Origin of the sequence: Flavobacterium urocaniciphilum, assembly GCF_900110615.1 — a bacterium.
Lineage (GTDB): Bacteria > Bacteroidota > Bacteroidia > Flavobacteriales > Flavobacteriaceae > Flavobacterium > Flavobacterium urocaniciphilum.
This window is the reverse complement of the sequence record NZ_FOEI01000001.1, coordinates 57,672-519,044: the sequence shown is the minus strand read 5'-3', so window position 1 is coordinate 519,044 and position 461,373 is coordinate 57,672. Positions and strand designations below refer to the sequence as shown.

Sequence of the window (461,373 nt, the reverse complement as noted above, 5' to 3'; positions counted from 1 at the left end):
ATCATTAAGAATTCGTAAACTTTCCGATTGTTGTTCAATTACAATTTCTGTAATATCTTTAAGAAGTTGTTCGGCACTAATGTTGCCTAAAATATTTTTAGTATCAATGCCTTCTAAGCTCATTCGTCTTATGGCTGCATATCTTACTCTAAAAAACTCGTCTAAATTATTTGAAAAAATTCCTAAAAATCTTAATCTGTCTAATAATGGTACATTTTGGTCTGCGGCTTCTTGTAAAACTCTGGCATTAAAAGTTAACCAACTTTTTTCTCTATCAATGTATGGATTCATTTTTTAACTTACTTCTTATTACTTTTGGAAACAGAACATTTTTAATTGTCCCTTTTTTAATGTTTAACCAACTTTCTTCGTTAAATTCTAATTGAACAACTCCAGATGTTGGAACATTATCTATATACTTATCTCCAAATTTATTTACAAATTTTGTAATAGCATCATTATGACCAAAAAGAATAATGTTTTCATAACGATTATCACACAATTTAATTTTGTCGTATAAATCTTTATAATCAAAAGTATATAAATCTTTTCTAAAGATAACATTTTCGATAGGAATTAACAAATTCTGTGCAAAAATATAGCAAGTTTCTTGAGTTCGTTTCGCTATGCTACTCCAAACCACAAACTTATTAGGTAATAATTTATTGATTTTAGAAGAAATTAATAAAGCATCATTTATTCCTCTTTGAGATAATGGTCTGTCAATATCACTTAACGGCAAATCCCAACTTGATTTTGCGTGTCTGATTAAAATTAAATTTTTCATTAGAATTAGTTTTTTAGTTAAAAATAAAATTATAAAAAAAAATTAAGTATCTACTTATCAATAAGTTGCAATTTAAAGATTTTATAAAACCATTTAACGATTTTTTAGATAAGTACGATTAAATTAATAAAATTATGCTGTAATTTTGAAAAGTGATTCGATTTTAACAATTGAAAAACAACAAGTTACTTCATGAGTATTTTCTTAAATTATTAAAGAAATAATTGCATTAAGAAATATAAAAGTATTCTCTCAAATCTTTTTCAAAAAAAACCTCACTTGTAATTTAGCTCAATTAAAGATTTAACTTACAAATTTTAATCAGTTCATTTTTAATAAGTTGCAATTAAAAGATTATATAGAACCGCTTAACGATTTTTATGTTATTTTTTTGCAAATTAGAATTCAAATCAATTAACTTCGATACATAAACTTTAAATAAAATATTAATTGCCTACCCCAAATTAGCAACATCACTTAATCCAATTCTCAGCTAATCTTAAAAAACAGAATCTACAAATATGTTTTTTAACGAGTTACAGAGATAAAAACATCAACTAAGTATTAATCCATTAAAATGCAGTTTAATCATACTAAACTGTAAAGAGTTTGTCACCTTATGTCATAAGGTAATTGTTGACTTTGCATAAAATATTTTTCTAATGGTAAAATCATCACAACCTAAAGAAAGAATATTTTAAAGACCATTAAGAAGATTGTAAATTAAACAAATCGTGTTTTATGAAAATAAAATCTACCATTCTGATATTATTCATATGCTTATGGGTAAATCAATTTTACGGACAGTTTACACCTCAAAAACCAGATTTGAGAGATTGTGGTAGTGCACCAAATTATTATTTGGATTTTTTCAATTGTACATCAAATAATTACACATTAGATGATGTGTTTTTGAGCATTTCTAATTCATCAGGAGTACCAATTACGACTCCTTGTACCCCTCCAAATATTCAAAATGTATTTTTGTGGTTGAATTATACTTCAAATTCAAATAGTCCGATTAATCAAGTTAGAATTTTTGCTGACATTTTAGTTAAAGATTCAAATGGAAACTTGATGCAAACATTACAAATAAATAGTTATTTAGGTTATGTTACTCCTGGTAGTGGACAAAACCTTTTAAACATTCCGGGTTATCCTTCAGGATTTCCATGGGTATGTGGATACCAACTTGAATTATCTAAATTATTAGTTGTATGGAAAACAAATGGGAACATTAATGATCCAGAATTTTCATCATATGATTGTGGTACATATAGTAAATCGCAATGTGAATTACCTACAAGTTTGATTGTTTCTGCTCCAATGGCAGTACAATTTGATTATACTCAATGTACAACTGGAAATTCAACAACAGTAAATTTTGATGATGATACAAATGGTGGTAATGCACCTTATACGTATTTATGGAATTTTGGGGATTCAACTACATCTACACTCCAAAATCCAACACATACTTATCCCTATCCTAGTGGACCATATACAGTTACACTTCAAGTAACAGATTCCGGTACTCCTCCACAAGTTAGTACTAGTACACAAATAGTCAATCTAATTGCTCCAATTAACATTACGGGAAGCGTTACGTCTTCTCCTTGTTCATCAGGAAGCGTTGGTGCTATTGATATTAGTGTTGCTGGAGGGACTCCTGGTTATACTTATTTATGGAGCAATGGTGCAACTTCTCAAGATGTAACCGGATTAGCTAATGGCACTTATACAGTTACTTTTACTGATTCTGTTGGTTGTACAGCCCAAAAAACCTTTGTTATTTCTGGTGGAGATGTAATCCCTCCAATTGTTACTGCACCTGCTAATCTTACTATTGAAGGATGTAATACTTCAATTTTAGGCTTAAACGGTTATTTTCCTTATTCTTCAACTATTTCAATTATAACTCAAGCTCAATTTGTTTTAGCTGGTGGAACTATAAATGATGCTTCAGCAATATCTAGTGTAACATATGTAGATACAGTTTCAGGAACTTGTCCTAAAGTTGTATCTAGATTATTTACAATTACTGATGCATGTAATAATTCTACACAGGTAACACAAACAATTACTATCCAAGATACAACTCCACCAAGTATTACCTTACAAGCAGATTCTCAAACTGTTGAATGTAACGGTAGTGGAAATGCTGTTGCACTTGCGGCTTGGATTGCTTCTAACGGTGGAGCAACTGCTTCAGATACTTGTTCTGGTGTGACTTGGTCTAATAACTATTCAGGATCTCTTTCTGATTTATGTGGTGCAACTGGTAGTGCAACGGTGACTTTCACTGCAACTGATGCTTGTGGAAATCCTTCTAGCACAACAGCTACTTTCACTATTCAAGATACAACTCCGCCAAGTATTACTTTACAAGCAGCTTCTCAAACTGTTGAATGCGATGGTAGTGGAAACGCTGCTGCACTTGCGGCTTGGATCGCTTCTAACGGAGGTGCAACTGCTTCAGATACTTGTTCTGGTGTAACTTGGTCTAATAACTATTCAGGTTCATTATCTGATTTATGTGGTGCAACTGGTAGTGCAACGGTAACTTTCACTGCAACTGATGCTTGTGGAAATCCTTCTAGCACAACAGCTACTTTCACTATTCAAGATACAACTCCACCAAGTATTACTTTACAAGCAGCTTCTCAAACTGTTGAATGTGATGGTAGTGGAAACGCTGCTGCACTTGCGGCTTGGATTGCTTCTAACGGAGGAGCAACTGGTAGTGCAACGGTGACTTTCACTGCAACTGATGCTTGTGGAAATCCTTCTAGCACAACAGCTACTTTCACTATTCAAGACACAACTCCACCAAGTATTACTTTACAAGCAGCTTCTCAAACTGTAGAATGTGATGGTAGTGGAAACGCTGCTGCACTTGCGGCTTGGATTGCTTCTAACGGTGGTGCAACTGCTTCAGATACTTGTTCTGGTGTGACTTGGTCGAATAACTATTCAGGTTCATTATCTGATTTATGTGGAGCAACGGGTAGCGCAACGGTGACTTTCACTGCAACTGATGCTTGTGGAAATCCTTCTAGCACAACAGCTACGTTCACTATTCAAGATACAACTCCGCCAAGTATTACTTTACAAGCAGCTTCTCAAACTGTTGAATGTGACGGTAGTGGAAACGCTGCTGCACTTGCGGCTTGGATTGCTTCTAACGGAGGAGCAACTGCTTCAGATACTTGTTCTGGTGTGACTTGGTCTAATAACTATTCGGGTTCACTTTCTGATTTATGTGGTGCGACTGGTAGTGCAACGGTGACTTTCACTGCAACTGATGCTTGTGGAAATCCTTCTAGCACAACAGCTACTTTCACTATTCAAGATACAACTCCGCCAAGCATAACTTTACAAGCAGCTTCTCAAACTGTTGAATGTAACGGTAGTGGAAACGCTGCTGAGCTTGCGGCTTGGATCGCTTCTAACGGAGGAGCAACTGCTTCAGATACTTGTTCTGGTGTGACTTGGTCTAATAATTATTCAGGCTCGCTTTCTGATTTATGTGGTGCAACTGGTAGTGCAACGGTGACTTTCACTGCAACTGATGCTTGTGGAAATCCTTCTAGCACAACAGCTACTTTCACTATTCAAGACACAACTCCGCCAAGTATTACTTTACAAGCAGCTTCTCAAACTGTAGAATGTGATGGTAGTGGAAATGCTGCTGCACTTGCGGCTTGGATTGCTTCTAACGGAGGAGCAACTGCTTCAGATACTTGTTCTGGTGTGACTTGGTCGAATAACTATTCGGGTTCATTATCTGATTTATGTGGAGCAACTGGTAGCGCAACAGTGACTTTCACTGCAACTGATGCTTGTGGAAATCCAACTAGCACAACAGCTACTTTTACTATTCATGATACAACAGATCCTGTGATAGATATTCAAGCTAGTAACTTAACAGTTGAATGTGACGGTCAAGGAAATACTCAACAATTAGCAGCTTGGTTAGCTTCAAACGGTGGTGCTTCTGCTTCAGATAATTGTTCTGTGGTAACTTGGTCTAATAATTTCAATCAAAACTTATCTGACGATTGTGGATTAACTGGTTCAGTAACGGTAACTTTTACAGCTATTGATGCATGTGGAAACGATTCTATAACTTCTGGAACATTCATTATCCAAGATATAACTGATCCAGTAATTGATATTCAGGCTAGTAATTTAACAGTTGAATGTGACGGTCAAGGAAATACTCAACAATTAAATGCTTGGTTAGCTTCAAACGGAGGGGCTTCTGCTTCGGATACTTGTTCTGGCGTAACTTGGTCTAATAACTTTGATAATAATTTATCTGATAATTGTGGATTAACAGGTTCTGTAACTGTTATTTTCACTGCAACTGATGCTTGTGGAAATGATTCTACTTCTTCTGCAACGTTCACAATTCAAGATACAACTGATCCAGTAATTGATATTCAAGCAAGTAACTTAACTGTTGAATGTGATGGACAAGGAAATACACAACAATTAGCTGCTTGGTTAGCTTCTAACGGTGGGGCTTCTGCTTCGGATACTTGTTCTGGAGTAACTTGGTCGAATAATTTTAATCAAAACTTATCTGACGATTGTGGATTAACAGGTTCTGTAACAGTAACATTTACTGCAACTGATGCTTGTGGAAATGATTCTACTTCTTCTGCAACGTTCACAATTCAAGATACTACTGATCCAATTATAGATATTCAAGCAAGTAACTTAACTGTTGAATGTGACGGACAAGGAAATACTCAACAATTAGCTGCTTGGTTAGCTTCAAATGGTGGTGCTTCTGCTTCGGATACTTGTTCTGGAGTAACTTGGTCGAATAATTTTGATCAAAACTTATCTGACGATTGTGGATTAACAGGTTCTGTAACGGTAACTTTTACAGCTACTGATGCTTGTGGAAATGATTCTACTTCTTCTGCAACTTTCACAATTCAAGATACTACTGATCCAATTATAGATATTCAAGCAAGTAACTTAACTGTTGAATGTGACGGACAAGGAAATACTCAACAATTAGCTGCTTGGTTAGCTTCAAATGGTGGTGCTTCTGCTTCGGATACTTGTTCTGGAGTAACTTGGTCGAATAATTTTGATCAAAACTTATCTGACGATTGTGGATTAACAGGTTCTGTAACGGTAACTTTTACAGCTACTGATGCTTGTGGAAATGATTCTACTTCTTCTGCAACTTTCACAATTCAAGATACAACTGATCCAGTAATTGATATTCAAGCTAGTAACTTAACTGTTGAATGTGACGGTCAAGGAAATACTCAACAATTAGCTGCTTGGTTAGCTTCAAATGGTGGGGCTTCAGCTTCGGATACTTGTTCTGGAGTAACTTGGTCGAATAATTTTGATCAAAACTTATCTGACGATTGTGGATTAACAGGTTCTGTAACAGTTATTTTCACTGCAACTGATGCTTGTGGAAATGATTCTACTTCTTCTGCAACTTTCACAATTCAAGATACAACTGATCCAGTAATTGATATTCAAGCTAGTAACTTAACTGTTGAATGTGACGGTCAAGGAAATACTCAACAATTAAATGCTTGGTTAGCTTCAAACGGAGGGGCTTCTGCTTCGGATACTTGTTCTGGTGTAACTTGGTCAAATAATTACGGTCATAATATGTCTGATGATTGTGGAACAACAGGTTCTGTTTCAGTAACATTTACTGCAACTGATGCTTGTGGAAATTCTTCTACTACAAGTGGTTCTTTTGTTATACAAGATACAACTGATCCTGTATTTACTTCAGAATTACCACAAAACATAAGTGTTTCGTGTGACGCAATTCCACAACCACAAACATTAACTGGTTCAGATAATTGTAGTAGTGAAATAACAATTGTTTCAAATGATGAAATTTTAGTAGATGAAGATGGATGTGCAGGACAATACACTTTATTAAGAACATGGACAATTACTGATAGTTGTGGAAACGATCAATCATATACTCAAACAATTTCAGTATATGATAATACAGCTCCAACTTTAGTAACTGAATTAATAACAAATCAAAATGTTCTTTGTTCTGAAATTCCAGCTGTTCCTCAATTAGAATTTATTGATAATTGTTCTGGAGTGAATCCGAATATTATTTACAACGAAACTTCAACAACAATTTCTATTTATCAATATGTAATTGTAAGAGAATGGACAGTAAGTGATAATTGTGGAAATGAGGCTACATTTACGCAAACATTAAACGTTAGTGTAGAAGATCCATTTGACGCTATTCCTTATACTATATGTAATACAGAAACAGTCGATTTATTCACTATTCCTGGATTACCTCAAAATTTAGCACAATTAAATGGTACTTGGGTTGAAGTAAACTCTACTGGAGCACTTACAGGAAGTATTTTTAATCCCGCAAATCTAATTTTAGGCAACTATTACACAATAAGATATATTGTTGATTTAGAAGACAATGACTGTCCTTTAATTTACGAAGTATATATACATGTAGATTGTGAAGTATTAGCAGCCTGTGATATTGTAGTTTATAATGCAATGTCGCCAAATGGTGATGGATTAAATGAAATATTTATGATAGATGGTATTACTTGTTATCCAAACAATAATGTACAAATCTACAACAGATGGGGAGTGAAAATTTATGATGAAAACGGCTATAACAATGGATCAGTTTCATTTAAAGGAGATTCTGAAAATAAATTGACACTTGGTAGCGACAAATCGCCTGGAGATACTTATTTTTATGTTTTAAAATATAAAGATTCAGAAAACAACTCTCATGAGAAAACAGGATATTTATACATTAAATACTAGTCTATGAAAAATTATATATACAAACTGCTGTTCTTTTTCTGTGTTTGGAGTTACGCTCAGCAAGACTCACAATATACACAGTATATGTATAATACCATTAATGTTAACCCAGCTTATGCTGGAACAAGAGAAACATTTAATGCGTTTGTTCTACATAGAAATCAATGGGTTGGATTAGACGGAGCTCCTGTTACCAATACCGCATCTGTAAATACAAATTTAGGCGATAGTAAATTCGGACTTGGAGTTTCATTTGTGAATGATAACATTGGTCCAACTCAAGAAAATGCTATTTCTGCAGACATATCTTATATCATTCCTTTAAACGGAGAATATAAATTAGCTTTTGGTATAAAAGGTACTGCAAATTTTTACAGTCTTGATGTTAACAAATTAACTATTTTTCAACAAGGTGACCCAGAATTTCAAAATTTAAATGGTAAAATTTCACCAAATTTTGGTACAGGTGTTTATTATTATTCTGATAAATTTTATGTCGGAGCATCTGTACCAAACTTTAACAGAACGAAATATTACGATGCAAATGAAGTTTCAATAAATTCTAAAGAAGTTCACTATTACTTAATTTCAGGTTATGTTTTTGATTTAAGTCCTTCAATTAAGTTTAAACCTTCTTTTATAACTAAATTTAGCGAAGGTTCACCTTTTCAAGCAGATATTAATGCAAACTTTATGTTTAACGAAAAATTCGTGGTTGGTGCATCCTACAGATTAGAATCTGCTGTGAGTGCATTAGTTGGATTCCAATTCTCAAATTCATGGTTCTTGGGATATGGATATGATTTAGAAACTACCAAATTATCTAATTATAATTCTGGTTCACATGAGATATTTTTAAGATATGAAATCTTTAAAAATACTAGAATTTCAACACCAAGATTCTTCTAAACTTTTGAATTATGAAAAAAATTATCGTACTCCTATTATTTGTTTCATGCTTCAGTCAAGCTCAACAAGCTAAATTAAATAAAGCAGATAAAGAATTTAATTCATTTGCTTATGTTGACGCCATAGAAGTTTATGAAAAAGTCTTACAAAATGGTTATAAATCACCAGAATTGTATGAAAAACTTGGTAATTCGTATTATTTAAATGGAGAAAGTGAAAAAGCTGCAAATTGCTACAAATCACTTATTGAATATAATACTGAAATTGATCCAGAAATATATTTTAAATATTCACATTGTTTAAAGGCTTTAGGCAAATATGATGAAGCAAATAAAATGATGAGTATTTATTATGACAAAACCTCTAACACGGGAAGTAAAAAAGAATTAGATTCTTATTTAACTGAAATTAGAAATAATTCTAGAGATTATATCATTAAACCAACAGATATCAATTCTGAATTTTCAGATTATGGTCCGTCGTATTATGCAAATAAGGTTTATTTTACTTCTGCAATTGATACTGCTGCAGTAAAAAAGAAAATACATGAATGGACTGGACAGAATTTCACAGATATTTATGTTGCTAATGTAAATAAAGATACAACTCTAAGTTATTCCGGAAATTTTTCTAAAAAAGTAAATACTAAATTTAATGAATCCTCTCCTATTTTTACTAAAGATGGAAAAACAATGTATTTCACAAGAAATAATTTCTTAAATGGTAAAAAAGGAAAAAGTGAAGACAAAAGTACTTTCGTAAAAATTTACAAAGCCACTTTAGTTGAAGGTGAATGGGGAAATATTACTGAATTACCTTTTAATAATAATCAATCAAGTTTTGCGCATCCAGCACTTTCTTTAGATGAAAAAACCATGTATTTTGCTTCAGATATGGCTGGAACTAATGGTTATTCCGACATTTATAAAGTAAAAATAAATGCAGATGGAAGTTTCGGAAGTCCAGAAAATTTAGGGAAGCACATCAATACTACTGGGAGAGAATCATTTCCCTCAGTTGATAAAGAAGGTAATTTATATTTTGCATCTGATGGGCATTTAGGATTAGGTGGTTTAGATTTATTTATTGCAAAAATTAATAGCGATGGAAGTTTTCAAAACCCAGTGAATTTAGGTGAGAAAATCAATAGTCCGAAAGACGATTTTGCAGCAACCTTTTATGATAAGATTTCGGGTTTTTTTACTTCAAACAGAGATAATGGAAAAGGTTTTGACGACATCTATTATTTCAGAGAAAATATTTGTAAACAAAAAGCGGAAGGAATTGTATATGATGCTCAAACAAATTTACCAATAGCAGGAGCTACAGTTATTTTGTTTGATGATGATATGAAAGAAGTTGAAAAAATAAGTTCTGACGACAAAGGTTTTTACACTTTTAATGTTGATTGTAGTAAAAAATATTACATCCGAGGTTTAAAAGAAGAATACGAGCCAGCTGAAGTTAAATTAATCACAAATGCAGTTCATGAAAAAGTAAATAAAAACGATTTATTTCTTTCTAAAAAACAAATTCCAATTGATGAAGGAACTGATTTAGCAAAACTATTTAACATCAGTAAAATTTACTTCGATTTAGACAAATCTAATATTCGTCCGGATGCAGAAGTACATTTACAAAAAATTATCGAAGTGCTGAAACAATATCCAAACATGACGATTGATATTCGTTCGCATACAGATAGTCGTCAAACACATAAATATAATGAAGCTTTATCTGACAGAAGAGCAAAATCTACTTTAGAATATATTGTTAAAAACAAAATTGCTAGAAATAGATTAACGGCTAAAGGATATGGTGAAACTCAGTTAGTAAATAAATGTGCAGATAATGTACCTTGTACTGAGGAAGAACACCAAATGAATAGACGAAGCGAATTTATAATCGTAAAAATGAAATAATTCACGACTCTTTTTAATGGAAAGTCCCTGTAATTTTAATGCAGGGATTTTTTTTTATTTCTTCCTAGAATATTTCGGAAAAAGAATAAGTTTATTTCTTAAAACTTCAAATTTTTTATTGACTGGATAAATTCTGTTTGAAGTCATATTGTTAAAAATAATCGCCACAAAAAGTAAAATTAAAACACCGCTTAAAACAGGAGAAATCACATAAAAATATCCCAACTTTTTAATCGTTTCCGAACCTGTAACGGCAATCAAAGCAGTTGCTCCGCCAGGCGGATGTAAGGTTTTTGTAATTTGCATTAAAACAATAGATAACGAAACCGCTAACGGTGCAGAAATCCATAAAATATCAGGAACAAGCTTTTGAATAGTTACTCCGATTATCGCAGAAACTAAATGACCTCCAACTAAATTTCGCGGTTGTGCTAACGGACTTTGAATAACCCCATAAACCAACACACTCGAGGCACCAAAAGAACCAATTAAGAAAACTAAATCCGAAGTTGGTAAAGTTTGTGACTGTAAATAAGCAATAATTCCGATGCCAAAAAACGAACCAATAAATGACCAAAAATGTTCTTTAAAATCGATTAGTGTTTCTTTATAAAAGATATATCTCGTTTTTCTGTAACCTCTTTTTATCTTTTGAATGGGCATATTTACGCTTTAATTGGATTCAAACTATAACTATAAACCGTATGAGGAAAAATATATTTAGCTGTATATTTTGAAATCAAACAAACCAATAATATCGGAATAAACAATGTGTAATCGTTGACAATACTACAAACTAAAAACAAAGAGGTAAAAGGCGCATGGATACTAGCGCTCAATAAGGCAGCCATTCCAATAATTATAAAATTAATCGGCAACACATTCGCATTAAAAAATGTGTTTAAAAATGTCGCAACGAAAAACCCTAAAAATGCACCGATGACTAAACTTGGAGCAAAAACGCCACCATCACCACCAGAAGCTAATGTAATAGCAGTAATTATAGGTTTCAATAATAAAATTCCGAAAATAGATAGGAAAAATTTCAGTGAAAAAACAGTATTTGGTTCTGCTAATATTTCTTTAATTCCGTGATAACTATCTCCATATAAAATTGGTAATAACAAAATCGCACAACCAATAATTATCGTTCCGACTAAAACTTTATTCTGATTTTTTTCAATTTTAACGAATTGCGATTTAAAGTACAATACGCTTTTCGTTAGGAAAACAGAATTCAATCCAGCCAAAACTCCTAAAATCATAAAATATGGAATCGCATGAAAATTCCATGTATTCACTTTAATTAAAAACAATGTTGGTTCGTCTAAAATATAAACCAATAATGAAGCTACAAAAACAGCTATTAAATTTGTAAACAATAAAGTTCTATTGACTTTTCTTGAAATCACTTCTACTGCAAACAAAATTCCAGCAATCGGACTGCTAAATAAAGCGGTAATTCCAGCAGCAATTCCGGCACAAATTAATTCCGTTTTATACTCTTGTAAAAAATTAGCTTTTTGTTGTGCTACTGATCCAATCGTTGCAGAAGACACTACGGTAGATACTTCAATTCCTGTAGAACCTCCAAAAATAACTGTAAAAAATCCATTGATAAAATGCGATGGAATTTTATAAACTGGTAAGTTTTTATTCGAGCTTTCGGTACATTCAAAGATTTCCTTGATTCCTTTATTCTCTTTATTCTTGAACATATACTTACGTAGAAAATAAATAATTGTTAGTCCGAATAACGGAAATAAAAAGTATAAAAAATTAAGTTGATTCGCTTTTAAGAAAAATATATCTTCATAATGTTCCGTAATTCTTTTTAAAGAAACTGCTAAAAAAGCTGCTAAAAAACCAATTAAAACGGAAACTAGCGTTAATTTCTGAAATACTTTATACCGTGATTTATGTCTCATTTATACAATTTAGTTTTTACAAAAATAATCAAATTAATAAGGGTAATTTTTAATTATCAAAAATTTAACTACTATCCTAACCAACCTTCTCTATCTAAACTTCTATATTGAATGGCTTCAGCAATATGATGTGAATACACATTTTCAGAATTATCTAAATCGGCAATCGTTCTTGATACTTTTAAAATTCGATCATAAGCTCTTGCGGATAAATTCAAACGTTCCATAGCCGTTTTTAATAATTGCAAAGAAACTTCATCTAAAGCACAATATTCGCGAATTAATTTGCTACTCATTTGTGCATTATAATGAACGGATGTATACTTTTCAAATCGATAAGTTTGAATGTTTCTTGCAGTTGTAACGCGTTTTCTAATTTCATCACTACTTTCTGCTTTTCGAGTTTCCGATAGTTTTTCAAAAGGTACTGGTGTAACTTCAATATGTATATCGATTCTATCTAAAAGTGGTCCAGAAATTTTACTCATATAACGTTGCATTTCCATTTGTGAAGCGGTAGTTGAAGTATTCGAATCGATGAAAAAACCACCAGGACTCGGATTCATACTTGCTACTAACATAAATGAAGAAGGATAAGTAATGGTAAATTTTGCTCGAGCAATAGTAACTTCTCTATCTTCTAAAGGTTGACGCATAACTTCCAATACTTCTCTTTTGAATTCTGGCAATTCATCTAAAAACAAAACACCATTATGTGCTAAAGAAATCTCACCCGGTTGCGGATAGCTTCCACCTCCTACTAAACTCACCGAACTTGAAGTATGATGTGGCGCTCGAAACGGACGTTGTGTTAACAATCCAGCTTCTTTAATTCTACCAGTTACCGAATGAATTTTAGTTGTTTCCAAAGCTTCTTGCATACTCATTGGTGGCAAAATACTAGGTAATCGTTTCGCAAGCATTGTTTTTCCAGCGCCAGGAGGCCCTATCAAAATAATATTATGCCCACCTGCAGCAGCGATTTCCATGCATCTTTTAATTGATTCCTGTCCTTTTACATCTGCAAAATCAAACTCGGGAAATTCTAAATTTTTGGCAAATTCTTCTTTTGTATCAATTTTTGTAGGAAGTAACGTTTCTTTTCCTTCAAAAAAATTGATGACTTGCAAAACATTATCAACTCCGTAAACATCTAACTCATCTACAATAGCAGCTTCTTTTACATTTTGTATGGGCAAAATTACCCCTTTAAACCCTTCTTCCTTAGCTTTAATAGCAATAGACAAAGCACCTTTTATAGGTTGTAAACTACCATCTAAAGACATTTCACCCATAATTATATAATTGCCAACTTCTTCTGATTGTATTTGATTGGAAGCGGCTAAAATTCCAATAGCTAGTGTTAAATCATAAGCAGAACCTTCTTTCCTTAAATCGGCAGGAGCCATATTTATGGTGATTTTTTTTCCTGGAAGATTATAATTATTGTTTTTTAGAGCAGCAGCTATTCTGTAACTACTTTCTTTTATCGCTGAATCTGGCAATCCAACTAAATGGTATCCAATACCTTTATCGATATTTACTTCTACAGTTATGGTTGTAGCATCTACACCGAATACGGCGCTACCGAAGACTTTTACTAACATGGCATATACTTTTTAAATGGCTTATAATGGAACAAATGTAGGAAATTATTTAAAATAAAAAAACCTGTAAGAAATTAACTTACAGGTTTTCAGAAATTAAATTTAAGTATTTATTTTTTTGTAGCAGCGGCAATACCGTCTTCTAACCATTTTTTATATTCTTGAATATCCGTAGTATATGCAATTGGTTTAGAAGCATCTTCACCATCATTATTTAAGATTACATATAACGGTTGTGAATTACTATTGTATCTTGTAATTTGAAAATCCGTCCATTTATTTCCAATTGTAACTATTTCTTTACCTGTTTTAGACACATATTGTTGCTCTTTAGGTAATTCAATTTTTCTATCACAATATAAAGAAATTAAAACAACTTTTTCTTTAATGATTGGCAGAATTTTAGAATCAGACCAAACTTTATCTTCCATCAATCTACAATTTGCACAATTATCTCCTGTAAAATCTAACAATACTGGTTTGTTTACTTTTTTAGCATAAGCTAGTCCAATTTCATAATCATCAAAAGCAATGATTCCATGTGGACCTTGGTGTGCATGTTCTGGTAAATCAATTTTTGCATTTGAATGATTTCCTCCAATTCCGTTAGGAATTTCACTATAAGTTGAAGGTGGTGTTAATCCACTTAATATTTTTAATGGCGCACCCCATAAACCTGGAATCATATATAAAGTAAAAGTGGTAACTAAAATTGCCATAATTAAACGACCCACTCCTATTTTATCTGCTTTTTCATAATCGTGAGGTAACATATACTTACCAAATAAATATAAAGCCCAAGCTGCAAAAATGGCAATCCAAATAGCAATAAATAATTCTCTTTCTAATAAATGTTTTTGGTAAGCTAAATCAGCATTTGATAAAAATTTAAAAGCAAATGCCAATTCTAAAAATCCTAATGAAACTTTTACTGTATTTAACCAACCACCCGATTTAGGCATAGAATTTAACCATCCAGGGAACATGGCAAATAACATAAAAGGTAATGCAATGGCTAATGAAAATCCGAACATTCCAACAACTGGAGCAATTCCTCCATTTCTTGAAGATTCAACTAGCAGCGTTCCCACAATTGGTCCAGTACATGAAAATGAAACAACTGCTAAAGCTAATGCCATAAAAATGATTCCAATCATTCCGCCTTTATCGGCCTGTGAATCTAATTTTGTAGCCCATGAACTTGGTAACATAATTTCAAATGCACCTAAAAACGACATTGCAAAAACAACTAATAATCCGAAGAAAATTAAATTGAAAGTAGCACTAGTAGATAATTCATTTAAAGCTTCAGCCCCAAAAATAGCTGTAATTAAAGAACCTAATAAAACGTATATTACAATAATAGATAAACCATAAATAATGGCATTTTTAATTCCTTCTGCTCTCGATTTACTTTGCTTTGTAAAGAAAGAAACTGTCATCGGAATCATTGGAAAAATACAAGGCATTAAAATAGCTGCAAATCCTCCTAAAAATGATAAAATGAATAAAGTCCATAAACTTTTATCTTTTTTATCTTCTGGTTTATCTACATTAGTATCTTTGATTGGAGCAGCAGCTTTTTTTACAGTATCTGTATTTGTTGGAGCTACAGAATCCGTTGATGTGGAAGAAGTATCTACTGCAGCTGCATCTACTGTTTCAGCAATTTTAAGTTCAGGCAACTTAAATTTCAAATTGGAAGTAGTTTGCGTACATTTTCCATCAATACAAGCTTGCCCGTCAGCTAAAACATCAATCGTTTTTAATTTCGGATTTAAAATTTTAACGCGTTGTGTAAATTTTGCAACACCAAGAAAATAGTATTCATCTAATTCAAAAATATCATTATATGATTTTTTGTATTTTCCTTCCTTTGTTTTACCAATTAATTGATAATTTCCTTTTTGATTTTTATACGTAAAAACTAAAGGGATTGGTCCACCTTCTGGAGTAAATTGAGAATATAAATGCCATTCATCATCAATATCGGCAGTGATTATTAAATCTAATTCAGTATCAGAAACTTTCACTACATTTGAACTCCATTTTACAGGTTCAACTATTTGTGCAGTTCCAAAAAGAGTAATTAGTAAGGCTAATAAACTAAATATTTTTTTCATTAGTAAAAGTAATTTTTATGGTGTGTTGGGTTGTGTTATCTATTTTAAATCGATCATCAGCTCTATAACCAATAATCCAAACAATTTCATTTTTGCTTTCTAAAATCCAAGTATCTTGTTTTTGAAAAAGTGTAAATTTTTCATCTTTAAAAAACTTACTAACTTTCTTTTTTCCTTGCATTCCAGAAGGATAAAAATAATCTCCTTCTTTCCATTTTCTTATTTTTATTGGAAATTGGATTTTACTTTCATCCACAAATATAATGTTCTTCAATGAATTTGAAATGTCACTTAGGTTACACAATTCAAAATTTAACGGAAAATTAGGTTTTTCTGTTATAGAATTGATAATATATTCTTCATTTTCTTTTTTTTCTATTTTAGAAAGAATTAAAAATGCTCTATCTTTTAGCAAAACATATTCATCCGAAAAAATTTGTTTTCCCGATTGTGAATGTACCAAATCAAACAAATCATCCCAAGCCGAAAAACCATATTTGTGTAACCATTGATATAAATATGCTTTGTAATTTGTATATGAAAGTAATGTAGAAATTGTAATTTTTAATTGATTATTTTCTTCAATAACTACATTCTGATAAGCATTTTGAACAGCATCATTAATTAAAGATTGCTCTTGTTTTAAATTTTCTAACGTGTTTTGAAATGACGATAAAAAAGATGGATTTAATTCCTTAAAAACCGGAACCACTTGATGTCTGATTTTATTTCTAACATATTTATCTGAAGCATTACTACTATCTTCTCTCCACTGAATCTGATTTTCTTTTGCATATTCTTCAATTTCTTCTCTTGAAAAAATTAATAATGGTCGGATGATGTTACCATTTACAGAAGGAATTCCTGTAAATCCATCTAAACCTGTACCTCTTGAAAAGTTAATTAAAAATGTTTCTACTTGATCATCTAAGTGATGTGCAGTTGCAACATAATCAAATTTTTCTTTTTCAATTAATTCATGAAACCAATCGTAACGTAATTTTCTGGCAGCTATTTGAGTAGATAATTTATATTCTTTTGAATAATTTTCCGTATTAAATTGAATGGTAAAACATTCTATTTTATTTTCTTTAGCAAATTGCTTTACAAAAGTTTCATCATCGTTACTTTCAGTTCCGCGCAATTGAAAATTACAATGTGCAAGAGCAAAATTTAAGTTTAATTTATGAAATAAATAAGTCATAACCATACTATCTATTCCACCACTTGTTGCTAAAAGAAGTTTCTTGTCTTTTAGGAAGCTAAAGTTTGAAATAATATGATTTTGAAATTTTTTTTCCATTTTTAAGTTAATTAATTAGCTTGAAGAACCTCAAACATTGCTTTGGCTTTCAGTAAACATTCCTCATATTCTTTTTCTGGAATGGCTTCAGATGTAATAGCACTTCCTACTGAAAAACTCAAATATTGATTGTCAGAATTATATAAAATACTTCGAATAACAACATTAAAATCGAAATCACCATTAGGTGTAAAATACCCTACTGCACCGCTATATAATCCACGTTTTGTTTCTTCTAATTCTTCAATAATTTGCATGGCTGAAATTTTTGGCGCACCAGTCATACTGCCCATTGGAAATGTAGTTCTTAAAATTTCAATTGGTGAAGTGGTATGATTTACAGTTGAAGTAATAGTTGAAATCATTTGATGTACTTGTTTGAATGAATATATTTTACATAATTCTTCAACTTGTACACTTCCTTTAGTTGCGGTATGAGATAAATCATTTCGAACTAAATCAACAATCATAATATTTTCAGAACGTTCTTTCGGATTATTCTCTAATTCAATTTTATTTTGATCGTCAATTTCAATATCGAAACTACGTTTTGCAGTACCTTTAATCGGCTGAGAAATTACTTTTTCACCTTCTTTTTTTAAATAGCGTTCTGGTGAAGCAGAAAGTAAATAATGTTGATTCTTTTTGAAAAATACAGCAAAAGGCGGATTAGAAATCTGATTCAATTTTTGATAAATTTCAAATGGTTCAACACTTCTATCTTCAGCAAAAAATTCCATACAAAAATTCGCTTCATAAATATCACCACGATGAATATGAGACAACATTTTTTCAACCTTTTTTAAGTAATTTTCTTTTGAAATTCGTTGATTAATTTCAATATTTTGACTTGAAATATTTGATTGTATTATTACATTTTGAATTTCATCAAAATCATATTCAACTTCATCATCGCACATATTTAGATATTGAATTTCAACTTCATTCCCTTTGATAAAAAAGATCTTTTTAGGTTGAAAAAAATACAAATCTGGAAAATGTAATCCGTCAAAATTTTGAGAATTCAAATGTTCAACATCATTTTTTAAGTCGTAAGATAAATATCCAAAAAGCCAATCGTTTGCTTTAGATTGGTATTGATACAAATCTTCGAAAGCTTTTTCAAAATCTGTTTGAATAGAAGTAAATGCTTCAACAGCCACAACAAAATCATATGATTTATACAATTGATTTTCATTGTTTTCGATATTACTATCTAATACGATAACTTCTCGAAACTGTTTGCTCCAATACAAAAGTTGCTCTTTAAAAAGAGCAACATTAGTTATGTATTTTGAAATATTTGTACGCAAAGATTTTATTTTTTTTCACCCATGTAAACGATATCGTATTCGATAATCATTTCTTCATTAGTAATATAAATTTGTTTGTTCGGACCAGCATCTTTCGGTGAAATGATAGTGATAACTGTTTCTACACCCTGATTGTCGACACATAAATATTTGTTAGAAGTACCTTCAGCATTTTCAACTTTATCTTCATATTTGTAGATATTAAAAAGTTGAATAATTTCAGAATAAATTACAAAACGATGTTTGTTTCTATCCAATGTAATTAAAATTTCTGTCGGTTGTGTTTTCGACCATTTTGTCCATTGTTCGTTATTTGGATTTTTCAATGAAACTGAATAACCAGTAGTTTTAAATTCATACGTTTGTGAAAATCCTAATTGACAGAAAAACACAAAAAATAAGATCGCAACTAATTTTTTCATTTTAATAAAATTTATAATTTATTTACTTCGTTTTTAGCTTCATTAAACTCTGCAATAATATTGCCAATTATTGTTTCAACAGGTAAAATATCATGAATTAAACCTGCAATTTGTCCAATTTCTAATTCGCCTTCTACTAAATCACCTTCAAACATACCGCGTTTTGCTCTAGCTCTACCCAATAAAGTTTTCAAATCATCAACCGATGCACAATTAGCATAAGCTTCTTGAACATCATAAAAGAATTTATTTTTAATCAATCGAACCGGAGCTAATTCTTTCAAAGTAACTAACGTTTCTCCTTCTTGAGTTTCTAAAATAGTTTTCTTAAAATCATCGTGAGCACTTGATTCGGTTGAGGCTGCAAAACGACTTCCCATTTGAACACCATCAGCTCCTAAAACCATTGCTGCTAACATTCCTTTTCCTGTTGCAATTCCTCCAGCGGCAATTAATGGTATTGTAACATTTTCCTTAACCATCGGAATTAATGTTAACGTTGTGGTTTCTTCACGACCATTATGACCACCTGCTTCAAAGCCTTCTGCTACAACTGCATCAACACCAGCTTCTTGTGCTTTTAAAGCAAATTTTGAACTACTAACTACATGTACAACTGTAATTCCTTTTTCTTTAAGAAAAGTGGTCCAAGTTTTTGGATTTCCTGCAGAAGTAAAAACGATTTTAACGCCTTCATCTACAATAATCTGTATGATTTCCTCAATATTTGGATACAACATTGGAACATTTACTCCAAAAGGTTTGTCAGTTGCTTTTTTACATTTTTGGATGTGTTCTCTCAACACTTCAGGATACATAGAACCTGCTCCAATTAAACCTAAACCTCCAGCATTACTAACTGCACTTGCTAATTTATATCCACTGTTCCAAATCATTCCACCTTGAACAATTGGATATTGTATTCCAAATAATTGTGTTATTCTATTCATTATCATTAATCTGATTTTATATCAGAAATTTTATTTTTTAATTATTTTTCCTTGAAAGGATTTATCTGCATCAAAATTATAATAATAAATTCCGTTTGACAAATTTTGAATATCAATAGAATTGTTTTCTGATGAAATTTCTTTACTTAAAATATTTTGACCTAAAGTATTGTATAAATAAACGGTTCCTTTTTGATTATATTGTAAATGAAAAGAAATTTGATTTTCTGCAGGGTTTGGATAAACTGAAAAAGCATTATCGTTATTTATTTCTTCTAAACTTAATGCTGAATTTAAAGCCAATTGAAAATCTGGAATTCCATATCCTTTATAAATGGTTGGAGTTGCGTATAAGTCTGCAGATTGTCTGATATAATTTACAACTTGTTGAGCAGTCAAATTAGGTATAGCCGACCAAAATGTAGCAGCCATACCAGCTAAAATTGGCCCAGAAAAAGATGTTCCACTTGCAGTAATAATGGTTCCAGAAGTATTACTAACTGTTGCATTTAATCCTTTTGCACAAACATCTGGTTTAACTCTATTATCATATGAAGGACCAATTGAACTAAAAGTTGCATAGGCTTCTGCACTATCTACAGCTCCTATAGTTAAAGCACCTATAGCATCTGCCGGTGTTGAAATATGTGGCTCTCCAGTTGTTCCAGAATTACCAGCACTTACTACAACTACAATACCTTTGCTGAAAGCCATATTTGCACCTTTTGAAGCAAACGTTTTATTTCCAATCATGTCATCATATTGATGCGAATAATTTGGATTATCATAAACCGAATAACCTAAAGACGAATTGATTACATCCGCACCATAATAATCGGCTAATTCTGCTGCTTCCACCCAATATGATTCTTCAACAGGGTTTTCAGAATTTACATCTTCCGTAATAAATAAATAATATCTAGAACTAGGAGCAGTTCCTACTAACTGTCCATCTACAAATCCACCCATAGTAGACAAAACCATTGTTCCATGATTGTGTCTAGTATAGTAGTTAAAATTTCTATCTGGAAAATTATATCCATTAATTATTTGGTTATTTGTAATTAAGTTTTGAAATGGTGCAGCTGTATTAACTCCAATAAAACCTGAATCTAAAACCGCTATAATTTTACCTTGTCCCGTATAATTTTGTTGGTGCAACAAATGCCCATTAAGCATTTCAATTTGATTTTGAGAACCACCATAATTATAAGTGGTTTGCGTGTCTAATTGCTTATTTACAGGTCTTATTTCAGATGATTTTTGAGCAATTCTTCCACCTGGATTTAAAGAATGATTTGCATATTTGATTGTACTTACAAATGGTAAACTTGATAATGCTTGAATATCTGTTAAAGTCCCTCGAATATGCAAAGCATTCATCCATTTTGAAGAAGCCATAATTATAATTCCATTAGCATTAGTAACTTGGTCAATATACGTTTGTTCAATAGGAACATCTGTAATATCTAATGGAATATTTTGAGCTGCTCTTCGATCTAAAGAACGCTGAGTTAACATTGTTAATGGATTCGCTAAAAAAGTAGCAGAGTTAGGCTTATTGCTAAAATAAACCCAAGCATCTTCTATTTGAGAATATCCAAAATTGGCAACAACTAACAAAAGTATAAAGTAAAATTTCTTCATAACGATAAAGTTTTACCAAATATAACAAATTTCTACTTAAGAAATTACGCCACTTCCTTGTAATTCATCATCATGATACCATGCCACAAATTGACCTTCAGTAATTGCAGACTGTGGATTTTCAAAATGAACATACATACCACTTTCGAATTGATGTAATGTTGCTTTTTGCAAAGGTTGACGGTATCTAATTCTGGCCATTACCTCCATTTTTTCACCTGGAGCTAATTGTAAATCCTCACGAATCCAATGTACTTCTTCAGCTTTAATAAATAAAGTATTTTTAAATAAACCTGGATGATTTGGACCTTCACCCACATAAATAATATTATTTTCTACATCTGTTTGAATTACAAACAAACCTTCTTTTGTTCCACCAACATTTAATCCACGACGTTGACCATTCGTAAAATAATGCGCTCCTTGATGTTTGCCTTTTACAATTCCGTTTGAATTAGTGTAATCTTTATTTTGAGCCTCATAAGCTAATTCTGATTCTAAATTTTCAAAACGTGGTTTTGGATTATGATAGATTTCATTCGTTTCTTTAATCTCTACAATAATTCCTTCTTTAGGTTGTAATTTTTGTTGTAAAAATTCAGGCAAACGAACTTTTCCAATGAAACAAAGTCCCTGAGAATCTTTTTTCTCAGCAGTAACTAATTCCATTTTAGTCGCAATTTCTCTTACTTCTGGTTTTGTTAATTCACCAATTGGAAATAAAGCTTTTGCTAATTGTTCTTGCGATAATTGACATAAGAAATACGATTGATCTTTATTATCATCTTTACCCGCTAATAATTGATGAACTTCTTTGCCATCAACCATAATTGTATCTTTACGACAATAATGACCTGTTGCCACATAATCTGCGCCTAATGAAAGGGCGATTTTCATGAAAACATCAAATTTAATTTCTCTATTACATAACACATCAGGATTTGGAGTTCTACCGTTTTCATATTCTTTGAACATGTAATCGACAATTTTCTCCTGATATTGTTCTGATAAATCTATAGTTTGAAAAGGAATTCCTAATTTTTCTGCAACTAATAAAGCATCATTACTGTCTTCTAACCACGGACATTCATTAGAAATGGTAACCGAATCATCGTGCCAATTTTTCATAAAAAGGCCAATTACATCGTAACCTTGCTCTTTTAAAAGATAGGCTGCAACGCTTGAATCTACTCCACCTGAAAGTCCAACTACTACTCGCTTCATTTTTTTAAAATATTTGTGCAAAGTTAATGTAATTTCAACAATATCAATAATCAAAAGAATCAATAATAGTATAGAATAAATTAATAATATTTTCTACTTTTAACTGGATGAAAAAATTTCAAAAATGAAGAAAAATTTAGTTTTACTAGTATTCTTTTTTACTGTTTTAGGAACGGCTCAAAATTATGTTTCAACTTTAAAAGACAAAAAAACTTTTGATATTTTAAAAGGTAAACCATTAACCGATAAGTTTTCTAATATTGAATCTTTAAAAATTGTTTATGATTTGAAAACTAGAAAACTATATTATTTCAACAGTATTCAATCGAAATTACATTTTGATTTTGTAGTGAATTATTTATCCTATTCTGGAGATATTGAACAATTTAATAGAGAGAATTATAGTGATAATGAAAAGGCTAGAGATTTTTTATTGGGAAACATCAATCATATTAAAGGAAAAGACAAATGGGTTTTAGAATTAGCGGCTTCCGATCATATGCCTATAAAACTCATCGAATTTTTATATAAAGAAGTTGAAAAAAGTAGTTTTATTGGAAATAAACTCAAATTCTACTTAAACAATCAAGTAAAAATTGAAGCTTTTGAAAAAAAGGAATTCAATATTCCTTGTGTTAAATCGGATTATATTTTTAATGAATTAGAATACCAAGAAGTTTCGGCTGGAAGTTGTGTTGGTATTTTGAAATATTATACTTTAAAACAATTAGATTCTATTCAACCTAAAAAAGATGAAATAATTGTTTTAGATGGAACTCCAGATTTATTACCAAATGTGAAAGGAATCATTGTCAATGAATTACAAACACCTTTAAGTCACCTAGTCATTCTTGGAAAAAACAGAAAAATTCCAATTATGGCTTATAAAAAAGCACAAACTGATTACCGTTTAAAAAACCTAAACAATGAAAAAGTAGAATTAAAAATATTGGTTGATACTTTTTACATTGCAAAATCTGATAAAAAAATCACTTATAAAAACCAATCTAATTTAATCAAATTAAAATCCGATTTAACTGTAAAAGAGTTGGTGGATTTATCAAATTCTTCCAAAAACAATAGCAATAGTATAGGAGCAAAAGCACAGAATTTAGCTTACTTAATTGACATTTCTAAAGAGTTAAAGATTAAAACACCAGAAAATGCGTTTGCAATTCCGTTTCATTATTACAAAGAACATGTGAAACATAAAAAAATAGACGGTTTAATTTCGAAACTGAAGGATATTCATAAAGATTCGACTCAATTAATCAATAATCAATTGAAAAAAATCCGATCGGAAATAAAAAAACAACCTATAAATCAGAAATTAATTAAACTTGTTACTTCTCGAATTTCGAGTCAAACTGATTTTAAAAACTTCCGCTTTCGTTCTTCAACCAATGCAGAAGATATTGACGATTTTAATGGCGCTGGATTATATGAATCGAAAACAGGAATTTTAGGTGATACTGTTAAAACATTTGAAAAAGCAATAAAACAAGTTTGGGCAAGTGTTTGGAATGAAAGTTCGTATTGGGAACGTGAGTTATTTGGAATTGACCAGAATTCGATTGCCATGGGTGTTTTAGTCCATCGTGCTTTTCCTGATGAAATTGCAAATGGTGTAATAATTACGAAAAACTTACACAGAACAGATTTACCAGGAATTACTGTAAATATTCAACATGGAGAAAATTCGGTTGTAAAACCAGCAAAAGGAGAAGTTTGTGAGCAATTTACCATTTATGATTTTAATGAATTCAACACTCGCAAACATGAATACGAAGTAGATTATATATCTCATTCGAATTTAAACAACAATCAAAATCTAATGAATAAAGAGGAAATCAATTCTTTATATGAAGTTTGTAAAAAAATAGAAAGAAAAATGAATCGTTGTTGGAACAATTTAACCAACAAACCGGTAGATATTGAATTTAAAATTATTGGTAAAGAAAGAACAATTTATATTAAACAAGTTCGACCGTTTAATAATTAACTTTAATATGCACTTCTTTTGAAATGGTATTGATGGAAACAATATTGTATTCAAAATGTTCTAATGCAATTTTAGAAGCAATAATTTCTTTTATTTTATCGTCTTTTAGAACTATTTCTTCATAAAAAGGAATAATGATTGTGGTAGATTGAAAGTGTTTTCTTGGACTTTTATCTACTAAAATTGAAGCTACAATATAGAATCCGATAATTATACTCTGAAAAAACAATAAATACCCAACTTTATCCATTGGATACAACATATCTAAAATGGAAAGTGTAATTATTGCAAATAAAAACACAATTGCTTTCAAGGAAAACGTTTGTGCACGAAATCGTAAAATTGAAAAAATTGCAAATAAACCAAAACCAACACCAAGTCCTAAATCAATTCTAGTAAATAAATAAGATAAAGAAAAAGTACAAAATCCTACGATAATGATAAATGGATTTATAGTAACATTATCGTTTCTATTTGAAAAAAAATATAAAATTATCGCTGAAATCAGAAATAATAAAAAACGACTTGCTAGTTCTATAAAATCCATAAAAAATTATTTTTTCTCTTCAGTTTTTTTCTCTTCAGTTTTTTTCTCTTCAGTTTTTTTCTCCTCTGTTTTATTTTGTTCTGCTTTATTCTCTTTTATTTGTTGTTCAATTGTTTTAGTTTTAGCAGATTTCTTAGCGATTTTCTCTTCGTATTTAATTAATTCTTTAGAGAATTTGTCTGCTTTTACTTGTTTTACTACTTTTCCATTTTCATAAAATTTCCAAGAGCCAACTTTTGCATTATTTTTATAGGTTCCTTCATACATTTTCTTTCCATTTCCATCATAATACACTGCTAAACCTTCAAAGTTATCATTTACATAATTATGTTCATCAATTAGATTACCATTTTCTGCAAATGTTTTTGCTTTACCATTTTTCAATCCATCAACATAATTAACTTCTTCTGCTAATTTATTATTTTTATAGAAAACTTTTCTTAAACCATTTAATTTTCCATTTTTATAATATTCAATAGTCATAATATCTTTTGATTCTTTATGATAATATTTCCATTCTCCTTCAAAAAGTTTATTTTTGACTAAACCTTCACTTACTTTATTATTTTTTTGATCATAGAAAATCGTATAACAAGAACCATCACCTTTTGAAAAATCACGAGTTGCAATTACAGTTCCAGCTTTTGTGTCGTCAAAATATTTAAATGTTCCCGTTTCTTTTCCATGCTCAAAAGTTCCTTCATAACGAGGACGCTTACTTTCTTCATGATACCCTTTCCAAAGACCATGACGTAAACCTTTTTCATCAAATTGGTTTAATTTATCTTGAGCTGAAATAAAATTAGAAATGGCTAAAAAAGCTATAATTACTATGTTTTTCATTGTTTTGAATTTTATCTTTTAACGTCGAAATTTTAAAAAAATTGTTTGGTAAAAATATGTAATAATATTTTACTTATCAATTACTTTGCCAAGTTCTTTTGCACGATTATTAGCATGTTGAATTCCTTGATTTATTGTATCATTTAAATCAAATGATTGGAATACATGTAAAGCTGCTTCTGTAGTTCCTCCTTTTGAAGCAACTTTTTCAATCCATTCTAAATTCGAAAGGTTACTTCTATTTTGTAATTGCGTAGAACCTAAAAATGTTTGTTGTACTAAAAACTCGGCTTCCGATTTAGAAAAACCTAAATCAATCGCAGCATTTACCATGGCATTCATGAAATAATACACATAAGCCGGACCACTACCAGAAATTGCCGTTGCTGCATTAATCATTTCTTCATTTTCAATAAATAATGATTTTCCAGTGGTATTAATTAAATTTTGAATGATGAATAAATCTTTTCTATCTACATCTTGTGAAGCAGTAAAAACAGTCATTCCCTGCCCTATTTGTGTTGGAATATTTGGCATAGAACGAATGATTTTTTTGACTTGTAATTTTTGTTGTATATTTTGAATTGAAATACCAGCCATTACCGATAATATCAAATGATTTTCAGTAATACAATCTTTTATTTGAAAACATAAATCTCCAAAATCTTGTGGTTTTACTGCTATTATAACAATGTCTACAGATAAAAATGAATCTGAAATTTCAGTATAAAAATTTTCATCTGGAATAGAATATTTATTTGAAACCGAAGATATATTTCTAGTTAATACAAAAATATCTTCTGGCTTAATAAAACCTGAACTTACAAAACTACTTGCGTAAGTTTGTCCCATATTCCCATATCCGATAATTGCTATTTTCATAATTGTATTGAATTAAAAAAGCCTGTTCATATACTGAACAGGCTTAAATTATTAATATAAAGAAATTATTTTCTCTTTTGATTTAATGCTTTTTGCGCTTCTTGCTGTTCCATTATTTCACGCATTTTCTTTTGAAATTTCGATTCTGTTTTGGGTTTCGATTTATTCTCTTGAATTTGAGCATGAATTTTTTCTTCGTTTACTACGTAGTTTTTGATTACTAACATGATTCCGATAGTAATTAAGTTAGAGATAAAGTTGTATAAACTCAATCCAGAACCATAGTTATTGAAGAAAATTAACATCATAATTGGAGAAATGTAAATCATAATTTTCATGATTTTACCCATATCAGGCATTCCTTCTTGTTGAGGCGCTTGCATCGCTTGATCTCCAGTTGTCATTTTCATGTAGAAGAAAATCGCAATAGCCGCTAAAATTGGGAATAAACTTACGTGATCTCCATATAACGGAATGTTAAATGGTAATTTTAAAATTGAATCGTATGAAGATAAATCATCTGCCCATAAGAAACTTTTTTGTCTTAAATCAAAAGCTGATGGGAAGAATTGAAAAGAAGCATACATAAATGGTAATTGAATTAATGCTGGAATACAACCCGCCATTGGGTTAACACCTGCTTTAGAATACAACGCCATTGTTTCTTGTTGCTTTTTCATTGGATTGTTTTTGAATTTCTCACCAATTTCTGCAATTTCAGGTTTCAATACTTTCATTTTTGCTTGCGACAAGAATGATTTGTATGTAATTGGCGACATCGCCACTTTGATTAAAATAGTAAAGATGATGATCGCAATACCGTATGGTAAAAATCCTGATAATAATCCAAATAAAGGAATGAAAACAAATTTGTTAATCCATCCAAATATTCCCCAACCTAATGAAATTAATTCATCTAAGTTTCTGTCATATTTAGTTAATGTATCATAATCTGTTGGACCATAATACATATTCATGTTATAGTTTAACGCACCATTTTTAAACTCTAAAGGCATTTTTGCAGTAAAGTTTTTAGTAAAAATAGTGTCTTTTTTATCGTCGTCAACTAAGTTATCCGATTTAAAACTTGCTGTTTTAAAAGGTGTATCTGTTAATAAAACTGAAGTAAAAAAGTGTTGTTTAAAAGCTACATAAGTAACTTCTTCAGCCGTATCTTCTTTATCAGAAGCAGCATTTAAATAATCGTCTTTTCCACCGTCAAATTCATAAATTAATTCAGTATAACGGTTTTCATATGTTACACTTTTTTCATTACGATATGCTTTTAATCCCCATTCTAAATCAGATGGTTTTGAAGTATTTAAAACATTTTCTAATCCTTGAGTACGGATAGAAAAATCTAACATATGATTATTTTCTTTAATCACATAACGATACTCTAAAAACTGATTTTCACCCGTTTTTAATTGCATTGTTAAAACCTGATTTCTTCCTTCTTTTGTAAGTTTAGGTTCAAAATACAAATCTTTAGTATTGATAACTTTACCATCTTTTGTAGTTAAAGTTAAATTGAAATTTGCATTGTTATCTTTAATAATTTGGATAGCTTTTCCTGAACCTTTTTTAAATTGTTCTTCATTTAAAATAGTTGCTTCAGAAATGTAACCACCTTTATTAGAAACTTTTAAGCTTAATAAGTTATTAGCTAATACAGTTGTAGTTTCTTTAGCAGAAGGCAATGTTTCTGAATAGGCAAATGCACCTAATTTCGCAACAGCTTCTGGAGAAATTTTACCAGTACTATCGATAGTAGTTTTGGCAACAGTTGGAGTAACTTTCGTTACAGATTTTGCTTCTTTTTCAGCTTGTTCTTTTTGTTGTTGGGCTTTTTTCTCTGCTTCTGTTTGTTGATTAGAATACATCATCCACATTAAAATTCCGAAAATTAATGTGAAACCAATAAACGACTTAATGTCGAACTTTTTTTCTTCCATTTTTAATTGTGCAACTCTTTTGATGAGTTGAATTTGATATTAATTACTAAGAATTAGTCCGGTTTTAGAAAAAATGTTACAAAAACCCAACTAAAACTATTTATTTTTAACGGCAGCTCCAATCAATCCTAAAAATAATGGATGTGGATTTTGCACGGTACTTTTATATTCTGGATGGTATTGAACTCCAATAAAGAATGGATGATTTGGTAATTCTACCACTTCAACTAATCCTGTATCTGGATTCACACCTGAAGCTACTAAACCAGCAGCAACCATTTCATTTAAATAATCACCATTAAATTCATAACGATGACGGTGACGCTCTAAAATATCTGATTTACCATAAATTTTATGAGCTAAAGTATTTTCTGTTAAAGCACATTTCCAAGCACCTAAACGCATTGTTCCTCCTTTTTCAGTAACGGTTTTTTGTTCTTCCATTAAACTGATAATTGGATAACTTGTATTTGCGTTCATTTCAGTTGAATTTGCATCTTTTTTACCTAAAACATTACGTGCAAATTCAATTGAAGCCATTTGCATTCCTAAACAAATTCCTAAAAATGGAATATTATTTTCACGAACGTATTTAATTGCTTCAATTTTACCTTCAATTCCTCTTTCGCCAAATCCAGGAGCAACTAAAATGGCATCTAAACCTTTTAATTTTTCAGCAACATTTGAAGGATCTAAAAATTCTGAATGAATACTTACAACATTTACTTTTGTTTCTTGAGCTGCACCCGCATGAATAAAAGCTTCTAAAATAGATTTGTAAGAATCTTGTAATTCAACATATTTACCTACTAAACCGATATTTACTTCGTGCTTAGGATTTTTATGTTTTTGTAAAAATTCATTCCATTGTTTTAAATCTGGAGATGATTTTTCTGGTAAGTTTAATTTCTTTAAAGCAACTTTATCAAGTCCTTCTTCTAACATTAAGTTTGGAACATCATAAATCGTTGAAGCATCAATTGATTGAATTACAGCCTCACGTTTTACATTACAGAATTGCGCTAATTTTTGACGTAAATCTTGAGATAATTCGTGCTCTGTTCTACAAACTAAAATATCAGCTTTGATTCCACTTTCCATTAATGTTTTAACAGAATGTTGCGTTGGTTTTGTTTTTAATTCACCAGCAGCTGATAAATAAGGAACTAAAGTTAAATGAATAACGATTCCATTATCTTCCCCTAAATCCCATAATAATTGACGAACAGATTCAATGTATGGTAAAGATTCAATATCACCAACTGTTCCACCAATTTCAGTTATAACAATATCGTAATCGCCAGAATTACCTAGCAATTGCATGCGTTCTTTAATCTCATTTGTAATATGAGGAACAACTTGAACCGTTTTTCCTAAGAATTCGCCACGACGTTCTTTTTCAATTACAGATAAATAAATTCTACCGGTTGTAACGTTGTTGGCTTGTGATGTTGGAACATTTAAGAAACGCTCATAATGTCCTAAATCTAAATCTGTTTCTGCTCCATCATCAGTTACATAACATTCTCCATGTTCGTAAGGATTTAAAGTTCCTGGATCCACATTAATATACGGATCGAATTTTTGAATAGTTGTTCTGTAACCTCTTGCTTGTAATAATTTTGCTAAAGATGCTGCTATAATTCCTTTTCCTAATGAAGAAGTAACACCACCTGTAACGAAAATGTATTTTGTCTGATTCATGTTGTTTTTTTTTTCCTGAAGATACTTCAGGATAAATGTTAGTTGTTGTTGTTCGTTGTTTTTAAAAAACGTGCAAAGATAATATTAATTAGTCAATGTGCCAATTCTAATTAGCCAATTTTCAATTAATTCAATGTGTCGATTCAAATGATAACGATAAGTTAATACTTTCCTTAAAGAAGTTATGGTTTTGGGTATTTTTTTTGAATATTTCGGATTAATTCTTCTAATCCGTTTAATTTAAGTTCGTAAACTAATTTTAATTGTTCGCCTAAAGTTCCCGTTGGAAATCCTTTATTTCTATACCAAACAATGTAATATTCAGGTAAGTCTATAAGAAAACGCCCTTGGTATTTACCAAAGGGCATTTTTGTATGAGCTAGTTTAATGAGTTGTTCTTGTTGAGATATCATTATTCTTGTGGAACACCAATTTCTTGGATTTCGTCATTATTTCCAATTCCTTTTGGATTTGGTCCATATTCATTCTTTCCAGGAAAACCATCAGCAAATAACATCCATAAACTGTAAAATGGTATAATTTGATACCAACCAGAATTATCTCTGTCATGACATCTTTTAGCACCTTGAGCTAACAAAAACCAAATTGCTGGAATATACAACAATAATACAATTGTAGATGTAGATGCTCCAAGAGTTTCACTTACTGCAACAGATCCATAAATTAATGTAAGATATGCCAAATAAGAAATTCCATATTCTAATCTACGAATTCTACCATCAAAGGAAAAAGGGTTTTTAAACATAATTTTTAAGTTTTAGTTATTTAGTATACTTTCAAAAATAAAAAAAACACTACAAAAATTTATAGTGTTTTTTTTAAGTTATTAACATTTTTTGATTACTTCCAATTAAAAACCACTTCTTTTTTAATATCTGGATGTAAACTATTGAATACCGGACAAGTCATTGCAGTTCTTTCTAAAATGGTTTTATCTTTTTCAGAAACTGCAATATTCATATCGAAAGTTACATGAATCTCTGTAATTCTCCTAGGATCTGTTCCCATAATTTTAGTAACTTCTGCTGTTGCATTTGAAAAATCAATATCCATATCACGAGCTTTAATTCCCATAACCGTAAACATACAACTTGCTAATGCATTTGCTACTGTATCGGTTGGCGAAAAGGCTTCTCCTCTACCATGATTGTCAACTGGAGCATCAGAAATAATTTCTGAACCCGATGCTAAATGTATTGATGAAGTTCTTAAATCTCCTAAATAAGTTACTTTAGATGTTGCCATTATTGTGCTTGTTTTATAGTTAAATCGGAATTATAATACATCATATACACTCCGTAATTGTTTCCATTTGAATAGTTAAATTGACTTTCAATTTGTTCTGAACCTTGCATTTCTGCAGATTTTATAAATCCTTCTTCTTGACACATTCTTAAAATTGCATCAAATGTTACATCAAAACCACGAGTTGCATATTGATTAGGTTGCACTTTGTTATCTTTTCGGAATGCTTTAGCGAAATTAGAAGCTTCTTTCGATTCATTTTCACGAATAGCTGAAGGATATAACATTTGTAAAGCCGCTAAGTTTTTCGATGGAATTTCTTCAAAATCTAGAGCATCATTTCGTTCTATTACTACTAATTGAATATCAAATTCTTTTTTCAATTTCAATAAATTATTCACAACAGAAATTACTTGCATAATTTTATCTGAATCTAAAATCACAAAGTTCTTTTTTCCTTTTTGTAAAGTAGTTTTGAAAATAGTATAATCGAAAAGTCCTTTGTCATTAAAACTAGACTGAACCACTTCTGGATAATTTGAAGTAAAATAACTACTTAAACTTGTTTTAGCAGAAGAATGAATTGAGAAAATCGCATCTGATTTCGATTTCAAATACAACATCAATTGTTGCTTTTGAATGTTTTCGTTTGGCATGGCATAAAACACATTGTTACCGCCTTTACCAACTTCATTGGTTAATGGTGAAATTACTGCCGTATTTTTATCTAATAACTGACCAACGGTTTCTACAAAATTATTGGTAAATGGTCCGATTACTACATCAACATTGGAGAAATTATTGTTTTTAATAATTGTCGCAACGTTTGATGAATATTTCGAAGTTTCTGCATCAAAAACCTTAGCATTAATTGGCAAACCTAATACTTTTGCCGAATCAATTGCTTTTAATGCACCTGCATAAAAATCAAGGGTAATGTTTAAGAATTTATCTGTTTTTAAATATTCAATTTTTGTTTTAGCAGAATCTTTTTCAATTCTGTTAATATTGAAAGGCATTAATAAAACTAGATTTCTTTGTTTAGACTTATTCGCTGTCTCTAGTAAGTTCAATTTTTTTTTTAGCCCATTTGCAGAATCACTCTGAATGGTTGCATCAATTTCCTTTTTCTCAGGGAGCAAAAGTTCCATACCGACAGTTAAACCACTAGCAACGGCTGGATTTTTTTTGGTAATTTCATCAACTGAAATTCCGAACTTTCTAGAAATCGAATATAATGTTTCTCCTTGTTGAACCGTATAAAACATAGTTTTTGTTGCTGTTGGCAACACATCAACAGTAGAAACTTTTGGTAAAAAAGTATTTTTATTCAAACGAATTTGCATTCCAATTTCAAATACATTTTTAATGTGTGGATTTAATTCTTCTAATTCTGCAATTGAAATTCCGTATTTTTTAGAAACACTATATTTTGTTTCTTCTGCTTGAATAGTATGAATATTTACCGTTTCTTTAGATACTGTATTTGTTTCTGTTTTTACAACTTGAGACGGAACATACTTTTTAGCAGCATAATACGTTAATGATTGTCCAACCGCTACACCTTCTTTAGATGTTGGGTTATTTTTAATCATTTCATCAACAGAAATTCCTAACTTTTTAGAAATAGCATATAACGTTTCACCTTGTTGAACTTGATATTCATATTTATTTAAACTTGCTGTTGAAGTTACAGTAGTTTTCACATTTGAAGGTAAAGTTAAAACCGTATTTTCCTTAACACCATCTTTTACATCTGGATTAAGTTTTATAATATCATCTGGTTTTACATTATATTTTTTTGAAATACTATATAAAGTTTCTCCTTTAACAACGGTGTGTTTACTTTGAGAAAAACCTACGAAACCTACAAAAAATAAGATAATATATAAATATGCTTTTTTCATAATGAGAATTTATTGTTTTTAAAATTGCTTCCAAAAATGAAACAATTATAATGCCAAGATATACAATTACAATTGCAATTACAAAAATCAATGCCAAAAAAAATGGCAAATACAAAATTATAATAAAAATTGACATTGCCATTGAAATTTGTCCCGAAGTTTCGGGATTGTTATTTCTATTTTATTCCCACTCAATTGTTGCTGGTGGTTTTGAACTAATATCGTAAACTACTCTATTTACACCACGAACATTATTAATAATTTCATTCGAGATTTTCATTAAGAATTCATATGGTAAGTGTACCCAATCAGCAGTCATACCATCAGTAGATTCAACGGCTCTAAGCGCAACTACTTTTTCATAAGTACGCTCATCTCCCATTACACCCACACTATTAACAGGTAATAAAATAGCACCTGCTTGCCATACTTTATCATATAATCCGTGTTCTTTTAATCCGTTGATGAAAACAGCGTCTACTTCTTGCAAAATAGCTACTTTTTCTGGAGTAATATCTCCTAAAATACGAATTGCTAAACCTGGACCTGGGAATGGATGACGACCTAATAATTCTTCATCAATTCCTAAAGATCTTCCTACTCTACGCACTTCATCTTTGAATAACATACGTAAAGGTTCAACAATTTGTAATTTCATAAAATCAGGTAAACCACCAACATTGTGATGCGATTTAATGGTAGCAGAAGGTCCACCCGTTGCAGAAACTGATTCAATTACATCTGGGTAAATAGTACCTTGACCTAAGAATTTTACATCTGTTAATTGATGTGCTTCATCATCGAAAACTTCAATAAATGCGTTTCCGATTGCTTTACGTTTAGCTTCCGGATCATCTAAACCTGCTAACGCATCATAAAAACGTTGAGAAGCATCTACACCTTTTACGTTTAATCCCATTCCTTTGTATTGATTCAATACATTTTCGAATTCATTTTTACGTAAAAGTCCGTTATTAACGAAAATACAATATAAATTATCTCCAATTGCTTTATTTAAAATAACTGCCGCAACAGTAGAATCTACTCCACCAGATAAACCTAAAACTACTTTATCGTTTCCAATTTTAGCTTTCATATCAGCAATTACTTCTTCTACGAATGCATTTGGTGTAAAGGTTTGTTCTACTTTAGCAATTTTTACTAAAAAGTTTTCTAACATTTGTTTTCCATCTACAGAATGGTAAACTTCTGGGTGAAATTGAATCGCGTAAGTAGTTTCACCTTCAATTTTATAAGCTGCATTTTCTACATCTTTTGTGCTGGCAATTTTAACTCCATTTGTAGGTAAAACTTTTATAGAATCTGAATGTGACATCCAAACTTGACTATTAGGACTAACACCTTCTAAAAACACTTCATTTTCTTGAATAAATGAAAGATTTGCTCTACCGTATTCTCTAGTATTCGAAGCCGCAACTTCTCCACCTGAAAAATGGGCTAAATATTGTGCTCCATAACAAACCGCTAATAATGGTTTTTTTCCTCTAATTTCTGATAAATCTGGATGTAAAGCTTCTTCTGAACGAACAGAACAAGGACTTCCTCCTAAAATTACAGCTTTATATGATGATAAATCTGCTGGAATTTTATCGAAAGGAAAAATTTCGCAGAAAATATTTAATTCTCTTACTCTACGGGCAATTAATTGTGTGTATTGCGAACCGAAATCTAAAATTAATACGTTGTTCATTATGTTGAGTTGTGTTTTTTTTATTTGTTTTTTTGTCATTCTAACGAAGGAAGAATCTTTAAAAGACACTTCGACAAGCTCAGTTTGACAATTTAATTAATATTCAAAAGTTCCGTATTCGGAATTGATTGTTAATTTATTATTCTCTGAAGCTTCTACTCTTCCTACAATTTGCGCATCGATATTGAAAGATTTAGAAATTTCGATAATATCATTTGCAATTGCAGCAGGAACATATAATTCCATTCTATGACCACAATTGAATACTTGATACATTTCTTTCCAATCTGTTTTAGAATTCTCTTGAATCAATTTGAATAATGGTGGAACTGGAAATAAATTATCTTTAATTACATGTACATTATTTACAAAGTGTAACACTTTAGTTTGCGCACCACCACTACAATGTACCATTCCGTGAATTTCGTTTGGTGTATATGTATCTAATATTTTTTTGATAACTGGTGCATAAGTTCTTGTTGGAGACAATACTAATTTACCAGCGTCAATTGGACTATTTTCAACAGCATCTGTTAGTTTTGTTTGTCCAGAATACACTAATTCATTAGGAACCGCAGCATCAAAACTTTCAGGATATTTCTCCGCTAAATATTTCGCAAAAACATCATGACGCGCAGAAGTTAAACCATTACTTCCCATTCCGCCATTGTATTCTGTTTCGTAAGTTGCTTGACCAAATGAAGCCAAACCAACAATTACGTCGCCAGCTTGAATGTTAGCATTATCAATAACATTACTTCTTTCCATACGAGCGGTTACTGTAGAATCTACAATAATCGTACGTACTAAATCGCCCACATCAGCTGTTTCTCCACCAGTAGAATGGATCGTTACACCGTGTTTTTTCAACTCAGCGATTAACTCTTCTGTTCCGTTGATGATAGCAGAAATAACTTCCGCTGGAATTAAATTTTTATTACGACCAATTGTTGAAGAAAGCAAAATATTATCTGTAGCACCTACACATAATAAATCGTCGATATTCATAATTAAAGCATCCTGAGCAATACCTTTCCAAACCGAAATATCGCCTGTTTCTTTCCAATACATATAAGCTAAAGCAGATTTTGTTCCTGCTCCATCAGCATGCATGATGATACAATACTTTTCGTCGTTAGTTAAATAATCAGGGATGATTTTACAGAAGGCTTTTGGAAATAAACCTTTATCAATGTTTTTGATGGCATTATGCACATCTTCTTTAGAAGCAGAAACACCTCTAAGGTTGTAGCGTTGACTCGTTTCAGAACTCATTATGCTGTGTTGTTGTTTTGTTTCGCAAAAGTAATGAAAATTTGTCAATTAGACAATTTTTTAAATATGCCAATTAACAATTAGACAATGTGGCAATTTTCATTGCATAAATTATTTAAAAATTGACTTATTGACGAATCGGTAAATTATTAAATTAACTACTTCTGTAAAATCATAATTTCAACACGTCTATTGGCTAAAGCTTGTTCTTCGTTGGCTTCTGGAATAGCAAATTTTGGTTTCGAAACACCAAATCCTTTTACAACTAACCTATCTTGTCTGATACTATTCGAAACTAAAACTCTACGAATTTGTTTCGCTCTTTCTAAAGATAAATTATTATGATCTTGTGTAACACAACAAATATGACCTTGGATTTCAATTCGAAGATTTGGATTTTTATCCAAGATATATATCAACTCATCAATAGATGGTTTTGATGAAGGCATGATTCCGAATGAATTTTTATAAAACTGAATTTCAGGTAAAACAATTAGCGTTCCTGGTCGAGACAACTCTACTTTTTCTTCTAAAGTAGCACCTTCAGGGAAATTCATATCTTTTTCTTCAATAGGAATAATTTCTGTAGTTTTTGGCACTTCAACTACTTTAGGTTTAATTAACTCGGCTTCTTTCGCCAAATCCTTTTCTTGCAAAAAAACGATAATTGCTCTTCTATTTTCAGCTTTATTTTTCGATTTTGCACCTTTTTCACCTAAAGAAATCGATTTAAAATCTTCTCTAATTTTAACCGCAACTTTAACCTTATTAAAAATATAATCGACACGTTTTTGAGATAAGGTATCATTATAACCTGAAGAACCTACTTCATCTGTAGAACCCGTTATAGAAAGAATTTTAGATTTTTTATTCGCTAAAATCCATGTGTTTAATTTAGCCAATTCGACTTTATTTAATTCTGACTTATTATTATCAAAATAAAAGGAAACACTCTCTTGACCGAAAAAAGCAAAAGGTAATAGAAAAAAGGCAACAGCTAAAATAGATTTCATGTAAATGGTTTTTACAAATATAAGATTAAAAACCATGCCATTATTTATCCTTAATTAAAATTTCTACTCTACGATTAGCAATTCTTTGTTCTTCGTTTTTTTCTGGAATGGAATAAATTGGTTGCGTAGCATCAAAACTTTTATAACTCAAACGCGTTTTATCAATTCCATTAGTAATCAAATAATTGTAAATCGCTTTACATCTTTTTAATGCAATTTCCTCTTTATCAACACCTGGCGTACAACAAATATGACCTTGAATTTCAATTTTCAATTTCGGATTGTCTTCTAAAACTTGTAAAAGTTCATCTCGAATTGGACTAGAATTTGGCAATAATATATCCGATCTATTATAAAAATTCATTTTTTTCAAAACTAACTTATCGCCAATTTTTGAATTTTGAATTTTTTCGGTTAATTCATTTTTTATATAACTAGTATCAGAATCTTTAATAGTACTTAATTCATTATATACTATTTCAACCTTTCTATTTTTTGATAAGTTTGAATTTTGCTTGAAATTTTCACCTTTCCCAGAAATTTGAAAATCTGTAGCATTTACCAATTTATTTAATAATCCACCAACAAAATTGGCTCTATTTAACGACAAACTATCGTTATATGAATTGGTTGCGCGAAAATCGCAAAAACCGGTTACAGAAATAATTTCAATCGTTTTGTTTTTAAAATTTGCATCCAATCGATTCAATTCCGTTAAATTCAGTTGATGAGAATCGGTATCAAAATAAACCGTGAATTTTTTCTGAGCATAAACACTTGAAAAAATAAATAAAAAAAGTAGGGAATAAATTTGTTTCATTTGTATTTAACGAAACATTTAAGGAATTATTATTTATCTAAAATTAAAATTTCTACTCTACGATTCGCTTTTTTTTGCTCTTCATTTTTTTCAGGAATAGGATAAATCGGTTGTGTTGCATCAAAACTTTTGTATTTAAGTCGCGATTTATCAATTCCATTTATCACCAAATATTCAATGGTTCCTAAACATCTTTTTAAAGCGATTTCTTCTTCATCTTTTCCAGGTGTGCAACAAATATGTCCTTGAATTTCAATTTTTATTTTCGGATTATCTTTTAAAACTTGTAGAAGCTCTTCTCTAATTTTGTACGATTCTGGATATAAAATATCTGTTCTGTCGTAAAAGCTTAAATTTTTCAACACTAATTTATCGCCAATTTTAGATTTTTTAACCACTTCAGCAAGTTCATTATCTTTGGTAATATTGATGGGTAATGTTTTCTCAATTTTAAAATAAATTTCCACTTTTCGAGTTAATTCGGAAACTTTATCTTGATTGAAATTCTGACCTTTATATTCAATTTCAAAATTTGAATTTACATCTATTAACTTAATTAAACTGGATACAAAATTCGCTCTTTTTAAAGCCAATGTATCATTATAAACATCAAAGGAACGCAAATCACAATAACCAATTACTTTCTGAATTTTTAAGTCTTTGGTTTTCATGAAAACACTAAATTTTTTAAATTCTGTTTTGTTTAATTCATATGAATTAACATCAAAATATAAAGTGATTCTTTTTTGAGAATAAGAATTTAAATAGAAAAAAGATAAAATACTTATTAAAATGTATTTCATAAAAATTAGAATTTTTATATCACTTTAATAAGTATGAAAATTATTGAAATTGTAACAAATTATTTTTCTAAAATCAAAATTTCAACTCTTCTGTTTGCTTTTCTTTCTTCTTCATTTTTTTCAGGAATCGGATACAATGGTTGTGTAGCATCAAAACCAACATAAGTCATTCTATCTTCTGAAATTCCATAATCTACTAAGAAATCATAAACTGCAATACATCTTCTTAATGAAAATTCTTCAACATCACGTCCTGGTGTACAACAAATATGACCTTGAATTTCGATTTTAATATTTGGATTTTTTTCTAAAACCTCATACAAATCTTCTAGATACGGAATCGATTCTGGATAAAATTCAGCTGTACGCACAAAGAAATTTAAATTATTTAATAAAATTTTATCTCCAACTTTACTATCAATAATGCGCTTTTGTAATTCTGTTGGATATTCATCTACAACAAGTTCTGTTTTTGCTGGCTCTGTTATAATATCAATTTCTTTTGTTGGAATAGTTTCAACAACCACTTTGTTAAGTTCGTATTCAATTTCAACTTTTCTATTTAAAGAAAGATCCGATTTTTGTTTAAATTCTTCACCTTTTGAAATTACTTCTACATCTGATTTGTTTGAAATATCCAATAAACTTAAAATAGAATTCGCACGATTTAAACCTAATTGATAGTTATAGGCATTACTTGCTCTGAAGTCGCAAAAACCAGTAACTTTTTTTACTTTAATATCTTTCTTTTCAAGAAATGAATTAAAGATTTTATTTTGATTTTCATTTAAAACATATTTATCGGTATCAAAATATACCGTAAACTTTTCTTGTGAGTACGCAGAATATGAAAGGGTTAGCATTAAAATTAGATAACGCATAAATGTATCGATTTAGAATAGTTGAAAAGTATGGTTTTTTATTTTATCTACAAAAAAAAGCTTATCATTTCTGATAAGCTTTTTTATAACTGTTTCTAAATCAATAGATTATTTTATAAAAAATAATTCTCTGTATTTAGTTAATGTCCACATTTCGTCGTCAACTAATAATTCTAATTTATCTGAATGCTCTCTGATGATTTCAAAATAAGGTTTTACCTTATTACAATAAGCAGCAGCCATTTTCTCAGTATTATCTAAATTATTTGCCTTTTTACGCTCAGAAATCATTTCGTCAATATTACGGTGGATTTCTTCAATGTGCGTTGAAATATCTTTAATTAAAGCAATTTGTTCTTTTGCGATTTTTTCAAAATCTTTCCCGAAAATTTCTTTTAAACCTCTAACGTTTTCAATTAACGTATTTTGATATTTAATTGCTGTTGGAATTACGTGGTTTCTAGCGATATCACCTAAAACTCTTCCTTCAATTTGAATTTTCTTAACGTATTCTTCTAATTCAATTTCGTAACGAGATTCTACTTCCACATGATTCATAACTCCTAATTCAGCAAATAAATCGAATGCTTTTTTAGAAACTTTAGCTTTTAAAGCTTCTGGAGTTGTTTTATGATTACTTAAACCACGTTTTTTAGCTTCTTTAGCCCAAGCTTCACTATAACCATCTCCTTCAAATAAGATGTTTTTAGTTTGTTTGATGTATTCTCTTAAAATATTGAAAATTGCTTCGTCTTTCTTTAAATCTTTTTTCTCAATTAAAGCATCTACTTCTTTTTTGAAATCGATTAATTGTTTTGCAACAATTGAATTTAAAGTTGTCATAGAAACGGCACAGTTAGCTGTTGAACCTACTGCTCTAAACTCGAATTTATTTCCAGTAAAAGCAAATGGAGAAGTTCTGTTTCTATCTGTGTTATCTAATAATACGTCTGGTAATTTCCCAACAACGTTTAATTTTAAATCTGTTTTTTCTTCTGGAGATAATTTCCCTTGCGTAACACCTTCTAATTCCGCTAACACTTTTGTTAATTGTTGTCCGATGAAAACTGAAATAATTGCAGGTGGCGCTTCGTTTGCTCCTAAACGGTGATCGTTACTTGCAGATGCAATTGATGCTCTTAATAATTCTTCGTTATCGTGAACCGCTTTAATCGTATTGATGAAGAACGTTAAGAATTGTAAGTTACTCATTGGTGTTTTACCTGGTGATAATAAATTCACACCCGTATCTGTAGCTAACGACCAGTTATTGTGTTTTCCAGAACCGTTAACTCCTTTAAATGGTTTTTCATGGAATAATACTTTGAAATCATGGCGCTCAGCCACTTTTTCCATTACGTCCATTAATAAAGAGTTGTGGTCAACTGCTAAGTTAGTTTCTTCAAAAATTGGAGCTAATTCAAATTGTCCTGGTGCAACCTCATTGTGACGCGTTTTTACAGGAATTCCTAATAACATACACTCATATTCTAATTCTCTCATATATTGTAATACACGAGTTGGAATTGATCCAAAATAATGGTCGTCTAATTGTTGACCTTTTGAAGAAGTGTGTCCTAATAATGTTCTACCTGTAGCGATGATGTCTGGTCTTGAAGCTGCTAAAGCCGCATCAATTAAGAAATATTCTTGTTCCCAACCTAAAGTTGGTGTAATTTTTTTAACGTTTTTATCGAAATATTTAGCTACTTCTGTTGCAGCAGTATCGATAGCACTTAAAGCTCTTAATAAAGGTGTTTTATTATCTAAAGCCTCACCCGTATAAGAAACGAATACTGTTGGAATACATAATGTACTACCAAAAATAAATGCCGGAGAAGTTGGATCCCAAGCTGTATATCCACGAGCTTCAAATGTGTTTCTAATTCCACCATTTGGGAAAGAAGAAGCATCTGGCTCTTGTTGTACTAATTGACTACCACCGAATTTCTCAACTGGATCAGAACCATCCATTGATGTTTCAAAGAAAGCATCATGCTTTTCAGCAGTTGTTCCAGTTAATGGTTGAAACCAGTGTGTATAGTGCGTTACATTTTTAGATAACGCCCACTCTTTCATTCCCATTGCTACATAATCAGCAATTTTACGATCAATTTTTGTTCCTAATTCAATAGCACTTTTAACCGCTTTATATGCATCTGGCGTTAAAAACTGACGCATTGCTTTATCGTTAAAAACATTTGAACCAAAAATTTCTGATTTTCTACCTGTTTCTTCAAATGAAACTGGTTTTCTACTTGTAGCTTTATCTAAAGCTTGAAAACGAAGTGTAGCCATAAAAGTTGTGTTTTAAAAATTATATCCTTAATTTTATGATGCAAAAATACGAATAATTCACAAATAAAAAAATTTACCCCTATTTTTTTAGGGGTGTTTCTAAAATAATTTAAATTTTATGAATTTTTACTTTACAATAATAGGGTGTACACCAAAAAATAGATTAATTGAACAACATGATGTGTTTTTCGGAATGGCAAATCAGTTTAAAGATTTAGTACCATTTATCAATAACTTTTGGCCAGAATGTAATGGCGTTTTCCATATCGATTCATGGCGAAAAGTGGAATATATTGAAAATTATAAAATTGAAGTCGTAAATAAAAACACATTTAAAGGAGAAGAAAAAATCTTCTTTATCAATTTAGGTGGCTATTTACCCAACGATATGGAAGAATATCATTTCAAAACATTATTAATTGCAAAGTCGAAATCGGAAGCAATTAAAAAAGTAAAACAAACAGAATTCTATAAAAAATTTAGCTTTAAAGGAGCCGCATCTCATATAGACGATCAATACGGTGTTGATATTGATGAGATTTTTGAAATTGAAGACATTTTACTTCCAGAATTTAAAGAAAAGTATTCTTTACAAATTACTGAAACAGAAACATATAAAGAAGACCAATTACATGTTGGTTATTTAAGTCTTACTAAACTTCTTAATTCTGATTTTTAAATTATATTTGCTTAAAATAAATTATTATGACAGTTTGGATTATTTTTCTTGCAGCAATTACCATTTTTTTAGCCTTAGATTTAGGAGTTTTTAATAAAAATCCACATGTAATTAGCTCCAAAGAAGCCTCTCAATGGACGGTTTTATGGGTTACATTATCTTTTCTTTTTTCAGGAGTTTTATATTTATTATACAAACACCAATATATTGCTAACCCTACAAATTTAACTCCCTATCAAGCTTCAATAAAATACATTACAGGTTATCTAATTGAACTATCTTTAAGTGCAGATAATATATTTGTTATTGCTATAATATTTTCATCATTTAAAATTCCGCAAAAATTCCAACACAGAGTATTATTTTGGGGAATATTAGGCGCTATTTTCTTTAGAGGCTTAATGATTTTCTTAGGAGTGGCATTAATAAATAAATTTGATTGGATTACTTATGTTTTTGGAGGATTCTTAATTTTTACAGCTATTAAAATGCTATTTACAAATGAAGAATCTGATTTTGATCCAAAAGATTCTAAAGTATATAAGTTTATTGGAAAAATCTTTCCAGTTAAACATGAAATTCACGGACAAAAATTCTTTATTCGTGAAAACGGAATTAATTATGTCACACCTTTATTTATTGCACTTATAGTTATTGAATTAATGGATGTACTTTTTGCTGTAGATAGTGTTCCTGCGATTTTAGCAATTACTGCAGATCCATTTTTAGTATTCAGTTCTAATATTTTTGCTATTTTAGGATTGCGTTCGATGTATTTCTTCTTAGCCAATATGCTTGAAAAATTCAGTTATATCGAATACAGTTTAATTGCAATTTTAACTTTTGTCGGAATTAAAATGTTATTAGTACATCATTTTAAATTTCCAGAATGGGTTTCATTAGGATTTATTGCTATTGCATTAACTGCTGGAGTTGTTATTTCTCTTCAAAAAAATAAAAACAAATAATGAAAGTATATACTAAAACTGGCGACAAAGGAACAACTGCATTATTTGGCGGCACAAGAGTTCCGAAACATCATATCCGAATTGAAACATACGGCACAGTAGATGAACTGAATTCATATATCGGATTAATTCGCGATCAAGATATCAATCCTATATATAAAAATATATTAATTGAAGTTCAAGACCGACTTTTTACAGTTGGTGCCATTATGGCGACTCCTCCCGAAAAAGAAGTCTTGAAAAATGGAAAACAACGTTTAAATATCAATCGAATTTCTAATGAAGATATTGAATTATTAGAAAATCAAATTGATAGTATGGACACAGAATTACCACAAATGACACATTTTGTTTTACCAGGCGGTCATACAACAGTGTCATATTGTCATATTGCACGTTGTGTTTGTCGCAGAGCAGAGCGTTTAGCGACACATTTAAACGAATTAGAAGCATTAGATTCGCAAGTTTTGACATACTTAAACCGACTTTCTGACTACTTATTTGTATTGGCACGAAAGTTGTCTCATGACTTGAACGCTGATGAAGTAAAATGGATACCTAGAAAATAGTATTCTTTTAACAAAAAAGGTGTTTAGTTATCAAATTATCAGGCATTTATAAACTGAAATTTAAAAACTATAAATAAGTTCTTAAAATTTATTAAAAAATAATTCAAAAAAAACTTGACAATTTGAGTTTAAAATTTATTTTTGCATTAAACTAAAAAATCTAAAAAGATGTATTGGACATTAGAATTGGCGTCGTATTTAAGTGATGCACCTTGGCCAGCTACAAAAGACGAATTAATTGATTATGCAATTAGAACTGGAGCTCCACTAGAAGTTGTAGAAAATTTACAGTCTATTGAAGATGAAGGGGAAATATATGAGTCTATGGAAGAAATATGGCCAGATTATCCAACAGACGAAGATTATCTTTGGAACGAGGATGAATATTAAAAATAAATAGCACAAATAAAAAGTCTCTTCGATGAGGCTTTTTTTTTGGTTATCTTTGTAAACGAAAAAAAATGAACCTAGGTTCAACACATATAAAAAACAAATTATGAGTATTATAAATTCGATATTAAAAGTATTTGTAGGTGATAAATCTGCAAACGATATCAAAGCCATTCAGCCTATTGTAGCTAAAATTAATTCTTTTCAAGAAGGATTAAAATCGATTTCGCACAATGAATTAAGAGCAAAAACAACATTCTTTAAAGATAAAATTAAACAAGCTCGTGCTGAAAAAGACAGCAAAATTGAAGCGTTAAAAATTGAAGCTGAAAATACAGTAGATGTTGATGCTAGAGAAAACATTTATATTGAAATTGATAAACTTGAAAAAGAAGCTTACGAAATTTCAGAAAAAGTTTTAAATGAAATTTTACCTGAAGCGTTTGCAGTATTAAGAGAAACTGCTCGTCGTTTTAAAGAAAACACAACAATTACTGTTACTGCAACTGCAAAAGACAGAGAACTTTCTGCTACAAAACCATACATTACTATTGTAGGTGATGAATCAAATTGGGCAAATTCTTGGGATGCTGCTGGAAAAGAGATTACTTGGGACATGATTCATTATGATGTTCAAATGATGGGTGGTATTGTATTACACCAAGGTAAAATTGCCGAAATGCAAACGGGAGAAGGTAAAACGTTGGTTGCAACTTTAGCTTTATACTTAAATGCCTTAACTGGAAACGGTGTTCACTTAGTAACGGTAAACGACTACTTAGCAAAACGTGATAGTACATGGAAAGCTCCATTATTCGAATTCCATGGTTTAACGGTTGATTGTATAGACAATCACCAACCAAATACAGAAGCTAGAAGAAAAGCATATAACGCTGATATTACTTACGGTACCAATAACGAATTTGGTTTCGATTATTTACGTGATAATATGGCTAATTCTCCAGAAGATTTAGTTCAAAGAAAACACAATTTCGCTATTGTCGATGAAGTCGATTCTGTATTAGTTGATGATGCTAGAACTCCATTAATCATTTCTGGTCCGGTTGAAGATGGTGACAGACATGAATTTTTAGAATTAAAACCAAAAGTTGAAAACTTATTCAACTTACAAAAGAAAATAGCTACTGACTGTTTAACAGAAGCAAAACGTTTATTAAAAGAAGGAAATACTAAAGAAGGTGGTTTCCAATTATTAAGAACTTACAGAGCTTATCCAAAAAATAAAGCATTAATTAAGTTTTTATCTGAAGAAGGTGTAAAACAAATTCTTCAAAAAACTGAAAATGCTCACATGCAAGATAACAATAGAGAAATGCCAAAAGTAGATGAGGCTTTATACTTTGTTATCGAAGAAAAAAACAATCAAGTTGAATTAACAGATAACGGAATCAAATTCTTATCTCAAGATACAGATGAAAACTTCTTCGTTTTACCTGATTTATCAACTGGAATTGCAGCAATTGAAAAACAAAATTTAGATAAAGATGCTGAAGCAGAATTAAAAGAAGATTTATACAGAGAATTCTCAGTTAAATCAGAAAGAATTCACACTTTAACACAATTATTAAAAGCATATGCTGTATTTGAAAAAGATACAGAATATGTTATCATGGATAATAAAGTTTTAATCGTAGACGAATCTACTGGTCGTATTATGGATGGTCGTCGTTATTCTGACGGATTACACCAAGCGATTGAAGCAAAAGAAAATGTAAAAATCGAAGCAGCTACTCAAACTTTTGCTACGATTACATTACAAAACTATTTCCGTATGTACAACAAATTAGCGGGTATGACGGGAACTGCAATTACGGAAGCTGGAGAATTCTTCGAAATCTATAAATTAGATGTTGTTGAAATTCCAACAAATAGACCAATTGCTCGTATTGATAGAGAAGATTTAATTTATCGTTCAGTACGTGAGAAATTTAATGCGGTTATTGAAGATGTAGTGGAACTTTCAAATGCTGGAAGACCTGTATTAATTGGAACTACTTCTGTAGAAATTTCAGAATTATTAAGTAGAATGCTTAAAATGCGTGGTATCAATCATAATGTATTGAATGCTAAAATGCATAAAAGTGAAGCTGAAATTGTTGCAGAAGCAGGTAAACCTGGAGTTGTAACCATTGCAACTAATATGGCTGGTCGTGGTACGGATATTAAATTATCTCCAGAAGTTAAAGCAGCTGGTGGTTTAGCAATTATCGGTACAGAGCGTCATGACTCTCGTCGTGTTGACCGTCAGTTACGTGGTCGTGCAGGTCGTCAAGGAGATGTCGGAAGTTCACAATTTTATGTGTCGTTAGAAGATAACTTAATGCGTTTATTCGGTTCTGAAAGAGTAGCGAAAGTTATGGATAGAATGGGATTAAAAGAAGGTGAAGTTATTCAACATTCAATGATGACTAAATCTATCGAACGTGCTCAGAAAAAAGTAGAGGAAAACAACTTTGGAACTCGTAAGCGTTTATTAGAATATGATGATGTTATGAACTCACAACGTGAAGTTGTTTACAAACGTCGTCGTCACGCATTAGAAGGAGAAAGATTGAAATTAGATATCGTAAACATGATTTATGATACGTGTGAAGTAATTGTAGAAAACAACAAAGTTGTAAATGATTTCAAAAACTTCGAATTCCAATTAATTAGAACTTTCTCAATTAGTTCTCCAGTTACAGAAGCTGAATTTGCCAAATTAAGTCAACAACAAATTGTTGCACAAGTATATAAAGCTGCTTATACCTATTACGAAGAAAAAGTAGTACGTGATGCAAAACAAGCTTTCCCAGTTATTAAGGATGTTTACGAAAATAATAACGGTCAGTTTGAAAGAATCGTAGTGCCTTTTTCAGATGGAATTAAAACGTTAAATGTAGTAACGAATTTAACGAAAGCATATGAAACTGAAGGAAAATCGTTAATTACAGATTTTGAAAAGAATATCACTTTAGCCATTGTAGATGAGTCTTGGAAGAAACATTTACGTAAAATGGACGAAATGAAACAATCGGTTCAATTAGCTGTACATGAGCAAAAAGATCCATTATTAATTTACAAATTCGAAGCTTTCAAATTATTTAAAGCAATGATCGAACAAGTAAATAGAGATGTTATTTCATTCTTATTTAAAGGTGAATTACCAGTCCAAAATAATAATACCAATATTCAAGAAGCTCGTGAAGAAGCTAAAAAAACGAATTATACAGAATCTAAAGATGAAGTATTAAATTCTGAAGAATTAGCAGAAAGAAACAGAGAGGCTGGTAACAATATGCAACAACGTCCTGCTGTAACTGAAACAATCACTCGTGATCAACCAAAAATTAATAGAAACGATAACGTTACTATTAAACATGTAATGAGTGGGAAAAGTGAAACAATGAAATACAAAAAAGCAGAACCTATGTTGGCTTCTGGCGAGTATGTAATCGTTAATGAATAATTGTCACACTGAGAAGCCTGTACTGATATAGTAGAAGTATCGAAGAGTTTCAAAAATCAAAAATCCTTAATTTTTTAATTAAGGATTTTTTGTTTAATCTTTACTACATTTACAAAAACTAAAAAATAAACATGAAATTAAAATTTACATTATTATTATTTATCCTGACTTCTTTAATCGGATTTTCTCAAAATTTAGAAACGATGAAAAAAGATGTTCAAAAAATTTACGATTTAACTATAGAAAAAAAATATGATATTGTTTTAGAATCTACCTATCCTAAAGTATTCGAAATTGTTTCTAAAGATGATATGAAAAAGATGATGTATGAACTTTTAGATAATGATCAAATGAAAATTTCATATGTAAGAGTGGAACCAAATTTTACATTTTCAGAAATCATCACGATTAACAATGGAAAATACTGCATTGTTGAACACAATAATAGTTTTACTATTAAATTCAAAGAAGAATTAGGTGAAAACAAAGAATTAATTTTGGAAAACTTAAAACAAACAATGGTTGATTACAAAGTCACAATAGATGAAAAAACAGAAACATTCATTTTAGATGGCAAAGCTCAAATGATTGCTATATCTGACGAATTAACAAAAGGAACTTGGAAATTCATTAATTATAATGGTGAAAGCCCAATGATGAAACAAGTTTTAAGTGAAGAAGTTTTAACAAAATTAGGTTTATAAACATGGTCTACTTAGAACCCATCTCAGTAATATTTGAACAATTAAAAGTCAGTTTAGAAGAAGGAACATTTGCTAAACTAACGTTAGGAAAAACAATTGGAAAAACAGAATTAACCAATATCTTTTTTCGAACAGTTGTGGATAATGATGAATTGATGTTCAATGTAACTTTTAGATATATTCATGAAGAAATTGTTGAAATAAAACCGATTGATGAAGCTAAAGAAATCATGATGCAATACATCAACAATCCGTTTTTAACGATTATTTTATTCACTACAGAAAAAGATACTTTAATAAAGCTTAACAAAAAACGTGCTGCTACCCTATCAGAAATGAACAATACGTTTAAACATGCTGATCCCGTTTTATTGGAATATTTGAAGAAATAAAAAAAATCCCGTCTCGTTTTATTTAACAAGACGGGATTTTTTTTATAACTCATCAGGAAAAATTTTCCCTGGATTTAAAATATTATTTGGGTCGAAAACTGCTTTTATACGTTCCATTAATTCTAAATGTACTTTTCCGAAAGCAATATCCATATAGTTCTTTTGCACTAAACCTATTCCGTGTTCACCAGATAGTGTTCCTTTTAAAGAAACTGTTAAATTGAAAATTTCACGAATACCTTTTGGGACTTCAATTTGCCAATTCTCATCAGTCATGTCACCTTTGATAATATTTACATGTAAATTCCCATCTCCAGCATGACCGTAACAAACCGATTGAAATCCGTATTTTTTACCAATTTCTTTAATTCCTTTTAGCAAAGTTGGTAATTCATAACGAGGAACAACGGTATCTTCTTCTTTATATATTGAGTTCGATTTTACCGCTTCTGCTACTCCTCTACGCATTTTCCATAATGCATTTTTTTGATCTTCGGTATCCGCAAAAAGAACTTCATCAATTTCAAATTGTTCCACAACACCTAAAATTTGTTCTGCTTCTTGCATTAAAATTTCCGGATAATTTCCATCCACCTCAATTAACAAATGCGCTTGATGATCTGGTTTAATATCTACAGAAATCCCATCTAAAAATTTTACTGACCAATCAATTGCATCTCTTTCCATAAATTCCAAAGCACTTGGGATAATCCCAGCTCTAAAAATGGCTGATACAGCTTCACAAGCTTGTTCTGCTTTGTAAAACGGAACTAACAACAACATGTTGTGTTTGTTTTGAGGAATTAACTTCAATACAATTTTAGTAACAACTCCTAATGTTCCTTCACTACCAACTAATAATTGTGTTAAGTTATAGCCTGTTGAATTTTTTAAGGTATTGGCACCTGTCCAAATGATATCACCCGTTGGCAAAACCACTTCTAAGTTTAGAACATAATCTTTGGTCACGCCATATTTAACCGCACGAGCGCCACCAGAATTCTCGGCAATGTTACCACCAATCCAGCAACTACCCATACTACTCGGGTCGACAGGATAAAACAATCCTTTTTCGGCTACTGTTTCTCTTAAAACCTGAGTAATTACGGCTGGTTCAACTGTAACTTGTAAATTATTTTCGTCAATTTCTAAGATTTTATTTAATCGTTCTAACGACAAACCTATTCCTCCAAAAATAGACAATGCTCCTCCACTCAATCCTGTTCTTGCACCAATTGGGGTTGTTGGAATTTTATATTGATTAGCAACTTTTAAAATTTCTGAGATTTCTTGAGCATTTGCAGGTTTAATAACTACTTGTGGTGGAAAAGATAAATCTTCCGTTTCGTCGTGTCCGAAATGCTTCAAAGTTTCAGCATCTGTAAAAATGTAATTGTCGCCAACAATAGCGGTAAGTTTTAGAAAGGCTTCTTTATTGAAAATCATTGTTTAATTTTTTTTATTTTTTGGGCCACGATTTCTCGAATTTTTTTTTAACTTTTAAATACAAATTTTTAATTCGTGAATTCGTGGCAAAACATTCTTATTATTATTTGAATTGCAAATTTCGAATTCTTCAAATCTCACAAAACTATCCTTTTATATTCTAAGGAATTATTATTGAAATTTACAATTATACCTAATTTATTATTTGAAACTTTTAAATAATTCATAGTTTGAGCAATATGAGAATCAGAAATATAATCACAACATTTTACTTCTAAAATGATTTTATCAAGTAATACAAAATCAGCATAAAATTTATGTTTCAAAAAAACATCTTTATACTTAACACTATATTCTTTTTCTCTTTCAAAAAAAATCAAAGATTTTTTTAATTCGTATTCAATTGCATCTTTATAAACAATTTCAGAAAAACCTTTTCCTAAATTTGAATGAATATCAAACATGATACCCATCAATTTATAACTTTCAGACTTATAAATTATACTTGACATTTACTTTAAATTAATTAATTGTGGCTTATATATATTTGAATATCAAATTTTTCTTTTGAAAACGATTGCCCTAGCCCTGGTAGTAGCGGCATCCTCCGATATACAAAAACAAAAATTTATTTGTAGTTTTTGATAATCGGAGATACAGCGTATAACAGGAATTGGCTTCTTAAAAAAAATTCTTACTTTTACACAAAGCATTATTCATTGAGTAAAAATACTAAAATATCTGCACTTTCCGAAAAAGACGGAGTAAATAAACCTGAAATTTTGAGTTCACAGGTAGCGAAGCATATTAAAGAATTTCGAAAGAAAGAAATTGCTGCTTCTGAGTTAATTGAAAAAATAATTGCTGGTGATAAAGTCGCTTTGAGTCGCGCCATAACTTTAGTAGAAAGTAATAACATCAACCATTTAGAAAAGGCAAATGAAGTTATAAATGGTTGTTTACCTTATGCCAACAAATCGGTTCGAATAGGAATTACTGGTGTTCCTGGTGTGGGAAAAAGTACATTTATTGAAGCGTTTGGAAAACACTTGACTGGTTTGGGTAAAAAAGTAGCTGTTTTAGCTATCGATCCGAGTAGTACGTTGAGTCACGGTAGTATATTAGGTGATAAAACCAGAATGGAAGAATTGGTAAAAGACGAAAATGCGTTTATTAGACCAAGTGCTTCAGGCGAAAGTTTGGGCGGAGTAGCGAGAAAAACGCGTGAAGCCATTATTTTATGTGAAGCGTGTGGATTTGACACTATCATCATTGAAACCGTTGGTGTCGGACAAAGTGAAACAGCAGTTCATAGTATGGTAGATTTCTTTTTACTTTTGAAAATTGCTGGTGCTGGCGATGAATTACAAGGCATCAAACGTGGTATTATGGAAATGGCAGATGCAGTGGTGATTAACAAAGCGGATGGTGATAACATACAAAAAGCCAAAATGGCGAAAGTAGAATTTAACCGCGCATTGCATTTCTTTCCACCGAAAAGCTCTGGTTGGCAACCCAAAGTGATGACTTGTAGTGCTGTTACAAAAGACGGAATTGCCGATGTCTATGATTTAATTTCAGAATACATTACGCAAACTACAACTTCTGGTTATTTCGACCTTAAACGCGAAGAGCAAAACCAATATTGGATGTTGGAAACTATTAACGAACAACTTACCGCTAGTTTTTACAACCATCCTGAAATTATAAAGCAATTAGAATTGGTGAAACAAAAAGTTTTTAACCACGAACTTTCTCCGTTTAGTGGCGCGCAGTTTTTGTTGGATGTGTTTAGGAAGAAGTAAAAACATTTTTTATCTATAAAACATGATTTGGAAAAAAGGAAGAGGAAAACTTGGAGTTTTAGAACCATTACTTGGAAATTGGGTAGCAAATGCTGAATCTCCAATGGGAAAAGTAAAATGTACTAGAACCTTCGAAAAAGTTCTTAATGGAAATTATATTCAACTAATTGCTAAATGGGAGTTTGGAGAAAAAGTATATGAAGAAATTGCTCTTTTTGGTATAGACGAAAAAGAATTATTTTTTAAGTCTTTTACATCTGACGGAAAAAATTCTTCTGGAAAAATAGCTGATGCTACAGATATACATCCCAATGCAATTTGTTTTATTGCTGAAATGCCTGCAGGAATTGCTAGAATGATTTATTGGCCAAATGAAAATGAAGGATTTCACTGGGCAGTAGAATCCAAAACCAAAAAAGGTTGGAACAGATTTACTGAACATCATTATAAAAAAGTTGAATATTAAATTTATATCACATAAATATGTCAATCCCACAACAAATACAAAATTATGTTTTAAGCATTGACGAGCCAAAACGCAATGAAATTGAAGTTTTGCATCAGATGATTTTGAAAATAAATCCAAAAATTCAGTTATGGTTTGAAAATGGTTTAAATGAAGAAGGAAAAGTAATTTCCAATCCAAATATTGGATACGGTACATACACTATAAATTATGCAAATGGAAAAACTAAAGATTTTTTCAGAATTGGTTTAAGTGCCAATACAAAAGGTATTTCTGTTTATATTATGGGAATTGAAGATAAAAAGTATTTATTGGATAACTTTGGTTCAACCATTGGCAAAGCGAAAGTGACAGGTTATTGTATTAATTTTAAAACGATTCATGATATTCAATTGGAGGTTTTGGCAGAAGTTTTAAAATTTGGATTGGAACAAGAATAAAATATATTTAAAAATGAATCAATTAAGCATCCTTCTATTAACTTTAATATCAATTTCTTGTACGAATCAAACAAAAAAAGATTCTACTAATACAGCAGTTTTAAAAGATCCAATTAAAAAGGAAACTGTTGATAAATCAGAAAAAACAAATCCTAAAAACAAGGTGTATGTAGAATTCGAAAAAAATAAAGACTTGCTTGACATCATTCTACTTTTACCTAAGGAATCATTTTCTAGCTGGGAGTGGAATGTAGAAGACCGAAAAAAATGGTATAACGAAATCAAAATAAATAATTATTATATAGATAACGACCCACTTTTTTTTAATCAAAAATATTTAGAACCATATCAAGCAGCTTTCACAATAGTAGATGGCTCTTGGAGTATTAACCTGTATAAAACTTTCGATAACTCTTACATTGTAATAACTTGTGATGTGACTGGAGATGGCAAGGAATTGAATTTTTATGAATTCAAATCGAATAAATTAAAAAAGTATTCTGATGAAATTTCAATGTTTTCAAACTTTAGAGAACTTGTTAAGAATAAAGACAATCAAAATAATTGCACTGAACAATTTGAAGAAATAGAATATCCGTTTTTTGAATATAATTTCACCAATAAAAACAAAATTGAAATTGAGAGTTCTTGGTACATAACTAAGGAAGAATTTGGTGATTGTTTTAATGCAAATGCTATCATTTATAATTTCAATCCACAAACCAAAAAATTTGAAATTGAAAAAACATATTGGAAAGCCAAAAATGAGAATAATTAAGCAAAATAAAACTTTTCTTAACATAGAATGGTTACTCTTAAAAAAGTAGCATCTATTTTAACACCATTAGAACCATTTTGATTTTGACTATTGACTAAATCTAATAATTCCTGTTGTAAATTGGAAGCTTTACCAATACTTTCAGCTGCATCAAATGCATTCATAGTTGGGCCGTAATAATTCTTAAACAATTCTACATATTCTTCAGGTGATTTTGAAGTAACAAAGGTAAAAGTATCTCTTTCACATGAAATATTTTCTTTTGAAATTCCAGCATTACCAAATCGTTCCAACACATTATCTTCAATTCCCCATAACATCGGACTCACAAATCCTTCTGGTGGCGGTGGCGCATAAGCCGAAGAAACTTTTAATAGTTGAGCAACAAAAGTAGGATCTCCAGGTATCCAATTTCCCATAACTATTTTTCCTCCTGGTTTAGTTACACGAACTAATTCTTTTGCCACATCAAATGGTTTTGGAGCAAACATGGCTCCGAAAATACTCATAGAAACATCAAAAGTATCGTCTTTTAATTCATGTAAATCGGTGGCATCACCTTCTTGAAAAGAACAATTGGATAAATTTTCATTTCTTGCTCTAGCATTTCCTGCTGCTACTAAATTTTCTGCAATATCTACACCTAAAACTTTTGCGCCTATTTTTGCGGCAGGAATAGCTGTTGTTCCATCACCACAACCTAAATCTAAAAGGTAAATATCTTTTGTGATTCCTATTTTGTTAATTAATGCCGAACCACTTTCACGCATGGTTTCAGCTATTTTAGTAAAATCACCTTTTTCCCATAATGCTTTATTCGGATTCATAATTTTAAGATTTAAAACCTTAAAGGTAAGGCTTTTACAAAAAATTATTGTTTGAATACTGGAAAAGACTATTAAGTGTATTTTATATCAGTTGAGTGGAAATAATTTTTGAAAATGAATCAATTACTTCTAATATTATCAAACAAAAAAACCTTCCAGAAATGGAAGGTTTTTTTATTTAAAAATTTAATTTCGTAAATCGGTCATCCTGAGCTTGTCGAAGGACCAAATCGAAAGTAGATCCCGATTATCATCGGGATAAACGATAAGCAATCTTCAACTCGGCAAGCCTTGTTTCAGATGCTTCCTGCTTACATATTTCTTCTATACTGACCTCCTACTTCAAATAACGCACTTGTAATTTGTCCTAATGAACAAACTTTAGTCGCATCCATTAATTTTTCGAAGATATTTTGATTGTTAATTGCCGCTTCTTGAATAATATTTAATTGCTCAGAAACCTTATCGGCATTAGCTTCATGTAAATGATTCAACATCTCAATTTGATATTGTTTCTCTTCTTCTGTAGCACGAATAACCTCTGCTGGAATTACCGTAGGAGATCCTTTCGAACTTAAGAACGTATTTACACCAATAATTGGGAATTCACCCGTATGTTTTAATGTTTCGTAGTATAAACTTTCTTCTTGAATTTTAGAACGTTGGTACATCGTTTCCATTGCTCCTAACACACCACCACGTTCTGTAATTCTGTCGAATTCTTGTAATACTGCTTCTTCTACTAAATCTGTTAATTCTTCAATAATGAATGAACCTTGAATTGGATTTTCGTTTTTCGCTAAACCTAATTCTTTATTAATAATTAACTGAATTGCCATAGCTCTACGTACTGATTCTTCTGTAGGCGTTGTAATTGCCTCATCATAAGCATTTGTATGTAACGAGTTACAGTTATCATAAATTGCATATAAAGCTTGTAATGTGGTACGAATATCGTTAAAATCGATTTCTTGTGCATGTAACGAACGTCCAGAAGTTTGAATGTGGTATTTCAACATTTGTGCTCTTTCGTTCGCACCGTATTTGTTCTTTAAAGCTTTCGCCCAAATTTTACGAGCAACACGACCAATAACTGCATATTCAGGATCGATACCATTCGAGAAGAAGAATGATAAGTTTGGTCCGAAATCGTTGATATTCATTCCACGACTTAAATAGTATTCTACATAAGTAAATCCATTTGCTAAGGTAAATGCCAACTGCGTAATTGGGTTTGCTCCTGCTTCTGCAATATGATAACCAGAAATAGAAACCGAATAGAAATTACGAACGTTTTCTTTAATGAAATATTCTTGAACGTCACCCATTAAACGTAAAGCAAATTCTGTAGAGAAAATACAAGTATTTTGTGCTTGATCTTCTTTTAAAATATCCGCTTGAACCGTTCCACGAACTTGCGCTAACGTTTTAATTTTAATATCTGTGTAAACATCTAAAGGTAAAACTTCATCCCCAGTTACACCTAAAAGCATCAATCCTAAACCATTATTTCCTTCTGGTAATTCACCTTGATAATGCGGACGCTCTACTCCTTTTTTCTTATAGATTTCAGCAATTTTTGCTTCAACTTCTTTTTGTAATCCGTTTTCAACGATGTATTTCTCACAATTTTGGTCAATCGCCGCATTCATGAAAAACCCTAACAACATTGGCGCAGGTCCGTTAATTGTCATCGAAACTGAAGTGGCTGGGTGACTTAAATCGAAACCTGAATATAATTTCTTAGCGTCATCTAAACAACAAATAGAAACTCCGGCATTACCAATTTTTCCATAAATATCAGGACGAACGTGTGGGTCATTTCCGTAAAGCGTTACCGAGTCGAAAGCTGTAGATAAACGCTTAGCTGGTAATCCGGCACTTACATAATGGAAACGTTTGTTCGTTCTTTCTGGTCCACCTTCACCAGCAAACATTCTACTTGGATCTTCACCTTCACGTTTAAATGGATATAATCCAGATGCGAATGGGAATTCTCCAGGAACATTTTCTTGTAAATTCCATTTTAAAATATCGCCCCAAGCTTGGTATTTTGGTAACGCTACTTTCGGAATTTGAGTATGTGAAAGAGATTCTGTATGCGTTGCGATTTTAATTTCTTTATCGCGAACTTTAAAACTGTAAATTGGATTTTTGTATTTGTTTACTTTTTCGTCCCAAGTTAAAATGATTTCCCAGTTGTATGGATCTAAATTCATTTTTACACGGTCGAATTCTTTCGTTAATAATGATAAGAAATCTTTGTTTCCATCATTGATTTTTAAAGAAGATTCAACAATTCCAGCTTTATCTAATTCTGGTAAACTTCCATTAACAGATTCAACCGTTTTGAAAATTCCGTATAATTTTTGTGCTACTTCAACTTGTGTTAAAGCCGTTTCATCATATTTTCTATTATTTTCTGCAATTTCAGATAAATAACGTGTTCTATGTGGTGGAATTACGAAAATTTTCTCGCTCATTTCACGAGTAATTTCGAATGTAGATTTCAAATCAGAATTTGTTTTCTCTACTATTTTATCCATGATAGATTTGTACAACGTATTCATTCCAGGATCGTTAAACTGCGAAGCAATTGTTCCGAAAACTGGCATTTCATCTGGATTTACATCCCATAAATTATGATTACGTTGGTATTGTTTTTTAACATCACGTATAGCATCTAAAGCTCCACGTTTATCAAATTTATTTAAGGCTACTAAATCAGCGAAATCTAACATATCGATTTTTTCTAACTGAGTAGCTGCACCGAATTCTGGAGTCATAACGTATAATGAAACATCAGAATGATCCATAATTTCAGTATCTGATTGTCCGATTCCAGAAGTTTCTAAAACGATTAAATCGTAATTAGCTGCTTTTACTACTTCAATCGCATCAGCAACATATTTTGATAAGGCTAAATTTGATTGACGAGTCGCTAACGAACGCATAAAAACTCTTGAGTTGTTAATCGCGTTCATACGGATTCTATCTCCTAATAAAGCTCCACCAGTTTTTCTTTTAGATGGGTCAACTGAAATTAAACCAATTGTTTTTTCTGGGAAATCAATTAAGAAACGACGAACGATTTCATCCACTAAAGATGATTTTCCAGCTCCACCAGTTCCTGTAATACCTAAAACTGGAGTGGTACTCGTTGCATTTTTCTCACGGATTTTATCTAAAATTGGTTTTGCAATTTCAGGGAAATTCTCAGCAGAAGAAATAATTCTTGCAATGGCACGAGGATTTTTATTTTCTAATTCAGAAACTTCATCAGTAATAACATCACCAACTGCAAAATCTGAACGTTTTACTAAATCGTTAATCATACCTTGTAAACCCATGGCACGACCATCATCTGGAGAATAGATTTTTTCAATTCCATACTCATGTAATTCTTCAATTTCAGAAGGAAGAATTACTCCACCACCACCACCAAATATTTTGATATGTCCTGCTCCTTTTTCCTTCAGTAAATCATACATATATTTGAAATACTCATTATGACCACCTTGATAAGAGGTCATAGCAATAGCATTAGCATCTTCTTGAATAGCTGTATTTACAACTTCTTCTACACTTCTATCGTGTCCAAGATGTATTACTTCTACACCAGTAGCTTGAATAATTCTACGCATAATGTTAATTGCAGCATCGTGTCCATCAAAAAGAGATGCAGCAGTAACAATTCTTACTTTATTATTAGGAATATAAGGCTGTTGTTGTTCCATTTTTAAAATTTGTTGTATTTTGAGGGTGCAATTTACGAATTTAATAATTTTTATTTTGAATAAAATGTTACAAAAAATCAACAATTTATAAAAAGACATTATCTTTGATAATCAATATTAAAAAACGGTATGAATTTTGTTTCATTTGTACCAAACTCAAATTTTATATACATGAAGAAAATTATTTTACTACTAGTTTGTTTACCATTTTTAGGAAATGCACAATTAAAAGATGTTATTAAAAAAACTGCAGCCAAAGCCACTACAAAAAACATTGCAGTATCTAATTTAGAAATTGCAAATGGTTTAAAAGAAGCATTAGATAATGGTGTAAAAAAACAAGTTACTAAATTAACAGCAGTTGATGGGTTTTATAAAAATGAATTAGTCAAAATTTTATTACCTGAAGAATTAAAAAAGGTAGATTCAAAATTACGCATGATTGGTTTAGGAAGTTTAGCTGATGAAGGAATTTTGATGTTAAACAGAGCGGCTGAAGATGCTGTAAAACAATCGACTCCTATTTTTATCGACGCCATTAAAAACATGAACTTTACTGATGCTAAAAATATTTTATTAGGTTCTGAAAATGCAGCAACAACGTATTTGCAAACGACAACAAATTCGGCACTATATGAAAAATTTAGTCCTGTTATTAAAGCTTCTTTAGCAAATGTTGGTGCAGATGCAGTTTGGAAAAAAATCATCGATAAATATAATTCTATTCCATTGGTAACTAAAGTTAATCCAGATTTAACAGATTATACAACTAATAAAGCATTAGAAGGTGTTTTTAAAATGATTACGATTGAAGAGAAAAACATTAGAAGTGGATTAGACTCTAGAACTTCAGCATTATTGAAGAAAGTTTTCGCTTTACAAGACAAGAAAAAATAATTCAAGATTATGAAGAAAATAATATCAAGTTTACTAATAGTAACGTTAACTGTTAGCTGTGCTGAAATGCAACAAGTTTTAGAACAATTACCACAACAAACTGGGGTTTTGAGTCAAGCCGAAATAGGTAATGGTTTAAAAGAAGCGTTGAACAATGGAATTACGAAACAAGTTTCAAAATTAACAGCTACTGATGGTTTCTTTAAAAACGAAGCAGTAAAAATTTTATTACCAGAAGAATTACAAAAAGTGGATACTAAATTACGTCAACTTGGAATGAGCAAATTGGCTGATGACGGGTTACGTATTTTAAATAGAGCTGCTGAAGATGCCGTTAAAGAAGCAACTCCAATTTTTGTAGATGCTGTAAAACAAATGACTTTTAATGATGCTAAAAACATTTTATTAGGTAATGAAAGTTCGGCAACTACTTATTTACAAACTACAACATCAACAGCTTTGTATGGAAAATTTAATCCTGTAATTAAAAGTTCTTTTGCGAAAGTAGGTGCTGATAAAATTTGGACACAAATCATTACAAAATATAACAGTATTCCGTTAGTGAAGAAAGTCAATCCAGATTTAACAGACTACACTACAAACAAAGCAATGGAAGGCGTTTTTAAAATGATTGCTGTAGAAGAAAAAGACATTAGAACGAATTTTTCAGCTAGAACTTCCGATTTATTAAAAAGAGTTTTTGCTTTACAAGACAAAAAATAATTTTGTAATTATAATAACACAAGAATAACAAAACCTTAACACAAAAAATAGTCAAAATGCATGATCTTTGCAGAAGAAAAATAGTTTAGTTAGGGTTAGTTTTAGTTTAAGAACAACTGAGGTAGAAATATCTCAGTTGTTTTTTTTATTTATATACGTAAAGTTTCTCTTGCAACTTGGTAAAATATTCAAAGGCTTTCACTAAACGACTTCCATACCATGAAAACATTTCTCCATCTACAAAAATTGTTTTAGCATGATGCGTATGTCTGCCTAATTCAAAAGCATGTTCGTCTTTAAAAGGAAATGGTTCGGAAGATAAAAACACAAAATCTGGATCTCCTTGAATACGCATTTTATTGATAACCACTTCAGGATATCGTCCTTCGTATTTAGGATTATTATCGTAGATATTTTCTAATCCGTTTATCTTTAGCATTTCATTTATGAATGTATTTCCTGCGGCAACCATATAAGGATTGGCCCAAATGAAATAAGCTACTTTTTGTTTGGCATTTTCTTCAAATTTTGAAGCTACTAAATGTTGAAATTCTTGATAACCGAAATTAATTTTATCTATCCATTTTTGAGCATTGGTTCGCTTATTAAACAGATTTCCAAAATCTTCAATCATTTTATTGTTTTCTTCAATTGTAACAATATCTGTGACCCAAACAGGGCAAATATCAGATAGTTGCTGCACAATTTCTTCCGTATTTTCTTCTTTATTGGCAATTATAATATCAGGTTGTAAAGCTTTAATTTTATCATACTTTACATTTTTAGTACCACCAATTATTTCTTTTGTAGATTTAAAATGAAACGGATGTACACAAAACTTAGTGATTCCTACTATTGAATCTTCTAAACCTAAATCGAACAACAATTCGGTTTGAGAAGGTACTAAAGAAATGATTCTTTTAGGCGTATTTTCAAAGGTATGAACGGTACCAAGTTGGTCTGTGAATTGTTTCATTTCTATTTTTACTTTTTTCTTGGCTCTTTTTACTTTTTACTTAAAATACCTTCCATTTCAACTTGCAACTTCAACGCTTCTTCTCTAGCCTTTTCTGCAAAATCAGTTCCATTTGAAGCATAAATAATTCCACGAGAAGAATTGATTAACAAACCAACATTCTCACTCATTCCGTATTTACACACTTCTGACAAACTTCCGCCTTGAGCGCCAACACCTGGAACCAACAAGAAACTATTAGGAACAATTTTTCGAATTTCTGTGAAGTATTCAGCTTTAGTAGCACCTACAACATACATTAAGTTTTCGCTGTTTTTCCAATTTTTAGAAGTTTCCAAAACTGTTTTATACAATTCTTGTCCATTTGTTTCTAATGTTTGAAAATCGAAAGCTCCTTCATTTGAAGTTAAAGCTAACATGATGGTATGTTTGTTTTCAAAAGCTAAAAATGGCTCTACAGAGTCTTTTCCCATATAAGGAGCAACAGTTACAGAATCGAAACTTAAATCTTCAAAAAATGCTTTTGCATACATTGAAGAAGTATTTCCAATATCACCTCGTTTTGCATCTGCGATGGTAAATATTTCTGGATAATTTTCGTTGATGTAATTGATTGTTTTCTCTAAAGATTGCCAACCTTTTATCCCGTATGCTTCATAAAAAGCTGTATTTGGTTTATACGAAACACATAAATCATGTGTAGCATCAATAATTGCTTTATTGAATTCGAAAATTGGATCTTCAGTTGCTAATAAATGTTGAGGGATTTTGTTTAAATCTACATCTAAACCAATACAAAGAAACGATTTTTTTAGACGAATTTGAGCTTCAAGTTGTTGTGTTGTCATGATTGTTGTTTAGTTTGCAAATTTAAAAAAACAAATTCAGAATGAGCCTACTTTCTTAAAAAAGCATTAACAAAATTTTATTACAAATTAAATTTCCGTAGCAATCAAAATTAATTAACTTTGCCAAAACACAATAGAAGTCAGTTGAAGAAATTTTTAATCAATATCATTATTTTCGTTTTCGTAACTTCATTGTTTACGCCACCTGTTTTTGGCATAATCATGATAGACGAAGAAATTGAAAATTACACTGATGTAAATATTAATAATTTTTTTGAGGAAGAAATTAAATCACACGACTTACATTTATTTTCTAGACATTATAATTTTGATACAATAATTGTATTAGAAATTAAAAAAGTGAAATTTGATTCACACATTCCGGTAAATTACATACCAAATTATTTAGCTAATTTTTCACCACCACCTGAACAAGCATAATATATTTTCAATTATTTTTTATTAATTATTTTAAAATATTTTTATGTTATCAACAAAGAATATTAAATCAGATGCATTATCGGGTTTAGTTGTATTTTTAGTTGCATTACCTTTATGTTTAGGTATTGCATTGGGTTCTAAAGTAGACCCCATTTCAGGAATTATTGCAGGAGTTATAGGAGGTTTAGTAATTGGTTTTATCAGTAATTCTCAAGTGTCAGTTAGTGGTCCGGCTGCAGGATTAATTGCTATTGTAGTAAGTTCTGTTGAAACATTAGGCACGTTTCAAATTTTCTTATTAGCTGTAGTTTTAGCTGGAGTTATTCAATTATTATTAGGTGTTTTAAAACTTGGTAGTTTAGCCAATTTTATTCCAAATAGTGTAATTGAAGGAATGCTCGCTGGTATAGGAATTACCATATTTTTAAAACAACTTCCGCATGCTGTAGGTTACGATAAAGATTTCGAAGGAGATGAATCATTTATGCAAACTGATGGTGAAAATACATTTTCCGAAATCTTAAAAGCATTAGATTATGTAAGTATTGGAGCAATAACTGTTTGTTTAATTTCACTACTTATTTTAATACTTTGGGATAAATATAAATTACAAAACAAAGTAAAATTTTTACCTGGTGCGTTAGTAGCAGTAATTATAAGTATTGTGTTAAGCTTACTATTCGCTGGTACATCTTTCGAAATTTCAAAAGAACATTTAGTAAAATTACCAACTAGTTTTACAGAAATTAAAAGCGGGTTAAGTTCTCCAGATTTTTCTCAATTTTTGAATGTCGACATGTGGATTGTTGCCTTTACCATTGCAATAGTTGCTTCAATTGAAACCTTACTTTGTGTGGAAGCAGCAGATAAATTAGATCATGAAAAAAGATATACCAATCCGAATTTAGAATTAAAAGCACAAGGAATCGGTAATATTATCAGTGGATTAGTAGGTGGTTTACCAATGACATCTGTTGTTGTAAGAACTTCTGCTAATGTAAACGCAGGAGCAAAAACAAAACTTTCTACTATAATTCATGGATTATTATTATTAGTATGTGTTTTAGCAATTCCAACTGTTTTAAATTTAATTCCGTACGCTACTTTAGCAGCTGTATTATTATTAATTGGATATAAATTAGCATCACCAAAATTGTTTACTAAATTTTTTAGTCATGGTTGGAATCAGTTTTTACCATTTATTATTACTGTAATTGGAGTAGTTACTATTGATTTATTAAAAGGTGTATTATTAGGTTTATTTGCAGCTATATTCTTCATTTTAAGAGAAAACTTAAGGAAAGCTTATGTTTTCAATAAAGGAGAATATGAAGATGGCGACCAAGTTGTTATACATTTAGCTCAAGAAGTTTCGTTTTTAAATAAAGCTTCTATAAAAGAATCATTATTAGCAATACCAGAAAACACAAAAGTTGTAATTAACGCTAAAGAAACAGAATACATAGATTATGATGTTCTTGAAATAATTGAAGATTTTGTGGAACATCAATCTATTGATAAGAATATTGAAGTAAAACTTAAAGGAATTGATGAAAACTTTAAATTAGCGAAGTCTGAAAAAGAATTCAACAATTTCAAATTGAAACATAAAAAATAAAAATTAACAACACGAAAATTAAATTAAAAAGATTAAAAATGAAAACGTTAAATAAAGAATTACAAGCATCTATAACTCCAAGAAAAGCATTAGAAATTTTAAAAGAAGGAAACAATCGTTTCATCAATAACTTAAAAGCACATAGAGATTTACTAGAACAAGTAAATGAAACTCGCGACGGACAATGGCCTTTTGCTACTATTTTAAGTTGTATTGACAGTAGAACTTCTGCTGAATTAATTTTCGATCAAGGTTTAGGTGATGTATTTTCGGTTAGAATTGCTGGAAATATTGTAAATACAGATATTTTAGGAAGTATGGAATTCGCTTGTAAAGTTGCAGGTTCTAAACTTATTGTAGTTTTAGGTCACACGAAATGTGGAGCTGTAAAAGGAGCTTGTGATCATGTAGAAATGGGTAATTTAACTGAGTTATTATCTAAAATTCAACCAGCGGTTTACCAAGAAAAAACAACAACTGAAAACAGAAGTTCTAGCAATTCTGAATTTGTAGAAAATGTAGCTGAAATCAATGTAAAACGCAATGTGAAAAACATTATTGAGCGTAGTTTTGTTTTAGAACAAATGATTGAAAACGGACAAATTGGTATTGTTGGAGCGATGCATAATATTGAAACGGGTGAAGTAAATTTCTATGATGAAGTAACATACATCAATGATAACGAAAGTCCAAATTTCAGTTTACAAGATTTAAAACATTAAAAAATTAACTTAAGTTAAATTCTTATATTTGACTAATTAAAAAAGAGTAGATCTCAAGCTAATGAACGATTTTTATAAAAAAATATTAGATAATAATAAAGACTGGGTTGAACAACAGTTAGCTGTTGATGAAAATTATTTTAAAGACTTGTCGAAAGGTCAAAACCCACCATTATTATGGATCGGTTGTTCTGATAGTCGAGTTCCAGCAAATGAAATTATTGGCGCTAAACCAGGTGAAGTTTTTGTTCACAGAAACATTGCTAATTTAGTTGTACATACCGACATAAATATGCTTAGTGTATTAGATTATGCTGTAAATGCTCTTAAAGTAAAGCATGTTTTAGTATGCGGACATTATGGTTGTGGTGGTGTAAAAGCAGCAATGGGTAATCAATCTATTGGCATTATCGACAATTGGATTAGAAACATAAAAGACGTTTATAGAGTAAATAAAGAAGAACTAAATGCCATTGAAGATGAAGATAAAAAATTCAATCGTATGGTTGAATTAAACGTTATTGAGCAAGTTTTCAATTTAGCTAAAACTTCTATTGTTCAAAACGCATGGAATAACGGACAAGAATTACATTTACACGGTTGGGTTTATGGATTAAATTCGGGCTATGTTACCGATTTAAACGTTAACTTTAGTAATAATGATGATTTAGACACCATGTTTAAATTAAATTTTTAAAAATGATTTTGCCACAAAAATTAAAGATTCAGCGTGGCTAAATTAAACATCTAATCGTTTAAATTTTCATTAAACGCAGAAGGCAATAATTGAGGTATAAATTTTATCAAAACTGGTAATAATAAACCTCCACCTGGAAGTAAAAAAATAGTGAGCGACGGAATGGTTTTACAGATGTCGAGTAACTGTTTTTTTACTTTCTTTTTTTCTTCAAAACTCAAATCAGTTTGAGTAGATTTTCGCAATAATTTTACCAATTCTTTACTTTCAGAAAGTTCCTTAATTAATCGGGTTTTATTTCGACTAACCAACTTTCCAATGTTATCTTGAGTGTTATTATAAAACTGTTTTACAGGATGATTTAAGTTGAAAAAAGGTAACTCATCTTTATATTTACCTATAAACTTAACCAATTCATAACCAGTATTTTGATTGTTTTTAATTAAATTTAAATTTGAACCGAAATCTTTAAGAAATTTCTCTTCCTTTTTATGGATAATTCCATCACTTAAAAGAGTCATATGAGCCACTTCATACAAGTATAAATTTTCTAAAACTGAACGCTTTCCTTCAAATACAATTGTAATAATTTCGTCTTTATTTATCTTCGAAATTTTAGAATATCGCAAAGAATTTTCAAACATTTTTAGTAGCAAATTATCGTATTCCGATTTATGATTTTTTATATTCAATGAATACAGAATTATCGCCATACATTTTCGTTCTACTTCTTTAAAAAAATCAATACTAATAGTGTTGTTTTTTAGATAAAATTCAAATGCCAAAACATCAATATACAACATTGCATTAGTAACCATATGCGTAAAGTTTTTGGTTACAATATTGTCATTCGTTTGCAAACGATCATTGATAATACTTTCTAATTTTTGAAAAGAATTTTCAGAAGGTAATATTTTATGAATAAAACTAAATTTACCTTTAGATATAAGATTATAAAACTGATTTATAGTTTCGATAAATTCATTTACATCTGTTCTATTTTTGGATTTATACAAAGCAAAAAGTGTAGATAGAAAACCAACTTTTATCTTTTCTTCTGTGTCCCATTTTTCATCATCAATTTCCGACTTCAAATGATAATTTACCACATATCCATAAATCAATCCACTTTTCTGACAAGCCATAAAAAAGTCTTCATCAGTATTATAACTGGAAATTTCACCAGCATACTGATTGAGATACTTCTCGATCCACCCGTTTATTGAAGGATTAATTTGCATGAATAATATTATATTTTAAATCGTAATTAACTAATAAGCCTACAAATTTACTATAACTTTCCATTCCATCCTTTTGTTGATTGATTTTTAAAAACTTATCGTAAAAGTATTCAAAAAAATCATTTAACCAGGTTTGATACTGTTTCCAAAAGGTTTTGTTTTCGTTAAAGTTTTCCAAGACACCTTTGTTAATCATCTTTTTATACTTCATACCACTTCCCTCTTCCATCATTTCTAAATTGTACAAACAATAATTTAAAGCAAAAGCATATGCCGAATACTGAAAATAAACATCTTTATTACTAGAAGCAGCCATAAAACCAATAAAATTACAATCGCTTTCCGAACCAATTCCGGTTTGATGCGCCATTTCATGACAAATGGTTAACGGAGAAGTATATTTGGGTTTCAAATAATTCACTTGCGCTTCGTTTGTAAACGGATTCAAATAACCGCCAAATCCCATATAACTCAAAGGCAAACTGTATAATGACGATTTTATACTTTCGTTGTTATATTCGATTTTTGACAATTGATTTTGCATTAATCCATAACCACTTGGAGCCATTTCATACATTTTATGTTCCGAATAGTGATAAACAACTCTTTTAAAATGATCTTTTTCAATTTGAAGTTGTAAATGATTGGTTTGAGCAATTAACTTCAACGTTAAATTCTCCAATTGTAACTTCGTATATTCTTTTTCTATTCCTATTTTTTCATGCAATGGAATTCGATAATAATTAATTCCCCATAAAATATGAAACAAGAAATACAAAACTGAAACAAAACTCAAAATTGTTAAACCATTGTCTTTCCAATTTTTAAAAAAACCAATTCTTTTTTTATAAACCCATCTTAGAATAAAAAATATCAAAATCGTGTAGCATAAATCGCCCACAGAAAAAGGAATCCAACCTAAAACTAATCTGCTAAATTTAGAAATGTACACATACAAACCGTTACTATAATAACGTTCCACAAACTCTGGAAAAAGCGCTAAAACTTTAATCAGAACAATTTGAACCATAAGAAAAATGGGTAAAATGTATTTTTTCCTCACAAAATGAATTTTAAAATGTAAATATAATTAGAAATTCATTTACTAAAGAAATTAAACTTTGTAACTTTGGCAATCTTGAAAAAGAGTCGAGTAAAAAGTAAAAGAAACATTAAACTGAAAACATAAAATGAGTCAAGAAGTAAGAAATTTAGAACCAAAAGAACTTTGGAACAAATTTGCTGATTTAAACGCTGTGCCTCGCCCATCAAAAAAAGAAGAAAGAGTTATTGCTTTCATGATGGATTTTGGTCAGAAATTAGGATTAGAAACATTCAAAGATGAAGTAGGAAACGTAATTATTAAAAAACCTGCTACTGCTGGAATGGAAAACCGCAAAACGGTTGTAATGCAATCGCATTTAGATATGGTTCACCAAAAAAATAATGATACAGTTTTCGATTTTGACACGCAAGGAATTGAGATGTATGTGGATGGTGATTGGGTTCGTGCAAAAGGAACAACTTTAGGTGCTGATAACGGTTTAGGAGTAGCAACAATTATGGCGCTTTTAGAAAGCACAACAATTCCACATCCTGCAATTGAAGCATTATTTACTATTGACGAAGAAACGGGTATGACTGGTGCAATGGGCTTAAAAGGTGGTTTATTACAAGGTGATATTTTATTAAACTTAGATACTGAAGAAGACGACGAAATTGATATCGGATGTGCTGGTGGTGTAGATGTAACAGCTGTTGCAGAATATGATGAAGAAGATACTCCAGAAGGAGCTGTAGGTTATACTATTACTGTAAAAGGTTTAAATGGTGGACATTCAGGAATGGACATTGATAAAGGTTTAGGAAACGCAAACAAAATCATGAACCGTTTATTATTCAGTGGATTTGAAGATTTTGGTTTACAAATCTCTACAATTAATGGTGGAAGTTTACGTAATGCCATTCCAAGAGAAAGTGTAGCTCAAGTTGCCATCGCTCCTGTTTATGATGAAGCATTTGTATTCGATATGCAAGAAATCATTAATGAAATTAAAACAGAATTTAAAACTACGGAACCAAATTTAGAAATCGTAATTGAGAAATCAGCTACCACTCCAGCTAAAGTTATGCCTCCAATGGCGCAATTTTACTTAGTACGTTCTATTTATGCAGCTCATAATGGTGTGTATAGAATGAGTGCTGATTTTGACAATTTAGTAGAAACTTCTAATAATATTGCTAAAGTAACAGTTGGAAACGGAAAATTACAAATTGATAATTTAACACGTTCTTCTGTAGAAACATCAAAATTCGATTTAGCCAATGCGTTACGTTCTGCTTTTGAATTAATGGGTTGCGAAGTTACTTTTGGAGGTTCTTACCCAGGATGGACACCAAATGCAAAATCGGAAATCTTGGATGTTTTAGTAGATATTTACAAAAAGCAAAATAACGCTGAACCAAAAGTTGTAGCGTGTCACGCTGGATTAGAATGTGGAATTTTAGGAACAAATTACCCGAATTGGGATATGATTTCTTTCGGACCAACTATTCACGGAGCGCATAGTCCAGATGAAAGAGCAAGTATTTCTTCTGCTCAAAAATATTGGAAATTTGTATTAGAAATTTTGAAAAATATTCCAACAAAATAATTTACGATTTACGATTTCGGATATACGAAATACTTAATATTAAAAACCTCGAAATTTATTTTTCGAGGTTTTTTTTGTGAGAAATTTTTCATATTTAATCAATTTCTTATATTTGAATAAATTAGAATTTTTAATTTATTAAGACAATCTGAATACTAAAACATGCTAAACATGAAAAAAAATAACTTTTCCGAATTATCAAATGAAGATTTACTAAAAAAACATAAAATTGTAAAAAGTGCAACCATTGGATTAGGAATTTGCTTTGTCATTGCACTATCATTATTACTTTATATTCTTATTGAAAAAGAATTTAAAAACATCAATATCGCTACAATTTTACCCGTTTTTATGATGCCTATAACTTTTACACCTTTACTATTAAATTTAGGTTTAATTAAAAAGGAAATTAAATCTAGAAATTTATAAACTCATAAAACCTCGTAATTATTTTTCGGGGTTTATTATTTATTATAATAAAATATAAAATGCTTTCAATATTCAAAAAACAAAGTGTTATGTAATCTCAAATTAAAATTAAATATGTATAAAAAAATAATATTTCTTTTTATCCTTTTATTAAATTTTACTTCATGCAAACAAAAAAAAGAATTTGAAAAATATGATAAAAATGGAAATCCTATTGTATATAATGAAGAAGAATATTTCAAGATATGGACAAAAGATAAAAACATAAAAGTTACAATAATTGATACTTTTTGTATAAACCAAAAAAAAAGAGCATTAAAAGATATTCAAAAAGACGATTTAATTTATTTTCGACCAGATTTTCTTGAATACAATATTTTATCAAATAAATTAAAAAAATATGGGATAAAAACAAAAGGATTTCATAGAAGTTGTTTAAGATTTGGTGAGTTTGAACCATATTGCTATCAAGATGAAATGTATAACGAAATTTGCAAAAGATTCGGTGAGAATTTTTTGGATTCATTAACTCAAGAAGCTAAAAAAGAATTTGTAATAAAAAATCCAAAACAAAGATATATTGAAGATGGAATAGATTTAAGAGAAAAATATCTAAAAGAAATTAAATCTAAAAACATTCCTAATAAATAAAAATAAATTTTCAGCCATTAAAAAAAACAGAAGAAATAATTGTTTTTGAAAAATAAAATAAATGAATCTTATCGAAACCAAAATATTAAACGAGAACGAGAAACTACAGATTTCTAATTTATGGAATAATGAATACCCAACTACTTTAACCTTTTCTGATTCTTTAGGATTTGAAGTATATTTAAATACGTTATCGGAAACTGTTCATTATATCATGAAAGATGATAACCAAACTATTTTAGCGTGGGGTTGTAAATTTACAAGAGATCATGAAAAATGGTTTGCCATAATTCTAGATCAAAAAATACAAGGCTTAGGTAAAGGAACGAAAATTTTAAATGCTATAAAAACTAATGAATCTCAATTAAATGCTTGGGTAATTGATAAAGAAATGTATGTAAAACAAAACGGTGAAATTTATAAATCGCCTTTACATTTTTATCTTAAAAATTCATTTGAAATTTGTTCAGAAATTCGAATAGAAAATGAAAAATTATCCGCAGTAAAAATCATTTGGAAAAAGTAATTTTCTTTATGAATTCCAATAAAAAAACTCCGTCCCGATTACATCGGTACGGAGTTTTAGCTTAAACTAACTTTAAAATTTAACCTATAAATATCAAGACTAGTAAAGGAATAACAATTCCGGCTACTGCCAATTTCCAACCTCTACGAGCAAATGTGTTTTTACCATGTGTAATCATAATTGCTCCTGTAATAGCAATTGTAATTAAGGATAAACCGAAAATATCAGAATAATATATCCACCAGTTTGAAGTACTTTTATGTAACTTCATAGCCTGACTGATAATTGGTGTTTTGTTAAATGCAACAATTTCACCTTTACCTGTTTCCATATCAATTTCTACATCATGTTTTTCGAAAGAAATTTTAAAAGTTCCTTTCTTTACATTATGACGACGCATTTTATCCTCAATACCTAAATCTTTACCTAATTTTTCAGCGTATTCTTCCGTAATTTCTTTTTCTTCAGGAAGTGATACTTGAATTTCTTTTGTTTCAATTGTATATTTTTCAGGATGCCAATGTTCTCTATGGTTCATTAAAATTCCAGAAAAAGCAAAGGAAATAATTAATCCGATATAAAAATATCCTAAGTCGCGGTGAAGGTTTCTTCTATTTAAGTTCATAATTATATTAATTTGAGGCAAAATTAGAATTTATATTTGATGCTACCTAATACTTGTCTTGGAGCAATTGGATTCACACTATAATTTTCGTGAACTGTATAGTTTAATTCATTTGTAATGTTTGATAATTTACACAATACAGAAAACTTTTTCCAAGTATATCCTAATGATAAATCTACAGTTGTATAACCTTGAATTGGAATATCACGATCTCTAATTGTTACTGTATAAGTTGCTGGATTAGTAGCTGGAGTAACCGGTGTCCAAACATAATCATCATTCCATCCACCTAATCTATCTCCGATATAATTTGCTAATGCTCCAAAAGAAAGCCCTTTTAATTTTCCATTTTGTAACGTGTAGAAGAAACTTAAGTTTGCTGTACTAGCTGGCGTTCTAGCTACTCTATCTCCTACAATAAAACTACCGTTTGTACCTGAAGTTTTAGTATAACGCATATTATTATAACTATAACCTGCTAAAATATTTAAACCTTCAATTGGTTTAGCAGTAATGTCAATTTCAAAACCTTTACTTTTTGTACTACCACTTAACATTTTAATTGTTGTATCATTATTTACTGAACCATCAGCTTTGTATGGAGCTGTTTGAGCTAAATTACTATTCTCAATTTGGTATAAAGTAACATTTGTAGTTAATTTTCCGTTTAAGAATTCTTTTTTCACTCCTAATTCGTATTGATCAATAATAGAAGCTTCTATAGATTGTAAATTTACATCTGTTCCAGTATTTGGCGTAAATGAATTTGCATAACTAGCAAATAATGATACACTTGAAACCGGTTGGTACACTAAACCTGCTTTTGGAGAAAAGGCTACATCTTTTTTCTTAGGAGAAGTTGTAATTCCTGTTGATACTGAAGAAGTAAAGTTTTCTGTATCTACTTCTTGTTCTTGCCACGACCAACGTAAACCAGCTAATACTTTAAATTTCTCTGTGATTGAAATTAAATCTTGTGCATACATTCCAAATCTCTTTGTATCAGTTTTAACAATTCTTGTAACTTCTGAAGGTAAAACCGGACCTTCATTAGCATAAGAAGAAGGATCAAAAATATTTACAGTATCAAAATTAGCAACTGTTGTACCGTTTGTAGGATTAAAATATCTAAAAGTATAAGCTTCTAAAAATGAATTTTCAAAATCTAAACCAGTAAATAATTGATGTTTGATTTTTCCTGTATTGAAAATACCTTGTAAACTTGCTTGATTTGACACAATTTTTTCTACACTTTTTTGTCTTCCATAAGGTCTGTTTAAATCGCCATTTGCAGCAGGCTGAATACGTTCTGTTCCTCTAGAAATTCTATTATAATGTTGGAAAGAAGAATTAAAATTAAACTTCCAATTGTTGTTGAAAGAATGCGTTAATAAATTAGAAACAGAAGATTGTTTTGTATTTCCATCTGACCATTTTCCACCTAAATAAGTATTACGAGGTAAATCGACAATGGTTTTTCCAATAATTGCTGTTCCGAAATCGGGAGTCCAATTATCATTCATAAAATCTCCTTGTAAAACCATTTCTGTTCTATTGCTTAACTTGAAAAGGAAAGACGGATTAATATAGTAACGTTCTCTTTTTACTACATCTCTAAAACTTTCTGAATTCTCATAAGAACCTACAAAACGATACGCTATAGTATTACTTAAAGGACCATAAAAATCGATAGTTGGCTTGTAAAATGAATAACTTCCCAATTGCATTGAAACTTCTCCACCTGTTTTAAATTTAGGCATTTTAGTCACCATATTTAAGATACCACCTGGAGAAACATTACCAAATAATAAAGCTGAACTTCCTTTTAAAATTTCAACTTTTTCTAATGATGAAACTTCTGGAATAGAACCACTATTAAAACGGAAACCATTTTTAAACATATTGTTTGCCGATAAATCGTATCCTCTTCCGTAAAATGATTCTTGAGCGCCTCCACGAGCTGAAGATACATATACACCATTCGCGTTTTTAACTACATCACTTAAACGAACAGATTGTTGTTGCTCTATAATTTCATGATCAATTTCTTGAACACTTTGTGGTAAATCTTTAACACTGATACCCGATTTAACAATAGTGTTAGTTTTTTTAATTCTATTAGAAGTGACAACTACTTCCTCAATTGTTTTAGTTCTTTTCTTAACTGTATCATTCTCAATTTCTAAAGCAACATCATTTTTTGATTGTTCTGTTTGAGAAAATGCCACATTAGCTGTAACAAATAATCCGAAGGCAAGTATATATTTTTTCATTTTTATTTAGAATAATTTAAAATAACGATGCAAAAGTAAAATCTATAAGATTAAAAAACAAACTTATTTAGATTAAATTTAAATAAAATTAATAAATAACTGATTTTCAGTAAATAAAAAGTTTAAACTTGAAATTTTGAATTGGAATGTAAATATTGTACCTTTGCATTCGCAAAAAATAACAACTATGTTAGACAGATTACAATACGTAAAACAACGCTTCGACGAGATTTCAGATTTAATTATTCAACCTGATGTAATCGCCGACCAAAAGCGTTATGTTCAATTAAATCAAGAATACAAAACGTTAAAAGCTTTAGTTGACAAACGTGAAGAATATATAAATGTTACTGGAAACATTAACGAAGCAAACGAAATTATTGCGGATGGCTCTGATGCTGAAATGGTAGAAATGGCTAAAATGCAATTAGAAGAAGCGAAAGAACGTTTACCAGAATTAGAAGAGGAAATCAAATTCATGTTGATCCCTAAAGATCCTGAAGACGCGAAAAACGTAAAAGTGGAAATTCGTGCAGGTACTGGAGGTGATGAGGCTTCTATTTTCGCTGGAGATTTATTTAAAATGTATACTAAGTTCTGCGAAAGCAAAGGTTGGAGAACTTCTGTTGTAGATTTAAGTGAAGGAACTTCTGGTGGTTTTAAAGAAATCATTTTTGAAGTTACTGGTGAAGATGTTTATGGTACTTTAAAATACGAAGCAGGTGTTCACCGTGTACAACGTGTTCCTCAAACAGAAACACAAGGACGTGTTCATACTTCGGCTGCAACTGTTATGGTTTTACCTGAAGCAGATGAGTTTGATGTACAAATCGACATGAATGATGTTCGTGTAGATTTCTTCTGTTCTTCTGGACCTGGTGGACAATCGGTAAATACAACAAAATCGGCTGTACGTTTAACGCACATTCCTTCTGGATTAGTTGCTCAATGTCAGGATCAGAAATCACAACATAAAAATAAAGACAAAGCTTTAGAAGTTTTACGTTCTCGTTTATACGAACAAGAATTAGCGAAAAAACAAGCTGAAGATGCTATTACTAGAAATTCGCAAGTAAGTTCTGGTGACCGTTCTGCAAAAATTAGAACGTACAATTATCCTCAAGGTCGTGTAACAGATCATAGAATTGGTGTGGATGTTTTCGATATGGACGGCGTTATGTCTGGAAAAATTCATAAATTCATTGACGAATTACAATTAGTATCTAATACAGAGAAATTAAAAGCTTCTGAAGTGTATTAAATTACGATTTTAGATTTGGGATTTACGAAATTCCAATGGAAATAAATAAAAGACTCTGAAATAACTTCAGAGTTTTTTTATAAACTTTTCTTAAACTATAGTTTTTTACAATTGAAATATTTACTTTTATCACAAATATTGATACAATGACCATTACCCAATTATACTACGTATTAGCCGTAGCAGAACACAAAAATTTTACTCTTGCTGCTGAAAAATGTTTCGTAACACAACCAACATTAAGTATGCAAATTCAAAAATTAGAAGAAGAATTAGACATTCAAATTTTTGATAGAACCAAAAAACCTATTGGTTTAACTGATGTTGGTGCTCAAATTGTAACGCAAGCCAAAAATATCGTAAATGAAGCTAATAGAATTAAAGATATTGTAGATCAGCAAAAAGGATATATTGGAGGTGATTTCCGAGTGGGAATTATCCCTACAATTATGCCTACGTTGTTACCCATGTTTTTGAATACTTTTATTAAAAAGTATCCGAAAATAAATATCATTATTGAAGAGTTAACGACTAATGAAATTATTAGTAAATTAAAAAACGGACATTTAGATTGTGCTATTGCTGCTACTCCACTTGATGAAGAAAAGCTAAAAGAAATTGTATTATACTACGAACCATTTGTAGCTTATGTTCCTGAAAGCAGTCAGAATATCAACAAAAAAGAAATTGAAGTAGCCGATTTAGATGTGGAAAAGATTTTGTTGTTACAAGACGGTCATTGCTTTAGAAACAGCATATTAAACTTATGTAAAAACAATAATTTTATTGGAGAAAACCATTTCCAATTAGAAAGCGGAAGTTTTGAAACATTAATTAAATTATCAGATGAAGGTTTAGGAACTACACTGCTACCCTATTTACATACATTAGATTTAAACGAGAAAAACAAAACGAAATTAAAACAATTCGCTAATCCGAAACCATCTAGAGAAGTAAGTTTGATTTTCTCTAAAAACGAATTAAAAATTCATATTATTGATGCGTTGAAAAACACCATTCAAGGAGTAGTTCGTGGTGCAATTGCTTTTAATGATGTGGAAATCGTGAGTCCGAAGTAGTTTTAGTTCTCAGTCGCAGTTTTTAGTATTCAGTTTAATAAATTACAATAGAACTCAGTTATGGTTAAGAACTTTAACTGGGTTATTTTTTTAGCCCTAAATCATTTAAAATATCATCATTACTGATATCGTAATTATTTTTAATTAGTTCTTCAAATAGATCTTTTGCTAATTTTTTTTCTTCCAAAAAATAATAATTATAAGCTAATGTAAATTTTATATCTAAAACCAAATTTGGATTCGTAGTTTTAGCTTTTTCTAGTGCTATTAATGCATATTTATTAGACTCAATATAATTATCTAATTTGGAATATGTAATAGCAGCACAAACATAACCTTGTTCACTTTCAGAATTAAAATCTATATATTTTAGATAACATTCAATTGCTTTATCAAACTTTCTAGAAAACTTATAATTTAAACCTAAATTAAGTAATAAATCACCATTCTCTTTATTTAATACAATTGCCTTTTCATAATTCTCAATAGTTTTTTCAATTTCAAATTTCTTTTCATAACAGAAACCTAAATATCTATAAGTCTTATCATTTAAACTATCCTGTTTTTTAGCTTTTTCAAAGGCCACAATTGCTTTATCTAGATCTTTTTTATTATAATGAGACATTCCATTATTAAACAATTCCTCAAATTTTTTATTTTGAGAAAAAGAACTACCAACTATTAACAATACAACAATTAAAAAATACTTTTTCATATTAATTTATCAAATAATATCAATATCTCCTTTACCTTCTCTCACTACAACTGGTTCATAGCCTGTTAAGTCAATTATTGTTGAGGCTACATTTTCTCCGTAACCACCATCAATAACTAAATCAACTTTATTTTGCCATTTTTCAAAAATTAATTCTGGATCTGTTGAATATTCAATTACCTCATCTTCATCATGTATCGAAGAAGACACGATTGGATTACCTAACATTTCTACAATTTGTAAAGCAATTCTATTATCGGGCACACGAATTCCGACTGTTTTCTTTTTACGAAATTCTTTTGGTAAGTCGTTATTCCCTGGTAAAATAAATGTATAAGGTCCCGGCAAAGCGCGTTTTAATATTTTAAAAGTAGAAGTATCAATTTGTTTTACATAATCTGATAAATTACTCAAACTACTACAAACAAATGAGAAATTTGCTTTTTCTAATTTAATATCTTTCAATTTAGCTAATCGTTCTAAAGCACGAGAATTTGTAATATCGCAACCTATACCATAAACCGTATCCGTAGGATAAATAACTAATCCGCCGTCACGTAAAACCTCAACTACTTTTTTAATTGCAGCTTCGCTTGGTTTGTCTTCGTATATTTTAATGAATTCTGCCATAGTGTTTAGTTTTATTTATTGTAAAGATATAGAATTTAAAAGTTTATCTAATATCCCAAGATTCTAAAATATAATGATTCCAAAGTCCTTTTTTAACATCAATTTCAACTTTGTAGTTTTTTGGGTTTTTGTCTAAATATGGTTTTATGGATTGAGAATCTACATGAATACTTTCAAGATTATTTTTAAAATAAAAAAGAATCATATCTGGACCTTTAGATGTTTTACAAAATTCCTTTACTGTAAATTGAAAAACTTCTATTTTATTATTACTTGCTTCAATTTTATTTGCAATATCCCAAATTATATTCGAAGGCATCCAAAACATAATTACACCAAAAATAAAATACATTAAAACTAAAGTTGGAATTGTAATAATCTTATAAAAATAATTCTTTTCCTTTTTAAGATCACTAATGATATCATTCCAATCCACTTGAAAAAAATTAAATTTAATTGAGACAAAAATACCCGTCAATACCGGAATCCAAAACACAAACACTTCATATCTAATATCAGTTCCAATATAATGCGATTCAATAAAAATATAATATAAAAGAAATAAACCAACAGCAGTCATAAAATATTTATTTAAAAATGCTTGTCTTTTCTTTTGTCTGGTTTTATTGATACCTGAAGTCTTTGGTTTGTGTTTTTTCATTGCTAAATTAAACAAGTAGTAATTTTAGATTTTAATATTGTTTTTTCTAAGAAATTTTGAAACTACCTCATCTTCTTTGATTGTTTTAATAAAGGACGTTTTTAAAGAATCTCTTTGCTCAGAAACCTCTTCATCTGAAGTATCGTAAAATCTAGTATTTTTATGTTTTGTCCAAATTGTTTTAAATTCTTTATTAGTAATTTCAGAGTAAATAGGTTTTTGAACTGCCAACGAATCAGTATCATTTTCAAAATCGAATTCCATCAACAATCTATTTTTATTATATTTTAATTGCAGACCTTTTTCATTAACTGAATACTCACCAATCAATAAATCATTTGCTTCCAAACAATAAGCTACTTCAATAAAATGAATTGAATCGCAAAAATAAAATTGACTCGAACAGCAATCGCAACCCAATTCTAAATTTCCATTTAAATCTAGATGAGGACCAACAATGTATAAATGGTTTTTAAAAACATTCTCAAATTTTGGTTGCACTGCGATTGGCTTTACATTTTCGTTTAAACTATCTGCAGTTTTATTTTCAATTTTTAAATTTTCTTTCTTTGTACAAAAAGCTAAAAACAGAAAACTAAAAACTAATATTATTTTCTTCATCCCATTTTATTTATTTAACCCTTCAAGGGATTCAGATAATTTATTCAATTGTTACTTTTTTCAAATCAATACTAACCTTTGAAATATAATAAATCATAAATAAGGCAAATACATTAAATCTGACTTCAAAAATTGAACTGTCTTTTACCAAACCTAAAATAAACTGTGAAAAGTTAAAGTTTAATCCGAAAAAAGTATCATTCGTTAATTCAAGACTAAATCCAAGTCCGAATCCTAAATAATTCTCATACCAAAATCCGAAAGCAGTAAAAGCAACTAATTGCAAATAAAAACTATACGAGGCCAATTTTAAACCTAATTCATATTTTTTATAAGTTAATAATAACCCATTGTAAATGGAAAACATAAATAATATAAACGGTGAATATAAAGTTACGTAACTAGACAAATTTTGAAACTTATCTAAATTCATTGATAATAAATTAGCAACTTGAAGTACTATTCCAAACAATCCACCAATTATTAGAAAATATTCTAGAAAATTAATTCTACGTAACAATTTGTTTTTACTCATGCTATACTCGGCTCTTTTTACTCTTTACTTTTTACTTGGCTCTTATTAACTACCCAATTACATTTAATTTTGCAAAGCGTAACAATAACTTCTTCAGTCCACCAACATCAAAACGGATTTCAGCTTTTTTATCGGCTCCTACTCCTTCTAAACCTACAATTTCTCCTTTACCAAAACGTTCGTGCATTACAATATTTCCAACCGTTAAATTATTATCAATTAAATTCACTTTTGGTGAACTTGCAGTGCTATTTACCGGTTTTAATCTTCTAATGTTTACTGAAGAAATTGGTTCGTTCTTCGTAATATATTCCGGTGGTGTTCCTGCGGTTGGTTTGGCTAAACGTAATTTCGATTTATCAACATCTCCAAAAATATCTAAATCCATTGTTGGTTTGTATCGATAACCTGTATCCATAGGATTCATATATTCTAAATATTCAGCGTTGATTTCTTCAATAAAACGAGAAGGTTCACTATCTACCAATTTTCCCCAACGGTAACGTGATTGCGCATACGTTAGATACGCCTGATGTTCGGCACGAGTTAAGGCTACATAGAATAATCTTCGCTCTTCTTCCAACTCACTTCGCGTATTCATACTCATCGCACTTGGGAACAAATCTTCTTCCATCCCCACGATAAATACATGAGGGAATTCTAATCCTTTTGCTAAGTGAATCGTCATTAACGCTACTCTATCATCATCACCTGTATCTTTATCCAAATCGGTTGCCAACGCTACATCTTCCAAAAATTCAGCTAATGAACCACGAGCGCCATCAACTTCTTTTTGACCTTCAGTAAAGTCTTTAATACCGTTTAGTAATTCTTCAATATTTTCAATTCTAGCAATTCCTTCTGGCGTTCCGTCTTTTTTCAATTCTTGAACCAAACCTGTTTTCTTAGTTACATGGTCTGTTAATACAAAGGCATCTTGATTTTCATTAATTACTTGAAAACTTTTAATCATCGTTACAAAATCTTGCAACTTCGTTTTCGTTCCCGAATTTAATTTTAAATCGATTTTATCAATATGTTCCATTACTTCAAAAATGGAACGTTTATAATGATTAGCTGCTACGGTTAATTTCTCAACCGTTGTATCTCCAATTCCTCTTGCTGGATAATTGATTACACGAACTAAAGCTTCTTCGTCTTTTGGGTTGATTACCAATCGTAAATACGCTAATACATCTTTTATTTCTTTACGTTGATAGAATGATAATCCACCATAAATTCTATACGGAATATCTCTTTTACGTAAAGCATCTTCCATAGCACGAGATTGCGCATTAGTACGATACAAAATTGCGAAATGCGAATTCATCAATTGATGTTGCATTTTTGTTTCGAAAATAGTACTCGCTACAAAACGTCCTTCTTCACCATCGGTAATACTTCTATGAACTTTAATTTTCGGTCCATCATCATTAGAAGTCCAAACAATTTTATCAAGCTTGGTTTTATTTTTATCGATTACGTTATTAGCGGCTTCAACAATATTTTTAGAAGAACGATAATTTTGTTCTAATCGGTACATTTTAACGCCTTCGTAATCTTTTTGGAAGTTTAAAATGTTATTGATGTTCGCGCCACGGAACGCATAAATACTTTGCGCATCATCTCCAACTACACATATATTTTGAAAACGATCGGAAAGTGCTTTTACAATTAGATATTGCGAATGATTCGTATCTTGATACTCATCTACTAATATATATCTAAATCGATCTTGGTATTTCGCTAATACATCAGGAAAACGGTTTAATAATTCGTTTGTTTTTAATAACAAATCATCAAAATCCATCGCACCTGCTTTAAAACAACGCTCTACATAATTGTTGTAAATATCTCCTAATCGAGGTTTCTTACTCATCGCATCCGCTTCTTGTAATTCCGGATTATTGAAATACGCACGAACCGTAATTAACGAGTTTTTATATTGGGAAATTCGACCTAATATTTGTTTGGGTTTATAGACATCTTTGTCTAATTGCATTTCTTTGATAATTTGCCCAATTAATCTTGCCGAATCTTGCGAATCATAAATTGTAAAATTAGAAGGATACCCTAATTTTTCCGATTCAATACGAAGAATTTTTGCAAATACAGAATGGAACGTTCCCATCCATAAGTTTTTTGCTTCATTATTTCCAACAATATCTGCAATACGTTTTTTCATTTCACGTGCTGCTTTGTTGGTAAATGTTAAGGCTAAAATGTTAAATGCATCAACACCTTGATACATCAAATTAGCAATTCTAACGGTTAATACACGAGTTTTTCCAGAACCTGCACCTGCAATTACAATCATGGCACCATCTTTTTGAATAACTGGTGCACGTTGCGCTTCATTTAATTGGTCTATGTATTGTTGCATTTTTATTGGGAAATTTGTAAAAAACAAAAATACAGATTATGAAGTGATTTCACCTAATTTTACTCATCATTTAGTTGCAAATTATCAACAATTTTTTTCTCATCTTGTGTCAATAAATATCCCGAATTGGTTTCCCAGTATTCCGTAAAAATGGCATTCTTTTTATTGATTAAAGACTTTTCTTTAAAAACATCTTCTTTCTGATAAGGTACAAATTTTCTGCTTTGCTTTGTGGTTATTAAGTAATTGGTGACTTCAATTTTAACTTCTTCATCTTTTTTGTTTCTAGAAACCAATCCAATTTCTTCTTTAGAACTTACCAAGAAATAATCTTCTCCATCTTCAATAAACAAAACATTAAAAGACGATTTGAATATTTTACCTTTAACGACTTTCAAATTAGAAACATCGGAATACTCAATTCGTTGCGGATCAACATCATAATTTATCTCTAAAATCATGCTTTTCACAAAATTATACAATACCGTTATTTCCGGTAAAAACTCTTCTACTTCCGCTTTTGGTTTAATTACCATTCTATACAATTCATCATTCCCACGAACGGTTTTAATTTCAAAATCGAATTTCTTATGTGCTTTATTCTCTGTTAAAAATTTTATGTATTTGAAATCATAATAATTACCAATGATATCATACATGTTATAACTCAGCGTTTTCTTTTCTATTTCTTCGTTATTGATTAAAGCATAGGTTCTGTTTTGTTCAACTAGAATATCGGCCGCAAATTTGTCTGGTTTTTCCTTTAAACAAAAATTAACCAAACCATCAGAATATGAAGTATATTCACTATTGTATTTAAAGAACTCTCTAGTATATATTTTCAGATTAATCGGAGCCGTTAATTGCTTCATTGATTTCGTAATCAAATTTTTAAGAATTAAATTCGGCTTTTTGGAAGTAATTACAACATCTTCAATTTCTTGAGCAATAGGCTGTAATTCGATTATATTTTCTTTGGGTTGGATTTTTTTGGAAGTAAGACTAATTGATTTATACTCATCATGAGAAATATCAATTTTTGTGGCACTCGTTAATTTAAATTTTACTCTACCTTCCGGATTACTAATAAAATTCTCATTTGTTCTGGCTAATTTAACCATAACATTTTGGATGAGTTGCCCAGTAGATTTATCTTTAAAAACTAAAACGTATTCGTTCGTTTGTGCAAAAGAGAAAATCGTACCTAAAATTATATAGAAAAAAAATACTTTTTTCATAAATAAATTCCTGGATTACAAACAAATATAAGAAAATAAAGATAAATTCCCTATTTAATAAAAATATTTTAGATTTGTAAAAAAACTTAATTATGAATATTGAAGAGAAATTATTAGAAATTGCTTCATACACGATACCTGCAATTATTACTGGTGGTGTAGCTTTTGGCTTACTACACAAATTTTTTAGAAACGAAGAAAGTAAGCGTAAATTTGAATTATTAAGAGAAAACCAACAACAAGGTTTACCTATTCGTTTACAAGCTTATGAGCGTATTGTATTGTTCTTAGAAAGAATTAATCCGGTTAACTTAATGATGCGTGTAGAACCAAGTGGTTTAGATGCTCCGAGTTATGCAACGTTATTAATTCATAATATTCAAACAGAATACGAACACAATATTGCGCAACAAATTTATTTAACGCAAGAATCTTGGGAAATTGTAATGAAAGCAAAAAACAATATAATTTCTCAATTAAGAAATACTTCAATTAGTGGTGAAATTAAATCGGGTGATGAATTACGCACTAAAGTTTTACAAGAACTTACTCAATCAGAAAGTGCTAGTGCGGTAGCTATTAGTTTCATTAAAGAAGAATTGAAACGCGTATTCTAGTATATATACCTGACAGGTTATTTAGCCTGTCAGGTTAAATTACTCTTTCAAGTATTTTTCATACAAAGATTTCATTTCTTCATCAGCTGTTTGGGCTAACGCTTCTACTCTACTTCTAAATTCGCTATTTTTTAATCTACTACGTATAGCCTCTCTAGAAAACTTAGTAAACTGCCATTTATGATGTGTCGTAGCTTTAAATAATGAAGCAATCACTTTATCATCGTTAGGAAACATTCTTAGCATAACATCCAATGCATTTTGTCTGATGGAACTTTCATAAACAGCAGATGTATATTTTAGCATTTCATCATACATAGCATTTTTAACCTCAACCTCTTTTTCCAATTTCATAGCTAAACTCAACCAGGTTATGCGTAAGCTTTTATCATTATTTCCAATGATGTCTTTGGTTTTGTTTAAGTAAAGCTGACTATTCTCTGGAAAATTTTTACATAAATTAATCAATGCTATTTCTTTGGTTTTGTAACTCGCATCATCTAAAAACGATTCATATTGTGCTTTAAATTCGACTGGAATTTCTTCCACTGTTTCCGCAATCGCTTGGCGAACATATAAGTTCTGTTTCATTCCTAATTCAATCAAATCTTTTTTCTTTTCAAAAGGAACATTTGCCATTCTATAAAATAGATATTGCTTCACTGTAAAATAAGTATCCGATTCTAATACTTCTTTATATGAATTCACATCAGCTTTCTTTTTTACCAAATCTAAATAGGTTGAAACGGCTTTGTTCTTTCTTAAATACGATTCGGCTAAAACCATATCAAATCCGGCAGTTTCTAACCATGTTTTCTTAAAGTTTTCAGTATCAAAAGTTGCAGCAACTTTTTTGACTTCGGCTAAAAACTCATCCGTAATTACATTTTTGTATTGGTATTTTTTTAAATAGGTTTTTACTGCTTTTTGAAAGTTCTTTGCTCCAATATCTTCACGTAATGTGTGCAATGCCCAAGCTCCTTTTTTATAAAACGATAACGAACTTGCTTTTTCATTCATTACTGGAATGGTATCGGTTTTAGCAGCTTGTTTCAATTGTAATGCGTAATCGTATAACTCGTTATAAAAATAATCGTCACCAAAAATTTCCCTTTCAGCTAACAAAGCATAATACGTGGCGAAACCTTCTTGTAACCAATGATGTTTTCCAGATTGCGCTGTAATTAAATCACCAAACCATTGATGTGCCAATTCGTGTGCATTCACGTTAATGTAATTTCTATCATTAAACCCAATCGAATCCACTACAAAATCTTGCGAAAAAATTGTTGAAGTTGTATTCTCCATTCCGGCATATAAAAAATCGCGAACCGGAACTTGACGGTAAATTTTCCAAGGATATTTGACTCCGATTTCTTGTTCTAAAAAATCGAAAATTTGCTTTGAGGATTTGAAAGTTGATTCAAATTTATCTTCATCATTATCATTAATATCTAAATAAAATACCAATGGTGTGCCCGATTTGCTTTTTGTATCTTTCCAAGTAAATCTACCAATCGCTAACATGACTAAGTACGACGACATTGGTTTTTGCATCGTAAATTTATAAACACTGTTTGTTGGTTCATATATAAAAGCATAGATTGGCTTCCTCCATTTTCTTTTAATTTTTTCAGGAATAAAAATTCCATTCGAAATTCCAGTATAGAAAGCTTTTCTATAATTAATTTCAAACGAAATATTAAAAATCACTTTCTCATTCACATCATCAAAACTAGGCAACCAATGACTGGTGTATCGACCTTGCCCTTGCGTCCAGATTTGGAAATCACTACTTGTACCCACAAAATATAGCGTTTGTTTTGGTCTACAATCATACGTGAATTCAACTTTATTTTTCCCTTTTTTATACCCTTGAAACAACACAATTTCTTTTTCATTGTATTTATAATCTACTCGCTTACCATTTATTTTAACATCACTATTGATAAACATATTCTTCGCATCAATACGAATAGAATCAATATCTTTTAAAACTTTAAATTCATAAGTAATAGTTCCAGAAATTGATTTCGAATCAAAATCAGGCATCACTTTCGCATCACACTTCAAAAAATCAACCGATTTGGTTTGCTGTGAAAAAGTCAAGATGGTAAAAAGTAGGAAAATGTATCGCATAAAATGAAAATTGATGAAAACAAAAATACAAACTTGAACTAGCATTTTGTACTTTTACGTCAAATATTTAAAATGAAGAAAGCCTATTTTAATTGGAGTAGCGGAAAAGATTCTGCTTTAGCATTATATTATGCACAAGAATCAAATGAATTTGACATTCACTATTTATTTACAAGTATCAATAGTGCTTTCAATCGAGTTTCAATGCACGGCGTTCGAACAGAATTAGTGGAGCAACAAGCTGAAAATATTGGTATTCCACTCGTAAAAATGGAACTTCCTGAAATGCCAAGCATGGAAGATTATGAAAACATCATGTTAAAACAACTTCAATTCTTTATTGATAAAGACATTAAACATACTTTATTTGGTGATATTTTTCTGGAAGACCTTAGAAAATACCGCGAAGATAAATTACATACGTTAGGCATTGAAGCGCATTTTCCTCTTTGGAAAAAAGATACTAAAACGATGATTTTAGAATTTTTAAAATTGGGTTTCAAAACGATTGTAGTGTGTGTGAACGAACAATTTTTAGACAAAAGTTTTGTAGGCCGTATTATCGATGAAGAATTCATCAACGATTTACCAGATAATGTGGATCCGTGTGGCGAAAATGGCGAATTTCATACGTTTATTTTCGACGGACCAATTTTTTCTAAAACCGTTGAATTTGAAATCGGAGAAATTGTTCATAAAACATATCCGAAACCAAAAACTGAAAATAGTTGCACTGACAATCCTAGTGATTACGGTTTTTACTTTTGCGATTTGATTCCGAAATAGGTACGCGGATTTTACAGATATTACAGATTAAATTTATTTGCTTTTTGAATTTATATTATGGAAATTTGAAAATATATTGGCACATTGTCTGATTGACTTATTGACACATTAACAACTTGAACCTACTCGAAACTCCCATAGAATATTTAAAAGGCGTTGGTCCGCAACGTGGCGATTTGCTACGCAAGGAACTCAACATTCATAAATATGGCGATTTGATAAATTTATATCCGAATCGTTATATTGATAGAACGCGCTATTTTAAAATCAATCAGTTGGTGAATAGCAATTCGGAAGTTCAAATAATTGGGAAAATCGTTCATATTAAAACCGTTGAACAAGGCAAAGGCAAATCGAGGTTAGTCGCAACCTTTATGGACGATACCGGTCAGATGGAATTGGTTTGGTTTCAGGGTATCAAATGGATTAAAGAAAGTTTAAAACTCAATACCGTTTTAGTCGTTTTCGGAAAAGTCACCCAATTTGGTTCGGTTTTCAATATGGCACATCCAGAAATGGAATTATTGGAAGAACACAAAACAGCCTTACGTAGTGCTATGCAACCGGTGTATCCAAGTACCGAAAAACTAAACAACAAAGGCGTTAACAATAAAGTCATCAATAAAATGATGATGCAATTATTTTCGGAAACACATGCTTTGTTTTCGGAAACGTTGCCAACTTCAATTATAGAAGAATTAAAACTCATTTCGAAAAAAGACGCTTTAATTAATGTTCATTTTCCTAAAAATCAAGAACTTTTAGCTAAAGCGCAATTCCGATTAAAGTTTGAAGAATTGTTTTTCATTCAATTACAATTAATCACTAAAAACTTAATTCGAAAACATAAAATTAAAGGATTCCCATTTGAAATTATTGGCGAAAATTTTACTAATTTTTACAACAATCATTTACCTTTCGAACTTACCAATGCTCAGAAAAGAGTATTGAAAGAGATACGAAACGATTTAGGTAGTAATGCGCAAATGAATCGTTTGCTGCAAGGTGATGTTGGTTCTGGAAAAACCATTGTTGCATTAATGTGTATGTTGATAGCAAAAGACAACGACTTTCAAAGTTGTTTAATGGCTCCTACAGAAATTTTAGCCAATCAGCATTTTAATGGTATTTCCGAATTAGCAAAAGAATTAAACATCAACATACGTTTACTAACAGGTTCTACTAAAACAGCGGAACGAAGAATTATTCACGAAGAATTAGAAAACGGAACGTTGGATATTATTATTGGAACGCATGCTTTAATTGAAGATAAAGTCCAATTTAAAAATTTAGGTTTAGCCGTAATAGATGAGCAACATCGTTTTGGTGTAGAACAAAGAAGTAAATTGTGGGCTAAAGCCTCCCCTAGCCCCTCCAATGATGGGGCTTCTGTGCCCCCACACGTATTAGTTATGACTGCCACACCAATACCTAGAACTCTCGCAATGAGTTTATACGGCGATTTAGATGTTTCTGTAATTGATGAATTACCACCTGGAAGAAAACCGATTCAAACGGTTCATCGATTTGACAGCAAACGCTTAATGGTTTGGAAATTCTTAAAAGATGAAATCGCTAAAGGCCGACAAGTGTATATTGTGTATCCATTGATTCAAGAATCGGAAAAAATGGATTATAAAGATTTGATGGATGGTTACGAAAGTATTTCGCGCGATTTTCCTTTACCACAATATTCCATTTCTATTTTACATGGAAAAATGAAACCTGCCGACAAAGATGAAGAAATGAAACGCTTTGCCGAAGGAAAAACCAATATTATGGTGGCCACTACCGTTATTGAGGTAGGTGTAAATGTACCCAATGCTTCTGTAATGGTTATTGAAAGTGCCGAACGTTTTGGCTTGTCGCAATTGCATCAGTTGCGTGGACGCGTGGGTCGTGGTGCCGAACAAAGTTATTGCATCTTAATGACCGATTACAAACTTTCGGAAGACAGTAAAACCCGAATGGAAACGATGGTACGCACCAATGACGGATTCGAAATTGCAGAAGTAGATTTAAAATTACGTGGCCCAGGAGACATTATGGGCAAACAACAAAGCGGTGTGTTAAACTTGCAAATTGCCGATTTGGTAAAAGACCGCGACATCTTACAACACGCTCGACACCTAGCAATAAAACTTTTAAAAGAAGATCCAAGCATGGACAAACCCGAACATGCCAAACTAAAAGAAGCGTTCTTAGAAATTAGCAAGAAAAAGAGTATTTGGAATTATATTTCTTAGTTTTCTGTCACACTGAGCTTGTCGAAGTGTTGTTTCAAAATCTAAAAAAACTTCGCAATAAGTTACGTTTTTCAATTAAACTATTGATGTTGATAAGTTATTTTTCGCAATTTGTAAGTTTTTGTAAGAATTTTATATATTTACGGAAGACAATAAAGACTTATAAATATATCTGTAAACAGAAAAGCATAATATTTATATGTTATCTACAATTAAATTTCAATTATGAAGCACATCCGTTTAATTAATAAAACTCAATTAATAAGTTTCATTTTAATTGGTATAGCAATCAGTGGATTTGCAATTATATTATTTCAATTGATTTTATTAGATAGTAAACCTGAAAATTTTGGTGTTGTTGGTGACGCATTAGGAGGTATCTTAAATCCAATAATAGCAATAGCAAGTGCTCTTTTAACTTTCTTAGCTTTCTATATTCAAAAATTAGCAAATGATGATTTAAAAAAACAATTTTATCAACAGAAAGCAGATGAAAAATCAGATTTTATATTTAGTAACTATAAAGAAAGAATACATTTAATAATAAATGAAATTAATAATTTCAATATTTCATTTCATAATGGTACCTTAATTTCTTCGGCAGAATTATTAAATAGTCCTAATGCAAAAAAATATAATTTCATAGGTATACAAGCAATAAACTTATTCCTTGTTGAATTTTATAAATTATTAGAATCGAAAAAAAAGGAAGGTAATTTAGAATTTAAATTTAATGATTCTTATCATGCAATAAATTTACATATACAAAATTTAATTTCTGCCTTTTATAATGTACATGTAAGTATTCAAAAATGTGATTTAAAAAAGGAATATATAGATGAATTGAAAGAACTTTTAGAATATACATATTACTCCAAACTTAATTATTTTTCAGCTATCATAAGTAATAAAAACAAATCTTCAAAAACCAAAACTCAAATTGACTATTTATATGATTTTTACAATAAAAAAAACTAAAATAAAAAATAAAGAAACTTCAATTAACAACAGTTTATTTCATTATAAGATTGGGTTTTAAACTTGAAAAATTTTAGCTTAATATAGGAAATAATTAAAAGTAAGCTAAAAGTTAAATAAATTAATCAAAATGATTAAAATATATATTGATTGGAATATTATGTCTGGAATGAAAAATAATCATTTCCAAGAATTACATTCTATTATTTCTAACAAAGAGAAATTCCTTTGTTTATATTCAACATCGCATATTGGAGATATTTTTCGCAGTTATTCTGATGACGAAATACAACAATTGAAAATTAATCAAGACTTAGACTTCATTACAAAATTGACAAATGACTTTTGTTTATTCAATGATGGAAAAAATGTAAATCTACAACAATATGAACCTCAAGAATTATTTGAAAATAGAATTAGAGAGTCTAATATCTTTTCAGATTTAAGTATTGACAACTTGTTCAAAAATGATTTAGATGATCCATTACTAAACAAATTACTTGAAAATTTAAAAGATATGTTAAATTCTTTAAATCTCGATTCAGCATTTGCAGAAGCTTACAAAAATCCTGAATCTGCAAAAATGTTAGATGAGATTTTCCCAGGATTAAAAGATGACCTCACTATGAATGGTTTTTTTAATAGTTTCAGCAAAATGAACTTTAATCTAAACGAAGGTGAAGCATATAAAAATTTAAGACAAATTGTTCAAAAAATCGGAATTAATAGTGGACATTTTAATGAAAATAAAAATCCATTTGATTTAATTGATAATTCATACAAGCAAAAAGGAATTGAAAGTTTTGATGTAGGTAAGTATTTTCCAAAAGGTCAAAATGCTCCAATATGGTTTGATGAAATTGTCAATGATTACCTTCATCTTGATATGCATGGTTACAAATCAGATAAAGTAAAAGTTACTGACAAAGAAAAAAACACTTTTACAAATACAACTGAAGATGCTTCACATACTGCTTTTGCATCTATTTGCAATTTTTATTTGACTAATGATGATAAAAATTATAATAAAACTAAAGCTGTATATGAGAAGCTTTCAATTTCTACAAAAGTTTTTAAACCAGATGAATTCATTGAATATTATAAAACGTATTTAAATCATCACACACTAAATGATCATTTTAAATCACTTTTTGAAATCTTTACAAAACCTATTTTCTATGATATAGATGATAATGAAGGAGAGTATTTTGGAAAGGTTGCATTTTCAAAAGAATATTTTTTTAATTTTTTTAATAAAATTTGGTTTCAACCAAATGAAGAAAACTATTTTTCTTTTACATTAAGTATACTACCACCAAATCCAAACAGAACATATACTGCCTTTCAAGAAATTGACACATTAGTACGAATATTTTATGAAGCTCTAGGTTCTGACGAAAATGGATTAGAACTATTTGATTATCAAGAAATACAAGATGATATTTGGAATGGAAGACATTGGTTCTCAAATATCGGTGAATTAAAACTTGTGCGAATTAATGGATGGATTCAATTATATTATAATAATCAACAGATTAAAAATGATGGAAATGGAAAATAAAATAGATAAATCAGATTTATAACCCCCGCTGCGCAAAGTCTCCCGACTTTGAGCTATAATAACAAAAATAATTCAAAGTCACTAGACTTTGCATAGCATAAATAAGTACTATCACAAAAACCGAAACTCCTAACCACTTAGGAGTTTTTTTATTCCCTACTCTCAAAAACTTGTAGCAAAAATTTATCAAAATAAAAATGCTACAAAAGGTGTAGCAAAAATTTTAAAATAAAAAAACGCTACAAAAGTTGTTAATAGAAGTAAAGGCCACGAATTTTTTTTGAATTTTGTGAGTGTTATTTTAATTCGATTTATTTATCGACAAAGTCGATATAATTTTATAGTTACAAATTTTTAATTCGTGAATTCGTGGCAAAAAAATCTATTTAATAAAATTTGCCACAAATCTGTGGCAAAAAAAATCAATTGCTAAAATTTTGCCACAAAATTGTGGCAAAATAATTTCAACCAAAAAAATTGCCACAACTCGTATCTCTTCAAATATATTTAAACACTTGTATCTACAAATGTTAAATAAATTGTAAGGTTTTGGCTGATTACGTTCTATAGTCTAGTTTTGTATCATAATTTAGCGATACTACTATGAAAATCAAAACAATAAGCATCACCCTAATCTCCCTAACCCTTTTAGGATTAATAGGTTACCGTATTACTAAAAATTCTGCAGAAGCGGGTAAAAACGATAAAAAAGGAGATAAAAAACCACCTTTGTCGGTATCGGCAATTGTAGTTTCCTCAGAAGATTTTTCGAATGCCATTTCCTTATCAGGTTCTATTGAAGCAAATGAAAATGTAGAAATTAGATCTGAAGTTTCTGGTATGGTGGAAAAAATTATGTTCGCAGAAGGAACGCAAGTGAGCAAAGGTCAGGTTTTAGTTAAAGTTAACGATATTGAACTTAGAGCACAATTATCGCAAGCGTTAACCAAACAAAAACTAGCTTCTGAAAATGAAAGAAGAGCTAAATTATTACTACAAAAAGAAGCTATTAGTCAGGAAGAATACGACATTGCCAGTGCAGAATACAGAAGTTTAAAAGCACAAACGCAATTAATTCAAGCACAAATTGCTAAAACAACCATAAGAGCACCATTCTCTGGAAAAATTGGTTTACGTAACATTTCTCCTGGAACGTATGTAACACCAACAACTATCATTACCAAATTGGTGAGTTCTAGTCAGGTTAAAATTAGTTTCTCTATTCCAGAAAAATACGCTGCGGAAATTGATAACAATACGACTATTCAATTTACCATTCCAAACAATACTCAGAAATTCTCAGCAAAAATTTATGCTATTGAACCAGAAATTGAAACTGCTACAAGAACGTTAAAAATTCGTGCTATAGCAGACAATTCGAATGGAAAATTAATTCCTGGTACGTTTGCCACTATCGAATTACCTTTAAAAAACATTAAAGACGCTATTGTAATTCCAACGGAAGCGGTTGTGCCGATACAAGATGGTAAAGTAGTGTACATCGCCAATAAAGGAAAAGCAAAAGAAGTAAAAATTCAAACCTTAGCACGAACTTCAAAAGATGTAGTAGTTACTGACGGTATTAAATCGGGTGATACTATTTTAACCTCTGGTGTAATGTCGTTAAAAGACGAATCGGAAATTAAGGTTATGGTTAAAGAGATAAGTGAAAAGTAGAAAAGAAGTTAATTTACGAATTGGGATGTACGATTTACGGGTTTTACTTTGTAAAACAAAAATTTTAAAATCGTAATTCCAAAATCCAAAATCGTAAATAAGAAATCGTAAACCGTAAATAAGAAATCGTAAATCCAAATGACTTTATCAACGTTAAGCATAAAAAGACCTGTTTTTACCATAGTAATTAATCTGTTAATTATTCTATTTGGTATTTTAGGTTACTCCTATTTGGGTGTTCGTGAGTTTCCCTCGATAGATCCAGCACAAATTTCAGTTCGTACCAATTATACCGGTGCGAATTCAGATATTATAGAATCGCAAATTACAGAACCACTAGAAAAAGCAATCAATTCCATAGACGGAATTAGAAATATTACCTCTTCAAGTAATCAGGGTTCGAGTAATATTACCATCGAATTCAAATTAGAAAAAAACTTAGAAGAAGCCGCTAATGATGTTCGTGATAAAGTATCGCAAGCCGTTAGAAGTTTACCACAAGATATAGATGCACCTCCGGTAGTTTCAAAAGCAGATGCCGATTCGGATGCAATTATTTCCATGACCGTACAAAGTAATTCTAGAAATGCATTAGAATTAAGTGATTATGCTGAGAATGTAATTGCCGAAAGAATTCAAACCATTCCTGGAGTAAGTGGTGTTCAAATTTGGGGACAAAAACGTTATTCAATGCGTATTTGGATTGATCCAATTAAATTGAATGCTTACGGAGTTACCGTTTCGGATGTTAGAGCAGCTTTAGACAAACAAAACGTAGAATTACCATCTGGAAAATTAACCGGAGCCAATACCGAATTAATGGTGAAAACCATGGGTAATTTATCTACTGAAAAAGAATTTAACGACATCATTATTCTATCTAACGATACTAAAACGGTTCGTTTAAGTGATATTGGAAAAGCCTCTTTAGAAGCAGAAAATTTAGAAACAAAATTTACAGAATCGGGTAACCCAATGGTTGCTGTAGCAATAGTACCACAACCAGGAAGTAATTATTTAGAAATTGCCGATCAGTTTTACGCGCAATTTGATAAACTGAAAAAAGATTTACCAAAAGATATCAAGATGGATATCGCTTTAGACAATACGCTTTTCATTAAGAAATCGGTTGTGGAAGTTGCAGAAACTTTATTAATTTCAGTTTTATTAGTAGTTTTAATCATCTTCTTGTTTTTTAGAGATTGGTCGATTGCCTTCCGACCTTTAATTGATATTCCGGTTTCGTTAATTGCTACATTTTTCATCATGTATTTATGTGGATTTTCAATTAACGTATTAACTCTATTAGCCATTGTATTAGCAACTGGTTTAGTAGTAGATGACGGAATTGTAGTTACCGAAAACATTTTTAAAAAGGTAGAAGAAGGCATGACACCTATTGAAGCGGCAATTAAAGGTTCTAATGAAATTTTCTTTGCAGTAATTTCTATTTCGATAACCTTAGCGGCAGTGTTTTTACCAATTGTATTTTTAGAAGGTTTCGTAGGTCGATTATTCCGAGAATTTGGAGTGGTAATTGGAGCAGCTGTATTGATATCTGCTTTTGTATCGTTAACTCTTACACCTATGTTGAATGCTTATTTAATGAAAGGTGGCGAACAAAAGAAAACGAAATTTTACAATTTTACTGAACCATACTTCGTGAGTATGAATCAAGGTTATGCTAATGCGTTAACCAATTTCATGAAAAGAAAATGGTTGAGTTTCCCAATTGTAATTGGATGTATTGGTTTAATTGTTTTATTCTTTAAAATCTTACCAAAAGAAACGGCACCATATGATGATAGAAGTTTAGGAATTATGAGTGTTTCTACTCCAGAAGGAGCGACATTTGAATACACTGATAAATTCATGAAAGAATTAACGGATTTAATTAATGATTCAATTCCAGAGAAAAAAGTAGCGTTGGTGATTACTTCTCCAGGATTCATGTCGTCTTCAGTAAATACGGGTCGTGTTCGTTTAGCTTTAGTTGAACCATCAGAAAGAACAAAATCTCAAAAAGAGGTGGTAGACAATTTAAATAAGTGGACTAAAAAATATACTCAAGCTAAAGTAACGGTTTCAGAGCAACCAACTATTGCGGTAAATCGTAGAGGTGGAATGCCGATACAATACATAATTCAAGCACCAAATTTTGAGAAATTACGTCAAAAGATTCCTCAATTTATGGAAGAAGCTAGTAAAAACGAAACGTTTTCTAATGTAGATGTAAACTTGAAATTCAACAAGCCTGAAATTAATGTAACCATTAATCGTGAAAAAGCAGAGAGTTTAGGTATTTCTGTTTTAGATGTGGCGCAAACGTTACAACTTTCTTTAAGCGGACAACGTTTTGGATATTTTATGCAAAATGGAAAACAATATCAGGTTATCGGACAATTTGATCAAAAAGATAGAGATGCACCATTGGATTTAACTTCGATGTTTGTTAAAAATAAAGAAGGACAATTAATTCAGTTAGACAATGTTGTGGAAGTGGATGAGCAAAGTAATCCACCGCAATTATTCCATAACAATCGATACATGTCGGCGACTGTTTCGGCTAGTTTAGCACCAGGTAAAAGTATGGGCGACGGAATTGAAGCAATGGATGAAATTAAAGCAAAAGTATTAGACGAAACGTTTACTACAGATTTAGGTGGAGAATCGAGAGATTTCGTAGAAAGTAGTTCAAATACTTCTTTCGCATTCGGATTGGCTTTATTATTAATCTATTTAATATTAGCAGCACAATTTGAAAGTTTCGTAGATCCATTTATCATTATTTTAACCGTTCCAATGGCGGTTGCAGGAGCATTATTCTCACTTTGGTTATTCGGTCAAACTTGGAATATTTTCAGTCAGATTGGAACTGTAATGTTAATCGGATTGGTAACCAAAAACGGTATTTTAATTGTAGAATTTGCGAATCAATTACGCGAACAAGGAAAACCAAAATACGAAGCGATTATTGAAGCTTCAGAAGCGCGTTTACGACCAATTTTAATGACCAGTTTAGCCATTGCATTGGGAGCATTACCAATTGCATTATCATTGGGTGCGGCTTCTACGAGTAGAATCGGAATGGGAGTTGTAATTGTTGGAGGAACTATGTTCTCTTTAATACTAACCTTATTTGTAATTCCAGCCTTTTATTTAATGTGGTCGAAAGCAAAAAAACATAGACCAGAATTTGATAATATTGAGGCTCTTGAAAAATAATATATGCCACGAATTCACGAATTAAAAAATTTGAATACATACAAATTCGATTCGACTACGTCGAAAATTTATTCGAATTAAAAATACACAAGAAAACAGGAAAAAAAATTCGTGAATTCGTGGCAAAAAATACACACAAACTGTGGCAAAAAGTAAAAACTATGCAAAATTTATATAAAATAGCTTTTCTATTATTCCTAGGATTTTCAGCACAAGCGCAAGAAATATTAACTCTTGAAGATGCGGTTAAAATTTCTTTGGAAAATAATTACGACATTAAAATTGCGCAAAACAATTTAAAAATAGACGAAACCAATAATAATTTAGGTAACGCTGGTTTGTTGCCTTCTATCTCTGCCAATTTATCCAACAGTAATAGTATCATTGATACGAAACAAACACAATCTGGTGGAACAGTTAGAGAATTAGATGGAGCAAAAAACATGAACCTAAGTTATGGTGTAGGTTTAGATTGGACCATTTTTGATGGTATGAGAATGTTTTCGAGAAGAGAACAATTGAAAACAATTGCAGAACAAGGTAAATCGGAATTACAAGCTGCTATTCTTACGAAAATTAGTGATGTGTATTTAACGTATTACGATTTAGCGCAACAACAACAAATGATGGCGTCTTTAGATACAGCTATTGTAATTTCTAATCAAAGAGTAGAAACAGCTAAAAACAGATTTAGTATTGGAAAAGCTTCAAAATTGGAAGTACTAAATGCTCAAGTTGATTTGAATACCGACATTAGTTTATTGTTGAAACAAAAAGAATTATACCGAATTACTAAAATTAGAATGAACGAATTATTGGTTCGTGATGCGCAAACCGATTTTAAAGTAAAACAAGAAATTTCAGTTGAAGAAAACTTAGATTTCAATGATTTAAAAACTACAGCTGAGAAACAAAATCCGCAATTACAAGCTACAATTTTAAACAAAAAAGTAGCCGATTTAAACTTAAAGCAAGTCAAAGGAAATCGATATCCAACGGTTCGATTAAATTCTGGTTATAACTTTACTCGTTCAGAAGCTTCATTAGGATTCGTTACACAATCATCCGGACAAGGATTTGTATATGGCGTTACAGCTTCTATTCCCATTTTCAATGGTTTTACTCAAAACAAAAATGAAAAAGTTGCGAAATATCAAGTTGAAAATGCCAACTTTTTAGTAGAACAACAAAAGCAATCGTTAACGACACAATTAGCTTCTTTATATGCAAGTTATCAAACCAACTTAGAATTAGTGAAAGTGGAAGAAAAAAATCTAGAAATTGCTAAACAAAACTTAGATATTACCTTAGCGAAATTCAAAATTGGAACTATCGCAACTATTGAATTTAGAACAGCTCAACAAAATTTTGTGGAAGCGGCTGTACGTTATTCTAATGCACAATACGAAGCTAAACTTTCAGAAATCAACTTAAAAGAACTAGCTGGAACCTTAAAATTAAATTAAACCATAACGTCAGTTCGAGTGTTTCGATGAAGTATGAATCGGAATGTATCGAGAACCCTAAAAAAGAATTTTTCTAGTTCTCAAAACGATTCCAATAAATCAGAATCTGTCGAAAAGTTTCGCCAAATCGCTTTCAGCGTGTGCATCTAAAAAATATCATTAAAAACGTATTGTTCATAAAAGGTGAAATTAGTATTTTAGTGACTTTTTAACAAAGAACAATAAACAATAAACATATAACCCAAACATGGTACAATACAACCCAAAAGACTGGCTTACTTTTATTTTCAAATTTCATAAATCGGATACCTTTCGACAATTACTTCCGATGATGATTTTAATTGGTGTTTATTCTGGATTAGTCTGCTATTTGGAAATACATCATTTTAAATTAAAAGACGATAGTCATGTTAAAAACATTTCCATCATGCATACCACAGTTGGATTTGTATTATCGTTACTATTAGCCTACAGAACGAATACAGCTTATGATCGTTGGTGGGAAGGAAGAAAATTATGGGGAAGTTTAGTAAACAATTCTAGAAACTTAGCCATTAAATTATCGGCTATTTTAGAAAATGAAGCAGATAAAAGTTATTTCAGAAAAATTATTCCTAGTTATGCTTCCATCTTATCTAAACATTTAGGAAATGAAGAAGTAAGTAAAATGCTTTTTGAAGGTTTAGATTTGGAAATTGATCATTCAAAACATAAACCGAATCAGGTAGCTAAAATGCTTTATAGCAAAGTGAATGATTTATACAAATCGAATAAAATTTCTGGAGATCAATTAATTATTATCAATGCCGAAATTCAATCCTTTACAGATGTTTGTGGCGCTTGTGAACGAATTAAAAACACACCTATCCCCTACTCATATAGTGCATTTATCAAGAAATTTATTTTCTTTTATGTAATGACGTTACCATTCGGATTTGTTTTTAGTTTAGGATATTATATTGTTCCAGTAGTTATTTTCATCTTTTACGTATTAGCCAGTTTAGAGCTAATTGCTGAAGAAATTGAAGATCCATTTGGTGGCGATGAAAACGACTTGCCAACGGCTAAAATTGCTAGTAACATTAAAAAACATGTGGAAGAAATTCTATAAAATTAAAAACGTCAATTAGCTTCGCTCTGTTCGTCTGAGCCTTGAGTCGAGTGTTCCGATGAAGTATGAATAGGAATGTATCGAGAATCGTTTTTAATGATATTTTTCTTGTTCTCGATACAATTCCGATAAATCGGAATCAGTCGAACTGACGAAAAATATCATCAAAAAACATATAGAAGAAATTCTTTAAAATATAAATAAAAAAACCACGCCTTTAGCGTGGTTTTTATTTTTAATCAACTCTTGTTAATTTGATTGCTTTCGTATTTGAAATTTTCAGAGGGAATTTCTCAATCGTTACTGAACCTGGATCTAAACCAAAAGCTTTCTCTTCAGATAATCCCATTTTTTTAAGAATTGAATACCCGTCTAAAATTAATTTCTCATAGAAAGGTAATGCATTATCGTAAGACATGAATTTCTCAATTAATACATAACGGAAATCACCCATTACTTTATGTTTGTTTAAAGAAGTATAACGACTCATTAAATCTACTTCTCCTCTTTTTTGCATGTCTTTTACAACTTGCGCAAACATTTTATTGAATTTCGGTGCAATTCTAAATCCTAATCTGAAATCTACACGGATAACATCATCATGAATAAACTCACAAACTCTATATTCCATAGTATATGGTTCATCTACTACATGTACGTGAGCAAACCAATAAATATCAGCACGTTTCGGATTATTATTCATAATCGAATAAATAATTTTCGATTCAATTTCGTATCGGTTATCTGCACTTGTTAAGTAAACTAAGTTTGTAGCATATTTAGGCACCGATTCGTCTTTACTTAAATCTTCTAATACTGGTAAATATTTATCTAATTTTACAAACTCAACGAAACGGTTTCTAATTTTTCTAGCAAAATACCAACACGTCATTACTGCAAATAAAACAAATGCAATAATTAAAGTTATGTAACCACCTTCACCAAATTTATGCATACAAGCATATAAAAAGGCCATTTCGATAATTACATAAATTGGAATGATAGTCCAAATAAACGCTTTATGGTATCGTTTTAAAATCATATAGAAGTTTAACAATGTAGTGGTCATTAACATCGTTAATACAATTGCTAAACCATAAGCCGCTTCCATGGCAGCTGCTTTTTCAAAATACAATACAATAAAAATACATCCAGCCCATAACAACCAGTTTAAAGATGGAATATATAATTGTCCTTTTAACTCGGTTGGATATTTGATTTTAACTCTTGGCCAAAAGTTTAATCGAATCGCCTCATTGATTAAGGTAAACGATCCACTAATTAACGCTTGAGAAGCTACGATTGCTGCTAAAGTTGCAATTGCAATTCCCACTGGTAAAAACCATTCTGGCATTACACCATAAAATGGATTTGTAATTCCAGCTTGTTCTAACGTTTGTCCATCGTGTTGAATTAACCAAGCACCTTGTCCTAAATAATTTAAGATTAAAGTAGTTTTTACGAAAATCCAGCTAATTCTAATGTTTTGTTTTCCACAATGACCTAAGTCAGAATATAATGCCTCTGCTCCTGTTGTACATAAGAAAACAGCACCTAAGTATAAATATCCACCATGTTCAGCTAATAATTTATAAGCGTAATACGGATTTAAAGCCGATAAAATCTCTAGATTTAAAAACGTTTGAATGATACCTAAAGTTCCTAACATTCCAAACCATAATAACATTACTGGTCCGAAAAACTTCCCGATAAACTTAGTACCGAACTGCTGAATTCCGAAAAGAACAGTTAAAATGATGATAACAATGTACATAATTTTATCCTCAGGAAAACTTGGATACATTGTTTTAATTCCTTCAATAGCAGATGATACCGAAATTGGCGGTGTAATAATTCCATCCGCTAAAAGTGTACAACCACCAATAATTGCTGGAAATAATAACCATTTAATTTTTGTTTTTCTAATTAAGGCGTATAAAGAAAAAATTCCACCCTCACCGTTATTGTCGGCTCTTAGAGTTAAAATTACGTACTTAATTGTAGTTTGTAGGGTTAAGGTCCAAAAGATACAAGAGATGGCACCTTTAATAGTATCTGTATTAATTGCATTCTTACCAATAATTGCGTTTAATACATATAATGGAGAAGTTCCGATATCTCCATAAATAATTCCTAGTGTAACTAGTAAACCGGCTGCTGAAAGTTTATGCAAGCCGTGTGAATTTTTTTCCATTTTAAAATTTATAAAAACGAAACACAAAGTTATAAAATATTGAAACTATAAAATCAATTTTAGTGAAAAATATTTTACAACTAAACTTTTCATCTACATCAAAAATTACTTTAAAATTATATTCAAATAGTTATCTTTGCATTCTTATAAAAAAATTTTAAAATGCGTATTTCTTACAATTGGTTAAAACAATTTATTAAAATCGACTGGAAATCAGATGAAATTTCATCATTACTAACAGATTTAGGTTTAGAAGTTGAAGCTGTAGATAATTTTGAAAGTGTTAAAGGTGGACTACAAGGTATTGTTGTTGGACATGTTTTAACATGTGAAAAGCATCCAGATGCCGACAAATTAAAAATTACTACTGTTGATTTAGGTGATGGAACTCCTGTTCAAATTGTTTGTGGAGCAAGTAATGTTGCTGCCGGACAAAAAGTTCCTGTAGCTACAATTGGTACGAAACTTTTTGATAAAGAAGGAAATAGTTTTGAAATTAAAAAAGGAAAAATCCGCGGACAAGAAAGTTTCGGAATGATTTGCGCTGAAGACGAAATTGGTTTAGGCGATAGTCATGATGGAATTATGGTTTTAGCAGATGATTTAAAACCAGGAACTCCAGCCAGTAAAGTATTCAACATTGAAGTGGATGAAGTATTTGAAATTGGTTTAACGCCAAACCGTGCAGATGCTATGAGTCATTTAGGTGTAGCTCGTGATTTAAAAGCAGGATTGAGTCAGACTAATGTTCATACAGAATTCATCACACCTTCTGTAAGTAAATTTAAAGTTGACAAAAGAACATTAAAAATTGACGTTAATGTTGTTGATAATAAATTAGCACCACGCTATGCAGGAGTTACAATTTCTGGAGTTACTGTAAAACCTTCACCGGCTTGGTTACAAAACCGATTAAAATCAATTGGATTAGCTCCAAAAAACAATATTGTTGATGTTACTAATTATGTGTTACACGAATTAGGTCAGCCGTTACATGCTTTTGATGCAAATAAAATTAAAGGAAATAAAGTAATTGTAAAAACAGTTGCTGCTGGAACTAAATTTACCACTTTAGATAATATAGAAAGAGAACTTCACGAAGAAGATTTAATGATTTGTGACGAAAGCGGACCAATGTGTATTGCTGGAGTATTTGGTGGAGCCAATTCTGGAGTTACAGAAACAACTACAAATATTTTCTTAGAAAGTGCATATTTCAATCCGGTTTCAATTAGAAAAACAGCCAAACGTCATACTCTTTCTACAGATGCTTCTTTTAGATTTGAAAGAGGAATTGATCCGGAAATTACTGTTTACGCTTTAAAACGTGCAGCATTATTAATTCAAGAAGTGGCTGGTGGTGAAATCACTTCTGACATTGTTGATATTTATCCAAAGAAAATTGAAGATTTTCAAGTATTCTTAACTTTCGATAAAATCAATAAACTTATTGGTGAAGAATTGAAAAAAGAAACTATCAAAAATATTTTAGCTTCTTTAGACATTAAAGTAAATAGTATTACCGATAACGGATTAGGATTAGTTATTCCTTCTTACCGAGTGGACGTTCAAAGAGAAGTGGATGTTATTGAAGAAATTTTACGTGTTTATGGATATAACAACATTAAAATTCCAAGTAAAATTAATGCTTCCGTTTCTAATTCATCAAGAACAGAAGAATTTAAAGTACAAAACATCATTGCAAATCAATTATGTTCAGTAGGTTTCCATGAAATGATGGCAAACTCTTTAACAACTTCAAGTTATATTGAATTATCTGAACAAGTTAAAGCTGAAGAAACGGTTTCAATGTTAAATCCGTTAAGTAGTGATTTATCTGTAATGAGACAATCGATGTTGTTCTCTGCATTAGAAGCAATATCATATAACATCAATAGAAAAAATGCCGATTTAAAATTATTTGAATTCGGAAAAACATATCATAAAATTGAAAGTGCTTACACAGAGAAAAAGCATTTAACCATCAGTATGACAGGTAATGCAACTTCTGAAAATTGGAATGTTGCTCAAAAACCAAGCGATTTCTTTTTATTCAAAGGTTATGTAATGACTATTTTGTCTAAATTGAATATCGATTCAAAAGTGAAAACAGTTCCTGTTACGCATGATGTGTTTAATGAAGGAATTGCATTTACAATTGGAAATGAAATCGTAGCAGAATTTGGAACAGTTAAAAAATCAATTTTAAAACATTTTGATATAAAACAAGATGTTTTCTTTGCAGATTTAAATTGGAATGCGATTCAGAAATATGTTTCAAATAAAATCAAGTTAACTGAAATTCCTAAATTCCCAGAAGTAAGAAGAGATTTAGCTTTATTAGTAAACAGCTCAGTAACTTTTGAAGAATTATTTGCAGTTGCAAAACAAACTGAAAAATCATTATTGAAAAATATCAATTTATTTGATGTATACGAAGGGAAAAATCTTCCTGAAGGAAAGAAATCGTATGCGTTGAGTTTTATTCTTCAAGATACATCTAAAACATTAACCGATGTACAAATTGATAAAATCATGAAAAACTTACAAACTAATTTCGAAAATAAATTAGAAGCTGTTTTAAGATAATTAATAAACCTAACAGATTTTTGAAACCTGTCAGGCATTTAAAAACCAAATCCCATTTTTAAAATTTAAAAATGGGATTTTTTGTAACTAAAAACTAAAAATTATGATTTTGGTGTAACAACTGAATCAATTACATGAATCACTCCATTTGATTGATTTACATCTGCTATTGTTACTTTTGCAGAATTTCCATTTTCATCAGTTAAATATATATCGTTTCCTTTCATCCAAGCGGTTAGTTTTCCTCCACTTACCGTATTCAAAACTGCTTTTCCATTTCCTTTTTTAATTGCTGCCATTAAATCTTTTGCGTTCATTTTACCAGCAACTACATGGTAGGTTAAAATAGTTTGCAATAATTTTTTGTTTTCTGGTTTTAGTAAAGTTTCCACTGTTCCTGAAGGTAGTTTTTCAAAAGCAGCGTTTGTTGGAGCAAAAACGGTGAATGGGCCTTTAGACATTAATACATCTACTAATTCTGCTGCTTTTACAGCTGCCACTAAAGTAGTGTGGTCTTTTGAATTTACTGCATTTTCAACAATGTTTTTTGAAGGATACATAGGTGCTCCACCTACTTCTACTGTTTTCTCGTTTTGTGCTAAAGCAGTGATACTTGTAAATAATGCAAAAGCAACTACTGATAAGATTTTTTTCGTTTTCATGTTTAATAATTTAAGTTTATACATACATGTACGAAAAAAGAAAAAGCTTGGTTTTAAAAAGGTAAAAAAAAATCCCAATCATTGCTGATTGGGATTTTATTATAAAGTATTAATTAAAGTCTATTCCTTAATAAATTGACTTGTTGAATAACCTTCATTGGTATTTATTTTAATAAAATAATTGCCCGTTTTTAAATTCGAAACATCAACTTTCAAAGCATTTCCTGTTTGAACAGTCACCAATTGTCCGATTGTATTATAAATTTGAATCGAGTGAATTTCTATTGCTGATTTCAAGTTAATATTCAATTCATTTGTAGTTGGATTTGGATACAAACTAATATAGTTTGAAAATTCAAAACTCGGATTACTTAATGCAGCAATTGTTGTCGTTGCAGTGTTTGTGATTATTGGAAAATTATAATCGAAATAAATATTTGCCAAATTACTAAATGTATCTCCAAGCACTAAACTTGGTAGCGTTTTAATTTTAAAAGCAATATAACCATCGTTATTGGCATCATCAAAAGGCAAATTGATATTTTCAAAAATGAACTCTACTTTATTACCAGAAATTTTCGTAACATAATTATGACTCGCATGTAATGGCACTAAACTCGAAACATTAAACTTAGCGGTATCAATCATATCTTTAACCACAATGTTTTCGGCAGGGAAAGTTCCCGTATTTTCGAATCGAATCATGTAATGTACATATCCACCTACTCTATCTGGACTTATAGTTGTCCCTTGCAAACAGGTTTTATCATTTGGGTCATATGAATTCACAACCGTTTGGTTTAAAGTAAATACATTATCACATCGAGATTGAAGCCAATCATTACATGGAACTTCATCAGGTGAAGTTATTGTAGTTATTAAATTTAAAACATCATTTCCATTAACTGCTGGAGTTTCTATTGGAGAATTTAAATTCAATACAACATTTATAGTTCTTGTTTCTAAAGGCAGAAGATTAACATAATTCCAATTCAAATTATTTAAAGTTTGATTAGAATTTATAACACTTGACGAAACAAAATCTAAAATAGCATCATTGAATTGTAGGTTAACAGTTCCGTTTTCTGTTTGATTTCCTTTGTTTCTATAAATAATTTGATAATAACAATCAAAACCTGGTCTGGCAACACTTGTTGGAATTATTGAAACTTCTACATCATGGACAACTCCATTTGGCGTAATACAAAAGTTTTGTGTAAACGGACTAGCTTGTGTAGGAAAATTAACCAAAACATTTGCTGGAGACACATTAAAATAATTTGGATTTTCTAAAATTGGTGTTACTGTATGTGATCCTGATTGCACATGAATGGAATGAACTCCTGTATTATTTGAAATCAACTGTCCAGTCGATGTTCCATTATTAATTGAATATTTAAGATTAGGTATAAAACCATCATTATTATCACAACCATCATTTTCATTGTCAAATTTATTATTTCCCTGAACAACATATAATATACCTCCAGGTTCAAATGTGCAGTAAGAATTTATATTGCAATTAGTGTAACCATATTCCGATACTCTTTGAGCAATATATGGAGTCTCATTTAAATCACAACATACATATTTTAAATTAGGATTGTAATTAAAATAAACAACCTCATCTCTTCCATTTTTAACATTTAAAATTTTCAAAAGGTTATTACTCATGCAATCAAAATCCAAAAGACTGATTAATGGTGAAACATCTAATGTAGTAAATTGATTGTTGAAAAGATATAAGTACTTTAGATTAATTAATCCTTGACAATCAAAAGTGTTTAAAAAATTATTTCCAGCATATAAATATTTTAAATTAATAAAATTATTAATTCCTACAATTGAGTATATGTTTGAAGATGTTAAATCTAAATAATAAACTAAGAGCGCTTCATTAGCTTGAATTTCATTATCATTATTTAAATCAACAATAATATTATTAAGATTAATATCCTTTGCTATTCCATTGGACAAATTGGAAGTCAACAATTTCGACTTAAAATTAGCATCAGGAATAGAAATAATTTGAGCTTTTCCAATAAAGCCCAAAAGCAAGAATACAAGTAAGTAGTAGTTTTTCATTGTTGTGTTTTTATCAAGATGCTAAAATAACAAAAAGGTTGCTTCAATATTGTATTATTTTTATTACTTTTTCAAACTACAAATTATAAAATTGTTATAAAAAAAAATCCCAATCATTGCTGATTGGGATTTGTTATTTAGATACTGAAACAAGTTCAGTATGACAGAAAAAGAGATTACTCTCCTTTTTCCATTCTAGCTTTTAATTCAGCTAATGCATCGATATCACCTAAAGTTGATTTTTCAGCATTGTTTGAAGATGAAGCAACATTTGAAGATTCAGCTGCAGCAGCTTTGAAGTTTTTCTCTTCTTCTTCTCTAAATGTTGCAGTGTGAGAAGCTACAATTCTTTTGAATTCTTTATTGAACTCAATTACTTTGAAGTCAACTGCATCACCTTTTTTCAATTTTTTACCATCTTCTTTTTCTAAGTGACGTGTAGGAACAAATCCTTGTACGTTATCTCCGAAATCAACAGTTGCACCTTTGTCAACCATTTCTAAGATAGTTCCATTGTGAACTGAACCAACTGCATAAGCTGCTTCATGTTTGTCCCATGGGTTATCAGTAGTTTGTTTGTGACCTAAAGATAATTTTCTACCTTCAACGTCTAATTCTAAAACAACTACGTCTAATTTATCACCTACATTTACAAATTCAGATGGGTGTTTGATTTTCTTAGTCCAAGATAAATCAGAAATGTATACTAATCCGTCGATTCCTTCTTCTAACTCAACGAAAATTCCGAAGTTAGTAAAGTTTCTAACGATTCCAGTATGTTTAGATCCAACAGGGAATTTTTCAGTAATTCCAGTCCATGGATCTTGAGTCATTTGCTTAATACCTAAAGACATTTTTCTATCGTCTCTATCTAAAGTTAAGATAACTGCTTCAACAGTATCACCAACTTTAACGAAATCTTGAGCACTTCTTAAGTGAGTTGACCAAGACATTTCAGAAACGTGAATTAATCCTTCTACTCCTTCCGCTACTTCAATGAAAGCACCGTAATCAGCTAAAACAACTACTTTACCTTTTACTTTATCACCAACTTTTAAATCAGCTGCTAAAGCATCCCATGGGTGAGCGTTTAATTGTTTTAAACCTAATTGAATTCTTGTTTTCTCATCATCGAAATCTAAGATAACAACATTTAATTTTTGGTCTAATTCTAAAACTTCACTTGGGTGGTTGATACGAGACCAAGATAAATCAGTAATGTGGATTAATCCATCTACACCACCTAAGTCAATGAATACACCGTAAGAAGTAATGTTTTTAACAACACCTTCTAATACTTGTCCTTTTTCTAATTGACCAATGATTTCTTTTTTCTGAACCTCGATATCAGCTTCGATTAATGCTTTATGAGAAACTACTACGTTTTTGAACTCATGGTTGATTTTCACAACTTTGAACTCCATAGTTTTGTTTACATATTGATCGTAATCACGGATAGGTTTAACATCAATTTGAGAACCTGGTAAGAATGCTTCAATACCAAATACATCAACGATCATACCACCTTTAGTTCTGCATTTTACGAAACCATTAACGATTTCTCCAGACTCATTAGCAGCAATAACTCTATCCCATGCTTTGATTGTTCTTGCTTTTTTGTGAGATAATACTAATTGACCTGTTTTGTCCTCACGAACGTCGATTAATACTTCTACTTTGTCACCCACTTTTAAAGCTGGGTTGTAACGGAATTCATTTAAAGAAATAGCTCCTTCAGATTTAGCGTTAATATCAACGATAACATCTCTGTCAGTGATTCTAACTACTACACCTTCTACAACTTCCTCATCTCCTGTAGAAATGAAAGTTTTAGTTACTAAATCTTCAAATTCTTGAAGATTTTTTGCATCAATTGCATCAATTCCTTCTGCATAATTATGCCAGTTAAAATCTGCTAAAAATGCTTGTTGATCTTTGTTTAATTCAGACATGCTGATAAAAATTTGTATGCTGTGTTTGTTTTAGTTTTATATATGCAGATTAAAACACAACAGTGATTTATGTAAATATTTGATTACCAATTGAAAACTATACTCTGCCAAAAGGTGCGCAAAGATACGAATTTTTTATAAATTACAAATGTTTTGTGGTAAAAAATGCTTGAAGATTGAAGATGGAAGTGGGAAGAATTATTATTTAAAAATATTGTTTAGTTAATTCACCAATATAAACACATACAACTAATGGAAAAAAAACTATAAAAAACTGAATTAAAAATTCTTTCCAGGTAGAATTTTTTGATTCAATATCGTTACTGTATTTTTGATAAAAGTATAAATCTCTTTTAAATATAAATTCCAAATATTATTTAAAATCTTAAACAATATTAAAAAAAGCAATGGCGCAAAACCAACAAATCTCAAATGTTTGTTTTTTTGAATTTCAAAATCTTCCCACATTAAAATGGAGATAATTATTAAAATTAATGCAGAAATAACAGCTCTATTATAATATTTTGATGTTCTCAAATATTTAATAAGTTTCACATGAATCAATCCAGGAATAAATACAAAAAACACACAAATAAATGTAAAAACTAAAACAGACATATAAATTGAAATAAAAAAAGAAGATGAAATCAAAGATTCAACGAAGTTAAACAAGTTCAGTTAGACAAATTCGAAAAAAAATCCCAACTCCCAACTCCCAACTCCTAACTCCTAACTTCTAACTTCTCACTTACCATTTCCATTACCAATTCAAATTGTTCTTTTTTAGTCATGTGTGAATTGTCAATTTCAATAGCGTCGTCAGCTTTTACAAGCGGCGAATCGTCTCTGTGGGTGTCAATATAATCGCGTTCTTGAACGTTTTGCAATACTTCTTCAAAAGTTACATGTTGTCCTTTTTCTACTAATTCATCAAAACGACGTTGTGCTTTAGTTTCTGTACTAGCTGTCATGAATAATTTCAATTCTGCATCTGGAAAAACAACGGTTCCAATATCTCGACCATCCATTACAATACCTTTATTTTTACCCATCGCTTGTTGTTGTTCTACTAATTTGGCACGAACTTCCGATATTTCAGCAACTTTACTAACCAATCGAGAAACTTCAATGGTTCGAATAGCAATTTCAATATTTTCTTCATTCAAATACATTTCTGCAAATTCAGCTTCTTCATTAAAATGAAATTGTAAAGTAATATTAGGCAACTCCTTAATTAAACCTTCTGAATCTAAATGATTTTCCGAAACAAAATTATGTCTCATAGCAAAATAAGTCACCGCGCGATACATAGCACCAGTATCTACATAAATATAACCTAATTCTTTAGCAATTTGTTTTGCTAGAGTACTTTTACCTGTTGACGAAAAACCGTCTATTGCGATAGTAATTTTTTTCATGAAATGTAATTTTGACAGATTAGAATCAAAGTCGCAAAGTTATTAAATTTATTTTGTGATTTTTCGTCTAATTTTTGTGCAGCTCTGCGGAATCAAATTTTAATCCAAATTAATCATTAAGCCGAAAATACTTGAATTAGCTGCAACTGTGTAACGCGAATGAGAGAAATCGAATCGTACTTTATTAAAACGAATACTAAATCCGGCTGCAATTCCTGAAAAATTTCTTTGATCAATAATATTCAATTCTTGTCCTCTTCTGAAATTATAACCCAATCGAATATTAAAGGCTTTTTCTGGAAACAACTCTGCTCCCATTATAACGTGACGTAAGGCATTATTAAAAAAAGATACTTTTTCTTCTTCAGACGTTCCATCTAAACTTCCTTGTGCTCTATTTGGGTTGGAAAAAGCAATATTCCATTGTTGTAAATTTTCGAAGGTAACATGCCAACGAATCGGCACATTTTCCATTAATTGAGATACTCCAGCAGTAATTTCTAATGGTAATTTTTCTCTAGTAGTTTCGTAAGGTTTTAATTGATATCCCAAATTTCTAATCGACAAACCCCAATTGATATCATTAGCTTCATCAACATATAATAAACCTAAATCGGTTGCAATTCCGAAAGAATTATATGACTCTAAAGCCGAAGTAATAAATTTCACATTGGCTCCAGCATAAATGTTAGTCCAAGGAATATTATACGAATATCCGAAAGATAAAGCACCTTCACTTCCTGTAAAACTATTGGTTTGGTTCCCCATTTCATCGTATCCATCGAAATTTCCATAGTTTACATAATTGGCTCCTACATGAAAAGTTTGCACATGTCGGTCCCAAGTATAGGCATAAGCAGCCGTTCCGTAGGTTACTTCACCAAAATAGCTACTATAATTAGAAGACAATTGATTGTGCATTTTCGGATTAATAGTAGCTGGATTATAAAAGGCCTGATTTACATCATAATCTACAATAGTAACTGTTTTACCACCCATTGCAGCTTGACGAGGAGATTGCGTTAAATTTAAAAATTGATATACCGATTGACCTCCAAGCTGAGCATAGGAAGCACAAGTAAAAAGAATAAAAATCGGTAAAAATTTTCTTAGCATTTTTTAAAATATTCCATAATAACGGAATTGCGAAGATAAAATTATAAATTCGATTAAGAAAATTTACTTTTGAGGAATAAACTTAATCGAAATTGAATTCGTACAATAACGCATTCCTGTTGTTGCTTTCGGACCGTCATCAAAAACGTGACCTAAATGTCCGCCACATTTCGCACACATTACTTCGGTACGAATCATGCCATAAGAAGTATCTTTATGATAAATAGTTGAACCTTTTATTGCTTCATCAAAAGAAGGCCAACCACAATGTGAATCAAATTTTGTATCAGAAGTAAATAATGGATTTTCACAAGCTGCACAAACATACATTCCTTTTTCAAAATGCTTATCGTATTCACCTGTAAAAGGTCTTTCAGTTCCTTTTTCTCTTAACACTGCATATTCTTCTGGCGAAAGTTGTGCTTTCCACTCAGCTTCTGTTTTTACAACTTCAAATTTCATAGTATCTTTTTTTACTTCTTTATTAGTAATTTCTTTAACGGGTTCTTTTGCTTTTTCTGTAGTTGAATTTTGACCTTGACAAGATACAAAACTTAATATTAAAAGCACATATACAATACGTTTCATAATAATAGAATTAATCATTTTATAAAATTACGTAAAACAACTTATTTTGGATTTATTGTTGGTAAAACTTTAACGAATGTTTTTCATAAAAAAACCACCAATAACAAATGTTATTCGTGGTTTTGATTATTAAATATATTTAAAACTATTCTCGATACATTCCGATTCATATTTCATCGAAACACTCGACTCGAGGCTCAGCCGAACAGAGCGAAGCTAATTGACGTTTTATTATTTTCTTGCGATAACTTTCTTCGCTTTTTCAACAATAGATTTAGCATTTAAACCATACTTCTCCATTAATTGTTCTGGCGTTCCACTTTCTCCAAACGTATCATTTGTAGCAACAAATTCTTGTGGAGCTGGAGCATTTAAACTTAACGTTCTTGCAACGCTTTCTCCTAAACCTCCTAAGAAATTATGCTCTTCAGCAGTTACTACACAACCTGTTTTTGCAACCGATTTTAAAATCGCTTCTTCATCTAAAGGCTTAATAGTATGAATATTGATAACTTCAGCAGAAATACCTTGGTTTTCTAATTCTTCAGCAGCTTGTAACGCTTCCCAAACTAAATGACCTGTTGCAATAATAGTTACATCAGTTCCTTCGTTTAACATAATCGCTTTTCCGATTACAAATGGCTCATCAGCTGGCGTAAAGTTAGGCACAACCGGGCGACCAAAACGTAAATAAGCCGGACCATGATGATCTGCTAATGCTAAAGTTGCTGCTTTTGTTTGATTGTAATCACAAGTGTTGATTACTGTCATACCCGGCAACATTTTCATTAAACCGATATCCTCTAAAATTTGGTGCGTTGCTCCATCTTCTCCTAATGTTAATCCTGCGTGAGAAGCACAAATTTTTACATTCTTATCAGAATAAGCAACTGACTGACGGATTTGATCGTAAACTCTTCCAGTAGAAAAGTTAGCGAAAGTTCCTGTGAAAGGAATTTTTCCACCAATAGTTAATCCTGCAGCAATTCCAATCATGTTTGCTTCAGCAATTCCGATTTGGAAAAAACGTTCTGGGTGATTTTTTTTGAAATCGTCAAACTTTAACGAACCAATTAAATCCGCACAAAGTGCAACAACATTTTCATTTTTTTGTCCTAATTCGGTCATTCCTGCTCCGAATCCTGAACGTGTATCTTTACTTCCTTGATTTTCGTATTTTTTCATAATAATGTCTTAACTCTAAAAATTAATAATCTCCTAAAGTTGCAGGATTTTGGTTTAACGCATTTTCTAATTGCTCATTACTTGGTGCTTTACCATGCCAAGCGTGTGTGTGCATCATGAAATCTACTCCGTTACCCATTTCTGTGTGTAATAATACACAAACAGGTTTTCCTTTTCCAGTACGAGATTTTGCATCTGCCATTCCATTAATAATAGCTTCAACATTATTTCCTTCTGTAATTTCTAAAACATCCCAATCAAAAGCTTCAAATTTAGCTTTAACATTACCCATGTTTAAAACGTCTTTTGTAGAACCATCAATTTGTTGACCGTTTAAATCGACAACAGCAATTAAATTATCTACATTTTTAGCAGAACCATACATAATTGCTTCCCAATTTTGCCCTTCTTGTAATTCTCCATCACCAGTTAAAACAAAAACTAAATTTGGATCATTGTTTATTTTTTTTGCTTGTGCTGCACCTAAAGCAACCGACAAACCTTGACCTAATGAACCAGACGCCATACGTACACCTTCTAAACCTTCATGAGTTGTAGGGTGACCTTGTAAACGAGAATTTAATTTACGGAAAGTTGCTAATTCAGAAACTGAAAAATAACCGCTTCTAGCTAAAACGCTATAAAAAACTGGAGAAATATGTCCGTTTGATAAAAAGAAAACATCTTCATTAATTCCATTCATGTCAAATCCTGGATTTCTTTTCATCACATGTTGATAAAGAACCACTAAGAATTCCGCACAGCCTAAAGAACCACCTGGGTGACCTGAATTTACTGCATGAACCATTCTTAAAATGTCTCTTCGAACTTGTTGTGTAAATTGTTCTAAATTAGAAATTTGTTGTGTCATTATTTAAAAATTTTTTGCAAAAATAAATTTTAAAATTTGTTTATACTAATCTGAATTTACTTTTTTATCAATAAGAATTCAATAATTTTATTTATTACCCCAGAATCACCTAAAATTTTACGATGTCCCAATTTATTTGTAATCATAATTTCTTTATTAATCAGATTATCAGCAAGATGATAGGCTTCCGAAACAGGAATGTCATCATCATCATTATCATGAACCACTAAAACAGGAATTTTAACATCCTTTGCAGCTACATAAGCAGAAAAACTTTCCATATCAAATTGGTATTTTTTTTCAAAGTTATTTTTCATGATAACCGCTACTTTATTGGGTAAACCGATTTTCTCAACAAAAGTATTTACGATATTTACCACACTATTTCCACTACCAATTACAACAGCTTTTTGTACTTGTAATCCCTTTTTAACCGCATTTAATATTGACATCCCTCCTAATGAATGTCCGATTGCAAATTCGAATGGACCATACAATTTTTCTACTTCTAAAATCGATTCGATAAACTCTAACATTAAAGTTGTTTTGGTTCCCGATTTTCCATGAGCAGGTGCATCGAAACTAATTGTTGAAAAGCCTTTTTCTTTAAAGGCATCAGCTATTTTAACTAATTGTGTTCCTCTACCCGACCAACCGTGTACTAAAAGTATTTTCTTATCGGAATTTCCATAACTATAAACAACAATCTCTTTATTTATTGATGGAACAAATAATTTTGTTTGCACAGATTCTTCTTCCATATGAAATTCACGTTTCGGAATTTTATGCTTTATTGGAGTTATAAATAACTTACGAGCAAATCGTTCGGCTAAAAAAGGAGAAATAAAATACAAAAACCGACCGGTTAACACAATAAATTTTGGGACTCTATCATCTATATTAGTAGATTTTTTTGCCATATAAAAATTTTTTACAAAAGTAATCAATTATATTTTTGGAATGATTTTTGGGCTATACAAAAAAATTACAATAACTTTGTTATCCATAAAAATAGTACAAATATGAAGACAGTAGTAAAATCAGTTTTAGCAGTTGCAATTTTAGTTGCTTCATGTGCTAAAAATCCATTTACAGGTAAAAGCACTATGGCATTTGTGCCAAACAATCAAATATTTCCATCTGCTTTTCAGCAATACAACCAATTTTTATCTGAAAATAAAGTAATTAAAGGAACAGCAGAAGCAAAAAAAATTGAAACAATTGGAATGAAAATAAAAGTAGCTTCTGAAAGATGGTTAACGGCAAACGGAAATGCAGATTATCTTAAAGATTATGCTTGGGAATACAATTTAGTTGACAGTAAAGAAGTAAATGCTTGGTGTATGCCAGGAGGTAAAATTGTTTTTTATACTGGAATTTTACCAATTTGTAAAGATGATGCTGGAATTGCAGCTGTTATGGGTCACGAAGTAGCTCACGCCTTAGCAAATCACGGGCAACAACGTATGAGTGCTGGGCTATTACAACAATTAGGTGCTGTTGGAACTCAAATTGCCGTTGGTAATCAAGATGCACAAACACAACAATTAGCGATGCAAGCTTACGGAGCAGGATCTCAAATTGGAGGTATGTTACCTTTTAGTAGAAAACACGAAAGTGAGGCAGATATGATTGGATTAACATTAATGGCTATTGCTGGATACGATCCAATTAATGCGGTTAAAGTTTGGGAAAGAATGTCGGCTCAAGGCGGACAAGCACCACCAGAAATTTTAAGTACACACCCTAGCAACCAAACAAGAATTAATGAATTAACTGCATTAATTCCACAAGCCAAAGCAGAAGCTGCTAAATTTGGAGTAACTTTTAAATAGTAAGAATTTTATCTATATATTTGATCCCATCTCGTTAAAATTAATGAGATGGGATTTTTTATATCTAAAAATTATGCAAGAATTAAAAAAAGGAAGTAGTAAATTATTAAATGCTTGGGCATTTTACGATTGGGCAAATTCAGTTTATTCGTTAGTAATCACTTCTTCTATATTTCCGTTGTATTTTGGCTTTTTATTTACCAAAGAAAATCCAAATATTACTATATGTGGAGAAACAATAAAAGCTACAGCATTAATTAGTTTTGTGACAGCCTTTGCTTTTTTATCAGTTGCTATATTATCACCTATTTTATCAGGAATTGCCGATTATTTGGGAAACAAAAAAAGGTTTATGCAATTCTTTTGCTATTTAGGAGCTTTTTCATGTATTGGCTTATATTGGTTTACAAAGGAAAATGTAGCGTTTGGAATTACTTGTTTCTATTTTGGTTTGCTAGGTTTTTGGGGAAGTTTAGTATATTATAATTCCTATTTAGCAGACATTGCTTATACTGAACAACATGATGGTTTAAGTGCTAAGGGATTTTCCTTAGGATATGTAGGAAGTGTTGTTTTATTAGTAATCTGTTTGGTATTTATATTAAGTAAAGATGGTCAGGAAGCATTAAATGCAATGCGTTTATCATTTGTTTTTACTGGAATTTGGTGGTTACTTTTTAGTCAATATACTTTTTATTATTTACCAAAAGGAAACAAGAACAACAATCCTATAAATTTATCAGTATTCTTTAATGGCTTTAAAGAATTAAAAAAGGTTAAAGATTTATTCTTCGAAGATAAAGTATTAAAAAGATTCCTATTCTCCTTTTTTGTATACAGTATGGCGGTTCAAACCGTTATGTTGGTTGCTACTTATTTTGGAGAACAAGAAATAAATTGGGCTAATTCTAAACAAAAAACTTCGGGCTTAATTATTAGCATTTTAGTCATTCAACTTGTTGCAATTGTAGGCGCAATCTTTACTTCAAAATTAGCTTCAAAATTTGGAAACATAAAAACGTTAATTGGTATCAATACGATTTGGATTTTTATTTGTATTGGCGCATTTTTCGTAACAGAACCTATTCAATTTTATGCAACGGCAGGATTAGTTGGTTTAGTAATGGGTGGAATTCAATCGTTGTCTCGTTCAACCTTTTCAAAATTAATTCCAGAAACTAAAGACACTACTTCATTCTTTAGTTTTTATGACGTGGCAGAAAAGATCGGAATCGTAATTGGTATGTTAATTTATGGTTTCATTGACCAAATAACGGGAAGCATGCGAAACTCTATTTTATTTTTAGTCATCTTTTTTGCTATAGGAGTATTATTACTTTTTAGAACCTTAAAAGTTCAAAAATAATTCTATATTTGAAAAAAATTAAAACTCACACAATGAAAACAATCAAAAACTTACTTTCAATTTTTGTAATAATTACATCACTTTCGTTCGTATCATGTGAAGATGAACCTTTAGATCAAAGTTTAATAAATAATATCAATTCTGGAAACAATTCTGGTGGTGGAATTATTGACGGTGGAATTCCAAATAATGGAAACTTTAAGGTTAAAATTAACGGAGAATGGTTTATACCTTCAAATGTAGCTGCTATAAAAGTGATGCCAACTCCACAAAATATGCAACTTCTACCTTCATATACAATTGTAGGTGCTTTAACTGTTAATGGACAACAAAGATTTATGTCTATTCAATTCTTTTACAACAATACTTTTAATTTTTTAACTGGTATGCCAACTACCACAACTAATATTGCAACAATATCTTATTCGCCAAATGGAAATGCCCCTGATGATCAACTTCAGCTATATACTTCTGTAAATGAAGCAAATCCGTTTACAGCTACAGGAACTGTTAATTTAACAAATAATGATGCACAACATAAATTGTCAGGTACTTTTAATGCTACTATCTATTTAGGTGATGAAAATGGAAATGTTATTGATACTAAATCTTTAACTGAAGGAACAATTACAGATTTGCCTTATACAATTGAATAATAAAACAAATAATAATAAAAATCCCGAACTAACCTTCGGGATTTTTTTATGGCATAAATCTTGACTACTATTCATGTAAAATTACTCTTCAATACTTGTATTTATTGACATTAACACAATTTCACAATTATTATTCGTAAATTTACAACCCTTTTTTAATGACAAAATGACTTATTAAGAGATATGCCGAATCATAAAATATTAGCGATTGACAATTTGTCGCTTCAAGAATTAGATACCGAAGCAGAATTAATTCCATTAATGACTCCCGAAGATGAGGAGGAAATGAATAATGAAAAATTACCTGCCGATTTACCAATATTACCTTTAAGAAATACTGTTTTATTTCCTGGAGTAGTTATTCCTATTACTGCTGGAAGAGATAAATCGATAAAGTTAATTAACGATGCTAATGCTGCTGGAAAAATTATTGGTGTTGTAGCACAAAAAAATGAAGAAGACGAAGATCCTACGCCAGACCAAATTCATCATATAGGTACGGTTGCGAGAATCATGCGTGTTTTAAAAATGCCTGATGGAAATACAACAATTATTTTACAAGGTAAAAAACGTTTTGAAATTGATGAGTTTACTCAAACTGAGCCTTATTTCAAAGCTACAATTAAAGAAGTAAACGAAGTTCGTCCGAAGAAAAACGATGAAGAATTTACTACGATAATTGAATCAATAAAAGAATTAGCAATTGAAATCATAAAGGAAAGTCCGAATATTCCAACGGAAGCTACTTTTGCGATTAAAAATATTGAAAGCAATCCGTTTTTAGTAAACTTTGTTTCGTCTAACATGAATTTAAATGTTAACGACAAACAAAACTTATTAGCAGTTGTCGATTTAAAACAACGCGCTTTAGAAACGTTACGTTTCATGAATTTAGAACTTCAGAAATTGGAGTTGAAAAACGATATTCAATCTAAAGTTCGATTTGATTTAGACCAACAACAACGCGAATATTTCTTACAGCAACAAATGAAAACCATTCAAGAAGAATTGGGTGGTGTTTCTCACGATGCTGAAATTGAAGAAATGCGTAACAAAGGAAAAGCTAAAAAATGGGATGCTAAAACCAAAGAACATTTTGAAAAAGAAATTTCTAAATTACAACGTACGAATCCAAATTCACCAGATTTCGGAATTCAACGTAATTATTTAGAGTTATTTTTAGAATTACCTTGGAATGAATTTTCTAAAGATAATTTCGATTTAAAACATGCGCAACAAATTTTAGATCGTGATCATTTCGGTTTAGAAGATGTTAAAAAACGAATTATAGAACATTTAGCGGTTTTAAAATTACGTAACGACATGAAATCGCCAATTTTATGTTTATACGGACCTCCAGGAGTAGGAAAAACTTCAATTGGAAAATCTATTGCTGAAGCTTTAGGTAGAGAATACGTTCGTATTTCTTTAGGTGGTTTACGTGATGAAGCTGAAATTCGTGGACATAGAAAAACGTATATCGGTGCAATGCCTGGTAGAATTATTCAATCGATTAAAAAAGCAAAAACATCGAATCCTGTTTTCGTATTAGATGAAATTGATAAATTATCTACGAGTCATAATGGAGATCCATCTTCTGCACTTTTAGAAGTTTTAGATCCTGAACAAAATAGTGATTTCCATGATAATTTCTTAGAATTAGGTTTCGATCTTTCTAAAGTAATGTTCATTGCAACATCAAACAGTTTATCAACCATTCAACCTGCATTAAGAGACAGAATGGAAATCATAAACATGTCTGGTTATACCATTGAAGAAAAAATTGAAATTGCGAAAAACTTCTTGTTACCAAAGCAATTAAAAGAACACGGATTATCAACAAAAGATTTACAAATTGGTAAAAAACAATTAGAGAAAATCGTAACGGGTTATACGCGTGAATCGGGTGTTCGTGGTTTAGATAAAAAAATTGCTCAAATGGTACGCCATGCTGCAAAATCTGTGGCAATGGAAGAAGAATACAACAAAAAAGTAACTGATGCAGATATTATTGAAGTATTAAAATCACCAAGAATGGAGCGTGACAAATACGAAAATAATGACACAGCTGGTGTTGTTACTGGACTGGCTTGGACTTCAGTTGGCGGTGATATTTTATTCATTGAATCGTTAGTTTCAAAAGGAAAAGGTTCCATGACGATGACAGGTAATTTAGGAACGGTTATGAAAGAATCGGTAACTATTGCCTTAGAATATATCAAAGCAAATGCAAAACAATTAAATATCGATTCTGAGATTTTAAACCAATACAATATACACATTCACGTTCCTGAAGGTGCCACACCTAAAGACGGACCAAGTGCTGGTATTGCTATGTTAACCTCAATGGTTTCTAGTTTTACTCAACAAAAAGTAAAGAAAAATATAGCCATGACAGGTGAAATTACTTTACGTGGAAAAGTGTTACCTGTTGGAGGAATTAAAGAAAAAATATTAGCTGCAAAACGCGCCAATATTAAAGAAATCATTTTATGTAAAGAAAATAAAAGTGATATCGAAGAAATCAATCCAGATTATTTAACTGGTTTAACATTCCATTATGTTGATACCATGAAAGAGGTAATTGACATTGCTATTTTAAAAGATAAAGTTAAAAATGCAGTTACTTTTGACATAAAAAAATAATAGAAAACTAAATACAATTATGAAACCTATAAGTTCCGTTACTTATAGGTTTTTTTTATATATATTTGAAATATCAAAAAAGAGATGGCTCCTTTGCCTCGCAATGACAATATGAAAATACTTTTAGTTGGCGAATTTAGTCGGTTACATAATTCATTAAAAGAAGGACTTTTGGCTTTGGGTCATGAAGTGGTTTTAGTGAATAATGGTGATGGATTTAAAAACTTTCCTGCTGATATAAGTATTCGATCGAAATTCTTTAAATCAAAATTAGGTAATATTCCACGACAAATTTGGTATCGTTTTTTTAAATATGATTTGGCTTTATTAGAACATGGCGTTCGTTTTTGGTGGGTTTCCAAACGATTGAAAAACTTTGATGTAGTTCAATTGATTAATGAAAGTCCGATTCAAACGGTTTCAAAATTGGAATTGTTTTTATTGAAACGCATCTTTAAACAAAATGAAAAGGTCTTTTTATTATGTTGCGGAATAGATTATGTAACTGTCAATCATATGATTTTACAAAAAGATCGCTATTCGGTAATGAATGCCTATTTTGAAGGAATTCCGGAAGCTAAAAAGCAATATGATTACTTCTTCGATTTTGTTGATAAACCACATCAAAAAATTCATAAATTTCTATACCAAAACATTCGAGGCGTAATTGCTTCCGATTTGGATTATGTTCGACCTTTATTGGGAAATGAAAAATATTTGGGTGTTATTGCCAATCCAATTAATACTGATGAAATTTCAGTAATTGAGAATAAAATTGCTGATAAAATAAATATTTTCTTAGGCATCAATACTGGAAATTCTTTCAAAAAAGGAGTACATTTTTTCGAAACCGCCATTGCTATTATTCAAGAAAAATATCCTAATAAAGTAAGTATAAAAATCACTAAAAACATTCCTTATTCAGAATATCAAAAGCATTTCGAAAAAGCACATATTGTATTAGATCAAGTATATTGTTTTGATCAAGGATATAATGCCTTAGAAGCTATGGCAAAAGGAAAAGTAGTTTTCACTGGTGCTGAAATTGAATTTTTAAATCAGTATCATTTACAAGAAAATGAAGTAGCAATTAATGCATTACCGGATGTAAATGATCTAGTAGAAAAACTATCTTTTTTAATTGAAAATCCGAATGAAATTGAACGTATTAGTGCTAATGCTATTCAATTTATTCAAAAGGAACATCATTATATTACTCAGGCTGAGAAATATGTTGCCATTTGGAAAACCAATTAAATTTTTCTTTTAAGAATACTAATACTACTGCAAACATAAAAAACTCATAAGGAAAAGCATATTTTGCATTGGTTCCATAAGTTGCTAATGCTTGTAAAATTGCTGAAGCGTGAATGAAAGCCAAAAGAACCATTACTGCATTAATTTTTCTGTTTTTAAATAAATCATATAAATAGTAAAAACTCAAAATAAGAAAAACAAATTTGATGATTAAAACTAAAATCTTCTGAATTGAATTTATGATGGAAACTGCCGAATTAAAAGCATTATCTTTAAATTCCATATACGGTTTCATGTCAAAAATTTTCCAAAAATTAAACCATGATTTAGTAATTGCATAGTATAAATAATCACCAAAATTAGCATAAATTGTTGCTCGAGCATATATCCCAAACTGGTTGGTTACATCAGCAAATTTAGTATATTTTGGAGCTAAATGTTGTCCTCCCCAAACTCTCCAAATAGCAGTAGATTCATCTTCGCCATTACGAATCATTTCATCTCTATACTTAATATATGGCTTACTAATATGTGAAAATTCTTCAGGTGATTTTTCTGCAAAATATATACACGTTTGTGCTAAATTTAAACCAGCATAAATAGTTGGTTTAAAATATCCCACTTTTTCTTCTACAAAACTACTCCATTGATAATATGCAATAGCTGGTAAAATAAATATTATTAACTTAATAGAATACAGCTTCTTAAATGAAAAGTTTTTAAGAAGATATAATGCAAAAATTAAAAAAGGGTAAAACATAAAAAATGGTTTTACCAAAAATAAAATTGCAAGTAAAACACTTAATGCAATTTCAACTAAAACTTGCTTTTTTTCAAAATAATTATTTATTAAAATATATAAAATGATAGAATTTAATAACAAAGCAAACGTTTCAATTAATACAAACGTTTCATAAAAAAAATTTTGTAGATAAAATGAAAAAAATAAGGTAGCGTAAAACGAAAACTTCTCCTTAAAATTTAATTTCACTAATGTTTTATACCAAAAAACCGAAGATATAATTCCCATTAAAAACTGAACAAAAACTAAATAGATCTTATTATGGTTTAATAAATACATAATAAAAGGATAACCTGGAGAACGATCGCCCAAGAATTCATCAAAATTATTAGTTAACATTTCTGTTGTTAAGAAATTGAATGAAAAACTATCTGGTACTTCAGAAAAGGTTCCATAAAATGCAAAAAATATACATTTAGCTACAAATAGAATTAATACTAATAAATAAATGTATTTGTTATTTAATATATGTTGATTCATTTTTAAAGTTTAAAAAATTATTTCTTATAAATTGTATTACGATTGTTATCATTATAAACTCGAATGAAAAACTATACCTTCCATTAGAACCATAAGTAACAAAAGCTTGTAAAATTGCTGTTGTAAAAACAATTAAAACCAATAATAATTCAAAATTAAATATTCTATTTTTTAAAAACCTGTAAAAATAAATTGGAATTAAAAATAAAAATAAGGTTTTAATTATTCGTAAAAAAATACGCTCAAAATTCCATAAGTATTTTAAAACACTAGAACTTTCAAATAAACTAGAACTTGCAATTTCAACATTCCAAAATTCTTTAAAGGAAAGGAATAATACTTGTTTAATATATAAACCAAAATTGTTTTTAATAGTTGCATCTGCACATTTTCCAAATTCATTGGATAATTGAGGAAAAGTCATTTTTTTATAATCAAAATCACCATTATCAACGGCGTACCAAATACACATAGGACTGGCTAAACCATTTTCTGAATGTAATTCTCTTTGTTTTAAATAAGGTATTTTAATCCAATTATATTCCTCTGGAGCTTTTTCTATAAAGTTTACACAATTTTGTATTTTATTCAGACCAAAATAGGTTGAAGAAACAAAATAACCGGTGTTTAAATAATTTACATAAGACCATGAAATAAATGCAAATAAAGGTAATATTAAAATTATTATTTTCTTTTTTAAAACAAGTATCCAATTAGGGTCATTATAAACAAAATAAGTGAAAATTATAAACGGCAAAAAAATATAAAATGGCTTAAGAAGAACTAAAATTGTCAAACAGAAAACTATTTCTAAAATATGCTTTTTTAAAATATAGTAAATCAACAATGTAATTAAAAACAAATTAATCGATTCAATTAAAATAGCATTTTCATATGATAAAACGTGTATAAATGCACTAAAAAATAAAGAAATTGCAAATGATAAAACGGAATTAAATTTAAAAAATTGCAAAATTTTAAACCAAAATATACTTGAAACTAAACCGATAATTATTTGAAAACAAACTACTAATTGGTTAGAATTTCCAAAGAAAGAAAGCAACAAAGAATACCCTGGTGAACGACCTCCAAAATAACCTTCAATTGATCCTGAAGAAATTAAATTAGCTAAATCAATATAAGATTGACTATCATTGGTTAATATTACATTCTGATTTAAGAAATAAAATAAAACTCTAAAAATCAAACCTATAAAAATTAAAAATAGCATGGGATATTTTTGCAAAAGCTTATTCATACTTTCTATAAATTTGAAATAATTGAAATGGAATTTGTAAAAAATCTGACTTTTTTATCTTAGAATTACCAATTTCTTCCCATTCTTCTAATGGAATTTCTTTTACAACCTCATTTATATCATGAAACTTTTGTAATCGTTTTAATAATTCTACATCAAACAACCATTTTGATATAAAAGGTCTATCAAAAATTTGTTGAGCTGTTTTAAAATCGATGACTTTAGCACCACATTGCGTATCATAAACAGGAACTTTAAGCACAAACTGACTAACAATTGTAGCAAAAACACGACCAAAATAATGACGAGTTAATGATCTTTTTACACCATTTCCTATCAGTTTAATTCGCGCACCCATGATCAATTTATACTTTAAATTGTGAAATGAAAACTGAATTAATTTATCTAATTCAGACATAGGTGTAGCCAAATCGGCATCATAATAAGCAACAAAATCTGCTGCTTTTATTGATAAAACTCCAGATCGTATGGCTTCTGCCTTCCCAATATTTTTAGGTAAATCGAGAATTGCTACATTCGAAAAATCATTTTGAAATTGTTTTAAAATTGAAATCGTATCATCCGAACTTCCATCATTAACTAACAAAAAATCATAGTCAGAAAATCCAGTAAAAATTTGTTGGAAATTTTCCAAATTTATTCTTTTAACTTCGTTATAAAACGGAATGATTATTACTATTTTCATCTAAATGTCTTTCTAAAATAAATTACTAAAACTAACAAATACATGAAATAAGTAAATGCATGAGCGATAACAATTCCGTTAATTCCTTTAGCATGTAACATCCAATTTGTGGAAAAATACATAATGAATAATGAAACTATTTCAGTGATTATAAATGCTTTCGTTTGTTTTTTAGCGATAAGAATTGTTCCGAAAATTAAAGATATTGCTTTGAATACATCACCAACTAATTGCCCTAAAAATAAGCTTTCCATGGCTTCAAATTCAGTAGAAAATAAAACTTGAATGATGAATTTTCTCAAAATAAATAGCAGAATTAATCCAATAATAAAAATTGAAATAATGTTTTTTAAATAATCAACTATAATTTCTTTTGTATTAGAAGTTGAAGCGGACAATTTCGGATAAAAATAAATTGTAATTATAGAAGAAATAAACAACAAATAATAAGAAGAAATCCTTTGTAAACCTTCATAAATACCTGCGTTTTTTAATCCAGTAATGGCAATTACATCAGTACGAATTTCCAATAAAACAAACGAACCAATTACACCTGAAACCAAAGCCATTAACACATATTCTGATAGGTTTTTTAAAACCGATAAATCAAAGGATTGAATTGAAAAAACATCCGTAATTGATATATGTTTTGAAAGATAAAATATACTTACAAAAAACACAAATACTGGAGCTAAAACTAAAGCTATTAAGGCGCCAAATGTGGTGTAATAATATATTAAAAATACTGAAAAGAGTAAAGCAATACAACTTGAAATGATTTGAATATAAATTACTTTTTTATATTCTTGAAAACCATTCACAACTGAAATACAAAAGGTTGAAAAAACAAACAAGGGAAATAAAATAGCCAAAACATAAAAAATTTGACAATACATTTCCGAATGATTAAAGATTTCCTTAGAAAGATAATCGGTTCCTAAAATTAATCCGAAACTTATTAAAATGGAAGAAGAGATTAATAGCAATCCGAATGTAGACAAAACAGATTTTAATTTTACTTTATCATTTTGATATTCAGTAACATATTTAACAACAGCATTCTGAATTCCTAGCAAAGAAAAATTTTCTATAACATTTAAAAAAGCTCTAAAATTTCCAACAAATGCCATTCCGTTTGCACCTACAAAAATTGCAAGCGCTTTAGATGTAATGAAACCAAAAATCAATTTCAACAAAATATGAATACTATTCAAAGACGTAATTTTGAATAAAGGTTGTTGAATTATTTTCTTGATTTCAGACAATTAATAGCTATTTAAAGTGGAAATAATATGCGAAATTTCTTCTTCTGTTAACACCGAACTTATTGGCAAACTCAACACTTCACGATGAATTTTCTCTGTAATTGGCAATTCTAAATGATTGAATTCTTGCAATGCTTTTTGCTTATGAGGTGGAATTGGATAATGTATTACAGTTTCAATTCCGTTATCCAATAAATATTCTTGTAACTGATTTCTATTTTCAGTTCGAATGACAAATAAATGAAACACATGATTATCAATGTTTTCACAAGTAGGTAAAATAATTTTACTATTCTTAATTTCAGAAAAATATCGTTTCGCTACATTTTTTCTTGCCTCATTTTCTGCCTGTAAATGTGGTAATTTAATATTTAAAAAAGCGGCTTGTAATTCGTCTAAACGAGAATTCACTCCAATAAAATCACAATAATATTTTTTTGAAGAACCATAATTTCTTAATGATAATAACACCTCGGCTAGTTTATCATCGTTTGTCGTAATCCCACCTCCATCTCCTAAAGCACCCAAATTTTTACCTGGATAAAAACTAAAAGCTCGGGTGTGACTTCCTTTAAAATTTAGTCCATGTGCTTGAGCAGCATCTTCAATAATTAGTAAATTATGATGGTAACCAATTTCCATAATTTGATCCATTTCAGCTAACTGACCATACAAATGAACTAATAAAATGGCTTTTGTTTTTGAATTTATATTTTCAGAAATTAAATCCGGATCAATATTGTAAGTATCTATTTTTGGCTCAACAAAAACTGGAACTAAATCGGCTTGCAAAATGGCTAAAACAGTCGCGATATAAGTATTTGCAGGAACGATAACTTCATCTCCTTTTTGTAAATTTCCAAGTTGAATGTATCCTTTCAAAATTAGTACTAAAGCGTCTAACCCATTTCCTACTCCAATACAATGTTTAGCATTAGAAAAGGCTGCAAAATTCTGTTCAAATTGATTGACTTCTTCTCCTAAAATGTACCAACCTTTATCTAAAACTTCCTTTGTTTTAGATAAAAATTGCGCTTCAAAAGGCTGATTCAATTTATGTAAATCGAGAAATTTTATCATATAAAAACCTGATTTAATTTGGAATAATTTTGGGTTTCCACTTCATAAAAATCCTGACAAATAGTTCTTGCTCCAAAGGTTTCTTTCCAATATTGTAATCCTTTATTGATGTTTTTTCCTTGATTTTCGTTTGAAATCCCGAAATCAAAATAAGCGAAATCAGCATAAACTATAGTTATCAAATGATGAAACAAATAATCTAAAGCGCCATGTTGATTTTTATCTCCAATAGCAGAAATATATTGTACGTGGACTGTTTTTTTATCAATAAATAATGTGGTACCAGCAACTAGTTTTTCGTTTTCATATACATTAAATTGCTGAATATTATTTGGAAATTTATCTTTTAATTTTTGAATTTCTTCTAAAGTATGTACTGGTTTTGCTTCGTGTTTTACTTCTAAATTCGGAATCAAAACTTCATTCCAAAAAGAAGTAAAATTAAAATCATTGCTTATTTTTAAACCTAATTTTTCTGCTCTTTTTACACCTTCAATTCTATTTGCGTCAATTTTAAATGGATTTTTCAAATCAATTGTAACTAACGAATCTCTCCTCATTAATTTCGCATCAGAAATAAACAAAGCATAATTTAATTCGTCTGAAGGTTGAGTTGAATAAATACTTGGCAATAATTTAAAAAGTACTTTTTCAATACCATTTTCACACAAAAATTTTAATATTTCAGCATATATAATAATGAATTTATCCAATTTCAAATTAGAATCGATAACAATTCCACCATACGTTAATCCTTGGTGTGAATACAGTTTATTTTCAGAAATATTAGCTGGTACGATTGCTTTTAAATTCTCTTTTTCATCAAAAACTAATAAAGAAAAATCTTGAAATCGATCGGAATGATATTCCATAAAATCTCTATGAAATAAAAAAGTAGCATTTTTGGCTTTGGCTACAAAATTATTCCACAATTGATAGTGTGCAGATGTATATTTTAGTATTTTATATGATTTCATATAGTAAATCTTTGGGGAAATTAGTAAAATTTATTACTTTGGTAAAATTATTCCACATAAATATTAAAAATTATAGCCATTTGATGAAAAAACTACTTGTATTTATTTTGTTTATTTTTCAATTGAGTTTTTCGCAAAACATTGGTTTATACAGCCAATTTAATGGAAGATATGATTTTACTTTTGTGGGAAACACACTTAATCCTGCAGAAAATTCTTTTCAAGCTGCGCCATCCATTTTTACTACTTCTAGTGCTTCTTTAAGTTTAAATACTGGAGATAATATTGAAGCAGCATATTTATATTGGGCTGGTTGCGGAACGGGTGATTTTGATGTTAAACTTAACGGAACTGACATAACAGCTACTAGAACTTTTTCAAATATTTTAGACCAAGGAATTATTTTCAATTTTTTCAGTGCTTTTGCCGATGTTACTGCTCAAGTACAAGCCACTGGAAATGGCGTTTATACTTTATCTGATTTAGATGTAAATTCATTTATAAATCATCATTTTCAAAACAGAACTAATTTTGCAGGTTGGGCTTTAATTGTAGTCTATAAAAATACTGCTTTACCTTTAAATCAATTAAATGTTTATGACGGAATGCAAGTCGTTTCTGTTTTACAAAATTATTTAGATGTTCCACTTAATGCATTAAATGTTATTGATAATGTTGATGCTAAAATCGGTTTTTTAGCTTGGGAAGGCGATTCAGGAATTGCAAATAATGAAAGTTTACGTATTAATGGTAATATTTTAAGTAATCCGCCTTTAAATCCTGCTAACAACGCTTTTAACAGCACGAATTCGGTAACAGGTTCCAATCAATTATACAATATGGACTTGGATATTTATAATATTCAAAACAATATAAATGTGGGTGATACTTCGGCATTAATTCAATTGACTTCTTTTCAAGATTATGTAATGGTAAATGCCATTGTAACCAAATTAAACAGTCAATTACCCGATGCAAGAATTACCTTTACAAATTCAGCTCCTACTTGTAATTCGAGGGAATTAACATTAAATTACACCATTACAAATTTCAATTCTACCGCCGATTTATTAGCTAACACACCTATAACATTCTACGCAGACGGAGTAGTAATTGGTTCGGCATTTACACAAAATATTATTCCAATTGATGGTTCTGAAAGTGGAACAATAACTTTAACTATTCCAGCTTCTATCCCATTACAATTCAATTTAATTGCAGCAGTTGATGATACTGGAAATGGAACTGGAATTTACAATGAGATTTCAGAAAGCAATAATACTTTTACTCTTCCAATACGTTTATTAGTTTCACCTGAATTTAATATTCCAAACAATATTCAAAGTTGTAATTTAGGATTGACACGTGCTATTTTTGATTTTTCAGCATATGAAGAAAGTATTAAAGTAAATACAACAGATGAAGTTACATTTTACGAAACTGAATCAGATGCTAATGCAGAAATAAATCCAATTCTTATTCTTAGTAATTATGAAGCAGTAACCACACCAAAAACTATTTGGGTACGAATTGAAAACACTGATGGCTGTTATTCCATAACAAGCTTTCAATTGAATTCCTACAACTGTCCGCCAATCGTTTACAATGCTGTTTCACCTAATGGAGATGGATTAAATGATGTTTTCTATATTGCAGGATTACGTGATATTTTCTTGAATTTTAAATTAGAAGTTTACAACCGTTGGGGAAGATTAATTTGGACAGGCGATAATAATAAACCAGATTGGGATGGTTCGGTAAATCATGCAATTGGTGAAGATAAATCACCAGGCGCTACTTACTACTATATTTTGTATTTAAATGATGAAAATTATCCTAATCCGTTGAATGGGTATTTATACTTAAAAAGATAAAATTTCGTTATTCTAAAAAATAGTAATTATTGGAATATGAAATTAGCAAAAGTTATTTTTTCGATCTGTTTTAGCATAATAATTTCTTCTTGTGAAAAAAAAGAACAAAAAGATATTGAATTAATTATATTAAATAAAAAACTAAGTTTTGATTGCAATAATTCAACCAATGAAATAATCAAATTTAAATTAATAAACAATTCCAATAAAACATATTACTTCAATGCTTCTGAAATAAGTCCTAAATTTGAAAACAAATATTTAATTAAAGACGGATTAATTATTGATAATGTCAATTTTGTAATTTCAGATGGGAATAAAAATTTAAAATTCTCACATTTCGATAATTCAAATTTTGAAAATTATCTTTTAACTGAAAAATTAATTGCTAGAGATTTAGTGAAATTAAAACGTTATAATTATAATTTAAAAAATTATAATTCCTTTTTTGAAAATAAGAATTTTGCTCTTCATCCTAAAGAAGTAAAAAACTTTGAAATTGCAATTAATTTACCAAAAGACAATTATTATTTATCTGAAACAAATTTGAAAGAAAATAAAAAGTATAATTTTAAAATTCAGTTTTTTTCAGACACAATTAACAATAAAAATAAATTAACTAGAGTTGAATTATTAAATATTTCAAATAATAATTATTCCTTATTTCATGGATCAATTGAGTCATCAAATGAAATTACATTAGAATATTGTAAACAATCAAATTGATTTTTAATTAATCATTACATATTTCTAGTGTAGTAATTATAATCTTTAAGTACGGTTCTAATAAATTCAACATCGGTATTCGAATCATATTTTAAACCTGTTACATCAATTATTTTCTTTCTCATTTTAGAAATTGTAACATAATCTTTTCCTTTTAAACACGTTTCAAAAGTATCTTTAATGATTCGCATATCGTTATCTGAAAGCTTGATAACTTCAGGATAAACAGGCACATAATCGTCTTGTAATTCTTGCAGAATTGTATGATTAATGTTTATCTTATTTTTTAAAGAAATAACAGCCGTTCCTGCAGCCATATCTCCTAATCTTTGGTTTTTCTTGTTCGTTGCAATAAAAATCAAACCTATAACGCCACCACCAATTAAAACATCAATATTTCTAAATAACCAACGAATTAAATAATCACCAAAACTGGCTTGGTAACCATCAATTTTTATGACTTTCATTTTCATGATTTTTTTACCAACAGTTTGTCCTTCCCATAAACTTTCTTGAATCAAACTATAGATAATTACCGGCGATAACAATAAAATTAATATCGCAGCAGACGACCATGGATCTTTAAAATCTAAATATTTTTCCAATCCTAAATAATCTATAGAATATGAGAAAACTATTACATATGCTATTTTAACCAGATTATCAAGGATTTGTCCAATCATTCTATCTCCAACACTTGCTGCTGTAAAATTTATATTAACATTTTGTGTTGTTGTTATGGATAATTGATTCATAATTTATATTTTAGCACTTCATGAGAGAAGTAGCATTTATTAAACAAAATAAACCAAAATGGCTCGACTTTGAGCAAGCAATTTTTGGTAAAACTAAAAAAAATCCTGATGATTTAGCTAATTTGTATATACATTTAGTTAACGACTTGTCTTATGCTCAAACCTATTACCCTAAAAGTAAAACGGTAGTTTACCTAAATCATTTGGCTTCACAAACGTATCAAAAAATTTACAAAACCAAAAGACAAGACACTAATAGATTGGCTTTTTTCTTTAAAGAAGAAGTTCCAATGTTGGTTTATGAATACAGAAGATATGTATTGTATTCGTTTATTTTGTTTTTCTTATTAGTTGGAATTGGAGTTGTTTCTGCTCATTCTGACGATTCTTTTGTGCGTTTAATTCTTTCTGATGGATATGTAAACCAAACGTTAGAAAACATCAAAAAAGGAAATCCTGTTGCCATTTATAAATCGGGCAGCAATTGGGGAAGCTTTATTGGAATTACGTTTAATAATTTATTTGTAGGAATTAAATCTTACTTCTACGGTATCTTTTTCGGAATTGGTACGTTTTACATTTATCTTCAAAACTGTATCATGTTAGGTTCTTTTCAATATTTCTTTTACCAACAAAATGTATTTTGGGAAAGTGTAAGAGGAATTTGGATTCATGGTTCTATGGAAATTTTTGCTATTGTTATTGAAGCAGCTTGTGGTTTTGCTTTAGGAGCAAGCATCTTATTTCCTAAAACGTATTCTCGTTTAAATTCTTTTAAAATTGGTTTTAAAAATACATTTAAAATATTTTTAAGTACGTTTCCATTTACCATTGCTGCAGGTTTCTTAGAAGGTTACATTACGCGTTATTCTATTGACATGCCAAATTGGCTAAGTGTTGGAATCATCTTAACTACATTATTTATTATAAGCTTCTATTATTTAATGTATCCATTCATTGTAAATCGTAAAATTAAAGCGAATGTTCCAACTATATAAAAACAGAAATTTTAATGAAATAATTGGTGATACTTTTAACTTTTTTAAAATTCACGGAAAAAATTATTTTGCCAATTATTTAGCTATAAACGGAGGAATTCTATTGGTTTTAATCGTTTTATTATACTTTTTTATGAAAGTGTTTTATGATGGCTTATTTGCAAATGGTACAATTAATAATAATCTAATAATAGAAAATTATTTCGAAGAAAACCTAACACTTTTCATCGGATATGGTATTGGAGCTTTTGTTTTAATATTAATTCTAACATTAATTAGTCATTTATATCCAATTGCTTATTTAAAATTAATTGAGAAAAACGAAGAAACGAACACCAAAAACTTGTGGAATTTTATTCAATCTAAACTAGGAAAATCTATCGTTTTCTTTTTATTGACTGGAATTACCATGCTTCCAATTTGTATTGCATTATTGTTTTTATGCATGTTACTGTTCTTTATTATTGTTGGAATTCCATTACTAATGTTGGTTTTTCCTGCAATGTTAATTTGTCTTTCTTTTGCATATTACAACTATATTTCCACAAACGATGGCTATTTTACTTCTATAAGTAAAGGTTATAAATTATTCATTAAAAAACCTTGGCCTTTAATTGGTTCTACTATGATCATTTACATGATTGTAAATACGGTTGTAACTGTAATTTCTTTCATACCCTATTTTGCAGGAATTTTTAGTTTACTTTTCAATATTGAAACTCAAAAAACAGAAAACTTACCTGAAAGCTTTACATTCATCATGGTTATGGTTGCTTTAACTTTCATTTTAAGTATCAGCTTAAATTATTTATTGCAAAATATAATTTTCGTTAATCAAGGAATTATGTATTATACAAGAATTGATGAAACGGAAAACACAAGTAAATTATCTGAAATTGATTTAATTGGAAGCAATGAAGAATAAATTCATCTACATTTTATTTTTTCTATTTTCTATAACCATTTCTTTTGCTCAAAAAGAAGTTGATTCTTTAGTTATTCAAACTAAAGAAAATACTCAATATTATAAAGAAGAAAAACCAAAAGAAAAGAATTTTGAAAAAGATTTCCAATCTAAATATTCTGGAAAAGATTATGATTACGAAACGAAATTAGAAAACAAACATCAAACAGCTTGGGACAGATTTAAGAAAAAAATATCTGATTTTTTTGATCGTTTATTTAGCTTTTCAAATAATGGTAAAACTTTTTCAACTTTAGAAATAATTTTTAAAATTCTTGGTTTCGCAATTATTGGATTTGTAATTTTCTTAATTGTTAAATTACTGATTAATAAAGAAGGCGGTTGGGTTTTCAGTAGAAATACTAAAAAAATTAATGTAGGTGAAATGAACGAAGAAAACATTCATTTTATCAACTTTAAAGACGTAATTGCTAAAGCAAAAGCTACTAACGATTACCGAATTGCTACGAGATATTATTATTTATGGTTGTTAAAATCTTTATCGGATAGAACTATAATTGAATGGGATATCGAAAAAACAAATTCCGATTATTTATACGAAATAAAAAATGCAGAACTTAAAAAAGAATTTGAATTTCTTTCTTATATCTATGATTATTGTTGGTATGGAGAATTCGAATTAACTCAAGAAGATTTTTCTAAAGCAGAAAACCATTTTGTAAACGCCATTCAGATTAGATAATTATGAGTAAAAATATTAAAATATTAATTTTCTTTTTGGTCTTTGTTTTAGCATTAATCATTTTTGCTGATTCCAATAAAACGAAACCAATCAATTGGAATGCAACTTTTGGATTAAACGATAAAATTCCATTTGGATTAAAAGTATTCAATGAAGAATCGAAATCACTTTTTAAAAACCAAAATTTAGAAAAGTTTTCGGAAACACCTTATGAGTTTTTTAATAAAGATATGGTGTTTACACAAGTTATTACAGAAGGTGATACTATTACTTCATATAATACAAATACTAGTAAAAAAGGAACGGTTTTCGCAATTTCTGAATTAAATAAATTTGATAAATCTTCAATGGAAGAATTATTAAAATTTGCTCGTGAAGGAAATACAATTTTTATCAGTGCTACCAATTTTTCTGAAGTATTAAGCGATAGTTTAAAATTCGAAGTTCATTTAAAAAATTCTGACAATTTACCTTTTAAAAATGCACTTGTAAATCAAGATATTTATTATCCTTTTGAAAAAGGCGCTAAAGATTTTTATTTTCACAAATTTGATAAAACAACTACTAAAATTTTAGGAAATTTGGTTGATAGAAAATACATTTTACCTAATTATATTGAAGTTAAACATGGAAAAGGAAAATTTTTATTACATCTACAACCCATAGCATTTACGAATTATTATTTACTTAAAAATAATTTTAAATATATCGAATCGGTTTGTTCTCATATTGATTCTAAAAACATTTATTGGAATGTAGATGGTATTGAAGAAAGTTCAATTTCTAGTAACCCTTTACGATTTATTTTTAGTCAACCTGGATTAAAATGGGCTTGGTATTTCGGATTAATCGGAATATTAATTTTTATGTTGTTTAATGCTAAAAGAAGACAACGTATTATTCCAATTTCAGAACCAGTAAAAAATACTACTGTTGAATTCGCAAAAACCATCGGAAATTTATACTTTTTAGAAAAAAATCATAAAGATATAGCCGACAAGAAAATTGTTTATTTCTTAGAAAAAATTAGAAAGGATTATTATTTAGATACTACCGTTTTAGATGAAACTTTTATCAATCGTTTACATCAAAAAACATCCAAGGAAAAAGCTGATATTATCAAGATAATCAACAAAATAAATTACATTAAAAATAGTTCAATTATTGTCGAAAAGGATTTGGTTGAATTAAATACACTAATCGAAAAACTTAATTTATAGTTATAAAATATGGAATCATTTGAATCAAACGAAATGAACGAAATGAACGAAAACAATGAAAATGTAAATTTTCAATCACGTATCAATCTTGAACCTTTAAAAACAAGTGTAGATAAAATTCGTTACGAATTAGGAAAAGTAATTGTTGGACAACATAAAATGGTTGATCAATTAATTGTTTCTATTTTAGCAAACGGACATATTTTATTAGAAGGTGTTCCTGGAGTTGCTAAAACATTAACTGCCAAATTACTTTCAAAATCGATGGCGTTGGATTTTAGTAGAATTCAGTTTACACCAGATTTAATGCCTTCAGATATTATTGGAACTTCAGTATTTGATTTATCTAAGTCGAGCTTCGAATTTAAAAAAGGTCCCGTTTTTTCTAATTTCATTTTAATTGATGAGATTAACCGTGCTCCTGCCAAAACACAAGCAGCTTTGTTTGAAGTTATGGAAGAAAGACAAATAACAGTGGATGGAAATTGTTATAAAATGGACGAACCCTTTTTAGTAATTGCTACTCAAAATCCAATTGAACAAGAAGGAACTTATCGTTTACCAGAAGCGCAATTAGACCGTTTCTTATTCAAAATAAACATCGATTATCCTAATTTATCTGAAGAAATTATCATTCTTCAAAAGGAAAATGAATTACAAGACAGAAACAAAATGGCTGATGTAGCAACTGTTCTTTCAAAAAGTCAAATTAAAGAGTTTCAAGGTATTTTAAAACAAATTATTATTGAACCAAACTTAATTGAATACATCGCAAAAGTGGTATTAAATACTCGTGAAAATCCGTTTTTATATTTAGGAGCTTCACCAAGGGCATCAATTGCTATTTTAAATGCTTCAAAAGGATTTGCAGCTATAAAAGGTCGTGATTTTGTAACTCCTGAAGATATTAAAGAAGCTGCAATTCCAGTATTACAACATCGTGTTGTAGTAACACCAGAAAGAGAAATGGAAGGAATTAGTGCTGCAGAAATTATTAAACAAATCGTTGATTCTGTAGAAATTCCAAGATAAAAATTAATTTAAAAGTATGAAACTGTTCAAACAAACATATATCAATAACTTTTTCTTCTATTGTTTAATGGGAGTCATTACTTGTTTTATACTTTCATTCTTTTTTCCTGCATTATATTCGGCAAGTTGGTATTTGTTTTTCATTTTAATGACTTTCACAAGTATTGATTTTCTTATTTTATTTGCTTCTGGTGAAAAAATAAAAGCAAACAGAACCACACCTGAAAAACTATCTAATGGTGATGAAAATGAAATAATTTTAAAAATTTCCAACCAATACACCTTCCCTATTTTAGTGAATATTGTGGATGAAATTCCATTTCAATTTCAGGTTAGAGATTTTTCCATAAAAAAGAAAATTAAATCACAAGACAAAACCGATATTCAATATTTTCTAAGACCAACTGAAAGAGGTGAATATTCTTTCGGAAACCTTAATATTTATACCAATTCACCTTTAAGATTAATTGCCAGAAGATATACTTTTGATAATGGTCAAATGGTTCCAACCTATCCTTCCTATATTCAATTGAGAAAATATGATCTGATAGCTTTTTCAAATAAATTATTCCAACACGGATTGAAAAAAATTAGAAGAATTGGTCATACTATGGAGTTTGAACAAATTAAAGAATATGTTCAAGGTGATGATATTAGAACTATTAACTGGAAAGCTACAGCAAAGAAAAATGCTTTGATGATTAATCAGTTTCAAGACGAAAAATCACAAAACGTTTACATGGTAATTGACAAAGGTCGTGTGATGAAAATGCCTTTTAACGGCTTAAGTTTATTAGATTATGCGATTAATGCAACATTAGTTTTATCAAATGTAATTTTAAAGAAAAATGATAAAGCAGGTATGTTTGCCTTTTCTAAAAAAGTTGAAAATAGAATTGTTGCCGAAAGAAGAAGCAATCAGATGAATTTGATATTAGAAAATTTATACAATATCAAAACCAACTTTTTCGAAAGCGATTTTAGTCGTTTGTATGTAGATGTTAAAAAACATATCAATCAACGAAGTTTAATAGTTTTATATACCAATTTTGAAACATTAGATGGTTTAAATCGACAATTACCTTATTTAAAAGGAATTGCGAAAAATCATCTATTAATGGTTGTTTTCTTTAAAAATACTGAATTGAATGATTTAATTCACAAAAAAGCAGAAAACATCCAAGAAGTTTACGATAAAGTTATTGCTGAAAAATTCGATTTTGAAAAACGTTTAATCGTAAACGAATTAAGAAAATACGGTATTTATGCATTATTAACGCAACCAGAAAGTTTAACTATTGACACGATTAACCAATATTTAGAAATTAAAGCAAGAGGAATTTTATAATGCCAAAACTGAATATTGACATACTCAATATTTTTCTAATTCTGCTTTCTGGAATTTTTGCTTATAAATTACCTTTTCAAACATTTCTTGCGGTATATGCTTTTTTAGGTCCGCTTCATTATCTTACAGAAATCAATTGGTTACAACAACGCAATTATTTTCTAAATCATAAAAACAATGTATTCTATTTATTCGTTCCTATACTTTTAATTGGAAGTATTGTTTACATTTCGAGTTTAACTTTTTTAAAAACTTATATTCCGTTTCTCATATTTTTTACCTTTTTAGTTGCAATTTTTAATTCAACACAAAACGAAAAACTACATAAAAATTGGAAGTTTATTCTATTTATTTGTATTGGATTTACAATAGCGTATTATTTCAGAAAAGGTTTTCACATCGCTTTTTCAATATTCCTTCCATCGTTAATTCATGTGTTTATTTTTACCGGAATTTTTATTCTTTCTGGATTTCTAAAAACGAGGAATAAGCTGTCGTTACTAACATTTATTGTATTTATTGTAACGAGTTTCTTATTATTAACAGACAACATGAATTCAGCTTTTTTTATGGAAGATATTCAAAATAAATATATTCCATTTGAAGAACTCAATAATGCTGTATTCAAAATTTTCAATAAAGAAATATTAGCGAGTCAGGATATCTATTTTTCCAGTTTCGGTATAAGAATAATGCAATTCATTACTTTTGCTTATACGTATCATTATTTGAATTGGTTTTCTAAAACATCCATAATTCAATGGCATAAAACATCAAAAACTAAAATTTCAATTATTCTTATAATTTGGGTACTATCTATTTTATTGTACATCTATAATTATAATACCGGTTTATATTGGCTGTATTTATTGAGTTTAAGTCACGTTATTTTAGAATTTCCACTAAACATAACAACTGTTAAAAATCTTATTAAAAAGTAGTTTTTTGAATTTAATTGTTATTTTTAACAAACTAAAAACTATACTATGCGAATATTTAAACTCTTAATAGTTTTACTGACTATTAATTTAAGTTTTGCCCAAGATTATTTTCCAAAAAATGATGGTGTGAAACAAACCTTCAAAAATGTTGTAGCTGTAACAAATGCAACTGTTTACACATCTTCAACAACAAGAATTGATAAAGCAACCATTTTAATTAAAGATGATAAAATCCTAGAAATTGGTGCTCAAATTGCAATTCCTAAAGAAGCAACAATTATTGATGCAACAGGAAAAACAATCTATCCATCATTTATAGATTTGTACACAGAATTTGGTATTCAAAAACCACAAGCAAAACCAAGAAATTCAAGATCACCACAATATGATTCAGAAAGAAATGGTTACTATTGGAACGATCATATTAGAGCCGATTTTAACGCATCTGATAATTTAAATTATGACGATAAAACAGCTAAAGATTTAAGAGAAATTGGTTTCGGAACCGTTTTAAGTTTTAATAACGACGGAATTGTAGCTGGTACGGGGTTACTTTGGACATTAAACGATGCTGAAAATAATGGAACGCGTATTTTAAATAAAAAAATATCACAACATTTCACTTTTAGAAAAAGTTCATTATCTGCTCAAGCTTACCCATCATCATTAATGGGAAGTATGGCTTTAATTCGCCAGTTATATCATGATGCAAAATGGTATGCAGCTGGTGGTTCTAAAACAAAAGATGGTTCATTAGAAGCATTCAATCAGAATAAAAACTTACTACAAATTTTTACCGCTGGAGATAAATTAAACATTCTTAGAGCGGATAAAATTGGAGATGAATTTGGTGTAAATTATATCATCAAAGGTAGCGGAAACGAATTAGAGCGTATTGAAGAACTGAAGAAAACTAATGCTACTTTACTTATTCCAATCAATTTTCCGGATGCTTACGATGTTTCTGATTCTTTCTTAGCAGAACAAGTAGTTTTATCAGATATGAAATTCTGGAATCAAGCACCATACAACTTAAAAGTTTTAGCTGAAAACAATATCAATTTTGCTTTAACAACAGCCGATTTAAAAAATCCAAAAGACTTTTTAGCGAATTTAAGAAAAGCAGTAGAATTAGGTTTTCCAAAAGAAAAAGCAATTGCATCATTAACTGAAATTCCTGCAAAAATTGCTAATCAAAACAATGTTGGTTCGTTAAAAAAAGGAAATTTAGCCAACTTCATTATTGTAAGTGGTGATATTTTCGAAACAAAAAGTACTATTCAAGAAAACTGGGTTCAAGGAAACCGTTTTGTAATTGAAAAAATTCAACCATCAGATATTAGAGGAAAATACGATTTAACGTTAGATAATGTTAAATACGATTTATCAATCGATGGTGAAGTATCAAAATTAGAAGCAAAAATTTCTCAAGACAAATTAGAATTTGGAACAAAACTTACCTACAACGAACCATGGATAACAATGGTTGTTAAAAGTAAAGATACATTAGCCTCTAAGTTCATTAGAATTTCAGGATTAAAATCGGAAACAAGTTTATCTGGAAAAGCAATTTTAGAAAACGGAAAAGAAGTTTCTTGGTCGGCTATTAAAAAAACAACAACTTCTGAAGTTAAAAAAGAAGAGAAAAAAGACGAGAAAAAAACACCTGTTTTTTATCCTGTGACTTTCCCAAATATGGCTTTTGGAAATTCTTCAAAACCAAAACAAGAAACCATTTTATTTAAAAATGCTACGGTTTGGACTGGTGAAAAAGACGGAATATTAAAAGAAACCGATGTCTTAATTGAAAACGGAAAAATCGTCAAAATTGGGAAAAACTTACCTCAAAAAGGAAAAGTTATAGATGCTACAGGAAAACACTTAACTGCCGGAATTATTGATGAACATTCTCATATTGCTATTTCTAATGGGGTTAATGAAAGCGGACAAAATTCTTCTGCTGAAGTAACAATAGAAGACGTTGTAAACTCTGAAGACATCAACATTTATAGAAATTTAGCCGGTGGAGTTACATCAGCAAATTTATTACATGGATCTGCCAATCCTATTGGTGGTCGTGCAGCATTTATTAAATTAAAATGGGGTTATAATCCTGATGAAATGTTAGTTCCAAGTGCTCCAAAATACATCAAATTTGCTTTAGGTGAAAATGTTAAGCAATCGAATTGGGGTGATAACGAAAGACTACGTTTCCCTCAATCAAGAATGGGTGTAGAACAAGTTTATGAAGATTACTTCTCTAGAGCTCTTGCATATCAAAAAGAATGGGATGCATACAAAGCTTCAAGTAAAGGAAAAACTCCTCCACGATTTGATATCGAATTAGAAACGTTGAGTCAGATTTTAAACAAAAAACGTTTTATTACCTGTCACTCTTATGTTCAATCAGAAATAAACATGTTAATGAAAGTGGCAGAAAAATATAACTTCAAAATTCAAACGTTTACACACATTTTAGAAGGATATAAATTAGCCGATAAAATGGCTAAACACGGAGTTGGTGGTTCTACATTTGCAGACTGGTGGGCTTATAAATACGAGGTAAATGATGCGATTCCATATAATGCCGCTTTAATGAATAATGTGGGTGTAACAGTTTCTATTAACTCAGATGATGCTGAAATGTCGAGAAGATTAAATCAAGAAGCTGGAAAAACTTTAAAATATGGAGGCGTTACAGAAGAACAAGCTTGGAATTTTGTAACCTTAAATCCTGCAAAATTATTACAAGTAGATGATAAAGTAGGAAGTATTAAAATTGGAAAAGATGCCGATGTTGTACTTTGGTCAGACAATCCATTAACGATTTATGCTAAAGCTGAAAAAACGGTTGTAGATGGAATTATTTTCTTCGACATCGATCAAGAAAATTCTAAAAATGAATTAGTTCAAAAAGAAAGAAATGAATTAATCAATTTAATGTTAGATGCCAAAAATAAAGGCTTAAAAACACAAGAACCTAAAAAGAAATCAACTGGTCATTACCACTGTGATACTTTGGGAGAAAAATGTAGAGTATTCCACGCTAAATACAACAACTAATGAAAAAACTAACTTATATATTAGCATTAACTTCACTTGTAAGTTTTGCACAACAAACACCAGCACCTAAGCAAACAAAATCCATTTTAATTATGGGTGGAACAGCACATTTAGGTAATGGTAAAATTCAAGAAAACAGTTTAATTTCTATCATAGATGGAAAAATTGCTACTGTAATAGATGGAACTTTAGTGCGTCCAGCCAAACACGATATTGTTATTGATGCATATGGAAAACATATCTATCCTGGCTTTATTGCACCCAATTCAACTTTAGGATTAGTAGAAATTGATGCGGTTCGTGCTTCAGATGATGAAAGTGAAATCGGTGAATTTAATCCACATATAAGAAGTATTATCGCTTATAATTCTGAATCAAAAATCACTGAATCGGCACGACCAAACGGTGTATTGTTAGCTCAAGTAACGCCTCGTGGCGGAAGAATTTCTGGAACTTCATCAGTAGTTCAATTAGATGCTTGGAATTGGGAAGATGCGGTTGTTAGAGAAAATGACGGAATTCACATGCGTTGGCCAAGCAGTTATGCACGATTAGGTTGGTGGGCTGAACCAGGCGGAATTGAACCAAATAAAAAATACGACGAACAAACAAAAGCGATTCAATTATTTTTTGATAAAGCGTTAGCTTATGCGAATTCGGATAAGAAAGTTAAAGACATTCCTTACGAAGCAATGAATGGATTACAAAATGGAAGTAAAACATTATATGTAAACGCCAATGGTGAAAAAGAAATAACCGATATCATCTTATTTAAAAAGAAAAACAATATTCAAAAATTAGTCATTATTGGAGGTTATAACGCTCATAAAATTACCGATTTATTGAAAGAAAATAATGTTTCGGTTTTATTAAGAAGAATTCATGATGTGCCCAATTCTGAAGATGAAGATGTGAATTTACCCTACAAAATTGCTAAAATATTAACGGATAAAGGAATTGTAGTTGGTTTAGAAAACTCAGGAGACATGGAGCGTATGCAAACGCGTAATATTCCTTTTTATGCTGGAACATGTGCTGCTTGGGGAATGAACAAAGAAGACGCTTTGAAATTAATCACTTCTAATACGGCAAAAATATTAGGAATTGATGCGAAATACGGAACGTTAGAAGCTGGTAAAAGTGCTACCCTATTCATTTCAGAAGGTGATGCTTTGGATATGAAATCAAATAAATTAACGCATGCTTTTATTGACGGAAGACAAATTAGTTTAGAAAGTCACCAAACGGTATTATACGAAAGATATAAGGATAAGTATGAAGGACAAAGTACAAAGTCGGAAGTGAAACAATAATTAAAATATACATACCTTTACAAAGTCGCAAAGCCAATCGTTTTGCGACTTTGTTTTTATTACTAAAAAAGATAACTTTGTCACATAGATTCTCAGCAACTTAGTTCAACAAAATGAAGCAAATCACATCCATTCAAAATCCGTTTATTAAAAACTTAGTTTTATTGCAAGATAAAGCGAAAGCTCGAAAACAATCGGGTACATTTATTATTGAAGGACAACGTGAAATTGAATTGGCTGTAAAAGGTGGCTACGAATTAGAAACGATTTTGTTTTTACCGGAAATCATCTCAGAAAATCAAATCAAAAATCTGACTTCTCAACAAGTTGAATTAATAGAAATTTCTAAAGAAGTTTATCAAAAATTAGCTTATCGTGATTCTACAGAAGGAATTATTGCTGTAGCGAAAACCAAATCTTTACAATTATCCGATTTAAAATTATCTGAAAATCCATTAATTTTAGTCGCAGAAGGATTAGAAAAACCTGGAAATTTAGGTGCCATTTTGCGCACTGCTGATGCTGCGAATATTGATGCGGTTATTATTGCGAATCCGAAATCGGATATGTACAATCCGAATATTGTACGTTCAAGTGTGGGTTGTTTATTCACCAGACAAATTGCAGTAGCCACTTCAGAAGAAGCAATTTCATTTTTAAAAGAAAAAAATATTAAAATTTATTGTGCTACGTTACAAGATTCGGCAACGTATCATACAGAAAATTATAATGCACCAACAGCTTTAGTTGTTGGAACAGAAGCTACAGGAATTACAGAAATTTGGCGTCAAAATTCAACCAAAAACATCAACATTCCAATGCAGGGTATTATCGATTCGATGAATGTTTCGGTTGCAGCAGCCATTTTATTATTCGAAGCAAAAAGACAAAGAGGGTTTTAAAATGTGCCAATTTTCAATATGTCAATTTGCCAAAAAACATCAACTATTAACATATAAACAAATGAAAAAAATATTCTTAATTACACTTCTAACTACATTCTGTGGTTTTTCTCAAATTACTGAAAAACAAATAGACGAAGTTGCAGAAAACACTTTAAAAGCTTTTAACGTTCCAGGAATTGCGGTAGCTGTAGTAAAAGACGGAAAAGTGATTCATAGTAAAGGTTATGGAGTAAAATCGATTCTTAAAAAAGATAAAGTGGATGGCAACACCCTATTCGGTGTAGCTTCTAATAGTAAAGCATTCACAACTGCTGCCATAGCCATGTTAGTGGATGAAGGCAAAATGAAATGGGATGATAAAGTGGTAAAATATCTTCCAAATTTTAAAATGTATAACGATTATGTTACGAAGGAATTTACGGTTCGTGATTTAGTTACTCATAGAAGTGGATTAGGCTTAGGTGCTGGAGATTTAATGATTTGGCCTGACGGAAGTAATTTCAAACCTAAAGATATTATTGAAAATTTACAATATTTAAAACCTGTATCCGATTTCAGAACGAAATACGATTACGACAATTTATTATACATTGTAGCCGGTGAAGTTATTGAAAAAGTAAGTGGATTATCTTGGTGTGATTTCATTGAAAACAGAATCATGAAACCGTTGGAAATGAATAATAGTGCTGGTTCATTTTTACGTTTAAAAGACACCACAAATATCATTGATCCTCACGTACCAACAGATGGTAAGTTAAAAGTTATTTCACGATACAAAAACCAAACTTTTGATGCGGCTGCTGGAATTTATTCTTCTGTAAACGACATGAGTAAATGGATGATTATGCAATTACAAGGAGGAAAATATGGTGCAAATAAAGAAAATAAAATGTTTTCTGAAGCACAACATAACGAAATGTGGCAATTGCAAACCATTATTCCGGCTAGAACGAGGGAGCCATATTTTACACATTTTTCTGGTTATGGTTTAGGTTGGTTTTTAAGTGATGTAAAAGGTTACAAACAAGTAACTCATACGGGTGGTTTAGAAGGAATTGTAACACAAGTAACGCTTATTCCTGAATTAAATTTAGGGATTGTAGTGTTAACCAATCAACAATCTGGTGCTGCTTTTAATGCTATTACGAGTACAATTAAAGATGCATATTTAAATATCGAATACAGAGATTACGTTAAGATGTATAGCGATAGAGAAAAAAACAATATTGCTGAAGCAGATAAAGTTACAAAAGAAGTTTGGGCTAAAATTGCAGAAAACAAAAAGAATAAAGTCAAAATTGATGCTAAAAACTATATTGGTACATATAAAGACAACTGGTTCGGAAACATTACAATTACAGAGAAAAAAGGCAAAATGTATTTCAATTCGGAGCGTTCTCCACAATTGGCTGGAGAGATTTTCTATTACAAAGACAATACTTTTGCTGTAAAGTGGTTCAATAGAAGTTTTAACGCCGATGCATTGATTACTTTTTCAGAAAATTACACCAATATTAAAATGGTTCCTATCTCGGAATTGACAGATTTTAGTTACGATTTTCAAGATTTGGACTTCAATAAAAAATAATTTAACAAAAGCGTTCTAAAAATGAACGCTTTTTTTTGTTATATAAATTTTTCGCAGTATTTTTATATACATCAAAAATTGAATATGACAGAGATAGATTTAGAAGCTGAAAACAAAGCAATAGCTAAAGAATATAAAGAGTTACTTCGTATTAGTTATCAAAACCTAACAGATGAAGATAAAAAACTAATACGTAAAGCTTTTGATGTAGCTGTAGAAGCACATAGCGATCAACGAAGAAAATCTGGAGAAGCTTATATTTTCCATCCAATTGCTGTGGCTAAAATTGTAGCTTCACAAATTGGGTTAGGCTCAACTGCCATTGCTGCTGCCCTACTTCATGATGTGGTAGAAGATACAGATATTACTATTTCGGATATAGAAAAAATGTTCAATCCTAAAATTGCAAAAATTGTAGAAGGATTAACAAAAATTCCTAAAGTTAAAAACGACCAAGAAATATCTTTACAAGCGGAAAACTTCCGCAAAATGTTACTGACATTAAATGATGATGTACGTGTAATTCTTATCAAAATTGCAGATAGATTACACAACATGCAAACTATGGACGGAATGGCCGATTACAAGCAAGCTAAAATTGCTTCGGAAACCTTGTACATTTATGCACCACTCGCCCATCGTTTAGGATTATATAATATCAAATCGCAATTAGAAGATTTAGGTTTAAAATATACAGAACCAGATGTGTATGCAGATATTGTTAGTAAAATAAAAGAAACCAAAGAAGAACAAGACGCTTATATCAAATCGATTTCGGATGTATTAAGTAAATCGATGACAGAAGAAGGAATTGATTTTATCATTAAAGGTCGACCAAAATCAATTTATTCCATCAGAAGAAAAATGAAAGCTCAAGGCGTTTCTTTTGATGAAGTTTACGATAAATTTGCGCTTAGAATTATCTATAAATCCAATCTACATGATGAAAAATTCTTAGCTTGGAAAATATATTCTGTTGTTACGGATCATTATCGTCCGAGTCCGAGTCGTTTACGCGATTGGATTTCTTCACCAAAATCGACTGGTTACGAAGCGTTGCATATTACAGCAATGGGACCAATGGGTCGTTGGGTAGAGATTCAGGTTCGAAGTGAACGTATGGATGAAATTGCTGAAAAAGGTTATGCTGCGCATTACAAATATAAAAATGGTGCTACTGAAGAAAATAGCTTAGAGATTTGGTTAAATCAACTAAAAGAAGCTTTAGAAAACGCCAATAATAATGCGGTTGACTTTGTAGAAGATTTCAAACTGAATTTATATGCTAAAGAAATTTATGTTTTCACTCCGAAAGGTGAAATCAAATCGTTACCAAAAGGTGCTACTTCTTTAGATTTCGCTTTTAGCATTCACTCAGAAATTGGTGTAAAAACACGCGGAACAAAAGTAAATGGAAAACTTGTTCCACTTAATCATGTGTTAAACAGTGGTGATCAAGTTGAAATTATCACTTCCGTAAACCAAAAACCAACATTACAATGGTTAGATTATGTAACCACTTCAAGGGCTAAAAATAAAATCAAAAATGTTCTTAACGAAAATGTCAAAAAAATTGGCGAAGACGGAAAAGAAATTTTGGCACGTAAATTACGTCACTTAAAAATTAACTTAAACGAAAGTACGGTTAACGAATTGGTGAATTATTTCAAACTTCAAACAAGTTTAGATTTATTTTACCGTGTTGGAATTGGAGCTATTGAAAACCAACAATTAAGAGATTATGCTAATCAAAAGAACAATACTCTTGTAAATTTCTTTAAGAAAACAATTAAGCGTAATCCGAATGTTAATGAAGAAAGAATCAATGCTAATGAAATAACCAAAAAATTCGATTTATTAGTATTTGGAGTCGAACAAAATAAATTGGATTATAAATTATCTCCTTGTTGTAACCCTATTCCTGGTGATAATGTATTCGGTTTCATCACAATAAATGAAGGTATCAAAGTTCATAAAACAGATTGTCCGAACGCCATAAGCATGCAATCGAATTTTGCGTATAGAATTATTCCTGCAAGATGGATCGATTCTAGCCAAGAAGATTTTAAAGCCATCATTAAAATTACTGGAATGGATGTTTTAGGATTAACTAATGAATTAACAAAAGTTATTTCTAACCAAATGCATGTTAACATTCAAAGTATTAGTTTAAGTTCGGAAGCTGGAATTTTTAATGGTCAAGTAACCGTAGTTGTTCAAAACAATACTATTTTGAAAAAATTAATGGAAAACATTAAAAAAGTAGACGGTATAGATAAAGTTACAAGAGTTTATAATAATTAATAATTTATATGAAAAAAGTACTCTATTTAATTTTATTATTAACAAATATTTCAATTGCACAAAACAAACAATACAATTTAGACCCAAATGGAAAAAATTCAAATTTTCATTATCTTATAAAAACTTACCCTAATAATGCAATGGAGTTTAGAGTAAAAAAAGATAGCGGTACTGTTTATCAAATAACTGCACCATTGTATGAAACTATAAAATCAAATTACGATACTATAAGCAAGATTTTACCACAGAATAAGAAATTAAAAGTAAAAGATTCAACTATTTTTTTTATTCAATATTTTTATAAAAATGACAGAACCTTTTTTAATGAAAAAAATCAGATTGAAGTAAATAATTCATATTTTTCTAATTTCATAAAAGAACAGAAATCAATTGTTGAACGAAAATATAAAAATTCTAAAGTAATTTATATGTTTGAAAATGGGATAGATATTTCAAACTATAAAAAAATTGATAATTTTTTTGTTGATGAAAATAATTATTTCAGAACAAATTACTTTAAAAAATCTATTCTATGTGGCTCCTTTTTAATAATAAAACCAAATGGTCAATCTTTAATTAGAAATGGTGAATATAGACTTGATCAAATGGCTGAACATTTAAATTCAAAAATTTGGGAATTATTTTTTGAATCTAATTCAATTAACAACTCAGAAGAAGAACATAAAACAGAATAATTAGAATTAAAAGTAAAAAAACTTCTAACTTCTAATTGCAAACTTCTAACTTTCATTATCTTTGCAAATCTTTCATTTAAAAACCAAATGGATAACAACCAAAATCAAGAAACGGTAAAAAACGTTTTTACAAAATACCTTGAAGAAAAAGGGCATCGTAAAACGCCTGAACGTTATGCGATACTTCAAGAAATATACGAAAATCAAGAACATTTTGATATCGAATCTTTGTACATCAAAATGAAAAACAAAAATTATCGTGTTTCTCGTGCAACTTTATACAACACAATTGAATTATTGTTAGAATGTAAATTAGTACGTCGTCATCAGTTTGGTCAAAACCAAGCACATTACGAAAAATCATATTTTGACAAGCAACACGATCACATTATTTTAACCGATACTGGTGAAGTAATTGAATTTTGTGATCCACGTATCCAACAAATCAAACAAACAATGGAAGAAATGTTCGGGATTAGTATTGAAAATCATTCCTTATATTTTTACGGAACAAAGAATAAATAATAAAACAACTAAATTAACCCTAAGCTAAATTAGTTTAGGACAAAACAACAACACAATGAATGTAGACTTACTACTTGGATTACAATGGGGTGACGAAGGAAAAGGAAAAATCGTCGATGTATTAACTTCAAAATACGACATTATTGCTCGTTTTCAAGGCGGACCAAACGCTGGGCATACACTTGAATTTGATGGAATTAAGCATGTTTTAAGAACAATTCCTTCTGGAATTTTCCACAAAAACAATGTAAACATTATCGGAAATGGTGTAGTAATGGATCCTGTAGTTTTTCAAAAAGAAATTGAAGGATTAGCTAAATTTAATTTAGATATCAAATCTAAATTATTACTTTCTAGAAAAGCACATTTAATTTTACCAACTCACCGTTTATTAGACGCAGCTTCTGAAGCAGCAAAAGGTAAAGCAAAAATTGGTTCTACTTTAAAAGGAATCGGACCAACATATATGGACAAAACAGGTAGAAATGGATTACGAATTGGCGATATTGAAATGGCCGATTTCCAAGAAAAATACCGTGCTTTAGCTGATAAACATGAAGAAATGATTAAGTTCTACGATGTAGAATTACAATATAACCTTCCAGAAATGGAACAAGAATTTTTCGCAGCTGTTGAAGAATTAAAAACATTAACATTCATCGATTCTGAAGAATATTTAAACAAAGCGTTAAAAGCTGGAAAAACAATTTTAGCAGAAGGTGCGCAAGGATCTTTATTAGATGTAGATTTTGGAACGTATCCATTTGTAACATCTTCAAATACAACTGCAGCTGGAGCTTGTACAGGTTTAGGAATTGCTCCTAATAAGGTAAAAGAAGTTTTCGGAATTTTCAAAGCCTACACTACTCGTGTTGGAAGTGGACCATTCCCAACTGAATTATTTGATGAAGTGGGTGCGAATATGGCAAAAATTGGTAACGAATTTGGTTCAGTTACTGGTCGTGCTCGTCGTTGTGGATGGTTAGACTTAGTAGCTTTAAAATATGCTGTTGAAGTAAATGGTGTAACGGAATTATATATGATGAAAGGTGATGTTTTATCAGGATTTCCAACATTAAAAGTTTGTACAGCTTACAAATACAAAGGTGAAACGTTAAAGCATTTCCCATACAACATCGAACCAGAAAATGTAGAACCAATTTACACAGAAATGAAAGGTTGGCAAGCAGATTTAACTGGTATGACAACTTATGATGAATTACCATCAGAACTAAAAGCATATATCGAATTCATTGAAAAAGAATTAGAAGTGCCAATTAAAGTAGTTTCTGTTGGACCAGATAGAAAACAAACTATTACAAGATAAACTTAAAAATCCCGATTGCTCGGGATTTTTTTTATTTCAAAAACAATTCTTATTGTATTAATTTTCGTACTCAAAAAGAGTATATTTGCAAAAATTCAAGTATATTTTATTATGAAACAAACCTACCTTTTCTGCTTACTTTTTGTAAGTTTATTTTCAAATGCACAGATTATTAATTTTCCTGATATTGTTTTCAAAACTAAATTGAAAGCTTGGGGTAATGTAAAAGATATAAATGGCAATAATTTCGTATTAGATGCAAATAACAATGGTGAAATTGAAGTTTCAGAAGCTCTAAATGTTTATGAAATTATTGCAAGTGGTTCTAGTGGAGGAAATATCTTTTCTGATGCTACTGGTATCCAATATTTCACTAATGTAAAAAAAATTAACTTCAGTAATAATTTTCTTGCCAGTTTAAACGTTTCAAATATGGTTAACCTAGAAGAATTGAAGTGTATTCAAAACCAAATCACATCAATAAACTTAACAGGATTATTGAACCTAAAAAAACTTGAATGTACATATAATCGATTAACAAGTTTAGATTTAAGTAATTTAAACAACTTACAAATTGTTTATTGCTCACAAAATTCAATTTTAGATTTAAATATTTCAAATCTACAAAATTTACAACAATTGTATGCTGGAAGTATTGGTTCTTACATACCTAATAGGTATGAAAAAATAACTTTAACAAATTTGCCAAGTTTAGTTACTCTTAATTGTGGTGGTGGCGCATTAACTGACGGTATTAATGAATTAAATATGTCTAATTTAAACAACCTACAAACTATTGAATGTCCATTATCAGCTATCACAACAATTGATGTTTCTATGCTACCAAATATTCAAATGGTCAATGTTAATGATTGTCGTAATTTAATATCTATTTTTGCTAAAAACGGAAGAGATGAAACTCTAGGTTTTGGTTATCCTACACAACAATATGGTTCAAGTATAAGATATATATGTGCAGATGAATCACAATTAGCAGCTGTACAATCAAGTATAAATTGGCCTGGAAATAATGTTCTTAATTGTCATGTTAATACCTATTGTTCTTTTATACCTGGAGGAAGTTATAACACTGTACAAGGTCAAAATAAACTTGATAATGAAAATGATGGTTGTGGTATAGATGACAATCCTTTTCCAAATTTAAAATATTCTGTAAACAACGGAACAACAACTGAATATTTTATATCCAATGGTTCTGGAAATTATGTTATCCCAAATATCAACGGTACATACACTATAACTCCAATACTAGAAAACCCAAGTTATTATACTGTTACACCAACAAATTTAGTTGTGAATTTCCCTGCACAAACAAGTCCCGTAAATCAGAATTTCTGTGTAGCAATAATACCTCATAATGATGTTGAAGTTTCTATAATTCCAATTAATATTGCTAGACCAGGTTTTGATGCTAAATATAAAATCATCTACAAAAACAAAGGAAATCAAATAGAAAATGGAATTATTAATTTACAATTCAATGATGCAATTTTAGATTTAGTTTCAACAAATCCAGCTTTTACAACACAAACTTTAAACAATTTAAGTTTCAATTACAGTAATTTAAACCCTTTTGAGACTAGAGAAATAAGTGTTATTCTGAATGTAAATTCACCAATGGAAACTCCAGCTGTTAATAGTGGTGATATTCTAAGTTACACCGCAACAAATACAATCACAAATACAGATGAAATGCTTTCTGACAACACATTTGTATTCAATCAGACTGTTGTAAATTCTTTTGATCCAAATGACAAAACATGTTTACAAGGAAATTATGTTGGTGCAGATAAAATTGGAAATTATGTTCATTATATAATTCGTTTTGAAAATACTGGAACTTTCCCAGCTCAAAACATTGTAGTCAAAGATATGATTGATACTGCTAAATTTGATGTTTCAAGTTTAGTTCCATTACATGCGAGTCATAATTATTTTACAAGAATTGCGGGAAACAAAGTAGAATTTATTTTTGAAAACATCAATTTACCTTTTGATGATGCTAATAATGATGGTTATATCGCATTCAAAATTAAGACATTACCAAATTTAGTTCTTGGAGATACTTTTAGTAATTCAGCAAATATTTATTTCGATTATAATTTCCCAATTGTAACTAATACTGCAACCACAACAATTTCAGCATTAAACAATCCAAGTTTTGAGTTTGGGAATTATTTTAGTTTATATCCAAATCCAACTTCAAATGAGTTAAATATCAATTTAAAAAAATCAGTTGAAATTAATTCCATTCAAATTTATAATACACTTGGACAATTAGTAACCGTTCAAACAGGTAATGCTTTAAAAATTGATGTTTCACATTTAAAAACGGGGAACTATTTTATTAAAATAAATACCAATGAAGGGTATTCGACTAGTCAATTTATAAAAGAATAAATCAAACACATCATACATTTAACTCTGTTAAGATTTTATATTTTGACAGAGTTTTTTATTTATAACCTTAAAAAAATCTTAATCCCTATTCATTTTTGCACATTTTACTTAAATTTGACAAAAAAATAGAAGCCTTGAGAAAATATATATATGCTGTAGTTTTACTATTTTCAATCTTTATTGGAAATGCACAAACACCTACTCAACCTATTGCACCAGCTAATCCAAATGCAATAAGAATTTTACATTCCGATTTTATTGATAAAAACCAAATTGAAATACCTGGCGCGATTGTCTTTACCGGAAATGTTCAAGTTGAACATAATGGTGTAAGAATCAATTGTAATAAAGCCTATCATTATACAGATGAAGATTATGTAAAAGCTTTCGGAAACGTGCAATTAAATCAAGGTGATACGATTGTAATGAATAGTCGTTATGCTGAATATAATGGAAAAACATTACTAGCATATGCAACTGGTGATGTTAATTTACGTTCACCAGATTCAAACTTAACAACAGATACAATCTATTTTGACAGAAACAAACAAGAAGCATTTTATAGAAGTTGGGGAACAATCACAAATAAAGAAAACACTTTGAAAAGTAAATCGGGTAGATACTTTTTAAACAGTAAAAAATATGTTTTCAAAACAGCGGTAACAGTTGTAAATCCACAAGTAACGATAAAAACGAATAACTTAGATTTCTACGATAATTCTGGTCATGCTTACGTTTATGGACCAAGTACCATTACAAGTAAAGAAAACGTAATCCATACATCAAATGGATTTTACGACACTAAAAACGATGTTGGAAAACTACTCGATAAATCAAAAATTGTATATAATAATAGAGAAATTGAAGGCGATGATATCAATTATGATAAAAAGAAAAATTTCGCCAAAGCCACCAATAATGTTAGAATTACGGACACTATAAATAACATGGTCGCAACCGGACATTATGCTGAATTATACCGTAATATTGGTGGAACCAAAAAAGATTCGATGTTTATTACTAAAAAAGCATTGATTAAAACGCTAGTTGAAAAAGACACCATGTATCTTCATGGTAAAAAAATATTAGTTACCGGTCCACAAGAAGATAGAACCATTAGAGCTTTTAATAATGTTCGATTCTTTAAAACCGATATGAGTGGTAAATGTGATTCTATTCATTCAAACAACAAAACACAATTAACAAAATTGATTGGAAAACCCGTACTTTGGAATAATGAAAACCAAATGACAGGTGATGAAATTCATTTAGTTGGAAATAATAAAACCGAAAAACTCGATTCCTTAAAAATTTTAAACAATGCCTTTTTAATTCAAAAAGACACTATTGGTGAAGACAATTACAATCAAGTTAAAGGTCAGGTTTTATATGGAAAATTCCGAGATAATAAATTATATCAAGTCGATTTAATCAAAAATACTGAAAAACTCTATTTCATGTATAATGACAAAAACGAATTGGTTGGAATCGACAAAGGTGTTTCTAGTAGTATCAATATGCAATTAGAAGACAATAAAATTGTAGAATTAACTTCTTTCAAACAAATTTTAAGCAATACCTATCCCGATAAAGATTTTCCTAAAAATGCAAGGCGACTTCGAGGTTTTGTTTGGCGAATTGATGAAAAAATAACTTCGTTAGATAATATTTTTCCAGATGATGAAAAAGAAATCGACGCCAAAGTAAAAATAGAAACCAAAAAGAAAGAATCTGAAGAGCAAAAACCTATGGACGTTTTGAAAGAAACTACAGATTATGGAAAGTCTGATAAGAAAGGGATAAATAAAAAGGCAAAAGGAACAAGTAAAAAGGCAAAAAAATAGTTTTCAGTTACAGTTTTTAGTGTTCAGTAATTTTTAAAACCACAAACAATAAACCACAAACATATTCATGTTACAAGATTTCTTCAAATATCAAGCGCAAACCTCTCCTCATCCATTAGCAATAGAAATTTCTCATGCTAAAGGTTCTTATATTTATGATACTGATAATAATAAATATTTAGATTTTGTGGCTGGAGTTTCGGCTTGTAGTTTAGGACATCAAAATGAACGTGTTAATAATGCCATAAAAGACCAATTAGACAAATATTCTCATGTAATGGTGTATGGCGAATATGCCCAACATCCGGCAACTGAATATTGTAAATTATTAGCTTCACATCTTCCCAATACGTTAAACAAAGTGTATTTGGTAAATTCAGGAACGGAAGCAACGGAAGGCGCTTTAAAATTAGCTAGAAGAATTACAGGAAGAAGTCAACTTATCTCATGTCACAATGCATATCATGGCAATACTATGGGAAGTTTAAGTGTGATGGGTTTTGAAGAACGCAAACAAGTATTCCGACCATTAATTCCAGATGTTGATTTTATTACTTTCAATAAAGAAGCCGATTTAGAAAAAATCACTACAAAAACAGCTGGAATTATATTAGAATCTATTCAAGGTGGTGCTGGTTTCATTCAACCAGAAAACGGTTTTTTAAGAAAAGTTAGAGAACGTTGTACCGAAGTTGGTGCGATGTTAATTATAGATGAAATTCAACCTGGTTTCGGTAGAACAGGAAAGTTATTCGGATTTGAAAACTACGATTGCGTTCCTGATATTATTGTTATTGGAAAAGGTATGGGCGGCGGAATGCCTGTCGGGGCTTTTGTTGCATCAGAAACACATATGGATTTATTAATGGACAATCCTAAATTAGGACATATTACTACTTTTGGTGGACATCCAGTAATTGCTGCAGCGTGTTTAGCAACGTTACAAGAAGTTACCGAAACGAATCTAATGGCAGAAACCTTAGAAAAAGAAAAACTTTTTAGAAAATTGTTAGTACATCCTTTAATTTCTGAAGTTCGAGGAAAAGGATTAATGTTAGCGGCTATGACAGAAAGTCCTGACATCACAACTGAAATCATCTTAAAATGTCACAAAAGAGGACTTATTTTATTTTGGTTACTTTTTGAAGGAAAAGCAATTAGAATTACACCGCCATTAACTATTTCAAACGAAGAAATTGAAGAAGGCTGCAAAATCCTTTTAGAAGTAATGGATGAAGTACATTCCAAAAAATAATTGTAAATAATTCATTCATTTTCAATTAATCATTTACCCTTTTTTATTATAAATCCTAAGCAGAATCTTGAATCACATTGATTTTTTGTTAATTAAATTGTTCAAAACATATAGTTGGCAAGGATATTGTACACTTATTAATTGAGTAATTTTATTATAGAAATTTTAATACTCATTGCTATGAATATGAGTCACGAAGAAGAAGCCGACGATTACAATTTATCTTTATCTAAATTCGAATCAATGTTAAAAACCAATAAAGTGTTTTTCTTTGATTCTGAAGAGTTTGAAGATATTATCTTGCATTATATGGATACGGGCAGACTGAGCTTGGCCAAAAAAGCTTTGAGATTAGGCTTAGAACAACATCCAAAATCTTCAGGTTTAAAATTAGTTCATGTTGAAATATTAATTTATGAAGACAAAATTGAACAAGCCGAAAAAATTCTCAACGAAATAGCTTTATTGGAACCAACAAACGAAGAAGTATATATTCAGCGTGCCAATATTTGTTCAAAAAGAGACCAACACGAAAAAGCCATAGATAATCTTTTTATCGCTTTAAAATATACAGATGATGAAGCCGAAATTTATTCAATGATAGGTATGGAATACTTATTTATGGATCGATTAGAATTAGCTAAAGAAAACTTTATCAAATGTTTAGAACAAGACGAAGAAGATTATTCTGCTTTATATAACGTAGTGTATTGTTTTGATTTCTTAGATCAAAATCAAGAAGCTATTTATTATCTTGAAAAATTTATCGACAAAAACCCATATAGCGAAGTGGCTTGGCATCAATTAGGTCGTCAATTTTACGCTATAAAAAACTATGAAAAAGCAGTTTGGGCTTTCGATTACGCTTGTTTAATTGACGAAGGATTTCTAGGAGCCTTTTTAGAAAAAGCAAAATCTTTAGAAAAATTAAAACGTTATCAAGATGCTATTGATTGTTATAATATCACAATTGAATTAGACGATCCAACATCATTTGCGTATTTAAGAATTGGTAAATGCTATGAAAAATTAGGAAATAACGAAGAAGCTTTAAATTATTATTTGAAAACAGTTCATGAAGATCCGTTGTTAGATAAAGCTTGGATGACTATTACTGATTTTTACATCAAACAAAAAAATTACCAAAAATCATTGTATTACATCAATAAAGCAATTGGAATTGATGGTGAAAATCCATTATACTGGAGAAGATATGCAAATATCAATCAATTCTTAAATTACTTTGAAGAAGCTGAAGCAGGATATCGAAAAGCATTTGAATTTGGCGACATTGAATTAGACAATTTCTTATGCTGGTCGGATGTACTTTATGTTTTAGGTGAAAGTAGCGCAGCCATTGAAATCTTACAACAAGCAGCTGACTTATATCATAATGAACCGGAAATTTTATACCGTTTAGTAGGTTTGTATTTTAATACTGAAGAAGAATTTAATGCTATTGAAGGATTGAACTCTGCTTTATTAATCGATTATCATAAAAACTATATTTTAAAAGACTTGTTTCCAAATGTTTGGGAAAATGAAACCGTACAACGAATAATTAAAAATCACAATATTTAAGCCCCAATAATGGAATTTATCGACTTCTTATTACACTTTTTAAAAGACCCTTTAACCGTAATTAACCAATTAATAGAACAATACAATACGCTGATATATGTAATTTTATTTTTAGTTGTTTTTGTAGAAACAGGTTTCGTAATCATGCCTCTTTTACCTGGCGACTCAATGCTTTTTGCCATTGGAGTTATCGCAGCAACTACTGGAAAATTAAGTCTTGCCGTAATCATTCCGCTTTTAATTCTTGCGGCTCTTTTAGGGGATAATTTAAATTATTTTGTAGGTCATAAATTCGGTGAACTCATAAAAGAAAAGAAAAAAATCTTATTCTTAAAACGAGAATATATTGAAAAAACAGAAGATTTCTTTGAACAAAATGGTGGAAAAGCTGTAATTATGGCTCGTTTCGTACCTATTGTTAGAACCATTGCTCCTTTTGTGGCTGGAGCCGGAAGCATGAAATACAGAGTGTATATCTTAAATTGTATTCTTGGTGCTATTCTATGGGTTGCCGGGATTACATTATTAGGCTACTTTTTAGGTCAAATTGAAATTGTAAAAAATAATTTCGAAAAAGTGGTTTTAGGAATTGTAGTATTATCTGTTTTGCCTATTTTTATTAAAATTTTTAAATCGAAGTTTAAAAAAGCTTAATCTAAAAAAATCACTTATTACTAAAATTTGAATAAACAATTTAAAAAAAGTGAGAATCAATTTAGCCGCTAAAAAATAATTTTAAATTTATGAAAAAGAAATCACATAAGAAACAACGAAAGTTTGGACTTATCGGTAAGAATATTGACTATTCTTTTTCAAAAAAATACTTTACAGATAAATTTGCTATTAATCATTTTGATAATTGTGAATATGAAAACTATGATATTCCGAATATTAATCAATTTAAAGAAATAATAAAATCTTCAAAAGGCTTGGTGGGATTAAATGTTACCATTCCATACAAAGAAGAAATAATTCCGTATTTAGATAAATTATCAAAAAGTGCTAAAAAAATTGGGGCAGTTAATTGTATCACTATTTCTAAAAAGAAAAAATTAAAAGGTTATAATACAGACTTCTCTGGTTTTAAAAAATCCATTAAACCTCTTATAAAAGAACATCATAAAAAAGCTTTAATATTAGGTACAGGCGGCGCAAGTAAAGCCATTGCTTTTGCTTTCAAAAAATTAGATATTGAATTTGATTTTGTTTCTAGAGACCCTTCTGAATACGAATATAGTTATGAAGAATTAAATGAAGATATTTTTTCAGAATATCATATTGTAGTAAATACAACTCCAATTGGAACTTTTCCTAACATGACGGAAGCTCCAGAACTTAATTATTCACTATTTACTCCAAAACATATCGCATTCGATTTGGTTTATAATCCTGAAGAAACAACTTTCCTTAAAAAAGCCAGAAAAGCGGGTGCTGTAACTAAAAACGGATACCAAATGCTTGTTAATCAAGCAGAAAAAGCATGGTTAATCTGGAATAAGTAGCATTTTGTCATAAATAAGTTCAATTTCTTTGAATTTTCAACTGCCTTTAGTATCTTCGAACCTTAAACTTAAGCATATTAGACATGTTAGAAGAATTGAATGATAACCTGCATCAAGCAGATGGACAAGAAAATGTAGACCAAATTGAGAACGTAACTATTGATTCTCAAAATGATAGCGAAGAAACAGTATCAAACTCGAATGAAATAGAAGCTATTACAATAGAAAATCAAACACCAACATCTGCACAAGATGAAATTGACAATCATTTAGCGGAATCAAGCGAAGATGGTTCCATTCTTGCAGATTTAGATATTCCAACAAAAGATTACGAAAACTTATCTTTAGAAGAATTAGTTGATGAATTATCAACTTTCGTTGGACACGAAAATGCTTTACATTTCAAAATTCAAATTGAAGATATTAAAAGAGCTTTTTTAAATCATTATCACCATTTAATTGAAGAAAAGCGTACTGCTTTTTATGCTGAAAATGATGCTTCAGCTGAATTTGAATACCACTCACCTCTTAAAGTAAAATTTGATCATTTATTAGACACGTATCGTCAAAAAAGAAATGCAAATTTCAACAATATTCAAAACCAATTAAAAGCCAACTTATCAAAAAGAACGGAACTTATTGAAGAATTAAAATCGTTAATTGCCAATAATGATTCGAATATTTCTGATATGTTTAAAAAATTCAACGACATTAGAGAACGTTGGAAAAACACAGGCGCTATACCAAAAGACAAATACAATTTAGTTTGGAATAATTTCCATTTTCACGTAGATCGTTTTTACGAAATTGTACATTTGGATAGAGAAATTAGAGATGCCGATTTTAAAAATAACTTAGAACAAAAGTTAGAAATTATTGAAAAGGCAAAAGCATTAGTTAACTTACCAGATGTTACTAAAGCTTTCCGTGAATTACAATTATTACACCGTATTTGGAAAGAAGAAATCGGTCCAGTTGACAAAGAACACAGAGAAAAAATTTGGCATGATTTCAGTGAAATTACAAAACAATTACACGATAAACGTGAAGCGTTAGCTTCTCAATTCAAAGAAAAAGAACAAGAAAACTTGAATCAAAAAAATGCAGTTATTTCTAAAATAAATGACTTGTGTCAAGAAAAGTGTTCTTCTCATGCGGATTGGCAAAACCAAATTGTAAAATTAGAAGCACTACGTGAAGATTTTTTCAAATTAGGTAGAGTTCCATCTGAAGTTTCTGAAACTACTTGGACAAACTTTAAAAACGCGGTTCGTAATTTCAATGCTAATAAAAATGCTTTTTACAAAGACATTAAAAACGAACAACACCATAATTTAGAGTTAAAATTAGCTTTAATTGAAAAAGCAAAATCATTTGTAAATACAGAAGATTTTGATGCTACTACTCCAATTATGAAACAAATTCAGGAAGATTGGAAAAAAATTGGTCATGTACCAAGAAAACAATCGGATGAAATTTGGGACACGTTTAAGAAAACTTGTAACGCTTATTTCGACAGATTACACGAATCTAGAAAAGAAGAAATTGCTGTAGAAGTTGAAGCTTTTGAAAAGAAAAAAGAATACTTAGAAACGTTACGTACTTTCGAATTAGTGGGCGATCACAAAACCGATTTAGATGCCATAAAAGCTCATATTGCTACTTGGAAAGAAATGGGTAAAGTGCCACAAAATCGTCGTCATATTGAAGGTAAATTCAATAAAATTTTAGATGCTTTATTTGAAAAACTAAGCTTATCTAAAAAAGATTCAGAAATGATGAAATTCAACAATCGTTTAGAGCAACTTTCGGAAGGAAACGACCAAAGAGCTATTGCAAACGAACAAATTTTCATCCGTAGAAAAATTGACGAATTGAAACATGAAATCAATCAATTAGAAAACAATATTGGCTTTTTTAGCAATGCAAAAGGAAACAATCCATTAATTAAAGAAGTTCAAAAAAATATTGAAAAACATAAAGAGGAATTACAACTTTGGAAAGACAAATTGAAAAAGTTAAACAATTCAATCTAAAAATAAGAAGACCGTGAAAACGGTCTTTTTTTTATACTTATAGTAAGAAAATAGTATATTTGAGTATATAAATTAAGATGAAACTAGAATTATATCAAATTGATGCTTTTACAAATAGGATTTTTGGCGGAAATCCAGCATGTGTTGTACCTTTAAAAGAATGGTTACCTGATCATCTTCTATTGCAAATTGCTAAAGAAAATGCTGTAGCTGAAACTGCTTTTTTTATTGATAAAGGCGAAAAAATTCATTTACGTTGGTTTACTCCAGATATCGAAATGGATTTGTGTGGTCATGCAACATTAGCAACGGCGCACTGTTTAAAATCGATTCTTAATTATCCAAATGAGACCATAATTTTTGAAACGTTAAGTGGTGATTTAACTGTTGAAGTAAGAGACGATTTTTATTTTTTAGATTTTCCTTCAAGAATGCCTATCAAAAGTGAGTTGCCTGAACTTATTTCAAAATCATTAAGTAGTCAACCTCTTGAAACATATAAAGCAAGAGATTATGTTTTAGTTTTTGAATCGGAATACGACATAAAACACTTGAAAATAAACCGACAATATTTTGATCAAATCAATTTAGATCCGGGCGGTGTAATTGTAACTGCAAAAGGAAATAATTGCGATTTTGTTTCGAGATTTTTTACTCCACAAGCTACTATTTTAGAAGATCCAGTTACTGGATCAGCACATTGTTCTTTAATTCCTTTTTGGGCAAATCGTTTAGATAAAAACGAATTAAAAGCCATACAATTATCAGATAGAATTGGAAACTTAAATTGTTCAAATAAAGTAGATAGAGTTATTATTAGTGGACAAGCTAGAACCTATTCTGTAGGATGTTTTTGGATTGATTAATCAGTTCCTTTTAAATTCTATTTACTAAAAAGTTATCATCAATAAAATATTTATTTTTTTAAAATAACATGAAAACAATTAACATACTATTTCTAATTAGCTGTATTACTATAAGTTGTCATTCAAATCAAACTGAAAAAGAAAAGAAAACGGATTTAGTAAATACTCAATTAATTACAAAAAAAGATAGTTTAAAAGGAATAAACAAGAAAAATAAAAATTCATCACAATGTTTGTGTTTTGACGGAATTGGATCGAAAAAAGGCAATGAACCGATACATACTTTTGAATTTACTAATGGGAAAAAAATTATTGTTTGTGGTTACTTAGAAACAGAATCTGAAGATATAACTATTTCCGAGTTTAATATATTTGATTGTGAAACCGAAAAACCTTTAGTGGAATATGGTGCTACTCGAATTTGTAAAATTGTTAAAAAGAAAGATACTTTGCAGATAAACGAATACACTAATTTACCAATTTTGAAAAACTTCGAATGGAAACTAGTTAAAATAGGCAAACAAACTATTACAACTAAAAATAATCAATTTATTATATCTAAAATTGTTCCCGATCTAGAAAAATTTCAAATTGATGAAGTTGTTGCAGAAAAGTTTTTAAAAAACCTAAAAAAAGGACAAGGATTTGGAGAAAATTGGGAAACTGAAATATGTTTTTTAGAAGTGCTTTCATTAAAAGGAAATGAAAAAGCCTGGAATATTTTGAAAAATTATGAAACTTTTATTGGACAAGAAACTGATGGTGCTATAGCAGAAACCTGGAAAGATGCCGTTTCATTGGTTGAATGGGTAAAAAAATATAAATAATAACTTCTACCTCCCAAAACTATACTCCTTCTCTACTTTAGCAATTCGAACCGTATAGTTTTCATACCATTTTTGTCTGCCTAAAAATTGCGCATCCAAATGATCTAGGTTTTGTTTCCAATTGGAAATCGCCTCTAAGCTTTCCCAATACGAAACGGTAATTCCAATTTCATTTCTTGCCGATTCAACACCTAAAAATCCAGGTTGTTGTTTTGCTAACGCTACCATTTTAGCTCCCATTTCAGCATAATTATCATCAATTTCGGTTCGTGTAGAAGTAAATATTACAGCGTAGTAAGGTATTTGCATAAATTAGTTTTTTAAGAAACATTAGTTTCATATTAGCTAAAAAAGCTTCGCTTGATATAGAAACACAAAGTATAAAAATAGTAATTCTAAATTAAATTCATCATAAACTTTTCACATTTGCCTTATCACTTTTCACTATTAAAACTCAAATCTTCAAGCTTCAAACTACCAACTTCTCACTCAAACTACAATTCATCCTTAAAAAATTACAATTCGGTAGTTTTAAATTTCAAACCTGTAATTTCTAACGCAACTTTGCTTCATCAAATTAGAAGAATAAAAAACAAATTTGATAGACACTTCGATAAGATCAGTGTGTCAATCAAATCAACAAAAAACAAATAAACGTTAAACTAAAAAAAAAAAGAAATCATGGTAAAATTAATCACAACAGTAGCATTTGTATTAGTAAGTTTTTTAACATCTGCACAAACCCAATATGAAAAAGGAATGAGTAGTGCTTTACAATTATGGGGCGAAGGTAAAAACACAGAAGCTATCGCACAATTTGAAAGAATTGCCTCAGTAGAAAAAACGAACTGGTTACCAAAGTATTATATTGCTGCTATTAACACCTTTCAAGCTTTTGGAGAACAAGACAAAGAAAAAATGAAAACATTATTGGATGCCGCTCAAAAAGCACAAGATGAAATCAATGCTCTTGCGCCAGACAATGCTGAAGTTTTAGTAATGCAAGCGATGATTCATACCGCTTGGATTGTTTACGACCCAATGACAAACGGACAAAAATTATATGGCGATGTAATGTTTATTTATGGAAAAGCAGAAAAAATAGCACCAAATAATCCAAGAGTAGTCTTCAATAAAGCAAGTTTTGAAAAAGGTGGCGCACAATATTTTGGTGGAGATACCAAACCAATGTGTGAAAAGATTAAAGCTTCTTTAGAATTATTTGCTAATTTTAAACCTGAAACACCCTTTCACCCAACTTGGGGATTAGAAAGAGCTAAAAAAGAAGCAGAAAGCTGTAAGTAAAAAACTTATATTTACGAAACGTATACATTCAATTTGAAAATTAAAAATGATGATCAATACATTAATAAAAGAAATACCAAGAGCTTTAATAATATCAATATCCATTTTTATTGTGTTAGTATTAATACGATTACTTACTGGAATTTCAATAGCCCTTGATAATAATTTATTAGTAAATTTTGGCTACTCAATGTTGTACGGATTATCGTTATACTTTGCCAATGCAATTGTTTTCATTTATTTAGAAAGAACTTATCAATCAAAATACCCGCTAAAAAGAATAATAACCGGATTTATCTCTTCGTTTTTAGTATCGATTTCTGTAATATTCTTATTAAGAGTATTTGAAGATGTAATTATTGAACAACGTTCTTTTTCAGAATATTTAAAACAAGAATCCTTTTCAAATTATTTCGTTTCAATTATCATAACATTTGTTGTTACACTGGCATTTCACACGTTTTATTTTTACAAAGCGTACAACGAAAATAAAGTTAAGGAACAAAAAATAATTGCTAGTTCAGCTTCGGCACAATTAGAAAGTTTAAAAAATCAAATCGACCCGCATTTTCTTTTCAATAGTTTGAATGTTTTGAGTTCATTAATTGAAGAAAATCCAGAAGCAGCACAAAAGTTCACTACATCTTTATCCAAAGTATATCGCTATGTTTTAGAACAAAAAGATAAAGAGTTGGTTTCGGTTGAAGAAGAATTAAAATTCGCAAAAACATATATGAATTTATTAAAAATGCGTTTTGAAAACAGTATCACTTTCGAATTGCCAGAAATTGAGATTGCTTCGGATCTCGCAATGACAGAAGAAGCAAAAGTGGTGCCACTATCGTTACAATTATTATTAGAAAACTGTATTAAACACAATATTGTTAGCGAACAAAAACCATTACATATCAAAATTTATATCGAAAACAACGAATTAATTATTGAAAATAACAAACAAATTAAAGAAGTTTTACAAGATAGAAAAGGTGTTGGATTACAAAATATAGTTAATCGTTACGCCATTTTAACCAAAAGAAATGTCATCATTCAAGAATCGGAAACTGTTTTTAAAGTGAAGTTGCCAATTCTAACTAAACAAATAATATCAATGGATACAAAAATAATAGAATCAGAAAACATGTCTTATGTAAGAGCTAAAGAACGTGTTGAAAAATTAAAAGGTTTTTATGGAAATTTAATTTCCTACTGTTGTGTCATTCCAGTATTAATCTTTATCAACTTAAGGACATCCGATTTCAATTGGTTTTGGTTTCCTATGTTAGGTTGGGGATTCGGATTAACCATGCACGCATTTGAAACATTCGGATATGGAAAATCTTGGGAAGAAAAGAAAATTCAAGAAATTTTGAACAAAGACAAAGAACAAAACAAAAAATGGAATTAATCATGGAAACAAATAATCAAGAATACGAAAGATATCAAGCTGCAAAAAAGAGAGTAAAAGAAATTAAAGGTTTTTATGGAAATTTAGTTTCTTACATTTTAGTGATTTCTTTTTTAACTTTTATCAACTTAAAATACACACCAGAACATTTATGGTTTTATTGGCCAATGTTAGGTTGGGGAATCGGATTGTTATTTCATGCCTTTGGTGTTTTCAACATAGTACCATTCTTTGGTAAAGATTGGGAAGAAAAGAAAATCAAAGAATTAATGGAAGAAGAAAATAAACAAAAAGATAAATTTCAATAACAACTTTAAAAAAGAAAGTATGGAAACTCAAGACAAAATAAAATATGAAGAAGCTTTACAAAAAGTCAGAAAAATTAAAGCTTTCTATGTACATTTAATAGTATTTATATTAGTTAATATTTATGTAATAATTAAAAAAACAAATCAAATCGACGAAGGAGAAACGATTTGGGATGCCTTTAAATTAGCTTTTTTCTGGGGAATTGGATTAGTATTTCATGGATTAAGAACTTTTGATTTAATTCCTTTCTTTGGAAAAGATTGGGAAGACAGAAAAGTGAAAGAATTGATGGATAAAGAAAAAAATCAAGATCGTAAATTTTAATTAAAGAATCATGAACACTCAAGACGATATTAAATATAAAGAAGCCTTAAAGAGAGTTAAAAAAATTAAAGGTTTTTATTCTCATGCTGCAGTGTATCTTTTAGTCAATATTATGATTGTATTCATTAATATTCGCGATTTAGAACCTGGTGAAAGTTATTTCCAATTTAAAAACTTTCTAACAGCATTTTTCTGGGGAATTGGTTTGTTAGCTCATGGCTTATCTGTTTTTATGCCTAATTGGATTATGGGAGAAAATTGGGAAGAACGTAAAATCAAAGAATACATGGAAAAAGAAAAACAAAACAAAGAAATGTGGCAATAAGTTCAATTTTGTTGAATTTGAAAATTAAAACTTAATGAATATAATTATTATAGAAGACGAAAAACCAGCAGCTCGATTACTACAACGAAAAGTTGAAAAATTAGGGTTAGAAGTAAAAACGATGTTGCATTCTGTTGAAGAAGCCATTAATTGGTTCAACAACAATTCGCATCCAGATTTAATCTTTTTAGATATACAATTATCTGACGGTTTGTCTTTTGAAATATTTGAAGCAATTGATATTAAAAGTGCTATCATCTTCACAACAGCATATGATGAATATGCGTTACGAGCTTTTAAATTAAACAGTATCGATTATTTATTAAAACCAATTGATGAAGACGATTTAGAAATTGCTGTCAATAAATTTAAAGCGAGAACCACTTCTCCATCTATGTCTTTAGATTTTGAAGCAATAAAAAGAATGTTGGTGAATCCTGCCGAAAAAGAATATAAAAAACGCTTTTCAGTAAAAATTGGAACGCAATTGAAGGTCATTACTATTGATGAAATTGAATGCATTTATAGCGAAAATAAAGGCACTTACATTCATACTTTAGATAATAGAAATTATTTAATTGACCATTCGTTAGAAGTCATAGAAAAAGAATTAGATCCGAATCAGTTCTTTAGAATCAGTCGAAAATTCATTATTCCAATGAATTCTGTAAAAGAAATCCAAATGCATTCTAATTCGCGTTTAAAAATAATTTTACCCTCGTACAAAGAAGACGAGGTTATTGTAGCCAGAGAAAAAGTATCTGATTTTAAAGATTGGTTAGGATAATAAAGATTTGTTAAATAGTTATAACACATAGAAATATCTCACTATTTTTGATAAAAAAGTAGATGAGATATTTTCGTTTTATACTAGCAATCGTTTTGTTTTCAAGTTTTACTTCCAATGCACAAGACTTGATTTCATTCAAAACTTACGATGAATTAAATGCCTATTTAAAGGAAAATAATTCTAAACCTTTAGTTGTAAATTTTTGGGCTACTTGGTGTGCTCCTTGTGTCAAAGAATTACCTTATTTTGAAAAACTAAATCAAGAAAATCAGAATGTAAAAGTAATTCTGGTTAGTTTAGATTTCGAAAAACAAGTAGAAAGTAAATTAAAACCATTCTTAAAAAAGAAAAAATACACCTCTACATCAATTTATTTAGCCGATAAAGATTATAACACTTGGTTGCCTAAAGTCGATAAAAACTGGTCGGGTTCAATTCCTGCAACATTGATCATAAAAGATGGGAAAATGACTTTTATAGAACAAGACTTTTCCAATTATGAAGAATTAAATACGTATGTAAATCAAACAATAACTAAATAAATATATCATGAAGAAATTTGGAATTTTTGCCTTATTTATGGTGATTTTAATGAGTTTTACAAACTCTACAGGTTATCAACCTGGCGACAAGGCTACCGATTTTAAATTGAAATCGGTTGATGGTAAAATGTACAGCATGGCAGATTATAAAGATGCCAAAGGATTTATTGTGGTTTTCACTTGTAATCATTGTCCGTTTGCCGTAAAATATGAAGATCGCGTAATTGAATTAGCAAAAAAATACAAACCAAAAGGTTATGTTTTATTAGCGATCAATCCGAATGATCCTGCAGCTGCACCAGATGATAGTTACGAATTAATGAAAGTGAGAGCCAAAGAAAAAGGTTTTACTTTTCCGTATTTATTTGATGAAGGTCAAAAGATATATCCACAATATGGCGCTACAAAAACTCCACATGTATTTTTATTAGACAAAAACTTAATTGTAAAATATATTGGTGCGATTGATGATAATGTAGAAGATGCAAAAGCGGTAAAAGAACACTATTTAGAAAATGCAATTGCTGCTTTAGAAAAAGGACAAGAACCTTCACCAGCAACTACAAAAGCTATTGGCTGTACCATTAAAGTAAAAAAATAAGGTTAATAAATTTTAAAAAAGCGTGAAGACAAATTGTTTTCACGCTTTTTTTATTATTTAAAATTTGGGAATGGAATTTCAATAAACCACATTAAAGTCATACCTACAATTCCCCCAATAAGTGTAATTGCAATAAAAAATTTAATAGTTTTTTCAGATGGATTTTCATTAACATTTCCAATACTTTTTATTGTTATTACTCCTGGATGATTTTCTAAAAATTTAGCTCCATTTTTAAAAAAAATAAAACGAAATAACATAATCCAAATCATAATTATTGAAAAATGAAAAATCAATACAATTGGATTCATTTTGGCTGGCTGCAAATATTCAAAAACAGAATTGGTCAATCCCAAACTATTACCTATACCAATAATAACCCAAGGAATAATACTAAAGATTAAAAAATTTTTAATTATTAATTTATATCCATTTTCTTTTTCTGGATTATCTACTATATATTTTTCAACTTTTTTCTTAATTATAAAAACATTAATGATAGTAAACAATATAAATAAAATCCAAAAATTCTTAAATACTATTTCCATCATTAATAAGTTTTACTATTTCTACTCTCCAACAACAAATAAAACTGCACACTAAATAAGAAAGTTGCTAAAACTAAGTGTAACGTCTGACTTCCAAAAGGGAAATTCATATAAGACATTACTACTCCAGTTAAGATTTCGAAAAGTAAAATTCGCACTATCCAATTTACTTTTTCAAAACCTAATTGTAAGTTTTTGTTTCGAAGTAATAAGTATAAATTCGCCAAGAAAACAACTATAGAAAAACTTCTGTGGAAATAGAAGCTCAATTCTGGTTTCAATAACCAAAATTCTTTTGGAGCGCCTGTTTTTTCAATAGTATCAACAAATTCACGAACATATGTTCCTAAAATAACTTGAACTATAGTAAAAAGCAACACAACAATTAAAGTAATATTGAATTTCTTATCAAACTTTCTAACAATGTTTTTAGCCGAAACTATATAAATAACATACAATTGTAAAGCAACAATTAAGAAGGCTGCTAACATGTGTGTCGTTATTTTAACTGGATTTAAAACCGAATCTACAACCGTTTTTCCTAACCAAGCTTGAAAGCCCATTAAAACGCAAACTAAGAAAGAATAAAGAACTATCTTTTTATTTTCTTTCCAATAACCAAAAGCAAATATAAACGTTACAAAACAAGCAATTCCTGCTAAAGCTCCACATAATCTATTGATATATTCCACCCAAGTATGCATCGGGTTAAAAATTGCATAATCATGCTTCGTATAAGGTTCCCAATTGTTTTGAGAAAAAGTTGAAGTGGCAACAAAATCTTCTTTCGCCACCAATAATGTTTCGTCTTTTATGATAACTTGTCCTTTATCATACGTTTTATTAGCCGTAAATTCTAATCCTTTTTGTTCTGTAGGAGGAATGTAATAACCGAAACATTTTGGCCAATCCGGACAACCCATTCCAGAACCTGTCATACGAACCAAAGCACCAGCTAAAATTACTAAATACACTAAAACTAATGCTGTTTTGGCAGCGGGTAGGAAATATTTTTTCATTTTTTTGAGTTTCAAAGTCGCAAAGATTCTAAGATTCAAAGACTTAATATTTCAAAGTAACAATGTTTAAAATCAAAACAACATTAATATTTTATTTATAAATTTTCTTTAATTTTTCTCATAAACGAACTCATCATACGTTCACATTCTCTACTATCTTTAAAAATCAATTTAAATTCATTTTCTGAAATATAATTTAAATTAAAAGCTATTTCAATTTGAGTTTGAAATTCAAATAAAGAACCAATTGAAATTTTTAAAAATCTATAAAAATCTTTATTTGAATCTCTACCAAATCCTTCAGCAATATTACTTGGTACAGAAACTGAACATCTTCTTATTTGAGACATTAGTCCAAATTGTTCATCTTTTGGAAATTTTGATGACAAAATATATGTTTTAGTAACTAAACTCATAGACTTTTGCCAAATTAATAAATCTCTAAATGTTTTCATTTTTATTTTGATTAAAAGGCATTTAATTTAAAAAAAGGCGTAAATAATTTTAAAAAAGAAAACTCAGTTTCTTTAAATTTTGAAACTCTGTTATTCTGCTACTTTGTCACTTTGTAACTTTGTAGCTTTGTAACTTTGTAACTTTGTAACTTTGCTACTTTGCTACTTTGCTACTCAACTACTCTGCTACTTTCAACCCCATTTTCTCAGCTTTCTTCATTACGAAATCTAAAGCTGGTTGGTATTCGTTCGGAATTTCACCTTCTAGAATTGCTTCTTTTACAGCTTCTTTCAACATACCAATTTCTCTACAAGGTTTCAAATTGAAAATCTCCATAATTTCTTCACCCGAAATAGGTGGTTGAAAAACTCTAACTCTATCCTTCTCTTCTACTTCAACAATTTTCTGACGAACAATTTTAAAGTTATTATGGTATTTTTGAAACTTTTTAGGATTTTTAGTTGTGATGTCGGCTTCACATAAAGTCATTAAATTTTCTACATCTTCACCAGCATCAAAAACCAAACGTCGCACAGCAGAATCCGTTACAATATCTTCTGCCAAAACAATTGGTCGAGAACTCATCATCACCATTTTTTGTACAAATTTCATTTTTTGGTTTAATGGCATGTGTAATCTTTCAAAGATTTTCTTTACCATTTTTCCACCTAAAAACTCGTGTCCGTGAAAGGTCCAACCTTGTTTTTTATTGAACTTCTTTGTAGGCGCTTTCCCAATATCATGTAATAAAGCAGACCAACGTAACCAAACATCATCGGTATTCGGACAAATATTATCTACTACTTCTAAGGTATGATAAAAATTATTTTTATGTGTCTGACCTTCAACTTCTTCTACATTATTTAAAGCGGTTAATTCTGGTAAAATAATATCTAATAATCCGGTTTTATATAAATGTAAAAATCCAATAGAAGGTTGTTCTGAAGATAAAATTTTGTTCAATTCATCCACAATTCGTTCTCCGGAAATAATTGAAATTCTATCTTTATTATTTGTGATGGATGCTAATGATTCACTTTCTATTTCAAAATTCAATTGAGTTGCAAATCGTATCGCACGCATCATACGTAATGGATCATCTGAATACGTAACATCTGGATTTAAAGGCGTTTTCAAAATTTTATTTTCCAAATCAGAAACACCATTAAACGGATCGACTAAATCGCCAAAATTATCTGCATTTAAAGAAAAAGCCATTGCATTAATGGTAAAATCTCTACGCTCTTGATCGTCTTGCAAAGTACCGTTTTCTACAATCGGATTTCTGCTATCATGTGTGTACGATTCTTTTCTCGCACCCACAAACTCGATATCCATGTCTTTATAACGTAACATTGCTGTTCCATAGTTTTTAAAAACTTGAACTTTTGGATTATTCGGTAAGATTTCAGAAACTTTTAAAGCTAATTCGATACCACTTCCAACAGCAACAATATCAATATCTTTTTTATGATTTCTTTCTAATAAAATATCACGAACAAAACCACCAATAACATAACATTCAAGATTTAATTCTTGAGCCGCTTGAGAAATGATTTTGAATATTTTATTATCTAAGTGTTTTTTGTAATTCATTGTGTTAATTTTCAATTTGACAATATGTCAATTTGCCAATTTCTATTAATTAAGAATAATTTCCAATTGACTAATTATACATAGGCACATTGGCTAATTGAATTATCGTCTAATTATTTTAACCTGACTATCCAATGTTAGTTTAATAATTGCCGATGGTTTTTTGCAAACTTTATCGTGGTGCAAATTTACAACATAGTCTACTCCTTTTATAATCTCAGGAGAAATTTCTTTGAAACTCATAGGTGTTGGTTGTCCAGATATATTTGCTGAAGTTGAAACTAAAGGTCGTTTCAATCTTTCCATTAATTTATAGCAAAAAGGCTCTTTTACTAATCTAATTCCAAGAGTATTGTCTTCTGCAATAATATTTTTAGCTACATTTTTAGGCTGATCTAAAATAAGTGTAGTTGGTCTTTCAGAATTGTCTAATATTTCCCAAGCAACATCTGGAATTTTAGCAAAAACATTGTATAACATTTTTTCACCATTCATAAGGCAAATCATGCTTTTACTTTCTTCACGTTGTTTCAAAGCATAAATTTTCTTTACTGCTTCTTCATTAGAAGCATCGCAACCAATTCCCCAAACTGTATCAGTTGGATACAATATAATTCCGCCATTTTTTATGACTTCATATGCGTTGTGAATTTCCGTATTCATGTTTTTTTATTGCAAAAATACCTTAAGTTTTATATAAGTACAATATCTAACGAATAAATTATGAATAGTTTTTTATATTTGCAGTTATAAACTATACTTTATGTTAAATAATAAATCGATTTTAATCACTGGTGGAACTGGTTCCCTAGGTAAAGAACTAACAAAAACTATTTTAGAAAATTGGCCTGATGTTAAACGATTAGTAATCTATTCTCGTGACGAACAAAAACAATTTCAAATGGCTCAAGAATTTCCAGAAAGTAAATATCCTGCAATTAGATATTTTATTGGAGATGTTAGAGATTTAGAAAGATTAAAAAGAGCATTTAACGACATCGATTATGTTATTCACGCTGCTGCAATGAAGCACGTTCACATTGCGGAATACAATCCAGATGAATGTGTAAAAACAAATATTGGTGGTGCTGAAAACGTAATTAAAGCCTGTTTATCATCAAATGTAACTAGAGTTGTTGCCTTATCTACAGACAAAGCTTGTGCGCCAATTAATTTATACGGAGCTACAAAATTAACTTCAGATAAATTATTTATTGCTGCAAATAACATTAAAGGAAAACAAAACATTAAATTTTCTGTTGTACGATACGGAAACGTAATGGGATCAAATGGTTCGGTTATTCCTTTCTTTATGAATAAAAAACAAGAAGGTGTTTTACCAATTACAGACCCAAACATGACGCGTTTTAATATTTCATTAAAAGGTGGTGTTGATATGGTTTTACACGCTTTAGATGAAGCTTGGGGTGGCGAATTATTTGTACCAAAAATCCCATCTTATAAAATTACTGATGTTGCAGAAGCAATTGGTCCGAATTGTAAACAAGAAATTGTAGGAATCAGACCAGGAGAAAAAATTCATGAAGAAATGATTACGGCTTCTGATTCATTTACTACATACGATTTAGGAAAATACTATGTTATTTTACCTCAAGTAACAAATTGGAATTTAGACGAGTACATTTCAAATTTCAATGCTAAAAAAGTTCCTGTAGGATTTTATTATAACTCGGGTGACAATGAAGAATGGGAAACTGTTGATTCATTAAGAGGTTTAATTAAAGAACATTTATATCCTGATTTCACTGTATAATTAATGATACCATACGGAAAACAACATATTACCGAAGAAGATATAATTGCGGTAACTGAAGCTTTAAAAGGCGAATATTTAACGCAAGGTCCGACTATTTTAGAATTCGAAAAGAAATTTGCTGCCTATATTGGTAGTAAATATGCTGTTGCAATTTCTAACGGAACAGCTGCTTTACATTTATGTGCTTTGGCTTTAGATGTAAAAGAAGGCACTAAAGTTATCACAACTCCAATTACGTTTGCAGCATCTGCCAATTGTGTTAGATATTGTGGTGGTGAAGTTGTTTTTGCAGATATTGATTCGGAAACGTATTTAATTGACATCGAAAAAGTAAAAGAACTTTTAGAAAGTCAACCTAAAGGAACATTTTCTGGAATTATTCCAGTTGATTTTGCTGGAAGAGCTGTTAATTTAGAAGCATTTAAAAAATTAGCTGACGAATACAATCTTTGGATTATTGAAGATGCTTGTCACGCTCCAGGTGGATATTTTGTAGATTCTAAAGGAACACAACAAAATTGTGGAAATGGAAATTTTGCTGATTTATCGATTTTTTCTTTTCATCCTGTTAAGCATATTGCTACCGGTGAAGGAGGAATGATTACCACCAACAACGAAGAATTATACAAAAAACTTTTAATGCTTCGAACTCACGGAATTACACGTGATGAAAATGTATTTGAAAATTCTCTTGAATTTGCTAATGGAACTGAAAACCATAACGGAGAATACCCAAAATGGTATATGGAAATGCAAAATTTAGGTTTCAATTATCGATTTACCGATTTTCAAGCGGCATTAGGAATTAGCCAATTGAAAAAAGCAAATGACGGAATTCTAAGAAGAAGACAAATTGCAGCTAAATATTACGAAGCTTTCAAAAACTTACCATTTATAAAAGGGCAATCTTCTGTAATTGAAGGTCATGCTTACCATTTATATATTATTGAAGTTGACAGAAGATTAGATTTATACAATCATCTTCGTGAACAAAATATTTTTGCTCAAATTCACTATATACCATGTCATTTAATGCCTTATTATAGAGAATTAGGTTGGAAAGAAAACGATATGCCAAAAGCTGAGAATTATTATAAAAATTGTATCAGTTTGCCAATGTATCCAACTTTAACAGATGAAGAGCAAAATATTGTAATTAACACGATTCTTAAGTTTTACAATTAATTTTGAAAGTAGCTTTAGGTACAGTTCAATTTGGATTACAATACGGAATTTCAAATAAAAATGGAGTTCCGACGGATGAACAATTGCTAGAAATTTTTTCTACATGTGAAAGTAACGGAATCAACACTTTTGATACTGCAGTTGCCTATGGAAATGCCGAAGAAAGAATTTCCAATTTTTTACCTAAGAACGCAGAAATCATTTCAAAATTCCCAAAAACAGAATCTAAATCGGATTTAGAAACTATTATTTTAAATTCTATTTCTCGACTAAAAAGAGACAATTTATACGGATTTATGGCTCATAATGGCGATTTTTTAATCGAAAATCCACAATTATGGGAAGTTTTAGTAAAATTAAAACAAGAAAATAAAATCCAAAAAATTGGTTATTCATTATACACAACGGAGCAATTAGAACAATTATTAGAATTTAATTTAGTTCCAGATATAATTCAAATTCCATACAGTCTTTTAGATCGAAAATTCGAACCTTATTTTGCTGAATTGAAACAAAAAAATGTAGAAATTCATTGTCGTTCGGTTTTCTTACAAGGTTTGTATTTTTTAAATCCGGAAAAATTACCGGAAAAATTAGTACCTTTAAATTCTGAATTAAAAAGGCTTCAAACTATATGTCAATCGAATCAAGTTAAGATTTCTGATGTAGCTTTAAATTTCGCTTATTCAAATACTTACATTGATAAAATTGTCATCGGAATTGAAAACAAAACACAACTAGAAGAAAACATTAATTCAATTAAAAATTGGGATAAAAACGATTCCATTTTTGATGAAATTAAATTGATTACAGTAAATAACAAAGAACTATTAAATCCGGCAAATTGGTAAAAATTGTAGGTATCACACAAGCAAGAATTGGTTCGTCTCGATTACCAAAAAAAGTCTTGTTAGAAATAAAAAACAAAACACTTTTAGACTATCATCTGACTAGAATTAAACAATCTAAACGAGTTGATAATTGGATTGTGGCTACTACAAATGAAACGGAATCTGATTTAATTTGTACAATTGCTGAAAGTCAAAATTTAAAGAGTTACAAAGGCAGTTTAAATGATGTTTTAGATCGATTTTATCAAGCGGTTAAAAATGAAAATGCAGATTATGTAGTTCGAGTAACGTCAGATTGTCCACTTATTGATGCGAATTTAATTGATGAAACGGTTCAGTTTTGTGTTGATAATAATTTAGAATATTTTTCTAATGTTTTTGAAGACAAATATCCAGACGGATTAGACGTTGAAGTGTTTCAATTTAAAGCATTAGAAGAAGCTTGGCAAAGCGCCACATTACAAGCCGACAGAGAACATGTTACGCCATATATTAGAAGAAAAGTAGATTTATCTCAATATAAAAACGAAACAATTGATGCCAAATATTCAAGTGTAAGAATAACGGTTGATGAAGAAGTCGATTTTAAAGTTATTCAACATTTAGTTGAAAATTTAGGTGAAAATGAAGATTGGAAAACGTATGCCGATTACATTTTAAACAATATAGAAATAAAAAAAATAAACGATTCTATCATAAGAAATCAAGGATATATGAAAAGTAAATTCGAAGAAATAAAATTAAGAACGATTACCAATTTTAAAGCTTCTGATGAATATAGAGCTAAAATTCATGATTTAATTCCGGGTGGTTGTCATACCTATTCAAAAGGTGATGATCAATTCCCTATTCTTTCTCCTGCCGCTATCGTAAAAGGAAAAGGTTCACATATTTGGGATGTTGACGGAAATGAATTTTTAGATTGTTCGATGGGATTAACAAGTGTGAGTTTAGGTCATGCTTACGAACCAATAATCAATGCTGTAAAAGTAGAATTAGATAATGGTGTAAATTTTCAACGTCCATCGTATTTAGAAAAAGAAGTTGCAGAAAAATTCTTGAGCATTGTTCCTGGTCACGATATGATTAAGTTTTCTAAAAACGGATCTATTGTTACAACTGCAGCGGTAAAATTAGCTCGTGCTTATACAGGTAGAAAATTAGTTGCGTTCCCTGGAGATCATCCTTTTTATAGTTATGACGATTGGTTTATCGGAAAAACAGCTTGTAACAAAGGTGTACCTGAAGAAATCTCTGAATTATCAGTAACATTTAAAGGTTGTAATATTCAATCTTTAAAAGATTTATTCGAAAAATATCCAAACCAAATCGCTTGTGTAATTACTGAGCCAGAAAAAAATCAGTGTTCAAATTGTACTTGCGAATATTCAAATAAAGAATTCTTAGAACAAGCTATTGAATTGTGTCACGCTAATGGTGCTTTATTCATTGCTGATGAAATGGTAACCGGATTTAAAACAGAGTTTCCAGGAACGATTACGAAATATGGAATTGTTCCAGACATGGCAACTTGGGGTAAAGGAATTGCTAACGGATTTTCATTTTGTGCCTTAACCGGTAAAAAAGAAATCATGGAATTAGGTGGAATTAACCGTGAAGGTGAAGAAAAAGTATTCCTGATTTCTACAACTCATGGTGGTGAAACGCATGGTTTAACAGCTGCAATTGCTACCATTGACGAATATAAAAACAAAAATGTAATTGCTCATACACATACAATTGGTAAAAAATTAATCGATTTATGTAATCAATTAATTAATGAAAATAATCTAACGGATAATATAGAAATAATGCCATCTATTTGGATGCCTGTTTTTGTATTTAAAGACAATAACAAAGTTGCTTGCCAAGGATTTAGAACGTTATTTTTACAAGAAATGATTCAACGTGGTGTTTTATTCCAAGGTGCATTTGTTCCTTGTTTTTCTCATACTGAAGAAGATGTGTATTACTTTGCAAAAGCATTTAGCGAAAGTTTAGAAGTATATAAAAACGCCTTAGAAAATGGCTATTCCAACTATTTAGTGGGTAATCCAGCGAAAGCCGTATTTAGAAAATTTTTATAAAGATGCGAAAGTATAAATGTCTGACAAATAATACATTTGAAGCGAATGGTTTTCATATTGAACCGTTACGCGACGAAGACAAATATGCTATTTTAGAAATTCGCAACCAACAAATTTATCATTTACGTCAAGCGGAACCACTAACTAAAGAAAAGCAAGAAAACTATTTTAGTACAGTTGTTGCAAGTCTATTTGATCAAGAAAAACCAAGTCAGTTGTTATTTTCGTTTTTTGAAAACAATGAATTTATTGGTTATGGCGGATTGGTTCATATCAATTGGATTGATAAAAATGCAGAAATATCTTTTGTCATGAAAACCGAATTAGAGGCAGCACATTTCTCAAAATATTGGTCGAATTACTTAAATTTGATAGAAGAATTAGCATTTTCAGAATTGAATTTTCATAAAATTTTTACGTACGCATTCGATTTACGACCGCATTTATATAATGTTTTACTACTAAATGGATTTAAAGAAGAAGCACGTTTAAAAGAACATTGCTACTTTGATGGTACATTTTTAGATGTGGTTTATCACGCGAAATGGAATAGAAAGATTTCGTTCAGAAAAGCAACAGAAAAAGACATGATGTTGTATTTCGATTGGACAAATGATGCTTCAGTAAGAGAAAATTCGTATCAATCGGGTGCAATTTCTTTAGAAAATCATCAAAATTGGTTTCAAAATAAAATTAAAGATGCTACTTGCTCGATGTTGGTTTTTGAAAATCATTTAGGAAATGCAATCGGACAAGTTCGCATACAAAATACAGAAAACAATACTGCAATAATTGGTATTTCAAACGATAAAAATCATAGAGGAAAAGGTTACGCTAGCGAAATGATTCGTTTAGCAGCTGAAAGTTTCTTGATGTTACATCCAGAAGTTACCATTAGTGCTTATATTAAATTAGAAAATACAGCTTCTGAAAAAGCCTTTAAAAAAGCGGGCTTCGAATTAGAATCTGTTTTAAATTATGAAAACATTCCGAGTTTTCATTACATCAAAAAATTATAATACTTTAATCATGAAAATAGGAAATTTTACAATCGATAAAAACTCACCTGTATTTATTATCGCTGAACTTTCTGCTAATCATAACGGTAGTTTAGAAACTGCCTTAGAAACCGTTAGAGCGGCAAAAAGAGCGGGTGCAGATTGTATTAAATTACAAACCTATACTGCCGACTCGATTACGTTAGATTCAGACAAACCAGATTTTGTAATTAAAGGTACCATTTGGGACGGCAGAAAATTACATGAATTATACCAAGAAGCTTATACTCCATGGGAATGGCATAAAACTATTTATGAAGCAGCAGCTGCAGAAGGATTAATATGCTTTTCTTCACCTTTTGATAAAACGGCTGTTGATTTATTAGAAGAATTAAATTCACCAGCTTACAAAATTGCTTCATTTGAAATTACAGATATTCCATTAATTGAATACGTAGCTTCAAAAGGAAAGCCTATCATAATTTCAACAGGAATTGCTGAATTAAAAGATATTGAACTAGCCGTTGAAGCTTGTAAACGAGTGGGTAATCACGACATCGCATTATTAAAATGTACATCAAGTTATCCAGCTCCAATAGAAGAAGCCAATATGTGTATGGTGAAAGATATTGCGGAACGATTTAATGTAATTTCTGGATTATCTGATCATACAATGGGTGCTACAGTTCCAATTGTTGCTACAACTTTTGGTGCGAAAATTATCGAAAAACATTTTATTTTAGATAGAAATATTGGCGGTCCTGACGCTTCTTTTTCTATGAATGAAGAAGAATTTACAGCTATGGTTAAAGCTGTAAGAGAAGCAGAAAAAGCAATTGGTGTTGTTGATTATACCTTAACTGAAAAACAAGCGAAAGGAAAAGATTTTAGTCGTTCACTTTACATTGCTGAAGATATTAAATCGGGAGAAATCCTAACAGAAAATAACTTACGTTCTGTTCGTCCAGGATTTGGTTTACATCCGAAATTTTATAACGAATTGTTAGGTAAAAAAGTTAATGCTGACCTTGAAAAAGGAACACCTATGTCGTTAGATTTCATACAATAATAAACGCCTCAATTTCAATTACATCATTACATGAATACAATAGAAAACATACATAATCAAACCATAATTGTTCAAACATCTTACCACCCTACTCCGCATTTAGAAACGGAAATGGAAGTGATTGAAAGATTGTTAGAACAAAATAATACAATCTATTGGCTAATTTGTAAAAAGGATTTTAAGGTTTGTTTTAACAATCCTACACATGAAAAATGGACGTGTAATGTATGTGTTTCTAGAGTAAAAGCTGGTATAAAAGAAGTATATAAAAACATCAAAAATCCAGATAAACTAAAAGTAATTGAATATGCTGATTATTTAGATTATAATGAGTATACTAATAATGCTTTACTCAAATTTGAATTTAATTCGTTATCCGATTTAAAAAAATATAAATTTAATGGGTACGATGTGGGAATGGCAACGGCTTCTTCTTTAGTTTCCTTCACCAGAAATCATTTACCAAAATTAGAAGAACATTCGAAATTTATTGAAAACGGAATCAAAACAGGTGCGTATTTATTTGAAGCTTTTTCAAATATTGCAAGTTTGGTTAAACCAAATTTAGTCATTCTATTCAACGGAAGATTTATAGAAAACCGCCCCTTATTACGTGTTTGTCAGCAAAATAAAATCAATTATGTAACGCACGAACGTGGCGGAAAATTAGATACATTTTTATTTAGAGTAAACTCGATTCCACATTCAATTGAAACCGTTTCTCAAGAGATGGAAATGCTTTGGGAAACCGCAACTGATGATAAAGAAGATATCGGAAAACGTTTTTATACCAATCGAATTCAACGTGTAGAAGATGCATGGTATTCGTTTACAAAAGAGCAACAAGAAGGAAGATTACCAGAAAGTTTCAATCATATTGAAGGTAAAAAAGTAGTAACTATTTTCAATTCTTCTTTAGATGAATATGAAGGTTTAGAAGGATTCGGACCGTATTTCTATGAAAATGACAATTTAGGTATTAAGCAAATAGCAGAATCGTTATCACAACACGAAAATATTAAATTATACTTACGAATTCACCCGAATTTAAAAGGTTTAGATAACGCTCAAAATGACTTTATCAAAAATGAATTAGAACCTTTAGAACAATTAGAAATCATTGGCGCTCAAGACAGTGTTGACACTTATGCTTTGATTAATAAAAGTGATATCATTATTGTTTTCGGTTCAACTGTTGGAGCTGAAGCAGCTTTTGCTGGTAAAAATGTAATTTTATTAGGTAAAGCAGCGTATGAAAAACTAAATTGTTTCTACATTCCAAAATCACATGAAGAAACGATTGAAGCGATTACTTCAAACGATTTCAAATTCCCGAATATTGATGCTTCAGAAACATTGAAATATGGCTACTGGAACGAGAATTTTGGAAATAAATATCAGAATTACCAACCGATTAATATCGCCAAAGGAACATATAAAGGCAAAAAAATAAAGGCTAATCCAGTGATTAGAGAATTACGACGATTGTTTAATCGATAATTTATAAAATCGCTTTAAAGAATAACATCACTTTATCTAAAAACTTAATTTTGGAATAATAACCCGATTCGTTTTTCAAGTATTTTATATAATTGAAATCGTAGTTTTTTACATTTCGAATGGTTCTTAAAATAGTTCTATCGATGTGATTTTCTAATAATTGCTGATTACAATATTGTAATTTTAAATTGTTTACTTTTAGAATTTTAGCAGCATTAATAGTTTCCTTAGTTTCTTCTACAGACAACTTTCTTTTTAATGAAACAGCATTAATATAAAATTGAAAATTTGTATTATCAGCAGTAATACCAAGATTTTCTAATTGTCTTTTCTTGATTATAACTTCCGATTTTCTTAGGTTTTCTTCTTTAGTCTGACTGATATTATTCGGATGCCAACGGTATCTTAATAACGATTCTGGAATATTATAAAATTCAGCTTTATTAATAAATTCGCAAAACATACCATAGTCTTCTGCAGGAACAAATTGGTTTTCAAATTTTAAATCTCCTAACAAGCTTTTTCGCAACATTACCGTCGGATTTCCTATTCCGCAATTGTTCAACATCTGAACTTTCAATTCATCGTGTGTAACTGAATGTCTGATTACTTTCTCTTTTTTATCGCCAAAAATCGTAAACCAAGTTCCACACAAACCCAACTTATCATTGGCTTCCATCACTTTAATTTGTTTTTCAAAACGAGTAGGCATTGCAATATCATCTGCATCAATTAACGCAACAAAATCCGTTTCAGCCATTGCAATTCCTTCGTTTCGTAAGTTAGCCGGACCAACATTTTGTTCTTTATTTACAACAATAATTCTATCGTCTTTTGCTTGATATTTCTCTATAATTGATAAAGAAGAATCGGTAGAATTATCATTCAAAATAATATACTTAAAATCTTTAAAAGTCTGATTTAAAACACTTTCAATTGTTTCTTCTAAAAACTTTTCGCCATTATAAACCGGTGTAACTACAGTTAGCTTGTGCATAAAATGATATTTTTCAAAAACAAAAGTAACTATTTAATAGGGTTAATGCTATATTTGTAAAATAAAATTTACACCTATGAAGATCCAAGTTGGTTTCCTAATTTCTTACGATTACGAATTATTAAAAAATGCTTTACCTCGAGTTTACGATGAAGCAGATACAATATTTCTGGCAATCGACAAGGATAGAAAAACTTGGAATGGAGCTTCATTCTCTATTGATGATTCGTTTTTTACTTGGATTAAAGAAGTGGATACTAAAAATAAAATTGTGATTTACGAAGATCAGTTTTATCAAGAAAATCTAACTACAATGGAATGTGAAGTTCGTGAAAGAAAAATGCTTTCTGAAAAAATGGGACTTGGAAATTGGTTGATTCAATTGGATGCCGATGAATATTTTTTAGATTTTAAAAAGTTTGTTTCAGATATTAGTAAGTATGATTCTTATTTGAAATCGCCAAAAGCACAAGAAATTCAAATAGCTGCTTATTTGGTAAATATCTACAAATTTGTAGAAGATGGCTTTTTATATGTTGATGAGCCAACGCGTTGTTTAACAGCAACCAATATTCCGAATTATAAAGTTGGAAGAAACACGCGAAAAAGAATTATTTATACTGATAATTTAATTTTACATGAAACCTTATCGCGTTCTGAAAAAGAATTAGAAACGAAATTTAAAAATTGGGGACACAAAAACGAATTGAATCCGCATTTTTTAGAGAAATGGAAAAGCGCAACCAAAGACAATTATAAAGAATTGAAAGATGTATTCTACATCGAACCTGAAAAATGGAAATCGTTGAATTACGTTGCTGGAAAAAATATCGATGAAGTTTCTAAAAATTTTAACTCTAAAGATTTCTTACCAACATCTTTTTACATTTGGAAGAAAAACTTCGGACAATGGTTTAAGTTTTTGTTTAAATAAAAATTATTTATACAACTCTAAATACTGTTTTGCTGCTTTTTCCCAAGTGAAGAAGTTTGCTCTTTCAGAAATTTTCTTTTTATAAAAATCTGGATTTTTATTGAATTGCTCTAACGATTCATACAAGAAATCTTTCATGTATTTTGCGTCAAATTTATCCCAATAAAAAGCGGCATCACCACCAATTTCTGGTAAGGAAGTTAATTTCGATAAGAACACTGGTTTTTCAAACATCATGGCTTCAATTGGAGGTAAACCAAATCCTTCACGAATCGAAGGAAACAAAAATGCAGAACAATTTTTTAGGTAATATTGTTTGGCAGCATCATCCACAATTCCAGTTAAAATAACTTTGTTTTCCAACTTATTTTTCTGAATGTATTGTTTAATTTCTTCACCGTATTCTTTATTGTTATTTCCAGAAATGATCAAAATATAATCGTCTACATATTTCATCATTTTCACTAACGAAAGGAAGTTTTTTCTCGGAATGAAATCGCCAAGTGAATATAAAAATGGTTTTGCAATTTCAAAATCGGGTTGAAAAGTATTATTTTCAATAATTTCTTCACACGGATTTCCATTATAAATTACATATTCTGGAACATTCGGAACGTTGAAATATTGATGTGTTTGTTTTTTAGCAAATTCAGAAATATACGTAATTACATCAGCACGGTTTAATTTACTAATAAAGCGTTTGTTTACTTTGTGATTCATGTTTTTAGAAACTTCTTCTACAAAATTTACATCATGAATCGTAAGAATATACTTTTTCGGTTTGTAAAAAGGTTCCACTTTCGTATTCTGATTCAAACTATGCCAAACATAGTATTGACGCTTTTTTCTAAAAATAAAGTATCTTTCTAAGCTTTTATATTTTGAATATCTGAAAACAGAACCAAATTCTTCTTTTAATTTTTTAGGATATTGCGCATTCAAAGTGATATCAAGACCTTTCAAATCCAGTTTTCTCATTGCGTTAATAAGCTGAAAATTAAAGGTTCCTAATCCACCTGCTTTGTTTTTTATATTATGTGATTCTAAAAATATTCGCATTCCTAAAAATTTTAGTAAAATTACGATTTGATTCTTATTTAATTACAAGGTTAATCCTTATTTTTGAAAAAAAATTATGTTGAAGATAAATCCGAAATTTAATAACCTACAAACTGAAATCACGAAAAGTATTGAAAATTATGATACTTCGGGAGAATTATTAGTGGCTGGTAAAAGAAATTCCATCAAATTATTTTCAACGGGCGAAATTACTCTAAACATTAAATCTTTTAAAAAACCACATTTTTTAAATCAGATTATTTACGGTTACATTCGTAAATCGAAAGCAAGAAGATCGTTTGAATATGCTTCAATTTTAGCAGAAAAACAGATTGGTACTCCTACTCCAATTGCTTATTCTGAAAATAAAAATTGGTTAGGATTAAAAGACAGTTATTATGTTTGTGAACATATAAATAATGTTTTTGAATTTAAAGAAGTCGTAAACAACGAAGATTTAGATAATAGAATCGAAATATTACGTCAGTTTACACGATTTTCTGCTTACATGCACCAAGAAGGCGTTGAATTTTTAGATCATTCACCTGGAAATACTTTAATTCAGAATAATTCCAATGGAAATTACTCGTTTTTTTTAGTAGATTTAAATAGAATGAAATTTCATGATACCATGTCATTTGAAGTTCGAATGAAAAACTTATCGCGTTTAACTCCAAAAAAAGATATGATTGCAATTATGAGTAATGAATACGCTAAAATTACTGGAGAGAACGAAGATTTAGTTTTTGAAACGATGTGGAAATTTACTTCAGAATTTCAATACCGATTTTTCAGAAAAAAAAGATTGAAAAAGAAATTTTTATTCTGGAAAAAATAGTATTTTTCACTTTTATACATGTTAATGAAAATTTCTGTAATTATTACCACCTACAATTCTGAAAATTGGCTGCGAAAAGTACTTATTGGCTATTGCAATCAAACTGAAAAGGATTTTGAAATTGTAATTGCAGATGACGGTTCTACCGAAAAAACAGCACAATTAATTACTTCATTTCAAGACAAATTCTCTTATCCAATTGTACATGTTTGGCAAGAAGATAATGGCTTTCAAAAATGTAAAATTCTAAATAAAGCCATTGTAAAAGCAAACTCAAAATATTTATTATTTACCGATGGTGATTGTATTCCAAGAAAAGATTTTATTTCCAAACATTTAAAATTTAAAGAAAAAGGATATTTCTTGTCGGGTGGATATTTCAAATTACCTTTAAATACTTCCAAATTAATTACAGATGCGGATATTCAGTCTGGAAATTGTTTCAATCCATTTTGGTTGGCAAAAAATGGTGTCAATAAAAATTTTAAATTAACTAAATTGATTCGTTTTAGTTTATTTAATTCCTTTATGAATTGGATTACACCTACCAAAAAAACCTTTAACGGTCATAATACGTCTTGTTACAAAGAAGATTTAATAGCTGTAAATGGATTTAATGAAGATATGCAATACGGTGGTTTAGATAGAGAAATTGGTGAACGATTATTTAATTTAGGGATTTTATCCAAGCAAATTAGATATTCGGCAATATGTATTCATTTGGATCATGAACGAGGTTATTTCAATCAAGAAGAATGGAATAAAAATCTAAAAATTAGAGAATTTAATATCAAAAATAAGATAATTAAAACGGAAAATGGTATTAACCAATATGTCTAGTTAAAAAGTCTTTAAGTTGATTTTGAATTAATTCTGGTTTAAACTCGGCATACAACTCATCATTTTCCTCCTTAATCATTTTCCAAGTTTTATTTGTAAACAATTCTGGTTTCAATTCATTTAAATGAAAAGAAATATGCATCTTTCCGTCTTCATTTAAAGACCAACCACGTTTGTCAATCCAAGGTGAAAAAATAACAAATGAAGGCTTTTGTAATGCTTTTGCCATGTTTATGGCTCCACCATCGTTTCCAATAATTATGTCGCACTGATTCATAATAGCAATAAACTCACGAATGGAACCACCAATAACATCAAAATAAATTTTCTGTTTGGTTGATGTTGAACAACCGTTATAAATCACTTTAGCATCTTCAATTTGCTTCGGAATATAATTGAAAAGTATGTTTACATTACTAGAATCGGCAATAAAATCAATGACTTTAGCCATATAATGCAACGGATACGTTTTACTCATTTCACTTCCAATAATGCTCACCATTACAGTTTTTCTAGTAGCATCAATATTGTGTTTTTGAAAAACATTTTTAGCAAATTCTTTTTCTGAATCACTAACGTGTATAGTTGGAAAAGTTACTTTTTTCTCAACATTAAGTGGTTCTAATAAAGCCAATCGTTGTTCAATAATCAAACCTAAATTAGAAGTATAATCTTCTCTGCGTTTTACAACATCCGTATAAATGAAATTTCTTCCTTTTTTCTCGAAAGAAATGGTTCTTTTTGCACCAGAAAAATAAACTAATAACCAACTTTCTAATTTCGAATACGGATCGATAATTACATCGTATTTCGCTTTTCGAATTTTTAAAATAAACTTGAATAATTCTAGTTTTGAATTTCTTTGTTTTTCTGTAAACAGAATTAAATTATCAATAAATGTTGCACCATCAACAACCGTTTTAGTTGAATCATAAATCAAATAATCGATTTGAGCGTTAGGATATGCCAATCTTAAGTTTTCACATAAAATAGAACTTACTAAAACGTCACCAATCATTTTTTGTTGAATCACTAAAATCTTCATGCAATTTATTTTTTAAAATTTACGGAACGTGGACTAATAAACGATTGATTTAAAATAACACTAAATAAATAAGTCAAATAATTTTTAAAAATTAGTCGATTTACTTGTAGCTTTTTGATAAAGAATAAAGGTAATGAAAGTAATGTCAATAGTAATTTCTCTAAAATCACACCAAAAATCAATCTAATGTGTAGAAAAAAACCAGTGATTTTAGTAAAATTATTCGAAATATAAACATGTTTAGAAATCAACACTTCTGTTTTCGTTAAGGCTTTTGTAGTTACATTAATTCGAGAAGCGCCGCCATGTTTATGAAAAATAATCGCCGATTTTAAAACCGCAACTTTTCCTCCATTATCGAATACTCTTTTACACAAATCGACATCTTCCATGTACATCCAAAAATCTTCGTTCCAGCCTTGTACTTTATCAAACCACGATTTACTAATTAAAATGACAGCGCCAGTAACCCAATCAGGATACAAAAACTCATCATTATTATTAATTGTAGAATGAATTTTAGCCTTAAAAAGCTTCTTATAAATTGCTCTTGGAATTCCGAAGAAAGTAACAAAAGTTGGAAATAAATTTTGTTGTTTATAATATTTTCCTTGTTCATCGATTTGCAAACAAGAAAGTAAGGCAATTTCAGGATGATTTAAATAGGATTGAAAATAATTTTCTAAATCAACTTGATTGACTTTGGTATCTGGATTTAAAAACAAGTAATAATCTGAAGTTGCATTTACAGCACCAAGATTACAACCATTAGCAAAACCATAGTTTCCAGAATTTAAAATAAAATTGAAGTTGGAATGTTTTGCTTGAAAAATTTCAAATTTTCCATCATTCGAACAATTATCTACCACAATAACTTCTAACGATAACTTTTCAGAACGAATATGCTCTAGAGAATCTAAACATTCTTCTAGAGCATTCCATCCTTTATAGTTTACAATTATTATGGATAATTTATTCACTTACTTATACTGCAACGTTATATTCTCTTAAAGCATCATTTAATGATGTTTTTAAATCAGTTGATGGTTTACGTTTACCAATAATTAATGCACATGGAACTTGATATTCACCAGCGGCAAATTTTTTAGCATACGTTCCAGGAATAACTACTGAACGTGCAGGAACCACACCTTTATATTCGATTGGTTCGTCACCTGTTACATCAATAATTTTAGTTGAAGCAGTTAAACATACATTAGCACCTAATACCGCTTCTTTTTCCACTCTTACACCTTCAACAACAATACAACGTGATCCGATAAAAGCACCATCTTCAACAATAACTGGAGCTGCTTGTAAAGGTTCTAAAACGCCACCTATTCCTACACCACCACTTAAATGTACATCTTTACCAATTTGAGCACAACTACCAACAGTAGCCCATGTATCAACCATAGTTCCTTCATCTACATAAGCACCAATATTTACATAAGAAGGCATCATAATTACACCTTTAGAAATATAAGCTCCATGACGAGCAACAGCATTTGGTACTACACGAATTCCTTTTTCAGCAAAATTTCTTTTCAATGGAATTTTATCATGATATTCGAAAATGCCAGCTTCTAATGTTTCCATTTTTTGAATTGGGAAATACATTACTACAGCTTTCTTCACCCATTCGTTCACTTGCCATCCATTTTCAGTAGGCTCAGCAACACGTAATTTTCCGTTATCTAATAACTCAACAACTTCTCTAATTGCATTTTGTGTTGTGTTTTCCTGTAATAATTCGCGGTTTTCCCACGCATTTTCAATAATTTCTTGTAATTGTGTCATTTGAAAAATTTTTAGCAAAGATAAAGTAACATCTTTTTTTTAACAAAAAAAAATCCCGATTATATCGGGATTTAACTTATTGTTGACAAGAAGGATTTAAATGTAACTTATTACCTGACCCACAAGTTGGTATACTCGAATAAATATAATATCCTTTAGCATCTTTAGGAATAGGTGTAATTAGATTTCTATCTCTCAATTCTTTCTTAGTAATTACACCATCTGCATCATCATCTACGTCCGCATAATCTGGATTTCCATCACCATCAGTATCTATAGCAGTCCCAGAAACTAAACCGGTTCCTAAATATTCTTCTTTTGATAATATTTTATCACCATCATGATCTTTATATCTTACGTTCATCAATTTAAAATTGAATATAATAGGAGTATATCCACCTATTGATGTTGGCGCTACATTAAAATACCCTAATCCTGAAGGAACAAACATAACACCTGCACCATAATCATTATATGTTGTAATACCAGTAGTCATATTTGTTGTTGAAGTACCTGATTTAAATTCCGGAAACAATTCTTGCCATCCCTTAATTACATCTTGTAATTGTAACCAAATTGGGTTTGGCGCTGTATCGAATGAAGTTAAATCTGTTTTAAAACCTTTATATGAAGTAAATACAGAATCTAATTTAGTTGGGTTTTCACCAATTCCTTCTCTTAACTTTATAAAATATAATTTGTGATCGACACCGTTTTTATTTACGATTTTAAAATCTAAATCTGATCGATCTGAAATTGCAGTTCCTGGTGTACTTGGAGTTATTTCAGTAAAAGAAACATTATAATCACCATCAACAGTCATGAAATGAGTATCCATGAAATCTTCAATTTCAGCAATATCTTCATTATATACTTCTAAATAATCTCTAGCAGGTTCTTGTGTTGGTGAATCATCCTTTGGACAACCTACCATTAAAAATATAAAAGGTAATAAAAGTAATAATTTGCTTGAAAATTTCATTTTAAATAATTTTATAATAAATGTGAGCGCAAGATACGATTTTCATTTATTTTTGTACAAATATTAACATTGATTTTTAAATTTTATGCGAATTGACAAATATTTGTGGTGTACGAGATATTTTAAAACTCGAGGACTAGCTGCTGATGCTATAAAAAAGGGTCATGTTTCAGTAAATGAACAAACAGCAAAGGCTTCTAGAGAAGTATTTCCAATGGATAAAATTACTTTAAGAAAAGATCAAATCAACTACATCATAAAAGTATTAGATATCCCACAAAATCGTGTTGGTGCAAAATTGGTTGATATTTATAGAAAAGATGAAACTCCAGCTGAAGCTTTTGAGCATTTAGAAATGTTAAAATTGGCAAAAGAGCATTATAGAGCAAGAGGAACTGGTAGACCTACAAAAAAAGACAGAAGAGATATTGACGATTATACTGTAAGTGATGAAGACTTTTTTGAATAAAGAATATTGGCAAAATAGATGGACGTCTAATGAAACTGGTTGGGATATTGGAAAAATCTCCTATCCATTAAAAGAATATTTTGATCAATTAGAAGATAAATCCATTAAAATTTTAATTCCTGGAGCAGGCAATGCCTATGAATTAGATTATTTAATTGAGAAAGGGTTTTTAAACACTTTCGTAATTGATATTGCAGAACAACCTCTTAAAAATATTTCAAAAAGAAATCCAGATTATCAAAAACATTTAATTCATGATGATTTTTTTAATCACGAAACAAAATATGATTTAATTATTGAGCAAACTTTTTTCTGCGCATTAGATCCTCAATTAAGACAAAACTATGTTACTCACATGCATAATTTACTTAATAAAAAAGGTAAACTTGCGGGATTACTATTTGATTTCCCTTTAACTGAAGAAGGGCCACCTTTTGGAGGAAGTAAAGAAGAATATTTTAACTTATTTTCGGAAAAATTCACGATTAAAACATTAGAAAAAGCATATAATTCAATAAAACCTCGTGCCAATAGAGAATTGTTTTTTACATTTGAAAAAAAATAACACAACATGCAAAATATTATTTTAACACACCAAGAAATAGAACATAAAACGAAACGAATTGCGTATCAAATTTATGAAACATTTGCCAATGAATCTGAGTTAGTTATTGCAGGAATTTCAAATAGTGGTTTTGTTTTTGCACAAAAATTAGCCAATCAATTAGAACAAATAAGTGATATAAAAGTTAATATTTGTGAAGTTAAAATTAATAAGCAAAATCCATCTGATGATATCATTACTTCTTTATCATCAGAAGATTACAGTGGAAAAAATTTAGTTTTAGTAGATGATGTTTTAAATTCTGGCGCTACTTTAATTTACGCTATAAAGCATTTTTTAAATGTCCCTTTAAGTAAATTCAAAACTGCCGTTTTAATTGATCGAAATCATAAAAAATACCCTGTAAAAGCTGACTTTAAAGGACTTTCTCTTTCTACTTCATTACAAGAACATGTTCAAGTAATTTTTGAAGAGAATAATTCTTATGTGTATTTAAGCTAAAATACTCAGAATTTCTTCTGAAATACTAGTAATAGATTTATCATTAACATCTATTACATGATCGGCTTTTGTGTAAAATTCATTTCTTTCAAATAAATGCTTAGCGATAAATTCCTTTAATTCTTCGTCTGAGAATGTATTTATTAATGGACGATTGGCTTTATCGTGTATCAATCTATCAAATAAAGTAGCAATTGAAGCTTTTAAGTAAAAAGAAGAAATGTCTTTTTTACCATAATAATATTCATAGTTATTATAGTAACACGGAGTACCTCCGCCTAAAGAAAGGACAAACTTATCTTCTGTATTTAATATTTCTTGTAAGAACTGATGTTCTAATTTACGGAAATACAATTCTCCTCTTGTTTCAAAAATAGAAACTATAGACATATTTAGTTTATTAGAAATATAAACATCCAGATCTACAAATTCATAATTCAATTTTTCTGCTAAATATTTCCCTATAGCACTTTTTCCTGAACCCATATAACCTAATAGTACAATTTTCATATTTCAATAATTTACTTCAAATATAAGTCAAAATCTAATGTCGCTTTTTTCAAATTTTAATTTATTTTTAAAAAAACTAGATCTAAAATGATTTTTTAGATAAATAACATTCCTTTTTCTTTATACTTATAATAAAAAAATAGACTACAAATTACATTTTAAGTTACATTCTTTAAAGATTCAATTTATTACTAAAACTCCTAAACTATTGATTTTAAAAAGAATAAAGTCGAACTAAAAAAAAATACAAAAAATACCCTAAATTTTTATTGTATAATAAATAAATCGTCTTATATTTGCACCCGCAATAAGGAAATAAATTAAGACTCGGTAGCTCAGCTGGTAGAGCATTACACTTTTAATGTAGGGGTCCTGGGTTCGAATCCCAGCCGGGTCACAAATTTTTTCTAGTTTATTTCACTTATATGCAACCGACTCGGTAGCTCAGCTGGTAGAGCATTACACTTTTAATGTAGGGGTCCTGGGTTCGAATCCCAGCCGGGTCACAAAAAAGTTAAGCATTTCGCTTAACTTTTTTTTGTTTATGGCCATGTGGAGAAATTGGTAGACTCGCCATCTTGAGGGGGTGGTGCTGCAAAGCGTGTCAGTTCGAATCTGATCATGGTCACTTTAACTTTCCTAACTTCTTTTTACATTCATCTATTTCATATTTATTTTTTTGTAAATTTGTTTAATCATTTACAAGAAAAGATGAACAATATAAAATCTACCTTTAACATAAAAGATTTAGAAAATCTTTCAGGAATTAAAGCTCATACGATTCGTATTTGGGAAAAAAGATACAATCTTTTAGAACCTATGCGAAGTGATACGAATATCAGAATGTATGACATTCAAAATCTTCAAAAGTTATTAAACGTAGTTCTTTTAACAAAATTCGGATATAAAATTTCCAAAATATCAACTTTAAGCATTCAAGAAATTGAACAGTTCGTTTTGAAAATTCAAAATGAAAAAACAATAAACAATCATGTAATAAGTGCCTTTAAAATGGCTATGCTTAATTTTGATCAAAGTTTATTTTTAAAAACATACAATGAATTAATTTCAACAAAGGATTTTAATGTTGTGTTTTTTGAAACGTTTATTCCTTTATTAGAAGAAATAGGAACATTATGGGCAACTAATACCATTACTCCTGCTCACGAACATTTTATTTCTAATTTAATAAAACAGAAAATATTAATTCAGATAGAAAACAATTTAAATAACTCAAAGATTAATTCTGAAAAAACATTTGTTTTATACTTGCCTTTTAATGAAATACATGAAATAGGTTTATTATTTCTACATCAACAAATTTCAGCCAAAGGTTATCATTCTATTTATTTAGGAAGCAGTTTACCATTTGATAGCTTGTTAGATTTAAATCGTCATTTTAATAAAATAACATTTGTAACTTATTTAACTGTCGCACCTGAAAATGACGAAGTAAATAATTACATCAAACAAGTCAGTAAAGAATTACTCCATGAAAACGAAAATGAATTAGTTGTATTAGGTAGAAAAACAGAATTAATACATCCAAATTTATTAAGTGAGAATATAAAAATTTACAAAAACCCAAAAGATTTTGTCGACTTATTGTAATTTTGTTTAATATTTTATTATTTTTGTTAAACAAAATATTCAGATGTCAAAAAAAATAAACATAATTGGATCAGGGTTTTCATCGTTAGCTGCAGCATGTTATTTAGCTAAAGAAGGAAATAACGTAACCATATTTGAAAAAAACAGCACAATTGGTGGAAGAGCTAGACAATTAAAAAAAGAAGGATTTACATTTGATATTGGTCCGACTTGGTATTGGATGCCAGATGTTTTTGAACGATTCTTTTCTGATTTTAACAAAAAACCATCTGATTATTATGAGTTAATTAAGCTCTCACCTGCTTATCAAGTTTATTTTGATATAAATGATTCCATTCTTATTTCAGATAATTTAAATGATATTATTGACACTTTTGAGCAAATTGAAACTGGAAGTGGTAAAAAACTAAAATCGTTTATTGAAGAAGCTAGAGATAATTATGAAATTGCCATAAAAGATTTAGTGTACCGACCAGGAGAAAGTATTACAGAACTTATAACACTTGAAACTGCCAAAAGAGTCAATCAGTTTTTTAGCACTATTTCTAATGATGTTAGAAAGAAATTTAAAAATCAAAAACTGATACAAACACTTGAATTTCCTGTTCTTTTTTTAGGAGCCAAACCAAGTAACACACCCTCTTTTTATAGTTTTATGAATTATGCCGATTTCGGTTTAGGAACTTGGCATCCAAAAAACGGAATGTATTCAGTAGTTCAAGGAATGGAGCAATTAGCTTTAGAATTAGGAGTTAACATTGTAACAAATGAAAATGTTGAACAAATAATTACCGAAAACAATAAAGCAATTGGAATTATCTCTAATGGGAAAAAGCATTTAGCAGACGTTATTTTATCGGGTGCCGATTATCATTTTACAGAAACTTTATTACAAGAAAAAGAGCGTCAATATTCTGAACAATTTTGGAATAAAAAAACCTTTGCACCTTCTTCCCTATTATTTTATGTAGGATTTGATAAGAAAATAGAAAATGTTGAACATCATACTTTGTTTTTCGACACTGATTTCGGACTTCACGCAAAAGAAATATACGATACTGCAAAATGGCCAACAGAACCGTTATTTTATGCGAGTTTCCCTTCAAAAACGGATGAATCAGCTGCACCAATAGGAAAAGAAGCCGGAATATTTTTAATTCCTTTAGCGCCAGATTTAGAAGACACTCCAGAATTAAGAGAAGTCTATTTTGAAAAAATTCTTACACGTTTTGAAAAAATAACCAATCAAAATGTAAGAAAAAATATTATATTTAAGGAATCATTTTGTGTAAATGATTTTAAATCAGCATACAACTCATACAAAGGAAACGCATACGGATTAGCAAATACATTATTACAAACTGCTTTTTTAAGACCAAAATTAAAAAGCAAGAAAGTTCAAAATTTATATTTTACTGGACAATTAACAGTTCCAGGACCAGGAGTTCCTCCTGCATTAATTTCAGGAAAATTAGTTTCACAATTAATAAAAAAATATCAATAAAATGAAGGCATTATTCGACATCGTTTCTTTCGCTTGTAGTGAAAAAGTTACCAAGGCATACAGCACTTCGTTTTCGGCTGCTGTGAAAATGTTAGCTCCATCTATCAGACAAGATATTTATAATATTTATGGTTTTGTCCGCTTTGCAGATGAGATTGTAGACAGTTTTCATGATTACAATAAAGAAGAACTTTTTGATAAATTCGAAAAAGAATTAGCAGATGCAATTTCAAATAAAATTAGTTTGAACCCGATACTTAATTCTTTTCAACATACAGTTCACAAATACATCATCAAACAAGATTTGATTGATGCATTTATGAAGAGTATGAAATTGGATTTAGTTAAATCAGAATACAAAACTACTCAAGAATATCACGAATATATTTATGGAAGTGCCGATGTAGTTGGATTAATGTGTTTAACTGTTTTTGTAAATGGTGATGAAAATAAATATAACGAACTAAAAGATTCTGCCATGAAATTAGGTTCGGCTTTCCAAAAAGTCAATTTCCTAAGAGATTTAAAAGCCGATTATGAAGATTTAAATAGAACGTATTTCCCAAATACCGATTTATCTAAATTAACAGAAACTTCTAAACAAGAAATCATTGATGATATTGAAAATGATTTTAAAATGGCTTACGAAGGAATTTTACATTTGCCATTAGAAGCTAAGTTTGGCGTTTATACCGCTTATAGATACTATAAAAGACTTTTAAACAAATTAAAAGCTACGCCTTCTGCAGAAATTAAAAACACTAGAATTAGAGTTCCTGATTATCAAAAATTTGAACTTCTAGCTCGTTGTTATGTAAAATATAGACTAAATTTACTGTAGAAATTAATTACGATTTTCGAGTTATCACTTTGACAAGCTCAGTGTGACAGAATTACGAATTGAAATTTAGATTTAAAAACAAAAACTATGTGGTTATATATAATCGTTTTCATATTAACTTTTTTCATAATGGAATTTATGGCTTGGTTTACTCATAAATACGTTATGCATGGATTTTTATGGAGTTTGCATGCTGATCATCATAAAAAAGACCACGATTCTTGGTTTGAAAGAAATGATACTTTCTTTATTTTTTATGCTGTAATTAGTATTGGATTTTTCCTTTTATGGCAATATAAAATTTTAGAAATAGGATTAGCTATTGGATTAGGAATTTTCGCTTACGGATTAACTTATTTCTTAGTGCATGATATTTTCATTCACCAACGTTTTAAATTGTTCAGAAACGCGAATAACAAATATGCAAGAGCACTTAGAAGAGCTCACAAAATGCATCATAAACATTTAGGAAAAGACAAAGGAGAATGTTTCGGAATGCTTTTATTTCCCTATAAACATTACAAAAACGCATAAAAAAAGCTCCTATTGGAGCTTTTTTTATTCTATTCACTATTCACTAATGACTATTCACTAATTACTATTTCTCAATTTCTTTTAAACTTTCCATTTTCTTGTGCGCTAGGAAACCTTTGATATCTTCAAAATGTTCTTTCACACGTTTGTTTCCAAATTCGAATACTTTTTCTGCTAAACCATCTAAGAAATCACGGTCGTGAGAAACTAAAATTAACGTTCCATCGAAATCACGTAATGCATCTTTAATGATGTCTTTTGTTTTCATATCTAAGTGATTTGTAGGCTCATCCAGAATTAAAACATTTACCGGTTCTAATAATAATTTGATCATGGCTAAACGTGTTTTTTCTCCACCAGAAAGCACTTTTACTTTCTTTTGAATATCGTCACCTTTAAACATGAAAGCACCTAATAAATCTTTAATTTTCGTACGTACATCCCCAACAGCAATTTGATCTATAGTATCAAAAATCGTGATTTCTCCATCCAATAAAGAAGCCTGATTTTGTGCGAAATAACCGATTTGCGAATTATGTCCGATTTCTAATTTACCACCATCATAGTCAATTTCTTTCATGATTGCTTTAATCATCGTCGATTTACCTTCACCATTTTTACCAACGAAAGCTACTTTCTGACCGCGTTCGATAACCAAATTTGCATTATTGAAAACAACGTGATCACCATATTTTTTTGTTAAATCTTCCACCACAACAGGATATTGTCCAGAACGTGGTGAAGGCGGGAATTTTAATTTTAAAGCAGAAGTATCTACTTCATCCACTTCTACTAAAACTAATTTTTCTAACATACGAACACGCGATTGTACTTGTTCTGTTTTAGAGAAAGTACCTCTAAATCGTTCAATAAACGCTTGATTATCCGCAATGAATTTTTGCTGTTCGTCGTATGCTTTTTGTTGGTGAATTCTTCTATCTTTTCTTAATTCTAAATAATCAGAATATTTGGCTTTATAATCGTAAATTCTTCCCATCGTAACTTCAATTGTACGATTTGTAATGCTATCAACAAAAGCTCTATCGTGAGAAATTACCATAACCGCTTTTGCTTGGTTCACCAAGAAATCTTCTAACCACTGAATACTTTCCATATCCAAGTGATTCGTTGGCTCATCCAATAAAATTAAATCCGGTTTTTTCAAAAGAATTTTCGCTAACTCGATACGCATTCTCCAACCTCCAGAAAACTCAGAAGTTTTTCTTGTAAAGTCTTCACGTTCAAAACCTAAACCTTTTAAAACTTTTTCAACTTCCGCTTCATAATTAATTTCTTCAATTGAATAAAACTTTTCAGAAAGTTCCGAAACTCGCTCGATTAACTTCATGTACTCGTCACTTTCATAATCTGTACGAACCGTTAATTGCTCGTTGATATCGTCAATTTCTTTCTTCATATTCAACACTTCAGCAAAAGCTTTTGATGTTTCTTCCATTACAGTACAATCATCCGAATGCAATAAATGCTGAGGCAAATAAGCAATTACAGCATCACTCGGCGCAGAAATTCCACCACGAGTGGGTTTATTTTCACCAGCAACAATTTTCAATAAAGTTGATTTTCCAGCTCCATTTTTACCCATTAAGGCAATTTTATCATTTTCATTTATGGCAAAAGTTACTTCGCTAAAAAGTGTTGTTCCACCGAATTCTACGGCGATATCGTTTACTGTAATCATTATTATAAAGTTAGAAGTAGAAGTTAGAAGTCAGAAGACCAAAACTCCTTTAATTTTAAAGGTGCAAAGATAGAATAATTAGTCGATTTGACAATTATCCATTCATTAATGAAAAGTAAATGTTAATTCAATATTCTTTTCAATTCGAAAAGGAATTGTTCATTATCGTTTATTCCTAAATGTCCTTGTTTTTCTAAAGAAACTAATTTATCAATTGGTTTAAAAATGGATTTAAGTTTTAATGAATTTTCATATGGAATTACTACATCGTCATAACCATGAAAAATAAAAATTGGTGATTTTATTTTTTTAAGATATTTAAAAGTTGGGATTTTATATTTCACAACAAAATTAGGAACAATTGGAAATTTTTCAGTTGCTAAATCTTCCAAACAATAATATGGTGCTTGAAGAATAAGTGATTTTGGATTATTTTTAGAGGCCAAATAAGCAGCCATTCCGGAACCAATGGAATAACCTGTGATAATAATATTTTCTTCTTTGTATTGTTTTTTCAATTGATTGTACGCTGAAGAAATATCTGAAAACAATTGTTCTTCACTTGAAATTTCACCTTCGCTTTTTCCAAATCCACGATAATCTAAAATAAAAATATCATAACCTAAATGGGTATAATTCTCTGCAATATTTCCCCATTCATCAACATTTCCAGCATTTCCGTGCAAATAAAAAACTAATCCTTTTGAATTTTCTGCTTTGAATAAAAGTCCATGAAGATTAATCTTGTCTGAAGTTTTAATGGTAACTTCTTCATGTTTTTCTAAAAAAGTAAATTGATGATTTTTGTCTAATTTATTAGCATGGAAAAACAAAGATTCTTGGTTGAAATATAATAAACTAATAATGATAAGATATAAACTTCCAATAATGGAAAACAAAATTTTAAATTGTAAAACGAATTGTCTTTTATATTTTTTCATTATGATTGATTTATTCTTCCATCTCGAAGAAAAGTGGTTCAATCATTATTCTATCGGCAACAGCTTCTACTCTTTCGGTAATTTTGTTACAAAAAATTAAACGTTGTGTTTTTCCAATACTATCAGAAAGACGATTTACTTTAGCATCCATACGAAGTTTGAACAAAATATCTGCATCATCCACAACTACCATTTTTAATTGGTTCACATCGAAACCTGCTGTTGAAAACATTTCATCTAAACGTGTAGCTGTACCAATCAAAACATCTATACCTAAAGAAATTTGATTTTTATCCCAATCTAAATCACCTCTATCATGCACACCATAAACACGTAATTTATTGTATCTATTTAAATCTTTAAAAATGTCTACCATTTGCAACACTTTTTCTTTTGTTTCAACAATAATCAGAGCTCTTGGCGATTCCATAAATGGTTTATCCAAACGTTGAATTACATTTAAAGCAATAGTTGTTGATTTCCCAGATTTTCTATCCGATTGTATAACCGCATCTGCACCACTTTTTATAGTTGAAAATGTTTCTTGTTGCATTTCATTGGCTTCTGTTAAACCATTTTCGATTAATGCTTCCTGTAAATGTGGGTTTATTTTTTTTAATTGCATTTTTATTTAATATTACACAGAGTTCCTCAAAGTGACAGCAAAGATACACAAAGAATTTTTATCAAAATTTATATAACAAAAAAGACTCACCTATTTTGTGAGTCTCTGTGAAATATTTTGTGTGACTTTGCGAAATAACAAACTACTTAGACGCAAATAAATTTACATCTGATTCCGAAATTTCATTGTTTCCAAGAATAATTAAACGCTCTACTACGTTTCTTAGTTCACGAATGTTTCCTGTCCAATCGTATTCTTGTAATAATTTGATGGCTGCTTTTGAAAACGTTTTTTTAGCATTTCCTTGTTCTTCAGAAATTTTAGCGGCAAAGTGTTCAATTAGCATTGGAATATCGTCGCGTCTGTCATTTAAAGCTGGAACTTTAATTAAAATAACCGCTAAACGATGGTATAAATCTTCACGAAAACGACCTTCTTCAATTTCTTTTTTCAAGTCTTTATTGGTTGCAGCGATAACACGAACATCGACTTTAATATCTTTATCAGCACCTACACGTTGAATTAAATTTTCTTGTAAAGCACGTAAAACTTTTGCTTGAGCTGGTAAACTCATATCTCCAATTTCATCTAAGAAAATTGTTCCTCCATGAGCCGCTTCAAACTTCCCTGCTCTATCTTTCACTGCAGATGTAAAAGCACCTTTTACGTGTCCGAATAATTCACTTTCTATTAATTCTGATGGAATTGCGGCACAGTTTACTTCAATAATTGGATTCGAAGAACGATTACTGTTTTCATGTAATTGATGTGCAACTAATTCTTTTCCTGTTCCATTTGGACCTGTAATTAAAACTCTTGCATCGGTTTGAGCAACTTTTTCAATCATACCTTTGATATGAGAAATCGCTTCGCTCTCGCCAATCATTTCGTAGTTTTTAGAAACTTTTTTCTTTAGAATTTTATTTTCTACAACCAGTTGTTTTCTATCTAACGCATTTCGAACCGTATTTAACAATCTGTTTAAATCTGGTGGTTTTGAAATATAATCGAAAGCACCTAAACGCATTGTATTTACTGCGGTTTCTAAGTCGCCATGACCAGAAATCATTACCATTGGAATTTCAGGTTTAATTTTTTTGATGGCTTCTAAAACTTCCACACCGTCCATTTTAGGCATTTTGATGTCACATAAAATTAAATCGAAATCTTCATTTTTAACCAATTCAACACCTTGCAATCCATCTTCAGCTTCTTGAACCAAATACGTATCGCTTTCTTCTGATAATATTTTATTTAAAACGCGACGGATTGGCGCTTCATCTTCTATGATTAATATTTTAGGCATAAATAGCTATCATTAATATTGATAAAATAGAGAATACTAAAAATCCACCTATTTGAATATAGGATGCTAAATTAAATTTTTTAATGTATTCTATTGGAAAATTATTTGCTTTTAGTTTACCCAATTTAATTTTATAAGTGTATACTATTTTTGTAATTAACAACGTAAAAATTCCAATCATCAAATATAATATTGGAATGAATTTTAACTGAATTAAAACAAAAAACACAATCATTAATGCAATTACAGTTAATCCATTAAACTTATTTTCTTTTTGAAATAAATTAATGAGTTCAACTTTTTTATTGTCATCTAACAAAGTTACTGCATTTTGCACAGTATATCTTGAATACCAATTACTAAAAATCAAAAGGACTAATCCAACAAAATATAGATTTAATTCAGACATAAATACATTTAGTTAATATAAATTTATAAAAACAAAATTAAAATTATTTTATTTTTCTCACAGCAATACCGTTAAACGATATTGTACTATATACTGTTGGTGGATCTTTTTCAAACATAACACCACTTTCTCTAGTTAAATAATTCTTCTTAACACCAATTATTGCATCACAACATTTGCTTTTTGCTAAATTTTTAAGCTTCAAAATAATTTCCTTTTCATTAGAATATTGATTTCCTTGAACTTCAATTAAACCAATTTTTTCATAATTAAATGGAATGGTTTCCGATTCAAAAACCAATTCAACATTTTCAGGTAAAGTTTGACAATTGATTTCTTTTGAATCATTCAAATTTGTAAATATTTCATTAGCAGAAAGTCCATAACATGAATCAAGGCAGATAGTTAAAATTAACAAAAATAGGGATGTAAAAATTCTTTTCATTGTAAAGATGATAGTTTAATTTGTTGTTATATGAAAAATTAATACTTCAACCATTTATACAATTCTTTCCAAGTTGGCTTTTTACCGTACATTAAAATTCCCACTCGGTAGATTTTGCTGGCGAACCAAACTACAGCAATAAACGTACCAAAAAGTAAGATTAAAGAGACAATTATTTGCCAAACTGGAACTCCAAATGGAATTCGCATTAGCATTACAATAGGCGATGTAAAAGGAATCATGGAGAAAATGGTAGCAATATTTCCATGAGGATCGTTTGCAACCGTGAAAAATCCAATATAAACTCCTAACATTAACGGCATTATGATTGGCAACAAAAATTGTTGAGAATCCGTTTCATTGTCTACTGCTGCACCAATTGCTGCATATAATGAACTGTATAAAAAATAGCCACCAATAAAATAAAAAATGAAAGAAATTATAATTGTTGCAATTGGTAAATTTCTAAACTCATTTAGATACAATGGCAATTTCGTCATAAATCCACTATTTTGAGCAGCTAATTTCATAGCTTCTGGATTGGCTTTCGACATAGAGCTTGCTGCTGTTTCTGCTCCGAAAAAAGTGGTTGCCACTAAGAAAATAGAAATACCAACAATTGCCCAAATAGCAAATTGTAAAATTCCAGCTAATGAATTACCAATAATTTTACCCATCATTAATTGGAATGGTTTTACGGAAGAAATTACAATTTCAATAATTCTATTTGTTTTTTCTTCAATAACACTTCGCATAACAAAATTTCCATAGATGATAATGAACATCATAATTAAATATCCAAAAAGGAAACCTAATCCGATTTTAATTTCGTTAATTCCTTTCAAACTAACATCTCCAGAATATTTACTTAATTTTAAAGATGATTCCACTTTTGCTTTTTCAATTTTAGCAATGTCTAAATTATTAGCTTGCAAATTATCTTGAGTTAAAATAGAATCAACTACTTCCTCTATATCAAAAATAAATTCAGCACTTGCACTTTCATCTGAAATGTATTCAACTTTCTCTTTTAAATCTTGAACACTTGCTGTTTTAGGAACAAACAACAATCCTTCATAGCTTTTACTTGCTGTATCTTTTGCTACATTAAAAGGCAAAGCTGATAAATCTGTATAAGCCGTTTCTTTATTAGATTTTAAACTTCCTTTTAAAACATTACCTTGATCGTAAACTGCAATTTTAGTTGCTTCATCTTTATTGATACTAGCTAAATATCCAATAAGAAAAGACATTCCTAAGAAAATTAGCGGACTTAAAAACGTCATCACTATAAAAGATTTGTTGCGCACTTTGGCAATAAATTCTCTTTGTACGATTAATAATAATTTGTTCATATTTTGAATGTATATTGTATAGTAGAAAACACTTTTACGTGTTTCTCATTTAGTTATTATTTCGAAACTGTTTGAATAAAAATATCGTTTACACTTGGAATTTTCTCAGCGAAATGAGTTACTTGTCCGTTTTGAGTTAAAACTGAAAGCAAATCATTTGTAGTATGATTTCCTAATTGAACTTCTAATTTTAAATCGTCGTTTAATGATTTAAAATCTGTTTGTCCAATGGTAAATTTTTGAGTCAATTGATACATTAATCCTTCAATGTTTTGCGTCATCACTCCTACTTGAAATGTATTCGTTCTGTATTCGCGTTTAACATCTTCCAGTTTACCTTCAATTAATTTATTTGATTTATGAATTAACGCAATGTAATCACACATTTCTTCCACACTTTCCATTCGGTGTGTAGAGAAAATGATTGAAGTTCCGTTTTTATTCAATTCAATAATTTCATCTTTAATTAAATTGGCATTTACAGGATCGAATCCAGAAAATGGCTCATCTAGAATTAACAATTTCGGATTGTGTAAAACCGTAACAATGAATTGCACTTTTTGCGCCATACCTTTAGAAAGCTCTTGTAGTTTTTTATCCCACCAAGTAGAAATTTCAAACTTTTCGAACCAATATTTCAATTGCTTTTTGGCTTCTTGTTTGCTCATGCCTTTCAATTGCGCTAAATACAAACATTGCTCACCAACTTTCATTGATTTGTACAAACCACGTTCTTCTGGCATATAACCAATCATAGAAATATGATTTGGATTTAATTTTTCGCCATTTAAAATGATTTCTCCAGCGTCTGGTAAAGTAATTTGATTGATGATTCGAATTAAGGAAGTTTTACCGGCACCATTCGGACCTAATAAACCATAAATACTACCTTCAGGAACATTTAATGAAACAGCATTTAGCGCAGTATAATCGCCGTATTGTTTCACTACATTTTTTACTTCTAATATATTATTCATTATAACGTATTTCTTTGTTGTAATTAGTGTTAAAGATAAGGCTTTTGTTACAAAAATAAATCCCATCCTTACTTTTAATTTAAAAATTAGGATGGGAAAAATTGCTATGAAAAAGAAATCACTCCTTTTAATAAAGTGATTATCAAATGTATAAAATATTTTTTAGTTACGAAAACATATCTTTTACTTTTTCAAAAAATGACTTATCCGACTTTTCTGGGCTTGGAGTAAAGTTTTCATCTCCAATCATTTTCTCAAAAAACTGTTTTTGTTCTTTATTCAATGTTTTAGGTGTCCAAACGTTTACATGAACCAGTAAATCACCATTTCCATAACTATTTAAACTTGGAATACCTTTTCCTTTTAAGCGAAGAATTTTACCAGATTGGATACCTTCTTCTAATTTAATACGCACTTTACCATTAACGGTTTCAATTTCTTTTGAAACTCCTAAAGCTGCTTCTGGGAAACTGATGTATAAATCAAAATGAAGATTTTCACCTTCACGCTTTAAAAATTCGTGTTCAACTTCTTCAATGGCTACAATTAAATCACCAGGAATACTGTTTTTACCTGGAGCATCATTACCTTTTCCTTGTACTTTTAATTGCATTCCATCTACAACTCCAGCAGGAATTTTGATTGATACTGTATCGTCTTCAGTAATCATACCTTGACTATCAGCATTTGAAGGTTTATGATCTAATATTTGACCCGAACCATGACAAGTTGGACAAGTTGAAGCCGTTTGCATACGACCTAATATAGTATTAGTAACACGCATTACTTGCCCACTACCATTACAAGTAGAACATGTTTTATAAGTTACTCCTACAGCTTGTACTTTACGTTTAACTTTAACTTTTTTCTCTACACCATTTGCAACTTCTTCTAAAGTTAATTTGACTTTAATACGTAAGTTACTTCCTTTCATTCTGCGTTGACCTCCGCCACCATTGAATCCACCAAAGCCTCCGCCACCAAATGCACTACCGAAAATATCTCCAAATTGACTGAAAATATCATCCATATTCATATGATGACCACCATAACCACCATTTTCAAATGCTTGGTGACCATATTGATCATATCGTGCTTTTTTGTCAGCATCACTTAAAACTTCATATGCTTCTGCACATAATTTAAAGTTTTCTTCAGCTTCTTTATCACCTGGGTTTTTATCAGGGTGGTATTGAATTGCTTTTTTTCGGTATGCTTTTTTAATTTCTTCTGGAGAAGCACTTTTGCTAACGCCTAAAATTTCGTAAAAATCTTTTTTCATGTTTTTTTATTAAATACTTCGACTCGCTCAGTATGACAAAATGTATGATTAATTCCCTAAAATTACTTTTGGGAAACGAATAATTTTATCTCCTAATTTATAACCTTTTTCAATTACATCAACTATTTTTCCTTTCAATTCAGGAGAAGGCGCTGGAATTTGTGTAATGGCTTCTGCAAAATCTGCATTAAATTCGTCACCAGCTTTAATATCAACCACTTCTAAACCTTTAGAAACTAAAGTCGATTTTAATTTTTCATGAATTAATTCAACTCCTTTAACTAAAGCTTCATCATCCGATTGAGAAATTTGAGCCCACCCTCTATCGAAATCATCTAAAACAGGCAACATTGATTGTAAAACTTCTTGTCCAGCAGTTTTAAATAATTCTATTCTTTCTTTTGATGTTCTTTTTTTATAATTTTCGAACTCTGCAAATAATCTTAAAAATTTATCTTTTTCTTGAGTTAATTGTTCTTGCAATTGTTCTTCTACTGACAATTCTACTTGTTCTATTTCTTGGTTTTCTACCGCATTTTCATCCTGAATGATCTCTTTTTCGATATTTTCAGTATTTTCTTTACTCATGACTATTTATTTTAATTTTATTTGTGAATGCAAAAGTATTGCCATATTTTTAAAAATGACACATTGTCAGACTAAATTTTAATATTTTTTTAAGATTTAACAAGCTGGAAATAACTAAATTTGAAGAAGCAAATAATTTTTGTTTCATCTTTAAGTTATAATAAACAAGAGAAGTGCTATACAAATTAAAGTGTAGCACTTTTTTTATTGTAGTAAATTAACCAAGGCTTTTTCTAAGGAAGCATAATTGAATTGAAATCCAGTATCTAAAATTTTTCTACAACTTACACATTGACCATTAACTATAATTATATGCATTTCGCCAAGCATTAATTTCAAAACAATTACTGGAACTTTGGGTAAAAAAAGAGGTTTATGTAGTGTTTTTGCTATTGCTACAGTAAGTTCTTTATTGGTTACAGGATATGGAGAAACAGCATTATAAATTCCATGCAAATTTTTATCTAAAACATATTTAAAAAGCGCCACCAAATCGTCAATATGAATCCACGAAACAAATTGATTTCCTGTGCCTAATGCTGACCCAAAACCATATCTTATTGGTTTAGCCATTTCAACTAAAGCACCTGATTCTTTAGCTAAAACTACTCCAATTCTTACAATAGTAACGGCAATATTTAAATTTTTAAATTGATGTGCACTCATTTCCCAAGCTTGAGTCACTTCACCTAAAAAAGAATCGTCTATACTTGAATTCGTTTCAGAATATACTTGATGTAAATCGTTTGGATAAATACCAATTGCAGATGCAGATACAAATCGTTTTACAGTATGTGGAATTTGATTTAACGTATTAAAAATTAAATTGGCACCATTGATTCTACTTTCAAAAATTTCTTTCTTATATGATTTTGTCCATTTTTTAGAAATAGAAGCACCCGCCAAATGTATAATTACTTCAACATCTTGAAAGGCAGCTGTATCAATTTCACCTGAAATTGGATTCCAATAAAATCCTTTATAATTTTTTTTCTCTAGAAGTTTAGATTTGGAAGTAGTTAAATAATGTACAACATGATGTTCTTTACGAAGTGTTGCTACTAACTTTTTCCCCACCAAACCTGTAGCACCTGTTATTAGAATATTCATTTGAAATTTTATTTAAAGTATAAATTTACAATAACTTAGTAAGGTTCTTTTAAACATTAACTAAGATTAACGAACATTAACAACTATTTATTACTTCTTGCTTTTATCGTCCATTCAAATTGCATTTCTGAAACTTGCTCACCATTTTCATTTACACCAATTGATGTTAACCATACTGTTTGACCTTCATTGGTTTCAATTGCTTTTTGAATTACTGAAGCAATTAAATCACCTTGATTACAAGTAAAAGTAATTCTTCCAGTAGCTTTTTTGGTAAAAACAGCTTTGTTTTGAGCCACTAACATTGAAATATTTTTTCCACTTTGCTTAATTTGAAACATCACCAAAGCTCCTGTTGTAAATTCTGCAGCCATAGCTTGAACCGCAAAATACATCGATTTAAAAGGATTCTGATTGAACCATTTATATTTCACAGTGGTTTGACAAATTGTTGAAGATATAGTTTTTACTCTAACACCACTCCAATAAGCAGAAGGTAATTTAAAAAACATAAAAGCATTAAGCTTTGCTGGTGTAAACTCCATAATTAAAGGTATTTTTTGTAAAAATAAGAAAAAATACTATGCGTTCATACTATTTTTATTTGTTAAAATTTTGTTAAATATTAGTACTATGTAATACAATGTACTTGTTTTTAGCCATATATTTGCATAAGAAAATAACATACTAAAGATAGTACTATTTTCAAATCATCAAGTTTCAATCATCACATACTGATTTTCAGTAACAATCAAAAAACGAACTCCTGACGTTTTCAGGACTAACAAAAAAATGAAAACAAATGAACATTGAAAACACAAAAGCACAAATGCGAAAAGGTGTTTTAGAGTTCTGCATCTTATCAGTCTTAAAAGAAAAAGATGCCTATACTTCTGAAATCTTAGACACTTTAAAAAACGCAAAATTGCTAGTAGTTGAAGGAACTGTTTATCCTTTACTTACAAGACTAAAAAACGATGGATTATTAAATTATCGTTGGGAAGAATCAACTTCGGGACCACCAAGAAAATATTACGGTTTAACCGATGAAGGAAAAGAATTTTTAACAGAATTAAATAGCACTTGGAACGAATTATCTGGTGCAGTAAATACAATTACAAACATAAACTAACGAGCCATGAATAAGACAACAAGTATAAATTTAGGAGGTTTTTTCTTTCACATTGATGAGGATGCCTTTAGAAAATTGAGCAACTACTTTGAAGCCGTTAAAAGATCTTTATCTTCAGATGGTAGAGATGAAATTATAAAAGACATTGAAAGTAGAATTGCTGAAATATTTCAAGAAAAATTAGGTACTACAAAACAAGTTGTAGGCTTAATAGAAGTTGATGAAGTAATTGCAATTATGGGTCAACCAGAAGATTATAAAATTGAAAATGATGAGCCTAAAAATTCATTTAGTTCAAGTTATAATGTAAACTATAATTCTAAAAAATTATACCGCGACAAAGAAAATGCTCTATTAGGAGGTGTTATGTCTGGTTTAGGTCATTATTTCGGAGTAGATCCTTTATGGTTAAGAATTATTATGGTAATCTTATTCTTCGGATTTGGAACAGGAATCATCTTGTATTTAATCTTATGGATTTTAATACCTGAAGCTACTACCACTTCTCAAAAATTAGAAATGAAAGGGGAACCGATTAACATTTCCAATATTGAAAGAAAAGTAAAGGAAGGATTTAATGAAATTTCAGATAAATTTTCAAATTTAGATCATGATAAAATTGCTTCGAATGCAAAGCAAGGTGCTGAAAAAGTTGGAAGTACTTTAAGCGATATTATTGTAGCTTTATTTAAAGCTTTCGGTAAAGTTATCGGTTTATTTATCTTAATTTTCTCAACGTTATCATTTTTAGGTGTTGTTGTAGGTTCTGTAATTTTAATGTTCTCGTCTACTTTACCTGAAATTATGTTACATGATAATATTCACACACCTTTTAATTTTGATGTGCCTTTATGGGCTCAAGGATTATTATTCTTATTTACAATTGGAATTCCATTATTCTTCTTTGTATTAATTGGATTACGCTTATTAATTCCGAATACAAAATCAATTGGAAATTATGCTAAATATACTTTATTAGCTTTATGGATTTTCTCAGTAGCTGCTTTAACAATTGTAGGTGTAAATTATGCAACAGAATTAAGTCATGATGGTAAAGTTTCTAAAAAAGATTTACTTCCATTAGCAACAACTGATACTTTAGAAGTAAAATTTGTATCAAGTGATTATTTTTCAAAAAGCAAATACAATCATACTAATTTAAGAGTAATGCAAGATTCATCTAAACATGATATCATTTACTCTAACAATGTAAATATTCACTTAAAATATACAGATAAAAAACAACCGTATATTATAGTAGAAAAAACAGCTCAAGGAAGAAATTTTGAAGAAGCTAACAAAAGAGCTGAAAACATCAAATACAACTACAAATTTGAAGGTAAACAATTATTGTTAGACAATTATTTCTTAACAGAAGTTGAAAACAAATTTAGAGGTCAAGAAGTAGATATTTATTTATATATGCCAGAAGGAATGGTTTATTATCCAAACAAAAATGTAGAAGATTATTTAAGTGGAAACAATGCAGATTATGATTATCACTATGGACCAGAAGGTTATAAATATGTAGTGACTGAAAGTAAATTAAATTGTTTAGATTGTCCTCCAAATTCGGAAAACGATGATGATAATTTAATAATCGAAGACATTTCGGATGATGTAATTGGTAATCAAAGAATTGAAAAAACTACTACTAAAAACGATAGTATCGAAAAAGTAACGGTTAAAGTTAATGGCAAAGAGATAATTAATACGGAAGTACGAAAATCTAAAAATTAATTATTTAACAAAACTTTATAAATTTGTTAAAAGTGAGTTCGGAAAAATTTAATACTTTTACGAAACTAAAAAATCAGACAACTTTAAACTAAATAACTATGATACAATTTATTATAAAAATAATTGACTTTACTATTCAGTTAGTGATTCAGTTGATAGAAAGTTTATTTTAGTAAAAAAATAATGGTTAGTTGAATTAATATTCAAAACATAATTCAATATATAAAGCTATACAAATCCCGATTTATTCGGGATTTTTTTTAATATATTTGCCTGACATAAAAAATAAAATAGAAAAAAATGACAAAAAAAATTATCTTATTCGCACTATTCTTATTTAACATTTCATTCGTAACTGCTCAAACTAAATTAGAAAAAATTAAAGGTTCAAAAATTGTAACAGTTACCACTAAAGAAATTGAATCTTTTGAAAATGTAGAAATTGAAGAATTTTTAGATGTTTATTTTGTAAAATCTGAAAAAACCTCAATAGAAATTGAAGCCGACGATAATTTACATGATATTGTAAGCTATAATGTACTAGGGAATACCTTAAAAATTACTGCTTTAAAACAACCAGTAAGCGAAAAAAAGTTTACGGTTAGAGTGAATTATAACGATAGTTTAAAAACTATTGTTGCTCGTCATGAAAGTAAAATTAACGCTTTGGCCGATATTTCATTAGAAAATATTACAATTAAAAATTTTGATAAATCACAGTCATTTTTAAATGTTAGATCTATTAACTTCACTTTATTAATGAACGATAAATCACGTGCTGAAGTAAATGTAAAAGCGGATAAAACAGTTGTTGAATTAAGCAAAGAAGCTAAAATTAAAGCATTAATTGCATCACCAGAATCTAAAATCGATTTGTATCAAAAATCGCAAGGTGAAATTGAAGGAGATTCTCAAATTTCTAAAATTAGATTGGATAACAATGCTAGTTTAATTGCTAAAAAATTCACAGTTAAAGATTTAGAATTGGTAACAGAAAGCTATACTAAATGTTCGGTAAACGCTCAAAAATCGATTGAAATTTCTGCATCTGGAAAATCTGAAATAGATTTATTAGGAGAACCAAAAGTTGATTTAAAAGTATTTACAAATAGTGCTGTTTTATCTAAGAAAGAAAAATAATTTATGCGCAAAGACATCATAATTCCAGAAGTGGAAAACGTTTATATTGTAGCTATTAAAGAATGGAATGAAGATTTTGGTGAAAATTCTTGGTATGCTTACATTTTAAATAATTCTTCAGAAAAATTAGAAATGGCAATGGTGGTTTCACATGCATCTGGAATCATCAATAATGAAGAACGAAAAACAGGAAATTTCCGTCATATGTTTAACGAAGTTTTACCTGAAACTGCCGTTAAAGTAGAATTATTAGAAAATAATGTTTTACAACTAAATAACTATTTTATGTTAACTTATTTTCAAAATGGTAAATTATATGAAAAAAACTTTACATTTGAAGCTAATTCTATTATAGACGACAACACAACTGAATTACAATCAATTAATAGAATTGGTGTAATTGGAAAATAACTAAATAATTAAAATCATGAAAAAATTTATTTTATTACTACTTATTGCATTTTCAACTAGTTTTTACGCTCAAGAAAATACTAGAGTTGAATTTAACAAAAATTCAGAATTAATGATTAATGCAAGTATCATTAACAACGAAACTACTTTTACTAAATTCGTAGAAATTGTTGGTGGACAACCAGAATTAATTAAAGAATCTAAAAACGGTGTAAAAACGTATTTTTATTCAAAAAACGGATTGGTTTTTAAAACGAATAAAGACAAACTTACCATGATTGGATTCAACTACAATTGGGATGGAGATAAAAGCTTCCCAAATACTACTTTCACAGGTGTAGTGGTTATTGGAACGGTACAATTAGATACCAATACAACTAAAGAGTTTATGAAAAAGAATGATTTCTTAACATTTGATAATTTGTTTTTAGAACTTTTCGCTGCTAAATCAAAAAACACTGTGATTATGGTTGGATATAAAAATGACAAAATCACACAATTAGGATTTGAATTCCAATAAGACTAAATAGTTTTAAACTCAACTATACAAACCGTAAAATCTAAGTAAGTCACTTGATTTTACGGTTTTTTTGTTCCCTAAAATTGAATTTTATTTCCCAGTTTATTGCTTAATTCATTTTGTTTGTTGAAATTTACTGCTACAACACGTATAATATGAAATCAAAGATTTATAATTTCTCATTTAAAAATAGCACCAAAAAAGCTTTTTTTGCAATACTATTCCCAACTTTACTATTTTCTCAACAAAATTTCCAACAATATGTAAATCCATTTATTGGAACAGGCGGACACGGACATACTTTTCCCGGCGCAACAGTTCCTTACGGAATGGTACAATTATCTCCTGACACTCGTATTGATGGAAGTTGGGACGGCTGCTCAGGTTATCATTATGATGATAAAACCATCTACGGATTTTCTCATACGCATTTAAACGGAACAGGTTGTACCGATTTTGGAGATATCATGTTAATGCCAATTATGGGCGATCCAACTTTCAACCCAAAAGAATATGGCTCAACATTTCAACATGCAAACGAAAAAGCAGGTGCTGGATTTTATAGTGTAAAATTAGACAAACACAATATTGATGTACGTTTAACCTCTTCTACTCGTGTTGGTTTTCATGAATATACTTTTAACAAAGCTGGAAATGCACATATTATTTTAGATTTAAATCATAGAGATAAATTGCTTTATGGTGAAATTCGAATTATTAATGATAGAACGATAGAAGTTTTACGAAGAAGTGAAGCATGGGCGAAAGATCAATATGTGTATGCACGAATTGAATTCAATTCTCCATTAAAAATTGCAGAAAAAAAATCAAATGGTGAAACCAAATCAAACCAATATTCAGGAACAGAATTAAAAATTGCTTTTTCTAAATTGGTAAAAAAAGGTGAAAAAATCTTAGTTAAAGTTTCCTTATCTCCTACTTCATATGAAGGTGCGAAATTAAACAGCTCTGAAATACAACACTGGGATTTCGAAAAAGTAAAAACTGCTGCACAAGCTCTTTGGAATAAAGAATTATCTAAAATTGAGATTTCTGAAACGAACAAAGACAAATTAGCCGTTTTCTACACTGCGTTATATCACACGATGATGCAACCCAATATTGCTGAAGACATAGATGGAAAATACCGCGGTCGTGATAATAAAATTCACGTAGCCGATACGTTCGATTATTACTCGGTTTTCTCACTTTGGGATACGTTTAGAGCGGCTCATCCATTGTATACTTTAATTGACAAAAAAAGAACGGCTGATTATATCAACACATTTATTGCTCAATACGAACAAGGTGGTCGATTACCAGTTTGGGAATTGGCTTCTAACGAAACGGATTGTATGATTGGATATCATTCGGTTTCGGTAATTGCTGATGCGATGGTAAAAGGTATTACTGGTTTCGATTATGAAAAAGCTTTTGAAGCGGCAAAACATTCGGCAATGCTAGATCATTTAGGCTTGGAAGCTTATAAGAAAAATGGTTTTATTTCAATGGACGACGAACATGAAAGTGTTTCTAAAACAGTAGAATATGCTTATGACGATTGGTGTATAGCACAAATGGCTCAGATTTTAAACAAAAAAGAAGACTACGAATACTTCATGAATCGTTCACAAAATTGGAAAAATATTTTCGATTGGAACACCACTTTTATGCGTCCGAAGAAAAATGGCGGTTGGTTTAGTCCGTTTGATGCGAAAGAAATCAACAATAATTATACAGAAGGAAATTCATGGCATTATTCGTTTTTCGTACCACAAGATATTTATGGAATGATTGAAGCGTATGGAGGTGAAACAAAGTTTGAAGCTAAATTGGATGAAATGTTTAATTCTGAAAGCAAAACTACAGGTCGCGAACAAGCCGATGTAACGGGATTAATTGGACAATACGCACATGGAAACGAACCGAGTCACCATATGGCTTATTTGTATAATTACATTGGAAAACCTGAGAAAACAGAAAAAATGGTGCATAAAATTTTGAACGAATTTTACAAAAACACACCAGATGGTTTAATTGGTAACGAAGACTGCGGACAAATGAGTGCTTGGTATGTGTTGAGTTCGATTGGCATTTATCAAGTAACACCGGCGGGAATGTATTGGAATGTAACAAAACCATTTTTTGAAAAAATAACATTCAAAAATAAAATTGATGAATCTACAACTAAAATAACATACTTTGATGTGTTAGTAAATAGTAGTGATAAATTCATGAACATAAGAGAATTAAATGGGAGAAATTATATTACAGAAGAAGAAAAACTTTTAGATATCAGAAAAGTAAATACAAAATTTAATATTATCACTACAGTTCCAACTATTCAAGCGGAAAGCAAATCGTTTAAGGATAAAATGAATGTTGAGATTACTTCTCAAAATTCAAAAGATGTTATTTTTTACACAACAAATGACGAAACTGCAAAATTAGATGACAGAACATTTATAAAATATACTAAACCATTTACAATTGATTTAACTACTAATGTATTTGCTTATTCTGAAAATAATGGTCAAAAAAGTAGTACTATTTCAGCCGAATTTTTCAAAAAACCAAATAATTATACCATCAACATCAAATCGAAATACGATGCACAATATCATGCTGGTGGACCAGAAGCGTTATTAGACGGAATTCATGGTTCTGAAAATTGGCGTAAAGGCGATTGGCAAGGCTATCAAAAACAAGATTTTGAAGCGGTTATCGATTTACAAACAACTAAAGAAATTTCATCACTTAGTGCGAGTTTCTTACAAGACAGTCGTTCTTGGATATTATTACCATCAGAAGTTAAATATTATATTTCTTCAGATAATATAAATTTTACATTAGTGCAATCTATTTCAAGTAAAATTGGACCTTTGGGAGATAAAACAGAAATAATAAACTTTCAAACAACTAATAAAATAAACAACAAGGCAAGATATATAAAAGTATTTGCTAAAAACTTTGGTAAATTACCCGAAGGACATATTGGAAATCCGTATGATGGCGATGCTTATATTTTTATTGATGAGATTACTGTGAAATAAAAAATAAATGTTGGCGCGGATTTAAAATCCGCGCTATTAATTTTAAATAAAATCATGAAAATTACAATTTATAAAAGTTTAGTTCTATTTACCTGCATTAATTTATTAATTGCATGTTCTGCAAAAAACAACAACTATCAAATCACTAAGAATTACAAGCCTGATGATGTAGAGCTTTATAAAACAATTAAAGCTTTAGATAGTGCTTTTTTTCACAACTATAATACTTGTGATACCAATTTAGAAACTTATGCTTCCTTTTATGATGAAAACATAGAATTTTTTCATGATAATGGTGGTTTTATGAATTCCAAAAAAGATATAGTTGAAGGAACAAAAAAACATATTTGTGGAAAAGTCACTCGTGAATTGGTAAAAGGAAGCATAGAAGTGTATCCTATTAAAGATTTTGGTGCTATTGAAATGGGCTTACATAAGTTTCACAATAAAGAAGAACCAAACAGTGTTCCGAAAGTGGGAAGATTTACAATCATTTGGAAAAAAACCAATTCCGACTGGAAAATAGTAAAAGTTATAAGCCTACACTAATTTCTTAAAACTTTGCGGAGTCAAATTCGTATATTTTTTAAATACTTTGGTGAAATACGAATAATTTTCAAATCCTAAGTTATCCGCTACTTCACTAATTGTCAATTTATTAGTAGAAAGTAATCGTTTGCTTTCTAAAATGATTTTAGCATAAATAAAATCGGTTAAAGTACTGTCTAAAACATTTTTACAAATTCGATTCAAATGTTTTAAACTCATATTCATCTTATCCGCATAAAAAGAGGGCGACTTTTCAGTTTTGTAATTTGATAATATTAATTGTTCTAATTCTTTTATCTTGAAATTATAAGGATGTAAATTATGATCTTGTTGTGATTCATAAATACGAGCTAACTCAATATGAATTACATCTAACAGATTTAAAAGTTTATCTGTTTTTCGGAACTCATTTTGTTTATTTTCTTTCAATAATAAATTGAAATAATTAGAAATTTCTTGTGTTTGTAAATCGTTTAATTTCATTTCTGGAGAATTCTTCAAATCACGATAAAAAGAATATTCGTCAATTTGTTTTTTTCCAAAATAAACATTGTAAATTTCTTGTGAATAAAAAGCGATAAAACCTACTATATCTTCTGAAAGTTGCCAACTATGAACTTGACCAGGCTTTAATATAAATAAAGAATTAGGTTGAATTTCATAGGTCGTAAAATCGATAGTATGAAAACCAGAACCATTAGTAAAAAGGACTAGCAAATAGAAATTATGACTATGTGAAAGTTCAATAAAATCATGATTGATTAAATGGGATTTGAAATCATTGAAATACAAGTCATTTTCATCAGATTGACAATTAAAAGTATTAATTTGGTAAACCGGTAATTTTTTCATTTGTTAATCATGTCTTAATTTTACCATTTTTAGCGAAGATATGAAAGTTATTCGATAAATAAATGTCTTAATTTTGTAAAAAAAATAGAAATCATGTTACACACTATCAAAAACATATTAAGTAATAATTGTCCGAATTGTCATAAAGGAAAAGTTTTTAAGGATAAAAGTTTTTTCTTCAGTATTGGATTTCCAAAAATGAATGAAAATTGCAGCCATTGTAATAATAAATTTGAAAAAGAACCAGGCTATTTCTTTGGTTCTATGTTTGTGAGTTATGCTTTAGGAGTTGCAGAAGCAATTATTACTTATGTTATTGCGCATCAATTTTTTGAAGAAAATTTCGATTTAAGAATGATTCCTATTATTGCCGGTGTTATTTTATTGTTATCCTCATTTAATTTACGACTATCAAGAATGATTTGGATATACATGTTTAAGGACTATTCGAATTAATTTTCCTCAATCAATCGAAAAAAAATATATTTTTATTGTTTTTCAATAAATTTTTATTGATATTTGCTTCGTTAATTTAAAATTTTAAAACTATGGAAATCAAAATTAGTTCGAAGCAAACGCTTATGGTGTTAAGAATACTTTGTTGGTTAATCTTCATTGGACTTTGCATAGAATCTGGCGGAATTCTATTCAATATTTTTTACACTCTACTATACAACCCAATTGGAGCAGGATTTTTCTGGAATCAAATTGATTTTTCATCATTGTACCAATATGACAGAGGTCATTTTATAGTAGTAACTGTAATAATGCTAATAGTTGCACTACTTAAAGCCTTAATGTTTTACTTGATTATTAGAATTATTGAGAATAAAAAACTTTCAATAAATTCACCTTTTAATCATTCAGTAAGGAAATGTATTTTAATAGAAGCATTTATCTCTTTTGGGATTGGTTTTTTTTCAAATTATGGTATGAATTATACAGAATGGTTAGCTAATCAAAATATTAAAATGCCATCGTTTCACATTTTAAAAATTGCTGGTGGTGATGTTTGGTTATTTATGGGGATGATTTTATTAGTGATTGCTTTTATTTTTAAAAGAGGTATTGAATTACAAGAAGAAATTGATTTAACGGTTTAAAATATGGCTATAGTTGTAAATTTAGATGTAATGATGGCAAAAAGAAAAATGTCATTAAACGAACTTTCTGAAAAAGTCGACTTGACATTAGCTAATCTATCCATTTTAAAAACGGGAAAGGCAAAAGCCATTCGATTTAGCACATTGGAAGCAATTTGCAAAGTTTTAGATTGCCAACCTGGAGATATTTTAGAATATACTGAATAAAAAAATCCCGAAACGTATTGGTTTCGGGATTTTATATTTTAAAGTAAATTGAAATTACTTCTTATTCACAAAATTCAATATTGGTTTAAGTTGTTCCATATCTAGATTTGATTTTTGAAGAATACTAAAAAACTCCATTGCATCTTCAGGTTTCATATCGTTTCCTAAAACACGAATAACCGTAAAACCTAAATCTTTTTGATTGCCAAATAATACTAATTCGTCTATTTCTTTTTCATCTCCAACCAACATAATTGAAGCGTTATGACCTACTCCATTCAATTTAATTAAAGGTTGAAAAGTAGTATCCTTTAAAATTTCCTTTACTTCCTTAACTTCTTGAGTGTATTGAGCATTGTTTTTATCATCTTTTTTAAAAGCCAAAATATTTACTTTTTCAAAAGATTTTAGCGCTTTTTTCTCAGATTCAGAAAGTTTTGTTTCATTAATATTCAAAATTGAAGAAGACACATCCACAGATAAGAATTCTTTTTTCTCGCCACTTTTTACAAAGTATTTTTGTAATGATGGTTCTTCTTTACAACTCATCATAGCCAAAACTGAAGCGAATACAATTAACTTTTTCATATGGTTATTTTTTTTCAATTTTACCAATTACATCTGCACCAGGAATGTTTAATTTTTTTACGATTAAAGCAATTTCACTTAAAGGAAAATCACCTGTAATAGATAAAACAGACGTTTTCACTCCATTGAAATTTCCATTTACTACAACTAATACTTCTTTTACATTCGTTTGATTAGCATCAGTTTTTCCGTAAACTTTAATTACGTTACCATCTTGAGTAGTGGTAGTAATTGCTTCTAATGGATTACTTTTTAAATAAGTAGAAACCGCACCATTTAAATCTGTTGTTAATTTTTGATTAGAGGTATAAACCGCTTGTAAATTGTCTAATTTCTTCAGCAAATTCATGTATTGTTGCATCTCTTTATCTTTGGCGTCAACTTTTACTTTGCTCATCATTTCGAACATTTTCTTCGTAACGACAATACTTTCAATTCCTTCTTTTCCTTCTAATTTGTCGAAAGCATTTTGTGAAAACATTAATGATGAAACAAAAAATGCTGCTAATAATATTATTTTTTTCATGTTATTTTAAATTTATAATTAAGGTAATCATCAAATTTCATTCCAAAGATAAGTCAACACTTTCTTGATTTTGTTACAATAAAAAAAGGATTTAAAGTATTTCACTCTAAATCCTTTTAATTCAATAACTTAAAAAATTAATCTTAGAATTTAAAATTTAATCCTAATTTATAATTTCTACCTCTTGTTGTATATCCAATAGTTTCACCAAATTCCTCATCAAATAAATTTTGAACAGCTGCAAACATGCTCACATTTGAAGAAATATTTACACTTAAATTAGTGTGAACTAACTGATAGGCAGGAATTTGTAATGCAACTGTAGAAAAAGTATTAGTGTCAAAATAAGCCACATCACGTTGATTAATATATTGATATTGAGCACTCCAAGAAATATTTTTTGTAATATCTACCGATACATTAGCATTTGCTCTATGTTTTGCCACATATCTTGCAATAGCTTCATCATTTTCTACAAAAGTATAATTTCCAGATACCGTAATCTTTTCAATAGGCTTGATCGTTACATTGGTTTCAAATCCTTTTGATTTATTAATTCCTTCTACATTTTGATATTGACCCCAAGGTGGCGACATTAAATTAGCAAAAATGATCGAATTATCTTGTTCTCTAAAGAATGCTGCACCGCTTACAATTACTTTTTTGTTTACTAATTGTTTTTCAAAACCTAATTCGGCAGTTGTATTATCTTGTGGAGTTAAATTAAAATTCCCATAAGGAGAATACACTTGATATAACGTTGGAGAAACTACAGCACTTCCAACAGATCCAAAGAATTTTAAACCTAATTTAGCAATGGTATATGAAGGGTTAACATTCCAAATTAATGATTCTTTATATACATTATGTTTATGATAACGAATACCTGTATTAATGTTTAATCCGAATTTTGTTTCGTAAACAGCCGTAACATAAGGATCAAAAATATTATATTTTGCTACATTTCCAAGAATATCGCCATAAGTAGTAAATTGGTTCATTTCTAAAAACTGAAATTGAACTCCAGTAATTAAATATAATGAACTTAAAACATTGTATTTATTGTAAGCATCTACATTTACATTTCTTGATTTATATAATGAACCAGTTAATCCGTTCCAAGAATCAAATGAAGTCATATTTCTTTCAAGTAATCCAAATGCAGAATTAATTTTAAATTCACCTCTTTTGTATTTATATGTTGGTGTAAAACCTGCTCTAAACTGTTCGCTATTCCAAACATTTATTGGATTATCAGTAAAAGCGCCATCGTCAAAAGTAGATTTCATTTTATCGTAATTCGCAAAGAAATCTAAATTTAATTTTTTTGATACTTTAACTCCTAATTGTTGATTTAAATTTAAACGAGAAAAAACATCATCTTCAAAGTTTTCCCCAGCAGATTCAGACAATCCTTTCACTTCTGTTGAATTTAAAGATGTTAAAAATGAAACTTTTCCACTATTTCCATTTAATGAAAATCCTTGATTGAATTCGTTGGCATTAATTACATCTTCATCAACAGTATTTTGAGTTCCAATGTTAAAATAAGCCGAACCAGAAATTTTGTCTTTTTGTGCTTTCTTTAAGGTAATATTGATAACTGCTGTAGCGGCATTTGGTCCGTATAATACAGTTGAAGCACCTTTTAAAATCTCAATACTTTCAACTTGATCAACTGGTAATAATCGTAAATCGTACGTAGAAGCAATCCCAGAAGCATCTACAACTGGATTTCCGTCAATTAATACTAATAATTGAGCATTATTTCCACCACGAACAAATAAACTTAAATCTTTTCCTGCTGAACTTTGGTTACCAACAACCTCAACTCCTGCCAATTGAGATAAAACTGTGGCAACACTTTGTCCTTTTCTTTGATTTAAATCTTTTTGAGTAATTTTTTCAATACTTCTCCCCGACTTTGCTTTGTCTTGAGCAAACTTTGTGTCGGTAACTACAACTTCTTGAATGGTTTTAGTAGAATCTTGTTCTTGTGCGATGGCAAAAGAAGTTCCCAGCGTAAAAAACGCGGCAAGTTTAATGAAATTCGTTTTCATTTTAAATTTTTAATTTTAGTAAATAGGAAAAAAGTATAGAATTTACCCATACCCAAACTTTTTCTCCCGAAAGCTTGATACACTATGAACTAAGGCAGGTCTCCTGGCTTGCGTATTATTGTTTTCCTTCCCATTCCGATGTATCGGAACAGTGGATTTGTAGTAACAATAACCTTATTAGCATACAGTTGCGGGTACAGCTCAGGTTTTTAACCTGATTCCCTTTTAATGAATTTTACGAAAAATGCAAAATTCAACCGTAATTCGGATGCAAAAATAGGAATAATTTAGTTAAATCAAAACATTAATTATTAATCTCAAATCAAAACTTCAATTTGGTAAAGTTTAAATTCAAAGTATTTACAAGCAATATTTCATTATATAATGTTGGTAATCCTAAAATCAATTTTAAGGTTTCATTTGCCATCAAAGTACCAATAATGCCTGGCAATGAAGACAATACACCATTGAAACTACAATTTGGAACATCTTCAGGATTTGGTGGTTGCGGAAAAATGTCACGTAAGTTTTTAGAACCATTATGGTTAAAAACACAAATTTGACCTTCAAAATTTAAAATACTTCCATAGATAAGTGATTTATGCAATGCTACACAAGTATCATTAACTAAATAACGAGTTGTAAAATTATCTGATCCATCAACTATAAAATCAAAATTGGAAAGAATTTCAATAACATTATTTTTTGCTACTTTTTCATCAAAAACATGAATAGTTACATGAGGATTCATTTCATTTAAAATTGTTTTTGCAGTTACAGCTTTCGATTGACCAATATGCTTTTCAGTATATAAAATTTGACGATGTAAATTATGCAATTCAATAGTATCATTATCGACAATTCCAACTGTACCCACTCCAGCTGCAACTAAATATTGTAAAATCGGACAACCTAAACCGCCAGCACCGATAACTAAAACCTTTGCATTTTTAAGAGCTAATTGACCTTTTTCACCAATTTCAGGCATCAACAAATGCTTACTATACCTTAAATAATCTTGAATTTCTAACATAATTTAAACCATCATATAACTTTTATCCCAATCTTTCCAAACGGGTTCGTAACCTGCATTTTTAATAATTTTTGAAATCTCTTCAGCGCTCCTTTCATCACTAGTTTCAAATTGCTCTAACGATTCAATATCAACAGCATAACCGCCAGGATTTGTTTTCGATTCGGCACTCATACTAGTAACTCCAAGTGGAATAATATGATTTCTTAATTTTTCATTTTCACGAGTAGAAATTGAAATTTCTAAATCTTCATTCCAAATTCGATACGCACAAATCAGTTGCACTAAATCTTTATCATTCATAATAAATTTTGGTTCAATAATTCCTTCAGCTGGACGTAATCTTGGAAAAGAAACTGAAAACTTACTTTGCCAATAGGATTTCTGCAAATAATTGATGTGTAATGCCGTAAAAAAGCTTTCTGTTCTCCAATCTTCCAAACCTAACAAAACTCCTAATCCAATTTTATGAATTCCGGCTTTCCCAATTCTATCAGGTGTTTCTAATCGATAATCGAAATTGGATTTTTTCCCTTTTGGATGATATTCTTTATAAGTTTCTTTATGATAACTTTCTTGATAGACCAAAATTGAATGCACTCCACATTGATGCAATTCTCTATATTCTTCTTCGGATAATGGTTGCACTTCCATAGAAATATTAGAAAATTGATTATTCAATTGAGCTAAAACCTTTTTAAAATAATGAATATTCACGGTAGAATTGGCTTCACCAGTAACTAATAAGACATGTTCAAAACCTTTACTTTTTATTACTTCTGTTTCTTGAGCAATATCATTCAGATTTAAAGTTTTTCTTTTCATTGTATTGTCGAAACTAAATCCGCAATACGTACAAATATTTTGACATTCATTACTCAAATACATGGGAACATACATTTGAATGGTTTTACCAAATCGCTTGGTTGTTAAATGATGACTCATTTGTGCCATTTGCTCCAAAAATGGTTGTGCCGCTGGAGAAAGTAAAACCAAAAAATCATCTAAGGTTTTTTTAGATTTACTTAAGGTATTTTCAACATCTTGAGTAGTAGAATTGTAAATTTTAGAATTAATGTCATCCCAATTGTATTGTTCAAAAACAGAAGCAAAAGATTTCATTACATTTCAGATAAAAAGGAAGTTAATGGACTAGAGGCATTTGCTTTATTATTGGGTTGAGCCAATTTTGCATTAAAAGCTTTTCTACCTGCAACAACAGCTTCTTTAAATGCTTGTGCCATTAAAACCGGATTTCCAGCTACAGCAATTGCAGTATTCACTAAAACTGCGTCCGCTCCTAGTTCCATAGCTTTAGCTGCATCAGATGGAGCTCCTAAACCCGCATCCACAATTACAGGAACATTACTTTGTTCGATAATAATTTCTAAAAAATCGATAGTTTTTAAACCTTTATTACTTCCAATTGGAGCACCTAATGGCATTACAGCAGCAGTACCCGCATTTTCTAATAATTTACACAATACAGGATCTGCATGAATGTAAGGCAAAACTACAAATCCTAATTTTGCTAATTCTTCTGTCGCTTTCAATGTCTCAATAGGATCGGGCATTAAATATCTTGGATCGGGATGAATTTCTAATTTTAAAAAATTTGTTTCCAACGCTTCTCTAGCTAATTGTGCAGCAAAAACAGCTTCTTTGGCATTTCTTGCTCCAGAAGTATTGGGTAATAAATTAACATAATTGGGAAGATGAGATAAAATAGCATCCGTTTCTGTTTCTAAATCTACTCTTTTTAAAGCGACGGTAACTAATTCAGATTCTGACGAAATGATTGCTTTGCCCATTTCTACATTCGAACCAAATTTACCTGTTCCTAAAAATAATCTGGAATTAAATGATTTTTCTCCTATTTTTAATTGTTGCATAGTTCTTTTGATTTAAATAAAATTTCTGGATGATTATGATTTGTTATTAATCCAGATACTGCAATTCCATAAACACCTGTTTTTACTAGTTTTTCTACATCATCTTCTTCAATTCCACCAATTGCATAAATTGGAATTTCAATATTTCTGTTTTTTAATTCACATAAAATATTTTGATAACCTTTTAATCCTAAAATCGGGCTTAATTTCTCTTTGGTTATTGTAAAACGAAACGGTCCTAATCCGATGTAATTACATTTTTCATCAATTCTTTGCAATACATCTTCTAAAGTATTTGCTGTTCCACCTATAATTTTATTTTCCTTTAATAAAATACGTGCCTCTTTTACTGAAATATCATTTAATCCTAAATGAACGCCATCTGCATCAATTTGATGAGCAACTTCAACATGATCATTGATAATTAATTTTGCTTCATAGGCTTTACATATTTTTTGAACCATTTTAGCAAGTGAAAGTACTTCTTCGATTGGTTTGTTTTTATAACGTAATTGTATCCATTTACAGCCAGCATCCAATGCTTTTGCAATATTGGCAATTTGCTCTTCAGGTGATTTACCCTGTGATATATATTGAATTTTTTCAAACATAATGATAACCTAATTTTGAGGTATTTGATTCTAATAGTGTTTCTGTATATAATTTTGCCTTTTTACAAGCTTCTTCTAAATTTTCACCTAAGCTTAAATAAGCTGTAATTGCAGACGACAAAACACAACCTGAACCATGTTTTTCTGAGCAATTTTCTAATAAAGGTTCTATCCAAATTTCATCATCTTTTGTGAATAAAATATCTGTTCCTTTGTGATAGTTTTTATGTCCGCCTTTCCATAAAATAGAGGTGAAATTTCTTAAATAATTTAAATTTTCTTCAACTGTAATACCTTGAGGAATAAGCTTTACAACCTCAGCATGATTGGGAGTAATTAATTGAATTGATTTTAAAATACTTTCTAAATCATCTTGATTTTCAATTTCTAAAAATGAAAAATCTGTAGTTGATTTTAATACAGTATCCCAAATAATCGGTACATGTGCATCTATACTTCGAATTTTTTGAATAATTGATTTCAAATCAAATAAACTAGAAACGATTCCAATTTTTATGGCCTTTACTTCATATTCTTCTAAGAACAATTCTATTTGCAATAGTATTTTTTCTAATGCAACCCAATCTAATTTTATAAACTTATGTTCCGTTTGAATGGTGCAAGCTGTAGGAATGGCAATTCCATACGTTTTTAATTGTTCAAACGTTTTTATATCTGCTAATATTCCAGCTCCTGCTGAAGGATCAAATCCTGCTATGGTTAATACGAATGGACGATTTTCTGACATTTTTTAAATTTTTGAATGGGATTTTCTGCTAACCAAATAGCTCCTAATAAAGCAACATTATCAAAACCTGAATCTAAAGCTAATTTGATTGTATCTTCTTTGATACCTCCAAGAGCAATTAATTCAGTATTGAAATTGGTTCTGCATTTAATTGATTCAATTATATTACTGTTTTTACCATAATTATCTTTAGAAATTGATGCGAAAACCGGACTTAAAAAAGTTGCATTAAAACATGAAGGCAATTCATTAAAATCATTGATATTATGTACAGAAGTAGATAAATATGAAATTGTTTTTTGAAAATTTTCTGAAACCTCAATTCTTTCTTTCTCTTTTAAATGAATTCTATTAATTTTAAACTCTTGAGCCAAATGATGCTGTTCATGTAAAACCAATTTTGAATAAAATTTGTCATCAATATTGGAAAGAAAATTTTTCATTTCTTCTTCAGAATAATCAGGTTTTCGAATATGAAACAGATTCATACCTTCTTGAAATAAATTTTGAATGATTTCAATTTCGTTTATGATTGCAGTTGGACTAGAAATCACAATCATTATACATAAATTTCTTTACCGTTTTCAACGAATTCTTCCGATTTGGCTTTCATTCCTTTTTCCGCTTCAGCCGAATCTCTTATTTCTTGAGAGATTTTCATCGAACAAAATTTCGGTCCACACATTGAACAAAAATGCGCCACTTTAGCTCCGTCGGCAGGTAAGGTTTCATCATGAAATTCTCTTGCCGTATCTGGATCTAATGCTAAATTAAATTGATCTTCCCAACGGAATTCAAATCGCGCTTTACTCAACGCATTATCACGATATTGAGCTCCTGGATGACCTTTAGCCAAATCTGCTGCATGAGCTGCAATTTTATAGGTGATTACGCCATCTTTAACATCTTTTTTGTTCGGTAAACCCAAATGTTCTTTTGGCGTAACATAACACAACATCGCACAACCATACCAACCAATCATCGCTGCACCTATAGCAGAAGTAATATGATCGTAACCAGGCGCGATATCTGTTGTTAATGGTCCTAATGTATAAAAAGGCGCTTCCTCACAATGTTCCAATTGTTTGTCCATATTTTCCTTAATCATGTGCATTGGCACGTGACCTGGACCTTCAATAAAGACTTGAACATCGTGTTTCCAAGCGATTTTTGTTAATTCCCCTAATGTTTCTAATTCGGCAAATTGCGCAGCATCATTCGCATCGGCGATAGAACCTGGACGTAATCCATCACCTAATGAAAAAGCAACATCATATTTTTTTAGAATTTCGCAGATTTCATCAAAATGCGTATATAAAAAATTCTCTTGATGATGATATAAACACCATTTCGCCATAATGGAACCACCACGAGAAACAATTCCGGTTACACGATTCGCAGTTAAATGAATGTATCGTAAAAGTACTCCAGCATGAATGGTAAAATACGAAACACCTTGTTCTGCTTGTTCAATTAAGGTATCACGGAAAATTTCCCACGTTAAATCTTCGGCTACACCTTTTACTTTTTCCAACGCTTGGTAAATGGGCACCGTTCCAATTGGTACTGGTGAATTACGAATAATCCATTCACGCGTTTCATGAATATTTTTTCCCGTTGATAAATCCATAATCGTATCTGCTCCCCAACGGCAAGCCCATACTGCTTTTTCTACTTCTTCATCGATACTTGAAGTCACTGCGCTGTTTCCGATATTGGCGTTGATTTTCACTAAAAAGTTTCTACCAATAATCATCGGTTCACTTTCAGGATGATTAATATTATTTGGAATTACCGCTCTACCACACGCGACTTCACTTCGAACAAATTCAGGAGTGATTTTACTTTTCGGTGTATTCGCACCAAAACAATGGCCAGAATGTTGACATTGCATGGCTTTTGTTTGGTTTTCCAATTGCTCAATGCGTTGGTTTTCACGAATGGCAATGTATTCCATTTCTGGAGTGATTATGCCTTGTTTTGCGTAGTATAACTGTGTTACATTTTGACCTTCTTTGGCGCGTTTAGGTTTGTGCTGATAATTAAATCGTAAATGATTTAACTCTTCATTATACAAACGTTCTTTTCCGTAATCAGATGAAATTTCGTCTAGAATTTCTACATCATTTCTGTCTAAAATCCATTGTTCACGAATTCTAGATATTCCTTTTCGAACATCTATTTCAATATTTTCATCAGTATATGGTCCGGAAGTATCATAAACTGTAACTGGAGGATTATGTTCTACACCACCGTTTGCCAATTTAGTATCAGATAAAGTAATTTCACGCATGGCGACTTTTATCGGATGAATTTCTCCTTCGATATAAACTTTCTTTGAATTTGGAAAAGGATTAGTTGAGATTGTTTCTTCTTTCATAGTGTGTAAAGATTTGTTTAACCGCCTTGAGTTGCAGTAATGATTAGAATATCGTCTGAAGGAAATAGGAATGTATTTTCCCAATTGGTTTTAGAAACAATAGATCCGTTTACACCAATGGCAATACCATTTTGTTTATTTGGACGTTCTAAATCCAAAAGTTCTTGAACAGAAATAGTTTCTTGTTCGAAGTGTTTTAATTGATTGTTGATTTTTAATTCCATTACCTAAAAGTTTAAATAAAGCTCTAGGAATGGCTACTCAAGAAAGTATATAAATATACTTATTCAGAAAGAAGTCATTTACTTTTCCCTACGCTAGTATGAACTAGATCAGGTTCAGAGGGTAAAATCTCAGCCTATCCCGAAGTTTCGGGAGTAGACACCCCTAAAGCATTGCAAACTTATAAAATTATTTTTACAATTTCCCCATATTGTATTTTATATAAAGAAAAAGAATCTTTTAATTGGGTTTTGTGATAAAGTGATAAGACACTTCGTATGGTGCCATCATGACAAAAAAGGATTACTTTATTATTATTTTTTTGAAGGATTTCCGAATAAAATTCGCCAACGCGCTGATATAAATCTTCAAATGATTCCCCATTTGGCACACGAACTTCTACAAAATTATCCATCCAAGGATTGATTTCTTCTAGCGGAATATCATTCCAAGCTTTCAATTCCCAGTTTCCGAAATTCATTTCTTTTAAGCGATTATCAAAAATGATGTTATCGGAAAAAAACTCAGCCATTTTTTTACAACGTTGTAACGGACTCGAATACACAATAGCATCATGTGGAAGTTGTTTTTTTATGTCTTCAAAAATATCTAAATACGGTTCTTTAATATCTACATCGGCTTGACCGTAACAAATACCTTTTGGAACAACCGTTTCCGTATGTCGAATTAAATAAAGTTCCATAGTGCAATTATTGATAAATAAATAATTACCTCAGCCAATTGTTGTACAGCACCTAAGCAATCGCCCGTATAACCACCAATCCATTTTTTAAAATAGCGAATGGCAAAAAATCGTAAAATGATTAATGGTATTAGGAGAAAAACAAATTTCCAACTTAAAAAAATCAAATAAGTTAAAGGCGCTAAGCCAAAGATAATAGCACCAAGTATTTCTTTCCAAGTATTTTGTTTCGCGATGGGTTTACTTTTAGATAATTCATCTTCGCGAACATATTCTGTTGTGAAAATAATCGATATTGCAGTTAATCGGCTTAAAGCATGAACCATAATGAACGTCATCAAACATTCGAAAAAAATAAGTGTATCATTCCAATCGGTATCGATAACTTCTTTAATCGCAAAAAATTTAATCGCAAACAACAAGACTAATCCTATCGCGCCATACGCTCCAATAGCGCTATCTTTCATGATTTTTAAGATTTTCTCTTTGGTCCAGCCACCACCAAATCCGTCGCAAACATCTGCAAAACCATCTTCATGAAAAGCACCTGTTGTTAAAATATTGGCTACTAAACTCAATAAAATTGACAATTCAACTGAATCAAACAACTTATATGTTCCAACAAAAACTATTGCACCAATTGCTCCAACTATCCAGCCAATTAAAGGAAAATATCTAGTAGCTTTATTTAAATAAGTTGGATCGTGTGTGATGTTTTTCGGACAAGGAATTCTTGTGTAAAACATCAAAGCTGTAAAAAATATATCGAGTTGTTTTTTCATGTTAATTTTAGGGATAAGGGAAAAGTCAAAAGTAACTAGTTATATTAAAATTTCACAACTCATTTTACTTGGCTCTTTTTACTTTTTTTATTTAACCACAAAGAACGCAAAGTTTTTCGCAAGGTTCGCTAAGCTTTTGACTTATTACTTATCCCTTTTGACTTTTTATTCTTGGTTCTTTTTACTTTTAACTTGATCCTTTATTTATTACTCACTCCAGCACTTTCAAAAGTTGCCATTTCATTCAAAAAAGTTACAGCAGATTTTATAATTGGAAATGCCACTGCACAACCACTTCCCTCGCCTAATCTCATATTTAAAGATAAGATGGGTTCCACTTGCAAATAATTTAGCAAATCGATATGTGCTTTTTCTTCAGAACAATGAGAAAAAATGGCATTTTGCTTTATTGAAGGATTCTTTTGATAAGCAATTAAAAACGCAACTGTCGAAATAAATCCGTCCACTAAAATCAGCATCTTATTTTGATACGCTTGCAACATTCCGCCTGCCATTTGTAAAATTTCAAATCCGCCAAAATGACTAATTAAATCTTCCCAATTGCTTTCACCATTAAAATTAGAAATCGCTTTCGCTAAAATATTAATTTTGTTTTTCAATTTTTCATCCAAAACACCCGTTCCTTTTCCTACGCATTCTTCGATTGAAATCTTCGTCAACACACTCATTAAAACCGAAGCAGTTGATGTATTTCCAATTCCCATTTCTCCGAAACCGATGCAATTACTTCCGTTTTGATGAATTTCATTCACCACTTCAGCGCCATATTGAAAACACAAATTCATTTCGACACTACTCATTGCCGAAGTAGTTAAAAAAGACTGAGTTCCTTTAGCCACTTTTTTATTAATGATAGAAGCATTCGTTGGAAAATCGTAATTGACACCTGCATCCACAATTTTTAAATCGATAGCATTTTGCTTGCAAAAAACCGAAATCGCAGCACCACCTTTTAAGAAAGTTTCCACCATTTGTCGGGTGACTTCTTGCGGATAAGCACTTACGCCGTGATTCGCAATTCCGTGATCGGCAGCAAAAACAACAATCGTAGGTTTTTCAATTTTTGGAGAATCCGTTTGAAATACTAAACCAATTTGCAAGGCTAATTTCTCTAAAACGCCTAATGAACCTAAAGGTTTGGTTTTCTGATTAATCTTATCAATTAATTGATCTTTTAATTCCGATGAATCCGAATGCAAAACCGCAAAGTTTTCTAACTCTAAATGATTTACTGGCGTGAAATTTTCAATTCTTTTTACGATTGGTTTGTCTAACTTCTGTTTCCAATCTAATTGTTGTAACATCGGTTGTTTACCGTAATCTGTGGCTGGTTTTCCGATACAGAAATAACCCAATGGTTCGATATAATCGGGTAAATTCAGCAATTTTTTAAAATGATTATAATTAATTATCGAAACCCAACCCATGGAATAACCTTGTTCGGTTAAAGACAACCAAATATTTTGAGCCGCGCAAACCGAACTGAATTTTACCGATTCATTACTTCCTACGGTTCCAATTGTAAATTTATCTAAAACCGAACGATCATAAGCAATTACTAATCCGATTGGCGCTTCTTCAATCGCTTCCAATTTTAATTCTAAATACGATTTTTTTTGCTCAGCAGAATCCGTTTGATTCGCCGATTTTTTATGATAGGATGTAAATAATTCTTTGACTTGTTTTTTGATGTCAGATGATTCAATGATATAATAACGAGTGGCATCTGTTAATCCTACAGATGGAGCTTTGTGTCCGGCATCAAGAGCTTTTTCTAAAACCTCAACAGGAACAACATCATTAGTAAAATGACGGGTATCTCTTCGCTCGGAAATTATATCGTATAATGATTTCATTTTATAAATTTAATAGCAATTCGATAGTTTTTTTTAGCCACGAAATCGAAGATTCAGCGTAGCTAATGCACTAATTTTTTATTTTTTTATTTTCGATTTAATTCGAATGTTCATCAAAGATGAACTAATTTTTTATTTTAAAATATATTCGTGAATTCGTGGCAAAGAAATTATAATCTATTCTTTAAAAATTCACCTAAATTTATTCTTCCCAAACTATAAAACAGTAATTTTCATACGTTTGTTTATGATAATTTGGCAAGGTAATTTTTTCTTTGAATAACGGACAATTGATGACTAAAGTATGAAATTCGCCGTTTTCTCCACAGGGATCAATTCCTTTTTCTTGCAATTCAATGGCTAGTTCTTTGGTTACGATTTTACCTAGATATTCTTCTCCTAATTCTAAATTACATGAAACAATCATTGTTTCAATTCCAGCATCAATCATCTCATAAACTAAGTCGACTCTATCTTGTTGCCACAATGGTAAAATAGCTTTTAATTCAGTTGCGTTACAAACTTTTTCTTCCCATTCGCGATGCGGTTCTAAATCGATATCTCCAAAAACGACACCTTCAATTTCAAATTGCTTTTTGATATCGTGTAAAATGGCAATATAATTCTTCTCGTAATCATTCCATGTTGCTGGAACCGCTACTAAAGGTACACCAATTTGTTGAGCTTGTTGTTCTAATATTGAAAAAGGAATTCCGTGTGAACGAGAAACTTTTCCATTTTCATTCATCATGTTTAGTAATACTGTTGGAACTAAACTTTGTTCTGTTGCTTTCATCAACGCAAAACAACTGTCTTTTCCACCGCTCCAAGAACTTAATACTCTCATTACTTCACTTGCATTGGTAAACCTGAAACCATAAACGTTACTTTGTCTGCTTTTTTTGCGATGAATTGATTCACCCAGCCTTGTAATTCCACAAATTTTCTTCCAATGTGCGTTTCGGCATGCACACCCATTCCGATTTCATTAGTGATGATTATAATGGTTGTATCTTCAATTTCAGCTAGTTTTTCAATTTCAGCTTTTGCTAATTCTAAACAAAGTTCTACATCGTTTTTCGTATCCACAAAAAAGTTCGTTAACCATAAAGTTACACAATCTACGACAGCAACTTTACCTTTAAAATCAATTTCAGATAAGTTTTTTTCTTCTTCAACATTAGTCCAATTTTCGTCTCTTTCACTTTGATGTCTGTCGATTCTCTTTTGAAAATCGCCATCCCATTTTCGGGCTGTAGCTACATACATAGGGTTTTGAGATAGTTCTAATGCTACATTTTGAGCATAACTACTTTTACCTGAACGTTCACCACCTGTTACTAAATATATCATAATTTATAAATATCAATGTCAATTTCAAATATCAAGTTATTTTACTTTTTACTTGGCTCTTTTTACTTAAATCAATATACGGACAATGTCTGCATCCGTTACCGCAACAAGTTCCTCTTTTCAAATGAAACCATTTTGTAAAAACATACTTACCATCTTCAATATAATAATCGATATTCTCAATGAAATGAGTTGTTTTTGGCAAATCTTTAGCTTTATTGTCTAAAGCATTTTCTGGAGTAATTGTTGAAACATATTCTTCAATTTTGTCAATTGTTGCCACTTTCAAACAAGTTGGACATAAACAATCGGAAATACCATCTAAAGTAAAAATCGGAGGTAAATCGTTGCACCAACACCTTTTCGTTTCGGATTCATTTCCACATCCAAAAGGTTCGTTACAAACTGAGCAGTATTTTTGTCGTATGTTGTTCACTTTGTAAAGATACTATTTTTGCGAATTTCCAAAATTATACCCTCATTTTTTTTATACATTTGCAAAAACAACGACAATGAGACACTTTTACTTATTTATTTTTACTTTTTTATCATTTTTCTTATTCAATTGTAAAGAAAAGACTTCTTCTCAAGAAGTTACACTTACAAAAAACAACATTAAATATGCTAAAAGTTTATCAATTGAAGAAGGAAAAGATTTCACTATAGTTAAAGTATCAAATGCATGGCCAGATTCTAAAGAGACTTTTACCTATGTTTTAAGAAAAAACAATAGTCAGATTCCAAGCACTTATTCTAATTTTCCTGTAATTGATGTACCTGTAAAAAGTTCAGTTGTAACCTCAACAACAATAATTCCTTTTTTAGAACAATTAGGCATTGAAGATAAATTAGTAGGATTTCCGGACACTAATTTAATTTCTTCAGAAAAAACAAGAGCATTAATTGATAATGGAAAAATTACTGAACTTGGTAAAAATGAGAGATTAAATATTGAAAAAACTATAGAATTAAACCCAGATGTGTTAGTTTCTTTTTGTGTAGATAATGTAAATCCGACCTTAAAAAACTTAGAACAAAACGGAATTAAAATAGTTATACAAGCAGATTGGATGGAACAAACGCCACTTGGAAAAGCTGAATGGATTAAATTATATGGCGCTCTATTTGGAAAAGAAAAAGAAGCAAATGAAATCTTTACTTCGATAGAAAAAAATTACAATGAAGCTTTATCTTTAGTTCAAAACCAAAAAAATCAACCAACTGTTTTATTAGGATCATTATATCAAGATCAATGGTTTGTACCGAATGGAAATAGCTGGTTAGCTTATTATTTAAAAGATGCTAAAGGCGATTATTTATGGAAAGATACCAAAGGAACTGGAAGCACACCATTAAGTTTTGAAAAAGTTTTAGAAACTGCTCATTTAGCCAACAAATGGATTACCAGTAGTTTTGATTCGTTAGAAGACATGAAGAAAATTAATCCGAATTATGCAGCATTTGAAGCCTATAAAAAAGGTGAAGTTTATAGTTTTGAAGTTATAAAAGGTAAAACTGGCGGAGTTGTTTATTATGAGAAAAGTCCATCTCGACCTGATTTAGTATTAAAAGATTTCATAAAAATATTTCATCCAGAATTGATGAAAGATTACGAATTTACATTTGCAACCAAAATTAAATAACTTGAGTACATCTGATAAAAATAACAAACTGTATCTAACATTATTTTCCGTTCTAGTATTGGCATTTATTTGCAATTTAGCATTTGGAAATGTGATGATTCCATTTAGTGATGTTTGTAAAATTTTGGCCACTCAAAGTCATGAAAAAAGCACTTGGCTGTATATTGTTTTAGACTACCGATTACCAAAAGCCTTAGTAGCCATTTTAACCGGTGTTGGATTAAGTATATCAGGTTTAATTATGCAAACGCTTTTTAGAAATCCTTTAGCGGGACCATATGTTTTAGGATTAAGTTCTGGTGCCAGTTTAGGTGTAGCCATTGTAATTATGGGTTCTTTCTTATTACCAAGCTTCATTGCCGACTTTTTAGTTAATGATTACGGAATTTTATTTGGAGCTTTCTTTGGAAGTTTACTCGTTTTAATACTCGTTTTCTTTGTAGCTTCAAAATTAAAAGATACGATGTCTATTTTGATTGTCGGATTAATGTTTAGCAGTTTAACTAGTGCAATAATTAATGTTTTAACTACTTTTTCAAGTGCCGAAAAATTGCAAAAATTTACATTTTGGACGTTAGGAAGTTTAGGCAATTTAAATAAAAATCAAGTTGCATTGTTAACAATAGTTGTTTTAGTTGGATTGCTTATCAGTTTTACTATTATAAAACCTTTAGACGGATTATTATTAGGTGAAAATTATGCAAGAAGCTTAGGAATATCAATTAAAAAAACACGAAACATTAGTATTTTGGCTACAAGTATTTTAGCCGGAACCATTACAGCTTTTGTTGGACCAATTGCATTTGTAGGATTAGCCATTCCACATATGTCGAAATTAATTTTTCAAACAAGCAACCATAAAATTTTATTTATGGCAACTCTATTTTTGGGAGCCATAACCATGTTGGTTTGCGATTTGATTTCTCAAATGCCTGGTCAATCGTTTACTATTCCCATTAATGCTGTAACTTCAATTTTAGGTGCTCCAGTGGTAATTTGGTTAATTATTAGAAAGAAAGGAATTCGATAGTTATGATTACAAAAGCAATTTTAAAAACAGAAAATCTAAACATCGGATACACTTCTAAAAAAAGTAAAATCGACATAGCTTCAAATATTAATTTAGAATTAGAAGCTGGTAAATTAATTACTTTAATTGGTGGAAATGGTATTGGAAAATCTACCTTATTAAAAACAATAACTTCTATAATCCCTGCTTTGTCTGGCGAAGTATATCTTTCTGATAATAAAATTGCTACTTATACGCCAGAATCTTTAGCTCAATATTTAAGTATCGTTACTACTGAAAAATTACCAGCGAGTAATTTAACTGTTTCAGAATTAATTGCCTTAGGCAGACATCCTTACACCAATTGGATAGGAAATTTAACTGAAAACGACTTAAATCATATTCAAAACGCCATAAATATTACAAATATTAATCATTTGCAATTTAAAAAATACAGTGAAATTAGTGACGGACAATTGCAAAAAGTTATGATTGCAAGAGCTTTAGCACAAGACACGCCTTTGATCATTTTAGATGAACCGACTACACATTTAGACTTATTTCATAAAGTGGCAGTTTTTAAATTATTGAAGAAATTGGCTAACGAAAACAATAAATGTATTTTATTTTCGACACACGATATTGATTTAGCAATTCAATTGAGTGATGAAATGATTGTGATGACTGAAGAATTTTGCATTCAAGATCAACCTTGTAATTTAATTGAAAAAGGTGTTTTTGATTCGTTATTTAAAGATGAAAATATTGTTTTTGACAAACAATATGGTAAGTTTATTGTGAAATAGTATCAAAATCTTCCTTAAAAATTTCTTTTACTTCACCAGCTTTTAAATCACCTAATTCGATATTTCCTATACGAATACGAACTAAACGTAACGTTGGAAAACCAACCGCTGATGTCATTTTTCGCACTTGACGAAATTTTCCTTCTGTTAAGGTTATAGAAACCCAACTTGTTGGTCCGTGACGTTCGTTTCTTATTCTTCTACCTGCTTCTAAATTTGGAGTTGCAATTCGTTTCGCTTGACACTTTTTCGTTTTGTATTTTTTACCATGAAGTCCGATTTCTACACCATTTTTTAGTTGTTCAACAGCTTCTTCTGTAATAACTCCATCAACTTGTGCAAAATATTCTTTTTCTACTTTTTTACTTCGAACTAATTCGCTCATCATGCCATCTGTAGTAAGTAATAACAACCCTTCAGAATCTTCATCCAAACGACCAATTGCCATAGTTCCTTCCGGAAAATCATATAATTCTCCTAGTTTTCGCTTATTACGTTTCAATTCGTAAATAAACTGACTAATGTATCCGTGTGGTTTGTGTAAAATAAAATGCTGGTGTACCTTCATGTTGCAAAAATAGTTTTAAAAAAATATTTAGTTTAATTAATATTCTTTATTTTTACTTTTTATAAAATTTATCCCAAAAATGAACACATCAATTATCTTAGTATTCGCCATTTTAGTATCGTTAGCCATTGGTTTTTATATTGGCAAACTGCTTTCAAAAACACAATCTAATGCTGAAAAAAGCAATTTAGACGGACAATTAACTTCACAAAATATTCAACTTTCAGAATTAAAAAATTCTTTTCAAAACTTACAAAACGAAAAACAAAAGTTACAAGCTGAAAAAGAAGAATTTGCCATTTTATTAGCGAAAAAGGAAAATGATTTCGATAATTTATTGGAACGCACCAAAGAACAAAAAGAGGAATTAACCAATTTACAAGAGAAATTCACTAAAGAATTTGAAAACTTAGCGAATAAAATTCTGGATGAAAAAACACAGAAATTCACCGAACAAAATAAAGAGAATTTAAAAAATATATTATCGCCATTACAAGATAAAATTCAGCATTTTGAGAAAAAAGTTGAAGACACTCATAAAGAAAGTATCGATTACCATGCCGCATTACGTCAGCAAATACTTGGCTTACGAGAAATGAATGAGCAAATGAGTAAAGAAACCATTAACCTTACAAAAGCCTTAAAAGGTGATAGCAAAATGCAAGGAAATTGGGGTGAATTGGTTTTAGAACGCGTATTAGAAAAATCGGGATTAGAAAAAGGTCGCGAATACGAAGTGCAACAATCGTTTACTTCTGAAGATGGAACAAGAATTTTACCTGACGTAATCATTAATTTACCTGATGGAAAAAAGATGGTTGTAGATAGTAAAGTTTCATTAACTGCATATGAAAAATATGTAAATGAAGAAGATGATAATTTGCGAAACACTTATTTAAAAGAACATGTTAATTCTGTAAAACGACACGTTGAACAATTGAGCGACAAACGTTATCAAGACATCTACCAAATGGAAAGTCCGGATTTTGTGTTGTTATTTATTCCAATTGAGCCAGCGTTTGCTTTAGCCTTACAAGAAGATGCCAGTTTATACAACAAAGCATTTGAAAAAAATATTGTAATTGTTACACCTTCTACTCTTTTGGCAACTTTACGCACCATTGATAGTATGTGGACCAATCAGAAGCAACAAGAAAACGCTATTGAAATTGCAAGACAAGCTGGTGCTTTATATGATAAATTTGAAGGTTTTGTTTCCGATTTAATTAAGATTGGAAAGAAAATGGATGAAGCAAAAGTGGAATATTCTTCTGCTATGAATAAGTTAACAGAAGGAAAAGGAAACTTAGTTACAAGTGCAGAAAAATTGAAAAAAATGGGTGCAAAAGCCAAAAAAGCCTTACCAGAAGCCCTATTAAAAAGAGCTGAAAATACCGAGGAATTACTCTAATCAAACTAAAACGTTATGAATTTAGGAAGAAAAATTTTAGTCTATTTAATTTTATTCATCACATTAGGAACTACTGCTTATATTGCTTTTTGCTATACTTTCAATTATAGTAAATCCGTTAGAAGTGGTGTATTAACTAAATTTGGTGAAAAAGGTTATGTTTTTAAAACTTGGGAAGGGGAAATGAGTCAAGGTGCCATGAGTACACAATTATTTCAGTTTTCAGTTTTAAGAAATGAAACACAATTGATTGAAGATTTAAAGAAATATCAAGGTAAATACGTAAAAATAGAATACAATCAAAAACTTCGTACGTTTCCATGGTGGGGCGATACTACGTATTATGTTATTAGTGTAATTCCAGAAAGTAAATAATGAACAATTCCAATACCGTTTCCGCTTCAAAAATAACTTTATCAGAATTAATGTTACCTTCACATAGTAACTTTAGTGGTAAAATTCATGGTGGTTATTTATTAAGTTTGATGGATCAAATTGCATTTGCATGTGCTTCTAAATATTGTGGAAGTTATTGTGTTACAGCATCCGTTGACACCGTAAACTTTTTAAATCCTGTAGAAATCGGTGAATTGGTGACATTAAAAGCAAGTGTAAATTATGTCGGAACCAGTTCTATGGTTGTTGGAATTCGTGTTACTTCACAAAATATTCAAACAGGTAAAGTAAAACACACCAATTCGAGTTATTTTACTATGGTTGCTAAAAATGAAAAAGGTAAAAATGTTCAAGTTCCTAAATTAATTTTATCCAATTTAGATGAAGTTAGACGTTTTTACGAAAGTGTAAATCGAATTTCTCAAAAAAAACAATCACTACAAGATGAAATTACTTTAGATTATTCTTCACCTGAAGCGTTAGAAAATCTTCAAAATTATAACATCATCTTAAACCTTAATAAATAACGTTTTTATAACATAAAACTTAAATTTTAAATAATTATCACAATTATTACTGTTTTTGTTAATATTTTTTTATTATTTTAGTAAAAAATAACAACAAATGCATAAAAAATTACTCTCATTTCTATTTTTATTAAGCCTATTAATCGTACTACTTTCATCTTGTAATGGTGAAGAAAATAGTGAATACACTCCTATTCCAACATCGCCTGTAACGGTAGATTTAACACAAGTACCTTATCCAAAATTATCGGATTATCATTTTTTTGAAGGAGATATGAAAAATCAGTTACCTTCTTTAAATGTAATTCCTTACAAACCTGCTAGTTCCCTTTTTAGTGATTATGCACATAAAAAAAGATTCATTTGGATGCCAATTGGACTTAAAGGAACCTATAATGGTGACGGCAATGTTTTAGAACTACCTGTTGGAGCGGCATTAATTAAAACTTTTTATTACGATAATGTGCAACCAAATAATGATACTAGAATTATTGAAACTAGAATCATGATAAGAAAATCAACAGGTTGGATTTTTGCAAATTATGTTTGGAATACAGAACAAACTGAAGCTTTTTTAGATTTAAACGGTAGTTACACAAACATTTCTTGGAAAGACGACAATAATGTAATTCAAACTGCTAATTACAGAATACCTTCTGAAGTTCAATGTATTACTTGTCATAAAAAGAAAGAAATCATCAATAATGTTGAACAAGTTGTTCACATTCCTATCGGAATTAAACCTCAAAATTTAAATTTCAATTATACTTACGGAAATGTTTCTCAAAATCAATTAACTAAATGGATTGAACAAGGTTATTTAGAGAATAATTTTACCTTACCAACCGAAGCAAATACCACAATTGATTATAACGACACTTCAAAATCTTTGCATTTAAGAGCGAGATCGTATGTTGATATAAATTGTGCACATTGTCATACAGAAGGCAGACATTGTGATTATAGACCTATGCGTTATTCATTTACAGAAACAGGAAGTGCGAACGGATTAGCAAACATGGGAGTTTGTGTTAGTACTCAGGATATGCAAAACTTTCCACCAGCATTAAGTAAAATTGTAACACCAGGAAACATTAATCGATCTATGATGTATTACCGATTAAATACGGATAATGAAACATATAGAATGCCTTTACACGGAAGAACTATCATCCATCAAGAAGGAATTGCCTTAATGGAACAATGGATAAATTCATTAACACCTTGTAATTAATACAAACCAACTACTAAAACTTTAAATAATGAAAAAAATTTACTCATTACTTTCTCTTGTAGCAATTTGCTTAAATGTAAATGCACAAGATACTTGTTTAACTGCTGTTCCTATAACCGCAGGATTACATGTTGTTACCGCCGTTAATGGCACACAAGTACCAAACCCAATTTGTGCACAAAATGGTACAGGAGCTACAGCTGGTGAGTGGTATATTTATACTCCATCTCAAACGTATACAGTAACTGTTTCTTCAAACATTGCTCAAAACAATCCAAAAATAGATACGCGTTTCCATGTATATTCTGGAACATGTGGTACACTAACTTGTGTTGGTGGTGATGATGATTCTGGAGCAAACTATTCATCTGTAGGATCTTTTACTGCATTTGCAGGAACTCCTTATTATATTGCATGGGATAACAGATGGTCATCTTTAGGATTTACTTTCCAATTAACGGAAGGAACATATACTCCTCCTCCTCCAACACCAATTAGTTATACTAGCCAAACGGTTTCAACAATTAACAGTACATATAATATTTGTGTTGTTGATATGAATGGCGACTATAAAGATGATATTGTAGGAGTTAGTGCAAATACATTAAAAATTCATCAACAAGGATTAGGCGGAACTTTAACGCCTTATGTATTTACAGTAGCTGGAGCAAGTGATATGCCAGATTGGAGTATTGCTGCTGGTGATTTCAACAAAGATGGCTTTAATGATATCGTTTTAGGAAGTGGAAGCGGTTTAGCATTATGGCATTCAAATAGCACTGGAACAGCCTATACAAATGTTAATCCTACTGATTATATCTTTTGTCAAAGAACCAATTTTATTGATATTAATGATGATGGAAATTTAGATATATTTTCATGTCACGATATTGCCCCAAATGTGTATTATTTAAATAGCGGAACAAACACATTAGTACATCATCAATCTGGACAACCTGGTTCTTATAATTTAGGAACATTATCTAATGGAGGAAATTATGCTTCATTATGGACTGATTATGATAATGACGGAGATTCAGATATGTTTATTTCTAAATGTTCTGGACCTCCATGTGAATTACATAGAAATGATGGAAATGGTGTTTTTACTGATATTTCTGCAATAGCACAAATTAATACAACACCAGTACAATCATGGTCTTCTGCCATTGCTGATTTTGACAATGATGGCGATATGGATATTTTGGTAGGTGCAAATGGAAGTAGCGGACATATGTATTTTAGAAATAATTTAGATACTTCTAATAGTGTTGAAGAACCTTTTACTAACATTACTGCAGGTTCTGGATGGGATACTGATACATCAATAAATAGAGATTATATCGCTTATGATTTTGACAATAATGGATTTATTGATGTAATGGGTGGTGGAAATAAAATCATGTTCAACCAAGGTAATGGTACATTTGCAGCTTCAGCATATACATTTGGAGTGGGATCTATTGGCGATTTAAACAATGACGGCTTTTTAGATATTGCAAATGGAAATACAATTCGTTATGCCATTCCAAATGCTAATAATTGGGTAAAAATTACGATGCAAGGTGTACAAAGTAATAAAAACGGAATTGGTGCTCGTGTTGAAATATACGGAGCTTGGGGTAAACAAATTAGAGATGTTAGAAGTGGTGAAGGATTTGAATATATGAGTACTTTAAATACTCATTTCGGAATTGGAACAGCAACAGCTATCACTCAAATTAAAATTATTTGGCCTTCAGGAACTGTAGATGTAATTAACAATCCGAACATCAACCAAACGGTACATGTTATTGAAGGTAATTTCCCATTAAGTTTAGCTGAAATTGGTGAAGATCAAATCAGATTATATCCAAATCCAACTTCAAACATGTTACATATTACAAATGTTGACAAATTAAATATCGAATCTATTTCAATCATAGATGCAACAGGAAAAATAGTAAAAAAGATTTCAACTAATTATAATGAAATCAATGTGTCAAACTTAAGTGAAGGAATGTACATTCTAAGCATTCAAACAAAAGATGGAAAGAAATTTGCTGAAAACTTCATTAAGAAATAATTCTAACCAAACAAAAGGAAAAAAGGTTGTCAATTACGACAACCTTTTTTTTATAAATTAACTTTTTCAAAAGCGTTCAAATCTTCTAGATGTAAAACTGTTTTTGTATTGTTTTCATTTTTAGAAAACATAGGAAGAAATTTTGCGCCATAGATTATTTCATCAAATGTATAAGAAGTTCTTCTTACAACTGTAGTGCTAAACATATCATCAAAGGCTTTAATAAAAACTATAATTTCACCACTGGTAGTTTTTAAATCTTCTTCATTTAAAACAAACAACGGACTATCTTCAGTAATTGGATGAACTAATGTCCAACTTAACGTTAGCATATTAATTTTTTCCAATTCTAAATTTAAGTTATAAAACTTATTAGAAGTAACACCATTTTCTTCAGTAGCGATACCCAATGTTATCCTTGCTTCTGCATCTGTTAATACTGTATTTTTATAGGGTGCAAAACGCAGCATTAAGGCTTTTCCATTTTGATAAGGAGCAATTAAAGCATTATCTGAAAATTTTAAAAATGCTTTAGGTTTACTAAATCTACCATAAAATAAACCTGTGGCTATTGCAAAACTTAACAACCCTAACAATGCTTCTACTGAAGCCACTAAACTGGTTACAAAACCACTCGGACTAACATGCCCATACCCTACTGTAGTTAAAGTTTGTATACTAAAAAAGAATGCTTGTCCAAATTGATCTACTTTAGTAACGGCATCAATTCCTCTTAAATTTTCTACTCCAACAGCAAAGTAAATCGTTGCAAAAACTAAATTTACAATAAAATAAAACAGTAAGATGATAAAGAAAAACTTCCAACGTGGAATTTTAAGCATAATATGATACCAACTTATACTTTCAAAAAAACCTACACCAACTTTATGGATATTCGGATTTCCATTTCTATTTAGAAACCTTCCACCATAATTACTTGCATTTGTTCCAAAACCAGTATTAGATTCAGTCTTTGCTCTTTTATTTAATTTTTTCAGTAATCCCATAAATAAAAAAGTCCCAATTAAGTGGGACTATGTAAAATTATAATTTTAATAATTATTCAACAACACTTTCATGAATTTTAAAAAACACGAATTAAATTAAATCCGAAAGAAATTTGCCCTTTACCCCAATCTCCTACTGTATTGCCAAGATAACCCGACTCATGCATTCCTTGAGAGTTTGTAAAATGCATTTGGAAAACATGTCCTCCAGTTTCTAAATCAAAACCAATAGAAAGTGGATTTTTAAAAGGTGAATTAGCGGCTCTATTTAAATGTGCTGCATAATCTACATTAAATGACCAACGTTTAGTGAATTTATATCGACCACCTAATCCTAAAGCAAACTGACTGTTATCTTGTTCATTAAAATACACATAATTTTCATGGAAATAAGTTGGTGCTAATTCCATAGATAAATTTTCATTAAATTTTCTCGAAACTAAAACTTGTGTTACATACGAAATACGATCTTCAAATTTAAGCTTTGGCAATAATACTTTATCTAATTCTGAATTAATTGCAATACTATTAAAACCAACAATTTCAAATGGTGAACCCGATGTTTTTTGATTTACTAATTGATATTTAGCTGCAAATTCATAAGCTTTTTGAAATCCATCTCTTGAAACTTGGACATTAAATTTATCTGAAATACCATAAACAAACTGCAAACGAGTATTGGCATTATCTAATCCGAAAAAATCTTCAAAACCATTTTCAACATATCCAAATCTATGAGAAACCACAAAATACAAATCTTTTTTCGCTGCCAATTTAGTAGATTCTAAATTAACAATTTTCAACGATTTATAAGCTGAAGTAATAATTTCATTAGAAGAAGTTGAATCAATCTCTTTTAATAAATCATCTTGAGCGGCCATAAAAAATGGAACCATACAAAATAAGAATGTAATTTTCTTGATCATAATATTTATTTTATAGTTGATTGATCTAATTTTATTTCACCTAATAAATTATCGTAACCTATTAACCTGCCTTGAATTGAAATTTCTGTATTAACCTCAACTTTAGTATCTTTTACTAATATGGCTAATAATTTTTTATCAATTACAATGGTTTTACTTGGAACGTCTACACTTGTAACTTTCCCAGAAATTAAAACTGGTTTATCTAAATATTTAGTGTTTGCTTTGGTTTCATCTACTTCAAACTCTTTTAATAGAGCAGGCACTTTTAAAGCAAATGCAGCTTCTTCTTTTGCAATATCTCTATGTTCGTGATACAAATATCTATAACCGAAATACATTCCAATAATTAGTACAACTAAAATCAAAAGTTTCTTTTTCATACTACTTTTTTTTAAATCCTTATAAAAGAAAATTACTTGCTGATACTTATATTAAACAAGCAAGTATCAAACCCACTTTATAAGTTTTTTATTTCAAATTTAATTATTTTTTCATACTTTTACTTAAAATAATTCATTTATTTAAATAATAAATTGACAATATGAGAAAATTAGCTTTCATAATTATTCCAATACTTACAATTACGAGTTGTACTAATCATTCTGAGGAGGATTTAACGGACCCATTAGTTTTAGGCAATACAAAATTTGCTACAGATGTAAAACCAATAATAGACAACAATTGTATTTCATGTCATGCTAATGTTCCTCAATTTGGTGCACCAATGCCCTTAACTTCGTTAGAAGCTGTAAAAGAAGCTATAATTAATAGAAATCTTATAGGAAAAATTTCACGTCCTGATGGCGCTCCGGGTTTAATGCCTTTTGGTGGACCAAGATTGCCTCAAAATTCAATTGATAAAATTGTTGATTGGAAAAATAGTGGATATTTGGAATAGTATTTGATTTACAACATAAAAAAGACTCAAAATGAAAAATTTAATTTTAGCAATACTTGTACTGTTCTGCTTAAGTTTCACTAAAGACGAAGCTAAAAAACTTACTAAAACAGGATCTATTACTTTTGAAGCTTCAGTACCTTCGTTTGAAGAAGTAAAAGGTAAAAATGATGCTGTAACTTGTGTTTTAAATACAACTAACGGTGAAATTGCAGCATTAGCTTTAATGAAAGGATTTCGATTTAAAGTAGCCTTAATGGAAGAGCATTTTAATGAAAATTATATGGAAAGTTCTAAATATCCAAAAGCTACATTTAAAGGAAAAATTGAAAACTTTGATGTTTCTAAATTAACAACAACTACTAAAGATTATACCATTAAAGGTAAATTGGAGTTACATGGAAAGTCGAAAGACATTGTAAGTATTGCAAAAATTAATAAATCAGGAAACGATATTGAACTTAAAACTTCATTCTCTGTAAATGTTTCCGATTTCGGAATTGAAATTCCAAGTGTTGTTGCTAAAAAAGTTGCCAAAAAAGTTGATGTAGATTGTAACTTTTTATTAAAATAACGACTTATCTCAAAACAATTTAAAAACTATTTATGAAAAACTTAAAACAATTTGCATTTATTGCAACATTACTTTTTAGTGCACAATTTTTTGCACAAAATTTAAAAACTGGAGCAGTAACTTATGAAATGACTATGCCAGGTAACGAAGATGTTTCAGCTTTGGGTTCTAATACAATCAAAATTTCATTTAATGAAAAATCTGTAGCTACTCAAATGAATATGATGGGTGGAATGATGTCTATGAAAACAATTACAGCTGACAAAAAAGATACTAAAAACACTGTTATGTTAATGGAAGTTATGGGTAAAAAATATCATATAACTGATGCTGATGCAGAAGGTTTAAGCAAAAATGATGTTGGTTCTATGAAAGATGCAGTATCTGTTACTTATGACAAAAAAGACAAAAAGGAAATTTTAGGATACAAATGTTATAAAGCTGTTGTAACTATGACTAGTGGTGAAAAAAGTAAATTTTACATTACTGAAGCCATTGCACCTCAAACTAACGCAGATGACAAAGTAGTTCTTGCTGGTTTTCCATTGGAAATTGAAGCAGGTGAAGGTGAAAGTCAAGTAATTTTAAAAGCAACAGAATTTAATAAAACGATATCTGAAAATACTTTCGTAATTCCAGAAGGATATAAAAAAGTAACACAAGCTGAATTACAAGAAGAATTAGGAGGCGGGTTTTAAATTCCGACTACATAAAATAAAAAATCCCAATTTTTCAATTGGGATTTTTTTTAAACAATTAAACACCAAACATCATTTTTTAAAGTTTTGAATATTAACTAAACTTTATGAATGAAAAAAATTGCTTTTTTAGATTAACAGCACAAAAAATTTATTTTCTTAAAGCAATGTTATAACTTTAAAAATAACTTTCATACACTACCAAATATAAGTTATCGCTTTTATTCTTTTATGAAATTGTTGCGAACTACACTTTTCTGTATGCGAATGGTAAATAATTAAAAGTCCCTCCAAAGAGGGACTTAATTAAGTACTAAAAATTAAAACAAAATAATTACTGAAAATTAATTTTTCACTATTTTAAAGTTTGAAGTCCCTTCATTTGAAGATACTTTTAATAAATATATAGCTGTATTAAAGCTCGATAAATCAATCGTATTTGTAGTTGCATTTAAAGATTGATTCATTAAAACTCTTCCATTTAAATCGATTAATTCAACATTTACATTTGATAAATCAGCAATTTCTAAATACAATACATTTGAAGTTGGATTCGGATATAATTTAATTTTACTAGTCAAATCAAAATCAGAAGCCGATAAAACCGTACAAGTGTTTCCTGTTGTAATTGTTGAACCCGATTGCCAATTTGATGTAGCTCCTGTTAAAGCAAAATTTGTTAGAGTTCCATTATAAGTTCCTGTTTCATCAATTAATGTAGTTACACTTGAATTATTTGCATTATTAAACCCTTGATTGAATTTATAGTATGCTATTAATTCAGGTTGTGCCTGTGCTTCACAATTCATAGTAGCTTGAATATCTGCTTGTGTTAATGCAGAATTCCATACTCTTAACTCATCCATATCTCCAGAAAACATTTCTGAAAAGCCTGTTAATCCAATATTAAAAGGTTGAGATGAAATCGGTAAAGAGTAGCTTAAAGCAACAACTGTTGAAGCAACTTCATTTCCATTAACAAATAATTTTAATGAACTATCATTATAAACCATCGCAACATGTGTCCATGTATTAGCAGTAATTGTATTTGCTGCAGAAGTAGCTACATATGTTCCAAAACCTAAAATAGCCTCTAATGAACTACCATTAATTCTGAAAACCAATTGAGTTCCTCCTCCTCCATTATGGTTAGAAAATATCGTTTTGGCATTTGAATTTGTTACATTTGGTACTTTTATCCATGCTTCTACAGTTACTAAACTTCTACTTCCTAAATAAGTAGTAAGAGCCGTTCCAATATTTACATTATCATTAACTCCATCAAAATTTAAATGAGTTGCAGCGGCATTAACATTTACTTCAATTTCTACTCTTTCACTTTCACAACCATTAGCATTTGTTGAAGCAACCCAATACGATGTTGAACCAGCTGTTGCTGTACTTGGTGTTGGTGCTGTAGTAGAACCTGCTCCACCAATTGCTACAGTATACCAAATTAAACCAGTTCCATTTGCACCTACAGTTGCCGTTAATGGTGATGCTGATGCCCCTTGATTATACACAACTGGAGTAGTTACAGATGGGACAGATGGAATTATTGAACCAGTTGTTACTGGAGAACCAGCCAACCAGTTTGAAATTGAACCATTTAAAGCAAAGTTTGTTAAAGTACCATTATTCGCATTTGCAGTTGCATCTGTTAAAGAAGTAATACCTGCATTATTAACTGCATCTGCACCTTGATTAAATTTATAATAGGCTAATAAACCCGGTTCTGAACCTTGTAATTCACAATTTTTAGATCCATTAATTTGATTTGGTGTTCTTACCACATTCCAAATACGTACTTCGTCTATATTCGATTCTAAAAACTCATTAGAATTACGTTCTTTTCCAATAAATAAAGGTGTTATAGTTGTGATGTTTGCTGTTCCTATAAGAGCATTAGTTACATTCGCTTCTACAATTCCATCAACATAAAGTTTAATATTATTATTAGCTCTATCCACCACACATGCAACATGATGCCAAATATTGTCGTTTAGATTTGTAGTACCTATTAATCCAGCACCAGTTCCTAACATGGTTCCGTTTCCAAATTCTAATGCAATTTTATTATTAACCACTACAAATTGAATTCCAACAAAACCGGATGAAGTAGCTTTAGTAATAATTCCTGAGTAGCCACCTTGAGCAGCACTCATTTTTACCATAGCTTCTAAAGTTAAATTTCCTGTTCCAAAAGCTAATGAACTACTATTCGGTACGTTTACGAAATCATTAGTTCCATCAAAATTTAAATGCGTAGCAGGGGCACTTACATTCACTACTACTTCTACTCTTTGACTTTCGCAACCATTTGTATTCGTATTGGAAACCCAATATGAAGTTGTACCAACTGCAGATGTATTAGGTGTTGGAGCTGTACCAGATCCTGTTCCACCAGTTGAAGCGGTATACCATAATAAATTATTTCCAGAAGCAGTTAATGGTGCATTTTGACCAACAATATAATTTTGTGGAGAAGAAACTACCGGAGTTGTAATTGCTACATAAGGTTGAACATTTAAATCATTCAAATAAATACAAGATTGCGCATCTCTTGCAGCATTAAAAACATCGGGTTTGCCATCGTTATTAAAATCACTAATTGCAACACCATTCCATGAAGTAGATAACACTTGACTATTATTAGTTAATTGACATCCTGAATTTAAAACATACCTAGTGGTTTTATCAAAAAGATTAGTATAGACTATATCTGACCATGTATCACCATTTAAATCTACTAAATATAAATTACTCGCACCAAAATTTACTAATGAGCTAGAACTAACTGTTCCAAATAATCCTGTACCATCATTTTTCCATAAATGTAATCCAAAATTGTTATAATTATCATAAGCTAAAAAATCTAAATCACCATCTTTATCCCAATCTACTAAAAAACCAAATCCTGTATAAGTAGTAAATGCTTGACTTGATGTAAAAACACCAGAACCATTATTTTTATATACTTTACCAACCCAGCCTCCAGTACCTGTAATTGTTAAATCAAGATCCCCATCGTTATCAATATCCCCAACTGCAGCACCATTGTTAACATAAATCCCTAAATTATCAAATTCTGAGGCTAACGTAAAATTAGCATTACCTGTTGTTCCTGAATTTATCCAAAGCTGATTTTTATTTGTTGCTGAATTTTGTGTTCCATTTAACCAAAGAACATCTTGTTTTCCATCACCATTAAAATCTGCAATTTTAAAATTACTAATAGCTCCTGTTGCAGTATAAAAAGTACCTGGTAATTGAGTAAATACCGCAGATCCATTATTAATAAAAATTTTACCTGTTACACTTACAACATCAACATCTCCATCATTATCAATATCCTTTGATTCAATTTTTGTCCATGAAGACAAACCACTGAAAATATTGGTTGAAGTAAAAGAATTAGAACCATTATTAGTGTACAAAAAATAGGAACCAGTTTCATCACAAAGAATGATATCTTTATCATTATCAGCATCATAATCTGCAATTGCTGGTGTATACATTCTGCTTTGTGGGCCTGTAGTAGTCCCAATACATGTTGAGGCAACAAATGAATTGGATTGTGAATTCACTTGTAAGCCTAAAAACAAGGTAAATAATAAGTAAAATTTTTGCTTCATAATTATACGTTTATAGTTTATGAAACAAAAGTATTTTTAACCTTTATATGTGTTTGAAAAATGTTGTGTACAACCGAAGTTTGTAGGAGTTTAACAAAGAATTTTTATTTTGTTAAATTTTAACGTTAAAGCTTCTCGATATTGGGATTTCTATATCATTTAGAAAAACAGAATTTGACGTTTTTTTTGTTATTCTATTTTTATTTATAATGTAAGAACGATGGGTTTTGCAAAACATATCCTTATCAATTTCTTTTAAAAATCCATCTAAACTTTTTCTCAAAACATATTTTTTAGAAATTGTATAAATTTCAATATAAATATTATCACTTTTTATGTAAATAATGTCGTCAAGAAATAATTTAATTTCATCATATCCATCTTTAATAATGGTATAACTTTTAGTGTTTTTAAAACTCGCTAATTGAATTGCAACTAAAACATCCGATTTTTTAATTGGCTTGGTTAAATAAGTTTCCGGATTGGTATTAATTGCTTTTTGAATAGTTTCAGGATCATTTTGAGCTGTTAAATAAATAATTTTTGCAGCTTCATTTTTCTTAAATGCTAATTCTATTCCTGTATTTAAACCATCTAAATTAATGTCTAACAAAATAATTTCCGGTTGAAATGATTTAAATTTTTGTTCTGCATCTTTTACATCGTACGCCACTTCTAAATTTACAAAACCTTCTTTTTGCAACATTTTAAATATAAAATTTGCAATTAATATTTCATCTTCAACAATTAATATTTTAGTCTTATTTTCCATTTCTTTCACTTAATATTTTTGAAATATAAATTTCAAATCCTTCTTTTGATTCAATTGAGTATTCTGCTTTAATTTGTTTACAAATGGTAATAATTAAATTTGGAGTAATCGATTTTCCTATAGTATTTTCTCCGTTATCCTTATAATTCAATTTTAATGAATTATTTTCTTTAAAAACTTGAAGCGAAATAATTCTTTCGTCTTGATCTACAAATGCATATTTAATAGAGTTTATAAACAATTCTGTTACCAACAAACCCAAATACATAGCAATATCAATAGAAATATCTAATTTTTTAATTTCATAATGTACTTTAATTTCTTTCTCAATAAATAGTTCTTTAAAATTATTGACAATTTCATTTAAATAAATTTCAATATCAACCGATTTTTTATCTTTTGATTGGTATAAATGACGATGTAAAGTAGATATTGATTCTAATTTTGATAAGATTTTCAAAATAGAAGATTGATCCGTTTCTGAATGTTCTAATTTATCAAGTTCTTCATTTAAAAGTACAATAATTAACTGCAAATTATTGTTAATACGATGATAAGCTTCATTTAATAAAAACGCATTTTCTTTTGAATAAATATCTAATTGTTTATTGGCGATTTTGACTTTATTACTATAATACAATGATGACAACAATCCGAAAATGAATAATAAAATGATAAAAACTAAGTAAAATTGATTCTTTCTCGCTTTTTCATAATCTTCTTTACTTTTTAAAAGTTGATGATCACGATTTAATATTTCTTGTTGTTGTTCTTCTTCTAATAATTTTTCTTTGGCATTATTTTCATAAAACAAATCGGTATATTTTAATCTTAATTTTAAATTATCATAAGCGGACGATTTGTCTCCTAAATGTTCAAAGGCATTTTGTTTGGTATCATAAAATAATAACTTTTGAAAATAATTATCGTCATTTTCAAGTAACTTCAAACCTTCATCACATTTTTCAATGGCAGAAGTAAATTTTTTCAGTTTTTCAAAAACTCGAGCACTGTTCACTAATGCATCACAGGTTTGAGATTTATCTTTAATACTTTTGGCAAACTCATACGATTTCAAATAAAATTTAATACCATTCTCTAAATCATTCTTTTGTTCGTATACATAACCTATTTCCATTAAACAGGTGAATTTAAAAGAATTGTTTTTAAGTTTTTCAGCAATTTGCAATGCCTTTTTAGAATAAATTAAAGTAGAATCAGGCATTCTATAATATTCTGAAAATAATGCCGCTTTTCTATTATAAAAAAACATTAAATTATAATGATTAACCTTGCTTTTATGTTCTTTTATTAAAGCAGTTACTCTATTTAAATACTTTTCAGATCTATTAAATAATGCGGCATGTCTATAAATTTCAATTAATTTAATGTTGCATAATATTTCTGTATTAAAATCTTTATTTTCTTTAGCGTAAGTAAGTATTTCAGAAATATATTTATACGAATTAGCATAATCAAATTTCACTTTACAAGAATCTGCTTTCTGTAAATAAAAATTCATTTTTTTATTAATTACAGAATCTTCTGAAATTTTTACTTCCTGACAAATTGCAAAATTGCAACCTATCAAAATCAAAAAAAGGAAAATACTTTTAGTAAAATTCATTGGATTGGAAATCTATTTCAACAGGAAAGCTTAGTAATGTAAATTTATATAAAAATAACTTTCGTTTTAATTTCTTAGTTGTTTTTTTAAAATGAATCGTAAATAAATATAAAAAGAAAAGCTCTGACAAATGCCAGAGCTAATCCTTTTGAAAAAAAAATTACTTTATTGTTTTACTATTTTATAGGTTGAAGCTCCTTCATTTGAAGACACTTTTAACAAATAAATAGCCGTATTATATGAAGATAAATCTATAGAATTAGAAGTAGAACTTAACGTTTTATTCATTAATACTCTACCGTTTAAATCAATCAATTCAACAACTACATTTGACAAATCGTTAAATTCGATATATAAAATATTTGAAGTTGGATTTGGATATAATTTTATATTGTTTTCAATTGCAAAATCATTTGAAGACAATGCTGTACAAGTATTTCCATTAGAAATTGTTGAACCCATTTTCCAATTTGATGTTGCTCCTGTTAACGCAAAATTTGATAATGTTCCAGTATTTGATCCAACTGCATCAGTTAATGAATTAATTCCAGCATTTGAAACTGTATCATTACCTTGATTAAATTTATAATAAGTTACAATATTCGTTTGTGAACCTTGTAATTCACAATTCATTGTATTAGTAATATCTAAAGGTGTTAAAACGGCATTCCAAACTCTAAATTCATCAATATTTCCTTTAAAATATTGACCACCTCCGTCTCCTAACCAAGCTCCAATTGTTGTTGCAGTTACTGAAGTATCATTTGGTAATGAAAAATCACCTACAGCAGTAGCATCTAAAGTACCATTAATATATATTTGAGCTTGTGTGTTAGTAAAAGTAACTACTACATGTGTCCATTGATTAGCAGATATTGTAGCATTACTTAAAATATATGCTCCATTTTTAGATTGATAATGTAATTTCCCAATAGCAGCATTCCCACCACCTAAAGTTAAAGTTGCGTAAGAGTTTTCAGAATTACTTTGTTTAGAACAAATTGTTTGATTATCTAAAGTTGTTGCAGTTGGATAAATCCATACTTCAATTGATCCTTGAGGTAAATTATTAATTGCAGTTGCAGGTAAAGCAACATTATCATTTGTTCCATCAAAATTTAAATGAGTTGCTGGAACTAAAGCATTAACAGTTACCACAATTTCTTGTCTTGCACTTTCACAACCATTAGCATTTGAAGAAGATACCCAATATGAAATATTTCCAACTGTTGCTGTTGAAGGTGTAGGAGCTGTTGTTGATCCAATTCCTCCTGAAGCCACAGTATACCATAATAAACCAGTTCCATTGGCACCTACAGTTGCTGTTAAAGCTGAAGCAGTGTCACCTTGATAATAAATTACAGGTGATGAAATTACAGGTGATGAAGGAATAATTGAACCAGTTGTTACAGCTGAACCTGCTAACCAGTTTGAAGTAGTTCCATTTGATGTAAAATTAGATAACGCACCGTTTGAACCTGTTGTAGCTGTTAATGTAGTAATAGCAGTATTATTTCCTTGATCAAAACCTTGATTGAATTTATAATAAGTTACTAAACCCGATTCAGTACCTTGTAATTCACAATTTTTAGAACCGTTAATTTGATTTGCAGTTCTTGCCACATTCCAAACTCTAACATCATCAAATGAACCGTTAAAATTTCTACCAGAACCTGTAGCAAAACGAGCATCTTTTCCAATTTGTAATTGAGCTGATGCATTGGCTAATATAGAAGTCGAAATTCCATTTGTTGTACTATTACTCAAAGCACCATTTACATAAATTCTTACTCCATTTGCATCTGCTACACCAGCAATATGTGTCCAAGTATTTAATGGAATAACTGCTGAATTATTACTGTTTTTCCATGTACCTGCATCATTTACCAAAAATGAAAATGTATTATCTGTATTTCCATGCATTAACCAAACGTTAGTTGCCATTGAATCCGTTGCACCCGATTGTCCAATTCCTGAACCAGTTGCTATTGTTCCTGTTCTATAAACCCAAAATTCTACTGAAATTTGATTCGTAAAGTTTGTATAAGGAGTTGTATTTGCAACAAAATCATTTGTTCCGTCAAAATGTAAATGAGTAGCTGGAGTTTCTGCTAAATCGTTAATTGTAATTGTAAATTGTTTTTCAAAAAACAAACCACCTTGATCCGTTGTTCTAACACGAATTGAATACGAACTTTTAGTTTCAAAATCGGGACTATTTGTAATTCTTAAACCAGAACCACTAATATTAAAAGAAGCATTATCAATACTACCAGTTCCTCCTACTAATGTATAAGTAAATGTATTTCCTGCATCAACATCTGTCGTTGAAAAATTTCCAACTGTTGAATTTGCTGCAACATTTTCATTAATCGCAGAAGCTGACAAACTAATATCTGTTGGATTTTCGTTTACATTATTAATAGTTACAGTAAATTGCTTTTCAAAAGTTAAAGCCCCTTGATCTGTTGATCTAACACGAATTGAATACGAATTTTTTGTTTCAAAATCAGGGCTATTTGTAATTCTTAAATTTGAACCACTAATATTAAAAGAAGCATTATCTGTGCTACCTGTACCTGCAACCAATGAATAAGTAAAAGTATTTCCTGCATCAGCATCTGTTGAACTTAAAGTACCAACTGTTGTGTTAGCTGCAACATTCTCATTTAAACTTGATGCTGACAAAGAAATGTCTGTTGGACCTTCATTTATATTATTAATGGTAATTGTAAATTGTTTTTCAAAAGTTAAAGAACCTTGATCTGTTGTTCTTACACGAATTGAATAAGAGCTTTTTGTTTCAAAATCTGGACTATTAGTAATCCTTAAATTCGAACCACTAATATTAAATGATGCATTATCTGTGCTACCTGTACCTGCAACCAATGAATAAGTAAAAGTATTAGAAGCATCAACATCTGTAGAACTTAATGAACCAACTGTAGTATTTGCAGCTACATTTTCATTAACTGATGTTGCCGATAAACCAATATCTGATGGCGATTCATTTATATCATTAATTGAAACAGTAAATTGTTTTTCATAAAATAGCGAACCTTGATCGGTTGTTCTTACACGTATAGAATATGAACTTTTTGTTTCAAAATCGGGACTATTTGTAATTCTTAAACTTGAACCACTTATATTAAAAGAAGCATTATCTGTACTTCCGGTACCTGAAACTAAAGTATAAGTAAAAGTATCACCTGCATTAGAGTCTGTTGAAGATAAAGTTCCAACAGTTGTATTAGCCGCAACATTCTCGTTAACTGAAGAAGCTGACAAAGCCATATTAGTAGGAGCAGTGTTAGGTACAATTGCAGGACCAACTATAATATTATCTATAGCATAATAAATAATTGCTTTGAAATTAATTGAAACAGAAGTAGTGTAAACTCCACCTGCACCCGGGCTAATTGCTGCAGAAGAAAAAGTATAATTATTCCAAGCAGTACCAGGTGTCATTGGTGTCATGTCGTTATAGGTATAGGTATTAGCCGTTAAAGTATACCAAGGTGGTAAAGCATAAAAAGCTGAATAGGAATTCATTCCTTGTTGATTTACCCAAATTCCATAAAATTGAAAAGGTTGACCATCCGCTCTTTGTAAAGTAAATGAATCTCCACCAGAACCATCTTTTCTTAGACATTTAGAATTTGATTCTCCTCCACTTCCAACATTAGAAAATGAACCATTTCCTCCAGAAGTTAAAGTATAAGCTACACCACCAATAGTAATGTTTGCTTGAGTATTCCATGGTGAACCAGCTACTATGGCCGCATCAGTGGAAAAATCATAAGTTGTTTGAGAAAAACTTAACAAAGTAAACAAACAACTAAAAAACGATAAAAGGTAATTTTTTTTCATAGAGTTACTCTAATTTAATTTTTAGTTGATGCAAATATATTAGATAAGAATTCCTTAAAAACACAAAAAAAATGAAATGAAAAACATTGTATTTGAAATGCGGAATTTTGTATTTGAAATGCAAAAAATAAATTAAATTGAAAATAATTCTAACGAACTAAAGACAAAAATCGAGGTTTCTTGAAATTGGAATTTCAACCTCATCAATATAAATAAAATTAGATTTCTTAGAAGTTATTTTCTTTGCATTTACAATATAAGATCGATGCACTTTTACAAAATCTTTGTTATCTAAATCATTTAAAAATAAATCTAAAGATTTACGAATGGTCATTTTTTTGGATTGTAAAAAGATATCAATATAATTTCCATCACTTTTCACATAAAGAATTTCATCAAATAGAACTTTTATATCCTTTATTCCATCTCTAATAATGATATAATCATTTTTAATTTTAAATGACGCCAATTTAACCGCTGCAATTACGTCCATCTTCTTTACTGGTTTTGTAAGGTAGGTTTCTGGATTCGTTTCTATTGCTTTTTTAATGGTCGCTTCATCATTTTGAGCTGTAATATAGATAACTTTAGCTTCTTCATTTTTGACTTTAGCTAAATTTATTCCGCTATCTCTTCCTTCAATATTAATATCTAAAAGAATAATTTCAGGTTTAAAATCGTTAAACTTTTCAATTGCAGAGTCACAATCATGAACAACTTCAATATTTTGATAACCTTCATCCAATAACATTTCATTAATGAATTCAGCAATAAGAACTTCGTCTTCTACTATTAAAATTTTAATATTCTTATTCATACTAGATATTTTTTTCTAAATATAAACCAAAGCCTTTTTCAGTATTAATATTTTGTTTTACTCTTAATTGTCTACAAATCTTTTCAACTAATTTAGGCTTAATTATTTGGCCTTTAGATAAAGCACCATTATCATTATAATAAAATTTGTAACCGTTTTCGATTGTTTCAAATTTCACATCAATTGTTTTATTGATTTGAGAATTTTCAAATGCATGTTTAAGTGAATTAATAAACAATTCGGTTAGTAATAAACCTAGATACATTCCTTGATCAATTTGCAATACTTTTTTATCAGAATTTAGAGAAACAATTACATTATTTTCTTTAAATATTTCATTAAAATTGATTCTAATTTCGCTTAAATAACTCGAAATTTCAACTTCATTTTTATTTTTAGATTGGTATAAATGTCTGTGTAATGTTGCTATAGATTCTACTTTGGAAAGTATTTTTTTGATATGTGAATTCTCCTCATTACTTAACTTTCTTAATTCATCTGAAATTAAAATCACAATCAATTGTAAATTATTATTAATACGATGATTGGTTTCACTTAATAAAAATTCATTTTCTTCATTTAACAATTTTAATTGCTTATTATTTTCACGAATTTTTCTATTAAAATAAAGCAATACGGCTAAACCAAAAAAAACAAAAATTAATATTATAATTAAATATTTAAAGTTTTGTTCGGATTTTTTTAATTCGGAATCTTTTTTAACATAATTATATTTCTTTTCAATTTCATCTATAATTAATGCATTTTCTTTTTCTATTGTTTTAATAATAGCTCCTGAAATGGAATCTCCATAAAACAAAGCAGTTTTAAAATCATTTTTAAGAGAATAACAATTTTTTAAATTTCCATATATCTCTTTTATTTGCCAATAGTTAAATATTTCTTTAGCATTTTTTAATCCAATTTTATTGTATTCAATTGCTTTATCTAAATCCGAATACTTTTGTTGGTAAAGTCTACCTAAATTAATACAGACATCTATTAATGCCATTTTACATTTATACTTTTGAGCTATTTCATATGCTAATTGAAAATATTTTAAAGCATTTTCTCTTGATTTATTAAAATCTAAAAATCCAATTTCATTATAAGTATAAACTACTAAAGATTTATCTTCAATTTGATTCGTTTTTTTAATAATACTTTTAGCTAATGCGTGAATTACTTTTACAGAATCGGGTACATTATTATAATATTCTGCAACAATTGCCATCCTTCTATTCTCATAATAAGCTTGAATATTAGGATTAAAACGAATATAATTTTTTTTTGTCGCCTGATTGATAAACTTTATTGCCAAATCTCTCTTCCCTAAATACCTACATGTTTCTGCTTTAAGTGATAAGATATAAAATAAATTCTCCGAATATTTAGATTTATCGATATTAAAAATCGATTCAGCTTTATCTAAAAAATAAAAACAACTATCAGATCTTGAAATAGATTTTAATATTCTTGCATATTGAATGTATGCGTTTCCTAGTTTAAATTTATCGTAATCATTTACATAGCTTTTTATAACCTTTTGAGTATAAACTGCAGCAGAATCATATTGATTATCATGTAAAAATTTTACAGATTTTTTTTCAAGGATTGCACTTTGACTAAAAGTAAGTGAGGTAAAAAAAAGAAGTAAAAAAAAGTAAATTTTGCCCATTTATGTTTTTAATTTTTTCTTTCTAGCAGCAGGGAATAAAACGTTATTTAAAATTAAACGATAACCTGGAGAATTTGGGTGTAAATCTAAAACTGTTGGAGCATCTCCTACTCTATGTTGATAATCTTCTGGATCATGACCGCCATAATAAGTAAACATACCTTTACCTTTAGTTCCGTGAATGTAACGCGCTTCTCCGTTAATTTTACACTCACCCATTAACAACACATTTGATTTTATTTTATCGGATGCAAATGCAGTGGTTTGTCCCATAAATCCTTTTACTATTTGAGTATGATTTTGACACAACATCGTTGGTATTGGATCCCATTTTGCAGAAAAATCCATTAAAGTAAAGTAATCTACATCCATTACAAATGAACCTTTTCCGTGTTCTTCAGTAGTATCAATATCTGAAAACTCATATCGCATCGGACTTCTTTCTAATATAAAATCTTTGAAAGCAAAAGTATTCGTATAATCTATTTTACTTTGATAATTAGGTTCACTTTCGTCGCCATCGAACATTGGCTCACAAATATCAGTTGATTCCGCAGAAAGAGCAATATCAAAACTATCAGTAGCCGAACACATCGCAAACATAAATCCACCACCTATAACATAATCTCTAATTTTTAAAGCTACGGCTCTTTTTTCTTCAGAAACTTTACTGTAACCTAACTTTTTTGCCAAGGCCTCCGCTTCTAATTTTTGCTGAATATACCAAGGTGCATTTCTGTATGCTCCAAAGAACTTACCATATTGCCCAGTAAAATCTTCATGATGTAAATGCAGCCATTCGTATAATACTAATTGGTCAGATAAAACTTCTTCGTCGTAAATTTCTGTATAGGGAATTTCTGCATAGGTTAATACCATCGTAACAGCATCGTCCCAAGGTTGTTTTCCTTTTGGAGTATAAACTGCAATTTTAGGAGCTTTTTCCAATACAACAGTTTCCATATTTTGCGAAGGACTGCTAATTTCTTCTAATATTTTAGTAGTTGCACCATCGGTTAATACTTCAAATGTAACACCTCGAATTTGACATTCTTTACGAATATCTTCTCCGTCAGGTAATAAAAAAGAACCTCCTCTATAATTTAATAACCAATTTACTTTATAACTTTTCGATAAAGCCCAATAGGTAATTCCATAAGCTTTTAAGTGATTTTGTTGACCATCTGCGTCCATAGGTAATAATATAGAAGACGCATTTGCGAAACTACTTAGCAAGCAAAGTATAAGTACTATACTATATTGTTTAAACTTAAACATAAGAAGTATTATAAAGAATTACAATTTATATTTTCAAAGATAAGGAAAAGATAATTCTTAAAAAACAGGTAATTCTACCTATATAAAAACAGGTAATTCTACCTATATGAAAAAACAGGTAATTCTGCTCTATTCTAGTATATAAAATCGAACTACCTTAGTAAAAAATTAATACCATGAATATTTACACAATGTTAGAGAAAAAAGACAATAACACTTTAAGAAATATTGGACTAGTATTATTAGGCGCTACAATCTTCGTTTATATAATATTAGTAGTAAAGTTTTTGTTTTTGAACTAGATATAAGAAATTTTTTTTGTTTTAATTCGGTTCGGGTGGTTTTCCTTTGTCCTAGTCCTTAGGAAATATAAATTCCGATTATTCATTTTGATTCTTTTTTAATAACTTTTAAAATCATCTGAACTGAATAACAAAAAAACTACAGATTTATCTCGTTCAAATCGACTATATTATTCTGAATAGCAAAAACAACTAATCCTGCAATATTCTTAGTTCTTGTTTTAAGAAGCAAACTGTTTCGATGTCCGTCTGCAGTTCTCGGACTAATAGATAATTTATCTGCAATTTCTGCACTACTCTGTTGCAAACAAATCAATTTTAAAACTTCAATTTCACGTGCTGTTAAAGCATCGTAATCTAATTCTGTTTTTGGAGAAGATTTACCATGAATTATATCTGAGTAAATTACTTTCATTACTTGTTCGTTATAATAAAATCCTTTCTCATGTACTTCTCTAATCGTATGAATAACTTCCTCTGGTGAAGCATTTTTAACAATATAAGAAACCGCTCCAACTTGAATCATGTTTGAAATAAAAGAAGGTGTGTTATAACTAGTAAGTGCAATTACTTTTAAACCAGGAAAATCAGAATGAAGTATTTTAGTGGTTTCTACCCCGTTTAAATTGGGCATTTTTAAATCGGTAATAACAATATCGGGTAAACTTTCAGTTGTTCTTAAATAATCTACCAATTCTTGACCGTCATTGGCTTCAAAAACAATATTAAAATCTGAATTACGTTGCAATAAAAAAGAAATTCCTTTTCTAAAAAGAACTTCATCATCGGCTAATACTATATTAATTTTAGAATCCATTAATTAAAAATTAAAATCAATTTGAACACCTTTGTTTATTTCAGAATGGATATTAATTTTTCCACCAAGGAAATTTACTCTACTATCAATATTCTGCATTCCGATACCTCTTTTTTTATTGGTTGATTTCATATCAAAACCAACTCCATTATCAGAATAGAAACAAGTGTTTTTACTATTATTTTCAACAAAATTAATAGAAATTTCAGAAGCTTTACCGTGTCGGATAGAATTATTTAACAATTCTTGTAAGATTCTAAAAATATGCAATTGATAATTAACTTCTAAATAACTGAAGTCGAGCGAATTCGTATATTTTACCTGAACATTTTTGGCTGAAGAAAATTCATTTACTAATTCTTCTATAGCTGCATGCAATCCGAACTTTTCAAAAACAGGCGGTAATAAATCGTGAGCAATTCTACGAGAATTTTCTAATGCTTTTGCTGTTAGGTTTACAACATTATCAATAATTTCATTATATTCAGATTCAGATAGATTAGGCGTTTTTAACAAATGTGTATTTAGAGAAACAATATTTAACTTTGAACTAATATCATCGTGTAAATCTTGTGCAATACGCATTCGTTCATCTTCTTGAGTTTGAATTACCGATTGAAGTATTTCTTTTTGATAATGAATTTCTTGATTCTTCTTTTCAACGGCAATTTTTACAATTTTCTTACGTGAAAAATAAAAGAAAAGAGCCAATGTTAAAAAAACACTAAAAAAAGCAAATAATATAAACAAGAAAGCTTTTATGATTTGATCTACTGCTAATTGCGTTACTTCCATATTATTTAGATTTTAGCTTTTTTAACTGATATAAAAGAAATGAAAAATAAACTAATCCAAAAGGTTCTATAAAACTCAATAATTTATTTAAAATTTTATTGAAATCATTCATATAAGTATAATCTATCGAAATACTATATAAAGGCCAAGTTATATAATTTAAAAAATTCATAATTAAATACATTAGCATTCCTAAATTAGCATAATATAATTCTTGAGGTTGGTCATATTCGTTATATAGATATATAACACTATAAACAATTAATGGAAAAACTGTTACGTAAATATCTTCATAATGAAAGACAAAAAATGATTCTGGAAAAATTAAATATTTAATCAATAGATAACTAACAACAAGAATCAGCAATATTTCAACAATATTCCGCCATTTTTTATTATCGAAAGAGTAGGAATAAAAAAGGCTTAAGAATCCAAATTGAAATAAAAATATTACATTAATAAAGAAATGATTATAAATTTTAAACCAACTATAAAGTCTATCGCTAACAAAACCTAAAACTACATTAACTAAAAGAAAAACAGAAAAAACCTTATAAGCTTTACTTTTGTTTTTAAAGCCTATAAGGTATAGTATTGCTACAATAAAAGATAAAATATGTAAATAATATTTAAACTGCAATTCTTATGGATTATATAATGGACTTGAAATATCACATAAATTTGGACAAGGAGTTGTACCACTATAAATTGTATCTGTCATATCTTTACCATCGCCGTCAACACCAACGAACATTAATCTTTGCGTTCCTGATGAGTCAACACCCATATACGATCTTACACCTGTAACTCCAGAAATTGCAAGTAAATCTGTTAACACTTCCAATGGAATTAAATGTGCTTTTGCTAAATTTTTTGGCGGATTTGTTTGCCATGAATGAGCCCATTCTTCGGCGTCAGTTAATGAAATAATGTAACTTGGCATAATTTATTTTTTTATAGGTTATTTTTATAAACTTAATAAAAATAATAATACAAAAAATAAAAAATTAACAAAAAAATTAATTAAAATGGAACATCACTATTTTCATCAAAATTGTTATTCATACTACTTCCAAAAGCATCATTTGGCGATGGCAAATTAGGTGTGATAAAGGGATTATGTGCGTCTAAATTCATCTTAGAAGGCATAGAATCGTCATAAGTCATTCCGTATTCATCTAAATTATCGAACTTACCTAAACTTCCAATAAATTTCAATCGTATATTATCCAAACTACCATTTCTGTGTTTTGCTACGATAAATTCACCTTGATTTGTTGTAGGTGCTGCTTCTTCATCATCCCAATTATCAATTTTATAATATTCAGGACGGTAAATGAACGATACGATATCGGCATCTTGCTCAATTGCACCCGATTCACGTAAGTCGGATAATAATGGTCTTTTACTTGATCCACGCGTTTCAACCGCACGCGATAACTGTGATAAAGCAATTACAGGAACATTTAATTCTTTAGCTAAACCTTTTAAACTTCGAGAAATCATCGAAATCTCTTGTTCACGATTTCCACCACCTTTACTTGAAGAACCCGCAGACATTAATTGCAAATAATCAATTACAATTAGTTTAATACCGTGTTGCGAAACCAAACGACGTGCTTTTGCTCTTAAATCGAAAATTGATAAAGAAGGAGTATCGTCAATATATAATGGAGCTTTTTCTAAATCTTTTACTTTAACATTTAACTGTTCCCATTCGTGAGGCTCTAATGTTCCTTTACGAAGTTTTTCTGAAGTTAATCCGGTTTCACTAGATATTAAACGAGTTATTAACTGTACAGAAGACATCTCAAGGGAGAATAACGCAACAGGTTCATTACTTCCTACAGCAATATTTCTAGCCATCGATAATACGAATGCGGTTTTACCCATACCCGGACGAGCTGCGATAATAATTAAATCGGATGGTTGCCAACCAGACGTTAATTCGTCTAATTTTCTAAATCCTGTTGGAATACCTGACAAACCTTCTTTGTTAGAAATCTCTTCGATTCTTTGTTTAGCTTGGTTTACTAAACTCTGAGCCGTTTCATACCCTTTTTTAAGATTTCCTTGCGTGATTTCATATAAGTTTGTTTCCGCAGTATCTAATAAATCGAAAACGTCCATTCCTTCATCATAACAATCTTCAATTAATTTACTTGAAATTGTAATTAAACTTCTTTGAATGTATTTTTGAAGAATGATTCTGGCATGAAATACTATATGTGCAGAAGAGGCAATTTTTTGAGTTAATTGAATTAAGTAAAAATCACTTCCAACTAATTCTAATTTACCATTTCTTTTTAATTGTGCCGAAACCGTTAATAAATCGATTGGTTGAGGCGGTGTACTATGAAACAATTGAGTAATCGCTTCATAAATATATTTATGTGCTTCTTTATAAAAAACTTCTGGTTGTAATAAATCGATTACTTCACCTGGCGCCTTAATATCAATTAACATAGCACCTAAAACTGCTTCTTCAATATCTACAGCTTGAGGAGGAAGTTTCCCTTTCTCTAAATTAATTATAGTAGTTTTATCAACTCTAACCGGGCTTATATTTAACGATTTTTCCATATTGCGAAAGTAGTTTAAATACTATAAAAAATAAATTTTACTTGTTAAAGATTACCTGTTGAAAACTTTCAACCAATTGTTAATATGTCAAAAAAAACGCCTTGTAGTAACAAGGCGCATTTTAATTCATTTTTTGTTATTTATCTGAGAATTCTCCCATATTACTGTATTTCTCCATTCTTTGCGCCACCAATTCTTTTGTTGATAAGTCTTTCAATTCGTTATAAGACTTTGTGATGTACTTTTCAACAGTTTTGAATGTTGTAGCTTTATCTTGATGTGCTCCACCTAATGGTTCTGGAATAATATCGTCAATTAATTTTTGCTTTTTCATATCAACCGGAGTTAATTTTAATGCTTCGGCTGCTTGCTCTTTATATTCCCAACTTCTCCATAAAATTGACGAACAAGATTCTGGTGAAATTACAGAATACCAAGTATTTTCTAACATGAATACTCTATCTCCTACTCCAATTCCTAAAGCACCTCCAGATGCTCCTTCACCAATAATAATAGAAATAATAGGCGTTTTTAAACGAGCCATTTCAAAAATATTACGAGCAATCGCTTCTCCTTGTCCACGCTCTTCAGCTTCTAAACCAGGATAAGCTCCAGGAGTGTCAATTAATGTTACAACAGGAATGTTGAATTTCTCTGCCATTTTCATTAAACGTAAAGCTTTACGGTAACCTTCTGGATTCGCCATACCAAAATTACGTAACTGACGCATTTTAGTATTTACTCCTTTTTGTTGACCAATAATCATATAAGATTGACCATTGATTCTACCTAAACCACCAACCATCGCTTTATCGTCTTTGAAGTTTCTGTCTCCAAATAATTCTAAAAACGTACCGTCAGTTAAGTTCGTAATATATTCTAAAGTATAAGGTCTGTTCGGATGGCGAGACATTTGAACTCTTTGCCAAGCCGTCATATTCTTATAAATATCTTTTTTAGTTTGCTCTAATTTTTCTTCTAGTTGTTTACAAGTTGCTGAAACATCTACATTAGATTCTTGACCTAAAATAACACATTTATCTAATTGATCTTCAAGCTCTTTTATTGGCAATTCAAAATCTAAATATTCCATAAAAGTTAGTTTTGTTTAAATAGTTTGTAATTACAAAGATACTATTAAAATATTATTTGAAAAATTTTGAACTGTAAACTAATTACTTTTTTTGTGATTTCTAATTAATCCGTTCAAAATCACTGTAGTAAGTATAATTGCAGCACCGATATAAAAGGAAAAACTCATCTGTTCATTTTTCTCAAAAACTAAAACAGCCAAAGCAATACCGTAAACGGGCTCTAAATTAATCGTTAACATTACAGTGTAAGGAGAAATAAATCGCATCACACTAACTGAAGCGATAAATGCATATGCCGTACAAATAGAAGCTAAGATGGATAACCAAATTAAATCTTCTAATTTCAAACTAAAAAAGTTTCCATCTAATTGACCGCTAAATAACAAGAACAAACTAAAAAACAGAACACCGCCTAAAAGTTCATAAAAAGAAATGATAGTAGATTCGATTCTTTGAGCAAATTTCCCATTAATAACCGAAAATAAAGCCGATAAAAACGCAGAAGTTAATGCTAATAAAACACCCTGCATGGTTCCAGTTAAATCGCTATTTATACTTTTTGAAATGAAATTGGGTTCTGAAGATTCTACAACAAAATACAACCCGAATAATACAATTAATCCGAATAGAATTTCATACCAAACCATTTTTCGTTTGTAAAATATAGGTTCTAAAATGGAAGTGAAAAAGGCACCAGTTGACAAACAAGCAAGTGTTATAGAAATATTTGAAACTTTAATAGCTTTAAAAAAAGTAAACCAATGCAAAGCAATTACCAATCCAGATAATAACAAAAGTATTATGTCCTTTTTAGAAATCTTTAAATCATATCTTTTATAAAGAATGTATCCAAAAATAAGGCAAACCGCAATAGTCATTCTCCACCAAACTAATGGTAAAGCTTCTAACGAAATTAGCTTTCCTAAAATCGCTGTAAAACCCCAAATAAATACAATTAAATGAAGATGTAGATTATGTTTAACATTAACGTTTGGCATTTTTAAGCAAATAAAAAGCTAAAATTCCGAAAACTACATTTGGAAACCAAACAGCTACAATTGGAGGGATACTTGATTTTTCCGCTAATGTTCCGAAAATCTTATCAAAGAAAACATAAGAAAAGGCAATTAAAATACCTATAGCTAAATTGACACCCATACCACCTCTACGCTTCATTGCCGATACAGAAACCGCAATAATAGTTAAGATAAATGCAGAAATAGGAATACTGAATTTTTTATACAGAACTACCAAATAAACATCTAAATTGGAACTTCCTTTAGCTCTTTCTTTATCAATAAATTTCACCAAGTTAAAAATATTCATTGTTTCTGCAACGTAAACTGTTGGAGTTAAATCGTCTGGTTCAAACTCAAATTTTCGAGTAAAAACCTCTTGTTTTTCGATAATATCTTCGTTTATCCCAACTGTTCTTTTCGTATAATTATATAAATCGTAGGTTTTAGTCTTTTCATTATATTTAATACGATTCGCGTATAATTTATACTCTAATTTATTGCCATTAAATTTTTCATAAATAAAATCGAAACCAGTTTTAGACAATACATTATAACTACTTACGTACATAAATTCATTTGAATTTACTTGTCTGAAAATATCTGAAGTTTGTCTGGTTTCTGCATTTCGTTTTAGATAGGTATACCTAAAATCCCAGTATTTTTCACTGGCATCAGGTAATATAAAAAACCCCATTAATAAAGTTACTAATGAAACCATTGTTGCACCAACAATATAAGGTCTTAAAAATCTTGTAAATGAAATCCCCGAGCTTAAAATTGCAACAATTTCTGTATTATTGGCTAGTTTTGAGGTAAACCAAATAATCGATAAGAATAGAAATATGGGAAATAATAAATTAGCAAAATAAATAGTAAAACCGTAGTAATAAACTAATACATCTTGAAAGGCAACTTTATTTTCAATCATACGATTGATTTTTTCAGAAACGTCAATAATGATTCCAATTGGAATAAACATTAACAACATAACCGTAAAAGTTATCAAATACCTTTTTAAAATATACCAATCTATTTTTTTCATATAAATTTTAAATTCTAAATTCTAAATTCCAAATTCCAAAAATGAAAGTAAATATCATTTTCAGATTTAGTTCTAAATTTATTTTATAATCTAGTAGTTACTTTTTTAACCATCATCTCTTTCCAATCTCTAAAAGTTCCTGCTAAAATTTGTTTTCTCGCTTCACGAACCAACCACATATAGAAACCTAAATTATGAATTGTAGCAATTTGTTTTCCTAAAAACTCATTAGCTACAAATAAATGTCTTAAATAGGCTTTAGAATAATCGGTATCAACATACGTTAATCCCATCGGGTCAACAGGAGAAAAATCATCTTCCCATTTTTTATTTTTGATGTTGATAAATCCTTCTGAAGTAAATAACATTCCGTTTCTTGCATTACGTGTTGGCATAACACAATCGAACATGTCAATTCCTAATGCAATATTTTCTAAGATATTAGCCGGAGTACCCACTCCCATTAAATATCTTGGTTTGTCTTGAGGTAAAATAGCCGTTACAACTTCTGTCATTGCGTACATTTCTTCTGCAGGCTCACCAACTGATAAACCACCAATTGCATTACCTACTGCATTTCTACTAGCAATAAATTCAGCCGATTGCTGACGTAAATCTTTATACGTACTTCCTTGAACAATAGGAAAAAATGCTTGAGAATAACCGTATTTAAAAGGTAATGTTTCTAAATGATTGATACATCTATCCAACCAACGGTGCGTCATGTGCATAGAACGTTGCGCATATCTATAATCACAAGGATAAGGTGTACATTCATCAAAAGCCATGATGATATCCGCACCAATTGTTCTTTGGATTTCCATTACATTTTCAGGAGAAAAAAAGTGGTACGAACCATCGATATGTGATTTGAATTTCACTCCTTCTTCTTTAATTTTTCTTCTACCAGATAAGGAATAAACTTGATAACCACCTGAATCCGTTAAAATATTTCGATCCCAATTCATGAATTTATGTAAACCACCCGCTTTTTCTAAAACATCTAATTGAGGTCTTAAATATAAATGATAGGTATTTCCTAAAATAATATCTGGATTAATATCGTTTTTTAATTCACGTTGATGCACACCTTTAACCGATGCTACAGTTCCAACAGGCATAAAAATTGGCGTTTCAATAACACCATGATCTGTAGTAATTTGACCAGCTCTTGCCTGGCTTTGTGCATCTTTTTTTAATAAATCAAACTTCATTTAGATATTTTCTGCTTTTAATTTGCGAATGTTTAAAGTAATTTGGTTTGAATTTTATAGCTTATCAAACGGATCACTTTATTTTTAATTTTAACGGACAAATATACTTTAAAAGTTAGATGTATGAGAATAGTAAATGTAAGTTTTTTAAATTTTACCAAAAATTTAACTCCTTCAAACAAATTTATCCTTCCATTTTTTTGTCAATTCATAAAAAAGAATTAATTTTGCCCTCACATTTGACCAACCTCTGGCGAAGGACGTGTATGTTGCTCAGGTTTAATGATTTATATTTAAAATTATGTCAAATTTAGTTGATTTCGTACAAAACGAATTCGTATCAAAAAAAGACTTCCCTAATTTCAGTGCAGGAGATACAGTAACTGTATACTACGAAATTAAAGAGGGTGAAAAAACTAGAACTCAGTTTTTCAAAGGTGTAGTAATTCAAAAAAGAGGTTCAGGTGCTACTGAAACTTTTACTATCAGAAAAATGTCTGGAGCTATTGGAGTTGAGCGTATCTTCCCAATCAACATGCCAGCTTTACAAAAAATTGAATTGAACCAAAGAGGTAAAGTACGTAGAGCTAGAATTTACTACTTTAGAGAACTTACTGGTAAAAAAGCAAAAATCAAAGAAAGAAGAGGATAATCTTCCCATTTGTATGTATAAAAAAATCCCGATTGAATCGGGATTTTTTTTTATCCCTAATTTTCATCCCTCAATATTATCAATAATTTAATTTTTCACGCTTAATTTATTAATTCGTGAAATGTTTCTCTTTTTAGAAATCTTCCACCAAAAAATAGGCTTAAATTTTATATATTTGCTAACCTTTAAAGAAATAAACAAACTATATAATTATGTCTAAGTCAAAAATTATTTATACAATTACGGATGAAGCTCCAATGCTAGCCACACATTCGTTATTACCAATAATTCAAGCATTTACCAAAAACGCAAATATTGATGTAGAAACAAGAGATATTTCGTTAGCGGGAAGAATTTTAGCCAACTTTCCAGAATTTTTAACAGAAGACCAAAAAATTGGTGACGCCCTTACAGAATTAGGCCAGTTAGCCAATACACCAGAAGCGAATATCATCAAATTACCAAATATTTCTGCTTCAGTTATACAATTAAAAGAAGCTATTGCTGAATTACAAGCACAAGGTTTCAATATTCCAAATTTCCCAGAAGAGCCTCAAAACGATGCTGAAAAAGAAATCAAAGCAAAATATTCTAAAGTATTAGGTTCTGCTGTAAATCCAGTTTTACGTGAAGGAAATTCAGATCGTAGAGCTCCAAAAGCAGTAAAAAATTACGCGAAACAAAACCCACACAAAATGGGAACTTGGGCTTCAGATAGCAAAACTGAAGTAGCTCATATGACTTCTGGTGATTTTTACGGAACGGAAACTTCAACAACAGTAGAAAATGCTGGAAAATTCAGAATTGTATTTACTGATAATAACGGTTCAACTTCTGTTTTAAAAGATTTCGGAGCTTTAAAAGCAGGTGAAGTAATTGATAGTTCGGTTATGAACTTAAACGCTTTAAAGAAATTTGTAGCAGAAACAATTGCAGATGCAAAAGCTAAAAACGTAATGTTATCGGCACACTTAAAAGCAACAATGATGAAAGTTTCAGATCCAATTATTTTTGGAGCAATTGTAGATACTTTCTTTGCTGATGTGTATACTAAATATGCAGATTTATTCAAATCATTAGATATTAATTCAAACAACGGTTTACAAGATTTATATAACAAAATTGCAGGAATTCCTCAAGAAGCAGAAATTAAACAAGCTATTTCAGATGCGTTAGCAAACGGACCAAGAGTAGCGATGGTAAATTCTGATAAAGGAATTACTAACTTCCACGTTTCTTCAGATGTAATTGTTGATGCTTCTATGGCGGCTTTAGCGCGTAGCGGAGGAAAAATGTGGAATGCAGAAGGTAAAGAAGAAGATACAATTGCAATCATTCCAGATCGTTCGTATGCAGGATTTTATTCAGCTTGTATCGATGACATGAAAAAGAATGGCGCTTTAGATCCTACAACTATGGGTTCTGTACCAAACGTTGGATTAATGGCTCAAAAAGCTGAAGAATATGGTTCACATGACAAAACGTTCCAATTAAGTGCAAACGGAGTAGTGAAAGTAGAAGATGAAAACGGAAACGTATTATTATCTCAAAATGTAGAAGCTGGTGATATTTTCAGAATGTGTCAGACTAAAGATGCACCAATTCAAGATTGGGTAAAATTAGCGGTAAACAGAGCAAGATTATCAGATACTCCAGCTATTTTCTGGTTAGATAAAGACAGAGCTCACGATAGAGAAATCATCAAAAAAGTTGAGAAATACTTAAAAGATTACGATACAACTGGTTTAGACATTCGCATTATGGATGTGAAAGATGCCATGACAGAAACGTTAAGAAGAATCCGTGAAGGAAAAGATACAATCTCAGTTTCTGGAAACGTTTTACGTGATTACTTAACCGATTTATTCCCAATTTTAGAATTAGGTACTTCTGCTAAAATGTTATCTATTGTTCCATTAATGAATGGTGGTGGATTATTTGAAACAGGTGCAGGTGGATCAGCTCCAAAACACGTTGAGCAATTTATCGAAGAAGGTTACTTACGTTGGGATTCATTAGGTGAATTCTTAGCATTACAAGCTTCTTTAGAACATTTAGCACAAACACAAGATAATTCAAAAGCACAAGTTTTAGCCGATACGTTAGACGAAGCAAATGCGAAATTCTTAGCTAATGATAAATCTCCAGCTCGTAAAGTGGGCGAAATTGACAACAGAGGTTCTCATTTCTATTTAGCTTTATATTGGGCTCAAGCTTTAGCAAATCAAACAAAAGATGCTGAATTAAAAGCTATCTTCGCTCCTATCGCTGAAGAAATGACTGCTAATGAAGCTAAAATTGATGCTGAATTAATTGCTGCGCAAGGTAAAAAACAAGAAATTGGTGGATACTATCATCCAAACCATGCTTCTGCAAATAATGCAATGCGTCCAAGCGCTACATTAAATTCGATTATCAATAAATTATAAATTGATTTATTTTAATAATTTAAAAGCGATTCTCAAAAGGAATCGCTTTTTTATTAACCCTCTCTTAACAATTGTTTCGTAACAAAAGACTGAACTTTGCGTCAAAAGAAATAAAAACTTCATGTTACGAAATAAAATATTACAAGCGCTATTTTTTATACTTCTCACCAGTTTTGGTTTTTCACAAGAAAAATTCACTTTAAGTGGAACTTTGAAAGATGCTAAAAGTAATGAAACTATCATAGGCGCTACCATCCAAATTAAAAATTCTGAATTAACTAGAACCATCCAAACCAACGAGTATGGATATTATTCGATTTCTATTCCTAAAGGGGAATACAACATTACCATTCAAACTATTGGATACGAAAATTTAACTGATGTCATCTATCTGGAATCTAACACTAAAAAAGATTTTCTGATAAACGAAAAAAGTAAAGAAATTGAAGAAGTTTTAGTTGTTAGTAATAACAAAAGCATAAAAATTGACAAACCAGAAATGAGTGTCAATAAACTAACTATCGCTCAAATAAAATCGATGCCTGCCATATTAGGAGAAGTAGATGTTATCAAATCTATTTTAACTTTACCTGGAGTTACCAATGCTGGAGAAGGACAATCTGGATTTAATGTACGTGGCGGAGCAGCCGATCAAAATTTAATTTTATTGGATGAAGCTACTATTTATAATTCGTCGCATTTATTCGGATTTTTCTCTGTTTTTAATGCCGATGCAATTAAAGATTTAAAACTTTATAAAGGTGGAATTCCCGCTCGTTTTGGCGGAAGAGTGGCATCAGTTTTAGATATTTACCAAAAAGAAGGTAATAGTAAAAACTTTGGAATGACTGGAGGAATCGGATTAATATCTAGTCGCCTTTTAGCGGAAGGACCAATCGTAAAAGACAAAGGTTCTTTTTTAGTTGCTGGAAGAAGTAGTTATGCTCATTTATTTTTAAAATTGGCCAATAATAACAATTCAGCGTATTTCTATGATTTAAACACTAAACTGAATTATAAACTTAACGATAATAATAATTTATTTTTATCTGGTTACTTTGGTAGAGATGTGTTTAGCTTAAACGAACAGTTTATAAATACGTATGGAAATTCGGTTTTAAACGTACGTTGGAATCATTTGTTTAATAGCAAATTATTCTCAAATGCGTCCTTTATTTATAGTGATTATTATTACGGATTAACATTAGATTTTATAGGATTCAACTGGGAAAGCGGAATTAAAAACTACAACTTCAAATACGATTTCAAACATTATTTATCTGATAACTTCAAATTGTATTATGGTGCAAATGCTATTTATTACGATTTTAATCCGGGTAGAATTGAACCAATAAATTCCGAGTCAGGTATAAACGAAAAACAATTGGCTAAAAAATATGCCTTCGAACCTGCCTTCTATTTAGATGCAGAACAGAAGCTTTCTTCTAAACTTTCAGTAAACTATGGATTACGATACAGCATGTTTTATCGTTTAGGCGAAGAAACAATTAACATATACGAAAACAATCAGGCAGTGACATATGATGCAGATTTAGGTATTTATGAAAAAGCTACACCAATTGGAACACAATATTATGGTAAAAATAAAACGATTGCCAGCTTTGATAATTTTGAACCAAGAATTGCATTAGCTTATACCATTAATGAGGATCAATCTATTAAAGCGAGTTATAATAGAATGAGTCAGTATTTACATTTAATATCTAACACTCAATCACCTACTCCATTAGACGTTTGGGCGCCAAGTGACAATTTTCTAAAACCTCAAATTTTAGATCAATTTGCTCTTGGGTATTTTAAAAACATCAAGAATGGTGATTATACCTTAGAAGTGGAATCGTTTTACAAAACTGTAAAAAATCGTTTAGATTATATTGATGGTGCCGATTTAATTGCCAATGAGGCTATTGAACAAGTTTTATTACCAGGAAAAACTCGAGCGTATGGTTTAGAATTAATGGTAAAGAAAAATGTAGGTAAACTTTCGGGTTGGATTTCATACACTTTATCGCGTTCTGAACAAAAAACCGAAGGAAGAACGCCAATTGAAACAGGTATAAATAAAGGTGAATGGTATAAAACAGGCTGGGACAAAACGCACAATCTGTATGTAACGGGAAGTTATAAATCAAATGAAAAATGGAGTTTTGGAAGCATCTTTACTTATCAAACAGGTCAACCTATAACTTTTCCAACAGGACAATATCAATATCAAGGCATTAATGTTCCGGTTTACGGCAACAGAAACGAAGATAACTTACCTTCTTATCATCGTATCGATATTTCTGCAACCCTAAATCCGAACAAAAATAAAGGCAGAAAATGGCAAGGTGAATGGGTTTTCTCTGTTTATAATTTATATGGAAGAAAAAATGCCGCTTCCATCAATTTCAGACAAAACAAAGATGATGGTTCTAACGAAGCAGTTAAACTATCAATTTTCGGAATTGTGCCAAGTGTGACGTATAATTTTAAATTTTAAGAAAATGAAAAAAATCATAACCTATATTATTCTTGTAATTAGTTTAACTTTTATCAGTTGTGAAGAAGTTGTAGATGTCGACTTAAATTCAAGTGAACCAAAACTAGTTATAGATGCTTCAATTAAATGGGAAAAAGGAACATCTGGAAACGAACAAACGATTCGATTAACTACAACTGGTGATTATTTTAACAATGCCGTTCCGGTTGCTAATGGCGCTACTATTACCGTAACCGATTCAAACAATACTGTATACAATTTTGTTGAAGATGGATTAACAGGAAATTATAAATGCACAAATTTCAATCCGATTATTAATGAAACGTACACTCTTTCTGTAGTATATAACGGGCAAACGTATACAGCAACAGATAAATTATATGCTGTTCCAACCATTACTACAATTGAACAAGATTTAAACGGAATAACAGGTAATGAAATTGAATTGAAATTTAATTTTCAAGATAATGGTGCTGAAGAAAATTTCTATATGGAAGAATACAAAGTTCCATTTCGACCATTTCCTCTTTTAGGCGTTTTTAATGATAAATTTACAAACGGAAATGAAATGTTTTCTTTAATTATTGATGAAGATTTAGAAGCCGGACAAAATATTAATTTTACTTTACACGGCATTTCAGAAAGATATCATAATTATATGAATATTTTAATTGGTATTTCTGGCGGATTAAGCAACGGACCTTTTAGTACGCCTCCAGCCACTGTAAGAGGAAATATCATCAACCAAACAAATTCATCAAATTATCCATTAGGTTATTTCAGATTATCTGAAGTTGATGTAAGAAATTATGTGGTACAATAATTTAAGGCAAAAGTAAAAAGACAAAAGTAAAAAGTTTAATTTTGTTAACTTAGAAACAATAAACAAACAATAAACCCAAATGTCATCACATCACATCGTTCGCGACGATCAAGAACCAGCATTAATTATTGCAAATGGATTGGAATGCAATAATGAATTATTAGGTCAACTTTTAGAATGGTCGCCCTTTGTTGTTGTATTAGATTCTGCCATTGAACGTGTGGTTGAGCTTGGTATAAAAGTGGATGTTTTACTAGGTGATTTCGACAGAGATTTTGATTCTAATTATTACAAAGAAAATCATTATCCGATTGAAATTGTTCATACGCCAGACCAAAACAAAACCGATTTAGAAAAGGCTTTTGATTATTTAATTGAAAAAGGTCATAAAGCCGTAAATGTGGTTTGGGCAACTGGTAAGCGTGCCGATCATACCTTAAACAATTTATCAGTTTTAGCTTCCTATAGAAATGAACTTAAAATTGTTTTATTCGACGATCATTCAAAAGTATTTTTGTTACCCAATTCGTTCAAAAAATGGTATCCTAAAAATTCTATTATCTCTTTGATTCCTTTAGGAAAAGTGGATGGGATTATTACTGAAAACTTATTTTATCCGTTAAACAATGAAAGTTTAGAATTAGGCTATAGAACCGGAAGCAGTAATCATGTTGCAGAAGACGGAATTGTTACCATTACTCACGAAAAAGGAAACTTACTTTTAATAGAAAGTTTTGAGTAAAAATTAGACTAATTATAAACTACTCATTATGTGATATTTGTTACAATATTTTAATTGAATATTCGTTAAGTTTACTTAAAATTAAATGTAATGAAGAAGTTAATCCCAATCCTACTTTTGTTTACGAGCACAATTTTTGCTCAACAAACCGAAACTTTTGCACAAAAATTAGAAAAAGCTAAATCAGAACATAAAAAAGTAATGCTTTATTTTTCAGGTTCCGATTGGTGTGCACCTTGTGTAAAATTTAAAAAACTAATTGTAAACACTCCAGAATTTCAAGCGTTTTCAAATGAAAATCTAATTATTTATAATGCCGATTTTCCTCGACTTTCTAAAAATAAATTAGCCAAAGAAATTGAAAAAGAAAACGATGCTTTAGCTGAGAAATATAATAACAAAGGTCAGTTTCCATTAATCTTGTTATTAGATGAAAATGGAAATGTTACTAAAAAATGGGAAGAATATCCTAAAGAAACAATCCCAGAATTTATCGAAAAACTAAAAAGCTAATGATTTATAAAAAAAATCTGAAATTGATGGGAAATCGATTTGAGATTTCTGTTGTAAGTGAAGATGAAAATTGGGCTTATGACAAAATTGATTTAGCCATTAGTGAAATTCAGCGTATTGAAAAACTTTTAACCACATTTTCAAGTGAAAGTGTTACTTATGAAATTAATGAAAACGCAGGCATTAAACCTGTTGTAGTTCCAAAAGAAGTCTTTGATTTAATTTATAGATGTCAGATGATTTCTAAAATGACGCAAGGTGCCTTCGATATTAGTTATGGAAGTATTGATAAACGTTTTTGGAATTTTGACCTCAGCATGAAAGAACTTCCGAATAAAGAAGAAGCTTTAAAAGCTGTAGAACTCATCAATTACGAAAACATCATTTTGAATCCAGAAGATTCAAGTGTCTTTTTAAAACTAAAAGGAATGCGAATTGGGTTTGGAGGAATTGGAAAAGGATATGCTGCAGAAAGAGCTAAAATACTATTAATAAATAATGGAGTAAAAAGTGGAATTGTAAATGCCGCTGGCGATTTATCAACTTGGGGATTTCAAGAAAATGGAGAAGCTTGGACAATTGGTATTGCAGATCCAAATAAAAAAGAAGCTCTTTTTTCAACGTTTAAAATAACAAATACATCTGTTGCAACTTCGGGAAACTATGAAAAATTTGTATTCATTGATGGTAAAAAATATTCACATACTATCGATCCAAAAACAGGTTTTCCCATATCAGGAATAAAAAGTGTAACTATAATTGCCGAAAATGCAGAAATTGCAGATGCATTAGCTACACCTGTAAGCGTAATGGGCATTGAAGTCGGAATAGATTTCATCAATCAATTACCCAATATAGGCTGTATAATAATTGACGATTTTGACAAAATATACCACACTAAAAATATCAATTTAACGTAATCAAATCGAAGAATAACAAAATCTAAAATACCTCAAAAAAACATGAATAAATTAGTTATCGCTGTATTCGCTTTAGTAACTTTAGCCAGTTGTTCTGAAGTAAAAGAATACCAAAAATCAAAAATCAACGATTCCGACATGGAACTTGCAGCAAAAAAATCGGAGAAATTCGAAAATACATTTATGCTGTATCGCGAAGCAAGTTCGGGTGCAAACGGAGGAAAAACTGGCGGTGGTTGCGGTTGTAATTAATACAAAATTGAAATGAAAAAGAGATTAATCACAGCCTCATTTTTAGCTTTCTTACTAAGTAACCAAACTAAAGCACAAGACACTACTTCTGATAGTACTGCCTATAAAAAACAAAAACTTAAAATTGAAGAAGTAAATTTCATTTCGAGTTATTATTCTCAAGACGGAAATAACTCTGCTGTAACAGGTGGATTAGGAACAGAGAAACTTACCGATATTGCTACAACTTTAGACATTAAAGTATCTAGAAGAGATAAAAAAAATAGAAAACAATTATATGGTTTTGAATTAGGTGTCGATTCATATTCATCTGCATCATCAGATAAAATTGATCCAAATACAGTTACATCTGCTTCGTACCAAGACATGCGTGTATATCCATCCTTAAATTTCAGTGTGGAAAACGAAGAAAAAAGACAAATCGTTTCTACAGGAGTTTCTGCTTCTGCTGAATTCGACTATTTCTCACTTGGAGCTAATGTTGGATTTACTAAATATTCCAAAAATAAAAATACCGAATTCAACATAAAAGGTATGGCTTTCTTTGATACTTGGAAAGTTATTTTACCTATTGAACTTAGGAATAATCCAGATCCAAATTACAAACAAGGCGATAGTAAACCACGAACGTCCTATAATTTAGGCTTAACCTTATCTCAAATCATCAATAAAAATTTCCAAATGGCATTTTTAGTGGATGCGGGTTACCAACAAGGATTATTAGCCACAAAATTCAATAGAGTTTATTTTAATGATGTTGCAGCTACTGTTAAATCTGAAAATTTACCAGATACGCGATTTAAATTACCAATCGGATTAAGATCAAGTTATTTCTTAGGTGATAATATTATCTTAAGAAGTTTTTATCGATACTATTGGGACAATTGGAACATCAATTCGCATACGATAAGTTTTGAACCAACTTTAAAGCTATCAGCCTTTTCATCTATTTCTATTCCGTATAGATTTTACACACAAAATGCAGCGAAATATTTCCAACCGATATTCCAACACGATTTAGGAGATGAATATTTTACAAGTGATTACGATTTATCTGCTTTTTCAAGTAATATGATTGGAATTGGCTACAAAATTATCGATCATAATAAAGGACTATTTCATGCTAAACATTTTAATAGTTTAGAATTACGATACGGATTTTATCATCGAAATAATGGTTTAGAATCGCATATTCTAACCTTAGCCATGAAGTTTAAGTAAAAAAGGCAAAAGATAAAAAGGCATAAGTTCAAATTAATAAACTTATGCCTTTTACTTTTTACTTATCCCTTTTCACTAGCGAAGCTGTTGTTTATACAATTCAAAGTTAGCTTTATCTTTTTCAGATAATTGAGGTTCATCAATAGAAAACTTTTGCAATTCTTCCCACATAATTTTTGCTACTAAATAGCGTGCCATTTCCTTATCATCTGACGGAATTATATACCAAGGCGCATTTTCATTAGAAGATTTATTCATGATTTCTTCATAATACTTCATATAATCATCCCAACGTTCACGCTCTTTTAAATCACCAGCAGAAAACTTCCATTGGTGTTCGGTTTGTTCTAATCGTTTTAACAAACGTTTCTTTTGTTCGTCTTTACTCATGTAGAAGAAAAACTTCATTACAATCGTCCCGTTTTGAGAAATGTGTTTTTCAAAATTATTGATTTGTTCGTATCTGTTTTCCCAAAATTGCGGCGTGATGTCTTCCACTTTTTCAATTCCAGGTAAATTCTCATTCAAAATATATTCAGGATGTACTCGCGTAACCAATAAGTTTTCATAATGCGTTCTATTGAAAACGGCAAACTTTCCTTTTTCAGGTAAAGCCAAATAATGGCGCCATAAATAATCGTGTTCCAATTCGGTAGAATTCGGTGTTTTAAAACTATGCACCACTACTCCACGCGGATTAAATTCTTTAAAAACCTCACGAATCAAACTGTCTTTTCCACTCGTATCCATTCCTTGCAAGCCAATTAACACACCATATCTATTATGGGCATACATTACATCTTGCCACTCACTCAACTTGTTACGCAATTTGTCTAATTCTTCTTCTTTTTTATCGTCTTTCCAATCCCAATCTATTTCAGTCGCATAGTCTGATAATTTTATAGGTTTCGTAATTTTATAATCCTCTAATCTGAAATTTTCCATATTTTTACACTCTTTATTTGAAGCTTATTCCTGCTGTTCGCTATATCTTTTCAAAATTTTACACTTCGACAAGCTCAGTGTGTCAAATTTTAAAAAGGATGCCGCTACCATCAGGGCTAGGCAATCGTTTTCAAAAACATAAATATATGCAAAATTTTCAACTAACTGAATTCTTAACCATAAAAGGAATTAGTTCTGCTTCAGGATTAATTTACCATGACAATGTTATTTTCTTAATTTCCGATAACAGTACTTTTTTATATCAATATGTAATCGACAAGGAATTAGTATTGAAATTTCCTTTAGTGAAAGAAGCGCAAGAAAATATTGCCAAACAAGACAAACTCGATTTAGAAGCCATAACAAGTTTTGGAAATCAATTATTTATTTTCGGATCGGGTTCAACCGAAAAAAGAAACACCATGTTTTCATTAGATTTATCGAATGACAAATTACAATCAAATAATTTATCTCAATTATATTCTTTTTTAAGAACTATAGCAGAACTAAATGAAGACGAGTTAAACATTGAAGGTGCTATTTGTGCCGATAAAACGATGTATTTATTTCAACGAGGAAACGGAGCCAATAATAAGAATGGAATTTTCATTGTTCCGGATAGTCAAGATAAACAAATTCAGTATTTCCCAGTAGAATTACCCTCTTTAGATGATGTAGAAACCACTTTTACCGATGCCATTTTAGTCGATAATCATATTTATTTTCTAGCTGCAGCTGAAGATACGACTTCTACCTATGAAGATGGTGAAGTTTTGGGAAGCATTATTGGAAAAATTAACTTTCAAACCTTTGAATTAGAAGATGTTCTAGTCATCTCAGAATCTCAAAAATTTGAAGGATTATCATTATATCAGAATAATGAAAAAGAAATTAGTTTTTTACTTTGTGAAGATACTGATTCAGAAGAGTCATCATCTAAAATTTATAAATTAATAATAGATAAATAAAAAACAGTGTTCTTAAAATCGTCTATAAAAAATTAATAATTCATACATTTATAATCGTAAGTTTAACCACTTGCGATTTTTTTTTGAAAAAAATTTGATTTGTTCCCAACCTTTTTACAAAAAATGTCATCTATAAATGTATTCAATGGCAATTTCAAAAAGCAATAACAATGTCAAAAATTAAAAATGGAATAATATTTATAGTTTTATTAATAACAATTTGCATCACAAATATTTCATGTTCTAAAAAAGTAATAACCGGAAAATACAGAACAAATTTTAATATTTATGGAATGTTTAGTGAAACATTAACTTTAGATTGCGAAGGAAATGTTATAATGAATTTTAGTGGAGATTTACAAAACAATAATTCCATTGGAAGTTGGAAAAGAGAAAAAGACACATTAATTATGTTTTTTGACACAATCATAAACAAAAAAAACAAATTTAAAGGTGAATATAAACTATTAATTAAAAAGAATAAATTAAAAAAAATTCCAATTACAAAAGCTTATTATAAAGAGATTATAAAAATTTATAAATCTAAAAATTATGATTATAAACATATAAGAAATTACAGAAAGCTTAATCGAACACCTAAGAATCATTATGGAAAAACTGGAGTTCTATATTATAAAAAAATTGAAAATACAGATTGCAAAAAATAATTTGAAGTTGTTTCCAACCTTTTCATAAAAAATATCATCTATATAATAAAGCAAACAAATAAACATAAAACAACGAATTTCGAACAACGAATTTTGAATATTGAAATTGAGATAAATGATAGACATAAAACTCATACAAGCCTGTAAAAAACAGCAACGCGACGCCCAAAGGCAAGTGTACGAATTGCTCGCACGCAAACTATACTATACGTGTTCGCGCTATTTGAAAAAAGAAGAAGAAATTGAAGAAGCCATGGCCGATGCTTTCTACATCATATTTACCAAAATTGACCAACTGAAAGAAGAATTAGCTTTTGAAGGTTGGGCCAAAAAAATTGCGGTAAATCAATGTTTGATGCAATTGAAAAAGAATGTCAATTTCAATTTGTATTTGGAAGATGTAAGTATAAAAAATCAACCGTTAACAGATGAAATGTGTGAATTGGAAGAAGAAGATTTACTCAACTTACTCAATTATTTGCCCGATGGTTGTAAAACCATTTTCAGTTTGTTTGTGATAGAAGGTTTTTCACATAAAGACATTTCCGAAAAACTTCAAATTTCTGAAGGAACATCCAAATCACAATTAAATGTGGCAAAAACAAAATTAAAAGAATTAGTAAACCAATTTTATTATCAGAAGGTAAGTAATTAGTGATTAGTAAAAAGTAATTAGCAAAAAATAAAACTAATAGAGGAATAGATTACTTCGTTCCTCGCAATGACAAAAGAAATGAACACAGAAGATAAAATATATAACAAAATAAAAAGCGCTTCCCAAAAGGGCGAAAAAGACTTTCCCGGAATGGATAAAGTTTGGAATCGTGTGGAAGAAAAGCTGGACAACACTATTGTGGTAAAAAAGAAAAACACGTGGCAAAAAGTAGCTATTGCTGCAACTGTATTATTGAGTTTTTCTATTATTTATCATTTTGTATCGAAAGATGAAATAATCGGAGATACAAAATCAAATAGTATTAATACCGAAAATCCAGTAATTGTATCGAGTGATTCTGTAAATAAAATAATCGAAAAAGCTAAGGAAATTGTGGTGGAAAACAATAATAATGAAAAGTTAAATCCAACTTCGCCTCAATTAAATCCAAATACTAAAGCAATAGAAACAAATCCATTGTCGGCATCTTTTGCTTCGAGTTCAACTATTCAAGTAGATTCGGTATATAAATTCGATTTCAATAAGGACAAATTTGTTTTAGAAGAAAATGATAAAATTCTAACAGAAATAAACAAAAATATTAGCAATCAAAATGATATTAGCTATAGAAATAGTGCTTATAATTCGTCAACGATTAATAATGGTTATTTAGCACCAACAAAAAAATACGAGGCAACAACAAAACAATCTAAAGCAAAAAATCAAGTAGCAAAATCGCCAACTGCAGCGACAGCATCTGAAAAAAGTGAAGACATTATCGTAATTGATGGAGTGGTTTCTGATAAAAAAGAATTAAATAATTTAGATGCAGAAGAAGCGCAAATAACGCATTATACCAAACCGTTATACATTATAAACGGCACTGAATATACTGAAGAATCGTTATTTGGAAAAAAACCAACTAGTCCGTATGCACCATTAGACAAACAAGAAATCATATCAATTAATGTGATTAAAGCTGCTGATGCTATGAAAGTTTATGGTAAAAAAGGTGAAAATGGTGTGATTATCATTGCTACTAAAGATGGAAAACCTGTAAAGAAGTAAAATGGAAATGAAAAAATTAAAACATTTACTTCTTCTTTTATTGGTAAATTTCACATTTGCCCAATGCTTTTTAATTTCAGGAATTGTAAAAGATTCCATTGAACCAATTCCATATGCAACAATATTGATAAAAGGAAAAAATAAAGGCACGCTTACCGATTTTAATGGAAAATTTAGTCTTCCAGTGGAAAAAAATGATACTTTATTAATCAATTATCTTGGTAAATTAGAATTTACATTAAAAGTTGAAACGGATAGTTTTGTTACTATCGTATTGAAAGATGCTCCTGAAATAAAAACAGTATTACCTGTTGAACCGTTTAAGCCAAAACGAAAAAAAATAATTGAACCTACAACTGAAGTTACAGATCAGCAAATTAATTCAAAAAAAATATATTTGTTAGGCGGAATTGCATCAGTAATAACAGAAAAAGAAATAAATTTTTCCAAAAAATACAATATTCAATTTCATGATTTAGGGTGTATACATCCTGAAAAAAGTATAGAATATGAAAAGTCTAATTGTGAAATATTCAATTATTTAAATGAAAAATTTGGCAAACAATGGCAAAAAGAAATTAACCCATATACATTAGGATTACAAAATTGGTTAAAAAAATAACAAAAAAAATCCCCAATTTTCATTGGGGATTTTTTTATTTATTTGATCATTGCAGCTCTGTCTTTCATGTTTAACTCTGTATAACACAATCTCAATGTTTTTTTGACATCTTCATTATTTACATCTAATTGATAAGCTTTTTCAAAGTAAGGTAATGCTTTCATAAACATATCTTTTCTTTTCTTTGTTAACTCATCATATTTCTTTCTGTCTTTTAAATTAGCATTGATTTCATCAACTAACTTAGATTCATCATTTAGCATTAAAATTCCAACGTTATATTGTAATTGTGCATTATTTGGATCTTTTGCTAAAACAGCCTCAATCATTTTTTGATAAGTAGCTATATCATTATTTCTATAGTAAATACCTGCTTGATCAATTTGTAATTGAATATCATTCGGATTTAATGCAATTGCATCAACATAATCTTTCTTTGCTTGTTCATCATTTTTATTAAATGAAGCTAATGCTGCAATATTTTTTGCTACTTCTGCTTCTTTACTTCCAAATTTTCCAATTCCAGTTCCTTTAAAACCAACAGCTTTAATTTCTCTATATAATTTCTCTGCTTCAACATAATCATTTGCATTCATAGCTGTAATAGCAGCATTTTCTAAATTAGAAACATCTTTTGGATCTAATTTATATGTATTATAAAACACTCTTGAAGCTTCTTTATATTTTTTAGAAGTATTAAATGCTAAAGCCATTTGTTTGAAAATAGGCTTGAAAGAAGTTATTGTTTCATTTATATCATCAGTGAAAACTTTTTTACCTGTTTTTGCTTCATAGTCTAAAGTAGAACGCATTCCATCAACCATTGCAGTAAATGTTTCTGGAGTGAAAATTTTCTGAATCATTACTGGGTTTGGTTGCCCTTCCATTGTTGCCATTTCAGCTAATGGCGCCATAGCTTTATAAAAATTTGCTGCCACTTTATCATCTTCAGTGGTAGCTACACTTTCTAATTTAAGTAAAGTTTCTTTGTACTTAGCAAAATCATCAGCTGATAATTTTTCTTTATCGTACATTTTTTTTAAAGTTTTCAATTCATCCTTTTGAGCATAAGTTGTTGTTGCTACTAAAAGTGAAATACCTAATACAAGTTTTTTCATGTTGTAGTAAATTTCAGGTTAAACAAAAGCCCAACGAATTGGGCTTTTTTGTGATTATTATTCTTCTGTATTTTCTGTGTCAATATCTGTGCCAATATCTTCTGAAGTTTCTTCTCCAGAACTATCTTCACTGATTATTGGATTTCCATCTTCGTCTAATTCTACTGCTTCTTCGTCTTCACGTAAAACTTTTGTTACAGCAGCGATTGAATCATTTCCTTTAATGTTAATTAATCGAACACCTTGAGTAGCACGACCCATAACTCTTAAATTATCAACTCTCATACGAATAGTTAATCCAGATTTGTTAATGATCATTAAATCATCTTCATCTGTTACGTTATTAATTGCGATTAATGCACCCGTTTTCTCAGTGATGTTTAATGTTTTCACACCTTTACCACCACGATTTGTAATTCTGTACACATCTTCACCGTCTTCATCAACTAATAAAGTACGTTTTCCATATCCGTTTTCAGTTACAACTAAAATTTGAGAATCATTTACATGATCTTTATCAATGGTTACCATTCCGATTACTTCGTCTTTTTCATCCGCTAAAGTAATACCTCTAACTCCTGAAGCAGTACGACCCATAGGACGTGTTTTTTCTTCTTCGAAACGAACTAATTTTCCAGATCTAGACGCAATTAATACTTGAGAATTTCCAGTAGTTAATTTTGCTTCTAATAACTCATCACCTTCTTTAATAGTAATTGCTGCAACACCATTTACACGAGGTTTAGAATATTTCTCTAAAGTAGTTTTCTTAACAACTCCTTCTTTAGTTACCATAATTAAATAGTGACTTTGGATATAATCTAAATCTTTTAAGTCTTGTGTACAGATGTATGCTTTTACTTTATCATCCGGTTCAATATTGATGATGTTTTGTATAGCTCTACCTTTACTTACTTTTGTTCCTTCTGGAATTTCATATACACGCATCCAGAAACATTTACCTTTCTGAGTAAAGAACAATAAATATTGGTGATTTGTTGCTACAAATAAATGCTCTAAGAAATCTTGGTCTCTTGTTCCAGCAGATTTTTGTCCAACTCCTCCTCTATTTTGCGTTTTGTATTCTGATAATGAAGTACGTTTGATGTAACCTGCGTGAGAAATTGTAACAACTACTTGTTCATCAGCAATTAAATCTTCAATACTTACATCTCCACCAGAATATTCAATTTGAGAACGACGCTCATCACCGTATTTCTCTTTAATTTCAGTTAATTCATCTTTTATTAACTGCATTCTTAATTCTTTACTAGCTAATAATTCTTTTAAGCTAGCAATTAATTTCATTATTTCTTCGTATTCTGCTCTTAACTTGTCTTGTTCTAGACCCGTTAATTGACGTAAACGCATTTCAACAATAGCACGAGCTTGAATTTCAGAAAGATTAAATCTTTCCATTAATTTACCTCTTGCTTCTTCACCATCTTTAGAACCTCTAATTAATGCAATTACTTCATCAATATTATCCGAAGCAATGATTAAACCTTCTAAGATATGTGCTCTTTCTTCTGCTTTTCTTAAATCGTATTCCGCTCTACGAATAACAACTTCGTGACGGTGCTCTACAAAGTGATAAATTAAATCTTTTAAGTTTAACAACATTGGTCTACCTTTAACTAAGGCAATATTGTTAACACTGAAAGAAGATTGTAATTGTGTATATTTATAAAGTGTATTTAATACTACGTTTGGAACGGCATCACGTTTTAATTCATAAACGATACGCATACCATTTCTATCCGATTCATCACGAATAGTAGAAATTCCTTCGATTTTTTTCTCGTTTACCAAGTCAGCTGTTTTCTTAATCATTTCAGCTTTATTAACTTGATAAGGGATTTCAGAAACAATAATAGACTCTTTTCCGTTTACTTCTTCAAAACTTGTTTTAGCACGCATTACAATACGTCCACGACCCGTTTTAAAAGCCTCTTTTACCCCTTCGTAACCATAAATAGTTCCTCCAGTTGGGAAATCAGGAGCTTTAATATATTTGATTAATTCATCAATTTCAATTTCATTGTTATCGATATAAGCTAATGTTCCATCAATAACTTCCGTTAAATTGTGAGGCGCCATGTTAGTAGCCATACCAACCGCAATACCTGAAGCTCCATTTACTAACAAAGTCGGAACTTTAGTTGGTAATACTTTTGGTTCTTCTAAAGTATCGTCGAAGTTTAATTGAAAATCAACAGTTTCTTTGTCGATATCTGCCATCATTTCTTCAGATATCTTTTTCATTCTAGCCTCTGTATAACGCATTGCCGCAGGGCTATCACCATCTACAGAACCAAAGTTACCTTGACCATCAACCATTAAATATCTTAAACTCCATTCTTGTGCCATACGAACCATAGCATCATAAACTGAAGTATCTCCATGTGGGTGATATTTACCTAAAACTTCCCCAACAATTCTTGCAGATTTCTTATGGGCTCTATTTGAAAAAACTCCTAATTCATACATTCCGTACAATACCCTTCTATGTACTGGTTTTAAACCATCTCGTACATCAGGTAATGCTCTTGATACAATAACCGACATCGAATAATCGATGTAGGCTGATTTCATTTCGTCTTCAATGTTAATTGGTATTAACTTATCTCCGTCAGACATAGGTATTTATTTAATTGATACTCGATTTTATAAAACGTGCCAATATACGATTTTTTGCTTTTTTTAAAAGTAAAATTTCATTTAAAATAGAAATACTTATCAACAATTTCACTTAAAATTCTTAACAAATAAATATTCAATACACTTTTATTTCTCGTTTTTTTTTTGTCATTTAGCAATGTTGAAGTAGGATTTTTGGGTTTTACTTTAATAATTTGTATTTTTACAATAGTTATAAAAAGATTATGGAAGATAATTTTTCACCAAGAGTTAAAGATGTAATTCAGTTTAGCAAAGAAGAAGCCTTACGTTTAGGTCACGACTTCATTGGTACTGAACATCTTATCTTAGGTATATTAAGAGATGGAAATGGAAGCGCAATTGACATTTTAACTTTTTTAAATGTTGATTTTGATGTGGTACGAAAAAAAGTTGAAATTCTTAGTCCTGCTAATCCAAGCGGTACTGCGAATAATGATAAGAAAAACCTGCATTTAACTAGACAAGCTGAAAGAGCATTAAAGTATACATTTTTAGAAGCTAAAGTATTCAATACAACATCTATTAGTACAGCGTTATTATTGTTATGTATTTTAAAAAATGATAATGATCCAACGACTAAACTCCTAAACAAATTAAAAGTTAATTACGAAAACGTGAAAGATATATATATGACTATGAACAGTGACAGTGATGATATTTTAAAAAATACGCCGAAAGCAGAAAATTTTGACGATTCGGGAGAAGAAACGTACAAAGATAGCGGCGCTAATCCACCTAGTAGTGGTGGAAGCAAAACCACAAAAAAATCGAAAACTCCTGTTTTAGATAATTTCGGTAGAGATTTAACTGAAATGGCTGAAGAAGGAAAATTAGATCCCGTTGTTGGTCGTGAAAAAGAAATCGAACGTGTTTCTCAAATTTTAAGTAGAAGAAAGAAAAACAATCCACTTTTAATTGGTGAACCAGGAGTTGGTAAATCTGCAATTGCTGAAGGTTTAGCCTTAATGATTGTTAAGAAAAAAGTATCTCGAATTTTATTCAATAAACGTGTTGTAACCTTAGATTTAGCTTCTTTAGTTGCCGGAACAAAATACCGCGGACAATTTGAAGAGCGAATGAAAGCGGTTATGAATGAATTGGAAAAAAACGATGATATCATCCTATTCATTGACGAAATTCACACTATTGTTGGTGCTGGTGGAGCAACAGGTTCTTTAGATGCAAGTAACATGTTTAAACCTGCTTTAGCTCGTGGTGAAATCCAATGTGTTGGTGCAACAACTTTAGACGAATACCGTCAATATATTGAAAAAGATGGTGCATTAGAACGTCGTTTCCAAAAAGTAATTGTGGAACCAACTAGCATTGATGAAACCATTACCATCTTAAATAACATTAAAGGAAAATACGAAGATCACCACAATGTAACCTTTACTCCAGAAGCTATTGAAGCCTGTGTAAAATTAACAAGTCGCTACATGACAGATCGTTTTTTACCAGACAAAGCTATTGATGCTTTAGACGAAGCCGGGTCTCGTGTTCACATCACAAATATTGAAGTTCCAAAACAAATTTTAGAGCTTGAAAAACAATTAGAAGAAGTTCGTGAATTAAAAAATTCTGTTGTTAAAAAGCAAAAATTTGAGGAAGCTGCAAAATTACGTGACGACGAAAAACGCATTGAAAAAGATTTAGCTATAGCTCAAGAAAAATGGGAAGAGGATTCAAAATCGAATCGTGTAATTGTTACGGAAGATAACGTCGCAGATGTTGTTTCGATGATGACAGGAATTCCAGTAAATAGAATTGCTCAAACGGAAAGCAATAAACTAGCCAAACTTCCTGAATTAATTAAAGGTAAAGTAATCGGACAAGATGATGCTGTTCAAAAAATTGCAAAATCTATCCAAAGAAATAGAGCCGGATTAAAAGATCCAAACAAACCAATTGGTTCATTCATCTTTTTAGGTTCAACAGGTGTTGGAAAAACACAATTAGCGAAAGTATTAGCAAAAGAATTATTTGATTCTGAGGAAGCATTAATTCGAATTGACATGAGTGAATACATGGAGAAATTTGCTATCTCTCGTTTAGTTGGAGCACCTCCAGGATATGTTGGTTATGAAGAAGGCGGACAATTAACAGAAAAAGTTAGAAGAAAACCGTATGCTGTCGTTTTATTAGACGAAATTGAAAAAGCACATCCTGATGTTTTCAACATGATGTTACAGGTTTTAGATGACGGATTTTTAACGGATAGTTTAGGAAGAAAAATCGACTTCAGAAATACAATTATCATTATGACTTCAAACATTGGAGCGAGACAATTGAAAGATTTCGGACAAGGAGTTGGTTTCGGAACTGCTGCTAAAACAGCTCAAGCAGAAGATCATAACAAATCGGTTATTGAAAATGCCTTGAAAAAAGCATTCGCACCAGAATTCTTAAACAGAATTGATGATGTAATTGTATTTAATGCATTAGAGAAACACGATATTGATAAAATTATTGATATTGAAATGGCTAAATTAGTTTTAAGAGTAAAAGACTTAGGATACAATTTAAGCCTTTCTGAAAAAGCTAAAGATTTTATTGCAGAAAAAGGATTTGATAAACAATTTGGTGCGCGTCCATTAAAAAGAGCCATCCAAAAATATGTTGAAGATGCACTTGCAGAAGAAATTATTACTTCAAAAATACATGAAGGTGATATCATTTTTATGGATTTAGATGAAGTCGCACAAGAACTCACTATCAAAATAGAAAAAACAGAAAAACCTGCTAATTAGCAGGTTTTTTTTCACCAATAATTGAGCAATTATATTTTTTTAATTGCTCATTTTTTTTTGGCACAGTTTTTAGTAGGTAAATTCATATCACCTAATCTTAAAAATTTGTTAATGGAACACAATTACTTTAAAACTTTCAATCAACCACTTAAAACAAATTTTTATGATCACAAAATTCAAAATTGGAGGAGCAATAATGCTTCTAACTTTAACCGTAGCTTGCAACAAGAAAGCTGAAGAAACTTATGCTGTTAAAAACTCAAATTATGAAGTTGCCGTAGATAGCGCTTCAGTGGAAGAAGACATGAGTTCTTCAGCAGCAGTGGAAGACAAAAATTCAAAAAGAAAATTTATTAGAACGGCAGATGCCCGATTTAAAGTTAAGGATGTAGCACAATCCACCTACAAAATTGAAAATCTAACCAAAAGTGTAGGCGGATTTGTAACACTTTCCGAATTAAGAAGCAACATTATTGAAAACGACGAAACACAAGTAAGTCAGGATAGTTTATTACAAACCACACGTTACGAAGTAAACAATACCATCGCATTACGAGTACCAAACGTTAAACTAGACACACTTTTAAGAAGTTTAGCAAAAGAAGTTCAGTTTTTAGATTATCGTGTCATTAAAGCAGATGATGTTAACTTGCAAATATTAACTAACGAATTATCTCAAAAAAGGAATGCAAATACGTCTAAAAGATTAGAAAATGCGATTGATAAAAAAGGTAATAAATTAAAAGACATCAACGATTCTGAAGAAAATTTAGCTTTAAAAAAAGAAAATTCAGATAATGCTTATATCAATAATTTATCTTTGAAAGATCAGGTAAATTTCTCAACGGTGACTTTAGAATTATATCAAAACGAAAAATTAAGATATGAAATGGTTGCTAATGAGAAAAACATTAATGCATATCGACCAAATTTAGGATTACAAATTTGGGAAAGTATTAAATCAGGCTGGTTTATTTTTGAAGGAATAATTGCTTTTTTAGTCCAACTTTGGCCAATTGTTTTCTTCACATTTTTAGCATGGTTAGCCTTTAAAAAATGGAAAAACATAAAAAAAGTAGTTTAATAAAAACATAAAAAAAACGTCCCAATTAAATCGGGACGTTTTTTTTATATCTATAAAGCTTATTCAGCTGGTTCTACATTCAATCTACTGTTTTTGTAACTAAATGAAAAGTAAATTACTAAACCGATTACTAACCATACTCCAAACCACATCCAGTTTGAAACGGCCATTCCTGTTAATAAATAACAACAAGAAATTAATCCTAAAAGCGGAATTAATGAAAGGTTTTTCAAATATGATAAAACCATCATTACTACAATTAAAACAAAGAAAACAACCATCGGTAAATTTGTAGCCATTTTATCACCTTCAAAATCAAAAGTATTTGAGAAAAAATCAGGCACAAATGATACCACTAATAAAATTGAAATGACTACTAAAGCTGGAAAAACAAACTTTGCATTAATATAAGGCAAATGGAATTTCCCTGCTTCTTTTTCTCTTCTAGGAATTAATAAAACTCCACCACAAACTAATACGAAAGCAAATAATGTCCCGATTGAAGTAAAGTCTAATACAAACGTTTTATCCGTAAATAAAAGTGGTACTCCAACTACTAATCCAGTAATTAATGTTGAATAAGAAGGCGTTTTATATTTTGGATGAATCGTAGAAAAACGTTTTGGCATTAAACCATCGCGACTCATAGTCATCCAAATACGAGGTTGCCCCATTTGGAATACTAACATTACACTTGTCATCGCAACAACTGCACAAATAGCAACTAAAAAGTGCATCCATGGTAAATTTAAATTTTCTTTTTCGAAGATAAATGCTAATGGATCACCGATTCCTTCAAAAGCTTTATAATTAGCAGCACCTGTTAAAACTAATGTCAATAAAATATAAACAACAGTACAAATTACTAATGAATAAATCATACCTCTTGGTAAATCGCGTTGTGGGTTTTTACTTTCTTCAGCCATAACACTTACCGCATCAAAACCAATATAAGCAAAGAATACACCGCTAACCGCCATCATTACACCACTAAATCCGTTTGGCATGAAACTCGGAATTCCAACTGAATTATCTGGTGTCCAGTTTCCGAATAAATCGTTTTTAAATATTAAAAATCCTCCAACAATAATGATTAATCCAACAACAAACATCTTAATCCAAACCATCAAATTACTGAAGTTTTTACTTTCTTTTACACCTTTATATACCAAGTAAGTGATTACTAAATTGATAATAATAGCAGGTAAATCTAAGATGATTTTTAATCCACCAATTTCAGTAGCCGTATTCCAAGCAGTTAATGCTTCACCTTGAACATTTCCTTTAAAAGCCTTAGAAGCTTCCATATAACTCGTACATAAATATTCTGGCATTTGTACACCACATTGACCTAATAAAGAAGTAAAATAATCACTCCAACTATACGCTACATAAATATTTCCAATTGAATATTCCATAATTAATGCCCAACCAATAATCCATGCAAATAATTCTCCAAAACTTGAATAGGCATAAGTATAAGCACTACCAGCAACCGGAATTCTACTTGCAAATTCTGAATAACAAAACGCTGTAAATGCACAAGCAATAGCCACAATTACAAATAAAAATATTACACCCGGACCACCATTAAAAACAGCACTTCCTAAACTACTAAAACTACCAGCACCTAAAATTGCAGCAATTCCAAAGAAAGTTAAATCTTTTACAGTCAATACTTTATTTAATCCTGAAGAATGCTCTCCATCTCCTCCTTCTTTTAATATAGTAGCAATTGGTTTTCTTCTAAATAATTTCATTTTTGGATATTTTGGTTAGGAAGGCAAATATATAATTAAAATTGAAATAGCTTTTGATTATTAAAATTAAATTATGATAAACAAAAACTATTTAAAAATAAAATAATATAATTAAAAATGATACAACAAATCGTACAAATGTGTAAATTTGTATGTAACTAATTAATAACTATTACATTATGGAAAACAACACAAATTCTCATGGAGGCGGCAAATGTCCATTTTCAGGTGGTTCAGTTAATCAATCAACAGAAAATACAACTAAAAACCAAGATTGGTGGCCAAAGTCTCTAAACCTAGACATATTACATCAACACGATACAAAAACGAATCCTTTAGGAGAAACTTTTAATTATGCTGAGGAATTTAAAAAACTAGATTTACAAGCCCTTAAAAACGATTTAAAAGCATTTATGACCGATAGTCAAGATTGGTGGCCAGCAGATTGGGGTCATTATGGCGGATTAATGATTCGTATGGCTTGGCACGCAGCAGGAACCTACAGAATTGCAGATGGTCGTGGTGGTGCAGGAACAGGAAATCTTCGTTTTGCTCCTTTAAATAGTTGGCCTGATAATGGAAATTTAGACAAAGCGAGAAGATTATTATGGCCAATTAAAAAGAAATATGGCAACAAAATTTCATGGGCCGATTTAATGATTTTAGCGGGTACCATGGCTTATGAATCAATGGGATTAAAAGTTTTCGGATTTGCCGGAGGTCGTGAGGATATATGGCACCCAGAAAAAGATATTTATTGGGGAGCAGAAAAAGAATGGTTAGCTAAAACAGGAAGTGAAGGCACAAGATATTCTGGTGAAAGAGATTTAGAAAATCCACTTGCAGCAGTTATGATGGGTTTAATTTATGTAAATCCGGAAGGTGTTGATGGAAAACCAGATCCTTTAAAAACAGCTAAAGATGTTCGAATTACTTTTGAAAGAATGGCAATGAATGATGAAGAAACCGTTGCCTTAACAGCTGGTGGTCATACTGTTGGAAAAGCACACGGAAATGGTGACGCATCCAAACTTGGTCCAGAACCAGAAGCAGGAGCTATCGAAAATCAAGGTTTTGGTTGGCTTAATCCAAAAGGAAATGGAAACGGACCTGATGCTGTAACAAGTGGACTAGAAGGTGCTTGGACTACCCACCCTACTCGTTGGGATAATGAATATTTCGATATTTTATTAAATCACGATTGGGAATTAAAGAAAAGTCCGGCCGGAGCTTGGCAATGGGAACCAATAAATATCAAAGAAGAAGACAAACCTGTTGACGCTTATGATTCTTCTAAAAGACACAATCCAATCATGACAGATGCCGATATGGCAATGAAAATGGATCCAGCTTATAGAGTTATTTCTGAGCGCTTTCAAAAAGACCCAGCTTATTTCTCAGAAGTTTTCGCAAGAGCTTGGTTTAAATTAACACACAGAGATTTAGGTCCGAAAGACAGATATTTAGGAGCAGATGTTCCTACTGAAGAATTAATTTGGCAAGATCCAATTCCGAAAGTAGATTATACTTTATCTGATTCTGAAGTTGAAGAATTAAAATCGAAATTACTAAATAGTGGCTTAACTAGAACTGAATTAATCAACACAGCTTGGGATAGCGCTAGAACATTTAGAGGTTCCGATTATAGAGGTGGTGCCAATGGAGCAAGAATTCGATTAGAACCACAAAAAAATTGGGTCGCTAATGAACCTGAAAGACTTCATAAAGTGTTAAGTAAACTTGCAGAAATTCAAGCTGGTTTAAGCAAAAAAGTAAGTATTGCCGATTTAATTGTTTTAGGTGGAAGTGCAGCAATTGAAAAAGCCGCACAAGAAGGTGGATTTGCCATTAAAGTTCCTTTCCATGCAGGACGAGGAGATGCAACTCAAGAACAAACGGATGTTGATTCATTTGCAGTTTTAGAACCAACCAATGATGCATTTAGAAATTTCATGAAAGGAAATTATGTTGTTCAACCTGAAGAATTAATGTTAGACAAAGCGCAATTACTTGGTTTAACAGCAGCTGAAATGACGGTTTTAATTGGAGGAATGCGTGTTTTAGGCACTAATTATGGCGGAACAAAACACGGTGTTTTCACTAATAATGAAGGCGTTTTAAGCAATGATTTCTTTGTAAATCTAACTGATATGAGTTATAGTTGGAAACCTGCAGGAACTAATCTTTATAATATCGTAGATAAAAAAACTGGAGCTACAAAATGGACTGCCACCAGAGTTGATCTAGTTTTTGGTTCGAATTCTGTTTTAAGAGCAATAGCTGAAGTTTATGCGCAAGATGATAACAAAGAAAAGTTTGTAAAAGATTTTATAGCCGTTTGGAACAAAGTCATGAATGCAGATCGATTTGATATTTAAAATGTTATTGGCCACGAATTCACGAATTTATTTTTTTTAATTATTCGATTTAATTCGAATTTCATCGAAGATGAACAAATTCAAAAGTTAAAAATAATTTTAATTTGTGCATTCGTGGCAAAAAAACAAATAAAAATCAAGGGTAGCTTAGCAATAAGCTACCTTTTTTTATTTCAAAAACCTCATCATAAACATATCCTATCATAAAATAAGTAATTACAATAAATACAACTTGATTAACTAATAATATTACCTAATTTTGCAATCGAAAATTAAAAACAATTAATATATACAATTATGGCATTAGTAGGAAAACAATTCCCGAACATTACAGTTGACGCAATCTCAGAAATGGGTGACAACTTAAGAATTAACGTTTTAGAAGAAGCTACAAAAAACAACAAAAAAGTTCTTTTATTTTGGTATCCAAAGGATTTTACATTTGTTTGTCCAACTGAATTACACGCTTTTCAAGCTGCTTTACCAGAATTCGAAAAAAGAAATACAATTGTAATTGGTGCTTCATGTGATACTAACGAAGTACACTTCGCTTGGTTAAACACTCCAAAAAATAATGGTGGAATTGAAGGAGTTACTTATCCTTTATTAGCTGATACAACTCGTAATTTAGCTGCAGCTTTAGATATTTTAGATTCAGAATGGGTTTATAACGAAGCTTTAAATGATGAAATTTTAGAAGGTTCAAATGTTACGTTCAGAGCAACTTATTTAATTGACGAAACAGGTAAAATTTTCCACGAAAGTGTAAACGATATGCCGTTAGGAAGAAACGTAAACGAATATTTACGTATGGTTGATGCTTATACGCACATTCAAACTAAAGGTGAAGTTTGTCCAGCTAACTGGGAAGCAGGTAAAGAAGCTATGACAGCTGATAGATTAAGTACTGCTGCTTATTTAAGCCAAAACTAAAAATAAAAATTCCAAATTTTGAAATTCCAAATTCCAATCTTAAAGTTGGAATTTGGGTTTTGAAATTTTTAAAGATTCAAAACTATGTTCCTAGAATTAGAAAAAGATAATTTAGCAGAAGTAATTGCTTCAAATGAAGTGGTTTTAGTACAATTTTCTGCATCATGGTGTGGTAATTGCCGAATTATGAAACCAAAATTTAAAAAAATGGCTTCTGAAAATGAAAACGTTCCTTTTTTAATGGTAGATGCTGAGCAATTTACTGAATCTAGAAAATTAGCTAATGTGGACAATTTACCAACATTTGCTGCTTTCAAAAATGGTGTTTTAGTGAATCAAACTCAAACGAATAAAGCTGAAGTTTTAGCAGAATTAGTTGCTGAAGTAATATAAATTTAGATGAGTTAGACTTCTTAGATTATTAGAAAATCTAAAATTCTAACATGTCCAAAATCTAACAATCTAAAAAAAATGAAACTACCAGTAATAAAACACTTAAACCAATTTGTAGAAGAAAACGATGCAGATTATTTAGTTGAAACCATCGCAGTTTTAGAACATCTATGTGAATTAGAATCGTTAAAAGATGAAGAATTAGATGTTATTGCAGAATTGATTTCCAATATGTATGGTGCCATTGAAATACACAAAATGGTTAAAGAAGGAATAGACAAAAAAACAGCCCTAAACGATTTTATGAAACGCGTTTTAGGTGCAATCGATAAGTAAGAAAAACTCTCAAGCAATTGAGAGTTTTTTTTATATTTGATAATATCAAATCAATTTTATTCCATTAAATTATGAAATATAAAATATTGTTATTTCTAACTTTAATTTTTACTTCTTGTCAGAAAACGGAATCATTAATTAAAAAAAATGATACAATTTCAGAAAAAGAAATTTATTTCATAATTAATATGCTTATAAATGAATTAGGTGAAACTGAATTAAAAGAAGGTAAATTAAATTTTGTTGTTGACAAAACTTCAATTCCACAATTAATTTTAAATTCAAATGTTAAAAAATCATTTTCTAAATATTTTAATAAAGAAGATTATAAATATTTTGATGAACAACTAGAAAATCGAAAAGATTTTAAAATTTCACAAAAAGAAATCACTAAAAAAATAATTTCTAAATCAGAATTAAACCAATTAATCGACCCAAAGTCTTCGAATGTTAAAGAAGAATTTATTAGAAACTATACAAAAAAATATGGCAATTCAAATTATATCGAGTTTAGTTTACCCTTATTTTCAAAAGATAAAAAAAAGGTTTTAATAGATATCAATTATTTTCCTAGTGGAGGATGTACAATTCTTTTTCAGAAATCTAATGAGGAATCATGGAAAAGTGAGATTATTATGTCGTATACTTAAAATAACTATTTATGAAAGATTTTATTAATTATTTCATTTTAGCCTTGAATCCTATAGCGTGGATTTATTATCCGTGCCAAACAAAAATCAAAAAAAATCCCAAACTCCTAATTGGAATTTGGGATTTTTTATATTTTGAAATTACGTAATTACACGTGTAATGCTCTGTTTCCTGTTGCAGCTAAAGCAGCTTCTTTAATTGCTTCAGCGAATGTTGGATGAGCATGAGACATTCTTGAAATATCTTCTGCAGATGCTCTAAATTCCATAGCAGTTACTGCTTCTGCAATTAAATCGGCACAACGAGCACCAATCATGTGAACACCTAAAACTTCATCCGTTTTAGCATCAGCTAAGATTTTTACAAATCCATCTGTATCACCACCAGCACGAGCTCTTCCTAAGGCTTTGAATGGGAAACTTCCTGATTTAAATTCCACACCATCTGCTTTTAATTGCTCTTCTGTTTTTCCAACAGCAGCAACTTCTGGCCAAGTGTAAACAACACCAGGAATTAAGTTATAATCGATATGTGGTTTTTGACCTGCTAAAATTTCAGCAACTAGTACTCCTTCTTCTTCCGCTTTGTGAGCTAACATTGCTCCACGAACAACATCGCCAATAGCGTAAATATTTGAAGCAGAAGTTTGTAAATGATCATTTACTTCAATTTGACCTCTTTCTGTAACTTTTACTCCCGCTTTTTCTGCGTTTAATCCATCTGTATACGGACGACGTCCAACAGAAACTAAAGAATAATCACCTTCTAAAGTAATAATTTCACCTTTAGCATTCTCAGCTTTTACAGTTACTGCATCACCAGCTCTTTCAACCGATTGAACTTTGTGTGATGTATAGAATTTCATTCCTTGTTTTTTCAACACTTTAGTTAATTCTTTAGATAATGAAGCATCCATTCCTGGAATAATTCTATCCATAAATTCAACTACAGAAACTTGCGCTCCTAAACGTAAATAAACTTGTCCTAATTCGATACCGATAACGCCACCACCAATAATTACTAAATGCTTAGGAACTTCTTTTAATTTTAAAGCTTCAGTTGAAGTAATAATTCTTTCTTTGTCAATATTGATAAATGGTAAAGAAGATGGTTTAGAACCTGTTGCAATAATGATGTTTTTCGACTCAATTACTTCAGAAGAACCATCATTTTTAGTGATTTTTACTGAATTAGCACTTTCAAATGAACCTAAACCTTCAAAAACAGTGATTTTATTTTTATCCATTAAGAATTTTACACCACCAGAAGTTTGGTCAACAACTGCTTGTTTACGAGCAATCATTTTTTCTAAGTTTACTTTTACATCACCAGAAACTTCAATTCCGTGATCTGCAAAGTGTTGTAATTCTTCATAATGATGAGAAGAAGCTAATAATGCTTTCGATGGAATACAACCTACGTTAAGGCAAGTACCACCAAGAGTTGAGTATTTTTCAATAATTGCTGTTTTAAATCCTAATTGTGCGCAACGAATTGCCGCAACATATCCTCCAGGTCCAGAACCAATAACGGTTACATCAAATTGACTCATAAATATTTTGTTTATAAAATGAATGTTGTATTATTTTCGGGTACAAAAGTAAAGTTTTTTAAGGAAATACTTATTGATATTTAATCAAAAAACTACAATTAATTTAATTCAATACAAATGAAGTTGAATTTTTAACTTCTCCAATCATAAAAGTACTATGTGTACTTCCTATATGTTGTAAAGTCGTTAATTTTGTAACCATAAATTCTCTGTATTCTTCCATGTCTTTTACACAAATTTTTAAAATGTAATCGTAATCTCCACTTACGTGAAAACATTCTAAAACTTCGTTTAAGGAAACAACTTCTTTTTCGAATTCAGAAATTAAATCTTTGGAATGTTTAATTAATTTAATATGACAAAAAACCACAAATCCTTTATCGATTTTATTTTTATCTAATATCGTAACGTATTTACTGATAATTCCTTCACGCTCTAATTTTTTGATTCTTTCGTATACAGCAGTGACAGATAGGTTTAATTTACTTGAAAGTTCTTTGGTTGTTTTTTTAGAATCTTCTTGCAATAAAACAAGAAGTTTTTTGTCTGTTAAGTCCATGTTGTTGTTAGTTGTTGTGTTGTTGTTTTTTATTCGGTAAATGTAATATAAATTTATTAAATAACATTTATGAATCCGTAAATTGTTTATTTTGTAGAATATTTTTCTGTTCTTAAAACTATTTTCCGAAAAATTAATTTTAATATTAAAAAAGACAAGAATAAAAATTTAATTATTTTAAATAAAAAAATAACAAATTTCACTTATTTTTTTAAAAAATTATTCAAAAACTGTATAAAGATTTTGTTTTTAAATCTTCTTAAAATTTTCTTAACTTAATTTACTATTTCGACTATTATAGTACATTTGGAAAAAAATTAACCCATGAAAAAATATATACTTAGTTTCCTTTTAGTAGGAAGTATGTCTTTTGCACAAAAATTAACTATTGAAGAAACCGTTTTAGGTCCGAGAAAGTACGCACCAACTTCTTTAGTAGCACAACAATGGAGAAAAGACTCTAAAGCAGTTACTTATTTAAGTACCGATTTTGCTAATTTATTAGAAAAAAATGCCGCTAACGGATGGAAAGAAACTACTTTAGCTACTAAAGCTGAATTTGAATCGGCTTTAAAATCGAAATTCTCAGAAGATGAATTTTCATTAAGAACGTTCCCTACAGCTATTACTTGGCTAACAAAAAACACTTTTGAAACGGAAGTTGCTGGCAAGAAAAATAACTATAAAGTTGTTTTTGATGTTACTACAAAACAAATTACAAATGCAATAAGCTATTCAATTGAAGGAACACAAGCAAGATTTACAAAAAATAATAATGTTGCTTGGTTAAAAGATAATAACATCAGAATTACTTCTAACAATAAAACAATTGAAGTAACTAACGATGAAAATCCAGCAATTGTGAATGGTTCAGATTATGTTCACCGTCAAGAATTTGGAATTGACAGAGGAATGTGGTGGAACGAAGCAGGAACGCAATTAGCTTATTATCGTAAAGATGAAACGATGGTGGGAAATTACCCAATTATCAACTGGAATGAGCGTGAAGCAGTAAATAAAGATATTAAATATCCAATGGCGGGTATGACTAGCGAAAATGTAACTTTAGTAATTTTCGATGTGGCTTCTGGTAAAAAAGTTACGATTCAAACAGGTGAACCAAAAGAACAATATTTAACAATGGTTTCATGGGAACCAACTGGTAAATATATTTTTATTGGTATTTTAAATCGTGATCAAAATCATTTAAAATTTAATAAATACGATGCTTCAACAGGTGCTTTCGTAAAAACATTATTCGAAGAAAAAGCAACAACTTGGGTAGAACCTCAACATGCTTTAACTTTCGTACCAAACAATCCATCTCAATTTATTTATCAAACAGATTTTAACGGTTTCAACCAAATGTATTTATACAATACAGATGGAAAATTATTAAAAAACTTAGGTTTTAAAGATGTCGTTGTTACTAATTTAGTAGGGTTTGATGCAACTAACTCTAAAATCAATTATATTGGAACAGCTAATAATGGTTTAGACAGACAATTGTATCAAGTTGATATTAAGTCGGGTAAAACTTTACAATTAACTACTGTTTCGGGAACACACAACGCATCTGTTTCTTCAGACGGAATGATGGTTTTAGATCAATATAGCAATACTACAACGCCAAATGAAATTTCGATTTTAAACATCAAAACGAAAATGGCAAATACAACATTAGTAAAAGCTGAAAATCCATTTACTGGAAAAATCGATATGCCAAAAATGGAATTAGTTACCATTACTTCTGCAGATGGAAAAACTCCTTTAAACGGAAGAATTATTTATCCTGCAAATTTCGATGCTACTAAAAAATATCCTGTAATGGTTTATGTTTATGGGGGTTCACACGCTCAATTAGTAACCAATCGTTGGTTAGGTGGTGGTGGTTATTTCGATTACTATATGGCGCAACAAGGATATGTAGTATTTACTTTAGACAACAGAGGAAGTGATGCTCGTGGAAAAAAATTCTGTGATGTAAACCATAGAAATTTAGGTGTAAATGAAATGGCAGATCAAATGGAAGGTGTGAAATACTTAAAATCTAAATCGTTTGTTGATGCTGATAAAATTGGCGTTTTCGGTTGGAGTTTTGGTGGATTCATGACAACTTCATTAATGACATCTCAGCCAGATACCTTTAAAGTTGGAGTTGCTGGCGGACCAGTTATCGATTGGAAATATTACGAAATCATGTACGGTGAACGTTATATGGATACACCTCAAGACAATCCAGAAGGATATGCAAAAACATCTTTATTAGATAAAGTGAAAAACTTAAAAGGAAGATTATTAATTATTCATGGAGCACAAGATCCAGTTGTTGTACAACAACACAGTATGAATTTTATTGAATCATCTATAAAAGCCGGAAAACAAGTTGATTATTTCTTGTATCCAAACCACGAACACAATGTAGGTGGAAGAGATAGAATTCACATGTATGCAAAAATTGCAGATTATTTTGATGTGCATTTGAAGAAATAAAACATAATTATGATAAAATTAAAAATCCGTTTACAATAAAGTAAGCGGATTTTTTTATTTATTTAAATTGGAATTTGAAATTTCTTTTTTGGAATTTTTAAATTATATCTTTGTCCCATGCAAAACCTAGCACTTTTTCAATCCTTTCAAACCGATATTTCAGGAATTTCGTTACCTGAAAAATTTACATTTCCATTTTATTATCAACCACATGAATTGAGTAAAATTGCTGCTTCTGAATTACAAATGTATTTAGATACACAAACCGATTTTGAGCATAATTTCGGATTAAACGACACTCAAACTGGATTGGTAATTGGGAAAATGTTTGGCGTATTGGTTTGTCAGAATAATAAAGGAGAATTAGGTTATTTATGGGCTTTCTCTGGGAAATTAGCAAATGAAAACCATCATAATTATTTTGTTCCAACGGTTTTTGACATGCTTACAGAAAATAGCTTTTTTCTTCAAGAAGAAAAGTTATTAAACGAATACAATCGAAAGATTGAAAGTTTGGAAAAAGATGGGCAGTATTTAAACGCTTTAGAAAATTTAAAAAATTCAAAAATTCAAGCTGAATCTGAATTACAACAACAAAAAACTAGAATTAAAGAACAAAAAATACTTCGAGACGAAAAGAGAAATTCTCTTGCTCCTACGCTATCCGAAGAAGAATTACAACATCTTAATTTTGAATTATCGGAAGACAGTAAACAAGAAAGTATTTTGTTGAAAAAAATGACCAAATACTGGAAATTAACCTTACAATCTTTAGAAGAAAAGGTTTTAGTTTTCACATCTGAAATCAACCAATTAAAAGAAGAACGAAAAGCCAAATCATCTCAATTACAACAAAAATTATTTGCCGAATATTCGTTTCTAAATCAATTTAAAGAAAAGAAAAGTATTGGAGAAATTTTTAATGATAATCCACCTGCAGGCGCTGGAGAATGTGCTGCTCCAAAACTATTACATTACGCCTTTCAACACGAATTAAAACCCATTTGCATGGCTGAGTTTTGGTGGGGACAATCGCCAAAATCGGAAGTTCGCCAACACAAACATTTCTATCCAGCATGTAAAAGCAAATGCGAACCTATCTTAATGGAACACATGTTATTAGGTTTAGAAATGGACGAAAATCCTTTTAAAGTCAACCCAGCTGAAGGAAAAGATATTGAGGTTGTTTATGAAGACGATGTCATGTTAGCAATCAACAAACCAGCTGAGTTTTTATCGGTTCCAGGTAAAACCATTTCCGATTCGGTTTACGCTCGAATGGCGGAAAAATATCCTGATGCGACTGGTCCGCTAATTGTCCACCGATTAGACATGTCGACATCCGGAATTATGCTTATCGCGAAAAATGAAGAAACGTATATCAAACTACAAAGTCAGTTTATCAACAGAACCATTAAAAAAAGATACGTTGCTTTGTTAGATGGCTTATTAGAAAAAACACATGGGTATATCGATTTGCCTTTGCGTGTAGATTTAGATGACAGACCTCGACAATTAGTTTGTTACGAATATGGTAAACCCGCTCAAACCAAATGGAAAACCATAGAAGTGAAAAACGGAAAAACAAAAGTATACTTCTACCCTATTACCGGAAGAACTCACCAGTTACGTGTGCATGCTTCTCATAGTTTAGGATTACACACCCCAATTGTTGGCGACGATTTATACGGAGACAAAGCCGACAGATTACATCTTCATGCCGAATACATTCAGTTTGAACATCCTATTTCAAAAGAAGTAATGGAGATTTTAGTAGAAGCGGAGTTTTAAAATTTAAGTTACAAAGTGACTAAGTTCGAATCCTATTAATTGAGAAAACTAGTATAAACAAAAAGATAAAAATTAGTAGATAATTAATTTTTAATTGATTATCAATTGAAACATCAACTTCCATTTTCTGAGTTTTTCCAAAATACATCAAAAAAGAAATACCGAACAGATAAAACAAACCAATTATTGTAGAAATTAATATTACAACATAAATGGCTAATTTCGTTTTAATCCGTTAAATCTGTGTACCAAAAACTTTCCCCTCCAACCAAACACTATCAATCAAATTCGTAGCAAAACAATACGGAATTTCATAATAACTATGTAATGGTTTGGTAACTATAAAATTGGCTTTTTTACCTTTAGTAATACTTCCGTGTGAATCACTTAAATCCATCGCGTAAGCTCCATTTATTGTCGCTGCATTAATAGCTTCTTCAGGCGTCATTTTCATTTTGATACAAGCTGTTGCCACCACAAAATGCATGTTTCCAGAAGGCGTTGTTCCTGGATTAAAATCCGAAGCTAAAGCCAATGGTAAACCAGCATTTAACATTTGTCTTGCTGGTGTGTACGGAATCGAAATAAAATACGAACAACTTGGTAAAGCCACTGGCATACAAGTAGAATCTTTTAAAACTTCAATATCTTCATCCGTTACAATTTCTAAATGATCTACACTCAAAGCTCCATGTTCCACACAAGCTTTAATTCCGTCTATAGCTGTAAATTGATTGACGTGAATTTTCGGAGTTAAACCATATTTTTTTCCCGCTTCCATTATTTGAATTGTTTCAGAAACACTAAAATAACCTGTTTCTAAAAAGGCATCAATATAATCAGCTAAATTTTCAGCAGCAATTTTTGGCAACATTTCATTGATAATTAAATCTATATAGGCCTGATGATTTTCTTTATATTCTGTTGGAAAAGCGTGAGCTCCAAGGAAAGTCGACTTAATTGCAATCGGATAATTTTCTCTTAATTTTTTAATCACACGAAGCATTTTCAATTCGCCTTCCACTGTTAAACCGTAACCCGATTTAATTTCTACTGCTCCTGTTCCTTGAGAAATCACTTCTTCTAAACGCTTTTTCGATTGGTTGTAAATTTCATCTTCCGAAGTTTCGTTTAATTTCTTTGCTGAATTTAAAATTCCACCACCACGATTCGCAATTTCTTCATAAGACAAACCATTAATTCTATCTACAAATTCTCCACTTCTATTACCAGCATACACAATATGAGTATGACTATCACAAAAACTTGGCAATACAATTTTTCCAGAAGCATCAATTACGGTAGCATTTTCTAATTTGGGACAATTTTCCATCAATCCAAAATCGGAAATAAGATCATTTTCAATAACTAAATAAGCATTTTCTAATAGCGGTAAATGCGCCATTTCTGCTCCTGAAACTTTAGCAATTGATGTTTCTCTAACTTGTAGTAATTGTTTGATGTTTATTAGTAAGGTTTGCATTAGTTATAATATTGGATTTTTCTTTTTAATAAATAAGCTGGTTTATCGTTTACAAATTTATATTCTTTTACACAATTCCCCTTTTTATCAAATTTATATTTAAAATTTATTTTATATTCTTTTTCACACCATTTATTACTTAAAACTTCATTAAGCAAATTGTTTGAATATTTGTATGTTGTTTTTTGAAATGACTTTCCATTAATAAATCGTTCTTTTTTTATTAGATGGTTATCTATGTCATATTCGTAATATGTGATATCATCACTATATTCAATGGTATCAATATTAATTTTCTTTTTTTGTTTTCTTAATTCTTTAATGATAAGTCCATTTTTATAAAAACTACTTAACGTATTTACTAATTTTAGTGAATCTAATTGATAATAATTAGTGATTAATAAATTATTATTTTTATCAAATGTATTTTTTAGGTATAAATCAAATTTATTGAATTTATAATTGTCAATTTTGTCTGAAATTCTATAATTTTCTTGAATTCTAAATCCTAATGAATCAGTTTCTTTGTGAATTATTTGATTTTTAAATCCACTTTGATTGTATATTTCAGTTTTTACTTTTACGTTATTTTCATAAAAATAATTTTTAAAAACACTATAATTATCAGTTGTGTAAAATTCTGTTTTTAAATTGTTGCTCTTATCGTAATTAAGATTCTTAATTGAATGTCCGAGATACCTATTATACAATACTTCAGATATTTTCTGATTTGCATCATTATAATTATATTGAACTTTTGCTCTGACTTTTTTTGTATGTTCAAAAAGAATTTCCTCGGTTTTTAAATTCTCTTTACTAAAAATAATAACTTTATTTTTATAATTTGAAAAAGGAGCTGCAATCCATTGCTCATCAAATATCTCAGTGTGTTCATTTAATGATGGCTCTATACTTGTTCCATATTGATAATAAGAATCATTATCACAATCAAGGCAAGGTTCATTTAATTTGGGTTTTCTTTCACTATCCAAATAAATTAATTTCTCTTTAATTGTTTTTATATTTCCAATAAACTTGTTGTTTTGTGACCATGCTTGGAATTGAAATAAAACAAATATGATTATTACTATTTTTTTAAACATAAATTATTGAACGATGTTTATTAGTAAGGTTTGCATAACTTTTAGCTATATTTGTGATAGGGTAAAATTACTTATTTAAAATAAAGTGCGAAAACTATTATACAAAAAAGGTCGAAAAGTTGTTCCAACTTTAATAGAATACACTGGAGAACACGCAGATACGAAACCAGAAATGCAATTATTTGTATATAATTCTGAAGAATTATCGGAATTTGAAGACATTAAATTATCGCAATTAAATAAACACTTAGACGATTCTAAAAACAATTGGATCAATCTTCATGGTTTAGGTGATATCGAATTAATTAAAGAAATTGGAGAAAAGTTCGCTATTGACGATTTCATTTTGAGTGATATTTTAAACATTCTGAAACGATCAAAAGTTGACGAATACAATCATACGTTATTTTTTAATATTAAGTCGCTTTTACCCGAATCTGATGGTATTGATGTAGAACAAATTAGTTTTATTTTACGAGATGGATTTCTATTCTCTTTTCAAGAAAAAAAGAGCGATTTCTTTGTACACATTCGTGAAAGAATGCGTCAACATGCTGGAATTGTAAGAGAACGTAAAGTTGACTATTTATTGTATTTATTATTAGATGCTATAATGGAAAATTTCTACATTACTATTGAAAGTGAAGAAGGAAAAATTGACAAAGTTATTGACGTAATTAAAGCACGACCTAACCCAAAAATATTAGAAGACATTGAATGCCATCGAGATAATTTAAATTTTTTACGTCGTTCTATTGTCCCACTTCGCGATTCTTTATATTCCATAAAAAGCATGAAAGAAGATGATGTTTTCAATGTAATTGCTCCTGAAAACTATTCTTTCTTTTCAAGATTACATCAAAAATGTTTAGAACTTTTAGATCAAATTGACGCCGATTTAAATTCGTTAGAAAGTGCTTCCTCTTTTTATTTCTCCTTACAAAGTCATAAAATGAATGAAGTAATGAAAACACTTACAGTTGTTTCTGTGTTTTTCATGCCGTTAACGTTTATTGTTGGAGTTTACGGAATGAACTTCGACAATATGCCCGAATTACATTGGAAATATGGCTATTTCATCATTTTAGCAGCGATGTTTATTTTATTGATTGGGATGATAATTTATTTTAAGAAAAGAAGATGGTATTAATTCTAAATTTCTTTTAAGATGGAAAATGAAATCAAAAAAATATTAGAATCAGAAGATATTGAATTGAAAAAACTTCAAGAAATTGTAAAAAAAGCCATTTCAGAAGAACAATTAATTCTAAACAACCTATTACATCCACCAACTGAAAAACTAACTAAGGGTCAGATTATTTCCGACAAAGTTGCTAATTTTGGAGGAAGTTGGGCCTTTATCATTTCCTTTTTTATAGTATTAGTTGCTTGGATTGTCTTCAATTCTTTAGCCTTAAAAAACTTAACTTTCGATCCCTATCCTTTTATTTTGATGAATTTAATCTTATCGTGTGTTGCTGCTTTACAAGCTCCAATTATTATGATGAGTCAAAACCGCCAAGAAGAAAAAGATAGAAAACGCAGTGAAAACGATTATTTAATTAATTTAAAATCGGAATTAGAAATTAGAGCCTTAAACCAAAAAATCGATTTATTAATTGAAGAACAAATTAAAGTTTTATTTGATAGCCAAGCTAAGCAATTAGAAATCCTTAAAAAAATAGAAGAAAAACTAAAATAGTATTAAGATGTAATTTGTCATTAAAATAATCGCAAAAATATTATTTTTATAAGAAATTTTTCAAATATGAGATACTTAACTTTACTTTTACTTTTTTCAATATATTCATTTTCACAAAATAATGCTGAAAAAATTGTTCAAACACAATTTGACGCTTATAACAAACAAGATATTGAAACTTTTGTAGCAACATATGCTGATGATGTTGAGATTTTCGAATTCGGTCAAGAAAAACCTTATTTAGTTGGAAAGGAAGAATTAAGAAAATCATATGCTTCTTTTTTCAAAACAAATCCAACAAATCGTGCCACTTTACTTGAAAGAATTATTCAAGGAAATTATGTTATTGATAATGAAAAAGTGACTAGCGATAAATATAATTTCACAGGAACTGCTATTTATCTTATAGACAATAATCTAATTAAAAAGGTTTGGTTTATTCATTAAACCTTTTTTTATTCGATTTATTATCGTAATATTGCAATATATTAATATTACGATATGGGAATTACAAAATCGGCTTCTTTCACTGAAGAACAAAATGAATTAGCTAATGTTTTAAAAGCGTTAGGTCATCCAGCACGTGTAGCTATTGTTCAATATTTACTAAAAGTTGATACTTGTATTTGTGGCGACATTGTTAACGAATTACCTTTAGCTCAGCCGACAATTTCTCAACATTTAAAAGAATTGAAAAACGCAAATATCATTCAAGGAACAATTGAAGGAAAATCAATTTGTTATTGTTTAAACAAAGAAATGTTTTCTAAAGTTGGAAGATATTTCATGGGTGTTTCAATAAGTTTAGAAAATAAATGTTGTTAATTAAAATTTTGTCTAACTAAAATTTGAGGAGATTACTGCGTCCGTTTGTAATGTACAGGTGCTTCATTCCTCACAATGACTATGAAACTATCAGAAATTAAAAATCAGTTAAGAAAGCTAGAAGCTATAGCTTTTCAATTACCAAATGGCGATTTAGTTCCGAATCATTTTCATGTAACGGAAGTAGGAAAAATAACTAAACATTTTATCGATTGCGGCGGAACTGTTCGCATTGAAGAAGTTGCCAATTTCCAATTTTGGGAAGCAAATGATTATGACCATCGCTTACATCCAGAAAAATTAATTCACATTATTGAACTTTCTGAAGAAAAACTACAAATTCCAGATTTAGAAATTGAAGTTGAATATCAAATGAAAGATACAATTGGGAAATTTAGTTTAGATTTTGACGGAAACTATTTTCAATTAAAACCGAAAACTACTGCTTGTTTAGCAAATGACAAATGTGGCATTCCTGAAAGCAAACCAAAAGTAAAAATTGGTGAATGGAAACAAAAAGAAACTTCTTGTTGTGCTCCTAATTCTTCATGTTGTTAAAAAAGTAAAATATGTTACATAAAATTAAATCAATTTGGACTACACTTACAGGTAGCATTACTGCAACAATACCTTTATTTTTTGCCGTTTGTAAAAGTGGTGCTTGTACCGCAATTTGCGTTAGTCCGATTGCATCTTTATTTGGAGTTTCAACGGCAAGTTTAACAGCTTCACCATTAATGAAATCGTTATTCCCATTATTATTAGTAATAAGTACAATAGCGTTTACAATTTCGTATTACAAACTTTATGTATTACCAAAATTTGAAAACATCAATTCATGCAACACCGATTGTGGATGCGATTCACCCAAAAAGCCATTACATAAAACATTTCCTTTTTGGTCGTTTTGGATTGGATTAATTGCCAGTATTTTCATGTTTACGTATTTTGAAATTCAAAATTACAACTCAAATATTCAAACTAGTAACACAACGTCAACTGAAAAATGTGCTTCTGAATCTGAAAAAACAGATGTATCTTGCTGCGCTGAAAAAACAAATTGCAAATAATAGTTTATCATAAAAATGAAAGAATTAATTTTAAAATATAAAAAACCAATTGTCATAACATTAGGAATAACTGCCTTAAACATTGCATTCGGATTTGATGCTCGATTTACAATTATCAACTTATTATGGCTATTAGTATAATGAAAAGTAAAAAAGAACATTGGGAAAACGTATTTGCCACAAAAAAAGAAAATGAAGTTAGTTGGTACCAACAAAAACCAGAAATTTCAATTAATTTTTTTACTGATCATCAAATACCAAAAGATGCCAAAATTATTGATATTGGTGGTGGAGATAGTTATTTAATTGATAGTTTATTAGATTTAGGTTATACTAATTTATTTCTATTAGATATTTCTGAAAACGCAATTGAGCGCATTAAAAGCAGATTAGGAGAAAAAGGTAATAGAGTAACTTTTATTGCTTCTGATATTTTAGAATTTAATTCAGAAATTACTTTTGATGTTTGGCACGACAGAGCAAGTTTTCATTTTCTAACAACAGAAAACGAAATAAAAACCTATCAAAATTTAGTCGCAAAACATGTATCAAATAATGGATATTTATTTATAGGTACTTTTTCTGAAAATGGACCTACTAAATGTAGTGGATTAGAAATATCACAATATTCTGAGCAAAAGTGTGAATTAACTTTTGGAGATCGTTTTGAAAAATCTGAGTGTTTTAACGCAAATCATGAAACACCATTTGACACGATTCAAAATTTTATTTTTTGTGTTTTTAAAAAGAAATAATATGTTTTCTAATTTATCCAAAAACATTACAAATATTGCTCAAACTTCAATATTAGAAGAACGAAAAGAAGTATTACAACCACTAATTGATTACATTCAAAATAAAGTGGATCAAAAAAATCCAATTCGCTTAAATTTTATTTGTACACATAATTCGAGAAGAAGTCATTTAAGTCAAATTTGGGCGCAAACTATGGCTTTTCATTTCGGAATCAATACTGTGTTTTGTTATTCTGGTGGAACAGAAACCACAGCAATGTTTCCAAAAATTGCAGAAACACTGAACAATCAAGGTTTTGAAATACTTCAATTAAGTGAAACTCAAAATCCAATTTATGCAGTAAAATTTTCGGACAACGAACCAGCAATCATCTGTTTTTCAAAAACTTTTGATGATAATTTCAATCCTAAATCTGAATTTGCAGCGATTATGACTTGTTCTTCAGTCGATGAAGGTTGTCCATTTATTGTAGGTGCTGAACAAAGATTTCCAATTCGATATAACGATCCGAAAGAATTTGATGGTACAGATTTAATGAATGAAAAATATTCGGAAAGAAGTTTTGAAATTGCATCTGAAATGCATTACGTTTTTTCAAATATCAAAATATAACGCAACAAAAAATCCCGATAAATCGGGATTTTTTTTTTCAACTAAACAAAACAAAAAAATTAATCTTTAATCACCTTGATCGTGTTACTACTATTTTCACTTTCAAGAGTAATTAAATAAATTCCTTTAGCATATTTCGACATATCAATTTCTTTAGAAGCTGAATTAAATTCCATTACTTCTAATTGCTGACCTAATAACGAATATACAGTCGCTTTAGAAACAGAAATAGTGTCTAAATGCAATATATCTTTAACTGGATTTGGATAAAATGCAACTTTATCTAAATCAAAATCTGAAGTTCCTAATGTTGTATTGATTACAAAATTATAAGGTGTTTGATAATTCGTATTCGTTGGAGTTGTACTTACAATTTTTAAGAAATAATCTCCTGGAGTTAAAGTTCTAACAAACGAAATTGTACTTCCTGAATTAGCAACGACTGTTCCAACTATGTTTCCACTACTATCTAATACTGAAGCATTCATTACACTTGTATTAATTGATGAAATATCAACAGCTGCGTTCATTACACCACCTGAAATTGTGAATTTATAAAAATCTTGATCCGCATCAGAAGTATTAGATTGAACAGTAGTAAAGCCATTATAAATTTTATTTGTATTGACTACATAAGCTAATTCTTTAAAATTTGGTTCGTCTAAACCTTGCATAATTTGGTAATAATATCCTGGTAATTCAGTATGATTTTCAATAAAATCGAAAGTAGAATTATAATAGAAAAATTTAGTTGGATACGTTAAGGTTGTAAAATACGTATCCATAATTGATTGTGGTTCAGCTACTACTCCATCAGTAGTTCCTCCTGTAATTCTTCCAATAACGCTTGAAAAATCAATTAAATTATCTAAAGGTTTGGAATTTAAACCTACTACATTATCACCAATATTTCCACTACAATTTACATCGTAATTATAAAAATCAGCTCCAAAAAGATGCTCATTCATATTACTAGAATTATTGACTTCAATTCCACCGTATAAAAATCTACCGGCATCACCACTATAATAATATGATATTTTTAAATCTCGAATGGCTTCGCTTTTAGTATCAATTCCAGCAAACCATCCTAAACCTGTATCACTAGCATTACTTCCACCATGTGGCGTACCTAAAGTTAATAACTTAGCTACATGATGAGCATTATCCGGTTGCCAATAATTGGTATTTTGAATATACTGACGAGATGCCAATCCACCCATACTATGACCTACTAAAATAACTTTATTTTTACCCGTTAATTGCATAACCCTTTCGACAGCTTTCTTTACAGCGATTCCTTGCTTATATATGGCTGATTGATTGCTTAATGCGCCATTCCCTAGGGAACCATCAACGTTAACATTAAAATTCACTGTATAATAATCACCTGGAATCATAGTTGTTTCAAAAGCTGCAATATCTGCTCCAGCTGTTGGATAGATATTTAAATTTGCAGTTCCATGATTACCATCTGCATTTAAACAAAAATCGAAGCGACCTCCAAATGTCATCCCATATTGAGAATCAAAATAAGCCGTTGATGCATCCCAAGTACTCGAACTTGAATTTAACCCATGAATAAAAATGATTGGATAAGGAAGTTTACTTTCAAAATTTACTCGTTGATTTAGTGAAACAGATTTCATTTGAAATAATGAATCTTTTCGAATTTCTTGAAACTCAAATTCTGTTGGCCTAGGCTTAAAAGTTAAGCTTTGAGAGCTAGCTATACTAATTGATAATAATGAAAATAAAGTTAAAAAAGTATTTTTTTTCATATGCATGCATAATATGTTAAAGCACCAAAATAAGAATATTTTTTAACTTTTTAAGTTTTTTATTGAAATTTTTTCACATTTTATGTTATTTTCATAGAAATACCAACATTTACTTGTACTCAGAAAATATTTGATTTTAATATTTTACTATTTCTTTAAAAGCTTCCCAATTAGCATATATTAAAAATAAATTTGCTACTAAAATTGCAGCTGCCATTGGAATATCTGTTCCGGTTACAACAGTATGAATTAAAAAAATATTGACGCTAATTGGCAGTAAAATAATTGTTCCTAGTCTTACAAATTTTCCACTTACTAACATTAATCCTGCTAACAATTCAATCGATTTTGCTACAGGAAAAATATATTTTGAAGCAGCGAATCCAGCCATTAAAGTGGCTAAATCTCCGGTAGGTTGAGGTTGTTCACCCATCAAATTAAAAAAATAAGAAATAGAAGCAAATAACATCATTGCTCCTAAAAGTACTCTTACAATAATGGTAGCAATTTTCATATCATAAAAAATTTAAGGTTAAAGTATTATAAAGATAGTAAATTATAAAAAATAGTAGTAATTTAGATTTCTAATTATATTTCAATGCAAGAAAAAACGTTAATTGGAAGCGAAGAATGGTGCGCTTTTCCTCAATTAGGTATTCCAGCAATTAAAGCTCGAGTTGATTCTGGTGCTAAAACTTCTGCACTACATGCAATCAATATAAAACCCTATAAAAAAAATGATGAAGAATGGTTAAAATTCGACATCAATCCAATACAAAATAATTCAAAATCTGTCATTCATTGTGACGCTCAATTAGTGGATCAACGAATTGTAAAAAGTTCAAACGGTACCAGAGAAAAACGATATGTAATTCGAACTGAAGTTGAATTGGGCTTACATAAATGGCTTGTAGAAGTTACTTTAACCAATAGAGATTCTATGGGTTATCGTATGCTTTTAGGTCGTGAAGCCATGGTTGGAAGATTGATTGTTGATCCTGAAAAGAAATTCGAATTGGGTCAACCTTCATCTGAAAGCTTAAAAGAATTTTATTATAACGAACCAAGTAAAAAAGGTTTAAAAATTGGACTTTTAGCCAGTAACCCTGAATTATATAGTAACCGTAGAATAATTGAAGCAGGTGAAATGCGCGGTCACGATATGCATTTTCTTAATTTGAAGTATTGTTACATGAAATTAAGTGCTTCTAATCCGGAAATACATTATAGAGGTGGATTAGTTTTAAATGATTTTGATGCGATTATTCCGAGAATTCGTCCAAGCATGACGTATTACGGTTGCGCGCTTACGCGTCAGTTTGAAGCGTTAAAAGTTTTTGCTTTGAATAGCGCAGCTGCGATAACACAATCAAGAGATAAATTATTTTCATTACAATTATTATTAAATCATGGAGTCGACATTCCAACAACTGGATTTGCAAATTCTCCTTTAGATACCGACGATTTAATTAAAATGGTTGGTGGTTCGCCATTAATCGTAAAGTTATTAGAAGGAACTCAGGGAAAAGGTGTCGTTTTAGCGGAAACCAAAAAAGCTGCCGAATCAGTTATTAATGCGTTTAAAAGTTTGAATGCAAACATCTTAGTTCAAGAATTCATTAAAGAAGCCAATGGAAAAGATTTACGTTTATTTGTTGTAGACGGAAAAGTAGTAGCTGCTATGCAACGTGAAGCCGCTCCTGGTGAATTCAGAGCAAATATTCATATGGGTGGAACTGCTTCAGTGGTAAAAGTAACTTCTGAAGAGAAAAAAATTGCCATTAAAGCTGCAAAAGCCATGAATTTAAAAGTGGCCGGAGTGGATATTATTCGATCTAGCAAAGGACCATTATTATTAGAGGTAAATTCATCTCCAGGATTAGAGGGAATTGAAGGCGCTACTCAAAAAGATATTGCGGGAGAAATGATTAAAGCCATCGAGAAAAGTATTAAATAAATAAGCATGACTAATAAATATAAAATTCCATTAGTATTGTTCTTATTAGGAATGATTTTTACAATAATTGGTGCTCTTTTCAAAATAATGCACTGGCCTTATGCAAGTATTCTTTTAATAATTGGTTCTTTTACTGAAGCATTTGCAATTATTATTTTGATTGGACTAATTCTAAAAAAACCTAAATGAATCCGTATATAGACATCGTTATTAGAAGTGTTTGTGTTTACTTTTTTATGGTAATTGCTTTTCGCATTTTTGGAAAAAAGGAATTATCACAATTAAATGCTTTCGACATTGTCTTAATCTTATTAATAAGTAATGCGGTTCAAAATGCTATGGTGGGTAGCAATGTTTCATTGGAAGGTGGAATAATTGCTGCTTTTTCTTTATTTGTGATTAATATCATCTTCAAAAAAGTGGTTAGTAAATCGAAATTCTTAAACAAATTAGTGCAAAGCAAACCAGAGATTTTAATTCACGATGGCAAAATAGAATTCAAAACCTTAGCTCGATTAGGAATCTCTTCTGATGAATTAGATGAAGCGATTAGAGAACATGGTGTTGAAAATTACAAACAAGTAAAATTAGCCATGCTTGAAATAAACGGTAGTATAAGCGTTATTTCTGGAAATGAAAATTTAATACAAACTAAGCACAAAAGAATTCATAAAACATTAAGTGACTTAAATAATTAATCATGAACAAAAACCGACTAGAAGCCTTTAGTGATGGTGTTTTAGCCATTATTATTACCATCATGGTTTTGGAATTTAAAGTTCCATCTGACACTTCATTTCATGCTTTTTTTAAAATGTCGCATAAGTTTCTAAGTTATATTTTAAGTTTTATTTACGTTGCCATTTATTGGAACAATCACCATCACATGATGCATACGGTAAAAAATGTGAATGGTAAAATTTTATGGGCCAATTTACATTTACTTTTTTGGCTTTCCTTAATTCCTTTCGCAACAGCATGGATAGGAGAACATCATTTTGCTAGTTTTCCTATGATGATTTACGGAATTATACTTTTAATGAACGGAATTGCGTTTAATATTTTACAGTATCAAATCATTTGTTCTCATGGTTTAAATTCCGATTTAGCAAAAGCCGTTGGGAAAGATTATAAAGGAAAAATTTCTGTCTTTCTATATATTATTGCAGTATTTTCAACTCAATATTTTGTAGCAATTTCAGGTGCAATTTATATTTTAGTCGCACTACTTTGGCTCGTACCCGACAAAAGAATTGAACGAATTTTTAATGAAAAAGAAAAATAACTCAATGGAAGATCAATTCAAAAAATTATTACTTATAATCATTGCATGTAGTTTTATTGTAGGATTTGGAGCCTTATTTAAAATAATGGAATGGCCTGGTGCTACCCTAATTTTTAACACTGGAGTAGCTTTAGAAATTATTTTTGGCGCCGTAATTATGGTTTATTTATTGAAAAATAAAAACAGATAATGGCTTTGGATTATAAAACATCTTGTGAAAAGTGCAACACCCAATTAAACATGCAATCAAAAGCTTGTATTTGTAGTTATGAATGTACTTTTTGTGAAACTTGTTCAGAAGAAATGAATTTTATTTGTCCGAATTGTAATGGTGAATTAGTTAAAAGACCTAAACGTAAAAAAGAAAATTAATGCATACTATTTTTCACAATTTCGTTGTTAATGTTTCCAAAGATAAATTCTTTGAAGCGGTTTCTACGCCATCTGGATTGAACAATTGGTGGACGTTACAATGCAGCGGAGTTCCGAAATTAAGTGAAGTGTATAATTTGAATTTTACAGATGAATACAATTGGTTTGCCAAAATCTCCAAATTTGAAGAAAAACAAATAATAGAATTTTCAATATTAGAAGCGAAGGAAGAATGGCTTCCTACCCAATTCGGATTCAAATTAATTGAAATTGATTCAAATAAAACTGAAATCGAATTTTATCATACTAAATGGGCAACAGTTTCTAAAGAATTTAAAGTGGCAAGCTTTTGTTGGGCAATGTTGTTAAACCAACTTAAAAACTATTTAGAAAACGGAATAATTACTCCATTTAGCGAAAGAAATTAAAATGAAATACAAATATATAATTGCCTTATTCTTAATTGGAATAGTTTTTTGGTTAATTGGAAACCTAATCAAATTAATGCATTGGCCTTTTAGTGTTGAAGCTAATATACTTTCAATATTATTCATGTTGCTTTCATGCATTATTTTAATTGTGAAAATACTAAAAAACAACAACGACGGCAGTAAACTAAACCTATAAATTATGGAAATAGCATCAAAAATTAGCATCGTAATTGTTGCTTTACTTCACCTCTACTTTTTATGGTTAGAAATGTTTGTTTGGACAACCACTGGAAAAAAAGTATTCAAAACTTTACCAGAACATCTATTTGAACCTACTAAAACATTAGCTGCCAATCAAGGTATATATAACGGATTTTTAGCAGCCGGATTACTTTGGTCATTATTTATTTGTGATGCAATTTGGAGTAAAAACATTGCATTTTTCTTTTTAGGCTGCGTTTTAGTTGCAGCTTTATACGGCTGGTATTCTGTTTCCAAAAGAATCTTTTTTGTACAAGGAATTCCGGCAATTGTAGGTATAGTTTTTACATTTCTTAGATAAAAAAAAGGCAAAAGTTCTATTTAAACTTTTGCCTTTTTACTTTTTACTTGGTTCTTAAATTACGCTTCTACTTGAAAACTTCTTAAAAACTGAATCGATTTTTCAATATCGTAATGTAAAATTCTATCTTCAGAAACTAAAGGAACTTCTTCTCTATATGTTTTTACAAACATTTCGATGAAATCACTTGATTTTAATGGTCTTCTGAATTCAATTGCTTGAGATGCATTAAACAATTCAATTGCCAAAATACGTTCCAAATTCTCCACAATTTTCAACGTTTTTGTCGCAGCATTTGCTCCCATACTTACGTGATCTTCTTGTCCGTTACTCGAAACAATACTATCGATACTTGCTGGCGTAGCTAATTGTTTATTCTGACTAGCAATACTTGCCGCAGTATATTGTGGAATCATAAATCCTGAATTTAAACCCGGATTGCTTACTAAAAATGCAGGCAATTCTCTTAAACCAGAAATTAATTGATACGTTCTTCTTTCAGAAATACTTCCTAATTCAGATAAGGCTATTCCTAAATAATCTAAAGCCATGGCTAAAGGTTGTCCGTGGAAATTTCCTCCTGAAATAATTTCATCTTCACCTACAAAAATATTCGGGTTATCAGTCACCGAATTAATTTCCGTAGTGAATACTTTTTTCACATGATCGATAACATCTTTAGAAGCTCCGTGAACTTGCGGAATACATCTAAATGAATACGGATCTTGAACATGTTTTTTAGGTTGTGCGATAATTTCGCTATCTTCTAACAACTCCATCATGTGTTGAGCTGTTGATAATTGTCCTTTGTGTGGACGAACCAAATGAATTAATTCGTTAAATGGCTCAATTCTACCATCAAAACCTTCTAAAGAAACTGCACCAACTATATTGGCTAATTGAGATAATTTATCAGCTTGAATTAAATTATAAACACCATAAGCACTCATAAATTGAGTTCCATTTAAAAGCGCTAAACCTTCTTTAGATTTTAAAGTAATTGGAGCTAAATTTAATTTTCCTAAAACTTTATGAGCCGGTTGACGGAAACCTTCATAATACACTTCTCCTTCAGCAATTAATGGTAAACATAAATGTGCTAATGGAGATAAATCGCCACTTGCTCCTAATGAACCTTGCGTATAAACAACAGGTAAAATATCATTATTATAAAAATCAATTAAACGTTGTACTGTTTCAATCTGCACACCTGAATGTCCGTAACTTAACGATTGAATTTTTAACAACAACATGATTTTTACAATTTCATGAGGCACTTCTTCGCCCGTTCCACAAGCGTGAGATTTCATTAAATTCTCTTGAAGTTTCGTTAAATTTTCTGTAGATATTTTAATATTGTATAACGAACCAAAACCTGTATTAATTCCGTAAATAGCTTTTTCATTTGAAGCCATTTTCTCGTCTAAATATGTTCTACACTTTTCTATTTTTGAAGTAGCTTCTTCTGAAAGTGCTAGTTTTTTTCCTTCGAAAATAATTTCTCTAACTTTATCAATCGAAAGTAATGATGAATCTATATAATGCATTGTGTTATTATTTTAGGTGACAAAATTCAGTAAACAATTCTTAAAATGCAACTATTATTAGTATTAAAACAGTATTTTGTGATATTCTTATTATTTATGGGTTTTTATGCTTATTTTTTTAAGAATTTTCAATACTTTAGCAACTTTAAATTTTTTAACATCACACAATGAAAAATACAGCATTAACAGCTATTCACGAAAGTTTAGGAGCAAAAATGGTTCCATTTGCAGGTTTCAATATGCCTGTTCAATATGAAGGAGTAAATGTAGAACACGAAACCGTTAGAACTGGTGTTGGTGTTTTTGATGTTTCGCACATGGGTGAATTTTTCTTAAAAGGAGAAAATGCATTAGCGTTAATTCAGAAAGTAACTTCAAATGATGCTTCAAAATTAGTAGATGGAAAAGCACAATATTCTTGCTTACCAAATAATGAAGGTGGAATTGTAGATGATTTAATTGTTTACAAAATTGCTGACAATCATTATATGTTAGTTGTAAACGCTTCAAACATTGAAAAAGATTGGAATTGGATTGCTTCTCACAACGATTTAGGTGTAGAAATGATTAATAATTCTGATGATTATTCATTATTAGCGATTCAAGGACCAAAAGCTGCTGAAGCGATGCAAAGTTTAACAAACATCGATTTAGCCAACATGGGATATTATACGTTCCAAATTGGTGAATTCGCTGGAAAACAAGATGTAATTGTTTCTGCTACAGGATATACTGGTTCAGGCGGTTTTGAAATATATTTCAAAAATGAAGATGCTGTAACTATTTGGGCTAAAGTTTTTGAAGCTGGTGCAGCATTCGGAATCAAACCAATTGGTTTAGCAGCTCGTGATACGTTACGATTAGAAATGGGATTCTGTTTATACGGTAACGATATTAACGATACAACTTCTCCATTAGAAGCAGGTTTAGGATGGATTACAAAATTCGATAAAGAATTTACTAATTCAGCAAACTTAAAAGCTCAAAAAGAAGCTGGTGTTACTAGAAAATTAATCGGATTTGAAATGGTTGATAGAGGAATTCCTCGTCACGATTACGAAATTGCTGATGCAAATGGAAATGTAGTTGGAATTGTTACTTCTGGTACTCAATCGCCATCATTAGGAATTGCAATCGGAATGGGTTATGTACCTACGGAATTGTCTACTCCAGATTCTGAAATTTACATCAGAATTAGAAATAAAGACATTAAAGCAAAAGTGGTTAAAATGCCATTTTTGAAGAAATAATTTATGAAAAAAGCATTTCTATTTTTTATACTTGTTTCTTATTTTAGTTTTGCTCAAGATGCAGAAACTGCATGTAAAACGTTAAATAAAATTAATAATTTATTACAAACGGAGCATTATAAACCAAAAGCAGTAAATGATTCTTTATCAAAAGCTTTATTTTCAGATTTCTTTAATAGAATTGACTCTGACATAGCTTTTTTCACCAAAAAAGAAATTGAAAGCTTAAAAAAACATGAATTAAAAATTGATGATTATATAATTTCCTCTAAATGTGAATTTTTAGAGGAAATTTTTATTTTCTATAAGTCTGGTATTGAACGAAATAAAAAAATAATAGAACAACTCCAACTTGAAAATTACGCATCTGATACTTCAGACACAATATATCTATCAAGAGGAAAAAGAGATTTTTTTAAAGACGAAGCTACTTTAAAGAAAGTTTTAAAAAAGAGAATTGTATTCGACATCTTTCAAGAAATTTCTAAGTTAAGTAAAAATAAAGATTCTTTAATTGCAAAAATTAATAGTTTAAAGACATCTGCAAAGGAAAAAGTTTTTGCCAATCAATTTTGTAAAATTAACAACCTTTTAAATGACTCAAAATTAAAAGAAAAATTTTATGCAGATTTTTACAAAACCTTTTGTGAATATTTCGATCCACATACAAACTATTTTTCAAACATTGAAAAAAATGAATTTACAACAGCATTAAATTCAAATGATAATTCTTTAGGAATTATTATCGAAATAAATGAAGATGATGAATTTTTTGTTCAAAAAATTATTACTGGTACAAGTGCCTATAATGATAAAAAAATTAGTGTTGGAGATCAAATTTTAAATTTCGAAACGAATGAGGAGAAAATTGAAATTAATTGCGGAACAACTGAGAAAATAAATACGATTCTAAACGATAGTAAAGCCTACAATCTTAAAGTAACTTTTAGAAAAAAAGATGGTAGTATTTATACGTCTACTTTAGAAAAAAATAAAATTAAAAACTATCAAAATACTGTTTATAGCTTAATAGTAGAAAATGAATCTAAATATGGATACATTAAAATTCCAAGTTTTTACTATGACGAATTAGGCACGAATCCAGTTAGTAATGATTTATTTAAAGAAATTTTCAAACTAAAAGAAGAAAAAATTAAAGGTCTAATAATCGACCTAGAATTTAATGGCGGTGGAAGCATTGAAGAATGCATAAAAATGGTTGGAATGTTTATTGATTTAGGACCGGTTTCCGTTTTATCTAATAAAAATGAAAAGCCTGTTATACTAAAAGATTTTAATAAAGGTATCGTTTATAACGACCCAATTGTAATTTTAATTAATGGTCTTTCTGCTTCTGCTAGTGAGTTTTTTGCAGGCACTTTAAAAGATTATAACAGAGCTATTTTACTTGGTAATACTACTTTTGGTAAAGGAAGCATGCAATCCATTTTGCCCTTAAATTATCAAAGTGATAACCAAGAATTCATAAAAGTTACCATCGAAAAATTTTATCAAATAACAGGAAAAAGCAATCAAAGTTCTGGTATTCAACCTCATATTGAACTACCGAATTTATTCAACAATCTTCTTCCAAAAGAAAAAGATGAAAAATATGCTTTAAAAAATGATACTATAAATATTAATTTAGATTTCAAAAAATTAAATACTGATTACACTGCAGTTATTCAAAACAGTTTAAATAGAATTAATAGCAATCCTTACTTTACGAATATTAAAAATGTAAATGATAAAGTAGATAGTTTCTTTAAAAGAAAAGAAAAAAGAGTTTTGCTTAAATTTAAAAATGTTTTTGAGGATGTACATTCATTAGATAATTTATATTTAGAAACTGAAAAAATTTTAAAAACCAATTTCAATTTAAAATTTAGTTTAAATACTTTTGATAAAGACGTAATACAATTTGATGAAGATTTAAAAATTGATTTTGAAAATAAAATAAAAGAAGTTTCTACTAATGCTCATATTTTTGAAGCAACAAACATATTAAACGACTTAACTAAAAAATAAAACTATTATGAAAAAACTAACCTTACTAACTTTTCTATTAATTTCAACTTCATTTTTTGCACAAGATTTTAAAACACCGGTTGCATACTTAGAATATATTGCAAAACAAGAAGACAATATTACTAAAGAAACATGGAAATACACTAAAACCATTGCACATTCTAAAAGTGGTAGAAAAATAGATGCAACTAGAAAAAACTTAATTAAAAGTATACAAACTGCTCATAAAAACATCTCCAATTTAAAAAATGGATACAATGGTGATGTAGAATTTAAAAATATTATTGTTGATTATTTAAAAATATCTGAAATCATCATTAGTGAAGAATACGCTAAAATTATCGATTTACAAGAAGTTTCAGAACAATCATATGACTTTATGGAAGCTTACATTAAAATGCAAGATTTAGTAAACGAGCGTATGAATCGTGAACATGAAAAAGTATCTGTTGGACAAAAAAAGTTTGCAGAAAAATACAATATTACATTAACTGAAGGTCAAGAATCAGCAATTGGAAAAAAAATGGCACTTTCAAATGCTGTATTTAATTTTCAAAGTGATTTATATTTAATTTTCTTCAAATGTAACATTACTGATTTACAACTTTCAAAAGCAATTGAAGCTAAAGATTTAGCTGCTATTCAACAAAATTCAAATTCATTAGCTGCATACGCAGATGAAGGATTAGAAAAATTGAAAAACATCAAACCCTACAATAATGATGCATCTTTAATTAATGCAACTAAAAAAAGTTTAGAGGCTTATAAAAAAGTTACTGTAGAACAAATTCCGTCTGTTATTGATTTCTTTATGTTTAACAACAAATTTGAAAATGCAAAACAAAATATTGAAAAGAAAAAAGCTTCAGATAGAACTAAAGAAGAAATTGATAGTTATAATAATTTGATCAAAGAAATAAATACTAAAATCGCAAATTTTAATAAAGTAAATACAAAATTTGATCAAGAGAAATTACAACATGTCAATAGTTGGAATAATACTTCTAGTCAATTTATTTCGAAACACATTCCGAATGACTAAATAATTAATTGAATTTTTTAAAAGATAAAAACTAAGAAATTCATTTTAATTGTTTTAAAAAAAAATTACACTTATTTTTGCAAAAAAATTAACACATTAACTCAATACAGAAATGGGAAGAGCATTTGAATTTAGAAAAGCCCGTAAAATGAAACGTTGGGGCGCTATGGCAAAAACATTTACTAAAATTGGTAAAGATATTGTAATGGCAGTTAAAGAAGGCGGACCAAACCCTGAAACTAACTCACGTTTACGAGCAGTAATACAAAATGCCAAGGCAGCTAACATGCCTAAGGATAATGTAGAAAGAGCCATTAAAAAAGCATCTGATAAAGATACAGCGAATTATAAAGAAGTTTTATTTGAAGGTTATGCACCTCACGGAATTGCAATCTTAATTGAAACAGCTACAGATAATAACAACAGAACAGTTGCAAACATTAGAAGTTATTTCAACAAATGTAACGGAACGTTAGGAACACAAGGTTCAGTAGAATTCATGTTTGACCATACTTGTAACTTTAGAATTCCTTCTGAAGGTCAGGATGTAGAAGAATTAGAATTAGAAATGATTGATTTTGGTGTAGAAGAAATTTTCGCTGATGAAGATGGAATCGTAATGTATGCGCCATTTGAAAGTTTTGGAGCTATTCAAAAAGAATTAGAAAACAGAGGAATTGAAGTTTTATCTTCTGGATTTGAAAGAATTCCACAAGTAACTAAAGAACTTTCTGGAGATCAAGTTGCTGATGTAGAAAAATTATTAGAAAAAATTGAGGAAGACGACGATGTAATGAACGTTTTCCACACGATGGTTGAAGCTTAAACCTAGTATTCAGTCATCAGTTTTTAGTATACAGTTTAAATGCAGAAATCGCAAGATTTCTGCATTTTTTCTTCCAACTTCCAACTCCTAACTTCCAGCTAAAATGAACATCAAACTTATAGCAATTGGCAAAACCGACAATAAAAATCTACAAGCTTTAATTGATGAATACACAAAGCGTTTAGGATTTTATGTAAAATTTGAATTGGAAGTAATTCCAGACATCAAAAACGTAAAAAACTTATCGGAAAGCGAGCAAAAAGTAAAAGAAGGTCAACTTATCTTATCCAAACTTGCTGCAACCGATCAATTAATTTTATTGGACGAAAACGGCAAAGAATTTAGCAGTGTAGGTTTCTCTGATTTTTTACAAAAGAAAATGAATTCAGGAATTAAAACTTTGGCTTTTGTAATTGGCGGACCGTATGGTTTTTCGGAAGAAGTCTATCAAAAAACACAAGGAAAAGTATCGTTATCGCAAATGACATTTTCGCATCAAATGGTTCGATTATTTGTGATAGAACAAATTTATCGAGGATTCACGATATTAAATAACGAACCGTATCATCATAATTAATTAGTCGATTGGGCAATTTGTCGATGTTCCAATTAATAAAAAAATTATAATTCTACATTTTTAAGAAAATCGAACTTATTTTTCAAAATTTCAAACTGAACTTCATTTTCTTCTTGAATTAATTTTTCTTCGAAATGCTTTAATAAATGCTTAACACTTAAATCTTTATTTCCTTTTTTATCATACAAAAAAGACAATAAATAGTTTACTGAAATACTTCTTTGAACATGACTATATTCAAACGGAGGATTTTCAAAATCAAAATTCAAAGCAGCAATATTTTCATCTAATGTTTTCGTTTTCTTAAACCAATCATCTAAATAAGATAAATTATTTTCTAATACTAATTTGATGCTTTTTCTAAGTTTTTCTTCATTTACCGTACTAATTTTATCAATATTAATCGGACTTTCAGTTTCATAACTTTTTTGCCAACCCTTAAATCTTTTATAATACATTACTTTCGTTGATTTATCCGTTTTACTATAACTCAACTTGTTTTTGTTATTAAAAATAGGCACGAAATTATAACAATTTCCATACGAAAACGAACCTCCAAAATATCTAAACACATTATATTCAATTACATGTTTAATTCCATCTTCATTAAAATCACTATACCACAAATATTTACCATTCCAATTTGTAAGTCCAATTTCTGCAAATTTTGGAGTTATTAATTCATTAAAAATCTCAAGTCTTTTTTCCAATAAAACCTCATTGAGATTACTTAAATCATCATAAATCTCATTTAATGCTTTTTTACGCTCAAAGACTTCTTTAATTTTTTTAAAAATATTCATACTAAAACAGATTTAATCAATTGACAATTTTCAATGTGCCAATTAATCACTATTACTCCAAGTCAAAACACCTTTCAAAGGAAAATTGAAATTATCTAATAAATCGTATTTTTCATCATTGGAAACATTTACATAAATCCAAGATTCATGTGATTCAGTTAATTTATCAAAATCAATTTTAATGAAATCAGATAATTTATATTTTTCAAGAATCTTATTTATATTTTCAACATCAATTTCTTGTAAAGAATCACTTGCATAAGTTGAAAAATATTCCATTAATTCAATTTCTGGACTAATTAATTCATTTGACATACTACATTCATTAGCAATTGGCAGATAAATTCCTTCAATTGCTGATTGATTACAAGCTATTCCGCCAGTTTGATTTAAAATTTCCACACCAGATGGAAAAGAAATTATTAATCCTAAACCAACTGCATCATATATTTTTATAGTAGGTTTTAACATAAAATCTATAAAATTGACTAATTGTTAATTGAAAATTGGCTAATTAGTTTAACGCATTCCACTGCTTCTGCAACATCATGAACACGTAAAATTTTCGCCCCATTTTGCAAGCAAAACGCGTGTAAAAAAGTAGTTCCGTTTAAAGCGTTTTCAGGATTCGTATCTAATGTTTTATAAATCATTGATTTTCTAGAAATTCCTACTAAAATGGGTAAATCATGAAAGTGTAATAATTGCATTTTTTGTAGCAATTCGAAATTATGTTCTAAAGTTTTTGCAAATCCAAAACCAGGATCAATAATAATATCATTCAATCCAAAACTTCTGGCTTTCGCAATTCGTTCCGAAAAATAAAAATTCATTTCTTTTAACAAATCATCATAATTAGCCAAACTTTGCATGGTTTGTGGCGTTCCTTTCATATGCATCATAATATAAGGAACCTGCAATTTCGCAACCGTTTCTAACATTCTCTCATCTAACAAACCTGCTGAAATATCATTAATAATCGCAGCTCCATTTTGAATTGCTTGTTTAGCCACTTCACTTCGAAAGGCATCTATTGAAATTAATATATCTGGAAATTTATCCACCAATAATTTCACTATAGGCACAATTCTATTCAACTCTTCTTCTTCCGAAACAAAATCGGCTCCTGGTCGACTCGAATAACCGCCTAAATCAATAAACGTAGCACCTTCATGCAGCATTTTCTCAACTTGAGCAATAATTTTATCAGGATTGTAAAGTTTTCCACCATCAAAAAAAGAATCTGGAGTTACATTCACAATTCCCATCACTTTTGGTGTTGATAAATCGATAAGCGTTCCTTTGCAGTTTATTGTTGACATATAATTTTTTAGTTATATTTGAACTTTTAAATCTAAATTTCTATACTAGATACAATATTTTAAATCGTCACTTCGAGTGTTCCGATTTCTAATCGGAATGTATCGAGAAGCAGATTTAAAAATCATTCGAACTGACGAAATTTAAATATAATACAAATATAAAATAATAATGAGCAATACCTCACAAGAATACGACAAAGTAATAGCAGTTTGCAGAGAATTATTTACTAAAAAAGCTCACGATTACGGTACAGCTTGGCGTGTTTTACGATTACCATCTTTAACCGATCAAATATTCATAAAAGCACAAAGAATCAGAAGTTTACAAGAAAATGAGGTTCGAAAAGTTGATGAAGATGAAACTTCAGAATTTATTGGTATCATCAATTATTGTGCGATGGCTTTAATTCAAATGGATAAAGGAATTGCTACGCAACCAGATATGCCAGCGGATGAAGCAATAAAATTATACAATGAAAAAATTGCCATCACTAAGCAATTAATGGAAGATAAAAATCACGATTATGGTGAAGCTTGGCGCGATATGCGAGTAAGTTCGTTAACAGATTTAATCATTCAGAAGATTTTACGTGTAAAACAAATTGAAGACAACAAAGGAAAAACCTTAGTTTCAGAAGGAATTGATGCCAATTACCAAGACATGATTAACTATTCGGTTTTTGCCTTAATTCATATGGGTAAATTTTAATAACAAGTCATTAACACTAACTTTCAAAAAGCCTGTTTATATTTGTTACAATCATTAAACAACACATGAATACAAAAAATATATCTTGGACCATTAGAATTGTAGTTGCTTTACTTTTTATTGTTTCGGCTATAGCCAAAATATCAAAAGGTTGGATTGCAGATTTTCCTTTCATCGATTTCTCACCTTATTTTGCGATTTCAACTTTTGAAATCAAACAATTAATCACATTAGGATTTTCAGAAGCAATTGCTCCTTATTTTTCAAGAATATTAATCGGAATTGAATTCGCACTTGGATTTTTATTATTGAATAACAATTATTTGAAAAAAATTACAATTCCAGCAACGATAAGTTTATTAGTTATTTTCATCATGCATTTGAGTTATGTAACCATTTCAACTGGTGGAAATACAGGTAATTGTGGCTGTTTTGGCGAATTAATTCCAATGACACCTATCGAAGCGATTATCAAAAACATCATCGCTGTTGGATTATTAGTATGGCTTTGGAAAATCATTGAAAACGATAAAAAATCAAACTTTTGGATTTTAACCACTGTTACTTTAGGATGTATTTTAGGATTATTCATGATTGCACCAATGAAAGCTGCGACTACAACAAGTTCAGCTGAAACTACTATTGAAGGTGCATTAATAGATACCATTCCGCATTTTCAAGATACAATTAAAATTACAGAAACAACTGTTAAAGATTCTGCAAAAGTTATAATTGAAAATGCTGTTTCAGAAATTAAAAAAGTAGCTGGTCCGAAACAAGCCGTTTCTGGTTATGCTGAATATTATGCCGACATCGATAAAGGTCAAAAAATATTATGTTTCTTCGTTCCTGGTTGCGAACATTGTCGTGAAGCCGCAAAAGATTTAGTAGCTTTACAAAAGAAACATAAAGATTTCCCATCTGTACAAATTGTATTTATGGATGAAGAAGCAGAAAAAATTCCAGATTTCTTAAAGTATGCTGGTAAACAATTCCCATATAAAGTAATAGATGTAATTCCTTTTTGGACAAAATTAGGAACAGGAAAAGACACACCTGGAATAATTTATTTACATAATGGAAATGTTATCAAATTTTTTGATGGAATTGCAGAAAATGCATTTAACAGCAAAGCAATGGAAAAAGTAGTTTATAAGTAATTTTAGATTTACGATTTACTAATAAATTTAAACGACAAACAATAAACAACAAACGATAAACATTAATATAATAATCATGAAAAAAATACTAGTACTTGTGGCAATAGCAGCATCTGTAGCAATTGGACTTAGCTTAACTAAAGCAGAAGGACAAAATGAATTTTCTAAAGAAAGTTTAACAACGAAATTAACAGCAACTGATAAATCTGAAATCTCTTTTGAGAAAATCTTAAAACAACATAAAGGAAAAACTGTTGTAATTGAAGTTTGGGCTTCTTGGTGTTCAGATTGTGTAAAAAGTATGCCTCAAGTAAAAGAATTAAAAGCTAAATATCCAGATGTTGCTTTTGTAAACTTATCTTGTGATAAAACATTTGACGCTTGGCAAAGTGGAATTGAAAAACATGCTGTTTCAGGTGACAATTATTTAATTACTGATGGAATGAAAGGTGCTTTTGGAAAATCAATTCAATTAGATTGGATTCCACGTTTTATCGTAGTGGACAAAAAAGGTAAAATTGCATTATTTAGAGCAATTGAAAAAGATTTCGATAAAATTACTGAAACTATAGAAAAGAATAAATAATAAACAATTGTAATGTCAGTTTTAAATGTTAATGTGATTTCACATTATTTTAAAATTGACATTATTTTTTTGAACTAGAATTATGAGAAAAAATATCGTTGCAGGTAACTGGAAAATGAATAAAACATTACCTCAAGCCATTGAATTAATTAACGAGATTAAAAATAACAAACCTAATAATAATGCTGAAATTATTTTAGCAACTCCTTTTCCTTTTTTAGCAAAAGCTGTGGAATTAGTTGCAGGAAGCGATATTAAAATTGCTGCTCAAAACATGCATCAAGCAGAAGGTGGCGCTTTTACAGGTGAGGTTTCTGCTACCATGTTAACAAGTATTGGAGTAAATACAGTAATTTTAGGTCATAGTGAAAGAAGAGCCTATTTTCATGAAAATGATGCTTTATTAGCTAATAAAGTGGATACAGCTTTAGCTCACGACATGACTGTTATTTTTTGCTTTGGCGAAGAATTAAAAGACAGACAAAACGATAATCATTTCAATGTGGTGGAATATCAATTACGTGATGGATTGTTTCATATTTCTAAAGAAAACTGGAAGAATATTGTTTTAGCCTACGAACCTGTTTGGGCAATTGGAACTGGTGAAACAGCTTCTCCAGAACAAGCTCAAGAGATGCATTTATTTGTTAGAAATTTAGTGGATAAAGTTTACGGAAGCGAAATCGCTGAAAACGTTTCTATTTTATATGGAGGAAGTGTAAAACCAGACAACGCGAAAGAAATTTTTTCAAAACCAGATGTTGATGGCGGATTAATTGGTGGCGCTGCTTTAAACGCTAACGATTTCTTTGGAATTATTTCTGGAATATAATATTTAGTATTCAGTCTCAGTTTTCAGTCATCAATGTAACTGAAAACTGAGACTGAGACTGACAACTGAAGACTCAAAAAATGGAATACATCTTAATCCCAATTGTCGCATTGCTTGCTTCTGCCCTAACCTTTTTCTCAGGGTTCGGATTAGGAACTTTGTTATTACCTGCTTTTGCTTTATTTTTTCCTGTAGATGTGGCGATAGCTTTAACGGCGATTGTGCATTTTTCAAACAATGCTTTTAAATTTGTTTTAGTTAAGAAACACATCAATTGGAAAATTGCGTTACAATTCGGAATTCCAGCTTTACTTTTTTCTTTTTTAGGAGCTTTTCTTTTAGATAAGATTACGCATGCCAATATTCTTTCAGAATATACTTTAAACGGGAAAGTTTTTCAAATTACTTTAATGAAAATAATTGTTGCCTTATTACTAATTTTCTTTGCGCTGTTTGAATTGATTCCGAAACTTAAAAACTTACAATTTCCAGAAAAACACTTGCCTCTTGGCGGAATGTTGAGTGGATTTTTTGGCGGACTTTCCGGACATCAAGGTGCGTTGAGAAGTGCTTTTTTAACGAAAGTTGGCTTATCTAAAGAAGCGTTTATTGCGACTGGTGTGATTATCGCTTGTATGATTGATATTAGTCGAATGTCGGTGTATTTTGCTAACATTTCAAAAGTGAAAGACGCTTTAAACTTGAACTTAATTATTGTGGCAACACTTTCAGCTTTTATTGGCGTGTATTTCGGAAACAAATTGGTCAAAAAAATAACCATTGATACCATTCAGAAAATCGTGGCATTTATGATTATTGTTTTTGCAATTGCGTTAGGTTTTGGGATTGTTTAACACATTTACTTTTTACTTTTTACTTTTTACTTTTTACTTTTTACTTCTCTTCACATAATTATGCAAATAATCACCTTTAGGCTTTCCTAAATCGAAAGAACTAAATTTTACTATAGTACGAGTTGCTAAACGAGCTTCATCATTCGTCCAATTTTCATATTCAATTCTATAGATTGCAGAATACATTTGTGCACGACCTACACCATGAAAACAATGAATTAAAACCGGATAATTAGCCGGATTATCCATTACTTTGAAAAAAGCATCCAAATTGTGTTGTTGTGGTACTTGATCCGATCCAATATTAAAATGATTCAAACCTTTAATTTTAGCAACAGCTTCTTTTTCTGCTTTTAATTCTGATGGAATTTCAGGATTATTTACATCGTCACCTGTTCCAGGATAACGCAAATCGATAATGCTTTTTATTTTATATTTCGCTACATAATCAGCAATTTCATCTGGTGGAATTACGCCACTTTTGAATACTTTCCCTTCTGTAATCGTCTCAAAATTATGATTCATTTTGTAATCATAAATGTAACTTTTTCCCCAAACAATTGCAGCAATAGTAATAACTAGAAGTAGTATTCTAAATATTTTTTTATTTTTTTGAAACATATTAGTCATATAAGTTATGTTTTTCTTTTTAAATAAAGTTGTAAGAGACAATATAAAAGTGAATTTAAGTATTAAACTTTTTATTTTACCGCAAAGAAACGCAAAGATTTCGCAAAGTTCGCAAAACACTTTTATCTTTTGCCTTTTTACTTGGCTCTTTTTTATTTGATTTCTTTATTTAGCAGTTAGCTTTTTATCAATAATTCTATTAAAATAATCTTGAATGAATCCTTTACATGCCATTTCCATTTTATTCATTTCAGCATTTCGCTTAGCAATTAAATTCTTCGTTAACTTTTTATCATTGATATCATAAAATCCAATTGCATTTTTACCATCAAATACACATAAATAGTTCCCTTTCTGATAATAATACAAACCTGTGTTATGATTCATAACAAAAGGTTCAATATCGTTTGGTCGGTTTAACAAACTTCTTCCCCAACTTCTAAACGGTTTATCATAACCAATTAAATCCATAACCGTTGGAAAAATATCAATATGTTGTGCTAACTGATTACTTTCACCAACTAAATTGCTATTCGGTTTGTAAATTAAAATTGGAACCGCTAAACGATTCACCATTTTATCATAATACTCTTCCATATAATTTACCTGATTACAATGATCGGCAGTAATGATAAAAATCGTATTTTGAAACCAAGTTTCTTTTTTAGCCGATTCGAAAAATTTCTTAAAAGCCAAATCAGTATACGCTACCGGCTGATGCATTGGAATATCTCCTTTTGGTAATTTATTTTTATACTTTTCTGGAACCACATACGGTTCATGAGATGAAACCGTAAAAATAGTACTGAAAAACGGCGCCTTCTTTTTACTAATTGTTTTGTTCATAAACTGCATAAAAGGTTCGTCCCAAATTCCCCAAGAACCATCAAAATCTTTATCATTTCCGTATTCTGTCATTCCATAATAATGATCGAAACCTAAGATATTTCCATAACCTAAAAATCCCATTGAACCATTTGGCGCACCATGGAAAAACGAAGTATCATAACCTTTGCTTTTCAAACAAGAAACCATCGATTCGATTTTCTGTTTTGCATATGGTGATGAAGTAAACGCATCTTTAAATGAAGGAATTCCGGAAATAATTGACGACATCCCATGAATTGACTTATATCCATTCGCATAAGCATTTGTATAAATCATACTATGATTAGCCAATGAATCTAAAAATGGCGTATAACTTTTATAATTTTTAATATTTGAATGTTTGTTGAAAGCACCTAAATATTCACGACCCATACTTTCCGTGATAATCAATACAATATTTGGCGTTGATGGATCGTTTGATTTATAAAACTTAATAGGTTTAAAATTTTCTTCAATTACATTTTGAGGAACATTAAAATCAGCTTTTTTAAACGATTGAACACCTAAAGTTCTTAAGAATGTAAAAGGAGAATTCAAAACTAAATCGGCATGTTGCGTTTTAGTCACGTGTCTGTTAGCATCAACTAAATTAATAGGTCGTGTACTTTTTTTGAAATCACCGCGAATTCCTCCAATACATAGCGTAGCAACAATCAAAATTCCTAATAGAGATCTAAGCATGTATTTCACTTTAGAATCAGGATTCAAATTTTGTTTTACTTTCATTTTTCCATAAAGAAAAATCCATAAAAAAGCCACAACTATATACAATAAGAACACATGCCAATAGGTAATCATGAAACGGAACAACATTCCTCCTTTAGATTCTTCATGTTTTAAAACATCCCAAGCAGCAAGCGTTAAACGAGAAAAATTATATTTATAGTAAATAAAATCAACAAAGTTGAAAGAGTAAAAAATTAAATTCGGAATAAAATAAACGTAAAATAATACTTTTTGATATTTCGGTTTCGTATTGATGAAAAACGGAAAAATAGATAGTAAAATAAACAAACCGTTGATATAAATAATTGCCGTCGTATCAAAAGCTAAACCATGATATGATAGCGATAAAAATTGAGAAATAGAATCTACTTCTACAGTATCGCTATTATAAAAATAAAATAAAACCCTAGCCAGGAAATAAAAGATATATACTAGAAAAATTCTGTATAACAGAACTTTATATTCATCCAATCTAAAAATAGATTTCATATTTTAAAAATTAAGTTCTGCAAAATTAATAATATTAGAAGTTTAAAGGTTAAAAAATTTATAAATATGTATTTTTTTTATACATTGCAGTATTAATTTATTTTTATGACAAATATTACAAGACTATTTGATTTCCCTTATTATCAATTAGAAAAATATAATTTACCAGATGCTTTAGTTACAAAATATGGTAATGAATGGGTTAAAACTTCTACTCAAGAATATATAAATAAAGCAAATGCATTATCTCGTGCATTAATTAGATTAGGAATTCAAAAAAACGATAAAATTGCCATTATTTCTTCAAACAATAGAACGGAATGGCATATTTCAGATATTGGTTGTTTACAAACTGGAGCACAAACGGTGCCTATTTATCCAACAATTGCACCAGAAGATTATGAATATATTTTAAATCACTCTGAATCTAAAATATGTTTCGTTTCGGATATTGAAGTGTACAACAAATTAATGTCTGTAAAAAGTCGAATTCCATTATTAGTAGATGTGTATTCTTTTAATGAAATTGATGGTTGCAAAAAATGGAGTGATTTGTTAGAATTAGGTGCTGATGCTTCTAATCAAGATGTAGTTGAAGAAAGAAAAAACAATGTTCTTCCAACAGAATTAGCAACTATTATTTATACTTCTGGAACTACAGGCAGACCAAAAGGTGTAATGCTTTCACATAATAATATTGTATCTGATGTATTAAGTTCAGACAATAGAATGCCTTTACGAAAAGGTAGTACTCGTGCATTAAGCTTCTTACCTATTTGTCATATTTTCGAAAGAATGCTTACTTACGTTTATCAATACGGCGGAATTTCAATTTATTTTGCGGAAAGTATTGAAAAAATTTCTGATAATTTAAAAGAAGTGCATCCCCATGTTATGTCGGTTGTACCTAGACTTTTAGAAAAAGTATACGATAAAATTTATGCTAAAGGTGCTGATTTAACAGGTATTAAAAAGAAATTATTCTTCTGGGCTTTAGATTTAGGTATGGAATTTAAACCTTATAATGAAAACGGAGCTTTCTATAATTTCAAATTAGGAATTGCGAGAAAATTAATTTTCTCAAAATGGCAAGAAGGATTAGGCGGCGAATTAGAACTATTAGTTTCTGGAAGTGCTGCTTTACAAACGCGTTTAACAAAAGTCTTTACTGCGGCTGGAATTCCAGTTATGGAAGGTTACGGTTTAACTGAAACATCTCCAGTTATTTCTGTAAACGATATGAGAAACAGAGGTTTCAAAATTGGAACTGTTGGAAAAGTAATCGATAATGTAGAAGTTAAAATTGCAGAAGACGGAGAAATTCTTTGTAAAGGTCCGAATGTAATGATGGGTTACTACAAAGATGAAGCACAAACTAATGAAGTAATTAAAGATGGTTATTTCCACACTGGAGATATTGGTGAAATTGATTCTGAAGGATTCTTAAAAATTACAGATCGTAAAAAAGAAATGTTCAAAACATCAGGTGGAAAATATGTTGCCCCTCAAGTGTTAGAAAATACTTTTAAACAATCTCGATTTATTGAACAAATTATGGTAATTGGAGATGGTGAAAAAATGCCAGCTGCGTTTATTCAACCAGCTTTCGATTTCGTAAAAGAATGGGCAAGCAGACATAAAATTGAAATAGGAATAACAAACGAAGAAATTTGCAGTAATCCGAAAGTCATTGCTCGTTTCCAAGAAGACATTGACGAAGCTAATAAGAAATTTGGAAATTGGGAACAAGTAAAACGTTTCGAATTAACTCCAGATATTTGGTCTATTGACGCTGGTCATTTAACACCAACTATGAAATTGAAACGTAAAATTATCAAAGAAAAATACCAAACTCTTTACGATAAAATTTATAGAGAATAAAAATCTAAAAATGAAAAAAATACTATTCATTTCGTTAATCTTCGCTTTCTTTTCTTGTAAAAAGAGCGAAGATTTTTCGTTAAAAAACTACCATACTTTCGAAAATAAAGATGATCAATATACTGGTGGTATTAAAATGATTCCTATTAAAACTCCAAAAGGTACTTTTAAAGTTTGGACCAAAAGAATTGGAAATAATCCGAAAATAAAAGTCTTGCTTTTACACGGCGGACCAGGATTAACACATGAACTTTACGAATCTTTTGAAGGTTATCTACCTAAAGAAGGAATAGAATTTATTTACTACGATCAATTAGGTTCATATTATTCTGATCAACCAAAAGACAAATCACTATGGACTAACGAACGATTTGTAGAAGAAGTTGAACAAGTACGAATTGCCTTAGGTTTAAACAAAGACAATTTTTACATTTTAGGGCAATCTTGGGGTGGAATTTTAGCTATGGATTATGCTTTAAAATATCAGAAAAATTTAAAGGGTTTGATTATTTCAAACATGGTTTCAAGCATTCCGTTGTATAACAAATATGCACAAGAAGTATTGGGTCCGCAAATGAAAAAAGAAGTATATGCTGAAATCATGCAATTAGAAAAAAACAATGATTTTTCGAATCCACGTTATACCGAATTACTTTTTGAACATTATTATACGGCTCATATTTTACGCAAACCTCAAAAGGATTGGCCTGAATCGATTACTAGATGTTTCAAACACATCAATCCTGAAGTATATATTTCGATGCAAGGCTATAGTGAATTCGGAATTACAGGTGATGCCTACATCAAAAATTGGGATGTTTCGAAAAGATTAAAAGAATTAATTGTTCCAACATTAACTATTGGTGCAAAATACGACACCATGGATCCAGAACACATGAAATGGATGGCAACACAAGTTCAAAATGGAAGATTTTTGTATTGTAAAAACGGTAGTCACTTATCGCAATACGACGATCAAGAAACTTATTTTACTGGATTGATTCAATTTTTGAAAGATGTGGATGAAAAGAAGATATAATAAAAGAAAAAACCAATATTGAATATTGGGTTTTCTTTTTGTTTTAATTAATGATCTTCATCTGAACCAACAACTTTTAAATCGACTGGGTTGGCAGGTTGAAACAATAACTTATTATTGTAATATAAATTATATCCTTTTTTAATTTTAAATACAAAATTTTGATATTTGAAATTTTCGTTTTCATCTTCTCTTTTAAAAATGATTGATTCTTTAGAATCAGGTAAGAAAATTTCGGCTTCTAAACTATCTTCATCAATAAAGAAATAGGCATTTTTTCCTTTCCCTAAAGAATCTTTTTCTATAGAAGTTAATCGATATCCTTCATCAAAAACACGTACACATTTTTTAGTCATATTCGACCATTTGTAACCCGCTTTTAAATCGCAACCATTTTTATTTTCATCATCGTTAACTTGATTTTTAACAATTGAATCTAACACAAATTCATCATCAGCTGTTGCTGGACTTTTCAAAATATAGTCGCAAGATACTAAAGCGATTAAAATAAAAATGTAACTTAATTTTTTCATATTATTCGAATGTATGTTGATAAACTAATGATTCAATAGTTTCAAAATCTGTAGGCTTATCTTCATTATGAAAATACTTAATTAAAACTTCACCCCAAATTTTACCATCAGAAAAATTAGCAATTAACCATCTGTGATTTAATATTTTTACGTTATTGATAATGAATGGATTTTCACCAACCTGCTCATATGAAATATATTTATTCCCTTTTTTGTCACTATTATGAGCAATCAAATCATCATATACTTTTGCTTTTATTTTTTTAATATCTTGAGGATAAAAATATTCTTGAGCGTCTTGACTATTATCTAACGAAAACATGTCATTTTCAATCAATTTTGCAATTGAATCTTGAGCAACTTTAACTTGTTTTTTACTAATTGTAGATACTTCTTCACTTCTTTTTAATATTCTTGAGGAATTAACCATTTGAAAAATATTAATCAAGATTGAAAATACAAATGCGTACAGTAATAAATTCTTTTTCATTGTTATTCTATTTCTATTTCTAAATTATCGAAGGCTAAAAACACATTATTTGGCAATTGTTTTTGTACTTCATCATGAAAACCCATGATGTGACTTATATGCGTTAAATAGGCTTTTTTTGGTTGCACCAAATTTATGAAATTTAATGCTTCTTCAATATTAAAATGTGTATTATGCGGTTCAAATCGTAAGGCATTGATAACCAAAACCTCAACATTCTTCAATTTATCTAATTCAGAATCTTCAATTGTTTTTACATCTGTTAAATAAACGAAATCTTTAATTCGATAACCAAAAACTTGTAAATTTCCATGCATAGCATTAATCGGAATAATAGTTTGATTCTTAACCGAAAAACTTTCATTTTCTTTCACTTCATGAGTTACAACTGAAGGTGCTCCAGGATATTTATTTTCCTTTTCAAAAATATAATCGAATCGTCTGGCTAAATTTTTTAAAACTCTATCATGTGCATAAATAGGAATATCTCCTTGTGCAAAATAAAACGGTCTAATATCATCTAAACCAGCAGTATGATCGGCATGTTCATGCGTAAAAAGTAAAGCATCCAATCGAACACATTTACTCGTTAACATTTGTTGTCTAAAATCGGGACCACAATCTATCACAATTGAAAAATCAGCATCATGTATCCAAACCGAAACACGCAGTCTTTTATCTTTTAAATTATCACTTAAACACACTGAATGATGACTCCCAATTACAGGAATTCCTTGTGATGTACCAGTGCCTAAAAAGTAAACTTTCATGTGATAAAAATAATAAAACTATTGGTAATTTTTACGCTTAAATTTCAGTAAAAATACTCGATTTAAACTCAAACGTTAAAGATTACATTCGAATCTGAATATTTTTTTACAAAAATAACAATTTACTCTTGTCAAAACCTATATTTTATTAACTTTGCAATATAAACAAAATAGCCCAAATTACGTTTTTTTGAAAAACAAGAAAAATGACGACTGAAATAACTTTAAGAGGAGACAAAGCAATTGAACAAATTCCTTCAACAAAGGACAAGGCACTCCGTATAAATTTAAACGAACACATTTATGGTACTTTTGCAGAAATTGGCGCAGGTCAAGAAACTGTAAGACATTTTTTTAGAGCTGGAGCTTCTTCTGGAACTATCGCAAAAGCGATGTCGGCATACGACAAAGACTTTAGTGATGCTATTTATGGAATTGAAGATGACGGTAGATATGTTACTGAAAGTCGCCTTAGAAAAATGCTAACACATGAAACTAAATTAATTGAAGAGCGTTTAAAAAGAGACAAACATCCAAATAAATTATTTTTCAGTTACGCCAATACAGTTGCTACAATTGATTTCGCGAAACAATTCAAAGGTCATGGTTGGGTTGGAATTAAATTCCAAGTAGAGCCAGACGAAGAATACAACGAAATTTTAATTCACATCCGATTTAAAGAAAACGATGCCCGTTTACAACAAGAAACACTTGGTGTATTAGGTGTAAACTTAATTTACGGAGCATTTTACAAACATAACGACGCAAAAAAATTATTACGTTACTTATACGATCATTTGGATAAAGACCAAATTGAAATTGATACGGTTAACTTTTCAGGACCTCGTTTTGCAAATGTTGATAATCGATTAATGAGTTTACAATTGGTTAAAAACGGAATGACTGATGCCGTAATGTTTAATCCAGAAGGAAAAAACATTTTACCAGCTGCTGTTTTATATAAGAAAAACATTTTAGCATTAAGAGGAAGTTTCAGACCGGTTACTAAAGTAAATATGGATATGTATAGACAATCGTATGAAATGTTTATACAAGAAAATAAAGTTGACAAAAACAATACTTTCGTAGTTTTCGAAATTACCCTTTCAAACTTAAAAGCGGAAGGTGAAATTGACGAAAGAGACTTCTTAGACAGAGCCGAATTATTGTGTTCATTAGGACAAACGGTAATGATCTCTAACTTCCAAGAGTATTTCAAAGTATTAGAATACTTCTCAACATTTACTAAATCGAGAACTGGTTTAGCAATGGGTGTAAGTAATTTAGTTGATATTTTTGACGAGAAATACTACAGACATTTATCAGGTGGCATTTTAGAAGCTTTTGGTAAATTATTCTACAGAGACTTAAAAGTATATTTATATCCAATGAAAGATCCAGAAACGGGTGAAATCATTAATTCTGAAAACTTAAAAGTTCATCCACGTATGAAAGAATTATACAAATTCTTCAAATACAATGGAAAAGTAACAGACATTACCACTTTCGACGAAAAAACTTTAGATATTTTCTCTAGAAAAATATTGAAAATGATTTCAAATGGAGAATCTGGTTGGGAAGAAATGTTACCAGATGGAATTGCCGACATGATTAAAAAAGATCATTTATTCGGTTACAAGAAATCAAGCGAATTAATCAAGTCCTAAAACAAAAAATCCTGCAAAAGCAGGATTTTTTTTATTTCAATATTTGAGCAGCATGCTCTTTTGTTTTTACTTTAGTAATTACATCTTCTATTATTCCATTTTCATCAATTACAAATGTTATTCTGTGGATTCCATTAAACAAACGTCCCATAAACGTTTTTGGTCCCCACACATTAAATGCTTCAATTACCGATTTATCTTCATCGGCTAATAAAGGAAAAGGAAAACTATATTTTTCTTCAAACTTCTTTTGTGCTTTAGCACTATCCGCACTTACGCCTAACAATTCATAATTATTCGCTTTGAAACGCTCGTAATTATCTCTTAAATCACAAGCTTCTGCAGTACAACCAGGTGTATTCGCTTTTGGATAAAAGAAAACAACTAACTTTTTCCCTTTATAATCCGCTAATGAATGTGATTTCCCATTTTGATCTATTCCAGAAAAATCTGGTGCTTTATCTCCAACTTTTAAATGTGTCATATTTATGTTTATGGTTTATTGTTAATAGTTATTGTTTATAATTTGTTGTATTTTGATATTGAATTTGAACTTTATAACTTTACGAATTCAAATATACTAAAATGACTAAAAAAGAACGTGCAACATTTGTTATAAATACGTTAAACGAATTATATCCGGAAATTCCCATTCCGTTAGACCATAAAGACCCTTATACTTTATTAGTTGCCGTTTTACTTTCAGCACAATGTACTGATGTTCGAGTAAATCAAATTACACCTTTATTATTTGCAAAAGCAGATAATCCTTATGATATGGTAAAAATGACGGTTGAGGAAATTCAAGACATCATTCGTCCTTGTGGGTTATCGCCAATGAAATCGAAAGGAATTTTTGGTTTATCTCAAATATTAATTGAAAAATACAATGGTGAAGTCCCACAAGACTTTGAAGCCTTAGAAAGTTTACCTGCAGTTGGACATAAAACAGCGAGCGTGGTGATGAGTCAAGCTTTTGGTGTTCCAGCATTTCCTGTCGACACTCATATTCATCGTTTGATGTATCGATGGAATTTAACTTCTGGAAAAAATGTAACCGAAACTGAAAAAGACGCGAAAGCCATTTTTCCTAGAGAAACTTGGAATGATTTACACCTTCAAATTATTTGGTACGGTCGTGAATATTCTCCAGCTCGTGGCTGGGATTTAGAAAAAGATATTATCACTAAAACGATTGGGAGAAAATCGGTTTTAAATGAATATTACAAAAAAAATATATCAAAATAATTAAAAATTTTGGCCACGAATTCACGAATTTAAAAAAAGTAAAAATATTGAAATAGATTAATTCGAATTAATCAACGACATTGTCGATTCAATTTTTATTTAATAGAATTAAATAATTCGTGAATTAGCTATGATGAATCTTCAATTTCGTGGCTATAAAACAAAAAAAATACTCCGAAGTAACTTCGGAGCATTTCTTAATTAACTACATTTTCAAATGTAAAATTATTAACCTTTACAATATTCAATGCTTTCGAATAACTCAAAATAAAACTAACTATTTCTTTATTTGGTTTAATTTCTTTTTTAGATTTTTTTCTTCTAGAGTAAAGTTTTGCCATTTAATTAACATTTTGATTATTAGTATTAAACGTAAAAACTTTTCTTTTATTGTATCAATTCGTTAAAATAATATTATTTTTTTCAATAATCTTTCTCATGTTGATTACAGCATAACGCATTCTTCCCAAAGAAGTATTAATACTCACACCAGTTATCTCTGAAATTTCTTTAAAACTTAAATCGTCATAAAAACGCATTTTCACCACTTCTTTCTGGTCTTCAGGCAATTCTTCAACGATTCTTTGAATGTCAAATTCAACCTGATTTTCAATTAATTTATTCTCAATTGATAATCCAGAATCAGCCATAAAATTAAAAATGCTGTATTCGTCTGTTTCTCTTTGAAAAGGCATTTTTTTATTGTTTCTAAAATAATCCACCACCAAATTAGAAGCAATACGCATTACCCAAGGTAAAAACTTACCTTCTTCGTTATAACCTCTAGTCTTTAATGTTTTAATTACTTTGATAAAAGTATCTTGGAAAACATCATCACATACTGATCTATCTGGAACTTTGGAATAGATAAATCCATAAATTTTAGATTGATGTCTCTCAATCAAAACTTGTAGGCATGACTCGTCACCACCTATATAGTTTTTCAATAAAATTGCATCCGGGATTTGTACGCTACTTGCCATAAATATACCTTTTAGACTTCGGGATTATTATTTTTCTAAAAAAGTATTTTTATTCTATAAGCAAATGGGTTTTGAGATTTACAGAAACAAATATAATGTTAAAAATTTCACAAAACCAAATATTATGTAAAAATTTAACACTTTTCGCACAATAAAATTAATTAATATATTTTAAAAATTGACAATTAGGAATATATATTTTTGGAATTTATTATTTGTATCTTTGCAAAAATTCACTTTTTCTTTATGATACCTAAAGACATCACAACGCTTGAACCTAAGAAATTTATATTGATAAAAGGTGCGCAATTGCACAATTTAAAAAATATTGATGTCGCGATACCAAGAAATCAAATGGTGGTTATAACTGGACTTTCAGGTTCAGGAAAATCGAGTTTAGCATTTGATACTTTATATGCCGAAGGTCAACGTCGCTATGTAGAAAGTTTGTCTTCTTATGCCCGACAATTTTTAGGCAAATTAGACAAACCAAAAGTGGAATACATCAAAGGAATTGCTCCAGCCATTGCCATTGAACAAAAAGTGAATACAACCAACGCTCGTTCAACCGTTGGAACTTCAACAGAAATTTACGATTATTTAAAACTTTTATTCGCTCGAATTGGAAAAACTTACTCTCCTATTTCTGGTGAAGAAGTAAAAAAACATACCGTTTCAGATGTGGTAAAACACATACAATCTTTAGAATTAGATTCGAAATGGCTTTTACTAGCTCCAATTCATTTAGAAGAAGGCCGAAAATTACACGACAAACTTAAAGTATTATTACAACAAGGTTTTGCTCGTGTTTTAGTCGATAATCAAACCGTACGTTTGGATGATTTTGTGGCAACATTAGAAATGATTGATGAAAATACTTTAGCTGATAAAGAAATTTTATTAGTCATCGATAGAATTGTGGTTAAATCTGATGAAGAATTTTTAAACCGAATTGCAGATGCGCTTCAAATTGCTTTTTATGAAGGAAAAGGAGAATTGTATCTTCAAGAACCAGATAATTCTCATCGTTCTGTTTTCAATTCGAATTTCCAATTAGACGGAATTGATTTCTTAGAACCGAACATACATTTATTTAGTTTTAACAATCCATATGGCGCTTGTCCGACCTGTGAAGGATACGGAAGTGTGATTGGAATCGATGAAGAATTAGTCGTTCCAAACACGGCATTATCAGTATATGAAAATGCTATTTTCCCTTGGCGTGGAGATAGTATGGGTTGGTATCGCGATCAATTGGTTAACAATTCGCATCATTTTGATTTCCCAATTCATAAACCTTATTTCGAATTATCTGAAGAACATAAAGCGTTAATTTGGGACGGTAACAAATATTTTACTGGATTAAATGATTTCTTTGCCGATTTAGAAGCAAACAATTATAAAATTCAAAACCGTGTAATGCTTTCTCGTTACAGAGGAAAAACAAAATGTAATACATGTTCTGGAAAACGTTTACGTCCAGAAACTAACAATATAAAAGTTGGTGGTAAAACCATTTCTGATTTGGTCGACTTACCAATTATCAAGTTAATTCCGTTTTTCGAAACTATTGAATTATCAGAATACGATTTCAAAGTTGCTAAACGATTATTATTAGAAATTAAAAACCGTTTAGCCTTTTTAGATAATGTTGGGTTGAATTATTTAACCTTAAACCGTCAATCGGCAACTCTTTCTGGAGGTGAATCACAACGTATTAATTTAGCTACTTCGTTAGGAAGTTCGTTAGTTGGTTCGATGTATATTTTAGACGAACCTAGTATCGGATTACATCCAAAAGATACTGAAAAATTAATAGATGTTTTAGTCAACTTAAAGAAATTAGGAAATACCGTTATCATTGTAGAACACGATGAAGACATCATGAAAGCTGCTGACATGATTATCGATATTGGTCCGGAAGCTGGAACATTAGGTGGTAATTTAGTTGCTCAAGGAACCTATGATGAAGTATTAAAATCGGATTCATTAACAGCGAAATACTTAAACGGTAAAGAAGAAATTGCCGTTCCAAAAACAAGAAGAAAATTCAAGAATCATATTGATGTTAAAGGCGCACGCGAAAACAATTTAAAAAACATTGATGTAACCTTCCCATTAGATTGCTTAACCGTAATTACAGGAGTTTCTGGAAGTGGAAAAAGTACATTAGTGAAGAAGATTTTGTTCCCTGCGATGCAAAAAAAGCTAACTGGTTTAGGCGAAAAAGCCGGACAATTCACCGATTTAGAGGGAAGCTTTTCACATATTAAAAACATCGAATACGTAGATCAAAATCCGATTGGAAGAAGTTCACGTTCGAATCCTGTTACATATATCAAAGCGTATGATGACATTAGAGATTTATATGCAAAACAAGCGACTTCTAAACTAAGAAATTACCAAGCCAAACATTTCTCTTTTAATGTTGATGGTGGAAGATGTGAAACATGTAAAGGTGATGGTGAAGTAACAATTGAAATGCAATTCATGGCCGATGTGCATTTAGAATGCGAAACTTGTAATGGAAAACGCTTCAAAAAAGAAATATTAGAAGTTAATTTTGAAGGCAAAAACATCGACGATTTATTACGAATGACCATTGATGAAGCAGTTACGTTCTTCGAAACGCATAATCAAACGAAAATCACACAAAAATTACAACCGTTAAAAGATGTAGGTTTAGGCTATGTGCAATTAGGACAATCGTCTTCTACTCTTTCAGGAGGTGAAGCTCAACGTATAAAATTAGCATCATTCTTAGTGAAAGGTGCAACCAAAGAAAAAATGTTGTTTGTATTTGACGAACCAACAACTGGATTGCATTTTCACGACATCAAAAAATTATTAAAATCATTCGAAGCTTTAATCGATAAAGGACATTCAATTATTGTTATTGAACACAATTTAGATTTGATTAAATGTGCAGATTATATTATTGATATTGGTCCTGAAGGAGGTGAAAACGGCGGACAATTAGTAGCCTTTGGAACTCCAGAAGAAGTGGCAAAAAATAAAAAATCGATAACGGGTAAATATCTTGAAGAAAAATTAAACTAAATGAATAAAATTATCTTCTTTTTTTTCTTGGGAAGTGTACTATCCTTTTCTCAAAAAAAACAATTTTTCGCCGAATATTCTATAGGTGAAACGTCGTCAGCAGATAATACTTTCATTAGCTTAAAAGCGAGTCAGACTATTGGTGTCGGATTCGGAATTCAACACAACGATTCATTAAATTGGGTCAAACAATTACGAAATCCGTTTACAGGTGTCATTTTACAAGTCGCCAACCATGGAAACACAACTAAAATTGGTCATTCCATTTCGCTTTTGCCTTATATTGAAACACCAATACTACTTAAAAATCAAAAATTAAAATTAATAACGGCGTTAGGTGTAGCTTATCATACCAAGAAATATGATTTTGTAGAAAATTGGGAAAACAAAGCCATTTCAACCGATTTTACCTACGCCTTCCGATTAGGATTTTACTACGATATTTTCCAAAAAAGTAATTTCCAAACTCGATTAAACCTAAATTATTTACACTATTCCAACGGCCATATTCAATGGCCAAATAACGGTATTAATACCTTAGCACTTGGCTTAAACCTTTCGTATTCTGGATTAAATAAAAACGCTAATCCGATTGATAAAACGGTTACTCCAAAAGAAATAGAAAAAAGCAAGCAATCGTTCTTTTCCATTCAAACCGGAATTGGAGAACATGCCCTGTACCGATTTTATAATTACAGAAGAAATGTGTATTCATTCGATTTCATGTATGGAAAAATCTACAACAAAACACATAAAGTTGGTTTAGGATTGTACATGAGACATTACACCAACAACTACAAATACATAAAGGAAGGAAACAATTTAGTTTCTGAAGAATATGCCGGATTACAGAAAAATCCATTTTTAAACGCAAGTAGTTTAGGCATTGCTTTAAATTACGAATTCTTAATGCAACATATTGCAGTTGAAACCGAATTAGGATTCACTCTTTTCCGACCATTTTTCCCTGCGGAATATCGTTTAGATGCTACTTTAATCAACCAACAAACTGGAATTTACGAAAACGGTAAAGCGGAAGGAACAACCTACACTTTAAAACGTTTCATTTCAGGAAAATTGGGATTGAAATACTATTTATTCAACACCAACAACGCTCCAAAAAATAACTTTTACGCAGGCGCACATATCGTTTCAAGATTAGGTCAAGCAGATTATAGTGAGTTTTCACTAGGGTTTGTGCACGCTTTTTAATGAAATTTTTCATCAATTCGAGTAATTCCGATTCATCGGGATTGTATCGAGAATAAGAAAAATTTCATTAAAAACGGTTCTCGATACATTCCAATTCATACTTCATCGGAACACTCGAACTGACGTTTTTAGTTTATATTTTCACCACAACGTTTGTCACCCTGAAATCGAAGATTCAACGAAGTTAAAGGGTCTCTCACAATCAAATTTCGCAAAGCATTAAAAAGTGACTTTAAGAGATGCTTTCAGCATGACAAACGTTGAGTTGAATAAATTTCATTTTGTTAATTCCAATTTCCTCAATCTTTTACTAACTTCGCATAAATCCAAAATCGTAAATCGTAAATCGTAAATCCACATGAAATTCCAAGTCGTATCAGAATACCAACCCACCGGAGATCAGCCACAAGCTATTGAAAAATTAGCAAAAGGTGTTCTTAACGGTGAAAAATACCAGACTTTAGTTGGAGTTACTGGTTCTGGAAAAACATTTACGGTAGCGAATGTGGTTCAAGAAGTGCAAAAACCAACACTTGTTTTAGCACATAACAAAACCTTAGCAGCGCAATTATATTCGGAATTCAAGCAATTTTTTCCGAATAATTCGGTGCAATATTTCGTTTCATATTACGACTATTATCAACCAGAAGCCTTTATTCCGGTGACTGGAACCTATATAGAAAAAGATTTATCGATTAATGATGAATTAGAAAAACTGCGTTTAAGCACCACTTCTGCCCTACTTTCAGGTCGAAGAGATATTATTGTTATTTCATCGGTTTCGTGTTTGTATGGTATCGGTAATCCGGTTGAGTTTCAAAAGAACGTTATCAGTTTAGAAAGCGGACAAGCGATTTCTCGTACCAAATTATTGCATCAATTGGTGCAAAGTTTATACGCGAGAACCGAAATGGAATTCACTCCAGGAACGTTCCGAATTAAAGGTGATACTGTAGAAGTGTTTCCTAGTTATGGTGATGAACCGTTTCGTATTCACTTCTTTGGTGATGAAATTGAAGAAATTGAAGCTTTTGATGCGAAAACCTCTCAAGTTATTGAGAAATACGATAAACTAAGCATCTACCCTGCCAATATGTTTGTAACTTCTCCAGATGTGTTACAAAAAGCCATTTGGGAAATCCAACAAGACATGGTGAAACAAGTGGAATATTTCAAAGAAATTGGCAAGCATTTAGAAGCTAAACGTTTGGAAGAACGTACAAATTTCGACTTAGAAATGATTCGTGAATTAGGCTATTGTTCTGGTATTGAAAACTATTCGCGTTACTTAGACGGTCGCGAACCAGGTACACGTCCTTTCTGTTTATTAGATTATTTTCCAGACGATTATTTGATGGTTGTCGATGAAAGTCACGTTACCATTTCACAAGTTCATGCGATGTATGGTGGCGACAGAAGCAGAAAAGAGAATCTGGTTGAATACGGATTTCGTTTACCTGCTGCAATGGACAACCGCCCATTGAAATTTGAAGAGTTTGAAGCGTTGCAAAATCAAGTAGTTTATGTTTCGGCCACACCCGCAGATTATGAATTGCAGAAATCGGAAGGAATTTTTGTAGAACAAATTATTCGTCCGACTGGTTTATTAGACCCGATTATAGAAGTGCGTCCGAGTGCCAATCAAATTGACGATCTAATTGAAGAAATTCAATTGCGTTGTGAAGCCGATGAGCGCGTGTTGGTGACTACCTTAACCAAACGTATGGCGGAAGAACTAACCAAATATTTAGCCAAAGTTTCGATACGTTGTCGTTATATCCATTCTGATGTGGATACATTAGAGCGTGTAGAAATTATGCAAGACTTACGAAAAGGAATTTTTGATGTTTTAATTGGGGTGAACTTATTACGTGAAGGATTAGATTTACCTGAAGTTTCGTTGGTTGCTATTTTAGATGCCGACAAAGAAGGTTTTTTACGTAGCAAACGATCATTGACCCAAACGGTAGGTAGAGCGGCGCGTAACGTAAATGGAAAAGCGATTATGTATGCCGATAAAATTACGGCGAGTATGCAACACACCATTGACGAAACTACGTACCGACGCGAAAAACAAATGGCGTATAACACATTACACGGAAAAGCACCACAAGCCTTAAACAAAAGTTTGGGGAATGCGTTTTCTGAAAACTCCGTTTCTACCCAATACTTTGAAAACATTGCATACAAAGCCGCTGAACCGGAAAGCGAATATTTGAGCAAACCCGAAATTGAAAAGAAAATCCGCGAAAAACGCAAACTCATGGAAAAAGCCGCTAAAGAACTCGACTTCATGCAAGCCGCTAAATTTAGAGATGAGATTAAAGAATTACAGGAGAAATTGTAGGATTTTTTGTATATTTGAAAAATCAAAGCATATCTATTTAAAAAGATAAATATGTGTAAAATTTTTTGTATAAATTTATGAGTTACTTGCAAGCTTAAGATCACATAATGAAACTAGATCCAATTCTAATAAAATTATTCGACAAACGAGAAAAAATCACTACTTCTATATATGTGGAACAACTTTCTAACAATATATATAGAGCTGTTGAAAATGAAATTTTTAATTGTAGTTTGACATTCGGTACTGAATTTACAACACGAATAAATTCAGAAGGAAATCATGAAATAATTAAAATAACAAAAGAATCAGATTTAATAACTAGAAGATTTATTCTTTCACCAAAATACAAAAATTCTGCCTATCAAATATTGGGTGATGAATTAGTTAAACTTGGTGGATTTTGGCATGTAGATTTTGGTGGAATTGTAACTATTAATATTCCAAAAAAATTTGAGTTTAACATTGACCAGTTAATGAAAGAATTGGATATTAAATTGACTGAAATTATCGCCAATTAAAAGGAAATTATTATACGGATTTAGCACAACAAATATTTTTAGCTGCTACAAAAATCTCCCAATTATAAACAACAAATAAAAAATATATTAAATGAAAATTACTAAAACACTATTAACAATCTCATTTTTTTTATTTAAATCCATAACTTGTTTTGCACAATGGAGTACAGATACAACAATAAATAATCCAATTTGTATTGCACAAAATGATCAATCCCCTCCATATACAATTTCAGATGGAAATGGAGGAACAATAATGGTTTGGTACGATTTTAGAAATGGGGCATCAAACATAGATATTTATGCTCAACGAATAGATGCTAATGGAGTGATACAATGGGTTACTGACGGTATACCAATTTGTACAGCTGTAAATAATCAGGAATATCCACAAATTATTCCAGATGGAAATGGAGGAGCAATTATAGCATGGAGTGATTATAGAAATAGCACTTTTGAATACGATATATATGCTCAAAAAATAAATGCTGCAGGATTAATTCAATGGGCAAATAATGGCGTCCCAATATGTACAGCAGCATTCGACAACCACGATCCTAATATGGTTTCAGATGGAAACGGGGGCGCAATTATTACTTGGGTCGACAATAGGATACTTGAAAACAACTTAGATATTTATGCACAATCCATTAATTCATCAGGAATTGTGCAATGGGCAACTGATGGAATTGTCATCTGTGGTAATACTGCTCAAAATCAATTTCCAAAAATAGTATCTGATGGAAGTAATGGAGCAATAATTACATGGCAAGACTCGAGAAACGGTAATTTTGATATATATGCTCAACGTGTTAATTCTTCTGGAATTATTCAGTGGACTAACAATGGTGTAGCAATTTGTACTGCTCCTGATTCTCAGAGTTATCCTTCAATAATTTCTAATAATAACGGAGGCGCTATTATTACATGGAGCGATGGAAGAAATTCTTCTACTAGTGCTTATGATATATTTGCACAATGCATTAATTCAAATGGAATTGTTCAATGGGCAGTTAATGGAGTTACTATCTGCGCTTCATCAAATGATCAAGACTCACCAGAATTAGTATCGGATGGAAATAATGGTGCAATAATTACTTGGACAGATTATAGAATAACTGCAAATTCTGCAGATCTATACGCCCAACGAATTAGTTCTAACGGAATTGTACAATGGGCTGCAAATGGTATAGCTATATCAAACACAATAAATAATCAGTGGTTGGCTAATATTATCTCAGATAATAATGGCGGTGCAATAATTACATGGCAAGATGAAAGACTTGATTTTCCTTCTTATGACATCTATGTACAGCGTATTAATTTTAATGGGGATTTACAATGGACAACAAATGGTACACCTGTTAGTACTGCAATTAACATGCAAAGGAAGCCTTCAATACTTTCAGATGGAAATGGAGGGTCGATTATTACATGGGCAGATTTTAGATCCGGAACTAATTATGATATATATGCACAAAAAATAAACACTTCTGGGACGTTATCTACCGACATGTATGCTGTTTCAAATGATTCTTTATATATTTTTCCTAACCCATCAAATGGATTGATTACAATTAAGTCAACAGAAAATATTTCTTATATCTATATAACTAATCAACTAGGAGAAATCGTATATAAAAATGAATGTTCCAATTTAAACGATAAAGATTTTGATTTAACAAACTTATCAAATGGTATTTATTTTTATAAAGTTATTACAGATAGTAACAAAATTTCAAAAGGTAAAATAATTATTAAACATTAATTTCCTCTGTACTCCTACGCAATGTTTCCCAATTTTAAGTAAAATCAAATAAAATTTTAATGAAAGAAAAATTTTATGAGAAATAAACATAAGTACCATTTTTCTAATAAAGAAAGAGAAGAATCAATTTTGAAAATGAAATATGTAATTGGTTTTATTGGTGCTTTATGTTTAATTTATGTTCTTAGACAATGTAACAATTTCGTTATAATTGGATTAGATTTCATATTAAAATTTTATACTGTAATAGGCTTAATTTTTACTGTGTTATTATATAGAATAGATAAAGAATATGAAAAAAACGATTATGCATTCATAGAAATTTATTTTCAAAAATTTTTTACTTACGGATCAATTTTCTTAGCATTATATATATTTACAAATGAATATTTTTCCGACAATAAAGAATATAATATTACTACTTCAATACTTGAAAAAATAGAAGGCAAACATAGAAGTCGTAATGAAATAACGGTTAAAATTGGAGAATCTAAAACGAACATTAATGTTCATAAATATAATTTTGAAAAAATACAAAAATCTAATTATGCCATTATTAAATTTAAAAAAGGGTATTGGAATAAACTTTTAATACTTGACACAAAATTAGTTGAATAAATAACCTCTTTGATCAATGTATTCTGACTTTGAGTTAAAATAAAAATAAATTAAAAGTCAGGAAACCTAACGAAGTGGTTCGGTATAGACAGACTTTGCACAGCATAAAACAACTCAGCCAAAACGTAAATACATTTTCATGAAAAACTTAATTTTAACATTAACAGTTTTCTTTTTAAATACACCACTTGTATTTTCTCAAACATCAATACCTTCTGAATTAATGAACAAACCGAGAACAGAAGAATTATATAAAGTAAATGATACTAAAATTGACAAACTTACTGTTACAGAAACTAATTACTTAGAAGATGTAACTTATACTAATAAATGGGTTTATAATTATTCTAATGATTCAATTATTAAAGGGAATTATTATAAAGATGATGAGCTAAAATCGAATTTTGAATATCTTATCAATAAAGACAATAAAATCATTGAATCAAAAGTTCTTTTTTATGATGATTTAGGTATCAATGAAAAACTTCATATTAAATATATTGTAAATGATAGTCTTAAAATATTAATCCTTTTAGATGAAAATTTAAACATTGAAAGAAAAATGATAGTTGAGATGGATAGCTTAAAATCACCAATTAAAATTACTTCAATTAAAAATGAAAAAATCGAAGCTGTAGAGACGGCTGAATATAATTACAAATCGAATACCTATAAATATAAAGTTTACAATAGTTTCAATAAATTAGTTTTAAACAAAATTGATTTTTTTAACTACGATTTTATTATTGAAAAAAACGAATTTGGAGATATTTTAAAAATGATTACGCCAATTTCACAAAATAAATCGATTACAACTTTTGAATACAAATATGATAAAAATAAAAATTGGATTAAAAGAATAACAAAAACAATAATTAATAACGAGGAAGTTACTACTTCAGTTGTGAGAAGAAATATTACTTATATAAAGTAGTAATACCCCGCTGCGCAAAGTCTCCCGATTTTGCGCCACAATATTAAAAATAAGTTCAAAGTCAGGAAACCTAACGAAGTGGTTCGGCATAGCCAGACTTTGCACAGCACAAAACATACACGGAAGACATTCAATACAACGTTTGTCACCCTGAAAGGGTCTCACGAAATAATTGAGGAGATGTTTTAACTTCGTTGAATCTTCGATTTCAGCATGACCAACGTTGTGGTTAGTTTTCTCTCATAAACAGCACGGACTCTCTCCGTGCTTTTTTTATTTCCAAACTTTAAAAAACTTGTGGCAAAATTTTTACTTCAAAAACAAAATGCCACAATATTGTGGCAAAAAAAAACCATTAAAAAAATTTGCCACAAAAATAAATCGCCATACTTATATTGTAAATAAAATACCACAAAAAAAAGAAGTATGAATAAAATTAAAGAGATTAGAAAACAACTAAACTTATCGCAAATCGATTTAGCCATAATATTAAAAACTACCAATCAGGCACTTTTGATGCAATATCAAATTAAAAAGGAAGTGTTAGAGGCTGAAGAAAAAATACTAATAGAGCGATTGAAGAAGTTAGGATAAATCTGTTATTGTTATTTTCATAAATTTTAAAATAAATAAACCTCAACATTTTTTTTCTTCTTAATACGAAAATAAACTACATTTAATTCAGCATTATTTTAAATTAAAATCGATTAAAAACTATACTTTTGTCTTATATTTTAAAATTGATTATCCTTCCATATTTGATACATCAATTGTCTTTTTAGTAACTTTTTAAAAGAAATCGATTAGCCTAATGTCTACTTTACACGAAGAAACCGCAATAAGAACCACGTATTTTAGCATTATTGGAAATGCATGTTTGGCAATTATAAAAGGATTGGCGGGCTTTTTTGGAAATTCTTATGCGCTAATTGCTGATGCTATAGAATCAACTACCGATATATTTTCTTCTTTTTTGGTATTATTTGGATTAAAATATGCCAATAAACCAGCCGATAAAAATCATCCTTACGGACATGGAAAAGCAGAACCATTAATTACATTTTTAGTCGTTGGTTTCTTAATTACAACTGCTACTTTAATTGCTTATGAAAGTATTCAAAACATTGGAACACCGCACGAATTACCTAAAACTTGGACATTATACGTACTTATCCCTTTAATTATTTGGAAGGAAGTTTCTTTTCAATTGGTAATGAAAAAAGCAAAAGAAACGAATAGTTCTTCTTTAAAAGCAGATGCTTGGCATCATAGAAGTGACGCTATTACTTCGGTTGCAGCTTTAATCGGAATTTCAATTGCTTTATATTTTGGAAAAGGATATGAAACTGCTGATGATTGGGCAGCACTTTTCGCTTCAGCCTTTATATTATATAACAGTTATAAAATATTCAGACCTGCTTTAGGTGAAATAATGGACGAACATTTTTACGATGATTTAATTGATGATATTAGAAAAGTTTCAATTACAGTTACCGGAATTGTAGACACTGAAAAATGTTTTATTCGTAAAGCGGGTATGAAATATCATGTAGATTTACACGCCCGAGTGAACGCAAATATTACGGTTAAAGAAGGACACTTTATTGCTCATAATCTAAAAGATACTTTAAGAAGAGAAATTCCTCAGCTTGGACATGTTTTAATTCATATTGAACCAGATGAGTAATATTTTGAAAATAAAATATAAATTAATATGAAGTATTTAAAATTAGTTTTTATAACATTTTGGATGATAGTACTAAGTTCATGTAGTAGTACAAGAAATACAAATTTCAATAGCAAGCAAATAAAAAATAAAAATTCCAAACTTATTATTGGCTATAATGAAAATTTAGAAACTTTAGCATTAATTTACAATTTATCTGAATCTGGAGAATATCATTATAACAAAATTCCTGGACCTCGTGCAACACTTTCAAAAGAATTAACAAGTCAATTCGAATCGTTTAAAAATCATGAAGCAGTTACTAAACTCAACAAACTATTAAATGATGGTTTTGTAGATATGTATGATATTTTACTTAGTCTTTACAACACCAAGCTTCCTGAATATAAACAATATGCAAAATATCCATCCGTTTATTATGAAAATGAAGGAATTACAGCAGAAGAAACACAAGCGCGTTTTGATGATTTCAATATTTCTGTTATTAAATTTTATAAAGATGCTGATTTAAAAAATCGCTTTAAAAAAGGGTACAGAAATATATATAAAAAAATTGCAGAAGAATTACAATCAGTTACACCGAAAAACAACATCATAACTGAATTAGAAGATTATTATGGTGTCAAAAGAAACGAATATGAAATCATTATTTCTGCATTTTCATTTAATGGAATTGGTAGAGCAATTTTAATAAAAAATGATAAATATTCGAAAGCTGCTTGTTTAGTTACATCGAATCATTTATTAGAATCGGATTCTATCAATATAAATAAAATTGAACATTATAATTTAGGCTATAAAGACATAAAATACTTTCAAGAAATTGGCATACATGAATTAATTCATACATTCTTACATGAAATTTTTAAAGAAAATGAAAAAAATACATTACTAATTAATGAATTAAATTATTTATTTACAGATTCCCTTAAAAATAATATGAAAAAACAAGGTTATACCGATTGGAAAACCTGTTTTGAAGAACATTTGGTTAGATTAGGAGAACTAAAAATAGCACAACGTTTGGGCAACCATGATTTTGTTACAAAATACAGAAAAGAATGTATTGAAGAACGAGGGTTTATCTATTTTGAATTAATTGAAAATTTACTTTTAGAATACGAAAACAATAGGATTAAATACAAGAATTTTGAGGATTTTATACCAGAATTGGTTCAAAAAATTAAATCAAAAACTCAAATTACAGAATAAAAAATCATCAAAAATGACTTCAAAAGGTAAAATAAAATACCAATTTTCAGAACAAGTATGGCGATACGAAGGCACTGCTGGATGGTATTTTATTTCTTTACCTAAAAATAGTTCAAAAGAAATTAGAAATAACTTAAGAAAGGAAGAAGAAGGTTGGGGCAGATTAAAAGCTACTGCTGAAATAGGATCTTCTCAATGGAAAACTTCTATATGGTACGATACTAAAAACGAAACCTATCTCCTACCATTAAAATCAGAAATTCGAAAAAAAGAAAAAATTGAAGATGGAATGGTAATTACGGTTACTATTATTCTTTAAACAAAATATATCATTTTATTCTTCTCGTTTTTTAGCGTTTTACTATACAGCTATTATTGCTAAAATTTTCACTAAATTTGGGTAACTAAAAACTACAAATTATGGAAAAGTTACATTATAAAGTAAGCATCAAAGCTCCTGTGAGTAAAGTTTATGATTTCATGCTGGGCATCAACAATAAATCTACCTATGAACAATGGACCGCTGTTTTTAATCCAACGTGTACTTATGAAGGAACTTGGGAAAAAGGAAATAAAATTCTTTTTTTAGGAACCGATGAAAATGGCGATAAAGGCGGTATGGTTTCTAAAGTGACAGAAAACCAACCGAATCAATTTGTTTCTATTCAGCATTGCGGATTAGTACAAGGCGATCAAAAAATAATGGATGGTCCTGAAGTTGAAAAATGGGCTAACGGAATGGAAAACTACACTTTTGAAGAAAATAATGGTACTACAAACATTTCAGTTGATTTAGATTGTACTGAAGATTTTATAGAATATATGAATGAAACCTATCCAAAAGCATTGGGTAAATTGAAAGAAATTTGCGAGAATTAATCATACTACTTCTCCTAAATACAAAACACCAAACAAAACTTTAAAACACTGTATTTCAAAACAATATACTTAATTTTTCGTAAATTTGAGTAACTAAAAATGAGTACTCATTTATAAAAATTAACATTATGATAGTTGTTCATGAAATATTTGTTTGCAAGCCAGGAAACGCCTCTAAATTGGCAACCCTTTTTAAAGAAGTAATGGCTGATAGTCCAGAATTTGTAAATATTATGACGGACATGACGGGTGATTTTAACCGAGTGATAATGCAAAGTCAGTATGACAATTTATCGGCATATGAAGACCGCTTTAAAAAGTATATTGAAGATAGCGAAGAAGTGAAAAAAATGAAAGAAAAAATGCAAGGCTATCACGATTTGTATATCAGCGGAAAAAGAGAAATATTTAAAGTTTGGTAAAAAGTAACATAACGGCAATTAAATTTCACAAAAGAAGACGTTACTAACTCAAAATATAGCCACGAATTCACGAATTAAACTTAATATCTATTCGATTTTATTTGTCCCGATTAATCGGGATAATCGAATTGAACGAATTATTAAATTTGCCAGTTAAAAATTCGTGAATTCGTGGCTAAAAAAAACACTTCTATTAAATCTAAATAATTACATGGCAAAACAAATTTTCATCAATTTAGCTGTAAAAGACATTAATAAATCGATGGCTTTTTACACAGCATTAGGTTTTACAAACAACCCAAAATTTTCAGACGATACAGGAAAATGTATGGTTTGGAGTGAAAGTATTTTTGTGATGCTTTTATCTCACGAAAAGTTTGCTTCTTTTGCAACCAAACCCATTGCTGATACCAAATCCAATGTAGCTGCATTTTTATCTTTATCATTTGACAGTGTTGAAGAAGTGAACAACGCCATGGAAAAAGGATTAAAAGCAGGCGGAATTGAACCAAACGAAATGAGAGATTATGGTTTTATGCAACAACGAACCATAGAAGATTTTGACGGACATACTTGGGAAATTTTTTATATGGATATGTCGAAATTACCAACGGAATAATAAAATAACATTATGGCAAATCAGAACAAACTATTTATAAATTATTTATTTCTTTTATTTTCTTTTGCATTTTTTGGTCAAAATAATGAGATGGTTTCTAATAACAACAGATTTGATTATGAATTTAAAGCAAAGAATAAATTAAAAAAAGAATTTATCAAAAATGAAAATCCTGAAAATAAAATTCAAATAATTGCAAAAGTTTCAAACGATACAATTATTTCAATTTATTTAAAAAACAATTCCAAAGATTCTTTAAATATAAGTTATCAAGATTCTCGATTATATTTAATTCAAGAAGCTAAAAATCAAAATGGTGAATGGAAACCAATTGAATATTGGAGTTATTCATGGTGTGGAAATAGTTATTATTCTGAAAATATTGGAAGTGGAAAAATAATCAAAACCGATACAAAAAAATACAATGGAAATTTTGAAACTGATATTAGATTTAAATTTTTAATTAACAATCAAACCTACTATTCAAATTCATTAAAAAGTACTATCGACATATTACAGTTTAACATCTCTAATGAATTTACCGAACATTCTACTTATAAAAGGGCTATTAGAGTAGCTGATAATAATCTAGCAGAAAAGGTAATGTTTTTAGAACCAGATGCAATGAAAGAATATTCTGAAAAAATGAAAGAATGGAGAGAAAGTATCATTCAAAAGATAAATGAAAATAACAAAACAGATTAACTTTCTTACTAAGTAATTTTCGTAATTTTAAATCCTCAAAAAAATAAATTTCATGGAAAATAATAGTGTATCTCTGCACCGCGTAGTAACTGCAACACCTGAAAAAGTATTTCGTGCTTTTACAAACGCAACTGCAATGGCTTCTTGGATTCCACCCTATGGATTCTTATGTGAAGTACATGAATTAGATGTAAAAATTGGAGGACGTTTTAAAATGTCTTTCATTAACTTTTCAACAGGAAATGGTCATTCGTTTGGCGGTGAATATTTAGACATCAAACCAAATGAATTTTTAAAATATACAGATGTATTTGATGATCCAAATTTACCGGGTCAAATGACTACTTCTGTTTGGTTGAAAAAAGTATCTTGTGGTACAGAAATTAAAATTCTACAAGAAAATATTCCTGCTATGATTCCAACAGAAATGTGTTACTTAGGTTGGCAAGAATCGTTAGAAAAATTAAAAAAATTAGTGGAACCTGAAATTCCGGATGGGGCTTTATAATTATTCAATTTGACAATGTGTCAATGTGCCAATTATTTGAATCCTTTAATAAAAAAAATATCATGATAAACGTAATCGTCAGCTATAAAGTAAAACCTGAATTCGTAGCTGAAAACAAATTAAACATTGAAAATTTCTTAAGTAGTTTTAAAGAAATGGATACGAGTAAATTTAATTATAGCGTATTCGTGGATAATGATGGAGTAACATTCACTCATGTTTCAAATTATCAAGATGAAAATATTCAAAAAGAAGTTTTAAATAATCTAATCTTTTTAGAGTTTCAAAAAAAACGTGACGAAAGTGGATTGAACAATTCACACAAAGTTCAGATTTTAGAATATATCGGCTCAACAAATAATATTCTTTAAACTAAAAACTTATAAAAAAGCTAATTGTTTACAGCTAATAACATGAATAACACTAATAACAGAATATACAAAATACTTTTCTCAACAGTTTATCCTTTATACTTAAAAAAAGTAGAGAAAAAAGGCAGAACCAAAGAAGAACTTGATACCGTTATTTTTTGGTTAACGGGTTATGACGCAAATACCTTACAAAAACAAATTGATTTGAAAAACGACTTCGAAACCTTTTTTGCACAAGCTCCACAAATCCATCCAAATGCGCATAAAATTACAGGTGTAATTTGTGGTTATCGTGTGGAAGAAATCGAAGACGAAGTGATTCGTAAAATGCGTTATATGGATAAATTGGTAGACGAATTAGCCAAAGGCAAAAAAATGGAAAAGATTTTAAGGTCATAATCTCAGTAAAACCATTTAAACTTTGAGATTATTTTAAGACAATTTGTTACTGCATTCGGTATATTTGTATGTAGTTGAATTTCAAAACATGCAAACAGAAACCAAATTATCCTTAGATAAAATAGCTATTAAAAAAATTGGAAATTATTCCAACAAACCAACGATAATCTTTCTTCACGATTCGTTAGGATGCATAGAGCTTTGGCGTGATTTCCCACAACAGCTTAGTGATTTTGCACAATGCAACGTTTTAGTTTACGACCGACAAGGGTATGGAAAATCGAGTCCGTTCTCCTACTCTAAACGTGATAACTATTATGTAGAATTGGAAGCTGATATTTTAAACGAACTTTTAAACTATTGGCAAATTGAAAAAGCCATTCTTTTCGGACATAGCGATGGCGGTTCGATTGCTTTAATTACTGCTGCGAAATATCCAACGAAAATTTTAGGCATAATTACGGAAGGCGCTCATGTTTTTGTAGAAGATATTACGCTAAAAGGAATTAATGAAGCTAAAGTACAATTCGAAACGACCGACTTAAAAACCAAGTTAGAAAAATATCACGGTGAAAAAACCGAAGCCATGTTTTGGGCTTGGGCAAGCACATGGACAACTGACGAATTCAAATCATGGAACATTGAAAACTTCTTACCGATGATTGAATGCAATTCATTAATTATTCAAGGTGAAGAAGATGAATTCGGCTCGTTAATGCAAGTCGAAAGTATTGTCAAAAATTCACGAGGAAATTCTGAAAAACTAATTATTCCAAATATTAAACACAATCCACATAAAGAAACCCCAGAGTTAATTTTAGAAAAATCTTCTGAGTTTATCAATCAATTTACAAACGAAAAATTCTAATTTATTATGGCATCAAAACAATTAACATCTGAAGAACAAACTTCATTACTAAATACTTTAAAAGAACGATTTGAGAAAAATACCAATCGTCATGAAGGTATTGTTTGGGATGATGTTCAGACAAAAATTGCAACAAATCAAAATAAAATGTGGTCGTTAAACGAAATGGAAAAAACAGGAGGCGAACCCGATGTTATAGGATTTGATGAACAAACAGGTGAATTTATTTTTTTTGATTGTTCTGCCGAATCACCCAAAGAAAGAAGAAGCATTTGTTATGACCATGAAGCGTTAGAAAAACGCAAAGAACATAAACCAAAAAATAGTGCCATCAACATGGCAAAAGAAATGGGAATTGAACTATTAACTGAAAGTCAATATAGAGAGTTACAAAAATTAGGGAAATTCGATAGTAAAACTTCAAGTTGGGTTCAAACTCCAGAAGAAATTAGAAAATTAGGCGGTGCAACGTTTTGCGATTTTAGATACAATACCGTTTTTTTATATCATAATGGTGCCGATTCCTATTATGCTGTTCGAGGATTTCGAGGTTCGTTAAGAATTTAAAAAAATGTTTGACTTAATTAAACTAACTCCAAAACCTAACTAATCGTTTATTTTACTTTACTTTTGCCTTCAATAAAACGAAAATCATGCAAAACATAGAAACGATTTTAAAATCAGAAGACGATATTGCTATCATTGAAGCAGTAGGAAATTATATTTGGGACAAAAAAGAAAAGAGTGATTTAAATAGTTTCGAATTAACTTTTGTGTATGTTGACATTTTTGAAGCAGCCATGAACGAAGGCGGTTTGCATTACTTTTTTAATTCTGAAAGTGGCGATTTTGTAACAGAAATCATTCAAGCTTATAAAGATATTAACGCTACAAAAACGGCTACCGTACTTACTAAAGCATTTCAATTATTAAACGTAAAATATACTTCAAACACTGAAGCTCGAAAAAAAGTAATTGCCAAATTGGATGAGAAAATTATTTCAGGATGGGAAGACTTAGATGAAATCTTTTTTTCTGAAGAAGAGGAAGATGTTGTGGAATTGATTGTCAATTATATTAGAACGAACAAGTCACATTTTTGTAACTAATAAAACAAAATTTGTTGTAAAAATGCAATTATAGAAATTATAAAATTTTTTCTAATTTATTAATTTATTTTTGTCAGAAATTTTTAATAAATAAGATGAAAAAATTAATTTTTGGTGCTTTATTAAGCACTTTATTTATGTTGTTTTCATGTGGTGGAGATGACAACAACGAAACAGAAAACGTTTTAACAGGCTCAATGTCAGCTACAATTAACGGAAGTTCATGGAGTTCTACTAACGGTGGGGCCATTGCTAATGTTATGACTGTTGGTTTTGGAGGTGACTCTCAAAAATCATTACAAATTATAGGAATCGCTTCTAATACAAGTTCATTTACAATGAACATTCCAATCGAAAATTTAGCAGTTGGAAGTAAAACATTTTCTGGAGATTTCGCTGAAGGAACTTTAGGTTATATTTCTTCAAATCAAATGGATGTATTCACATCTCAACATACTAGCGGTAATTTTACAGTTAACATTACTACTTTAAACTTAGAAACAGGTAAAATGTCTGGTACTTTTTCTGGAACTTTATATGATGATAATGATGTTTCTATGAGCATTACTAATGGTGTTTTTACTGATGTTGTTTTCTTATCAACTGATTACTATAGCAATGGAAGCATGTCATTAAAAAGAAATAGCGGACAAGTTTTCACTATGGATGCTTTTAATGAAGACGGAAAATTCATAACAATCATGGAAAATTCTGGAGATAATTCAATTGCAATTATGGGTAACAATGCAAATTTAACTAGTGATTTTGGAATCTATTCTTTAAATTTCCCAAAAAATATTGCTGCCGGAACATATGCATTAACATATGATGGAACATATAATGCTGGTATTTCAAATAGTAACAGTCAAGCTGAATTTACAAACGTAAGCGGAAGTTTAACGATTACTTCTCATACAGGAAATACAATTGTTGGAACATTTAGTTATTCTGCTAATAATGGTTCACAAACAGTTAACATTTCTAATGGAAGTTTCAGTATTACACATAATTAATACTTAACAAATTGTTTTTTAAAAGCCAAGAATAATACTCTTGGCTTTTCTTTTTGTAACAAGTTTCCAAAACTTTCGTCTTACTACAAAACTTAATACGAAAAGCTTTGGAAACTATTTTAAAAATAACCAATCTGCATAAAAAATACCGTAAAGTTCATGCGGTAAATAACGTTTCTGTTGAAATTAAAAAAGGAAATGTTTACGGAATTTTAGGACCAAATGGTTCTGGAAAATCAACTACTCTAGGAATTGTACTAAACGTAGTAAACAAAACTTCTGGAGAATTTGAATGGTTCGATGGAACTTATTCTACTCACGATGCCTTAAAAAAAGTAGGTGCCATAATAGAAAGACCTAACTTTTATCCCTATATGACAGCAGAAGACAATTTAAAATTGGTCTGCAAAATCAAAAATATCCCTTATACAAAAGTTTTTGAAAAGTTAGAATTAGTTGGATTACTGGATCGTAAAGACAGTAAATTCAAAACGTTCTCTTTAGGAATGAAACAACGTTTAGCTATTGCTTCTGCCCTACTAAACGATCCTGAAATTTTAATTTTAGACGAACCTACAAATGGATTAGACCCACAAGGAATCAGACAAATTAGAGATTTAATTAAAGTCATCGCTAATCAAGGCACAACAATTTTATTAGCTTCTCACCTTTTAGATGAAGTAGAAAAAGTATGTTCACATGTAATTGTAATTCGAAACGGTGTAACTCTTTACCAAGGAACAGTTGATGGAATGGTTGCTAGTGAAGGATTCTTCGAATTAGAATCGGAGAATTTAGCTCAGTTAGAATCAGCTTTACAACAATTGCCTCAAATTGAAAAAATTGAAAAAGACGAAAACAAATTATTGGTGTATTTGAAGTCTCATTTAGAGCCTGGAGAGTTAAACACTTTATTGTTCAAACAAAATATTACGTTAACGCATTTAGTAAAACGTAAAAACAGTTTAGAAGAACAATTCTTAGAATTAACGAAACATTAATTCTTTAAAAAATCAACTTTAAACTTTAAAAACAAATTTGTCACACTGAGCTTGTCGAAGTGTCTTAAAATCTAAAAAAATGAAACGATTACTTTCTATAGAATTACAAAAAATCTGGCAAAATAGAGCCAGTAAAGTATTAACCATAATTTATTTCCTTTCACTAACTTTATTAGCTTCAATAGCCTTAATAGAGTTTGATTTTGGACCTTTTAAATTTAAAGCTGCAGACAGTGGATTCTTCAATTTCCCATATATCTGGCATTTTACAACTTATGTAGCTTCTTGGTTGAAAATATTTTTGGCGGTTATAATCGTTTCTATGGTTGCCAATGAATACAGTTATGGAACCTTGAAACAAAATTTAATTGACGGAATGTCGAAAAAAGAATTTCTTCTTTCAAAAATTTATACCATTCTATTATTTTCATTGGTTTCTACACTTTTAGTTTTTGGAATCAGTTTAATTTTAGGATTAAAATATTCTTCTTTTACTGAAGTAAGTATAATTTTTTCCGATTTAGAATACCTTTTTGCATACTTTTTAAAACATGTTGCATTCTTTTCATTCTGTTTATTTTTAGCCTTATTAATAAAACGTTCTGCCTTTACATTAGGCTTTATTTTCGTTTGGTTTTTAGGAGAAAATATAGGCCATGCCATTTTAAAATATAAGATTTTAGGTTACAAACCTAAAGATAAAGATACAGTTGTGATTGATTGGGTTAAAGATGCGTTACCGTTAGAATCAATGTCGAATTTAATTGTAGAACCTTTTTCACGTTTAAACTTTATTAAATCGATAACAAATACTGTAGGTGCAAATTTTGAAAATAATTATGCCGTGCAACCAATCTTTATCGGAATTGTACTTTTTTGGACAAGTTTATTCTTAATTTTATCTTATAGAATACTAAAAAAACGAGATTTATAGTATCTTTGCAGATGCTATGAAAAAATTATTTTTTACACTGCTTACCTTTTCATTTACAGTTAGTTTTTCGCAAAATATAACTGTAAATGAATCTTATACAGCACAACAACTTGTACAAAACATTTTAGTAAATAGTGGATGTATTTCCGTTTCCAATGTTTCTGTTAGTGGCGGAAATTTCGGCACAGGCGAATTAAGCTATGGTTATTTCAATGCCAATAGTTCGGTTTTTCCTTTTCAAGAAGGAATTATTTTAAGTACTGGAAAAATTAAATCTGCTATTGGTCCGAATTCCAATTTCTCTGATGATGGAACTGGAATTGGTTGGAATGGCGATCCTGATTTAAACACAGCATTAGGATTATCCAATACATTTAATGCTACCGTTTTAGAATTTGATTTTATTCCGAATGCGAATAACATTAGCTTTGAATATATTTTTTCTTCGGAACAATATTTATCCAATCCTTCTTCTAATCAGTGTAGTTATACTGATGGTTTTGCGTTTTTGTTAAAAGAAGCTACAGCCTCTACGTATCAGAATTTAGCAGTAATTCCGAATACGAATATTCCAGTAAAAGTAAATACTGTTAGAGGTAGCGGCACAATTTGTCCACCTGCCAACGAAGCGTATTTCGATGCTTTTAATACGGGTAATTATCCAACAACTTACGATGGGCAAACAAAAGTGTTAACTGCTCAATCTGTTGTAACACCAGGGACTTTATACCATATAAAATTAGTTATAGCAGATGAAGGAAATGCACGTTTCGATTCAGGCATATTTTTACGAGCAGGAAGTTTTATTTCTGAAAAGGATTTAGGCAATGATCGATTAATAGCTGCTGGTAATCCATTATGTCCAAATGAAACCTTAACCTTAAATGCAACTCAAGCTGGAGCAACTAGTTACCAATGGTATCAAAATGGAAATCCTGTAGGAACGAATAGTCCGACTTTCAATGTAACCTCTGCTGGTAATTATTCTGTAGAAATCAACATTAGTTCAAGTTGTACATTAACAGGAGAAATAAAAATTGAATATGCTCCCAATTTAAATATCGCACAAAATACTTTCGAAATTTGTGATACCAATATTGATGGTTTAGCTACTTTCAATTTAGCTACACTTCAAACACAAATTTTCAGCAATTTACCTGCTAATTTCACAGTGGCTTTGTACGATTCAACTACTTCTACAACACCGTTACCTTCAAGTTATACCAATACAACGCCTTTTCAGCAAATTATATATGCTCGAATTATTAACATTCAAAACTGTTATGGAAATATTCCAATTACTTTAAAAGTAAATACTTTTCCTCAAACGTTTAATGATGTTTCAATAGGAATTTGTAATAATTCTCCAACCAACCTAAGTGCGCCTTCAGGATATGCAAGTTATAGTTGGAATACCAATCCAATTCAAACTACACCAACGATAACAGTTGCTAATGCTGGAACATATATTGTTACCATTACAAATGCTTCTGGTTGTACTAAAACGAAAACGTTTACTGTAGTAACTTCAGAGCCTGCAACAATTACTAATATTGAAGTGAACGATTTTGAAGAACAACTTACAGCAACAATTTCAGTAACTGGAAATGGCGATTATGAATATTCATTAGATGGTGAAACTTTTCAAGATAGTCCAATTTTTAACTTACCTGAATCGGGTGAATATACTGTTTTTGTTAATGATAAAAACAATTGTGGATTAATTTCGCAAACATTTTATGCGTTAAGTTATCCAAAATTCTTCACGCCAAACGGAGATAATTATAACGAGACTTGGTACATCAAAAACCTAAATAAAAAAGGGTTAGAAAATAGTAAAGTTTATATTTTTGACAGATTTGGAAAATTAATAAAACAAATTTATCCAAACAGAAATGGATGGAACGGAACGTATGATGGAAAACCACTTCCATCTTCTGATTATTGGTTTGTTTTAGAATTAACCAACGGAAAAACCATAAAAGGACATTTTAGTTTAATTCGATGATAAAAAACATACTTTTAGTTTTACTTGGCGGCGGAATTGGTAGTGTTGCCAGATATTTATTGAGTTATTTTTTCTCAAAAAATGAAGCAACACAATTTCCTTGGGCTACATTTATTGCTAATACTATTGGTTGTTTGCTAATTGGCTTACTTTTCGGATATATTCAGAAAAATAATTTACAAAACGAAACACTAAAACTAATATTAATAACTGGATTTTGTGGAGGTTTTACCACATTTTCAACATTTAGTTTAGAAAACATACAATTCATTCAAAATCAAAATTATAACTTAGCTATACTTTATACTATTTCATCTTTAGTAATAGGTTTATTAGCTGTTATCATTGGGATTAAAATTTTTAATTAATGCAACATTTAAACGAAACTCAACTTTCTGAGTTAAAACAACTATTAGCGAATCCGAAAAAAATCGCAATTATTCCACATAGAAATGTAGATGGCGATGCTATGGGATCTACTCTTGGTTTATATCATATTTTAAAACAATTAAACCACACAATTTCAGTTGTAGTTCCAAATGAAATTCCAGATTATTTACAATGGATTCCTGGAACAAAAGAAGCAACTATTGTTTACGAAAGTTCAAATGTTGGAAATGCAATTAAAATATTAAATGATGCTGAATTAATTTTCACTTTAGATTTTAATGCTTTTCATCGTACTGGTGAACAAATGGAAAGTACTTTAAAAACGTTATCTAAAACTTTCGTGATGATAGACCATCATGAAAAACCAGATGGATTTGCTAAATACACCTTTTCAGATATTGAATTCAGTTCAACCTGTCAAATGGTATACGAGTTTGTACATCAATTAGAATTAGGTCAATATATAAATTTAGATGCTGCAACTTGTTTATATACGGGAATCGCTACTGATTCAGGTAGTTTTAGATTTCCAAGAACAACTGGAAAATTACATCGAATTGTAGCCGATTTATTAGACAAAGGCGTGAATAATTCTCAAATTCACATCAACTTATACGATAATGGCGATTACAATAAACTTCAAATTTTAGGTAAAGCTTTAACGAATTTAAAAGTTTTACCTGAGTATAAAACAAGTTACATCACACTTTCACAAGAAGAACAAAACGCTTATAACGTAAAAAAAGGCGATACAGAAGGAATTGTGAATTACGGTTTAACGATCAAAGACATTGATTTTACTGCTTTTTTCACTGAAGTGAGAGATGAAAATATGATTAAAATTTCATTCCGTTCTCAGGGTGATTTTGATGTAAATCAATTCGCAAGAAATCATTTTAATGGTGGTGGACATAAAAATGCTGCTGGTGGAAAATCTTTTGACAGTTTAGAGGAAACAATAACTAAATTTATTGCTATTTTAGCAATCGAAAAAAATTAATCATTACAAAATGAAAACCTTCAAATATATAGTTCTAATTGGCTTTACTGCTTTCTTAGCTTCTTGTTCTGAAAAACAAGCTCGTAAACCAATTTCGCATTCTTCTGGTTCTTTCATGAAAGAATCAATTGATCGTAATAAAAAACTGAATGCAAAAGAAAAAGAAGCCATTACTAAAATCATAAAAAAAGATACAGCTAACATTTACAATATATCTGAAAAAGGATTTTGGTATGCTTATGTAAGTAAAAGTTCAGAAAATGTGGCACCAGTTAAAGGTGATATGGTAACTTTTGATTACGAAGTAACTGATTTATATGGAAATATTATTTATTCTAAAGCTGAATTAAAAACTCAAAACTATTATGTTGACAAACAACAAATTATGGGTGGATTAAGAAATGGAATTAAATTAATGCACAAAGGTGATATAGTTAAATTTATATTCCCTTCACAATCTGCTTATGGTTACCATGGTGATGATAAAAAAATCGGAACCAATCAACCAATAATTTGTACTGTAACTTTAAATGATATTAAAAAAGAAACCAAATAATATAAAATGAATCGAATAATAATTGCCCTAATTTTTATCACATCACTTTTAAGTTCTTGCAGTTCTAAAGTTGAAAAAGGTGAATTACTTAACGGACTTTATGCTTTTATGGAAACATCTAAAGGAGATATTACTATTAAATTAGAATTTGAAAAAGTTCCTTTTACTGTAGCAAATTTTGTAACATTAGCGGAAGGAAAAAACAATTTCGTAAGTGCAAAATACAAAGGAATTCATTTTTACGATGGATTAACGTTTCACAGAGTAGAATCAAATCCACCAATGTGTCAAGCCGGAGATCCAACAAGAACTGGACAAGGCGGACCGGGTTATAAATTTAAAGATGAATTTCACCCAGAATTAAATCATGGAAAAGCGGGTATTTTGTCAATGGCAAATTCTGGTCCGAATACAAATGGTTCTCAATTTTTTATCACTTCAGATGAAACAAGTTTTTTAGACGGAAAACATTCAGTTTTTGGTGAAGTAGTAGATGGATTAGACATCATCAATACAATTGAAGTTGGTGATATAATTAATACGGTTAAAATTGTAAGAATCGGTCAAGAGGCTAAAAAGTTTGATGCTGTAAAAGTATTTAAAGAATATTTTGAAAAACAAGCCGAATTACAAGCGGCATTACAAGGTATTAAAGCTGAAAAAGCGAAATTTATTGAAAATATTAAAACCACAGGAACCAAAACTAAATCTGGTTTAACGTACAAAATCACACATAAAGGTTCTGGTAAAAAACCAATAGTTGGTAAAGAAGTATTCATTCATTATGCTGGTTATTTTGAAGATGGTACACTTTTTGACACGAGCTATGAAAATGTGGCAACAACAAACGGAACATTAGATCCAGCAAGAAAACAAGCAAATGGTTATGCACCTTTTCCATTTACTTATGGAGCGAAAACAGGTTTAATAGCTGGATTTATTGAAGGAATAGAAAAAATAAATTTTGGTGATAAAATTGCTGTTTGTATCCCTAGTCATTTAGGTTATGGAGAACAAGGCGACAGAGTAATTCCACCAAACACAGATTTATATTTTGAAATCGAACTATTAGAAAAACAATAAAATTACATTAAATGAAAAAACTACTTTTATTATTATTCTGTGTGACTTCAGTAGTTGCACAAACTAAAAAGGCAGAAAAAAAAGCATTACCGTACAATAAAGTACCTGGTATTTATGCAGAAATTTTAACTTCTAAAGGTAAAATTGCTTTACAATTAGAATTTGAAAAAGCACCTTTAACTGTAGCTAACTTTATCACTTTAGCTGAAGGAACAAATACTTTTGTAACGAACGACAGAAAAGGAAAACCATATTATAATGGTTTAAAATTTCACCGTGTAATTCCAAATTTCATGATTCAAGGTGGTTGTCCGTTAGGAAATGGTTCTGGAGATCCTGGTTATGCATTTAAAGATGAATTTCACCCAAGCCTAAAACATGATAAAGCAGGTATTTTATCTATGGCGAATTCTGGACCAAAAACTAATGGTTCTCAATTTTTCATCACACATAAAGATACTCCATGGTTAGACAATAAACATAGTATTTTCGGACATGTAGTGGAAGGACAAAAAGTGGTTGATGCAATTGTACAAGATGACGTAATTGAAAAAGTTACTATCTTAAGAGTTGGAAAAATGGCAAAAGCGTTTAATCCAATTCAAGTATTTTCAGATTACATGAAAATCAAACCAGAATTAGATAAAAAAGACGCAGAAGATGCAAGATTAAAAGCTGAAGCAGCTGCAAAAGTAGAGGCTGAAAGAAAACAAAAAGAAGCTGAAGCAAAAGCTCAAGCTGACAAAGAATATAAAGAAAAATTTGGAGCTGTAATGGCTGCTAAAGTAGCTGAATTTGCTGCTTTAAAAGCAAAAACAACAAAAACAGAAAGTGGTTTACAATACAGCATCTTGAAAAAAGGTTCTGGTGTTAAACCAACAGAAGGAAAAGACATTTATGTTCACTATGCGGGTTACTTAGAAGATGGTAGCTTATTTGACAGTAGCTATGAAACTATTGTTAAAGCATACGGAAAATTTGATCAAAATAGAGCTAACCAAAACGGTTACCAACCTTTTCCTTTTCAATATGGTAAAAAAGATGGTTTAATCCCAGGTTTCTTAGAAGGAATTAACAAAATGAACTTAAATGATAAAGCTATTTTCTTTATTCCAGCTAATTTAGGATATGGTGCAAGAGGTGCAGGAAATGTAATACCACCAAATAGCAACATTATTTTTGAAGTAGAAATTTTAGATAGTTTACCAGCTCAAACTAATACAGGAAACGGAACTGGAAAATAAACAATAAGTTAATATTTAAAAAAACTCATCTCATTTTAACACGAGATGAGTTTTTTTTTATTCGGCTCTTTCAACACTTAATCCAACTCCTATGATATTAGGAACAAAACCAAATTTTGATTTTGGTGAAAATTGTACTTTATACTTTCCTTTTTTAAGTTTTACCTTTTCTTTCACTAAAAACTTCACATCGCAAACATCACCTAGACAATCTGTATTTTTAAAATTAACCATTACATCCCCTTTTTCAATTGTGCCATCTGGTTTTTTAACTTCAAAACTTACAGGAAACTCATCCATTTCAGTTCCTCTAACATGACTAATTTCAATGAACACATTGTAATACTTATCCTCTTCTAAGATTTCAAATTCGTGCTTTTTAATGTCGTTTTCTGTCCAACGTTGTGCACTAATTTCATTTTCAAATTCCCTATAAATATATTTTTTTTCACAGGAAATTAATGTAATTCCAAAAAGTAAAATTAAAAACAACTTTCTCATAAGTGTAGCTGGTTTGATTAAAGTTTTACTAAAGTATAAAAAAGGCATTGTATTTGTGTACTTTTGTAGTCAAGAAATTTAATAATGGCACGAATTTTATCTATAGATTACGGAATTAAGAGAACAGGTATTGCAGTTACTGACGATTTTCAGATTATTGCAAGTGGATTAACAACTATTCCATCTGCTGAATTAATTCCTTTTTTAAAAACATATTTTTCGAAAGAAAATGTAGAGAAAGTCATTATTGGTGAACCAAAACAAATGAATGGTTTACCAAGTGAAAGTGCTGCTATTATTGAGCAATTTATTGTTCAATTTCAAAAAGAATTTCCAACAATGATCATGGAACGAATTGATGAACGATTTACTTCTAAAATGGCATTTCAAACCATGATTGATAGCGGTTTAAAAAAGAAACAACGTCAAAACAAGGGTTTAATTGACGAAATTGCTGCAACAATTCTACTTCAAGATTATTTGAATTACAAGAAATAAATAGTAATTTTGAAATTACGATTTACGATTTACGAGATCTAAACTTTAAAACAAAAACAAAAAACATAATGAATTTAGAAAGTCCAAAAACAAACGTTGAAAAATCAGCTGAATATATTTTTAATGCATTAACAGATATCAAAAACTTTGAAAAATTAATGCCTGAAAACATTGCTAAATTTGAGGTTATTGATGAAAATTGCTTCGAATTTGGTTTAAAAGGAATGCCAGAAATTAAATTAGTTAAAAAAGAAGCTACTCCAAACTCAAAAGTAGTTTTAGGTGCGGCATCTAGTAAATTACCTTTTACTTTAACGGCTAACATTGATGCTGTATCTGATTCTTCAAGTGCGGTTCAATTATTTTTCGAAGGAGATTTCAATCCAATGATGGCGATGATGGTTAAAGGTCCGATTGGAAAATTTATTGAAACATTATCTACAAATATGAATAAATTGTAATTTCCGATTTACGTTCCAAAGTTTCGGAAAAGTTTTCATAAAGCGGCTAATTTAGTCGCTTTTTTTATTTTGACTTTAGCACAATTTTTATTTTATTTTAAAAAAACATCCAAATTTACTTACATATAAAATATAGATTTTCATATATTTGCCGCAAATTTTATAAGCAAACTTATTAATTAGTTTTAACTTTTTATGTTTGTCCTATCAACACATTCAAAACCTTACAAATGAAAAAACAAATCTTTTTATTTTTATTATTATTAACGTCTTCGTTAAGTAAAGCTCAATTTTTTTATGGTGATTTTTGTTTAGACTGCTATGCAAGTATCGAAGCTGGAGGAATTTATTCAAATATTTCAGGATTAGAGAATTCATCAGGTAAAACAGGATTTTATTTCGGATTTTATCAATTTTTCCCAATTGACGATCAATTTTCATTTCGTTCAGGACTTTCATATAATAATATAGGTGCAGAAGTGGATGGATTCGATACTCCATTAATCATCCATTCTATCAATTTCCCTTTAAGTTTACATTATCGTCTTAAAGAAAATTACCAATTTTTTGGTGGTGGAGAGTTTGGAACAAACTTATTTGGAAAATATCCACAAAGAAGAGATGAATATTATGATTCTTTTGATAATCAAATGGCTTTCAATGAAAACTTCACTTTTCTTGATGTAAGTGCATTTTTAGGTGTTGGATATATTATTTCAGACAATATCGATTTCAATTTAAAATACAACTTAGGTTTAACAAGCATCAACAAAGAAGATATTTTTAGAGATAATAATTGGAAAAAAAATTGGTTAACTCTAAGTGTGGGATATACCTTTAGAGATTAATCTAAATAATTTACAAATATAGATTTAAGAAAAGCGACCAATTGGTCGCTTTTTTTTATTAAAATCAGTAATTTTATAGTACAAAAATATTAATCATGAATTCCAACAAAATAATTCCGAACTTATGGTTTGATGGCAACGCCAAAGAAGCCGCAGAGTATTATTTATCAATTTTTAAAGATGGAAAAATACTGAATACAACCTATTATCCAAAAACGGAAGCAGAAGGCTTAGCCGATTTTCAAAAAGATTTTGCAGGTAAAGTACTTACTGTTGAATTTGAAATATTAGGTATGCAATTTATAGGAATTAATGCCGGGCCTTTATTCAAATTTAATGAATCAGTTTCCTTTATGATTCCATGTAAAGACCAAACTGAAATTGACTATTATTGGACTGCACTTACCACAAATGGTGGCGAAGAAAGTGTTTGCGGTTGGCTAAAAGATAAATACGGTTTGAGTTGGCAAGTATGTCCTGAAAATTGGGAAGAATTGACCAAAAAACCTGGCGCTTTCAAAAATATGATGGGAATGAAAAAAATTATTATTGCAGATTTTTAATTTCCCAATTTCGTTTCGAATTATAAACCAACTTCCCATTTTGAATCTCTAACGGACAATCGAAATTATTCGTATACAATCCACCTGTTCCTAATCCTTGTGGCATTGGATTGTTAAGTGTATAGGTAAATTGAGCAATCGCATTTAAACCAACATTGCTTTCTAAAGCGGAAGTCATCCACCAACCAATGTTACGTTTTTCGGCGATTTCAATCCATTCTAAGCTACCTTTTATTCCGCCAATAAAACTTGGTTTCAAAATAATATATTGTGGTTGTATGGTATCTAAAAGTCTGACTTTGTCTTCATACGTAAATACTCCAATTAATTCTTCATCTAAAGCAATCGGAAATGGCGTTTGTTGACAAAGTTGTTGCATGGCGCCAAATTGCCCTGCTTTTATTGGCTGTTCAATACTATGCAATTGATATTGAGAAAGTAATTGCAGTTTTTCTAAAGCTTCATCAGGCGAAAAAGCACCATTAGCATCTACACGGATTTCAATTGTATCGGCGTCAAAATGTTTTCGGATAAAAGCCAACAAATCCAATTCTTGTTGAAAGTCAATAGCGCCAATTTTAAGTTTGATACACGTAAAACCTGTAGCTAATTTCTCTTCAATTTGTTGTTTCATAAAAGCTTCATCGCCCATCCAAACCAAACCATTAATCGTAATCGCATCGTTTCCTTTAGTAAATTCTGAAGGAAATAATTCAAACTGACTAGTAGCTTGTAGTGACAAAAAAGCCATTTCTACGCCAAATTGAATGGAAGGAAATTCGATTAATTCATACCACAACTTATCTTTTCCTAAATGAATATTTTGGCAAACCCATTGTAGTTTTTCTTCGTAATCAGGACGGTCATCAATAGATAATCCTCGCAACAAACCACACTCACCTACTCCAATTTTACCATTTTCTTCTAAAAGTAAAAACCAAGTTTCTTTCTCGGTTAATATTCCGCGAGAAGTACCACTTGGTTGTTTAAAATTTAGGATGTATTTTTTGTAGGTCGCTTTCATTTGTTACACAAAGATTCTCAGAGTTTCACAGAGATTCGCAAAGATTTTCTGTGTGACTTTGCGTTAACTTTGTGAATCTCTGTGTTATAATTATTCTAAGATTCTTAAAATCTTTTTAAAATTATCTGTTGGTAATCCAACTTTTTTCATGTTATCAAAATTACTTTTAGTTGCTTGTACCCAACTCGTATTCGCATCTATATTTTGATTTTTATATTTTTTATGAATATCCTTAGCCTCTGAAACTTTATCAGTGTACAAATACACATTAGCCAAATGCAATTGATATCCAATTTCATTTTTATTCAAAGAAATCGCCTTATTAATGTACTCTTCAGCTTTTTGAAACTGTTTAGTCTTCAAATATAAATTTCCTAATAAATCGTAATCTTTATCAGTAGCCCATTTTTTATCAAAAACTTGAGTAATATATTTCTTTATAGCTTCATCGTCTCTATTTGAAAAAGACAACATTCTAATATCTTCTCTAAAATAATTTAAATATTTATCTAATTGACCTGACTTTTTCAAGCTTTCTTCTGAAAGTACTTCCACTACTCTATTCTTTTCAATAGGTAACATTTGTTTGAATTCAGAATATTTATATTTAGCTGTGAAACCTTCTAAAAAAGCACCTTGAAATTTTTCTTTGCTGATTGGAGCTTTTAAAATTGATGAATTATCAATTAAACTTAATACTTCTTTTTTAGTAGTAGCATTCCAACCACGACTAGCGTTATAATCGATCCAAGAAACAACTTCCAACACAATTTTGGTACTCATTACCCAGTTTTTATTTTCAAAAGCAAACCAAATATTAGGAGCATTTTCAAAACATTTAGTGTTTTTTATGGAAATAACTTTACTGTCTTTATTTACAGGTTCCTTAATAAAATAACATGCTGTTTCTAATTTACCGTCTTTTAAAAACTGAGCACCTGCTTTTTCAGAAGTATAAATTCCGTATAAACAAGTATCATCTCCAGAAAGTGAATTGGTTAACGTTATCGCTCCAGCAGTACCTTGACTAATCCCAGTTGGATCAGGAATTGCTTTTAAAATAGAAGCTAAACTCGTAGTGATTTTTCCATTTTCATCAATTAGAGAAATTCTGAAAACAAATTCTGAAGCACCTTCAGGTAAATCGTCAATTTTTACTAATGTTCTATTTCCTGAACTCAGTTTAATTTCTTTTGTAAAAGCACGTTCTTTATCCCAATATCCATCTTTTTGAGCGAAGGATAAAGTTGTAAATAATAGTAATGTAATTAGTTTTTTCATTTATTGTAATTATTTAAAACATATAAGTCATATAAGTTTTATTTTCTAATTTATTAAAAACTTTAAGCATTTATTAAGCACATTTAAGAATGTTTTTTTTTATAAAAAACATTAACACTTATAATTACTTATTTTTAGTTTATTTATTCTTTTAATAATTTAAACTTTATAATTACTTATATGACTTATAGGTTTAAATTCAATTATTATACCAATTTTTATAAATCGATACTTTGACCAATTTCTAAAAGCATCAAATCTTTTCCTTTTTCGAAGAATTTGCGTTTTGCTTCTTCGTGATTTATTTCAATATATCCGAAAGTATCATAATGATAGCCTAATACTTTATCACAATTCACAAAATCAGAAGCAATAATTGCATCATCAACATCCATTGTAAAATTACTTCCAATTGGTAAAATGGCTAAATCTAAATTAGTGCGCAAAGGAATTAATTTCATATCCATTGACAAAGCCGTATCTCCAGCAATGTAAATGTTTTTATGTTCGCCTTCAATTACGAACCCTCCTGGTTGACCACCATAACTTCCATCCGGAAAAGAAGAAGTATGAATTGCATTGACATATTTTACATTCCCAAATTCGAAATCCCAACTTCCACCATGATTCATAGGATGATATTGAAAACCTTTAGTTCCAAAATGCGATGCAATTTCATAATTAGAAACAATAACTGCATCTGTTCTTTTCGCAATGGCATCTACATCTAAAATATGATCTTGATGAGCATGCGTTAACAAAATATAATCGGCTTCAATTTCATCAATTTTGATATGAGCCGCTTTCGGATTTCCAGAAATAAATGGATCCACTAAAATATGAATATCATTAATTTGAATTCCTAAACAAGCATGACCGTAAAATGTGATTTTCATAATATTTTCGTTTATAAATTATAAATAAAACTTAACCAAATTAAAATACTTAAGACAAAAGTTCCTAAAGCCACTTTTTTTAATTCGGGATCAAAATCTTCATGTTTTTCAGATTTTCTAACTTTTTCTAAATGCTTCAAAAAGAATATAAATACTAAAACATTCAAATATAATCTAGTATCTACTCCAATAGAAAAAACGAACAAACATAAAAAAGGTACAAGAATTAAAAAATGATGATACTTTTTAGCCCAATTTAAACCTTGTTTCACCACAATAGTATTTTTTCCTGCAATTCTATCATTTTCAATATCTCGCATGTTGTTCAAATTTAGAACGGCTGTACTCAACATTCCAATGGCAATCGCAGGTAAAAACAATTTAATATCGATACTTTTCGAATACAAGAAATTACTTCCCACAACAGCCACTAAACCGAAAAAGATAAAAACAAAAACATCTCCGAAACCACTATAACCATAAGCATTATTCCCAACAGTATATTTAATAGCAGCTGCAATAGAAGCAATTCCTAACACTAAAAAGATAACAGAATAGACAAAATTTTCTTGTCCGAATGAAAAATAAATTAACGCAACAGCTAAAACAAAAGAAAGTATTCCATTTATGATAATGGCCATTTTCATTTGTGAAGATGTAATTTCACCTGAAGCTACTAAACGCTTTTCGCCTATTCTATTAGCATCTGTTCCTTTAATTCCGTCTCCATAATCGTTGGCGAAATTGGATAATATTTGAAAAGACAAAGTGGTACATAAAGCCAAAACAAAAATGATCCAATCGAATGTATGTTGATGATATGCATATGCACTTCCAACCAAAATTCCTGAAATGGAAAGTGGTAAGGTTCTTAATCGTGCGGCTTGAATCCAGTGTTTCATTTATTTAAAAAATATATAAATTATAATAACTCCAAAAAATATTGATAAAGGAGCAGTTAGTTTTAAGTAATTTGGTTTTAAAAATTCTGAAGCTTTTCTTGAAAATTGATTGTGTTTTTTAATGGGTAAAAGCATCAGTAAAGCTGCAGAAACGATTAAAAAACAACCTAAAATATCAGTATAGAATTCATACAAACTATGTTTAGAGGCGAATAAAAAGCAAAATCCTAGAAACATTCTAATTAACAATTCAGCATAATTTATGAAATAAGTACTTCCTGCTTTTGCAATTATCATTCTAACTTTTTCTGGCTTAATAAACATCAAAAATCCAGCACAAATTAAAAATATTCCGAAAATATAAATAACAAAAACAGCAATTTGTTCCATAATAATGGTAAAAAATAAATTAAAAATTATATCCTAATCCTAAATTTATTAAATGAACATTAACATTAGATTCAATGGGTAAATATTTATACGATAATTCAGAATAAAATCCATTTTTGAAACAATATCTAAGACCCGGTTGAAGTGTAAGAGCTGCATCATTTTCATTTATCTTTTTTGATCCATATCCGCTAAATGAAGGATCTGAAGGATCAAAAACAGAAAATCCATTCCCATAAATAGTATAGCTATAATAATTAAATGAATAACCTAAATTTAAAAAAGGTTTAAATCCAGTTTCTTTTACTGCTAATTCAACACCAAAATGCGGATTAATAAATAGGGCATTATTGTATTCAACCGAATAACTTTCTTTAAAATCTTTACCTTTAAAATAATCAAATGAAATTCCAGCTTGAAAATTTACTGAATTTCTAGAAGCAAATTTGTATCTAACGTCTAAACCTAAAATCCCATTATAATTATCTGAAAATCCATTTTCGTTTTTCAGATTTCCAGTATAATGTAAACCTAATGAAAAAGGTCTAATATCGTTATAGTTACTTTCTTCTTGTGCAATTGAAATTCCGAAAGTAAAGATCAATAAAAATGCCAATAAATTTACTCTCTTCATATTAAGGAATGTATTTTTTCTCGAAATTAGGTTTACGTTTTTCTAAAAATGCGTTTCTTCCTTCTATAGCTTCATCTGACATATAGGCTAAACGAGTAGCTTCTCCAGCAAAAACTTGTTGACCAACCATTCCATCATCTGTTAAATTCATTGCGAATTTTAGCATTTTAATAGAAATTGGCGATTTTTCTAATATTTCTTGAGCCCATTGGTAGGCAGTATCTTCTAATTCGGCATGTGGAATAACGGCATTTACCATTCCCATTTCGAAAGCTTCTTGAGCAGAATAATTTCTACCTAAAAAGAAAATTTCTCTTGCTTTTTTCTGTCCAACCATTTTTGCTAAATAAGCCGATCCATAACCACCATCGAAACTTGTTACATCAGCATCAGTTTGTTTGAAAATGGCATGTTCTTTACTTGCTAACGTTAAGTCACATACAACATGTAAACTGTGTCCGCCACCAACAGCCCAACCTGGAACTACACAAATTACGGCTTTAGGCATGAAACGAATTAAACGTTGAACTTCTAAAATATTTAAACGATGGTATCCATCATCTCCTACATAACCTTGTTTTCCTCTAGCTTTTTGGTCGCCACCACTACAAAAACTCCAAATTCCATCTTTAGAACTCGGACCTTCAGCAGATAATAAAACAACACCAATTGAAGTATCTTCATGGGCATCATGAAAAGCATCTAATAATTCAGAAGTTGTTTTCGGACGGAAAGCATTTCTTACATCTGGTCTATTGAATGCAATTCTTGCAACACCATCACATTTTTTGTACGTTATATCTTCGTATTCTTTTACGATTTTCCAATTAATATTTGACATTTTAAATAATTTTTTATCAAAAATACTTCAAAAATACTTTAATTTGCAAAAGCAGTAGGTTTTTTTATGAAATACAAATCGGACTTCAGTAAATTCAATTTTATAATACTTTTAATACCAGTTATTTTGGTTTTAATTATTGGTATTTTTGAGGAAAAAGATATTGAAGTAATATTAATTCCACCTGCAGTAATTTTAGGACTTTTAGTTTTTATTTTTACAGTTTTATATTTTACAACGTATTATGAAATTCAAAAAGAAGAATTAATCATATCCATGTTTTTTTATAAAGTTAGAATTAAAATTTCTGAAATTAGAAATGTGAATTATTCAAATTCCTTTATTAAAACAAATATTTATAAACCCGGTTTTCATCATAAAGGAATAGAAATTTTATATCATAAATACGATGATATTTTTATATCGCCACAAAACAGAGAACAATTTATAGCCCAATTAAAAGAACACAACCCAACCATTGAAATTAAAAAATAATGAGATTACGCATACTACTACTATCATTTCTATTCATCGCCTGTAAAGACAAATCAAAAGATTTTTCACAAAAAAATGGAACTCAAAATAATCAAGGAGAATTTTTTGTATCCTTTAATCAATTAGACAAATCATATTGCAATAAACAAAACAAAGAAATCAGTTATTTATACAATAAATTAATCAATAAAAATGATTTTTACGGACAGTTTTTAGTTGCGAAAAACGGAAAAATACTTTTTGAAGATTATGAAGGATTTGCTTACATCGAAAAGAAAGACAAAAATCATAAAAATAAACCTTTACACATTGCATCTGTAAGTAAAGTATTAACTGCTGCCGTTGTTTTACGTATGGTTGATGAAGGCAAAATCGGTTTAGATGATAAAATTTCTAAATATTTAAAAGGATTTTATTTTGATGATATTACGGTAAGAATGTTGTTAAACCACAGAAGTGGATTACGCCATTATGGTTATTTTATTGAAACCGATGTAAAATGGGATAAAAAGAATCGTATTACGAATCAAGATATTTTAGATTTAATTAATTCCGGAAAAATTCATTTAGAAAGTAAACCTGGAACTCGATTTGCGTATTGCAACACGAATTATGCATTATTAGCCTTAATTATTGAAAAAGTTTCTGGAATGCGTTATCACGAAGCAATGGATAAATTATTATTCAAACCTTTAGGAATGAAAAATAGTTTTGTTTTCGATTATGAAAAACACCATGATACAGTAAGTCAGACCTACAAAGCAAGTAAATTACGTTTAGCATTTGATCACTTAGATTTAGTGTATGGTGATAAAAATATTTATTCTACAGCAAGAGATTTATTAAAATTTGATTTAGGAACGTATTCGAATAAATTCTTTAGTGATAAATTAAGAAAAGAAATTTTCAAGGGATATAGTTACGAAGCCAAAGGAGAACGAAATTATGGTTTAGGTATTCGTTTACGCGAATGGAAAGAAGCTCCAACTTTAACGTATCATAACGGTTGGTGGCATGGCAATACTTCATCATATGTGACCTTAAAAAACGATACAGTTACAATTATTGCATTGTCTAACAAAATGACGCATAAAACCTATCAAACTAAAAAATTCATTGCCTTATTCAATCCAATTTATCCCGTAAAAATTAACGATGATAAGGATACTGGTGGCGCAAGTGAATAAATCTAATTACGATTTTAGATTAATGACTTACGATTGAGAATTTCGAATTTAATTCAACAATAATTTAGTTCGTTTTCCGTTTTGATAAAAAAACAAAATGTTACTTAAATCTATCGTTTCGTTAATTTCTATTTTTATTATTAGTTATTCTTCCATAAAGAGCACTATTAATACAAGTAGAAAACAATTATCACAATCGTATAAAATTTCCACAAATAAATCGGAAATATTACAACAAGTTAGAGAAAAATTCACTCATCAATTAACCAATGAAATCATTCCGCAATGGTATGGCACAAAATGGAGTTTTGATGGTTATACTGAAATTCCGAAAACAGGAAGTATAGCTTGTGGCTACTTTGTTTCTACCACTTTACGTGATATGGGTTTGAATATTAATCGTTATAAATTAGCGCAAAAAGCACCATATCATGAAGCAAAAGTTATAGCTTGCGGTACAACAATTGAAACGTTACAAAACAAATCCAAAGAAGAACTGAAATCATATTTCTTAAAAAACAAAAAAGACGGTTTGTATTTTATTGGCTTGGATTTACATGTTGGTTATATTTTAAAAGATAAAGAAAACGTGTACCTAATTCATTCGAACTTTATTAATAACACAGGACCTATTAAAGAAAAAATAGAAGATTGTAAAGTATTAACTAGTAGTGTGTATCATTTTTGCGACATCACTTACAACGATGTTTTACTTAAAAAATGGTTAAATAATGAAGTGGTAGCAACAAATTAGACTTTGAAAATTCAAACAATAGAATAAAAATTGCTAATTTTGCAAAAAAATTAAAACAATGATTTTACCAATATACGGATACGGAGAAGCGGTTTTAAGAAAAGTATGTGATGATATCTCTCAAGATTATCCGAATTTACAAGAAACTTTAAGCAATATGTATGACACTATGTATCATGCATGTGGAGTTGGATTGGCTGCACCTCAAGTTGGTTTACCAATTAGAATTTTTATTGTAGACACTACTCCTTTTGCTGATAGCGATGAAGTTTCAAAAGAAGAAGCAGCTCAATTAAAAGATTTCAAACAAACTTTTATAAATGCTAAAATTTTAAAAGAAGAAGGTGAAATTTGGGGATTTAATGAAGGATGTTTAAGTATTCCAGATGTTCGTGAAGATGTATATCGTCATGAAAAAATTACTATTGAATATTTTGATGAAGAATTCAATAAAAAAACAGAAACTTATGATGGTTTAATTGCTCGTGTTATTCAACATGAATACGATCATATTGAAGGAATTTTATTTACTGATCATCTTTCTATGTTAAAGAAAAAGTTAGTGGGTAAAAAATTACAAAACATCATGGAAGGTAAAGCTCGACCTGATTACAGAATGAAATTTGCCAACATTAAAGTCAAATAAAACATTAACTTATTATTTAGATTTCCAATACTTGGAATTTCAGATTTAAAATATATATTTGCCAACCTTATAAAAAAATAATACAATGAGTTTTCAAAAAATATTAGCTATTTCGGGTAAACCAGGATTATTCGAATTAAAAATTCAAACACGTTCAGGATTTGTTGCAGAATCTTTATTAGATGGTAAAAAAATTACTGTTGGATTAAGAAGTAACGTAAGTTTATTATCAGAAATTGCTATTTATACGTACAGCGAAGAAGTAAAATTAATTGAAGTTTTCAAAGCAATTGCAGCTAAAGAAAATAACGAGCAAACAATTTCTCACAAAGAAAGTGATGATAAATTAAAAAGCTATTTCAGAGAAATTTTACCTGAATTTGATGAAGATAGAGTTTACACATCTGATATTAAAAAAATATTCAATTGGTATAACATCTTACAACCTAAAGGGTTCGTTACGGTTGAAGCGTTAACACCAACTCAAAAAGAAGAAGTAGCAGAGTAAATCTTCAAAATACAAAAAATTAAATCCCAAATTCCAATATATTAAGGAAGTTGGGATTTTTTTGTACCTTTAATTTCGAACATCAAACATCAAACAATGAACAATCGTCAAAACCAATTACAAGCATTTAATAGATTATTAGACATAATGGACGATTTGCGTGAAAAATGCCCGTGGGATAAAAAACAAACCTTGGAAAGTTTACGTCATTTAACCATTGAAGAAACCTATGAATTGGGTGACGCTATTTTAGATAATGATTTACAAGAAATTAAAAAAGAATTAGGTGATTTATTGTTGCATATCGTTTTTTATGCCAAAATAGGTTCGGAAAAGAATGCTTTTGATATTGCAGATGTAGCTAATAGTATTTGTGATAAATTAATTGATCGTCATCCACATATTTATGGTGATGTTGTGGTGGAAAACGAAGAACAAGTAAAACAAAACTGGGAAAAACTAAAATTAAAAGAAGGCAAAAAATCAGTTTTAGAAGGCGTTCCGAAAAGTTTACCTGCACTTGTTAAAGCCAGTAGAATTCAAGATAAAGTTAAAGGTGTTGGTTTCGATTGGGAAGAACCACACCAGGTTTGGGATAAAGTTCAAGAAGAATTACAAGAATTACAAGATGAAGTTCATCAAGGCAATCAAGATAAAATTGAATCTGAATTTGGCGATGTTCTATTTTCTATGATTAATTATGCACGATTTTTAAATGTGAATCCAGAAGATGCGTTAGAAAGAACCAATAAAAAATTCATCAAACGATTTATGCATCTAGAAAAAAGAGCAGGAGAAAATGGCAAACCATTAGCAGATATGACTTTAGAAGAAATGGATGTGTATTGGAATGAAGCCAAAAAACTAAATAATCAATCAGAATAATAATTTTGGATTAAACTTTTTTCAATTTGATAAGTCTAACTAGAAGTAACTAAATAATTTGTTTAAAAAAAATCAATTATGTACAAAATACTTTTCATTAGTTTCTTATCGATATTTTTTTCATGTAGTAATGAAGACACACCAACTACTTCAGAAGAAAGCATGTATTTCCCACCAATTGGTTCATCTTCATGGGAAACAAAAACACCGGAAAGTTTAGGATGGAATACATCAAATATTGCGGCACTAAATACGTATCTAAACGATAAACACACTAAGAGTTTTATTGTACTTCACAACGGAAAAATAGTGATGGAACAGTATTTTAACGGCCATACTTCATCTACACCTTGGTATTGGGCAAGTGCTGGAAAAACATTAACTTCAACTGTTACGGGGATTGCAGAACAAGAAGGTTTTTTAAACATTAACAATAAAGTATCTGATTATTTAGGAACAGGTTGGACAAGCGCGCCATTAGCAAAAGAAAATCTAATCACTTGTAAACACCTACTTACGATGACTTCAGGCTTGGATGATTCATTAGGTGATGATGTTACACCTGCCAATTTACAATACATTGCAGATGCAGGAACACGATGGGCCTATCATAATGTGTATGTAAAATTACAAGATGTAGTTGCAGCCGCAACCAATCAAACATGGAATACCTATTTCAATACTAAACTACGTGATAAAATTGGAATGACTGGTACTTGGATACAAGATGGCGCATTAAGCGTGTATTGGAGTAATTCTAGAAGTATGGCACGATTTGGATTATTGGCTTTAGCAAATGGAAATTGGAATGGCACACAAATTATTAATTCAAATTATTTATCAAACGCAACAAATACTTCACAATCCATCAATTTAGCCTATGGTTATTTATGGTGGTTGAATGGAAAAGCATCCTATCATATGCCTCAAAGTCAATTACAATTAAATGGAAATTTAATTCCAACTGCACCAGCAGATATGTATTGTGCTTTAGGTAAAAACGATCAAAAAATTTATGTCGTTCCGAGTAAAAAGTTAGTCATTATTAGAATGGGAGATGCAGCCGATGGTTCTAATTTTGCTTTATCCGATTTTGATGAAACGCTTTGGGAAAAAATTAGTGCTGTAATAAATTAAAATAAAAAAAACCGTTACAAATGTTGCAACGGTTTTTTTTTAAGCATTTTCGTAACGCTCCATTTCTCTATCATAGAACTCACCAGCTAACGTAATTAAATATTCCATTTCCGTTTCTAATTCCGTTTGATCTTCTTCTTCAATGTCTTCTAAAAACTCCACAGAATCATCTTTCAAATTGATTAAGAATCTTGGAAATTCTAAGTGAATGATAAAAATATCGTCTGGAAAATCAGTATTATCTCCTATTACAAATTTTGGTAATTCCATATGCTTTTATTTTCTTGTTTATTTTTATTATTAATTGAATACTACTTTAATCTTTTCAAGATGTAAGCAAATTCAAAGATACTAATTCTAGTAATAAATTTATTGAGAATTATGAATTCCAATATCATAATTCGTAAATCTGAAATCGTTAATCGTATTTCAATTAAACTATCTATGGTTTTTAAGCAAAAATCTAAATCGGAAATACAGCATAATCGCTGCAGCTGTTAATCCGGCTAATAAACCAATCCAAACTCCTTCTGCTTTTAATGAAGTAAATTTTCCTAAATAAATGGAAATTGGAAAACCAATTAACCAATAGGCAATAAAGGTTAAATACATAGGAATTTTAACATCTTGCATGCCACGTAAAGCTCCTAAAACTACAACTTGTATTCCGTCTGAAATTTGGAAAAAAGCAGCAATAATTAATAATTTTGAAGATATTGACAATACTTCAATTACTTCTTTACCCGTTAACGCCATTTCTTTATTCACAAAAAATTGAGGAAAAAACTCATTGCAAAACATGAAAAGTAATGCAAAAACAATTTCAACAATAATGGCCATTAAAAATATAGAATGTGCAACCGTATTTAGTTTTTTATAATCATCTAATCCTTTATGATTAGCAACACGAATCATTGCTGTTACACTTAATCCCATAGCGAACATAAATGTTAACGAGGCTAAACTCAATGCAATTTGATTAGCAGCTTGACTCGTAGTTCCAATCATTCCGCAAAGCCAAATAGCTCCTGTAAATAAAGCTACTTCAAAAAACATTTGCATAGAAGAAGGAATTCCTATTTTTATAATTCTATCAGCGACGCTTTTTTGGAAAGATTTCAATCCGAAACCAACAAAAAAGGGTTTAAATTTTTCATTTTTAGATAAAATATAATGCATATAAATTACCATAAAAACACGAGCAATTAATGTTCCAATTGCCGAACCAACAATTCCTAATTTTGGAAAAAACCATAATCCGAAAACCAAAACAACATTGATAACCACATTGATAATATTACCAATAATTGTAGCATACATGGAATATTTAGTCTGACTCATTCCATCTGCAAATTGCTTATAAGCTTGAAAAACTACTAATGGAACCAATGAAAACCCAACAATATCTAAAAAAGGAATGGCTAATCGAACAACTTCTTCAGGTTGGTTCATGTAAGACAAAATAGGCTTCATTCCAAATAATAAAAAGAATAATCCAAACCCTAAAATAGTACATAAGATTAATCCATTTTGAAAAGCACTTCTTCCGCCTTCTGTATCATTTTGTGAATCAAACTCAGCAACAATTGGTGTAATAGCCGTTGAAAAACCAATTCCAATAGACATTCCAATAAATACAAAACTATTCCCTAAAGAAACTGCAGCTAATTCGGCTGAACCTAATTGTCCAACAAATATATTATCTACAACACTTACCAAAGTATGTCCAACCATACCTAAAATTACAGGCATAGCTAAATTGAAATTGTATTTAAATTCTTGGAAGTATTTTTTCATAATTGTTACACAGAGTTTCACAAAAATCACACAGAGTAACACAATGTTTTAAAAAATATTTTAATGTTACATTGCGTTTATTCTTTGTGAATCTTAGTGTTATAATTTATTTTAATTTTTCTATTAATTCTTCTAAAGAAACAGTTACTTGTTCGCCAGAAGCTAAGTCTTTTAATTTGAATTGGTTTTGTTTCATTTCCTCCTCACCTACAATTACTGTGAATGGAATTCCTTTTTTCTCAGCAAATTGAAATTGTTTGCCCATTTTTGCAGCATCTGGATACATTTCTACTTTAATTCCGTTTTGTCTTAGTTGAGAAATCGTTTTCAAACAAAATAAAGCTTCTACTTCACCGAAGTTGATAAACATTGCTTTTGAAGTTGAAGTAACAGTTTCAGGAAATAAATTTAATTCTTCCATAACTAAGTAAATTCTATCTAATCCGAAAGAAATACCTACACCACTCATGTTTTTCAATCCGAAAATACCCGTCAAATCGTCGTAACGACCTCCGCCACCAATAGAACCCATAGCAACACCTTCTGGTGCAGCAACTTCATAAATCGCACCCGTATAATAATTTAATCCACGCGCTAACGTTACATCTAAATCTAAATTAGCAGATTGCAAGCCTAATTCGTTAATGGCATTACAAATGAATTTTAATTCTTCAACTCCTTTTGTTCCTTCTTCTGAAGTTGCTAAAAGAGAAGCTAATTTTTCAATTTTTTCATTGATAGTCCCTGTAAAATTGAATAATGGTTGAACTTTTTCGATGGCTGCATCAGAAATTCCTTTTTCAAGCATTTCTTTTTTCACACCTTCTTCTCCAATTTTATCTAATTTATCTAAAGCTACAGTAAAATCAATTAATTTATCAGAAGCTCCAATTACTTCAGCAATTCCAGATAAAACTTTACGGTTGTTAATTTTTATAGTTACACCTTGTAAACCTAATTTTGTAAAAACGGTATCGTATAATTGTACAAATTCTACTTCTTGCCAAAGAGAATTACTGCCCACTACATCGGCATCACATTGGTAAAACTCTCTAAATCTACCTTTTTGAGGTCTATCTGCACGCCAAACAGGTTGAATTTGATAACGTTTAAACGGAAATTCTAATTCATTTTGGTGTTGTACTACATAACGTGCGAATGGAACCGTTAAGTCGTAACGCAACGCTTTTTCAGAAATTTTAGAAGTAAATTGATTCAATTGAATAATCTCTTCTTTAGAAATATCATCTGCAGATTTACTTTGCAATTCAGCAATTGAACCAGGAATTTCAATTTTATTTTTATTGAAAAAATAATTTCCAGAGTTTAATATTTTAAAAATCAATCGATCACCTTCTTCTCCATATTTTCCCATAAGTGTTTCCGAATTTTCAAACGTAGGTGTTTCAATAGGTTGAAATCCAAACTGTTCGAAATTCGATTTTATGATAGAAAAAATATAATTTCTTTTAGCTACTTCCGTAGAAGAAAAATCGCGAGTTCCTTTCGGAATACTAGGTTTTTGAGCCATAATAGTAATACGTCAATGAGGCAATTTGCCAATTATCAATTATTGTAGTGCAAATATCTTACTTTTAAATGACAATAAAAAGAGCCAAGGAAAAAGTTTAAAGAGCCAATAAATAAGGGCGAAATAACTCAACCATACTTTTACCTATTTACTTTTTACTTGGTTCTTAAAATAAACTTGTAACAAAAAATCAAAACCGACTACAAATAGGCATGTTTGGATTATTTAAAGAAAATACAAAAATAGCCATTGATTCTATTAGAAGTCAGGCTTTACGTACGTTTTTAACGGTATTCATTATAGTTATCGGGATTACCTTTTTAGTTGGAATTTTAACGCTTACCAAAGCATTAGAAAACAATTTATTTGGAAATTTCGCTTCTATGGGTGCGAATACATTTTCTATTGGTCAATATGATTTTTCGGAGCAAATCAACCGAAATGATGGTGAACAAAAAGTCAATCCAATTATTAGTTACCCGCAAGCAAAAGGATTTAAAGATAAATTTGATTTTCCTTTTACAGCAACTTCTTTGTCGTTTACAGCTTCTTCAACGGCTGAAGTTAAATACGAAAACAAAAAAACAGATCCAGAAATTACCATTTTAGGTGCAGATGAAAATTTCTTACCCAATAATGGGTTTGAATTAACAAAAGGTAGAAACTTTACTCCTTTTGACATTGACAATAATAATTTTGTATGTGTTTTAGGAGCAAATTTTAAAGATGGATTATTAGAGGGTGTAAATCCAATTGACAAAACTATCTCAGTTCGTGGAGCAAAGTTTAAAGTAATTGGCATATTAAAAGAAAAAGGTGCTACGTTTGGAAACAATCAAGATTTAAGAGTAATCATTCCTATTCAAATTGCCCGTTCTATTTTTTCACAACCAAATATAAATTACGATATTGATGTAAAAGTCAATAACAAACAATTTTTAGATGAAGCAGTTAACAATGCTACTTTAGCTATGAGAAGAGTTCGAAAATTAAATCCAGTTGAAAAAGACAATTTCGGAATCAATAGAAGTGACGATTTAATTCAACGTTTAGGAGAAAACATAAAAGTAATTAATATTGCTGCAGTTGGAATTGGTGCTATTACCATTTTTGGTTCAACAATTGCTTTGATGAATATTATGTTGGTTTCCGTTTCTGAAAGAACTAGAGAAATTGGCGTTAGAAAATCATTAGGTGCTAAAAGAAGTACTATTGCTTGGCAATTTTTCACAGAAACCTTTGTAATCAGTCAGATTGGAGGAATTATTGGAATTATTTTAGGATTATTGTTGGGTTCGTTAATTGCCTCCGTCGCCGGATTTTCATTTGTAATTCCTTGGGTTGCCATTATGGCTGCCTTTATCACAACATTTATAGTTACGATTATTTCAGGATTGTATCCAGCAATAAAAGCTTCTCGATTAGATCCAGTTGAAGCGTTACGTTATGAGTAATTTAGTATTCAGTCACAGTTTTCAGTTTTACTGTTAGCTGTGACTGAAAACTGTTACTGAATTTCACAACAAATCATTCGGTCATTTCCCACAAAATCTTTTCGTAATTCGATATTTTTAAAACCTAAGTTTTCTAATAATTCTATGGTTTCTTTACCTAAATATTGATTGATTTCGAAAAACAATTTACCATTTGGTTTTAAACCATTTAAGGCTAATTGTGCAATTTTTCTATAAAACAACAAAGCATCCGTATCTTCCACAAATAAAGCTAAATGCGGTTCGTAATCTAAAACATTCTTTTTAATTTCTTGTTTCTCTAAATTTCGAACATAAGGTGGATTGGATACAATTACATCGAATTTTGTTCCGAATTCATCTAAATTATCCATTTCCAAAACACTCTGATGTTTAAAGTTAATTTCAACATTATTTTCCGAGGCATTTTTGGCTGCTGTTTCAATAGCTTTTTCAGAAACATCTATAGTAAAAACATCCGAATTTGGAATTTCTTTTTTCAAGGAAATCGGAATACAACCCGAACCTGTTCCAATATCAAGAACTTTCAACTTTGTGCTTCCAGCTTCCAACTTCGTACTTTCTACAATCCATTCTACTAATTCTTCCGTTTCCGGACGTGGAATTAAAGTATTTTCATTGACTTCAAATCGCAAACCATAAAACCAAGCTTCACCAGTAATGTATTGTATCGGTTTTTCAGCTTTCAAATCTGAAATTATTGTATTCCATTTTATTAAATCTTCATCTGAAACTTCAAATTCTGGTTGTAAAGAAATATCAATTCGTTTTAAATTATGCAAATATTCGGTTAGAATAAAAAAGAAAGATTCAATTTCCGAATCTTCTTGAATATTTTTTAATTCTGAATAAAATTGAGTTTTTAAATTTTTGATGTGCATTTTAAAAATTATATTTCTTTTTTACTATTTCGTACATTTTCTGTTGCAAATCCCAAGTAGATAGTCCAACCGCAATTCTTCGTTCATCTATTCTATCAAAATCCATTATTTTATTTGGTTGTACATTATTATAAATACCATAAATAAAATAACTACCATTTCTTTGAATACTATCAACTAAATTTCCATATATATTAGCTAGGGCTTTACCTTTTCTAATAAGATCTAAAAAAATTGGTTTCCAATAATTAACATCTTTAAAATGCATTATTAAAGTTCCAATATTTGGATTTAATTCATTAGTAGCACCAATAGTATAACTACCAATTAAGTCATCATCAGGATAACCAAATTCTTTAATAATTACTTTAATTCTTTCTTCATGAATTCTATCAATACTATCAACTTCTTCCCAGTTAATATTTTCTCTATGCCTTATTTCCTGATCTTTAGCAACAATAAGCTTAATCTCATTTCTTAATTCGACATTTACTGTTGATTTATATTTTTCAAATATTTTTTTGGAATTTCTTTTTAATTTTTTCCATCTAGATTTATTTTTCAATCCATTATATATTGAATCATTATCAAAATAAAAAAAACTATAACCAAACTTTTTTAACAATAACTCGATATAGTTAAACGTCTCTTTTTCTTTATTTAACTTCATCGAAAGTCTTGCCAAAATATTAACTTCATAAATATTTTCTTGATTTAAAAGAGGGCAATTGCTTTCTGCTTTTTTCAACAAATTATAAGCTAAAGTATCATTTCCAATTTCGTAATTATAATTTGCTTCATATACAAATTGATAATAATTTTTAATGTAATCATATTCTTTTTTATTTTCTTGAGAAAACAATAAATTACAAGAAGTAATTAGAAAAAACAAAAAAACTATTCTCATATTATTCTAAATCTCTAAGCATAAAAACATGACAACTACTATGACCAGTATCTCCAATTGGAGCATCAATATATTCGAAATCAAATTTTCTGTATAATTTTTGAGCAGCTTCCATATAAGGTAACGTTTCTAAATAACACTTTTTAAATCCGGCTTGTTTCGCAAATTCTAAACAGTGGCGCATTACTTCTTGCGCGATTCCAAAACCACGAATTTCTGGAGCAAAATACATTTTTTGCAATTCACATATTCCAGAATCATCATTAGCTAAAGGTGCAATTCCTGCTCCACCTTTAATCTCACCATTAATTTCAACTACAAAATACTTTTCATTTTGGTTGAGATATACTTCAGATAATCTATCTAAAAACGGATCAGCATAAGCAGTTCCTTCTTTGGGAGCATTTAACTCATCGAAAATTTTTCTAATAATTTGAGCCATTGCAGCATTATCTTTTGCTTCAATTTTTCGGATTGTATAAATCATAGTGCAATTATAAAATGTAAAAGTACTAAATTTGTAAGATGATTGAGCATGAAATTTACATGAAACGCTGTTTGCAACTGGCAAAAAATGGATTAGGAACCACGTATCCAAATCCGTTAGTGGGAAGTGTTGTGGTGTATGAAGGTAAAATAATTGGTGAAGGCTGGCATAAAAAGGCAGGAGAACCACATGCTGAAGTGAACGCCATAAACTCGGTTAAAGATAAAAGTCTTTTAAAAAAATCGACCATTTATGTGAATTTAGAACCGTGTAGTCACTTTGGAAAAACGCCACCTTGTGCGAATTTAATTATAGAGCATCAAATTCCGAAAGTTGTTATTGGATGTATCGATTCATTCTCTGAAGTTGCTGGCAAAGGAATTGAAAAATTAACGAATGCGGGATGCGAAGTTATTTTAAATGTTTTAGAAAAAGAATGTTTAGCAATCAACAAACGTTTTTTCACCTTTCATAATAAAAAAAGACCGTATATCATTTTAAAATGGGCTGAATCGGCAGATGGATTCATTGCTCCATTAGAAAAAGAAACGAAAACCTCCATAGCTATTTCTAATGTGTATTCAAGACAATTGGTGCACAAATACCGTTCGGAAGAGCAAGCTATTTTAGTTGGAACACATACGGTTTTAGAAGACAATCCAAGTTTAGATACTAGAGATTGGTTTGGTTCGAATCCTATTCGAATCATTTTAGATAAATCAGGTAAAATTTCTGACGATTATCAGATTAAGAACAAAAAAAATCCTACAATAATTTTCACAGAACAAGAAAATTGCCTAAATTCGGAAAATTGTATTTATGAAAATCTTACCTTTGATAAAAATCTAATATTCAATATTATGGATTTTTTATTTGAAAAAGGTATTCAATCCATTATCATTGAAGGTGGTACTCAAACACTTCAGCATTTTATTGATGATAATTTGTGGGATGAAGCAAGAGTTTTTATAAGTGAAAATGAATTAGTAACTGGAATTAAAAAACCAGTGTTTTCTGAAAAATGTAATCAAAAACATTTAATAGAAAAGAATCAATTAAAAATTTATTCCAATCATGATTGAAGCTATTATTTTTGATTTAGGCGATGTATTTCTAAATTTAGATCATCAAGCTACCCCAGAAGCCTTAAAAAAATTAGGATTACAAGAATGGAATGATGATTTAAAGAATTTGAATGTAAAATATGAAACTGGAAAAATTGACGAACTTCAGTTCATAGAAGGCATTCAGAAATACATTCCTAATGCAGAACTTTTAGAAATAAGAGAAGCTTGGAATGCCATAATTGTAGATTTCCCTTTAGAACGTTTAGAGTTTTTAGAAAAACTTAGAAATAAATACAAATTATTTTTATTAAGCAATACAGATTCAACCCATATTGATAAATTTGAACACCGCGTAGGCTTAACTTTCGCTCGTGAATTTTATGGTTGTTTTGACAAAATTTATTTTTCGTTTGAAACGAAAGTCAAAAAACCAGACGAAGCTGCCTTTAAACAAGTTATTCAACAAAATAATTTGAAACCCAACAAAACATTATTTATAGACGACAATTCAGATAATATTGAAACGGCTAAAAAATTAGGATTAGTTACTTGGCATTTACAAGTTGGACATGAAGATGTGGTTGATTTATTTGACAAAAAAATATTATAGAATTGCTAGAATCCGAAATTAAAGACACTTATAAAACAATTGATTTTGCTGTAGAAGACGTATTATTTAAAGAAAAAAACAGCAAATTTATAGGTTACGCTTACCCTATTACTTCTGAAGAAGAAGTAAAATCCCATATAGAAAATCTAAAAAAGGAACACTTTTCTGCCAGACATTGGTGCTACGCTTATCAAATTGGAACTGAAAAAATTAAATTCAGAGCCAATGACGATGGCGAACCAAGTAATTCTGCCGGTATGCCTATTTACGGCCAAATTCAATCGTTTGAAATTACTAATGTTTTAATTGTAGTTGTACGTTATTTTGGCGGTGTAAAACTTGGAGTTGGCGGACTAATTTCTGCCTACAAAACCACAGCACAATTAACTTTAGAAGAAGCTGTTATTGTAGAAAAAACAATTGATAAACATTTTAAAATTATTTTCGATTATAAAAACATGAATAAAGTCATGCGTATTATAAAAGAGAAAAACCTTGATATTGTCAATCAAAAAATGGAAATGAATTGTGAAATTGAAATAGCAACTCGAAAAAAAAATGCCAAAGAAATATTTGACATTTTTACTACTTTATTTGAAATTGAAATAGAAGAACTAGAAAATTCCTAATATCTTTTAAAAAATTTTACTCAATTAAATTCAAAGTAACGGATTAATTTTTTCAGTTACATACGAAGGCGGAACCATAGGTCTTCCCGTTTTCATATCAACAAAAACCAACATTGAATAGCCAGTTGTTAACAACTGCTTTTCTTCATTATAGATTTCATAATCGAATTCAATTTTTACGGAAGTCTGACTCTTCAAAATTGTTTTAACTGTTAATAAGTCGTCATAACGAGCTGGTTTCTTATAATTCATCTCTAAAGCGACAACAGGAAGCATAACACCGTTCTCCTCCATCCACTTATAGGAAACTCCTAAATTTCGCAACCATTCTACTCTACCCATTTCAAAATATTGTGCATAATTACCATGATACACTACACCCATCTGATCGGTCTCAGCATATCTAACTCGCACTGTAAATTCATAAACCTTCATTTTATATATCTTATTGTATTATTTTAACTATCAATCACTTACACTTTTTTAATTAATTTTTCATTAAGAAAACCTTAACTTTGTTTACAACATTATTTTTTAAATTACAATAGTGAAGTTGTTTTTTTTTACAAAATTTTGTTCACATATTTGCCTTCCTAATACGAATGACCATTATCAAAAATCTTGATGGTTATTCTTCCAAGATTAGATCACAAAAACTATAAAAAAATTAAACTTATGACTAAAGCAGCAAAATCTGTTTGGATTAATTGCCTATCCTTTATAAAGGATAACATTCAGGAACAAGCCTATAAAACATGGTTTGAACCTATTGTGGCGATTAACTTAACGGAAGACAATGCTTTACACATTCAAGTCCCAAGTAAATTTTTTTACGAGTGGTTAGAAGAACACTATGTTACCATTTTAAAAACAGCTTTAACAAAAGAACTTGGAAACCAAGCAAAGCTAGTATATAAAATTAAAATGGAAAACACTTATGGCAATAAACTTCCATTTACTGAGCAAATTCCGAGTACACAACGTACTTCTGTTAAAACTCAAGAAATAGATGTTCCAATTGTTAATAAAAATCCTGAATTAAAAAATCCATTTATCATTCCTGGAATTAGAAATGTTAAAATAGAATCGCAATTAAATGCGAATTACAGCTTTGATAATTTCTTAGAAGGAGATTCTAACCGATTAGCAAGAAGTGCTGGTATGGCTGTTGCAAATAAGCCAGGAGGCACATCTTTTAATCCTTTACTAATTTTTGGTGGAGTTGGTTTAGGAAAAACACATTTAGCACATGCTATTGGTGTTGAAATTAAAGACAAATACCCAGAAAAAACAGTTTTATATATTTCTGCTGAAATATTCACACAACAATATATTGAATCTGTAAAGAAAAATACTAGAAATGATTTTATTCATTTTTACCAATTAATTGATGTATTAATTATTGACGATGTTCAATTTTTATCTGGAAAAGCTGGTACACAAGATGTATTTTTCCACATTTTCAATTATTTACACCAAAATGGCAAACAAGTAATTCTTACTTCTGACAAAGCTCCTGTTGACATGCAAGATATTGAGCAACGCTTATTATCTCGTTTCAAATGGGGATTATCGGCAGAATTACACCAACCAGATTACGAAACTAGAATTTCGATTTTAAAGAATATTCTTTATAGAGATGGTGTGGAAATGCCTGAAGAAATCTTAGAATATGTTGCCAAACACATAAAAACTAACGTTAGAGAATTAGAAGGTGCAATTATATCATTAATTGCTCAATCTTCATTCAACAAGCGTGAAGTTACAATTGACTTAGCAAAACAAGTAGTAGAAAAGTTTGTAAAAAACATCAAACGCGAAATTTCTATCGACTATATCCAAAAAGTAGTATCAGATTATTTCCAATTAGATACTGAAACGTTGAAATCTAAAACACGTAAACGTCATATTGTTCAAGCGCGTCAATTAGCTATGTATTTTTCTAAGAAATTTACAAAAGCATCGTTAGCAAATATTGGTTCACAAATTGGAGATAGAGATCATGCTACAGTTTTACACGCATGCAAAACGGTTGATAATTTAGTTTCAACAGATAAGCAATTCAAAAAATTCGTAGAAGACATCAACAAAAAACTTAGTATTTAATGCCTACAAAAGTATTAATGGTTTGTTTAGGAAATATCTGTCGCTCACCATTGGCTGAAGGCATTTTACAATCTAAACTTTCTAAAGATATTTGCCTAGTTGATAGTGCAGGTACAGGAAATTGGCACGCTGGTGAAGCACCAGACAAACGTTCCATTGCAGCCGCTAAAAATCATGGTTTAGATATTAGTCAACAACGTTGTCGTCAAATAAAACAATCCGATTTTTCTAACTTTGACTACATTTATGTAATGGACAATTCCAATTACACTAATGTTTTGGCAATAGCACCAAGTGAAACATCAAAATCTAAAGTAAAAGTTATTTTAAACGAGTTACATCCAAATCAGAATCTGGAAGTACCCGATCCTTATTGGGGAAATTCAAATGATTTTGAAAATGTGTATCAAATTTTAGATGAAGTTTGCGAAGTTATAGCACAACAAATTAAATCTAAAAAAATCACTGTATAATATTCTCCTATTTCAACTTATAGAAAAAATGAATACATCTACTAAATTCGGAAAGTTATATTTAATTCCTTGTACTTTATCCAATCCTGGAGAATCAACGGTAAATCCGGAAGATGTATTAGCACAAACGGTTAAAAAAAGCATTGAAATAATTGACCATTACATAGTTGAAAACGAAAAAACGGCAAGAAGATTTATAAAATCTGTTGTTCCTGAAAAACCTCAACCAAGTTTGCATTTATCAGCATTAAACAAACATACTGATGTAAGCGAACACATGGAAATGATTCAACCTTTATTGAATGGAATAAACGTTGGATTAATGAGTGAAGCAGGTTGCCCAGGCATTGCTGATCCAGGTGCTGTAATTGTGAAATTGGCACATGAAAAAGGCATACAAGTAGTTCCTTTGGTAGGACCGAGTTCCATTTTATTAGCCTTAATGGCAAGTGGCATGAACGGACAAAGTTTTGCCTTTACAGGTTATTTACCTATTGACAAAAGTGAAAAGAAAACAGCTTTAAAAAATCTTGAAAAATGGTCGCAAGATAAAAATCAAGCTCAAATTTTCATGGAAACTCCTTATAGAAATAATAAATTCTTAGAAGACATTCTTAATACGTTACAACCGCAAACCCGTTTATGTATTGCTTGCGACATAACATTACCAACTGAATTTATAAAAACAAAAACTATAAATGAGTGGAAAAAACAAAAGGTCGATTTACACAACCGACCTTGTATTTTTGTTATTCAAAAAAGTTAAACTGAAACTTTAGCAAATTTGTTTGCTTTAATATTTGAAGTATCGTAACCATTAAATCTTTTAATGTAAGATCTTAAAGAAGTTCCAAACCCATCTTTAAAACCATTTTTACCATTACTTCTTAAATACGTTTTTACTGAACTTGCTCCTGCTAAATGTGCGGCAGCTAATAAGCCTGATTCTGTAATTTCGATTCCGTTAATTACTCTTCCTGAGTATTTTTTAATTTCTCTTCTTAATTCCCATTTATTTATGCTTAATAATGCATGAATAGCTTTTTCTTGCAAAACAGGATTTTTAAGAAAATTATTAAAATCGTAAATACCAATAGTTCTTAACGCACTTCTACCAAATTGATATTTACCCATGTAACCGTAAGCATTAACTAAATCATACAATCCAGCAGATTCTTTAGCTGCTAATGCTTGTTTAAATCCTACAAAAGTTTTTCCTGTAAAAGGAATTGCCACATTAAACTTTTTAGATTCATCTTTAGATGGAACGTGATAATCATAAAATTCTGTTTCATCGATATGAAACCCGTCAACTGACTCATCTTTAAATGCACTAAATCCTGAACTTAAAACAGCGATAAGCGCAATCGCAATTCCAAAATAAATAATGTCTTTTCTCATTTAATATTTTTTCTCAATTAGGTAAAAAAATATTTTTACGGAGTTTTTGATTGACATAAATCAAAGAACACTAATTGAATTAACGGGGCAAATATACGATAATTTTACATTATTTTTCTGTAAATCAAGTTGTTAACATTTCTTTAAGAAGTAAAAATACCTACAAAAAGCCTCTAACAATGCTGAATAACAAGTTTTTACAGATTTTAAATTGTTGATAATTTTTTTTCGTTTTCAGATGAAAAACATCAAAAAATCGATGAAATTAAGGTTGTATTTTAGAGAAAATTCAAAATTCCTACTGCCCTTTCATATACAAAATGGTACCAAAAGTTTTAACTGCAATATTAATATCAAGAAATATATTACGATGTTTGATATAATACAAATCATATTCTAATTTCATCAAACTATCATCTAAAGTTTCCCCATAAGGATAGTTAATTTGAGCCCAACCTGTTAAACCAGGTTTTACAATATGACGAGTATGATAAAGAGGTAATTTTTCAGCTATTTGATCAACAAAAATCTTTCTTTCCGGTCTTGGGCCAATAATTGACATTTCACCTTTTAAAACATTAATAAATTGTGGAAATTCATCAATCCTTGTTTTTCGCAATAATTTACCAAAAGGAGTAATTCTAGAATCATTGGTTGTTGCAAATACGGCACCATTTTTTTCAGCATTTACAATCATTGTTCTTAATTTATAAATTTGAAAAGGTATTTCTTTTCTGCCAATTCTTTCTTGATGAAACAACATAGGACCTTTATTCCAAAATAAATTAAAAAACAAAATAAAAGGCGAAATTAACAATAATACAAATAACCCAATTATAGAAATAACTACATCTACACATCGAACAAATAGCAAATACAACATATTTTGCTTTTTAGTAAATGGAAAATAAGTATATAATTTCTTATCCTTTAAATGAAGCGGAATTCTATTGGTTAGATCTTCATAAAGTTCTTCATATTGTACGATTGGAATTCCATTTTCTGAAATTTCTAATAATTTATTATAGATATCAATTGAAGTGTTTTTAGATTCTGTCGCTACTACAATTTCTGAAATAAAATTATGCGTTAAAAATTCATCAATTTCTGAAATACATAATTGATTTTCAGATTTTGTTCCCTTTTCATCAACAACATCAACATTAATGAATTTTACAATTTTAATATGTGGATCATTAATTATTAATTCTTTTGAAAATTTATTAAAATCTTTTTGTTTACAAACTAATATTAAAGGCTTATAAAAACGTTTAGAAGCAAGAATGAAAATATAAATTAGTCGCCAACAAATAAGCGCAAAACAGATTATTAAAAATAGTAATAATAGTTCAATTCGTTTTTCTGGAAAAGAAGGAGTAAAAATTGGTGTAAATAAAAAAAATAAGGTTGTAAAAAATGAAGTTAATAACAATCCTTTAGTTATTTTACTAGCAAAACTAACAACAACTAACTTGTACATTTCAAACACTGTACCTAATAAAGTAAGATATATTGCAATGAATGGAATCCATAAATAGTTAAGTTTTAATTCTGCAAAATATTTTAAATCAGTAAAAAGATTAGGTAAAAACAAAAAACCAACAACAAAAACAACATCGAAAATTCGAAGTAGAATTTTTCGTTCAGAAATTTCGAAATGTTTTTTATAAGGCTTAGTCATTATCAATTATTTGTTGTCTAAAATAAGATTTTTAAATTAAAAAAAAGTAAAGTTGTTTAATAAATTGAAGAATTACATCTATTTTAAAAAAAAATCATTTTAATAGATTTATCCATTTATTTTTAACATTTTCCCAATCAGCACTTTGAACAAAATTCCTAGCATTACTAACAACTTCATTCGTTTGTATAGGAGATGAAATAATTTGATCAATTTTACTCACCATTGCTAAAATATCATTATCATCAACTAAAAACCCCGTTTTATCATGTTCAATTAAATACGGTAAACCACCAACATTTGTTGAAACTACAGGTAATCCTAAAGCCATTGCTTCTAACACACTAACTGGCATATTATCAAAATGAGTAGTATTAATAAAAACATCAAAATTTTGAGCTAAGGTAGTCCATTCTTTCTTGGAAAGTTTTCCTGTAAAATCAACCTTTAAATTTAAATGTTTTGCATATTCTTTTATACTATTTAAACTACCATCTTTATCTGGTCCAATCATTGTTAAAGTAGCATTTGAATATTTATGCTTTAACTTTTCTAAAACATCAATTGCCATTTTTGGATTATAAATTTCAGCAAAAGCTCGAACCCAAATAAGTTTTGGAGAAAAAAACTTTCTTTCTTTAAACTGATATTCTGAAATTGTAATTGAATTTGGAATATGAATAACGTTAGAAAATCCGTGTTGTTCAAAATGAAATTTTAAATAACCTGATGGAGAAACTAATCTGTTTGCATTTGCAAAAATTAATTTACATAATTTAGGATTTTTTTGCAAACGATTTGGTAAATCACCACCATGCAAAATGGGTATGTACTTTATTTTAAGAAATCTAGCAAATTGACTAGATATAAAAGCAAACCAAAAAGCTGATGTACTGTATGTATCGATTAAAATATAATTTGAGTCTTTGTGTTTTAATATTCCATAAAGCATATCTAATAATCGAAGCAAAATATTTTTTTTAGAAGAGTAAGAAACAACTTCAAAACCAGATTCAGACAACAACCCACCTAAAGTTTCAACTGTAGTTTTATTAATTCCGTGTTTCGAAAGCTTATTTCCTAGATACAGTATCTTCATCTTCATCATTTTGAATATAAACATTAAGCAAAGTTAAAGCGTATAAAACTCCAGGAGCAACAATCCGAGTAGCAGCATGATTAATCGTTAATCCCCAAAAAATTAAAAAGGGGAAGAAATATAAATGATGGTATTGTCTAAATCTAAAGTATTTAATAATAGGTACAAAGATTAACATTAATAAAATAATTAATCCAAAAGAACCATGTTCGGCTAAAAGTCGAGTTGGCTCACTATGTGCTTGCATACCTTGCAATCCTTCTTCTCCTCGCATCATACCGCCAATTCCTGGTCCAACACCAAAGATCGGATTTTCTTCAAAGAATTTCAAATCCGTTTCCATAATATCTTCCCTACCTGACATTTGCGACTCTTTAACTCTTCCTGCAGCATCTTTATTTTTATATCTTTTATCAATTAAACCACCTGTTTCATATGAACTATACAACCATGCTGATGCTGATAAAATAAGAATTATTGAAAAAACACCTAAAAATTTAGATTTTGCTTTTTTATTGAGTAATTTAAAAATAGTAAAGCAAAAAACTATTACCATTGCTAATGCAGTCAACATACCACCTCTAGAAAAGGTAATTAATCCTCTATATGAAAACAGAAAAAACAAAAACAACGAAACTAATGAGTAAATTTTTTCTTTAGAATTAAAAATAAATTGTGTGAAAAATATAAAAACACCCAAACCTAAAACCACAGACATTTGGTTAGGTCCAAATCCTCCAGATGTAACAAAATTAGATGTCGTATTAGTGAAAACTTCTTCTTTGTTAGATGGTGTATAAACTATAATAAGAGTTAAAATACTTACTAATGGTCCAGCTGCAATAAAAAGGATATTGTTTAATCTCTGTAAAGAAATTCTTTTATTATAAGTATAGAGGGAAGCAAAAATTAAACTAAATGGACCTAATAAATTAAACATGATTTTTTTTCGAACATCAATTTCAAAAAAGAAGGTATTTACAGTTAAAACTATTCCTGGAATAAATAGCAAAAGAATAGCCAAATAAGGCCAAGCTTTTAAATTAATCCGAATATGTCCGAAACTTAAAATACAAAAAAAAATAACTGAATACTTTCCTATATCATACATAGATCCTTCAGACCGCATTCTAAATAGAATTTCTAAACCTACTACATATAAAATTAAAGTTAAAGTTTGAAAATCGCTATCATTATTTTTAATTAACCAATAAGTTCCTAAAGCTAAAAAAATTGCGAAATAAATAAACACAAATTCTCCAACAAAATGAACTAACAAGCCTAACAATACATGAAAGACTAAATATGAAATTTTATTTAATTTAAAAAAATTCAATTAATTAGATTTAAATATTTATTTATTATTGCTTCTTTTGAATAATTATTTTCAACAATCTTTTGAAATTGAATTGCAAAATTAGCACAAATTTCAGGATTATTAGAAAGATAGATAAAATGGTTTGATAATTCTTCTGAATTTGTAGGATCAAATAACAAACCATTTGAATTATGAGTAACTAAACTACTGCAAAATCCTACATTTGTAGATAATACAGTCAGTTTTGATTGTGCATATTCTAATAATGTTACTGGAAAACCTTCGTAAGTTGAAGCTAAAACTCCAATAGTTGCTTGAGACAACACATATTTAATATCTTGACAAGCATTATAAATAAATATCGAATTTTCTAAACCATTTTCTTTTATTATGGTTTTCAAATTATCGGAATAGGTATCTTTAAAATCTTTACCAATTAAATGCAAAGTCCAATTTTGTTTATAAATCTCACTGGTAATAAAACCATTAATTAAAGTAGAATGATTTTTAGGATTTTTCAAATTAGCTAAACAAACAATACGTTTTTTGGCTTCACCTTTTAAAATTGTTCTTTCTTCAGTTTTCTTTAAATCTGAAAAATTAGGCAGAAAAAAAACATTTTTGCAATTCAAATGTTGCAATGACCAAACTCTTAGTTCATCATTAACTGTAAAAATTTTAGAAAAGAAAAAGGAACAAAATTTTAATATCCATTTTTGCTTATTATCTTTTGCTCTATTTCCATAATGATCATGCCAAATTAATTGAATTTTTGGATTAAATATTTTAATTAATACACCAAAAAAGTATGAACTACTATGAGCATGAACAATTTTAATTTTGTTTTTCTTAATATATTTAGAAGCCAAAAAAATAGCATTTATATCAAATTTATTTTTTCTTCCTAAAAAAGCATAATTTTTAATTTGCTTTATTTCTTGCTTTAAAACACCTTCTTTTCGTGTAGACACAATTCCAGAAAACGTGATTTTTTCAGATATTGCGTTAGCAAAATTTACTGCCATTCGTTCTGCACCACCCGCATCTAAACTATCTATTAACTGTATAATTCTCATGAGATGGTCAAAAGTTTTTTAATTTCATTTTCAAAATACTCTGTTGTAAATTGTTTCGACCAATTGCATGCAGCATCACTCATTTTATAATAATCAGACTCTTTAAGCAGCAATTTTTGAATTTGAGCAACATCATCATTTAAATTTAGTGACAATATCCTACCTCTACTACCATTTCCTATCATATAATTTACACATGAAACATTTGTTGTTAAAGGCACACAACCGAAAAACATAGCTTCAGCCACAACTTTTGGCCAACCTTCTGATTTTGAAGGCAAAATTAAAAAATGATTATTTTGATAAGCTTCTTTTATAATATCTTTAGTTTGATTTCCAAAAATAGTTACTTGATTTTTAAGATTCTTTGTTGAAATATATTCTTCTATTTCAGATCTTAAAATCCCTTCTCCATAAACAGACAAATGAACATTTATATTCATTTTATTTAATTCTTCAATAAGTTGAATAGCATATAAAGGCCTTTTTCCTTCACTAAGCATCCCAACAAACATGAAGTGTATTACATCATTCTTAATCTTAATAATTGAATGTGTTATCTCCTTTTCTGAATATGTTGCTGTAAAAAATGGTTTAATATTTTTAGAATTTCCTTCCCATTCACCATAAACCAAAACTTGCATGTTTTTAGTTAGAAAAGTATTATTTAAAATCCATTTCTGAATTTTATATGTAAAAGGTTGCTTTGCTTTTGGATCCCAATTTCCAGCATACTTTGCGGTTTTTGGAGAATTTGGAAATAAAACCTGAATTAAACATGCTAACAAACCAATGTTTCCAGGACAACGCAAATGAATATGATTTGCGTTTTTCATAGCTTTATAAATGGTAGCAAAATTCCGAATTACATTTGGAAACGCCTTAAAAACATTCCAAAAAGTAGTAACATTAAAATCTTTTAATTCAATTGTTGGTTGTATTTCAAAAGATACAGGTGCTATTAACAAACTTCTATCTTCATTCCAAATCGGACAACAAAACTGGATAGAATGAGCATGTTTTGCCCATAATTGCATTTCTTTTTCATAAGGTGCATATAAAAAAGATAAATCATCTTTTTTTACAATTGGAGCATTAGAAAAAACAACCAGTTTCATATTAAATATATCCCTCCGAACTTTTATTGGAAACCATTATTGCTGGAACACCCATCATTACACTATTTTCATCAGCATCAGTATTGACTAATGAGCAAGCAGCAATTAAAACATGATCGTGTATGTTTATCTTACCTGCAACTACACTATTAGCACCTATATATACATCATTACCAATTACAGGCACTCCTCTCTTTTCACCGATTCCAGAAACTCCAATAGTTACACCTTGAGAAATATTACAATTATTACCAATACAAGTTTTAGCATTTAGAATAATTCCTCCAAAATGACCGATATAAAAAGAATGACCTATTTGTGCAGAAGCTGGTATAGAAATTCCAGTTGTAGTTTCAATTACTTTTTGCCAAAGTAAACAAAAAACATTTAAAACTTGCTTTATTATTGGCAACTTCATTTTATAAACCGCATTCGCTATACGATATTGAAAAACTGCCCAAAAACCTTGTGTAAAAAAAACGATAGTAAAGAAATTACCTCCATATTTTTTAAACTTTCTGTAATCAGTGCGAATATGAGATATAAAATTCATTTAAAATTATAAGTTATAATAAAACAAAAATCTAAAATTAATCAATAATTAAAGGCTTATTAGTTAATAAAGAAAACCAACCAACTGTTCTTCCCAAACTTTCTGTTAATGCCTCTTTTCTTTTATTTGTAGTAAGAATATTAGCAACACGAATAAGTGTAAGCAAAATCGTGATACTATGCCATTTAAAACTATGTATCATTTTAGGATTTGGATTTTTGGTACGCCAAACATACCAACCATTACGAACAACCATTTTTCCATAGTTATATTTATTTGGTCGTCCAGAAGCATCATGATGATGTTCCAATTGTGCATTTGTATTCAAATATAATTGTCCGAATTTTGAAATTCTAATGGTAAATTCAGCATCTTCATATAAACCATAACCTTCAAAATAAGTTGAAAATTTATGAATATCTAAAACTTCTTTTTTAAAAGAAGACACTCCACCCATTAATTGTTCCACTTTATAAATTTTACCAGAAGTAGGTAAATAACTTACACTTCTACCATGTGAAAAAAGTGGTGAAAAACCTGGTAACACATCAGAATCTAAACCTAATGATTTTCTTAAAATAAATCTTTTATCTTCACTTCTATGAAATCCATCATAAGTAAAATATTTTTTATCTTCCTTAAAATCTAAAGTGTTTTTTTCCCATTTCACTTCATTGGTAATATATCCTCCAACACCAAAAGCATCAGGAAATCTAGCATAAGTATTTATGATTTCCTCAAAATATTTTTCATCTAAAATGGTGTCATCATCTAAAAAACAAACAATTTCAGTTGTAGAATTAACTTTTGAAATTCCAAAATTTCGTTGTTTAGTTAATCCTCTATTAATATCGTCAACTAAAAAATAATCTAAATTTTTAAAATTTGCTGATTCAAAGTAAGCTTTAGTTTCTAGATTTAAAGAACCATCAACAATAATAATCTGGTTAGGATATAACAATTGAACAACTATAGAATTCATAAGCGTTTCTATAGCATTTCTTCTATTATAAGTACAAATTATCAAACTAAAATTCATTTAAATCAAGATAAATATTGTTTATAAATTATTTCGCTCGATTAACTTTTTAGCGTAAAATATTGACTTTTCATATTGCATAAACTTTTTCGGTAAGGTAATAAATTTAAGAACCCTATCAGAAATACTACCCGAACCTAAATAAAGTAAAAAGTGTTTTATTTTATACTCTTTAAGTGCCTTTTTATCGTAATGTTTCAAATTATAATAAGAAATAGTTGGACTAGGAATAGGAAAAATATTTTTAACTGGAAAATCTCCTTCCCAAGGCATAGCCTTTCTTTTTTTAGCTTGATTACCCCAAAAACGATAACCTCCTTGTGCAGGTTTTAAATGTAAATTGGCAGAAAAAGGATTATGTAATAAAACGAATCCATTTTTTAAAATACGTAAACCAAAATCAGTATCTTCTCCATATCCGCCATCAAAATTAACATCATTGTCTTTTAGTACGTTTAAAACCGCTCTTGATACACAAGAATTAGCGTTACTATAATTAAAAGAAACTCCAGACTTCCATCTAATATTTTCAATTTCTTTTAATTTAGGCCACAAATCATTTAAAGTTTGTTTTTCATGATCTGCACGTATGTCTAGCCCATTACAAGCATCGGCATTGTAATTTTGTAAAAACAAAATATGATTTTCCACAAAATTATCAGGAATACAGATATCGTCATCTCCAAAAATAACATAATCTGTATCTAACAATTCTAAAGCTTCATTTCTTGCCCTACAGCTTCCTTTAGTAGTTTGAAACTGAACAATTAATTCAAAAGGCAAATTATCAATTTCATAAATTTTTTCTTGTCTATTTTCTAAGGGAGTTGCATCTACAACTACAACTTTAGTAGGTGGAACTGTTTGATTTTTAAGGCAAATAATTAATTCTCTAGTAAAGTTTTGTCTTAACATTGTAGGTATTACATAGCCAATTGTTGGACTACCTTTCACAGGCTGTAAATCTTTAATATTCAAAGCTTTTAACTGACCTGTAATTTGCTTAATTTTTTTCGTTTTTAAATAAGCATTCCAATAATTAAAATTAAATAGTCCTTTACGAATTAATAAATAAACAGAATGTCTTTTTTTGAAATTTTTTCTATAAAATAAAAACATATCAAAAACATTTACTTTCGGAAGTTTAGTACTAACCTCAGTAAATAAATTTTCTACATAAAGGGAAACAGCACCTTGATTTTTTACTGCATTAAATCCAAAATTAATGGCTCTCATTTCTTCAGTTTTAAAATCAATGTCCCAATTATCAAGTCTTTCCCAAACTGACTTTCTAACTGCGAAAGCTTCAGGATTAATTCTCCAACTTACGCATTGTTTTAAATTAGGGAAATCATGAGATAAAAAATTAAATGTTGCAGCAAAATAAATGATTTCTTCAAAAAAGTTAAAGTAACCTTGTTTAAAACTCGAATGCCATATATCTCCAGCACCAAGAGAAAGATTTTCTAATAATTGCAAATCAGGACTACCAGTATATAGAATCTCTTCACCATTAGAAGTGATATGTATTTTAAAATTTTGCATTAATTCTTTGTAAATATGTATTGAAATATATTTCTAAATATAAATATATCAGTTTAAAATTGAAAAAACTTAATTTTTAAAACCTAAAGTTAAAAGACCAAATATAACACTATAAACCAAATTAGTAATATTATTATATATTTTTATTAAGTCAATAAAAAATTAGTTTCCTATAATTTTTTTATAGAAATCAAGATTTTGATTTGCTACAAAATTAATTTCAAAATGTGATAAAATTCTATTTTTTGCATTTTTCTCTATAGTAACTCTTAAAGTATCATCATTTAATAATTGCAAAATTTTATCTGCATATTCTTGATGATTGGTTGGATGTGCTAAAAAACCGGAAATACCATCTTCTACAATTTCATTTCCCCATCCAATATTAGATGCAACAATCGCTTTTTCCATAGCCATTGCTTCTAACCATGAAACAGGTAACGCTTCAGCAAAGGTTGGAAAAACGCAAACGGTAGCTTTTTCAATATACTTTTTAACTTCTGAATAGGCAACTGGTCCTATATAATTAACTTTTTTTAAAGCACTTGGAGTAAACAATTCTTGCATCATTTTCCAAGTAGAACTATTTCCAGAAATAATATCAAAATTATCTTTTCCTACCAAAACCAATTCAGTATTTGGATTCTTTTGATGAATGATATTAAAAGCAAGCGGCAATTCTAACAGTCCTTTTTTACGAATTAATGTTCCAAAATATAGAATGGTAGTAACATCAATTGATTTATTTTCTTCATTTTGAAACAAAAACATATCAACTCCGTTTGGAATTATAGTAAAATTATGATTTTGATTGAAAACTTCATTTGTCATTTTTGCTGTGTATGCGCTGACAGAAACATGACCATCTGCTTTTTTTAAAGCTCTTTTTTCATGAAATTTATTAATCCATTTTACGGGACGTTTATCTAAATGACAGAAATAGGTGTCACTTCCATGTAATTTAATAATAATTGGACATTTTTTTGGTTTGATAAATGATGTAATTCCAGTCCAATCATTAGCTTCAACAATTTCAATTTTATTATTTAAGTATAAAGAATTGATGATTTTTTCGATTTTCTTTCGAGTCAAAAACCAAGATAAACCTTTAATTTTTATATTCTTTATCTGATGAACTTCAACTTTATTGTCAAAAAAAACAGCATCTTCTTTTTGTTCATATACCAAAACAACAACTTCATGTCCTAATGCAGTAATTGCATGAGCCAAATTCTTTATACTAGTACCAATTCCTCCAGAATTACCTGTTCTTTCATGTGGATATTCTGGTGTAAGAAAGCCAATTTTCATATTTACAAATATCTATTATGAATATAATTCTCAGATAAATCTTTTTCAAAAATTGTTACAATTGAGCTTGCAACTGTTGAATGAGAAGGTATTGATTTAGTAACCACAGAATTTGCTCCAATAGTTACATTATTCCCAATTTCGATATTTCCAAAAACACCTGCATTCGGACCAATAAAAACATTATTTCCAATAATTGGTGTACCTATGTTACCAGAATTTGAAACACCTAAAGTTGCTCCTTGTGAAATATTACAATTGTTACCTATAATTACATCACCATGAATGACAATTCCACCAAAATGACCAATATAGAAACCTGCACCTATTTTAGTACGATAAGAAATATCCATACCGTATTTGAATTTCAATCTACGTAACCATAAAAAATAGAACAAAAACAAAATTCTATTTCTATTTCTATACTTTTGACAAAGTCTAAAAATAGTCATGAATTTTAATCCTGGATTTGGAAAAAACAAAAAAACAGAAAGTATCTTAGAAAATGTTACTTTATCTATTCCGTGTCTTTTAAAATCTGATTGAATTAATTTATCCATGATTAAGAATGGTGTTAATTTCTTTCCAAATTCTTTGTGAAGCCATATTTGCAGGTTGAATATTTATTCTTTCAAACCACTTTTTGGCTCCTTCAACTGACGCATTATTTTCTAAAGCAAGTTGTATTTTTTGTTCAATTTCAGATTGATTATTTAACCAAATTACATCATTTTTCGAAAACATTGATCTAAAATGAACAAATTTATATATTGTATTTACCGACCAAGCTTTTTGTTTTTTATCTGTAACATCATAATTGATATATAAACATGGTTTTTCAAAAATTGTAAAATCAAAAACCATAGACGAACCTAAATTAATAACAATTTCCGAAAATCTAATAGTATTTACTAAAACAGAGTTATCTTCTTTTAGTGGTAAAACAGTATTCCATGCATTTCCCATCATAGCCCATTTTGGATCAATTGGTACAATTATGTCTTTAAATTTTTCAAGAACATCATTATATCGATTTGAAAAATCGACAGGACTTTTTCTAAAAATAACTCCTAAATTATAACCTTTTGAATTCAAATTAGCAACTGCAAGACTTACATCTTCTAAATATTTTTCATCATCTGGGCAAGTTGTAATGTCATCACCGGAATAACAAATGTATTTTTTAGTTTCATCCAATTTATATGTAGAAAAAAATTCTTCTTTAGACATATAATTTTCTTCTTCAAAATGAGTTTCAAATTGCGGTGTACCTGTTATTTTTACTTGTTCTTCTTTTAAATTCGGATAATATTTCAACAATTCATTTTTCATAAAAACACTCCAAACAAAATAAAAATCAGTTTCAACAACCATTGTAGCTTTCGGTAAATTATCCCAAGAAAAAATAAAAGTAGCTGTTGGAACTTTTAATTCCTTAGCAGCTAATAAAGGTGCTAAAGCGCTTAAATGTCTTTGATTCGTACAAAAAACAAAATCTGGTTTATGCAAAATTAATTGTTCTTTACAAGAATTATAATAAGGAGTGTTTTTTTCTAATTTATTAAGACATTTTCTTAAAAAACTTATCCCATGTTTATTTGTACAAACCTTAATTAAAACAGTAACTAGAAAATTTTTCAGTTTATTTTTAAATCCATTTGTATTAGGTTTAAAACGATAAGAATCATAGATCGAATCATTTTCAATTTTCTTATTTAATAATAATGTAGATTGATTGATTGCACTTTTTATAACATCTGATACAATATGTACTTTTGAGTTTACAATTTTGACTTCCGAAAAATTTAAATCCGTTAAGTTAAAAGGTGTATTATTCCAAAATACAATATCGAAATTTTCCTTTCCAATTTTATGAAAATTTGAAAAAGCAAAATTCCTAAGTCCAACCCCATCAGGTAATAAAATAAAAATCTTTTTTTTATTCATTAAATTTTTGTGTTACTTTTTGAATCATCAAAAAATTTATTAAAAATAAAATTTGTATAAATCTTTGCACCTTCATCATTTAAATGTCCACAAGATGAGAAATATTTATCATCTGAAACAACATTTTCAAAATTATGAATTTCAGGATAGAGTTCATTAACCTTTTCAAAATATTCTAATCCTTTTGTGTTTTCACACATGGGTGTCATCACAACAGTTAATTTGATATTATTTTGCTTACAAATACGTTTAATTTCTTCATAATACTTATTTCGTATCGGTTTTAAAGTAGAAATATCATTATTCATTTTTCCTTTTCGATTACTCAACAATGGATAGTATCCTTTATTATATAATGTATTTGTTGGCTTTTTAGTAATAACATCATACATTTCACGAAATCCAATTTTGTTGTCAAATTTTATATATCGGTAGAAAGGTATATAGTAAATTTGATAAAAATCAGATTCGTTTTTATAGTGATTTTTGATAATTTCATTTCCGTGAATATATGGCATGAAACGAGCTGTAGTGCCTTCATCTCTTTTCTCATTACAAATACTCAAATCGGCTTCCATTATTAAATTCTTGATTTTATAATTATTTGCCATCATTAATTTCAACATCAAAGCAGTTTCAAACATATGCGAACCGCTCATTCCATAATTGAAAGCTTTATAGCCTTTTTTCTCAAAAATTTCGGGTACAAAATGATTATTAGCACGGGAAGTTCCCATAAATACAACATCAAACTTTTTGTTTTTTGAATGGATTACATTTTCTACTTTATTTCTTTCAGAAGATTGTGAAATAATAGCCGTATAAATTACATCTAACAACAAAGCTGCTGCTAAAAGTATAAAAAGAAATACTAAAGTTTTTTTAAGAAAAAGCTTCATTCTATAATTTAAGTTTGTCAATTAAAATATTTGTAAAAACAATTGCGCCATCATTATTTAAATGATAACTGTCTTTAAAAAGTTCTTTTTTTACTACAGAACTTGATAAATCTTTAAAATCTGTTATGGTGTTTTTTAAATCATCAAAATAATTATTCTTTGAAATCGTAGAAAACAACGGACAACTAAAAAAAGATGCTTTTTTAGTTTTTAGCAACTCAGTCAAATATTTATTATTAGAATTATATTTTGGAAGAATTTCAAAGGTCATTTTTTCGGAACCATTTAAAGGCATATAGCCTTGACTTTTATGAACTGTTTTTTTTATTTTTAAAACCGTTAGCATAATATTTCTAAACCCTAAATTTTGTGATGCAATATTGTATTTATAAAATGGCAAATATTTTAATTCAAATTTATTTAAATTATTATCAAATACGTAATTATCAATTAGTTCATTTATACCTATAAAAGGGTACAATTCTGTTTGAAATTTCTTTGAATATTGATCAACATCATTAATCTTATAGTCTAATTGAAAAAACACTTTTTTGTAACTTATATTTAAGTCATTCAACAATTTCGTTATAAATACCAAATCCTTAATTGTAGCACCTTGAACACCTAAATTTATTGTTCTTTTTTTTGTTTTTTCTTCTATTATTTCAGGAATTACAGAATTTTCAACACGTGAAGAACCAATAAAAATATAATCTAATTTTTGATTTTTTAAACTACTGATATATTGTACTTTATTCTGTGGAGATGAATTTCTATAAACATATGTAAAACCAAAATCTAACGCATATGCGCATATAGTAAACATTACTACTATTTTTAGAATATGTTTTACAAAACTATTCATGAATTAAAACTGAAAATAAATAAACTCTTTATAATCAGAGAATACACCTAAAGCTAAAATAGCCATGATACAAAACAGAAGTTTAACATTTTCATATTTTCCAGAAATAGGTTCGTTTTTGTACTTATGAAACCATTCAAAAATTATAAATACACCAACTAAGGCTAATAATTCTGGTGCATAACGTTCGTTGCCTAAATATTGAATATCAAATTTCAAATTCGTAAACATGTTTTTAATGTAAGCAAAAGCATCAGTAATTGATTTTGCTCTAAAGAAAATCCATGCAAATGTGGTAATTGTAAAAGTCAAAAAGATATTAATAATGGTTTTCAAACCTTCAGCATTCCATTTGAAATCTATATCTTCTAAATTGTGTCTGTTTTTATTTAACAATAACAAAGGCAAGAAATAAATCGCATTAATTAAACCCCAAGCTATGAAAGTCCAATTCGCACCATGCCAAAAACCACTTACTAAAAAGATGATAAATGTATTGCGCAATTGCATCCATTTTCCTCCTTTACTTCCTCCTAATGGAATGTATAAATAATCTCTAAACCAAGACGATAAAGAAATGTGCCAACGACGCCAAAATTCTGCTATATCTCTTGAGAAATATGGGAAATTGAAATTTTTCAACAAATCAATTCCAAATAATTTAGAAGTTCCTAATGCGATATCAGAATACCCTGAAAAGTCACCGTATATTTGAAAAGCAAAATAAACTGCTCCCAAAATCAATGACAACGTATTCATATCTTGTTGATGATTAAACACTTCATTGGCATACATCGCACAAGAATCGGCAATTACAACTTTTTTTACTAATCCCCAAATAATTTGATGTACCCCCTCTTTGGCTTTTTCAAAACTAAACTCACGTTTTACTTTAACTTGAGGCAAAAGATGTGTTGCACGTTCAATTGGTCCGGCAACTAATAAGGGAAAATAACTTACGAAAAGTGAATAATCTACAAAATTATATTCGGCCTTAATGCGTTTATAGTAAATATCAATCACATAAGATAAACCATGAAACGTATAAAAAGAAATTCCGACTGGTAAAACTACTTCAATTAATAATGGGTTAACTTTAAATCCGAAACCATTTAGTAAATCGGAAAAAGAAGTCACAAAGAAATTATAATATTTAAAAACTCCAAGAAATCCTAAGTTTACTATTATACTTAGCCAAAACCAAAATCTTCTTTTAGAAATGGTTTCGTTTTTCTCGATCATTATTCCTGTAAAATAATCTAAAAGTGTTGAAAACACTAATAAAAAAAGAAAACGCCAATCCCAACAAGCATAAAAATAATAACTAGCAACAATTAAAATACTATTTTGCCAAGATTTATTTTTATTAAATACGAACCAATATAATATAAAAACAATTGGCAAAAATGCCGCGAAATGAAGTGAATTAAAAAACATTTATGTTATAAAATTTTTATAGTATTGATATCAAATTTATCCATTGCCAAAGATAGAAACTATTATCTTGATTTCCATTATTATATTCTTTCCAAATTTGATTAACTTTTGACTCTTCTACAAAATCTAGCTTTGAAAACTGTGATATTTTGTCTGAAAAATAAGTATTAAGTTCATTTGCAATCCATTCTCTTTGTGGAGTTTGCAACGCTCTTTTAGGCGCTAAGGCAATATTATTTCCTAGTAGATTTTGACTCAATTGACGCAACATCCATTTTGTATTCCCGTTTTCAAATTTCATTGAATCTTCTTGAGCAAAAGCCAATTCGACTAATCTAAAATCTAAAAATGGTTCACGTAATTCTGTTCCATGCAACATACTTATGCGATCATTAAAACGCAATGCTCTTGGAATCTTTGTATAAAAAATATCACGATACTGCATATTTTTCATATTCGATTCGAAAGGTTTCTCATAAATTTCTTTTTCAGCAAAAGCGGAAAATTCTTGTAGCAAAACTTCAGGTTTTACAGGACTTGAATTTAAACCTTGAATAATATTATTTGAATTATTATGGTAATAATCGTAACCTGCCCAAGCTTCATCCATTCCTTGACCATCTAATAATACTTTGATTCCTTTTTTTCTAGCTTCTTTAAACAATAAACTGTAGGCTATTGTGGGAAATCCACCAAAAGGCTCGTCTTGATTTAGACTCAACTCAGAAATTAAATGAGGTACATCTTCAGACTTTAATAAAACTTTATTTAAATGATAAGGTTTATTTTGCAATAAAGCTTCCACCCATGGTAATTCATCATAATTGGAATCATTACAATAAAATGTAAAAGCCTCAATTTTTTGATTTGATGGTAAATTTTTATGAATTAGAGCAATTAAAGTCGATGAATCCAAACCACCACTTACATTCATTCCTAAAGGAACATCTGCACGAAAACGCAATTGAATAGCGTCGTTTAATAACTCGGTGTACTGTTCTTTTAAAGTAACTACATTTAAGGGTTCAATTGAATTAACTCTTGAAACAAAATCATACCATTTTTGAGGTTTAATATTGAAATCAAGTAATGAAAACTCTGCATAATGTGCAGCTGGCAATTGAAATATATTTTCCCAAAAAGTTTCGTGAGGCAAACCGTAAGTTCCAAAACTTAAATAATTTGCCCAAACTTTTTTGTTTTTATTTTTAGAAATTCCAGCCGCCCAAATTGATTTTATTTCACTTGCGAAAATAATTTGATCATCATTTTGATAATAATAAAATGGTTTAACACCAAATCTGTCACGAGCAATAAATAATTTTTGCTCATGCTTATCCCAAATGGCGATAGCAAACATTCCGTTTAATTTCTCTAAAAATGCTTTTCCCCAACGAATATAAGCAGCAAGTAAAACTTCAGTATCAGATTGTGTTTTAAATACAAAATGATTTTGAAGTTCCTTTTTTATTTCAATATAATTATAAATTTCACCATTGAAAACAACAACATATCTACCACAATGACTATGCATCGGTTGATTAGCTTCTTCAGATAAATCGATTATACTTAAACGATTATGCCCCAAACTACAAACAGAATCATGCCAATCTTTTTGTGCGTCAGGTCCACGATGTTCTTGTGCCTTAAGCATTTTAGACAAAGTGATTTTTCTTTCATCAATAGATTTTGAAAGAGAAAGTATTCCAACAATTCCGCACATTATAATCTATCTTTTAAGAAATGTAACTTATTTTCAGCAATTTCCCAATCTTTCAAAGTATCGATGTTTACGTAAAAATCGGGATTGCTTTCCAAAAAACTTAATTTTTCACCATAAAAACTTCCTCTTTTTATGATTTCAGTTTTTGTGATATACACAGAACCATCTCTAAAATAGCTTTTTGGTAAATCTTGTCGGCGAGAAATAATTGAATTTTCTCCTGTAGAAATTTTTAAAAATCCTGAATCATTTGGTTCAAAAACCCAATGGGGATTGAATTCGTGTGGAACAGGCAACACACTCACTAAAGCATCTGCATCTTCAGTAATAAATTTTTGAATAGCAGCATCAATAAATCCTTTTTCTCTAAAAGGTGAAGTAGGTTGAAGTAAACAAATCGCATCATAATATTCACCTAAACTTTCCATGTATTCAATAGCGTGTTGTACTACAGAAATACTAGTTGCAGTATCGTTTGCTAAATGTTCAGGCCTAATAAATGGAACATTAATTTGATTCTCTTTAGCTACTTTTATAATTTCAGAATCATCAGAAGAAAGAATTGTTTTATCTAATAATTTGGATTGATTTGCAGCATTTGAAGTGAAATACAATAAAGGATTATCACCTAGTGTTTTTATATTTTTACCAGGAACTCCTTTTGAACCGCCACGCGCTGGAATGACACCTAAAATTCGCATTAATACATGATTGTTTTATGAAATTGCAAAGGAAGATTTTCTAATAAATTAGCAATTTGTTCTCCTGCATCTCCTCCACCATAAACATCTGACACCAATTTTGAATTCGTATCTAATCTTTCAAAAATAGCTTTTTTAATAGCTTCTACTTCATAAATTGTATCCACTACATTATCACCTCTATCTCTTCTGTTTTGTCGCGAACCAATATTAACAACAGGCACACCTAAATAAGCACATTCTCTAATTCCTACACTTGAATTTCCAATTAAACAATTGGCATGGTTTAATAAATGTAAGAAATCTTTACCTTCCATATTCTTAAAGAAATGTACGTTTGGCAATTGATGTGTTTCTCGGTAAGCTCTTATTCCTGTTGAAGTTCCATCTGCACCAGCATCTACATTCGGCCAAAACCATAATGTAGGTTTATTAATTTCATAAACAGCTTGTAAAGTAGCTTCAATATGTTTTCGTGAATCTTGATATTCATTAGTTACAGGATGTTGCATCACCACTAAATAACCATTATCTAAATTTGGTTTAGCTCCAACGCCACCATATTTTTCATATGGATTAAATGGCAAAGAATGACTATTTTCTTTTACTTGTTTTGCTAAATCAATTGATGGACAACCTGTATTAAAAACAAATTCAGGATTTTCTCCTAATTTTATGACTCTTTCTTTTGCTGACTCGGAAGCTACAAAATGATAATCGGCTAATTTTGTGATAGAATGACGCACTTTTTCATCAATATTCCCTGTTACTTCTCCACCTTGAATATGTGCCAAAGGAATATTCATATAAGAAGCTGCAATGGCTGTAGCCATAGTTTCAAATCTATCGGCAACAGTTACAACAACATCAGGTTTTAAATTATCAAAAACCGTTGATAATTCTAAGATTCCAATTCCTGTTGTTTTTGCTGCAGCGGTTAAATTTTCACCTTCTAAAACATTAAAAACTTTAGCGGAAATTTGAAAACCATCTTTTTCTATATAATTAATAGCTGAACCATAACGATCTAATAATGCAGAAGCCGCAATGATTAATTGCAATTCTAAATTTGGATGATTTTTTATAGCTTCTAAAACCGTTTTAACTCTACTATATGAAGGTCGGGCTGTAATTACAACTGCTATTTTTCTTTTATTTGTCATTCGTTAAGTCATTTTCATTAATGAAATCCCATTGTTTCATATCGTGCTTCAATTTCAATCCAATAATATCTTGAAATTTTAATGCGTCAATTCCGTATCCTTTAGGTTTTTTTGCTTCTAAATCGTCAAAAGTAATAACATGACCTTCAGGTAAATTTTTATTGATTGCTAACGATTTCTCGAATATCGATTTCAATTCGGAAAATTGTTCGTTATTATTTTTATTAATTGGATTTTGAATGGCTGTATAAGTTGCATTAACATCTTCAACCAATTGAGAAACTTCATTAATCGTTAAAGAAGATTTTGAATCTGGTCCAAATATTCTTCTATCAAATACTACATGAAATTCTAAGATTTCAGCACCTAATGCAACTGCCGCTAAATTGGTTGCGATTTTTGCTGAGTGGTCTGAAAAACCAACTTTTACTTGATATTTTTCTTTTAATTCTTGGATTACATTAAACCCAAATTGTTCCGGTTGCGTAGGATATGATGTGGTACATTGCAAGATAGAGAAATCGACATTTCTTTCTTTCAAAAAGGAAACTGTTTTGTCTAATTCTGAGAAACTACTCATTCCTGAAGAAATAATGACTGGTTTATTTGTTTTTGCAATTTTTTCAAGTAATAATAAATTATTTACTTCACCTGAACCAATTTTATAATATTTTACTCCAATTTCTTCTAACCAATTAACAGCAAGATTACTAAATGGCGAACAAATAAAATCTAAACCAACTTCATCACAATGTGTTTTAATTCCTTTCCATTGCTCTAATGTAAATTCCATTCTTTTCCAATAATCATAACGCGTATTATCTTCATAAGAAAACTTTACACGAAATGGCTCAAACGAACTACTTTCTGCTTCGGCAATATGCATTTGAAATTTTATAGCATGTACACCAGTAGCTGCTACAGCATCAATATAAGAATGTAAAATTCCTAAACTTCCTTCGTGTGCTTGTCCGATTTCGGCAATTAAATATGGAAAATTTAAATTTTTCATTATCAAGTTTACTGTAAATTATTGAAGTTGGCAAGTTAGTAAATTCTTTAAACTCTTGAATAGTTAGTTTACTACAATTTTTATAAAATTTATTATCTATTTTGATTGATAAAAGCACTTATTTCAGATGTAAAAACAGTTGCACCATTTTTAAATAAATGCAAAGCATCAAAATAATACTCTTGGTTTTTATAAATTGGATTCTTTCTATTATAAATAATAATTTTATTTTCTGGCAACATTAATTTTCTAAATCGCTTTTCAAAATCTGTATTAAATTCATTGAAATTTGGAGGAAGAGCAAAAATCAATTGAATATTATTTTCTTTACAAATAGTTTGAATATTTTTAAAAGCTTTTAATTTTTCTGGAAGCTCTTTCTTACTATCATATTTCTTAATGTCTTTTAAAAACTCTATTTTAGTATCCTTTGATTTTTCAACAAAAGGCATAGAACCACAAGGTAAAATAGGATTTTTAGTAGGAATTTCTTCTTTTTTTAATATAAAACTATTTTTACTTAATCTTCCTAAACAAAATACTTTTGATATTATACTTCTTTCTTTTCTGTCTATTAATTCATTATTAATATAGTTATATTTAGATAACGGATATAATTTATCGAATTTAAAATTTAAAGTTTTTTCAAAAACAAATTCATAAGTATTATCTATAGATAAAATAACTTTTTTTGGCTTTTTATTAAATTTTAATACTGATTTTAAAATAAATTCTTGAAACAATACATTAGAACCAATGTACGATAAATTATATGATGACAGATTTGTTTCCTTTTCGATTTGACTAGCTATGATATTACCAGCACCACGAGAAGAACCTAGTACTATTATATCTTTATTAATTTTACCGTTAATTACTTTTTCAAGTCTTTGATCATATTCTAATTCTGGTGCTTTATACAAAAAATAATAAAAACCTTTATCTACAATAAAAAGCACCAATACAAACAAACTAATTCTTAATAAAAATTTCTTCATCTTAAAATTGAAAATAAATGAATTCTTGTTCTTTTGTACTAAAAATAAAAATAGCAAAGAGTAAAACAAAATAAAAACTCCATCTTACAAATACAGATTTCTCTGTAAACATTTTCTCTAAAGCATAATTATTTCTTCTACCTATCCATTCAATTAAAATAAAAATTGCGACCAAAACAATAACAAATGTTGGTCTGACTTCAGGTAAGGCAATTAATTTTGAAGTAAATATATCTTTGATATAAGTAATTGCATGTGTTAAAGAATTTGCTCTAAAAAATATCCAAGCAAATACAGTTAAAGAAAATGTAATAATTATTGAAACCAATTCTTTAAATGATGGCAAATTGCTATCATAAGCCACAATTTTCATATAATTTCTATTCGTATTTGAAAGCAATAAAGGCAAAAAATACAAAGCATTTAATGCGCCCCAAACAATAAAAGTCCAGTTAGCACCATGCCAAAATCCGCTAACTAAAAAAATAATAAATGTATTTCTGATTTTTAATTTTAAACCACCAACACTTCCACCAAGTGGAATGTACAAATAATCTTTAAACCAAGAAGACAATGAAATATGCCATCTACGCCAAAATTCTGCAATATCTCTTGAGAAATAAGGAAAATTAAAGTTTTTCAACAATTCCATACCAAACAATCGGGAAGTTCCCAATGCGATATCAGAATAACCTGAAAAGTCTCCATAAATTTGAAACGTAAAAAACAAAGCACCCATTATTAAAGTAGACCCCGAATAATCATCTGAATTATTAAAAATTAAATTTGCGTATTCGGCACAATTATCGGCAATAACAATTTTCTTAAATAAACCCCATAAAATTTGTCGAAGACCATCAACAGCTTGTGCATAATTAAACGTTCTTTTCTTTTTAATTTGAGGTAATAAATGAGTAGCACGTTCAATTGGACCAGCAACAAGTAAGGGAAAATAGCAAACAAAAGTTGCGTAATTGATAAAATTTGTTTCGACTGGAATTCTTTTTTTATAAATATCAATAACATAAGATAGTCCGTGAAAAGTATAAAAAGAAATCCCAACTGGTAAAATTACTTTTATGGTCCATAAATCAATTTTATGCCCAAATAAAAAAACTACATCTTTAATAGAATCTACAAAGAAATTGTAGTATTTAAATACTCCTAAAAAACCTAAATTGATTCCGATACTTAACCAAAACCAAAATTTTCTATTTTTTTCTGAAGAACTATTTTCAATTTTTATTCCGGAATAATAATCTAATAATGTTGAAAAGATAAGTAAAAATAAAAAACGAAAATCCCAACAAGCATAAAAATAATAACTAGCAACTAGTAAAAGTATATTTTGAAATTTTAAATTATTTTTTGTTACAAACCAATACAACAGAAACACTATTGGCAAAAAAATGGCAAAATTTATAGAATTGAAAAGCATTAATTTAGTATTAGAATTTTAAATCTTGTAAGTTTTTAAATTTTTGAAGAGTTTCATTTTTTACTGGTTTTCTGAATTTTAAAACAAAAAACAAGTTGTATAATGCTTCAAATAAAGCCAACCAAAATAATTTAAAATAAGTAAAATCTTTTAATGCATATTTATTAAAGTTATGGAATAGGGTTTTAAAAATTTTTTTTAATGGGAATTTACGGTATACCAAATAAAAGAAAATTGTGTTTTTTAATTGTTTTTTAAACCTAAAGTAATATTTACCTTGTTGATTTCTTACCTCTTTATTTATTCTATGATTTACGATAATAGAATTATCATACAATATTTCAAAATCTGCATCTAAAACTTCAATTGCTAAGCATATTTCTTCACCATAAATATCAATCCATAAAGGAAACCCATTTGTTTTTTTATAAACTTCATTCTTTAATGCAAATCCACATCCAACAAAATTATTGGTTTGAAACTGAATAAATTCCTTTTCAGCTTTTTCTAATGCTAAACTATCAGATAAAAATTCACCCGTAACTTCTTGAAAGGCAATAATACCTAATTTTGGATTATCGTGAAATAAAGTTGTACATTTTTCAATAAAATTGTTTGAAATTGGGTGTGCGTCATCATCTAATCCAATTAAAATAGTTCCAACTGCATTTTTATATAACATATTTCTAGCTGGAGATGCGCCAATACTCTTGGCAACTCCAAACCATTTTACCCAAGGAAAATTTTCTTTTATTAATTCTGTTGTTTCACAGCCGTCAATAAAAACCAAAACTTCATGTACATTAACATCAATCATTTTATAGATTTTATCTAATGTAAAAGCAAGTTCTTCTGCTCTGTTTTTAGTAACTATTAAAAAAGAAAATTTAGTCATTTAATAATGTGTCAATTATGAATTTTAAATTATTCGCACCAAGATAATCTAAAAGTTCTGGTTTATTAAGTAACATTTCATTTGGATTTGCTTTCCATTCGAAATATAATTTTTCGATTAATTTTGAAATAACATCTACATTATCAATTTCAGAAAAATACTCATAATCATTTCCTAATAGCCTTCTAGTTTCGCTGTTCTCTGGACCAAGAACTAACATTTTTTTGTTTGCAGCTACACAATGTGGAAATTTTCCTGGCAAAAATGGACTGATATCAGATTTTGCTTCCAAAATTATATTTACAGATACAGAATATTGAAGTTGATAAACTACATCAAAAGGTAAATTTTTATTTATTGAGATTAAATTATCCCTTTTGTTTTTGTGTTTATTAAATGTATCTGAATGGTTTTCTGAAATACTTCCAATTAGAATTAATTGTGCAGTTTCATTCGCTTCAGGATTAGATTCTAAAAATTTAAAAAATCCTTCAATTAATCCTTTCGGATTTCTTTGACCTAATAAAGAACCTGCATGTAATAAAGTAAATTTATTTCGATTAAAGAATTCAGGTAACTGAATTTCTTTATTCTCAATTTCTACTAATTGATGAGGAATCACAACTCCTTTGTTTAAAAAATCAGGCGCAAATTTACCCATCCATTCTTTAAGTAAAAGACTAGGAAAACCAGAATATGCAGCTTTATTGGCAAAATTAATTAGAAATTGTTCTTTATACTTATAACCTGGAGCATAAAAATCATAAGGCTTTGGATAAAAATGAAAAGGAAATGGATCATGCACGTAAGCTAACCATTTACTATGCCATTCTTTTATGTTCAATAATGCTTTATGTGGTCTAAAACTCGCAGCCTTACTTAAAGTAATTACTAAATCTGGGTTAAAGCTATCTTTTTTTAATGTTCTTGTAAAATCATGTACATCACTTAAAAATGCTGGTGAAAAACCTATTTTTCTTTCAATGAATGGCGTTGTAATTAAATTAAAGTTTCTATTTAAAAATCTTAAAAAACCACCCAAAATATAAATCCAATTGAATTTATTTACATTAATTTTTACACAATGAGCACCATTAATTGAAATATCTTTCCTTGAATGATGATACACTTTAACATTATAACCTGCTTTTATCATGTTAATGATAAGCGCTACATTACATTTAGAACCACTACTATCATTTACATTTATCGAATCAACTACAACAAGTATTTTTTTCATAAATCCTACCAATTTTTTCTCCAATCAATGTTTTCTTTTACAACTTTAGCTGGATTACCAGCTATAATAGAATTACTTTGATTAAAATCATTCGTCACAACACTTCCTAATCCTATCAAATTAATTGATTCAATATTGACTCCGGGTGCAAAACATGAAGAAGAACCAACATATACATTATCTTTGATAGTAATTGATAAATCTTTAGTGTTTGTTTTTGTGTGAATTGACCCATGAGTCCAAAATTGACTATTTCTCCCAGCAATCCATGTATTATTTCCTATTGTGATATTGTTCCATAAATCGAAATAGTGATTATTTATTATTCTTGAATCACTCCCTATTGAAAATTTAGAAGAGCCAATAAAAACATTTCCTGAGTGTATCATCGAATTAGATCCAATATTTAATTCCGAACAAGAAAAAACATTATTATCTGCAATCTTAACATTATCACCAATATTAACTTTGGAACAATTTATTATTGATTTACCTATTGTAACATTTCGACCAATTGAATATCCAAATAAAGTTTTCAATAAAAAAACTTTAATTGAAGAAGATGGTATATGTTTAAAAAGTTTTAAAATAACTGACTTGCTTTTCATACTTAAAATTTTAAACTAAGTCTGTTTTTACTAAATAATTAATAATCTTTTCACAAGCTTTTCCATCTCCATAAGGATTATGAGCTTTACTCATCAATTGATATTGTTTTTCATTATGTAATAAACGTAAACAAGCTGCTACTATAGTTTCTGTATTAGTACCAACTAATTCAACTGTTCCAGCTTGAATCGCTTCTGGACGTTCTGTTGTATCACGTGTAACCAACACAGGTTTCCCTAATGATGGAGCTTCTTCTTGAACACCTCCTGAATCAGTGACTATAAAATAAGATTGCTGCATCAAATATAAAAAAGCTGGATAATCTACTGGTGGAATCAAATTTACATTAGGTACATCACCTAAAATACGCTGTACTGGTTCTTGCACATTAGGATTCAAATGTACAGGATATATAATTTGAACATTAGTTTCTGTAATTGCTAAATCCCTAATTGCTAAACAAAGATTTTCAAAACCAACTCCAAAATTTTCTCTACGATGACCTGTAATCAAAATTACTTTTTTAGTAGTATCCACAACTTGCTTTACTAAATCCAAATCGGCACAAGTAAAATTATTTTCTAGTTTAGAAATACCTAATTGCAAGGCATCAATTACAGTATTACCTGTAACTAAAATATTTTCTATGGAAACTTTTTCTTGCAAAAGATTTTCTGCAGCCCAAGAAGTGGGAGCAAAATGAAAATCGGCTAATCTTCCTGTAATTTGTCTATTTATTTCTTCAGGAAAAGGAGAATTTTTATTGTAAGTTCTTAAACCTGCTTCTATATGCCCTACTTTTATACCGTTATGAAAAGCGGCCAAAGCCACCATAGAAGAAGTAGTTGTATCACCATGAACACAGACTAAATCTGGTTTTACTTCTAAAAAAACTTCATTTATACCCGTTAAAATTCTTGCACTAAGTGCATTTAACGATTGGTTTTTTTGCATTAAATCTAAATCATAATCAGGAACAATTTCGAAAAAATCTAAAACCTGATCTAACATTTGCCTGTGTTGAGCTGTTACGCAAACTTTAACATCAAAAAAAGAATCTTTCCTTAATTGATGATATAAAGGTGCCATTTTTATAGCTTCTGGGCGAGTACCAAAACAAAGTAAAATTTTCATTTGTTTGATTTGTTTGTTTTTTTAATTGTCAAATGGAACATCCAATATTAATAAACTATTTGTTTAAGGTTGTATCATGGATGTTTCACGAAACAATTTTTTTCTTAATGCCGTAAAGATATAATCTTAAGGGTAAAAAAGTATAAAATATTTTCCATTTAATTTGACTTAAAAAAGATAATTTGGCTGTATTTAATATACTTTCAAATAAATTATATTCTTTATAATCTAAAGATATTTGAATGAAATATCTCAATAAATCATTTGTAATTAAACCTTTTTGTTGCAAATTTTGAATTACTAATAATATAGCATCAACATTTGACTTAGTTCTTTTAGGATCTAATCTAAAATATTGACCTGTCATTGAATGACTATGTCTTCGGGCAAAAAACAAAGTTTTCTCTATTGAAATACCTCTTATTCCAGTAGATAAAATTCTAGAATATAATTCCCATTCTTCAGCGTGTAATAAATGCTCGGTATATTTGTTTTCTTCAAAACATTCTTTTTTCCATAAAATTTGACAAGAATTAAAAGGCAAATCTTGATTCAAAAGTTTAAAAACATCGTTTTTGTCAATAAAAAAACTGTTGTAATTTTTAGAAAAATCAAAATCATAATTGAAATTATCATAAAAACCATCTCTAATATATCTACAAAAAGAAACGTTATTTTTAGACAATTCTAAAACAGTTAACTCTAAATTTTGAGGATGTACAATATCGTCATCATCAAAGAAAATGATATAATCTCCTTTTGCAATATCTAATCCATAATTCCTAGAGCCAGGTAATCCTTTCAAATAAGTATCAGGACGTTTTAAATATTGAAATCGAGCATCCTTTTCAAGTATAGGTGCGATAACTTCTTGTGTATTATCAGTTCCACCATCGTCAACAATAATACATTCCCAATCTTCATAAGTTTGAGCTTGAATTGATTGCAAAGTTTCTACAATAAAGCGCTCTCTATTGTAAGTAGCCATTATAATTGAAACTAGTTTCCTTTCACTCATTTAATTGTATTTTTTTAATTTCAAAATTGGTTTTTCAATTATAATCCATGATAAATAACTCAAACCAATAATAAATGTTGTTTGGAATAAAAACTCAATATATGAAAATTGTGTGTTTACGGAACAAATATTAAGTTTTGTCAAAATAAAATTCCAATATTTTGGAACAATATTATGATACAAATAAACGCCATAACTAATAACACCAACAAAATTTAAAAACTTATTATTAAATATTTTATTAACTACAAAAGAATTTGGTTTTAGGTAACATAAAGCAATTATATGTATTGCTATAACAGAAATTGCTAACCTTTCTGGAAAAAAGGGAATCGTTATGTATAAATTATGTACAATTATTAAAAACAAAATCGGAATACTTAAAAAGAGAGTCCATTTATAAAAACTAAAAACATGTGTTTTTTTGTACACTTCTATGTAAGCGAATAAACCTCCAATTCCGAATGCATTAACACAACTTAAAGTAAGAACACCTCCAATTCCATCAATAAAAAAAGGATAAAATGTTCCTATAATTATTAATAATATCAAAAAAAGTAAAATTCTTTTTCTGAAAACAAAAACCAATAAAAGTGGAAATAAGATATAAAATTGTTCCTCGACAGATAATGACCACAAATGAGATAAGGGGCCAAACCATTTATTCTGTAAATAGTTTAGATAATTTGCTCCATAAAGAAGATACCATGAAACATTTTCTTTAAAACTGTTACCAATTATTCCTTTTGTTAAATACAAAAACAACAGTAGTAAATAATAAATGGGAAATATTCTTAAAGACCTATTTATAAAAAAGTTCTTTAAAATTTTAACTTTTGAATTGAGATCATTTTTCTTTAAATTTATTTGAAAAAAAAGACCTCTTGAAATCAGAAAACCACTTAATACAAAAAAAATATCAACACCATATTTTCCTAATGGAAATGAATGTAAAATATGATTTTCTGGAAATCTATGTGATATAATGACAAAAAAAACTGCAATTGCTCTAATTCCATTTAATCCTATTATATAGTTCTTCATTAAGCGTTTCTAATGTATAATATTAAAATATTTTTATAAAAAATTAGAGATCAATTTATATAATATCCTCTAATTTAAATTTTGGGAAAAGAACTTTATTATTTTATAATTTCTACCACCATCGTTTCAAATTCATTTATTCTTTCAGGTATTATTGTACCATGTTTTTCAATATTTTGAAAACATGCAATATCACTTTCACCTACTTTAGTTTGTTTAACTTGTGTATAATTACATTGTAGTGCCAATTTACTAATACTAGAGAAATTATGAATCACTTGATGTCCCCATGCTTTAAAAAAATTATTTATAACATAATTATAATGTTCATCTTTATCAATTACTAATTCATTTACTTTTTTAAACTGAGGAAAATGATTTATATAATACTCTACATAGTCTTTGCTTTCAGGTTTTTCTGGATTATTGTATAATTTGAATAAAAAATCCAAAGTTGGAGTAGCAATTCGCATCACTCCCCCTTTTTTTAGAATCCTATAACTTTCTTGCAGCATATTGACCTGCTGTTCCACTTTTAAATGCTCGAAAAGATGTTCAGAATAAACATAATCAAAAGAATCAGATTCTAAGGGAAATTTAGCACCTGCATCAAGATATGCAATTTCATTAGAATCATTTAAGTCAGTATTCAACCAGCCTTTTAGTATATTGCTTCCAGTACCTATTTGTAATTTTCGCACATCATGATTCTTTACATAATTATCAATTATTGTTTTTTGATTTTTTATACTTTTTTGGGCTCTTTTCTTATCTCTAAAAAGTTCATATAAACCATACGGTGAAAAGCTTAATAAATACTTAATTTTTTTTATCATTTTAAATTATTATTTTTTATTACAGATTGGTACCATCAATTTTGAAATTAAAATTTCATTTTAATTGCTATTATTTAGGAATTTAGTTTTTCAAATTTTTAAATTGTAATTTTATTTTTTTTAAAAAATTTAAAAATTTATTTTCCGATTTTTTAAAATTCTTTATTTTTTCTTTTTCTTCAATTTTAATTCTTTCCAACATTTTACTCACAAAGTTATCAAAATCAGCAATGTAAATTTCTTTGTGTTTTATGTAAATATAATTAAGTAAATCATATTTAATGCTATTAGCTTTACTTGTTGTAGAATCATTCCTCTTCCTATATGAATATAAGACTTCTGGAATTACATGACAAATTCCATCATTTTTCAAAAGTCGGATAAAATATTCCCAATCTTCAAAACCTTTTCTCATGCTTTCATCATAACCACCAATTCGTTCCCAATCTTCTTTTTTAAACAAAGAGGTACCTAATGCGGCATTAGCATACATGAAATTTGAGATTGTACCACCTATTGGTCTATAAACATCAGTAGTTCCATTGATATAAAGCAAATTTGCATCACAAGTAACTAATTTGACATCATTGTTTTCTGAAAAAATGGCAATCGCTTTTTCACAAAATGTAGGTTCAAAAAAATCATCACTATCTAAAATTAAAATATAGTTTCCTTTAGCTTCATTTATTCCAACATTTCGCGCTGTGCTTTGACCTTTATTTTCTTGTGTTATTAACTTAGAAATTTTAGGTTCAAGCTTTTTTAAAACATCCTTAGTTTCTTTATTAGAACCATCATCTACAACAATAACTTCTTTATTAAGGTAAGTTTGATTTAAAGCAGAATCAATAGCTTGCTCAATATATAGTGCATCGTTATAACAAGTGATGATAATGGAAACAAAATTCATATTAACTTGATTTATAAATTAGAATAAATGATTGACCATTTTTCTTTGATAACATTTTGACTAAAATTATCAGCAACAAATTTATGACAATTATGACTCATTTCCTGAATTATAGTTCTGTTTTGATTTAAAAACAAAAGCTTGTTTACGACTTTATCTATTTCAAATTCATCGAATAAAAATCCGGTTTCATTTTCTTTTATCGTGTATTTAACACCACCTGAATTATATGCAATTACCGGAAGACCACAAGCTTGAGCTTCTAAAGTTGCTAAACCTTGTGTTTCTCTTCTCCCATCTGGTAAAGGAACGGCGACAAAAATATATAAATCTGAATTTAAATACATTTCTTTTATTTCAGACTGTGTCTTTTTTCCAACAAGTTTAATACTATCCGACAAATTATATTGTTGAATTAATTGTTCTAAGTTGCTTCTTTCTTCACCTTCACCAACAATATCTAAATGAACTTTAACATCATTTTTAATAATTTGATTAACGATTTCAATAAGATATTTCTGTCCTTTTACTGGATCCAATCTTCCTACATTAATTAATTTTAAAATAGGATTTTTATATTGCTCCTTATTTGATGGATTAAAATAATCTGTATCAACTCCTACTGGAACAAGTTTCAATTTATTTACTGAACAACCTAATTCTTCAATTTTATCTCCTAAATATTTTGTATTTGCTGTGATTATATTAGCACTTTCAAACAATAAATTATAATAACCATTGTTAGGAATATAACCATTCAATGGAAAAAATGCATCATGACCATGAAAAGTAGTAATTACTTTTGCTTTAAAATTACATTTTGCTTTTAATACATCAATTGGGAACTTATTATTACCATATTGAATATGAAAAATAGTGTTCACATTATTAAATTGCTGATAGAAATCCCAATAAAAAATCCAACTAACACTTTTTTCTTTTTGAAATTTATAAAAATTAAGAATATCTTTTACACTACTTATGTTTAAGGCAAATAGATAGAAAATTTTTAAAAATCTAATTATTTTATTTTTAGGATTTTTTACATCTTCAACAATAATTAATTCATTTAATTTATGCTTTAAAATTAATTCTTCTTGCAAATTTTTCTTAAAATCTAATACCTTAGAAACCAAAATCTTTACTTCATAATTAAGCTGTATAGCCATTATTATTTGTGCAATAATAAATGTTTCAGATACATGAGGAAACTCATTAATCTTAAAAACAATTGTCTTTTTGGTTTTTCTATTTTCCTGAATCTTCATGATTAATTTTAAGCAATTAGATTTCCGTTTTTTATTTTTTTTATGAAATAAATCACAATAAAGCTAACAGAAAAACAAGCTAACGACACAATTAAAATATCAATTATTGGATTTACAAAATAGTTATTAAAACCAAAAATTGTAAAAACACTAAGTACCAAAGGATGAATAAGATAAATCCCAAAACTACAATCATTTAATTTCGAAATTATGGGTTTAAATTTATCATTAATATTATCAATTTTTTTAAAAATCATAAAAATACCAATACAAACCATTAAAGTATTTAGACTTAAATACTCATAAAAATAATAGTAGAACTCATTGTTTTTGTTAGTCATAAAATAAGTTCCAAAAATGGTAACCGAAAGTCCAATTAGAATTAACAAAAAAGAAAACCAATTTTGGCATTTAACATAAATTTTCAAATAATAACCTAAAATGAAATATCCTATAAATCCAGAAAAATAGGTGAAATCTATTTTCGGAAAATAAATTGCTACACCTGGAATGGTTAGAAAAAGGGTTAATATCCAAATAATTAAAAAGTATTTAATATCATTTTGTTTAGAAAAATGAATCCATTTTTGAAAAATAGGAGCAATTAAATAGACGCCAATTAAAGCAAATACAAACCACAAATGATATTCACTTCCGTAAAAAACATCTCTTACAATCTTAGAAATATTGAATGTTTTATGATTAAAAATATATCTATTTGTTAAGCAATAAAGTAAAGACCAAAATAAAAAAGGTGGAATTATTTTTCCTAATCTTTTTTTCAAGAAATCTTTAATCTCGAATTCTTTACCTAATAACAAAGAACCACTAATCATAAAAAAAACAGGAACAGCATATCGACTGATACTATCATAAAAGTTCGCTACATTCCAATTAAAATTTGAAATTTTCCCAAATTCAACAACAATTGGTGCGGAAACATGAATGAAAATAACTGATAAAGTGGCTAAAACTCTTAAAAGAGAAATGCCATAATTATTCCTAGAATCATTTTTTGATTTAATCATTCTTAAAAATGGCTTAAAACTCTAAATAATTATGATGCGGTTTGCTATTTATAACCACACTATTTTTTATTGCTTTAGAATCTATTAATTTTATTTTCTTTATTAAGATTGACACATCTTTAAATTTTAATTGTAAAATATTAATTAATATTTTCTTAATCATGTGCAATTTGAGTCTGTAAATTTTATTAGACATTTGTTTGTTAACATCGGCATAAACGACATTAAGCCCATTAATAAATTGTCTATAATATTTATCGCTTCCTATTGTTCCTCCTTGATAATTATCATTTTTACTATCGTGAAATATCACAGATTTTGTTGTTATTCCAATTTTTAAACCATGATATAAAACCCTTTGACAATAATTATCATCTTCACCATATAAAAAAAACAGAGGATCAAATCCACCTACAGTAAGTAAAGTCTTTTTGGGCAGTAGCCAAGCAGCTGCATTAACAAAAGTATTTTCATACATCAAATCTGATTCATTTTTAAAAATTAAGTCAGAAATTATATTTGACATATATGTTATTTTTTGAAATGTATAATCTAGTGCTGTTCCATCTCCATTTAAATGAACAGGTGAAATTATTCCATATTCAGGATTTTTTTCACAAACAGTTATTAGATTTTCAATACATTTTTCTTGGGCGTATGCATCTTGATTTAATAAAAACACAGCATCAGCACCAAGTTTTAATGCATGAGAAATACCAATATTATTAGCTACACCGAAGCCCCAATTTTTATCTTGAAGGAGAATTTGAACTTGAGGAAATTTTTTTGTGATTAACTCAACTGTATTATCTGTTGAATTATTATCTACCACAATTACTTCACATTGATTAACAATGTTTTGTAAACACTTCTCAATCCATCTAGTTCCATTATAAGTTACTATAACTGTAATTACTTTCAATTTTCTAAAATTTTATATCAACTTAGATATTGTTTAACATTTGGATTAACTTGTCACTACCAACTATATCTATCCACAATCTAGAGTTTTCTCCATTAAAAGCATCTAATAAACTTCCAAAATCGAATAAATAAACGTTATACCCTTTTTTAAGAATTCTCTTTTGAAGTATCCTTCCTGAACAACCCATTGCAACCACTACAACACGAAAATTTTCCTTATCGTGATTTAAGGCTTCAATTAAATCTTTCTCAATTACATCAATGTTGCTATAAGCATCTCTTGATGGTGTTTTAATGTGCGTACTTCCAAATAAAGTGTTTACTAAATCTGGCTTTATAAATTCATTCCCAACGAAAATGGGATTTGATTTCTTCAAAAACTTCAGAAAATCTACACAAAAATCTTCATCAAAAGCAGCTGTATAATGTAAAGCTACTGGACTGTAAACATTTTTATCTTTAAAATATTTTTTTGTTGCCCAATAATATTTCAAAGCGTCATTATCAGAAACCAGATGCATATTTTCGACCATTCCGGGCTCAAACCCAAAAAAATTTGAGTTAATAGCTAATGCTTTATGAAGAACTCCAATATTCAAATTAAAAGTTTCCTTCATTTCAGATGAAAGCTTTTTGTCACTTTTTTGAAGTAAATCATTTAAGCCTAATAACAAATAAACATCTCCATCTCCAAACCTTAAATAAGCACCTTTTCTTTTTTGTTCAATAGTTTGCTTAATTTCTTCTAATGTATTTTTTGCCTTAACTAATTTTACCTTATTTTTTAGTGATTTCTTTTCACTTTCCGATACAATATGCCAGGTCTTTTTAGGTCTAATAATTTTTAATTTTACTAGAATTTTTTTTATATATTTCTTTATAACCATTCTGTTTTCAAAAAAGTTTTTGGATTCCAAATTGATGTATACTCGAACCCCGTTTTATTTATATCGTGTTGAACTATTTTGAAATTAATTGCATTATTCCAATCTTCAAAATTAACATCGCCTGGAACATGTAATACAAAGCGGAGATAATATTCTCCAGTTAACAATCCTAACGTATCAATTTTAAATTTTATCTCTGTATCTAAAGAATTAAAACTCTTATTATTCATTTTCCAACTTGAACAAACTGCAACTTCTTCATCTGCGAGATTATAAATAAACCAAACAACTGAATATTCTCTGGTTTCATTCATATCTGGTTTTATAGACAAACTTACTTGCAAAAAATCTCCAGCATCATAAAAACTAGATAAGTTATTGTTTACTCCACTTTTTATTTCGCATTTTAAAATTTTAGGCCCTTTAGATTCTTTAATATCAACATTAATTTTAGGATTTTCAAAGAAAGAATTATTTAGACTAGACAAATAAAACTCTAATGACTTATTCACATCTCCACTAAATAAAGTAGAACCCTTATCCAAAACAATCCCTTTGTTACACAAGTTTTTAACCGCTGACATATTATGACTCACAAACAAAATAGTTCTTCCTTCACCTTTGCTTACATCGTTCATTTTACCTAAACATTTCTTTTGAAAGTCGGCATCACCAACAGCTAAAACTTCATCAACAATTAATATTTCTGATTCTAAATGTGCCGCAACAGCAAAGGCTAATCGCACATACATTCCTGAAGAATAACGTTTTACTGGAGTATCAATATAACGTTCCACTCCAGAAAAGGCAATAATTTCGTCTAACTTTCGAGTGATTTCATGCTTACGCATACCTAAAATGGCACCGTTTAAAAATATATTTTCTCTACCAGTTAATTCTGGATGGAAACCCGTACCAACTTCTAACAAAGAAGCAATTCTACCTTTAGTATAAATTTTACCTGTTGTGGGTTGTGTAACTTGACTTAATATTTTTAATAAAGTAGATTTACCTGCACCATTTCTACCAATGATACCAACAGAATCACCTTGGTTAATCTCAAAATTGATATCTTTTAATGACCAAACATAATCACTATCTCCTTTTTTACTTCTGTCATTAGCTTCACCAACTTTCAAAAAAGGATCTTCTTGACCGCGTAATTTATACCACAATCTCTTCATATCGTCTTTAACAGTACCTGTTCCTACAAGTCCTAAACGATATTGTTTAGATATATTTTCCGCTTTTATAACTACTTTACTCATTCTTTTTGTTTCGGATTTAGTGAATCGGATTTAGTGAATCGAAATTTGAAATTTTGTTTCACTTTTCACAAATATTTTTCGACTAGTTTACTTTTCAAGACTCAATTTTCTTACCCACATAATTTTTAAATCCGAGTAACATTTTCTTCACGTTTAAAATCATCTCCTCCATTTCTTCATCTTTATTAACAAACTGTAATCTAACAGCAATCATGTATTGTGTTTCCAATTCTGCGATTGAACCTAGTGCAATATACAAAAACTGAATTAGTTCTTTATCTCCTTTTCTAGCTGAACCTTCAGCAATATTTGAGGGAATTGAAACAGCAGCTCTACGCATTTGATTTATCAAACCAAACTTTTCAGATTCAGGAAAAGTTTGTGTCATTTTGTAAATTGATTCTACTAAATCCATACTCTTTTTCCAAACATCTAGATTTTTATGTTCCATTAACCTCTACTTTTTTATAATTTGAATCTAGTTTCGAAATATTATTTCACAATTCCGATTCAGTTTTCTTTATTCAAGTTTCACGAATATCGTTTCACTATTCACGTTTTACAAACACCATTTCACATTTCACGAATATCGTTTCACTATTCACGCTTCACAAAACACCATTTCACGTTTCACGAATATCGTTTCACTATTCACGTTTCACTATTCACGTTTCACGAATACCGTTTCACGTTTCACTACACCGTATCCATAAACGTTTTTTGTGTTTTATTAAACACTAAAATTCCAATCATCAAAATGACAATTGAGAAAATTGTTGGATATAATAAATCGTACATATTAAAAGTTCCTATTCCCATATAAGCAAAACGCATGTAATCAAACAAGGCTACCAAAGGGTTCCAATCTAAAACCCATTTGAAATTTTCTGGAACTGATGAACTTGGATAAATTACTGGTGTAGCATACATAAATAATTGAATTCCAAAACTTATTAATTGATTCAAATCTTTATATTTTGTGGTCATCGAAGACAAAATAAGTCCAATTCCCATTGAAATTAACGCCATTAATATGATAATAATTGGCGTTAATAACATCCAACTATTTGGAGTAATCTGATTGTTCATTGAATAATAAACAACAAAACAAATAAATAATAAAAATTGCACTCCAAATTTCATCAAATTGGAAATCACAATTGTTAACGGCATTATTAATCTTGGAAAATATACCTTGCCAAATATTCCAGCATTGGCATTAAAAACCCCTGAAACCGTTGTTAAACAAGTGGAAAAATAATTCCATAAGGTAATTCCGGCCATGTAAAAAATTAATTTTGGCGCACCATCAGTTGAAAGTTGAGCTACATTTCCAAAAATTACAGTAAAAGTTATGGTTGTTAATAAGGGCTGAATGAAAAACCAAAGTGGACCTAAAATGGTCTGTTTATAAACCGTTACAAAATCTCTTTTTACAAACAACACTAATAAATCTCTATAATGCCACAACTCTTTAAAATTAATATCAAAAAGAGAATGTTTGGATTCTATAACAGTATCCCATTCAGAAGTATTTATTAGTTTTTCTTTCATTTATAGTTTTTTAATTCCGATTTTGCAGCAAATTAATTGCCTAATAAAAGTTTTGTAATATATGTCTTTTACACACAAAAACAAAGACTTTAACCAATCTTCAAAATTAGACTATTTTAAAGAAGTTGCAAATAAAATAGCCTTAAATTCATTTTTCATTCAAAAATTCTAAAATGGCTTTTTCCATAGCTTGTAAGCCGATAATTTCAATTTCATATTGGGTTAATTTCGACATTCCATTTTTACTTAATTCTAATGTTGCTTTTTTCTCTAATTGTTTTGCTAAATCTATTTCAATATTCTTTTGTTCTAAATAATCAACGAAACACATTGTAGCCATATTATATTGCTGTTTTTTTTCAACCTGTTTCATTTTTCTTTCTAGAAGTAATTGTTTGTATTTGTTTTCCTTTAGCGCTTTTTCAAGCTCAATTTTTTTCTGAATTTCTTGTGTTTTCAAATTAGTAATAATTCGTTTCGAACTAGTTGAATGATCTTTAAAATACTTTAATATTTCAGCCAATGTATTCATCGCATCAACAGGTAAACTTCGCTTGCCTATCTCAAACATACCTATTTGAGATTTCGTAACTTTTAACAACTTGGCTAAATCAAGTTGACTTATTCCAAAATACTTACACGTTTTCATTTTTTGTGATTTACATTTTTAATTACAAATAAAATCACAAACAATGTGATTTCAAAATTTCTTCATAAAAAAAATCACATAACAAAAATTGTAAATTCAAAATACTTCTTAATCTACATTAAGCGATATCCAATTTACTATGTGGTAACTTTGTATATCAAAATAAAAGAATAACATCATGACAACAAAAAATATCGAATTAATAGCCGAACCTAGAACACCTCATTTTGTAGGTGATGGTTTTAGAGTACATAATTTTATTCCAAGTGGTTTTCGTTTGGATATGGAACGAATGAGTCCGTTTATCATGTTAGATTATAATTCTAAATATCATTTTTCCCCATCTGAAATTCCAAGAGGTGTTGGCGTGCATCCTCACAGAGGTTTTGAAACTGTAACAATTGCCTATAAAGGAAAAGTTGCCCATCATGACAGTGCTGGTGGTGGCGGAATTATTGGTGAAGGTGATGTTCAATGGATGACAGCAGCATCCGGAGTTTTACACAAAGAATACCATGAAGAAAATTTTAGTAAAACAGGTGGCGTATTTCAAATGGTACAACTTTGGGTAAATTTACCTGCAAAAGATAAAATGTCGAATCCAAAATATCAAGCGATTTCTAATGACGAAATGGGTCGTTATGAACTTCCAAATAATGCCGGATACATTGAAGTCATTGCCGGAAATTATAAAGACATTAAAGGACCTGCTTCAACATTCACACCCGTGAATATGCATAATGCAAAATTAAATAAAGGCGGAAAGGCAGATTTCTCATTCCCAGCAAAATACAATACAGCATTATTGGTTATTGAAGGAAGCATTAAGGTAAATGACATAGAAGTTGTACCGTTAGATCATTTTGTTTTATTCGAAAATAAAGGCGAAAATTTCACCATTGAAGCATTAGAAGATGCAATTGTTTTGGTATTAAGCGGAGAACCAATAAATGAGCCTATTTTTCCTCATGGTCCTTTTGTGATGAATACTCGAGAAGAAATTATTCAAGCAATTGAAGATTTCAATAATGGAAAATTTGGATTTCTTGAAGACTAATTTGAAAAATCGTAAATTGTAAATCAAAATAAAAAAATCATGAATAGAAGTGAATTTTTAAAAGGTGGCTTACTAGCAGGAATTTCAGCTTTGTTTCTTGGAGTAAACAAATCGTTTTCTTCTGATGAAAAAGAAAATGCTCAGAAAAAAGCAACTAATGGATTGCGACCAATAGAAGGTATTTTATCGCCTACCAATACGCACATGGTTGGAAATGGATTTAAGGTGATGAACTATTTCCCGAATGGAAAAGGTTTTGAAGAACGTATGAGTCCTTTTTTCTTATTAGATTTTAATGCCGAAGTGAATTTCCCTCCATCCGAATTAGCACAAGGTGTTGGTGTTCATCCTCATCGTGGTATTGAAACAATAACTTTTGCCTATAAAGGTTCTGTTGAACATCATGACAGTAAAGGAAATCATGGTATAATCAATCCTGGCGACATTCAATGGATGACAGCTGGTGGCGGTGTCCTTCATAAAGAATATCATGAGCAAACGTTTAACAGAACAGGTGGAGCATTCGAAATGATGCAACTTTGGATTAATTTACCCGCTAAACACAAAATGACTCCAGCTAAATACCAGAGTATACTTCATACAGAAAAACCAAAAGTCATTTTACCTAACAACACAGGAGTTGTTCATGTAATAGCTGGTGAATATATGGGAACAAAAGGAATAGCTTCAACCTTTTCACCTATTCATATGTATGATATTCATCTAGAAAAAGATGCTAACTTTTCATTTACATTACCATCAAATTATAATTCAGGTATTTTAGTTGTAGATGGAGATATAGAAATTAATGGAAAAAAAGCCCCTGAAAACCATTATGTTCAATTAGCAAATGACGAAGGTGAAATTCAAATTAAGACAACCAAAAAAACAATCTTAGTTGTTTTAAGTGGCGAACCTTTAAATGAACCTTATGTTTCATATGGTCCATTTGTTATGAATACTGAAGAAGAAATCCGTCAAGCAATAAAAGATTTTAATGATGGTAAATTCGGATTTTTAGAAGATTAATCTAATAATAAAATAAAAATCATGTCTAATGTACAATTAATTATAGAAGAACGCGCTGCTAATATTGGCAATTTCTTGGTTGGAAGATTATTACCTTTTAGAGAAAAGAGAACCGTTGGACCATTTGCCTTTATTGATCATATGGGGCCAACTTATTTAAAAGACTTTCAGAATTTAGATGTAGCACCTCATCCGCATATTGGACTTTCAACACTTACTTATTTGTTTGAAGGAAGCATTTTACATAAAGATAGCTTAGGTACAGAAATTGAAATTCAACCTGGTGCGGTAAATTGGATGACAGCAGGCAAAGGAATAGTTCATTCTGAAAGAACCCCTCAATATCTTAGAACTTCTGACAAAATGCTTCATGGTTTGCAAATTTGGGTAGCACTTCCTAAAGAATTAGAAGAAATGGAACCCAATTTTACTCATGTTGCAAAAGATGATTTACCACAATGGGATCAAGATAATGTTTCAATAAAATTAATTGCAGGTGAAGCTTTTGGCAAAAAATCGCCAGTTCCTGTTTATAGTCCACTTTATTTTTTAGAAATTAAATCGAAAACCAAACAAAAATTAAAAATTGGCGACTATTTATATGGTGAAAGCGCTTTATACATTTTAGAAGGTAGTATTATAAGCGATGGAACTGTTTTTGAACCAAAACAAATTTTAATTGCAAAGGACAGTAAATTATGTGAATTTGAAATAAGTGAAAACACAACAGTATATATTTTCGGTGGTGAAGCATTTCCAGAAGAACGATTTATTTATTGGAATTTTGTATCTTCATCAAAAGAAACAATAGAAAAAGCAAAATTGGATTGGCAAAATCAAAACTTTCCAAAAGTTCCTGGTGAAACAGAATTTGTATTGCTTCCTCCAGAGAATAATGCTTTTAAAATCAAAAAGTAACCAAAAACCTTTTAATATTATGAAAAACAACGATTTAGGATTATTAATTATCAGACTTTCTTTGGGTATTTTAATGTTATTACACGGTATAGCAAAAATTACTCATGGTGTTGACTTTTTAGGTGGTATGTTTAAAGATTTAGGACTTCCTTCATTTTTTGCCTATACAGTATATATTGGAGAAGTTGTTGCTCCTTTATTAATAATTGCAGGATATCGCACCCGATTAGCAGCTTTAGTATTTGCATTTACAATGATTGTTGCCGTTGGAATGGCACATGCTTCTGATATATTCAAATTAAGTGACACTGGAGGTTGGTCATTGGAATTACAAGGCCTTTATTTCTTTGGTGGTTTAGCTTTATTTTTTACTGGAGCTGGAAAATATGCAGCCTCAACTAATTCTAAATGGGATTAAAATAAAAACGCAAAAAATATAGATATACACTCAGCCATACAATTTTTGTGTGGCTATTTTTTTTACCCACCGCAACTCACTATTCAGTATTCACAATTCACTAAAAAAGCTATCTTTGCAAAAAAATAAATACATGTTTTCCCTATTTAAATCGAAACCAACTTTAGCAGAATTAATACCAAATAATTATGTGGATATTCATTCACATGTATTACCGGGTATTGATGATGGTGCTAAAAACCTTAAAGACAGTCAGTTTTTATTGGAATCGATGATAGGTTTTGGATTTAAAAAATGTATTACATCGCCACATACAATGGCAAACGTTTTCAATAATACTATAGAAAGTATAAACTCTGCTAAGTATAAAGTTGAAAATGAATTATCAGAATTAGCGCAAAAACTAGATTTGCAAGCTGCTTCTGAATATTATATTGATGAAAATTTTATTGAGAATTTTAAAAACAATCCGCTATTAACCTTAAAAGACAATTATGTTTTAGTGGAAATGTCGTTTTTAAATCCACCTATTCAATTACATGAATATTTATTTGAATTACAATTAGCGGGCTACCAACCTGTATTAGCACATCCTGAACGCTATACTTTTTACCATAATAGTTTTAAAGATTTTGAAAAGCTTAAAAAAATGGGATTAAAATTTCAGTTGAATTTATTATCAACTGTTGGCTACTATGGACCTGATGTTGCTAAAATTTCTGATAAATTGTTAAAAGCAGAATTTATAGATTATGTTGGTTCTGATATTCATCACAAACAACACATTTCATCTTTTTCAAGAAAAATTGTAATTAAAGAAACGAAAGCTTTTGAAACTGCAATTGAAAACAATCAATTTTTCTTGTAAATAGCACAAAATAAAAACATCAATTAGCTACACTTAGTTCGTTTCCACTTTGAGTCGAGATTTTTATGAAGTAGAATCAAATGAATCTTGAATAGTTTTTAATGAAATTTATTTCCCAAGCAGCTTTTTCCACCAAGGCTTTACTTCTACTTCAACGCCGTAACCGTAACCGTAGCCATAACCGTAACCATACCCTTTTTGAGATTCAGTATCATTAATTAAAATTGACATGTTTGGTAGTTTCGACTCGCTATACAATTGTTGCGGTAATTTCAACATTCGCTTATCTAAATAATTCGCACGAGTAACGTATACAAAAGCATCTGCTAAATGTCCGACAATTAAAGTATCCGTTACCAAACTTACTGGAGCTGTATCAACGATAATGTAATCAAATTTTGATCTTAATTCGTTAAATAAAACACCCACTTTTTTATCCATTAATAATTCTGCAGGATTAGGTGGAATTATACCCGCTGGTAACACATAAAAATTAGAATAATTATCAATTTTGATAATCAATTCATCTATTGAATTGTATTTATTAGAAGACAAATAATTTGTTAGTCCTACTTGAGGTAATTGTAAATAATTATCAATTTTCGGATTTCGAATATCCATTCCAATTAATAAAACTTTTTTATCTGAAAGAGCAATAGTAGAAGCTAAATTAACAGACACGAATGTTTTTCCTTCTTTTGGAAAAGTAGACGTTACAAAAATTGTTTTTGCCTGTCCGTCTTGTACGTCTTTTAATAAAAACTCTAAATTCGTTCGAATAATTCTTATCGCTTCTGCTGTATTGGTTCGACTATTAATTTGAATGATATCGTTTGGACTATCAGATTTAGGCACATCACCAATAAATGGAATGGATGTATTTCTTTCAATATCTAATCGAGTTTTTACTTTATTATCGAAGAAATTAATTAAATAAATGATACCAAATGGAATTAAACCTCCTAAAACCAATGCAACCAAATAAACTACAGATCTATTTGGAGAAACCGGGCTATTTGTAGAATTAGCATCATCAATAACTTTTGCATTGGGTTCCGTTACCGCTAATGAAATAGCCGTTTCTTCTCTTTTTTCTAAAAGATATAAATACAACGCTTCTTTAACTTGTTGTTGTCTGGCAATAATTCTAAATTCTTTTTCTTGCGTTGGAATTTGAGAAATTCTACCTTCAACAATTGCATTTTGACGGGCTAAATCGTTCTTTTTAATTTGTAACGAAGCTTTTAATTGTTGCAAACTTGCTGAAACAGTCGAACGAAGTGACGCAATTTTTTTATCAATAGCTAAAACAACAGCATTCTTCTCACCTGCAGTTTTTAATAATCTATTGCGTTCTAAAACTAAATTATTATATTGATTGATAACCTCTGAAGCATCAACATCTGAAGTTAAGATATTAGCCGGTATTAAATTCTCAACTTTATTAGCTTTCAAATAATCAATCATAGTATTGACAACTTTCAACTGTGTTTCCGTTTCAATTTCACGTTTTTCAAATTCACTAGCATTTTCTAAAAACAATCCTGCTTCTGAAGTAATATCTGTAACTCGATTTGTTTTTTTAAAGCTTTCAGCATCTTTTTCAACACCTTCTAACTCACCATAAATTAACTTTAATCTTTGTTCAATAAATTTAGAAGTATTTTCTGCTATAAAGTTTTTATCTTCAATAGCATCTTGATTATAATTTTTTACTAAAGCATTAAGAAAATCTTTCGCTCTAACATGAATTGGATCTACAAAATTTAATTCAATAACACTCGTATTTTTACTTATTGTAAGTACTTTTAATCTTCCTCTATAATTATCAGCTAAAGCTTCAATTGGCAATACCTCAACACGAATAGAAAAATCTTTTAATGCATTTTTAGCGGTTACATTATCTTTTACAACCGTAAAATTGCCCGTTAAATATTTAATTGATTCACCATATTTAAATGTTCCAAAAAGTTTGGAACCTATATAAACTTCGAAAGTATTATCCGTTTGAGAAACTACTCTAAATTGATGAAACTCATTGAAAAAATTTGTGTCTTGATTATAAAATAAAATTTTAATGGGACAATTAGTATAAATTTCACCGTCTTTAATTCTTCCTTCGTTGATATAAATAATATTAAACCCTAATTCACTAAGTGTCTTTTTTATAAGTTTTCGAGATTTTAAAACTTCAATTTCATTGTCAACATTACTCTTAGCTCCTTTAAGCATACCTAAATCGGAAAAAGCTGAAAGTTCAGAAGCCAAACCTCCTTTTCTATCGTCTTTTACTAAAATAGTAGACGTAGCATTGTACATTGGTACCGTATATCTCAAATATAGAAATGCAAAAAAAAGAGACAAAACAATCCCTAATACAAACCATTTCCAGTGTATTAAGTATTTTTCAATTTGTTCTCTAATATTGATGTTTTGATTTAAATCTTCATCAAAATTTTGACTATAATTTTGCATACTATTTAATTGTTAAAGCTAATATAGTAACTACTAATGAAAGTGCAGAAATACCTATTGTTAAATTAGGACCTACAGCTGAAGAATTTATTTTTGTTTTATTAGGTTCAACATAAATTACATCGTTTTGTGATAAATAGTAGTTTGGTGAATTGATAAAATCCGTTTTAGTAATATCAATTCTTTCATAGGTTTTTACGCCATTTTTTTCTCTTATCAATAAAATATTATTTCTTTTTCCATAGATAGTTAAATCACCCGCCAATGCTAATCCTTCAACTAATGTAATTCTTTCACCTGAAATTTGATAAACGCCTGGCTTAGCTACTTCTCCCAAAACTGAAATTTTGAAATTCAATAATCTCACATTTACTATTGGATCAGAAATATGTCCGTTTTTAAGCAATTCTTTGATTTTATTTGTAGCTTCAATTCGAGTTAATCCACCAACTTTAATGGTACCTAACATTGGAAACTCAATATTTCCTTCTTGATCAACAATATACGCTTGATTTCTTTCTTGCGGAATTACATTTTCAGAATTTCCTTGATAAGAAATCGTTTTTAAATTATATGGAGATGCAGCTTCAGGATTTTCTGAAGTGACAATAATTAATAATTGATCGTCTGGTTGTAATGTAGTTTCAAATTTTACATTAGATTCAATTTTGCTCGATTGGTTTAAGTACACCATTTTAGAAGGTGATGTACAAGAAACTAATGAAGTGAAAACTACTAAAAGTAGATATATATATTTACTCATGAAATGCATTTTTTACAAATATAATTTTTTAATTGATAAATTTTCTTATTCCGTTAATTATCAAACTTTTCAAATTTTGAATTTAAACTCACGAATTCAGGTACAATTTGTTTCATTTTTTTGACTAAAGTATCTATATTATTTTCATTAGCCCAATTGATCAATTCTAAAACATCTTCATTTAATGAAATATAGTTTTCTGTAATGTCTTTAGCAATCATTATTTTTTGATGATGTGTTGGTAATGTTGTAGATGCATCAGTTAACAATTCTTCATATAATTTTTCACCTGGTCTTAATCCAACAACTTCAATTTTTATATCTTCTTCCGGGACATAGCCTGCTAATTTTATCATCTTATGAGCTAAATCTATAATTTTTACGGGTTTACCCATATCGAAAATAAAAATTTCACTTCCATTACCCATAGCGCCAGCTTCTAAAACGAGTTGACAAGCTTCAGGAATCGTCATAAAATATCGGATAATATCTGGATGTGTTATTGTTATTGGTCCACCTTCATTTATTTGCTTAGTAAATAAGGGCACTACCGAACCATTTGAACCTAAAACATTTCCGAATCGAGTAGTAATGAATTTAGTTGAAGATTCACCCATTTGATCCAAATAAATGGATAACGATTGAACATATTTTTCTGCAATTCTTTTACTTGCTCCCATAACATTACTAGGATTCACAGCCTTATCAGTAGAAATAAAAACAAAACGTTCCACTTTAAATTTAACGGCTAAATCAGCTAAGTTTTTGGTACCTACAACATTAGTAAAAATAGCTTGATTTGGATTAGTTTCCATTAAAGGAACATGTTTATAGGCAGCAGCATGAAAAACAAAATGTGGGTTTAAACTTTTAAATATTCTTTCTAATTGTTCTTTATCACGAACATCAGCTATTATTGGAACAATTTCAATGGTAACTTTACTTAATTCTAACGTTAATTGATGTAATGGTGTTTCAGCTTGATCAATTAAAATTATTTTTGATGGAGAAAAATTCAATACTTGTCTAACAATCTCACTTCCAATAGAACCTGCAGCACCGGTAATTAATACTACTTTATTGGTAATTTGCTGTGAAATTTTTGAATTGTCTAATACAATTTGTTTTCTATCTAATAAATCTAAAATTTCAAAAGTTTTTAAGCTATTACTAATTTTTTTAGTATTCCAATCCATTACAACTGGAACTTTCAATAACTTAATATTGTGTTGTAAACATTGATCAACAATTAATAATTGTAATTTGCTTGGAATATTTTTATCTGCAATAATTAAATTTTTCGCATCTAATGAATCCAAAATCTTCTCAATAGATTTATCATGAGAAATAATAGGAACATTTAAAATTGTTTTAGTGGTGTTTTTATTATACTTATCAATAAAACCAACTAATTTATATCGTTTTGGATATTCTGCATTTATAGCATTTGCCAAAGATATTGCATTAGAATCTGTACCATAAATAACGATATTTTCTAAATTATTTTGATTACTCGCATCCAAATAAATTTGATAAACTACTTTAACAACAATTCTGAAAAAAAGTAAAAAAATAAATGAAAATAAAAATGTTAGAAATAAAGCAGGCATTAAAAATATTTTAGCGCCAGCTTTATAAAAATGCACATAATTTAAAACCGTTAATGCCAAAAAAGAACTAAAAGTAGCCTTAAATAAATTATAACCGTCATTTAATGTTGAATGTCTAATAATTCCTGCATAGGTTTTAAATGCAAAAAAGAAAAATATTTGTGTCGCTAAAATAATTAATGCTCTTCCCGTTAAATCAAGTGTATTGTAATATTTAAACGTTAATTGAGAAATTAAAAAGTAGGTAACAATATTGGCAATTATAACAATAGCAATATCAATAGAAAAAATGATCCATCTTGGCAAATATCCAAAATGTAAAATTTTATCTTTTGAAAATAAATCTGAAAATATCGATTTATATGATGTTTTATTACTATTCACTGTAAAAAATTGGGTTACAAATGTAACAAAATTTACGTATGAAACTAGATTTACAACGTAAAGTAATCACTTAAAACTTTTTCAATTCTTAAAAATTCTTCCTCAGATAAATTAGAGCCTGACGGCAAACACAATCCATTATTAAATAAATCTTCAGAAACAGATTTTCCATAGTATGGTGCATTTGCAAAAACTGGTTGTAAATGCATTGGTTTCCATAAGGGTCTAGTTTCTATATTTTGGCTTTCGAAAGCTAAACGCAATGCTTCTCTTTTTTCGAAAGAATCCAATACAATTGCCGTTAACCAATGATTGGAATAAAAATCAGAACTAGGTTCATGTAATACTTTTACTGAATCAATTGATTGGAAAAAATTCATATAAAAATCATGTGCTTTTCTTCTCAAATGAACATGATCATCTAAAACTTCCATCTGACCGCGACCAATTCCCGCACAAACATTGCTCATTCGATAATTGTAACCAATATGTGAATGTTGGTAATGTGGTGCATTGTCTCTTGCTTGAGTTGAAAGAAAAACTGCTTTGTCTTTTAATTCTTTAGAATGGGTAACCATTGCTCCACCACCTGAAGTTGTGATAATCTTGTTTCCATTGAATGACAATACCGATATATCACCAAATGTTCCACATTTCTGACCTTTATAAGAACTACCCAACGCTTCAGCACTATCCTCTAATATAGGAATTTCGTATTGATTGGCAATCGCTCTAATTTCATCCATTTTTGCTGGCATTCCGTATAAATGAACTGGAATAATTGCTTTTGGTTTTTTCCCTTTAGAAATTCTATCTTTTATGGCTTCTTCCAATGCAATCGGACACATATTCCAAGTATCTAATTCACTATCTATAAATACTGGTGTTGCTCCTAAATAGGCTATTGGATTGGCAGATGCTGAAAATGTCATCGATTGACAAATTACTTCATCACCAGCTTGAACTCCTAATAAAATTAATCCTAAATGTAAAGCTGCAGTACCTGAACTTAAAGCACCTACAAAAACATTTTGATTTAAATACTTTTCTAAATCCGTTTCAAAATTATTCACATTCGGACCTAAAGGGGCTACCCAATTCGTATCAAAAGCTTCGTTAACATATTTTTGTTCATTTCCACCCATATGGGGCGATGATAACCATATTTTATCTTGTTGCATTTTAAACTTCTTTATATTTTACTACTTTTCCAGGTACTCCAACAACAATAGCATTATCAGGAATATCTTCAATAATTACAGCTCCTGCTCCAATCATAACATTTTTACCAATTGTAATATTTTGAATTATAGTAGCTCCTAAACCAACTTGACTTAATTCGCCAACTTTTACATTTCCACCAAGAGTAGCATTTGGTGAAATATGCACATAATCTCCTAATTCACAATCGTGTTCAACAATTGCTCCTGTATTAATAATACAATGTTCTCCAATAACTGCATCGGAATTTACAATTGCACCTGCCATTATTTGAGTACCCTTACCCACTTTGGCAAAATTTGAAACTACTGAATTAGGATGAATAGCCATGATAAAATTAGCATTTATTGAATTAGCAATTTTTTTTCGTATTTGATTATTTCCAATTGTAATGATACAATTTTTATTTAAAAAGTCTGCTTTATTAAATTCTTTTACAACAGAAACCCCAAGTATAGTATTATCATTTGGAGCATCATCTAATATTTGTTTTACATTAAACTTATTTTCACATAAAAGTATATCTAAAACAACTTTACAATGCCCACCAGCTCCATATAAATAAACATCTGGAAGCACTGTAAAAGGTTCAATTGTAGCCGCATTTTCAGATGAAATTCCTTCAGATTTAATTACTTTTTTCACAGTTAAAAAAAGAATTTTCATATCAAATAAAAAAGAAATATTGTTTACATAATAAACATCTAATTCAAACTTTTTATCCCATGAAATAGCGTTTCTACCATTTACTTGTGCCCAACCAGTTATACCAGGTTTAACATTATGTCTTTGATTTTGAAAGTCATTATACAAATGAACATAATCGGTTAATAAAGGTCTAGGACCAATTAAGCTCATATCTCCTTTTAAAACATTTAATAGTTGCGGTATTTCGTCTAATGAAGTTTTGCGTACAAAATTTCCAACAACCGTTAATCGTTCAGCATCTGGTAATAAATTACCATATTTATCCTTTTTATCGTTCATGGTTTTGAACTTGATAATAGAAAACACTTTACAATTTTTTCCAGGTCTACGTTGAACAAAAAAAGGTTTACCATTATTTGCAAAAAACAATAATATAGTAATACCCACAAAAACTGGTAATATTAAAATAAAACCAATTAAAGCAGCAATGAAATCAAATAAAAATTTAAAAATATTTTTATACATGAATACATTCTTTTATATGCTGTAAATATTTTGAAGCAATTACATTTCTATCAAAATTTTCTTTGGCAAATTTATAACCATTTTCTCCTTCAGAAATACAATTTTGAGGATTATTTAAATAGAATTTAATTTTATTTGCGAAATCTTCTGGGTTTTCTGGAAGTATAAAACTTCCTGCTTTTGCATCTTCTACTAAATCTCTTGACACTCCATCTATTGCCATTAGAATTGGCTTTTTACAAGACATATAATCAAATGTTTTATTGGAATAAACGGTTTTAAAAGTAGGAACGTTTTTCAAAACAGAGGCGCCCATATCAGAGGCTAAAACATATTCAAAAACTACTGATTTGGGTACTGGATCTACAAACCGAACGTTTTCAATTTTTTCATTATTCGCAATTTCCACTAATTTTTTCTTTTCCATACCTTCTCCAATGAGAAGGAATAAAACATTTGTATCTTTTAATAGCTTTGCAGTATATAAAATTTGCTCCAAAGCATTAGCCTTCCCATGTGCACCAACATATGTGATTACAAATTTATGTTCTAATTCATGTTCTTTTTTAAAATTTGTTACATTGAAATTTTGTAATAATTTTTCAGATAAATTAAAATCAGCTGCATTGGGAATAAATATTATTTTTTCTGAAGGAACATTTTTATTCTCAATTAATTTAGTTCTAAAAGCTGGAGTTAAAACATTAATAAGCTTAGCATTTTTATATATGAATTTCTCTAGCTTATAAGCAATATTAATAATCAATTTTGAAGAAACAACACCAGTATCAATTGCCGATTCTGGCCATAAATCTCTAATTTCAAAAACATAAGGAACTCTTTTTATTTTAGAAACTAAATAACCGCTAATTCCAATAAACAATGGTGGCGAAGTGACAATTACAACATCATATTTTCCTTTTGCATTAAATAATCCAGCAAATAAACTTGAAAAAACAAAAGAAAAATATCCCCAAAGTCTTCCTAAAAAATTAGCATTATAACTTTCCGAAACATGACAACGTATAACTTTAACGTTACCTTGTTGTTTAACTTTTATAAACTTACCCTTATATTCTTCTCTCTTTTTACTTGAATTATAATGCATCATTCCTGCAATAACAGTAACTTCATTGCCTTCTGAAGTCCATTGTTTTGCAATTTCATTCCAACGTGAACCACCATGATCATCTTCTTCTAAAAAATATTGATGAAACAAAAGTATTTTCAAATTATTCTTCGACATATTTTATTTGGGTTGTAATATTTTTATTGAAAGAAAAAGAAATTCCTTCACCTTTTTCTTTTAATCCATAATACGATGAATTATATGATTCAATATCATTTTGTAATTCAATAGTATGGAATTGTATTTTATCTGAATTATAGTGCCAGTTTTGCTGCATTGAATCAGTATTGGCAAAAGAAACTTCATCCACTACGTTCCAAAGTTCTTCATTTTTAGAAACTGTAACTTTTCTTTTATGTATGGTCTTCGGATTTAAATATTGAAATGCTGAAATTATACCTTCGAAAACATATTCGTTTTCCGTTTCTTGCCACATTGCTTTTTGGGCTTGCGACCAATAAAACCAAATAAATCGGCTTCCTTTTAACATTTGCGAAGCATGATTTAATGAGACAGTATTATGTCCGGAAGTACCCGTAAAATAATTACTATTTTTTTCTGAAGTATTGTATTTATAAGAACCAGAATCAAGTAACACATTTTCGCCTTTAACCCAAACATCTAGATGCAAATTATCTGCATGAGAAGGTCGATCTTTGTGTTTACCACATCTGATGAAAGTGAAAGAATTTTGTTTTCTTGCTAAATAATAACCCCCAAAATCAAATGAAAAAATGCCATACGTTCTTTTTAATGGCACATAATTATTTTCAAATTTTATATTTGATAAAAACCAATTTTCATCATCATAAACATCATCATTTACTATTAAATTTTCATTTGTTAAAAGTTTATGAAGTGTATTTAATTGAGGTTTATAATTTCTAAAATCATATTCATTTAACGGAAAAAATAATGCGCCGTCATTGGCTCCATAATTTGGCAAAAATCCATTTTCATCTTGCATGCATTCAAATAAAAATTGAACACTTTTATAGGCTTTATCATAAACTACTTTAGAAAATTTTTGATTATGAATCTCCTTTAATGCTATTCCGAAAGTTAACAATTGCACTACTACTCTATGGTAATTCATACTAAATTGAAGAAAAGTACCATCTTTATAAATTTGATAATCTATTTCTTGTTCGAAATATTTAGTTCCAATTTCAGACCATTTTCGACTTTCATTAAAAAAGGGAAATAAATTTTGACTTATCGCTAAAAATAAGGTTTCTGTAATGGCATGATTGTTTCTTACAGCAATTCTTGAAAAATTAATATGATTATATACATGTTGTAAAGACCAATAAATAACATACATTATTTTTTGAAATCGTTCTTCTGTTAAAGCATTGGAGTTTTGATAGAAATATAAAGCATATAACCAATTAAATGTGCGTAATGATATTTCTTGACTACACACCCAATTTGGACCTTGATTTATTGGATTTTTATCTATCCAACTTTCAATTTGAGTAAAAACAAATTCAGAATTATCTTGTTCAAAATGATAATCAAAACGAATGATTTTCAATAAAAATGCAAAACGAGATTTTTCCCAAACGTACTTAATATCGCCATTTTCTTTTTTAAAATCTGGAATATCTGTCCAATGTAAATGAATATCGTATTCATAATTAGTATCAGGATTAGTAATCCAATTATAATCTAAACCAATATTTTTCCAATCGTAACTAAAGAAACAAATTTCTCCATTTAAAATTCTTAACGTTTCTTCTTTTAATTTTTTGTTTGGAGTTTTTGGAAAATTTAATTTTTCTCTAGATTCAATTAAAAACTTAGCCTTAGTATCTTTCCAATCTGCTAAAGTGATGAAAGTACTTTGTTTAGGTTTTGTAGGGAACTTGTTTTTTAATAAACCTAACTTTTTAGTAATTAACAATACAACTCTATAGGAAACGTAACGAATTCCCATATTTTTAATCAGTTGAAATGCTAAATTTATTTTCAAAATAATAGTTTACAAGTTAATATCAATCCATTTCCCTTCTTTCAAACTTTGTAAGGCAGCAAGAGAAGCTTCAGTTGTGTTAACGATTTCATCAAATGAAATTAATGGATTTCCACCTATTTGTAATTGAGAAATAAGACTATGAAATTGATTCTTATGACCTTTATCTAAGGATGTTTTTAATTTCGAAAAACCTTTGAATCCAAATCCTTCTGTTTTTCTAAAATTATCCATAATTAAAGTTTTATTTTGAGAATAAACCTCAACTCTTTCTTTCGAATAAGCTTTACTACCATTCGAAAAATAATTAATTACTCCGGTTGATCCGTTTTCATACTTTAATAAAATGGTAGCATTATCTGTATTTTCTTCGGGATTAGTAAGCATTGCATTCATACAAACTGATTTAACTTTACTTCCCGTTAAATATGTAATTAAATCTATAAAATGACATGCTTCACCTACAATTCTTCCTCCACCTACTTTCATATCATGAATCCAAACATTTGCTGGAATAAAACCAGCATTCATTGTAGCAACTACATTCATCGTAGCATTTCCTAAAAGCGATTTCATTTTTATGGCATGAGGAGAAAATCTACGATTAAAACCAACTGTAACAGTTTTGTTTGATTCTTTTTGTGCTTCTATTATTTGATTTAATTCTTCTAAATTTAAAGCTAATGGTTTTTCTACAAATACATGTTTATTGGCTTTTAAACTTTCAATTGTTAGTTGAGCATGCATGTTGTGTTTTGTTGTAATACATACCAAATCAACTTCATTATCACTTAAAATTTCCTTGTAATTCGTTGTAGAATATGAAAAATTATATTTTTTAGCTAAAACAGTACTTGAAACACCACCCTGACTAGCAATATACTTTAAATTGGCATTACTACCTTTTAAAGCTGGCAACATTGTCATTTTTGTAAAATTACCAGAACCTACAATTCCAATTACACCTTTTTGACCTTCAAATTGGCTATTATTTATTTGAATTTTATGGGAAGGATTACACTCTGAAGTTTTGTATTTTAATATGGAAGCAATAGTATTATTTTTGCCCATATTTCCATAAATGTCTAAATAATTTTCAAGTAAAACAATTTCAGAAATCATTTCATCTACTTGCAATTGATTTTGTGAAATAGCTTGTAAAATAGCTTCAAAATTTCTTTTTTCAGTCCATCTCACAAAAGGCAAAGGATAATCTATTCCTTTATTTTCATAATTATCATCATATCTTCCAGGTCCGTAAGAACAAGAAACTTGGAAGGATAATTCCTTTTCATAAAACTCGGCTCTGCTTAAATTTAATCCTGTAACTCCAACTAAAATTATTCTTCCTCTTTTACGAGACATTTTTGCTGCATTAGAGATAATTTCATCAGATTTTGAACTTGCTGTAATAATTACACCATCTGCACCTATTCCATTAGTTTGTTCTGAAACAAAACTTACAACATCGTTTGATTTCGGATTAAAAGGAATAATACCCCATTTTTTGGCAAGTTCTAATTTACTGTCATCAATATCAACTCCAATAACTTTACATCCATTTGATTTAAGTAATTGAGCTGTTAACAAACCAATTAAACCTAATCCGACTACAACAATAGTTTCTCCAAAAGTAGGTTTCAACAATCTTATACCTTGCAAACCAATAGATCCAATTACCGTAAAAGTTGCTTGCTCATTTGTTACATTTTCTGGAATAGCTGCTACTAAATTTTGAGGCACCAAAACAAATTCTGCATGTTGTCCATTAGATGCAACTCTATCTCCAATTTTAAAATCGGAAACTCCTTCACCAACTGCAATAACTTTTCCAACATTACAATAACCTAATGGAAGTGGTTCGCCTAGTTTATTAAAAACAGCTTCTAAAGTTGGCATTAAACCATCTGTTTTTATTTTATCTAAAACTTGCTTTACTTTATCTGGTTGTTGTCTAGCTTTAGAAATCAAATTGGACTTCCCAAACTCAACTAACATTTTTTCTGTACCTAATGAAACTAAAGAATTTGCAGTTTGTATTAAAACGGCTCCTTTTTTAACAATTGGTGCTGGCACTTCTTCTAGAATAGTTTCACCTGTTTTAAAAGATTGAATTATTTGCTTCATTTATCAATTATTTTTATCTACAAATTGTCTCATCCAAGATTCTATCGCTAAAAGCGACCAAATTGGATAGGATACATCTTTTGTTCCTTTTTTGTTATCTGCAATTAATTGTTGGACTTTTTCGTAATTAAAAATTCCTCGTTTGGTAATTGTTTCTTTACTTAAATAATCATTAATAATTGCATCCATATCATTTAATATCCACTCTCTTACCGGACCGCCAAATCCTGTTTTTGGTCTATAAATAACATCATGTGGTAAATATCTTTCAGCTACTTTTTTCAATAAATATTTTGCTTCTTTTCCTTTCAATTTAAATTCTGGTGGAATATTCGTTGAAAAATTAACTAATTCAACATCTAGATAAGGCACACGAACTTCAACACCTGTTGCCATACTCAACTTATCCGTATAATTTAAATTATGACTCACCAAAAAAGTATTCAATTCCCAAAAAAGCATTTTATTTAGATTTGATTTTTCGTTTGGAATACTTTTTATAATTTCTTTAAAATATAAATGTTTGTCTTTTGTATTTTTATCAATAAATAAATTTTCTAAAGTTTCATTATCAATCCAATCAAAATACCCTAACATTGTGTCATTAATCGGTTGATCAATATTATAAAATAATTTATTGATTCTTCTACCAAATGATGATTTTCGATTAAACAAAGAAGCAACTTTTTTAATGACCTTTCTTAAGAACAAAGGTATTAATTGCATTTTTTGAATAATCGGAATAGCAACATGTCTTCTATAACCAGAAAAAACATCATCTCCAGCAGTTCCTCCAATTAATACTTTTATACCTTTTTCTCTTGCAGCTTTACAAATATTTAATACATGAATTGGTGCTGGATCTGCCTGAGGTTCATCTAAATGAAAAACAATTTTATCAAAATCTTTTAAAATATCAATTTTTCCTTCAACAATATTTAAATTTACATCTAAGTGTTTGGCAATACTTTTAGCATATTCAAAATCACTTGCAAAACCTTCTTTTTCAACTTCTTCAGTCTTTAAGGTAAAACATTCAATTGTAGAATTGGGATGTATTTTTTTGGCAATGGCAACTAACAAACTTGAATCTAAACCTCCGGAAAGGAAAAAACCTACAGGAACATCAGATAACATTTGTCGTTGAACCGATTCAATAAGTTTATTCTCTAATTCGTCTATCCATTGCTTTTCTGTTTTTTGAAGATACTTTCCAGTAAAAGGAACATGGTAATATTTTACAATTTCACCTTTTCCCATTTCTTCTGAATTGCCTTTAATATAGCAACCCTGATGTAATTTTTTAAATTCTTTTTCGGGTGTTAATTCACCTGGTGCCCATAAAAAATTTATATAATTTTTTAAAGCAAAATTATCTACTTCTAATTCCTTTTTAAATGGTAAAATGGCTTTTAATTCGGAAGAAAAACAAATTTCATTTATTCCTATATAATAATATAATGGTTTAATTCCAAAATGATCTCTTGCAATTATAAAATCTTTTGTTTCAATATTATAAAAACTGAAAGCAAAAATTCCGTTTAATTTAGAAATAAATTCAATTCCGTAGTGAATCAAACCATATAAAAGAGTTTCAGTATCACTAGTAGATTTAAAGTTTTGATTAGGTAAATATTCGGATCTAAGTTCTAAATGATTATAAATTTCACCATTAAAAATGATTACATATTTATTATCACTAGAGAACATGGGTTGATTACCGTTTTCCGATAAATCTAAAATTGACAAACGTGTTTGCCCTAAAAAATATGTATTTCCTTGTGTTGCATTTGCAAAATCTGGACCTCTATGAGCAATTGCATCAAGAGAAACTTTACTTGTAAAATTTTGAACATTGGAACCAAAATATCCTAAAATACCACACATGAAAACTTAAGTATTTGTTTTTTCGTTAATTATTATATTTAAATATTTGTCGGCTCTTTGTTTTGCTGTATCAAAAGTTTTCAATTGTTCTAGACCGTTATTTATTAATGTTTCTTGATATTTTATATCATAGGACAAATGTACAATTGCATTTGCAATATCGTTCTCGTCTAATGGATCGAAATAAAAAGCGGCAGTATTACAAATACTTTTGGCAAATGGTAAATCTGATGTTAAAATTGGTTTTCTCATTACCATTGCTTCACAATAAGAAGCAGAAAAACATTCTAAAAGTGTGGGTAAAAATAAGAAATCTGTTTGAGAATATAAGTCTGGACATTGATTTATTGCTACTTTTCCCAAAAATACGATATTATTGTTTAATTCATCATTTTCACTAATTCCGAATTCTTCTCTTTCAATAGTTAAAATGAATTGAAATTTAAATTCTGGAAAATTGTTTTTTAGAACTGGAATTATTTTCTTAATTATTGCTAAATTTTTATGTGGATAGTTTGCTGAAATACTCAACAAATTAATAGTTTCTTTATCTTTCCTAATATTGAACTTTTTAACCCAAAGATTTTCATCATCAAAAACTTGATTATAATAGTTCGAAACAGTAAAAACAGGTTGAGTTACTTTAGTAGCTAAAATATCAGAAACAATTTTATTTTCAGTAATTAAAATTTCATTATTGTTTCTAATATCATACATATGAAAAAACTCCATTAATTTTAACTTCAATTTATAAAACCATGAAACTTGTTTAAAAAAAGGTGAATCTTTAAATATGTAATCCGGTCTTGCAAAACCACAAACATGTTTAGCTTTTGGTTGCCAATACGTTGGTCCAAACACTGAAAATACAGCTTCAGGTTCGTATTTATCTTCTATGTCTGATAAAAATGTATCTGTTCCTGTTATTGCTTTTTTAGCAGAAGGCTTAATAGAATAATGAAAAAATTTAAAATTATCAGGAAATTCAGATTGATTGATTTGATACTTTAAAAAATCAGAAAGAACTACTATAAATTGATGCTCTGTATTATTCTTAATTTCATATAAAAATGAATGTGCAACCTGCAATCCACCACCAACTTTTAAATTGGAACAATTGATTAAAATTTTCATCTTTTATTCTATTTAGTTGAATTTAAAAATTGAATTAGATTATAGGCTGCTTGCTTTCTTGTATAATTTTCCAATACATTTTGATATGCATTTTGCCCCATTTCATTTAATTGACTTTTGGAAAGATTAGCAAATTTATTCAAACTTAGTGCAATTGATTCTTTTGTTATTTCTTCAATTTCAATTCCTGTAGAAGAGAAAAGCAATTCATTAAAATTTCCAGCTTTATTTGATAAAAGTAATGGTTTTTTCATCATACTAGCTTCAATTGGAGATAAAGGGTTTGGGTCTAATTTAGTTGGCAGTGCGAAAACATCAGCAATTTTTAAAAATTCTCTAACCACAATTTTATCAACATGACCTAATAAATGAACGGAAGTAATATTATTTTTTGTTAGGAAGGCTTTTAATTTTGTTTCTAATTCCCCTGTTCCTAAAATAATAATTTCAATATCATCTTTTACATTTTCTTCTAAACTAAAATAGGCTTCAACGAATGGTAAAACACCTTTTCTATCATCAATACTAGAAATTAATAAAATGATTTTCTTTTGCAAAGAAATATTATTTTTCAATCTTAATTCCGATTGAGTTGGTACTAAATTCTCATTAAAAAATTCTTCGTCAATAGTATTTGGTAAATAACCAATTGGTAATATTTTAGGTGAGATTAAATCTGTAACATATTTTTTAGAATTTTCATTTGGAACTAAAAAACCATCAAATTTTTTATAAATTGAATTTCTTAATTTATTTACAATCGAATTACTTGATCTTTGTGCGCTTTGATGTCCTTCACTCCAAAAAAACTTTTTTATTTTTTTATTATAAAAATAAAGTGCTTGTAACATAGTTGGAGTATTCCAAGCACCAGCAATAATTATTTGTTCTGGATTTAATTTCTTTAAAACTTTACAAACAGATAAATTAATGTGCGGATAGGTTTCCTTAAATTCTGGATGAAAACCTTTTAAAATCGTAAAATTATACTTTTGTTCACTAGGATTAAATTCCCAAAAACGTCTGGGTTCTGTTTTTGCGCAATACAAAACATGTAAGCTTGAATTTCTTTCTAATAATTGCAAATTCAATTCATTAAAAAAAGCAGTTCTATATGGCGTTGGAATATTTGTAAGTATAACGATCATTATTATTTTTTTTATAAAATAGCTTTAAGGTAATATACAAATATACGATAAGCGTAAATTCTTGTGGAAAAAAACCACGAGTAATAATTTGGAATAAAACCATGGCAATAAATACAATAATTATTCTATTTCTGGTAAATTCTAAATTCAATTTTTTAGAAAAATAGGATAAAATAAAAGCCAAAACAGACATAAAAAAAACTACACCTGAAATACCAAAGGCAATATAATAGGCAAAAATATTAGTTACTGCAGCACCCGATTCTTGTCCGCCAATAGAATTAAAACAATTTTTAATAATTTCTTGTTGAGGAATTTCAGGTTTTTTATTGTGTAAATACAAACTTGCCGGAGTAATTCTAATTAAAATATGCAAAAACATAGAGCTCCCATAATCATGATCAACTTTATATTTGTTCATATATTTCAATACATTAAAATCGGTTGAATAATTATCTGTTTGATGTAAAAAATAATCGTAACCCGACATATCATTTGGACTATCCTGAGACAATACAACTTCATCGAAATTTTGTTCTTTAAAAACTTGTCTATTAACCGATATGAAATTGATGATATAGGCAAACAAGAAGATAAAAACTGTAGATTTTATTATAGTTGAAAATTTAATTCTGTTTTGAATTAAAAGCAAGTAAAAGAAGGCAATAAATAACAAAATTACTCTATACCTAAATCCTAAAAATAAAAAATAAAAAAATGTAATTATGGTTAATGTTATAATGATAAAATTTTGTTTTTTTTCATAATAAAATATGGCTAATGCCAATATTAAAGAGTCAGCAAAAAATAACAAGTAATTGAAAATACCTTCAATTTGATCACTTTGATTTTCTTGTCTGAATCTATAAACAACAAAAGTTACTATTAAGAAAAATCCATATAAATAATATTTTGCATTTTTACTTAAAGTAAATTTTTGAATGGTAACTTTCTCTTTTTTAAAATAGGAAAACCCAATAAAATAGGAAACAATAAAAGAAAATATGGCTATACAATAAATTTGCACACCATAGTCGAAATAATCATAATAATTACCTCCAAGCTTTTCATAATTACCCGTTTGATATGTTTTTAAAGGACCTAAAAAACAATAAACAAAATACAATACTAATGCAAATAGAAACAAAAAATGTTGCTTCGGATTTTTTCTTGCAAGATAAATTCCAAATAAAATAATAAAGACTAAAACAATTAAATAAGACATTATTAATTTTTGTTTCTAAAGGAAATATACTTTAAAAAGTCTCTACCTTGAAGACTTTCCACAACTAAATTAGAATAAATATTCTTGCGGTTTCTAATAAATTTTGCTGGATTTCCGGCGAAAATTACATTTTCATCTAAAATTGATTTAGTTAAAATTGAAAATGCGCCTAGTACTACACCTTTTGAAATTTCTTTACATGATGGCAAAATAGCAGCATTTGTTGCAATCCATACAAAATCATTAATTATAAGTGGATTAGAAATTGTTTCAAAATCTAATGAATCTACCTCATGAGAAGCACGTAAAATAGTAACATTTTTGTTAATGATTACATGATTTCCAATAGTAATAGTATCTCTTAAATCTAAATTAGAAGTTTCAACAATTGAAGAATCTCCAACGCATAAATTTTTGTTTGCTTTTATAGCTAATGAA

432 protein-coding genes, 3 tRNA genes, 2 pseudogenes and 2 riboswitches (2 of these 439 running past the window's edge) are annotated in these 461,373 nt (G+C 29.7%); of the genes and pseudogenes, 224 read left to right on the top strand and 213 right to left on the bottom strand.

Annotated elements, in window-relative coordinates:
* Window positions 1-291: the start of a polyphosphate kinase 1 gene (ppk1, locus tag BMY86_RS02395; protein WP_091464678.1), read on the bottom strand. Its footprint begins 1,806 nt before the window's first position; 291 of the gene's 2,097 nt are visible here — the first part of the coding sequence; it begins with the start codon at window positions 289-291; the stop codon falls past the left edge of the window.
* Window positions 275-787, bottom strand: a complete 513-nt coding sequence (locus tag BMY86_RS02390) for a SixA phosphatase family protein (protein ID WP_091464676.1) — start codon at window positions 785-787, stop codon at window positions 275-277. The genes ppk1 and BMY86_RS02390 overlap by 17 nt, the downstream gene beginning before the upstream one ends.
* 741 nt (window positions 788-1,528) lie before the next feature.
* Between BMY86_RS02390 and BMY86_RS02385 the strand changes: the two genes are divergently transcribed.
* The 3 genes from BMY86_RS02385 to BMY86_RS02375 are packed head-to-tail and all read left to right on the top strand — an operon-like array spanning window position 1,529 to window position 10,437.
* Window positions 1,529-7,606 carry a T9SS type B sorting domain-containing protein gene (locus tag BMY86_RS02385; RefSeq protein WP_091464673.1) on the top strand — a complete coding sequence of 2,026 codons (6,078 nt, stop codon included), beginning with the start codon at window positions 1,529-1,531 and terminating at the stop codon, window positions 7,604-7,606.
* A gap of 3 nt (window positions 7,607-7,609) precedes the next feature.
* Window positions 7,610-8,515, top strand: a complete 906-nt coding sequence (locus tag BMY86_RS02380; protein ID WP_091464671.1) for a PorP/SprF family type IX secretion system membrane protein — start codon at window positions 7,610-7,612, stop codon at window positions 8,513-8,515.
* 11 nt (window positions 8,516-8,526) lie between these two features.
* Window positions 8,527-10,437: an OmpA family protein gene (locus BMY86_RS02375; protein ID WP_091464668.1), complete on the top strand. Its 1,911-nt coding sequence runs from the start codon at window positions 8,527-8,529 to the stop codon at window positions 10,435-10,437.
* Window positions 10,438-10,491: 54 nt separating this feature from the next.
* Here the strand turns inward: BMY86_RS02375 and BMY86_RS02370 are convergent, their stop codons facing one another.
* The 10 genes from BMY86_RS02370 to mnmA all read right to left on the bottom strand — a co-directional run bounded on the left by BMY86_RS02370 (window position 10,492) and on the right by mnmA (window position 22,954).
* The gene (locus BMY86_RS02370) at window positions 10,492-11,100 is read right to left on the bottom strand and encodes an HPP family protein (protein WP_091464666.1); all 609 of its coding nucleotides are present in this window, start codon (window positions 11,098-11,100) and stop codon (window positions 10,492-10,494) included.
* Window positions 11,101-11,102: 2 nt separating this feature from the next.
* A complete protein-coding gene (locus BMY86_RS02365) occupies window positions 11,103-12,365 on the bottom strand; it encodes a chloride channel protein (protein WP_091464663.1) in 1,263 nt (420 codons plus the stop codon).
* 71 nt (window positions 12,366-12,436) lie between these two features.
* Window positions 12,437-13,972, bottom strand: a complete 1,536-nt coding sequence (locus BMY86_RS02360) for a YifB family Mg chelatase-like AAA ATPase (RefSeq protein ID WP_091464659.1) — start codon at window positions 13,970-13,972, stop codon at window positions 12,437-12,439.
* Between the two features lie 110 nt (window positions 13,973-14,082).
* Window positions 14,083-16,095 carry a protein-disulfide reductase DsbD family protein gene (locus BMY86_RS02355; protein ID WP_091464656.1) on the bottom strand — a complete coding sequence of 671 codons (2,013 nt, stop codon included), beginning with the start codon at window positions 16,093-16,095 and terminating at the stop codon, window positions 14,083-14,085.
* On the bottom strand, window positions 16,079-17,398 hold the full coding sequence (gene tilS, locus BMY86_RS02350) for a tRNA lysidine(34) synthetase TilS (RefSeq protein ID WP_091464653.1): 1,320 nt from the start codon (window positions 17,396-17,398) through the stop codon (window positions 16,079-16,081). Before tilS ends, BMY86_RS02355 begins: the two co-directional genes overlap by 17 nt.
* Window positions 17,399-17,409: 11 nt before the next feature.
* Window positions 17,410-18,711, bottom strand: a complete 1,302-nt coding sequence (locus BMY86_RS02345; RefSeq protein ID WP_091464651.1) for an anthranilate synthase component I family protein — start codon at window positions 18,709-18,711, stop codon at window positions 17,410-17,412.
* Between the two features lie 5 nt (window positions 18,712-18,716).
* Window positions 18,717-19,133 (bottom strand): hypothetical protein, encoded by a 417-nt coding sequence (locus BMY86_RS02340; protein WP_091464649.1) that lies wholly within the window; start codon window positions 19,131-19,133, stop codon window positions 18,717-18,719.
* Window positions 19,134-19,144: 11 nt separating this feature from the next.
* Entirely contained in the window at window positions 19,145-20,083 is a 939-nt protein-coding gene (locus tag BMY86_RS02335; protein ID WP_091464647.1) for an NAD(P)H-dependent flavin oxidoreductase, read from the bottom strand.
* A 30-nt stretch (window positions 20,084-20,113) separates the two neighbouring features.
* A complete protein-coding gene (locus BMY86_RS02330; RefSeq protein WP_091464644.1) occupies window positions 20,114-21,730 on the bottom strand; it encodes a S8 family serine peptidase in 1,617 nt (538 codons plus the stop codon).
* 36 nt (window positions 21,731-21,766) lie between these two features.
* Window positions 21,767-22,954, bottom strand: a complete 1,188-nt coding sequence (mnmA, locus tag BMY86_RS02325) for a tRNA 2-thiouridine(34) synthase MnmA (RefSeq protein WP_091464642.1) — start codon at window positions 22,952-22,954, stop codon at window positions 21,767-21,769.
* A 124-nt stretch (window positions 22,955-23,078) separates the two neighbouring features.
* On the opposite strand from mnmA, the gene BMY86_RS02320 reads away from it, so the two are divergent.
* The gene (locus tag BMY86_RS02320) at window positions 23,079-24,956 is read left to right on the top strand and encodes a PEP/pyruvate-binding domain-containing protein (protein ID WP_091464640.1); all 1,878 of its coding nucleotides are present in this window, start codon (window positions 23,079-23,081) and stop codon (window positions 24,954-24,956) included.
* Here the strand turns inward: BMY86_RS02320 and BMY86_RS02315 are convergent.
* The 16 genes from BMY86_RS02315 to BMY86_RS02240 form a co-directional block, all read right to left on the bottom strand.
* The gene (locus tag BMY86_RS02315) at window positions 24,946-25,503 is read right to left on the bottom strand and encodes a DUF4956 domain-containing protein (protein WP_091464638.1); all 558 of its coding nucleotides are present in this window, start codon (window positions 25,501-25,503) and stop codon (window positions 24,946-24,948) included. The two genes, BMY86_RS02320 and BMY86_RS02315, sit on opposite strands and share 11 nt — an antisense overlap.
* Window positions 25,504-25,509: 6 nt before the next feature.
* The gene (locus tag BMY86_RS02310) at window positions 25,510-26,346 is read right to left on the bottom strand and encodes a toxin-antitoxin system YwqK family antitoxin (protein ID WP_091464636.1); all 837 of its coding nucleotides are present in this window, start codon (window positions 26,344-26,346) and stop codon (window positions 25,510-25,512) included.
* A 69-nt stretch (window positions 26,347-26,415) separates the two neighbouring features.
* On the bottom strand, window positions 26,416-27,228 hold the full coding sequence (gene proC, locus BMY86_RS02305; protein ID WP_091464634.1) for a pyrroline-5-carboxylate reductase: 813 nt from the start codon (window positions 27,226-27,228) through the stop codon (window positions 26,416-26,418).
* A 65-nt stretch (window positions 27,229-27,293) separates the two neighbouring features.
* Complete coding sequence (gene yidC / locus BMY86_RS02300) at window positions 27,294-29,183, bottom strand: membrane protein insertase YidC (RefSeq protein WP_091464632.1); 1,890 nt, start codon at window positions 29,181-29,183, stop codon at window positions 27,294-27,296.
* A gap of 96 nt (window positions 29,184-29,279) precedes the next feature.
* A complete protein-coding gene (locus BMY86_RS02295; RefSeq protein ID WP_091464630.1) occupies window positions 29,280-30,887 on the bottom strand; it encodes a CTP synthase in 1,608 nt (535 codons plus the stop codon).
* Between the two features lie 182 nt (window positions 30,888-31,069).
* Complete coding sequence (locus BMY86_RS02290; RefSeq protein WP_091464628.1) at window positions 31,070-31,300, bottom strand: DUF3820 family protein; 231 nt, start codon at window positions 31,298-31,300, stop codon at window positions 31,070-31,072.
* Window positions 31,300-31,653, bottom strand: coding sequence for a DUF805 domain-containing protein (locus BMY86_RS02285; RefSeq protein WP_091464626.1), 354 nt, complete (start codon window positions 31,651-31,653; stop codon window positions 31,300-31,302). Before BMY86_RS02285 ends, BMY86_RS02290 begins: the two co-directional genes overlap by 1 nt.
* A gap of 95 nt (window positions 31,654-31,748) precedes the next feature.
* Window positions 31,749-32,153 (bottom strand): OsmC family protein, encoded by a 405-nt coding sequence (locus tag BMY86_RS02280; protein ID WP_091464624.1) that lies wholly within the window; start codon window positions 32,151-32,153, stop codon window positions 31,749-31,751.
* Window positions 32,153-34,060 carry a LysM peptidoglycan-binding domain-containing protein gene (locus tag BMY86_RS02275; protein ID WP_091464621.1) on the bottom strand — a complete coding sequence of 636 codons (1,908 nt, stop codon included), beginning with the start codon at window positions 34,058-34,060 and terminating at the stop codon, window positions 32,153-32,155. The genes BMY86_RS02280 and BMY86_RS02275 overlap by 1 nt, the downstream gene beginning before the upstream one ends.
* Window positions 34,061-34,241: 181 nt before the next feature.
* Complete coding sequence (guaA, locus tag BMY86_RS02270; protein WP_091465579.1) at window positions 34,242-35,774, bottom strand: glutamine-hydrolyzing GMP synthase; 1,533 nt, start codon at window positions 35,772-35,774, stop codon at window positions 34,242-34,244.
* Window positions 35,775-35,867: 93 nt separating this feature from the next.
* Entirely contained in the window at window positions 35,868-37,046 is a 1,179-nt protein-coding gene (locus BMY86_RS02265) for an AIR synthase related protein (RefSeq protein WP_091464618.1), read from the bottom strand.
* 158 nt (window positions 37,047-37,204) lie between these two features.
* Entirely contained in the window at window positions 37,205-38,059 is an 855-nt protein-coding gene (locus BMY86_RS02260; protein WP_177177107.1) for an OmpA family protein, read from the bottom strand.
* A 40-nt stretch (window positions 38,060-38,099) separates the two neighbouring features.
* On the bottom strand, window positions 38,100-38,879 hold the full coding sequence (locus BMY86_RS02255) for an OmpA family protein (RefSeq protein ID WP_091464613.1): 780 nt from the start codon (window positions 38,877-38,879) through the stop codon (window positions 38,100-38,102).
* 29 nt (window positions 38,880-38,908) lie between these two features.
* A complete protein-coding gene (locus tag BMY86_RS02250) occupies window positions 38,909-39,682 on the bottom strand; it encodes an OmpA family protein (RefSeq protein ID WP_091464611.1) in 774 nt (257 codons plus the stop codon).
* Between the two features lie 59 nt (window positions 39,683-39,741).
* Window positions 39,742-40,563 carry an OmpA family protein gene (locus tag BMY86_RS02245; protein WP_091464609.1) on the bottom strand — a complete coding sequence of 274 codons (822 nt, stop codon included), beginning with the start codon at window positions 40,561-40,563 and terminating at the stop codon, window positions 39,742-39,744.
* A gap of 108 nt (window positions 40,564-40,671) precedes the next feature.
* Window positions 40,672-42,861 carry a glutamine synthetase III family protein gene (locus BMY86_RS02240; protein ID WP_091464607.1) on the bottom strand — a complete coding sequence of 730 codons (2,190 nt, stop codon included), beginning with the start codon at window positions 42,859-42,861 and terminating at the stop codon, window positions 40,672-40,674.
* A gap of 118 nt (window positions 42,862-42,979) precedes the next feature.
* Here BMY86_RS02240 and BMY86_RS02235 point away from each other — a divergent pair, with 118 nt between their 5' ends.
* The 7 genes from BMY86_RS02235 (at window position 42,980) to BMY86_RS02205 (ending at window position 50,032) form a co-directional block, all read left to right on the top strand.
* Window positions 42,980-43,540: a DUF1543 domain-containing protein gene (locus BMY86_RS02235; RefSeq protein WP_091464604.1), complete on the top strand. Its 561-nt coding sequence runs from the start codon at window positions 42,980-42,982 to the stop codon at window positions 43,538-43,540.
* A gap of 26 nt (window positions 43,541-43,566) precedes the next feature.
* Window positions 43,567-44,508: a TerC family protein gene (locus BMY86_RS02230; protein WP_091464601.1), complete on the top strand. Its 942-nt coding sequence runs from the start codon at window positions 43,567-43,569 to the stop codon at window positions 44,506-44,508.
* Window positions 44,508-45,077 carry a cob(I)yrinic acid a,c-diamide adenosyltransferase gene (locus tag BMY86_RS02225; RefSeq protein WP_091464598.1) on the top strand — a complete coding sequence of 190 codons (570 nt, stop codon included), beginning with the start codon at window positions 44,508-44,510 and terminating at the stop codon, window positions 45,075-45,077. The genes BMY86_RS02230 and BMY86_RS02225 overlap by 1 nt, the downstream gene beginning before the upstream one ends.
* A gap of 168 nt (window positions 45,078-45,245) precedes the next feature.
* Window positions 45,246-45,467: a DUF2795 domain-containing protein gene (locus tag BMY86_RS02220; RefSeq protein WP_002986941.1), complete on the top strand. Its 222-nt coding sequence runs from the start codon at window positions 45,246-45,248 to the stop codon at window positions 45,465-45,467.
* Between the two features lie 106 nt (window positions 45,468-45,573).
* Window positions 45,574-48,936 carry a preprotein translocase subunit SecA gene (gene secA / locus BMY86_RS02215; protein WP_091464596.1) on the top strand — a complete coding sequence of 1,121 codons (3,363 nt, stop codon included), beginning with the start codon at window positions 45,574-45,576 and terminating at the stop codon, window positions 48,934-48,936.
* 131 nt (window positions 48,937-49,067) lie between these two features.
* Window positions 49,068-49,640, top strand: coding sequence for a hypothetical protein (locus tag BMY86_RS02210; protein ID WP_091464594.1), 573 nt, complete (start codon window positions 49,068-49,070; stop codon window positions 49,638-49,640).
* Window positions 49,641-49,642: 2 nt separating this feature from the next.
* Window positions 49,643-50,032: a hypothetical protein gene (locus BMY86_RS02205; protein WP_091464592.1), complete on the top strand. Its 390-nt coding sequence runs from the start codon at window positions 49,643-49,645 to the stop codon at window positions 50,030-50,032.
* A gap of 42 nt (window positions 50,033-50,074) precedes the next feature.
* Here the strand turns inward: BMY86_RS02205 and BMY86_RS02200 are convergent, their stop codons facing one another.
* Window positions 50,075-51,478 carry an FAD-binding oxidoreductase gene (locus BMY86_RS02200; protein ID WP_091464591.1) on the bottom strand — a complete coding sequence of 468 codons (1,404 nt, stop codon included), beginning with the start codon at window positions 51,476-51,478 and terminating at the stop codon, window positions 50,075-50,077.
* Window positions 51,479-51,615: 137 nt separating this feature from the next.
* A complete protein-coding gene (locus BMY86_RS02195) occupies window positions 51,616-51,990 on the bottom strand; it encodes a GxxExxY protein (RefSeq protein WP_091464590.1) in 375 nt (124 codons plus the stop codon).
* A gap of 207 nt (window positions 51,991-52,197) precedes the next feature.
* Here BMY86_RS02195 and meaB point away from each other — a divergent pair, with 207 nt between their 5' ends.
* The 4 genes from meaB to BMY86_RS02175 are packed head-to-tail and all read left to right on the top strand — an operon-like array spanning window position 52,198 to window position 54,967.
* Window positions 52,198-53,283, top strand: coding sequence for a methylmalonyl Co-A mutase-associated GTPase MeaB (gene meaB, locus BMY86_RS02190; protein WP_091464589.1), 1,086 nt, complete (start codon window positions 52,198-52,200; stop codon window positions 53,281-53,283).
* Between the two features lie 22 nt (window positions 53,284-53,305).
* The gene (locus BMY86_RS02185) at window positions 53,306-53,749 is read left to right on the top strand and encodes a hypothetical protein (protein ID WP_091464588.1); all 444 of its coding nucleotides are present in this window, start codon (window positions 53,306-53,308) and stop codon (window positions 53,747-53,749) included.
* Between the two features lie 17 nt (window positions 53,750-53,766).
* The gene (locus tag BMY86_RS02180) at window positions 53,767-54,189 is read left to right on the top strand and encodes a DUF1801 domain-containing protein (protein WP_091464587.1); all 423 of its coding nucleotides are present in this window, start codon (window positions 53,767-53,769) and stop codon (window positions 54,187-54,189) included.
* A gap of 13 nt (window positions 54,190-54,202) precedes the next feature.
* Window positions 54,203-54,967, top strand: coding sequence for a type 2 periplasmic-binding domain-containing protein (locus BMY86_RS02175; protein WP_091464586.1), 765 nt, complete (start codon window positions 54,203-54,205; stop codon window positions 54,965-54,967).
* Between the two features lie 17 nt (window positions 54,968-54,984).
* Here BMY86_RS02175 and BMY86_RS02170 read toward each other — a convergent pair whose 3' ends face one another.
* Together BMY86_RS02170 and BMY86_RS02165 are read right to left on the bottom strand one after the other, a co-directional pair.
* Window positions 54,985-55,794, bottom strand: coding sequence for a class I SAM-dependent methyltransferase (locus tag BMY86_RS02170; RefSeq protein ID WP_091464584.1), 810 nt, complete (start codon window positions 55,792-55,794; stop codon window positions 54,985-54,987).
* Between the two features lie 311 nt (window positions 55,795-56,105).
* Window positions 56,106-59,531 carry a methylmalonyl-CoA mutase family protein gene (locus BMY86_RS02165; RefSeq protein ID WP_091464581.1) on the bottom strand — a complete coding sequence of 1,142 codons (3,426 nt, stop codon included), beginning with the start codon at window positions 59,529-59,531 and terminating at the stop codon, window positions 56,106-56,108.
* Between the two features lie 171 nt (window positions 59,532-59,702).
* Between BMY86_RS02165 and BMY86_RS02160 the strand changes: the two genes are divergently transcribed.
* Both BMY86_RS02160 and BMY86_RS02155 read left to right on the top strand, forming a co-directional pair.
* The gene (locus BMY86_RS02160) at window positions 59,703-60,428 is read left to right on the top strand and encodes a DUF4197 domain-containing protein (RefSeq protein WP_091464579.1); all 726 of its coding nucleotides are present in this window, start codon (window positions 59,703-59,705) and stop codon (window positions 60,426-60,428) included.
* A gap of 9 nt (window positions 60,429-60,437) precedes the next feature.
* Window positions 60,438-61,151: a DUF4197 domain-containing protein gene (locus BMY86_RS02155; protein ID WP_091464577.1), complete on the top strand. Its 714-nt coding sequence runs from the start codon at window positions 60,438-60,440 to the stop codon at window positions 61,149-61,151.
* 145 nt (window positions 61,152-61,296) lie between these two features.
* Here the strand turns inward: BMY86_RS02155 and BMY86_RS02150 are convergent, their stop codons facing one another.
* Window positions 61,297-62,127 (bottom strand): ABC transporter substrate-binding protein, encoded by an 831-nt coding sequence (locus tag BMY86_RS02150; protein WP_091464575.1) that lies wholly within the window; start codon window positions 62,125-62,127, stop codon window positions 61,297-61,299.
* Between the two features lie 29 nt (window positions 62,128-62,156).
* Window positions 62,157-62,975: an orotidine-5'-phosphate decarboxylase gene (gene pyrF, locus BMY86_RS02145; RefSeq protein WP_091464573.1), complete on the bottom strand. Its 819-nt coding sequence runs from the start codon at window positions 62,973-62,975 to the stop codon at window positions 62,157-62,159.
* Between the two features lie 120 nt (window positions 62,976-63,095).
* On the opposite strand from pyrF, the gene BMY86_RS02140 reads away from it, so the two are divergent.
* The 4 genes from BMY86_RS02140 to BMY86_RS02125 all read left to right on the top strand — a co-directional run bounded on the left by BMY86_RS02140 (window position 63,096) and on the right by BMY86_RS02125 (window position 66,453).
* Complete coding sequence (locus BMY86_RS02140; protein WP_143065580.1) at window positions 63,096-63,416, top strand: hypothetical protein; 321 nt, start codon at window positions 63,096-63,098, stop codon at window positions 63,414-63,416.
* Between the two features lie 43 nt (window positions 63,417-63,459).
* On the top strand, window positions 63,460-65,034 hold the full coding sequence (locus tag BMY86_RS02135) for a SulP family inorganic anion transporter (RefSeq protein WP_091464569.1): 1,575 nt from the start codon (window positions 63,460-63,462) through the stop codon (window positions 65,032-65,034).
* 38 nt (window positions 65,035-65,072) lie between these two features.
* Complete coding sequence (locus BMY86_RS02130) at window positions 65,073-65,756, top strand: carbonic anhydrase family protein (RefSeq protein WP_091464567.1); 684 nt, start codon at window positions 65,073-65,075, stop codon at window positions 65,754-65,756.
* Window positions 65,757-65,817: 61 nt separating this feature from the next.
* A complete protein-coding gene (locus tag BMY86_RS02125; RefSeq protein WP_091464565.1) occupies window positions 65,818-66,453 on the top strand; it encodes a carbonic anhydrase in 636 nt (211 codons plus the stop codon).
* A 50-nt stretch (window positions 66,454-66,503) separates the two neighbouring features.
* On the opposite strand, the gene BMY86_RS02120 is transcribed toward BMY86_RS02125, so the two are convergent.
* Together BMY86_RS02120 and BMY86_RS02115 are read right to left on the bottom strand one after the other, a co-directional pair.
* Window positions 66,504-67,694 carry an LETM1-related biofilm-associated protein gene (locus BMY86_RS02120; RefSeq protein WP_091464563.1) on the bottom strand — a complete coding sequence of 397 codons (1,191 nt, stop codon included), beginning with the start codon at window positions 67,692-67,694 and terminating at the stop codon, window positions 66,504-66,506.
* Window positions 67,684-68,757, bottom strand: coding sequence for a DUF3810 domain-containing protein (locus BMY86_RS02115; RefSeq protein WP_177177106.1), 1,074 nt, complete (start codon window positions 68,755-68,757; stop codon window positions 67,684-67,686). The genes BMY86_RS02120 and BMY86_RS02115 overlap by 11 nt, the downstream gene beginning before the upstream one ends.
* 127 nt (window positions 68,758-68,884) lie before the next feature.
* Here BMY86_RS02115 and BMY86_RS02110 point away from each other — a divergent pair, with 127 nt between their 5' ends.
* The 4 genes from BMY86_RS02110 to BMY86_RS02095 all read left to right on the top strand — a co-directional run bounded on the left by BMY86_RS02110 (window position 68,885) and on the right by BMY86_RS02095 (window position 71,954).
* Window positions 68,885-70,348: an aminoacyl-histidine dipeptidase gene (locus BMY86_RS02110; protein WP_091464559.1), complete on the top strand. Its 1,464-nt coding sequence runs from the start codon at window positions 68,885-68,887 to the stop codon at window positions 70,346-70,348.
* A 171-nt stretch (window positions 70,349-70,519) separates the two neighbouring features.
* Window positions 70,520-70,777, top strand: coding sequence for a hypothetical protein (locus tag BMY86_RS02105; RefSeq protein ID WP_143065579.1), 258 nt, complete (start codon window positions 70,520-70,522; stop codon window positions 70,775-70,777).
* Window positions 70,778-70,891: 114 nt separating this feature from the next.
* Window positions 70,892-71,428, top strand: a complete 537-nt coding sequence (locus BMY86_RS02100) for a hypothetical protein (RefSeq protein ID WP_091464555.1) — start codon at window positions 70,892-70,894, stop codon at window positions 71,426-71,428.
* Window positions 71,429-71,489: 61 nt separating this feature from the next.
* Window positions 71,490-71,954, top strand: a complete 465-nt coding sequence (locus BMY86_RS02095; RefSeq protein WP_091464552.1) for a hypothetical protein — start codon at window positions 71,490-71,492, stop codon at window positions 71,952-71,954.
* Between the two features lie 79 nt (window positions 71,955-72,033).
* Here BMY86_RS02095 and BMY86_RS02090 read toward each other — a convergent pair whose 3' ends face one another.
* Both BMY86_RS02090 and BMY86_RS02085 read right to left on the bottom strand, forming a co-directional pair.
* On the bottom strand, window positions 72,034-72,579 hold the full coding sequence (locus BMY86_RS02090; protein WP_091464549.1) for a PepSY-associated TM helix domain-containing protein: 546 nt from the start codon (window positions 72,577-72,579) through the stop codon (window positions 72,034-72,036).
* A gap of 23 nt (window positions 72,580-72,602) precedes the next feature.
* Entirely contained in the window at window positions 72,603-74,852 is a 2,250-nt protein-coding gene (locus tag BMY86_RS02085; RefSeq protein WP_091464547.1) for a TonB-dependent siderophore receptor, read from the bottom strand.
* 187 nt (window positions 74,853-75,039) lie between these two features.
* Between BMY86_RS02085 and prfA the strand changes: the two genes are divergently transcribed.
* Together prfA and BMY86_RS02075 are read left to right on the top strand one after the other, a co-directional pair.
* Window positions 75,040-76,113 carry a peptide chain release factor 1 gene (gene prfA, locus BMY86_RS02080; protein WP_091464544.1) on the top strand — a complete coding sequence of 358 codons (1,074 nt, stop codon included), beginning with the start codon at window positions 75,040-75,042 and terminating at the stop codon, window positions 76,111-76,113.
* A gap of 146 nt (window positions 76,114-76,259) precedes the next feature.
* On the top strand, window positions 76,260-77,192 hold the full coding sequence (locus BMY86_RS02075; protein WP_091464541.1) for a LysR substrate-binding domain-containing protein: 933 nt from the start codon (window positions 76,260-76,262) through the stop codon (window positions 77,190-77,192).
* Window positions 77,193-77,274: 82 nt separating this feature from the next.
* Here the strand turns inward: BMY86_RS02075 and BMY86_RS02070 are convergent, their stop codons facing one another.
* From BMY86_RS02070 to BMY86_RS02040, 7 genes are read right to left on the bottom strand one after another with little or no spacing between them, the layout of a single operon-like run.
* Window positions 77,275-77,907, bottom strand: coding sequence for a tetratricopeptide repeat protein (locus BMY86_RS02070; RefSeq protein ID WP_091464539.1), 633 nt, complete (start codon window positions 77,905-77,907; stop codon window positions 77,275-77,277).
* A 9-nt stretch (window positions 77,908-77,916) separates the two neighbouring features.
* Window positions 77,917-78,537: an L-threonylcarbamoyladenylate synthase gene (locus BMY86_RS02065; protein ID WP_091464536.1), complete on the bottom strand. Its 621-nt coding sequence runs from the start codon at window positions 78,535-78,537 to the stop codon at window positions 77,917-77,919.
* Between the two features lie 43 nt (window positions 78,538-78,580).
* A complete protein-coding gene (locus BMY86_RS02060; protein ID WP_091464533.1) occupies window positions 78,581-79,198 on the bottom strand; it encodes a hypothetical protein in 618 nt (205 codons plus the stop codon).
* Between the two features lie 24 nt (window positions 79,199-79,222).
* The gene (locus BMY86_RS02055) at window positions 79,223-79,819 is read right to left on the bottom strand and encodes a hypothetical protein (protein WP_091464530.1); all 597 of its coding nucleotides are present in this window, start codon (window positions 79,817-79,819) and stop codon (window positions 79,223-79,225) included.
* Window positions 79,820-79,859: 40 nt separating this feature from the next.
* Window positions 79,860-80,354, bottom strand: coding sequence for a hypothetical protein (locus tag BMY86_RS02050; RefSeq protein WP_143065578.1), 495 nt, complete (start codon window positions 80,352-80,354; stop codon window positions 79,860-79,862).
* Window positions 80,355-80,403: 49 nt separating this feature from the next.
* Window positions 80,404-82,737: an ATP-dependent helicase gene (locus tag BMY86_RS02045; protein WP_091464523.1), complete on the bottom strand. Its 2,334-nt coding sequence runs from the start codon at window positions 82,735-82,737 to the stop codon at window positions 80,404-80,406.
* Between the two features lie 59 nt (window positions 82,738-82,796).
* On the bottom strand, window positions 82,797-83,975 hold the full coding sequence (locus tag BMY86_RS02040; RefSeq protein ID WP_091464521.1) for a hypothetical protein: 1,179 nt from the start codon (window positions 83,973-83,975) through the stop codon (window positions 82,797-82,799).
* Window positions 83,976-84,067: 92 nt separating this feature from the next.
* Here BMY86_RS02040 and BMY86_RS02035 point away from each other — a divergent pair, with 92 nt between their 5' ends.
* Window positions 84,068-84,592 carry a DUF7935 family protein gene (locus BMY86_RS02035; RefSeq protein WP_091464518.1) on the top strand — a complete coding sequence of 175 codons (525 nt, stop codon included), beginning with the start codon at window positions 84,068-84,070 and terminating at the stop codon, window positions 84,590-84,592.
* A gap of 39 nt (window positions 84,593-84,631) precedes the next feature.
* Here BMY86_RS02035 and BMY86_RS02030 read toward each other — a convergent pair whose 3' ends face one another.
* Complete coding sequence (locus tag BMY86_RS02030) at window positions 84,632-86,731, bottom strand: M1 family metallopeptidase (RefSeq protein ID WP_091464515.1); 2,100 nt, start codon at window positions 86,729-86,731, stop codon at window positions 84,632-84,634.
* 72 nt (window positions 86,732-86,803) lie between these two features.
* Here BMY86_RS02030 and BMY86_RS02025 point away from each other — a divergent pair, with 72 nt between their 5' ends.
* The 8 genes from BMY86_RS02025 (at window position 86,804) to BMY86_RS01990 (ending at window position 99,781) form a co-directional block, all read left to right on the top strand.
* Window positions 86,804-87,517, top strand: a complete 714-nt coding sequence (locus BMY86_RS02025) for a Dph6-related ATP pyrophosphatase (protein WP_091464512.1) — start codon at window positions 86,804-86,806, stop codon at window positions 87,515-87,517.
* A gap of 116 nt (window positions 87,518-87,633) precedes the next feature.
* Window positions 87,634-89,763: an ATP-dependent DNA helicase RecG gene (recG, locus tag BMY86_RS02020; protein ID WP_394332551.1), complete on the top strand. Its 2,130-nt coding sequence runs from the start codon at window positions 87,634-87,636 to the stop codon at window positions 89,761-89,763.
* Between the two features lie 318 nt (window positions 89,764-90,081).
* A complete protein-coding gene (locus BMY86_RS02015) occupies window positions 90,082-90,741 on the top strand; it encodes a hypothetical protein (RefSeq protein WP_143065577.1) in 660 nt (219 codons plus the stop codon).
* Between the two features lie 130 nt (window positions 90,742-90,871).
* The gene (locus BMY86_RS02010) at window positions 90,872-92,302 is read left to right on the top strand and encodes a hypothetical protein (protein ID WP_091464504.1); all 1,431 of its coding nucleotides are present in this window, start codon (window positions 90,872-90,874) and stop codon (window positions 92,300-92,302) included.
* A gap of 603 nt (window positions 92,303-92,905) precedes the next feature.
* The gene (locus BMY86_RS02005) at window positions 92,906-93,979 is read left to right on the top strand and encodes an efflux RND transporter periplasmic adaptor subunit (RefSeq protein ID WP_091464501.1); all 1,074 of its coding nucleotides are present in this window, start codon (window positions 92,906-92,908) and stop codon (window positions 93,977-93,979) included.
* A 138-nt stretch (window positions 93,980-94,117) separates the two neighbouring features.
* Window positions 94,118-97,204: an efflux RND transporter permease subunit gene (locus BMY86_RS02000; protein WP_091464497.1), complete on the top strand. Its 3,087-nt coding sequence runs from the start codon at window positions 94,118-94,120 to the stop codon at window positions 97,202-97,204.
* Window positions 97,205-97,365: 161 nt separating this feature from the next.
* Window positions 97,366-98,670, top strand: coding sequence for a TolC family protein (locus tag BMY86_RS01995; protein WP_091465576.1), 1,305 nt, complete (start codon window positions 97,366-97,368; stop codon window positions 98,668-98,670).
* A 247-nt stretch (window positions 98,671-98,917) separates the two neighbouring features.
* Window positions 98,918-99,781 (top strand): bestrophin family protein, encoded by an 864-nt coding sequence (locus BMY86_RS01990; protein WP_091464494.1) that lies wholly within the window; start codon window positions 98,918-98,920, stop codon window positions 99,779-99,781.
* Window positions 99,782-100,016: 235 nt separating this feature from the next.
* On the opposite strand, the gene BMY86_RS01985 is transcribed toward BMY86_RS01990, so the two are convergent.
* Window positions 100,017-101,975 (bottom strand): KUP/HAK/KT family potassium transporter, encoded by a 1,959-nt coding sequence (locus tag BMY86_RS01985; protein WP_091464491.1) that lies wholly within the window; start codon window positions 101,973-101,975, stop codon window positions 100,017-100,019.
* 162 nt (window positions 101,976-102,137) lie between these two features.
* Here BMY86_RS01985 and pheT point away from each other — a divergent pair, with 162 nt between their 5' ends.
* Complete coding sequence (pheT, locus tag BMY86_RS01980; protein WP_091464487.1) at window positions 102,138-104,564, top strand: phenylalanine--tRNA ligase subunit beta; 2,427 nt, start codon at window positions 102,138-102,140, stop codon at window positions 104,562-104,564.
* Between the two features lie 101 nt (window positions 104,565-104,665).
* Here pheT and BMY86_RS01975 read toward each other — a convergent pair whose 3' ends face one another.
* From BMY86_RS01975 to BMY86_RS01930, 9 genes are all read right to left on the bottom strand, one after another.
* Entirely contained in the window at window positions 104,666-105,226 is a 561-nt protein-coding gene (locus BMY86_RS01975; protein ID WP_091465573.1) for a fasciclin domain-containing protein, read from the bottom strand.
* Window positions 105,227-105,346: 120 nt separating this feature from the next.
* The gene (locus tag BMY86_RS01970; protein ID WP_091464484.1) at window positions 105,347-107,311 is read right to left on the bottom strand and encodes a T9SS type A sorting domain-containing protein; all 1,965 of its coding nucleotides are present in this window, start codon (window positions 107,309-107,311) and stop codon (window positions 105,347-105,349) included.
* Between the two features lie 176 nt (window positions 107,312-107,487).
* Window positions 107,488-109,263: a 30S ribosomal protein S1 gene (rpsA, locus tag BMY86_RS01965; RefSeq protein ID WP_091464480.1), complete on the bottom strand. Its 1,776-nt coding sequence runs from the start codon at window positions 109,261-109,263 to the stop codon at window positions 107,488-107,490.
* A gap of 722 nt (window positions 109,264-109,985) precedes the next feature.
* Complete coding sequence (cmk, locus tag BMY86_RS01955; protein WP_091464473.1) at window positions 109,986-110,681, bottom strand: (d)CMP kinase; 696 nt, start codon at window positions 110,679-110,681, stop codon at window positions 109,986-109,988.
* 99 nt (window positions 110,682-110,780) lie between these two features.
* The gene (gene porQ / locus BMY86_RS01950) at window positions 110,781-111,797 is read right to left on the bottom strand and encodes a type IX secretion system protein PorQ (RefSeq protein WP_091464470.1); all 1,017 of its coding nucleotides are present in this window, start codon (window positions 111,795-111,797) and stop codon (window positions 110,781-110,783) included.
* A 63-nt stretch (window positions 111,798-111,860) separates the two neighbouring features.
* Window positions 111,861-112,385, bottom strand: a complete 525-nt coding sequence (gene msrB, locus BMY86_RS01945) for a peptide-methionine (R)-S-oxide reductase MsrB (protein WP_091465570.1) — start codon at window positions 112,383-112,385, stop codon at window positions 111,861-111,863.
* A 231-nt stretch (window positions 112,386-112,616) separates the two neighbouring features.
* Window positions 112,617-113,570, bottom strand: coding sequence for a transketolase family protein (locus tag BMY86_RS01940; RefSeq protein ID WP_091464467.1), 954 nt, complete (start codon window positions 113,568-113,570; stop codon window positions 112,617-112,619).
* Window positions 113,571-113,592: 22 nt separating this feature from the next.
* Complete coding sequence (locus BMY86_RS01935; RefSeq protein ID WP_091464464.1) at window positions 113,593-114,441, bottom strand: transketolase; 849 nt, start codon at window positions 114,439-114,441, stop codon at window positions 113,593-113,595.
* 56 nt (window positions 114,442-114,497) lie between these two features.
* Window positions 114,498-115,361, bottom strand: a complete 864-nt coding sequence (locus BMY86_RS01930) for an alpha/beta hydrolase family protein (RefSeq protein WP_091464458.1) — start codon at window positions 115,359-115,361, stop codon at window positions 114,498-114,500.
* 102 nt (window positions 115,362-115,463) lie between these two features.
* On the opposite strand from BMY86_RS01930, the gene BMY86_RS01925 reads away from it, so the two are divergent.
* From BMY86_RS01925 to BMY86_RS01905, 5 genes are all read left to right on the top strand, one after another.
* On the top strand, window positions 115,464-116,276 hold the full coding sequence (locus BMY86_RS01925) for a M48 family metallopeptidase (protein WP_091464456.1): 813 nt from the start codon (window positions 115,464-115,466) through the stop codon (window positions 116,274-116,276).
* 73 nt (window positions 116,277-116,349) lie between these two features.
* The gene (locus tag BMY86_RS01920) at window positions 116,350-117,642 is read left to right on the top strand and encodes an MFS transporter (protein WP_091464453.1); all 1,293 of its coding nucleotides are present in this window, start codon (window positions 116,350-116,352) and stop codon (window positions 117,640-117,642) included.
* A 32-nt stretch (window positions 117,643-117,674) separates the two neighbouring features.
* Entirely contained in the window at window positions 117,675-118,298 is a 624-nt protein-coding gene (locus BMY86_RS01915; protein ID WP_091464451.1) for a hypothetical protein, read from the top strand.
* A gap of 183 nt (window positions 118,299-118,481) precedes the next feature.
* Window positions 118,482-120,944, top strand: a complete 2,463-nt coding sequence (lon, locus tag BMY86_RS01910) for an endopeptidase La (protein ID WP_091464449.1) — start codon at window positions 118,482-118,484, stop codon at window positions 120,942-120,944.
* Between the two features lie 111 nt (window positions 120,945-121,055).
* Window positions 121,056-122,201, top strand: coding sequence for a glycosyltransferase (locus BMY86_RS01905; RefSeq protein WP_091465567.1), 1,146 nt, complete (start codon window positions 121,056-121,058; stop codon window positions 122,199-122,201).
* On the opposite strand, the gene BMY86_RS01900 is transcribed toward BMY86_RS01905, so the two are convergent.
* The 6 genes from BMY86_RS01900 to BMY86_RS01875 are packed head-to-tail and all read right to left on the bottom strand — an operon-like array spanning window position 122,158 to window position 128,769.
* On the bottom strand, window positions 122,158-123,483 hold the full coding sequence (locus BMY86_RS01900) for a glycosyltransferase family 39 protein (protein ID WP_091464447.1): 1,326 nt from the start codon (window positions 123,481-123,483) through the stop codon (window positions 122,158-122,160). The genes BMY86_RS01905 and BMY86_RS01900 overlap by 44 nt on opposite strands.
* A complete protein-coding gene (locus BMY86_RS01895; RefSeq protein WP_143065576.1) occupies window positions 123,461-124,714 on the bottom strand; it encodes a hypothetical protein in 1,254 nt (417 codons plus the stop codon). The genes BMY86_RS01900 and BMY86_RS01895 overlap by 23 nt, the downstream gene beginning before the upstream one ends.
* Before the next feature lie 19 nt (window positions 124,715-124,733).
* Window positions 124,734-125,447: a glycosyltransferase gene (locus BMY86_RS01890; protein WP_091464443.1), complete on the bottom strand. Its 714-nt coding sequence runs from the start codon at window positions 125,445-125,447 to the stop codon at window positions 124,734-124,736.
* Window positions 125,444-126,712: an O-antigen translocase gene (locus tag BMY86_RS01885; RefSeq protein WP_091464440.1), complete on the bottom strand. Its 1,269-nt coding sequence runs from the start codon at window positions 126,710-126,712 to the stop codon at window positions 125,444-125,446. The genes BMY86_RS01890 and BMY86_RS01885 overlap by 4 nt, the downstream gene beginning before the upstream one ends.
* Entirely contained in the window at window positions 126,713-127,792 is a 1,080-nt protein-coding gene (locus tag BMY86_RS01880) for a DegT/DnrJ/EryC1/StrS family aminotransferase (RefSeq protein ID WP_091464437.1), read from the bottom strand.
* Window positions 127,789-128,769: a GNAT family N-acetyltransferase gene (locus tag BMY86_RS01875; RefSeq protein WP_091464435.1), complete on the bottom strand. Its 981-nt coding sequence runs from the start codon at window positions 128,767-128,769 to the stop codon at window positions 127,789-127,791. The genes BMY86_RS01880 and BMY86_RS01875 overlap by 4 nt, the downstream gene beginning before the upstream one ends.
* An 83-nt stretch (window positions 128,770-128,852) precedes the next feature.
* On the opposite strand from BMY86_RS01875, the gene BMY86_RS01870 reads away from it, so the two are divergent.
* Complete coding sequence (locus BMY86_RS01870; RefSeq protein ID WP_091465565.1) at window positions 128,853-130,643, top strand: T9SS type B sorting domain-containing protein; 1,791 nt, start codon at window positions 128,853-128,855, stop codon at window positions 130,641-130,643.
* A 36-nt stretch (window positions 130,644-130,679) separates the two neighbouring features.
* Window positions 130,680-131,369: a hypothetical protein gene (locus BMY86_RS01865; protein ID WP_091464432.1), complete on the top strand. Its 690-nt coding sequence runs from the start codon at window positions 130,680-130,682 to the stop codon at window positions 131,367-131,369.
* A 14-nt stretch (window positions 131,370-131,383) separates the two neighbouring features.
* Here BMY86_RS01865 and BMY86_RS01860 read toward each other — a convergent pair whose 3' ends face one another.
* A complete protein-coding gene (locus BMY86_RS01860; protein WP_091464429.1) occupies window positions 131,384-132,124 on the bottom strand; it encodes an RDD family protein in 741 nt (246 codons plus the stop codon).
* 20 nt (window positions 132,125-132,144) lie between these two features.
* Between BMY86_RS01860 and BMY86_RS01855 the strand changes: the two genes are divergently transcribed.
* The 24 genes from BMY86_RS01855 (at window position 132,145) to BMY86_RS01740 (ending at window position 163,382) form a co-directional block, all read left to right on the top strand.
* Complete coding sequence (locus BMY86_RS01855; RefSeq protein ID WP_091464427.1) at window positions 132,145-133,122, top strand: stage II sporulation protein M; 978 nt, start codon at window positions 132,145-132,147, stop codon at window positions 133,120-133,122.
* Window positions 133,106-134,047, top strand: a complete 942-nt coding sequence (locus BMY86_RS01850) for a hypothetical protein (RefSeq protein ID WP_091464425.1) — start codon at window positions 133,106-133,108, stop codon at window positions 134,045-134,047. Before BMY86_RS01855 ends, BMY86_RS01850 begins: the two co-directional genes overlap by 17 nt.
* The gene (locus BMY86_RS01845; RefSeq protein ID WP_091464423.1) at window positions 134,037-134,789 is read left to right on the top strand and encodes a hypothetical protein; all 753 of its coding nucleotides are present in this window, start codon (window positions 134,037-134,039) and stop codon (window positions 134,787-134,789) included. Before BMY86_RS01850 ends, BMY86_RS01845 begins: the two co-directional genes overlap by 11 nt.
* Window positions 134,790-134,791: 2 nt before the next feature.
* Entirely contained in the window at window positions 134,792-136,009 is a 1,218-nt protein-coding gene (locus BMY86_RS01840) for a DUF4350 domain-containing protein (protein WP_091464421.1), read from the top strand.
* 9 nt (window positions 136,010-136,018) lie between these two features.
* Window positions 136,019-137,041 carry an AAA family ATPase gene (locus tag BMY86_RS01835; RefSeq protein ID WP_394332550.1) on the top strand — a complete coding sequence of 341 codons (1,023 nt, stop codon included), beginning with the start codon at window positions 136,019-136,021 and terminating at the stop codon, window positions 137,039-137,041.
* Between the two features lie 16 nt (window positions 137,042-137,057).
* Window positions 137,058-138,389, top strand: coding sequence for a DUF58 domain-containing protein (locus BMY86_RS01830; RefSeq protein ID WP_091464418.1), 1,332 nt, complete (start codon window positions 137,058-137,060; stop codon window positions 138,387-138,389).
* A complete protein-coding gene (locus BMY86_RS01825) occupies window positions 138,389-139,330 on the top strand; it encodes a hypothetical protein (protein WP_091464417.1) in 942 nt (313 codons plus the stop codon). The genes BMY86_RS01830 and BMY86_RS01825 overlap by 1 nt, the downstream gene beginning before the upstream one ends.
* A 45-nt stretch (window positions 139,331-139,375) precedes the next feature.
* On the top strand, window positions 139,376-142,393 hold the full coding sequence (locus tag BMY86_RS01820) for an amidohydrolase family protein (RefSeq protein ID WP_091464415.1): 3,018 nt from the start codon (window positions 139,376-139,378) through the stop codon (window positions 142,391-142,393).
* Window positions 142,393-143,706 (top strand): amidohydrolase family protein, encoded by a 1,314-nt coding sequence (locus BMY86_RS01815; RefSeq protein ID WP_091464413.1) that lies wholly within the window; start codon window positions 142,393-142,395, stop codon window positions 143,704-143,706. The genes BMY86_RS01820 and BMY86_RS01815 overlap by 1 nt, the downstream gene beginning before the upstream one ends.
* 113 nt (window positions 143,707-143,819) lie before the next feature.
* A complete protein-coding gene (locus tag BMY86_RS01810) occupies window positions 143,820-144,608 on the top strand; it encodes a TrmH family RNA methyltransferase (RefSeq protein ID WP_091464410.1) in 789 nt (262 codons plus the stop codon).
* Window positions 144,609-144,669: 61 nt separating this feature from the next.
* Window positions 144,670-146,199: a serine hydrolase gene (locus BMY86_RS01805; RefSeq protein WP_091464409.1), complete on the top strand. Its 1,530-nt coding sequence runs from the start codon at window positions 144,670-144,672 to the stop codon at window positions 146,197-146,199.
* Between the two features lie 84 nt (window positions 146,200-146,283).
* Window positions 146,284-148,503 (top strand): RelA/SpoT family protein, encoded by a 2,220-nt coding sequence (locus BMY86_RS01800; protein WP_091464406.1) that lies wholly within the window; start codon window positions 146,284-146,286, stop codon window positions 148,501-148,503.
* Between the two features lie 8 nt (window positions 148,504-148,511).
* On the top strand, window positions 148,512-149,198 hold the full coding sequence (locus BMY86_RS01795; protein ID WP_091464403.1) for a hypothetical protein: 687 nt from the start codon (window positions 148,512-148,514) through the stop codon (window positions 149,196-149,198).
* Between the two features lie 87 nt (window positions 149,199-149,285).
* Window positions 149,286-149,723, top strand: a complete 438-nt coding sequence (locus tag BMY86_RS01790; RefSeq protein ID WP_091464400.1) for a Fur family transcriptional regulator — start codon at window positions 149,286-149,288, stop codon at window positions 149,721-149,723.
* Window positions 149,724-149,778: 55 nt separating this feature from the next.
* Entirely contained in the window at window positions 149,779-151,050 is a 1,272-nt protein-coding gene (locus BMY86_RS01785; RefSeq protein ID WP_091464398.1) for an adenylosuccinate synthase, read from the top strand.
* 111 nt (window positions 151,051-151,161) lie between these two features.
* Window positions 151,162-153,471, top strand: coding sequence for a DUF7619 domain-containing protein (locus tag BMY86_RS01780; RefSeq protein WP_091464396.1), 2,310 nt, complete (start codon window positions 151,162-151,164; stop codon window positions 153,469-153,471).
* A gap of 134 nt (window positions 153,472-153,605) precedes the next feature.
* Window positions 153,606-155,315 (top strand): OstA-like protein, encoded by a 1,710-nt coding sequence (locus BMY86_RS01775; RefSeq protein WP_091464394.1) that lies wholly within the window; start codon window positions 153,606-153,608, stop codon window positions 155,313-155,315.
* Between the two features lie 67 nt (window positions 155,316-155,382).
* Window positions 155,383-156,570 (top strand): aspartate aminotransferase family protein, encoded by a 1,188-nt coding sequence (locus BMY86_RS01770; RefSeq protein WP_091464391.1) that lies wholly within the window; start codon window positions 155,383-155,385, stop codon window positions 156,568-156,570.
* Between the two features lie 180 nt (window positions 156,571-156,750).
* Entirely contained in the window at window positions 156,751-158,151 is a 1,401-nt protein-coding gene (locus tag BMY86_RS01765) for a tetratricopeptide repeat protein (protein ID WP_091464389.1), read from the top strand.
* Window positions 158,152-158,160: 9 nt separating this feature from the next.
* Window positions 158,161-158,805: a VTT domain-containing protein gene (locus tag BMY86_RS01760; protein ID WP_091464386.1), complete on the top strand. Its 645-nt coding sequence runs from the start codon at window positions 158,161-158,163 to the stop codon at window positions 158,803-158,805.
* Between the two features lie 89 nt (window positions 158,806-158,894).
* Window positions 158,895-159,653 (top strand): shikimate dehydrogenase family protein, encoded by a 759-nt coding sequence (locus BMY86_RS01755; RefSeq protein ID WP_091464383.1) that lies wholly within the window; start codon window positions 158,895-158,897, stop codon window positions 159,651-159,653.
* Between the two features lie 83 nt (window positions 159,654-159,736).
* Window positions 159,737-161,689 carry a DUF349 domain-containing protein gene (locus tag BMY86_RS01750; RefSeq protein ID WP_091464380.1) on the top strand — a complete coding sequence of 651 codons (1,953 nt, stop codon included), beginning with the start codon at window positions 159,737-159,739 and terminating at the stop codon, window positions 161,687-161,689.
* Window positions 161,690-161,766: 77 nt separating this feature from the next.
* Window positions 161,767-162,555, top strand: coding sequence for a PhzF family phenazine biosynthesis protein (locus BMY86_RS01745; RefSeq protein WP_091464376.1), 789 nt, complete (start codon window positions 161,767-161,769; stop codon window positions 162,553-162,555).
* A gap of 68 nt (window positions 162,556-162,623) precedes the next feature.
* Entirely contained in the window at window positions 162,624-163,382 is a 759-nt protein-coding gene (locus tag BMY86_RS01740) for a hypothetical protein (protein ID WP_091464370.1), read from the top strand.
* A gap of 6 nt (window positions 163,383-163,388) precedes the next feature.
* Here the strand turns inward: BMY86_RS01740 and BMY86_RS01735 are convergent, their stop codons facing one another.
* A complete protein-coding gene (locus tag BMY86_RS01735) occupies window positions 163,389-163,691 on the bottom strand; it encodes an antibiotic biosynthesis monooxygenase family protein (RefSeq protein WP_091464367.1) in 303 nt (100 codons plus the stop codon).
* A gap of 372 nt (window positions 163,692-164,063) precedes the next feature.
* Here BMY86_RS01735 and BMY86_RS01730 point away from each other — a divergent pair, with 372 nt between their 5' ends.
* The 8 genes from BMY86_RS01730 to BMY86_RS01695 all read left to right on the top strand — a co-directional run bounded on the left by BMY86_RS01730 (window position 164,064) and on the right by BMY86_RS01695 (window position 168,983).
* The gene (locus BMY86_RS01730; protein WP_091464364.1) at window positions 164,064-164,687 is read left to right on the top strand and encodes a hypothetical protein; all 624 of its coding nucleotides are present in this window, start codon (window positions 164,064-164,066) and stop codon (window positions 164,685-164,687) included.
* 49 nt (window positions 164,688-164,736) lie between these two features.
* Window positions 164,737-166,092 (top strand): 2TM domain-containing protein, encoded by a 1,356-nt coding sequence (locus BMY86_RS01725; protein ID WP_091464360.1) that lies wholly within the window; start codon window positions 164,737-164,739, stop codon window positions 166,090-166,092.
* Window positions 166,083-166,400 carry a 2TM domain-containing protein gene (locus BMY86_RS01720; protein ID WP_245745584.1) on the top strand — a complete coding sequence of 106 codons (318 nt, stop codon included), beginning with the start codon at window positions 166,083-166,085 and terminating at the stop codon, window positions 166,398-166,400. Before BMY86_RS01725 ends, BMY86_RS01720 begins: the two co-directional genes overlap by 10 nt.
* A 19-nt stretch (window positions 166,401-166,419) precedes the next feature.
* Entirely contained in the window at window positions 166,420-166,725 is a 306-nt protein-coding gene (locus BMY86_RS01715) for a 2TM domain-containing protein (protein WP_091464356.1), read from the top strand.
* 10 nt (window positions 166,726-166,735) lie between these two features.
* Window positions 166,736-167,050, top strand: a complete 315-nt coding sequence (locus BMY86_RS01710; RefSeq protein ID WP_091464353.1) for a 2TM domain-containing protein — start codon at window positions 166,736-166,738, stop codon at window positions 167,048-167,050.
* 34 nt (window positions 167,051-167,084) lie between these two features.
* Window positions 167,085-167,837 (top strand): LytR/AlgR family response regulator transcription factor, encoded by a 753-nt coding sequence (locus BMY86_RS01705; RefSeq protein WP_091464349.1) that lies wholly within the window; start codon window positions 167,085-167,087, stop codon window positions 167,835-167,837.
* A gap of 62 nt (window positions 167,838-167,899) precedes the next feature.
* Window positions 167,900-168,382 (top strand): TlpA family protein disulfide reductase, encoded by a 483-nt coding sequence (locus BMY86_RS01700; RefSeq protein WP_091464345.1) that lies wholly within the window; start codon window positions 167,900-167,902, stop codon window positions 168,380-168,382.
* Between the two features lie 7 nt (window positions 168,383-168,389).
* A complete protein-coding gene (locus BMY86_RS01695; protein WP_091464342.1) occupies window positions 168,390-168,983 on the top strand; it encodes a thioredoxin family protein in 594 nt (197 codons plus the stop codon).
* Between the two features lie 53 nt (window positions 168,984-169,036).
* Here BMY86_RS01695 and BMY86_RS01690 read toward each other — a convergent pair whose 3' ends face one another.
* The 5 genes from BMY86_RS01690 to BMY86_RS01670 form a co-directional block, all read right to left on the bottom strand.
* Entirely contained in the window at window positions 169,037-169,534 is a 498-nt protein-coding gene (locus BMY86_RS01690) for a hypothetical protein (protein WP_091464339.1), read from the bottom strand.
* Window positions 169,534-170,550: a COX15/CtaA family protein gene (locus tag BMY86_RS01685; protein ID WP_091464335.1), complete on the bottom strand. Its 1,017-nt coding sequence runs from the start codon at window positions 170,548-170,550 to the stop codon at window positions 169,534-169,536. The genes BMY86_RS01690 and BMY86_RS01685 overlap by 1 nt, the downstream gene beginning before the upstream one ends.
* 95 nt (window positions 170,551-170,645) lie before the next feature.
* Entirely contained in the window at window positions 170,646-171,005 is a 360-nt protein-coding gene (locus BMY86_RS01680; protein WP_091464332.1) for a four helix bundle protein, read from the bottom strand.
* 178 nt (window positions 171,006-171,183) lie between these two features.
* Window positions 171,184-172,602: a CCA tRNA nucleotidyltransferase gene (locus BMY86_RS01675; protein ID WP_091464329.1), complete on the bottom strand. Its 1,419-nt coding sequence runs from the start codon at window positions 172,600-172,602 to the stop codon at window positions 171,184-171,186.
* Between the two features lie 102 nt (window positions 172,603-172,704).
* Window positions 172,705-173,265, bottom strand: a complete 561-nt coding sequence (locus BMY86_RS01670; protein WP_091464326.1) for an L-threonylcarbamoyladenylate synthase — start codon at window positions 173,263-173,265, stop codon at window positions 172,705-172,707.
* 100 nt (window positions 173,266-173,365) lie between these two features.
* On the opposite strand from BMY86_RS01670, the gene pseB reads away from it, so the two are divergent.
* The 7 genes from pseB to BMY86_RS01635 are packed head-to-tail and all read left to right on the top strand — an operon-like array spanning window position 173,366 to window position 182,069.
* The gene (pseB, locus tag BMY86_RS01665; RefSeq protein WP_091464323.1) at window positions 173,366-174,376 is read left to right on the top strand and encodes a UDP-N-acetylglucosamine 4,6-dehydratase (inverting); all 1,011 of its coding nucleotides are present in this window, start codon (window positions 173,366-173,368) and stop codon (window positions 174,374-174,376) included.
* A gap of 3 nt (window positions 174,377-174,379) precedes the next feature.
* Window positions 174,380-175,564 carry a UDP-4-amino-4,6-dideoxy-N-acetyl-beta-L-altrosamine transaminase gene (gene pseC / locus BMY86_RS01660; RefSeq protein WP_091464321.1) on the top strand — a complete coding sequence of 395 codons (1,185 nt, stop codon included), beginning with the start codon at window positions 174,380-174,382 and terminating at the stop codon, window positions 175,562-175,564.
* Window positions 175,565-175,566: 2 nt separating this feature from the next.
* Window positions 175,567-176,415, top strand: coding sequence for an aldo/keto reductase (locus tag BMY86_RS01655; RefSeq protein WP_177177104.1), 849 nt, complete (start codon window positions 175,567-175,569; stop codon window positions 176,413-176,415).
* Window positions 176,409-178,502 carry a glutamate-1-semialdehyde 2,1-aminomutase gene (locus BMY86_RS01650; RefSeq protein ID WP_091464316.1) on the top strand — a complete coding sequence of 698 codons (2,094 nt, stop codon included), beginning with the start codon at window positions 176,409-176,411 and terminating at the stop codon, window positions 178,500-178,502. Before BMY86_RS01655 ends, BMY86_RS01650 begins: the two co-directional genes overlap by 7 nt.
* A gap of 2 nt (window positions 178,503-178,504) precedes the next feature.
* Complete coding sequence (locus tag BMY86_RS01645; protein ID WP_091464314.1) at window positions 178,505-179,521, top strand: GNAT family N-acetyltransferase; 1,017 nt, start codon at window positions 178,505-178,507, stop codon at window positions 179,519-179,521.
* On the top strand, window positions 179,481-180,569 hold the full coding sequence (gene pseI / locus BMY86_RS01640) for a pseudaminic acid synthase (protein ID WP_245745583.1): 1,089 nt from the start codon (window positions 179,481-179,483) through the stop codon (window positions 180,567-180,569). Before BMY86_RS01645 ends, pseI begins: the two co-directional genes overlap by 41 nt.
* Window positions 180,570-180,599: 30 nt before the next feature.
* Entirely contained in the window at window positions 180,600-182,069 is a 1,470-nt protein-coding gene (locus BMY86_RS01635; protein WP_091464311.1) for a capsular polysaccharide export protein, LipB/KpsS family, read from the top strand.
* A 1-nt stretch (window position 182,070) separates the two neighbouring features.
* Here BMY86_RS01635 and BMY86_RS01630 read toward each other — a convergent pair whose 3' ends face one another.
* Window positions 182,071-183,066 carry a glycosyltransferase family 2 protein gene (locus BMY86_RS01630; RefSeq protein ID WP_091464308.1) on the bottom strand — a complete coding sequence of 332 codons (996 nt, stop codon included), beginning with the start codon at window positions 183,064-183,066 and terminating at the stop codon, window positions 182,071-182,073.
* A gap of 76 nt (window positions 183,067-183,142) precedes the next feature.
* On the opposite strand from BMY86_RS01630, the gene BMY86_RS01625 reads away from it, so the two are divergent.
* Window positions 183,143-184,000 carry a hypothetical protein gene (locus tag BMY86_RS01625; RefSeq protein ID WP_091464305.1) on the top strand — a complete coding sequence of 286 codons (858 nt, stop codon included), beginning with the start codon at window positions 183,143-183,145 and terminating at the stop codon, window positions 183,998-184,000.
* 3 nt (window positions 184,001-184,003) lie between these two features.
* Here BMY86_RS01625 and BMY86_RS01620 read toward each other — a convergent pair whose 3' ends face one another.
* Complete coding sequence (locus BMY86_RS01620) at window positions 184,004-185,059, bottom strand: glycosyltransferase family 4 protein (RefSeq protein WP_091464302.1); 1,056 nt, start codon at window positions 185,057-185,059, stop codon at window positions 184,004-184,006.
* A gap of 76 nt (window positions 185,060-185,135) precedes the next feature.
* On the opposite strand from BMY86_RS01620, the gene BMY86_RS01615 reads away from it, so the two are divergent.
* Together BMY86_RS01615 and BMY86_RS01610 are read left to right on the top strand one after the other, a co-directional pair.
* Window positions 185,136-185,897 carry a lipopolysaccharide kinase InaA family protein gene (locus tag BMY86_RS01615; RefSeq protein WP_091464298.1) on the top strand — a complete coding sequence of 254 codons (762 nt, stop codon included), beginning with the start codon at window positions 185,136-185,138 and terminating at the stop codon, window positions 185,895-185,897.
* An 18-nt stretch (window positions 185,898-185,915) separates the two neighbouring features.
* Window positions 185,916-186,737, top strand: coding sequence for a glycosyltransferase family 2 protein (locus BMY86_RS01610; RefSeq protein WP_317040089.1), 822 nt, complete (start codon window positions 185,916-185,918; stop codon window positions 186,735-186,737).
* Here the strand turns inward: BMY86_RS01610 and BMY86_RS01605 are convergent.
* From BMY86_RS01605 to BMY86_RS01590, 4 genes are all read right to left on the bottom strand, one after another.
* Entirely contained in the window at window positions 186,721-187,782 is a 1,062-nt protein-coding gene (locus tag BMY86_RS01605; RefSeq protein WP_245745582.1) for a glycosyltransferase family 9 protein, read from the bottom strand. The two genes, BMY86_RS01610 and BMY86_RS01605, sit on opposite strands and share 17 nt — an antisense overlap.
* A gap of 5 nt (window positions 187,783-187,787) precedes the next feature.
* Complete coding sequence (locus BMY86_RS01600; RefSeq protein WP_091464296.1) at window positions 187,788-188,762, bottom strand: glycosyltransferase family 2 protein; 975 nt, start codon at window positions 188,760-188,762, stop codon at window positions 187,788-187,790.
* A gap of 4 nt (window positions 188,763-188,766) precedes the next feature.
* Window positions 188,767-189,582 carry a 2,3,4,5-tetrahydropyridine-2,6-dicarboxylate N-succinyltransferase gene (locus BMY86_RS01595; protein ID WP_091464293.1) on the bottom strand — a complete coding sequence of 272 codons (816 nt, stop codon included), beginning with the start codon at window positions 189,580-189,582 and terminating at the stop codon, window positions 188,767-188,769.
* 76 nt (window positions 189,583-189,658) lie between these two features.
* Window positions 189,659-190,564 carry an FKBP-type peptidyl-prolyl cis-trans isomerase gene (locus BMY86_RS01590; protein ID WP_091464291.1) on the bottom strand — a complete coding sequence of 302 codons (906 nt, stop codon included), beginning with the start codon at window positions 190,562-190,564 and terminating at the stop codon, window positions 189,659-189,661.
* Between the two features lie 85 nt (window positions 190,565-190,649).
* Between BMY86_RS01590 and BMY86_RS01585 the strand changes: the two genes are divergently transcribed.
* Genes BMY86_RS01585 through BMY86_RS01575 form a run of 3 tightly spaced genes read left to right on the top strand, consistent with a single transcriptional unit; the run spans window position 190,650 to window position 192,099 of the window.
* Window positions 190,650-191,033, top strand: a complete 384-nt coding sequence (locus tag BMY86_RS01585; protein ID WP_091464288.1) for an RNA-binding S4 domain-containing protein — start codon at window positions 190,650-190,652, stop codon at window positions 191,031-191,033.
* Window positions 191,014-191,598 (top strand): class I SAM-dependent methyltransferase, encoded by a 585-nt coding sequence (locus BMY86_RS01580; RefSeq protein ID WP_091464285.1) that lies wholly within the window; start codon window positions 191,014-191,016, stop codon window positions 191,596-191,598. The genes BMY86_RS01585 and BMY86_RS01580 overlap by 20 nt, the downstream gene beginning before the upstream one ends.
* Before the next feature lie 6 nt (window positions 191,599-191,604).
* Window positions 191,605-192,099, top strand: coding sequence for a phosphoribosyltransferase family protein (locus BMY86_RS01575; protein WP_091464283.1), 495 nt, complete (start codon window positions 191,605-191,607; stop codon window positions 192,097-192,099).
* On the opposite strand, the gene BMY86_RS01570 is transcribed toward BMY86_RS01575, so the two are convergent.
* Entirely contained in the window at window positions 192,091-192,609 is a 519-nt protein-coding gene (locus BMY86_RS01570) for a shikimate kinase (RefSeq protein WP_091464280.1), read from the bottom strand. The genes BMY86_RS01575 and BMY86_RS01570 overlap by 9 nt on opposite strands.
* 324 nt (window positions 192,610-192,933) lie before the next feature.
* On the opposite strand from BMY86_RS01570, the gene BMY86_RS01565 reads away from it, so the two are divergent.
* The 7 genes from BMY86_RS01565 to BMY86_RS01535 all read left to right on the top strand — a co-directional run bounded on the left by BMY86_RS01565 (window position 192,934) and on the right by BMY86_RS01535 (window position 197,099).
* A tRNA-Lys gene (locus BMY86_RS01565) sits at window positions 192,934-193,006 on the top strand.
* Between the two features lie 36 nt (window positions 193,007-193,042).
* Window positions 193,043-193,115 (top strand) — tRNA-Lys (locus BMY86_RS01560).
* Between the two features lie 40 nt (window positions 193,116-193,155).
* Window positions 193,156-193,237 (top strand) — tRNA-Leu (locus tag BMY86_RS01555).
* Between the two features lie 83 nt (window positions 193,238-193,320).
* Window positions 193,321-194,220, top strand: coding sequence for a MerR family transcriptional regulator (locus BMY86_RS01550; protein WP_091464276.1), 900 nt, complete (start codon window positions 193,321-193,323; stop codon window positions 194,218-194,220).
* Between the two features lie 43 nt (window positions 194,221-194,263).
* Window positions 194,264-195,724, top strand: a complete 1,461-nt coding sequence (locus tag BMY86_RS01545) for a phytoene desaturase family protein (protein ID WP_091464273.1) — start codon at window positions 194,264-194,266, stop codon at window positions 195,722-195,724.
* Between the two features lies 1 nt (window position 195,725).
* A complete protein-coding gene (locus tag BMY86_RS01540; protein WP_091464268.1) occupies window positions 195,726-196,565 on the top strand; it encodes a phytoene/squalene synthase family protein in 840 nt (279 codons plus the stop codon).
* 87 nt (window positions 196,566-196,652) lie between these two features.
* Window positions 196,653-197,099 carry a sterol desaturase family protein gene (locus tag BMY86_RS01535; protein ID WP_091464265.1) on the top strand — a complete coding sequence of 149 codons (447 nt, stop codon included), beginning with the start codon at window positions 196,653-196,655 and terminating at the stop codon, window positions 197,097-197,099.
* Window positions 197,100-197,163: 64 nt separating this feature from the next.
* Here the strand turns inward: BMY86_RS01535 and BMY86_RS01530 are convergent, their stop codons facing one another.
* The 12 genes from BMY86_RS01530 to BMY86_RS01475 all read right to left on the bottom strand — a co-directional run bounded on the left by BMY86_RS01530 (window position 197,164) and on the right by BMY86_RS01475 (window position 208,381).
* Window positions 197,164-198,798, bottom strand: a complete 1,635-nt coding sequence (locus tag BMY86_RS01530; protein WP_091464263.1) for an ABC-F family ATP-binding cassette domain-containing protein — start codon at window positions 198,796-198,798, stop codon at window positions 197,164-197,166.
* Between the two features lie 122 nt (window positions 198,799-198,920).
* A complete protein-coding gene (locus BMY86_RS01525; RefSeq protein ID WP_091464260.1) occupies window positions 198,921-199,739 on the bottom strand; it encodes an alpha/beta hydrolase in 819 nt (272 codons plus the stop codon).
* Window positions 199,740-199,749: 10 nt separating this feature from the next.
* Complete coding sequence (locus BMY86_RS01520; protein ID WP_091464256.1) at window positions 199,750-200,364, bottom strand: DEAD/DEAH box helicase; 615 nt, start codon at window positions 200,362-200,364, stop codon at window positions 199,750-199,752.
* Between the two features lie 142 nt (window positions 200,365-200,506).
* A complete protein-coding gene (locus BMY86_RS01515; RefSeq protein WP_091464253.1) occupies window positions 200,507-201,670 on the bottom strand; it encodes a sigma-54-dependent transcriptional regulator in 1,164 nt (387 codons plus the stop codon).
* Window positions 201,663-202,079: a hypothetical protein gene (locus BMY86_RS01510; RefSeq protein ID WP_091464250.1), complete on the bottom strand. Its 417-nt coding sequence runs from the start codon at window positions 202,077-202,079 to the stop codon at window positions 201,663-201,665. The genes BMY86_RS01515 and BMY86_RS01510 overlap by 8 nt, the downstream gene beginning before the upstream one ends.
* Before the next feature lie 43 nt (window positions 202,080-202,122).
* Window positions 202,123-202,524, bottom strand: a complete 402-nt coding sequence (locus BMY86_RS01505; RefSeq protein WP_091464248.1) for a hypothetical protein — start codon at window positions 202,522-202,524, stop codon at window positions 202,123-202,125.
* A 38-nt stretch (window positions 202,525-202,562) separates the two neighbouring features.
* Window positions 202,563-203,879, bottom strand: coding sequence for an ABC transporter permease (locus tag BMY86_RS01500; protein WP_091464246.1), 1,317 nt, complete (start codon window positions 203,877-203,879; stop codon window positions 202,563-202,565).
* A gap of 56 nt (window positions 203,880-203,935) precedes the next feature.
* Window positions 203,936-204,856, bottom strand: coding sequence for an ABC transporter ATP-binding protein (locus tag BMY86_RS01495; protein WP_091465550.1), 921 nt, complete (start codon window positions 204,854-204,856; stop codon window positions 203,936-203,938).
* 166 nt (window positions 204,857-205,022) lie between these two features.
* Window positions 205,023-206,138, bottom strand: coding sequence for a molecular chaperone DnaJ (dnaJ, locus tag BMY86_RS01490; RefSeq protein WP_091464243.1), 1,116 nt, complete (start codon window positions 206,136-206,138; stop codon window positions 205,023-205,025).
* A 48-nt stretch (window positions 206,139-206,186) separates the two neighbouring features.
* The gene (locus BMY86_RS01485; RefSeq protein WP_091464240.1) at window positions 206,187-206,726 is read right to left on the bottom strand and encodes a nucleotide exchange factor GrpE; all 540 of its coding nucleotides are present in this window, start codon (window positions 206,724-206,726) and stop codon (window positions 206,187-206,189) included.
* 204 nt (window positions 206,727-206,930) lie between these two features.
* Window positions 206,931-207,836: a TIGR01777 family oxidoreductase gene (locus BMY86_RS01480; RefSeq protein ID WP_091464237.1), complete on the bottom strand. Its 906-nt coding sequence runs from the start codon at window positions 207,834-207,836 to the stop codon at window positions 206,931-206,933.
* An 83-nt stretch (window positions 207,837-207,919) separates the two neighbouring features.
* A complete protein-coding gene (locus BMY86_RS01475) occupies window positions 207,920-208,381 on the bottom strand; it encodes a DUF4442 domain-containing protein (protein WP_091464233.1) in 462 nt (153 codons plus the stop codon).
* A 257-nt stretch (window positions 208,382-208,638) separates the two neighbouring features.
* Between BMY86_RS01475 and BMY86_RS01470 the strand changes: the two genes are divergently transcribed.
* From BMY86_RS01470 to BMY86_RS01440, 7 genes are all read left to right on the top strand, one after another.
* Window positions 208,639-208,968 carry a PadR family transcriptional regulator gene (locus BMY86_RS01470; protein WP_091464229.1) on the top strand — a complete coding sequence of 110 codons (330 nt, stop codon included), beginning with the start codon at window positions 208,639-208,641 and terminating at the stop codon, window positions 208,966-208,968.
* Between the two features lie 6 nt (window positions 208,969-208,974).
* A complete protein-coding gene (locus tag BMY86_RS01465; protein WP_091464226.1) occupies window positions 208,975-210,708 on the top strand; it encodes a PspC domain-containing protein in 1,734 nt (577 codons plus the stop codon).
* Window positions 210,709-211,008: 300 nt separating this feature from the next.
* Complete coding sequence (locus BMY86_RS01460; RefSeq protein ID WP_091464224.1) at window positions 211,009-211,848, top strand: GIN domain-containing protein; 840 nt, start codon at window positions 211,009-211,011, stop codon at window positions 211,846-211,848.
* Between the two features lie 3 nt (window positions 211,849-211,851).
* Window positions 211,852-212,259 carry a hypothetical protein gene (locus BMY86_RS01455; RefSeq protein WP_091464222.1) on the top strand — a complete coding sequence of 136 codons (408 nt, stop codon included), beginning with the start codon at window positions 211,852-211,854 and terminating at the stop codon, window positions 212,257-212,259.
* Between the two features lie 16 nt (window positions 212,260-212,275).
* Window positions 212,276-212,779 carry a DUF7738 domain-containing protein gene (locus BMY86_RS01450; RefSeq protein ID WP_091464218.1) on the top strand — a complete coding sequence of 168 codons (504 nt, stop codon included), beginning with the start codon at window positions 212,276-212,278 and terminating at the stop codon, window positions 212,777-212,779.
* A gap of 155 nt (window positions 212,780-212,934) precedes the next feature.
* The gene (locus tag BMY86_RS01445) at window positions 212,935-215,832 is read left to right on the top strand and encodes a GH92 family glycosyl hydrolase (RefSeq protein WP_091464215.1); all 2,898 of its coding nucleotides are present in this window, start codon (window positions 212,935-212,937) and stop codon (window positions 215,830-215,832) included.
* 54 nt (window positions 215,833-215,886) lie between these two features.
* Window positions 215,887-216,381 carry a nuclear transport factor 2 family protein gene (locus BMY86_RS01440; protein ID WP_091464211.1) on the top strand — a complete coding sequence of 165 codons (495 nt, stop codon included), beginning with the start codon at window positions 215,887-215,889 and terminating at the stop codon, window positions 216,379-216,381.
* Here the strand turns inward: BMY86_RS01440 and BMY86_RS01435 are convergent.
* A complete protein-coding gene (locus BMY86_RS01435; protein ID WP_091464208.1) occupies window positions 216,373-217,233 on the bottom strand; it encodes an AraC family transcriptional regulator in 861 nt (286 codons plus the stop codon). The genes BMY86_RS01440 and BMY86_RS01435 overlap by 9 nt on opposite strands.
* Window positions 217,234-217,326: 93 nt before the next feature.
* Between BMY86_RS01435 and BMY86_RS01430 the strand changes: the two genes are divergently transcribed.
* From BMY86_RS01430 to BMY86_RS01420, 3 genes are all read left to right on the top strand, one after another.
* Complete coding sequence (locus BMY86_RS01430) at window positions 217,327-217,689, top strand: DUF983 domain-containing protein (RefSeq protein ID WP_091464205.1); 363 nt, start codon at window positions 217,327-217,329, stop codon at window positions 217,687-217,689.
* Window positions 217,690-217,781: 92 nt separating this feature from the next.
* The gene (locus BMY86_RS01425; RefSeq protein ID WP_091464203.1) at window positions 217,782-218,336 is read left to right on the top strand and encodes a DUF2975 domain-containing protein; all 555 of its coding nucleotides are present in this window, start codon (window positions 217,782-217,784) and stop codon (window positions 218,334-218,336) included.
* A 3-nt stretch (window positions 218,337-218,339) separates the two neighbouring features.
* Window positions 218,340-218,543 (top strand): helix-turn-helix domain-containing protein, encoded by a 204-nt coding sequence (locus tag BMY86_RS01420; protein WP_091464200.1) that lies wholly within the window; start codon window positions 218,340-218,342, stop codon window positions 218,541-218,543.
* 54 nt (window positions 218,544-218,597) lie between these two features.
* Here the strand turns inward: BMY86_RS01420 and BMY86_RS01415 are convergent, their stop codons facing one another.
* The 17 genes from BMY86_RS01415 to BMY86_RS01335 form a co-directional block, all read right to left on the bottom strand.
* The gene (locus BMY86_RS01415; RefSeq protein ID WP_091465548.1) at window positions 218,598-219,131 is read right to left on the bottom strand and encodes a DUF4252 domain-containing protein; all 534 of its coding nucleotides are present in this window, start codon (window positions 219,129-219,131) and stop codon (window positions 218,598-218,600) included.
* A 4-nt stretch (window positions 219,132-219,135) separates the two neighbouring features.
* Window positions 219,136-219,657 (bottom strand): DUF4252 domain-containing protein, encoded by a 522-nt coding sequence (locus BMY86_RS01410; RefSeq protein WP_091464197.1) that lies wholly within the window; start codon window positions 219,655-219,657, stop codon window positions 219,136-219,138.
* A 143-nt stretch (window positions 219,658-219,800) separates the two neighbouring features.
* On the bottom strand, window positions 219,801-221,717 hold the full coding sequence (locus BMY86_RS01405) for a TonB-dependent receptor plug domain-containing protein (protein ID WP_091464195.1): 1,917 nt from the start codon (window positions 221,715-221,717) through the stop codon (window positions 219,801-219,803).
* A gap of 76 nt (window positions 221,718-221,793) precedes the next feature.
* A riboswitch (cobalamin riboswitch) is annotated at window positions 221,794-221,994 on the bottom strand.
* 45 nt (window positions 221,995-222,039) lie between these two features.
* Window positions 222,040-222,750 (bottom strand): HesA/MoeB/ThiF family protein, encoded by a 711-nt coding sequence (locus tag BMY86_RS01400; protein ID WP_091464192.1) that lies wholly within the window; start codon window positions 222,748-222,750, stop codon window positions 222,040-222,042.
* A gap of 3 nt (window positions 222,751-222,753) precedes the next feature.
* Window positions 222,754-223,872 (bottom strand): 2-iminoacetate synthase ThiH, encoded by a 1,119-nt coding sequence (gene thiH / locus BMY86_RS01395; protein ID WP_091464189.1) that lies wholly within the window; start codon window positions 223,870-223,872, stop codon window positions 222,754-222,756.
* On the bottom strand, window positions 223,872-224,642 hold the full coding sequence (locus tag BMY86_RS01390) for a thiazole synthase (RefSeq protein ID WP_091464186.1): 771 nt from the start codon (window positions 224,640-224,642) through the stop codon (window positions 223,872-223,874). Before BMY86_RS01390 ends, thiH begins: the two co-directional genes overlap by 1 nt.
* Entirely contained in the window at window positions 224,630-225,253 is a 624-nt protein-coding gene (locus BMY86_RS01385) for a thiamine phosphate synthase (protein WP_091464183.1), read from the bottom strand. Before BMY86_RS01385 ends, BMY86_RS01390 begins: the two co-directional genes overlap by 13 nt.
* Window positions 225,246-226,001, bottom strand: coding sequence for a hydroxymethylpyrimidine/phosphomethylpyrimidine kinase (locus BMY86_RS01380; RefSeq protein ID WP_091464181.1), 756 nt, complete (start codon window positions 225,999-226,001; stop codon window positions 225,246-225,248). The genes BMY86_RS01385 and BMY86_RS01380 overlap by 8 nt, the downstream gene beginning before the upstream one ends.
* Entirely contained in the window at window positions 225,974-226,561 is a 588-nt protein-coding gene (locus BMY86_RS01375) for a thiamine phosphate synthase (protein WP_091464178.1), read from the bottom strand. Before BMY86_RS01375 ends, BMY86_RS01380 begins: the two co-directional genes overlap by 28 nt.
* Entirely contained in the window at window positions 226,561-228,381 is a 1,821-nt protein-coding gene (thiC, locus tag BMY86_RS01370) for a phosphomethylpyrimidine synthase ThiC (protein WP_091464175.1), read from the bottom strand. Before thiC ends, BMY86_RS01375 begins: the two co-directional genes overlap by 1 nt.
* Before the next feature lie 17 nt (window positions 228,382-228,398).
* On the bottom strand, window positions 228,399-228,605 hold the full coding sequence (thiS, locus tag BMY86_RS01365; RefSeq protein ID WP_091464173.1) for a sulfur carrier protein ThiS: 207 nt from the start codon (window positions 228,603-228,605) through the stop codon (window positions 228,399-228,401).
* Between the two features lie 68 nt (window positions 228,606-228,673).
* A riboswitch (TPP riboswitch) is annotated at window positions 228,674-228,780 on the bottom strand.
* Window positions 228,781-228,784: 4 nt separating this feature from the next.
* On the bottom strand, window positions 228,785-229,306 hold the full coding sequence (locus BMY86_RS01360) for a histidine phosphatase family protein (protein ID WP_091464169.1): 522 nt from the start codon (window positions 229,304-229,306) through the stop codon (window positions 228,785-228,787).
* Entirely contained in the window at window positions 229,291-230,088 is a 798-nt protein-coding gene (locus tag BMY86_RS01355; RefSeq protein ID WP_091464165.1) for an adenosylcobinamide-GDP ribazoletransferase, read from the bottom strand. Before BMY86_RS01355 ends, BMY86_RS01360 begins: the two co-directional genes overlap by 16 nt.
* A 200-nt stretch (window positions 230,089-230,288) precedes the next feature.
* The gene (gene cobT, locus BMY86_RS01350) at window positions 230,289-231,965 is read right to left on the bottom strand and encodes a nicotinate-nucleotide--dimethylbenzimidazole phosphoribosyltransferase (RefSeq protein WP_091464157.1); all 1,677 of its coding nucleotides are present in this window, start codon (window positions 231,963-231,965) and stop codon (window positions 230,289-230,291) included.
* A 202-nt stretch (window positions 231,966-232,167) separates the two neighbouring features.
* On the bottom strand, window positions 232,168-232,812 hold the full coding sequence (locus tag BMY86_RS01345; protein ID WP_091464153.1) for a Dph6-related ATP pyrophosphatase: 645 nt from the start codon (window positions 232,810-232,812) through the stop codon (window positions 232,168-232,170).
* Window positions 232,812-233,318 carry a bifunctional adenosylcobinamide kinase/adenosylcobinamide-phosphate guanylyltransferase gene (locus tag BMY86_RS01340; protein ID WP_091464150.1) on the bottom strand — a complete coding sequence of 169 codons (507 nt, stop codon included), beginning with the start codon at window positions 233,316-233,318 and terminating at the stop codon, window positions 232,812-232,814. Before BMY86_RS01340 ends, BMY86_RS01345 begins: the two co-directional genes overlap by 1 nt.
* Window positions 233,319-233,349: 31 nt before the next feature.
* On the bottom strand, window positions 233,350-233,754 hold the full coding sequence (locus tag BMY86_RS01335) for a DUF5522 domain-containing protein (protein WP_091464146.1): 405 nt from the start codon (window positions 233,752-233,754) through the stop codon (window positions 233,350-233,352).
* Between the two features lie 76 nt (window positions 233,755-233,830).
* Between BMY86_RS01335 and BMY86_RS01330 the strand changes: the two genes are divergently transcribed.
* The 3 genes from BMY86_RS01330 to BMY86_RS01320 are packed head-to-tail and all read left to right on the top strand — an operon-like array spanning window position 233,831 to window position 236,776.
* Window positions 233,831-234,961: an ABC transporter substrate-binding protein gene (locus BMY86_RS01330; protein ID WP_091464143.1), complete on the top strand. Its 1,131-nt coding sequence runs from the start codon at window positions 233,831-233,833 to the stop codon at window positions 234,959-234,961.
* 1 nt (window position 234,962) lies between these two features.
* Window positions 234,963-235,991 (top strand): iron ABC transporter permease, encoded by a 1,029-nt coding sequence (locus BMY86_RS01325; RefSeq protein WP_091465545.1) that lies wholly within the window; start codon window positions 234,963-234,965, stop codon window positions 235,989-235,991.
* Between the two features lie 2 nt (window positions 235,992-235,993).
* Entirely contained in the window at window positions 235,994-236,776 is a 783-nt protein-coding gene (locus BMY86_RS01320) for an ABC transporter ATP-binding protein (RefSeq protein WP_091464141.1), read from the top strand.
* On the opposite strand, the gene BMY86_RS01315 is transcribed toward BMY86_RS01320, so the two are convergent.
* The gene (locus BMY86_RS01315) at window positions 236,763-237,344 is read right to left on the bottom strand and encodes a pseudouridine synthase (RefSeq protein WP_091464137.1); all 582 of its coding nucleotides are present in this window, start codon (window positions 237,342-237,344) and stop codon (window positions 236,763-236,765) included. The genes BMY86_RS01320 and BMY86_RS01315 overlap by 14 nt on opposite strands.
* Window positions 237,345-237,423: 79 nt before the next feature.
* Here BMY86_RS01315 and rmuC point away from each other — a divergent pair, with 79 nt between their 5' ends.
* The 5 genes from rmuC to BMY86_RS01290 all read left to right on the top strand — a co-directional run bounded on the left by rmuC (window position 237,424) and on the right by BMY86_RS01290 (window position 242,977).
* Window positions 237,424-238,755: a DNA recombination protein RmuC gene (gene rmuC / locus BMY86_RS01310; protein WP_091464133.1), complete on the top strand. Its 1,332-nt coding sequence runs from the start codon at window positions 237,424-237,426 to the stop codon at window positions 238,753-238,755.
* Between the two features lie 15 nt (window positions 238,756-238,770).
* The gene (locus tag BMY86_RS01305) at window positions 238,771-239,130 is read left to right on the top strand and encodes a 6-phosphogluconate dehydrogenase (protein ID WP_218141963.1); all 360 of its coding nucleotides are present in this window, start codon (window positions 238,771-238,773) and stop codon (window positions 239,128-239,130) included.
* Window positions 239,130-239,678 (top strand): acyl-CoA thioesterase, encoded by a 549-nt coding sequence (locus BMY86_RS01300; RefSeq protein WP_091464129.1) that lies wholly within the window; start codon window positions 239,130-239,132, stop codon window positions 239,676-239,678. Before BMY86_RS01305 ends, BMY86_RS01300 begins: the two co-directional genes overlap by 1 nt.
* A 97-nt stretch (window positions 239,679-239,775) precedes the next feature.
* Window positions 239,776-240,912 (top strand): hypothetical protein, encoded by a 1,137-nt coding sequence (locus tag BMY86_RS01295; RefSeq protein WP_091464126.1) that lies wholly within the window; start codon window positions 239,776-239,778, stop codon window positions 240,910-240,912.
* Between the two features lie 28 nt (window positions 240,913-240,940).
* Entirely contained in the window at window positions 240,941-242,977 is a 2,037-nt protein-coding gene (locus BMY86_RS01290) for an FG-GAP-like repeat-containing protein (RefSeq protein ID WP_091464123.1), read from the top strand.
* 50 nt (window positions 242,978-243,027) lie between these two features.
* Here BMY86_RS01290 and BMY86_RS01285 read toward each other — a convergent pair whose 3' ends face one another.
* The 3 genes from BMY86_RS01285 to BMY86_RS01275 all read right to left on the bottom strand — a co-directional run bounded on the left by BMY86_RS01285 (window position 243,028) and on the right by BMY86_RS01275 (window position 245,293).
* The gene (locus BMY86_RS01285; RefSeq protein WP_091464120.1) at window positions 243,028-243,984 is read right to left on the bottom strand and encodes an ion channel; all 957 of its coding nucleotides are present in this window, start codon (window positions 243,982-243,984) and stop codon (window positions 243,028-243,030) included.
* 77 nt (window positions 243,985-244,061) lie between these two features.
* On the bottom strand, window positions 244,062-244,910 hold the full coding sequence (locus tag BMY86_RS01280) for a DUF5777 family beta-barrel protein (RefSeq protein ID WP_091464117.1): 849 nt from the start codon (window positions 244,908-244,910) through the stop codon (window positions 244,062-244,064).
* 5 nt (window positions 244,911-244,915) lie between these two features.
* A complete protein-coding gene (locus BMY86_RS01275; protein WP_091464114.1) occupies window positions 244,916-245,293 on the bottom strand; it encodes an OB-fold protein in 378 nt (125 codons plus the stop codon).
* Window positions 245,294-245,454: 161 nt separating this feature from the next.
* Here BMY86_RS01275 and BMY86_RS01270 point away from each other — a divergent pair, with 161 nt between their 5' ends.
* From BMY86_RS01270 to BMY86_RS01260, 3 genes are read left to right on the top strand one after another with little or no spacing between them, the layout of a single operon-like run.
* Window positions 245,455-245,811: a c-type cytochrome gene (locus BMY86_RS01270; protein WP_091464111.1), complete on the top strand. Its 357-nt coding sequence runs from the start codon at window positions 245,455-245,457 to the stop codon at window positions 245,809-245,811.
* A gap of 31 nt (window positions 245,812-245,842) precedes the next feature.
* Complete coding sequence (locus tag BMY86_RS01265) at window positions 245,843-246,385, top strand: YceI family protein (RefSeq protein ID WP_091464107.1); 543 nt, start codon at window positions 245,843-245,845, stop codon at window positions 246,383-246,385.
* 32 nt (window positions 246,386-246,417) lie between these two features.
* The gene (locus BMY86_RS01260; RefSeq protein ID WP_091464104.1) at window positions 246,418-247,083 is read left to right on the top strand and encodes a hypothetical protein; all 666 of its coding nucleotides are present in this window, start codon (window positions 246,418-246,420) and stop codon (window positions 247,081-247,083) included.
* A 344-nt stretch (window positions 247,084-247,427) separates the two neighbouring features.
* Here the strand turns inward: BMY86_RS01260 and BMY86_RS01255 are convergent, their stop codons facing one another.
* The 15 genes from BMY86_RS01255 to tgt all read right to left on the bottom strand — a co-directional run bounded on the left by BMY86_RS01255 (window position 247,428) and on the right by tgt (window position 269,626).
* Window positions 247,428-250,718, bottom strand: coding sequence for a LamG-like jellyroll fold domain-containing protein (locus BMY86_RS01255; protein WP_091464100.1), 3,291 nt, complete (start codon window positions 250,716-250,718; stop codon window positions 247,428-247,430).
* A gap of 112 nt (window positions 250,719-250,830) precedes the next feature.
* The gene (locus BMY86_RS01250) at window positions 250,831-251,490 is read right to left on the bottom strand and encodes a LytR/AlgR family response regulator transcription factor (RefSeq protein ID WP_091464097.1); all 660 of its coding nucleotides are present in this window, start codon (window positions 251,488-251,490) and stop codon (window positions 250,831-250,833) included.
* Window positions 251,480-253,012, bottom strand: coding sequence for a tetratricopeptide repeat-containing sensor histidine kinase (locus tag BMY86_RS01245; protein WP_177177103.1), 1,533 nt, complete (start codon window positions 253,010-253,012; stop codon window positions 251,480-251,482). The genes BMY86_RS01250 and BMY86_RS01245 overlap by 11 nt, the downstream gene beginning before the upstream one ends.
* A 270-nt stretch (window positions 253,013-253,282) precedes the next feature.
* Entirely contained in the window at window positions 253,283-256,987 is a 3,705-nt protein-coding gene (locus BMY86_RS01240) for a LamG-like jellyroll fold domain-containing protein (protein ID WP_091464090.1), read from the bottom strand.
* Window positions 256,988-257,144: 157 nt separating this feature from the next.
* Window positions 257,145-257,804 (bottom strand): LytR/AlgR family response regulator transcription factor, encoded by a 660-nt coding sequence (locus BMY86_RS01235; protein WP_091464087.1) that lies wholly within the window; start codon window positions 257,802-257,804, stop codon window positions 257,145-257,147.
* A gap of 1 nt (window position 257,805) precedes the next feature.
* Complete coding sequence (locus BMY86_RS01230) at window positions 257,806-259,482, bottom strand: sensor histidine kinase (RefSeq protein WP_091464083.1); 1,677 nt, start codon at window positions 259,480-259,482, stop codon at window positions 257,806-257,808.
* Window positions 259,483-260,676 carry an asparagine synthetase B gene (locus tag BMY86_RS01225; protein WP_394332555.1) on the bottom strand — a complete coding sequence of 398 codons (1,194 nt, stop codon included), beginning with the start codon at window positions 260,674-260,676 and terminating at the stop codon, window positions 259,483-259,485. It lies immediately after the preceding gene.
* Window positions 260,677-261,201: 525 nt separating this feature from the next.
* Window positions 261,202-261,879 carry a response regulator transcription factor gene (locus tag BMY86_RS01220; RefSeq protein ID WP_091464077.1) on the bottom strand — a complete coding sequence of 226 codons (678 nt, stop codon included), beginning with the start codon at window positions 261,877-261,879 and terminating at the stop codon, window positions 261,202-261,204.
* A gap of 3 nt (window positions 261,880-261,882) precedes the next feature.
* The gene (locus tag BMY86_RS01215) at window positions 261,883-262,674 is read right to left on the bottom strand and encodes a sensor histidine kinase (protein ID WP_091464073.1); all 792 of its coding nucleotides are present in this window, start codon (window positions 262,672-262,674) and stop codon (window positions 261,883-261,885) included.
* 643 nt (window positions 262,675-263,317) lie between these two features.
* Window positions 263,318-263,617 (bottom strand): hypothetical protein, encoded by a 300-nt coding sequence (locus BMY86_RS01205; protein ID WP_091464066.1) that lies wholly within the window; start codon window positions 263,615-263,617, stop codon window positions 263,318-263,320.
* An 80-nt stretch (window positions 263,618-263,697) separates the two neighbouring features.
* Window positions 263,698-265,257 (bottom strand): replicative DNA helicase, encoded by a 1,560-nt coding sequence (gene dnaB, locus BMY86_RS01200; protein WP_091464063.1) that lies wholly within the window; start codon window positions 265,255-265,257, stop codon window positions 263,698-263,700.
* A 136-nt stretch (window positions 265,258-265,393) separates the two neighbouring features.
* Entirely contained in the window at window positions 265,394-266,350 is a 957-nt protein-coding gene (locus tag BMY86_RS01195) for an acetyl-CoA carboxylase carboxyltransferase subunit alpha (RefSeq protein ID WP_091464059.1), read from the bottom strand.
* A gap of 78 nt (window positions 266,351-266,428) precedes the next feature.
* Window positions 266,429-267,349 carry a DMT family transporter gene (locus BMY86_RS01190; protein WP_091464056.1) on the bottom strand — a complete coding sequence of 307 codons (921 nt, stop codon included), beginning with the start codon at window positions 267,347-267,349 and terminating at the stop codon, window positions 266,429-266,431.
* Complete coding sequence (locus BMY86_RS01185; RefSeq protein WP_091464053.1) at window positions 267,336-268,412, bottom strand: LptF/LptG family permease; 1,077 nt, start codon at window positions 268,410-268,412, stop codon at window positions 267,336-267,338. The genes BMY86_RS01190 and BMY86_RS01185 overlap by 14 nt, the downstream gene beginning before the upstream one ends.
* An 83-nt stretch (window positions 268,413-268,495) precedes the next feature.
* Window positions 268,496-269,626 carry a tRNA guanosine(34) transglycosylase Tgt gene (tgt, locus tag BMY86_RS01180; RefSeq protein ID WP_091464050.1) on the bottom strand — a complete coding sequence of 377 codons (1,131 nt, stop codon included), beginning with the start codon at window positions 269,624-269,626 and terminating at the stop codon, window positions 268,496-268,498.
* A 301-nt stretch (window positions 269,627-269,927) separates the two neighbouring features.
* On the opposite strand from tgt, the gene rplS reads away from it, so the two are divergent.
* From rplS to BMY86_RS01135, 9 genes are all read left to right on the top strand, one after another.
* Complete coding sequence (gene rplS, locus BMY86_RS01175) at window positions 269,928-270,278, top strand: 50S ribosomal protein L19 (RefSeq protein WP_091464048.1); 351 nt, start codon at window positions 269,928-269,930, stop codon at window positions 270,276-270,278.
* A gap of 212 nt (window positions 270,279-270,490) precedes the next feature.
* On the top strand, window positions 270,491-272,707 hold the full coding sequence (locus tag BMY86_RS01170; protein ID WP_091464045.1) for an NADP-dependent isocitrate dehydrogenase: 2,217 nt from the start codon (window positions 270,491-270,493) through the stop codon (window positions 272,705-272,707).
* Between the two features lie 121 nt (window positions 272,708-272,828).
* On the top strand, window positions 272,829-275,210 hold the full coding sequence (locus BMY86_RS01165; protein WP_091464042.1) for a TonB-dependent receptor: 2,382 nt from the start codon (window positions 272,829-272,831) through the stop codon (window positions 275,208-275,210).
* Window positions 275,211-275,214: 4 nt separating this feature from the next.
* On the top strand, window positions 275,215-276,033 hold the full coding sequence (locus BMY86_RS01160; protein WP_091464039.1) for a DUF4249 domain-containing protein: 819 nt from the start codon (window positions 275,215-275,217) through the stop codon (window positions 276,031-276,033).
* Between the two features lie 79 nt (window positions 276,034-276,112).
* Window positions 276,113-276,775 (top strand): thiamine diphosphokinase, encoded by a 663-nt coding sequence (locus tag BMY86_RS01155; RefSeq protein ID WP_091464035.1) that lies wholly within the window; start codon window positions 276,113-276,115, stop codon window positions 276,773-276,775.
* A gap of 90 nt (window positions 276,776-276,865) precedes the next feature.
* A complete protein-coding gene (locus tag BMY86_RS01150) occupies window positions 276,866-277,288 on the top strand; it encodes a thioredoxin family protein (RefSeq protein WP_091464031.1) in 423 nt (140 codons plus the stop codon).
* Entirely contained in the window at window positions 277,288-278,208 is a 921-nt protein-coding gene (locus BMY86_RS01145; protein ID WP_091464028.1) for an FAD:protein FMN transferase, read from the top strand. Before BMY86_RS01150 ends, BMY86_RS01145 begins: the two co-directional genes overlap by 1 nt.
* A 42-nt stretch (window positions 278,209-278,250) precedes the next feature.
* Window positions 278,251-278,460, top strand: a complete 210-nt coding sequence (locus tag BMY86_RS01140; RefSeq protein ID WP_091464024.1) for a DUF4266 domain-containing protein — start codon at window positions 278,251-278,253, stop codon at window positions 278,458-278,460.
* A 12-nt stretch (window positions 278,461-278,472) separates the two neighbouring features.
* Window positions 278,473-279,681: a DUF3570 domain-containing protein gene (locus BMY86_RS01135; RefSeq protein ID WP_091464021.1), complete on the top strand. Its 1,209-nt coding sequence runs from the start codon at window positions 278,473-278,475 to the stop codon at window positions 279,679-279,681.
* Window positions 279,682-279,756: 75 nt separating this feature from the next.
* Here BMY86_RS01135 and BMY86_RS01130 read toward each other — a convergent pair whose 3' ends face one another.
* Window positions 279,757-280,626, bottom strand: coding sequence for a PPK2 family polyphosphate kinase (locus tag BMY86_RS01130; protein ID WP_091464017.1), 870 nt, complete (start codon window positions 280,624-280,626; stop codon window positions 279,757-279,759).
* Window positions 280,627-280,772: 146 nt separating this feature from the next.
* On the opposite strand from BMY86_RS01130, the gene BMY86_RS01125 reads away from it, so the two are divergent.
* From BMY86_RS01125 to BMY86_RS01105, 5 genes are all read left to right on the top strand, one after another.
* Window positions 280,773-281,594, top strand: coding sequence for a DUF6929 family protein (locus BMY86_RS01125; protein WP_091464014.1), 822 nt, complete (start codon window positions 280,773-280,775; stop codon window positions 281,592-281,594).
* Between the two features lie 170 nt (window positions 281,595-281,764).
* Window positions 281,765-282,262, top strand: coding sequence for a hypothetical protein (locus BMY86_RS01120; RefSeq protein ID WP_091464012.1), 498 nt, complete (start codon window positions 281,765-281,767; stop codon window positions 282,260-282,262).
* 115 nt (window positions 282,263-282,377) lie between these two features.
* Window positions 282,378-282,917: an RNA polymerase sigma factor gene (locus BMY86_RS01115; protein ID WP_091464010.1), complete on the top strand. Its 540-nt coding sequence runs from the start codon at window positions 282,378-282,380 to the stop codon at window positions 282,915-282,917.
* 78 nt (window positions 282,918-282,995) lie between these two features.
* Complete coding sequence (locus tag BMY86_RS01110) at window positions 282,996-283,985, top strand: hypothetical protein (RefSeq protein WP_143065575.1); 990 nt, start codon at window positions 282,996-282,998, stop codon at window positions 283,983-283,985.
* A 7-nt stretch (window positions 283,986-283,992) separates the two neighbouring features.
* Window positions 283,993-284,607: an FEKKY domain-containing protein gene (locus BMY86_RS01105; RefSeq protein WP_177177102.1), complete on the top strand. Its 615-nt coding sequence runs from the start codon at window positions 283,993-283,995 to the stop codon at window positions 284,605-284,607.
* 38 nt (window positions 284,608-284,645) lie between these two features.
* Here the strand turns inward: BMY86_RS01105 and BMY86_RS01100 are convergent, their stop codons facing one another.
* Together BMY86_RS01100 and gyrA are read right to left on the bottom strand one after the other, a co-directional pair.
* A complete protein-coding gene (locus BMY86_RS01100) occupies window positions 284,646-285,725 on the bottom strand; it encodes a tetratricopeptide repeat protein (protein WP_091464000.1) in 1,080 nt (359 codons plus the stop codon).
* A gap of 57 nt (window positions 285,726-285,782) precedes the next feature.
* Complete coding sequence (gyrA, locus tag BMY86_RS01095; protein ID WP_091463997.1) at window positions 285,783-288,365, bottom strand: DNA gyrase subunit A; 2,583 nt, start codon at window positions 288,363-288,365, stop codon at window positions 285,783-285,785.
* Between the two features lie 245 nt (window positions 288,366-288,610).
* Here gyrA and BMY86_RS01090 point away from each other — a divergent pair, with 245 nt between their 5' ends.
* On the top strand, window positions 288,611-291,157 hold the full coding sequence (locus BMY86_RS01090) for an ATP-dependent Clp protease ATP-binding subunit (RefSeq protein WP_091463995.1): 2,547 nt from the start codon (window positions 288,611-288,613) through the stop codon (window positions 291,155-291,157).
* A 163-nt stretch (window positions 291,158-291,320) separates the two neighbouring features.
* Complete coding sequence (locus BMY86_RS01085; protein ID WP_091463991.1) at window positions 291,321-292,241, top strand: DUF4349 domain-containing protein; 921 nt, start codon at window positions 291,321-291,323, stop codon at window positions 292,239-292,241.
* Between the two features lie 59 nt (window positions 292,242-292,300).
* Here the strand turns inward: BMY86_RS01085 and BMY86_RS01080 are convergent, their stop codons facing one another.
* On the bottom strand, window positions 292,301-294,001 hold the full coding sequence (locus tag BMY86_RS01080) for an APC family permease (protein WP_091463987.1): 1,701 nt from the start codon (window positions 293,999-294,001) through the stop codon (window positions 292,301-292,303).
* 179 nt (window positions 294,002-294,180) lie between these two features.
* Here BMY86_RS01080 and katG point away from each other — a divergent pair, with 179 nt between their 5' ends.
* From katG to BMY86_RS01055, 5 genes are all read left to right on the top strand, one after another.
* The gene (gene katG / locus BMY86_RS01075) at window positions 294,181-296,379 is read left to right on the top strand and encodes a catalase/peroxidase HPI (RefSeq protein WP_091463984.1); all 2,199 of its coding nucleotides are present in this window, start codon (window positions 294,181-294,183) and stop codon (window positions 296,377-296,379) included.
* 297 nt (window positions 296,380-296,676) lie between these two features.
* Window positions 296,677-297,312, top strand: coding sequence for a peroxiredoxin (locus BMY86_RS01070; protein ID WP_091463981.1), 636 nt, complete (start codon window positions 296,677-296,679; stop codon window positions 297,310-297,312).
* A gap of 84 nt (window positions 297,313-297,396) precedes the next feature.
* Entirely contained in the window at window positions 297,397-297,705 is a 309-nt protein-coding gene (locus BMY86_RS01065) for a thioredoxin family protein (protein ID WP_091463979.1), read from the top strand.
* 78 nt (window positions 297,706-297,783) lie between these two features.
* Window positions 297,784-298,041: a DUF6952 family protein gene (locus BMY86_RS01060; RefSeq protein ID WP_091463975.1), complete on the top strand. Its 258-nt coding sequence runs from the start codon at window positions 297,784-297,786 to the stop codon at window positions 298,039-298,041.
* A gap of 71 nt (window positions 298,042-298,112) precedes the next feature.
* Entirely contained in the window at window positions 298,113-298,691 is a 579-nt protein-coding gene (locus BMY86_RS01055; protein WP_091463972.1) for a hypothetical protein, read from the top strand.
* Between the two features lie 149 nt (window positions 298,692-298,840).
* Here BMY86_RS01055 and lpdA read toward each other — a convergent pair whose 3' ends face one another.
* Entirely contained in the window at window positions 298,841-300,244 is a 1,404-nt protein-coding gene (gene lpdA, locus BMY86_RS01050) for a dihydrolipoyl dehydrogenase (RefSeq protein WP_091463969.1), read from the bottom strand.
* 103 nt (window positions 300,245-300,347) lie between these two features.
* Window positions 300,348-300,803 (bottom strand): Lrp/AsnC family transcriptional regulator, encoded by a 456-nt coding sequence (locus BMY86_RS01045; protein ID WP_091463965.1) that lies wholly within the window; start codon window positions 300,801-300,803, stop codon window positions 300,348-300,350.
* 324 nt (window positions 300,804-301,127) lie between these two features.
* Here BMY86_RS01045 and BMY86_RS01040 point away from each other — a divergent pair, with 324 nt between their 5' ends.
* Window positions 301,128-303,296 carry a S9 family peptidase gene (locus tag BMY86_RS01040; protein WP_091463962.1) on the top strand — a complete coding sequence of 723 codons (2,169 nt, stop codon included), beginning with the start codon at window positions 301,128-301,130 and terminating at the stop codon, window positions 303,294-303,296.
* Between the two features lie 117 nt (window positions 303,297-303,413).
* Entirely contained in the window at window positions 303,414-305,087 is a 1,674-nt protein-coding gene (locus tag BMY86_RS01035) for an RluA family pseudouridine synthase (RefSeq protein ID WP_091463958.1), read from the top strand.
* 235 nt (window positions 305,088-305,322) lie between these two features.
* Here BMY86_RS01035 and hutI read toward each other — a convergent pair whose 3' ends face one another.
* Window positions 305,323-306,570, bottom strand: a complete 1,248-nt coding sequence (gene hutI, locus BMY86_RS01030) for an imidazolonepropionase (protein WP_091463955.1) — start codon at window positions 306,568-306,570, stop codon at window positions 305,323-305,325.
* A complete protein-coding gene (locus BMY86_RS01025; protein ID WP_091463951.1) occupies window positions 306,570-307,673 on the bottom strand; it encodes a hypothetical protein in 1,104 nt (367 codons plus the stop codon). Before BMY86_RS01025 ends, hutI begins: the two co-directional genes overlap by 1 nt.
* Before the next feature lie 85 nt (window positions 307,674-307,758).
* Here BMY86_RS01025 and corA point away from each other — a divergent pair, with 85 nt between their 5' ends.
* The 9 genes from corA (at window position 307,759) to BMY86_RS00985 (ending at window position 312,638) form a co-directional block, all read left to right on the top strand.
* The gene (gene corA, locus BMY86_RS01020) at window positions 307,759-308,823 is read left to right on the top strand and encodes a magnesium/cobalt transporter CorA (protein WP_091463947.1); all 1,065 of its coding nucleotides are present in this window, start codon (window positions 307,759-307,761) and stop codon (window positions 308,821-308,823) included.
* 18 nt (window positions 308,824-308,841) lie between these two features.
* Window positions 308,842-309,375: a DUF1003 domain-containing protein gene (locus tag BMY86_RS01015; protein ID WP_091463943.1), complete on the top strand. Its 534-nt coding sequence runs from the start codon at window positions 308,842-308,844 to the stop codon at window positions 309,373-309,375.
* Between the two features lie 66 nt (window positions 309,376-309,441).
* Window positions 309,442-309,822, top strand: coding sequence for a nuclear transport factor 2 family protein (locus BMY86_RS01010; RefSeq protein ID WP_091463940.1), 381 nt, complete (start codon window positions 309,442-309,444; stop codon window positions 309,820-309,822).
* A 54-nt stretch (window positions 309,823-309,876) separates the two neighbouring features.
* A complete protein-coding gene (locus tag BMY86_RS01005) occupies window positions 309,877-310,200 on the top strand; it encodes an ArsR/SmtB family transcription factor (RefSeq protein WP_091463936.1) in 324 nt (107 codons plus the stop codon).
* Window positions 310,201-310,281: 81 nt separating this feature from the next.
* Complete coding sequence (locus tag BMY86_RS01000; protein ID WP_091465539.1) at window positions 310,282-310,758, top strand: DUF6428 family protein; 477 nt, start codon at window positions 310,282-310,284, stop codon at window positions 310,756-310,758.
* Window positions 310,759-310,769: 11 nt separating this feature from the next.
* Window positions 310,770-311,270, top strand: a complete 501-nt coding sequence (locus BMY86_RS00995; protein ID WP_091463933.1) for a hypothetical protein — start codon at window positions 310,770-310,772, stop codon at window positions 311,268-311,270.
* Between the two features lie 15 nt (window positions 311,271-311,285).
* Window positions 311,286-311,411, top strand: a complete 126-nt coding sequence (locus BMY86_RS13195) for a hypothetical protein (protein WP_262487549.1) — start codon at window positions 311,286-311,288, stop codon at window positions 311,409-311,411.
* Entirely contained in the window at window positions 311,396-312,025 is a 630-nt protein-coding gene (locus BMY86_RS00990; protein WP_245745581.1) for a class I SAM-dependent methyltransferase, read from the top strand. The genes BMY86_RS13195 and BMY86_RS00990 overlap by 16 nt, the downstream gene beginning before the upstream one ends.
* A gap of 1 nt (window position 312,026) precedes the next feature.
* Window positions 312,027-312,638, top strand: coding sequence for a low molecular weight phosphatase family protein (locus BMY86_RS00985; RefSeq protein WP_091465537.1), 612 nt, complete (start codon window positions 312,027-312,029; stop codon window positions 312,636-312,638).
* Window positions 312,639-312,697: 59 nt separating this feature from the next.
* Here BMY86_RS00985 and BMY86_RS00980 read toward each other — a convergent pair whose 3' ends face one another.
* Window positions 312,698-314,419, bottom strand: coding sequence for a T9SS type A sorting domain-containing protein (locus BMY86_RS00980; protein ID WP_091465535.1), 1,722 nt, complete (start codon window positions 314,417-314,419; stop codon window positions 312,698-312,700).
* Between the two features lie 136 nt (window positions 314,420-314,555).
* The gene (locus BMY86_RS00975; RefSeq protein WP_091463925.1) at window positions 314,556-314,933 is read right to left on the bottom strand and encodes a DoxX family membrane protein; all 378 of its coding nucleotides are present in this window, start codon (window positions 314,931-314,933) and stop codon (window positions 314,556-314,558) included.
* Window positions 314,934-315,017: 84 nt separating this feature from the next.
* Between BMY86_RS00975 and rimK the strand changes: the two genes are divergently transcribed.
* From rimK to BMY86_RS00935, 8 genes are all read left to right on the top strand, one after another.
* Window positions 315,018-316,376, top strand: coding sequence for a 30S ribosomal protein S6--L-glutamate ligase (rimK, locus tag BMY86_RS00970; RefSeq protein ID WP_091463922.1), 1,359 nt, complete (start codon window positions 315,018-315,020; stop codon window positions 316,374-316,376).
* Window positions 316,377-316,382: 6 nt separating this feature from the next.
* Window positions 316,383-316,565 (top strand): GldL-related protein, encoded by a 183-nt coding sequence (locus BMY86_RS00965; RefSeq protein ID WP_091463919.1) that lies wholly within the window; start codon window positions 316,383-316,385, stop codon window positions 316,563-316,565.
* On the top strand, window positions 316,562-317,074 hold the full coding sequence (locus BMY86_RS00960) for a DUF421 domain-containing protein (protein ID WP_091463917.1): 513 nt from the start codon (window positions 316,562-316,564) through the stop codon (window positions 317,072-317,074). The genes BMY86_RS00965 and BMY86_RS00960 overlap by 4 nt, the downstream gene beginning before the upstream one ends.
* A 2-nt stretch (window positions 317,075-317,076) precedes the next feature.
* Window positions 317,077-317,661 (top strand): TMEM175 family protein, encoded by a 585-nt coding sequence (locus tag BMY86_RS00955; RefSeq protein ID WP_091463914.1) that lies wholly within the window; start codon window positions 317,077-317,079, stop codon window positions 317,659-317,661.
* Window positions 317,645-317,851 carry a hypothetical protein gene (locus BMY86_RS00950; protein WP_091463912.1) on the top strand — a complete coding sequence of 69 codons (207 nt, stop codon included), beginning with the start codon at window positions 317,645-317,647 and terminating at the stop codon, window positions 317,849-317,851. The genes BMY86_RS00955 and BMY86_RS00950 overlap by 17 nt, the downstream gene beginning before the upstream one ends.
* Complete coding sequence (locus BMY86_RS00945; protein ID WP_091463909.1) at window positions 317,851-318,033, top strand: DUF1272 domain-containing protein; 183 nt, start codon at window positions 317,851-317,853, stop codon at window positions 318,031-318,033. The genes BMY86_RS00950 and BMY86_RS00945 overlap by 1 nt, the downstream gene beginning before the upstream one ends.
* Complete coding sequence (locus BMY86_RS00940) at window positions 318,033-318,461, top strand: SRPBCC domain-containing protein (protein ID WP_091463906.1); 429 nt, start codon at window positions 318,033-318,035, stop codon at window positions 318,459-318,461. Before BMY86_RS00945 ends, BMY86_RS00940 begins: the two co-directional genes overlap by 1 nt.
* A 202-nt stretch (window positions 318,462-318,663) precedes the next feature.
* Window positions 318,664-319,026: a DUF1304 domain-containing protein gene (locus BMY86_RS00935; RefSeq protein WP_177177101.1), complete on the top strand. Its 363-nt coding sequence runs from the start codon at window positions 318,664-318,666 to the stop codon at window positions 319,024-319,026.
* Window positions 319,027-319,085: 59 nt separating this feature from the next.
* On the opposite strand, the gene hutH is transcribed toward BMY86_RS00935, so the two are convergent.
* On the bottom strand, window positions 319,086-320,573 hold the full coding sequence (hutH, locus tag BMY86_RS00930; RefSeq protein WP_091463898.1) for a histidine ammonia-lyase: 1,488 nt from the start codon (window positions 320,571-320,573) through the stop codon (window positions 319,086-319,088).
* Window positions 320,574-320,740: 167 nt separating this feature from the next.
* On the opposite strand from hutH, the gene gcvT reads away from it, so the two are divergent.
* The 5 genes from gcvT to rlmH all read left to right on the top strand — a co-directional run bounded on the left by gcvT (window position 320,741) and on the right by rlmH (window position 326,296).
* On the top strand, window positions 320,741-321,823 hold the full coding sequence (gcvT, locus tag BMY86_RS00925; RefSeq protein ID WP_091463895.1) for a glycine cleavage system aminomethyltransferase GcvT: 1,083 nt from the start codon (window positions 320,741-320,743) through the stop codon (window positions 321,821-321,823).
* A 3-nt stretch (window positions 321,824-321,826) separates the two neighbouring features.
* Complete coding sequence (locus BMY86_RS00920; protein WP_091463892.1) at window positions 321,827-323,851, top strand: carboxy terminal-processing peptidase; 2,025 nt, start codon at window positions 321,827-321,829, stop codon at window positions 323,849-323,851.
* A gap of 7 nt (window positions 323,852-323,858) precedes the next feature.
* Window positions 323,859-324,893 (top strand): LIC11966 family surface protein, encoded by a 1,035-nt coding sequence (locus BMY86_RS00915; protein WP_091463885.1) that lies wholly within the window; start codon window positions 323,859-323,861, stop codon window positions 324,891-324,893.
* Window positions 324,894-325,005: 112 nt separating this feature from the next.
* The gene (locus BMY86_RS00910; protein ID WP_091463882.1) at window positions 325,006-325,719 is read left to right on the top strand and encodes a YebC/PmpR family DNA-binding transcriptional regulator; all 714 of its coding nucleotides are present in this window, start codon (window positions 325,006-325,008) and stop codon (window positions 325,717-325,719) included.
* A gap of 103 nt (window positions 325,720-325,822) precedes the next feature.
* Window positions 325,823-326,296, top strand: coding sequence for a 23S rRNA (pseudouridine(1915)-N(3))-methyltransferase RlmH (rlmH, locus tag BMY86_RS00905; protein ID WP_091463880.1), 474 nt, complete (start codon window positions 325,823-325,825; stop codon window positions 326,294-326,296).
* Window positions 326,297-326,340: 44 nt separating this feature from the next.
* On the opposite strand, the gene BMY86_RS00900 is transcribed toward rlmH, so the two are convergent.
* From BMY86_RS00900 to folP, 3 genes are read right to left on the bottom strand one after another with little or no spacing between them, the layout of a single operon-like run.
* Window positions 326,341-327,099 (bottom strand): hypothetical protein, encoded by a 759-nt coding sequence (locus BMY86_RS00900; protein ID WP_091463878.1) that lies wholly within the window; start codon window positions 327,097-327,099, stop codon window positions 326,341-326,343.
* A 42-nt stretch (window positions 327,100-327,141) separates the two neighbouring features.
* On the bottom strand, window positions 327,142-327,570 hold the full coding sequence (locus tag BMY86_RS00895) for a DUF6210 family protein (RefSeq protein ID WP_091463873.1): 429 nt from the start codon (window positions 327,568-327,570) through the stop codon (window positions 327,142-327,144).
* A gap of 17 nt (window positions 327,571-327,587) precedes the next feature.
* Window positions 327,588-328,421, bottom strand: coding sequence for a dihydropteroate synthase (gene folP, locus BMY86_RS00890; RefSeq protein ID WP_091463871.1), 834 nt, complete (start codon window positions 328,419-328,421; stop codon window positions 327,588-327,590).
* A 169-nt stretch (window positions 328,422-328,590) separates the two neighbouring features.
* Between folP and BMY86_RS00885 the strand changes: the two genes are divergently transcribed.
* The 5 genes from BMY86_RS00885 (at window position 328,591) to BMY86_RS00865 (ending at window position 332,562) form a co-directional block, all read left to right on the top strand.
* Entirely contained in the window at window positions 328,591-329,130 is a 540-nt protein-coding gene (locus BMY86_RS00885; RefSeq protein ID WP_091463868.1) for a DUF1599 domain-containing protein, read from the top strand.
* Window positions 329,131-329,195: 65 nt separating this feature from the next.
* Window positions 329,196-330,290, top strand: a complete 1,095-nt coding sequence (locus BMY86_RS00880; protein WP_091463866.1) for a TlpA family protein disulfide reductase — start codon at window positions 329,196-329,198, stop codon at window positions 330,288-330,290.
* A 76-nt stretch (window positions 330,291-330,366) separates the two neighbouring features.
* Window positions 330,367-330,876 (top strand): TlpA family protein disulfide reductase, encoded by a 510-nt coding sequence (locus BMY86_RS00875; protein ID WP_091463863.1) that lies wholly within the window; start codon window positions 330,367-330,369, stop codon window positions 330,874-330,876.
* Window positions 330,877-330,958: 82 nt separating this feature from the next.
* Window positions 330,959-331,708, top strand: a complete 750-nt coding sequence (gene tpiA, locus BMY86_RS00870; RefSeq protein ID WP_091463860.1) for a triose-phosphate isomerase — start codon at window positions 330,959-330,961, stop codon at window positions 331,706-331,708.
* 80 nt (window positions 331,709-331,788) lie between these two features.
* A complete protein-coding gene (locus BMY86_RS00865; protein ID WP_091463856.1) occupies window positions 331,789-332,562 on the top strand; it encodes a sulfite exporter TauE/SafE family protein in 774 nt (257 codons plus the stop codon).
* 33 nt (window positions 332,563-332,595) lie between these two features.
* On the opposite strand, the gene BMY86_RS00860 is transcribed toward BMY86_RS00865, so the two are convergent.
* On the bottom strand, window positions 332,596-333,192 hold the full coding sequence (locus tag BMY86_RS00860) for a dual specificity protein phosphatase family protein (RefSeq protein ID WP_245745579.1): 597 nt from the start codon (window positions 333,190-333,192) through the stop codon (window positions 332,596-332,598).
* 165 nt (window positions 333,193-333,357) lie between these two features.
* Window positions 333,358-335,295, bottom strand: coding sequence for an LTA synthase family protein (locus BMY86_RS00855; RefSeq protein WP_091463853.1), 1,938 nt, complete (start codon window positions 335,293-335,295; stop codon window positions 333,358-333,360).
* Window positions 335,296-335,400: 105 nt separating this feature from the next.
* On the opposite strand from BMY86_RS00855, the gene BMY86_RS00850 reads away from it, so the two are divergent.
* Window positions 335,401-337,176 carry an AMP-dependent synthetase/ligase gene (locus tag BMY86_RS00850; protein WP_091463850.1) on the top strand — a complete coding sequence of 592 codons (1,776 nt, stop codon included), beginning with the start codon at window positions 335,401-335,403 and terminating at the stop codon, window positions 337,174-337,176.
* A 10-nt stretch (window positions 337,177-337,186) separates the two neighbouring features.
* Window positions 337,187-338,215: a proline iminopeptidase-family hydrolase gene (locus tag BMY86_RS00845; RefSeq protein WP_091463849.1), complete on the top strand. Its 1,029-nt coding sequence runs from the start codon at window positions 337,187-337,189 to the stop codon at window positions 338,213-338,215.
* A gap of 47 nt (window positions 338,216-338,262) precedes the next feature.
* On the opposite strand, the gene BMY86_RS00840 is transcribed toward BMY86_RS00845, so the two are convergent.
* From BMY86_RS00840 to BMY86_RS00830, 3 genes are read right to left on the bottom strand one after another with little or no spacing between them, the layout of a single operon-like run.
* Window positions 338,263-338,748 (bottom strand): hypothetical protein, encoded by a 486-nt coding sequence (locus BMY86_RS00840; protein WP_091463846.1) that lies wholly within the window; start codon window positions 338,746-338,748, stop codon window positions 338,263-338,265.
* 1 nt (window position 338,749) lies between these two features.
* Window positions 338,750-339,238, bottom strand: coding sequence for a hypothetical protein (locus tag BMY86_RS00835; protein ID WP_091463843.1), 489 nt, complete (start codon window positions 339,236-339,238; stop codon window positions 338,750-338,752).
* Window positions 339,239-339,240: 2 nt separating this feature from the next.
* Complete coding sequence (locus tag BMY86_RS00830) at window positions 339,241-340,008, bottom strand: MBL fold metallo-hydrolase (protein ID WP_091463841.1); 768 nt, start codon at window positions 340,006-340,008, stop codon at window positions 339,241-339,243.
* A 206-nt stretch (window positions 340,009-340,214) separates the two neighbouring features.
* Here BMY86_RS00830 and BMY86_RS00825 point away from each other — a divergent pair, with 206 nt between their 5' ends.
* A complete protein-coding gene (locus BMY86_RS00825) occupies window positions 340,215-341,675 on the top strand; it encodes a nicotinate-nucleotide adenylyltransferase (RefSeq protein ID WP_091463836.1) in 1,461 nt (486 codons plus the stop codon).
* A gap of 31 nt (window positions 341,676-341,706) precedes the next feature.
* Here BMY86_RS00825 and bcp read toward each other — a convergent pair whose 3' ends face one another.
* The gene (bcp, locus tag BMY86_RS00820; protein WP_091463832.1) at window positions 341,707-342,159 is read right to left on the bottom strand and encodes a thioredoxin-dependent thiol peroxidase; all 453 of its coding nucleotides are present in this window, start codon (window positions 342,157-342,159) and stop codon (window positions 341,707-341,709) included.
* A 101-nt stretch (window positions 342,160-342,260) separates the two neighbouring features.
* Here bcp and BMY86_RS00815 point away from each other — a divergent pair, with 101 nt between their 5' ends.
* On the top strand, window positions 342,261-342,923 hold the full coding sequence (locus BMY86_RS00815; protein ID WP_091463828.1) for an endonuclease III domain-containing protein: 663 nt from the start codon (window positions 342,261-342,263) through the stop codon (window positions 342,921-342,923).
* Between the two features lie 197 nt (window positions 342,924-343,120).
* Here BMY86_RS00815 and BMY86_RS13015 read toward each other — a convergent pair whose 3' ends face one another.
* Both BMY86_RS13015 and BMY86_RS00810 read right to left on the bottom strand, forming a co-directional pair.
* Window positions 343,121-343,264: a hypothetical protein gene (locus BMY86_RS13015; protein ID WP_177177100.1), complete on the bottom strand. Its 144-nt coding sequence runs from the start codon at window positions 343,262-343,264 to the stop codon at window positions 343,121-343,123.
* 54 nt (window positions 343,265-343,318) lie between these two features.
* Window positions 343,319-343,906: an RNA polymerase sigma factor gene (locus tag BMY86_RS00810; RefSeq protein ID WP_091463825.1), complete on the bottom strand. Its 588-nt coding sequence runs from the start codon at window positions 343,904-343,906 to the stop codon at window positions 343,319-343,321.
* Window positions 343,907-344,152: 246 nt separating this feature from the next.
* Between BMY86_RS00810 and uvrA the strand changes: the two genes are divergently transcribed.
* The 30 genes from uvrA to BMY86_RS00665 all read left to right on the top strand — a co-directional run bounded on the left by uvrA (window position 344,153) and on the right by BMY86_RS00665 (window position 372,374).
* Entirely contained in the window at window positions 344,153-346,966 is a 2,814-nt protein-coding gene (gene uvrA, locus BMY86_RS00805) for an excinuclease ABC subunit UvrA (protein WP_091463823.1), read from the top strand.
* Window positions 346,967-348,178, top strand: a complete 1,212-nt coding sequence (locus tag BMY86_RS00800; RefSeq protein ID WP_091463820.1) for an acyloxyacyl hydrolase — start codon at window positions 346,967-346,969, stop codon at window positions 348,176-348,178.
* 358 nt (window positions 348,179-348,536) lie between these two features.
* Window positions 348,537-350,525, top strand: coding sequence for an excinuclease ABC subunit UvrB (gene uvrB, locus BMY86_RS00795; protein WP_091463816.1), 1,989 nt, complete (start codon window positions 348,537-348,539; stop codon window positions 350,523-350,525).
* A gap of 107 nt (window positions 350,526-350,632) precedes the next feature.
* Window positions 350,633-351,046, top strand: a complete 414-nt coding sequence (locus BMY86_RS00790) for a hypothetical protein (protein WP_091463813.1) — start codon at window positions 350,633-350,635, stop codon at window positions 351,044-351,046.
* A gap of 91 nt (window positions 351,047-351,137) precedes the next feature.
* Complete coding sequence (locus tag BMY86_RS00785; RefSeq protein WP_091463810.1) at window positions 351,138-352,814, top strand: T9SS type A sorting domain-containing protein; 1,677 nt, start codon at window positions 351,138-351,140, stop codon at window positions 352,812-352,814.
* A 75-nt stretch (window positions 352,815-352,889) separates the two neighbouring features.
* Window positions 352,890-353,432: a hypothetical protein gene (locus tag BMY86_RS00780; RefSeq protein ID WP_091463807.1), complete on the top strand. Its 543-nt coding sequence runs from the start codon at window positions 352,890-352,892 to the stop codon at window positions 353,430-353,432.
* Window positions 353,433-353,571: 139 nt separating this feature from the next.
* Window positions 353,572-354,366, top strand: coding sequence for a hypothetical protein (locus BMY86_RS00775; protein ID WP_091463802.1), 795 nt, complete (start codon window positions 353,572-353,574; stop codon window positions 354,364-354,366).
* A 426-nt stretch (window positions 354,367-354,792) separates the two neighbouring features.
* A complete protein-coding gene (locus BMY86_RS13010; RefSeq protein ID WP_177177099.1) occupies window positions 354,793-354,960 on the top strand; it encodes a hypothetical protein in 168 nt (55 codons plus the stop codon).
* Window positions 354,961-355,177: 217 nt separating this feature from the next.
* Complete coding sequence (locus BMY86_RS00770; protein WP_091463799.1) at window positions 355,178-356,053, top strand: cation diffusion facilitator family transporter; 876 nt, start codon at window positions 355,178-355,180, stop codon at window positions 356,051-356,053.
* Window positions 356,054-356,116: 63 nt separating this feature from the next.
* Entirely contained in the window at window positions 356,117-357,265 is a 1,149-nt protein-coding gene (locus tag BMY86_RS00765; RefSeq protein WP_177177098.1) for a DUF4932 domain-containing protein, read from the top strand.
* A 13-nt stretch (window positions 357,266-357,278) separates the two neighbouring features.
* Window positions 357,279-357,584, top strand: coding sequence for a DUF1905 domain-containing protein (locus tag BMY86_RS00760; RefSeq protein ID WP_218141962.1), 306 nt, complete (start codon window positions 357,279-357,281; stop codon window positions 357,582-357,584).
* A 101-nt stretch (window positions 357,585-357,685) separates the two neighbouring features.
* Entirely contained in the window at window positions 357,686-358,144 is a 459-nt protein-coding gene (locus tag BMY86_RS00755) for a tungsten formylmethanofuran dehydrogenase (RefSeq protein ID WP_091463792.1), read from the top strand.
* A 128-nt stretch (window positions 358,145-358,272) separates the two neighbouring features.
* Window positions 358,273-358,566 carry a hypothetical protein gene (locus tag BMY86_RS00750; protein ID WP_091463789.1) on the top strand — a complete coding sequence of 98 codons (294 nt, stop codon included), beginning with the start codon at window positions 358,273-358,275 and terminating at the stop codon, window positions 358,564-358,566.
* 211 nt (window positions 358,567-358,777) lie between these two features.
* Window positions 358,778-359,185 carry a VOC family protein gene (locus BMY86_RS00745; protein ID WP_091463786.1) on the top strand — a complete coding sequence of 136 codons (408 nt, stop codon included), beginning with the start codon at window positions 358,778-358,780 and terminating at the stop codon, window positions 359,183-359,185.
* A 12-nt stretch (window positions 359,186-359,197) separates the two neighbouring features.
* A complete protein-coding gene (locus BMY86_RS00740) occupies window positions 359,198-359,890 on the top strand; it encodes a hypothetical protein (protein WP_143065574.1) in 693 nt (230 codons plus the stop codon).
* A 52-nt stretch (window positions 359,891-359,942) separates the two neighbouring features.
* The gene (locus BMY86_RS00735; protein WP_091463780.1) at window positions 359,943-360,398 is read left to right on the top strand and encodes an SRPBCC family protein; all 456 of its coding nucleotides are present in this window, start codon (window positions 359,943-359,945) and stop codon (window positions 360,396-360,398) included.
* A 62-nt stretch (window positions 360,399-360,460) separates the two neighbouring features.
* A complete protein-coding gene (locus BMY86_RS00730; RefSeq protein ID WP_091463775.1) occupies window positions 360,461-360,769 on the top strand; it encodes a hypothetical protein in 309 nt (102 codons plus the stop codon).
* A 42-nt stretch (window positions 360,770-360,811) separates the two neighbouring features.
* Window positions 360,812-361,168 (top strand): DUF2200 domain-containing protein, encoded by a 357-nt coding sequence (locus tag BMY86_RS00725; protein ID WP_091463771.1) that lies wholly within the window; start codon window positions 360,812-360,814, stop codon window positions 361,166-361,168.
* 88 nt (window positions 361,169-361,256) lie between these two features.
* Complete coding sequence (locus BMY86_RS00720; RefSeq protein WP_091463769.1) at window positions 361,257-362,036, top strand: alpha/beta fold hydrolase; 780 nt, start codon at window positions 361,257-361,259, stop codon at window positions 362,034-362,036.
* Window positions 362,037-362,042: 6 nt separating this feature from the next.
* Window positions 362,043-362,603 (top strand): DUF4256 domain-containing protein, encoded by a 561-nt coding sequence (locus tag BMY86_RS00715; protein WP_091463765.1) that lies wholly within the window; start codon window positions 362,043-362,045, stop codon window positions 362,601-362,603.
* An 86-nt stretch (window positions 362,604-362,689) separates the two neighbouring features.
* Window positions 362,690-363,145, top strand: a complete 456-nt coding sequence (locus BMY86_RS00710) for a DMP19 family protein (protein ID WP_091463761.1) — start codon at window positions 362,690-362,692, stop codon at window positions 363,143-363,145.
* A gap of 95 nt (window positions 363,146-363,240) precedes the next feature.
* Window positions 363,241-364,158: a hypothetical protein gene (locus BMY86_RS00705; RefSeq protein ID WP_091463756.1), complete on the top strand. Its 918-nt coding sequence runs from the start codon at window positions 363,241-363,243 to the stop codon at window positions 364,156-364,158.
* Between the two features lie 107 nt (window positions 364,159-364,265).
* The gene (locus tag BMY86_RS00700) at window positions 364,266-365,159 is read left to right on the top strand and encodes an ABC transporter ATP-binding protein (RefSeq protein WP_091463753.1); all 894 of its coding nucleotides are present in this window, start codon (window positions 364,266-364,268) and stop codon (window positions 365,157-365,159) included.
* A gap of 79 nt (window positions 365,160-365,238) precedes the next feature.
* Window positions 365,239-366,093: an ABC transporter permease gene (locus BMY86_RS00695; protein ID WP_091463751.1), complete on the top strand. Its 855-nt coding sequence runs from the start codon at window positions 365,239-365,241 to the stop codon at window positions 366,091-366,093.
* 16 nt (window positions 366,094-366,109) lie between these two features.
* Complete coding sequence (locus BMY86_RS00690; protein WP_091463748.1) at window positions 366,110-368,101, top strand: T9SS type B sorting domain-containing protein; 1,992 nt, start codon at window positions 366,110-366,112, stop codon at window positions 368,099-368,101.
* Entirely contained in the window at window positions 368,098-368,469 is a 372-nt protein-coding gene (gene crcB, locus BMY86_RS00685) for a fluoride efflux transporter CrcB (protein WP_245745578.1), read from the top strand. The genes BMY86_RS00690 and crcB overlap by 4 nt, the downstream gene beginning before the upstream one ends.
* The gene (locus BMY86_RS00680; RefSeq protein WP_091463744.1) at window positions 368,469-369,491 is read left to right on the top strand and encodes a DHH family phosphoesterase; all 1,023 of its coding nucleotides are present in this window, start codon (window positions 368,469-368,471) and stop codon (window positions 369,489-369,491) included. The genes crcB and BMY86_RS00680 overlap by 1 nt, the downstream gene beginning before the upstream one ends.
* A gap of 10 nt (window positions 369,492-369,501) precedes the next feature.
* On the top strand, window positions 369,502-370,047 hold the full coding sequence (gene gldI, locus BMY86_RS00675; protein ID WP_091463740.1) for a gliding motility-associated peptidyl-prolyl isomerase GldI: 546 nt from the start codon (window positions 369,502-369,504) through the stop codon (window positions 370,045-370,047).
* 6 nt (window positions 370,048-370,053) lie between these two features.
* Window positions 370,054-371,130: a peptidylprolyl isomerase gene (locus tag BMY86_RS00670; RefSeq protein ID WP_091463737.1), complete on the top strand. Its 1,077-nt coding sequence runs from the start codon at window positions 370,054-370,056 to the stop codon at window positions 371,128-371,130.
* Between the two features lie 11 nt (window positions 371,131-371,141).
* Complete coding sequence (locus BMY86_RS00665) at window positions 371,142-372,374, top strand: peptidylprolyl isomerase (RefSeq protein WP_091463734.1); 1,233 nt, start codon at window positions 371,142-371,144, stop codon at window positions 372,372-372,374.
* Window positions 372,375-372,431: 57 nt separating this feature from the next.
* On the opposite strand, the gene BMY86_RS00660 is transcribed toward BMY86_RS00665, so the two are convergent.
* Window positions 372,432-372,923: a gliding motility lipoprotein GldH family protein gene (locus BMY86_RS00660; protein ID WP_091463732.1), complete on the bottom strand. Its 492-nt coding sequence runs from the start codon at window positions 372,921-372,923 to the stop codon at window positions 372,432-372,434.
* Window positions 372,924-372,959: 36 nt separating this feature from the next.
* On the opposite strand from BMY86_RS00660, the gene ruvX reads away from it, so the two are divergent.
* From ruvX to BMY86_RS00640, 4 genes are all read left to right on the top strand, one after another.
* Window positions 372,960-373,373 (top strand): Holliday junction resolvase RuvX, encoded by a 414-nt coding sequence (gene ruvX, locus BMY86_RS00655; protein ID WP_091463729.1) that lies wholly within the window; start codon window positions 372,960-372,962, stop codon window positions 373,371-373,373.
* A 68-nt stretch (window positions 373,374-373,441) separates the two neighbouring features.
* Window positions 373,442-373,834, top strand: coding sequence for an orotate phosphoribosyltransferase (locus tag BMY86_RS00650; protein ID WP_091463725.1), 393 nt, complete (start codon window positions 373,442-373,444; stop codon window positions 373,832-373,834).
* 230 nt (window positions 373,835-374,064) lie between these two features.
* Window positions 374,065-374,682 carry an outer membrane beta-barrel protein gene (locus BMY86_RS00645; RefSeq protein WP_091463722.1) on the top strand — a complete coding sequence of 206 codons (618 nt, stop codon included), beginning with the start codon at window positions 374,065-374,067 and terminating at the stop codon, window positions 374,680-374,682.
* Between the two features lie 95 nt (window positions 374,683-374,777).
* The gene (locus BMY86_RS00640) at window positions 374,778-375,245 is read left to right on the top strand and encodes a VOC family protein (RefSeq protein WP_091463719.1); all 468 of its coding nucleotides are present in this window, start codon (window positions 374,778-374,780) and stop codon (window positions 375,243-375,245) included.
* Here BMY86_RS00640 and BMY86_RS00635 read toward each other — a convergent pair.
* From BMY86_RS00635 to BMY86_RS00605, 7 genes are all read right to left on the bottom strand, one after another.
* On the bottom strand, window positions 375,229-376,269 hold the full coding sequence (locus BMY86_RS00635; protein ID WP_091463713.1) for an o-succinylbenzoate synthase: 1,041 nt from the start codon (window positions 376,267-376,269) through the stop codon (window positions 375,229-375,231). The two genes, BMY86_RS00640 and BMY86_RS00635, sit on opposite strands and share 17 nt — an antisense overlap.
* Before the next feature lie 90 nt (window positions 376,270-376,359).
* Window positions 376,360-377,550, bottom strand: a complete 1,191-nt coding sequence (locus tag BMY86_RS00630) for a tetratricopeptide repeat protein (protein ID WP_091463709.1) — start codon at window positions 377,548-377,550, stop codon at window positions 376,360-376,362.
* Window positions 377,551-377,768: 218 nt separating this feature from the next.
* Window positions 377,769-378,446: a metal-dependent hydrolase gene (locus tag BMY86_RS00625; protein WP_091463707.1), complete on the bottom strand. Its 678-nt coding sequence runs from the start codon at window positions 378,444-378,446 to the stop codon at window positions 377,769-377,771.
* Between the two features lie 11 nt (window positions 378,447-378,457).
* The gene (menA, locus tag BMY86_RS00620; protein ID WP_091463682.1) at window positions 378,458-379,348 is read right to left on the bottom strand and encodes a 1,4-dihydroxy-2-naphthoate octaprenyltransferase; all 891 of its coding nucleotides are present in this window, start codon (window positions 379,346-379,348) and stop codon (window positions 378,458-378,460) included.
* Window positions 379,349-379,738: a hypothetical protein gene (locus BMY86_RS00615; RefSeq protein WP_091463681.1), complete on the bottom strand. Its 390-nt coding sequence runs from the start codon at window positions 379,736-379,738 to the stop codon at window positions 379,349-379,351.
* A gap of 19 nt (window positions 379,739-379,757) precedes the next feature.
* On the bottom strand, window positions 379,758-380,372 hold the full coding sequence (locus BMY86_RS00610; protein WP_091463679.1) for an outer membrane beta-barrel protein: 615 nt from the start codon (window positions 380,370-380,372) through the stop codon (window positions 379,758-379,760).
* Window position 380,373: 1 nt separating this feature from the next.
* On the bottom strand, window positions 380,374-381,213 hold the full coding sequence (locus tag BMY86_RS00605) for a 1,4-dihydroxy-2-naphthoyl-CoA synthase (RefSeq protein WP_091463675.1): 840 nt from the start codon (window positions 381,211-381,213) through the stop codon (window positions 380,374-380,376).
* 66 nt (window positions 381,214-381,279) lie between these two features.
* Between BMY86_RS00605 and BMY86_RS00600 the strand changes: the two genes are divergently transcribed.
* The 7 genes from BMY86_RS00600 (at window position 381,280) to BMY86_RS00570 (ending at window position 386,825) form a co-directional block, all read left to right on the top strand.
* Window positions 381,280-381,708, top strand: coding sequence for a PH domain-containing protein (locus tag BMY86_RS00600; protein ID WP_091463672.1), 429 nt, complete (start codon window positions 381,280-381,282; stop codon window positions 381,706-381,708).
* Window positions 381,708-382,895, top strand: coding sequence for a serine hydrolase domain-containing protein (locus BMY86_RS00595; RefSeq protein ID WP_091463667.1), 1,188 nt, complete (start codon window positions 381,708-381,710; stop codon window positions 382,893-382,895). The genes BMY86_RS00600 and BMY86_RS00595 overlap by 1 nt, the downstream gene beginning before the upstream one ends.
* Before the next feature lie 97 nt (window positions 382,896-382,992).
* Window positions 382,993-383,649, top strand: a complete 657-nt coding sequence (locus BMY86_RS00590) for a hypothetical protein (protein WP_091463664.1) — start codon at window positions 382,993-382,995, stop codon at window positions 383,647-383,649.
* 58 nt (window positions 383,650-383,707) lie between these two features.
* On the top strand, window positions 383,708-384,295 hold the full coding sequence (gene def / locus BMY86_RS00585; protein ID WP_091463660.1) for a peptide deformylase: 588 nt from the start codon (window positions 383,708-383,710) through the stop codon (window positions 384,293-384,295).
* A gap of 85 nt (window positions 384,296-384,380) precedes the next feature.
* Window positions 384,381-384,803, top strand: coding sequence for a DUF5606 family protein (locus BMY86_RS00580; RefSeq protein WP_091463658.1), 423 nt, complete (start codon window positions 384,381-384,383; stop codon window positions 384,801-384,803).
* Window positions 384,804-384,899: 96 nt separating this feature from the next.
* A complete protein-coding gene (gene mazG, locus BMY86_RS00575) occupies window positions 384,900-385,688 on the top strand; it encodes a nucleoside triphosphate pyrophosphohydrolase (protein ID WP_091463654.1) in 789 nt (262 codons plus the stop codon).
* 78 nt (window positions 385,689-385,766) lie between these two features.
* Window positions 385,767-386,825 carry a serine hydrolase domain-containing protein gene (locus BMY86_RS00570; protein WP_091463651.1) on the top strand — a complete coding sequence of 353 codons (1,059 nt, stop codon included), beginning with the start codon at window positions 385,767-385,769 and terminating at the stop codon, window positions 386,823-386,825.
* 39 nt (window positions 386,826-386,864) lie between these two features.
* Here the strand turns inward: BMY86_RS00570 and BMY86_RS00565 are convergent, their stop codons facing one another.
* The 3 genes from BMY86_RS00565 to hisS form a co-directional block, all read right to left on the bottom strand.
* Window positions 386,865-387,095, bottom strand: a complete 231-nt coding sequence (locus tag BMY86_RS00565) for a hypothetical protein (protein ID WP_091463647.1) — start codon at window positions 387,093-387,095, stop codon at window positions 386,865-386,867.
* 168 nt (window positions 387,096-387,263) lie between these two features.
* The gene (locus BMY86_RS00560) at window positions 387,264-388,622 is read right to left on the bottom strand and encodes an MATE family efflux transporter (RefSeq protein ID WP_091463644.1); all 1,359 of its coding nucleotides are present in this window, start codon (window positions 388,620-388,622) and stop codon (window positions 387,264-387,266) included.
* 106 nt (window positions 388,623-388,728) lie between these two features.
* A complete protein-coding gene (gene hisS / locus BMY86_RS00555; protein ID WP_091463641.1) occupies window positions 388,729-390,153 on the bottom strand; it encodes a histidine--tRNA ligase in 1,425 nt (474 codons plus the stop codon).
* Between the two features lie 212 nt (window positions 390,154-390,365).
* On the opposite strand from hisS, the gene BMY86_RS00550 reads away from it, so the two are divergent.
* A complete protein-coding gene (locus BMY86_RS00550; RefSeq protein ID WP_091463638.1) occupies window positions 390,366-391,607 on the top strand; it encodes an ABC transporter permease in 1,242 nt (413 codons plus the stop codon).
* Between the two features lie 53 nt (window positions 391,608-391,660).
* Here BMY86_RS00550 and prmC read toward each other — a convergent pair whose 3' ends face one another.
* From prmC to BMY86_RS00535, 3 genes are read right to left on the bottom strand one after another with little or no spacing between them, the layout of a single operon-like run.
* Window positions 391,661-392,527 (bottom strand): peptide chain release factor N(5)-glutamine methyltransferase, encoded by an 867-nt coding sequence (gene prmC, locus BMY86_RS00545; RefSeq protein ID WP_091463636.1) that lies wholly within the window; start codon window positions 392,525-392,527, stop codon window positions 391,661-391,663.
* Between the two features lies 1 nt (window position 392,528).
* Window positions 392,529-393,434: a hypothetical protein gene (locus BMY86_RS00540; protein ID WP_091463634.1), complete on the bottom strand. Its 906-nt coding sequence runs from the start codon at window positions 393,432-393,434 to the stop codon at window positions 392,529-392,531.
* A gap of 1 nt (window position 393,435) precedes the next feature.
* Window positions 393,436-393,921: a GNAT family N-acetyltransferase gene (locus BMY86_RS00535; RefSeq protein ID WP_091463632.1), complete on the bottom strand. Its 486-nt coding sequence runs from the start codon at window positions 393,919-393,921 to the stop codon at window positions 393,436-393,438.
* A gap of 38 nt (window positions 393,922-393,959) precedes the next feature.
* Here BMY86_RS00535 and ribD point away from each other — a divergent pair, with 38 nt between their 5' ends.
* Genes ribD through BMY86_RS00520 form a run of 3 tightly spaced genes read left to right on the top strand, consistent with a single transcriptional unit; the run spans window position 393,960 to window position 396,227 of the window.
* The gene (gene ribD, locus BMY86_RS00530) at window positions 393,960-395,003 is read left to right on the top strand and encodes a bifunctional diaminohydroxyphosphoribosylaminopyrimidine deaminase/5-amino-6-(5-phosphoribosylamino)uracil reductase RibD (protein ID WP_091463629.1); all 1,044 of its coding nucleotides are present in this window, start codon (window positions 393,960-393,962) and stop codon (window positions 395,001-395,003) included.
* A complete protein-coding gene (locus tag BMY86_RS00525; protein ID WP_091463625.1) occupies window positions 394,996-395,598 on the top strand; it encodes an HAD family hydrolase in 603 nt (200 codons plus the stop codon). Before ribD ends, BMY86_RS00525 begins: the two co-directional genes overlap by 8 nt.
* Window positions 395,599-395,600: 2 nt before the next feature.
* The gene (locus BMY86_RS00520) at window positions 395,601-396,227 is read left to right on the top strand and encodes an IMPACT family protein (protein WP_245745577.1); all 627 of its coding nucleotides are present in this window, start codon (window positions 395,601-395,603) and stop codon (window positions 396,225-396,227) included.
* Between the two features lie 30 nt (window positions 396,228-396,257).
* Here BMY86_RS00520 and BMY86_RS00515 read toward each other — a convergent pair whose 3' ends face one another.
* A complete protein-coding gene (locus BMY86_RS00515) occupies window positions 396,258-396,662 on the bottom strand; it encodes an acyl-CoA thioesterase (protein WP_091463619.1) in 405 nt (134 codons plus the stop codon).
* A gap of 240 nt (window positions 396,663-396,902) precedes the next feature.
* Between BMY86_RS00515 and dnaA the strand changes: the two genes are divergently transcribed.
* From dnaA to BMY86_RS00500, 3 genes are read left to right on the top strand one after another with little or no spacing between them, the layout of a single operon-like run.
* Window positions 396,903-398,333, top strand: a complete 1,431-nt coding sequence (gene dnaA, locus BMY86_RS00510) for a chromosomal replication initiator protein DnaA (RefSeq protein WP_091465523.1) — start codon at window positions 396,903-396,905, stop codon at window positions 398,331-398,333.
* Entirely contained in the window at window positions 398,333-398,806 is a 474-nt protein-coding gene (locus BMY86_RS00505; protein ID WP_091463617.1) for a low molecular weight protein-tyrosine-phosphatase, read from the top strand. The genes dnaA and BMY86_RS00505 overlap by 1 nt, the downstream gene beginning before the upstream one ends.
* A 28-nt stretch (window positions 398,807-398,834) precedes the next feature.
* Window positions 398,835-399,572, top strand: coding sequence for an SAM-dependent methyltransferase (locus tag BMY86_RS00500; protein WP_091463614.1), 738 nt, complete (start codon window positions 398,835-398,837; stop codon window positions 399,570-399,572).
* Here the strand turns inward: BMY86_RS00500 and BMY86_RS00495 are convergent.
* From BMY86_RS00495 to BMY86_RS00315, 37 genes are all read right to left on the bottom strand, one after another.
* A complete protein-coding gene (locus BMY86_RS00495) occupies window positions 399,569-400,207 on the bottom strand; it encodes a peptidoglycan-binding protein LysM (protein ID WP_091463611.1) in 639 nt (212 codons plus the stop codon). The two genes, BMY86_RS00500 and BMY86_RS00495, sit on opposite strands and share 4 nt — an antisense overlap.
* Window positions 400,208-400,505: 298 nt before the next feature.
* A complete protein-coding gene (locus tag BMY86_RS00490; protein ID WP_091463609.1) occupies window positions 400,506-401,888 on the bottom strand; it encodes a sugar transferase in 1,383 nt (460 codons plus the stop codon).
* Between the two features lie 94 nt (window positions 401,889-401,982).
* Window positions 401,983-402,987 carry a glycosyltransferase family 4 protein gene (locus BMY86_RS00485; protein WP_091463607.1) on the bottom strand — a complete coding sequence of 335 codons (1,005 nt, stop codon included), beginning with the start codon at window positions 402,985-402,987 and terminating at the stop codon, window positions 401,983-401,985.
* The gene (locus BMY86_RS00480) at window positions 402,962-404,323 is read right to left on the bottom strand and encodes an O-antigen ligase family protein (protein ID WP_091463604.1); all 1,362 of its coding nucleotides are present in this window, start codon (window positions 404,321-404,323) and stop codon (window positions 402,962-402,964) included. The genes BMY86_RS00485 and BMY86_RS00480 overlap by 26 nt, the downstream gene beginning before the upstream one ends.
* Entirely contained in the window at window positions 404,320-405,381 is a 1,062-nt protein-coding gene (locus BMY86_RS00475) for a glycosyltransferase (RefSeq protein WP_091463600.1), read from the bottom strand. The genes BMY86_RS00480 and BMY86_RS00475 overlap by 4 nt, the downstream gene beginning before the upstream one ends.
* On the bottom strand, window positions 405,378-406,499 hold the full coding sequence (locus tag BMY86_RS00470) for a glycosyltransferase family 4 protein (RefSeq protein WP_091463596.1): 1,122 nt from the start codon (window positions 406,497-406,499) through the stop codon (window positions 405,378-405,380). The genes BMY86_RS00475 and BMY86_RS00470 overlap by 4 nt, the downstream gene beginning before the upstream one ends.
* A 1-nt stretch (window position 406,500) precedes the next feature.
* Window positions 406,501-407,052, bottom strand: coding sequence for a serine O-acetyltransferase (locus tag BMY86_RS00465; protein WP_091463592.1), 552 nt, complete (start codon window positions 407,050-407,052; stop codon window positions 406,501-406,503).
* 37 nt (window positions 407,053-407,089) lie between these two features.
* On the bottom strand, window positions 407,090-408,091 hold the full coding sequence (locus BMY86_RS00460; protein ID WP_091463588.1) for a glycosyltransferase family 2 protein: 1,002 nt from the start codon (window positions 408,089-408,091) through the stop codon (window positions 407,090-407,092).
* A 21-nt stretch (window positions 408,092-408,112) separates the two neighbouring features.
* Window positions 408,113-409,636: a glycosyltransferase family 2 protein gene (locus BMY86_RS00455; protein WP_091463587.1), complete on the bottom strand. Its 1,524-nt coding sequence runs from the start codon at window positions 409,634-409,636 to the stop codon at window positions 408,113-408,115.
* A gap of 162 nt (window positions 409,637-409,798) precedes the next feature.
* Complete coding sequence (locus tag BMY86_RS00450) at window positions 409,799-410,947, bottom strand: glycosyltransferase family 4 protein (RefSeq protein WP_091463585.1); 1,149 nt, start codon at window positions 410,945-410,947, stop codon at window positions 409,799-409,801.
* A gap of 2 nt (window positions 410,948-410,949) precedes the next feature.
* Entirely contained in the window at window positions 410,950-411,507 is a 558-nt protein-coding gene (locus tag BMY86_RS00445) for a serine O-acetyltransferase (protein WP_177177096.1), read from the bottom strand.
* The gene (locus BMY86_RS00440) at window positions 411,500-412,894 is read right to left on the bottom strand and encodes a UDP-glycosyltransferase (protein ID WP_091463583.1); all 1,395 of its coding nucleotides are present in this window, start codon (window positions 412,892-412,894) and stop codon (window positions 411,500-411,502) included. Before BMY86_RS00440 ends, BMY86_RS00445 begins: the two co-directional genes overlap by 8 nt.
* The gene (locus BMY86_RS00435) at window positions 412,894-413,793 is read right to left on the bottom strand and encodes a hypothetical protein (RefSeq protein WP_091463582.1); all 900 of its coding nucleotides are present in this window, start codon (window positions 413,791-413,793) and stop codon (window positions 412,894-412,896) included. Before BMY86_RS00435 ends, BMY86_RS00440 begins: the two co-directional genes overlap by 1 nt.
* 1 nt (window position 413,794) lies before the next feature.
* Window positions 413,795-414,619 (bottom strand): hypothetical protein, encoded by an 825-nt coding sequence (locus BMY86_RS00430; protein WP_091463578.1) that lies wholly within the window; start codon window positions 414,617-414,619, stop codon window positions 413,795-413,797.
* A gap of 42 nt (window positions 414,620-414,661) precedes the next feature.
* The gene (locus BMY86_RS00425; RefSeq protein WP_091463575.1) at window positions 414,662-416,095 is read right to left on the bottom strand and encodes an MBOAT family O-acyltransferase; all 1,434 of its coding nucleotides are present in this window, start codon (window positions 416,093-416,095) and stop codon (window positions 414,662-414,664) included.
* Between the two features lie 16 nt (window positions 416,096-416,111).
* Complete coding sequence (asnB, locus tag BMY86_RS00420) at window positions 416,112-417,818, bottom strand: asparagine synthase (glutamine-hydrolyzing) (protein ID WP_091463572.1); 1,707 nt, start codon at window positions 417,816-417,818, stop codon at window positions 416,112-416,114.
* Window positions 417,818-418,519, bottom strand: a complete 702-nt coding sequence (locus BMY86_RS00415; protein ID WP_091463570.1) for an acylneuraminate cytidylyltransferase family protein — start codon at window positions 418,517-418,519, stop codon at window positions 417,818-417,820. Before BMY86_RS00415 ends, asnB (BMY86_RS00420) begins: the two co-directional genes overlap by 1 nt.
* Window positions 418,519-419,682, bottom strand: coding sequence for a UDP-N-acetylglucosamine 2-epimerase (neuC, locus tag BMY86_RS00410; protein ID WP_091463567.1), 1,164 nt, complete (start codon window positions 419,680-419,682; stop codon window positions 418,519-418,521). The genes BMY86_RS00415 and neuC overlap by 1 nt, the downstream gene beginning before the upstream one ends.
* Entirely contained in the window at window positions 419,672-420,694 is a 1,023-nt protein-coding gene (locus BMY86_RS00405; RefSeq protein ID WP_091463564.1) for an N-acetylneuraminate synthase family protein, read from the bottom strand. Before BMY86_RS00405 ends, neuC begins: the two co-directional genes overlap by 11 nt.
* 92 nt (window positions 420,695-420,786) lie before the next feature.
* Window positions 420,787-421,692 (bottom strand): hypothetical protein, encoded by a 906-nt coding sequence (locus BMY86_RS00400; RefSeq protein ID WP_143065573.1) that lies wholly within the window; start codon window positions 421,690-421,692, stop codon window positions 420,787-420,789.
* A 1-nt stretch (window position 421,693) separates the two neighbouring features.
* Window positions 421,694-423,130 (bottom strand): MBOAT family O-acyltransferase, encoded by a 1,437-nt coding sequence (locus BMY86_RS00395; RefSeq protein ID WP_091463561.1) that lies wholly within the window; start codon window positions 423,128-423,130, stop codon window positions 421,694-421,696.
* A gap of 10 nt (window positions 423,131-423,140) precedes the next feature.
* Window positions 423,141-424,025, bottom strand: coding sequence for a glycosyltransferase family 2 protein (locus tag BMY86_RS00390; RefSeq protein ID WP_091463560.1), 885 nt, complete (start codon window positions 424,023-424,025; stop codon window positions 423,141-423,143).
* Window positions 424,018-425,265, bottom strand: a complete 1,248-nt coding sequence (locus tag BMY86_RS00385; protein WP_143065572.1) for a glycosyltransferase family protein — start codon at window positions 425,263-425,265, stop codon at window positions 424,018-424,020. The genes BMY86_RS00390 and BMY86_RS00385 overlap by 8 nt, the downstream gene beginning before the upstream one ends.
* A gap of 5 nt (window positions 425,266-425,270) precedes the next feature.
* Entirely contained in the window at window positions 425,271-425,873 is a 603-nt protein-coding gene (locus BMY86_RS00380; protein WP_091463554.1) for an acyltransferase, read from the bottom strand.
* A gap of 10 nt (window positions 425,874-425,883) precedes the next feature.
* Complete coding sequence (gene wecB, locus BMY86_RS00375) at window positions 425,884-427,008, bottom strand: non-hydrolyzing UDP-N-acetylglucosamine 2-epimerase (RefSeq protein ID WP_091463551.1); 1,125 nt, start codon at window positions 427,006-427,008, stop codon at window positions 425,884-425,886.
* An 85-nt stretch (window positions 427,009-427,093) separates the two neighbouring features.
* Entirely contained in the window at window positions 427,094-428,026 is a 933-nt protein-coding gene (locus BMY86_RS00370) for a glycosyltransferase family 2 protein (RefSeq protein ID WP_091463549.1), read from the bottom strand.
* Entirely contained in the window at window positions 428,027-429,070 is a 1,044-nt protein-coding gene (locus BMY86_RS00365) for an acyltransferase family protein (RefSeq protein WP_091463546.1), read from the bottom strand.
* 98 nt (window positions 429,071-429,168) lie between these two features.
* Window positions 429,169-429,906 carry a class I SAM-dependent methyltransferase gene (locus BMY86_RS00360; RefSeq protein ID WP_091463543.1) on the bottom strand — a complete coding sequence of 246 codons (738 nt, stop codon included), beginning with the start codon at window positions 429,904-429,906 and terminating at the stop codon, window positions 429,169-429,171.
* Between the two features lie 82 nt (window positions 429,907-429,988).
* Window positions 429,989-430,816, bottom strand: coding sequence for a glycosyltransferase (locus tag BMY86_RS00355; RefSeq protein WP_091463542.1), 828 nt, complete (start codon window positions 430,814-430,816; stop codon window positions 429,989-429,991).
* A gap of 11 nt (window positions 430,817-430,827) precedes the next feature.
* Window positions 430,828-432,084, bottom strand: coding sequence for a glycosyltransferase family 4 protein (locus BMY86_RS00350; protein WP_091463535.1), 1,257 nt, complete (start codon window positions 432,082-432,084; stop codon window positions 430,828-430,830).
* 8 nt (window positions 432,085-432,092) lie between these two features.
* The gene (locus BMY86_RS00345; protein WP_091463534.1) at window positions 432,093-433,112 is read right to left on the bottom strand and encodes an acyltransferase; all 1,020 of its coding nucleotides are present in this window, start codon (window positions 433,110-433,112) and stop codon (window positions 432,093-432,095) included.
* A 13-nt stretch (window positions 433,113-433,125) separates the two neighbouring features.
* Window positions 433,126-434,034, bottom strand: a complete 909-nt coding sequence (locus BMY86_RS00340) for a glycosyltransferase family 2 protein (protein ID WP_091463533.1) — start codon at window positions 434,032-434,034, stop codon at window positions 433,126-433,128.
* 22 nt (window positions 434,035-434,056) lie between these two features.
* Window positions 434,057-434,923 carry a GT-D fold domain-containing glycosyltransferase gene (locus tag BMY86_RS00335; protein ID WP_091463531.1) on the bottom strand — a complete coding sequence of 289 codons (867 nt, stop codon included), beginning with the start codon at window positions 434,921-434,923 and terminating at the stop codon, window positions 434,057-434,059.
* On the bottom strand, window positions 434,914-436,191 hold the full coding sequence (locus tag BMY86_RS13160; protein WP_245745576.1) for an ABC transporter ATP-binding protein: 1,278 nt from the start codon (window positions 436,189-436,191) through the stop codon (window positions 434,914-434,916). The genes BMY86_RS00335 and BMY86_RS13160 overlap by 10 nt, the downstream gene beginning before the upstream one ends.
* A 94-nt stretch (window positions 436,192-436,285) precedes the next feature.
* The gene (locus BMY86_RS00325) at window positions 436,286-436,642 is read right to left on the bottom strand and encodes a four helix bundle protein (protein WP_091463522.1); all 357 of its coding nucleotides are present in this window, start codon (window positions 436,640-436,642) and stop codon (window positions 436,286-436,288) included.
* A gap of 245 nt (window positions 436,643-436,887) precedes the next feature.
* A complete protein-coding gene (locus BMY86_RS00320) occupies window positions 436,888-437,745 on the bottom strand; it encodes an ABC transporter permease (RefSeq protein ID WP_091463520.1) in 858 nt (285 codons plus the stop codon).
* A 148-nt stretch (window positions 437,746-437,893) separates the two neighbouring features.
* The gene (locus tag BMY86_RS00315; RefSeq protein ID WP_091463518.1) at window positions 437,894-438,394 is read right to left on the bottom strand and encodes a helix-turn-helix domain-containing protein; all 501 of its coding nucleotides are present in this window, start codon (window positions 438,392-438,394) and stop codon (window positions 437,894-437,896) included.
* 178 nt (window positions 438,395-438,572) lie between these two features.
* Between BMY86_RS00315 and BMY86_RS00310 the strand changes: the two genes are divergently transcribed.
* From BMY86_RS00310 to BMY86_RS00290, 5 genes are all read left to right on the top strand, one after another.
* Window positions 438,573-439,451 (top strand): pirin family protein, encoded by an 879-nt coding sequence (locus BMY86_RS00310; RefSeq protein WP_091463516.1) that lies wholly within the window; start codon window positions 438,573-438,575, stop codon window positions 439,449-439,451.
* Between the two features lie 204 nt (window positions 439,452-439,655).
* Complete coding sequence (locus BMY86_RS00305) at window positions 439,656-440,480, top strand: pirin family protein (protein WP_245745601.1); 825 nt, start codon at window positions 439,656-439,658, stop codon at window positions 440,478-440,480.
* A 21-nt stretch (window positions 440,481-440,501) separates the two neighbouring features.
* Window positions 440,502-441,398, top strand: coding sequence for a pirin family protein (locus tag BMY86_RS00300; protein ID WP_091463512.1), 897 nt, complete (start codon window positions 440,502-440,504; stop codon window positions 441,396-441,398).
* Between the two features lie 16 nt (window positions 441,399-441,414).
* Complete coding sequence (locus BMY86_RS00295; RefSeq protein ID WP_177177118.1) at window positions 441,415-441,816, top strand: DoxX family protein; 402 nt, start codon at window positions 441,415-441,417, stop codon at window positions 441,814-441,816.
* Between the two features lie 133 nt (window positions 441,817-441,949).
* Window positions 441,950-442,684 carry a tyrosine-protein phosphatase gene (locus BMY86_RS00290; RefSeq protein ID WP_091463508.1) on the top strand — a complete coding sequence of 245 codons (735 nt, stop codon included), beginning with the start codon at window positions 441,950-441,952 and terminating at the stop codon, window positions 442,682-442,684.
* A 108-nt stretch (window positions 442,685-442,792) separates the two neighbouring features.
* On the opposite strand, the gene BMY86_RS00285 is transcribed toward BMY86_RS00290, so the two are convergent.
* From BMY86_RS00285 to BMY86_RS00225, 14 genes and pseudogenes are all read right to left on the bottom strand, one after another.
* Window positions 442,793-445,159 carry a GumC family protein gene (locus BMY86_RS00285; protein ID WP_091463504.1) on the bottom strand — a complete coding sequence of 789 codons (2,367 nt, stop codon included), beginning with the start codon at window positions 445,157-445,159 and terminating at the stop codon, window positions 442,793-442,795.
* Window position 445,160: 1 nt separating this feature from the next.
* Window positions 445,161-445,922, bottom strand: a complete 762-nt coding sequence (locus BMY86_RS00280) for a polysaccharide biosynthesis/export family protein (RefSeq protein WP_091463501.1) — start codon at window positions 445,920-445,922, stop codon at window positions 445,161-445,163.
* A gap of 53 nt (window positions 445,923-445,975) precedes the next feature.
* On the bottom strand, window positions 445,976-447,916 hold the full coding sequence (locus BMY86_RS00275) for a polysaccharide biosynthesis protein (protein WP_091463497.1): 1,941 nt from the start codon (window positions 447,914-447,916) through the stop codon (window positions 445,976-445,978).
* 50 nt (window positions 447,917-447,966) lie between these two features.
* Window positions 447,967-449,097, bottom strand: a complete 1,131-nt coding sequence (locus BMY86_RS00270; protein ID WP_091463494.1) for a DegT/DnrJ/EryC1/StrS family aminotransferase — start codon at window positions 449,095-449,097, stop codon at window positions 447,967-447,969.
* 1 nt (window position 449,098) lies between these two features.
* Window positions 449,099-449,692, bottom strand: a pseudogene (locus BMY86_RS13135) (acetyltransferase); the annotation flags it as partial.
* A 27-nt stretch (window positions 449,693-449,719) separates the two neighbouring features.
* Window positions 449,720-450,310 (bottom strand): annotated as a pseudogene (locus tag BMY86_RS13155) (sugar transferase); the annotation flags it as partial.
* Window positions 450,303-451,556, bottom strand: a complete 1,254-nt coding sequence (locus BMY86_RS00260) for a glycosyltransferase family 4 protein (protein WP_245745575.1) — start codon at window positions 451,554-451,556, stop codon at window positions 450,303-450,305. The gene BMY86_RS00260 and the pseudogene BMY86_RS13155, both read right to left, overlap by 8 nt.
* Window positions 451,543-453,378: an alginate lyase family protein gene (locus BMY86_RS00255; protein ID WP_091463490.1), complete on the bottom strand. Its 1,836-nt coding sequence runs from the start codon at window positions 453,376-453,378 to the stop codon at window positions 451,543-451,545. Before BMY86_RS00255 ends, BMY86_RS00260 begins: the two co-directional genes overlap by 14 nt.
* 45 nt (window positions 453,379-453,423) lie before the next feature.
* Entirely contained in the window at window positions 453,424-455,541 is a 2,118-nt protein-coding gene (locus tag BMY86_RS00250; RefSeq protein ID WP_091463489.1) for a bi-domain-containing oxidoreductase, read from the bottom strand.
* Window positions 455,542-455,544: 3 nt separating this feature from the next.
* Window positions 455,545-457,428 carry an asparagine synthase (glutamine-hydrolyzing) gene (asnB, locus tag BMY86_RS00245; protein ID WP_091463488.1) on the bottom strand — a complete coding sequence of 628 codons (1,884 nt, stop codon included), beginning with the start codon at window positions 457,426-457,428 and terminating at the stop codon, window positions 455,545-455,547.
* Window positions 457,429-457,434: 6 nt separating this feature from the next.
* Complete coding sequence (locus tag BMY86_RS00240; protein ID WP_091463487.1) at window positions 457,435-458,562, bottom strand: glycosyltransferase; 1,128 nt, start codon at window positions 458,560-458,562, stop codon at window positions 457,435-457,437.
* 8 nt (window positions 458,563-458,570) lie between these two features.
* On the bottom strand, window positions 458,571-459,710 hold the full coding sequence (locus BMY86_RS00235; protein ID WP_091463486.1) for a glycosyltransferase family 4 protein: 1,140 nt from the start codon (window positions 459,708-459,710) through the stop codon (window positions 458,571-458,573).
* Entirely contained in the window at window positions 459,673-460,935 is a 1,263-nt protein-coding gene (locus BMY86_RS00230; protein ID WP_091463485.1) for an O-antigen polymerase, read from the bottom strand. Before BMY86_RS00230 ends, BMY86_RS00235 begins: the two co-directional genes overlap by 38 nt.
* 2 nt (window positions 460,936-460,937) lie before the next feature.
* A protein-coding gene (locus BMY86_RS00225; protein WP_091463484.1) for an acyltransferase crosses the window boundary here: on the bottom strand, window positions 460,938-461,373 show its 3' portion. Its footprint extends 170 nt past the window's final position; only the last 436 of its 606 coding nucleotides appear in the window; the start codon falls outside the window, past its right edge — the gene reads right to left on this strand; the stop codon is at window positions 460,938-460,940.

What these genes read in the sequence shown, in the direction of transcription:
- BMY86_RS00750 (WP_091463789.1), top strand. Translation starts at nt 358,273, where the DNA reads ATGATAGTTGTTCATGAAATATTTGTTTGCAAGCCAGGAAACGCCTCT.
- BMY86_RS02005 (WP_091464501.1), top strand. Translation starts at nt 92,906, where the DNA reads ATGAAAATCAAAACAATAAGCATCACCCTAATCTCCCTAACCCTTTTA.
- BMY86_RS01090 (WP_091463995.1), top strand. Translation starts at nt 288,611, where the DNA reads ATGGAAGATAATTTTTCACCAAGAGTTAAAGATGTAATTCAGTTTAGC.
- BMY86_RS01905 (WP_091465567.1), top strand. Translation starts at nt 121,056, where the DNA reads ATGAAAATACTTTTAGTTGGCGAATTTAGTCGGTTACATAATTCATTA.
- BMY86_RS00445 (WP_177177096.1), bottom strand. Translation starts at nt 411,507, where the DNA reads ATGGATAAATTAATTCAATCAGATTTTAAAAGACACGGAATAGATAAA.
- BMY86_RS00305 (WP_245745601.1), top strand. Translation starts at nt 439,656, where the DNA reads ATGGTTGGAAATGGATTTAAGGTGATGAACTATTTCCCGAATGGAAAA.
- BMY86_RS02260 (WP_177177107.1), bottom strand. Translation starts at nt 38,059, where the DNA reads ATGAAATCTATTTTAGCTGTTGCCTTTTTTCTATTACCTTTTGCTTTT.
- BMY86_RS01055 (WP_091463972.1), top strand. Translation starts at nt 298,113, where the DNA reads ATGAAATATAAAATATTGTTATTTCTAACTTTAATTTTTACTTCTTGT.
- BMY86_RS00565 (WP_091463647.1), bottom strand. Translation starts at nt 387,095, where the DNA reads ATGGAATTACCAAAATTTGTAATAGGAGATAATACTGATTTTCCAGAC.
- BMY86_RS00875 (WP_091463863.1), top strand. Translation starts at nt 330,367, where the DNA reads ATGAAAAAAATACTAGTACTTGTGGCAATAGCAGCATCTGTAGCAATT.
- BMY86_RS02335 (WP_091464647.1), bottom strand. Translation starts at nt 20,083, where the DNA reads ATGAATAGAATAACACAATTATTTGGAATACAATATCCAATTGTTCAA.
- BMY86_RS00990 (WP_245745581.1), top strand. Translation starts at nt 311,396, where the DNA reads ATGGCTATTAGTATAATGAAAAGTAAAAAAGAACATTGGGAAAACGTA.
- BMY86_RS02170 (WP_091464584.1), bottom strand. Translation starts at nt 55,794, where the DNA reads ATGAATCCGAATAAAGCATTATGGGAAAAAGGTGATTTTACTAAAATA.
- BMY86_RS00270 (WP_091463494.1), bottom strand. Translation starts at nt 449,097, where the DNA reads ATGCAACAAGATAAAATATGGTTATCATCGCCCCATATGGGTGGAAAT.
- BMY86_RS01810 (WP_091464410.1), top strand. Translation starts at nt 143,820, where the DNA reads ATGAAGCAAATCACATCCATTCAAAATCCGTTTATTAAAAACTTAGTT.
- BMY86_RS00560 (WP_091463644.1), bottom strand. Translation starts at nt 388,622, where the DNA reads ATGAAAAAATACTTCCAAGAATTTAAATACAATTTCAATTTAGCTATG.
- BMY86_RS00945 (WP_091463909.1), top strand. Translation starts at nt 317,851, where the DNA reads ATGGCTTTGGATTATAAAACATCTTGTGAAAAGTGCAACACCCAATTA.
- gcvT (WP_091463895.1), top strand. Translation starts at nt 320,741, where the DNA reads ATGAAAAATACAGCATTAACAGCTATTCACGAAAGTTTAGGAGCAAAA.
- BMY86_RS02235 (WP_091464604.1), top strand. Translation starts at nt 42,980, where the DNA reads ATGAATTTTTACTTTACAATAATAGGGTGTACACCAAAAAATAGATTA.
- BMY86_RS00390 (WP_091463560.1), bottom strand. Translation starts at nt 424,025, where the DNA reads ATGACTAAATTTTCTTTTTTAATAGTTACTAAAAACAGAGCAGAAGAA.
- BMY86_RS13010 (WP_177177099.1), top strand. Translation starts at nt 354,793, where the DNA reads ATGAATAAAATTAAAGAGATTAGAAAACAACTAAACTTATCGCAAATC.
- BMY86_RS01480 (WP_091464237.1), bottom strand. Translation starts at nt 207,836, where the DNA reads ATGAATATTCTAATAACAGGTGCTACAGGTTTGGTGGGGAAAAAGTTA.
- BMY86_RS01935 (WP_091464464.1), bottom strand. Translation starts at nt 114,441, where the DNA reads ATGACACAACAAATTTCTAATTTAGAACAATTTACACAACAAGTTCGA.
- rlmH (WP_091463880.1), top strand. Translation starts at nt 325,823, where the DNA reads ATGAACATCAAACTTATAGCAATTGGCAAAACCGACAATAAAAATCTA.
- BMY86_RS00730 (WP_091463775.1), top strand. Translation starts at nt 360,461, where the DNA reads ATGATAAACGTAATCGTCAGCTATAAAGTAAAACCTGAATTCGTAGCT.
- BMY86_RS01495 (WP_091465550.1), bottom strand. Translation starts at nt 204,856, where the DNA reads ATGAATAATATATTAGAAGTAAAAAATGTAGTGAAACAATACGGCGAT.
- BMY86_RS00500 (WP_091463614.1), top strand. Translation starts at nt 398,835, where the DNA reads ATGAATACATCTACTAAATTCGGAAAGTTATATTTAATTCCTTGTACT.
- BMY86_RS02365 (WP_091464663.1), bottom strand. Translation starts at nt 12,365, where the DNA reads ATGAGACATAAATCACGGTATAAAGTATTTCAGAAATTAACGCTAGTT.
- BMY86_RS02185 (WP_091464588.1), top strand. Translation starts at nt 53,306, where the DNA reads ATGATTTGGAAAAAAGGAAGAGGAAAACTTGGAGTTTTAGAACCATTA.
- BMY86_RS00515 (WP_091463619.1), bottom strand. Translation starts at nt 396,662, where the DNA reads ATGAAGGTTTATGAATTTACAGTGCGAGTTAGATATGCTGAGACCGAT.
- BMY86_RS00370 (WP_091463549.1), bottom strand. Translation starts at nt 428,026, where the DNA reads ATGAGTGAAAGGAAACTAGTTTCAATTATAATGGCTACTTACAATAGA.
- BMY86_RS00950 (WP_091463912.1), top strand. Translation starts at nt 317,645, where the DNA reads ATGAAAAAGAAAAATAACTCAATGGAAGATCAATTCAAAAAATTATTA.
- BMY86_RS01825 (WP_091464417.1), top strand. Translation starts at nt 138,389, where the DNA reads ATGCCAAAACTGAATATTGACATACTCAATATTTTTCTAATTCTGCTT.
- BMY86_RS02200 (WP_091464591.1), bottom strand. Translation starts at nt 51,478, where the DNA reads ATGATTTTCAATAAAGAAGCCTTTCTAAAACTTACCGCTATTGTTGGC.
- BMY86_RS00695 (WP_091463751.1), top strand. Translation starts at nt 365,239, where the DNA reads ATGAAACGATTACTTTCTATAGAATTACAAAAAATCTGGCAAAATAGA.
- BMY86_RS01990 (WP_091464494.1), top strand. Translation starts at nt 98,918, where the DNA reads ATGGTACAATACAACCCAAAAGACTGGCTTACTTTTATTTTCAAATTT.
- BMY86_RS02370 (WP_091464666.1), bottom strand. Translation starts at nt 11,100, where the DNA reads ATGCCCATTCAAAAGATAAAAAGAGGTTACAGAAAAACGAGATATATC.
- BMY86_RS01785 (WP_091464398.1), top strand. Translation starts at nt 149,779, where the DNA reads ATGAATGTAGACTTACTACTTGGATTACAATGGGGTGACGAAGGAAAA.
- BMY86_RS01865 (WP_091464432.1), top strand. Translation starts at nt 130,680, where the DNA reads ATGAAATTAGCAAAAGTTATTTTTTCGATCTGTTTTAGCATAATAATT.
- BMY86_RS00535 (WP_091463632.1), bottom strand. Translation starts at nt 393,921, where the DNA reads ATGATTTATACAATCCGAAAAATTGAAGCAAAAGATAATGCTGCAATG.
- BMY86_RS02210 (WP_091464594.1), top strand. Translation starts at nt 49,068, where the DNA reads ATGAAATTAAAATTTACATTATTATTATTTATCCTGACTTCTTTAATC.
- BMY86_RS00885 (WP_091463868.1), top strand. Translation starts at nt 328,591, where the DNA reads ATGAGCAATACCTCACAAGAATACGACAAAGTAATAGCAGTTTGCAGA.
- BMY86_RS00760 (WP_218141962.1), top strand. Translation starts at nt 357,279, where the DNA reads ATGACTTCAAAAGGTAAAATAAAATACCAATTTTCAGAACAAGTATGG.
- BMY86_RS02330 (WP_091464644.1), bottom strand. Translation starts at nt 21,730, where the DNA reads ATGAAGAAATTTTACTTTATACTTTTGTTAGTTGTTGCCAATTTTGGA.
- BMY86_RS01830 (WP_091464418.1), top strand. Translation starts at nt 137,058, where the DNA reads ATGAAACTGTTCAAACAAACATATATCAATAACTTTTTCTTCTATTGT.
- BMY86_RS00230 (WP_091463485.1), bottom strand. Translation starts at nt 460,935, where the DNA reads ATGTCTTATTTAATTGTTTTAGTCTTTATTATTTTATTTGGAATTTAT.
- BMY86_RS01035 (WP_091463958.1), top strand. Translation starts at nt 303,414, where the DNA reads ATGCAAAACCTAGCACTTTTTCAATCCTTTCAAACCGATATTTCAGGA.
- BMY86_RS00290 (WP_091463508.1), top strand. Translation starts at nt 441,950, where the DNA reads ATGTTTTCCCTATTTAAATCGAAACCAACTTTAGCAGAATTAATACCA.
- BMY86_RS00725 (WP_091463771.1), top strand. Translation starts at nt 360,812, where the DNA reads ATGAATAACACTAATAACAGAATATACAAAATACTTTTCTCAACAGTT.
- asnB (WP_091463488.1), bottom strand. Translation starts at nt 457,428, where the DNA reads ATGTGTGGTATTTTAGGATATTTTGGTTCCAATGTTCAAAATTTTACA.
- cobT (WP_091464157.1), bottom strand. Translation starts at nt 231,965, where the DNA reads ATGAAATCATTATACGATATAATTTCCGAGCGAAGAGATACCCGTCAT.
- BMY86_RS01695 (WP_091464342.1), top strand. Translation starts at nt 168,390, where the DNA reads ATGAAGAAATTTGGAATTTTTGCCTTATTTATGGTGATTTTAATGAGT.
- pseB (WP_091464323.1), top strand. Translation starts at nt 173,366, where the DNA reads ATGTTAAATAATAAATCGATTTTAATCACTGGTGGAACTGGTTCCCTA.
- BMY86_RS02150 (WP_091464575.1), bottom strand. Translation starts at nt 62,127, where the DNA reads ATGAAACAATTCACAGACCAACTTGGTACCGTTCATACCTTTGAAAAT.
- BMY86_RS02060 (WP_091464533.1), bottom strand. Translation starts at nt 79,198, where the DNA reads ATGAAAAAACACAAACCAAAGACTTCAGGTATCAATAAAACCAGACAA.
- BMY86_RS01720 (WP_245745584.1), top strand. Translation starts at nt 166,083, where the DNA reads ATGGAATTAATCATGGAAACAAATAATCAAGAATACGAAAGATATCAA.
- BMY86_RS01465 (WP_091464226.1), top strand. Translation starts at nt 208,975, where the DNA reads ATGAATAAGACAACAAGTATAAATTTAGGAGGTTTTTTCTTTCACATT.
- BMY86_RS01790 (WP_091464400.1), top strand. Translation starts at nt 149,286, where the DNA reads ATGGATAACAACCAAAATCAAGAAACGGTAAAAAACGTTTTTACAAAA.
- BMY86_RS01755 (WP_091464383.1), top strand. Translation starts at nt 158,895, where the DNA reads ATGAAAAAGAAATCACATAAGAAACAACGAAAGTTTGGACTTATCGGT.
- BMY86_RS02130 (WP_091464567.1), top strand. Translation starts at nt 65,073, where the DNA reads ATGAAAACGTTAAATAAAGAATTACAAGCATCTATAACTCCAAGAAAA.
- BMY86_RS01780 (WP_091464396.1), top strand. Translation starts at nt 151,162, where the DNA reads ATGAAACAAACCTACCTTTTCTGCTTACTTTTTGTAAGTTTATTTTCA.
- BMY86_RS01225 (WP_394332555.1), bottom strand. Translation starts at nt 260,676, where the DNA reads ATGGACGCAGATGGTCAACAAAATCACTTAAAAGCTTATGGAATTACC.
- BMY86_RS00475 (WP_091463600.1), bottom strand. Translation starts at nt 405,381, where the DNA reads ATGAGAATTATACAGTTAATAGATAGTTTAGATGCGGGTGGTGCAGAA.
- BMY86_RS01535 (WP_091464265.1), top strand. Translation starts at nt 196,653, where the DNA reads ATGTGGTTATATATAATCGTTTTCATATTAACTTTTTTCATAATGGAA.
- gyrA (WP_091463997.1), bottom strand. Translation starts at nt 288,365, where the DNA reads ATGTCTGACGGAGATAAGTTAATACCAATTAACATTGAAGACGAAATG.
- BMY86_RS01530 (WP_091464263.1), bottom strand. Translation starts at nt 198,798, where the DNA reads ATGATTACAGTAAACGATATCGCCGTAGAATTCGGTGGAACAACACTT.
- BMY86_RS00335 (WP_091463531.1), bottom strand. Translation starts at nt 434,923, where the DNA reads ATGGTTATAAAGAAATATATAAAAAAAATTCTAGTAAAATTAAAAATT.
- BMY86_RS00900 (WP_091463878.1), bottom strand. Translation starts at nt 327,099, where the DNA reads ATGAATATTTTTAAAAAAATTAAAGAAGTCTTTGAGCGTAAAAAAGCA.
- katG (WP_091463984.1), top strand. Translation starts at nt 294,181, where the DNA reads ATGGAAAACAACACAAATTCTCATGGAGGCGGCAAATGTCCATTTTCA.
- BMY86_RS00300 (WP_091463512.1), top strand. Translation starts at nt 440,502, where the DNA reads ATGTCTAATGTACAATTAATTATAGAAGAACGCGCTGCTAATATTGGC.
- BMY86_RS02360 (WP_091464659.1), bottom strand. Translation starts at nt 13,972, where the DNA reads ATGTTAGTAAAAGTCTTCGGTAGCGCCGTATTCGGTGTAGATGCTACA.
- BMY86_RS00355 (WP_091463542.1), bottom strand. Translation starts at nt 430,816, where the DNA reads ATGAATTTTGTTTCCATTATCATCACTTGTTATAACGATGCACTATAT.
- BMY86_RS02355 (WP_091464656.1), bottom strand. Translation starts at nt 16,095, where the DNA reads ATGAAAAAAATATTTAGTTTATTAGCCTTACTAATTACTCTTTTTGGA.
- BMY86_RS00895 (WP_091463873.1), bottom strand. Translation starts at nt 327,570, where the DNA reads ATGTTAAAACCTACTATAAAAATATATGATGCAGTTGGTTTAGGATTA.
- BMY86_RS01625 (WP_091464305.1), top strand. Translation starts at nt 183,143, where the DNA reads ATGAAGATCCAAGTTGGTTTCCTAATTTCTTACGATTACGAATTATTA.
- BMY86_RS02175 (WP_091464586.1), top strand. Translation starts at nt 54,203, where the DNA reads ATGAATCAATTAAGCATCCTTCTATTAACTTTAATATCAATTTCTTGT.
- BMY86_RS00770 (WP_091463799.1), top strand. Translation starts at nt 355,178, where the DNA reads ATGTCTACTTTACACGAAGAAACCGCAATAAGAACCACGTATTTTAGC.
- BMY86_RS01235 (WP_091464087.1), bottom strand. Translation starts at nt 257,804, where the DNA reads ATGAATAAGAATATTAAAATTTTAATAGTAGAAGACGAAGTTCTTATT.
- BMY86_RS00965 (WP_091463919.1), top strand. Translation starts at nt 316,383, where the DNA reads ATGACTAATAAATATAAAATTCCATTAGTATTGTTCTTATTAGGAATG.
- BMY86_RS01015 (WP_091463943.1), top strand. Translation starts at nt 308,842, where the DNA reads ATGGAAAATGAAATCAAAAAAATATTAGAATCAGAAGATATTGAATTG.
- BMY86_RS13195 (WP_262487549.1), top strand. Translation starts at nt 311,286, where the DNA reads ATGAAAGAATTAATTTTAAAATATAAAAAACCAATTGTCATAACATTA.
- BMY86_RS00670 (WP_091463737.1), top strand. Translation starts at nt 370,054, where the DNA reads ATGAATCGAATAATAATTGCCCTAATTTTTATCACATCACTTTTAAGT.
- BMY86_RS01610 (WP_317040089.1), top strand. Translation starts at nt 185,916, where the DNA reads ATGTTAATGAAAATTTCTGTAATTATTACCACCTACAATTCTGAAAAT.
- BMY86_RS01115 (WP_091464010.1), top strand. Translation starts at nt 282,378, where the DNA reads ATGATAGACATAAAACTCATACAAGCCTGTAAAAAACAGCAACGCGAC.
- BMY86_RS00815 (WP_091463828.1), top strand. Translation starts at nt 342,261, where the DNA reads ATGACTAAAAAAGAACGTGCAACATTTGTTATAAATACGTTAAACGAA.
- BMY86_RS01230 (WP_091464083.1), bottom strand. Translation starts at nt 259,482, where the DNA reads ATGGGCAAAATTTACTTTTTTTTACTTCTTTTTTTTACCTCACTTACT.
- BMY86_RS02045 (WP_091464523.1), bottom strand. Translation starts at nt 82,737, where the DNA reads ATGCAACAATACATAGACCAATTAAATGAAGCGCAACGTGCACCAGTT.
- BMY86_RS01185 (WP_091464053.1), bottom strand. Translation starts at nt 268,412, where the DNA reads ATGAAAAAAATAGATTGGTATATTTTAAAAAGGTATTTGATAACTTTT.
- BMY86_RS00235 (WP_091463486.1), bottom strand. Translation starts at nt 459,710, where the DNA reads ATGATCGTTATACTTACAAATATTCCAACGCCATATAGAACTGCTTTT.
- menA (WP_091463682.1), bottom strand. Translation starts at nt 379,348, where the DNA reads ATGAAACACTGGATTCAAGCCGCACGATTAAGAACCTTACCACTTTCC.
- BMY86_RS01675 (WP_091464329.1), bottom strand. Translation starts at nt 172,602, where the DNA reads ATGAATTACAAAAAACACTTAGATAATAAAATATTCAAAATCATTTCT.
- BMY86_RS01795 (WP_091464403.1), top strand. Translation starts at nt 148,512, where the DNA reads ATGAAAAAAGTACTCTATTTAATTTTATTATTAACAAATATTTCAATT.
- BMY86_RS01245 (WP_177177103.1), bottom strand. Translation starts at nt 253,012, where the DNA reads ATGAATTTTTATTTACAGAAAGCAGATTCTTGTAAAGTGAAATTTGAT.
- porQ (WP_091464470.1), bottom strand. Translation starts at nt 111,797, where the DNA reads ATGCTAAGAAAATTTTTACCGATTTTTATTCTTTTTACTTGTGCTTCC.
- BMY86_RS01615 (WP_091464298.1), top strand. Translation starts at nt 185,136, where the DNA reads ATGTTGAAGATAAATCCGAAATTTAATAACCTACAAACTGAAATCACG.
- dnaA (WP_091465523.1), top strand. Translation starts at nt 396,903, where the DNA reads ATGACTAAAGCAGCAAAATCTGTTTGGATTAATTGCCTATCCTTTATA.
- BMY86_RS00605 (WP_091463675.1), bottom strand. Translation starts at nt 381,213, where the DNA reads ATGTCAAATATTAATTGGAAAATCGTAAAAGAATACGAAGATATAACG.
- BMY86_RS01295 (WP_091464126.1), top strand. Translation starts at nt 239,776, where the DNA reads ATGCATAAAAAATTACTCTCATTTCTATTTTTATTAAGCCTATTAATC.
- BMY86_RS02025 (WP_091464512.1), top strand. Translation starts at nt 86,804, where the DNA reads ATGAAGAAAGCCTATTTTAATTGGAGTAGCGGAAAAGATTCTGCTTTA.
- BMY86_RS02040 (WP_091464521.1), bottom strand. Translation starts at nt 83,975, where the DNA reads ATGAAAAAAGTATTTTTTTTCTATATAATTTTAGGTACGATTTTCTCT.
- BMY86_RS00910 (WP_091463882.1), top strand. Translation starts at nt 325,006, where the DNA reads ATGGGAAGAGCATTTGAATTTAGAAAAGCCCGTAAAATGAAACGTTGG.
- BMY86_RS01330 (WP_091464143.1), top strand. Translation starts at nt 233,831, where the DNA reads ATGAGACACTTTTACTTATTTATTTTTACTTTTTTATCATTTTTCTTA.
- BMY86_RS02095 (WP_091464552.1), top strand. Translation starts at nt 71,490, where the DNA reads ATGAATCTTATCGAAACCAAAATATTAAACGAGAACGAGAAACTACAG.
- BMY86_RS00430 (WP_091463578.1), bottom strand. Translation starts at nt 414,619, where the DNA reads ATGTTTACTATATGCGCATATGCGTTAGATTTTGGTTTTACATATGTT.
- prfA (WP_091464544.1), top strand. Translation starts at nt 75,040, where the DNA reads ATGTTAGACAGATTACAATACGTAAAACAACGCTTCGACGAGATTTCA.
- BMY86_RS00600 (WP_091463672.1), top strand. Translation starts at nt 381,280, where the DNA reads ATGAAATACAAATCGGACTTCAGTAAATTCAATTTTATAATACTTTTA.
- BMY86_RS01120 (WP_091464012.1), top strand. Translation starts at nt 281,765, where the DNA reads ATGTCAAAAATTAAAAATGGAATAATATTTATAGTTTTATTAATAACA.
- dnaJ (WP_091464243.1), bottom strand. Translation starts at nt 206,138, where the DNA reads ATGAAAAAAGATTTTTACGAAATTTTAGGCGTTAGCAAAAGTGCTTCT.
- BMY86_RS02375 (WP_091464668.1), top strand. Translation starts at nt 8,527, where the DNA reads ATGAAAAAAATTATCGTACTCCTATTATTTGTTTCATGCTTCAGTCAA.
- BMY86_RS01750 (WP_091464380.1), top strand. Translation starts at nt 159,737, where the DNA reads ATGTTAGAAGAATTGAATGATAACCTGCATCAAGCAGATGGACAAGAA.
- BMY86_RS00490 (WP_091463609.1), bottom strand. Translation starts at nt 401,888, where the DNA reads ATGACTAAGCCTTATAAAAAACATTTCGAAATTTCTGAACGAAAAATT.
- BMY86_RS00345 (WP_091463534.1), bottom strand. Translation starts at nt 433,112, where the DNA reads ATGATTAAATCAAAAAATGATTCTAGGAATAATTATGGCATTTCTCTT.
- BMY86_RS02165 (WP_091464581.1), bottom strand. Translation starts at nt 59,531, where the DNA reads ATGGAACAACAACAGCCTTATATTCCTAATAATAAAGTAAGAATTGTT.
- BMY86_RS01820 (WP_091464415.1), top strand. Translation starts at nt 139,376, where the DNA reads ATGCGAATATTTAAACTCTTAATAGTTTTACTGACTATTAATTTAAGT.
- neuC (WP_091463567.1), bottom strand. Translation starts at nt 419,682, where the DNA reads ATGACAAATAAAAGAAAAATAGCAGTTGTAATTACAGCCCGACCTTCA.
- BMY86_RS01635 (WP_091464311.1), top strand. Translation starts at nt 180,600, where the DNA reads ATGAATACAATAGAAAACATACATAATCAAACCATAATTGTTCAAACA.
- BMY86_RS00440 (WP_091463583.1), bottom strand. Translation starts at nt 412,894, where the DNA reads ATGAATAAAAAAAAGATTTTTATTTTATTACCTGATGGGGTTGGACTT.
- tpiA (WP_091463860.1), top strand. Translation starts at nt 330,959, where the DNA reads ATGAGAAAAAATATCGTTGCAGGTAACTGGAAAATGAATAAAACATTA.
- BMY86_RS00765 (WP_177177098.1), top strand. Translation starts at nt 356,117, where the DNA reads ATGATAGTACTAAGTTCATGTAGTAGTACAAGAAATACAAATTTCAAT.
- BMY86_RS00360 (WP_091463543.1), bottom strand. Translation starts at nt 429,906, where the DNA reads ATGATAAAAAAAATTAAGTATTTATTAAGCTTTTCACCGTATGGTTTA.
- BMY86_RS01010 (WP_091463940.1), top strand. Translation starts at nt 309,442, where the DNA reads ATGAGATACTTAACTTTACTTTTACTTTTTTCAATATATTCATTTTCA.
- BMY86_RS01080 (WP_091463987.1), bottom strand. Translation starts at nt 294,001, where the DNA reads ATGAAATTATTTAGAAGAAAACCAATTGCTACTATATTAAAAGAAGGA.
- BMY86_RS01920 (WP_091464453.1), top strand. Translation starts at nt 116,350, where the DNA reads ATGCAAGAATTAAAAAAAGGAAGTAGTAAATTATTAAATGCTTGGGCA.
- BMY86_RS01845 (WP_091464423.1), top strand. Translation starts at nt 134,037, where the DNA reads ATGAAGAATAAATTCATCTACATTTTATTTTTTCTATTTTCTATAACC.
- BMY86_RS00465 (WP_091463592.1), bottom strand. Translation starts at nt 407,052, where the DNA reads ATGAATTTTATATCTCATATTCGCACTGATTACAGAAAGTTTAAAAAA.
- BMY86_RS01630 (WP_091464308.1), bottom strand. Translation starts at nt 183,066, where the DNA reads ATGCACAAGCTAACTGTAGTTACACCGGTTTATAATGGCGAAAAGTTT.
- BMY86_RS00860 (WP_245745579.1), bottom strand. Translation starts at nt 333,192, where the DNA reads ATGACTAATATGTTTCAAAAAAATAAAAAAATATTTAGAATACTACTT.
- BMY86_RS02290 (WP_091464628.1), bottom strand. Translation starts at nt 31,300, where the DNA reads ATGATATCTCAACAAGAACAACTCATTAAACTAGCTCATACAAAAATG.
- BMY86_RS01805 (WP_091464409.1), top strand. Translation starts at nt 144,670, where the DNA reads ATGAAAAAAATATTCTTAATTACACTTCTAACTACATTCTGTGGTTTT.
- BMY86_RS01040 (WP_091463962.1), top strand. Translation starts at nt 301,128, where the DNA reads ATGAAAAAATATATACTTAGTTTCCTTTTAGTAGGAAGTATGTCTTTT.
- BMY86_RS02010 (WP_091464504.1), top strand. Translation starts at nt 90,872, where the DNA reads ATGATTAAAATATATATTGATTGGAATATTATGTCTGGAATGAAAAAT.
- BMY86_RS02380 (WP_091464671.1), top strand. Translation starts at nt 7,610, where the DNA reads ATGAAAAATTATATATACAAACTGCTGTTCTTTTTCTGTGTTTGGAGT.
- BMY86_RS01085 (WP_091463991.1), top strand. Translation starts at nt 291,321, where the DNA reads ATGATCACAAAATTCAAAATTGGAGGAGCAATAATGCTTCTAACTTTA.
- BMY86_RS01195 (WP_091464059.1), bottom strand. Translation starts at nt 266,350, where the DNA reads ATGGAATATTTAGATTTTGAATTGCCAATAAAAGAGCTTGAAGATCAA.
- secA (WP_091464596.1), top strand. Translation starts at nt 45,574, where the DNA reads ATGAGTATTATAAATTCGATATTAAAAGTATTTGTAGGTGATAAATCT.
- BMY86_RS02275 (WP_091464621.1), bottom strand. Translation starts at nt 34,060, where the DNA reads ATGAAAAAAGCATATTTATATATTATCTTATTTTTTGTAGGTTTCGTA.
- BMY86_RS02070 (WP_091464539.1), bottom strand. Translation starts at nt 77,907, where the DNA reads ATGAAAAAGTATTTTTTAATTGTTGTATTGTTAATAGTTGGTAGTTCT.
- BMY86_RS01940 (WP_091464467.1), bottom strand. Translation starts at nt 113,570, where the DNA reads ATGAAAAAATACGAAAATCAAGGAAGTAAAGATACACGTTCAGGATTC.
- BMY86_RS01485 (WP_091464240.1), bottom strand. Translation starts at nt 206,726, where the DNA reads ATGAGTAAAGAAAATACTGAAAATATCGAAAAAGAGATCATTCAGGAT.
- BMY86_RS01680 (WP_091464332.1), bottom strand. Translation starts at nt 171,005, where the DNA reads ATGAAAACATTTAGAGATTTATTAATTTGGCAAAAGTCTATGAGTTTA.
- cmk (WP_091464473.1), bottom strand. Translation starts at nt 110,681, where the DNA reads ATGAAAAAAATTACTATCGCAATAGACGGTTTTTCGTCAACAGGTAAA.
- BMY86_RS01715 (WP_091464356.1), top strand. Translation starts at nt 166,420, where the DNA reads ATGGAAACTCAAGACAAAATAAAATATGAAGAAGCTTTACAAAAAGTC.
- msrB (WP_091465570.1), bottom strand. Translation starts at nt 112,385, where the DNA reads ATGAAACGTATTGTATATGTGCTTTTAATATTAAGTTTTGTATCTTGT.
- BMY86_RS02390 (WP_091464676.1), bottom strand. Translation starts at nt 787, where the DNA reads ATGAAAAATTTAATTTTAATCAGACACGCAAAATCAAGTTGGGATTTG.
- BMY86_RS00255 (WP_091463490.1), bottom strand. Translation starts at nt 453,378, where the DNA reads ATGGGAATTCGTTACGTTTCCTATAGAGTTGTATTGTTAATTACTAAA.
- BMY86_RS01430 (WP_091464205.1), top strand. Translation starts at nt 217,327, where the DNA reads ATGTTACACACTATCAAAAACATATTAAGTAATAATTGTCCGAATTGT.
- BMY86_RS01585 (WP_091464288.1), top strand. Translation starts at nt 190,650, where the DNA reads ATGCGAATTGACAAATATTTGTGGTGTACGAGATATTTTAAAACTCGA.
- BMY86_RS01595 (WP_091464293.1), bottom strand. Translation starts at nt 189,582, where the DNA reads ATGACACAATTACAAGAAATTATTGAAAATGCGTGGGAAAACCGCGAA.
- BMY86_RS00850 (WP_091463850.1), top strand. Translation starts at nt 335,401, where the DNA reads ATGACAAATATTACAAGACTATTTGATTTCCCTTATTATCAATTAGAA.
- BMY86_RS01930 (WP_091464458.1), bottom strand. Translation starts at nt 115,361, where the DNA reads ATGGCAAAAAAATCTACTAATATAGATGATAGAGTCCCAAAATTTATT.
- ruvX (WP_091463729.1), top strand. Translation starts at nt 372,960, where the DNA reads ATGGCACGAATTTTATCTATAGATTACGGAATTAAGAGAACAGGTATT.
- BMY86_RS02180 (WP_091464587.1), top strand. Translation starts at nt 53,767, where the DNA reads ATGTCAATCCCACAACAAATACAAAATTATGTTTTAAGCATTGACGAG.
- BMY86_RS01870 (WP_091465565.1), top strand. Translation starts at nt 128,853, where the DNA reads ATGAAAAAACTACTTGTATTTATTTTGTTTATTTTTCAATTGAGTTTT.
- BMY86_RS01300 (WP_091464129.1), top strand. Translation starts at nt 239,130, where the DNA reads ATGAACAATTCCAATACCGTTTCCGCTTCAAAAATAACTTTATCAGAA.
- BMY86_RS00845 (WP_091463849.1), top strand. Translation starts at nt 337,187, where the DNA reads ATGAAAAAAATACTATTCATTTCGTTAATCTTCGCTTTCTTTTCTTGT.
- BMY86_RS00485 (WP_091463607.1), bottom strand. Translation starts at nt 402,987, where the DNA reads ATGAAGATACTGTATCTAGGAAATAAGCTTTCGAAACACGGAATTAAT.
- BMY86_RS01375 (WP_091464178.1), bottom strand. Translation starts at nt 226,561, where the DNA reads ATGATTGTGATTTCTAGTCCAACTGCAATCATAAACGAAATTGAAATC.
- BMY86_RS02295 (WP_091464630.1), bottom strand. Translation starts at nt 30,887, where the DNA reads ATGAATCAGACAAAATACATTTTCGTTACAGGTGGTGTTACTTCTTCA.
- BMY86_RS01900 (WP_091464447.1), bottom strand. Translation starts at nt 123,483, where the DNA reads ATGAATCAACATATATTAAATAACAAATACATTTATTTATTAGTATTA.
- BMY86_RS01390 (WP_091464186.1), bottom strand. Translation starts at nt 224,642, where the DNA reads ATGCAACAATTAAAAATAGGAGAAAAATCATTTAATTCCAGATTATTT.
- BMY86_RS00715 (WP_091463765.1), top strand. Translation starts at nt 362,043, where the DNA reads ATGGCATCAAAACAATTAACATCTGAAGAACAAACTTCATTACTAAAT.
- BMY86_RS01345 (WP_091464153.1), bottom strand. Translation starts at nt 232,812, where the DNA reads ATGAGAGTATTAAGTTCTTGGAGCGGTGGAAAAGACAGTTGTTTTGCG.
- BMY86_RS02050 (WP_143065578.1), bottom strand. Translation starts at nt 80,354, where the DNA reads ATGAGTAAAAACAAATTGTTACGTAGAATTAATTTTCTAGAATATTTT.
- BMY86_RS01340 (WP_091464150.1), bottom strand. Translation starts at nt 233,318, where the DNA reads ATGATATATTTAGTAACAGGTGGTGAACGTTCAGGTAAAAGTAGTTAT.
- BMY86_RS01545 (WP_091464273.1), top strand. Translation starts at nt 194,264, where the DNA reads ATGTCAAAAAAAATAAACATAATTGGATCAGGGTTTTCATCGTTAGCT.
- BMY86_RS01995 (WP_091465576.1), top strand. Translation starts at nt 97,366, where the DNA reads ATGCAAAATTTATATAAAATAGCTTTTCTATTATTCCTAGGATTTTCA.
- BMY86_RS01550 (WP_091464276.1), top strand. Translation starts at nt 193,321, where the DNA reads ATGAACAATATAAAATCTACCTTTAACATAAAAGATTTAGAAAATCTT.
- BMY86_RS02255 (WP_091464613.1), bottom strand. Translation starts at nt 38,879, where the DNA reads ATGAAACAAATTTATTCCCTACTTTTTTTATTTATTTTTTCAAGTGTT.
- BMY86_RS01005 (WP_091463936.1), top strand. Translation starts at nt 309,877, where the DNA reads ATGGGAATTACAAAATCGGCTTCTTTCACTGAAGAACAAAATGAATTA.
- BMY86_RS01840 (WP_091464421.1), top strand. Translation starts at nt 134,792, where the DNA reads ATGAGTAAAAATATTAAAATATTAATTTTCTTTTTGGTCTTTGTTTTA.
- BMY86_RS00580 (WP_091463658.1), top strand. Translation starts at nt 384,381, where the DNA reads ATGAGTTTTCAAAAAATATTAGCTATTTCGGGTAAACCAGGATTATTC.
- BMY86_RS01410 (WP_091464197.1), bottom strand. Translation starts at nt 219,657, where the DNA reads ATGAAAAAAATAATATTATTAGCAGCATTTTTTGTTTCATCATTAATG.
- BMY86_RS02320 (WP_091464640.1), top strand. Translation starts at nt 23,079, where the DNA reads ATGAAGAAAAATTTAGTTTTACTAGTATTCTTTTTTACTGTTTTAGGA.
- BMY86_RS01130 (WP_091464017.1), bottom strand. Translation starts at nt 280,626, where the DNA reads ATGGAAAATTTCAGATTAGAGGATTATAAAATTACGAAACCTATAAAA.
- BMY86_RS00690 (WP_091463748.1), top strand. Translation starts at nt 366,110, where the DNA reads ATGAAAAAATTATTTTTTACACTGCTTACCTTTTCATTTACAGTTAGT.
- thiS (WP_091464173.1), bottom strand. Translation starts at nt 228,605, where the DNA reads ATGGAATTAAAAATCAACAATCAATTAAAACACTTCGAACAAGAAACT.
- BMY86_RS02340 (WP_091464649.1), bottom strand. Translation starts at nt 19,133, where the DNA reads ATGAAAAAATTAGTTGCGATCTTATTTTTTGTGTTTTTCTGTCAATTA.
- folP (WP_091463871.1), bottom strand. Translation starts at nt 328,421, where the DNA reads ATGTCAACAATAAACTGCAAAGGAACGCTTATCGATTTATCAACACCA.
- BMY86_RS02085 (WP_091464547.1), bottom strand. Translation starts at nt 74,852, where the DNA reads ATGAAAAAATATATACTTGCCTTCGGATTATTTGTTACAGCTAATGTG.
- BMY86_RS02310 (WP_091464636.1), bottom strand. Translation starts at nt 26,346, where the DNA reads ATGAAAAACATAGTAATTATAGCTTTTTTAGCCATTTCTAATTTTATT.
- BMY86_RS01150 (WP_091464031.1), top strand. Translation starts at nt 276,866, where the DNA reads ATGAAGAAGTTAATCCCAATCCTACTTTTGTTTACGAGCACAATTTTT.
- BMY86_RS01690 (WP_091464339.1), bottom strand. Translation starts at nt 169,534, where the DNA reads ATGATGGAAATAGTATTTAAGAATTTTTGGATTTTATTTATATTGTTT.
- BMY86_RS01420 (WP_091464200.1), top strand. Translation starts at nt 218,340, where the DNA reads ATGGCTATAGTTGTAAATTTAGATGTAATGATGGCAAAAAGAAAAATG.
- BMY86_RS00705 (WP_091463756.1), top strand. Translation starts at nt 363,241, where the DNA reads ATGAAAAAATTAATTTTTGGTGCTTTATTAAGCACTTTATTTATGTTG.
- BMY86_RS01155 (WP_091464035.1), top strand. Translation starts at nt 276,113, where the DNA reads ATGTCATCACATCACATCGTTCGCGACGATCAAGAACCAGCATTAATT.
- BMY86_RS01725 (WP_091464360.1), top strand. Translation starts at nt 164,737, where the DNA reads ATGATCAATACATTAATAAAAGAAATACCAAGAGCTTTAATAATATCA.
- BMY86_RS01800 (WP_091464406.1), top strand. Translation starts at nt 146,284, where the DNA reads ATGACAGAGATAGATTTAGAAGCTGAAAACAAAGCAATAGCTAAAGAA.
- BMY86_RS01880 (WP_091464437.1), bottom strand. Translation starts at nt 127,792, where the DNA reads ATGATAAAATTTCTCGATTTACATAAATTGAATCAGCCTTTTGAAGCG.
- BMY86_RS00790 (WP_091463813.1), top strand. Translation starts at nt 350,633, where the DNA reads ATGAAACTAGATCCAATTCTAATAAAATTATTCGACAAACGAGAAAAA.
- rimK (WP_091463922.1), top strand. Translation starts at nt 315,018, where the DNA reads ATGCAAGAAAAAACGTTAATTGGAAGCGAAGAATGGTGCGCTTTTCCT.
- BMY86_RS00995 (WP_091463933.1), top strand. Translation starts at nt 310,770, where the DNA reads ATGTTACATAAAATTAAATCAATTTGGACTACACTTACAGGTAGCATT.
- BMY86_RS01190 (WP_091464056.1), bottom strand. Translation starts at nt 267,349, where the DNA reads ATGCCAAACGTTAATGTTAAACATAATCTACATCTTCATTTAATTGTA.
- BMY86_RS01065 (WP_091463979.1), top strand. Translation starts at nt 297,397, where the DNA reads ATGTTCCTAGAATTAGAAAAAGATAATTTAGCAGAAGTAATTGCTTCA.
- BMY86_RS00935 (WP_177177101.1), top strand. Translation starts at nt 318,664, where the DNA reads ATGGAAATAGCATCAAAAATTAGCATCGTAATTGTTGCTTTACTTCAC.
- BMY86_RS01470 (WP_091464229.1), top strand. Translation starts at nt 208,639, where the DNA reads ATGAACATTGAAAACACAAAAGCACAAATGCGAAAAGGTGTTTTAGAG.
- BMY86_RS01435 (WP_091464208.1), bottom strand. Translation starts at nt 217,233, where the DNA reads ATGAAAAAATTACCGGTTTACCAAATTAATACTTTTAATTGTCAATCT.
- asnB (WP_091463572.1), bottom strand. Translation starts at nt 417,818, where the DNA reads ATGTGCGGAATTGTTGGAATACTTTCTCTTTCAAAATCTATTGATGAA.
- BMY86_RS00250 (WP_091463489.1), bottom strand. Translation starts at nt 455,541, where the DNA reads ATGAAGCAAATAATTCAATCTTTTAAAACAGGTGAAACTATTCTAGAA.
- BMY86_RS00435 (WP_091463582.1), bottom strand. Translation starts at nt 413,793, where the DNA reads ATGAAGCTTTTTCTTAAAAAAACTTTAGTATTTCTTTTTATACTTTTA.
- BMY86_RS01970 (WP_091464484.1), bottom strand. Translation starts at nt 107,311, where the DNA reads ATGAAAAACTACTACTTACTTGTATTCTTGCTTTTGGGCTTTATTGGA.
- BMY86_RS00395 (WP_091463561.1), bottom strand. Translation starts at nt 423,130, where the DNA reads ATGCTTTTCAATTCTATAAATTTTGCCATTTTTTTGCCAATAGTGTTT.
- BMY86_RS01915 (WP_091464451.1), top strand. Translation starts at nt 117,675, where the DNA reads ATGAAAACAATCAAAAACTTACTTTCAATTTTTGTAATAATTACATCA.
- pyrF (WP_091464573.1), bottom strand. Translation starts at nt 62,975, where the DNA reads ATGACAACACAACAACTTGAAGCTCAAATTCGTCTAAAAAAATCGTTT.
- def (WP_091463660.1), top strand. Translation starts at nt 383,708, where the DNA reads ATGATTTTACCAATATACGGATACGGAGAAGCGGTTTTAAGAAAAGTA.
- wecB (WP_091463551.1), bottom strand. Translation starts at nt 427,008, where the DNA reads ATGAAAATTTTACTTTGTTTTGGTACTCGCCCAGAAGCTATAAAAATG.
- BMY86_RS00615 (WP_091463681.1), bottom strand. Translation starts at nt 379,738, where the DNA reads ATGGAACAAATTGCTGTTTTTGTTATTTATATTTTCGGAATATTTTTA.
- BMY86_RS01160 (WP_091464039.1), top strand. Translation starts at nt 275,215, where the DNA reads ATGAAAAAAATCATAACCTATATTATTCTTGTAATTAGTTTAACTTTT.
- BMY86_RS01060 (WP_091463975.1), top strand. Translation starts at nt 297,784, where the DNA reads ATGAAACTACCAGTAATAAAACACTTAAACCAATTTGTAGAAGAAAAC.
- hutI (WP_091463955.1), bottom strand. Translation starts at nt 306,570, where the DNA reads ATGCAAACCTTACTAATAAACATCAAACAATTACTACAAGTTAGAGAA.
- rplS (WP_091464048.1), top strand. Translation starts at nt 269,928, where the DNA reads ATGTCAAATTTAGTTGATTTCGTACAAAACGAATTCGTATCAAAAAAA.
- BMY86_RS01355 (WP_091464165.1), bottom strand. Translation starts at nt 230,088, where the DNA reads ATGAAAAAACAACTCGATATATTTTTTACAGCTTTGATGTTTTACACA.
- BMY86_RS01670 (WP_091464326.1), bottom strand. Translation starts at nt 173,265, where the DNA reads ATGAATACGGAAATTCACAACGCATATGAAGTCATAAAAAATGGCGGA.
- BMY86_RS01735 (WP_091464367.1), bottom strand. Translation starts at nt 163,691, where the DNA reads ATGCAAATACCTTACTACGCTGTAATATTTACTTCTACACGAACCGAA.
- BMY86_RS01275 (WP_091464114.1), bottom strand. Translation starts at nt 245,293, where the DNA reads ATGAAAAAGAAACTTTTGATTTTAGTTGTACTAATTATTGGAATGTAT.
- BMY86_RS00745 (WP_091463786.1), top strand. Translation starts at nt 358,778, where the DNA reads ATGGCAAAACAAATTTTCATCAATTTAGCTGTAAAAGACATTAATAAA.
- BMY86_RS01745 (WP_091464376.1), top strand. Translation starts at nt 161,767, where the DNA reads ATGAAACTAGAATTATATCAAATTGATGCTTTTACAAATAGGATTTTT.
- BMY86_RS00425 (WP_091463575.1), bottom strand. Translation starts at nt 416,095, where the DNA reads ATGTTTTTTAATTCACTTCATTTCGCGGCATTTTTGCCAATTGTTTTT.
- BMY86_RS00785 (WP_091463810.1), top strand. Translation starts at nt 351,138, where the DNA reads ATGAAAATTACTAAAACACTATTAACAATCTCATTTTTTTTATTTAAA.
- tgt (WP_091464050.1), bottom strand. Translation starts at nt 269,626, where the DNA reads ATGAAGTTTGATTTATTAAAAAAAGATGCACAAAGCCAGGCAAGAGCT.
- BMY86_RS01925 (WP_091464456.1), top strand. Translation starts at nt 115,464, where the DNA reads ATGAAGACAGTAGTAAAATCAGTTTTAGCAGTTGCAATTTTAGTTGCT.
- thiC (WP_091464175.1), bottom strand. Translation starts at nt 228,381, where the DNA reads ATGAAAGAAGAAACAATCTCAACTAATCCTTTTCCAAATTCAAAGAAA.
- BMY86_RS01730 (WP_091464364.1), top strand. Translation starts at nt 164,064, where the DNA reads ATGGTAAAATTAATCACAACAGTAGCATTTGTATTAGTAAGTTTTTTA.
- BMY86_RS01425 (WP_091464203.1), top strand. Translation starts at nt 217,782, where the DNA reads ATGGAAATCAAAATTAGTTCGAAGCAAACGCTTATGGTGTTAAGAATA.
- BMY86_RS01320 (WP_091464141.1), top strand. Translation starts at nt 235,994, where the DNA reads ATGATTACAAAAGCAATTTTAAAAACAGAAAATCTAAACATCGGATAC.
- BMY86_RS01525 (WP_091464260.1), bottom strand. Translation starts at nt 199,739, where the DNA reads ATGAAAAAATATAAAAGACAATTCGTTTTACAATTTAAAATTTTGTTT.
- BMY86_RS02120 (WP_091464563.1), bottom strand. Translation starts at nt 67,694, where the DNA reads ATGCAAATTAATCCTTCAATAAACGGGTGGATCGAGAAGTATCTCAAT.
- BMY86_RS01305 (WP_218141963.1), top strand. Translation starts at nt 238,771, where the DNA reads ATGAATTTAGGAAGAAAAATTTTAGTCTATTTAATTTTATTCATCACA.
- BMY86_RS01540 (WP_091464268.1), top strand. Translation starts at nt 195,726, where the DNA reads ATGAAGGCATTATTCGACATCGTTTCTTTCGCTTGTAGTGAAAAAGTT.
- BMY86_RS01510 (WP_091464250.1), bottom strand. Translation starts at nt 202,079, where the DNA reads ATGTCTGAATTAAATCTATATTTTGTTGGATTAGTCCTTTTGATTTTT.
- BMY86_RS02135 (WP_091464569.1), top strand. Translation starts at nt 63,460, where the DNA reads ATGTTATCAACAAAGAATATTAAATCAGATGCATTATCGGGTTTAGTT.
- BMY86_RS01000 (WP_091465539.1), top strand. Translation starts at nt 310,282, where the DNA reads ATGAAACTATCAGAAATTAAAAATCAGTTAAGAAAGCTAGAAGCTATA.
- BMY86_RS01710 (WP_091464353.1), top strand. Translation starts at nt 166,736, where the DNA reads ATGAACACTCAAGACGATATTAAATATAAAGAAGCCTTAAAGAGAGTT.
- BMY86_RS00610 (WP_091463679.1), bottom strand. Translation starts at nt 380,372, where the DNA reads ATGAAGAGAGTAAATTTATTGGCATTTTTATTGATCTTTACTTTCGGA.
- BMY86_RS00880 (WP_091463866.1), top strand. Translation starts at nt 329,196, where the DNA reads ATGAATACAAAAAATATATCTTGGACCATTAGAATTGTAGTTGCTTTA.
- BMY86_RS00590 (WP_091463664.1), top strand. Translation starts at nt 382,993, where the DNA reads ATGTTACTTAAATCTATCGTTTCGTTAATTTCTATTTTTATTATTAGT.
- BMY86_RS01765 (WP_091464389.1), top strand. Translation starts at nt 156,751, where the DNA reads ATGAATATGAGTCACGAAGAAGAAGCCGACGATTACAATTTATCTTTA.
- BMY86_RS01985 (WP_091464491.1), bottom strand. Translation starts at nt 101,975, where the DNA reads ATGGAAAAAAATTCACACGGCTTGCATAAACTTTCAGCAGCCGGTTTA.
- BMY86_RS01285 (WP_091464120.1), bottom strand. Translation starts at nt 243,984, where the DNA reads ATGGGATTACTGAAAAAATTAAATAAAAGAGCAAAGACTGAATCTAAT.
- BMY86_RS01975 (WP_091465573.1), bottom strand. Translation starts at nt 105,226, where the DNA reads ATGAAAACGAAAAAAATCTTATCAGTAGTTGCTTTTGCATTATTTACA.
- BMY86_RS01475 (WP_091464233.1), bottom strand. Translation starts at nt 208,381, where the DNA reads ATGGAGTTTACACCAGCAAAGCTTAATGCTTTTATGTTTTTTAAATTA.
- pseC (WP_091464321.1), top strand. Translation starts at nt 174,380, where the DNA reads ATGATACCATACGGAAAACAACATATTACCGAAGAAGATATAATTGCG.
- BMY86_RS00365 (WP_091463546.1), bottom strand. Translation starts at nt 429,070, where the DNA reads ATGAAGAACTATATAATAGGATTAAATGGAATTAGAGCAATTGCAGTT.
- BMY86_RS00740 (WP_143065574.1), top strand. Translation starts at nt 359,198, where the DNA reads ATGGCAAATCAGAACAAACTATTTATAAATTATTTATTTCTTTTATTT.
- BMY86_RS01575 (WP_091464283.1), top strand. Translation starts at nt 191,605, where the DNA reads ATGCAAAATATTATTTTAACACACCAAGAAATAGAACATAAAACGAAA.
- BMY86_RS00470 (WP_091463596.1), bottom strand. Translation starts at nt 406,499, where the DNA reads ATGAAACTGGTTGTTTTTTCTAATGCTCCAATTGTAAAAAAAGATGAT.
- BMY86_RS01445 (WP_091464215.1), top strand. Translation starts at nt 212,935, where the DNA reads ATGAAATCAAAGATTTATAATTTCTCATTTAAAAATAGCACCAAAAAA.
- BMY86_RS00525 (WP_091463625.1), top strand. Translation starts at nt 394,996, where the DNA reads ATGATTGAAGCTATTATTTTTGATTTAGGCGATGTATTTCTAAATTTA.
- BMY86_RS00315 (WP_091463518.1), bottom strand. Translation starts at nt 438,394, where the DNA reads ATGAAAACGTGTAAGTATTTTGGAATAAGTCAACTTGATTTAGCCAAG.
- BMY86_RS01890 (WP_091464443.1), bottom strand. Translation starts at nt 125,447, where the DNA reads ATGAAAATAGTAATAATCATTCCGTTTTATAACGAAGTTAAAAGAATA.
- BMY86_RS01850 (WP_091464425.1), top strand. Translation starts at nt 133,106, where the DNA reads ATGTTCCAACTATATAAAAACAGAAATTTTAATGAAATAATTGGTGAT.
- rmuC (WP_091464133.1), top strand. Translation starts at nt 237,424, where the DNA reads ATGAACACATCAATTATCTTAGTATTCGCCATTTTAGTATCGTTAGCC.
- BMY86_RS00825 (WP_091463836.1), top strand. Translation starts at nt 340,215, where the DNA reads ATGACGACTGAAATAACTTTAAGAGGAGACAAAGCAATTGAACAAATT.
- BMY86_RS00450 (WP_091463585.1), bottom strand. Translation starts at nt 410,947, where the DNA reads ATGAAAATTGGCTTTCTTACACCAGAATATCCACATGAAAGAACAGGT.
- BMY86_RS00640 (WP_091463719.1), top strand. Translation starts at nt 374,778, where the DNA reads ATGAATTCCAACAAAATAATTCCGAACTTATGGTTTGATGGCAACGCC.
- BMY86_RS00975 (WP_091463925.1), bottom strand. Translation starts at nt 314,933, where the DNA reads ATGAAAATTGCTACCATTATTGTAAGAGTACTTTTAGGAGCAATGATG.
- BMY86_RS00915 (WP_091463885.1), top strand. Translation starts at nt 323,859, where the DNA reads ATGAAAAAACTAACCTTACTAACTTTTCTATTAATTTCAACTTCATTT.
- BMY86_RS00835 (WP_091463843.1), bottom strand. Translation starts at nt 339,238, where the DNA reads ATGAAAAAGAATTTATTACTGTACGCATTTGTATTTTCAATCTTGATT.
- BMY86_RS02195 (WP_091464590.1), bottom strand. Translation starts at nt 51,990, where the DNA reads ATGTCAAGTATAATTTATAAGTCTGAAAGTTATAAATTGATGGGTATC.
- BMY86_RS00960 (WP_091463917.1), top strand. Translation starts at nt 316,562, where the DNA reads ATGAATCCGTATATAGACATCGTTATTAGAAGTGTTTGTGTTTACTTT.
- BMY86_RS02105 (WP_143065579.1), top strand. Translation starts at nt 70,520, where the DNA reads ATGAAAAAAAATAACTTTTCCGAATTATCAAATGAAGATTTACTAAAA.
- gldI (WP_091463740.1), top strand. Translation starts at nt 369,502, where the DNA reads ATGAAAACCTTCAAATATATAGTTCTAATTGGCTTTACTGCTTTCTTA.
- BMY86_RS00325 (WP_091463522.1), bottom strand. Translation starts at nt 436,642, where the DNA reads ATGGAACATAAAAATCTAGATGTTTGGAAAAAGAGTATGGATTTAGTA.
- BMY86_RS02065 (WP_091464536.1), bottom strand. Translation starts at nt 78,537, where the DNA reads ATGGCAGAATTCATTAAAATATACGAAGACAAACCAAGCGAAGCTGCA.
- BMY86_RS01855 (WP_091464427.1), top strand. Translation starts at nt 132,145, where the DNA reads ATGAGAGAAGTAGCATTTATTAAACAAAATAAACCAAAATGGCTCGAC.
- BMY86_RS00775 (WP_091463802.1), top strand. Translation starts at nt 353,572, where the DNA reads ATGAAAAACTTAATTTTAACATTAACAGTTTTCTTTTTAAATACACCA.
- BMY86_RS02155 (WP_091464577.1), top strand. Translation starts at nt 60,438, where the DNA reads ATGAAGAAAATAATATCAAGTTTACTAATAGTAACGTTAACTGTTAGC.
- BMY86_RS01645 (WP_091464314.1), top strand. Translation starts at nt 178,505, where the DNA reads ATGCGAAAGTATAAATGTCTGACAAATAATACATTTGAAGCGAATGGT.
- BMY86_RS00630 (WP_091463709.1), bottom strand. Translation starts at nt 377,550, where the DNA reads ATGAAAAAACTAATTACATTACTATTATTTACAACTTTATCCTTCGCT.
- BMY86_RS01290 (WP_091464123.1), top strand. Translation starts at nt 240,941, where the DNA reads ATGAAAAAAATTTACTCATTACTTTCTCTTGTAGCAATTTGCTTAAAT.
- BMY86_RS00415 (WP_091463570.1), bottom strand. Translation starts at nt 418,519, where the DNA reads ATGCGAATTTTAGGTGTCATTCCAGCGCGTGGCGGTTCAAAAGGAGTT.
- uvrB (WP_091463816.1), top strand. Translation starts at nt 348,537, where the DNA reads ATGAAATTCCAAGTCGTATCAGAATACCAACCCACCGGAGATCAGCCA.
- BMY86_RS01685 (WP_091464335.1), bottom strand. Translation starts at nt 170,550, where the DNA reads ATGAAAAAATATTTCCTACCCGCTGCCAAAACAGCATTAGTTTTAGTG.
- BMY86_RS01385 (WP_091464183.1), bottom strand. Translation starts at nt 225,253, where the DNA reads ATGTTTGAAAAAATTCAATATATATCACAGGGTAAATCACCTGAAGAG.
- BMY86_RS01105 (WP_177177102.1), top strand. Translation starts at nt 283,993, where the DNA reads ATGAAAAAATTAAAACATTTACTTCTTCTTTTATTGGTAAATTTCACA.
- BMY86_RS01135 (WP_091464021.1), top strand. Translation starts at nt 278,473, where the DNA reads ATGAAAAAGAGATTAATCACAGCCTCATTTTTAGCTTTCTTACTAAGT.
- BMY86_RS01025 (WP_091463951.1), bottom strand. Translation starts at nt 307,673, where the DNA reads ATGTTTAAAAAAATAGTAATAATCATATTTGTTTTATTTCAATTCCAA.
- hutH (WP_091463898.1), bottom strand. Translation starts at nt 320,573, where the DNA reads ATGCATTATATAGATTCATCATTACTTTCGATTGATAAAGTTAGAGAA.
- BMY86_RS01620 (WP_091464302.1), bottom strand. Translation starts at nt 185,059, where the DNA reads ATGCGAATATTTTTAGAATCACATAATATAAAAAACAAAGCAGGTGGA.
- BMY86_RS01500 (WP_091464246.1), bottom strand. Translation starts at nt 203,879, where the DNA reads ATGAACAAATTATTATTAATCGTACAAAGAGAATTTATTGCCAAAGTG.
- BMY86_RS02280 (WP_091464624.1), bottom strand. Translation starts at nt 32,153, where the DNA reads ATGGCAACATCTAAAGTAACTTATTTAGGAGATTTAAGAACTTCATCA.
- BMY86_RS01315 (WP_091464137.1), bottom strand. Translation starts at nt 237,344, where the DNA reads ATGAAGGTACACCAGCATTTTATTTTACACAAACCACACGGATACATT.
- BMY86_RS00780 (WP_091463807.1), top strand. Translation starts at nt 352,890, where the DNA reads ATGAGAAATAAACATAAGTACCATTTTTCTAATAAAGAAAGAGAAGAA.
- yidC (WP_091464632.1), bottom strand. Translation starts at nt 29,183, where the DNA reads ATGGAAGAAAAAAAGTTCGACATTAAGTCGTTTATTGGTTTCACATTA.
- BMY86_RS01860 (WP_091464429.1), bottom strand. Translation starts at nt 132,124, where the DNA reads ATGAATCAATTATCCATAACAACAACACAAAATGTTAATATAAATTTT.
- BMY86_RS01240 (WP_091464090.1), bottom strand. Translation starts at nt 256,987, where the DNA reads ATGAAAAAAAATTACCTTTTATCGTTTTTTAGTTGTTTGTTTACTTTG.
- BMY86_RS01605 (WP_245745582.1), bottom strand. Translation starts at nt 187,782, where the DNA reads ATGAAGATTTTAGTGATTCAACAAAAAATGATTGGTGACGTTTTAGTA.
- BMY86_RS02240 (WP_091464607.1), bottom strand. Translation starts at nt 42,861, where the DNA reads ATGGCTACACTTCGTTTTCAAGCTTTAGATAAAGCTACAAGTAGAAAA.
- BMY86_RS00625 (WP_091463707.1), bottom strand. Translation starts at nt 378,446, where the DNA reads ATGAAAATCACATTTTACGGTCATGCTTGTTTAGGAATTCAAATTAAT.
- BMY86_RS01140 (WP_091464024.1), top strand. Translation starts at nt 278,251, where the DNA reads ATGAATAAATTAGTTATCGCTGTATTCGCTTTAGTAACTTTAGCCAGT.
- rpsA (WP_091464480.1), bottom strand. Translation starts at nt 109,263, where the DNA reads ATGTCTGAATTAAACAAAGATCAACAAGCATTTTTAGCAGATTTTAAC.
- BMY86_RS02090 (WP_091464549.1), bottom strand. Translation starts at nt 72,579, where the DNA reads ATGAACTTAAATAGAAGAAACCTTCACCGCGACTTAGGATATTTTTAT.
- BMY86_RS00385 (WP_143065572.1), bottom strand. Translation starts at nt 425,265, where the DNA reads ATGAAAAAAATACTTGTTGTAGTTGATTCGATAAATGTAAATGATAGT.
- BMY86_RS00985 (WP_091465537.1), top strand. Translation starts at nt 312,027, where the DNA reads ATGTTTTCTAATTTATCCAAAAACATTACAAATATTGCTCAAACTTCA.
- BMY86_RS02035 (WP_091464518.1), top strand. Translation starts at nt 84,068, where the DNA reads ATGAATATTGAAGAGAAATTATTAGAAATTGCTTCATACACGATACCT.
- BMY86_RS01270 (WP_091464111.1), top strand. Translation starts at nt 245,455, where the DNA reads ATGAGAAAATTAGCTTTCATAATTATTCCAATACTTACAATTACGAGT.
- BMY86_RS00650 (WP_091463725.1), top strand. Translation starts at nt 373,442, where the DNA reads ATGAATTTAGAAAGTCCAAAAACAAACGTTGAAAAATCAGCTGAATAT.
- BMY86_RS00980 (WP_091465535.1), bottom strand. Translation starts at nt 314,419, where the DNA reads ATGAAAAAAAATACTTTTTTAACTTTATTTTCATTATTATCAATTAGT.
- BMY86_RS02055 (WP_091464530.1), bottom strand. Translation starts at nt 79,819, where the DNA reads ATGAAGAAAATAATATTAGTTTTTAGTTTTCTGTTTTTAGCTTTTTGT.
- BMY86_RS00505 (WP_091463617.1), top strand. Translation starts at nt 398,333, where the DNA reads ATGCCTACAAAAGTATTAATGGTTTGTTTAGGAAATATCTGTCGCTCA.
- BMY86_RS01450 (WP_091464218.1), top strand. Translation starts at nt 212,276, where the DNA reads ATGAAAAAATTTATTTTATTACTACTTATTGCATTTTCAACTAGTTTT.
- BMY86_RS01205 (WP_091464066.1), bottom strand. Translation starts at nt 263,617, where the DNA reads ATGCCAAGTTACATTATTTCATTAACTGACGCCGAAGAATGGGCTCAT.
- BMY86_RS01700 (WP_091464345.1), top strand. Translation starts at nt 167,900, where the DNA reads ATGAGATATTTTCGTTTTATACTAGCAATCGTTTTGTTTTCAAGTTTT.
- BMY86_RS01505 (WP_091464248.1), bottom strand. Translation starts at nt 202,524, where the DNA reads ATGAAAAGAATTTTTACATCCCTATTTTTGTTAATTTTAACTATCTGC.
- BMY86_RS13160 (WP_245745576.1), bottom strand. Translation starts at nt 436,191, where the DNA reads ATGAGTAAAGTAGTTATAAAAGCGGAAAATATATCTAAACAATATCGT.
- BMY86_RS01045 (WP_091463965.1), bottom strand. Translation starts at nt 300,803, where the DNA reads ATGGACTTAACAGACAAAAAACTTCTTGTTTTATTGCAAGAAGATTCT.
- BMY86_RS01705 (WP_091464349.1), top strand. Translation starts at nt 167,085, where the DNA reads ATGAATATAATTATTATAGAAGACGAAAAACCAGCAGCTCGATTACTA.
- BMY86_RS00400 (WP_143065573.1), bottom strand. Translation starts at nt 421,692, where the DNA reads ATGAAGAAATTTTTATTAAGAATTAGTTTGTTTGTATTGGTGCTTTTT.
- BMY86_RS00595 (WP_091463667.1), top strand. Translation starts at nt 381,708, where the DNA reads ATGAGATTACGCATACTACTACTATCATTTCTATTCATCGCCTGTAAA.
- BMY86_RS01250 (WP_091464097.1), bottom strand. Translation starts at nt 251,490, where the DNA reads ATGGAAAATAAGACTAAAATATTAATTGTTGAAGATGAAATATTAATT.
- BMY86_RS01360 (WP_091464169.1), bottom strand. Translation starts at nt 229,306, where the DNA reads ATGGAACTTTATTTAATTCGACATACGGAAACGGTTGTTCCAAAAGGT.
- BMY86_RS00240 (WP_091463487.1), bottom strand. Translation starts at nt 458,562, where the DNA reads ATGAAAATTTTAATCAATTGTTCCAATTTAAAAGTTGGTGGTGGATTG.
- BMY86_RS00260 (WP_245745575.1), bottom strand. Translation starts at nt 451,556, where the DNA reads ATGTCGAAGAATAATTTGAAAATACTTTTGTTTCATCAATATTTTTTA.
- BMY86_RS01280 (WP_091464117.1), bottom strand. Translation starts at nt 244,910, where the DNA reads ATGATCAAGAAAATTACATTCTTATTTTGTATGGTTCCATTTTTTATG.
- BMY86_RS02220 (WP_002986941.1), top strand. Translation starts at nt 45,246, where the DNA reads ATGTATTGGACATTAGAATTGGCGTCGTATTTAAGTGATGCACCTTGG.
- tilS (WP_091464653.1), bottom strand. Translation starts at nt 17,398, where the DNA reads ATGGAAAAAAAATTTCAAAATCATATTATTTCAAACTTTAGCTTCCTA.
- BMY86_RS01460 (WP_091464224.1), top strand. Translation starts at nt 211,009, where the DNA reads ATGACAAAAAAAATTATCTTATTCGCACTATTCTTATTTAACATTTCA.
- BMY86_RS01770 (WP_091464391.1), top strand. Translation starts at nt 155,383, where the DNA reads ATGTTACAAGATTTCTTCAAATATCAAGCGCAAACCTCTCCTCATCCA.
- ribD (WP_091463629.1), top strand. Translation starts at nt 393,960, where the DNA reads ATGATTGAGCATGAAATTTACATGAAACGCTGTTTGCAACTGGCAAAA.
- BMY86_RS01125 (WP_091464014.1), top strand. Translation starts at nt 280,773, where the DNA reads ATGCAAAATTTTCAACTAACTGAATTCTTAACCATAAAAGGAATTAGT.
- BMY86_RS02205 (WP_091464592.1), top strand. Translation starts at nt 49,643, where the DNA reads ATGGTCTACTTAGAACCCATCTCAGTAATATTTGAACAATTAAAAGTC.
- BMY86_RS01400 (WP_091464192.1), bottom strand. Translation starts at nt 222,750, where the DNA reads ATGTTAGAAATTCAAGATTATTTAAGGTATAGTAAGCATTTGTTGATG.
- BMY86_RS01220 (WP_091464077.1), bottom strand. Translation starts at nt 261,879, where the DNA reads ATGGATTCTAAAATTAATATAGTATTAGCCGATGATGAAGTTCTTTTT.
- BMY86_RS01260 (WP_091464104.1), top strand. Translation starts at nt 246,418, where the DNA reads ATGAAAAACTTAAAACAATTTGCATTTATTGCAACATTACTTTTTAGT.
- BMY86_RS02225 (WP_091464598.1), top strand. Translation starts at nt 44,508, where the DNA reads ATGAAAGTATATACTAAAACTGGCGACAAAGGAACAACTGCATTATTT.
- BMY86_RS00865 (WP_091463856.1), top strand. Translation starts at nt 331,789, where the DNA reads ATGGAATACATCTTAATCCCAATTGTCGCATTGCTTGCTTCTGCCCTA.
- BMY86_RS02250 (WP_091464611.1), bottom strand. Translation starts at nt 39,682, where the DNA reads ATGAAATACATTTTAATAAGTATTTTATCTTTTTTCTATTTAAATTCT.
- BMY86_RS02100 (WP_091464555.1), top strand. Translation starts at nt 70,892, where the DNA reads ATGTATAAAAAAATAATATTTCTTTTTATCCTTTTATTAAATTTTACT.
- BMY86_RS02160 (WP_091464579.1), top strand. Translation starts at nt 59,703, where the DNA reads ATGAAGAAAATTATTTTACTACTAGTTTGTTTACCATTTTTAGGAAAT.
- BMY86_RS00940 (WP_091463906.1), top strand. Translation starts at nt 318,033, where the DNA reads ATGCATACTATTTTTCACAATTTCGTTGTTAATGTTTCCAAAGATAAA.
- BMY86_RS01440 (WP_091464211.1), top strand. Translation starts at nt 215,887, where the DNA reads ATGAAAATTACAATTTATAAAAGTTTAGTTCTATTTACCTGCATTAAT.
- thiH (WP_091464189.1), bottom strand. Translation starts at nt 223,872, where the DNA reads ATGAAATCTTTTGCTTCTGTTTTTGAACAATACAATTGGGATGACATT.
- BMY86_RS02385 (WP_091464673.1), top strand. Translation starts at nt 1,529, where the DNA reads ATGAAAATAAAATCTACCATTCTGATATTATTCATATGCTTATGGGTA.
- BMY86_RS00460 (WP_091463588.1), bottom strand. Translation starts at nt 408,091, where the DNA reads ATGAATTTTAGTTTGATAATTTGTACTTATAATAGAAGAAATGCTATA.
- BMY86_RS00495 (WP_091463611.1), bottom strand. Translation starts at nt 400,207, where the DNA reads ATGAGAAAAGACATTATTTATTTTGGAATTGCGATTGCGCTTATCGCT.
- BMY86_RS02000 (WP_091464497.1), top strand. Translation starts at nt 94,118, where the DNA reads ATGACTTTATCAACGTTAAGCATAAAAAGACCTGTTTTTACCATAGTA.
- BMY86_RS01590 (WP_091464291.1), bottom strand. Translation starts at nt 190,564, where the DNA reads ATGAAATTTTCAAGCAAATTATTACTTTTATTACCTTTTATATTTTTA.
- BMY86_RS01520 (WP_091464256.1), bottom strand. Translation starts at nt 200,364, where the DNA reads ATGCAATTAAAAAAAATAAACCCACATTTACAGGAAGCATTAATCGAA.
- BMY86_RS00680 (WP_091463744.1), top strand. Translation starts at nt 368,469, where the DNA reads ATGCAACATTTAAACGAAACTCAACTTTCTGAGTTAAAACAACTATTA.
- BMY86_RS00665 (WP_091463734.1), top strand. Translation starts at nt 371,142, where the DNA reads ATGAAAAAACTACTTTTATTATTATTCTGTGTGACTTCAGTAGTTGCA.
- BMY86_RS01515 (WP_091464253.1), bottom strand. Translation starts at nt 201,670, where the DNA reads ATGCCTAAAATATTAATCATAGAAGATGAAGCGCCAATCCGTCGCGTT.
- BMY86_RS00455 (WP_091463587.1), bottom strand. Translation starts at nt 409,636, where the DNA reads ATGCAAAATTTTAAAATACATATCACTTCTAATGGTGAAGAGATTCTA.
- BMY86_RS01265 (WP_091464107.1), top strand. Translation starts at nt 245,843, where the DNA reads ATGAAAAATTTAATTTTAGCAATACTTGTACTGTTCTGCTTAAGTTTC.
- BMY86_RS00635 (WP_091463713.1), bottom strand. Translation starts at nt 376,269, where the DNA reads ATGAAAGCGACCTACAAAAAATACATCCTAAATTTTAAACAACCAAGT.
- BMY86_RS01255 (WP_091464100.1), bottom strand. Translation starts at nt 250,718, where the DNA reads ATGAAGCAAAAATTTTACTTATTATTTACCTTGTTTTTAGGCTTACAA.
- BMY86_RS01580 (WP_091464285.1), top strand. Translation starts at nt 191,014, where the DNA reads ATGAAGACTTTTTTGAATAAAGAATATTGGCAAAATAGATGGACGTCT.
- BMY86_RS02125 (WP_091464565.1), top strand. Translation starts at nt 65,818, where the DNA reads ATGAACGATTTTTATAAAAAAATATTAGATAATAATAAAGACTGGGTT.
- BMY86_RS00540 (WP_091463634.1), bottom strand. Translation starts at nt 393,434, where the DNA reads ATGAGAATAGTTTTTTTGTTTTTTCTAATTACTTCTTGTAATTTATTG.
- BMY86_RS01835 (WP_394332550.1), top strand. Translation starts at nt 136,019, where the DNA reads ATGGAATCATTTGAATCAAACGAAATGAACGAAATGAACGAAAACAAT.
- BMY86_RS01405 (WP_091464195.1), bottom strand. Translation starts at nt 221,717, where the DNA reads ATGAAAACGAATTTCATTAAACTTGCCGCGTTTTTTACGCTGGGAACT.
- BMY86_RS01100 (WP_091464000.1), bottom strand. Translation starts at nt 285,725, where the DNA reads ATGAAAAAACTTGTATTAGGTATTTCACTTTTAGTAGCAACAACAACT.
- BMY86_RS00920 (WP_091463892.1), top strand. Translation starts at nt 321,827, where the DNA reads ATGAAAAAAGCATTTCTATTTTTTATACTTGTTTCTTATTTTAGTTTT.
- proC (WP_091464634.1), bottom strand. Translation starts at nt 27,228, where the DNA reads ATGAAAATAGCAATTATCGGATATGGGAATATGGGACAAACTTACGCA.
- BMY86_RS01415 (WP_091465548.1), bottom strand. Translation starts at nt 219,131, where the DNA reads ATGAAAAAGTTAATTGTATTCGCTTCAGTTTTGGCTATGATGAGTTGT.
- BMY86_RS01165 (WP_091464042.1), top strand. Translation starts at nt 272,829, where the DNA reads ATGTTACGAAATAAAATATTACAAGCGCTATTTTTTATACTTCTCACC.
- BMY86_RS00550 (WP_091463638.1), top strand. Translation starts at nt 390,366, where the DNA reads ATGTTTGGATTATTTAAAGAAAATACAAAAATAGCCATTGATTCTATT.
- BMY86_RS00955 (WP_091463914.1), top strand. Translation starts at nt 317,077, where the DNA reads ATGAACAAAAACCGACTAGAAGCCTTTAGTGATGGTGTTTTAGCCATT.
- BMY86_RS01815 (WP_091464413.1), top strand. Translation starts at nt 142,393, where the DNA reads ATGAAAAAACTAACTTATATATTAGCATTAACTTCACTTGTAAGTTTT.
- prmC (WP_091463636.1), bottom strand. Translation starts at nt 392,527, where the DNA reads ATGCACATCAAAAATTTAAAAACTCAATTTTATTCAGAATTAAAAAAT.
- lon (WP_091464449.1), top strand. Translation starts at nt 118,482, where the DNA reads ATGCCGAATCATAAAATATTAGCGATTGACAATTTGTCGCTTCAAGAA.
- BMY86_RS02230 (WP_091464601.1), top strand. Translation starts at nt 43,567, where the DNA reads ATGACAGTTTGGATTATTTTTCTTGCAGCAATTACCATTTTTTTAGCC.
- BMY86_RS00380 (WP_091463554.1), bottom strand. Translation starts at nt 425,873, where the DNA reads ATGAAAAGCAAGTCAGTTATTTTAAAACTTTTTAAACATATACCATCT.
- BMY86_RS00660 (WP_091463732.1), bottom strand. Translation starts at nt 372,923, where the DNA reads ATGCCTTTTTTATACTTTAGTAAAACTTTAATCAAACCAGCTACACTT.
- pheT (WP_091464487.1), top strand. Translation starts at nt 102,138, where the DNA reads ATGCGTATTTCTTACAATTGGTTAAAACAATTTATTAAAATCGACTGG.
- BMY86_RS02075 (WP_091464541.1), top strand. Translation starts at nt 76,260, where the DNA reads ATGACCATTACCCAATTATACTACGTATTAGCCGTAGCAGAACACAAA.
- BMY86_RS01895 (WP_143065576.1), bottom strand. Translation starts at nt 124,714, where the DNA reads ATGCTATTTTTAATTTTTATAGGTTTGATTTTTAGAGTTTTATTTTAT.
- BMY86_RS01875 (WP_091464435.1), bottom strand. Translation starts at nt 128,769, where the DNA reads ATGAAATCATATAAAATACTAAAATATACATCTGCACACTATCAATTG.
- BMY86_RS02245 (WP_091464609.1), bottom strand. Translation starts at nt 40,563, where the DNA reads ATGCGTTATCTAATTTTAATGCTAACCCTTTCATATTCTGCGTACTCA.
- BMY86_RS00285 (WP_091463504.1), bottom strand. Translation starts at nt 445,159, where the DNA reads ATGCAAAATTATAGTCAAAATTTTGATGAAGATTTAAATCAAAACATC.
- BMY86_RS00310 (WP_091463516.1), top strand. Translation starts at nt 438,573, where the DNA reads ATGACAACAAAAAATATCGAATTAATAGCCGAACCTAGAACACCTCAT.
- BMY86_RS00645 (WP_091463722.1), top strand. Translation starts at nt 374,065, where the DNA reads ATGAAAAAACAAATCTTTTTATTTTTATTATTATTAACGTCTTCGTTA.
- dnaB (WP_091464063.1), bottom strand. Translation starts at nt 265,257, where the DNA reads ATGGAAAAATCGTTAAATATAAGCCCGGTTAGAGTTGATAAAACTACT.
- BMY86_RS01215 (WP_091464073.1), bottom strand. Translation starts at nt 262,674, where the DNA reads ATGGAAGTAACGCAATTAGCAGTAGATCAAATCATAAAAGCTTTCTTG.
- crcB (WP_245745578.1), top strand. Translation starts at nt 368,098, where the DNA reads ATGATAAAAAACATACTTTTAGTTTTACTTGGCGGCGGAATTGGTAGT.
- bcp (WP_091463832.1), bottom strand. Translation starts at nt 342,159, where the DNA reads ATGACACATTTAAAAGTTGGAGATAAAGCACCAGATTTTTCTGGAATA.
- BMY86_RS01570 (WP_091464280.1), bottom strand. Translation starts at nt 192,609, where the DNA reads ATGAAAATTGTACTATTAGGTTATATGGGTTCAGGAAAAAGTGCTATA.
- BMY86_RS01170 (WP_091464045.1), top strand. Translation starts at nt 270,491, where the DNA reads ATGTCTAAGTCAAAAATTATTTATACAATTACGGATGAAGCTCCAATG.
- BMY86_RS00855 (WP_091463853.1), bottom strand. Translation starts at nt 335,295, where the DNA reads ATGAAATCTATTTTTAGATTGGATGAATATAAAGTTCTGTTATACAGA.
- BMY86_RS00320 (WP_091463520.1), bottom strand. Translation starts at nt 437,745, where the DNA reads ATGAAAGAAAAACTAATAAATACTTCTGAATGGGATACTGTTATAGAA.
- BMY86_RS13015 (WP_177177100.1), bottom strand. Translation starts at nt 343,264, where the DNA reads ATGGCAAAACTTTACTCTAGAAGAAAAAAATCTAAAAAAGAAATTAAA.
- lpdA (WP_091463969.1), bottom strand. Translation starts at nt 300,244, where the DNA reads ATGAGTCAATTTGATGTAACCGTTATTGGTTCTGGACCTGGAGGATAT.
- BMY86_RS01455 (WP_091464222.1), top strand. Translation starts at nt 211,852, where the DNA reads ATGCGCAAAGACATCATAATTCCAGAAGTGGAAAACGTTTATATTGTA.
- BMY86_RS02265 (WP_091464618.1), bottom strand. Translation starts at nt 37,046, where the DNA reads ATGAGTTCTGAAACGAGTCAACGCTACAACCTTAGAGGTGTTTCTGCT.
- BMY86_RS00830 (WP_091463841.1), bottom strand. Translation starts at nt 340,008, where the DNA reads ATGAAAGTTTACTTTTTAGGCACTGGTACATCACAAGGAATTCCTGTA.
- BMY86_RS00570 (WP_091463651.1), top strand. Translation starts at nt 385,767, where the DNA reads ATGTACAAAATACTTTTCATTAGTTTCTTATCGATATTTTTTTCATGT.
- mazG (WP_091463654.1), top strand. Translation starts at nt 384,900, where the DNA reads ATGAACAATCGTCAAAACCAATTACAAGCATTTAATAGATTATTAGAC.
- BMY86_RS01740 (WP_091464370.1), top strand. Translation starts at nt 162,624, where the DNA reads ATGAAAACAATTAACATACTATTTCTAATTAGCTGTATTACTATAAGT.
- BMY86_RS02315 (WP_091464638.1), bottom strand. Translation starts at nt 25,503, where the DNA reads ATGGATTTTATAGAACTAGCAAGTCGTTTTTTATTATTTCTGATTTCA.
- BMY86_RS02110 (WP_091464559.1), top strand. Translation starts at nt 68,885, where the DNA reads ATGAGTCAAGAAGTAAGAAATTTAGAACCAAAAGAACTTTGGAACAAA.
- BMY86_RS00405 (WP_091463564.1), bottom strand. Translation starts at nt 420,694, where the DNA reads ATGAAAAATTTAAATTTTCCATATTTAATTGCCGAAATCGGACAAGCA.
- BMY86_RS00755 (WP_091463792.1), top strand. Translation starts at nt 357,686, where the DNA reads ATGGAAAAGTTACATTATAAAGTAAGCATCAAAGCTCCTGTGAGTAAA.
- BMY86_RS02285 (WP_091464626.1), bottom strand. Translation starts at nt 31,653, where the DNA reads ATGTTTAAAAACCCTTTTTCCTTTGATGGTAGAATTCGTAGATTAGAA.
- BMY86_RS00720 (WP_091463769.1), top strand. Translation starts at nt 361,257, where the DNA reads ATGCAAACAGAAACCAAATTATCCTTAGATAAAATAGCTATTAAAAAA.
- BMY86_RS01110 (WP_143065575.1), top strand. Translation starts at nt 282,996, where the DNA reads ATGAACACAGAAGATAAAATATATAACAAAATAAAAAGCGCTTCCCAA.
- BMY86_RS00350 (WP_091463535.1), bottom strand. Translation starts at nt 432,084, where the DNA reads ATGAAGATTCAGGAAAATAGAAAAACCAAAAAGACAATTGTTTTTAAG.
- pseI (WP_245745583.1), top strand. Translation starts at nt 179,481, where the DNA reads ATGAAAACATTCCGAGTTTTCATTACATCAAAAAATTATAATACTTTA.
- uvrA (WP_091463823.1), top strand. Translation starts at nt 344,153, where the DNA reads ATGATACCTAAAGACATCACAACGCTTGAACCTAAGAAATTTATATTG.
- BMY86_RS01070 (WP_091463981.1), top strand. Translation starts at nt 296,677, where the DNA reads ATGGCATTAGTAGGAAAACAATTCCCGAACATTACAGTTGACGCAATC.
- mnmA (WP_091464642.1), bottom strand. Translation starts at nt 22,954, where the DNA reads ATGAAGCGAGTAGTAGTTGGACTTTCAGGTGGAGTAGATTCAAGCGTT.
- hisS (WP_091463641.1), bottom strand. Translation starts at nt 390,153, where the DNA reads ATGGCTCAAAAACCTAGTATTCCGAAAGGAACTCGCGATTTTTCTTCT.
- BMY86_RS00735 (WP_091463780.1), top strand. Translation starts at nt 359,943, where the DNA reads ATGGAAAATAATAGTGTATCTCTGCACCGCGTAGTAACTGCAACACCT.
- BMY86_RS00280 (WP_091463501.1), bottom strand. Translation starts at nt 445,922, where the DNA reads ATGAGTAAATATATATATCTACTTTTAGTAGTTTTCACTTCATTAGTT.
- BMY86_RS00800 (WP_091463820.1), top strand. Translation starts at nt 346,967, where the DNA reads ATGAATAAAATTATCTTCTTTTTTTTCTTGGGAAGTGTACTATCCTTT.
- BMY86_RS00810 (WP_091463825.1), bottom strand. Translation starts at nt 343,906, where the DNA reads ATGGCAAGTAGCGTACAAATCCCGGATGCAATTTTATTGAAAAACTAT.
- BMY86_RS01760 (WP_091464386.1), top strand. Translation starts at nt 158,161, where the DNA reads ATGGAATTTATCGACTTCTTATTACACTTTTTAAAAGACCCTTTAACC.
- BMY86_RS00710 (WP_091463761.1), top strand. Translation starts at nt 362,690, where the DNA reads ATGCAAAACATAGAAACGATTTTAAAATCAGAAGACGATATTGCTATC.
- BMY86_RS01145 (WP_091464028.1), top strand. Translation starts at nt 277,288, where the DNA reads ATGATTTATAAAAAAAATCTGAAATTGATGGGAAATCGATTTGAGATT.
- BMY86_RS02030 (WP_091464515.1), bottom strand. Translation starts at nt 86,731, where the DNA reads ATGCGATACATTTTCCTACTTTTTACCATCTTGACTTTTTCACAGCAA.
- BMY86_RS01380 (WP_091464181.1), bottom strand. Translation starts at nt 226,001, where the DNA reads ATGTCAGAAAATCGTCCATTCGTATTAACCATAGCAGGATTTGATCCT.
- BMY86_RS00840 (WP_091463846.1), bottom strand. Translation starts at nt 338,748, where the DNA reads ATGAAAAAATTAAGTTACATTTTTATTTTAATCGCTTTAGTATCTTGC.